The sequence below is a fragment of the Pseudomonas sp. HP_01 genome (genome assembly GCF_055284355.1).
The window spans coordinates 114,309-568,743 of the sequence record NZ_JBTOPV010000001.1 but is presented as its reverse complement, the minus strand read 5'-3'; the positions used below and the strand labels follow the sequence as shown (position 1 = coordinate 568,743).

General features: G+C 61.8%; 366 protein-coding genes, 1 tRNA gene, 8 pseudogenes and 3 riboswitches. Of the genes and pseudogenes, 205 read left to right on the top strand and 170 right to left on the bottom strand.

Annotation, left to right across the window (positions count from 1 at the left end):
- Window positions 1-77 precede the first annotated feature (77 nt).
- A complete protein-coding gene (locus tag ACYAR8_RS02390) occupies window positions 78-1,412 on the bottom strand; it encodes an ABC transporter substrate-binding protein (protein WP_463578970.1) in 1,335 nt (444 codons plus the stop codon).
- A gap of 221 nt (window positions 1,413-1,633) precedes the next feature.
- Between ACYAR8_RS02390 and ACYAR8_RS02385 the strand changes: the two genes are divergently transcribed.
- Complete coding sequence (locus ACYAR8_RS02385; RefSeq protein ID WP_463578989.1) at window positions 1,634-2,779, top strand: ABC transporter ATP-binding protein; 1,146 nt, start codon at window positions 1,634-1,636, stop codon at window positions 2,777-2,779.
- Window positions 2,780-2,801: 22 nt separating this feature from the next.
- Here ACYAR8_RS02385 and ACYAR8_RS02380 read toward each other — a convergent pair whose 3' ends face one another.
- On the bottom strand, window positions 2,802-3,599 hold the full coding sequence (locus tag ACYAR8_RS02380) for a CAP domain-containing protein (RefSeq protein ID WP_425438855.1): 798 nt from the start codon (window positions 3,597-3,599) through the stop codon (window positions 2,802-2,804).
- 226 nt (window positions 3,600-3,825) lie between these two features.
- Between ACYAR8_RS02380 and ACYAR8_RS02375 the strand changes: the two genes are divergently transcribed.
- Window positions 3,826-4,359: a GNAT family N-acetyltransferase gene (locus ACYAR8_RS02375; protein WP_463578969.1), complete on the top strand. Its 534-nt coding sequence runs from the start codon at window positions 3,826-3,828 to the stop codon at window positions 4,357-4,359.
- A gap of 97 nt (window positions 4,360-4,456) precedes the next feature.
- Here the strand turns inward: ACYAR8_RS02375 and ACYAR8_RS02370 are convergent, their stop codons facing one another.
- From ACYAR8_RS02370 to ACYAR8_RS02330, 9 genes are all read right to left on the bottom strand, one after another.
- On the bottom strand, window positions 4,457-5,512 hold the full coding sequence (locus tag ACYAR8_RS02370; protein WP_108120215.1) for a permease: 1,056 nt from the start codon (window positions 5,510-5,512) through the stop codon (window positions 4,457-4,459).
- A gap of 84 nt (window positions 5,513-5,596) precedes the next feature.
- A complete protein-coding gene (locus ACYAR8_RS02365) occupies window positions 5,597-7,189 on the bottom strand; it encodes an ABC transporter ATP-binding protein (RefSeq protein WP_463578968.1) in 1,593 nt (530 codons plus the stop codon).
- An 8-nt stretch (window positions 7,190-7,197) separates the two neighbouring features.
- On the bottom strand, window positions 7,198-8,220 hold the full coding sequence (locus ACYAR8_RS02360) for an ABC transporter permease (protein WP_463578967.1): 1,023 nt from the start codon (window positions 8,218-8,220) through the stop codon (window positions 7,198-7,200).
- Window positions 8,220-9,290, bottom strand: a complete 1,071-nt coding sequence (locus ACYAR8_RS02355) for a microcin C ABC transporter permease YejB (protein WP_463578966.1) — start codon at window positions 9,288-9,290, stop codon at window positions 8,220-8,222. The genes ACYAR8_RS02360 and ACYAR8_RS02355 overlap by 1 nt, the downstream gene beginning before the upstream one ends.
- A gap of 1 nt (window position 9,291) precedes the next feature.
- Entirely contained in the window at window positions 9,292-11,244 is a 1,953-nt protein-coding gene (locus ACYAR8_RS02350) for an extracellular solute-binding protein (protein WP_463578965.1), read from the bottom strand.
- Window positions 11,245-11,306: 62 nt separating this feature from the next.
- Window positions 11,307-14,021 (bottom strand): TonB-dependent receptor, encoded by a 2,715-nt coding sequence (locus ACYAR8_RS02345; protein WP_463578964.1) that lies wholly within the window; start codon window positions 14,019-14,021, stop codon window positions 11,307-11,309.
- Window positions 14,022-14,238: 217 nt separating this feature from the next.
- On the bottom strand, window positions 14,239-14,640 hold the full coding sequence (locus ACYAR8_RS02340) for an ExbD/TolR family protein (protein WP_463578963.1): 402 nt from the start codon (window positions 14,638-14,640) through the stop codon (window positions 14,239-14,241).
- Window positions 14,640-15,347, bottom strand: a complete 708-nt coding sequence (locus ACYAR8_RS02335) for a MotA/TolQ/ExbB proton channel family protein (protein WP_108120225.1) — start codon at window positions 15,345-15,347, stop codon at window positions 14,640-14,642. Before ACYAR8_RS02335 ends, ACYAR8_RS02340 begins: the two co-directional genes overlap by 1 nt.
- A gap of 52 nt (window positions 15,348-15,399) precedes the next feature.
- A complete protein-coding gene (locus ACYAR8_RS02330; RefSeq protein WP_463578962.1) occupies window positions 15,400-16,227 on the bottom strand; it encodes an energy transducer TonB in 828 nt (275 codons plus the stop codon).
- 1,200 nt (window positions 16,228-17,427) lie between these two features.
- Here ACYAR8_RS02330 and ACYAR8_RS02325 point away from each other — a divergent pair.
- Window positions 17,428-18,546, top strand: a complete 1,119-nt coding sequence (locus ACYAR8_RS02325; RefSeq protein ID WP_463578961.1) for a DUF2817 domain-containing protein — start codon at window positions 17,428-17,430, stop codon at window positions 18,544-18,546.
- Window positions 18,547-18,614: 68 nt separating this feature from the next.
- On the opposite strand, the gene ACYAR8_RS02320 is transcribed toward ACYAR8_RS02325, so the two are convergent.
- Both ACYAR8_RS02320 and ACYAR8_RS02315 read right to left on the bottom strand, forming a co-directional pair.
- The gene (locus ACYAR8_RS02320) at window positions 18,615-19,457 is read right to left on the bottom strand and encodes an NAD-dependent protein deacetylase (RefSeq protein WP_463578960.1); all 843 of its coding nucleotides are present in this window, start codon (window positions 19,455-19,457) and stop codon (window positions 18,615-18,617) included.
- 505 nt (window positions 19,458-19,962) lie between these two features.
- Complete coding sequence (locus ACYAR8_RS02315) at window positions 19,963-20,787, bottom strand: HDOD domain-containing protein (protein ID WP_463578959.1); 825 nt, start codon at window positions 20,785-20,787, stop codon at window positions 19,963-19,965.
- 280 nt (window positions 20,788-21,067) lie between these two features.
- Here ACYAR8_RS02315 and ACYAR8_RS02310 point away from each other — a divergent pair, with 280 nt between their 5' ends.
- Together ACYAR8_RS02310 and ACYAR8_RS02305 are read left to right on the top strand one after the other, a co-directional pair.
- A complete protein-coding gene (locus ACYAR8_RS02310; protein ID WP_074887490.1) occupies window positions 21,068-22,087 on the top strand; it encodes a branched-chain amino acid aminotransferase in 1,020 nt (339 codons plus the stop codon).
- Between the two features lie 246 nt (window positions 22,088-22,333).
- A complete protein-coding gene (locus tag ACYAR8_RS02305; RefSeq protein ID WP_463578958.1) occupies window positions 22,334-23,578 on the top strand; it encodes a serine hydrolase domain-containing protein in 1,245 nt (414 codons plus the stop codon).
- Between the two features lie 81 nt (window positions 23,579-23,659).
- Here ACYAR8_RS02305 and ACYAR8_RS02300 read toward each other — a convergent pair whose 3' ends face one another.
- The 4 genes from ACYAR8_RS02300 to ACYAR8_RS02285 form a co-directional block, all read right to left on the bottom strand.
- Complete coding sequence (locus ACYAR8_RS02300) at window positions 23,660-24,589, bottom strand: AEC family transporter (RefSeq protein ID WP_463578957.1); 930 nt, start codon at window positions 24,587-24,589, stop codon at window positions 23,660-23,662.
- Window positions 24,590-24,756: 167 nt separating this feature from the next.
- Window positions 24,757-25,077 carry an RcnB family protein gene (locus ACYAR8_RS02295; protein WP_463578956.1) on the bottom strand — a complete coding sequence of 107 codons (321 nt, stop codon included), beginning with the start codon at window positions 25,075-25,077 and terminating at the stop codon, window positions 24,757-24,759.
- A 95-nt stretch (window positions 25,078-25,172) separates the two neighbouring features.
- Complete coding sequence (locus tag ACYAR8_RS02290) at window positions 25,173-25,481, bottom strand: RcnB family protein (protein ID WP_074887498.1); 309 nt, start codon at window positions 25,479-25,481, stop codon at window positions 25,173-25,175.
- A gap of 117 nt (window positions 25,482-25,598) precedes the next feature.
- A complete protein-coding gene (locus ACYAR8_RS02285; protein ID WP_463578955.1) occupies window positions 25,599-26,456 on the bottom strand; it encodes an SDR family oxidoreductase in 858 nt (285 codons plus the stop codon).
- 83 nt (window positions 26,457-26,539) lie between these two features.
- Between ACYAR8_RS02285 and ACYAR8_RS02280 the strand changes: the two genes are divergently transcribed.
- The 5 genes from ACYAR8_RS02280 (at window position 26,540) to ACYAR8_RS02260 (ending at window position 33,810) form a co-directional block, all read left to right on the top strand.
- Window positions 26,540-26,953, top strand: coding sequence for a winged helix-turn-helix transcriptional regulator (locus ACYAR8_RS02280; RefSeq protein ID WP_463578954.1), 414 nt, complete (start codon window positions 26,540-26,542; stop codon window positions 26,951-26,953).
- Window positions 26,954-27,286: 333 nt separating this feature from the next.
- Window positions 27,287-31,963: an RHS repeat-associated core domain-containing protein gene (locus ACYAR8_RS02275; protein WP_463578953.1), complete on the top strand. Its 4,677-nt coding sequence runs from the start codon at window positions 27,287-27,289 to the stop codon at window positions 31,961-31,963.
- Between the two features lies 1 nt (window position 31,964).
- Window positions 31,965-32,597, top strand: coding sequence for a hypothetical protein (locus tag ACYAR8_RS02270; RefSeq protein WP_463578952.1), 633 nt, complete (start codon window positions 31,965-31,967; stop codon window positions 32,595-32,597).
- 212 nt (window positions 32,598-32,809) lie between these two features.
- A complete protein-coding gene (locus ACYAR8_RS02265) occupies window positions 32,810-33,310 on the top strand; it encodes an SUKH-3 domain-containing protein (protein ID WP_463578951.1) in 501 nt (166 codons plus the stop codon).
- Between the two features lie 152 nt (window positions 33,311-33,462).
- A complete protein-coding gene (locus ACYAR8_RS02260; protein ID WP_463578950.1) occupies window positions 33,463-33,810 on the top strand; it encodes a hypothetical protein in 348 nt (115 codons plus the stop codon).
- 834 nt (window positions 33,811-34,644) lie between these two features.
- Here the strand turns inward: ACYAR8_RS02260 and ACYAR8_RS02255 are convergent.
- The 4 genes from ACYAR8_RS02255 to ACYAR8_RS02240 form a co-directional block, all read right to left on the bottom strand.
- Window positions 34,645-35,775 (bottom strand): SMP-30/gluconolactonase/LRE family protein, encoded by a 1,131-nt coding sequence (locus ACYAR8_RS02255; protein ID WP_463578949.1) that lies wholly within the window; start codon window positions 35,773-35,775, stop codon window positions 34,645-34,647.
- Window positions 35,776-36,465: 690 nt separating this feature from the next.
- Window positions 36,466-37,692: a c-type cytochrome gene (locus tag ACYAR8_RS02250; protein ID WP_108123093.1), complete on the bottom strand. Its 1,227-nt coding sequence runs from the start codon at window positions 37,690-37,692 to the stop codon at window positions 36,466-36,468.
- Window positions 37,689-39,452 (bottom strand): GMC family oxidoreductase, encoded by a 1,764-nt coding sequence (locus ACYAR8_RS02245; protein ID WP_463578948.1) that lies wholly within the window; start codon window positions 39,450-39,452, stop codon window positions 37,689-37,691. Before ACYAR8_RS02245 ends, ACYAR8_RS02250 begins: the two co-directional genes overlap by 4 nt.
- A 6-nt stretch (window positions 39,453-39,458) precedes the next feature.
- Window positions 39,459-40,205: a gluconate 2-dehydrogenase subunit 3 family protein gene (locus tag ACYAR8_RS02240; RefSeq protein WP_074893550.1), complete on the bottom strand. Its 747-nt coding sequence runs from the start codon at window positions 40,203-40,205 to the stop codon at window positions 39,459-39,461.
- Between the two features lie 523 nt (window positions 40,206-40,728).
- Between ACYAR8_RS02240 and mrdA the strand changes: the two genes are divergently transcribed.
- From mrdA to ACYAR8_RS02195, 9 genes are all read left to right on the top strand, one after another.
- Window positions 40,729-42,663, top strand: coding sequence for a penicillin-binding protein 2 (mrdA, locus tag ACYAR8_RS02235; protein ID WP_463578947.1), 1,935 nt, complete (start codon window positions 40,729-40,731; stop codon window positions 42,661-42,663).
- A gap of 135 nt (window positions 42,664-42,798) precedes the next feature.
- Window positions 42,799-44,520, top strand: a complete 1,722-nt coding sequence (gene poxB / locus ACYAR8_RS02230; protein WP_463578946.1) for a ubiquinone-dependent pyruvate dehydrogenase — start codon at window positions 42,799-42,801, stop codon at window positions 44,518-44,520.
- A gap of 866 nt (window positions 44,521-45,386) precedes the next feature.
- The gene (locus ACYAR8_RS02225) at window positions 45,387-46,238 is read left to right on the top strand and encodes a MurR/RpiR family transcriptional regulator (protein WP_178086382.1); all 852 of its coding nucleotides are present in this window, start codon (window positions 45,387-45,389) and stop codon (window positions 46,236-46,238) included.
- A gap of 125 nt (window positions 46,239-46,363) precedes the next feature.
- Window positions 46,364-46,918, top strand: a complete 555-nt coding sequence (ddpX, locus tag ACYAR8_RS02220; protein WP_463578945.1) for a D-alanyl-D-alanine dipeptidase — start codon at window positions 46,364-46,366, stop codon at window positions 46,916-46,918.
- Between the two features lie 195 nt (window positions 46,919-47,113).
- A complete protein-coding gene (locus ACYAR8_RS02215; protein WP_463578944.1) occupies window positions 47,114-48,670 on the top strand; it encodes an ABC transporter substrate-binding protein in 1,557 nt (518 codons plus the stop codon).
- A 123-nt stretch (window positions 48,671-48,793) separates the two neighbouring features.
- Window positions 48,794-49,810, top strand: a complete 1,017-nt coding sequence (locus ACYAR8_RS02210; protein ID WP_074887554.1) for an ABC transporter permease — start codon at window positions 48,794-48,796, stop codon at window positions 49,808-49,810.
- A gap of 1 nt (window position 49,811) precedes the next feature.
- Window positions 49,812-50,711: a D,D-dipeptide ABC transporter permease gene (gene ddpC / locus ACYAR8_RS02205; RefSeq protein WP_463578943.1), complete on the top strand. Its 900-nt coding sequence runs from the start codon at window positions 49,812-49,814 to the stop codon at window positions 50,709-50,711.
- Window positions 50,708-51,748 (top strand): ABC transporter ATP-binding protein, encoded by a 1,041-nt coding sequence (locus tag ACYAR8_RS02200; protein WP_463578942.1) that lies wholly within the window; start codon window positions 50,708-50,710, stop codon window positions 51,746-51,748. Before ddpC ends, ACYAR8_RS02200 begins: the two co-directional genes overlap by 4 nt.
- Window positions 51,745-52,722 carry an oligopeptide/dipeptide ABC transporter ATP-binding protein gene (locus tag ACYAR8_RS02195; RefSeq protein ID WP_463578941.1) on the top strand — a complete coding sequence of 326 codons (978 nt, stop codon included), beginning with the start codon at window positions 51,745-51,747 and terminating at the stop codon, window positions 52,720-52,722. The genes ACYAR8_RS02200 and ACYAR8_RS02195 overlap by 4 nt, the downstream gene beginning before the upstream one ends.
- 197 nt (window positions 52,723-52,919) lie before the next feature.
- On the opposite strand, the gene ACYAR8_RS02190 is transcribed toward ACYAR8_RS02195, so the two are convergent.
- The 7 genes from ACYAR8_RS02190 to urtA form a co-directional block, all read right to left on the bottom strand.
- Window positions 52,920-53,267, bottom strand: coding sequence for an FmdB family zinc ribbon protein (locus ACYAR8_RS02190; RefSeq protein WP_074887563.1), 348 nt, complete (start codon window positions 53,265-53,267; stop codon window positions 52,920-52,922).
- Between the two features lie 77 nt (window positions 53,268-53,344).
- Window positions 53,345-54,574, bottom strand: a complete 1,230-nt coding sequence (gene fmdA / locus ACYAR8_RS02185; protein ID WP_074887566.1) for a formamidase — start codon at window positions 54,572-54,574, stop codon at window positions 53,345-53,347.
- 164 nt (window positions 54,575-54,738) lie between these two features.
- The gene (gene urtE, locus ACYAR8_RS02180) at window positions 54,739-55,428 is read right to left on the bottom strand and encodes an urea ABC transporter ATP-binding subunit UrtE (RefSeq protein WP_074887569.1); all 690 of its coding nucleotides are present in this window, start codon (window positions 55,426-55,428) and stop codon (window positions 54,739-54,741) included.
- Between the two features lie 10 nt (window positions 55,429-55,438).
- A complete protein-coding gene (gene urtD / locus ACYAR8_RS02175; RefSeq protein ID WP_074887572.1) occupies window positions 55,439-56,200 on the bottom strand; it encodes an urea ABC transporter ATP-binding protein UrtD in 762 nt (253 codons plus the stop codon).
- Window positions 56,197-57,378 carry an urea ABC transporter permease subunit UrtC gene (urtC, locus tag ACYAR8_RS02170; protein WP_074887575.1) on the bottom strand — a complete coding sequence of 394 codons (1,182 nt, stop codon included), beginning with the start codon at window positions 57,376-57,378 and terminating at the stop codon, window positions 56,197-56,199. Before urtC ends, urtD begins: the two co-directional genes overlap by 4 nt.
- A 23-nt stretch (window positions 57,379-57,401) precedes the next feature.
- Window positions 57,402-58,319, bottom strand: a complete 918-nt coding sequence (gene urtB, locus ACYAR8_RS02165; protein WP_463578940.1) for an urea ABC transporter permease subunit UrtB — start codon at window positions 58,317-58,319, stop codon at window positions 57,402-57,404.
- Window positions 58,320-58,486: 167 nt separating this feature from the next.
- Entirely contained in the window at window positions 58,487-59,731 is a 1,245-nt protein-coding gene (gene urtA, locus ACYAR8_RS02160; RefSeq protein ID WP_463578939.1) for an urea ABC transporter substrate-binding protein, read from the bottom strand.
- Window positions 59,732-60,009: 278 nt separating this feature from the next.
- Between urtA and ACYAR8_RS02155 the strand changes: the two genes are divergently transcribed.
- From ACYAR8_RS02155 to ACYAR8_RS02060, 20 genes and pseudogenes are all read left to right on the top strand, one after another.
- On the top strand, window positions 60,010-63,411 hold the full coding sequence (locus ACYAR8_RS02155) for an ATP-binding protein (protein ID WP_463578938.1): 3,402 nt from the start codon (window positions 60,010-60,012) through the stop codon (window positions 63,409-63,411).
- Entirely contained in the window at window positions 63,386-64,057 is a 672-nt protein-coding gene (locus tag ACYAR8_RS02150) for a response regulator (RefSeq protein ID WP_074887586.1), read from the top strand. Before ACYAR8_RS02155 ends, ACYAR8_RS02150 begins: the two co-directional genes overlap by 26 nt.
- A 508-nt stretch (window positions 64,058-64,565) precedes the next feature.
- Window positions 64,566-65,600 (top strand): annotated as a pseudogene (locus ACYAR8_RS02145) (HAMP domain-containing protein); the annotation flags it as partial.
- A gap of 93 nt (window positions 65,601-65,693) precedes the next feature.
- Window positions 65,694-66,458, top strand: a complete 765-nt coding sequence (locus tag ACYAR8_RS02140) for a methyl-accepting chemotaxis protein (protein WP_420793071.1) — start codon at window positions 65,694-65,696, stop codon at window positions 66,456-66,458.
- A gap of 1,475 nt (window positions 66,459-67,933) precedes the next feature.
- Window positions 67,934-68,767, top strand: coding sequence for a phosphonate ABC transporter ATP-binding protein (phnC, locus tag ACYAR8_RS02135; RefSeq protein WP_074887597.1), 834 nt, complete (start codon window positions 67,934-67,936; stop codon window positions 68,765-68,767).
- 66 nt (window positions 68,768-68,833) lie between these two features.
- Window positions 68,834-69,838, top strand: coding sequence for a phosphonate ABC transporter substrate-binding protein (gene phnD / locus ACYAR8_RS02130; RefSeq protein WP_463578937.1), 1,005 nt, complete (start codon window positions 68,834-68,836; stop codon window positions 69,836-69,838).
- Between the two features lie 90 nt (window positions 69,839-69,928).
- The gene (gene phnE / locus ACYAR8_RS02125) at window positions 69,929-70,717 is read left to right on the top strand and encodes a phosphonate ABC transporter, permease protein PhnE (RefSeq protein ID WP_074887601.1); all 789 of its coding nucleotides are present in this window, start codon (window positions 69,929-69,931) and stop codon (window positions 70,715-70,717) included.
- A 39-nt stretch (window positions 70,718-70,756) separates the two neighbouring features.
- Window positions 70,757-71,506 (top strand): phosphonate metabolism transcriptional regulator PhnF, encoded by a 750-nt coding sequence (phnF, locus tag ACYAR8_RS02120; RefSeq protein ID WP_463578936.1) that lies wholly within the window; start codon window positions 70,757-70,759, stop codon window positions 71,504-71,506.
- Window positions 71,507-71,520: 14 nt separating this feature from the next.
- Window positions 71,521-72,003 carry a phosphonate C-P lyase system protein PhnG gene (phnG, locus tag ACYAR8_RS02115; protein WP_463578935.1) on the top strand — a complete coding sequence of 161 codons (483 nt, stop codon included), beginning with the start codon at window positions 71,521-71,523 and terminating at the stop codon, window positions 72,001-72,003.
- A 26-nt stretch (window positions 72,004-72,029) separates the two neighbouring features.
- Complete coding sequence (gene phnH / locus ACYAR8_RS02110) at window positions 72,030-72,647, top strand: phosphonate C-P lyase system protein PhnH (protein WP_074887921.1); 618 nt, start codon at window positions 72,030-72,032, stop codon at window positions 72,645-72,647.
- Window positions 72,647-73,720, top strand: a complete 1,074-nt coding sequence (locus ACYAR8_RS02105; protein ID WP_463578934.1) for a carbon-phosphorus lyase complex subunit — start codon at window positions 72,647-72,649, stop codon at window positions 73,718-73,720. The genes phnH and ACYAR8_RS02105 overlap by 1 nt, the downstream gene beginning before the upstream one ends.
- The gene (locus ACYAR8_RS02100; RefSeq protein WP_463578933.1) at window positions 73,717-74,616 is read left to right on the top strand and encodes an alpha-D-ribose 1-methylphosphonate 5-phosphate C-P-lyase PhnJ; all 900 of its coding nucleotides are present in this window, start codon (window positions 73,717-73,719) and stop codon (window positions 74,614-74,616) included. Before ACYAR8_RS02105 ends, ACYAR8_RS02100 begins: the two co-directional genes overlap by 4 nt.
- A complete protein-coding gene (phnK, locus tag ACYAR8_RS02095) occupies window positions 74,613-75,443 on the top strand; it encodes a phosphonate C-P lyase system protein PhnK (RefSeq protein ID WP_108122489.1) in 831 nt (276 codons plus the stop codon). Before ACYAR8_RS02100 ends, phnK begins: the two co-directional genes overlap by 4 nt.
- Window positions 75,444-75,465: 22 nt before the next feature.
- Window positions 75,466-76,206 (top strand): phosphonate C-P lyase system protein PhnL, encoded by a 741-nt coding sequence (gene phnL / locus ACYAR8_RS02090; protein WP_463578932.1) that lies wholly within the window; start codon window positions 75,466-75,468, stop codon window positions 76,204-76,206.
- Window positions 76,200-77,363, top strand: coding sequence for an alpha-D-ribose 1-methylphosphonate 5-triphosphate diphosphatase (locus ACYAR8_RS02085; protein WP_463578931.1), 1,164 nt, complete (start codon window positions 76,200-76,202; stop codon window positions 77,361-77,363). Before phnL ends, ACYAR8_RS02085 begins: the two co-directional genes overlap by 7 nt.
- The gene (gene phnN / locus ACYAR8_RS02080) at window positions 77,363-77,929 is read left to right on the top strand and encodes a phosphonate metabolism protein/1,5-bisphosphokinase (PRPP-forming) PhnN (RefSeq protein ID WP_074887625.1); all 567 of its coding nucleotides are present in this window, start codon (window positions 77,363-77,365) and stop codon (window positions 77,927-77,929) included. Before ACYAR8_RS02085 ends, phnN begins: the two co-directional genes overlap by 1 nt.
- A complete protein-coding gene (gene phnP / locus ACYAR8_RS02075) occupies window positions 77,920-78,669 on the top strand; it encodes a phosphonate metabolism protein PhnP (protein ID WP_463578930.1) in 750 nt (249 codons plus the stop codon). The genes phnN and phnP overlap by 10 nt, the downstream gene beginning before the upstream one ends.
- Window positions 78,670-78,808: 139 nt before the next feature.
- Window positions 78,809-79,690, top strand: a pseudogene (locus ACYAR8_RS02070) (cache domain-containing protein); the annotation flags it as partial.
- The gene (locus ACYAR8_RS02065) at window positions 79,676-80,815 is read left to right on the top strand and encodes a methyl-accepting chemotaxis protein (protein ID WP_463578988.1); all 1,140 of its coding nucleotides are present in this window, start codon (window positions 79,676-79,678) and stop codon (window positions 80,813-80,815) included. The pseudogene ACYAR8_RS02070 and the gene ACYAR8_RS02065, both read left to right, overlap by 15 nt.
- Before the next feature lie 795 nt (window positions 80,816-81,610).
- On the top strand, window positions 81,611-82,432 hold the full coding sequence (locus tag ACYAR8_RS02060) for an alpha/beta fold hydrolase (protein ID WP_463578929.1): 822 nt from the start codon (window positions 81,611-81,613) through the stop codon (window positions 82,430-82,432).
- 90 nt (window positions 82,433-82,522) lie between these two features.
- On the opposite strand, the gene moaA is transcribed toward ACYAR8_RS02060, so the two are convergent.
- From moaA to ACYAR8_RS02010, 10 genes are all read right to left on the bottom strand, one after another.
- The gene (gene moaA / locus ACYAR8_RS02055; protein WP_074887637.1) at window positions 82,523-83,521 is read right to left on the bottom strand and encodes a GTP 3',8-cyclase MoaA; all 999 of its coding nucleotides are present in this window, start codon (window positions 83,519-83,521) and stop codon (window positions 82,523-82,525) included.
- 75 nt (window positions 83,522-83,596) lie between these two features.
- On the bottom strand, window positions 83,597-84,424 hold the full coding sequence (locus ACYAR8_RS02050) for a formate/nitrite transporter family protein (protein WP_463578928.1): 828 nt from the start codon (window positions 84,422-84,424) through the stop codon (window positions 83,597-83,599).
- Window positions 84,425-84,771: 347 nt separating this feature from the next.
- On the bottom strand, window positions 84,772-86,115 hold the full coding sequence (locus tag ACYAR8_RS02045) for a cation:proton antiporter (protein WP_463578927.1): 1,344 nt from the start codon (window positions 86,113-86,115) through the stop codon (window positions 84,772-84,774).
- Between the two features lie 603 nt (window positions 86,116-86,718).
- Window positions 86,719-87,771, bottom strand: coding sequence for an ABC transporter substrate-binding protein (locus ACYAR8_RS02040; RefSeq protein WP_463578926.1), 1,053 nt, complete (start codon window positions 87,769-87,771; stop codon window positions 86,719-86,721).
- Window positions 87,768-88,964 (bottom strand): NAD(P)/FAD-dependent oxidoreductase, encoded by a 1,197-nt coding sequence (locus ACYAR8_RS02035; RefSeq protein ID WP_463578925.1) that lies wholly within the window; start codon window positions 88,962-88,964, stop codon window positions 87,768-87,770. The genes ACYAR8_RS02040 and ACYAR8_RS02035 overlap by 4 nt, the downstream gene beginning before the upstream one ends.
- Entirely contained in the window at window positions 88,961-90,337 is a 1,377-nt protein-coding gene (locus ACYAR8_RS02030) for an FAD/NAD(P)-dependent oxidoreductase (protein WP_463578924.1), read from the bottom strand. Before ACYAR8_RS02030 ends, ACYAR8_RS02035 begins: the two co-directional genes overlap by 4 nt.
- The gene (locus ACYAR8_RS02025) at window positions 90,334-90,624 is read right to left on the bottom strand and encodes a (2Fe-2S)-binding protein (protein ID WP_074887659.1); all 291 of its coding nucleotides are present in this window, start codon (window positions 90,622-90,624) and stop codon (window positions 90,334-90,336) included. The genes ACYAR8_RS02030 and ACYAR8_RS02025 overlap by 4 nt, the downstream gene beginning before the upstream one ends.
- Before the next feature lie 43 nt (window positions 90,625-90,667).
- Window positions 90,668-91,462: an ABC transporter permease gene (locus ACYAR8_RS02020; protein ID WP_108122462.1), complete on the bottom strand. Its 795-nt coding sequence runs from the start codon at window positions 91,460-91,462 to the stop codon at window positions 90,668-90,670.
- A gap of 3 nt (window positions 91,463-91,465) precedes the next feature.
- Window positions 91,466-92,329, bottom strand: a complete 864-nt coding sequence (locus ACYAR8_RS02015; protein ID WP_463578923.1) for an ABC transporter permease — start codon at window positions 92,327-92,329, stop codon at window positions 91,466-91,468.
- Complete coding sequence (locus ACYAR8_RS02010) at window positions 92,326-93,354, bottom strand: ABC transporter ATP-binding protein (protein WP_463578922.1); 1,029 nt, start codon at window positions 93,352-93,354, stop codon at window positions 92,326-92,328. Before ACYAR8_RS02010 ends, ACYAR8_RS02015 begins: the two co-directional genes overlap by 4 nt.
- A gap of 246 nt (window positions 93,355-93,600) precedes the next feature.
- Between ACYAR8_RS02010 and ACYAR8_RS02005 the strand changes: the two genes are divergently transcribed.
- Window positions 93,601-94,437, top strand: a complete 837-nt coding sequence (locus tag ACYAR8_RS02005; protein WP_074887669.1) for an IclR family transcriptional regulator — start codon at window positions 93,601-93,603, stop codon at window positions 94,435-94,437.
- A 265-nt stretch (window positions 94,438-94,702) separates the two neighbouring features.
- Window positions 94,703-96,322: a methyl-accepting chemotaxis protein gene (locus tag ACYAR8_RS02000; protein ID WP_463578921.1), complete on the top strand. Its 1,620-nt coding sequence runs from the start codon at window positions 94,703-94,705 to the stop codon at window positions 96,320-96,322.
- Window positions 96,323-96,494: 172 nt separating this feature from the next.
- Here the strand turns inward: ACYAR8_RS02000 and ACYAR8_RS01995 are convergent, their stop codons facing one another.
- A complete protein-coding gene (locus ACYAR8_RS01995; protein WP_463578920.1) occupies window positions 96,495-97,433 on the bottom strand; it encodes a class I SAM-dependent methyltransferase in 939 nt (312 codons plus the stop codon).
- A 183-nt stretch (window positions 97,434-97,616) separates the two neighbouring features.
- On the opposite strand from ACYAR8_RS01995, the gene ACYAR8_RS01990 reads away from it, so the two are divergent.
- On the top strand, window positions 97,617-98,150 hold the full coding sequence (locus tag ACYAR8_RS01990; RefSeq protein WP_463578919.1) for a GNAT family N-acetyltransferase: 534 nt from the start codon (window positions 97,617-97,619) through the stop codon (window positions 98,148-98,150).
- Between the two features lie 9 nt (window positions 98,151-98,159).
- On the opposite strand, the gene ACYAR8_RS01985 is transcribed toward ACYAR8_RS01990, so the two are convergent.
- Window positions 98,160-99,404: an MFS transporter gene (locus tag ACYAR8_RS01985; protein ID WP_463578918.1), complete on the bottom strand. Its 1,245-nt coding sequence runs from the start codon at window positions 99,402-99,404 to the stop codon at window positions 98,160-98,162.
- A 247-nt stretch (window positions 99,405-99,651) separates the two neighbouring features.
- Between ACYAR8_RS01985 and hemB the strand changes: the two genes are divergently transcribed.
- On the top strand, window positions 99,652-100,626 hold the full coding sequence (hemB, locus tag ACYAR8_RS01980) for a porphobilinogen synthase (RefSeq protein WP_463578917.1): 975 nt from the start codon (window positions 99,652-99,654) through the stop codon (window positions 100,624-100,626).
- 45 nt (window positions 100,627-100,671) lie between these two features.
- Here the strand turns inward: hemB and ACYAR8_RS01975 are convergent, their stop codons facing one another.
- Window positions 100,672-100,995, bottom strand: coding sequence for a rhodanese-like domain-containing protein (locus ACYAR8_RS01975; RefSeq protein WP_463578916.1), 324 nt, complete (start codon window positions 100,993-100,995; stop codon window positions 100,672-100,674).
- 208 nt (window positions 100,996-101,203) lie between these two features.
- Between ACYAR8_RS01975 and ACYAR8_RS01970 the strand changes: the two genes are divergently transcribed.
- Window positions 101,204-101,689, top strand: coding sequence for a Dps family protein (locus ACYAR8_RS01970; RefSeq protein ID WP_074887695.1), 486 nt, complete (start codon window positions 101,204-101,206; stop codon window positions 101,687-101,689).
- A gap of 193 nt (window positions 101,690-101,882) precedes the next feature.
- On the opposite strand, the gene ACYAR8_RS01965 is transcribed toward ACYAR8_RS01970, so the two are convergent.
- Entirely contained in the window at window positions 101,883-103,313 is a 1,431-nt protein-coding gene (locus ACYAR8_RS01965; protein ID WP_463578915.1) for a mechanosensitive ion channel domain-containing protein, read from the bottom strand.
- A 335-nt stretch (window positions 103,314-103,648) separates the two neighbouring features.
- On the opposite strand from ACYAR8_RS01965, the gene ACYAR8_RS01960 reads away from it, so the two are divergent.
- The 11 genes from ACYAR8_RS01960 (at window position 103,649) to ACYAR8_RS01910 (ending at window position 116,499) form a co-directional block, all read left to right on the top strand.
- A complete protein-coding gene (locus ACYAR8_RS01960) occupies window positions 103,649-105,178 on the top strand; it encodes a winged helix-turn-helix domain-containing protein (RefSeq protein ID WP_108122439.1) in 1,530 nt (509 codons plus the stop codon).
- A gap of 63 nt (window positions 105,179-105,241) precedes the next feature.
- The gene (locus ACYAR8_RS01955) at window positions 105,242-105,859 is read left to right on the top strand and encodes a response regulator transcription factor (protein WP_463578914.1); all 618 of its coding nucleotides are present in this window, start codon (window positions 105,242-105,244) and stop codon (window positions 105,857-105,859) included.
- A 193-nt stretch (window positions 105,860-106,052) separates the two neighbouring features.
- On the top strand, window positions 106,053-108,338 hold the full coding sequence (locus tag ACYAR8_RS01950) for an ATP-binding protein (RefSeq protein WP_463578913.1): 2,286 nt from the start codon (window positions 106,053-106,055) through the stop codon (window positions 108,336-108,338).
- Window positions 108,339-108,518: 180 nt separating this feature from the next.
- The gene (locus ACYAR8_RS01945; RefSeq protein WP_463578912.1) at window positions 108,519-108,941 is read left to right on the top strand and encodes a helix-turn-helix domain-containing protein; all 423 of its coding nucleotides are present in this window, start codon (window positions 108,519-108,521) and stop codon (window positions 108,939-108,941) included.
- A 146-nt stretch (window positions 108,942-109,087) separates the two neighbouring features.
- On the top strand, window positions 109,088-110,008 hold the full coding sequence (locus ACYAR8_RS01940; protein WP_463578911.1) for a LysR family transcriptional regulator: 921 nt from the start codon (window positions 109,088-109,090) through the stop codon (window positions 110,006-110,008).
- Window positions 110,009-111,056: 1,048 nt separating this feature from the next.
- The gene (locus ACYAR8_RS01935; protein ID WP_074887721.1) at window positions 111,057-111,473 is read left to right on the top strand and encodes a DoxX family protein; all 417 of its coding nucleotides are present in this window, start codon (window positions 111,057-111,059) and stop codon (window positions 111,471-111,473) included.
- A complete protein-coding gene (locus ACYAR8_RS01930; RefSeq protein WP_463578910.1) occupies window positions 111,466-112,095 on the top strand; it encodes an antibiotic biosynthesis monooxygenase in 630 nt (209 codons plus the stop codon). The genes ACYAR8_RS01935 and ACYAR8_RS01930 overlap by 8 nt, the downstream gene beginning before the upstream one ends.
- A 145-nt stretch (window positions 112,096-112,240) precedes the next feature.
- A complete protein-coding gene (locus ACYAR8_RS01925; RefSeq protein WP_463578987.1) occupies window positions 112,241-114,079 on the top strand; it encodes an amidohydrolase in 1,839 nt (612 codons plus the stop codon).
- A 126-nt stretch (window positions 114,080-114,205) separates the two neighbouring features.
- Complete coding sequence (ycaC, locus tag ACYAR8_RS01920; RefSeq protein WP_463578909.1) at window positions 114,206-114,829, top strand: isochorismate family cysteine hydrolase YcaC; 624 nt, start codon at window positions 114,206-114,208, stop codon at window positions 114,827-114,829.
- 159 nt (window positions 114,830-114,988) lie between these two features.
- A complete protein-coding gene (locus ACYAR8_RS01915; protein ID WP_074887728.1) occupies window positions 114,989-115,396 on the top strand; it encodes an SRPBCC family protein in 408 nt (135 codons plus the stop codon).
- 416 nt (window positions 115,397-115,812) lie between these two features.
- Complete coding sequence (locus tag ACYAR8_RS01910) at window positions 115,813-116,499, top strand: RibD family protein (RefSeq protein ID WP_074887730.1); 687 nt, start codon at window positions 115,813-115,815, stop codon at window positions 116,497-116,499.
- A 114-nt stretch (window positions 116,500-116,613) separates the two neighbouring features.
- On the opposite strand, the gene ACYAR8_RS01905 is transcribed toward ACYAR8_RS01910, so the two are convergent.
- Window positions 116,614-116,689: transfer RNA gene (locus ACYAR8_RS01905), tRNA-Asn, on the bottom strand.
- Window positions 116,690-116,963: 274 nt separating this feature from the next.
- Window positions 116,964-119,018 (bottom strand): TonB-dependent siderophore receptor, encoded by a 2,055-nt coding sequence (locus ACYAR8_RS01900; protein ID WP_463578986.1) that lies wholly within the window; start codon window positions 119,016-119,018, stop codon window positions 116,964-116,966.
- 356 nt (window positions 119,019-119,374) lie between these two features.
- Between ACYAR8_RS01900 and ACYAR8_RS01895 the strand changes: the two genes are divergently transcribed.
- The 33 genes from ACYAR8_RS01895 to ACYAR8_RS01735 all read left to right on the top strand — a co-directional run bounded on the left by ACYAR8_RS01895 (window position 119,375) and on the right by ACYAR8_RS01735 (window position 161,517).
- Window positions 119,375-119,779, top strand: coding sequence for an antitoxin Xre-like helix-turn-helix domain-containing protein (locus ACYAR8_RS01895; RefSeq protein ID WP_074885669.1), 405 nt, complete (start codon window positions 119,375-119,377; stop codon window positions 119,777-119,779).
- Complete coding sequence (locus ACYAR8_RS01890; protein ID WP_463578908.1) at window positions 119,773-120,465, top strand: RES family NAD+ phosphorylase; 693 nt, start codon at window positions 119,773-119,775, stop codon at window positions 120,463-120,465. The genes ACYAR8_RS01895 and ACYAR8_RS01890 overlap by 7 nt, the downstream gene beginning before the upstream one ends.
- A gap of 111 nt (window positions 120,466-120,576) precedes the next feature.
- Window positions 120,577-121,332, top strand: a complete 756-nt coding sequence (locus tag ACYAR8_RS01885; RefSeq protein ID WP_463578907.1) for a DUF72 domain-containing protein — start codon at window positions 120,577-120,579, stop codon at window positions 121,330-121,332.
- A 163-nt stretch (window positions 121,333-121,495) separates the two neighbouring features.
- On the top strand, window positions 121,496-122,620 hold the full coding sequence (locus tag ACYAR8_RS01880) for a GGDEF domain-containing protein (RefSeq protein ID WP_108121838.1): 1,125 nt from the start codon (window positions 121,496-121,498) through the stop codon (window positions 122,618-122,620).
- Between the two features lie 143 nt (window positions 122,621-122,763).
- Window positions 122,764-124,389, top strand: coding sequence for an NADP-dependent glyceraldehyde-3-phosphate dehydrogenase (locus ACYAR8_RS01875; RefSeq protein ID WP_463578906.1), 1,626 nt, complete (start codon window positions 122,764-122,766; stop codon window positions 124,387-124,389).
- 389 nt (window positions 124,390-124,778) lie between these two features.
- Window positions 124,779-125,282 carry a type VI secretion system contractile sheath small subunit gene (tssB, locus tag ACYAR8_RS01870; protein WP_074885653.1) on the top strand — a complete coding sequence of 168 codons (504 nt, stop codon included), beginning with the start codon at window positions 124,779-124,781 and terminating at the stop codon, window positions 125,280-125,282.
- Between the two features lie 31 nt (window positions 125,283-125,313).
- Entirely contained in the window at window positions 125,314-126,852 is a 1,539-nt protein-coding gene (gene tssC / locus ACYAR8_RS01865) for a type VI secretion system contractile sheath large subunit (protein WP_463578905.1), read from the top strand.
- A gap of 23 nt (window positions 126,853-126,875) precedes the next feature.
- Window positions 126,876-128,231 (top strand): type VI secretion system baseplate subunit TssK, encoded by a 1,356-nt coding sequence (gene tssK, locus ACYAR8_RS01860; protein ID WP_463578904.1) that lies wholly within the window; start codon window positions 126,876-126,878, stop codon window positions 128,229-128,231.
- An 8-nt stretch (window positions 128,232-128,239) separates the two neighbouring features.
- Complete coding sequence (gene tssL / locus ACYAR8_RS01855) at window positions 128,240-128,911, top strand: type VI secretion system protein TssL, short form (RefSeq protein ID WP_108121845.1); 672 nt, start codon at window positions 128,240-128,242, stop codon at window positions 128,909-128,911.
- Window positions 128,912-128,918: 7 nt separating this feature from the next.
- Window positions 128,919-130,700: an OmpA family protein gene (locus tag ACYAR8_RS01850; protein WP_463578903.1), complete on the top strand. Its 1,782-nt coding sequence runs from the start codon at window positions 128,919-128,921 to the stop codon at window positions 130,698-130,700.
- 19 nt (window positions 130,701-130,719) lie between these two features.
- A complete protein-coding gene (locus tag ACYAR8_RS01845; protein WP_065991578.1) occupies window positions 130,720-131,211 on the top strand; it encodes an Hcp family type VI secretion system effector in 492 nt (163 codons plus the stop codon).
- Window positions 131,212-131,403: 192 nt separating this feature from the next.
- Window positions 131,404-134,052 (top strand): type VI secretion system ATPase TssH, encoded by a 2,649-nt coding sequence (tssH, locus tag ACYAR8_RS01840; RefSeq protein ID WP_463578902.1) that lies wholly within the window; start codon window positions 131,404-131,406, stop codon window positions 134,050-134,052.
- Window positions 134,052-136,586: a type VI secretion system Vgr family protein gene (locus ACYAR8_RS01835; RefSeq protein WP_463578985.1), complete on the top strand. Its 2,535-nt coding sequence runs from the start codon at window positions 134,052-134,054 to the stop codon at window positions 136,584-136,586. The genes tssH and ACYAR8_RS01835 overlap by 1 nt, the downstream gene beginning before the upstream one ends.
- Window positions 136,587-136,613: 27 nt before the next feature.
- On the top strand, window positions 136,614-138,749 hold the full coding sequence (locus tag ACYAR8_RS01830; protein ID WP_463578901.1) for a lipase family protein: 2,136 nt from the start codon (window positions 136,614-136,616) through the stop codon (window positions 138,747-138,749).
- A gap of 4 nt (window positions 138,750-138,753) precedes the next feature.
- Complete coding sequence (locus ACYAR8_RS01825; RefSeq protein ID WP_463578900.1) at window positions 138,754-139,545, top strand: hypothetical protein; 792 nt, start codon at window positions 138,754-138,756, stop codon at window positions 139,543-139,545.
- Between the two features lie 41 nt (window positions 139,546-139,586).
- A complete protein-coding gene (locus ACYAR8_RS01820) occupies window positions 139,587-140,381 on the top strand; it encodes a hypothetical protein (RefSeq protein WP_463578899.1) in 795 nt (264 codons plus the stop codon).
- Window positions 140,378-141,223 (top strand): hypothetical protein, encoded by an 846-nt coding sequence (locus ACYAR8_RS01815; protein ID WP_463578898.1) that lies wholly within the window; start codon window positions 140,378-140,380, stop codon window positions 141,221-141,223. The genes ACYAR8_RS01820 and ACYAR8_RS01815 overlap by 4 nt, the downstream gene beginning before the upstream one ends.
- The gene (locus ACYAR8_RS01810) at window positions 141,220-142,044 is read left to right on the top strand and encodes a hypothetical protein (RefSeq protein ID WP_463578897.1); all 825 of its coding nucleotides are present in this window, start codon (window positions 141,220-141,222) and stop codon (window positions 142,042-142,044) included. Before ACYAR8_RS01815 ends, ACYAR8_RS01810 begins: the two co-directional genes overlap by 4 nt.
- Before the next feature lie 185 nt (window positions 142,045-142,229).
- A complete protein-coding gene (locus ACYAR8_RS01805; protein WP_463578896.1) occupies window positions 142,230-142,496 on the top strand; it encodes a PAAR domain-containing protein in 267 nt (88 codons plus the stop codon).
- 2 nt (window positions 142,497-142,498) lie between these two features.
- Window positions 142,499-143,656, top strand: coding sequence for a hypothetical protein (locus ACYAR8_RS01800; RefSeq protein WP_463578895.1), 1,158 nt, complete (start codon window positions 142,499-142,501; stop codon window positions 143,654-143,656).
- Entirely contained in the window at window positions 143,653-147,021 is a 3,369-nt protein-coding gene (locus ACYAR8_RS01795) for an ImcF-related family protein (protein WP_463578894.1), read from the top strand. Before ACYAR8_RS01800 ends, ACYAR8_RS01795 begins: the two co-directional genes overlap by 4 nt.
- On the top strand, window positions 147,018-148,628 hold the full coding sequence (tssA, locus tag ACYAR8_RS01790; RefSeq protein ID WP_463578893.1) for a type VI secretion system protein TssA: 1,611 nt from the start codon (window positions 147,018-147,020) through the stop codon (window positions 148,626-148,628). The genes ACYAR8_RS01795 and tssA overlap by 4 nt, the downstream gene beginning before the upstream one ends.
- A 22-nt stretch (window positions 148,629-148,650) precedes the next feature.
- Complete coding sequence (tssF, locus tag ACYAR8_RS01785; protein WP_463578892.1) at window positions 148,651-150,420, top strand: type VI secretion system baseplate subunit TssF; 1,770 nt, start codon at window positions 148,651-148,653, stop codon at window positions 150,418-150,420.
- A complete protein-coding gene (tssG, locus tag ACYAR8_RS01780; protein ID WP_463578891.1) occupies window positions 150,384-151,475 on the top strand; it encodes a type VI secretion system baseplate subunit TssG in 1,092 nt (363 codons plus the stop codon). The genes tssF and tssG overlap by 37 nt, the downstream gene beginning before the upstream one ends.
- Window positions 151,456-151,992, top strand: a complete 537-nt coding sequence (gene tssJ / locus ACYAR8_RS01775) for a type VI secretion system lipoprotein TssJ (protein WP_463578890.1) — start codon at window positions 151,456-151,458, stop codon at window positions 151,990-151,992. Before tssG ends, tssJ begins: the two co-directional genes overlap by 20 nt.
- 2 nt (window positions 151,993-151,994) lie before the next feature.
- Window positions 151,995-152,435 carry a type VI secretion system baseplate subunit TssE gene (gene tssE / locus ACYAR8_RS01770; protein ID WP_074885605.1) on the top strand — a complete coding sequence of 147 codons (441 nt, stop codon included), beginning with the start codon at window positions 151,995-151,997 and terminating at the stop codon, window positions 152,433-152,435.
- 17 nt (window positions 152,436-152,452) lie between these two features.
- On the top strand, window positions 152,453-153,178 hold the full coding sequence (locus tag ACYAR8_RS01765) for a type VI secretion system ImpA family N-terminal domain-containing protein (protein WP_463578889.1): 726 nt from the start codon (window positions 152,453-152,455) through the stop codon (window positions 153,176-153,178).
- Window positions 153,179-153,373: 195 nt separating this feature from the next.
- Entirely contained in the window at window positions 153,374-154,006 is a 633-nt protein-coding gene (locus ACYAR8_RS01760) for a biliverdin-producing heme oxygenase (protein ID WP_463578888.1), read from the top strand.
- Window positions 153,996-156,233 carry an ATP-binding protein gene (locus ACYAR8_RS01755; RefSeq protein WP_463578887.1) on the top strand — a complete coding sequence of 746 codons (2,238 nt, stop codon included), beginning with the start codon at window positions 153,996-153,998 and terminating at the stop codon, window positions 156,231-156,233. Before ACYAR8_RS01760 ends, ACYAR8_RS01755 begins: the two co-directional genes overlap by 11 nt.
- Window positions 156,234-156,358: 125 nt before the next feature.
- A complete protein-coding gene (locus ACYAR8_RS01750; RefSeq protein WP_463578886.1) occupies window positions 156,359-157,615 on the top strand; it encodes an MFS transporter in 1,257 nt (418 codons plus the stop codon).
- A gap of 83 nt (window positions 157,616-157,698) precedes the next feature.
- Window positions 157,699-158,994: a sensor histidine kinase gene (locus tag ACYAR8_RS01745; RefSeq protein ID WP_463578885.1), complete on the top strand. Its 1,296-nt coding sequence runs from the start codon at window positions 157,699-157,701 to the stop codon at window positions 158,992-158,994.
- A gap of 687 nt (window positions 158,995-159,681) precedes the next feature.
- The gene (locus tag ACYAR8_RS01740; protein WP_463578884.1) at window positions 159,682-161,109 is read left to right on the top strand and encodes an ATPase domain-containing protein; all 1,428 of its coding nucleotides are present in this window, start codon (window positions 159,682-159,684) and stop codon (window positions 161,107-161,109) included.
- Window positions 161,110-161,154: 45 nt separating this feature from the next.
- Entirely contained in the window at window positions 161,155-161,517 is a 363-nt protein-coding gene (locus ACYAR8_RS01735; RefSeq protein WP_074885590.1) for a response regulator, read from the top strand.
- Window positions 161,518-161,536: 19 nt separating this feature from the next.
- On the opposite strand, the gene ACYAR8_RS01730 is transcribed toward ACYAR8_RS01735, so the two are convergent.
- From ACYAR8_RS01730 to ACYAR8_RS01685, 10 genes are all read right to left on the bottom strand, one after another.
- Window positions 161,537-162,208 (bottom strand): DUF3313 domain-containing protein, encoded by a 672-nt coding sequence (locus ACYAR8_RS01730; protein ID WP_074885587.1) that lies wholly within the window; start codon window positions 162,206-162,208, stop codon window positions 161,537-161,539.
- Window positions 162,209-162,456: 248 nt separating this feature from the next.
- Window positions 162,457-162,693: a hypothetical protein gene (locus ACYAR8_RS01725; protein ID WP_463578883.1), complete on the bottom strand. Its 237-nt coding sequence runs from the start codon at window positions 162,691-162,693 to the stop codon at window positions 162,457-162,459.
- 96 nt (window positions 162,694-162,789) lie between these two features.
- Complete coding sequence (locus ACYAR8_RS01720; protein WP_463578882.1) at window positions 162,790-163,581, bottom strand: amino acid ABC transporter ATP-binding protein; 792 nt, start codon at window positions 163,579-163,581, stop codon at window positions 162,790-162,792.
- Window positions 163,574-164,224 (bottom strand): ectoine/hydroxyectoine ABC transporter permease subunit EhuD, encoded by a 651-nt coding sequence (gene ehuD, locus ACYAR8_RS01715; protein ID WP_463578881.1) that lies wholly within the window; start codon window positions 164,222-164,224, stop codon window positions 163,574-163,576. The genes ACYAR8_RS01720 and ehuD overlap by 8 nt, the downstream gene beginning before the upstream one ends.
- Window positions 164,221-164,901: an ectoine/hydroxyectoine ABC transporter permease subunit EhuC gene (gene ehuC, locus ACYAR8_RS01710; protein ID WP_463578880.1), complete on the bottom strand. Its 681-nt coding sequence runs from the start codon at window positions 164,899-164,901 to the stop codon at window positions 164,221-164,223. The genes ehuD and ehuC overlap by 4 nt, the downstream gene beginning before the upstream one ends.
- A gap of 581 nt (window positions 164,902-165,482) precedes the next feature.
- Entirely contained in the window at window positions 165,483-166,370 is an 888-nt protein-coding gene (gene ehuB / locus ACYAR8_RS01705) for an ectoine/hydroxyectoine ABC transporter substrate-binding protein EhuB (protein ID WP_178086368.1), read from the bottom strand.
- Window positions 166,371-166,560: 190 nt separating this feature from the next.
- Window positions 166,561-167,082: a peptide-methionine (S)-S-oxide reductase MsrA gene (gene msrA, locus ACYAR8_RS01700; protein WP_074885566.1), complete on the bottom strand. Its 522-nt coding sequence runs from the start codon at window positions 167,080-167,082 to the stop codon at window positions 166,561-166,563.
- A 139-nt stretch (window positions 167,083-167,221) separates the two neighbouring features.
- Complete coding sequence (locus ACYAR8_RS01695; RefSeq protein ID WP_074885562.1) at window positions 167,222-168,196, bottom strand: GlxA family transcriptional regulator; 975 nt, start codon at window positions 168,194-168,196, stop codon at window positions 167,222-167,224.
- Between the two features lie 222 nt (window positions 168,197-168,418).
- Window positions 168,419-169,273: a sensor histidine kinase gene (locus tag ACYAR8_RS01690; RefSeq protein WP_463578879.1), complete on the bottom strand. Its 855-nt coding sequence runs from the start codon at window positions 169,271-169,273 to the stop codon at window positions 168,419-168,421.
- A gap of 423 nt (window positions 169,274-169,696) precedes the next feature.
- The gene (locus ACYAR8_RS01685; RefSeq protein ID WP_108121895.1) at window positions 169,697-170,008 is read right to left on the bottom strand and encodes a cupin domain-containing protein; all 312 of its coding nucleotides are present in this window, start codon (window positions 170,006-170,008) and stop codon (window positions 169,697-169,699) included.
- A gap of 303 nt (window positions 170,009-170,311) precedes the next feature.
- Between ACYAR8_RS01685 and ACYAR8_RS01680 the strand changes: the two genes are divergently transcribed.
- Complete coding sequence (locus ACYAR8_RS01680) at window positions 170,312-171,442, top strand: alkene reductase (RefSeq protein WP_463578878.1); 1,131 nt, start codon at window positions 170,312-170,314, stop codon at window positions 171,440-171,442.
- Window positions 171,443-171,954: 512 nt separating this feature from the next.
- On the opposite strand, the gene ACYAR8_RS01675 is transcribed toward ACYAR8_RS01680, so the two are convergent.
- From ACYAR8_RS01675 to proP, 3 genes are all read right to left on the bottom strand, one after another.
- On the bottom strand, window positions 171,955-172,629 hold the full coding sequence (locus ACYAR8_RS01675; protein ID WP_463578877.1) for an HAD family hydrolase: 675 nt from the start codon (window positions 172,627-172,629) through the stop codon (window positions 171,955-171,957).
- A 94-nt stretch (window positions 172,630-172,723) separates the two neighbouring features.
- Window positions 172,724-172,966 (bottom strand): hypothetical protein, encoded by a 243-nt coding sequence (locus ACYAR8_RS01670; RefSeq protein WP_463578876.1) that lies wholly within the window; start codon window positions 172,964-172,966, stop codon window positions 172,724-172,726.
- Between the two features lie 238 nt (window positions 172,967-173,204).
- Entirely contained in the window at window positions 173,205-174,707 is a 1,503-nt protein-coding gene (gene proP / locus ACYAR8_RS01665; RefSeq protein WP_463578875.1) for a glycine betaine/L-proline transporter ProP, read from the bottom strand.
- 395 nt (window positions 174,708-175,102) lie between these two features.
- On the opposite strand from proP, the gene ACYAR8_RS01660 reads away from it, so the two are divergent.
- Window positions 175,103-175,699: a trypsin-like peptidase domain-containing protein gene (locus ACYAR8_RS01660; protein WP_463578874.1), complete on the top strand. Its 597-nt coding sequence runs from the start codon at window positions 175,103-175,105 to the stop codon at window positions 175,697-175,699.
- On the opposite strand, the gene ACYAR8_RS01655 is transcribed toward ACYAR8_RS01660, so the two are convergent.
- From ACYAR8_RS01655 to ACYAR8_RS01640, 4 genes are all read right to left on the bottom strand, one after another.
- Window positions 175,700-176,908: an HlyD family efflux transporter periplasmic adaptor subunit gene (locus ACYAR8_RS01655; protein ID WP_463578873.1), complete on the bottom strand. Its 1,209-nt coding sequence runs from the start codon at window positions 176,906-176,908 to the stop codon at window positions 175,700-175,702. It lies immediately after the preceding gene.
- Entirely contained in the window at window positions 176,905-179,064 is a 2,160-nt protein-coding gene (locus tag ACYAR8_RS01650) for a type I secretion system permease/ATPase (protein WP_463578872.1), read from the bottom strand. The genes ACYAR8_RS01655 and ACYAR8_RS01650 overlap by 4 nt, the downstream gene beginning before the upstream one ends.
- The gene (locus ACYAR8_RS01645; RefSeq protein WP_463578871.1) at window positions 179,061-180,530 is read right to left on the bottom strand and encodes a TolC family outer membrane protein; all 1,470 of its coding nucleotides are present in this window, start codon (window positions 180,528-180,530) and stop codon (window positions 179,061-179,063) included. Before ACYAR8_RS01645 ends, ACYAR8_RS01650 begins: the two co-directional genes overlap by 4 nt.
- Before the next feature lie 111 nt (window positions 180,531-180,641).
- A complete protein-coding gene (locus tag ACYAR8_RS01640) occupies window positions 180,642-193,499 on the bottom strand; it encodes a BapA/Bap/LapF family large adhesin (RefSeq protein WP_463578870.1) in 12,858 nt (4,285 codons plus the stop codon).
- A gap of 621 nt (window positions 193,500-194,120) precedes the next feature.
- Between ACYAR8_RS01640 and ACYAR8_RS01635 the strand changes: the two genes are divergently transcribed.
- Window positions 194,121-194,612 carry a helix-turn-helix domain-containing protein gene (locus ACYAR8_RS01635; protein ID WP_108121908.1) on the top strand — a complete coding sequence of 164 codons (492 nt, stop codon included), beginning with the start codon at window positions 194,121-194,123 and terminating at the stop codon, window positions 194,610-194,612.
- A gap of 69 nt (window positions 194,613-194,681) precedes the next feature.
- On the opposite strand, the gene ACYAR8_RS01630 is transcribed toward ACYAR8_RS01635, so the two are convergent.
- Window positions 194,682-196,637: a putative bifunctional diguanylate cyclase/phosphodiesterase gene (locus ACYAR8_RS01630; RefSeq protein WP_463578869.1), complete on the bottom strand. Its 1,956-nt coding sequence runs from the start codon at window positions 196,635-196,637 to the stop codon at window positions 194,682-194,684.
- Between the two features lie 324 nt (window positions 196,638-196,961).
- On the opposite strand from ACYAR8_RS01630, the gene ACYAR8_RS01625 reads away from it, so the two are divergent.
- The 4 genes from ACYAR8_RS01625 (at window position 196,962) to ACYAR8_RS01610 (ending at window position 203,406) form a co-directional block, all read left to right on the top strand.
- Window positions 196,962-197,369, top strand: coding sequence for a hypothetical protein (locus ACYAR8_RS01625; RefSeq protein ID WP_463578868.1), 408 nt, complete (start codon window positions 196,962-196,964; stop codon window positions 197,367-197,369).
- A gap of 801 nt (window positions 197,370-198,170) precedes the next feature.
- Window positions 198,171-198,395: a DUF6555 family protein gene (locus tag ACYAR8_RS01620; RefSeq protein ID WP_463578867.1), complete on the top strand. Its 225-nt coding sequence runs from the start codon at window positions 198,171-198,173 to the stop codon at window positions 198,393-198,395.
- A 306-nt stretch (window positions 198,396-198,701) separates the two neighbouring features.
- Window positions 198,702-200,051: an APC family permease gene (locus ACYAR8_RS01615; protein WP_463578866.1), complete on the top strand. Its 1,350-nt coding sequence runs from the start codon at window positions 198,702-198,704 to the stop codon at window positions 200,049-200,051.
- A gap of 523 nt (window positions 200,052-200,574) precedes the next feature.
- Complete coding sequence (locus ACYAR8_RS01610) at window positions 200,575-203,406, top strand: type VI secretion system Vgr family protein (protein WP_463578865.1); 2,832 nt, start codon at window positions 200,575-200,577, stop codon at window positions 203,404-203,406.
- 162 nt (window positions 203,407-203,568) lie between these two features.
- Here the strand turns inward: ACYAR8_RS01610 and alkB are convergent, their stop codons facing one another.
- The 3 genes from alkB to ACYAR8_RS01595 all read right to left on the bottom strand — a co-directional run bounded on the left by alkB (window position 203,569) and on the right by ACYAR8_RS01595 (window position 204,842).
- Window positions 203,569-204,246: a DNA oxidative demethylase AlkB gene (gene alkB, locus ACYAR8_RS01605; RefSeq protein WP_108121969.1), complete on the bottom strand. Its 678-nt coding sequence runs from the start codon at window positions 204,244-204,246 to the stop codon at window positions 203,569-203,571.
- 30 nt (window positions 204,247-204,276) lie between these two features.
- Window positions 204,277-204,456, bottom strand: coding sequence for a hypothetical protein (locus tag ACYAR8_RS01600; RefSeq protein WP_074885516.1), 180 nt, complete (start codon window positions 204,454-204,456; stop codon window positions 204,277-204,279).
- 80 nt (window positions 204,457-204,536) lie between these two features.
- The gene (locus ACYAR8_RS01595) at window positions 204,537-204,842 is read right to left on the bottom strand and encodes a DUF1883 domain-containing protein (protein ID WP_074885513.1); all 306 of its coding nucleotides are present in this window, start codon (window positions 204,840-204,842) and stop codon (window positions 204,537-204,539) included.
- Window positions 204,843-205,044: 202 nt separating this feature from the next.
- On the opposite strand from ACYAR8_RS01595, the gene ACYAR8_RS01590 reads away from it, so the two are divergent.
- On the top strand, window positions 205,045-205,401 hold the full coding sequence (locus ACYAR8_RS01590) for a hypothetical protein (protein WP_074885510.1): 357 nt from the start codon (window positions 205,045-205,047) through the stop codon (window positions 205,399-205,401).
- 57 nt (window positions 205,402-205,458) lie between these two features.
- Here ACYAR8_RS01590 and ACYAR8_RS01585 read toward each other — a convergent pair whose 3' ends face one another.
- Entirely contained in the window at window positions 205,459-205,740 is a 282-nt protein-coding gene (locus tag ACYAR8_RS01585) for a hypothetical protein (protein WP_065987192.1), read from the bottom strand.
- Between the two features lie 202 nt (window positions 205,741-205,942).
- The gene (locus ACYAR8_RS01580; RefSeq protein WP_065987194.1) at window positions 205,943-206,128 is read right to left on the bottom strand and encodes a hypothetical protein; all 186 of its coding nucleotides are present in this window, start codon (window positions 206,126-206,128) and stop codon (window positions 205,943-205,945) included.
- Between the two features lie 349 nt (window positions 206,129-206,477).
- Here ACYAR8_RS01580 and galU point away from each other — a divergent pair, with 349 nt between their 5' ends.
- The 6 genes and pseudogenes from galU to ACYAR8_RS01550 all read left to right on the top strand — a co-directional run bounded on the left by galU (window position 206,478) and on the right by ACYAR8_RS01550 (window position 213,660).
- A complete protein-coding gene (gene galU / locus ACYAR8_RS01575; RefSeq protein ID WP_074885507.1) occupies window positions 206,478-207,308 on the top strand; it encodes a UTP--glucose-1-phosphate uridylyltransferase GalU in 831 nt (276 codons plus the stop codon).
- Window positions 207,309-207,455: 147 nt separating this feature from the next.
- The gene (gene gorA, locus ACYAR8_RS01570) at window positions 207,456-208,811 is read left to right on the top strand and encodes a glutathione-disulfide reductase (protein ID WP_074885505.1); all 1,356 of its coding nucleotides are present in this window, start codon (window positions 207,456-207,458) and stop codon (window positions 208,809-208,811) included.
- A gap of 159 nt (window positions 208,812-208,970) precedes the next feature.
- Window positions 208,971-210,641, top strand: a pseudogene (locus tag ACYAR8_RS01565) (hybrid sensor histidine kinase/response regulator); the annotation flags it as partial.
- Between the two features lie 200 nt (window positions 210,642-210,841).
- Window positions 210,842-211,405, top strand: coding sequence for an alkyl hydroperoxide reductase subunit C (gene ahpC, locus ACYAR8_RS01560; protein ID WP_065987199.1), 564 nt, complete (start codon window positions 210,842-210,844; stop codon window positions 211,403-211,405).
- A 157-nt stretch (window positions 211,406-211,562) separates the two neighbouring features.
- Window positions 211,563-213,125 (top strand): alkyl hydroperoxide reductase subunit F, encoded by a 1,563-nt coding sequence (gene ahpF / locus ACYAR8_RS01555; protein ID WP_463578864.1) that lies wholly within the window; start codon window positions 211,563-211,565, stop codon window positions 213,123-213,125.
- A 229-nt stretch (window positions 213,126-213,354) separates the two neighbouring features.
- Entirely contained in the window at window positions 213,355-213,660 is a 306-nt protein-coding gene (locus tag ACYAR8_RS01550; protein ID WP_074885497.1) for a DUF1883 domain-containing protein, read from the top strand.
- 65 nt (window positions 213,661-213,725) lie between these two features.
- On the opposite strand, the gene ACYAR8_RS01545 is transcribed toward ACYAR8_RS01550, so the two are convergent.
- Entirely contained in the window at window positions 213,726-215,465 is a 1,740-nt protein-coding gene (locus ACYAR8_RS01545) for a dipeptidase (RefSeq protein ID WP_074885495.1), read from the bottom strand.
- A gap of 322 nt (window positions 215,466-215,787) precedes the next feature.
- Between ACYAR8_RS01545 and ACYAR8_RS01540 the strand changes: the two genes are divergently transcribed.
- Window positions 215,788-216,816, top strand: coding sequence for an alpha/beta fold hydrolase (locus tag ACYAR8_RS01540; protein ID WP_463578863.1), 1,029 nt, complete (start codon window positions 215,788-215,790; stop codon window positions 216,814-216,816).
- Between the two features lie 218 nt (window positions 216,817-217,034).
- Entirely contained in the window at window positions 217,035-217,649 is a 615-nt protein-coding gene (locus ACYAR8_RS01535) for a hypothetical protein (RefSeq protein ID WP_463578862.1), read from the top strand.
- Between the two features lie 1,022 nt (window positions 217,650-218,671).
- Here the strand turns inward: ACYAR8_RS01535 and ACYAR8_RS01530 are convergent.
- The 8 genes from ACYAR8_RS01530 to ACYAR8_RS01495 all read right to left on the bottom strand — a co-directional run bounded on the left by ACYAR8_RS01530 (window position 218,672) and on the right by ACYAR8_RS01495 (window position 228,288).
- The gene (locus ACYAR8_RS01530) at window positions 218,672-219,607 is read right to left on the bottom strand and encodes a carbohydrate kinase family protein (RefSeq protein WP_463578861.1); all 936 of its coding nucleotides are present in this window, start codon (window positions 219,605-219,607) and stop codon (window positions 218,672-218,674) included.
- Between the two features lie 32 nt (window positions 219,608-219,639).
- Window positions 219,640-221,121 (bottom strand): xylulokinase, encoded by a 1,482-nt coding sequence (gene xylB / locus ACYAR8_RS01525; protein ID WP_463578860.1) that lies wholly within the window; start codon window positions 221,119-221,121, stop codon window positions 219,640-219,642.
- A gap of 23 nt (window positions 221,122-221,144) precedes the next feature.
- Window positions 221,145-222,662 (bottom strand): mannitol dehydrogenase family protein, encoded by a 1,518-nt coding sequence (locus ACYAR8_RS01520; protein ID WP_463578859.1) that lies wholly within the window; start codon window positions 222,660-222,662, stop codon window positions 221,145-221,147.
- Between the two features lie 34 nt (window positions 222,663-222,696).
- Complete coding sequence (locus ACYAR8_RS01515) at window positions 222,697-223,800, bottom strand: ABC transporter ATP-binding protein (RefSeq protein ID WP_463578858.1); 1,104 nt, start codon at window positions 223,798-223,800, stop codon at window positions 222,697-222,699.
- A 165-nt stretch (window positions 223,801-223,965) separates the two neighbouring features.
- Window positions 223,966-224,799, bottom strand: coding sequence for a carbohydrate ABC transporter permease (locus tag ACYAR8_RS01510; protein ID WP_065991391.1), 834 nt, complete (start codon window positions 224,797-224,799; stop codon window positions 223,966-223,968).
- Between the two features lie 10 nt (window positions 224,800-224,809).
- On the bottom strand, window positions 224,810-225,742 hold the full coding sequence (locus tag ACYAR8_RS01505; RefSeq protein ID WP_108121932.1) for a carbohydrate ABC transporter permease: 933 nt from the start codon (window positions 225,740-225,742) through the stop codon (window positions 224,810-224,812).
- A gap of 75 nt (window positions 225,743-225,817) precedes the next feature.
- The gene (locus ACYAR8_RS01500; RefSeq protein WP_463578857.1) at window positions 225,818-227,140 is read right to left on the bottom strand and encodes an ABC transporter substrate-binding protein; all 1,323 of its coding nucleotides are present in this window, start codon (window positions 227,138-227,140) and stop codon (window positions 225,818-225,820) included.
- A 242-nt stretch (window positions 227,141-227,382) separates the two neighbouring features.
- Complete coding sequence (locus ACYAR8_RS01495; RefSeq protein WP_463578856.1) at window positions 227,383-228,288, bottom strand: AraC family transcriptional regulator; 906 nt, start codon at window positions 228,286-228,288, stop codon at window positions 227,383-227,385.
- A 625-nt stretch (window positions 228,289-228,913) separates the two neighbouring features.
- Between ACYAR8_RS01495 and cobF the strand changes: the two genes are divergently transcribed.
- A complete protein-coding gene (cobF, locus tag ACYAR8_RS01490) occupies window positions 228,914-229,675 on the top strand; it encodes a precorrin-6A synthase (deacetylating) (RefSeq protein ID WP_463578855.1) in 762 nt (253 codons plus the stop codon).
- Between the two features lie 10 nt (window positions 229,676-229,685).
- On the opposite strand, the gene ACYAR8_RS01485 is transcribed toward cobF, so the two are convergent.
- Together ACYAR8_RS01485 and ACYAR8_RS01480 are read right to left on the bottom strand one after the other, a co-directional pair.
- The gene (locus tag ACYAR8_RS01485; RefSeq protein WP_463578984.1) at window positions 229,686-230,900 is read right to left on the bottom strand and encodes a glycosyltransferase family 4 protein; all 1,215 of its coding nucleotides are present in this window, start codon (window positions 230,898-230,900) and stop codon (window positions 229,686-229,688) included.
- Between the two features lie 88 nt (window positions 230,901-230,988).
- Window positions 230,989-231,351 carry a response regulator gene (locus ACYAR8_RS01480; protein WP_108121940.1) on the bottom strand — a complete coding sequence of 121 codons (363 nt, stop codon included), beginning with the start codon at window positions 231,349-231,351 and terminating at the stop codon, window positions 230,989-230,991.
- 269 nt (window positions 231,352-231,620) lie between these two features.
- Between ACYAR8_RS01480 and ACYAR8_RS01475 the strand changes: the two genes are divergently transcribed.
- The 5 genes from ACYAR8_RS01475 to ACYAR8_RS01455 all read left to right on the top strand — a co-directional run bounded on the left by ACYAR8_RS01475 (window position 231,621) and on the right by ACYAR8_RS01455 (window position 239,318).
- Complete coding sequence (locus tag ACYAR8_RS01475) at window positions 231,621-235,130, top strand: response regulator (RefSeq protein ID WP_463578854.1); 3,510 nt, start codon at window positions 231,621-231,623, stop codon at window positions 235,128-235,130.
- Between the two features lie 49 nt (window positions 235,131-235,179).
- Window positions 235,180-236,001 carry a CheR family methyltransferase gene (locus ACYAR8_RS01470; protein WP_463578853.1) on the top strand — a complete coding sequence of 274 codons (822 nt, stop codon included), beginning with the start codon at window positions 235,180-235,182 and terminating at the stop codon, window positions 235,999-236,001.
- On the top strand, window positions 235,998-236,615 hold the full coding sequence (locus ACYAR8_RS01465) for a chemotaxis protein CheB (protein WP_074885448.1): 618 nt from the start codon (window positions 235,998-236,000) through the stop codon (window positions 236,613-236,615). Before ACYAR8_RS01470 ends, ACYAR8_RS01465 begins: the two co-directional genes overlap by 4 nt.
- Entirely contained in the window at window positions 236,609-237,790 is a 1,182-nt protein-coding gene (locus ACYAR8_RS01460; protein ID WP_074885446.1) for a hybrid sensor histidine kinase/response regulator, read from the top strand. Before ACYAR8_RS01465 ends, ACYAR8_RS01460 begins: the two co-directional genes overlap by 7 nt.
- Before the next feature lie 1,150 nt (window positions 237,791-238,940).
- Window positions 238,941-239,318, top strand: a complete 378-nt coding sequence (locus ACYAR8_RS01455; protein ID WP_074885442.1) for a response regulator — start codon at window positions 238,941-238,943, stop codon at window positions 239,316-239,318.
- Between the two features lie 70 nt (window positions 239,319-239,388).
- Here the strand turns inward: ACYAR8_RS01455 and ACYAR8_RS01450 are convergent, their stop codons facing one another.
- A complete protein-coding gene (locus ACYAR8_RS01450; RefSeq protein ID WP_108121948.1) occupies window positions 239,389-241,419 on the bottom strand; it encodes a response regulator in 2,031 nt (676 codons plus the stop codon).
- Window positions 241,416-242,900: an ATPase domain-containing protein gene (locus tag ACYAR8_RS01445; RefSeq protein WP_463578852.1), complete on the bottom strand. Its 1,485-nt coding sequence runs from the start codon at window positions 242,898-242,900 to the stop codon at window positions 241,416-241,418. The genes ACYAR8_RS01450 and ACYAR8_RS01445 overlap by 4 nt, the downstream gene beginning before the upstream one ends.
- 285 nt (window positions 242,901-243,185) lie before the next feature.
- On the opposite strand from ACYAR8_RS01445, the gene ACYAR8_RS01440 reads away from it, so the two are divergent.
- On the top strand, window positions 243,186-243,998 hold the full coding sequence (locus ACYAR8_RS01440; protein WP_463578851.1) for a crotonase/enoyl-CoA hydratase family protein: 813 nt from the start codon (window positions 243,186-243,188) through the stop codon (window positions 243,996-243,998).
- An 89-nt stretch (window positions 243,999-244,087) separates the two neighbouring features.
- A complete protein-coding gene (gene nudC / locus ACYAR8_RS01435) occupies window positions 244,088-244,954 on the top strand; it encodes an NAD(+) diphosphatase (RefSeq protein ID WP_463578850.1) in 867 nt (288 codons plus the stop codon).
- Here the strand turns inward: nudC and ACYAR8_RS01430 are convergent.
- Entirely contained in the window at window positions 244,916-245,689 is a 774-nt protein-coding gene (locus ACYAR8_RS01430) for a TSUP family transporter (RefSeq protein ID WP_074885429.1), read from the bottom strand. The two genes, nudC and ACYAR8_RS01430, sit on opposite strands and share 39 nt — an antisense overlap.
- Window positions 245,690-246,236: 547 nt before the next feature.
- Here ACYAR8_RS01430 and ACYAR8_RS01425 point away from each other — a divergent pair.
- Window positions 246,237-247,181 (top strand): DNA/RNA non-specific endonuclease, encoded by a 945-nt coding sequence (locus ACYAR8_RS01425; RefSeq protein WP_463578849.1) that lies wholly within the window; start codon window positions 246,237-246,239, stop codon window positions 247,179-247,181.
- Window positions 247,182-247,290: 109 nt separating this feature from the next.
- Here the strand turns inward: ACYAR8_RS01425 and ACYAR8_RS01420 are convergent, their stop codons facing one another.
- Window positions 247,291-248,892: a J domain-containing protein gene (locus ACYAR8_RS01420; RefSeq protein WP_463578848.1), complete on the bottom strand. Its 1,602-nt coding sequence runs from the start codon at window positions 248,890-248,892 to the stop codon at window positions 247,291-247,293.
- Window positions 248,893-248,895: 3 nt separating this feature from the next.
- The gene (locus ACYAR8_RS01415; RefSeq protein WP_463578847.1) at window positions 248,896-250,593 is read right to left on the bottom strand and encodes an Hsp70 family protein; all 1,698 of its coding nucleotides are present in this window, start codon (window positions 250,591-250,593) and stop codon (window positions 248,896-248,898) included.
- Between the two features lie 318 nt (window positions 250,594-250,911).
- On the opposite strand from ACYAR8_RS01415, the gene ACYAR8_RS01410 reads away from it, so the two are divergent.
- From ACYAR8_RS01410 to ACYAR8_RS01390, 5 genes are all read left to right on the top strand, one after another.
- Window positions 250,912-251,820 (top strand): hypothetical protein, encoded by a 909-nt coding sequence (locus tag ACYAR8_RS01410; RefSeq protein ID WP_463578846.1) that lies wholly within the window; start codon window positions 250,912-250,914, stop codon window positions 251,818-251,820.
- Between the two features lie 129 nt (window positions 251,821-251,949).
- A complete protein-coding gene (locus tag ACYAR8_RS01405; RefSeq protein WP_463578845.1) occupies window positions 251,950-252,651 on the top strand; it encodes a DUF3053 domain-containing protein in 702 nt (233 codons plus the stop codon).
- 143 nt (window positions 252,652-252,794) lie between these two features.
- Window positions 252,795-254,981, top strand: coding sequence for a M48 family metallopeptidase (locus ACYAR8_RS01400; protein ID WP_463578983.1), 2,187 nt, complete (start codon window positions 252,795-252,797; stop codon window positions 254,979-254,981).
- Between the two features lie 214 nt (window positions 254,982-255,195).
- Window positions 255,196-256,947, top strand: a complete 1,752-nt coding sequence (locus tag ACYAR8_RS01395; RefSeq protein WP_463578844.1) for a right-handed parallel beta-helix repeat-containing protein — start codon at window positions 255,196-255,198, stop codon at window positions 256,945-256,947.
- A 276-nt stretch (window positions 256,948-257,223) separates the two neighbouring features.
- Window positions 257,224-258,465, top strand: coding sequence for a DUF1835 domain-containing protein (locus ACYAR8_RS01390; RefSeq protein WP_463578843.1), 1,242 nt, complete (start codon window positions 257,224-257,226; stop codon window positions 258,463-258,465).
- Here the strand turns inward: ACYAR8_RS01390 and ACYAR8_RS01385 are convergent, their stop codons facing one another.
- From ACYAR8_RS01385 to ACYAR8_RS01375, 3 genes are all read right to left on the bottom strand, one after another.
- A complete protein-coding gene (locus ACYAR8_RS01385) occupies window positions 258,466-258,927 on the bottom strand; it encodes a GNAT family N-acetyltransferase (protein ID WP_463578842.1) in 462 nt (153 codons plus the stop codon).
- A gap of 220 nt (window positions 258,928-259,147) precedes the next feature.
- A complete protein-coding gene (gene mntP / locus ACYAR8_RS01380) occupies window positions 259,148-259,714 on the bottom strand; it encodes a manganese efflux pump MntP (RefSeq protein WP_108122967.1) in 567 nt (188 codons plus the stop codon).
- A 12-nt stretch (window positions 259,715-259,726) separates the two neighbouring features.
- Window positions 259,727-259,888: riboswitch (yybP-ykoY riboswitch) on the bottom strand.
- A gap of 64 nt (window positions 259,889-259,952) precedes the next feature.
- Window positions 259,953-261,272: a sensor histidine kinase gene (locus ACYAR8_RS01375; RefSeq protein ID WP_463578841.1), complete on the bottom strand. Its 1,320-nt coding sequence runs from the start codon at window positions 261,270-261,272 to the stop codon at window positions 259,953-259,955.
- Between the two features lie 433 nt (window positions 261,273-261,705).
- On the opposite strand from ACYAR8_RS01375, the gene ACYAR8_RS01370 reads away from it, so the two are divergent.
- A complete protein-coding gene (locus ACYAR8_RS01370) occupies window positions 261,706-262,704 on the top strand; it encodes a YiiG family protein (RefSeq protein ID WP_463578840.1) in 999 nt (332 codons plus the stop codon).
- A 52-nt stretch (window positions 262,705-262,756) separates the two neighbouring features.
- On the opposite strand, the gene ACYAR8_RS01365 is transcribed toward ACYAR8_RS01370, so the two are convergent.
- Window positions 262,757-264,829: a calcium-binding protein gene (locus ACYAR8_RS01365; protein ID WP_463578839.1), complete on the bottom strand. Its 2,073-nt coding sequence runs from the start codon at window positions 264,827-264,829 to the stop codon at window positions 262,757-262,759.
- Window positions 264,830-265,233: 404 nt separating this feature from the next.
- Between ACYAR8_RS01365 and ACYAR8_RS01360 the strand changes: the two genes are divergently transcribed.
- The 4 genes from ACYAR8_RS01360 to ACYAR8_RS01345 are packed head-to-tail and all read left to right on the top strand — an operon-like array spanning window position 265,234 to window position 268,825.
- On the top strand, window positions 265,234-266,274 hold the full coding sequence (locus ACYAR8_RS01360; RefSeq protein ID WP_463578838.1) for an NAD-dependent epimerase/dehydratase family protein: 1,041 nt from the start codon (window positions 265,234-265,236) through the stop codon (window positions 266,272-266,274).
- The gene (locus tag ACYAR8_RS01355; protein ID WP_463578837.1) at window positions 266,274-267,026 is read left to right on the top strand and encodes a glycosyltransferase family 2 protein; all 753 of its coding nucleotides are present in this window, start codon (window positions 266,274-266,276) and stop codon (window positions 267,024-267,026) included. Before ACYAR8_RS01360 ends, ACYAR8_RS01355 begins: the two co-directional genes overlap by 1 nt.
- The gene (locus tag ACYAR8_RS01350) at window positions 267,023-267,301 is read left to right on the top strand and encodes a lipid-A-disaccharide synthase N-terminal domain-containing protein (protein ID WP_074885389.1); all 279 of its coding nucleotides are present in this window, start codon (window positions 267,023-267,025) and stop codon (window positions 267,299-267,301) included. The genes ACYAR8_RS01355 and ACYAR8_RS01350 overlap by 4 nt, the downstream gene beginning before the upstream one ends.
- A gap of 3 nt (window positions 267,302-267,304) precedes the next feature.
- A complete protein-coding gene (locus tag ACYAR8_RS01345; RefSeq protein ID WP_074885387.1) occupies window positions 267,305-268,825 on the top strand; it encodes an ArnT family glycosyltransferase in 1,521 nt (506 codons plus the stop codon).
- A gap of 61 nt (window positions 268,826-268,886) precedes the next feature.
- Here the strand turns inward: ACYAR8_RS01345 and ACYAR8_RS01340 are convergent, their stop codons facing one another.
- Window positions 268,887-269,777: an SDR family oxidoreductase gene (locus tag ACYAR8_RS01340; protein ID WP_463578836.1), complete on the bottom strand. Its 891-nt coding sequence runs from the start codon at window positions 269,775-269,777 to the stop codon at window positions 268,887-268,889.
- A 99-nt stretch (window positions 269,778-269,876) separates the two neighbouring features.
- Here ACYAR8_RS01340 and ACYAR8_RS01335 point away from each other — a divergent pair, with 99 nt between their 5' ends.
- Window positions 269,877-270,770, top strand: a complete 894-nt coding sequence (locus ACYAR8_RS01335) for a helix-turn-helix transcriptional regulator (RefSeq protein ID WP_463578835.1) — start codon at window positions 269,877-269,879, stop codon at window positions 270,768-270,770.
- A gap of 527 nt (window positions 270,771-271,297) precedes the next feature.
- Here the strand turns inward: ACYAR8_RS01335 and ACYAR8_RS01330 are convergent.
- Complete coding sequence (locus ACYAR8_RS01330; RefSeq protein ID WP_463578834.1) at window positions 271,298-271,483, bottom strand: DUF2986 domain-containing protein; 186 nt, start codon at window positions 271,481-271,483, stop codon at window positions 271,298-271,300.
- 164 nt (window positions 271,484-271,647) lie between these two features.
- On the opposite strand from ACYAR8_RS01330, the gene ACYAR8_RS01325 reads away from it, so the two are divergent.
- Complete coding sequence (locus ACYAR8_RS01325) at window positions 271,648-272,274, top strand: pyridoxamine 5'-phosphate oxidase family protein (RefSeq protein WP_463578833.1); 627 nt, start codon at window positions 271,648-271,650, stop codon at window positions 272,272-272,274.
- Between the two features lie 144 nt (window positions 272,275-272,418).
- Entirely contained in the window at window positions 272,419-273,327 is a 909-nt protein-coding gene (locus tag ACYAR8_RS01320; protein WP_463578832.1) for a LysR family transcriptional regulator, read from the top strand.
- On the opposite strand, the gene ACYAR8_RS01315 is transcribed toward ACYAR8_RS01320, so the two are convergent.
- The 10 genes from ACYAR8_RS01315 to ACYAR8_RS01270 all read right to left on the bottom strand — a co-directional run bounded on the left by ACYAR8_RS01315 (window position 273,313) and on the right by ACYAR8_RS01270 (window position 283,458).
- Window positions 273,313-274,059, bottom strand: a complete 747-nt coding sequence (locus tag ACYAR8_RS01315) for a substrate-binding domain-containing protein (RefSeq protein ID WP_463578982.1) — start codon at window positions 274,057-274,059, stop codon at window positions 273,313-273,315. The genes ACYAR8_RS01320 and ACYAR8_RS01315 overlap by 15 nt on opposite strands.
- 41 nt (window positions 274,060-274,100) lie before the next feature.
- Entirely contained in the window at window positions 274,101-275,399 is a 1,299-nt protein-coding gene (tcuC, locus tag ACYAR8_RS01310; protein ID WP_463578831.1) for a tricarballylate/proton symporter TcuC, read from the bottom strand.
- Window positions 275,400-275,594: 195 nt separating this feature from the next.
- Window positions 275,595-276,470 (bottom strand): EthD domain-containing protein, encoded by an 876-nt coding sequence (locus ACYAR8_RS01305; RefSeq protein ID WP_463578830.1) that lies wholly within the window; start codon window positions 276,468-276,470, stop codon window positions 275,595-275,597.
- A gap of 83 nt (window positions 276,471-276,553) precedes the next feature.
- The gene (locus tag ACYAR8_RS01300) at window positions 276,554-276,790 is read right to left on the bottom strand and encodes a hypothetical protein (RefSeq protein ID WP_463578829.1); all 237 of its coding nucleotides are present in this window, start codon (window positions 276,788-276,790) and stop codon (window positions 276,554-276,556) included.
- Between the two features lie 32 nt (window positions 276,791-276,822).
- Window positions 276,823-277,617 (bottom strand): NYN domain-containing protein, encoded by a 795-nt coding sequence (locus ACYAR8_RS01295; protein ID WP_463578828.1) that lies wholly within the window; start codon window positions 277,615-277,617, stop codon window positions 276,823-276,825.
- Between the two features lie 118 nt (window positions 277,618-277,735).
- A complete protein-coding gene (locus ACYAR8_RS01290; RefSeq protein WP_463578827.1) occupies window positions 277,736-278,665 on the bottom strand; it encodes a 2-hydroxyacid dehydrogenase in 930 nt (309 codons plus the stop codon).
- Window positions 278,646-280,010: an MFS transporter gene (locus ACYAR8_RS01285; RefSeq protein ID WP_463578826.1), complete on the bottom strand. Its 1,365-nt coding sequence runs from the start codon at window positions 280,008-280,010 to the stop codon at window positions 278,646-278,648. The genes ACYAR8_RS01290 and ACYAR8_RS01285 overlap by 20 nt, the downstream gene beginning before the upstream one ends.
- 307 nt (window positions 280,011-280,317) lie before the next feature.
- Window positions 280,318-280,767, bottom strand: coding sequence for a thiol-disulfide oxidoreductase DCC family protein (locus ACYAR8_RS01280; RefSeq protein WP_463578825.1), 450 nt, complete (start codon window positions 280,765-280,767; stop codon window positions 280,318-280,320).
- Complete coding sequence (locus tag ACYAR8_RS01275) at window positions 280,764-281,759, bottom strand: aldo/keto reductase (protein WP_463578824.1); 996 nt, start codon at window positions 281,757-281,759, stop codon at window positions 280,764-280,766. Before ACYAR8_RS01275 ends, ACYAR8_RS01280 begins: the two co-directional genes overlap by 4 nt.
- 67 nt (window positions 281,760-281,826) lie before the next feature.
- Window positions 281,827-283,458 carry a methyl-accepting chemotaxis protein gene (locus ACYAR8_RS01270; protein ID WP_463578823.1) on the bottom strand — a complete coding sequence of 544 codons (1,632 nt, stop codon included), beginning with the start codon at window positions 283,456-283,458 and terminating at the stop codon, window positions 281,827-281,829.
- Window positions 283,459-284,071: 613 nt separating this feature from the next.
- Between ACYAR8_RS01270 and ACYAR8_RS01265 the strand changes: the two genes are divergently transcribed.
- The 6 genes from ACYAR8_RS01265 to ACYAR8_RS01240 all read left to right on the top strand — a co-directional run bounded on the left by ACYAR8_RS01265 (window position 284,072) and on the right by ACYAR8_RS01240 (window position 291,019).
- Window positions 284,072-284,983, top strand: coding sequence for a LysR family transcriptional regulator (locus ACYAR8_RS01265; RefSeq protein ID WP_108122930.1), 912 nt, complete (start codon window positions 284,072-284,074; stop codon window positions 284,981-284,983).
- A gap of 106 nt (window positions 284,984-285,089) precedes the next feature.
- On the top strand, window positions 285,090-286,283 hold the full coding sequence (locus tag ACYAR8_RS01260) for a CaiB/BaiF CoA transferase family protein (protein WP_074891079.1): 1,194 nt from the start codon (window positions 285,090-285,092) through the stop codon (window positions 286,281-286,283).
- Window positions 286,280-287,218, top strand: a complete 939-nt coding sequence (locus tag ACYAR8_RS01255; RefSeq protein ID WP_074891078.1) for a hydroxymethylglutaryl-CoA lyase — start codon at window positions 286,280-286,282, stop codon at window positions 287,216-287,218. Before ACYAR8_RS01260 ends, ACYAR8_RS01255 begins: the two co-directional genes overlap by 4 nt.
- Window positions 287,219-287,327: 109 nt before the next feature.
- Complete coding sequence (locus tag ACYAR8_RS01250) at window positions 287,328-288,665, top strand: MFS transporter (RefSeq protein WP_463578822.1); 1,338 nt, start codon at window positions 287,328-287,330, stop codon at window positions 288,663-288,665.
- Window positions 288,666-288,947: 282 nt separating this feature from the next.
- A complete protein-coding gene (locus ACYAR8_RS01245; RefSeq protein WP_463578821.1) occupies window positions 288,948-289,553 on the top strand; it encodes an FMN-dependent NADH-azoreductase in 606 nt (201 codons plus the stop codon).
- A 398-nt stretch (window positions 289,554-289,951) separates the two neighbouring features.
- Window positions 289,952-291,019 carry an alpha/beta hydrolase family protein gene (locus tag ACYAR8_RS01240; RefSeq protein WP_463578820.1) on the top strand — a complete coding sequence of 356 codons (1,068 nt, stop codon included), beginning with the start codon at window positions 289,952-289,954 and terminating at the stop codon, window positions 291,017-291,019.
- Between the two features lie 26 nt (window positions 291,020-291,045).
- Here ACYAR8_RS01240 and ACYAR8_RS01235 read toward each other — a convergent pair whose 3' ends face one another.
- From ACYAR8_RS01235 to ACYAR8_RS01215, 5 genes are all read right to left on the bottom strand, one after another.
- Complete coding sequence (locus ACYAR8_RS01235; protein WP_463578819.1) at window positions 291,046-291,942, bottom strand: TIGR03915 family putative DNA repair protein; 897 nt, start codon at window positions 291,940-291,942, stop codon at window positions 291,046-291,048.
- On the bottom strand, window positions 291,939-293,159 hold the full coding sequence (locus ACYAR8_RS01230; RefSeq protein WP_065991445.1) for a putative DNA modification/repair radical SAM protein: 1,221 nt from the start codon (window positions 293,157-293,159) through the stop codon (window positions 291,939-291,941). Before ACYAR8_RS01230 ends, ACYAR8_RS01235 begins: the two co-directional genes overlap by 4 nt.
- 82 nt (window positions 293,160-293,241) lie before the next feature.
- A complete protein-coding gene (locus ACYAR8_RS01225) occupies window positions 293,242-293,886 on the bottom strand; it encodes an HAD family hydrolase (protein ID WP_463578818.1) in 645 nt (214 codons plus the stop codon).
- A 232-nt stretch (window positions 293,887-294,118) separates the two neighbouring features.
- Complete coding sequence (locus tag ACYAR8_RS01220) at window positions 294,119-295,072, bottom strand: 2-hydroxyacid dehydrogenase (protein WP_463578817.1); 954 nt, start codon at window positions 295,070-295,072, stop codon at window positions 294,119-294,121.
- Between the two features lie 14 nt (window positions 295,073-295,086).
- On the bottom strand, window positions 295,087-295,629 hold the full coding sequence (locus ACYAR8_RS01215) for a cysteine hydrolase family protein (protein WP_463578816.1): 543 nt from the start codon (window positions 295,627-295,629) through the stop codon (window positions 295,087-295,089).
- A gap of 598 nt (window positions 295,630-296,227) precedes the next feature.
- Between ACYAR8_RS01215 and ACYAR8_RS01210 the strand changes: the two genes are divergently transcribed.
- From ACYAR8_RS01210 to ACYAR8_RS01160, 11 genes are all read left to right on the top strand, one after another.
- Entirely contained in the window at window positions 296,228-297,349 is a 1,122-nt protein-coding gene (locus ACYAR8_RS01210; RefSeq protein ID WP_463578815.1) for a DUF1615 domain-containing protein, read from the top strand.
- Between the two features lie 157 nt (window positions 297,350-297,506).
- Complete coding sequence (locus ACYAR8_RS01205) at window positions 297,507-297,986, top strand: hypothetical protein (RefSeq protein ID WP_463578981.1); 480 nt, start codon at window positions 297,507-297,509, stop codon at window positions 297,984-297,986.
- Window positions 297,987-298,241: 255 nt separating this feature from the next.
- Entirely contained in the window at window positions 298,242-299,093 is an 852-nt protein-coding gene (locus ACYAR8_RS01200) for an STAS domain-containing protein (protein WP_074891066.1), read from the top strand.
- A gap of 4 nt (window positions 299,094-299,097) precedes the next feature.
- Window positions 299,098-299,460, top strand: coding sequence for an STAS domain-containing protein (locus tag ACYAR8_RS01195; RefSeq protein WP_037010489.1), 363 nt, complete (start codon window positions 299,098-299,100; stop codon window positions 299,458-299,460).
- The gene (locus ACYAR8_RS01190; RefSeq protein ID WP_065991451.1) at window positions 299,457-299,861 is read left to right on the top strand and encodes an anti-sigma regulatory factor; all 405 of its coding nucleotides are present in this window, start codon (window positions 299,457-299,459) and stop codon (window positions 299,859-299,861) included. The genes ACYAR8_RS01195 and ACYAR8_RS01190 overlap by 4 nt, the downstream gene beginning before the upstream one ends.
- A complete protein-coding gene (locus tag ACYAR8_RS01185; RefSeq protein WP_463578814.1) occupies window positions 299,852-300,877 on the top strand; it encodes an ATP-binding protein in 1,026 nt (341 codons plus the stop codon). The genes ACYAR8_RS01190 and ACYAR8_RS01185 overlap by 10 nt, the downstream gene beginning before the upstream one ends.
- Before the next feature lie 52 nt (window positions 300,878-300,929).
- A complete protein-coding gene (locus tag ACYAR8_RS01180; RefSeq protein ID WP_074891109.1) occupies window positions 300,930-301,769 on the top strand; it encodes a sensor histidine kinase in 840 nt (279 codons plus the stop codon).
- Window positions 301,759-303,699, top strand: a complete 1,941-nt coding sequence (locus ACYAR8_RS01175) for a response regulator (protein ID WP_108122913.1) — start codon at window positions 301,759-301,761, stop codon at window positions 303,697-303,699. Before ACYAR8_RS01180 ends, ACYAR8_RS01175 begins: the two co-directional genes overlap by 11 nt.
- Before the next feature lie 158 nt (window positions 303,700-303,857).
- Window positions 303,858-306,113, top strand: coding sequence for an ATP-binding protein (locus ACYAR8_RS01170; protein WP_463578813.1), 2,256 nt, complete (start codon window positions 303,858-303,860; stop codon window positions 306,111-306,113).
- A gap of 19 nt (window positions 306,114-306,132) precedes the next feature.
- Window positions 306,133-306,594 carry a response regulator gene (locus tag ACYAR8_RS01165; protein WP_074891059.1) on the top strand — a complete coding sequence of 154 codons (462 nt, stop codon included), beginning with the start codon at window positions 306,133-306,135 and terminating at the stop codon, window positions 306,592-306,594.
- Window positions 306,595-306,661: 67 nt separating this feature from the next.
- Window positions 306,662-309,037, top strand: a complete 2,376-nt coding sequence (locus tag ACYAR8_RS01160) for a hybrid sensor histidine kinase/response regulator (protein WP_074891057.1) — start codon at window positions 306,662-306,664, stop codon at window positions 309,035-309,037.
- Window positions 309,038-309,187: 150 nt separating this feature from the next.
- On the opposite strand, the gene ACYAR8_RS01155 is transcribed toward ACYAR8_RS01160, so the two are convergent.
- From ACYAR8_RS01155 to pdxR, 5 genes are all read right to left on the bottom strand, one after another.
- On the bottom strand, window positions 309,188-309,532 hold the full coding sequence (locus tag ACYAR8_RS01155; RefSeq protein ID WP_463578812.1) for an FKBP-type peptidyl-prolyl cis-trans isomerase: 345 nt from the start codon (window positions 309,530-309,532) through the stop codon (window positions 309,188-309,190).
- 97 nt (window positions 309,533-309,629) lie between these two features.
- Window positions 309,630-310,208: a DUF1349 domain-containing protein gene (locus tag ACYAR8_RS01150; RefSeq protein ID WP_218278042.1), complete on the bottom strand. Its 579-nt coding sequence runs from the start codon at window positions 310,206-310,208 to the stop codon at window positions 309,630-309,632.
- Between the two features lie 394 nt (window positions 310,209-310,602).
- On the bottom strand, window positions 310,603-312,186 hold the full coding sequence (locus tag ACYAR8_RS01145; protein WP_463578811.1) for an aldehyde dehydrogenase (NADP(+)): 1,584 nt from the start codon (window positions 312,184-312,186) through the stop codon (window positions 310,603-310,605).
- Between the two features lie 272 nt (window positions 312,187-312,458).
- Window positions 312,459-313,565, bottom strand: a complete 1,107-nt coding sequence (locus tag ACYAR8_RS01140; protein WP_463578810.1) for a Gfo/Idh/MocA family protein — start codon at window positions 313,563-313,565, stop codon at window positions 312,459-312,461.
- 983 nt (window positions 313,566-314,548) lie between these two features.
- On the bottom strand, window positions 314,549-315,994 hold the full coding sequence (pdxR, locus tag ACYAR8_RS01135) for a MocR-like pyridoxine biosynthesis transcription factor PdxR (RefSeq protein WP_463578809.1): 1,446 nt from the start codon (window positions 315,992-315,994) through the stop codon (window positions 314,549-314,551).
- A gap of 215 nt (window positions 315,995-316,209) precedes the next feature.
- Between pdxR and treS the strand changes: the two genes are divergently transcribed.
- The 4 genes from treS (at window position 316,210) to mnmH (ending at window position 322,151) form a co-directional block, all read left to right on the top strand.
- Window positions 316,210-318,279: a maltose alpha-D-glucosyltransferase gene (treS, locus tag ACYAR8_RS01130; protein WP_074891046.1), complete on the top strand. Its 2,070-nt coding sequence runs from the start codon at window positions 316,210-316,212 to the stop codon at window positions 318,277-318,279.
- Window positions 318,280-318,723: 444 nt separating this feature from the next.
- Entirely contained in the window at window positions 318,724-319,872 is a 1,149-nt protein-coding gene (locus ACYAR8_RS01125) for an MFS transporter (protein WP_463578808.1), read from the top strand.
- A 147-nt stretch (window positions 319,873-320,019) separates the two neighbouring features.
- Window positions 320,020-321,054 (top strand): selenide, water dikinase SelD, encoded by a 1,035-nt coding sequence (selD, locus tag ACYAR8_RS01120; RefSeq protein WP_074891045.1) that lies wholly within the window; start codon window positions 320,020-320,022, stop codon window positions 321,052-321,054.
- The gene (gene mnmH, locus ACYAR8_RS01115; protein ID WP_463578807.1) at window positions 321,054-322,151 is read left to right on the top strand and encodes a tRNA 2-selenouridine(34) synthase MnmH; all 1,098 of its coding nucleotides are present in this window, start codon (window positions 321,054-321,056) and stop codon (window positions 322,149-322,151) included. The genes selD and mnmH overlap by 1 nt, the downstream gene beginning before the upstream one ends.
- Before the next feature lie 101 nt (window positions 322,152-322,252).
- Here mnmH and metH read toward each other — a convergent pair whose 3' ends face one another.
- Window positions 322,253-325,963, bottom strand: coding sequence for a methionine synthase (metH, locus tag ACYAR8_RS01110; protein ID WP_463578806.1), 3,711 nt, complete (start codon window positions 325,961-325,963; stop codon window positions 322,253-322,255).
- Between the two features lie 485 nt (window positions 325,964-326,448).
- On the opposite strand from metH, the gene ACYAR8_RS01105 reads away from it, so the two are divergent.
- Window positions 326,449-327,468, top strand: coding sequence for an acyltransferase family protein (locus ACYAR8_RS01105; protein ID WP_463578805.1), 1,020 nt, complete (start codon window positions 326,449-326,451; stop codon window positions 327,466-327,468).
- 105 nt (window positions 327,469-327,573) lie between these two features.
- Window positions 327,574-328,167: a Fe-S biogenesis protein NfuA gene (gene nfuA / locus ACYAR8_RS01100; RefSeq protein WP_074891038.1), complete on the top strand. Its 594-nt coding sequence runs from the start codon at window positions 327,574-327,576 to the stop codon at window positions 328,165-328,167.
- Window positions 328,168-328,403: 236 nt separating this feature from the next.
- Here the strand turns inward: nfuA and cobM are convergent, their stop codons facing one another.
- The 4 genes from cobM to ACYAR8_RS01080 all read right to left on the bottom strand — a co-directional run bounded on the left by cobM (window position 328,404) and on the right by ACYAR8_RS01080 (window position 330,667).
- The gene (gene cobM / locus ACYAR8_RS01095) at window positions 328,404-329,150 is read right to left on the bottom strand and encodes a precorrin-4 C(11)-methyltransferase (RefSeq protein WP_463578804.1); all 747 of its coding nucleotides are present in this window, start codon (window positions 329,148-329,150) and stop codon (window positions 328,404-328,406) included.
- A 160-nt stretch (window positions 329,151-329,310) separates the two neighbouring features.
- Entirely contained in the window at window positions 329,311-329,736 is a 426-nt protein-coding gene (locus tag ACYAR8_RS01090; RefSeq protein ID WP_463578803.1) for a cobalamin biosynthesis protein, read from the bottom strand.
- Window positions 329,733-330,452 carry a CbtA family protein gene (locus tag ACYAR8_RS01085; protein ID WP_463578802.1) on the bottom strand — a complete coding sequence of 240 codons (720 nt, stop codon included), beginning with the start codon at window positions 330,450-330,452 and terminating at the stop codon, window positions 329,733-329,735. The genes ACYAR8_RS01090 and ACYAR8_RS01085 overlap by 4 nt, the downstream gene beginning before the upstream one ends.
- Window positions 330,453-330,463: 11 nt before the next feature.
- Entirely contained in the window at window positions 330,464-330,667 is a 204-nt protein-coding gene (locus ACYAR8_RS01080; RefSeq protein WP_463578801.1) for a CbtB domain-containing protein, read from the bottom strand.
- Window positions 330,668-330,764: 97 nt separating this feature from the next.
- Window positions 330,765-330,997, bottom strand: a riboswitch (cobalamin riboswitch).
- A 101-nt stretch (window positions 330,998-331,098) separates the two neighbouring features.
- A riboswitch (cobalamin riboswitch) is annotated at window positions 331,099-331,322 on the top strand.
- A 128-nt stretch (window positions 331,323-331,450) separates the two neighbouring features.
- On the opposite strand from ACYAR8_RS01080, the gene cobW reads away from it, so the two are divergent.
- From cobW to ACYAR8_RS01060, 4 genes are all read left to right on the top strand, one after another.
- Window positions 331,451-332,542 (top strand): cobalamin biosynthesis protein CobW, encoded by a 1,092-nt coding sequence (gene cobW / locus ACYAR8_RS01075; protein WP_463578800.1) that lies wholly within the window; start codon window positions 331,451-331,453, stop codon window positions 332,540-332,542.
- Window positions 332,543-332,544: 2 nt separating this feature from the next.
- Window positions 332,545-336,309: a cobaltochelatase subunit CobN gene (cobN, locus tag ACYAR8_RS01070; RefSeq protein ID WP_463578799.1), complete on the top strand. Its 3,765-nt coding sequence runs from the start codon at window positions 332,545-332,547 to the stop codon at window positions 336,307-336,309.
- Window positions 336,310-336,397: 88 nt separating this feature from the next.
- Window positions 336,398-337,438 (top strand): ATP-binding protein, encoded by a 1,041-nt coding sequence (locus tag ACYAR8_RS01065; protein WP_463578798.1) that lies wholly within the window; start codon window positions 336,398-336,400, stop codon window positions 337,436-337,438.
- A 53-nt stretch (window positions 337,439-337,491) separates the two neighbouring features.
- On the top strand, window positions 337,492-338,118 hold the full coding sequence (locus ACYAR8_RS01060) for a vWA domain-containing protein (RefSeq protein ID WP_463578980.1): 627 nt from the start codon (window positions 337,492-337,494) through the stop codon (window positions 338,116-338,118).
- A 36-nt stretch (window positions 338,119-338,154) separates the two neighbouring features.
- Here ACYAR8_RS01060 and ACYAR8_RS01055 read toward each other — a convergent pair whose 3' ends face one another.
- Window positions 338,155-338,421: a hypothetical protein gene (locus ACYAR8_RS01055; RefSeq protein WP_074891022.1), complete on the bottom strand. Its 267-nt coding sequence runs from the start codon at window positions 338,419-338,421 to the stop codon at window positions 338,155-338,157.
- Between the two features lie 386 nt (window positions 338,422-338,807).
- Between ACYAR8_RS01055 and ACYAR8_RS01050 the strand changes: the two are divergent.
- Both ACYAR8_RS01050 and ACYAR8_RS01045 read left to right on the top strand, forming a co-directional pair.
- Window positions 338,808-339,179: pseudogene (locus ACYAR8_RS01050) on the top strand (VpsR-related response regulator); the annotation flags it as partial.
- A gap of 72 nt (window positions 339,180-339,251) precedes the next feature.
- Window positions 339,252-340,160 (top strand): annotated as a pseudogene (locus ACYAR8_RS01045) (sigma-54 interaction domain-containing protein); the annotation flags it as partial.
- A gap of 52 nt (window positions 340,161-340,212) precedes the next feature.
- On the opposite strand, the gene ACYAR8_RS01040 reads toward ACYAR8_RS01045, so the two are convergent.
- Together ACYAR8_RS01040 and pnuC are read right to left on the bottom strand one after the other, a co-directional pair.
- Window positions 340,213-340,737 (bottom strand): AAA family ATPase, encoded by a 525-nt coding sequence (locus tag ACYAR8_RS01040; RefSeq protein WP_108119178.1) that lies wholly within the window; start codon window positions 340,735-340,737, stop codon window positions 340,213-340,215.
- Between the two features lie 5 nt (window positions 340,738-340,742).
- A complete protein-coding gene (gene pnuC, locus ACYAR8_RS01035; protein ID WP_108119179.1) occupies window positions 340,743-341,306 on the bottom strand; it encodes a nicotinamide riboside transporter PnuC in 564 nt (187 codons plus the stop codon).
- A 356-nt stretch (window positions 341,307-341,662) separates the two neighbouring features.
- Here pnuC and ACYAR8_RS01030 point away from each other — a divergent pair, with 356 nt between their 5' ends.
- The gene (locus ACYAR8_RS01030) at window positions 341,663-342,493 is read left to right on the top strand and encodes an undecaprenyl-diphosphate phosphatase (RefSeq protein WP_108119488.1); all 831 of its coding nucleotides are present in this window, start codon (window positions 341,663-341,665) and stop codon (window positions 342,491-342,493) included.
- A gap of 7 nt (window positions 342,494-342,500) precedes the next feature.
- Complete coding sequence (locus tag ACYAR8_RS01025) at window positions 342,501-342,941, top strand: DUF1294 domain-containing protein (RefSeq protein ID WP_463578797.1); 441 nt, start codon at window positions 342,501-342,503, stop codon at window positions 342,939-342,941.
- 30 nt (window positions 342,942-342,971) lie between these two features.
- Here the strand turns inward: ACYAR8_RS01025 and ACYAR8_RS01020 are convergent, their stop codons facing one another.
- The 3 genes from ACYAR8_RS01020 to ACYAR8_RS01010 are packed head-to-tail and all read right to left on the bottom strand — an operon-like array spanning window position 342,972 to window position 346,017.
- Window positions 342,972-343,316, bottom strand: coding sequence for an MmcQ/YjbR family DNA-binding protein (locus ACYAR8_RS01020; protein ID WP_463578796.1), 345 nt, complete (start codon window positions 343,314-343,316; stop codon window positions 342,972-342,974).
- A 44-nt stretch (window positions 343,317-343,360) separates the two neighbouring features.
- Window positions 343,361-343,768, bottom strand: coding sequence for a Cu(I)-responsive transcriptional regulator (cueR, locus tag ACYAR8_RS01015; RefSeq protein ID WP_074891011.1), 408 nt, complete (start codon window positions 343,766-343,768; stop codon window positions 343,361-343,363).
- A complete protein-coding gene (locus ACYAR8_RS01010; RefSeq protein WP_463578795.1) occupies window positions 343,765-346,017 on the bottom strand; it encodes a heavy metal translocating P-type ATPase in 2,253 nt (750 codons plus the stop codon). The genes cueR and ACYAR8_RS01010 overlap by 4 nt, the downstream gene beginning before the upstream one ends.
- 175 nt (window positions 346,018-346,192) lie before the next feature.
- On the opposite strand from ACYAR8_RS01010, the gene ACYAR8_RS01005 reads away from it, so the two are divergent.
- Window positions 346,193-347,128, top strand: a complete 936-nt coding sequence (locus ACYAR8_RS01005) for a LysR substrate-binding domain-containing protein (RefSeq protein WP_074891008.1) — start codon at window positions 346,193-346,195, stop codon at window positions 347,126-347,128.
- Window positions 347,129-347,170: 42 nt separating this feature from the next.
- On the opposite strand, the gene ACYAR8_RS01000 is transcribed toward ACYAR8_RS01005, so the two are convergent.
- Entirely contained in the window at window positions 347,171-348,331 is a 1,161-nt protein-coding gene (locus ACYAR8_RS01000) for an aminotransferase class V-fold PLP-dependent enzyme (RefSeq protein ID WP_463578794.1), read from the bottom strand.
- Between the two features lie 207 nt (window positions 348,332-348,538).
- On the opposite strand from ACYAR8_RS01000, the gene ACYAR8_RS00995 reads away from it, so the two are divergent.
- Entirely contained in the window at window positions 348,539-349,000 is a 462-nt protein-coding gene (locus tag ACYAR8_RS00995) for an Lrp/AsnC family transcriptional regulator (RefSeq protein WP_108119184.1), read from the top strand.
- Between the two features lie 109 nt (window positions 349,001-349,109).
- On the opposite strand, the gene pcsA is transcribed toward ACYAR8_RS00995, so the two are convergent.
- Window positions 349,110-349,829, bottom strand: coding sequence for a phosphatidylcholine synthase (gene pcsA, locus ACYAR8_RS00990; protein ID WP_065988791.1), 720 nt, complete (start codon window positions 349,827-349,829; stop codon window positions 349,110-349,112).
- Between the two features lie 325 nt (window positions 349,830-350,154).
- Between pcsA and ACYAR8_RS00985 the strand changes: the two genes are divergently transcribed.
- Window positions 350,155-350,445 (top strand): hypothetical protein, encoded by a 291-nt coding sequence (locus ACYAR8_RS00985; RefSeq protein WP_463578979.1) that lies wholly within the window; start codon window positions 350,155-350,157, stop codon window positions 350,443-350,445.
- Between the two features lie 68 nt (window positions 350,446-350,513).
- Here the strand turns inward: ACYAR8_RS00985 and ACYAR8_RS00980 are convergent, their stop codons facing one another.
- Together ACYAR8_RS00980 and ACYAR8_RS00975 are read right to left on the bottom strand one after the other, a co-directional pair.
- Entirely contained in the window at window positions 350,514-352,508 is a 1,995-nt protein-coding gene (locus ACYAR8_RS00980) for a peptidase U32 family protein (protein ID WP_463578793.1), read from the bottom strand.
- Between the two features lie 122 nt (window positions 352,509-352,630).
- Window positions 352,631-353,011 carry a RidA family protein gene (locus ACYAR8_RS00975; RefSeq protein WP_074890999.1) on the bottom strand — a complete coding sequence of 127 codons (381 nt, stop codon included), beginning with the start codon at window positions 353,009-353,011 and terminating at the stop codon, window positions 352,631-352,633.
- A gap of 442 nt (window positions 353,012-353,453) precedes the next feature.
- On the opposite strand from ACYAR8_RS00975, the gene ACYAR8_RS00970 reads away from it, so the two are divergent.
- Window positions 353,454-354,311 (top strand): SDR family oxidoreductase, encoded by an 858-nt coding sequence (locus tag ACYAR8_RS00970; protein WP_463578792.1) that lies wholly within the window; start codon window positions 353,454-353,456, stop codon window positions 354,309-354,311.
- A 97-nt stretch (window positions 354,312-354,408) separates the two neighbouring features.
- Here ACYAR8_RS00970 and ACYAR8_RS00965 read toward each other — a convergent pair whose 3' ends face one another.
- From ACYAR8_RS00965 to ACYAR8_RS00905, 13 genes and pseudogenes are all read right to left on the bottom strand, one after another.
- Window positions 354,409-354,591 carry a hypothetical protein gene (locus ACYAR8_RS00965; protein WP_463578791.1) on the bottom strand — a complete coding sequence of 61 codons (183 nt, stop codon included), beginning with the start codon at window positions 354,589-354,591 and terminating at the stop codon, window positions 354,409-354,411.
- 25 nt (window positions 354,592-354,616) lie between these two features.
- Window positions 354,617-355,864, bottom strand: a complete 1,248-nt coding sequence (locus tag ACYAR8_RS00960; protein ID WP_463578790.1) for a zinc-dependent alcohol dehydrogenase — start codon at window positions 355,862-355,864, stop codon at window positions 354,617-354,619.
- 274 nt (window positions 355,865-356,138) lie between these two features.
- A complete protein-coding gene (gene ligD, locus ACYAR8_RS00955) occupies window positions 356,139-358,844 on the bottom strand; it encodes a DNA ligase D (RefSeq protein ID WP_463578789.1) in 2,706 nt (901 codons plus the stop codon).
- Window positions 358,845-359,329: 485 nt separating this feature from the next.
- Window positions 359,330-359,572: a hypothetical protein gene (locus ACYAR8_RS00950; RefSeq protein ID WP_074890990.1), complete on the bottom strand. Its 243-nt coding sequence runs from the start codon at window positions 359,570-359,572 to the stop codon at window positions 359,330-359,332.
- A gap of 134 nt (window positions 359,573-359,706) precedes the next feature.
- On the bottom strand, window positions 359,707-360,222 hold the full coding sequence (locus tag ACYAR8_RS00945; protein WP_463578788.1) for a DUF4142 domain-containing protein: 516 nt from the start codon (window positions 360,220-360,222) through the stop codon (window positions 359,707-359,709).
- A gap of 138 nt (window positions 360,223-360,360) precedes the next feature.
- A complete protein-coding gene (locus ACYAR8_RS00940; protein WP_463578787.1) occupies window positions 360,361-360,675 on the bottom strand; it encodes a hypothetical protein in 315 nt (104 codons plus the stop codon).
- Entirely contained in the window at window positions 360,675-361,616 is a 942-nt protein-coding gene (locus ACYAR8_RS00935) for a methyltransferase (protein ID WP_463578978.1), read from the bottom strand. Before ACYAR8_RS00935 ends, ACYAR8_RS00940 begins: the two co-directional genes overlap by 1 nt.
- Window positions 361,617-361,657: 41 nt before the next feature.
- Window positions 361,658-363,016 (bottom strand): iron-containing redox enzyme family protein, encoded by a 1,359-nt coding sequence (locus ACYAR8_RS00930; RefSeq protein WP_463578786.1) that lies wholly within the window; start codon window positions 363,014-363,016, stop codon window positions 361,658-361,660.
- 958 nt (window positions 363,017-363,974) lie between these two features.
- Complete coding sequence (locus tag ACYAR8_RS00925) at window positions 363,975-369,590, bottom strand: putative Ig domain-containing protein (RefSeq protein ID WP_463578785.1); 5,616 nt, start codon at window positions 369,588-369,590, stop codon at window positions 363,975-363,977.
- Window positions 369,591-370,215: 625 nt separating this feature from the next.
- The gene (locus ACYAR8_RS00920; protein WP_463578784.1) at window positions 370,216-371,427 is read right to left on the bottom strand and encodes a GGDEF domain-containing protein; all 1,212 of its coding nucleotides are present in this window, start codon (window positions 371,425-371,427) and stop codon (window positions 370,216-370,218) included.
- A gap of 138 nt (window positions 371,428-371,565) precedes the next feature.
- On the bottom strand, window positions 371,566-372,330 hold the full coding sequence (locus tag ACYAR8_RS00915) for a methyl-accepting chemotaxis protein (protein WP_425438840.1): 765 nt from the start codon (window positions 372,328-372,330) through the stop codon (window positions 371,566-371,568).
- A gap of 90 nt (window positions 372,331-372,420) precedes the next feature.
- A pseudogene (locus ACYAR8_RS00910) lies at window positions 372,421-373,455 on the bottom strand (HAMP domain-containing protein); the annotation flags it as partial.
- A gap of 327 nt (window positions 373,456-373,782) precedes the next feature.
- Window positions 373,783-374,295 (bottom strand): acyloxyacyl hydrolase, encoded by a 513-nt coding sequence (locus ACYAR8_RS00905; RefSeq protein ID WP_463578783.1) that lies wholly within the window; start codon window positions 374,293-374,295, stop codon window positions 373,783-373,785.
- Between the two features lie 302 nt (window positions 374,296-374,597).
- On the opposite strand from ACYAR8_RS00905, the gene ACYAR8_RS00900 reads away from it, so the two are divergent.
- Window positions 374,598-375,023 carry a VOC family protein gene (locus ACYAR8_RS00900; protein WP_074883781.1) on the top strand — a complete coding sequence of 142 codons (426 nt, stop codon included), beginning with the start codon at window positions 374,598-374,600 and terminating at the stop codon, window positions 375,021-375,023.
- Between the two features lie 18 nt (window positions 375,024-375,041).
- Here the strand turns inward: ACYAR8_RS00900 and ACYAR8_RS00895 are convergent, their stop codons facing one another.
- On the bottom strand, window positions 375,042-375,920 hold the full coding sequence (locus tag ACYAR8_RS00895; protein ID WP_463578782.1) for a LysR family transcriptional regulator: 879 nt from the start codon (window positions 375,918-375,920) through the stop codon (window positions 375,042-375,044).
- Between the two features lie 129 nt (window positions 375,921-376,049).
- Window positions 376,050-377,141, bottom strand: a complete 1,092-nt coding sequence (locus tag ACYAR8_RS00890; RefSeq protein ID WP_074883775.1) for an NADH:flavin oxidoreductase/NADH oxidase — start codon at window positions 377,139-377,141, stop codon at window positions 376,050-376,052.
- Between the two features lie 84 nt (window positions 377,142-377,225).
- Here ACYAR8_RS00890 and ACYAR8_RS00885 point away from each other — a divergent pair, with 84 nt between their 5' ends.
- Window positions 377,226-377,525 carry an ArsR/SmtB family transcription factor gene (locus tag ACYAR8_RS00885; protein ID WP_463578977.1) on the top strand — a complete coding sequence of 100 codons (300 nt, stop codon included), beginning with the start codon at window positions 377,226-377,228 and terminating at the stop codon, window positions 377,523-377,525.
- 108 nt (window positions 377,526-377,633) lie between these two features.
- Here the strand turns inward: ACYAR8_RS00885 and ACYAR8_RS00880 are convergent, their stop codons facing one another.
- On the bottom strand, window positions 377,634-378,659 hold the full coding sequence (locus tag ACYAR8_RS00880; RefSeq protein ID WP_074883773.1) for a YrzE family protein: 1,026 nt from the start codon (window positions 378,657-378,659) through the stop codon (window positions 377,634-377,636).
- Window positions 378,660-378,922: 263 nt separating this feature from the next.
- Here ACYAR8_RS00880 and ACYAR8_RS00875 point away from each other — a divergent pair, with 263 nt between their 5' ends.
- Entirely contained in the window at window positions 378,923-379,975 is a 1,053-nt protein-coding gene (locus ACYAR8_RS00875; protein ID WP_463578781.1) for a GGDEF domain-containing protein, read from the top strand.
- A gap of 211 nt (window positions 379,976-380,186) precedes the next feature.
- Here the strand turns inward: ACYAR8_RS00875 and ACYAR8_RS00870 are convergent, their stop codons facing one another.
- Entirely contained in the window at window positions 380,187-381,179 is a 993-nt protein-coding gene (locus ACYAR8_RS00870; protein ID WP_463578976.1) for a GntR family transcriptional regulator, read from the bottom strand.
- A gap of 341 nt (window positions 381,180-381,520) precedes the next feature.
- On the opposite strand from ACYAR8_RS00870, the gene ACYAR8_RS00865 reads away from it, so the two are divergent.
- From ACYAR8_RS00865 to ACYAR8_RS00825, 9 genes are all read left to right on the top strand, one after another.
- Window positions 381,521-382,906: an amidase gene (locus tag ACYAR8_RS00865; protein ID WP_463578780.1), complete on the top strand. Its 1,386-nt coding sequence runs from the start codon at window positions 381,521-381,523 to the stop codon at window positions 382,904-382,906.
- Between the two features lie 26 nt (window positions 382,907-382,932).
- Window positions 382,933-383,814 (top strand): polysaccharide deacetylase family protein, encoded by an 882-nt coding sequence (locus ACYAR8_RS00860; protein ID WP_463578779.1) that lies wholly within the window; start codon window positions 382,933-382,935, stop codon window positions 383,812-383,814.
- 27 nt (window positions 383,815-383,841) lie between these two features.
- Window positions 383,842-385,182 carry an MFS transporter gene (locus ACYAR8_RS00855; protein WP_463578778.1) on the top strand — a complete coding sequence of 447 codons (1,341 nt, stop codon included), beginning with the start codon at window positions 383,842-383,844 and terminating at the stop codon, window positions 385,180-385,182.
- A 24-nt stretch (window positions 385,183-385,206) separates the two neighbouring features.
- The gene (locus ACYAR8_RS00850; RefSeq protein ID WP_463578777.1) at window positions 385,207-385,968 is read left to right on the top strand and encodes an SDR family NAD(P)-dependent oxidoreductase; all 762 of its coding nucleotides are present in this window, start codon (window positions 385,207-385,209) and stop codon (window positions 385,966-385,968) included.
- 60 nt (window positions 385,969-386,028) lie between these two features.
- The gene (locus ACYAR8_RS00845; RefSeq protein ID WP_463578776.1) at window positions 386,029-386,775 is read left to right on the top strand and encodes an SDR family NAD(P)-dependent oxidoreductase; all 747 of its coding nucleotides are present in this window, start codon (window positions 386,029-386,031) and stop codon (window positions 386,773-386,775) included.
- A 64-nt stretch (window positions 386,776-386,839) separates the two neighbouring features.
- Window positions 386,840-387,139, top strand: a complete 300-nt coding sequence (locus ACYAR8_RS00840; protein WP_065989066.1) for a hypothetical protein — start codon at window positions 386,840-386,842, stop codon at window positions 387,137-387,139.
- Window positions 387,136-388,140, top strand: coding sequence for a CobW family GTP-binding protein (locus tag ACYAR8_RS00835; protein WP_463578775.1), 1,005 nt, complete (start codon window positions 387,136-387,138; stop codon window positions 388,138-388,140). The genes ACYAR8_RS00840 and ACYAR8_RS00835 overlap by 4 nt, the downstream gene beginning before the upstream one ends.
- Window positions 388,137-389,330 carry an ABC transporter substrate-binding protein gene (locus ACYAR8_RS00830; protein WP_074883746.1) on the top strand — a complete coding sequence of 398 codons (1,194 nt, stop codon included), beginning with the start codon at window positions 388,137-388,139 and terminating at the stop codon, window positions 389,328-389,330. The genes ACYAR8_RS00835 and ACYAR8_RS00830 overlap by 4 nt, the downstream gene beginning before the upstream one ends.
- A 172-nt stretch (window positions 389,331-389,502) precedes the next feature.
- Entirely contained in the window at window positions 389,503-394,728 is a 5,226-nt protein-coding gene (locus ACYAR8_RS00825) for a DUF4011 domain-containing protein (protein ID WP_463578774.1), read from the top strand.
- A 31-nt stretch (window positions 394,729-394,759) separates the two neighbouring features.
- Here the strand turns inward: ACYAR8_RS00825 and ACYAR8_RS00820 are convergent, their stop codons facing one another.
- On the bottom strand, window positions 394,760-397,363 hold the full coding sequence (locus tag ACYAR8_RS00820) for a PAS domain-containing protein (protein WP_463578773.1): 2,604 nt from the start codon (window positions 397,361-397,363) through the stop codon (window positions 394,760-394,762).
- On the bottom strand, window positions 397,360-397,731 hold the full coding sequence (locus ACYAR8_RS00815; protein ID WP_463578772.1) for a hypothetical protein: 372 nt from the start codon (window positions 397,729-397,731) through the stop codon (window positions 397,360-397,362). Before ACYAR8_RS00815 ends, ACYAR8_RS00820 begins: the two co-directional genes overlap by 4 nt.
- Between ACYAR8_RS00815 and copM the strand changes: the two genes are divergently transcribed.
- Window positions 397,700-398,041: a CopM family metallochaperone gene (gene copM / locus ACYAR8_RS00810; RefSeq protein ID WP_074883740.1), complete on the top strand. Its 342-nt coding sequence runs from the start codon at window positions 397,700-397,702 to the stop codon at window positions 398,039-398,041. The genes ACYAR8_RS00815 and copM overlap by 32 nt on opposite strands.
- An 87-nt stretch (window positions 398,042-398,128) precedes the next feature.
- On the opposite strand, the gene ACYAR8_RS00805 is transcribed toward copM, so the two are convergent.
- From ACYAR8_RS00805 to ACYAR8_RS00795, 3 genes are all read right to left on the bottom strand, one after another.
- A complete protein-coding gene (locus ACYAR8_RS00805) occupies window positions 398,129-398,563 on the bottom strand; it encodes a GNAT family acetyltransferase (RefSeq protein WP_463578771.1) in 435 nt (144 codons plus the stop codon).
- A 60-nt stretch (window positions 398,564-398,623) separates the two neighbouring features.
- Entirely contained in the window at window positions 398,624-399,253 is a 630-nt protein-coding gene (locus tag ACYAR8_RS00800; RefSeq protein WP_108119207.1) for a LysE family translocator, read from the bottom strand.
- Between the two features lie 320 nt (window positions 399,254-399,573).
- On the bottom strand, window positions 399,574-399,948 hold the full coding sequence (locus tag ACYAR8_RS00795; RefSeq protein WP_463578770.1) for a hypothetical protein: 375 nt from the start codon (window positions 399,946-399,948) through the stop codon (window positions 399,574-399,576).
- A gap of 149 nt (window positions 399,949-400,097) precedes the next feature.
- Between ACYAR8_RS00795 and ACYAR8_RS00790 the strand changes: the two genes are divergently transcribed.
- The gene (locus tag ACYAR8_RS00790) at window positions 400,098-400,472 is read left to right on the top strand and encodes a MerR family transcriptional regulator (RefSeq protein ID WP_463578769.1); all 375 of its coding nucleotides are present in this window, start codon (window positions 400,098-400,100) and stop codon (window positions 400,470-400,472) included.
- Between the two features lie 44 nt (window positions 400,473-400,516).
- Here the strand turns inward: ACYAR8_RS00790 and ACYAR8_RS00785 are convergent, their stop codons facing one another.
- Window positions 400,517-401,695 (bottom strand): MFS transporter, encoded by a 1,179-nt coding sequence (locus ACYAR8_RS00785; RefSeq protein ID WP_463578768.1) that lies wholly within the window; start codon window positions 401,693-401,695, stop codon window positions 400,517-400,519.
- A 301-nt stretch (window positions 401,696-401,996) separates the two neighbouring features.
- On the opposite strand from ACYAR8_RS00785, the gene ACYAR8_RS00780 reads away from it, so the two are divergent.
- From ACYAR8_RS00780 to ACYAR8_RS00735, 10 genes are all read left to right on the top strand, one after another.
- On the top strand, window positions 401,997-402,326 hold the full coding sequence (locus tag ACYAR8_RS00780; RefSeq protein WP_463578767.1) for a DHCW motif cupin fold protein: 330 nt from the start codon (window positions 401,997-401,999) through the stop codon (window positions 402,324-402,326).
- Between the two features lie 183 nt (window positions 402,327-402,509).
- Window positions 402,510-402,824, top strand: coding sequence for an RcnB family protein (locus ACYAR8_RS00775; protein WP_463578766.1), 315 nt, complete (start codon window positions 402,510-402,512; stop codon window positions 402,822-402,824).
- Between the two features lie 390 nt (window positions 402,825-403,214).
- Window positions 403,215-405,797 (top strand): M10 family metallopeptidase C-terminal domain-containing protein, encoded by a 2,583-nt coding sequence (locus ACYAR8_RS00770; protein ID WP_463578765.1) that lies wholly within the window; start codon window positions 403,215-403,217, stop codon window positions 405,795-405,797.
- Window positions 405,798-406,352: 555 nt separating this feature from the next.
- Window positions 406,353-407,384: a LacI family DNA-binding transcriptional regulator gene (locus ACYAR8_RS00765; protein WP_463578764.1), complete on the top strand. Its 1,032-nt coding sequence runs from the start codon at window positions 406,353-406,355 to the stop codon at window positions 407,382-407,384.
- Window positions 407,368-408,372: an ABC transporter substrate-binding protein gene (locus tag ACYAR8_RS00760; RefSeq protein WP_463578763.1), complete on the top strand. Its 1,005-nt coding sequence runs from the start codon at window positions 407,368-407,370 to the stop codon at window positions 408,370-408,372. The genes ACYAR8_RS00765 and ACYAR8_RS00760 overlap by 17 nt, the downstream gene beginning before the upstream one ends.
- Window positions 408,373-409,242 (top strand): ABC transporter permease, encoded by an 870-nt coding sequence (locus ACYAR8_RS00755; protein ID WP_463578762.1) that lies wholly within the window; start codon window positions 408,373-408,375, stop codon window positions 409,240-409,242. It begins immediately after the preceding gene.
- On the top strand, window positions 409,239-410,033 hold the full coding sequence (locus tag ACYAR8_RS00750) for an ABC transporter permease (RefSeq protein ID WP_463578761.1): 795 nt from the start codon (window positions 409,239-409,241) through the stop codon (window positions 410,031-410,033). Before ACYAR8_RS00755 ends, ACYAR8_RS00750 begins: the two co-directional genes overlap by 4 nt.
- Entirely contained in the window at window positions 410,030-411,061 is a 1,032-nt protein-coding gene (locus tag ACYAR8_RS00745; RefSeq protein ID WP_463578760.1) for an ABC transporter ATP-binding protein, read from the top strand. The genes ACYAR8_RS00750 and ACYAR8_RS00745 overlap by 4 nt, the downstream gene beginning before the upstream one ends.
- Window positions 411,062-411,085: 24 nt before the next feature.
- Window positions 411,086-411,919: a phosphodiesterase gene (locus tag ACYAR8_RS00740; protein ID WP_463578759.1), complete on the top strand. Its 834-nt coding sequence runs from the start codon at window positions 411,086-411,088 to the stop codon at window positions 411,917-411,919.
- Between the two features lie 214 nt (window positions 411,920-412,133).
- Window positions 412,134-413,288 (top strand): ATPase, encoded by a 1,155-nt coding sequence (locus ACYAR8_RS00735; RefSeq protein WP_074883697.1) that lies wholly within the window; start codon window positions 412,134-412,136, stop codon window positions 413,286-413,288.
- Window positions 413,289-413,309: 21 nt separating this feature from the next.
- Here ACYAR8_RS00735 and ACYAR8_RS00730 read toward each other — a convergent pair whose 3' ends face one another.
- From ACYAR8_RS00730 to ACYAR8_RS00720, 3 genes are all read right to left on the bottom strand, one after another.
- Complete coding sequence (locus tag ACYAR8_RS00730) at window positions 413,310-413,549, bottom strand: hypothetical protein (protein WP_065988840.1); 240 nt, start codon at window positions 413,547-413,549, stop codon at window positions 413,310-413,312.
- Between the two features lie 318 nt (window positions 413,550-413,867).
- Window positions 413,868-416,780 (bottom strand): putative bifunctional diguanylate cyclase/phosphodiesterase, encoded by a 2,913-nt coding sequence (locus ACYAR8_RS00725; protein WP_463578758.1) that lies wholly within the window; start codon window positions 416,778-416,780, stop codon window positions 413,868-413,870.
- A gap of 29 nt (window positions 416,781-416,809) precedes the next feature.
- A complete protein-coding gene (locus ACYAR8_RS00720) occupies window positions 416,810-417,661 on the bottom strand; it encodes a phosphate/phosphite/phosphonate ABC transporter substrate-binding protein (RefSeq protein WP_108119218.1) in 852 nt (283 codons plus the stop codon).
- Between the two features lie 476 nt (window positions 417,662-418,137).
- Here ACYAR8_RS00720 and ACYAR8_RS00715 point away from each other — a divergent pair, with 476 nt between their 5' ends.
- Window positions 418,138-418,983 (top strand): AraC family transcriptional regulator, encoded by an 846-nt coding sequence (locus ACYAR8_RS00715; RefSeq protein ID WP_463578975.1) that lies wholly within the window; start codon window positions 418,138-418,140, stop codon window positions 418,981-418,983.
- Between the two features lie 43 nt (window positions 418,984-419,026).
- Here the strand turns inward: ACYAR8_RS00715 and ACYAR8_RS00710 are convergent, their stop codons facing one another.
- On the bottom strand, window positions 419,027-419,536 hold the full coding sequence (locus ACYAR8_RS00710) for a YkgB family protein (RefSeq protein ID WP_463578757.1): 510 nt from the start codon (window positions 419,534-419,536) through the stop codon (window positions 419,027-419,029).
- A gap of 139 nt (window positions 419,537-419,675) precedes the next feature.
- On the bottom strand, window positions 419,676-420,554 hold the full coding sequence (locus tag ACYAR8_RS00705) for a LysR family transcriptional regulator (protein WP_463578756.1): 879 nt from the start codon (window positions 420,552-420,554) through the stop codon (window positions 419,676-419,678).
- 127 nt (window positions 420,555-420,681) lie between these two features.
- On the opposite strand from ACYAR8_RS00705, the gene ACYAR8_RS00700 reads away from it, so the two are divergent.
- The 3 genes and pseudogenes from ACYAR8_RS00700 to ACYAR8_RS00690 form a co-directional block, all read left to right on the top strand.
- Window positions 420,682-421,779, top strand: a complete 1,098-nt coding sequence (locus ACYAR8_RS00700; RefSeq protein ID WP_463578755.1) for an oxidoreductase — start codon at window positions 420,682-420,684, stop codon at window positions 421,777-421,779.
- A gap of 114 nt (window positions 421,780-421,893) precedes the next feature.
- On the top strand, window positions 421,894-423,474 hold the full coding sequence (locus ACYAR8_RS00695) for a sensor domain-containing diguanylate cyclase (protein ID WP_083398685.1): 1,581 nt from the start codon (window positions 421,894-421,896) through the stop codon (window positions 423,472-423,474).
- 242 nt (window positions 423,475-423,716) lie between these two features.
- Window positions 423,717-423,902 (top strand): annotated as a pseudogene (locus ACYAR8_RS00690) (methyl-accepting chemotaxis protein); the annotation flags it as partial.
- On the opposite strand, the gene ACYAR8_RS00685 reads toward ACYAR8_RS00690, so the two are convergent.
- From ACYAR8_RS00685 to ACYAR8_RS00670, 4 genes are read right to left on the bottom strand one after another with little or no spacing between them, the layout of a single operon-like run.
- Complete coding sequence (locus tag ACYAR8_RS00685) at window positions 423,865-424,086, bottom strand: DUF1289 domain-containing protein (RefSeq protein ID WP_463578754.1); 222 nt, start codon at window positions 424,084-424,086, stop codon at window positions 423,865-423,867. The pseudogene ACYAR8_RS00690 and the gene ACYAR8_RS00685 sit on opposite strands and share 38 nt — an antisense overlap.
- Before the next feature lie 2 nt (window positions 424,087-424,088).
- Window positions 424,089-424,445: a hypothetical protein gene (locus ACYAR8_RS00680; RefSeq protein WP_463578753.1), complete on the bottom strand. Its 357-nt coding sequence runs from the start codon at window positions 424,443-424,445 to the stop codon at window positions 424,089-424,091.
- A gap of 35 nt (window positions 424,446-424,480) precedes the next feature.
- The gene (gene dmeF, locus ACYAR8_RS00675) at window positions 424,481-425,422 is read right to left on the bottom strand and encodes a CDF family Co(II)/Ni(II) efflux transporter DmeF (protein WP_463578752.1); all 942 of its coding nucleotides are present in this window, start codon (window positions 425,420-425,422) and stop codon (window positions 424,481-424,483) included.
- A gap of 20 nt (window positions 425,423-425,442) precedes the next feature.
- Window positions 425,443-425,718 (bottom strand): metal/formaldehyde-sensitive transcriptional repressor, encoded by a 276-nt coding sequence (locus ACYAR8_RS00670; protein ID WP_074883663.1) that lies wholly within the window; start codon window positions 425,716-425,718, stop codon window positions 425,443-425,445.
- Between the two features lie 286 nt (window positions 425,719-426,004).
- Here ACYAR8_RS00670 and ACYAR8_RS00665 point away from each other — a divergent pair, with 286 nt between their 5' ends.
- Genes ACYAR8_RS00665 through ACYAR8_RS00655 form a run of 3 tightly spaced genes read left to right on the top strand, consistent with a single transcriptional unit; the run spans window position 426,005 to window position 429,851 of the window.
- Window positions 426,005-426,898: an SH3 domain-containing protein gene (locus ACYAR8_RS00665; protein ID WP_083398684.1), complete on the top strand. Its 894-nt coding sequence runs from the start codon at window positions 426,005-426,007 to the stop codon at window positions 426,896-426,898.
- Window positions 426,898-428,817, top strand: a complete 1,920-nt coding sequence (locus ACYAR8_RS00660) for a hypothetical protein (protein WP_463578751.1) — start codon at window positions 426,898-426,900, stop codon at window positions 428,815-428,817. The genes ACYAR8_RS00665 and ACYAR8_RS00660 overlap by 1 nt, the downstream gene beginning before the upstream one ends.
- On the top strand, window positions 428,814-429,851 hold the full coding sequence (locus ACYAR8_RS00655) for a hypothetical protein (protein ID WP_463578750.1): 1,038 nt from the start codon (window positions 428,814-428,816) through the stop codon (window positions 429,849-429,851). Before ACYAR8_RS00660 ends, ACYAR8_RS00655 begins: the two co-directional genes overlap by 4 nt.
- Before the next feature lie 155 nt (window positions 429,852-430,006).
- Here ACYAR8_RS00655 and ACYAR8_RS00650 read toward each other — a convergent pair.
- A pseudogene (locus ACYAR8_RS00650) lies at window positions 430,007-430,522 on the bottom strand (YoaK family protein); the annotation flags it as partial.
- Window positions 430,523-430,533: 11 nt separating this feature from the next.
- On the opposite strand from ACYAR8_RS00650, the gene ACYAR8_RS00645 reads away from it, so the two are divergent.
- Window positions 430,534-430,776 carry a hypothetical protein gene (locus tag ACYAR8_RS00645; RefSeq protein WP_463578749.1) on the top strand — a complete coding sequence of 81 codons (243 nt, stop codon included), beginning with the start codon at window positions 430,534-430,536 and terminating at the stop codon, window positions 430,774-430,776.
- A gap of 124 nt (window positions 430,777-430,900) precedes the next feature.
- On the opposite strand, the gene ACYAR8_RS00640 is transcribed toward ACYAR8_RS00645, so the two are convergent.
- From ACYAR8_RS00640 to ACYAR8_RS00610, 7 genes are read right to left on the bottom strand one after another with little or no spacing between them, the layout of a single operon-like run.
- A complete protein-coding gene (locus tag ACYAR8_RS00640) occupies window positions 430,901-432,277 on the bottom strand; it encodes an ATP-binding protein (RefSeq protein WP_463578748.1) in 1,377 nt (458 codons plus the stop codon).
- Window positions 432,274-432,936: a response regulator gene (locus ACYAR8_RS00635; RefSeq protein WP_074883636.1), complete on the bottom strand. Its 663-nt coding sequence runs from the start codon at window positions 432,934-432,936 to the stop codon at window positions 432,274-432,276. The genes ACYAR8_RS00640 and ACYAR8_RS00635 overlap by 4 nt, the downstream gene beginning before the upstream one ends.
- A gap of 10 nt (window positions 432,937-432,946) precedes the next feature.
- Window positions 432,947-433,588, bottom strand: coding sequence for a tetratricopeptide repeat protein (locus ACYAR8_RS00630; RefSeq protein WP_463578747.1), 642 nt, complete (start codon window positions 433,586-433,588; stop codon window positions 432,947-432,949).
- Window positions 433,585-434,394 carry an SDR family oxidoreductase gene (locus ACYAR8_RS00625; protein WP_463578746.1) on the bottom strand — a complete coding sequence of 270 codons (810 nt, stop codon included), beginning with the start codon at window positions 434,392-434,394 and terminating at the stop codon, window positions 433,585-433,587. The genes ACYAR8_RS00630 and ACYAR8_RS00625 overlap by 4 nt, the downstream gene beginning before the upstream one ends.
- Window positions 434,381-435,070 (bottom strand): TenA family transcriptional regulator, encoded by a 690-nt coding sequence (locus tag ACYAR8_RS00620; protein ID WP_463578745.1) that lies wholly within the window; start codon window positions 435,068-435,070, stop codon window positions 434,381-434,383. The genes ACYAR8_RS00625 and ACYAR8_RS00620 overlap by 14 nt, the downstream gene beginning before the upstream one ends.
- A complete protein-coding gene (locus ACYAR8_RS00615) occupies window positions 435,067-436,548 on the bottom strand; it encodes an AMP-binding protein (protein ID WP_463578744.1) in 1,482 nt (493 codons plus the stop codon). Before ACYAR8_RS00615 ends, ACYAR8_RS00620 begins: the two co-directional genes overlap by 4 nt.
- Entirely contained in the window at window positions 436,538-437,260 is a 723-nt protein-coding gene (locus ACYAR8_RS00610; RefSeq protein WP_463578743.1) for a thermostable hemolysin, read from the bottom strand. The genes ACYAR8_RS00615 and ACYAR8_RS00610 overlap by 11 nt, the downstream gene beginning before the upstream one ends.
- A 190-nt stretch (window positions 437,261-437,450) precedes the next feature.
- Here ACYAR8_RS00610 and ACYAR8_RS00605 point away from each other — a divergent pair, with 190 nt between their 5' ends.
- Window positions 437,451-438,002 carry a cytochrome b gene (locus tag ACYAR8_RS00605; protein WP_463578742.1) on the top strand — a complete coding sequence of 184 codons (552 nt, stop codon included), beginning with the start codon at window positions 437,451-437,453 and terminating at the stop codon, window positions 438,000-438,002.
- A gap of 508 nt (window positions 438,003-438,510) precedes the next feature.
- Here the strand turns inward: ACYAR8_RS00605 and ACYAR8_RS00600 are convergent.
- Window positions 438,511-439,680 (bottom strand): YegJ family protein, encoded by a 1,170-nt coding sequence (locus ACYAR8_RS00600; RefSeq protein WP_463578741.1) that lies wholly within the window; start codon window positions 439,678-439,680, stop codon window positions 438,511-438,513.
- Window positions 439,681-439,778: 98 nt separating this feature from the next.
- Between ACYAR8_RS00600 and gcvA the strand changes: the two genes are divergently transcribed.
- Together gcvA and ACYAR8_RS00590 are read left to right on the top strand one after the other, a co-directional pair.
- Window positions 439,779-440,684, top strand: coding sequence for a transcriptional regulator GcvA (gcvA, locus tag ACYAR8_RS00595; RefSeq protein WP_108119237.1), 906 nt, complete (start codon window positions 439,779-439,781; stop codon window positions 440,682-440,684).
- A 77-nt stretch (window positions 440,685-440,761) separates the two neighbouring features.
- The gene (locus ACYAR8_RS00590; protein ID WP_463578740.1) at window positions 440,762-441,589 is read left to right on the top strand and encodes an EamA family transporter; all 828 of its coding nucleotides are present in this window, start codon (window positions 440,762-440,764) and stop codon (window positions 441,587-441,589) included.
- A gap of 11 nt (window positions 441,590-441,600) precedes the next feature.
- Here ACYAR8_RS00590 and ACYAR8_RS00585 read toward each other — a convergent pair whose 3' ends face one another.
- Entirely contained in the window at window positions 441,601-441,882 is a 282-nt protein-coding gene (locus ACYAR8_RS00585) for a hypothetical protein (protein ID WP_463578739.1), read from the bottom strand.
- A gap of 259 nt (window positions 441,883-442,141) precedes the next feature.
- Here ACYAR8_RS00585 and ACYAR8_RS00580 point away from each other — a divergent pair, with 259 nt between their 5' ends.
- Both ACYAR8_RS00580 and ACYAR8_RS00575 read left to right on the top strand, forming a co-directional pair.
- Window positions 442,142-442,357, top strand: coding sequence for a DUF6434 domain-containing protein (locus ACYAR8_RS00580; RefSeq protein WP_074883566.1), 216 nt, complete (start codon window positions 442,142-442,144; stop codon window positions 442,355-442,357).
- A gap of 18 nt (window positions 442,358-442,375) precedes the next feature.
- Window positions 442,376-443,002, top strand: a complete 627-nt coding sequence (locus ACYAR8_RS00575) for a glutathione S-transferase family protein (protein WP_463578738.1) — start codon at window positions 442,376-442,378, stop codon at window positions 443,000-443,002.
- Between the two features lie 11 nt (window positions 443,003-443,013).
- On the opposite strand, the gene ACYAR8_RS00570 is transcribed toward ACYAR8_RS00575, so the two are convergent.
- Complete coding sequence (locus tag ACYAR8_RS00570) at window positions 443,014-443,832, bottom strand: helix-turn-helix transcriptional regulator (protein ID WP_463578737.1); 819 nt, start codon at window positions 443,830-443,832, stop codon at window positions 443,014-443,016.
- Between the two features lie 97 nt (window positions 443,833-443,929).
- Between ACYAR8_RS00570 and ACYAR8_RS00565 the strand changes: the two genes are divergently transcribed.
- The gene (locus ACYAR8_RS00565; protein WP_463578736.1) at window positions 443,930-444,886 is read left to right on the top strand and encodes a threonine dehydratase; all 957 of its coding nucleotides are present in this window, start codon (window positions 443,930-443,932) and stop codon (window positions 444,884-444,886) included.
- A 28-nt stretch (window positions 444,887-444,914) separates the two neighbouring features.
- Here the strand turns inward: ACYAR8_RS00565 and ACYAR8_RS00560 are convergent, their stop codons facing one another.
- The 3 genes from ACYAR8_RS00560 to ACYAR8_RS00550 form a co-directional block, all read right to left on the bottom strand.
- Window positions 444,915-445,697: a YkgJ family cysteine cluster protein gene (locus ACYAR8_RS00560; RefSeq protein ID WP_463578735.1), complete on the bottom strand. Its 783-nt coding sequence runs from the start codon at window positions 445,695-445,697 to the stop codon at window positions 444,915-444,917.
- Between the two features lie 172 nt (window positions 445,698-445,869).
- Window positions 445,870-446,643: an L-iditol 2-dehydrogenase gene (locus ACYAR8_RS00555; protein ID WP_463578734.1), complete on the bottom strand. Its 774-nt coding sequence runs from the start codon at window positions 446,641-446,643 to the stop codon at window positions 445,870-445,872.
- A gap of 55 nt (window positions 446,644-446,698) precedes the next feature.
- Window positions 446,699-448,012, bottom strand: a complete 1,314-nt coding sequence (locus ACYAR8_RS00550) for an ABC transporter substrate-binding protein (protein WP_463578733.1) — start codon at window positions 448,010-448,012, stop codon at window positions 446,699-446,701.
- Window positions 448,013-448,305: 293 nt separating this feature from the next.
- Here ACYAR8_RS00550 and ACYAR8_RS00545 point away from each other — a divergent pair, with 293 nt between their 5' ends.
- The 6 genes from ACYAR8_RS00545 (at window position 448,306) to ACYAR8_RS00520 (ending at window position 454,428) form a co-directional block, all read left to right on the top strand.
- Window positions 448,306-449,235: a helix-turn-helix domain-containing protein gene (locus ACYAR8_RS00545; RefSeq protein ID WP_463578732.1), complete on the top strand. Its 930-nt coding sequence runs from the start codon at window positions 448,306-448,308 to the stop codon at window positions 449,233-449,235.
- A gap of 287 nt (window positions 449,236-449,522) precedes the next feature.
- On the top strand, window positions 449,523-450,245 hold the full coding sequence (locus tag ACYAR8_RS00540; RefSeq protein WP_074883548.1) for a GntR family transcriptional regulator: 723 nt from the start codon (window positions 449,523-449,525) through the stop codon (window positions 450,243-450,245).
- A complete protein-coding gene (locus ACYAR8_RS00535) occupies window positions 450,242-451,030 on the top strand; it encodes an SDR family oxidoreductase (RefSeq protein WP_074883545.1) in 789 nt (262 codons plus the stop codon). Before ACYAR8_RS00540 ends, ACYAR8_RS00535 begins: the two co-directional genes overlap by 4 nt.
- Before the next feature lie 94 nt (window positions 451,031-451,124).
- A complete protein-coding gene (gene kce, locus ACYAR8_RS00530; RefSeq protein ID WP_108119245.1) occupies window positions 451,125-452,057 on the top strand; it encodes a 3,5-dioxohexanoate:acetyl-CoA acetone transferase in 933 nt (310 codons plus the stop codon).
- Between the two features lie 89 nt (window positions 452,058-452,146).
- Complete coding sequence (locus ACYAR8_RS00525; protein WP_074883871.1) at window positions 452,147-453,025, top strand: SMP-30/gluconolactonase/LRE family protein; 879 nt, start codon at window positions 452,147-452,149, stop codon at window positions 453,023-453,025.
- A gap of 80 nt (window positions 453,026-453,105) precedes the next feature.
- A complete protein-coding gene (locus tag ACYAR8_RS00520) occupies window positions 453,106-454,428 on the top strand; it encodes an MFS transporter (protein ID WP_074883540.1) in 1,323 nt (440 codons plus the stop codon).
- The last annotated feature ends 7 nt before the right edge of the window (window positions 454,429-454,435 follow it).

The window sequence follows — 454,435 nt, the reverse complement described above, 5'->3', positions numbered from 1 at the left end:
CGATTGCGGTATGTCAGACCTGGACATGTCGCAGACACATTGCAATCGCGGGCAAGCGCGCTCCTACAGGTGGGGTATTACTTCAATAGCTTCGCTTTGCCGTCGTAATACCCCGCCTTCTTCAGTATCTCCTCCATCCTGCTGCCAATCGCCTTGGCACCGGCCTCCACGCTGGTTTTGCCGAGCATGATCGCGGTGCCGTTTTCGCCGACCACTTCGGAAATCTCCGGCCATTGCGGGAAGCGAGGGCGGTAGTCAGGCACGCCGCCTTCCCACGAGGTCACCATCGGCTGCACAAACGGGTATTTCTTCTGCACGTCGGCGTCCTTGTACACCGACATCCGCCCGCTCACGCCACCGGCGTCCAGGTATGGCCGGGCCATGGCTTCGGACGTGACCCACTGAATGAACAGCCACGCGGCGGCCTTCTGCTTGTCGTCGGACTTGGCGTTCACGCCCAGAGAGAAACCACCCAGTGCCGGCTTCAGACCGGCCGGGCCTTTGGGCTCGGTGGCCACGGCTAGGCAATCGGTGATTTTCGATTTTGTCGGGTCGGCGAGGGTGCCGTAGAACGCCGACCATTCGGTGATCATCGCCACTTTGCCTTGAGCGAGGGCGTTGACCGCTTCGTTGTGGTCGTAATCAACGATGCCCGGCGGCATGTATTTCATCAGGTCCTGACGAAATTGCAGGCCTTGCTGAGAGGCTTTGGAGTTGAGATTGGATTTGAATTTATCGTCCAGCAGCGAGCCGCCGAACGGCCAGAGGAAGCGCATGAAGCTGTCCGCCGATTGGGTTTCACCGCGTCGCGATTGCAAGGCGTAGGCGTAGCGGTCCTTGGCCTTGTCGGTGAGCTTGGGCGCGTAGTCCTTGAGCAGCTCGTCCCACGTGGCCGGCGGCTTGTCGAAACCGGCGTCCTTGAGCATGCACTTGTTGTAGAACAGCAGGCCGGAGTAGTTATCGAAGGGCAGGCCGTAGGTCTGCTTGTCCCAACTGCCGAACGACTCCAGCAGGATCGGGAAGAAGCCTTCCAGCTTGAGGTCCGGGTCGGCGAGCTTCGCGTCCTGGGTGAAGGTGGTGATCGGTTCGAGCCAGCCGTTGCCGGCAAATTCGCCGATCCACACCACGTCCGTGAGCACGACGTCGAGCTGCTCACCGGAGGTGAAGCTCAACACCTCGCGCTCGCGGCTATTCTCGTAGGGGACGGTTTCGTAGCTGACTTTGATGCCGGTTTTCTTTTCGAACTCCGGCAGCAGTTTGATGGCGGCGGCGTAACCGGGACGGTCGAGGAAAATCGCTTTGATCTCGGTGCCCTTGTACGGCGCGGCGGCCTCTTCCAGCGTCCAGGCCTGTGCGGCGCCGGAACCCAGCGCAATCGACAGGGAGAGGGCATTCCAAACCAGCTTCTTCATTTACGTGACCTCATTATTGTTGTGGGTGAGGGTTACGCGGGACATGTGCTTCGCGGTGCATGCAGGTGGGGCTGCGGGGCAGGGAAACCGCTTCGGGTGAGTTCCTTGACATTTGTAATATACGAATTACAAATGATCGTAGGACAAAATGCATTGCTGTCAAATCAGCACGCCGTTGTCAGTAAAAATGCCCAAACAACAATAATTCAGGGGATACGATGTTGACTGAGCTCAGTTTGAGTGGCGTCGAGAAAGCCTATGGCGAGATCAAGGTCTTGCATGACATCCACCTGAGCATCGAGAGCCGCGAGTTCGTGGTCTTCGTCGGGCCTTCGGGCTGTGGCAAGTCCACCTTGCTGCGCTGCATCGCGGGCCTGGAGAGCATCACCCAGGGGCAGATTCGTATCGGCGCCCGGGACGTCACCTACCTTGAACCGGCTGATCGCGGCGTGGCCATGGTGTTTCAGTCCTACGCGCTGTACCCGCACATGTCGGTCTACGACAACATCGCCTTCGGGCTGAAAATGCAAAAGATCCCCAAAGACCAGATCGAAGCCAAGGTGCGCAATGCCGCGCGCATCCTTCAGCTCGAACCGCTGCTCGACCGCAAGCCCAAAGCCCTGTCCGGCGGGCAGCGTCAGCGCGTCGCCATTGGCCGCGCCATCGTCCATGAGCCGGAAGTGTTTCTGTTCGACGAACCGCTTTCCAACCTCGACGCCTCCCTGCGCGTGCAGATGCGCATCGAGATCGCCAAGCTGCACGCCGACCTGCAGGCGACCATGGTCTATGTCACCCATGACCAGGTCGAAGCCATGACCCTGGCTGACAAGATTGTGGTGCTCAACAAGGGCGGCATCGAGCAGGTGGGATCGCCGCTGGAGCTCTATCACCATCCGTGCAACCGCTTCGTCGCGGGCTTTATCGGCTCGCCGCAGATGAGTTTTCTGCCGGTGACGGCGGTCGCTAGCAGTGCCGAAGGCGTCCAGGTCAGCCTGCCGGGTGGCGAGCTATTGTGGGTTCCGGTGAAGGGCGAGCAGGTGAAAGCGGGCGAGTCATTGACGCTGGGCCTGCGCCCCGAGCATCTGTCGGACCGAGGCGAGGGCGATGCACAGATCCCGGTGAAAACCCTGGTGGTCGAGCATTTGGGCGGCGAGACGTTCACCCACGCGCAGACCGACGAGGGACACGATCTGATGGTCAAGGGCGAGGGGATGTCGGCGGTCAAGGCCGGGCAATTGCTCCGCGTCGGTGTGCGGGGCCATCGTTGCCATCTGTTCGATGCACAGGGCCAGGCGCTGGCCCACCGCAGGCATTACACCGAAGCGGGCGCCGAAGGGCAGCAGACGCTCGGGTCGGCTCGCGTTTAGATCAGGGCGCTGGCGATCAGCATTACTGCACCCCGAACATTGCCGTCCAGTAAATGCCGGCATCGCTTTTCGGGTCGGTGGCGTAGGCAGCGCCAAGGTCATGAAACTGCGGATTCATGAGGTTGGCGCAATGGCCGGGGCTGGCGAGCCAGCCTTCTACTACCTTGCGCGCATTGTCCTGCCCGGCGGCAATGTTCTCGCCGATCTGCTGGCCGATGTACCCGGCCAGCTCCGCGCGGTCTCCCGGCGTTCCGCCGTTGCGACCCTTGTGATCAAAATAATTGTTGTTGGCCATGGAGCGCGAGTGGCTTTCGGCTGCGCTCATCAGGGTGTCGTTCCACACCAGCGGCGCGGCGGCGGAAAACGACTGGGCGCCACATTGCTGCGGTTGTTTGCGCGCTTCATTGATCAGGCCAAGCAGTTTCTGCCCCTCGGCCTGCGCATTCCCCAACCCGCCCGCGAGCAGTGGACGCGCCAGCACGATGCGCCAGTCGCGGTCGTTGCGGCTGACGCCGATGTCGACGAACTGCGGATTGAGCACCACCTGACAAAAACTTTCCTGAATCGCCGCCATGGCCGCTTGCGCATCGCGCGGGCCCGAGAGGGTGATCGCCTGGACGCTGACCATCGGATACGACGCCCGGGCCAGCATGGGCTGCAGATCGACCGTGCCACTGGCGGGCAGGTTCAGGCGCGGGTCGCTGTTGAGCGGCGGCAGCTCGGTCGATGCCACATTGGCGCAAGGCTGAGCCTGGCTGCGGTAGGTATTGATCGACTGGATCAGCTGCGTTTCTTCGCCGGCCACGGCTGTCCCTGCCATCAGCAGCGCCAGGGGCACAACCGCGAGACACTGGATGAATGATCTGAAACGCATGGAAATCTCCCTCGAACTGACGCGCCCACGGTGCGCGATTTTACCTGTCGCGAATAGTCTGAGCCGCACAAACCGTGGAGGTTGCAGCGATGAGCAGGGTTTTTGCAATAGCCGAGGTGAAAACCAGCTGTTTCGCCACATAATCAGTGCTCGACCCTGCAGCGTGACTTCGATGACCACCACCATTAAGCGACTGACCCCGGAATATGCCTCGGCGTATCGAGCCCTGATGCTTGAAGCGTACGCCCTCCATCCTGATGCCTTTACGTCCGACGTCGCCGAGCGCGAAGCTCTGCCGATCAGTTGGTGGGAACAACGGCTCTCGGCCGGGCCTGACGCGACGGAGGTGGTGTTCGGCGCTGTTGAAGGAGAAAGCGTGCTGGGGGTTGCCGGCCTTTCTGTTGAGCGCAGAAAGAAGGCCCGTCATAAGTCCACCTTGTTCGGGATGTACGTTCCCCACGCCTGTCGGGGCAAGGGCATTGGGCAGGACCTCGTGCGCAGGGTGCTGAGCCATGCCCGGACGCAACCGCAGTTGATGCTTGTCCAACTGACGGTGACCGAGGGCAATGGCGCTGCTCAGGGCTTGTATGAGGGGATGGGTTTTGAGGTTTTTGGGGTAGAGCCGTACGCCGTCGCCGTGGGGGACCGGTATGTGTCGAAGGTGCATATGTGGTGTGATTTGATGTGTCTGGCGGGTGAGGCTTGAGCAGGGCGCTCTTTCAAGTCAGTCCCTGAAGGCCAAGCGCTCTGCCGTCGGGCAGAGCTGCTGTAGTTCTTAAGATCTTGAGTTCTTGATCCTGGCCTTACAACAAAGCGGCTCCCACCAGCCCGCTGACCACCCCGACCAGCATGGTCAGCACACCCACGGTCACCAGCACTTTGGCGTCGAAGGATTTGCGCAGCATCAACAGCGACGGCAGGCTCACGCTCGGCAGGGTCATGAGCAATGCCACGGCAGGCGCGGTGCCCAGGCCCAACGTCAGCAGGGTTTGCACAATCGGAATTTCAGCGGCGGTCGGGATCACAAACAGCGTGCCGACGATCGCCAGCGGCACCAGCCACAACAGGCTGTTGCCCATGGCACCGTCGACGTGGGGGAACAGCCAGACCCGCGCTGCGCCCAGGATCAGCACGGCGATGACGTAGATCGGGATGGTGGTCCAGAACAACTGCCAGAGCGTCTTGCCCCAGCGCACCAGCAGGCTGCCCTCGTCCGGTGTCTCGGCGTTGGCCACGGCTTGCAGCGCCTGTTCAGGCACGGCTTCCGGGCGCGAGATGCGTTGCGCCACCAAAGACACGCCAATCACCAGCACCAGGCCCGCCACCAGCCGCAGCGCGGTGAAGCCCCAGCCCAGCACGAAGCCCATGAACACCAGCGTGGCCGGATTGAGCACCGGGTTGGCGATCCAGAAGGCCAGCGCCGCGCCCACCGAGACGTTCTGCTTGCGCATGCCCGCAGCCACCGGCGCCGCGCAGCAGCTGCACATCATGCCGGGCAGGGCGAACAGGCCGCCGCGAATGGTCGAGCCGAGTCCGGCGCGGCCGAACATTTTCAGCAGCCAGTCCCGGGGAATCAGCACCTGCAGCAGCGAGCCGAGAATCACTGCCAGCACGGCGGCTTTCCAGATCGCCAGAAAGTACACCTGGGCGTACGCCAATGCGGCAGCCCACGGTGTGGCCGGGTTGTCGTTGATGATCGAACCACCGATGTTATGGGTATCGGCGGCGATAAAAGATTTCAGGTAATACGGCGACCACTTCACGTAGTACAAGCCGATGGCGGCCACCAGCAGGAACGCCAGAGGTTTCCACCAGAACGACCAGCCGCGGCGTTCGGAGGTGAGCGGAAGGGCAGTCATGACAGGCACCAGAGCAGGAAATCGAGGGGGCGCGATGATACGCCGTGGCCGGGCATTATAGTAGGTGTCGCAAGGTATGTCGGCTCACGCCTGTCCGCCGAAATCCAGCCCGGAAGCGCGCAGCAGTTCCTGGGTGTACGGCTGTCGCGGGTTGCCGAAGATCTCCCGCGCCGCGCCTTGCTCGACCACTTTGCCGTCCTTGATCACCAGCACGTCATGGGCCAATGCGTGAACCACCGCCAGGTCGTGGCTGATGAACAGATAACTCAGGCCGTGGCGGATCTGCAAATCCCGCAGCAGCGCGATGATCTGTTTTTGCACGGTGCGGTCAAGCGCCGAGGTAGGTTCGTCGAGGAGGATCAGCTCCGGCTCCAGCACCAGCGCGCGGGCGATGGCCACGCGCTGGCGTTGACCGCCGGAGAATTCGTGGGGATAGCGATGACGGCTGTCCGGGTCCAGGCCGACTTCGCCGAGTACGCGGATCACCGTCTGTTCACGCTGGGCCGGGGTGCCGATGCCGTGGGTCAGCAGCCCTTCGGCGATGATCTGTTGCACCGTCATGCGCGGACTCAAGCTGCCGAACGGGTCCTGAAACACCACCTGAATGCGCTTTCGCAGCGGCCGCATCAACTGCTGGCTGCGCAGGCTCAGCTCCTTGTTGGCGAAGCGGATGCTGCCTTCGGAATCGATCAGCCGCAGGATCGCCTGGCCCAGGGTCGACTTGCCTGACCCAGACTCGCCGACAATACCCAGTGTCTGGCCTTTCAGCAGTTCAAAACTGACGCCGTCCACCGCCTTGATGCAGTGCCGCTCGCGCCGCAGCAACGGTTTGGGCAAGGGGAACCAGACCTTCAGCGCCTCCACCGACAGTAGCGTCTGGGTGTGCTCGCCGGGCACCGGTTCGCCGTCGGGTTCGGCATTGATCAGCAGGCGGCTGTAGGGGTGCTGCGGATCGGCGAACAGCGTCTGGCAGTCTGCTTGCTCAACAATTTCGCCGGCGCGCATCACGCAGACCCGCTGGGCGACGCGTCTTACCAGATTGAGGTCATGGCTGATCAGCAGCAGCGACATCCCCAGCCGCTGTTGCAGGGATTTGAGCAGCTCCAGAATCTTCAGCTGCACCGTGACGTCCAGCGCGGTGGTCGGTTCGTCGGCGATCAGCAGCTCGGGCTCGTTGGCCAGAGCCATGGCGATCATCACCCGCTGGCGCTGCCCGCCGGACAGTTGATGGGGCAGGGCCCGGAGCCGCTGCGGCGGGTTCTGGATGCCCACCAGCCCGAGCAGTTCCAGCGTGCGCTCGCGGGCGGCCTTGCCCTTGAGGCCCTTGTGCATGGCGAGGATCTCACCGATCTGTTTCTCCACGGTGTGCAGCGGGTTCAGCGAGGTCATCGGCTCCTGAAAAATCATCGCGATGCGGTTGCCGCGCAGGCCCCGCAGCGCCTTGTCACTGGCCTGCAGCAGATCGACGCCCTTGTAGCGAATGCTGCCCTGGGTGCTCACGGACTTGGCCGGCAGCAGCCGCAGGATCGAGTGTGCGGTCACCGACTTGCCCGAGCCGGACTCGCCGACCAGCGCCAGACACTCGCCGGGCTGGATGTCAAGGTCGATGCCGTGCACCACTTCGGCACCGTTGAAGGCCACGCGCAGGTTGCGGATCTGGATCAGAGGGTCAGTCATGGCAGCGCTCATGTGCGGGGGTCGAAGGCGTCACGGCAGGCTTCGCCGATGAACACCAGTAGCGTGAGGATTAGCGCCAGGGCACAGAACGCCGTGACACCCAGCCACGGCGCCTGCAAATTGCGTTTGGCCTGGCCGATCAGCTCGCCCAGGGACGCGCTTTCGGCGGGCATGCCGAAGCCGAGGAAGTCCAGTGCGGTCAGTGTGGCGATGGCGCCGGTGACAATGAACGGCAGGTAGGTGAGGGTGCTGGTCATGGCATTGGGCAGAATGTGCCGCCACATCAGCGCGCCGTCGCTGAGGCCCAGGGCGCGGGCGGCTTTCACGTATTCCAGATTGCGTCCACGGAGGAACTCGGCGCGGACCACGTCGACCAGCGCCAGCCAGGAAAACAGCGACATGATCCCCAGCAGCCACCAGAAATCAGGCTCGACGAAACCGGACAGAATGATCAGCAGGTACAGCACCGGCAGCCCCGACCAGACTTCCTGCAAGCGCTGGCCGATCAAATCCGCCAGCCCGCCGTAATAGCCCTGAACCGCCCCGGCAAACACACCGATCACCGTGCTGATGGCGGTCAACGCCAACGCAAACAGAATCGACACGCGGGTGCCGAACAACACCCGCGCCATGACGTCCCGGGCCTGGTCGTCGGTGCCCAGCCAGTTGCGCGCGCTGGGCGGGCTGGGCGAGGGCTCGCGGAGTTCGTAATTGACCGTGTCGTAACTGAACGGGATCGGCGCGAAGAGCATCCAGCCGCCCTTGTCGGCGATCAGTTTGCGCACGTAGTCACTGGAATAGTCCGGCTCGAAAGGCAGCTCGCCGCCGAAGTCGGTTTCCAGGTATTGATGCACGGCCGGGAAGTACAGGTCGCCCTGGTAGCGGACGATCAGCGGCTTGTCGTTGGCGATCAGTTCGCCGCACAGGCAGATGATCAACAGCGCCACGAACAGCCACAGCGACCACCAGCCGCGCCGATTGGCCTTGAAGTTGGCGATGCGGCGCCGGTTTTGCGGGGAAAACTCGAACATCAGGCGCTCCTTGCGGAAAAGTCGATGCGCGGGTCGACCAGCGTGTAGCACAGGTCGCCCACCAGCTTGATCAACAGGCCGAACAGGGTGAACAGAAACAACGTGCCGAACACCACCGGGTAATCCCGGGACACGGCCGCTTCGTAGCTCATGCGGCCGATACCATCGAGGCCGAAGATGGTTTCGATCAGCAGCGAGCCGGCGAAGAACACCTCGATCAGCGCCTGGGGAATGCCCGCCACCACCAGCAACATGGCGTTGCGGAACACGTGGCCGTAGAGCACACGCTGTTCACTGAGGCCTTTGGCCCGGGCGGTCACCACGTACTGTCGGCCGATCTCGTTGAGGAAGCTGTTTTTGGTGAGGATCGTCAGCGTCGCGAAGCCGCCGATCACCAGCGCACTGACCGGCAGCACCAGATGCCACAGGTAGTCGCGCAGCTTGCCCAGCGGCGAGAGGCTGGCGAAGTCGTCCGAGAACAGGCCCTGGGCCGGAAACCAGCTCCAGTAGCTGCCGCCGGCGAACACCACGATCAGCAGAATGGCGAACAGGAACGCCGGGATGGCGTAGCCGATGATGATCACCGTGCTGCTCCAGACGTCGAAACGGCTGCCATGCAGCACGGCCTTGCGGATGCCCAGCGGGATCGAGATCAGGTAAGTGATCAGGGTCGCCCACAGTCCCAGGGAAATCGTCACCGGCAGCTTTTGCAGAATCAGCCCGGTCACCGTGGCGCCGCGAAAGAAGCTGCTGCCAAAATCCAGCTGCGCGTAGTGAGTCAGCATCAGCCACAGGCGCGCGTGCAGCGGCTTGTCGAAACCGTATTGGTGCTTGATCGCTTCGACCAGCTCCGGGTCAAGGCCCTGGGCGCCACGGCTGATGCCGCCCGTGGCCGCGACTTCGCCACCGCCGCCACCGATTCCACCCGCCGGGCCCATGCCCTGAACCCGGGCGATGGCTTGCTCCACCGGACCGCCCGGCGCGGCCTGCACGATGAGGAAATTGACCACCAGAATGCACAGCAGCGTGGGAATGATCAGCAACAGGCGACGCAGGGTGTAGGCGAGCATGTCACTGGCCCTCCGTTTCTGGCGTTGGCGTTGGCGCAGGACGGTCGTTCGACACACTGCGTTGTGGCGTGAGACGCGCGGCCATTTGAGCGTTGCTCAGCGGCATGCGGCTGACCTCCCACCAGCTTTCCAGCCCGACGTCGTAGATCGGCTCGATAGCCGGCCGGCCAAACCGGTTGGCAAACACCACCGGTGTGCCTTGGGAGTAGTAGTTCGGAATCATGTAGAAACCCCAGAGCAGGACCCGATCCAGCGCCCGCGCGTAGTGCAGCATGTCGTTGCGGTTATTGGACGCGACCAGGCCGTCGATCAGGCGGTCGACCGCGGGGTTGCGCAGCACCATGGCGTTGGAGCTGCCGACCTGTCGGGCGCTTTGCGAACCGAACAGGTTGTACAGCTCACGGCCGGGGGAGAGGATCGGATTGCCGTTGGCGGGCAGCGTGACCACGATCATGTCGTAGTCCCGGGCGTTGAGGCGGTTCATGTACTGGGCCGAGTCCACGCGGCGGAAATTCAGGGTGATGCCGATCTGCGCCAGCACGCGCTTGTACGGCAGCACCAGCCGCTCGAAACCGCCCTGGCCGTCGAGGAAGGAAAACTCCAGCGGCTGTCCGTCGGCGTTCACCAGCCGGTTGTTCTTCGCGTGCCAGCCGGCGTCGGCCAGTAACTTGAGGGCCTTGAGCTGCTTGTCGCGGATGTAGCCGCTGCCGTCGGTCTTCGGCGCGCGCCAGACCTGATCAAAGACTTCGTCCGGAACCTGCCCGCGCAAGGGCTCGAGAAGGCTCAGCTCCTGGGCGTCGGGCAGCTCGGTGGCGGCCATCTCGCTCTTCGGAAAGTAGCTTTGTTCGCGCACATAGAAGTTGCGCATGATCTGCCCGTTGACCCACTCGAAATCCCAGAGCATCGCCAGGGCTTCGCGCACGCGCCGGTCCTGAAATATCGGTTTGTCGAGATTGAAGACGAAGCCCTGACCGGCCACCGGGCGGCGTTTGGCCAGAATGGTCTTTTGCAGACGGCCGTCCTGCAGGCTCGGCGCGGTGTAGCCGACGACATAGCCTGCCGAAGAGAACTCGCGGTTGTAATCGAAGTTGCCGGCCTGGACCAGTTGCCGGGCCACGTCGACATCGCCGTAGAAATTCACCGTCAGCGCGTCGAAGTTGTAGAGCCCGCGGCTGACCGGCAGGTCTTTGCCCCACCAGTCCTTGACCCGCTCGAAGCTGACGCTACGCCCGGCATCGACCCGCGAGACCCGATACGGCCCGCTGCCCAGTGGCGGTTCGAAGCCGCCGCCCTTGGTGAAGTCGCGGGTTTTCCACCAGTGCTCGGGCAGGATGCGCAGGCTGGCGAGGTCCAGCGCCAGGGTGCGGTTGGTGCCGGTCTTGAAATCAAAACGGATCTGCCCGGGCGCTTCGATCACCGCGTCCTTCACGTCGCCGTACAGCGGCCGATAGCTGAAGCTGCCTTGGGTGATCAGGGTTTGCCAGGTGTAACGCACGTCTTCGGCGGTGATGGGTGTGCCGTCATCGAAACGCGCCTTGGGGTTCAGGTAGAAGCGCACCCAGAGGTTGTCGGGGTCGCGTTCCATCTTCTCGGCGACCAGCCCGTACACCGTGTAGGGCTCATCGAGTGAGCGATAGGCCAGCGGCGCATACACCCAGGTGTCGATCTGGCTCACGGATATGCCTTGATCGACATAGGGCGTGAGGTAGTTGAACTGGCCGATCTCCTCGGACGCGCGGCTCATCGAACCGCCCTTGGGCGCGTCAGGGTCGACGTAATCGAAGTGCTGAAAATCAGCGGCGTATTTCGGCGCTTCGCCATAGACGGTCAGTGCATGCACCGGTGTGGCGAATACCTGAGGAGCGCCAAGCAGCAGCGAGGTAAACAACAGCACCGTGTACAGCAATGCCACGCCCTGCAGCAGGCGTGGCAATGAAAGAGGAGGGGTGCACATGGGCGGACAATCCTTGGGTGCAGCCCGACGCGCCGGAGCACCAGCGCGTCGGGCGTCAGCGCTTAGAAGTGGTACGTGGCGCGGGCGAACAGCGTTCGGCCCAGTGGATCGGTGTAGCGCGGGTCGTAGCCGGACTGGAAGTTGTAGGCCTGGTTGGTGAACGGAGGGTTGCGATCGAACATGTTTCTCATGCCGACATCGACATCCAGTACTTTTTCGAAGGTGTAACCCGTCGCCACGTCCCATACCGAGTAGGACGCAACGCGCGCGTTCGTGTCGCGGTCGTAATCGTTGTAGCCAGTGGTGAAGCGGTTGGTCAGCGTGGCACGGGCCGGGCCCAGGTTCCAACTGGCTGTCAGGTTGTGTTTCCAGCGCGCAATCACGCCATCACCCTGGAAGTCGCCGACTTTGTCGGTATAAGGCCCTTTGATCGTGCTCTGGAAATCATAAGCGTCGACGTAAGTGCCTTGCAGGCCGAGGCCGAACTGGCCGTATGGCGTGTTCGGGAAGCGGTAGTCCAGCGAGACGTCCACGCCGTTGGTATCGACGTTACCCAGGTTGGAGTTGGTCGCGATGATGTTGGCCAGCGTGCCGTCGGCATTGCGCACGTAACGGTCGGCATAGGCCGCTGAGTCAGAGAACACTGTGGACTCCGGAAACGCCTGGATCTGGTTTGAGATGTGAACCCACCAGAAGTCCAGACCCACCGACAAATCGCGAACAGGCTGATAAACAAAGCCGAAGGTGACGTTACGGGCTTTTTCAGGCGCCAGGTCCGGATTGCCGCCGATCTGGCTAAGAAATTGCTGGCCGCAGTCGCGACCGGCGTTGCCGCCAGGCTGCACCACGCCACCGGCACACAGGCGAGGGTCGTTGTAGGACGCTTGGGTGAAGGTAATGCTTTGCGGAGCATAAAGCTCATACAACGATGGCGCGCGAAACCCTTCGCTGTACGCACCGCGAACCACCAATTGCTTGAACGGCTGGTAGCGGAACGAATACTTAGGGTTGGTGGTGCTGCCGAAGTCACTGTAGGCATCGTGGCGAATAGCGGCGCTCAGCTCCAGGCTGTCGAGCACGGGCACGTTCAGTTCGGCGTATTCAGCTTTTACAGTACGGTCACCGGTCACGCTGCCGTTTGAGTCCAGGCCCAGGCTGCTGATGTCATCGACGAACGGGTTGAAGTCCTGGTGGAATTTCTCTTTGCGGTACTCACCGCCCAAGGCCAGGCCGGAAGGGCCCGCGCCAAACCAGTCACCGATTTCACGGCTGACTCGACCGTCCAAGGCCATTACACGACCGACTGCCGAGGAATACTGGCCGTGATACGCCGCGTCGTCGATGTACTGCTGGCCCGCTGCGGACTGGGCGCCGAACGGGTTGATAGTGCCATTGGCCAGGCCGGCCACCATGGCGCTGTCGCTGACGTAACCATTGGTGACGGACGAGAGAATTTTGTTCTGGTTATACGAGGCGCCGACGTTGTAGTCCCAGCCGCCAACCAAGCCGTCGAAGGTCAGCAAAATACGCTGGCTGGTGTTCTGGTCTTTGGATTCGCGGCCGCCTGCAGCGGTTTCACGCCAGTTGAGATCTACAGGTTGGGTCGGGTCGAGGGCGAAATTGCTGGGTAGCGGTGTGATGCCGTTCCCAGGGTAATAAGGGGAGGACGGGCCCAGGCTTTGGCCGGTCAGTGGTGCCGGAGCAATGGCGGTGGCGTTGTTGTTGCGCGCCCAGAAGTACTCCAGGCTGACGTTATGATCGTCGGCCAGCTTGCCAGTGGCTTTACCGAAGAACGACGTTTTTTCAGTCTGCGGCACCAGATCAATGTATTGCTTGGTGTCGAAGCGGCAAAGGCCACGGCTCAGTACCTGGCCTGGACCACTGCAATTGCTCCCCAGCAACGGGTTGCTGGCATTGTCGCCCTGGTTGTAGTTGGCCGGGAACGAGGTGCCCGAGGTCTGGTCAAGGCCGCGGCCAGGTTGGTAGCTATTGGCAAACGAGCGGTCACGGGCAGCGAGGTTGCCTTGGGTGTTGTAGTTGAACACGCCCATGACATTGAAACGCTGTTCCTCCAGATCGCCGTAGCCCCAACTGGCGCTCATGTCTTTGGTGTCACCGCCGCCGGCAGCGGTAGGGGACGAGCCACCGAGGCTAAGCGAGCCGTCGGTCAGCGCTTTTTTTGTGATGAAGTTGATCACGCCACCAATGGCGTCGGTGCCGTACAACGCCGATGCTCCGTCACGCAGCACTTCCACGCGTTCGATGGCGGCGAACGGGATCATGTTCAGATCGACCGCTCCACCTGCCGAGTTGGTGCCCGACAGCGCGTTGTTGGCAAGGCGACGACCGTTGAGCAGCACCAGGGTTTTGTTCGCGCCAATACCGCGCATATCGGCGAACGAAGCGCCGCCAGTCGCTGAGCCCACGGAGCCTGCGCTGTTGTTGATGGACTGACTGCCAGTGATGCGCTGAACCAGTTCGGCGGTCGTGGTAACGCCCTGTTTCCTGAGATCATCGGCGCGCAGGATGGTAATAGGCACCGCCGTTTCGGCATCGACCCGGCGAATCGCCGAGCCCGTTACCTCTACCCGTTGCAGTTGCGTGGTCGCAGGCGCTGCAGCGGAGGCTGGTGCGGCAGCTTCGCTGGCGCCATCGGTGTTTTCTGCGCCGTAGGCCGGGCTCATGCCGACCGCCAGTGCGCAAATCAGCGCACGGGGGTGGCGTTGTACGGCAACAACAAGGGGCTTGAGGGTAAAACCGGGAAAGCTCATCAGCATGGTAGTTTCCGACTTATTCCAGATGTTATTGAAATGGCCTTGTGAGCCCTCGTTGCTCCGACGCGGTGATGGCGGTCGGGAATTTCCTTATTTCAAGCAAGCCGCTCCCCTCCGAGGCAAAAACCCGGACGGCGGTGAATCGGGAGTAGGGTGTGCAGCGCCGCAGCGAGGCGCGGCGCCTATTTCAAGTGCAGATCAACTGCCGGTCATGGGCCGATCATTTCGAGGTCATCACTGAAATTTTGGTGATGCCCGAGCGTTCGATCGACGCCATCGCCTTGGCCACCTGGCCGTAGTTGACGTTGGTGTCGGCCTGCAGCTGTACACGGACCTCCGGGTCCCTGGCCTTGACGTCCTTGAGGCTGAGCTCCAGGGATTCCGGCGCGACTTCGGATTTGGCGAGGTAGAACTTGCCGTCCTGGTCGACGCTGACCACCACCGGGTCTTTCTTGTCGGCAGCGGCGATGGCGTCGGTCTTCGGCAGGTTGACCTTGATGGCGTTGGTCATCAGCGGCGCGGTGACGATGAACACCACCAGCAGCACCAGCATCACGTCCACCAGCGGCGTGACGTTCATTTCGCTGAGCACTTCATCGCTGTCTTGGGTGGAGAACGACATCAGCTCGCCTCCCGCACGGCCTGGCTGTGCTTGCTGGCGATGGCCTGACGGTTGATGGCGAATGCGCTGCGCTGGGCGAGGGCGTCGAAGTCGTGGGCGAAATCATCCATGTCGGCGACGGCGAGCTTGAGACGGCGCAGGAAGAAGTTGTAGATCAGCACCGCCGGGACCGCGACGGCGATGCCGACACCGGTGGCAATCAGCGCGTGACCGATGGGGCCGGCCACGGTCTCCAGGCTCGCCGAACCGCTGGCGCCGATGCTTTGCAACGCCTCCATGATTCCCCAGACCGTGCCGAACAGACCAATGAACGGCGCGGTGCTGCCGATACTGGCGAGGATGGCCTGGCCGGCTTCCAGGGCGCGGCGTTCTTTCTGGATCTGCTGGCGCAGGTTGCGCTCCAGGCGATCGGAGCGGTTGATGGTGTGGGCGAGCTGCTGGGTGTTGCGCGGCGAATCGTCCACCGCCATGGCTTCGAAACCGCTGTTGGCGATCCGCGCCAGGGAGCCCGGGTATTGACTGGAGTGCTCGGCGGCGGTGAGCAGATCCGGCGCGGCCCAGAAGGCTTTGGTGAACTGTTTGTTCTGGGTCTTTAAGCGTAAGTACTGTGCGGATTTGATCAGCAACAGTCCCCAGCTCAGCACTGAAAACACTACCAGCGCCCAGAGTACGCCGGGGACAATCATCGAAGAGATCGATTCGTTCATGGTTACACCTCACCCGCTCTATAAAAAGTTGTTGTTGATGGGCTGACCGGGTTCATTCGGGCAGCTTGAAGTCGATGGTTTGCGTCGCGAAGCCTTCGATCGGGGTGTCGCCGCGCTTGGCCGGAACAAACTTCCAGTTGCGCACCGTTTCCACCGCCGCATCGTCCAGCACCTGTTTGCCGCTGGATTTGGTCACCTCGACCGTGCCGGCGCGTCCGTTCGGCAACACCTTGATGCGCAGGATCACGCGGCCCTCCATGCCCTTGCGCAGCGCCGCGCCGGGGTATTCCGGTGGCGGGTTGCCCAGGCTGGCGAGGCCGGAAATTGCCGCCGATTCCTTGGCCGGTGCCGCCGTTGCAGCAGCCGGGGCCGGAGGGGCGGGCGAAGGCGACGGTGCGGCCGGCGCAGGTGTGCTCGGCGCAGCGGGTGCAGCAGGGGCGGGCGGTGTTGGCTTTTTCACCGGTTCAGGCTTCTTGACCGGCTTGGGCTTCTCGACCTTCGGCTTTTCCACCGGCTTTGGCGGCGGCTTGACCGCGTCGGGGTCCTCGACCGGTTGCTCCGGTTCAGGAGGCGGCGGCGGAGGCGGCGGTGGTGGTGGCTCAGGTGGAGTTTCCGGGGTTGGCGGTGTCGGGCTGGTCAATTCCACGGTCATCTCGGGCACTTGCGGCGCAACTTCCGGGACCTCGGCTTTGGCGGTCTGCATATACCACCAGATGCCGCCGTGAATAAGGAGCGAGGCGGCAATCAATATCAACACGTGCGTCCGGCTTAGTTCACCCGGGCGCGAGGTGTTTTCCTTGAAAGGAATACGCGGCCAGGCCATGGACAGAGCGTCCGGCGCCGGGTCAGGTATGACTTTCGTTTTTACCGCGTCATTCATTAAAGCTCCCTCGGATGGTTGAAGGGCAATAAGGGTCCGTTCAAACAAGTTGCCGTGTTTGAAGTTGACGTCCGTGCTGTCGGTAGCACGAGGCCTGGAGGAGCAGGTCTTTAAAGAACCACTCTTATATAAGTGCGTTGCTGCGTGAGCTATGGAGACGACATTGCAGTTCCCTGATTTCTTGTTGAGTACGGAGATGTACGTCTTTGTTTCAGAATGACTACCTAACGATAATCGCTATTGCAACCGCTATGCCAGTGCAGGGCTCTGGCCCGCCATTTCTGGCCTGGATCGGGGCGATGTCGCATTCCTGTAACTTTTTAGCGAATTTCATCAGTTCTGTCTCAGTTGGCTCTATACAAGCAGGGCAAGTTGCCTGATCAGGGGGCGAACCTATCCACTCAGGTTCACCGCGTGTTTGCGCGTTGACCTGTTCCGGTTGGGTCAGAAGTGCAATGCACCAAACGTGATTAAGTAGGTGCAAGTTGGTGCGTGAGTGTTCAAGTGATCATTGTGGTGTGTCCTGAAAGTGTGACTTGTCGGTCAGAGCGTGAAGGGTGGTTACCGTTGGCGCGCACTTCTTAAAAACGATCAGTGATGGTTTTTAGTGTGCGTGAATCAACAGCGAACGATCCCGCGCGCTATTAAAAATGTTATTGGGACAGGCGCACCTGTCCCGAACAGGAACAATAAAAAGTGGCTACTGAATCGCTATAAAAGCGGCAGCCATTGGAACGAAATAAAGATGAGGCACTGCAGCGAAGGGGCGCTGCGTTTCAGCCGGAGCGCTGAAGGGAAATGGGGCGGACGGCAGGCTCGCTGACGGAGGCGTGCAGCGGAAAAGGTAAGGCGCGGTGTGGGAGGATCGGGTGTGAAGGGCGCATGTCTGGCACGAATCGAGTTCCTTATCGACGGACGCCAGACTTCTGGTCGACGTCCTGCACTGTTTCGGACGGGGTAATGTCCGGTTCCTGCCCCCGGGTGCGTGGTGCGCACCGTTTGGCAGCGTAGACTCGCGGCAGCCTGGGCTGGACGCGAAGCGTTTCGTGGTACTGACGTTCCACAAGAGAAACACTAGAAAGAAGTGTGCCAAAACGTGTCCGGTTGTAACATTTTTGACGCAGTGTCCCTTTTCCGTTGCGTTCGGCCTGTCCAGTACTGACCTGTTCGCGCGGTGCCATCGCTTTCTGGAGTGCATTCATGAGCCACTTTTTCCCTGATCGTCCGGGTTATCGCCAGTTGCGCGAGCGTTTCAGGGCGGCAGCCACCGCCGCTGGCGCTCGGTTGAGTGAGTACGTCCACCCGTTGTCGGGGCCTTTTGGTGAGGCGCTGGCCACGGACGTCGCCTGGCTCGGCGACCCGGATGCGCAGCGGGTGTTGGTGGCGTTGAGCGGCACCCATGGGGTGGAGGGTTATTACGGTTCCGATTGTCAAAGCCGCTGGCTCGAGGGGTTTGACCCACGCGCGCTGCCCGAGGGCGTGGCGATCCTGATGATTCACCTGATCAACCCTTGGGGCACGGCGTGGATGCGGCGGGTCAACGAAGACAACCTCGATCAGAACCGCAACTACCTGGACTTCAGCCGGCCGCTGCCGGACAACCGCGCCTATATCGACGTCCACGGGATTTACGCCTGCGAGCAGTTGCGCGGGCCAAAGCGCGATCAGGCTGATGCTCAGTTTCAGGCAGCGATCGACGCGCGGGGCTGGTCAGGCTTGATGTCGGTGGTGGAGGCGGGGCAGTACGCATTCCCCGATGGGCTGTTTTTCGGTGGCAACGGGCCGAGCTGGTCCAATCGCACCCTGCGCAGCATCGTCGGCCAATACCTGCAGGACGTGGAGGTGGTGAGCTGTTTCGACTTGCACACCGGCGCCGGGGATTACGGCCATCCGATGCTGATGAGCATCGTCGAGTCGGCCTATCCCGCGCTCGATGATGCCAAAGCGTTGTTCGGGCCGTGGCTGTTCACGCTGATCACCGGCGCCAATCGCGTCAGCGAAACCGGTGTGGCGGCGACGTCCACCGGCTACACCTCGCAGATGCTCCTCGACGCGCTGCCGGGTGTGCACCTGATGCCGTTTGTCATTGAATGCGGTACGTACCCGGGGGCAGCGGTGCATGGGCATTTGCGGGACGACCATTGGCTGCACTTGCACGGCGATCCGCTGGACGAAACCGGTCGGCGGATCAAGGAAGGGCTGCTGGAGCAGTTCTATCCGGCGGACCCGGACTGGCAGGAAGTGGCGTGGGTGAGGACGCGGCAGGTGTGGGACCGGGCTTTGGCGGCGTTGCCGGGGATTCGCGGCGTCGAGATGTGACTGGCTGAATGCCGGCTGTTCGCCGACACCTGTAGGAGCGCGCTTGCCCGCGAAGAGGCCTTCAATGCCTACGCCTCCAGCAACCGTTCAGCCAAGGCCGGCAATAACACCTCGCACGACGCTTCGATCTTCAGATCCAACAGGTCATCCGCCCGGGTTTTGCCCAGGTTGATGGCGATCAGCGGTTTGCCCTGATCGTTGATGGCGCGGCACAGACGAAACGCCGAGAACGCCATCAGCGATGAGCCCACCACCAACAGGCCTTGCGCGTCTTCCACCCGCTGCATGGCCTTGGCCGCCGTGGGTGGTGCCACGTTCTCGCCGAAAAACACCACGTCAGGTTTCATGCGTTCGCCGCCGCAGTGGGGGCAATGGGGCACCTGGAAGCGTTCCTCAAAGGCCGGGTCCAGCAGGGTATCGCCATCGGGCGCCTGTACCGCATCGACACCCGCCAGATAAGGATTTTGCTCGACCAGGGTCAGCTGAATGATGTCGCGCTCGGTGCGCTGGCGGCAGTCCAGGCAGAGCACCCAATGCAGGCTGCCGTGCAACTCCACCGCATCATGACTGCCGGCCTGATCGTGCAAGGTGTCGACGTTCTGGGTGATGACCCCGCTGATGAGGTCGTGCTGCTGCAAGCGCGCAATCGCCTCGTGGGCCGGGTTGGGTTGCGCTACGCGAACGCGGGGCCAGCCGAGCATCGCGCGGGCCCAGTAACGGCGCCTGGCCTCGGGCGCATTGAGGAATTCCTGAAACATCATCGGCTGCCGACCCCGGCGCACGCCCTCGCTGTCGCGGTAATCCGGAATCCCGGAAGAGGTGCTGATCCCGGCGCCGGTCAGCACGACGAACGAGCGGTCGTGCATCCATTGCAGCAGGGTATCGACATGGGTGTCAGGAACATCAGGCATGCACAGGTCCTCAAGAGCGGCTGTGCGCTGATACTAGTGGGACCGGCTTCAGCCGGGAAGGGGCCTGAGTGAGCCCCATCGGTTTTGCAGCGTGACGCCTGACGCCTTCCCGGCTAAAGCCAGTCCCACAGTCGAGGTCTCCGCCGGTTTTTTTGGATGCATGCGATCCATTAGTGGGACCGGCTTCAGCCGGGAAGAGGCCCGAGTGAGCGCCGTCAGTTTTGCAGCGTGACGCCTGACGCCTTCCCGGCTAAAGCCAGTCCTACAGGTTGACCGCGTTGTGTCAGTCGGACCGCGGTCAATTTGTGGGACCGGCTTCAGCCGGGAAGAGCCCCCAGTGAGCGCCATCAGTTTTGCAGCGTGACGCCTGACGCCTTCCCGGCTGAAGCCAGTCCTACAGGTTGACCGCGTTGTGTCAGTCGGACCGCGGTCAATTTGTGGGACCGGCTTCAGCCGGGAAGAGGCCGGTTCAGGCGCCATCCACTTCAGACCATGATTGCTTTCCCTAACTCAACAACTCCGCAAATGCCTTGTCATCCTCCAGCACCTTCGGCAGCGCGGTGAACACCGCATCCAGGTCAACCCCCTCCAGCAACGGCCCATCCACTTCCTGCTTGGCCTGCGCGGTGGCGCCGCCGTGATTCTCCAGTGCCGCAGAAATGGTCAATGCCTGAGCCACGATGCGGGGCTGGATCGCGTTACCCGGCGCCTGCATGGGCCGCGCCTGATACGCGATGGCGTTCTGGATGACCTCGGGCAATCCCCAGCGTCGGGCCAGTTCCGCGCCGACTTCCGGGTAGCCAAAGCCCAGCTGCAGCGTTTCGATGGCCGCACGGCCTGTCGTGCCGGTCTTGGTCACGCTGTTGATGCGCTCGGCAACGGCTGGCGCGCCGGTCTGGATCAGCAGCTCGCCGATGTCGTGCATCACCCCGCAAGTAAAAGCGATTTCCGCATCAGCGCCGGACTGTTTCGCCAGCAGACGGCAAATCCCCGCCACCTGAAAGCTCTTCAGCCAGAAGCCCTTGAGATCAAAACTCGGTCCTGCCTTGAATGCGCCGGTCACCGCCGACGCCAGCACCAGCGTGCGCAAGGTATTGAAGCCCAGGCGCATGGCCGCATCCTCGATGCTCGACGACTCCCGCGCCCCGCGAAAGCGCGCGGAGTTGGCCAGCCGCAGGATCTTCGCCGCGATCACCGGATCCTTTTCGATATTGCTGGCGATGCTGCCCAAGTCCGACGACGGGCTGTCGAACTGCTTGATCAGGTCCTGCGCCACCTTGGGAATGCTGGGAAGACTGCTCAAATCGGCAAACAATTGATCGATACCCATGGGTGCTGCTCCTGTCTCAGACGATGTACACACCATAGGCAACATTGGCGAATCTGCACACGTCCGGCAGCTGTTTTGCTACAGACGGCACAAACCAGGAGGCTTGAATCAGGCGACAGTGGATCTTTTTCAGCTCATCTGCCGCCGAGGCGGTTTGCAGGGAGAAAAATCAGTAATATGGCGACACACCGGAACGGGTCGCGTCCTGTACCGGGCCTTATCGAGGAAACGCCAGACGCCGGACACTCCCGGCCGCGCTGGCCTGGACATAGAGGGTGTCATGGGTAACGAAAGCATTAACTGGGACAAGCTCGGCTTCGACTACATCAAGACCGACAAACGCTACCTGGCTCACTGGCGCGATGGCGCGTGGGACCAAGGCACCCTGACCGAAGACAACGTGCTGCACATCAGCGAAGGCTCGACCGCGCTGCATTACGGCCAGCAATGCTTCGAAGGCCTCAAGGCCTATCGCGCCAAAGACGGCTCGATCAACCTGTTTCGCCCCGACCAGAACGCCGCGCGCATGCAGCGCAGTTGCAGCCGCCTGCTGATGCCACACGTGCCGACCGAGCAGTTCATCGAAGCCTGCAAGCAAGTGGTCCGCGCCAACGAGCGTTTCATCCCGCCGTATGGCACCGGCGGCGCGTTGTACCTGCGCCCGTTCGTGATCGGTGTCGGCGACAACATCGGCGTGCGCGCTGCCCCCGAGTTCATCTTCTCGGTGTTCTGCATCCCGGTGGGCCCGTACTTCAAGGGCGGCATGAAACCGCACAACTTCGTGATCTCCAGCTACGACCGCGCCGCGCCACAAGGCACCGGTGCTGCGAAAGTAGGCGGTAACTATGCCGCGAGCATGATGCCGGGCGCCGAGGCCAAGAAAGCCAACTTCGCCGACGCCATCTACCTCGATCCGTTGACCCACACCAAGATCGAAGAAGTCGGCTCGGCCAACTTCTTCGGGATCACCCACGACGACCAGTTCATCACACCGAAATCGCCGTCCGTGCTGCCGGGCATCACCCGCCTGTCGTTGATCGAACTGGCGCAGAGCCGTCTGGGCCTGAAGGTCACCGAAGGCGAGGTTTTCATCGACAAGCTCGACCTGTTCAAGGAAGCCGGCGCGTGCGGCACCGCTGCAGTGATCACCCCGATCGGCGGCATCAGCTACAAAGACAAACTGCACGTGTTCCACAGCGAAACCGAGGTCGGTCCCGTGACCCAGCGCTTGTACAAAGAGCTGACCGGTATTCAGTCCGGCGACATCGAAGGCCCGGCGGGCTGGATCGTCAAGGTCTGACCCCGACGCGTCCTGCAGGTCTGTAAAACCACCGCCTTCGTGCGGTGGTTTTTTTTCGCCCTTGCTTCGGTCAGGTAGGTCATCGAAGACGTCAGGGTATGAAACCACTGAACTGATCGCCCGGTGCAATGCCGGTGGGTGGGCTATGGTTCAAGCGCGCGCGTTCTTTTAGTGGGACCGGCTTTAGCCGGGAATTGAGCCGGAAATCGGCCGACGTCTGTCACCGACGAAAAACAAGGAGACCTCATGCACTCAACCGTCTTGTCCCGTCCTGCCGCCTTCAACCGGCCGCTGACCCTGTCCCTCGGCTTGCTCGCCGCCATGCTGGCGTCCAGCGCATCGGCAGACGATTACCCCCACGCCCGGGAAACCATAGGAACGGTCGAGCAGATCTACGACGGCGCCATGCTCCCGGATCTGGCGGTCAGTACCTATCGCAATATCGGCCGGCTGTTTCCCACCCACACCATCAAGGCCGGCGATCACCCCTATGAGTTGCCGAAGTCGGATCGGCAACTGCCCAACGTGCGCTTCACCGTCGACGGCAAAAAGTACGACCTGTATGACTTCGTGGCGCTGGACAGTATTACCGCGATGCTGGTGATCAAGGACGGCAAGATCGTCTTCGAGACCTATCAGCGCGGCAACACCGAGAAAACCCGCTGGATGTCGATGTCGATGGCGAAATCCATCACCTCGACGCTGACGGCGGCGGCGATCAAGGACGGCTTGATCAAAGGCCTCGACGCCCAGGTGGTCGATTACGTGCCGGCCCTCAAAGGCAGTGCCTACGACGGGGTGACCGTGCGCAACGTGCTGATGATGTCGTCGGGGGTGAAGTGGAACGAAACCTACACCGATCCGGCGTCGGACCGGCGGGCGTTGCTCAAGGCGCAGATTTCCCAGCAGCCTCACTCGGCCATGGCGCTGATGGCGAGCCTGCCGCGCGCGGCCGAGCCCGGTACGGTGAACAACTACAGCACCGGTGAAACCCAGGTCCTCGGCGAGATTGTGCGGGGTGCGGTGAAGATGCCGCTGGCCGAGTACCTGTCGAAAAAGATCTGGCAGCCTTTCGGCATGGAAAGCGACGCCACCTGGTGGCTGGACTCGCCTGACGGCGTGGAGATCGGCGGCAGCGGGATCAGCGCGACGCTGCGGGATTATGGGCGCTTCGGACTGTTCTTCATGAACGACGGCAAGATCAACGGCGCCTCGATTCTGCCGGACGGCTGGGTCAGGGAAGCGACACTGCCGACCACCCTCAAGGGCGGCAAGAGCCTGGATTACGGTTACATGTGGTGGACCGCCTGGACCGCGCCCTCGGTGAAAGATGGCGCCTATTCGGCGGTGGGCATCCAGGGTCAGAACATCTACGTCAACCCGGCCAATAACGTGGTGATCGTCACCTTCGGCGCGCAACCCAAGCCGGTGGACAAAGAGCCCATCGACCCGATGGCTTTCTTCGATGCGGTGGTCGCGGCGTTGAAGTGACCTTGTATGCATCGCTGGCCCCACCGCGCACGCCTGACCTGCAGGCGCGCGTTTGCCTGCCAAGAGGCGGGCATGGGCACCTTATCCGTTGATGTAATAAATGCACATCGACAGCGTGACCAGCGAGCCGAGCGTTGAAATCAGGATCGTGCTCGACACCACCGACGCCTCGCGCTTGTAGTACTCGGCCAGCATGAACGGCCCGGTGCCGGTGGGCAGGGCGCTCAACAGCAGGGCCGAGTTGGCCCACAGCGGCGGCAGGTGGAACACGCGAAACGCCAGAAACCACGTCAGCAGCGGATGGGCAATCAGTTTGATCAGCACCAGCAACGTCGTGCCCACGCGCGTGCCTTGCTGTTTTTGAGCGAGAAACAGGCCCAGGGAAATCAGCGCGCAAGGCGTCGTCGCAGCACCCAGCAGATTGAGGAATGTGTCCAGCGCGCCCGGCAATGCCGCGCCGGTCGATGCCCAGCAGGCGCCGAGGATCGGTGACACGACCAAAGGGTTTTTCGCCAGCGCCAGCAGTACTTTGAGCACGATGCGATGCACCCGGGCCTCGCTTTGCAGACCGATTTCGATGCACACCAGGGCGATGCCAAACACCACGCACACCACCAGCAACGACGCGATGAGGGCCGGCTCCAGGCCTTCCTGGCCCAGCACCATGACGCACAGCGGAATGCCGATGTAGCCGGTATTGGCGTAGGAAGCGCTGAGGGCATCGATGCTGGCATCGGCGAAATGCCCGGCCTTTCGGCGCCGCAGCAGCAAGGTAATGACGAACATCGCCAGGGTCGACAGGGTAAAGGTCAGCACGAAGCCCGGGTGCCAGATCTGCGCCCAGGTGGCATGTGCGGTGGCCGTGAACAGCAGCGCGGGCAAGCACAGCCAGACCACCATCCGGTTGATTTCAGACGCGGCAGTCGGCCCTAAACGGTTGGTACGGCGACAGAGGTAGCCCACGAGGATGAGCGCGAAGATCGGCAGCAAGACATTCAAAACGGAAGACATCGAACCCGGGCCCATGACGCAACAAACGAGAGGCGCAGAGTAGAGGGCGCTATCGTCAGGGTGCAACCTTTGTTGTCAGCGAAAAGCGGATGAGGCGGGCGTTGGGAGATGAGGCTGGCAAAGCGATGCCCGACGGGTGTCGGGCACGGTGACGGGCGTAGCGGGGATTACTTTTTCAACGGTTTGAGGTTGCCCGGCGCGATGTCGAGGACCTTGCCGTCTTCCATGTTGATAAGCGCGTATTTATCGCTGATCAGCACCCATTGCGTACCTTCCCTGGGCGCAGTGAGGCCCTTGCCTTGCCAGTCCTTGACGCCGACACGCTCGTCTTTGTACAGGTCATGGGTGGTGTCGCCGACCTTGTACTGCTCATTGGTGTGTTCCGCCTGCACGCTTTTCGTCGCAGGGGTCTGCGCCGCTGCGGAGAAGCTGGCCCCGCCCAGAAAAGCGACCACGGCCGCGCAAGCCATCAGTTTTTTCATGTTCATGGGAAATTCCTTTGGTCGTTATTGGAATTCTTTCTCGACACTTTTTTCGTTTGGCGTGCGCCCCGAAACCCGACGCACTGGGTCAGTGCCCCGGCTTACTTTTCGATCGGGACAATCTTGGTGATCTGGCCATTAGTCGTCTGCACTTCAACGTATTTGTCGTGGATGCGCACCCACTGACTCATCTTGGCCGGTTCTTCCAGGCCCTTGGCTTTCCAGTCCTTGAGCGCGGCATCGGGACGCTGAAATTCCTGCGGCGAGCGGCTGCCGACTTCGAGCTCCCGCATGTTGTCCCTGGAAGGTTGAATGGTTGGCTCCGTTGCGTTGGCGGCCTGCACCGTAAAACTCGTAACGGAAATGCTACCCAAAATCGCCAGACCGGCAATGAGCGATTTGCTATTCATTCGAAACTCCTTGGCCAGCGCGTGGTGCGCTGTCATTAGTTCCGACCGTGGTGGGCGCAAATCATTCAGTGGACGTGCTGGCGCGCCGCCCGCTGTTGCAGGTGGTGGCGGCGAATGTTAATGGGATAGCGCCTCAGTAATGCTGGTGGACAGTGGCGTGGTCGGCCGGCCCATCAGGCGGCTCAACTGCCCACCGTCTTCGAACAGCGCACCTTTGGCCGCGGCGGCATCGGAGTTGGCGAGCAACTCGGCGACGAACTCCGGCAGCCCGGCCTGCAGCAACACTGCTTTGTAGTCGGCCTCTGGAAGATCGGTGTAGACGACAGGCTTGCCGGATTGCTGGGCGATTTGAGCAGCGAATGCCTTGAGCGTGTAGGACTCGTCGCCGGCCAGTTCGTACACCTTGCCCGCCTGATCGTCACTCGCCGTCAGCACGATGGCCGCCGCCTCTGCATAATCCGCCCGCGCCGCTGAGCTGATCCGGCCTTCGCCCGCGCTGCCGTAGTGCGCGCCGTTCGCCACCGCGTGGGCCACGCCGGCCGTGTAGTTTTCGTGATACCAACCGTTGCGCAACACCACCGCCGGGACGCCGGCTTGCGTCAGTGCCTCCTCGGTCTGTTTGTGTTCCTCGGCCAGGGCCAGCGCCGAGGTGTCGGCGTGGAGCACGCTGGTGTAGGCCAGCAGTTTCACGCCGGCGCGGCGGGCCGCGTCGATCACCGCCTGATGCTGAGCCACGCGCTGGCCCACTTCACTGGACGAGATCAGCAGGATTTTTTCGGCGCCTTCAAAGGCGCGGTCCAGCGTGTCGGGTTTTGAGTAGTCTGCGTGGCGGACCTGCACGCCTTTTGCGGCAAGGTCGGCCACTTTTTCCGGGCCACGGGCGGCCGCAACGATCTGCGAGGCAGGCACGGTTTTCAGCAATTGAGCGATGACGAGGCGGCCCAGCTGGCCTGATGCACCGGTGATGACGATCATGATGATTCCCGAACAAGGTGATAGGGCGATCAGCATACTCAGCGTGCTAACCTTTCGTAAGTACGTACGAAAAGGTAAGTGTGATGAACGATATTGCTTCTCCCTTTGTAGGCAGTGTCTCTCTGCTGGAGCGGATCCGTACCGGTGAGGTGCTGGCCCGTGACTGTCCTTCGCGGGAAATCCTCAATCATGTGTGCAGCCGCTGGGGCGTGCTGGTGCTGGTGGTGTTGCTCGACGGCATGCACCGGTTCAGCGAGCTGCGGCGAAAGATCGGCGGTGTCAGTGAAAAGATGCTTTCGCAGACGCTGCAGAGCCTGGAACAGGACGGGTTTGTCGACCGCAAAGCGCTGCCGGTGGTGCCGCCCCATGTTGAATACCGCCTGACGGCGATGGGCAAGGAGGTCGCCTTGCAGATGGACGGGCTGACGACATGGATCGAGGAAAACCTGCCGCGCATTCTGGCGGTGCGGGAGGGTAGAGCGGCCGTGCTTGAGTGATCGGGTTAGCCCGTTTAGAGCGTTGGTATTTTATTGCCATGATGCGCAAGAAGTTGCGCACTTGATTATGTGTTTCTGGGTGCTTTCTGCGCTGTAAGCCACGTCTTCTGTGGCCTGCAGACGAGTGCGCAATAAGTTGCGCAGGGGTGCGCAACTTCTTGCGCACTTTCTCTTTGTTATTAGGGTTGGCGTTCGCTAAAACCCGTCATTTTCCTTCTTAAGCTATTGATTTTGCTCGGCTAATTCATAACTGGCACAAGCCTTGATATCTCCGTGGCCCCCGGATTGGCATTCACGCCTTTTCCGATGGTTTTTTGAGCACGGAGAGCATCCTTGGCAACCCCTTTAAATCTTCCGGTTGGTGGTGAGAAACGCGAACCACAGGTCGCAATTGTTCCGCTTGATCAAATTCAGGTCGAAGACGTCGGCACCGGTGCGGCCAATGTTGATGCCTGGCTGCAGGACATCAGCGGCGGGGTTGTCACGCTTGAGCGGATCAAGACCCTGGCCGGTGGGCTGCCGGTGGTGGGCAACATCATGGCGCTGGTCGATGCGCTGAACGACATCGTTCGGCTGGCGACCAGTGACGAGCGTGACCCGCTGGACTGGGTCAGTCTGGGCATCAACCTGATCGGGATGGTGCCCATTCCGCCGGGCATGGCGGCGGCGCGGATGAGCCTGCGGCCGATGCTGTTTCTGGTGCGTCAGGAGATGCGGCAGGCCGGCAAGATGGTGCTGGGCGATGCACTGATCGAGATTCTGATCGGGCACCTGAATGCAACCATTGTCGGGACGCTTGATGACTTTGTGACTCAGGCGCAGGCCAGGCTCCCCGGGATTATTGAGGATGCAGGGAAGCTTGGGGAAGGCGTGCTGTTTGAGATCGCTGCTGGCTTGGAGAGCTTGGTAGACCCCAAACTGAACGCCAAGGCCGATTTGCTTGAGGCGGGGCAGTTGGCTCATGCCGCAGGCGATCTTTGGGCCTACGACCCTCAGGCCGCGATTGGCAATATCTTCGTCGCGGCTGCAGATATTTGTGTTGCTGCGGGCAAGGGTGCGGTGAATGGCGCTGCTGAATACCTCGTGCCTGAAGCGGTTAAAGATGAGGTCGTCAGACACGCCAGTTTGTTGCGTGTTCTGGCGCCTCAGCTTCGCACGCAGATCACGGGGCTGGCAGATCCCGAAGCTCAGCATTCTATCGCGGCGTTGCTGGTTACTTTGGAGGGTGCGGTCGTCAGCTGGCGGTCGCGCAATGGCCATGCACAGGCTTTCAACATCAAGCCCGGGGTGGTTAATAAGGCCAAGCGCCAGGCGGGTGAAGGCAAGCTCGAAGTTGTTCAGCACGAGAAACCTGCCAAGGGCCGGCCTAACGAAAAGAAGAATTGCGCCTGCGCCTCGACGATCAAGAGCATCAGTTTCGCGATGGGCTCGGAGTCGGTCAGTCATACCGATTTCAGCCTGCCGGGGCCGTTTCCGATTGAGTGGACGCGGACTTATTGCTCGAGTCTGGATGCCTACGATGGTGACGTAATTGGCGCGCGCTGGATTACGCCGTTTACCACACGCTTCGATCTCGTCGGCGACGGTCTGGTGTTTCATGACTCCGATGGGCGTAGTCATGAATTTCCTCTGCCCAAGGTCAAGCTGTTTCACTTCAACGCCATTGAAAACCTGACGGTCGTTCGCCTCAGCAAAGATCGATTATTGCTGATGCGTGGGCTTGATCACCGCGAGACATATGTTCGGCGGGGTGACCGTTTTGTTCTGATCAACAAGATGCTGCCCAACGGCGCCGGGGTGATGCTGCATTACGAGCACCGCCATGATGGGGGTTCGATGCTCTTTGAATTGGTCACTTATCGGGAAAAGGACGCCCGTAAAGTCCACTTGCGCCTGGGTACTTTGATTGATGATCAGGGGCGCTTGACGGGTGTTTGGGAAATCCGGGACGGCGACGTCAAACGCCAATTGTGCGCCTATCAGTACGATGACTTTGGCGATCTTGTTCTGGCCCAAGACGAGAACGGCGCTGCCTGGCGTTACCAGTACGAACACCACCTGATTACCCGCTATACCGACCGCACCAATCGCGGTTTGAACCTGCAATGGCAAGGTTCCGGTCCGGATGCGAAAGCCATTCGCGAATGGGCGGACGACGGCAGCTTCGACACGCGACTGGCGTGGGATGAAAACATCCGCCTGACCTACGTCACTGACGCTTTGGGCCACGAAACCCGGCATTACTACGACAGCTTGGGTTACACCTATCGCATCTGCCACGCCGATGGGCGTTCGGAATGGTTCTTCCGCGATGCGGCGAAGAACATCATCCGCCACGTCCACACCGACGGCAGCACCGACCGATATCGCTACGACAAGCTCAGCAATCTGACCGAACACACCCGCGCTGATCACAGCGTGATGAATTACGCGTATGACGATAAAAGCCACCTGATCAAGATCAGCGATGGCGAAGGCGGGTTGTGGAAACGGGATTACGACTTTCGTGGAAATCTGATCGAGGCGATCGACCCGCTAGAGAGCGTTACCGAATACGCCTACAACGGCTTCGGCCTTCCTACCGCGATCAAGGACGCTAACGGCAATACAAAGGCGTTGGCCTACAACGACGCCGGACAACTCGTTAAGTACGCCGACTGCTCGGGCAAGGTCAGTGTTTGGGAATACGACGACCGCGGCCAGATGGTTCGCTTCACGGATCCCGCTGGCCACGCGACTGAGTACGAGTACAAAGCCGGTCAGCTTGTCCTGATCAAACATCCGGACGAGACCGAAGAACGCTTTAGCCGGGACGCCGAAGGTCGTTTGCTGGCTCATTCCGATGGTCTCGAACGCTGCACCACCTGGCGCTACACCGCTGCAGGCTTCATCGCCGAACGCGTCGACGCCGCCGAGCAAACCCTGCGCTATCGGTGGGACAAACTCGGCCGCCTCGTCGCGCTGGAAAACGAAAACGAACGCCGCGCCCACTTTCACTACGACCCGGTTGGGCGCCTGCTGGAAGAGCGCGGCTTCGACAATCGCTCGACTCGCTATCAGTACGATCCGGAAACCGGGCGTCTTGCCGAAACCCTCAATGGCCAACGCACCATTGCGCTGACATTCGACCCGATGGGCCGCCTGACCGAACGCCGCGCCACCCTCGGCGAACAGTCCCAGAGCGAAACCTTTGCCTACGACGGCAATGGCCATCTGGTCATGGCGACCAACGCCGTCAGCAAGCTGCAATGGTTTCACGACCCGGCCGGCAACCTGCTGCGCGAGCACCAGCATTACTCGAATCTGGACAAGCCACTGGTTGCCGTTTGGCAGCACGAGTACGACGCGCTGAATAACCGCGTCGCCACTGTTCGCCCGGATGGACACCGCGTCAGTTGGCTCACCTACGGCAGCGGTCATCTGCTCGGCCTGAAGCTCGATGAGCACGAACTGCTCAGCTACGAACGCGATGACCTCCACCGCGAGATCAGCCGGCACCAAGGCAATAACCTGCTGCAAACCCAGCAATGGGACCCGGCAGGACGCCTTCAAGAACAGCTACTGGGCCGGGCAGACGATAAAACCACGCTCATTAAACGCGCCTACACCTACGATGCCGCCGGCCAGCTCACCGACATCAATGACAGCCGTCGCGGCCCGCTCTCCTATCGCTACGACCCGGTAAGCCGCCTGCTAAGCGCCACCAGTCGCCTCGGCACCGAAACCTTCGCCTTCGACCCCGCAAGCAACCTGCTCAACGACAGCGCCGCACCCGTCCGCCGGCCTTTAGATCCTGAGCCAGTCCGCCACAAGCTGATCGACAACCTCCTGCGCGACTACGCAGGCGGCCACTACGAATACGACGAACGCGGTAACCAGACCGAGCGCTGGACTAACGGCCTGCGCAGTGAACTGCACTGGGATCTCTTCGATCGTCTGGTGCACTTCTGCGATCCGCGCCTTACCGTCGACTTCGGCTACGACCCACTCGGAAGGCGCCTCTACAAACTCTCCAAAGCCCACTACCGCCCACGCCCCGAAGCCGGCACCGGCTGGAACGAAAACGAACACGCCCGTAAAGAGCGCGAGCTCGGCTGCGGCTTCACCTTGTACGGCTGGGACGGCGACAACCTGGCGTGGGAAAGCAGTCCTCCCCCATACGCTGGCGCCCTCGGCCGAACCGTCCACTACATCCAAGAACCCGGCACCTTCGTCCCGGTGGCCCAGGCCATCCGCCACGAAACAATCCGCCTCGTGAGTCAGCCGACGTATCAGGGCCGCTACAACTTCAAAGAAGACCCGCTCTGGAACTACAAACCCGTCGCGCTACCAATTGATGCGTTGGCTTGGTACCAATGCGACCACCTCGGCACGCCGCAGGAAATCACCGACCACAACGGCAACACCGCCTGGAGCGCGCAATACAAAGCGTGGGGCGAAGCGCAGGAACAGCGTTCTGAATTCGCCCAACAAATCGGCCTGACCAACCCGATCCGGTTCCAGGGCCAATACCACGACCACGAAACCGGCCTGCACTACAACCGCCATCGGTACTATGATCCAAGGGTCGGGCGGTTTATCAGCAAGGATCCGATTGGCTACAGTGGTGGGCTAAACCTCTATCACTACGTTTCAAATCCGACGGGTTGGATCGACCCACTCGGTTTGCAAAAAGTTGTCGCGACAAATAGCCGTAGGGCTGCAATGAAAAAGGCCCAGCAACATGCTCAGGTACCGCGGTTAGGTAGAGGTGGGGAGGCGATCCCAATGAAAGATCTCAACCTAAGTAGCCATGGAGTGAATTGCAACTGTATGAAAAGTCGCGGGATCACCACGCTAGGGCGCAGGGATAAAAACGGGGTAGCAGAGGTGTTCGAGCATCCAGATGGGCACCCTGACTTGGTCGGAGATGATCAACCAGCTCACCATGAAATCCCACATGTTCACGCCACAAATACAAAGGGTGCGGTAATAGTGTTCACCTACCCGGCAGGACGTAAAGGAATCTGATATGAAACACTACAAGATCTTATGCTTTAAAGCCGAATTTGCTGAGTTTAAAAATCATGCTAACGATTTTATAAGAGAAATGTCCGCGGATGATACTGACGAGTTCGCCTTGGTGATGGCTACGAATCTGCAAGGAGGGATTGGCTTCGGAACGACGGCCCAAGGTGAAGCGGCTATAAAAGCGCTTGTATCAAAATGCTATTCAGTCGATATAAATCTTTTGAGTATAAAAATACCACTGGCGGAAGACGTCGAAGGAATGCCTCGGCTCCTGTTTCGAGGTAAAGCCGGCAAGTTTGAAAGGCTGGTTCAAGAACATATCCAGTATGACAAAGATCTCAGGAAGCACAACGTGATCTCGAGGCATAGGCCCACAACAATGCCTAAAATTTCGATGCTAGCCAGTATTCTTCAGGCTCAATATTTATCGATAATCGGAAAAGAGTTGTATGAAGCACTACATGAAAGCTGCCATTACATACTACGAGCATTGGTGTCTGGAGAGCATGGTCGTGATGCATTCTTTGTATTCTCAAAGGACTTGGACTTCTTTTTCAGAGAGTTTGAAGAAATAGTGGGCGGTGATGCCGAGATTCGTTTCGTGAACAGCGTCCGCGAGTTAATCTTTTATTAATGTAGAGCATTAAAGGGGATGAACCCTCTTAATTGTGCAGATAAAAAGCGAAAGTGCGCTGCCCCCTTTAGCTGGCTTAAGGGGCTAAAGGGGACAGGGGCTAAAGGGGACGGACCCCTTACTTAGAAACGACGCAAAGCCGCTCGTTTTTTTGGACTTAAGGGGATAGACCCCTTTAACTCTATAGCACCCACTAACAGCTTGGTAAAATCGTGGCCGACACACTAAACGTACCCCAACTGATCGAACTCCCTGAAAGCCTGAGCCCACTTTTTCTTGCAGCAGGCTGGCCCAGCACTTCCACCGTGCCACTACCGCGTTACGTTCCACACGACCATCCTGCCGCTGCTCTACTTAAACAGCTTGCCGGGGTGCAAGTGGGCATCTGCGGCGCAGGAGAGGAGTGTGCTACCAGCGATGTCGCCTTTGGCACATTTGAACATCTGCATGAAAGCGAAGATTTCCTTGAGTGGGAGCAACGCCTAGGCACCACCTTGGTGAGCATCGCCGAAGTCCATCACGGCCACGGCGCGCTGTTGATCGACGAAAAGGGTTGCTGCTACCTCTTGAGCCTCATCCACGACGGGCTTTGCATACAGGGACTGGGCTTTGTTCAAGCCATGGAGAACTTGATATTTGGGCGTAAGACGGGTGAGCAGGCGCAACTCGCAACGCCAGGCGCAATACCGATCTTTTTTACCGGCACCCTATGACAGACCTATGCTGCGTTCGGGGGCAGAAAATCTCGCTGGGTTAAAGGGTTAAAGGGGACGGACCCCTTTAATTCTACAGATCCAAATAAAAGCCATATTGGCATCCGTAACCCCATAGATTTACCCACAGTTCGAGGGAGGCCGCACGGCTCATGAGTCACGAATATAGGTTGGTTTTCCCTAATATTCTTACCGCCCGCTGCCTCATGAGCGCTCTGAGGGTGAGTGAGTATTGCGTCCGAGCAGATCAAGAGTTTGTTTACTTGAAAGATTGCGTCTCCAAGACCGAGGCGAATTACGATGCACGCTTGAGCTATGATGACCAAAATTCACTGTGGCTTGAGGTTAACTTCAGATCGTTGGCGTTATATGATCTGGTGCGCACTGCACTCGACAACGAGCCATACAAGTGCCTGAGTGATGGAGAAATTAACGAAGAAGTGGCGCTAAGCGAGGCATTCCAGCTTAGAAATCTTCATATTCCAGGTCAGGAGATTTAGATCTCAAAGGCTAAAGGGGACGGACCCCTTTAACTCTCTAGAAAGACTATCGACTGGCTGAACAGTCATGGATGGAGTATTCCGAAAAATGAAGTTGACTGGCTAAAGGGGACGGACCCCTTTAACTCTCGAATCTTACCCAAATGGTGACGAAGAATTTCATGGGCACGTACGTTGCTGGTGCGATTTGCACAACGAACAACAATCGGCATGCAGAAAAGCTGGCATGGTAACAGGCAAAGGGGAAGATCAAAAAATGAGCGCTACCACCCCCCATATAGCCAAGAGGAGCTCGATGTTATGTTGCGGTCGGAAGATGCGGAGGTAGCTACGGATGCACTTATGTATCTGTGTTTTAACATTGATGATCCGCAATGGATTCAGCTTAAGTGCATAGAAGCAATAAAGAATCATCGCGACGAGGACGTCAGAGGACTGGCCCTGACATGCATAGGTCATGTTGCCCGCATGCACAAAGTAATCGACAAATCTTTAGTCATGCCGGTCCTACTTGAAAAGCTAAAGCACAGGACCTTGTCTGGTAGAGCTCAGGATGCTCTTGACGACATTGGAATCTTTATTAACCGATGACTACGTCTAAAGTGAGATGGGCGACCCCCTTTGACCCTTTGACCCTTTGAGGCGCAAACCATTTGAAAGATATGGCAGTAGCTCCATTACTCTCTAATAAGTTTAAACATCAGTTCGCTTTATTTTTCAGCGTTTTGGATACATCCGAAATCTACTTTGCGGTCTAAAGGGGGACGGACCTTTTAACAAGAGCCCAACCCAAGTCGACGGCCGCTCGGCCGCCGATCCAGCAAGTAAATACCCCTACACCGCAAACCCAGTCCCACGCGTATTCACAAACAGCGAGTAAATCGAGTGACTGCTCGCCATGAACAACCGGTTCCCTTCGCGTCCGCCAAAGCAAAGATTAGGACAGCGCTCCGGCAGCGAGATATGTCCGATGGCTTTGCCCTGGGGATTGAACACGCGCACGCCGTCGAGTTTCTCCAGGTCGGCCTTCGGATCGCCGTTGCCGCCCCAGCCGCACCACAGGTTGCCGGCTTCGTCGCATTTGATGCCGTCGATGGCGGCGTAGTCCAGGCCTTCGATGTGTTTGCGGCGTTCGCCCAGGGTGCCGTCGTCCTTGACCGCGATGGCCCAGATCAGGCGGTTCGGTTTGGCGCGGCCTTCGACGACGTACAGGGTCTTTTCGTCAAGGGAGAAGCACAGGCCGTTGGGACCGGCCAGGTCGTCGATCACCCGGGTGACTTTCTTGCTCTCGCCGTCGATGCGGTAGACAGCGTGGGGTTGAGTCGGGGTGATTTTGTGGCCTTCGTAGTTGTTGCTGGTCTGGAAGGGCGGGTCGCTGAACCAGATCGAGCCGTCGCTTTTGCAGACGATGTCGTTGGGGGAGTTGAAGGGTTTGCCATCGAAGCTGTCGGCCAGCACGGTGATGGTGCCGTTGTATTCGGTGCGGGTGATGCGCCGGCCTTCGCTGGTGGTGGTGGAACCCTCGCAGACGATGAGGCGGCCCTGGCGATCGCGGCACATGCCGTTGGAGAAGTTGGAGTGTTCGCGATACACCGTGAAGGTGTCGGTGATTTCATCCCAACGCATGATGCGGTTGTTGGGGATGTCGCTGACCAGCAAGTAACGCCCGTCGCCGACCCATACCGGCCCTTCGGCCCAACGCATGCCGGTGGCGAGTTTCTCGACGCTGGCGTTGAAGACCCGCAGTTCGAGAAAGCTGTCGTCGAGGATGTGAACGAGCGGATCCGGGTAACGCTGGCTCAAGGGCTCGGCGGCAGACGCGAGGCGGGGCAGAGCGGCACTGCCGACGGTGGCCAGGGTGGCGGAAACAGCGAGGGATTTCTTCAGGAAACTGCGGCGGGTGTTGCCGCTTGACGGCTCAGAGGTTTCAGCATGCTTGGGCAAGGCGGACAGGGTTGAGTCCATGTAGCGATCTCCGTTGTTTTATTTTTTTACGGGAACGTTAGTAATACCTTCTGATAAGACATCGTACAAGTGAATGATGGGTTGGGTATCCAGCTCACCCTCCGAGGACATCGGTGCCCAGATTGGCCTCTTCCCGGCTAAAGCCGGTCCCACTAAAAGCAATGCGTGCAGTCGGTGGGACCGGCTTTAACCGGGGATGGACGCCGAGCGTCCTGAGAGGCGTGCCCACGCGGAGCGTGGGAACGATCACCAGTGAATGATGGGTTGGGTATCCAGCTCACCCTCCGAAGGTATCGGTGCCCAGACTGGCCTATTCCCGGCTAAAGCCGGTCCCACTAAAAGCAGTGCGTGCAGCCAGTGGGACCGGCTTTAGCCGGGAAGTTTTGATTCGCTTTTGATCTTCAAACACAAAAAGCCCAGACACCACCAAACGCGACTTGGGTGCAGGCTGAACGCAGGTTTCGCGGAGTGGGCCGAGCCGCATGGATGCGGCGAGAGCTGCCCCCCGCCATGGATGGCGGATGGCAGCGGGCCCACGGAGCGAGACCGGAGTGAAGGAACCCTGAGGAACGAAGGGCCAAACCAAGAGCAAGCACCCTTGGTTACTTGGGGTGCTTTTCCAAGTAACTCGCCGAAGGCGAAACGTCTGCCCTTAGGCAGACGCTCTTGATCTTGCTGTCAAAGGTAAACCTACTTCGCCCTCAACCCCTCACGCACATCCTTCACCTCCGAAGCCGACACCGCCGGCGCCGCGTTGCCCCACGTATTACGCACATACGTCAGCACATCCGCGACATTCTCATCCGACAGATTCCAGCCAAACGCCGGCATCGCCGGAGCCGTCGGCGCAGCATCCGTCGCACCCGCACGACTGCCCGCCAGCACCACACGAATCAGCGACGACGGATCATTGCTGTTCACCAACGGCGCCATCGCCAGTTTCGGGAACAGATTGGCCGCGCCTTCACCCGTCGGCGTATGACACGCCGAACAGCGATCCGCATAAATCGCCTTGCCCGCCACCATCGCCCCATCGTCCGCAGCGACTGGCTTGGCTGCCTCGACCGGCTTGGCGCCATCCTTCAAATACACCGCCACCGCCAGCAAATCCTCATCCTTCCAGTGCTGCGAAGAATGCTCGACTTCCTCGGCCATCGGCCCGGACGCGATGTCGAAACGGTTTGCGCCGGTCTTCAGGTACTTGACGATGTCAGCCTCGCTCCACGCACCAATGCCATCCTGGCCAGTGGAGGTGATGTTCGGCGCGACCCAGTTCTGCAGATTGGCGCCGGTGAGGAATTGATCGTTCTTGTCACCGCCAATCAGGTTCTTCGGCGTATGGCACGTGCCGCAGTGGCCCAGGCCTTCCACCAGATACGCGCCGCGGTTCCACTGCTCGGACTTCTGCGGATCGGCCTTGAACTCGCCTTCCTTGAAGTTGATCAGGTTCCAGCCGATCAGGCTGGTGCGCACGTTGAAGGGGAACGGCAGCTGGTTGGTTTCAACCTTGTTCTCTACCGGATCCACCGTCTTCAGGTACGCGAAGATCGCCAGGTTGTCCTCACGCAGCACCTTGGTGTACGCGGTGAACGGCATGGCGCCATACAAGCGCTTGCCGTCAAGGCCGTGGCCCTTGGACATGGCGCTCTGGAAATCCTCGAAGCTCCAGCGGCCGATGCCGGTCGCCTGGTCCGGGGTGATGTTGGCGCCGGCCAGCTTGCCAAACGGCGTATCAAGGATCACGCCACCGGAAAACAGCGGCTTGCCCGGGATGGTGTGGCACGCGGTGCAGTCACCCAGGGTGCTGAGGTAGCGGCCCTTTTCCACGATGTTGTAGGAATCGGCGCCGGTTGCCCCGTGGGCGAGGGAAACAGACAGACCGATAACGCCTGCGCAGACCGTCAGAAGAGTCTTCATACGCTGATCATCTCCCCTGGACGCTTAAGGTAGCGGGTGCGGATGGCATCCGCCGCTTTGAAAGCCAGCGCCGCGACGGTGCCGGTCGGGTTGTAGCCCGGGTTCTGCGGGAAGGCGGATGAGCCGACCACGAAGAGGTTCGGCACGCCCCACACTTGCAGGTGCTTGTTCACCGAGCTGTTCTTCGGGTCGGCGCCCATGATGAAGCCGCCGACGATGTGCGACGACTGATACGGCGCGCTGTTCCAGTGCCCTTGCTGGGAACTGGGCACCATCTGCCGCGGGTTCATGCTCTTGGCGATCTCGCCGACCTTGGCGGTGACGTAGGCGGCCATCTTGCGATCGTTCTCCGGGAAGTCGAAGGTGATGCGCAGCAGCGGTCGGCCCAGGGGATCTTTGTAGGTCGGGTCCAGCGACAGGTAATTGGTCCGCGTCGCATAGCTGCTCGCTTCGCAGCCGATGGACATGGTGCTGGCGTAGTTCTTGACCGTGGCTTTCTTCCATTCCGAACCCCAGGTCGGGGTGCCGGGCGGGAGAGGGCGGGAGTCGATGGGCGCAGCGCCGATCGGGGTCACGCGGGTGCTGCCGCCGCCGACGAAACCCAGACCCGAGTGGTCGAAGTTGTCGTTGTTGAACTCGTCGATGCCCATGCCGATGGCACCGCCGCCGATAAACGGGTTGAAGTTCTTGTCATCGAAGAACATGCGCACGCTGTTGGCGGTCTGGTAGGCGTAGTTGCGGCCCGTGGTGCCGGTGTTGGTCACCGGGTCGTAAGGCTGGCCCACGCCGGAGAGCAGCATCAGGCGTACGTTTTCGAAGATGAACGCGCTGATCACCACCAGTTCGGCAGGCTGTTCCCACTCTTCGCCGTTGGAATCCATGTAGACGATGCCGGTGGCGCGTTTGCCGCTGCTGTCCATGGTCACGCGCAGGACTTCGCAATTGGTCATGGCCGTGAAGTTCGGCTTGCGCACCAGCACCGGCAACACCGTGGTGATGGCGCTGGCCTTGGAATAGTTGGCGCAGCCGTAGTTGGTGCAGAAACCGCAGAAGGTGCAGGCACCCATGGCCACGCCAAGGGAGTTTACATACGGCCGCGAGAGCAAGGCCGACGGCACCGGGAACGGCTTGTAGCCCAGGTTTTTCGCGGCTTCGGCGAACAGTGTCGGCGCGTAGGTCTGTTGCGTCGGCGGGTTCGGGTATTCCTCGGAGCGCGCGCCTTCGAAGGTGTTGCCACCTTCCTGGATCACGCCCTTGATGTTGCCGGCCTTGCCGGAGATGCCCGCCAGGCGATCGAACTTGGCGTAGAAAGGCTCCATTTCGTCCCAGTCGGTGCCCCAATCCTGCAGGGTCAGTTCAGGCGACAGCTCTTTGCCGTAACGCTCGGTCAGGTGGCTGTGCAGCCGGAACTCATGGGGCTGGAAACGGAAGGTGATGCCGGCCCAGTGGTTGCCGGCGCCGCCGGTACCGTTGCCCGGGTGAAACGAGCCCCAGCTGCGCATGGGTAGCGCTGTCTCGGTGACGCTGTTGCGAATGGTTGTGGTGTTTTGCCGGGTTCTCGCCATCAAGTCCTGACGGCGGCTGTAGCGCAATTCGTCCGCGGCCGAGGCCACGTTGAAGTCCGCGGCGGTATCGCGCCATGGGCCGCGTTCGAAGCCGATGATCTTGAGGTTTTCATCGGCCAGTTCATTGGCGATGATGGATCCGGCCCAGCCGAGCCCGACTACCACGACGTCGGTGGAAGGTAGTTTTTTGGCCATGTCGAATTAACCCTTCTTGGTCCAGGCGGAGCTGCCGATGATGGAGAGCGGCACCAGATTGAGCTTCTGGTTGTGCAGGCCGATGTACTCGCGGTAGTCGTAGCGGGCCCCGGGGAAGCCGATCATTTTCCACGACACCATGTCGCGGTTGCCGCCGTAGACCGGGTCGGCGAAAAAGCCTTCCATGGTGTTGCCCAGCACTTGCTGGAAGAACAATTTGGCGTCGATGCCTTCCAGCGTGATCTCGGCCTTGTCCAGACCGGTCAGGACCTTGTCCTGCTGTTCCGCGGTCAGGGCGCTGAAGTTTTTCTGGAACTGCTTCTGGCAGTAGCCTTCAAGGCCGGCGAGGCCGAGACGGTAGCGCTGGCGCGGCACCAGTTCCGACTGGTCACCCTGCATCGGCGTGCCTTGAGCGAACGGGCCCTGCATGTACAGACGGCTGAATGTGCCGTACTCGCCGGCCAGCTGACGGTCGATGAACACCGCGCAACCGGCGTCCTTGCCGCTGACGCTGAGGTCATCGGCGGGGATCAGTCGGGCGACAATGGCTTCCACCGCGAGGGCTTCGGCGTCGGTGAAGAACTGCCAGCCCGGGGTGTCGTAATGCATCGGACCGTTGTGGTCGAACGGCACCCACTGCGGAACGCCGACAACGGTGGCGGCCTGGGCCGTGGCAGCTGCACCGACGGCCAGCGTCGTGGCTGAACCTTTCAGCAACTGGCGGCGGGTGAGGCCTTTGGATTTCTCTGTCATTCAGGGCTCCTGCAAAACCACGCCCCCACAGGCCATTGCGAGATGGTCCGTGCCGGGGCTGTGCTCTGCGTTCTTTATCACGGGTATTGCCGCGCATACGATGTGCACGGCAAGTGGTTCCTGGCGGGGTGTGACACTGGGTCTCTGGCAGGCCTGCGAGCGAATGGCGCACGCTAAGCGGGGAATTGCCGTAACTGATCTGCATCTTTTCACGCCAACTGCCATGATAGATGTGTTGCGCCGTGTTGCAGCGGTTCAAATCGGTAAATGACTCTTACCGATTACGTAACAGTCGACGTGCAATCGGGTAACAATGGTTCAGATAAGGGTTCGTGTTCTCCCGCCGAAGCAGCCCATGGGGGGTGCAGTTCGGGGCTGACCGTGGCGTGAACCTGACAGAATCTTCATAAAGCCAAGTCCTTGGTCAGGGCCACTTCTTGGTATCGTGCACGCCATTTGCGTCCCGCCTGTCCGTGCGGTTTGCTGACTGTGCCGTTTATATATTCACCGAGTAGCTGCAGAAATGCCCGATCCAATACCCTTAAAAGACCACGAGAAGGAAACCCGGCTGGTCAACAAACGCTTGATCGCCTGCGCCGTTTTCGTGACCGTGCTCAGCGTCGCACTGGTGTGCCGCATGTACTTCCTGCAAGTCACCGAATTCGCCTACCACTCCACCATCTCCGAAAACAACCGCGTCCACGTGCTGCCGATTCCGCCGGAGCGCGGGCTGATCTTCGACCGTAACGGCGTGATCCTCGCCGACAACCGCCCCAGCTTCAACCTGACCATGACCCGCGAGCGCGCGGGTGACTGGCACGCGGTGATCGACGAACTGATGCAGATCCTCAACCTGCCAGACGAGGATCGGATCATCTTCGACAAGGCGATGAAGAACTCGCCCCACCGCTTTGTGCCGGTGACGCTGCTCTATGAGCTGACCGAAGAGCAGATCGCCCTGTTGGCGGTCAATCAGTTCCGCCTGCCGGGGCTGGACGTCGAGGCGCAGTTCGTTCGCCACTACCCGCTGGCGGAACACTTCGCGCACTCCATCGGCTACGTCGGGCGGATCAACGAGAAAGAGGCGACCCAGCTGGATCAGGTGGAATACCGCGGCACGCAGTCCATCGGCAAGACCGGCGTCGAGCGGTTCTACGAGAGCGAGCTGCACGGTCATGTGGGCTACGAAGAAGTGGAAACCAACGCGCAAGGTCGCGTGCTGCGTGTGCTCAAGCACACCGATCCGGTGGCCGGCAAAAACATCACCCTGAGCCTGGACATCAAGCTGCAAGAGGCGGCAGAACACGCGCTGGGCGACCGTCGCGGCTCGGTGGTGGCGATCGATCCGGCCACCGGCGAAGTGCTGGCGATGGTCAGCAAGCCGAGCTTCGACCCGAACCTGTTCGTTACCGGCATCAGCTTCAAGGAGTATTCGGCGCTGCGGGATTCGGTCGACCGTCCGCTGTTCAACCGCGTGCTGCGCGGGTTGTATGCGCCAGGTTCGACGATCAAGCCGGAAGTGGCCATTGCCGGCCTGGACAGCGGCGTTATTACGCCATCAACCCGCGTCTTCGATCCGGGCTATTTCCAGCTGCCGGACTTCGACCACAAGTACCGCAACTGGAACCACAGCGGCGATGGCTGGGTGGATTTGAACGCGGCAATCATGCGCTCCAACGACACCTATTTTTATGACCTGGCCCACAAGCTGGGCATCGACCGCATGCACGATTACCTGACCATGTTCGGCATCGGCCAGAAGGTCTCGCTGGACATGTTCGAGGAATCGGCGGGCCTCATGCCGTCGAAAGAGTGGAAGCGCATCACTCGGCGTCAGGCGTGGTTCCCGGGTGAGACCGTGATCCTCGGCATCGGCCAGGGCTACATGCAGGTGACGCCGCTGCAACTGGCTCAGGCGACGACCCTGATTGCCAGCAAAGGCATCTGGCATCGTCCGCACCTGGCCAAGGAGATCGGTGGCGTAGCGCCGGTGGACGAGCACCCGATGCCGAACATCGTGCTGCGCGATTCCCACGAGTGGGATCAGGTCAACAATGGCATGCAAGCGGTGATGCACGACCCCCGCGGCATCGCCCGTGCCGCCGCGCAAGGTGCGCAATACCGCATTGCCGGCAAGAGCGGTACCGCGCAGGTGGTGGCGATCAAGCAGGGCGAACGTTACAACCGCAACAAGACCCTGGAACGCCATCGCGACAATGCCTTGTTCGTCGGTTTTGCACCGGCGGCCAACCCGAAGATTGTCGTGGCGGTGATGATCGAGAACGGCGAGGCGGGCGGCCGCGTGGCCGGTCCCGTGGTGCGGGAAATTCTGGATGCCTGGCTGCTGGATCCGGACGGCCACCTGAAACAGCAATACGCCACGCCAGGCACAACGCCGGTCAATCCGAAAGTGCAGATCGCCGCGCCGAACAAGGCGGTGGGCCAGCCGCCGGTGTGAGATCCGGCGCTTGCGGACGGGTGCGTTTCCCCAAGATGCACTGAACTGTGCCCGGCGTGACAGGTCGATTTGAGACCACGCGTGATGTCTGTTCCGGCCTCCCGCGCTCATTCGACTCGACAAGGAACTTGCCCCATGTCCAGCAGAACCATCGCCGACTACCTCGCCCAAACCCTCGCCGCAGCCGGCGTCTCGAAGATCTGGGGCGTCAGCGGCGACAGCCTGAACGGTCTGACCGACAGCCTCCAGCGCCTGGGCAAGATCAAGTGGATGCACACCCGTCACGAAGAAGTCGCGGCGTTCGCGGCAGGGGCGGAAGCAGCGTCCACCGGCAAGCTGGCGGTGTGTGCGGGCAGTTGCGGTCCGGGCAACCTGCACTTGATCAACGGCCTCTATGACTGCCACCGCAGCGGTGTACCGGTCCTGGCCATTGCGGCGCAGATTCCATCTTCCGAGATCGGCCTGAACTACTTCCAGGAAACCCATCCCACCGACCTGTTCAAAGAGTGCAGCCACTTCGTCGAAACCGTCAGCACCCCCGAGCAGTTCCCGCGGGTGCTGGAGCGTGCCATGCGCGCGGCCATCAGCCAGCGCGGCGTGGCGGTGATTGTCATCTCCGGCGACGTCGCCCTGAGCGCGGCCCCGGACATCAAACCCGAGTGGGTCGATCACGCGCCAGCGCGGGTCATCCCGGCAGAAGCCGATCTGCAACGGTTGGTGGACCTGCTGGACACATCCAAAGCGGTGACGATTCTTGCCGGCGCTGGCTGTGCCGAGGCCCACGATCAGGTGGTGGCGCTGGCCGAGAAGCTGTCTGCGCCGGTGGTCCACGCCCTGCGCGGCAAGCAGTACATCGAATACGCCAACCCCTTCGACGTGGGCATGACCGGACTGATCGGCTTCAGCTCCGGCTATCACGCGATGATGGCCTGCGACACCCTGGTCATCCTCGGCAGCAGCTTCCCGTACCGCAATTTCTACCCGGAAAAAGCCAAGGTCATTCAGATCGACATCGACCCTACCGCCATTGGTCGTCGCGTCCCTGTTGCCCTCGGTCTGGCGGGGGACATTGCTGAAACCCTCGACGCCGTATTGCCGCGTCTAAAGGCCCACACCGACCGCAAGTTCCTCGACAAGGCGCTGGATCACTACGCCAAGTCCCGCGAAGAACTCGACGAACTGGCCACGCCGTCGGGCCACGGCGAGCCGATTCACCCGCAATACCTGACGCGACTGGTTGACGCCTACGCCGACCCGGACGCGATCTTCACCGTCGATGTCGGCACGCCGACTTTGTGGGCGGCGCGATACCTGACCATGAATGGCAAGCGCTCGCTGCTGGGTTCTTTCAATCACGGCTCCATGGCCAATGCGATGCCCCAGGCATTGGGTGCGAAGGCGGCATTCCCGCAACGGCAAGTGGTGGCGCTGTGTGGCGACGGTGGCTTGTCGATGCTGATGGGCGACCTGCTGTCGATCCGCCAGCTGAACCTGCCGATCAAGCTGGTGGTGTTCAACAACAGCTCGCTGGGTTTTGTGGCGATGGAAATGCAGGCGGGCGGTTACGTGCCCCACGACACCGATTTCGACAGCACCAATTTTGCCAACATCGCCATCGGTGCAGGCATTCTGGGGATTCGCGTGGAGGACTCGGCGGACCTGCCGGCCGCGCTGAAGAAAGCTTTCGAGCACCCGGGGCCTGTGGTGGTGGATGTCGTCACCGCGAAGCAGGAATTGGGCATGCCGCCAAAAATCAAACTGGCCCAGGCGAAAGGCTTCAGCCTGTTCATGCTCAAAGCCGTCATGAACGGCAAGGCAGACATGGTGCTGGAACTGGCGAAGACCAACTTGCGCTGATTTCATGTGGGGCCGGCTTCAGCCGGGAAGGCGTCAGTGGGCACACCGCGAAAGCGAGGGTGTTCACGCAGGCCTCTTCCCGGCTAAAGCCAGTCCCACAATTACACCGCGCACTCATAGTGGGACCGGCTTCAGCCAGGAAGGCGTCAGTGGGCACACCGCGAAAACGAGGGTGTTCACGCAGGCCTCTTCCCGGCTAAAGCCGGTCCCACCATTACACCGCGCACTCATAGTGGGACCGGCTTCAGCCGGGAAGGGGTCAGTCGATACACCGCGAAAGCGAGGGTGTTCACGCAGGCCTCTTCCCGGCTAAAGCCGGTCTCACAATTACACCGCGCACTCATAGTGGGACCGGCTTCAGCCGGGAAGGCGTCAGTGGGCACACCGCAAAAGCGAGGGTGTTCACGCAGGCCTCTTCCCGGCTAAAGCCAGTCCCACAATTACACCGCGCACTCATAGTGGGACCGGCTTCAGCCGGGAAGGCGTCAGTGGGCACACCGCAAAAGCGAGGGTGTTCACGCAGGCCTCTTCCCGGCTAAAGCCAGTCCCACAATTACACCGCGCACTCATAGTGGGACCGGCTTCAGCCGGGAAGGCGTCAGTGGGCACACCGCGAAAAAGAGGGTGTTCACACGGGCCTCTTCCCGGCTAAAGCCGGTCCTAGCCGTTATTTTTGCCCCTCAATCGCGCATTTCTTCTCACCCTCGCACCACCCTGAATCACGAAAATGCTCCGCCTGAAATCTTTTGAAAAAAGCATTGTAAGCGTCTGAAACGCGATGTTATGTTGCTAACATCCTGTTGCAAAATGACCGCCGAATAACATTAGTCGGCGTCACGCGACGCTTCTCCACCAGCGGAATTCCCATGGAAAAAAGCCCGTTTCTCGATGCTCTGGAGCAGCGGTTCAGCGACCTGACGCCGACCGGCAAGCGCATCGCCGGGTACCTGCTGGCCAATCCGCAGAAGCTGCCGTTCGAGACCGCTGACAGCATCGCCCAGCAGACCGGTACCACCGGCATTTCGGTGGGGCGGTTTCTGCGCTCTCTTGGCTATCGCAACATCGACGACGTCAAACAGAGCCTGCGCGGTGACAGTGCCAGCCCCTGGGTGATCACCGATCGGCTCGGCGCTTTCCGCGAAGAAAACACCCAAGGCGATGCACTGGAACGCTCGATGAACCGCGAACTGGAAGCCATCCAGCGTGTTTACGCGCTGGCACGTGGCGAAACCTTCGCCCGCATCGTCGATCGGCTGTACAGCGCAGACGCCGTGTTCATCGTCGGCATCCAGACCACCCGCGGCATCCTCAACGCGTTTTTCAGTCACCTGGAGTACATCCGGCCCAAGGTGTACTACGTCGACGGCTTGTCCGGCACCTACGCCGAATCACTCAACTCGCAATTCGAAAATCCCTACGCCGTGATTGCCGACTTTCGCACCTATTCCGCCGTCACCCGGACCTTCTGCGAAGTGGCCCATCAGCAGAACGTCGGGCTGGCCTTCATCACTGACTTTCACTGCCCATGGGCGCGGGATTACCCGAGCGACTTGCTGCAACTCAATTCCGATGTGGGCCAGTTCTGGGATTCCCTGGCGCCGCTCACCTGCCTGTTCAACTTGATGGTGTCGGCAGTGGCCGATCAATACGGCGACCGCCTCGACCAGAGGCTGGCGAAGAACCGCGAGCTGCAACAACTGTTTGGCCAGTTTGAATAAACCGGATTGTCCGGTTGAAACCGGCTTTACAAAGGCAACAGCTTCCCGGCTAAAGCCGGTCCTACGGTGGGAAGCTTCACCCTCAACGCATGATGAACGAACAAGCTGATCTGGAGTGTCGTAACGTGAATAGCCCCCTCGTCGAAGTCGATGCCGATGCGTTGCAGGTCGAGATCGACCTGATCTACGCCGGCGTCGACAACCTCGCCGGCAAGCAGATTTACCAGGACCCGCGTTGCCTGCTGCACCGCGACGCCGAGCGTTGTCTGCGCAAGGCCAGTCGTCTGGCACGCCAGGCAGGGTACAGCCTGAAAATATTTGACGCCTATCGCCCGGCTTACGCGCAGTACCTGCTGTGGCAAGCGCTGCCCAACCCTGAATACGTGCGCGACCCCAGCCTGGGTTCCCATCACACCCGGGGCGTGGCGGTGGATCTGACCCTGATCGACGCCAGCGGGCAGGCTCTCGACATGGGCACCGGTTTCGATGACATGCGCGAGCAGTCCCATCAGTTTTTCGCCGACCTGCCCGCTGACATACAACGCAATCGCCTGCTGTTGCTGGGGATCATGCTGGCGGCGGGATTCACCTACATCGACAGCGAGTGGTGGCATTACGAACTGCCCGACGCCGAGGACTACCCGCTGATCGACGAGGGCTCGATCAAGCCCGTTGACTGAATACCCAACGCAAAACAAGAACACGCGACACACGACCGGGACGACCACGAATCCCGGCTGAATCTGGCGCTTACCCGACCTCGCAAGGGCAGGGAGCGCCATTTCCCGGGCCCCAGGCCTGGAGCTTTAACTGCCCGGTATAGCTTCAATAACAAACCTGACGAACTTCCCTACATCGACGATCAAGGAACCGGCATGAAATCAATCTTCACCCCTCGCAACCTGGCGATGGCACTCCTCTGCACCGCCATGGGCCTTGGCGCCTGGCAATCGGCCAGCGCAGCCGTGCCCCAGGACACCCTGATGATCGGCAAACCGTCCGACCCGCAGACCCTCGACCCGGCCGTGACCATCGACAACAACGACTGGACCGTGACCTACCCGGCGTACCAGCGGCTGGTCACCTACAAGGTCGAAAACGGCAAGGGCAGCACCGAAGTAGCGGGGGAGCTGGCCAGCAGCTGGACCACCTCGCCAGACAACCTGACCTGGGAATTCAAGCTCAAGCCCGGCAACAAGTTCGATGATGGCGCCGAGGTCAATGCCGAGGCGGTGAAGTTCTCCTTCGACCGGGTGATGAAGCTCAAGCAGGGTCCGTCCGGCGCCTTCCCCGAAGACATGGCTGTCTCGGTGGTCGACCCGCTGACCGTGCGCTTCACCCTGAAAGCGCCGTACGCGCCGTTCCTCTCGACCCTGGCCCACAACGGCGCGGCGATCATCAACCCGGACGTGGCGAAGAAAGCCGAAGGCGCCGATGCGTACCTGTCCAATCACACCGCAGGTTCCGGGGCGTTCAAGCTGGTCAACTGGCAGAAAGGCCAGACCCTGACCATGGAGCAGAACAGCTACTACGCCGGCCCCAAACCCACCTTGAAAAAGGTCGTGGTGAAGATCATCGGCGAGGCCTCCGTGCGCCGTCTCCAGCTTGAACACGGCGACCTGGACATCATCGAAGACATGCCCGAAGACCAGCTCGAAGCGCTGGCGAAGAAATCCGGCATCGTCATTGGCGACTACCCGTCGCTGCGGGTGACGCTGCTGTACCTCAACACCCAGAAAGCGCCGATGAACAACCCTGAGGCACGGCGTGCCATTGTTGAATCCCTGGACTACGACGGCATCATCAACGGCATCCTGAAAGGCAAGGCCAAGCCGCTCAACGGTCCGATTCCCCAGGGCATGTGGGCGTACGACGAGAAGCTGCCGGCGTTCAAGCAGGACATGGACAAGGCCAAGGCCGATCTCGCCAAAGTCTCGCCGAAGGTCAGCAACCTGACGTTCATGTACTCCGACAAGGACCCGAACTGGGAACCCATCGGCCTGACCCTGCAAGCCGGCCTGCAACCCCTGGGCGTGAACCTCAAGCTGGAGAAACTCGCCAACGCCAGCATGCGTGAGCGCCTGGGCAGCGGTGACTTCGACATCGCCATCGGCTCGTGGAGCCCGGACTTCGCCGACCCCTACATGTTCATGAACTTCTTCTTCGACTCGAAGCTGAAAGGCCTGGCCGGCAACCGTTCGTTCTACGACAACCCGGCGGTGGACAAACTGATCCGTGAATCGGCGACCACCAATGACATGGCCAAACGCACCGAGCTGTATCAGCAGGCGCAGAAGATCGTGCTCAACGACAGCGTCTATGCCTACCTCTACCAGAAGGCCTACACCTTGCCGATGAGCGAGAAGGTCAAGGGCTACGTGTTCAATCCGATGCTGGAGCAGGTGTTCAACGTCGGCACGATCACCAAGTAACCGCTGCACCCCGTAATTCGCTGTCATTCACAGGGCCCTGCAAGGGAGGCGGGGTCCTGTGGAGCAGCGCTGTGTCCGCGAGCTGTTTCGCGTTATTGATCGACTGCATGACCGAGGTGCCCCATGGCCTTCCTGAATATGCTGCGCAAACGCCTGGGCGGCCTGCTGCTGGTGGTGTTCGGCGTTTCCCTGATTACCTTTTCCATCTCGCACCTGATTCCGGGCGACCCCGCGCGACTGATCGCCGGGGACCGTGCCACCGACGCCATCGTCGAAAACATCCGCCACCAGTTGGGGCTGGATCTGCCGCTGTATCAACAATACGGCCGCTACATGCTCGACCTGCTGCACGGTGACCTGGGCACCTCGATCCGCACCCATCGTCCGGTGCTCGAAGACTTGCAGGCGTTCTTCCCGGCCACGCTGGAGCTGGCGTTGGCGGCGCTGACCTTGTCGATTCTGGTAGGCGTGCCGCTGGGCGTGCTCTCGGCGGTGTATCACAACCGCTTCATCGACCAGGTCGCGCGTACCCTGGCGGTGACCGGGATTTCGACCCCGGCGTTCTGGCTCGGCCTGGGCCTGATCGTGTTGTTCTACGGCCATTTGAACTGGCTGCCCGGCAGCGGGCGTCTTGACGAAGGGCTCGACCCGCCGCGCACCATCACCGGGTTTTACCTGATCGACACGCTGCTGGCGGGCGACACCGGGCTGTTCTTCAACGCGCTGCAGCATCTGATTCTGCCGGCCATTACTCTGGGCTTCGTCAACCTCGGCGTGGTCGCCCGGCAGATTCGCTCGGCGATGCTCGACCAGCTTGGCGAAGACTACATCCGTACCGCGCGCGCCTACGGCCTGTCGAAGTGGGCGGTGATTCTGCGCCATGCCTTGCCCAACGCGTTGATCCCCTCGGTCACCGTTCTGGGCCTGACCCTGGGCGATCTGCTCTATGGCGCAGTGCTCACGGAAACCGTGTTCGCCTGGCCGGGCATGGGCGCCTACGTGGTCAAGTCGATCCAGTCGCTGGATTTTCCGGCGGTCATGGGCTTCGCGATCATGGTTTCTTTCATTTACGTGCTGCTGAACATGGCGATCGATCTGCTGTACCGCCTGATCGATCCGCGCATTGGCGAGGTCAACTGACATGACTACCCCGATCACCGCGCCCGCCGTGGCGCCACTGCCGGCCGCCTCCCGCTGGCAGGACAAATGGGCCTACCTGGCCCATCAGATTCGCCGCAGCCCGCTGACCATGGCCGGGCTGCTGATCACCGTGATGGTGCTCCTGGTGATGGCGTTTGCGCCCTGGCTCGCGTCCCATGACCCCAATGCCCTGAACCTCACCCAGCGCCTGGCCGCTCCGTCCGCCGCCTATTGGTTCGGCACCGACGAAGTGGGCCGGGATCTGTTCAGCCGCGTGCTGTACGGCAGCCGGCAATCCGTCGGCGTCGGGCTGTTCGTGGCCTTCGCTTCGTGCTTTGCCGGCGGCTTGCTGGGCTGCATGTCCGGGATCATTGGCGGGCGGTTTGACGGCCTGATCATGCGCCTGATGGACATCATGCTCTCGGTGCCGTCGCTGGTGCTGATCATGGCCCTGGCCGCCGCGCTGGGCCCGAGCCTGTTCAACGCCATGCTGGCGATCACGCTGGTGCGGATTCCCTTCTACGTGCGGCTGGCTCGGGGCCAAGCCCTGAGCATCCGGCAGATGGGTTACGTCAAGGCCGCCGAAACCTTCGGCGCCGGACGCTGGCACATGGTCATCTGGCACGTGGCGCGCAACGCCATGCCGCCTTTGCTGGTGCAACTGAGCCTGGACATCGGCAGCGCCATCCTCATGGCCTCGGCCCTGGGCTTCATCGGCCTCGGCGCGCAACAGCCGACGGCGGAGTGGGGCGCCATGGTCGCGACCGGGCGCAACTACATCCTCGATCAATGGTGGTACTCGACCTTTCCCGGCGTGGCGATTCTGATCACCGCCACCGGTTTCAACCTTTTGGGCGACGGCGTGCGTGACTTGCTCGACCCACGGCAGCAGGGGAAATGACCATGCAGGCTTGCGTTCAACAACCTCTGGCCGAACAGGCCCCGGTGCTGGTCATCGACGACCTGCGCATTGAATTCCCGGCGTACAAAAGCACGGTCAAGGCGCTCAATGGCGTGTCGCTGCACGTCAATCCGGGGGAGATCGTCGGGGTCATCGGCGAGTCCGGCTCGGGCAAATCCGTCACCGCGATGCTCAGCCTGCGTTTGCTCCCGGAGCGCTCCTACCAAGTGAAGAGTGGCAGCCTGAGCATTCTGGGCCGCGACATGCTCACCGCCAAAGAGAAGGACCTGCTGAGTGTGCGTGGCCGTGACGCCGCGATGATCTTCCAGGAGCCCATGACCGCGCTCAATCCGACCCGCCGCATCGGTCGGCAGATGCTCGACGTGATCATTCATCACCAGCGTCTGAGCAAGGCTGAAGCGAAGGCCAAGGCCATCGCCTTGCTACGGGACATGCACATCGCCGACCCCGAGCAGGTGATGAACAGCTACCCCTTCGAGCTCTCCGGCGGCATGCGTCAGCGGGTGATGATCGCGTTGGCGTTTTCCTGCGACCCGCAATTGCTCATCGCCGACGAACCGACCACCGCGCTGGACGTGACGGTGCAGCGGCAGGTGCTGTTGCTGCTGCGTGAAAAGGCCCGCGCGCGGGGCACGGCGATTCTGCTGATCACCCACGACATGGCGCTGGTGTCGCAGTTCTGCGACCGGGTGTACGTGATGTACACCGGCGCCGTGGTGGAGCAGGGCGTGACCGCGCAGGTGATGGCCGACCCCCGACATCCGTACACCCAGGGCCTGCTCAGCGGATTGCCGGAGCAGGTCGAACCGGGGCAGGACCTGATGACCATTCCCGGTCAGGTGCCCAATCTTTCAGCGTTGCCGGAGGGCTGCACCTTCCTTGATCGCTGCGCCTTCGCCACGGTCCAATGCCTGCAGCGACCGCCGATGCAGACCATCGACGCCGCCGCAGACCGCAAAAGCGCCTGCTGGTTGAGCGCGCCCTTGCACGCCACCCCACAGGAGTCGCGGCCATGACCCGCTCAGCCCTCCAGACCCTGCCCGGCGAAAGCCCGACCATCCTCGGCCTGCAAGACGTGCGCGTGCACTACCCGATGGGCAAGGACTGGCTCGGCCGACCCAAGGCCCTGGCCCATGCCCTCAATGGCATCGATCTGCAGGTCCGCGCCGGTGAAACCCTCGGCGTGGTCGGTGAGTCCGGCTGCGGCAAAAGCACCCTTGCGCAGTTGTTGATGGGCTTGATCAAGCCAACATCCGGCCGACTCGACTGGGTCTACAACAGCGACAAGGAACGCAGCAGCAACGTGCAGATTGTGTTTCAGGACCCGCAGTCGTCCCTCGACCCGCGGCTGCCGGTGTGGAAGATCATTACCGAGCCGTTGTTCGTCCAGCGATCAGCGCCGCACCACGAGATGCGTGGCATTGCGGCGAAGGTGGCGGCTCAGGTGGGCATTCGCACGGAATACCTTGACCGCTTTCCCCACCAGTTTTCCGGCGGGCAGCGGCAACGGATTGCGATTGCCCGCGCCTTGTCATCGAACCCGGACATCATCGTGCTGGACGAGCCGACCTCGGCGCTGGACATCTCGGTGCAGGCGCAGATCCTCAACCTGCTCGCCGAGCTGCAGCGCAGCCGGGACCTGACCTACATCCTGATCTCCCACAACGTCTCGGTGGTGCGGCACATGGCCGACCGGGTGGCGGTGATGTACCTGGGGCAGATTGTTGAGTTGGGTACGGCGGCGGAAGTGCTGGAGCGGCCGCGTCATCCGTATACGCAGCTGTTGCTGGAGGCCGTGCCCCGTCTGGGGGTGTCGGTGGACGAGGGGCAGGTGTCGGCGCCGACTGAACTGCCGGGCAATCGGACGTTGCCCACCGGCTGTTACTTTCGCGACCGCTGCCCGAAAGCCACCCAAGGCTGCGAAAAGCCGCAAGCGTTATTATCGGCCAAAGACGGAGGGGCATCCGTGCGCTGTCATCTCGAGTCGTAAGTGGGGAGGGGACTGGGAAGGGGACTGATTTATTTATGGGAAGGGGACTGATTTATTTACAGCGCTTCACCGTAAATTAATCTGTCTCCCGGCTCGCTTATGCCATCGGGGACAGATTGATTTATCAAAGAAGCGCGATAAATAAATCAGTCCCCTATAAACAAGTCCCTTATAGACATTCCTATAAACATTAAAGATCAATGGCTGATCATCCACGGTCGGCCCGCAGGCTTACCTTTCAGGGCGTGGGGATTGGCTTTGGTGGGTTCGAGTCTTTTCGTCGGACCGCAGCAACTGCAACCGCTGGGGTGGCCCCGGCTTTCCTTGTACTGGTCCATGGTTTTTGGCGCGTGGGCGCTTTGCTCGTTGCGGGCGATGGCGGTGCGGGTATTGCCGGCCATCGTGCTCAGCCCCGGCGCTGACAGAATCACCCGCAGGCTCGATGCGCCGCATGCCGGGCACTCGCACGGCAGCGCGCTCTCGGCCATGGGCCGCAGCGAAGTGAAATCCCCGCAGTCAGGGCAGTCGTATTCGTACATGGGCATGGCTCAAATCCTTTAGTCGGCGTGCGTTCTGCAGGCGCGAATTCATTCGCGCCCGCAGGTCGGGAGTCAGCCCGGCGTTACTTATCCTGCGCGATCGGCAAGTCCACGGTGCCGTCGATGAATTTCGTCGGGCCGTTGGCGTTGGGGTTGATGTCGAATTTAAATATCTCAGTCGGCAGCCAAAGCGTCGCGCACGCGTTGGGGATGTCGACCACGCCGCTGATGTGACCCTGCACCGGTGCCGAGCCCAACAGCGAATAACCCTGGGCCGGGGAGTAACCGAACTTGGTCATGTAGTTGATCGCGTTCAGGCATGCCTGGCGGTAGGCGACGTTGACGTCCAGGTAGTGCTGCTGGCCGGCTTCGTCGACCGAGATGCCTTCGAAGATCAGGTAGTTGTTGTAGTTCGGCACGATAGGGCTTGGCTTGAACACCGGGTTCTTGATCCCGTACTTGGCCATGCCGTCCTTGATCAGCTCGACGCGCATGTGCACCCAGCCGGCCATTTCGATGGCGCCGCAGAAGGTGATTTCGCCGTCGCCCTGGCTGAAGTGCAAGTCGCCCACCGACAGACCCGCGCCGTCGACGTAGACCGGGAAGAACACTTTCGAGCCCCGGGACAGGTCCTTGATGTCGCAGTTGCCGCCGTGCTCACGGGGTGGCACGGTGCGTGCGCCAGTGGCGGCGGCGAGGTCGCGGGCCGGGCCTTTGAGTTTGCCCAGGTGCGCCGTGCTGGCGCAGGGCGGACAGGCCAGTGCCGGGACGCGGTCCGGGTCGGTGTCGATCAGTTCCTGTTCGCGGCGGTTCCACTCGGCGAGCATCTTGTGGTCCGGCAGACAGCCGATCAGGCCGGGGTGAATCAAGCCTGCAAACTCGACGCCGGGAATGTGCCGGGAGCTGGTCATCATGCCTTTGAAATCCCAGATGGATTTCTGCGCGAGCGGGAAATGCTCGGTGAGGAAGCCGCCGCCGTTCTGCTTGGAAAAGAAGCCGTTGAAGCCCCATTGCGAGTCGGCTCGGGCGCCGATGTCCAGCAGCTCCACCACCAGCAGGTCGCCTGGCTGGGCGCCATGCACACCCACCGGCCCGGACAGGTAATGCACGGTGGTCAGGTCGACGTCGCGCACGTCGCTGGCGTCGTCGTTGTTCTTGATCGCGCCAGCGGTCCAGTCGTAGGTTTCGAGGATGAAATCATCCCCCGGCTTGACCCAGCAGGCCATCGGGATGTCCGGGTGCCAGCGGTTGTGGATCTGCTCATTTTCGGTGACGGGCTGGTTGAGGTCGACTTTGATCAAGGTATCGGTCATGGGGGGGTCTCCTTGGGTTTCGGGTCAATCAAATACGTCGTGAAAGTCCGGGCGGGCGCCATCGCGGGACAAGCCACGCTCCTACAGGTGGCCGCATTCCTCTGTAGGAGCGTGGCGTGTCCCGCGAGAGGCCGTTACAGGCGCTGCACATCTCTGGCTGTTGCTTACACCGACAAATACCGACTGATCGTCGCTTCATCGACATTGGCCCGGGTCTCTTCGATGACGAAGCGGCCTTTCTCGATCACCAGCAAGCGGTCGGCGATTTCCAGGGTGAAGGACAGCACCTGCTCCGAGACGATGATCGTCAGGTTGCGCAGGGTGCGGATTTCTTTGAGGGTGCGGGCGATGTCCTTGATGATCGACGGCTGGATGCCTTCGGTGGGCTCGTCGAGCAACAACACCTTGGGATTGGTCGCCAGGGCACGGGCGATGGCCAGTTGCTGTTGCTGGCCGCCGGACAGGTTGCCGCCGCGTCGGCCGCGCATGTCGAACAGCACCGGGAACAGCGCATACAGGTCTTCCGGCACCTTGCCGCCCGCTGAGGCGGGGAGGCCGGTCTGGATGTTTTCCAGCACGCTCATCGACGGGAAAATCATCCGGCCCTGGGGCACGTAGGCCATGCCGTGGGCGACACGGTTGTGGGTTTCCATGGCGGACACGTCCACGCCGTCCAGCTGAACCTGGCCGCCCCATTGCGGCAGGATGCCCATCAGGCTTTTGAACAGGGTGGTCTTGCCCATGCCGTTGCGGCCCATCACCGCGACGATTTCCTGTTTCTGCACCGAGAGGTTCAGGTCGTGGAGGACCTGACTCTGGCCATAACCACACGCCAGCTGCTGAATGTTGAACATGCTGCGCTCCTTAATGGCCCAGATAGACTTCGATGACTTTCGGGTTGTTCTGCACCGACTCCATGCTGCCTTCGGCCAATACCTTGCCCTGATGCAGCACCGTGACCTTGTGGGCGATGCTCTTGACGAACTCCATGTCGTGCTCGATCACCAGCACCGAGCGGCCCTGGCTGATGCGATTCAACAGGTCGGCAGTTTGCGCACGCTCGCTGACACTCATGCCCGCCACGGGCTCGTCGAGCATCAGCAGTTCCGGGTCCTGCATCAGCAACATGCCGATCTCCAGCCACTGCTTCTGGCCGTGGGATAACAGGCCCGCCTGTTGCTGCAGCAAGTCACCGAGGAAGATGTCGGCGGCCACCTGATTGACCCGCTCCAGCACCGCTTGGGTGCGTTTGAAAAACAGCGCGCCGAACACCGACCGGCCCGCCGGAAACGACATCTCCAGGTTCTCGAACACGCTCAGGTTGTCGTAGATCGACGGCGTCTGGAACTTGCGCCCGACCCCGGCGCGGACGATGTCGTACTCGTTCATTTTGGTCAGCTCGCGGTCCTTGAACTGGATGCTGCCGCCCGTGGCGCGGGTCTTGCCGCAGATCAAATCCAGCACCGTGGTCTTGCCCGCGCCGTTGGGGCCGATGACCACCCGCACTTCGTTGCGGTCGATGTACAGGTTGAGGTCGTCCACCGCCTTGAAGCCGTCGAACGAAACGGTCAGCCCTTCGATGGCCAGGACCGGTTTGTTCATCTGAAAGCCTGTGGGACTGGTCATGGCTGAATCTCCAACGGGCTGGCGGCTTTCTTGTCCGCGAGGGCGGGGGTTGGCGTGATGCCCGGGGCAGGGGAGGCAATCACCGTTGCCGGCTTGCGCGTAACGCCCGACAACCATTTGCGCCCGTGGCTTTCCCACAAACCGGCCAGGCCGTTGGGGAAGTACATGACCACGGCGATGAATAGCCCGCCCATAAGGTACAGCCACAATTCGGGGAACGACTCGGAGAAATAGGTTTTGCCGTAGTTCACCAGCAGCGAGCCGTACACCGCACCCAACAGCGACATGCGCCCACCGACGGCGGCGAAAATCACCATCTCGATGGACGGCACGATGCCCACGAACGAGGGCGACATGAACCCCACCTGCAAGGCGAACATGGCCCCGCCGATGGCCGAGAAACACGCCGCGACGCAGTACACGAAGACCTTGAACGCCGCCACGTCGTAACCGGAAAAGCGCACCCGCTCTTCCTTGTCGCGCATGGCCATCAGCAGCCGGCCGAGCTTGGAGTTGAGGATGAATTTGCCGAACAGGATGCAGCCAAACAGCAGGCCGGCGTTGATGAAGTACAACAGCAGCCTGGCGCTGTCGCTGCGGATGTCCCAGCCCAGCAGCGTCTTCAGATCGGTGATGCCGTTGATCCCGCCGGTCAAGCCTTGCTGGCCGATGATCAGCACCGTGAGGATCAACGCGATGGCCTGGGTTACGATGGAAAAATACACATCGCCCACCCGGCGTCTGAACAGCGCGACGCCAATGATCAACGCCAGCAGCACCGGCAACACGATGACCGCCATCACCGTGAACGTGAAGCTGTGAAACGGCACCCACAGCCACGGCAGTTCGGTGATCTGGTTCCAGTCCATGAAGTCCGGAATGCCCGGGGTCGACTGGATCTTGGTGCTCTCGGGATCAGACGCTTCCAGCTTCAGAAACATCGCCATGCAGTAGCCGCCCAGGCCGAAGAACACGCCTTGCCCCAGGCTGAGAATGCCGCCGTACCCCCAGCACAACACCAGACCTACGGCGACGAACGCGTAGGTCAGGTATTTGCCGACCATGTTCAGGCGAAAGGCGTCCAGGGTCAGGGGGAAGACCACCAGAATCAGGGTCGCAAGGATCAGCAGGCCGACCACGCCCTGGCGTCCGCCGAGCATTTTGTTAAGCGCGTTCATGGGGCTACCTCTCTGGCGCACACTTATTTACGAACCTTGCTGGCAAACAACCCCTGGGGGCGCATCAACAGGATCAGGATCACGATGGACAGGGTCAGCACCTTGGCCATCGAGCCACTCATGAAAAATTCCGACAGCGACTGGGTCTGGGCAATGGCAAACGCCGAGGCAATGGTGCCGAACAGGCTGGCCGCGCCGCCGAACACCACCACCAGGAAGGTGTCGACGATGTACAGCGACCCGGCGGTGGGGCCGGTGGAACCGATGGTGGTGAACGCCGCGCCCGCCACCCCGGCCACACCGCAGCCCAGGGCGAAGGTCATGCGGTCGACCTTGCGGGTATTGATTCCCACCGCCCGGCTCATGATCCGGTTCTGCACCGTGGCGCGGACATGCAAGCCCCAGCGGGTGCGGTACAGCATCAGGAAGATGCCGCCGGTCATCAGCACGGTCAGGCCCATAACGAACAGGCCGTTGCGCGGGATTTCGATGGCGTCGGTGAGGTTGACCGCGCCCATCAGCCACTCCGGCGGGTTCGCGCTGACTTCACGGGCGCCGAAGATGGAACGGAAGGCTTGCTGCATGACCAGGGACAGGCCCCATGTCGCCAGCAGGGTGTCGAGCGGCCGGTGGTAGAGGCGACTGATCATCACCCACTCCACCACCCAGCCAATCGCACCGGCCACCACGAACGAGAACGCGATGGCGAAGAAAAAATAGTACGGCTGCATCCAGGGGCACCAGGTCTGCACCAGGGTCGACAGCATGTAGGTGGTATAGGCGCCGATGGTGAGGAATTCACCGTGGGCCATGTTGATCACGCCCATCTGACCAAAGATGATCGCCAGCCCCAGGGCCATCAACAACAGCACGCAGAACACGGAAAGCCCGTTGAACCCCTGCATGGCCGCGATGGCACCAAATTCCGATAGCCATTCCATGGTGGTCCCTCCTCGGGAAGCTGTGTGGGTTTAGGATTGGGGGTCGGGACCAGCTGCAAGCTGTAAGCTGTAAGCTTCAAGCGGCAAGTAAAAGCGAGAGCAACTGCAACGCACACCGCTTCCACTTGCCGCTTGCAGCTAACCGCTTACAGCTACCGCGCAGCGGCCTACTGATAGCCCTTCGGAAACGGATTCGGCTCGATCAGCTCCGACTCGTAAACCACTTTGAACTGGCCGTCGGCCTGGACTTCACCGATGCGGGTCTTGCTCCACAGGTGATGGTTCTCGTGAATCTTCACGTAGCCTTCAGGCGCGGTCTTCAGCTCGATGCCCGGGGAGGCGGCGACCACTTTGTCGACATCGAAGCTGCCGGCTTTCTCGACCGCCGCTTTCCACAACCACGGACCGAGGTAGGCGGCCTGGGTCACGTCGCCCATCACCGAATCCTTGCCGTACTTGGCCTTGAACGCCTCAACGAACGCTTTATTGTTGGGGTTATCCAGGCTCTGGAAGTACTTCATGGAGGCGTAGAAGCCCTTCATGTTCTCGCCGCCAATGCCCAGCAGTTCGTCTTCGGTGACCGACAGGGTCAACAGCTTCTGCTTGGTGGAATCGACGCCGGCGGCTTTGAGCTGCTTGTAGAACGCCACGTTGGAACCGCCCACGACCGCCGCGAAGACCACGTCAGGTTTCTTCAATTTGACTTTGTTGATCAGCGAGCCGAACTGGGTGTTGCCCAGCGGGTAGTAGTCTTCGCCGACAACAGTGCCGTGGAGCACGTTTTCGATGTGCTTGCGGGCGATCTTCATCGAGGTGCGCGGCCAGATGTAATCAGAACCGATCAGGTAAAAGGTCTTGGCGCCCTTGGTCTTGGCGATCCAGTCCAGGCTGGCAAGGATCTGCTGGGTGGCTTCCTGCCCGGTGTAGATCACGTTTTTCGACTGTTCCAGCCCTTCGTAGAAAGTCGGGTAGTACAGCAGGCCGTTTTCTTTCTCGAACACCGGCAACACCGCTTTACGTGACGCCGAGGTCCAGCAGCCAAACACCGTGGCCACCTTGTCGTTGACCAGCAGCTTGCGGGCTTTCTCGGCGAAGGTCGGCCAGTCGGACGCGCCGTCTTCCTGAATGATTTTGATCTGGCGACCGAGGATGCCGCCCGACGCATTGATCTGGTCGATGGCCAGGCGTTCGGCCTGGATCGAACCGGTTTCGGAGATCGCCATGGTGCCGGTGGCCGAGTGCAGCTGGCCGACGGTCACTTCGGTCGGCGTGACAGCCAGGCCGGTGGTGTTGGCGTCATCGGCCAGGGTCATCTGGCTGAACACGCTGGCGGCGATCAGCGAAAGGGCTGCCGCCCCCAATGCCAGCCGTCGGGGGAAAAAGCGCGTGGGGCCTGTCAGTCGTGAATCCATGTTCCCGCTCCTGTGCTGGTGATTCGCGGCGGCCGGGTGAGGGTCCGTCGCGAGCTGCGAGCAAGCATGAGGCGGGCGCGGGAAACGAGGTATACGCAGCGTGACGTATGCGCGTACGTCATTTGACGTAGGGCCGGGAGCGTCGGACCCGGGCATGATTGCGCCCGCGGCACCGAACCCGCGGCACAGAAGTTGCTGCTTGAATATTCGAGGTCTCAGTTTCGCGCCAGCAAGGAAGGTGAGTGGCGAATTCGCTCTCTCTCATCAGGAACTACTCCGTGCGACCTTCCGGCTCTCAACGCATCATCAAGGTGCGCCGCGATTACAACCGTCTGGTCGCCGACGAGACCATGGAAGACTACGCGTTGCGTTTCACGCCCAAGTCCTTTCGCAAATGGTCGGAATTCCGCATCGCCAACACGGCTGTCGGGGCCGTGTCGTTCCTGGCACTGGAAGCCATTGGCGGCGCACTGGTGATGAGCTACGGCTTCACCAACACCTTATGGGCCATCATCGCCATGACGGTGGTGATCTTTCTCACCGGGCTGCCCATCAGCTACTACGCCGCGCGCTATGGCGTGGACATGGACCTGCTGACCCGTGGCGCCGGCTTCGGCTACATCGGCTCGACGATCACCTCGTTGATCTACGCCAGTTTCACCTTCCTGTTCTTCGCCCTGGAAGCGGCAATCATGGCCCTGGCCCTGCAGCTGTACACCCACATTCCGCTGGCGATGGCGTACGTGATCTGCTCGATCATCGTCATCCCGCTGGTGGCCTACGGCATCACCCTGATCAGTCGCCTGCAAATGTGGTCGCAACCGCTGTGGCTGACGTTGCTGATTGTGCCGTACGTGTTCGTGATCTGGAAAAACCCCGACGCGATGTCCGACCTCACCAGCTTTGCCGGGCGCGAAGGCGAGGGCGGCACCTTCAATCTGCTGCTGTTCGGCGCCGCGTTCAGCGTGGCGTTGTCCCTGGTGACACAGATCGGCGAACAGGTGGACTATCTGCGCTTTCTGCCGGAAAAAACCCGCCGCAATCGCAAGCGCTGGTGGGCCGCGCTGCTGATGGCAGGGCCCGGCTGGGTCATCCCCGGCGGCCTGAAAATCATGGCCGGTGCCTTTCTTGCTTTCCTCGCCCTGCAACATCAAGTGCCGATTGAACGCGCGGCTGAGCCGACGCAGATGTACCTGGTGGCGTTCAACTACGTATTTGCCTCCCCGGAATGGGCGTTGGCGGCCATGGTGCTGTTCGTGATCATTTCCCAGATCAAGATCAACATGACCAACGCCTACGCCGGGTCCCTGGCCTGGTCGAACTTCTTCGCCCGGGTCACCCACAGCCATCCGGGCCGAGTGGTCTGGCTGGTGTTCAACGTCGCCATCGCCTTGATCCTCATGGAACTGGGCGTCTTCGACGCCATTGAGGAAGTGCTCGGCCTTTACGCCAACGTCGCCATCGCCTGGATCGGCGCGCTGGTGGCCGATCTGGTGATCAACAAGCCCCTCGGCCTCTCGCCCAAACACATTGAGTTCAAGCGCGCGCACCTGTACGACATCAACCCGGTGGGCGTCGGCGCGATGTTTATTGCCTCATTGCTGTCGATGTGTGCCCATTTCGGTGCGTTGGGGGAGGTGGCCCGCGCCGCGCCGCCGCTGATTTCCCTGACCACCGCGCTGATCGCGGCGCCGTTGATCGCCTGGCTGACCAAAGGCCGCTATTACATTGCCCGGGAAAGCGACCCCGGTTTGCTGTTCCCCCCCGGCCGCCAGACCAGCCTGCGCTGTGGCGTGTGCAGCAACCGTTTCGAAACCCCGGACATGGCCTGGTGCCCGGCGTACGGTTCGCCGATCTGCTCGTTGTGCTGTTCGCTGGACGCCCGCTGCGGCGATCAATGCAAAACCCGCTCGCGGCTGTCGATGCAGTTCGAGGACCTGATCGGCCGCCTGCTGCCCCGCTTGCCACGCCAGTACCTGCACACCCGGCTGGCGCAATACCTGGGCCTGCTCACCGTGTTGGTGCTGACCCTGACCGGGGCGCTGACGATGATTTACAGCCAGGTCTCACACGGGCTGATCGATCAGTCGCCCCAGGTGCATCACACCCTGATGCTTGCGTTTCTCAAGGCGTTCCTGACCTTTTGCGTGTTCGCGGGCGTACTGGCCTGGTGGGTGGTGCTGACCCGGGAGAGCCGGCGCGTGGCCCTGGAAGAATCCGAGCGGCAGACGGCGCTGCTGATGCAGGAAATCGAGGCGCACCACAAAACCGATCAGGCGTTGCAGGAAGCCAAGGAAGCCTCGGAGGCCGCCAACGCCGCCAAGAGCCGCTATGTCACCGGGCTTTCCCACGAGCTGCGCACGCCGCTCAACAGCATTCTTGGTTTCACCCAGATCCTGCAACGGGACGTCGCCACCCCGAGCAAACATCTGGATTCCCTGGCGACCATCATGCGCAGCAGTTCGCATTTGTTGTCGCTGATCGACGGCCTGCTGGACGTGGCCAAGATCGAAGCCGGCAAACTGCGGCTGGAGCCGACGGAAATCCTGTTCCAGGAGTTTCTCGACGACCTGGAGAAAATGTTCGCCAGCACGGCCCGGGAGAAAGGCCTGCACTTTCGCCTGGAGCTGATCGGGCGCATGCCAGAAGTGGTGCGCGGCGACGAGAAGCGGGTGCGGCAGATCCTGATCAACCTGCTGGGCAACGCGATCAACTTCACTGACAGCGGGGAAGTCTGCCTGCGGGTCAGTTACCGGCGCGAAACCGCGACCTTCGACATCATCGACACCGGTATCGGCATCGCGCCGGAGCAGATCGAACGCATTTTCCAGCCATTCGAGCGGGGCGGGCTGGTACGCCAGGACAACGGCGTGGGCCTGGGATTGACCATCACGCGGATGCTCACGGCGTTGATGGGCGGCGCCCTGTCCGTCAGCAGCCAGCCCGAGGAGGGCACGCGGTTTCAGGTGCGGCTGTTCTTGTCCGAAGTGCGGGTGCCCAAGGCGATCATCGACGTCAACCACGACGTCATCGGTTACGACGGTCAGCGGCGGCTGATTCTGGTGGTGGACGATCACATCGAGCACCGCAAGGTCATCAGCGGCATGCTCATGCCGCTGGGTTTTGACGTAGCGCAGGCGGCCAACGGGCAAGAGGCGGTCAGGCAGGTGTCGCTGCTGCACCCGGACCTGATCCTGATGGACCTGTCCATGCCGGACATGGACGGTTGGGCGACCAGTCGCATGATCCGCCGCAATGCGCTGTCCCTGGCGCCGATCATCGTGCTGTCGGCCAACGCCAATGCCTTCGCCGATGACAAGGAACGCAGCCTGCAAGTGTGCAATGACTACCTGGCCAAACCCCTGCATTTGCCGCAACTGCTGGACCGGATTCAGCACCATCTGCAACTGACCTGGCAGCGGCGTTTGCGCAGTGCCCCGGTGCTGGTGCAAACGCCGGTAGTGTTGCCGTCGCGGGAGGATCTGGAAGAGCTGTATGAACTGTCCGGCCTGGGCTATATCCGTGGCATTCAACAAAAACTCGACGCCATCGAGCGCGAGAGTACGCACAGCGCCGGTTTTGTCAGCGGCCTGCGAACCCTGGCGTCAGGTTTTCGCCTGGATGAACTCAGTCTTCAATTGAAGGAGGCCCTGAATGGACGCCATGACCCAAGCCGCTGAAAAAGGCGTCATCCTGATCGTCGATGACGTACCCGATAACCTGGCGCTGCTGTCCGATGCGCTGGACGAGGCGGGGTACATGGTGCTGGTGGCGCTGGACGGGCACAGCGCGTTGACCCGCATCCAGCGTCGGCGTCCGGACCTGATTCTGCTGGACGCGATGATGCCCGGCCTGAACGGCTTCGACACCTGCCGCCAGATCAAGGCGCAACCGGACACCGCCAACATCCCCGTGCTGTTCATGACCGCGCTGACCGACAGCGAGCACGTGGTGCAGGGTTTCGAGGCCGGCGCTATCGACTACGTCACCAAGCCGATCGAGTGCGCCGAAGTGCTCGCCCGGGTCGCTTCGCATTTGCGCACCGCGCGCATCCTGCAAACCGCCCGCACGGCGTCGCAGCCGGTGACGTTCGAAGACAAATCCGCCTACGGCAAACTGTCCCGCCGCTTCCAGCTCACCGACCGGGAAATCGACGTGTTGCGCTGGGTGTCCTGCGGCAAAACCAACAAAGACATCGCCGACATCCTGCAACTGAGCCCGCGCACGGTGAACAAACACCTGGAACACATCTACATCAAACTCGGCGTCGAAACCCGCACCGCCGCCACCTCCGTGGCCATGGCGGCGATGACCGATCGGGTGTGATCCCTTAAAAGCTTCCCGGCTGAAGCCAGTCCTACAGTCGGAGTCGGTCGCAATGAATGCACGCGCTGCTGTGAGTAGGACCGGCTTCAGCCGGGAAGAGGCCGGTTTGAGCGCTGCCAATTCTGCGGTATGAACCTTGATCGCCTGATCGTTCCCCCGCTCCGCGTGGGAATGCATCCCCTGGCGCTCCGCGTCGCAGGTCTCACTGACGGGATGCGGTGCTTTTGTAGGACCGGCTTCAGCCGGGAAGCGGCCAGTCTGCACGCCCTTAATCTTTGGATCCAGCCACCGCGTAAGTGCCCCTCATTTGGATTGAGCCTCAACATCTTAACCCCTCAAATAACCACCCTGAATCTTCATTGGTACCCGGCCCTAAACTCCCCGCGTTCGCGGCCGAAACATCTGTCAGGCCGTGCCTTCTCTTTCCTGCCGCACCCCGTGCAAAGCGCAGCGCACCTATCGGCATCGCACTCTCGTCGCTGTCATCTCTGGTTATGGACACACGCATATGATCAAACGTCTGGGTTTCAGCAAAAAGATCCTGCTGGCCGCTGCACTCATCGTGGTAGTTGCTTTCTCGTGTTTCATTCTGGTGAACGACTATCGCCAGCGCGAAACCCTGAAGAACAGCGTCGCCTCCGAACTCCAACAGTTGGGCAGTCTGACCACGCAAAACATTCAAACCTGGCTCGACAGCCGCACGCAGTTGCTCAACTCGATGGCTCAGCAGATCGCGGTTGACGGTCCGGCGGTGAGCAGCCTGCAGCGGGTGATCGGTCTGCCGGTGTACCCGGACAATTTCCAGCTCAGTTATTTCGGCAGCAAGGACGGCGTGATGTTCTCCGTGCCGACGGGCAATCGCCCGGCCGACTACGACCCCCGTGCCCGTGGCTGGTACAAGGCGGCCGACGCGGCGCAGGGCATCATCGTGACCGAGCCGTACATCGCCGCGTCGTCGGGCAAGCTGGTGGTGACACTGGCGACACCGGTGCGCCAGCAGGGGCAGATGATTGGCGTCGCGGGCGCAGACATTTCCCTGGACGCCATCAGCAAGACCATCAACTCGCTGAACTTCGGCGGCCACGGTTATGCGTACATCGTCAGCGCCGACGGCAAGATTCTGATCCACCCCGACAGCAAGCTGATCCTGAAGAACGTCAGCGAGGCCTACCCGAACGGCGCGCCGACCATCGCGCCGGGGGTGACGGAAATCGAGTCCGGCGGCAAGGGGCAGATCATCTCGTTCACCAAGGTGGAAGGGCTGTCATCGGCGAACTGGTACGTGGCACTGGTCCTCGACCGCGACGCGGCCTATTCGATGCTCAGCGAATTCCGCTCTTCGGCGATTCTCGCCATGGTCATTGCTGTGGCGATCATCATGCTGCTGCTGGGCTTGCTTATCCGCGTGCTGATGCAACCCCTCCACCAGATGGGCCGGGCGATGCAGGACATGGCCGATGGGGAAGGCGACCTCACCAAGCGTCTGGTGATTGTGTCCCAGGATGAATTCGGCGCGTTGGCGCAGTCGTTCAACCGTTTCGTCGAGCGTATTCACAGCTCGATCCGTGAAGTGGCGTCGACCGCCGGGCAACTGGGTGAAGTCGCGGCCCGCGTGGTTGGTGCCTCGAACTCGTCGATGGGCAATTCCGATCAGCAGACCAGCCGTACCAGCAGCGTGGCCGCAGCGATCAACCAGCTTGGTGCCGCCGCCCAGGAAATCGCTCAGAACGCTGCGCTGGCGTCTCAGCACTCCAGCGAGGCCACGCAACTGGCCAGCGAAGGTCAGGGCGTTGTCAGCCAGACTATCAAGGCGATGAATCAGCTGTCCGAGAAGATCAGCGAGTCGTGCGCCAACATCGAGACCCTGAACAACAAGACCGCGAACATCGGTCAGATTCTGGAAGTGATCACCGGCATCTCTCAGCAGACCAATTTGCTGGCGCTCAACGCCGCTATCGAAGCCGCGCGGGCAGGGGAAGCGGGCCGTGGTTTTGCGGTGGTGGCGGACGAGGTGAGGAACCTGGCCCACCGCACCCAAGATTCGGCGCAGCAGGTGCAGGGCATGATCGAGGAGTTGCAGGTTGGCGCTCGTGATGCGGTGATCAACATGACCGAGAGCCAGCGCCAGAGCGAGAACAGCGTGACCATCGCCAATCAGGCCGGTGAGCGCCTGAACAGTGTGACCCGCCGGATCAGTGAGATCGACGGGATGAACCAGTCGGTGGCGACGGCGACCGAGGAGCAGACGGCGGTGGTGGAGTCGATCAATGTCGATATTACTGAGATCAATACGCTGAATCAGGAGGGTGTCGATAACCTGAAGTCCACGCTCGACGCCTGTGCGCATCTGGAGCACCAGACGGCGCGGCTGCAGCATTTGGTGGGGACCTTCAGGATCTAGATCAAGGGCGTCTGCCTGGGGGCAGACTGTTTCGCCTTAGGCGACTTACTTTTGAAAAGCACCAAAAGTAAGCAAAAGTGCCTGCTCCTGGTTGGGCCCCTCGTTCCTCGGGGTCCCTTCACTCCGGTCCCGCTCCGTGGGCCCGCGCCGAACGGACATCCATGTCCTGACGGCGCTCTCGCCGCATCCCTGCGGCTCGGCCCACTCCGCAAGACCTGCGTTCAGCCTGCACCCAAGTCGCGATTGGCGGTGACTGAGCCTTTTGTGTACGAAGATCAAAAGCAGATCAAAGCACGCGTAGTAGGACCGGCTTTAGCCGGGAAGAGGTTAGTTCAGACGCCAACATTGGATCGTTCCCTACGCTCCGCGTGGGAATGCATCCCCTGACGCTCCGCGTCACAGGTCTCACTGACGGAATGCGGTGATCTTGTAGGACCGGCTTCAGCCGGGAAGGGGCCAGTCTCCACACCCTGGATCTTGAGGCGTGACACCCGACGTCTTCCCGGCTAAAGCCAGTCCTACGGTCGAAATGCATTTCAACAGTGGGACCGGCTTCAGCCGGGAAGAGGTCAGTTTGCACACCCTGGATCTTGCGGCGTGACACCCGACGCCTTCCCGGCTAAAGCCAGTCCTACGGTCGACATGCATTTCCATAGTGGGACCGGCTTCAGCCGGGAAGAGGCCAGCCTGCACACCCTCAATCCCGCAGCGCGCCATCCGACGCCTTCCAGGCTAAAACCAGTCCTACGGTCGACATGCATTTCCATAGTGGGACCGGCTTCAGCCGGGAAGAGGCCAGCCTGCACACCCTCAATCCCGCAGCGCGCCATCCGACGTCTTCCCGGCTAAAGCCCTTCCTACGGTCGAAATGCATTTCCCATAGTGGGACCGGCTTCAGCCGGGAGGGGGCCAGTCTGCACACCCTGGATCTTGAGGCGTGACAGCCGACGTCTTCCCGGCTAAAGCCGGTCCCACTAAGTGCATCGCGTTCCGCCAGCCCCATCGTGCAATGTTCCGGCGGATGTCATTTCCATTGAATGTACGCGCTGCTTTTAGTGGGACTGGCTTCAGCCGGGAAGAGGCCAGGGTGAACACCCTCAATTCAACGGCGTGACATCCGACGCTTTCCCGGCTTAAGCCGGTCCCACTAGCGGCATCGCATTCTGCCAACGGACCAACGGCACGAATTATTTGTTTCAGCCCCATCCATCACTCCGCCATTCCGCCTTCGACATCCGCGCAACTTGTCTAGCCCGCACAGCGGCTAGATCGCCCTTGGGCGCCAACCTGTCCAGAAATCCCCCGAAAAGTCCCGTAGCAAACCGTCTCTGAAGTGCAACCCCACAGTCATCGTCGATTCATGGAACTGCCACAGGCTGCCCCTAATGTCACTCGCACCGAACGCGGCCATGGACGGTCGTGCGGCTGATCATTCACCCCGGCAGGACGCTGGAATCACAAGACCAGAGAAGCCTATGACCGCAGCCATCCACGTCGACCGCCTGAACAAGACATTCGCCCGAAAGACCGCGTTGGTTGACCTTGCATTGTCTATACAACACGGGGAGATGGTCGCGCTGATTGGCGCTTCCGGTTCCGGTAAATCCACGCTGTTGCGTCACTTGGCCGGTCTGGCCTGCTGCGATCGCAGCAACGGCGGCAGCGTCCAGGTGCTGGGTCGCGAAGTCCAGGCCTCGGGCAGGCTCAACGGCAAGGTGCGCCGTCTGCGTGCCGACATCGGCTACATCTTTCAGCAATTCAACCTCGTCAATCGCCTCAGCGTGCTGGACAACGTCCTGCTCGGCTGCCTCGGTCGCATGCCTCGCTGGCGTGGCAGCCTGGGGCTGTTCAACGCCGAGGAGAAAGCCCGGGCCATGGCCAACCTTGATCGCGTTGGCCTTGCCGATCTGGCGCCGCAGCGGGCCTCGACCCTGTCCGGTGGCCAGCAGCAGCGGGTGGCCATCGCCCGCGCGCTGACCCAGCAGGCCGAGGTCATTCTCGCCGATGAACCCATTGCCTCCCTCGACCCCGAGTCAGCGCGCAAGGTCATGGAAATCCTCGCCGACATCAATCGCCGGGACGGCAAGACCGTCGTCGTCACTCTGCATCAGGTGGATTACGCCGTGCGCTATTGCCCGCGTGCCGTGGCACTCAAGGGCGGGCGTATTCATTTCGACGGCAACGGCACCGAGCTCAACAGCCAGTTCCTCAACGACCTGTATGGCGCCGACGCCGACACCAGCCTGATGTTCGACGGCAGCGCGCGGGACACCCAGCGAACGCCCCAACTGCTGATGGTCCGCGCCTGACCCGGTGACGGCACCGGTAACAGACAACACCCAACCCCACACCAAAACCAGCTCCGGGAGTTCCCCATGTTGAACCGTATCGGGCGCGTCTTCGCGTCTGCCGCTGTCGTCGCCGGTTGCCTGATGGGCACCGCGCAGGCCGACGACAACGTCATCAACTTCGGCATCATGTCCACCGAGTCGTCGCAGAACCTGAAGAGCGTCTGGCAGCCATTCATCGACGACATGTCGAAAAAGACCGGGCTGAAAGTCAACGCCACCTTCGCCTCCGACTACGCCGGCCTGATCCAGGGCATGCGCTTCAACAAGGTCGATGTGGCCTGGCTGGGCAACAAGGCGGCCATGGAAGCGGTGGACCGTTCCGGCGGTGAAATCTTCGCGCAGACCGCCGCTGCCAACGGTGCGCCCGGCTACTGGAGCGTGATCATTGCGCGCAAGGACAGCCCGATCAATTCGGTCGAGGACATGCTCAAGCACGCCAAGGAACTGACCTTCGGCAACGGTGACCCGAACTCCACTTCGGGCTATCTGGTGCCGGGCTACTACGTGTTCGCGCAGAACCACGTCGACGCCGCCACCGCTTTCAAACGCACGCTGAACTCCAGCCATGAAGTCAACGCCCTCAGCGTGGCCAAAGGGCAACTGGACGTCGCCACCTTCAACACCGAAAGCTGGGACCGCCTGGAAGTCACCCAGCCGGACAAGGCCGCGATGCTCAAGGTGATCTGGAAATCGCCGCTGATCCCGGCCGACCCGATGGTCTGGCGAAAGGGGATGTCCGACGCAGACAAAAACAAGATCCGCGACTTCTTCGCCAACTACGGCGACACCGAAGAAGAAAAGGCCGTGCTGAAGAACATGCAGATGGGCAAGTTCCTCAAGTCCTCGGACGACCAGTTGCTGACCATCCGCCAGCTCGAGCTGTTCAAGCAGAGGACTGAAACCACGGCCAGCACCACCCTCAGCGCCGACGAAAAAGCCACCCGTCTGAAAGACATCGAAGCCGGGCTGAGCAAGCTGCAGGACCGTATTTCCGAGCTGGAAAAACAAGGCACCGCCAAGGCGGGTTGATGCACGGGGCGCGCCTGCCTGTATGGCTTAACCCCGTGCGGGCACGGCGCGCCAGTCATGACGCTTCACCCGTTCGCAACCGGACTTTTTATGACCACTCATGCTGCTTACATCGAAGCCGCCGGCAAGCGCAGCTGGCCGCAATACCTGGGCTGGGGCCTGTTCCTGGCGATGATGGCCTGGGCCTGGCACGGCGCGGAAATGAACCCGCTGGCGCTGTACCGCGACTCCGGCAACATGGCGACCTTCGCCGCCGACTTCTTCCCGCCCGACTTTCACGAATGGCGCGCCTACCTCAAGGAAATGATTGTCACGGTGCAGATCGCCCTCTGGGGCACGCTGCTGGCGATCGTCTGCTCGGTGCCCCTGGGCATTCTCTGCGCCGACAACATCACGCCTTGGTGGATTCACCAGCCGTTGCGCCGGGTCATGGATGCCTTCCGTTCGATCAACGAAATGGTCTTCGCCATGCTCTTCGTGGTCGCTGTCGGCCTGGGCCCGTTTGCCGGTGTCCTGGCGTTGTGGATCAGCACCACCGGCGTGCTCGCCAAGCTGTTCGCCGAAGCCGTTGAGGCGATCGATCCCGGCCCGGTCGAGGGCGTGCGTGCCACCGGCGCCAGTGCCTTGCAGGAAGTGATCTTCGGGGTCATCCCCCAAGTCATGCCGCTGTGGATTTCCTACGCGCTGTACCGCTTCGAATCCAACGTGCGCTCGGCGACGGTGGTGGGGATGGTCGGTGCCGGCGGGATCGGCGTGATCCTGTGGGAAAACATCCGCGCCTTCCAGTTCACCCAGACCTGCTCGGTGCTGCTGGTGATCATCGTGGTGGTGAGCGTCATCGACATTTTCTCCCAGCGCCTGCGCAAGCAGTTCATCTAACGACCACGACAGGAGAGGGTGCGAACCCTTTTTTTAGCCATGCAGTTGTCTAGACAAACCGAACCGCTTCATCGCGAGCCCATGCATCGCGAGCCCATGCATCGCGAACCCATGTACCGCGAACTGGCGCAGACCCTGCGCAGTGAACTTGACCGCTACATCGCCGGCGAATACCTGCCCGCCGAAGTCCAGCTGGCGGCGCGCTTCGAGGTCAACCGGCACACCGTGCGCCGGGCCATCGACGAACTGGTGCGCGAAGGCAGCCTGCTGCGCCGCCAGGGCAAAGGCACCCAGGTGCTGGGGCGTCCGCTGGTGTACCCGGTTGCCGCCGACAGTGCCTACAGCGAATCCCTCGCGGCGCTGGGCCACGGCGTCGAAGCGGTGCTGCTGCAACGCCGGCACTGCACGGCGACGGCTGAGGAGGCCGGGCATCTGGGCCTTGAACCCCACGCGCCGCTGATCGAACTGCAAACACTGCGCCGCCTCGACGGTCAGCCGGTCTGCCTGATACGCCACCGTTACTGCGCCACCCGCGCTTCGTTGATCGCCGACTACGTCAGCGGCTCGGTGCGCCAGTTCCTCACCGAACGGCAGTTGCCGTTGACCCGGACCTTCAGCCTGATCGGCGCACGCCTGCCCAGTCGCGAAGAGGCCGCAGTGCTGCTGATGCCGCGCCACTTGCCGGCGCTGACAGTGCTGACCCTGTCCCACGATGCGCACGGAAACCCGGTGGAGATTGCCCATTCCACCAGCCGCTCCGACCGCTTCCAGTATCAGATCGTCACCTGACGGAGATGCCCTCGATGACTGCCACACCCGCTTCCTCCACCGCATCCGACGCAAAAGTAACGGACCACTCCGCTCGCCAGCACTGGATCGGCGTGCTCGCCCGCAGCCGCCGCGCCGAACTGCTGGCCCACGAAGCCGCGTTGCGTGACGCCGAATATCAACTGATCCGTGCACCTGAAATCGGCATGACCCTGGTGCGGGGCCGCATGGGCGGCAGCGGTGCGCCGTTCAACATCGGCGAGATGACCGTGACCCGTTGCGTGGTGCGCCTGGCCGACGGCCGCACCGGCTTCAGCTACCTGGCCGGGCGCGACAAGGCCCACGCCGAACTCGCTGCCCTGGCCGACGCGCATTTGCAGGGTGCCCAACAGGCGCACTGGATCAGCGACCTGATCGACCCGCTGGCCCGCGCTCAAGACGTGCGCCGGGCCCAACAACAAGCCGAAACCGCCGCGACCAAAGTGGACTTCTTCACCCTGGTCAGAGGAGAAAACTGATGAGCACCTCTCTCGCAACTGAATCCTTGCCCGCCTCGCTGTTGCAGCCGGCATTCGCCGATCCGGTGCTGGATGCCCAGCGCAGCTTTCGCGCCGCCCTCAAGGCGCTGGCCGGGCCGGGTGTCGCACAAAGCCTGCTCGCCACGCAAACCCCGCCCCATCTGGAAGGCCTCGCCGCGGCCAGTCACGCGCTGTGCCTGGCGCTGTTGGATATCGACACGCCGCTGTGGCTCGCGCCGAAGTTCGACACCCAGGCCATTCGCGCCAACCTGACGTTTCATTGCGGCTGCCCGATCGTCAGCGACCGACAGAACGCCCGCTTCGCGCTGCTTGACGACAGCCAGTTGCACGACCTCAGCGGCTTCGACCTGGGCAACGATCGCTATCCCGATCAGTCCTGCACGCTGCTGGTCCAGTTGCCCAGCCTACAGGGCGGCACACAACTGGCGTGGCGCGGGCCGGGCATCGAAAGCAAAAACCACGTCAGTCTGCCGTTGCAGGAAGCGTTCTGGCAGGAGCGGGAATCGCGCAATGACTTCCCGCGCGGGATCGACGTGTTCTTCGTCGCCGGCAGCGAATTGCTCGGCCTGCCGCGCAGCACCCAAGTGGCGTTCAAACCCCAAACGTCAAAAGGAGCCGCCTGATGTACGTCGCCGTCAAGGGTGGCGAACAGGCCATCGACAATGCCCACAAACTGCTGGCGAAACAGCGGCGGGGCGACACGTCCGTCGCCGAGCTGTGCGTGGAACAGATCCGTCAGCAATTGCCCCTGGCCGTCGCCCGGGTGATGACCGAGGGATCGCTGTACGACGCCGAACTGGCGGCGCTGGCGATCAAGCAATCGGCCGGCGATCTGGTGGAAGCGATCTTCCTGCTGCGCGCCTACCGCACCACGCTGACCCGCTTCAGCGCCAGCCTGCCCATCGACACCTCGGCCATGCAGCTCAACCGGCGACTGTCGGCCACGTTCAAGGACGTGCCGGGCGGTCAGCTGTTGGGCCCGACCTTCGATTACACCCACCGTTTGCTGGATTTCACCTTGCTGGCCGAAGGCGAATTTCCCGGCCCTGAGGCCCAGGCCGACGCCGGCGTCCAGGACTGTCCGCGAGTGCTGGGGTTGCTGGCCAAAGAAGGCCTGATCAAGGAAGAACAGGACACCGGCGCACCGGTCGCCGACATCACCCGCGAGCCGCTGGAGTACCCGGCCAGTCGCGCCGAACGCTTGCAGGCTCTGGCCCGTGGCGATGAAGGCTTTCTCTTGGCGCTGGGCTATTCGACCCAGCGGGGCTACGGCCGCAATCACCCGTTTGCCGGCGAGATTCGCGTCGGTGAAGTGGAGGTGTGGATCGAGCCGGAAGAGCTGGGCTTTCCGATTTCCATTGGCGCCATTGAGGTGACCGAGTGCGAAATGGTCAACCAGTTCGTCGGTTCCGCCACCGAGCTGCCGCAATTCACGCGCGGCTATGGCCTGGCCTTCGGGCATGCCGAGCGCAAAGCCATGGGCATGGCGCTGGTGGACCGCTCGTTGCGCGCAGGGGAATACAGCGAGGAAATCGTCTCGCCGGCCCAGCAGGAAGAGTTCGTGCTCGCCCACTGCGACAACGTCGAGGCCGCCGGTTTCGTCTCGCACCTGAAACTGCCGCACTACGTGGACTTCCAGTCCGAACTGGAGCTGATCCGCAAACTGCGCACGCCCTCCAAGGAGTCGGCTCAATGAACGCCGCCACGCAGCCACGTCCGCAGCCACGTCCGCAGCCACAGACGCCGCGAGACGAGGCATACAACTTTGCCTATCTGGATGAACAGACCAAACGCATGATCCGTCGCGGCCTGCTCAAGGCCGTGGCGATTCCCGGTTACCAAGTGCCCTTCGGTGGTCGCGAAATGCCGCTGCCCTATGGCTGGGGCACCGGCGGCATGCAACTGACCGCCGCGATCCTCGGCGCCGAAGACGTGCTTAAAGTCATCGATCAGGGCGCCGACGACACCACCAACGCCGTGTCGATTCGCCGGTTCTTTGCCCGCACCGCTGGCGTCGCCACCACTGAGCGCACCCCCGAAGCGACGATCATCCAGACCCGCCACCGCATCCCGGAAACGCCGCTGCACGCCGACCAGATCATGGTCTATCAGGTGCCGATTCCGGAGCCGCTGCGTTTCATCGAACCGTCGGAAACCGAGACCCGCACCATGCACGCGCTGAATGATTACGGCGTCATGCACGTCAAGCTCTACGAAGACATCGCCACCTTCGGCCACATCGCCACGGCCTACGCCTACCCGGTGACCGTCGACGAGCGCTACGTGATGGACCCGTCGCCGATCCCCAAATTCGACAACCCGAAACTCGACATGAGCCCGGCGCTGATGCTGTTCGGCGCCGGTCGCGAGAAGCGTCTGTACGCGGTGCCACCGTTCACCCGCGTCACCAGCCTCGATTTTGAAGATCACCCTTTTGACGTGCAGAAGTGGGAACACAACTGTGCGATCTGCGGCAGCCACGAGTCGTTCCTCGACGAGCTGATCCTCGACGATCAGGGCACCCAGAGTTTCGTCTGCTCCGACACCGACTACTGCGCGCAGCGGGTCAGTCAGGGGAGGGCCGCGCAATGAATGCTGCTCAACAGATCGACCGCGATGCCGTCAGCGATCGCACCCAGCCGCTGCTGAAAGTGCGCGGCCTGACCAAGTTGTATGGCCCGGAGAAAGGCTGCCAGGACGTCAGCTTCGAGCTTTATCCGGGTGAGGTGCTGGGCATTGTCGGCGAGTCCGGCTCGGGCAAGTCAACGCTGCTGTCGTTGCTCAGCGGCCGCTGCCCGCCCGACAGCGGGGTCATCGATTACCGCCTCGCCGACACCCATAAAAATGCGGGCCAATGGCTGGACCTGTACAGCGCCAGCGAGGCCGAGCGCCGCACTTTGCTGCGCACCGAGTGGGGCTTTGTTGAGCAGAACCCTCGCGACGGCCTGCGCATGGCGGTGTCGGCCGGGGCCAATATCGGCGAGCGGCTGATGGCCCAGGGCGTGCGCAATTATCAGGCGCTGCGGGCGGCGGGCCTGGACTGGCTCAATCAGGTGGAGATCGATCCGGCGCGCATCGACGACCTGCCGCGAACCTTTTCCGGCGGCATGCAGCAGCGTTTGCAGATCGCCCGAAATCTGGTGTCCGGCCCGCGGCTGGTGTTCATGGATGAGCCCACCGGCGGCCTCGACGTGTCGGTGCAGGCGCGTCTGCTCGACCTGATGCGCGGGCTGGTGCGTGAGCTGGACCTGGCGGTGGTCATCGTCACCCACGACCTCGCCGTCGCCCGCCTGCTCGCCGATCGACTGATGGTCATGCGCCGTTCCCACGTGGTGGAAACCGGCCTGACCGATCAGATCCTCGATGACCCGCAACATCCGTATTCTCAGCTGCTGGTGTCTTCGGTGCTGCAGCCATGATCCGACTTTCGGGATGCCTTTAATGAACACGCTGATCGAGGTCCGTGACCTCTCGAAAACCTTCACCCTGCACCAGCAGAACGGCGTCGTACTCAACGTGCTGCGCGGCCTGAATTTCTCCGTCGGCGGCGGCGAATGCCTGGTGCTCCACGGCCATTCCGGCGCGGGCAAAAGCACCTTGCTGCGCACCCTGTACGGCAACTACTTGCCGGCCGGCGGGAGCATTCGCGTGCAGCATCAGGGCGAATGGCTGGAACTGGTGGGCGCTGCGCCCCGGGAGGTGCTGCAAGTGCGCCAGCAAACCCTTGGTTATGTCAGCCAGTTTCTACGGGTGATTCCCCGCGTCGCCACCGTCGACGTGGTCATGGAACCGGCGCTGGCCCGGGGCTGGAAACGCGAAGACGCCCAGGCACGCGCCGAGCACCTGCTCGCCCGGCTGAACATTCCCCAGCGGCTGTGGCAATTGGCACCGGGAACGTTTTCCGGCGGCGAACAACAACGCGTCAACATCGCCCGCGGCTTCATGGTGCCGTGGCCGGTGATGCTGCTGGACGAGCCGACCGCGTCCCTGGACGACGGCAATCGCCAGGTGGTCCTCGAACTGATCAATGAAGCGAAGGGCGCCGGCGCTGCGGTGATCGGCATCTTCCACGACCGACTGGCCCGGGAAGCGGTGTCCGACCGTCATCTGGACATGACCCCGCCCGACCTTGACCCGCAGGCGCCGATGGCGTCGAGCGTGAAGGAGACCGAACAATGCTGAACGAACAGATCCTGACCAACGCCAAGATCGTCACCGCCGAGCGCGTCTTCACCGGCACCGTGGTGCTGCGTGACGGGTTGATCAGCGAAGTCGATGACAGCATCAGCCAGTTGCCCCAGGCACAGAACCTCAATGGCGATTACCTGCTGCCCGGGCTGGTCGAGCTGCACACCGACAACCTGGAAAAACACCTCAGCCCGCGCCCCGGTGTGGACTGGCCGTCGGCCTCGGCGGTGATGAGCCACGATGCGCAAATCATCGCGGCGGGCATCACCACGGTGTTCGACGCGCTGTCCATCGGCGACGTCAATCCCAAGGGCAAGCGCATGCAGCAACTGCCGGGCATGATCGAGGCGATCGCCGCGGCAAACGCTGCCGACATGACCCGCGCCGAGCACCGCCTGCACCTGCGTTGCGAAGTCTGCCACCCCGACACCCTGAGCGTGTTCCGCGACCTGGTCGAGCAGCCGCTGGTGCAGTTGGTCTCGGTGATGGACCATTCGCCGGGCCAGCGCCAGTTCGCCCTGGAATCCAAGTACCGTGAGTACTACATGGGCAAATACCACCTGAGCAGCGAGCAGATGGACGCGTTCATCGTCGAGCAGGTTGCCAACTCGAAGACCTACAGCGACCGTTATCGCCGGGCCATCGTCGACATCTGCCTGGCACGGGGCCTGTCGGTGGCCAGTCACGACGACGCCACCCTGGCCCATGTCGAGGAGTCGGCGGCCTACGGCATGAGCATCGCCGAGTTCCCGACCACCCTTGAAGCGGCGCAGGGCTGCCGGCGTCTGGGCATGAGCGTGTTGATGGGCGCGCCGAACATCGTTCGCGGCGGTTCGCACTCGGGCAACATCGCGGCGGCGACATTGGCCGAAGAAGGGCTACTGGATATTCTCTCCAGCGATTACTATCCGGCCAGTCTGTTGCAGGCGGCGTTCACCCTGGGCGCCCAGCTGGATGCAGCGGACGAGTCGACAGGTGCGGGACTGGCACGGGCGGTGGCAACGGTCAGCCTGGCGCCGGCCCGCTCAGCAGGCTTGCAGGATCGCGGCGAAATCCGCGTCGGCCTGCGTGCCGACCTGATCCACGCCCGGGCTTTGGGCACACTGCCAATCATTCAACAAGTCTGGCGACAAGCGAAGAGGGTGTTCTGATGGCAGGCAGGTTGATCTATCTCATCGGGCCGTCGGGTTCGGGCAAGGACAGCCTGCTGGACGCGGCCCGCGAGGCATTGGCCGCGCGGGACTGCCGGATCGTGCGGCGGGTCATCACCCGGTCGGCGGAAGCCCGGGGCGAGGCAGCCCAGGCCGTCAGCGTCGAGCGCTTCGTGGCGCTGCAGGCCGAGGGTGCGTTTGCACTCGACTGGTTCGCCAACGGCCTGCATTACGGCATTCCGAAAGAGATCGATCAATGGCTCGCCGAGGGGCACGATGTGCTGGTCAACGGTTCGCGCGGGCACCTGCCCCAGGCGCGGTTGCGTTATCCGTCGCTGTGGGTGGTGCTGCTGACAGTGGATCAATCGGTATTGCGGGAGCGCTTGCTCAGTCGGGCGCGGGAATCGGCTGATGACATCGAAACCCGGCTGGCGCGCAACGCGCAATTCGCTGACGACGTGCAGGCGAGCGACCCATCGTTGATCGTGCTCGACAACTCCGGCGCGCTGGAGCAAACGGTTGCCCGACTGTTGCAGCGACTGGAGCGCACTCCCGCATGCGCCTGACCCTGCTGGGCACGGGGGATGCGCGGCAAGTGCCGGTCTACGGCTGCGAATGCGCGGCCTGTCGCGCCGCCTACGCCGACCAACGCCTGCGCCGACGCCCGTGTTGCGCGCTGGTGGAATTAGGCGAGCAACGCTGGCTGATCGACAGTGGCTTGCCCGACCTCACCGAGCGCTTCCCGCCGCGCAGCCTCAGCGGCATCCTGCAAACCCACTACCACGCCGACCACGCTCAAGGTCTGCTGCACCTGCGCTGGGGGCAGGGCCTGGTGATCCCGGTGCACGGCCCGGTGGACCCGGAAGGGCTGTCGGACCTGTACAAGCACCCCGGCATCCTCGATTTCAGCCAGCCCTTCATGCCCTTCGAAAGCCGCGCCCTGGGCGAACTGCAAGTCACCGCATTGCCACTGCTGCACTCCAAACCGACGCTGGGTTATCTGCTGGAAGGCGGGGGACGGCGCATCGCCTACCTCACCGACACCGTCGGCTTGCCCCATGACACTCAGGCCTTTTTGCAGCGCGAGGCGCTCGACGTGCTGATCCTCGACTGCTCCATGCCGCCCCAGGCGCAAACGCCGCGCAACCACAATGACGTGAATCTGGCACTGCAGATCATTGAAGTGCTCAAGCCTGCGCAAGCGGTGCTGACCCATGTCGGGCATACGCTGGATGCGTGGCTGATGGAGCATGCCGCTGAACTGCCCGACCACGTTCGGGTGGCGCGGGACGCCATGGAGGTCTGAGCAAGGCGGGCGGTGAGACCCTTGTCGGGTCGTCCTATAACCACCTGTCGCCCCGGTCGTTTAAACAGCCGCCCGGCTTCAACTTTTTCCATAGTTGGCCGTTGCAAATGTAGCCCTACATTTTCTTCGGAGCTTGACCATGTCGTTGATTCCTCGCCGCATCGCTGGACGAATGACCTTGGGGATCCTGACATTGCTGATTCTGACGGCCGTGGCGATTTTCGCGGTCATGACCCTGGGCGGCAAACCCCAGCTGGTGGCCGCCGGCACCGAGTCGGCGGAGCAGTCAGCCAGCGCCATCACCCGTCAGTTGGCGCTGCCGTTAAGCCGCATCGAGGGCACCGCGGCTGCCATGGCGTTGCTGGCGGAGACGCTGCCCCATGAAGAAACCCTGTACATGAGCAGTTTTCCCGGCTTGATCGACAGCCAGGGGGATTCGGCCATCGCCGGTGGCGGCGTGTGGCCGGAGCCCAACGCCTTTGCGGCGGGCACCGAGCGTCGCAGTTTTTTCTGGGCACGGGACGCTGGCAATCGACTGGACTTCTCCGACGAATACAACCAGGCCAAGACGCCGCCTTATCAGGCTGAAACCTGGTACACCGGGGCCAAGTCTTCACCGGCAGGGCGTTGCGTCTGGTCCGATGCGTACCAGGACCCGGTCAGCGGCGTGGCCATGACCACCTGCAGCGTGCCTTATCGGGCCCAGGGCGCGTTCGCCGGCGTCGCGACCATCGACCTCAAGCTTGACGGTCTGGCGGCTTTCCTCAAAGAGAAAGGCGGCGTCACCGACGGCTACGCATTTGCGGTCGATCCATCAGGGAACGTGCTGTATTTCCCTGATGCGAAGGGCACCAAGGGCCTGTTGACCATTACCGGATTGAGCCAGGAACAACCCTGGTTCAAGCCGGTGGCTGATCAGCTTGCGAGCAACACCTCGGCGCTCTCGACCCAGAGGCTTGAGCACGACGGTCGGCTCAACGGCCCGGCCTACGTCACCCTGGCGACCATGGCCGGCACCGGCTGGCGCATCGGCCTGGTGACCCCGGAAGCCCGGGTCGTGGGCCTGGCCAACCGACTCACCGGACAGATTCTGTTATTCCTCTTGCCGCTGCTTGGCGTACTGCTGGGTCTGGCCTGGCTGGCAGGCAAGGGTCTGCTGGCGCAACTGGAGGAAACCACTGCACAGATCTCAAGTCTGGGCCAGGGCGGTCAGACCGATACGCAATTGGCGATTTTGCGCGCCGACGAGATCGGCGCGCTGCGTGAGGCGGTCAACCGATACGCGGGTTCGCTGCGTGACATGCTGCGCCGCATCGCCGAGGAATCGGTGTCCCTGGAGCGTCAGGCCAACGAACTGGCGCAGCTGTCCCAAGGTGTGGCCGAGCGGGCCGAGTCCCAGCGTCAGGACAACACCTTGCTGGCGACCGCAATCACCGAGATGTCGGCCAGTGCCAACGAAGTCGCCCAGAACACCACGGACTGCTCCGACACCGCCCGCCGTTCCCTGGGCGATGCGCAGAAAAGCCAGGATCAGGTCAACAACAACAGCCAGTCCATCGAAGTACTGGCGACGGACATTGCCGGGGCGGCGGGCGCCATCACCCAGTTGGGCGATGACATCGAGCGCGTGGGCAGCGTGCTGGAGGTGATCAAATCCATCTCGCAACAGACCAACCTGCTGGCCCTGAACGCGGCCATCGAAGCGGCACGGGCAGGCGAGCAGGGGCGTGGCTTTGCGGTCGTGGCCGATGAGGTGCGCACCCTCGCCGGGCGAACCCAGGCCTCGGCGAACGAGATTCAGGAGATGATCTCGCAACTTCGCCAGGCCTCCAGTGCGGCGGTTTCGACGATGCAGAACGGCGCCGCGCGCACCCGTGAGTCGGTGCAGCAGGCGGTCAGTGTCGCCGCGACACTGGGCACCACCGTGTTCAGCTTCGACGACATCGTCCAGCGCGCCCATCAGATCGCGGTGGCCGCCCAGGAGCAGAGCCATGTCACCCACGAAATCAACGAACTGGCAGTGCGCATCCACGCCTCCAGCGAACAAGGCGCGCGGGACGCCGGCACCTTGCGCGAGCTGGGCAAAGGCATGCAGTCGATCTCCGGTCGCCTGGGTGCACTGAGCCGCGGTGGCAATCAGGCCTGAGGCGCCCTTGCCAGGCCACGACATCTCGGGTGGCCACACCGGCCTCTTCCCGGCTGAAGCCGGTCCCACTAAAAGACCGCGTGCGGTCAGTAGGACCGCCTTCAGCCTGGGATGGACGCGGAGCGTCCGGGGATGCATACCCACGCGGAGCGTGGGCACGATCAGAAATGTATTCGGTCCGTAGGAGCCGGCTTGCTGGCGAACGCATTGGGTCAGTCGACATCTCCATTTCAGCGCCACCGCATTCGCCAGCAAGCCGGCTCCTACAGTGAGTGTGCGTGCATTCAGTGGAAATGGTGGTAACCACACCGGCCTCTTCCCGGCTAAAGCCGGTCCTACATGTGTATGCGGTCAGTAGGACCGGCTTCAGCCGGGAAGCCTTTGATCTGCTTTTGATCTTCGTACACAAAAAGCTCAGTCACCGCAAAAACGCGACTTGGGTGCAGGCCGAACGCAGACGACGCGCAGTGGGTCGAGCCGCATGGATGCGGCGAGAGCGCCGTCAGGACATGGATGTCCGTTCGGCGCGGGCCCACGGAGCTTCGTCGGAGTGAGGGTATTCCGACGAAGGAGGAACCTAGCCAGGAGCAGGCACCCTTGGTTACTTGGGGTGCTTTTCCAAGTAACTCGCCGAAGGCGAAATCGAGGCCGTTAGGCCGAGGCCCTTGATCTTGATCTGGCTTCAGATCTCGATCCTGATCTCGCGAAGCGCAAACAAGCACGTATCTGCAATCCAGCCGCGCTGCGAACGTCTACGCTCAATCTTCCCAGCACACTTCCGGAGGATTGCTTCCCATGACAACCCTGACCCTGAAAGACGGCACCGAACTCTTCTACAAAGACTGGGGCACCGGCCAGCCGATCGTCTTCTCCCATGGCTGGCCTCTCGACGGCGACGCCTGGGACGCACAAATGCTCTTCCTCGGCCAGCACGGCTACCGCGTCATCGCCCACGACCGCCGTGGCCACGGCCGCTCCGGGCAGACCTGGGAAGGCAACGACATGGACACCTACGCCGACGACCTCGCCCAACTGTTCGAAGCCCTCGACCTCAAAGACGCCATCATGATCGGCCACTCCACCGGCGGTGGCGAAGTGGCCCGCTACATCGGCCGCCATGGCACCGCCCGCGTCGCCAAAGCTGTACTGATTGGCGCCGTGTCGCCCATCATGCTCAAAACCGACGCTAATCCAGAAGGCCTGCCCATGGAGGTATTCGACGGCATCCGCGCCGGCTTCACCGCCGACCGCTCGCAATTCTTCAAGGACCTGGCCGTACCGTTCTTCGGCTTCAACCGCGACGGCGTAAAAACCTCCCAGGGCGCGATCGACTCGTTCTGGTCGATCGGCATGCTCGGCAGCGTCAAAGGCGAGTTCGATTGCATCAAGGCGTTCTCGGAAACCGACTTCACCGAAGACCTGAAAAAGATCGACGTGCCAACCCTGATCCTGCACGGCGATGACGACCAGATCGTCCCGATCGTCGCGTCCGGCTACAAGAGTCACGCGTTGGTGAAAGGCTCGACGCTGCACGTCGTAAAAGGCGGCGCACACGGCATGTGCAACGTGCAACCGGAAGAGATCAACGCGATTTTGCTGGGCTTCATCAAGGGCTGATCAGCCTGTTCAGCCAGGACTGGCGGTCTCGGGGCGTGAGGCTGCCAGCCTTTTCATGACCGCCAGGTCAGCTCAAAACCCCGTGGGTATTCAGCCGCCGGTCATGTTCATGAACCGCACCACCTGCACGTCATCGTTGAGCTCGAAGTTGTGCTTCCACGGCTTCAATTGCATGGCGTTGACGATGGCTTTCTCGAGCTTGTCCGGCTGACCCGGATTGGCCCGGAGCACGGCTTTCAGATCGGCCGAATGCTCGTTCCCCAGGCACAACAGCAAACGACCTTCCACCGTCACGCGAACACGGTTGCAGGTTGCGCAGAAGTTGTGGCTGTGGGGCGAGATGAAGCCGATGCGGATGTGCGGTGCCTCAGCCACTCGCCAGTAGCGCGAAGGGCCGGACGTCGTCTCAGTCGAATGCACCAGGGTGTAGCGCTCGGCGATGCGTTCGCGCACCTGCTCGCTGGAATAGAACGACTCGGCGCGGCTGTGCTCGCTGATCGTGCCCAGGGGCATCTCTTCGATGAAGGTGATGTCGACGCCACGATCGATGGCGAAGGCCACCAGATCATTGATCTCGTGGTCGTTGCGACCCTGCATCACCACGCAGTTGAGCTTGGTGCGCTCGAAACCGGCCGCGTTGGCAGCATCGATCCCGGCAATGACCTTGCTCAGATCACCGGTGCGGGTCAATTCCTTGAAGCGTTCGGGGTCGAGGCTGTCGAGGCTGATGTTGAGGCGCTTGAGGCCGGCTTCGAATAGCGGCACGGCGAGTTTGTCCAGCTGCGAGCCGTTGGTGGTCATGCACAGCTCGCGCAGGCCGGGGAGGGCGGCGATGCTGCGAACCAGCCCGACGATGCCGGAGCGCACCAGTGGCTCCCCGCCGGTCAGACGAATCTTCTTGGTGCCAAGCGCCACGAAACGCTCGGCCAGTTGATGGATTTCTTCGAGGGAGAGAATCTGCTGACGGGGGAGGAACGTCATGTCCTCGGCCATGCAATACACGCAGCGGAAATCGCAGCGATCCGTCACCGACATGCGGACGTAATCGACCTTGCGTGAATAGCTGTCCATCAGGACTCGATCTGACATTGATTACTCTCGACAACGTGACGCGTGGCAGAAACAGGGTGCGCGCCTCGGGAAATGAGGCGCGCGGCTGCAGCGTTAAATCTGGCTTCCGGTCTGCTGCTCGATGCTTGCAGCAGTGACGCCGGTGGCCGAAGCCTGAATGGCTTTCGAATAGGACACGTAATACGCGAGCCCGACGAAAATTGCACCCCCCACGGCGTTGCCCAGGAACACCGCGACGAAGTTTTCAACGAAATCGGTCCAGCTCAGGGCATCGGCAAAGATCGCTGCGGGGATCACGAACATGTTGGCGACCACGTGCTGGAAGCCGATGGCGACGAAGGCCATGATCGGGAACCACATGGCAACGACTTTCCCGGTCACGTCTTTGCTGGCGTATGACAACCAGACCGCCAGGCACACCAGCCAGTTGCAACCAATGCCGGAAATAAACGCCTGGCCGAAATCGGCGCTGGCCTTGGCCTTGGCAATGGCCAGGGTTTTCGCCAGATACGCGCCTTCGGTCAGACCCAGCACGTGACCGAAGAAGTAAGCGACGAAAAGCGCGCCCAGCAGATTCGCCAGGGTCACCAGCGCCCAGTTGCGCGCCACCGCCGACAACGGCACCCGACCCGCGAACATCGCCGTCGGCAGGCTCATCATGTTGCCCGTGAGCAGCTCGCCACCGGCGAGGATCACCAGAATCAGGCCCAGCGGAAATACCGCCGCGCCCATCAGGTTACCCAGTGACGCCCAAGGGGCCGGGATCATCGTGCTGACATGGATGTCCAGCAGGAAGCCCAGGGCAATGAATGCCCCGGCCAGAAAGCCCAGCACCAGAATCGCCGGGGTCGGCATGTGGGACTTTTTCACGCCGGCTTCGATGGTGATCTCGGCAATCTGCTGTGGTGTATTAACGGACATAGGCTTTCAAGCTCGCAAGCAATGGACCGCACCGCGACCGGACCAGCCGGCGGGGCGAAAACGAAGGAGGGGTTCAAGCATCCAGGCTTGGTGCGCGGAGGTGTCAGTGACACGGCGCCGATCTCTGATGGAACACTGCTGCGACGTTAGACCGCATTGCAGAGGACGCTCAAAAGACCTGATCAATTCGTGAGCACGCTACCGATCAGTCTCTTGAGCGTCCAATCGCTTGTTCCGATAGGGTCATCGATGCTGTCTATCATGAGGTTTTCGGCCAAGCGACCGCCCCGGAAACCGGAAGGCACTTCCCTTCAAGACACCGATCCCCCGCGTCCATGGCGCAAGCTTTAACCGGCCCGGCTGATGCTGCGTTCATAGCGCTCCAGCAGTGGCTGAATGCTGATGCCGTGCAGAAGAATGCTCAAAGCCACCACCGACAAGGTCAGGCTGATTGTGGTGTCTACCGCCTCGGCGGGCAGCCCGTGGGTCAGGGCGTAGCACAGGTAATACAGCGTGCCGATGCCGCGAATGCCGAACCAGCCCACCAGCGCTTTTTGCGGCCGGGTCAGCAATTTGCTACTGATCAGCAGCCAGACGCTCAGCGGTCGGATCACGCCGAACAACGCCAGGCCGAGGCCCACGGCGCGCCAGTCCCAGTAGCTGGCGAGGGCCGCGCCGAGGAGGGTGATCAGCAGCACCTCCATGGCGCGCTCCACCAGGCTGCCGAAAACCATCATGTCGCCCATCATCACCCCAGCAGCGAGCTGGCTGTCGGACAGCGCATCACGGTCGCCCATGATCGCCGACGCGGGGTCGCTGTGGGTGTGCCCGAGCACCGGAATTGCGACGTGCTCGGCCGGGACGTCGGACTGCGTGGTCTTGACCTCGGCGTGACGCAAGCCGATGCCGGCGGCAAACACCGCGAGAAAGCCATAAGCCCCAAGGGTTTCAGCGCCGACGTAAGCAATGGCGATCAGCGCCAGGGCCAGGAAATCGTTGGGGGATTGCGTGCTGTCGGCATTCTTGATGCGCAGGTAGATCATCAGATGACCGACGCCACGGCCCAGGCCGTAACCGAGCATCAGCCCGACTGGCACGCCCCAGATGATGTTTTTGAGTAGCCAGCCCTGGGTCCAGTCGAAATCCGAAAAACCGTGGGTGATGAACATCAGGGCGAAAATCACGAAGGGGAACGCGGTGCCGTCGTTGAGCCCTGCCTCACCGGACAGGCCGAAGCGCACCCGATCCAGGTCCTGGGCGCTGTTGACCTGCACCAGACCTGCCAGCACCGGGTCGGTGGGTGAGAGCATCGCGCCGAGCAGCAACGCGATGGGCCATGACAGGCCGAACAGGTAATGGGCGGTCAGGCTGACACCGGCAATGGTCGCCAGCATCACCGGCCCGGCCAGCAGGTACGCCGAATACCAGGCGCCGCGGTGCAGCGGCAGGCGCAGCTTGATGCCGGTATTGAACAGTGAGAACAGCACGGCGATTTCAGTCAGCCGTTCAAGCCAGTGGCGCGCGTCGCGAATGTCCAGCTGGGCAATGTCCAGGCCCCAGGGCCCGATCGCGGCGCCAAACGCCAGGCACACCGCCGACGTCGTGACCGGCAGCCAGCGCAGGTAAGAAGAAGTCAGTGCCAGCAGCATCAGCAGGACACCGAAGACGGTCATGCAAAGAATGAAACTCATGCGGGTTGGTCATCAGTCAAAGGGCGGGAATGACTGTGTGACTGTGAGAGGGTGGGATAGTTGAAACAAATGTCGGATGGATCCCACGACCGGCGCGGCACCGCAATGTGTGGGGCATCGCCGGGGCCACTGGCTGCACGCGCTCCCCTTGTGGGACCGGCTTTAGCCGGGAAGGGGCCAGCGCATACGCCATCCATTTTTCTTTTGATCGTTCCCTCGCTCTGCGTTTGATCGTTCCCACGCTCCGCGTGGGAATGCCTCTCCTGACGCTCTGCGTCAGAACGATGGACGCGGAGCGTCCCGGGCGGCATCCCCACGCGGAGCGTGGGGACGATCATACTCACTGCGTGCGGTCCGCCTGACCCTACGCGGACACTTGTAGGAGCGCGCTTGCCCGCGAAGAGGCCGGTACATCCGCTACATCTCTAGCGTCTGGAATACCGCCTTCGCGGGCAAGCGCGCTCCTACACTATCCGGCGTCAGCGATGGGTCGTGTGTACGCCATTCATCTGTGGTGTGGCATCCGACGCCTTCCCGGCTAAAGCCGGTCCCACATTTATACGCGCGGCAGGTCCCACTGAAATCAAACGCACACCGTTTGTTCTACCGCTCGATCGATCGGCTCCAGCGGGCGTTCCATTCCGGGCGGACCTGGTTGACCTGGTCCCAATCGATGGTCACCGCGGTTTCCAGGTACTTGTTCATCGCTTCCACCTGGCCGCGGGTCTTGTCGGTGGTCGGGGTTTTAGGATTGGACGGGATCTGGTCACCCATCTCCAGCGCCGGCGCCTGGGCTTCCGGGGTCAGCAGGAAGGCCGCAAGCTTCTGCGCCAGTTCCGGCTGGTCGTTGTTGGCGATGGTGCATTCGGCCACGTTCAAGACCACACCGCCTTCCTTGGGTGGCGCGTATTCCACCGGCACGCCCTTGAGCTTGAGCGCGGTCACCTGGGTCGGTGTCAGCGGGAACAGCGCAGCTTCCCCGGTCTGCACCATCTCCGAGATCTTCGCCGAACTGGCGATGTACTCAAGCACGTTCGGCCCCACTGTCTTCGGCCATACCTTGAAACCCGGCTCGACGTTGGTTTCGTTGCCGCCCTGCAACCGGTTGAACATCAGAAAACCGTGCAGCCCGAAGGTAGAAGAGGCCAGCGACTGGAACACCAGCTTCTCCTTGTACTTAGGGTCCGCCATGTCGGCCCAGGACGTCGGCGCGCTCCAGCCGTTGTCCTTGAACATCTTGGTGTTGTAGGCAAGCCCGGTGACGCCAAGGCTCACGGCCACCGCTTCTTCCTTGATCTTGCCCTTGGCCGGAATGTCCGCCAGGCTCGCGCTCGGATTCAGCTTGCCGCACAGGCCCATGGAAATGGCGCGGTACATGATGCCGTCGTCGAGAAACATCACGTGCATCTGCGGGTTGTCCTTGCTGGCCTGAACCTTGGCGAGGATGTCCGAGGAGGTGCCCGGCACGATCACCACCTTGACGTTGTTGGCTTTCTCGAACGCTGGCAGCACGTTGTCGGCGTACAAGCGCTCCATGGTGCCGCCGTTCATGCCCAGGTACAGCGTCGGTTCGGCCTGTACGGGCATCGAAGCAACAAACACGGCAAACGGCAGGCAAGACAAGCCAGTCAGGGCAACACGTTTCATATGAGTCATGGGTTCGACCTTCCTCTGAGCAATGGAATGACGTTATCGGTGCCGGACGGCACGACGATGGCGGGCGATGAAGTGTGCGGTTGCGATTGAAAGCGGGTGATCGAGAACGGACCCAGGTCGATGTTCGGCGCCCCGGCACAGACCATCTGCGCCAGCGCCTCGCCCGCCGCCGGGCCAATCTGAAAGCCCGATCCGGCAAAGCCGAAGCCGTGCAGCAAACCGGGTTGCGTCGAACTGGCGCCCAGGACGGGCTCGCGGTCGGGCAAGTAACCTTCGGTGCCGCTCCAGGTGCGAATGGCCTGGGCACCGGCCAGCGGCGGGTACAGTTCAACGGCGTTGCGCAGGATCTCCAGAATCGCCGCCTGACCGGGACGCGCGGTGGCCGGGTCCAGCGGGAAACCCTGGCCGCCGCCCAGCACGCAATTGCCCCGCGCCACCTGACGGGCATAGATTCCGCCGCCCTCGACGCCGGTGCTGACGTCCATGAACATCGGCAGCGGTTCGGTCACCAGCATCGCCGGGTGACCCGCGCGCATCGGTACCGGTTCACCGAACTGCTGGGCGAGTTGAGCCGCCCAGGCACCGGCGCAATTGAGCAGCCAGGGCGCGCGGAAAATCTGCTCATCGGCGGTTCGCACCACAAACGCCTGGCCGTCATGGCTGACCGCACTGACGTGGGCCTGCTCGAACGTCATCGCTCCGGCCCGACGTGCAGCAGAGGCGAACGCCGGGGAAACGACGCGTGGGTTGGCATGGCCGTCCTCGGCGCACAGCGAAGCGCCCACCGCCACGTCGCCAGCCCAGGGGAAACGGGCGCGCAACTGGGCGTGATCGAGCAACTGCAGCTCCATTCCGAACCCGCGCGAGGCCTCCTCATAGGCGACCAGCGCGGCCATGTCCTTGTCGCTGCGGGCCAGTTTGAGATGCCCGGAGCGCACGTATTCGCCGTCAGTGCCGATGAACGCGCGCAGGTCTCCCCAGATTTCATGGGCGCGCCGGGACAGCGGCAGTTGCGACAGCGGCCGGCCCTGACGGCGCACGCCGCCGTAGTTCACCCCGCTCGAATGCGAACCGAAAAAGTCCCGCTCCAGCAACGCCACCCGTTTGCCGCTCAGGGCGAGAAACAGCGCCGCAGAGGCGCCGACGATCCCGCCACCAATCACTACCGCATCTATTTCTAGGGGCTGACTCATTGTTCTGCCTCCACGCCAAACGGCAGCGGCTTGATCGGCGCCTGCCCGCGCAGACGACCGACGCTGGCGATGTCGCGCCCCGAAGCGTGAGCGACGATTTCCGTTGCGGCCAGGCCGCACATGCGCCCCTGACAGCGGCCCATGCCGACCCGGCACATGGCCTTGACCCGGTTGATCTCCCAGTGACCCTCGGCCACGGTCTGACGGATGTCGCCGGCGCTGACTTCTTCGCAGCGGCACACCATCAGGCTGTCCGGCGCCTTGGCCGCCCAGTCTTCAGGGAACGGGAACGCCGTTTCCAGTCCTTGGCGAAAGCGCTGGATGGTCTCCAGTTGGCGCTGCAATTCGACGCTGCGGGCGCGGTCGATGCGGTAGCCGATGTCGCCCAACAAGGTCAGCGCCGCCAGCTCGCCGGCCATCTCTGCGGCGTCTGCGCCCATGATGCCGGCGCCGTCACCGGCCAGGTAAACCCCCTCGACACTGCTGCGGCCGCCAGCGTCGCGGGTTGGCAGCCAGGCGCGGTTCAGCGCGCTCCAGGCGAATTCGCAGCCGAGCAGATCGGCCAATTGGGTCTCGCTGCGCAGGGCGTGGGCGAAGGCGACGGCGTCACAGGCGAGGTTTTTGCGCTGATTGCCCTGATGCCAGCTGACCCCGCTGACCCGTCGCTCGCCCTGAATGTCATGCAGATGAACGCCCTGATGCACCGGGATGCCGTGGGCCGTCAGCCAGGCGCGGTAATAAAGCCCTTTCGCCAGCGTCGACGGTTGCCCGAGCAGCGCGGGCAGGGCGCGGGTCTGGGCGGAAAACGGCGAGCTGTCGAGCACCGCCGCCACCGTCGCGCCGGCTTTGGCGTACTGGTACGCCACCAGATACAACAGCGGCCCGCTGCCGGCGAAGACCACGCGCTGACCGATGGCGCAGCCCTGAAACTTCAGCGCGATCTGTGCCGCGCCGAGGCTGTACACGCCCGGCAACGTCCAGCCCGGCACCGGCAAGATCCGGTCGGTGGCGCCGGTGGCAACGACCAGGTGCTTGAACGGCACCTGCGCGGCTCGGCCGTCGTGCAGGGTGTCGAGGGTGCGTGCTTCGGCGTTCCACACCAGCGTCTCGGGGCGGTAGTCGATCTCGCGCTGCAATTGATCGAGGGTGGCATGAACCGACTCGGCTTTGCCCGCTTCGAAACCGTAAAGTGCCTTGGCCGACCGCTTGAAGTTCTCCGGCTGGCGACGATAGACCTGACCGCCGCCGCGCAGGCTTTCATCCAGCAGACAAGGGCGCAGGCCATGGGCGAGCAGCGTCTGCGCCGCGCGAATTCCCGCCGGGCCGGCGCCGACGATAACGGTGTTGATGGCTTGAAGGGTCGGCGTACTCATAAGCTGCGCCCCGGCTCGCGACTCACGCACACGTCAGCTTCGAGCAGCGTCGAGCAGGCGCGCACCCGGCGGCCGTCGCCCAGTTTCACCCAGCAGTCCTGGCACGCGCCCATCAGGCAGAAACCGGCCCGGGGTTCGCCGCTGAAATCGCTGCCGCGCAACGAGTCCCCTGCCGTCAACACCGCCGTGAGCAAGGTATCGCCCTGCAAACCACTCGCCGGCTGGCCGTCGAGGGTGAAGGGCAGCACGGCGCGGTCGTGTTCGGCCAGTCGTCTCAGCAAGGCCATGGCGTGCGCTCCATCGGGCAAAGTTGGGTAAACCGAACAGTCATCAATGCCTCCCCACCAATACACGATCCAGCCCGTACACCCGGTCGAGAATGATCATGGTCGCCGCCGTCAGCGCAATGACCAGCGCGGAAACCGCCGCCATCATCGGGTCGATGGATTCTGTGGCGTATACGTACATCCTCACCGGCAGGGTCTGGGTCGACGGCGAGGTAACGAAAATCGACAGCGTGACCTCGTCGAAGCTGTTGATGAACGCCAGCAACCAGCCACCGGCCACGCCGGGCAGGATCATCGGCAGGGTGATCAGACGAAACAGCGTGAAGCGGCTGGCACCGAGGGATTCGGCGGCCTGCTCGGCGCTACGATCCATCCCGATGGAGGCGGCGATCACCAGGCGCAGCACGTACGGCGAGATCACCACCACGTGGGCGAACATCAGCCAGACGAAACTGCCGTTCACCCCCATCAGCGCGAACAGGCGCAACATCGCCACCCCCAGCACCAGGTGGGGAATGATGATCGGCGAGAGGAACAGGCCGTTGAGAAAGTCGCGGCCGGGAAAACGGTAGCGGGTGATCGCCAATGCCGCCGGCACCGCAATCAACGTCGCCAGTGTGGCGGCGACCACCGCCAGAATCAGGCTGTTATAGAAGGACTGAATGAAGTCGGCGCGCTCGAACACCGCCCTGAACCAGCGCAGGGAAAACCCGTGCCACGGCAGGCTGAGGGTATTTTCCGGGGTGAACGCCACCAGGCACACCACCACCAGCGGCGCCAGCATGAACACCACCACCAGGGCATGAAACGACAGGGCCAGAGGACCGTTCTTGGACATCGCTCATTCCCCCAGGGATTTTTTATAGCGGCCTTCGACCAGCCGGTTCCACGACAGCATGACCAACAGGTTGATCAGCAGCAGCGCCACGGCAATCGCCGCGCCCATGGGCCAGTTGAGTTCCGAGAGGTATTGGTCGTAGACGACGGTGGCAACCATCTTCAGGCGCCTCCCGCCGAGCAATCCGGGGATGGCAAACGAACTGGCGGACAGGCCGAAGACGATCAAAGTCCCCGACAGCACGCCGGGCATTACCTGGGGAAGCACCACCATGCGCATCACTTGCGCCTGGGTCGCGCCGAGGGACAGCGCGGCCTGTTCGGCGGAGGCGTCGAGTTTCTGCAGCGAGGTCCACACCGGGATGATCATGAACGGCAGCATCACGTGGACCAGCGCCAGAATCACTGCGAATGGCGTGTAAAGCATTTTGATCGGACGCCCGCCGAGGGCCTGGATCGCCTGATTGATCAGACCGTCGGCCCCCAGCAACAGGCTCCAGCCGAACGCCCGCACCACCACCGAAATCAGCAGCGGCGTGAGGATCAGGATCAGGAAAATCGAGCGCCACGGCGTACCCATACGGCTGAGGATGTAGGCCTCGGGCACGCCGATCACCACGCACAGCAGGGTCACCAGCGCGCTGATCCAGAAAGTACGCAGGAAGATCTCGTAGAAGTACGAATCGGTGAGCAGATTGGCGTACTGCGCCAGGGTCCATTCGCCGCCCTTGACCCCGATTTCGTAGTCGAACACGTTGAACGACAGCACCAGCGTCAATGCCAATGGCAGCACCAGCAGGCCGAAGAACAGCGCCAGGGCCGGGGCCGACAGCAGGTAGCCGCGTCCGGTGTCGCGCAGCACACTCATGCCGGCACCTCGTCGACGCTCAACACGCGCAGCAGATCCGACGGCCAGTCCAGCCCCACCGCGAAACCTTCGTTCATCGGTGCGTCGCCATCGTTGCGACGCACCACGGTGATTTCGCCGATGGGCGTTTCGATGCGGTACAGCCACTGGCTGCCGAGGAAGTAGCGCATGACCACGCGTCCCTGCAGACGGCCGGTCCCGGCAGGCACCAGATCGATTTTTTCGGGGCGCAGGCTCAGCACCAGTTCGCCGTCGCCGGGCTCATGACGCACCTGGGCTGCGCCGCTGGCATCGCGATCGCCGCGCAGCAGATTGGCCTTGCCGACGAAGCCGGAGATGAAACGCGTACGGGGGTGTTCGTAGAGGTGGTAGGGCTCGTCGATCTGGGTGATACGCCCGGCCTGCATGACCACGACGCGGTCGCTGATGGACAGCGCTTCGGCCTGGTCGTGGGTGACCATCAGGGTGGTGATGCCGACTTCGCGCTGGATGCGGCGAATCTCGAACTGCATCTCCTCGCGCAGGTTGGCGTCGAGGTTGGACAGCGGCTCGTCCAGCAGCAATACCGGCGGCTCGATTACCAGCGCCCGGGCCAGGGCCACGCGCTGACGCTGGCCGCCGGACAGCTCGCGGGGGTAGCGCTCGGCATGGGGGGTGAGGCGCACCAGTTCCAGCACCCGGGAGACGCGGCGCTCGATGTCGGTAGCCGAGACTTTGCGCATCTTCAGGCCGAAAGCCACGTTGTCGCGCACGGTCATGTGTGGGAACAGCGCGTAGGACTGGAACACCACGCCGAGGCCGCGACTGGCCGGTTTGGCGTGGGTGATGTCGCGGCCGTCGAGCAGGATGCGGCCGGCGCTGACATCAACGAAGCCGGCGATCATTTGCAGGGTTGTGGTTTTGCCGCAGCCGGAGGGGCCGAGCAGGGAGACGAATTCGCCTTTCTCCACGGAAAGGTCAGTGGCCACGACGGCATCGATGGGGCCGTAGCGTTTGCACAGTGCCTGGAGTTGAAGAAAAGCCATGGCTGCGTTCCACCTTTTTTCGTGCACACCGAAGGCGTGCGTTTTTTATGGGCAGATGCGAAGAGAAGTGCTGCGTGTGGCTGTGGACGCTGGCGCTCGATCAATGTCGGCTGCCGCTGTTATTCAAATCGCCCTGTGGACCGATCCTAGGCCCAAGACTAGGATGCGCTCAACGATCAATTTCACTGAGTGAGTAGTTTTTTCAGATTCATTCATTCAGCGAAAAGAAATGAGGATTGAGGCGAAATGGATTCCACTGAGCGGAACGGTGTCGAGAAAGAAACGGGCGTTGGCGCGGTGTCGCGGTTGTTTGCCGTGTTGCGTGCCTTGGGCAACTGTCCGGACGGCGGCGAGCGGGTCACGCAACTGGCGCAGCAGATCGGGCTGTCGCAACCGACCACCCACCGCTTGCTGCGCAGCCTGATGGACGAAGGCATGGTCGAGCAGGACCTGCGCAGCAAGCGTTACCGCCTGAGCCTGGAATTTTTCGCTCTCGCGGCGCGCGCCGGCCAGTCCGGCAACCTGCGTGATGTGGTGCGGCCGAGCTTGCTGCGCCTGTCGGCCTCGTTGGGTGACTCGTTGTTTCTGCTCGCCCGCAGTGGTTTCGATGCGGTGTGCCTGGACCGCAGCGAAGGGCCGTACCCGATCCGCACCTTCACCGGCGATATCGGCGGCCGCGTGGCACTGGGCGTGGGGCAGGGCAGTCTGGCCATCCTGGCGTTTCTGCCGGAGGAAGAACGCGAGACGGTGATCCGCTACAACCTGCCGCGCCTGCGGGATTTCCACCTCTATGACGAAGTCATGCTGCGCTCGGAAATCGACACGGTACGGCGTACCGGCTATGCCGCGCGCAACACCGGCGTGCTGGAGGGCATGGCCGGCCTTGCCGTGCCGATTCTCGACCGTGATGGCCGGGCGGTGGCGGCGTTGAGCGTGGCGACCATCAGCGACCGCCTCAGTGCAGACCGTATGCCCACGGTGGTGGACATGCTCAAGCGCGAGGCGACGGCGATCAGCCAGAAGATCAACCCCTTCGATCCGGTGCTGCGCCGACCCTCACAGGTGTTCGGCCAGCGGGAATGATTGCCGCCGCCTGCACATTCATCTGAATGACGTTCAGCACGGTTTGACAACCGTTTGATTGGGCTGCAGGCCTTGTAGTTGGCGCTTCTCAGCCGTTCGTCGGATCTGCCGGGCCGGCCTTCAAGAACCCCTGCGCGGGGTCGAATCACTCTGTACAGGCGCCTCGTTTTCGGACCACTCCGACGCGATGGCACAGGGATGTGGCAAGCCGCAAAAACTCCGGGTGATCCTCGGAGCAGGTCGTCCTCCCTTTTGGGATCCTCGTATGTCGAAATCCCTGAGATTGCAGATCCTCGCGCTGCTCAGCGGCAGCCTCGTGCTGGTCGTGCTGATTGCCCTTGCGTGTTTCCAGTTCCTGTCCAGCAACGTCCACGCCTATCGCGGTCTGCTTGAAGGTCCCTTGCACGCCTCGCAACTGGTCGATCAGGCCAACCTGCAATTCAAGGTTCAGGTGCAGGAGTGGAAGAACGTGCTGTTGCGCGGCAAGCAGCCGGCGGATCGGGACAAGTTCTGGGCGCAGTTTGAAGATCAGGAGCGTCAGGTGCAGGACACCCTCGGCAGCCTGAGTGCAATGGACGGACTGGACCCGACCACCAAAACCCAGGTCGATGCGCTGCGCAACGAGCACCGCACCCTTGGCGTGGCGTACCGCAAGGGGCGTGACGCCTACATCGCCTCCGGCGGTGATCCGGTGGCCGGGGACATGGCCGTGAAAGGCGTTGACCGTGCCGCCAGCGAGCAGATGACCGGTCTGGTGGTTGGCCTGCGCAAACAGAGTGACGAGCAATCGAAAATCCTCAGCAGCACGGCTGACCGGACCATTCTCATCGGCACGCTGGTCATGCTCGCGTCGGCGTTACTGGTGGGCGTGCTGACGCTGTGGATGGTCAACCGCAACATCGTTGGCCCGATCCGCATGTTGATCGAATACGTCGCGCAACTGAGTCAGGGCAAGTTCAGCGACCGCGTCAGCATCACCCGCCAGGATGAGTTGGGGCGTCTGGCCGTGGCCGCAAACACACTGCGGGATTTCCTCGCCGACACCTTTACGCGCCTCAAGCGCAGCACCACCGATCTGGACAGTGCCGGCAGCGAGCTGAAGGCGATTGCCGCGCTGATGGCCCAGGGCACTCACGAGCAGTTCGAGCGCACCGATCAGGTGGCGACGGCAATGACCGAAATGTCCGCCACCGCCCAGGAGGTCGCCCGCCATGCGGCTCAGGCAGCCCAGGCCGCTGACGAAGCGGATCGCAGCTCTCAGGAAGGCAGCAAGGTGATGGACGCGACCATCACGGCGATCACCCTGATGCGCACCGAAATCAGCAACACCGCCAGCGTCATTCGTCGTCTGGAAACCGACAGCGGGCGGATCGGCAAGGTGCTGGAAGTGATTCGCGGCATCGCCGAGCAGACTAACCTGCTGGCGCTGAACGCGGCCATCGAAGCGGCCCGTGCCGGCGATGCCGGGCGCGGTTTTGCGGTGGTTGCCGACGAAGTGCGCACGCTGGCCCAGCGCACCGCGGCCTCGACGGCGGAAATCAACCAGATCATCAGCTCGGTGCAGACCGGCGCCGTGGATGCGGCCCAGGCCATCGAAAGCGGTCAGGCTCGCAGTCAGGAAAGCGTCGATCAGGTTGCGCTGGCAGGCTCCTCGCTGGAACGCATTACCAGCGCCGTAGAAGCTATCCGCGACATGAACCGCCAGATTGCTACCGCTGCCGAAGAGCAGACATCAGTGGCCGAAGACATCTCCCGCAATCTGACAGAAATCACCGCCATCGCCACCACCAACCAGGACAACGTCAAACGCACCCAGACCGCGAGTCAGGACCTGAGTGTGTTGTCGGCGGGGTTGAATGATGTGATTTCGCGGTTGAGTGCGTAAAACCCGGGTGCGCATACGGGCCCATTCCCGGCTAAAGCCGGTCCCACTGATGCACTGCGATCACCTGGTGGGACCGGCTTTAGCCGGGAAGGCGTCGGATGTCGCACCGCAGAAGATGATCGTTCCCACTCCCCGCTGGAGCCATTCCCCACTCAACGACCACGCCGTGCGGTCAGCCTTGGCGAAACACCAACGCCTTCAACCCACCCCCTTCCTCGGCATCGGCAAATTCGGGCGGGTTTTCCAGGCGCTGTTCAAAGCGCAACCCCGGCGCTTCCCGGGTCACGCCTTCGATGAGGAAGTCCGCGCCCAGCAGCGGGTCGTTCATGCACGCCAGCACCGTGCCGTCGGGGGTCAACAGCTCCGGCAACTTGCGCAGCACCCGCTGATAATCCTTGGTCAGCAAAAAACTGCCTTTCTGAAACGACGGCGGGTCGATGATCACCAGGTCATACGGCCCGGTGCTTTTCACCTTGCCCCAGGACTTGAACAGCTCGTGGCCGAGAAAAGTGACCTTGCTCAGGTCATGGCCATTCAAGCGATGGTTGTCACGACCGCGACTGAGCGCCGCCCGGGACATGTCCAGATTGACCACAAAATCCGCGCCACCTTCGATCGCTGCCACCGAAAACCCGCAGGTGTAGGCAAACAGGTTCAGCACCCGTTTGCCCGCCGTATTGGCCCGCACCCAGTCGCGGCCGTAGCGCATGTCGAGAAACAGCCCGGTGTTCTGTTTTTTGCCGAAATCCACGAGATAGCGCAGGCCGCCCTCGGTCAGCGTCCATTCCTCCAGCACCTCGCCCAGCAGCGCCTCGGTGTGGCTGTCCGGCAGATAGCGGTGCTGCAATAACAGCGTATGGGCGCGGGATTGCTGCCATGCCGGTGACTCGATCAGCCTGAACAATCGCTGCTTCAGTGCTTCCAGCTCATCGGCGGCCGGCTCTTTGAACAACGACACCAGCACCACGCCTTGCATCCAGTCGACGGTCAGTTGTTCGAGCCCCGGCCAGCGTCGACCACGGCCGTGAAACAGCCGGCGGGTCTCGGCGGGCGCATCGGCGAGAGCGGTCTGAAGGTGGGTGTCGAGCAGTTCAAGGGCGTCGGCATTCATCGGTGGGCGGCAGGTCGGCAGTGGGAAGGGGCGGCATTCTAGACCAATCGCGGCGCCAACGTTCGTCCAGCCTGGATGTGCCGCGCAACCCCTGAGCAAAGGCCGCACACCGGATTGGACAGGCCGCTTGTTTCACGGGCAAGCTCTGCGTGCCCCAGACTCTGATCCGGAAAAGGAAGTGCCATGGCCGACGAACTGATCCTGCGTGACGCCCGCGAGTCCGATATGCCCGCCGTGCAGGCGATCTACGCCCATCACGTGATTCACGGCACCGCCAGCTTCGAGCTGGACCCGCCGACCGTTGAGCAAATGCTGCAGCGTCGCGCCGACATCTGCGCCAACGGTTTGCCTTACCTCGTCGCCGAGCGCGGCGGTGAAGTGCTCGGCTACGGTTATGCGACCCTGTACCGGCCGCGCCCGGCCTATCGCTTCACGGTGGAAGATTCGGTGTACGTGCGCGAGGGCATGGCCGGGTTCGGCATCGGCCACGCATTGCTGGAGGCAGTCATCCAGCACTGCACCGAGGGCGGCCGCCGGCAGATGGTAGCGATCATCGGCAACAGTGAGAACATTGCATCAATCCGGCTCCATGCACGGCTGGGCTTTCGCCAGGTCGGCATCTTCCAGTCCGTCGGCTTCAAACACGGCCGCTGGCTGGACACGGTGATCATGCAGCGCGAACTGGGCGAGGGTGCTGGCACGACCCCCGACCGTTAACCCTGCCGATCAGGTGGCCGGCGCGCCCTCGGATTGATGATGGGCTACGGTTTCGCCGGTTTCCGGCACCGCCAGCCACAGCAGCACAAAGGCCACTGCAGCAATCGCCGCCAACGTCAGAAACGCCGCGCTGTAGCCCGCCTCGCGGACGACCAGCCCGGCCAGGCCATTGCTCAGCGCCGCGCCCAGGCCGAACACCGTCGAGATGGCCCCCAGGCTGATATTGAAGCGCCCGGTGCCACGCGTCAGGTCCTTGACCACCAGTGGCAGCAGCGCGCCAAACGCACCGGCGCCAATACCGTCCAGCAATTGCACACCGACCAGCCAGTAAGGGTTGTCGGACATGACATACAGCACGCCCCGCAGCGGCAGAAAAATGAAACCCGCCAGCAACAAGGGCTTGCGCCCCCAGACGTCGGCTTTGGCGCCCACCAGCCAGGCCACCGGCACCATCACCAACTGCGCGGCGACGATGCAGGCGGAGGTCAGCGGCGTGGCCAGGTTGACGTCGATCTGCGACAGCTTCTGACTCACCAGCGGCAGCATCGCCGCGTTGGCCAGGTGGAACAGCCCGCAGCAGATGGCGAACACCAGCAACGGTCGGTTGTGCAGCAACACCGCCCAGCCACTGGGCTGGTCATCACCATGATCATGGTTGGGGTCGAAGCCGCGCGCGACATCGTGGTCAATCGCCGAAGCGTCGACAAATGCGACTGCGACGATGCTCGCCAGCGCCATGAACGCCATCAGGTAAAACACTGCAATAGGTCCGAACATCCAGGAAAAGATGCCGGCCAGCAGGGCTGCGCAGGCGTTGCCGGCGTGATTCCAGGTTTCGTTGCGTCCGGTCCGACGGGTAAACGCCTTGGGCCCGGTGATGCCCAGGGAGATGGCGGCGATGGCCGGGGCGAACACCGAGCCTGCGATGGCGCTGATGCTCTGGGTGATCGCCACCCAGGTGAACGAGTGGATGAACGGCAGCACCAGGCAACCGGCAGTGACCAGCAACGCTGCAACAATCACCACCAATCGCTTGCTGCGGGTGCGGTCAATCAGCGCACCCGCAGGCGTTTGCGTGACCAGCGCGGCGATGCCGGCGAGGGTCATGACCAGTCCGATACTCGCTGGATCCCACTTATGAACGGCCAGTAAATAGATCGCGAGATAGGGCCCAAGGCCGTCACGCACATCCGCCAGGAAGAAGTTAAGACCGTCCAGAGAACGGTTGTTGCGCTGATCGGATGGGTTGCTCAAGGTCGGCCTCACTGTGGCGATGCGCATGCGAAACGGCTGCGGCATTGCTAAATGACCCGGCGCCGTTGTTTTGGTTCTCCACGCGGATTCTGTACACGGTTTGCGCACATTGTTGCGACCGGGGTAAGGGACTTTCTTGTCGCGGCGTTTGAATCAAGGGCGGCGCAGGCATAAGCTTCGCGCCATTGATATTGCCGGACCTGTCGGGCCCGGCGATCTTCCGGATATTCTTGACTCAGGAACCGCCATGTCCAGTCTGTTTCCCGCTGCCCGTCCACGCCGTCTGCGCAGCAACGAACACTTCCGCTCGCTGTTTCAGGAGAGCGAATTCACCCTGAACGATCTGGTGCTGCCGATCTTCGTCGAAGAAGAAATCGACGACTTCGTGCCGATCAACAGCATGCCCGGTGTGCAGCGCATTCCCGAGTCGAAGCTGGCCCAGGAAGTCGAGCGTTACGCCCGTGCCGGCATCAAGTCGGTCATGACCTTTGGCGTGTCCCACCACCTGGACGCCACCGGCAGCGACACCTGGCAGGAAAACGGCCTGGTCTCGCGGATCTCGCGCACCATCAAGTCCGCCGTGCCGGAAATGATCGTGATGTCCGACACCTGCTTTTGCGAATACACCGACCACGGCCATTGCGGCGTGATGCACGGTGGCCATGTCGACAATGACGCGACTATCGAGAACCTCGGCAAGCAGGCCGTCATGGCAGCCCGTGCCGGCGCTGACGTGATTGCCCCGTCGGCGGCGATGGACGGCCAGGTGAAAGCGATTCGCGCTGCCCTCGACGCCGCCGGTTTCACCCAGACGCCGATTATGGCGTACTCAACCAAGTTCGCCTCGGCGCTGTACGGCCCGTTCCGCGAAGCCGGCGGCTCAGCGCTCAAGGGCGACCGCAAAAGCTACCAGATGAACCCGATGAACCGCCGCGAAGCCCTGCGCGAATCGCTGCTGGACGAGGCCGAAGGCGCCGATGCGCTGATGGTCAAGCCGGCCGGCGCGTACCTGGACATCATCCGCGACATCCGCGAAGCCTCGAACCTGCCGCTGGCGGCGTACCAGGTCAGCGGCGAGTACGCGATGATCAAGTTCGGCGCCCAGGCCGGTGCCATCGACGAACACCGCGTCGTCCGCGAAACCCTCGGCGCGATCAAGCGCGCGGGTGCGGATCTGATCTTCACTTACTTTGCGATGGACCTGGCGCTGAGCGGGATCTGATTTCCATGCGCAGAAGATGACGCTGGGGGCCGCGTGCTCCCGGCGTCACGCTGCCGATCTGTCCGGTGCCTCCGGCTGCACATGTGCCGCCTGCCAGGCATCCAGCCCACCGATGAGCGCCTTGCCCCGGGTCAGGCCGTGGGCGTGGAGCTTCTCCGCCAGCAATGCCGCCGACAGCTCATTCGGGCAGGCGCAATAAAAGACCATGTCCACATCACCCAGGCGCTCGATCCAGGGCGCAATGGGTTCCTCAAGACTGATCGACATCGCCTCCGCAATGCCTTCAATGACGGCCGCATGAAAACTCGGCCGCACGTCGATGACCACCGGCGCATCATCGGTGTCGCGCAGGGCCAGCAGTTCGTTCATGGCGGTGCCTGTTCGGGAGGTCAGGGAGCAAAAAAGAGGTGCCCGTACCGTCGCCCAACAGTTCTTGAGTGTCAACGCTGAATGTCTTTGGTCGAGGACGTTTCATAGGCGCCGTCGATGGCTGCGATTGGCAGCCCTGATTTCAATTGGCTGACCGTGTTCTCTAGAATCGACCGCTCAGCAATCAACAGACCTTAGGGAGCAACTCATGGCTATTGAAATCGGAATCAACGAGCAGGACCGTGCGGAGATCGTTGAAGGACTGTCGCGGCTGCTTTCGGACACCTACGTGCTGTACCTGAAAACCCACAACTTCCACTGGAACGTCACCGGCCCGATGTTCCGCACGCTGCACCTGCTGTTCGAAGAGCAGTACACCGAACTGGCGACCGCAGTGGACTCCATCGCCGAACGCATCCGCGCTCTGGGCTTCCCGGCGCCCGGCACCTATTCCACTTACGCGCGTTTGTCGTCGATCAAGGAAGAGCCGGGCGTGCCGGCTGCCACTGACATGATCCAGCAACTGGTCGAAGGGCAGGAAGCGGTGGTACGAACTGCCCGCGAACTGTTCCCGCTGCTGGAGAAAGTCAGCGACGAGCCCACCGCAGACCTGCTGACCCAGCGCATGCAAGTCCACGAAAAAGCGGCGTGGATGCTGCGCTCGCTGCTGGAAGGTGACGGGTTCGTTGGGTGAAAGATGCGTCGCGGTTGAAGGCTGATTCCCGGCTGAAGCCGGTCCCACTGACACAGCGCGATCAATTGTGTGACTGCGATCATTGTGGGACCGGCTTTAGCCGGGAAGGCGTCGGCGGTCACACCGCGAGATTTCGGGTGTTCACACGGGCCATTTCCCGGCTAAAGCCGGTCCCACTGAATTCGTCACTCATTCAGCGCTTCTGCAACCAACCCAGAAAATTGTTCTTCTTGATCGCCACCGGCTTACGCATCAGCACGTGCTGGCTGCCTTGCTGGCGCACCGCTTGCAATTTGTTCAACGCCGTCACGATTTCGACACGCTGTTCCATGGCCTGGCGCGTGGCGGCTTTGTCGATGCGGTAAACGACGCAAGAGGTGAGGGCGGTGAAGCGCGCTTGCGACGGCGTGTCGGCCAGCACGCTCTGCTCACCCATCACCTCGCCGGGGCCCATGCGTCCGGCTTCCACCATCTCGTTCCCGTCCTTGACGCTCGCCGACACCACGCCGGTGGCGATCACCAGCAAACCGTCGGTGATCTCATCGACTTCGATAATTGTCTGTCCGGCCGTGTATTCCTGCGCCACCATGCTCTGGGCCAGCTGATTCTTCTCCTCGGCAGTGCTGGTGCGGAACACCTTGACCTCATCGAGCAGCGCCCGGGGCCGGGACACGGCTTCAGCTGTGGTTTCCGATTGCCAGGCGATGCCCGCGGCTTCGAGGTGTCGATACGCCAGATCGAACAGCAGATTGCGCACGTCGCTTTTATTGTTCAGGTCGCTGATGAAGCCGGTGACCGCATATTCGATGGTGGTCGGGCTGGTTTCCTTGACCACCGCGCGGGGTTTGGGTGTTTGCAACAGGGCGCTGCAACCCTGCAGCGCACGCTCCAGCGCATCGAGCACCCGGCGCGGGCGAATGTGCGGCGACATCATGATGTTGATCGACACGCCGTGAATATGGACCGGTCGGCTCAAATTGACGATCTTCGCCTTCGCCGCCACCGAATTGGGGATGACCACCATGGTGCCGACGCCCGTCAGCAGGTGCGTGGCGCGCCAGTCGATGTCCATGACCTTGCCTTCCATGCCGTCGATGGAGATCGAGTCATCGACCTGATACGGCTTGGTGGTGTTGAGGATGATCCCGGAGAACACGTCGCTCAGCGTGCTCTGCAAGGCCAGACCGACGATGATCGCCATCGCCCCTGATGTCGCCAGCAAACCCTTCACCGGCAGCTGCAGGACATAGCCCGCCGCCGCGACGATGGCGATGAGGAAGATCACCGCGCCAATCACTTCTTGCAACAGCCGACCGCTGTGGCCGACGCGGCTGGTCAGCGCCAGCCCGAGCACCACGGTGAGAGTGCGCGCGGCGTAGATCCACCAGATGATCGCCAGCACGGTGGCGCCGAATTGCAGCGCGCTGTCATCGGGCCAGGCCGGCGCCTCCAGCGGACTCACGCCGGCGTTGATGATCACCAGACTGTAGGCGACGAATGCCGCCAGCCGCGTGGCGATGCGCACCAGCCGGTTGCGGTCGGCCAATAAGTGCCAGGCCAGCAGGTCGGCGAGCAGCAGGAGCAGGCTCCACGCCAGCGAATAATGGGGGACGACGGTCGACATGGGAGATATCCGCAGGAAAAGTGCAGGGGCTAAGTGCTGAGGCTGGCTTGCCCGCGCGAAGGCGCGCGAACAATGTAGGCACGGCCATGATCGATGTCTATAACCGATGGAGCTTGGCTGGGGACGATCCGGGTATCAGCCTTTAGCGCTTGCCGCTCACGGCACACCCTCAGGGTCACTATCCCTACAGCTAATATCGGTGTCTGGTTTTAACTGGTTAGATGAGCGCCTGTTAACAATGGATAGCTGCGCAGAACGTCATCCGGGATGAAACCACGCCCGGACGATGGTCGGCGAACCAGGGGCTGCGACTCCACTTCCAAGGACTGCATGAAATGATAAGTCTCGGTCAGACGATGATCTCCCGCGAGCACAGAGACGTGTTCAAGGACGGCGTTGCCATGCGCATTGGCACCCGCGCCTTCGATATTCTCGACGTGCTGCTCCGTCATCAAGGTCAGTTGGTGAGCAAGGAGCTGATCCTTCAGAGTGTCTGGCCGGACACCGTGGTTGAAGAGAACAACCTGCAAGTGCACATCTCCGCGCTGCGCAAGGCGTTAGGGGCGGACCGCGAGCAGATCCGCACTGTGCCCGGCCGTGGCTATGTGCTGCTGGGCGGGGAGAGCCTCGGACACGAAACCCGCCCGCCAGCCACGCTGCATGGCGTCAGTTGCAATCACCGACTGCCGGCCCGTGTCGCCTTGCTCGGGCGCCAGGCGTTGCTGGACGAGGTGAGCAGCACCCTGGCGGAGGGCTGCGCGCTGGTCACGCTGATCGGCCCGGGCGGTGTCGGTAAAACCGCGCTGGCCGCGGAGCTGGGGCAGACGCTGCTGGACGCCGGCAGCACCCCCGTGTATTTCGTGCCCCTGGCGCAGCTGCAATGCGCCGAGCTGCTGCTGGAGGCGTTTTCCAGCGCGATCGGCCTCGACTGCAGCGGCGGTGATCCGGATCTGCAAGGGCTGATCCGTTACCTGCAGCAGCAACCGGGGCTGATCATCCTGGACAACTGCGAGCACCTAGTCGAAAGCGTCGCCAGCCTGCTGGAGGTGATCCTGCGTGGCGCGCCGGCGGTGCGCGCGGTGGCGACCAGTCGCGAGCCGTTGCGCATTGCCGGCGAGCGCAGCCTGCAAGTACCGCCCCTTGAGATTCCTGAACTAAACGCCTCCCGAGACATTGTTCTGCGCAGTGCGTCGGCGCAATTGTTCCTGCGTCAGTGGCGTGCACTGGACAGCCATCTGGCGGCCGACGGCAATGCCGAGCTGGACGATTACAGCGTCGAGCTGGTGGGTGAAATCTGCCGTCGGCTTGATGGCATGCCGCTGGCGCTGGAAATGGCCGCCGCCCGGGCCTGCGCTTTGGGGCTTTATCAATTGGTGGCGAGCCTCGACGACAGCCTGCACATGCTCTCGGCTTCACTGCGTACCGCGCCACCGCGTCAGCAAACGCTGCAGGCTTCGCTGGCGTGGAGCCTGCGTTTGCTTGGTCGCGAAGAGCGCACAGTGCTGCGGCGGCTGGCCGAGCTGGACGGTCGCTTCACCCTGGAACGTGCGTGTGATGCCTTGCAATGCACCCGTTTGCCGCGCGCCTGCATCATGGACTCCATCGTGCGGCTGGCAACCAAGTCGCTGCTGATGGTCAGCGCACAGGGGCCTTTCCGTTTCTACCGGATGCTCGGCACCACCCGCGCCTGCCTGTTGACGGCCAGCGCCCACGATACTTTGGCGACAACGGAGGTCAGCGCGCCCCGTGCGCAGGATTGCGACGCACCGTCGGCACTGGCGACGCTGCAAGGCATCAGGGCTGTGCCGCCCGGGCCCGACGGGTATCATGCGCGGCATCAGAGAGCACTGGCCATTAGCCGTTGATCAGCCCGTTGCTGCAGCAGTTGATGCGCCCGTTACTGCGAGCCAACCCGTCATGAGCCTGTTATGAGCGTGAATCCCAAGGTCTATGTGGTGGACGACGACGCTGCCATCCGCACGTCTTTGCAGCGCCTGTTGCATTCGGCGGACATCGTCTGCGACGTGTTCGACAGCGCCCAGGCGTTTCTTGACCAACCGCTGAGCCAAGGGCCCATCTGCCTCTTGCTGGACGTCAATCTGGCCCAGGGCACCGGCTTCGATCTGCAGCAGACCCTGACGGATCGCGGCCAGACCTTTCCGATCATTTTCATGACCGGCTACGGCACCATCGCCATGTCCGTGCGCGCCATAAAAGCCGGCGCCCGCGAGTTCCTGACCAAACCCTTCGAGCCGGAGCAACTGCTGGATCTGGTGCGCGAAGCACTGGTCAGCGACGCGACGAGCATGGACGAGCGCCGCCTGACCGCCTGTGTCAAAGCACGTTTCGAAAGCCTCACGCCGAGGGAGCGGCAAGTCATGGCACTGCTGATTACCGGCAAGATGAATAAACAGATTGCCGCGGATCTGGGCACCAGCGAGGTGACTGCCAAGGTGCATAAAAGGCACGTCCTGACGAAGATGGATGCGCGCAATGTCATTGAGCTGCTGAAGCTGAGCGACCGGCTGGGTTGTCTGGCGAAATGACCCCGGGGATATGCAGCGCTTTTAGTGGGACCGGCTTTAGCCGGGAATACGCCGGCATGGGCAACCTCAGATGTGCGGTGTGACGTCCGACGCTTTCCCGGCTGAAGCCGGTCCCACAGGGTCTGCGGTGATGAATGGGACTGGCATTGGCCAGGCAGTCGCACGCCGCACAGAATTCCAGTAAAGGGTTTTCATGAGCAGCATTTTCAACGGGCCTTACACGGCTATCTCCAGCGCCGGGGCATTCGGGCCCCAGTGGCTGGAGCAGCTCGTCTGGCAGTTGCTGTTTGTCGACGGAGAACTTGCTCATTACCGGGTCACGCTGACGTCGGAAGATCGCCACTGGCGCATCGTTCGTCCTGCTCCCGACACCCCGATCGCTGCGGTCCGCCGTCTGGAACATGAATTTTCACTGGCCCCCCGGCTGATGCCGCAATGGGCCGTACCGCCAGTGGCGCTGCTGTCTGGGTCAGAAGGTACGTTGTTGGTCCTGGAGGATGCCAGCGGCGTGCCCTTGCATGATCAACCCGACGCGCCGCTATCCATCAAGGCCTTTTTGCAGCGGGCCATCGCTGCCGCTGCCGCCGTAACAGGCGCGCACCAGGCGGGCCTGCTGCACCGCGATATCAAGCCGTGCAACCTGATCGAAGACGCAAGCGGCGGGGTGCGGCTCAGCGGCTTCGGCTTGAGTGTTGATGAGCAGTTGGCGCCGCAGCTGCCGGTGTCCGACGTCACCTGTGGCTCCCTCGGCTACATGGCGCCCGAGCAGTCGCAGCGGCTGCAGCGTCGGACTGATCAACGCAGCGACCTCTATGCGCTGGGCATGACTTTTTATGAATGGCTGGCCGGCCGACTGCCGTTCGAGGCCGCCGATGCGGTGGAGTGGGTGTACTGCCACGTGGCGCGCATCCCGCCGCCGTTGAGCCAGCATCGTGGGGATATCCCCGCGCCGCTGGCCGGTCTCGTGCATCGGCTGATCGCAAAAAACCCGGAGGAGCGTTATCAGAGCGCTGCCGCGTTGCATCGGGATCTGTCCGAGATGCACCAGCAGTGGCAGCAATTCCGGGACATTCCTGATCTGCAGCCCGACCTGCCTGACGGGCGGCACGACGCATCCGCCGCCTCGCCCAGTCCCGATCCGAAGCCTGCGCCAGGGCTGGAGAGCCTGTCATCTGCGAGCACATCCATCGCCCTGGCCGGGCGCGACGCTCTGGACTTGTCCTCGGTCATGAAATCGGCTCACGCCATGCGCGACGAAAGCGAGCAGGACCGGCTGATCGAAACCCTGCTGCGTAACACCATCATCCATGCCGGTGCGCAACGAGCCTTGCTGTTGCTCGTTAAAGATGAAGCCCCGGTAATCTGCGCAATTGGCCAGGGCGGCGTGGACGGCTTGGGCATCGAACTGACGGACAGGGTTCCCGACAAACAGCACCTGCCGCTGTCGATCCTGTACCGGGTGATGCGCACCCGCCAGCGTCTGGTGCTGGACGATGTCTGCACCGATGCCTACTTTGGCGCCGATGAATACGTGCGCCAGCATCCGGTGCGCTCGGCGCTGTGCGTGCCACTGGTCAAACAGGGCAGGGTGCTCGGCGTACTGTACCTGGAAAACAACCTCGCGCCGGGCGTGTTCACGGTCTGTCGCACCGAGGTGCTGGAACTGCTTGCCAGTCAGGCAGCGATTGCCCTCGAGACTGCGCGCCTGCAACAGGAGTTGGAGCAGGAGAACGCGCGACGCCGGGATGTGGAGATCGCCCTGCGCGGTGCCCGGGCCAGGCTCGCCGAGGTGGCTCAATCCACGGTGATGGGTGAGCTGGCAGCGTCCATTGCCCACGAAATCAACCAACCTCTGGCGTCGATGGTGTCCAACGCGGCCGCCGGGATTCGCTGGCTCAATCGCGACAACCCGGAGGTGGATGAAGCCTTGTCCGCGCTTCGCGACATCGTTGCCGAGGGCCGGCGCGCCGGGGAAATCGTCAATGCGCTGCACAGCTTGGCGCGGCAGGGCCCGCATCACCGGCGCCGGCTGCTGGTCAATGACGTGATTCGCCATGTGGTGGCGCTCACCGGTGTCGAGGTCGAACAGCAGCGGGTCCTTATGACGACGCACCTGACCTGTTCACCGTTGCGGGTCTGCGCCTCCAGCGTGCAATTGCAGCAGGTGGTGCTGAACCTGATCCTCAACGCGCTGGACGCCATGAGCGCAGGGGATCACGTGCTGCGGAGGCTGTCGATCACCAGCGAAGTGGTGGGGCGCGACTATGTGGTGGTCAGCGTTGAAGACAGCGGGCGCGGCATCGAGCCGGAGAACATCAATCAGCTGTTCAATGCCTTCTTCACCACCAAGGACAAAGGCATGGGCATGGGCCTGGCGATCTGTCAGTCGATCATCAGCGCCCACGGCGGCCATCTCTACGCCATGCCGGCGCGCTATGGCGGTGCAACCCTGGTGTTCACTTTGCCCATCCTCGAGTAACGCCAACGGCTCATCGACGTGCGCGCTGTTCAGTACGTCCAATTGAAGACCGGCTCGGCGCACCGCAGAGAGGCACGTCGTCGTACGACTTTTCAGAACGTTTAATACCCTGAAAAGGACTTTAAGCACCGTGCCGAGCAGACTTCACGCACCGCTGACTGTGAAGCTGGAGCGCCTGGCATGACTGCATTCAACCCCTCCCTGAACCCTGAATCCGTTCTCGAGCGCGTCGCCCTGTCGCCGTGGCAGGAGCGCCGGGCCAAGGACCTGATGTCCAGTCAGATGGACAAGGGCCTGTCCATCGCCCGGATTGCCGCCGAATGTTCGCTGTCGCGCAGTCACTTCTCGCGCGCCTTCAAGAAGAACACCGGCCTGTCGCCCCGCGACTGGTTCTTGCAGATGCGCCTGGACAAGGCCCGGGCCTTGCTCGGCGACTCGGTGCTCACCATCTCGCAGATCAGCCTGGATTGCGGCTTTGCCGATCAGTCCCATTTCACCCGGGTGTTCTCCCGCGTGGTGGGGCTGACCCCGTTCAGCTGGCGTCGGACCATGACCCTGTTGTCCGCGAAAGGGTGTGTGGCGCAGAGCGCGCATGCCTGCTGAAGACGGCTATCCTTGCAACTGCGTTTGACGGACGACAGCACCGATGTTCAAGACATCCCCTCGGCGCCGGTGTATAGCTGCGCCGGTCTGGCATCGTCAGGCCTCCCGAAAACGTCAAACTGACATCGCCCAACCGGAATCGCTGAATGAACCGCAACGACCTGCGCCGCGTCGACATGAACCTGCTGGTTATCTTTGAAGCGTTGATGTTCGAGCGCAACCTGACGCGGGTGGCGGAGAAGCTGTTCATGGGCCAGCCGGCGATCAGTGCGGCACTGGCCAGATTGCGCGACCTGTTCGACGACCCTTTGCTGCTGCGCAACGGTCGTGCCATGGAGCCGACCGCCCGGGCGCTGGCCATCCTCAAGGAGCTGCAACCGGCGCTGGACACCATTTCCGGGGCGGTGAGTCGGGCCAAGGAATTTGATCCGGCGACCAGTTGCGACATCTTTCGCATCGGTTTGTCGGACGACGCCGAATTCGGCCTGTTCCCGCCCTTGCTCAACCGTCTGCGTGAAGAAGCGCCGGGCATTATTGTCGTTGTGCGCCGCGCCAACTTCCTGCTGATGCCGGCGCTGCTGGCGTCCGGGGAGATTTCCGTGGGCATCAGCTACACCACCGAGCTGCCCGCCAACGCCAAGCGCAAGAAGCTGCGGGACATCGGCGTGAAGGTATTACGCGGCGACGAACGCCCCGAGCCGTTGACGCTGGACGAGTTCTGTCAGCGGCCGCACACGATGGTGTCGTTCTCCGGTGATTTGACCGGCAATATCGATATCGACCTGGCGAAAGTCGGGCGGGCGAGGAGGGTGGTGGTGGCGGTGCCGCAGTTCAGTGGGTTGCGGGCGTTGCTGGCCGGCACCGAGCTGATCGCGACCGTGCCCGATTACGCTGCCTGCGCGTTGATTGAGGGCTGCGCGTTGCGGGCCGAAGATCCGCCGTTCCCGATCGCGCCTGCGGAGTTGTCGATGGTTTGGGCGGGGGTTCACGATAACGATCCGGCGGAGCGGTGGCTGCGCTCGCGGATCACCGAGTTTATGTCTCAGGAGACGCGGCCTTTGCCGTGAGGCGAGATCTTTAAGATCAAGGGCGTCTGCCTGGGGGCAGACTGTTTCGCCTTCGGCGAGTTACTTGATAAAGCCCCAAGTAACCAAGGGCTTGTGCTCCTGGTTTGGCTCCTCCTTCGTCGGAGTACCCTCACTCCGGTCTCGCTCCGTGGGCCCGCGCCGAACGGACATCCATGTCCTGACGGCGCTCTCGCCGCATCCATGCGGCTCGGCCCACTCCGCGAGACCTGCGTTCAGCCTGCACCCAAGTCGCGATTGGTGGTGACTGAGCCTTTTGCGTACGAAGATCAACAGCAGAGCAACAGCAGAGCAAAGGCTTCCCGGCTGAAGCCGGTCCTCCAGTCGGAGGCGATTCCACAGGGTGTACGCGGTGCTTTGAGTGGGACCGGCTTCAGCCGGGAAGAGGCCAGCTCAGGCGCCGACATTTTCGATCGATCCCACGCTCCGCGTGGTAACGCCGCCTCGGACGCTCCGCGTCCTGCAAAGGATGCGCATCAAGCCGGGGGCGTGACGCGGAGCGTCACAGGATGCATGCCCACGCCGAGCGTGGGCACGATCATCACGCGAGGGCACCCGGTCCACCCGTAGGACCGGCTTTAGCCGGGAAGCCCTTGATCTGCTTTAAACGCGCTTTTGATCTTCAAACACAAAAAGCCCAAACACCGCCAATCGCGACTTGGGTGCAGGCTGAACGCAGACGACGCGGAGTGGGCCGAGCGGCATGGATGCCGCGAGAGCGCCGCTAGGACATGGATGTCCGTTCGGCGCGGGCCCACGGAGCGTCGTCGGAGTGAGGGAACCCGACGAAGTCGGGCCAAACCAGGAGCAGGCACTTTTGCTTACTTTTGGTGCTTTTCAAAAGTAAGTCGCCGAAGGCGAAACAGTCTGCCCCCAGGCAGACGCTTGTGATCTTAAGGATCTTGATCTTGATCTTGATCTGGATCCTCAAAAGCACGTCTGTTCAATACCCATCTCCTTCGCCCCGCCACACTGAATTCATCTGCCACATACCCCGCAAAAACGTGGCCCAAGAAATCAAGGCTGGGCAATGACCTATTCAACCTGCAATGACCGCACACAAGACCTCGGGCTGCTCTTCCTCAGATCCGCCGGCGCACTGTTCCTGCTGTTCGTCCACGGCCTGCCCAAACTGCTGGACTTCAACACCCAACTGACCCTCATCGAAGACCCGTTTCACCTCGGCGCCACCCTGACCCTCAGCATGGCCATCTTCGCCGAAGTCCTCTGCCCGCTGCTGATTCTGACCGGCGTACTGGCGCGACTGGCGTGCCTGCCTATTCTCATTCTTCTGCTTGTCGCGCTGGTCGTGGTGCACAGCGAGTGGAGCGTGGAACAGGGCCAGTTCGGCTGGTTATTACTGATCATCTTCACCAGCGTGCTGATCGCCGGCCCCGGTCGTCTTGCCCTCAACCATGGTTTGCCTGGAGCGCTTCGCTATGCCTGATTACGCCACGACCGCCGACATCGTCCCGACGTCGAAACTGTCCGCCGACGAGATCGTCACCCTGGTGGTCAAGCACCGCATCAAGGCCGGCCTCGAAGCGCACTACGAAGCCTGGCTGCGCCGCATCGTCGCCATGGCCGCCAGCTACCCCGGGCATCTGGGCGTGGACGTCATACGCGGCAAGTCCGACGGTCTGCACATGTTCACCTGCGTGCTGCGCTTCTGTTCGACCGACGCCATGCACAGCTGGCTCGACTCGTCCCATCGTCGCGAGCTGGTGGCGGAGGCGTCGCCCATGCTGGCCGACGGCGATCTCACCGAGGTCAACCCGCACAACGAATTCTGGTTCGTCCCCGCCGCTGAAAACCCGCCGCCGCGCTGGAAACAGGCCTGCGTGACCTTCCTGGTGATCTGCCCGCTGACCCTGCTGATTCCGCTGGTCTGGGGACCGGTGTTTCGCCTGTACCCGCTGCTGGCCCATTACGTCATCAGCACCGCACTGGTCACCGTCACCATCGTTTTGCTGGTGGTGTATGTGCTGATGCCTCGGGCGACGCGGCTGTTTGCGCCGTGGCTGAATGCCCGGCCGGCGCCGGTGACCGGAGCTGATCATGAAGGATGACGACGCCGAACAACCGCCTTCCAGCGACCGCCGCCGTTTCGTCGCCAAAGGCTCGTTGCTCGGCGCGGCCGCTGCACTGTTTTCTTCCATGCCTGCCACCGGCCTTGCCGTCGGGGCGTCCCACTCTTCTGCCAACGGAGGCGCGATGAACGTCGATCTGATTCTCTTCAACGGTAATTTCCACACGGTTGACCAGGAAAAACCCAAGGCCAGTGCAGTGGCCATCAGCGGCGGGAAATTCGTCGCCGTGGGCTCCGACGCCGAGGTCATGTCTCAGCGCGGCTCGGCCACGCAGGTCATCGACATGCACAAGCGCACGGTGATCCCCGGCCTCAACGACTCCCACTTGCACCTGATCCGTGGCGGCCTCAACTACAACCTCGAACTGCGCTGGGAAGGCGTGCCGTCCCTGGCCGACGCGCTGCGCATGCTCAAGGCTCAGGCCGACCGCACGCCAACGCCGCAGTGGGTGCGTGTGGTCGGCGGCTGGAACGAATTTCAGTTTGCTGAAAAACGCATGCCGACCCTTGAAGAACTCAACCAGGCCGCGCCCGACACCCCGGTGTTCGTCCTCCACCTGTACGACCGCGCGCTGCTCAACCGCGCCGCGCTGCGGGTGGCCGGTTACACCCGCGACACGCCGAACCCGCCGGGTGGCGAGATCGTCCGTGACAGCAACGGCGACCCGACCGGCATGCTGGTGGCCAAGCCCAACGCGATGATCCTCTACTCGACCCTGGCCAAAGGGCCGAAGCTGCCGCTGGAGTACCAGATCAACTCGACGCGCCAGTTCATGCGCGAACTTAACCGACTGGGCCTGACCAGCGCCATCGACGCCGGCGGCGGCTACCAGAATTACCCGGACGATTACGCCGTCATCACGCAACTGGCCGAGGCCAAGCAGCTGACCGTGCGCATCGCCTACAACCTGTTCACCCAGAAGCCCAAGGAAGAGCTGGAAGACTTCAAGCACTGGACCAACACCGTGACGCTGCACCAGGGCGATGACTTCCTGCGCCACAACGGCGCCGGCGAGATGCTGACCTTCTCGGCTGCGGATTTCGAAGACTTCCTCGAGCCGCGCCCGGATTTACCAGCGGGCATGGAACAGGATCTCGAACCGGTGGTGCGCCACCTCGTTGAGCACCGCTGGCCGTTCCGTCTGCACGCCACTTATGACGAATCGATCTCACGCATGCTCGACGTGTTCGAGAAGGTCAACCGCGACATTCCGTTCAACGGCATTCCGTGGTTCTTCGACCACTGCGAAACCATCACGCCGAAGAACATCGAGCGGGTCAAGGCGCTCGGCGGCGGCATTGCGATTCAGGACCGCATGGCGTTCCAGGGCGAATATTTCGTCGAGCGCTATGGGGCCAAGGCCGGTGAACACACGCCACCGATCAAGCGCATGCTGGCCGAAGGGGTGCCGGTGGGCGCGGGGACCGACGCCACCCGCGTGTCGAGCTACAACCCGTGGACTTCGCTGTACTGGATGGTCAGCGGTCGCACCGTCGGCGGCCTTGAGCTGTACCCGGAAGGCCTGTCCCGGGAAACCGCGCTGGAGCTGTTCACCCGTGGCAGCGCCTGGTTTTCTTCCGAGCAGGGCAAGAAAGGCCAGATCAAGGTCGGCCAGCTGGCGGACGTGGTGGCGTTGTCCCAAGACTTCTTCAGCGTGCCGGAAGAGTCGATCAAGTGGATCGAGTCGGTGCTGACCATCGTTGACGGCAAAGTGGTGTACGGCGCCGGCGAGTTCGACGATCTGGCACCGCCGAGCGTGCCGGTGCTGCCGGACTGGTCGCCAGTCTCCAAGGTGCCGGGCCACTGGCGTCAAGGCGCACCGATGGCAGCGGCTGTTCACCAGTGCAGCGGTCCCTGCGGCGTCCATGCCCACAGCCACGACAAAGCGCGTCAGTCGAAAGTGCCGGTCAGCGACTTTCAGGGTTTCTGGGGCGCGTTTGGCTGTTCGTGCTTCGCCTTCTGATCAGCGCCTCAAAAGGGCAATTGAAAAGAGCATGAAAGGCCTCGTCGGCGCTGATCGGCGGGGCTCTCCGTCAGCGTGATGCGCTGGCCCTTGTACTCATCTGTCACCCACTCAATGGAGTCAATCATGACCGTTCCCTACAAGCGTCTGAACAAAGATGATGCCGTCGTTCTGCTGGTCGATCACCAGACTGGCCTGATCTCGCTGGTCCAGGACTTCACGCCGAACGAGTTCAAGAACAACGTGCTGGCCCTGGCCGACTGCGCCAAGTTCTTCGAGCTGCCGACCATCCTCACCACCAGCTTCGAAACCGGCCCCAATGGCCCGCTGGTGCCCGAGCTCAAAGCCATGTTCCCGGACGCGCCGTACATCGCCCGCCCTGGCCAGATCAACGCCTGGGACAACGAAGACTTCGTGAAAGCGATCAAAGCCACCGGCCGCAAGCAGATCATCATCGCTGGCGTCGTGACTGACGTTTGCGTGGCGTTCCCGACCCTGTGCGCGCTGGAAGAAGGTTTCGACGTGTTCGTGGTCACCGATGCGTCGGGCACGTTCAACGACGTGGTGCAAAAAGCCGCGTGGGCACGTATGAGTGCCGCAGGCGCTCAACTGATGAACTGGTTCTCGGTAGCGTGCGAGCTGCAGGGCGACTGGCGCAATGACATGGAAGGTTTGGCGAACCTGCTGTCCCAGCGCATTCCGAACTACCGCAACCTGATGAACAGCTACTCGGCGTTCACCGCCAAGTAACACGCTGCGCGCCGCCTTTTTGCGGCGCGCACCCTCCCGAAGCAGCGGTAACCGTGACAAGATTGCGCGCGGTTACCCCTTATTTAGAGAGGGCGCGGCCCCGCCACGCCATCCAGCGCTGGCTGATCGGCCGCTGCCCCCACTTCTGGAGAAAACAACATGGCTCAAGCATCTGCATCCGTGCACATCCCGGTCTCGGCCGACAAGGTCTGGGCACTCACCGGCGGCTTCCATTCGCTGCACGCGTGGCTGCCGTTCATCAAGAGCAGCGAGTCACTGGAAGGCGGGCGCGTTCGTCACCTGACCACCGACGACGGCGCTGAAATCATCGAGCGCCTGCAGACCTACGACAATTCGGCGCGCACTTACAGCTATTCCATCGACAAGGGACCGTTTCCTATCAAGGACTATCTGGCGACGTTCAAAGTCAAAGAGGATGGCGCCGACAGCACCTGGGTGGAATGGTCAGGCGTCTTTACGCCGGACGGTGTTTCCGATGGGGAAGTCGAGGAATTGTTCAAGGGGGTTTACGAGGGGGGGCTTGAGGCGCTGAAGGCGAATTTCTAAATCGGTGAAACGTTAAGCCGCCGATAATCGCGGGACCGCCAGGCCGTTGCGGCCTGGCATTTCGGTGCCTTGCTTGAATCGTTGTTGCGTCAGGCGTTCAGCGCCTCAGTGATGTTCGGACACCGTCGCTGCATTGATCAGGTCGTACAGGGCGAACGCGCGGTTGACCAGGAAAACGGTCACGGCGGTGAGGGCGAGGGCGTTGATGATGTGCAGGGTCATGGGGCTAAGTCCGTGTCGGGTCTGGGATGACGCGATGTTACGCGAGCCCTGCCGAAGCTGAAGACAATAGGCTTCATGGTCTACATCACCGGTAATGATGGGCAGCGGTCGGGAACGGCAAAAGCGGCTAAACGGATGAACTATTGCGGCAGGATTCTGGTCGGCTCTACACACTTATCAGCCTGGAGCCTGCCATGCAGCCTTATGTCATTTGCCACATGATGTCCTCCCTCGACGGTCATGCCCTCACCGACGGCTGGGATCGTGCGTTCAAGAAAGACGCCGGTGACCTGTACGAAAAGCTCGCCCAGACGTTCGAGTTCGATGCCTGGATCTGCGGGCGCGTAACCATGCAGGAAATTGCCCATGACGAGGGCTATCCAAAAGGCCTCGCCTCGGGGCCGATCGAGCGCAGCCATTATTTCGCCGATCGCAACGCCAAGGCCTACGCCGTGTCCATTGACCCCCAGGGCAAGGTCGGCTGGAAGAAGAATCAGGCGCTGGATTCCCATGTCGTCGAAGTGCTGACCGAAGGCGTGTCGGATGACTATCTGGCGTACCTGCAGTCGATTCAGGTGTCTTATATTTTTGCCGGGAAGAGCGAAATCGATTTGCAGCAGGTGGTGCAGATCCTTTCGAGCGAGCTGGGCTGCAAGCGCCTGATCGTCGAGGGTGGCCCCCATGTCAGCGGTTCGTTCGTTAACGCCGGGTTGGTCGATGAGGTCAGTGTGCTGATCCTGCCGCTGATCGATGGGCGAGGCGAGCATCCGGCGTCGTTCGAGGTGTCGACCGAGGCTTGGAAACAACCGGCTCATTTGAAGTTGACGTCGGCAGAGGTTCAGGACGGCGGTGCTGTCTGGCTGCGTTACACCAAGGCCTGACGCTGGGGGTGGAGCGGGGCTGATGCAGTCCCGCTTCAGACAGGGAGCACCCGGGGAAATCGATCGGAAACGAGAAAGGCCAGCTAAGCGCTGGCCTTTTCGTTTACTTCTGTCTGGCTCCACGACCTGGACTCGAACCAGGGACCCAGTGATTAACAGTCACTTGCTCTACCAACTGAGCTATCGCGGAATGCGCGCTATCTTACTGATTGGAAAAGGGAAGTCAAGCAAGAGGGCTAAAAAAATTACCAGGTGGGTGTCGGGCGGCTCCGGCCTGGCTCCATTGTAGACGACACTATCGCGCCCGACTCCAATCAGTGTAAGAACGCGCTTGCCCGCGAATGCGGTGTGTCAGCTGGCAGCGATGTCGAATGTGCCGACACCTTCGCGGGCAAGCGCGCTCCTACAGGGGCCAATGCTGGCCGCACTATTGTTCATTCGGCCAGCACGGAAACTGGCCCGGCTCAATAGCGCCAGGTCAGCGAAGCGGTCAGGTTGCGCGGGGCGCCGTAGTTGCTGGCCGTGCCGCTGTACAGCGAGGTCAGGTATTTGCGGTCGGTGACGTTGTTGAAGTTCAGCGCCGTGCTCCAGTTGCTGTCGATGTCGTAGCTGGTCATCAGGTCGACCAGCGCGTAGGCGTTCTGGCGGATAACGCTGTAGTTGTCGTTCTGAATCCCGCTCTGCCAGCTGACCCGGGTGCCGATTCTGGCTTGGGGCAGACTAGGCAGTCGGTAGCTGGCCATGCCGCGAAAGGCGTGGGTCGGCACATAACGGCGGGACTTGTCGCCATCGTCGTTTTCGATGTGCACATAGGTGTAGCCCGCCAGCAGGTCGAGTCCGGGCAGTGCCTCGCCCGACGCTTCCAGCTCAATGCCGTGGCTCTTGTAATCGTCGGTGAAGTAGCGGAACTGCGAGCCCACCTCGATGAAGTCCGCCGACTGGACGTTGCTCTGTTTGGTCTTGAACACCGCGGCGGTGAGGTTCAGGCGATCATCCATCACGCTGCCTTTGACGCCGGCCTCCAGGCTCTTGCCTTCCAGCGGCGCGAGCACTTTGCCGTCGACGCCGACCGTGCCGTACTGCGGATTGAAGATCTGCGTCCAACTGGTGTACACGCTCCACTGCGGGGTCAGGTCGTAGACCAGGCCGGTGTACGGCGTGACCTTGCCGTGTTCGCGCTGGGAGTGATCGGTGCCGTAACTCTCGCCCGTGCCGTCGGCGCTGAGCATGCGCGCACCGGCGATCCAGTGCAGATCGTCCGCCAGGCTGAAGCGCGCGCCGGCGAACAGGCTTTTCTGCCGGTCCTCAAAGTTCTGAGTGTTGGTATCACGGGTGTAGTCAAACTGCGGCGTCGGCGTGATGCCGCCAAGAATGCCCGCGAACGAGGTGTTGAAGTAGCCGGTTTCAGCCGCATCGTATTCCCGGGCTTTCTGGTGCGTGCGGCCGTAGGCGGCGCCGAAAGTCAGCTCATGGTCGCGGCCGAACAGGCTGAACGGTCCGGAGACTTTCGCTTCGCCCAGCAACTGATGCGCCTTGCTGGTGGTGTGGGCGGCGAACACCGAGGCGTCGTCATCGGTGACACTCGAGACGTACAGCATGTTGGTGTCCTGGTATTCCGTAATACCGGTGCCGGTGAGCGTGGCGTTCCAGCCGTTGCCGAAGTCATGCTTCCATTCTGCAAACGCCCGCTGGGTGTGCATGTTCCAGTAGGTCCACGGCTGGCCGACGTTGGACGAGCGGCTGCTGTAATGGATCGGGTTGTTATTGATGTCGACCAGCGGCAGGTTGCCCCAGGTGCTGCCGTTGGAATCGCTGTTGTGCTGAGTGAAACCCACGGTCAGGGTGTCGGCGTCGGACAGGTCGAACGCCAGCAGACCGGCGGCGACGTTCTTCTCGTGGCTGTAACGGTCCATCCACGAATTGCCCTTGTCGTGGGCATAGATGAAGCGGCCGCGCACGTTGCCGGTATCGGTCAACGGCCCCGATACATCGATGTCGATGCGCCGGTTGTCCCACGAGCCCACGCTGGTGTCGATCTGCGCCTGGAAATCCCGGGTGGGTCGTTTGCGAATGAAGTTGACCGTGGCCGACGGATTGCCGGTGCCGCTCATCAAACCGTTGGCGCCGTGGAGCACGTCGATCTGCTCGAACTCGGCCATGTCCAGATCACCGATCATGATCGTCTGGGCGAAGGGCATGCCCATGCCGTCGTACTCGAAACTGCCGATGTCGAACCCGCGGGAGGTGAACTCCGTGCGATCGCTTTCGCTTTGCTCGACGGTTACCGACGGCGCCGAGCGCAGGGCGTCCTTGACCCCGTTCATTTTGAAATCGTTCATCTGCGCGCGGGTGATGGTGGTGATCGCCTGGGGGGTCTGCTTGTTGGTCAGCCCCAGCTTGGTGGTACTCGAAGAAGGCCTGCCCTGATAGCCCACGCTTTGCCCGTCGTCCGGTGCGGCGGTGTCCTGAATCTGCATCGCCGGCAACGTGACGTCGTCGGCTGCGTTGGCGGCGGACATAGCGGTGACGACACCGGCCAGAAGAAAGGAGGCGGGGAGGCGAGGGATCACAATGGGCGTTCCTGAAAGCACGTGGGGAGCGCGATTCTGAATCAAGATGCGAATCATTACCAGATATGACTAAGATGAATTTTCACATCTTTTTCACTTTTGGGGGCTCTGGAGTGCGCCTTCAGAATTGAGTGCATTCAGTGAGCTTCGAATCGGCCCTTAAAAGAAGGACCGGCTTTAGCCGGGAGAGCGTCGGATACCGTGCTGCAAATCAATGCTGCTGAAACTTGACATTGCGTCTATGGATGCAAATGAATTAATGTTGCGTCTACAGAAAATTTCTGCCGTGATCAAGAGGTAACTCCATGAGCATCGCCACTCCAGTGCGGCAACTTTCGAAGTCCGAGTGCGTGGTGGGTTTGCGCGCGGCATTGCGGGTGCTGGACAAGTGGAAGGCCACCAGTGATCAGGCCTGTCAGATTTTGCGTATTTCCCGGAGCACCTACACTCGCGCCCGCCAGGACGATGCACAGTGGTCGGTAGCGCTGGATCAGGACCAGATGCAACGGGTCAGCTTCGTGCTGAACATCCACGCCGCCCTGCGGACCCTGTTCGATAACCCCGACAATGCCTACGGTTTCCCGTCGATGGAAAACCACAACGATTTCTTCAACGGCAGAAAACCACTGGACGTCATGGCCCAGGGCGACATGATCTCGCTGTACGAAACCTTCCGCCGCATCGACACGCTCCGGGGCGCCCAATGGTGACGCCGGACGCGCTTCCCGCGCTCGCCGGCGAAACGCAGCAGGGTTATCGACTGGTCAATTCCAAGTTCCCCCCGATCGAACTGTTCAGCGACGTCGCTGATGCCGCCGAGTTCGAGACGCTATACCGCATTCAGGCGCTGACCAATCCGCGCCTGCAGAACGAAGTCGGCCGCATCGAGCTGATTCCCCTGGCCGAAATCCCGTTCGGCATCCCCGGTTGTTCCTACGCCGTCGCGCCGTTCACCCATGTCAATCCTGCGGGCTCGCGCTTCAGCAGCGGCGGGTTCGGCGTGCTGTACCTGGCCGACACGGTCGACACGGCCATTGCCGAAGTGCGCCACCATCAGCAGCTGTACTGGTCGCGGGTGGCGACGCTGAAGTACGAGCGCTTCGTGTTCCGCTGCCTGAGTTGCAGCTTCAGCGAAGAGGGCAGCGTTGACGCCACCGCCATTCCGCTCTCCGACCCCGTCTATGCGCCTGACGACTACGCGCAATCCCATGTGCTGGGCAAGGCCGCGAAGCAGGCCGGGATGTCCGGGTTGCGTTATCACTCGGTGCGCTCGCCGGGCAATGTGTGCTGGGCACTGCTGACCCCGCGCCACGTCGCGTCCATCGTGCAAAGCGCCCATTACGAGATGATCTGGAGCGGCGAGGTCATCGGGATCAACCGGATTTCGAACGCCTAGACGGTTGTCGATCCCGATGCCGCGCAAAACATCGAACTCATCCGCCGCCCTGGAAGTCACTCGATCATTGGAGATGGAGGAGCGTATTAGGCGCGAAGAAGGGGAGGTGCTGTGTTAGACGATGCTGCTTTGAACGGGCCCGGAAAAATCTTCGTGGGCTGTGCCGGCTGGAGTCTGGGCCGCGAGTATGCGCCGGCGTTTCCGGGGGACGGCACCCACTTGCAGCGCTACGCACGGCAATTCAACTCGGCGGAGATCAACAGCTCGTTCTACCGGCCCCATCGTCCGCAAACCTACGCGCGCTGGGCCGACTCGGTACCGGCGAATTTCCGCTTTTCGGTGAAACTCCCCAAGCTTATTTCCCACGAAAAACGCTTGCAAGACAGCGACCAGGCGCTGGACGAATTCCTCGGTCAGTGCCTGGAACTGGGCGATCGGCTGGGCTGCCTGTTGCTGCAAATGCCACCGTCGCTGGCGTTCGAGCCACCGGTAGCGGAGGTGTTTTTCACCCGGCTGCGCGAGTGCTTTGCGGGGCAGGTGGTTATTGAGCCGCGCCATGAAAGCTGGGTGCAGGGCGAGCCAATGCTGACGCACTACCGCATCGCCCAGGCACGTGTCGATCCGTCCAGGCTCAGTAACGACGGCCAACCGTCAGGCTGGGCGGGATTGCGTTACTGGCGGCTGCACGGCGCGCCGCGCATTTATCACAGCGCCTACGAAGAGGATTATCTGATCCGTCTGGCCGCCGAGCTGAAGAGTGGAGCGCGAAGCGGCGAGCCGACGTGGTGTATTTTTGACAACACTGCCAGCGGCGCCGCTACCGGGAATGCGCTGAGGCTGATCGAGCTACTGGGTGAGCCACAATGACCTTCTCCCGGAACGCCCGAGCCAGACGGGTTCAGGCGATACCTGGCAGCGATCTGCAACGCTGATTTTCGTTAGGTGTGAGTTAATTGGCGCGCGAGTTGTTAAGCGTCATAGCACGATGCCACAATCTGCCCTTTTCCAGTGCCAGGCTCGGGCGAATTCGATGTACCTCCATGATTCTCAACCGGCGCGCGAGGACCTGATACGGGCCCAGGTGCGCAATGATCGTTTGCAGTTGCTCTTCCGTCAGAGTTTTTTCTCTGTGTTCGGCAGCGCGCTGGCGGCTGTGATGCTCTCGTGGATCTGCTGGGAGCGCCTGGAACAATCAATGATTCTCTGGTGGCTTGGGCTGCTGGGCGCCTCGACCGGCTTGCGCCTGATCATGTTGGTCACCTACTTCCGGGTGCCGGAATCCGTACGGACCCCCGAACGCTGGGAAACCACTTACTGGGTCACGCTGGTATTGTCCGCCGGCATCTGGGGCAGCGGCGCGCTGGCGCTGATGCAGGCCGGGGATATGCTGATCCAGACGTTGGTGCTGTTGTTCACCGTGGGCATGTCGGTGAGTGCGGTCTCCTGCTATTCGGCGTACCGCTCGATGACCCTGGTGTCGATTGCGTTAGTGCTGCTGCCGTGCTCGATCTGGCTGCTGTTTCAGCCCCAGACCGCGCAACAGGGGATGGCAGTTGCGTCGCTGATCTTTGCCGGTTTTGTGGCGAGCGCAACGCGCAAATTGGGCCGGGCCATGGAGCGGGCCTTTCGCCTGAGCCGCGAAATGGAACATGCCCATCGCATCGCCGCCCATGCCGCGCAGACCGACGAGCTGACTGGACTGCAAAACCGGCGTGCTTTCTTCCATCGCGCCGAAGGTGTGTACGAGACCTGCAGGCAGGCCCATCTGCCGCTCTGCGCCCTGATGCTGGACATCGACCATTTCAAACGCATAAACGACGGCCACGGCCATCAGGCGGGTGACGACGTCCTGCGGCAGATCGGCAGGGTCATCCGTCAATCCGTGCGCGACGCAGACGTTAGCGGCCGCCTGGGCGGAGAGGAGTTCGCGCTGCTGCTGGCTAACACTCCGATTGACGTGGCGCGAGTCATTGCCGAGAGACTGCGCTCGGCCATCGCCGACATCACCTGCCTGCACGACGAAGGTGTGACCGCGAGCCTGGGCATTGCAGAGCTGAACCACCTCGATCAGGACTTGCATGGGCTACTGGCTCTCGCAGACAAGGCGCTGTTCCGGGCCAAGGCATCCGGTCGCAACCAGACTGCGGTGGGCTAGACGGAGCCTCTGGCACGGGGTCGGCCGACGGTTTTCGTGTCACACGGACGTGACATTTATCTCGACGCTTCTCATTCGGCGGCGGCTGTGGCGTAGTGTGTCCAGCCTGTTTGGCACGATACCGACTGGAAGAGGTAAATGAGATGACCCTGCAAAACCGCCTGGACAACCTGTACCCGCGCGCCGACGAGATCCCTGAGCCGTTTCGCGCAGGCCCGGCCATCGAGCAGCGCGATTACCTGGTCAACGGCGAACTGCACCAATGGCAAGGGCCGTTGGCGCCCGTGTTAAGCCCGGTCTCGCTGAAGACCGACGCGGGCCTTGAGTCCGTGGTGCTGGGCAGCACGCCGCTGATGGACGCCGACACCGCAATGACCGCGCTGGACGCCGCCGTCAAAGCCTACGACCGGGGCCAGGGCGCCTGGCCGACCATGCGCGTCGCCGACCGCATTCATCACGTCGAGACATTTCTCAAGCTGATGCGCGAGCAGCGCGACGCCGTAGTCACGCTGCTGATGTGGGAAATCGGCAAGAACCTCAAGGACTCGCAGAAAGAGTTCGACCGCACCTGCGATTACATCGTCGACACCATCAACGCCCTCAAGGAACTGGACCGTCGCTCCAGTCGCTTCGAGCTGGAACAGGACACCCTCGGCCAGATTCGCCGCGTGCCCCTGGGCGTGACCCTGTGCATGGGCCCTTACAACTATCCGTTGAACGAGACCTTCACCACGCTGATTCCGGCCCTGATCATGGGCAACACCGTGGTGTTCAAGCCGGCCAAGTTCGGCGTGCTGCTGATTCGTCCGTTGCTCGAAGCGTTCCGCGACAGCTTCCCGGCCGGGGTCATCAACGTGATCTACGGCAGCGGGCGCGAGACGGTCAGCGCGCTGATGGCCAGCGGCAAGATCGACGTGTTTGCCTTCATCGGTACCAACAAGGCGGCCAGCGCCCTGAAAAAGCTCCACCCCAAGCCGCACCGTCTGCGCGCCGCGCTGGGTCTGGACGCGAAGAACCCGGGGATCGTGCTGCCGGATGTGAACCTGGACAACGCGGTGACTGAAGCCATTACCGGCTCGCTGTCGTTCAACGGTCAGCGTTGCACCGCCTTGAAGATCCTGTTCGTGCACGAAAACGTGGTCGGCAGTTTCCTCGAAAAGTTCGAAGAAAAACTCGCCCAGCTCAAGCCGGGCATGCCGTGGGAGCAGGGCGTCTCACTGACACCATTGCCGGAGCCGGGCAAGACCGACTACCTGCAAGGGCTGGTGGACGACGCCGTGAGCAAGGGCGGCAAAGTGGTCAATGAGGGCGGCGGCACGACCCACGGGCAGTTCTTCTACCCGGCTGTGCTGTACCCGGTGACGCCGGACATGCGCGTCTACCACGAAGAACAGTTCGGCCCCGTGGTGCCAGTGGTGGCGTACCGCGATCTGGAAACGGTGATCGAGTACGTGCTGGATTCCGATTTCGGCCAGCAGTTGAGCATCTTCGGCAACGACTCCAAGCAGGTCGGGCGTCTGGTCGATGCGTTCGCCAATCAGGTGGGGCGTATCAACATCAACGCCCAGTGCCAGCGCGGGCCGGACAGCTTCCCGTTCAACGGTCGCAAGAATTCGGCCGAGGGTACGCTGTCGGTACACGATGCACTGCGGGTGTTCTCGATCCGCACCTTGGTGGCGACCAAATTTCAGGAGAGCAACAAGGCGCTGATCAGCGACATCATTCATAACCGTGAATCGACGTTCCTGACCACCGACTACATCTTCTGATTCATTCGCTCGAATTAGCCGCAGGCGCGTTGCACAGCTGATGCTGTTCAACCGCTTGCGGTTTTTTTATATCTGTACTTTAAAACCCGCCGCCACTGTGTTGGGCAGGCATTTTTAATGCTGTAGCCGATCCACTGTCTGGGCTTTTTTTGTAGGAAGGATTCTAGACTTCCGTAGGACAGCTCTCTTCCTCTCTTTGGTGGGTAGAGTTTTGATTCGTAGGGAATTAGCCTTGCCGCTTCCCGAATTCGATGAAAACTTCATCAGCCCATTCTTTGCTCACACTTGTTAAAACTTGACCGCTTGGGGTACGAGCGCTCGGCTGATAAAAAGGCTCCGCGATCCAGATATTCCCCTTTGTGACGTGTGGCATTTTCGACGGAGGAGTTATGGCTTCAAACAGCTTTCAAAATGAAGTGCCCAAGGCCCGGGTCAATATAAAGCTCGATTTGCACACCGGCGGTGCGCAGAAAAAAGTCGAATTGCCGCTTAAATTGATGGTGCTCGGAGATTACAGCAACGGCCGGGAAGACCGGCCCTTGTCCGAGCGCACCAAGATCAATATCAATAAAAACAATGTCGACAGCGTGCTGGCGGAGTTTTCCCCTGCATTGAAACTTACCGTTGAAAACACCTTTGCCGACGACGGTTCCGATGCTTCAGTCGACTTGAATTTCGAAAGAATGAAAGACTTCGAACCGGAACAGGTCGCCAGACAAATACCGTCATTGCGCGCGCTGCTGGCGACCCGCAATCTGTTGCGTGACCTCAAATCAAACCTGCTCGACAACGCAACGTTTCGTCACGAACTTGAACGCATCGTCAAAGACGAAACGCTCAGTGATGAGTTACGCGCCGAACTGGCAGTGCTCGCTGCACCCACTGAGCGTTAATTACCCGGGTCTCTGATAGCAGGTATCAAACATGTCCTCGAAACACTCTTCCGCAGTCTCAGGCGGTGGCACCGTTTTGTCTGAAGAAAGCACCGGCGTCTATAGCGCGTTGTTTTCAAAAATAAACCTCAACCCGGTTTCCGCACTGGGGGATATCGAAGCGTTTCAGAACAACGAAGCCCTGTCGGAGATCTCCGCCGATGAGCGCGTGACCGCCGCGGTCAGCGTGTTCCTCAACCTGCTCAAGGCCTCGTCGCGCAAGGTCCAGCGCCTCGACAAGACCCTGCTCGACGAACACATCGCCTGCCTCGACGCGCAGATCAGCCGCCAGCTCGACGCCGTCATGCATCATCCCGAGTTCCAGAGGGTCGAGTCGACGTGGCGCGGCGTTAAATCGCTGATCGATCAGACCGACTTCCGGCAGAACGTGCGCATCGAGTTGCTGGACATCAGCAAAGACCATCTGGTCCAGGATTTTGAAGACGCCCCGGAGATCGCCCAGAGCGGTCTGTACATGCACACTTATACCCAGGAATACGACACACCCGGCGGCGAACCCATTGCCGCAGCTATTTCCAATTACGAATTTGATCGCAGCCCGCAAGATATTGCATTGCTTCGTAATATATCGAAGGTCGCGGCGGCAGCGCACATGCCGTTCATTGGTTCGGTGGGGCCGGCCTTCTTCGGCAAGGACACCATGGAAGAAGTAGCCGCCATCAAAGACATCGGCAATTACTTTGATCGCGCGGAATACATCAAATGGAAGTCATTCCGCGACACCGACGATTCCCGTTATATCGGTTTGACCATGCCGCGTGTGCTGGGACGGCTGCCCTATGGGCCGGACACCATTCCGGTGCGCAGTTTCAATTATGTGGAAAGTGTCAAAGGCACTGATCACAGCAAATATTTGTGGACCAATGCGTCTTTTGCCTTCGCTGCAAACATGGTGAAGAGTTTCGTCAACAACGGCTGGTGCGTTCAGATTCGCGGGCCACAATCCGGTGGTGCGGTAACGGATCTGCCGATTCATTTATATGACCTTGGCACCGGCAGTCAGGTGAAGATCCCGTCGGAAGTGATGATTCCGGAAACCCGCGAATTCGAATTCGCCAACCTGGGGTTTATTCCGCTTTCCTATTACAAGAATCGCGATTACGCCTGTTTCTTCTCCGCCAACTCCACACAAAAGCCTGCGTTGTATGACACCGCCGATGCCACGGCCAACAGCCGCATCAACTCGCGCCTGCCTTATATCTTTCTGCTGTCGCGCATTGCCCATTATCTGAAATTGATTCAGCGGGAAAACATCGGCACCACCAAAGACCGGCGTCTGCTGGAACTGGAATTGAATAAGTGGATTAGCGGGCTGGTCACCGAAATGACCGATCCGGGGGATGACTTGCAGGCCTCGCATCCGCTGCGCGACGCCCGGGTAACGGTGGAGGACATCGACGATAACCCCGGCTTCTTCCGCGTGAAGTTGTACGCCGTGCCGCATTTCCAGGTGGAAGGCATGGACGTGAATCTCTCGCTGGTTTCCCAGATGCCCAAAGCCAAAACCTGACGTCGGCCATAGGTGAGCACAACATGAAAATCGACCGACCTCTCTGGGCTGCCGGGGCGCTGCTGTCCCAGCAGCAATTCCAGCAGCAAGGGCGCTGGGAAGCCTGGACCAACGAATGCATCGCCCATTTGTCGCGGGTTCATCCGTGGGGCGTGCAGACGGCGACGTTTGATCCAGAAGCGTTGCGGCTGGGCAAACTCAAGGCGTCCGCGCTGCGCGTGCGGCTGCCGGACGGCACCCTGATCGACACCGACAGCGTTGATCGGCTGCCCGCCGCGCTGTCCCTCGAACAGATTCAGATCGATCCGGAGCAGGGCGCGACGGTGCTGTTGTGCCTGCCGCTGGAGCAGGCCAACGGTGGCAATTGCCTGTTTGAAGACGCTCGCGCTGACCGGCCGGTGCGTTACCGCCAGGATTGGCGGCAGGTGCAGGATCTCTACGGCGACGATCAACAGTCGATCGGTGTGCTCGAGCACATGCTCAGCCTGCGTCTGGCCAGCGATGACAACGCCGATTACCTGACCTGTTCCGTGGCCCGGCTGGTGCGTGACGGCCAAGGCCGGGTGTGCCTGGACGAGGCGTTCGTTCCGCCGCTGTTGAGCTTTGCCGGGCATGCGGGTTTGCAGGTCCAAATGGACAATCTCCTCACCCAACTGGCGTCCAAGCGTCAACGCTTGATGGGCATGCGCCGTGAAAGCAATCAGCGCATGGCCGACTTCGCGGTGGCGGATGTTTCGCTGTTCTGGCTGCTTAATGCGCTCAATACCTACCAACCCGTGCTCGCCGATTTCAAGGCCAGCCCGGCGCGTCATCCCGAGCAGGTCTATCTGGAGCTGGTGAAGCTGGCGGGGGCGCTGCTGACGTTCTCCCTTGAACACGACGTTGACGCTATTCCGGTCTACCGTCACGAAGCGCTGGAAACGGTGTTCCCGCCCTTGATGCAGATGATTTCGACGCTGCTGGAAGCCAGTCTGCCGTCGCGGGTGATCGCTCTGGAGCTGGAGCGGGTGCTCCCCGGTCGCTGGCAAGTGACGTTCAACGATCCGCGTCTGCGTGAGGCCGACGCCGCTGACTTTTACCTGTCGGTGCGCTGCCGCGAGGCCCCGGCGCAATTGCAGGCGCAGTTCCCGCGGCTGTGCAAGGTCGGCACTCCGGACGACGTTGATCAGTTGATCAACGCAGCCCTGGACGGCGTTCCGCTGCAGCCGCTCAGTCACGTGCCGGCGGCGATTCCGCTGCGTCTCGAAAACCAGTATTTCGCCCTCGACTTTGCCCATCCGAGCGGTCAGGCCGTGCTGGCTGAAGGGGTGTGCGCGTTCTACGTCCCGGCAACGCTGCCGGACGTCAAGCTTGAGCTGTTTGCGGTGCTGCGCTCATGAGCCGGCCAATGAAAAGCCAAGCGGCTGCGCGGTCCGTCGATGTCGATCAACTGCTGCAGGACAGCTACCTGTTGGTGGTCGAGTTGCGTCATGGCGCATCCGCTCCGGACAGCGATGCGCTCTGGGCGGTGTGCACCCGGCAGGTTGTCGAGGTTCGCGATGCGCTGACCCAGGCCGGCGTCAGCCAGCGCAATGTCGACTTCATCAGCCATGCCCAATGTGCGCTCATGGATGAAACCGTGCTGATCCACGCCGATGCCGCTGCACGCGCCAAATGGACCCACGAACCGCTCCAGGCGCATTACTTCGGACGTCATCAGGCGGGGCAGTTTCTCTACGAGGAAATGCGTGAGGTGCTGCACGAGCCGTCTCCGGACCCGAGCGTGCTGAGGGTGTATCACCGCGTTCTGATGCTGGGATTTCTTGGTCGCTACAAGGAACCGAACCATCCCGAGCGGCAGCAGTTGATGGCCGAGTTGACCGCCCGAGTGGCGCCGTTGACCCTGGATCAGGCGTTGCCCACGTGGATCGACGCACGGGGTCGCAAGCCGTTGCCGGCATGGTTGCGCGCGCCGCTGCTGCACCTGCTTGCGGCCGGTTTGCTGCTGGCCGGCATCTGGTGGTTGCTGGATTCGCATCTGGCGGCGCTGGTCGCCTCCCTTGTGACCGAGCGGGTGTGACGCGCCCATGACACTCAAGTTGATGCGTGCACTTGCCCCGTGGTCCGGATGCCTGGCGCTGATGGTGATTAGCGTGTTGCCGCTGAGTCTGGTCGATCAAGCGTTCGCCGTCGTTTGCGCCCTGATTCTGGTGACCGGGGGCTGGCTGCTGGCGGGTCGACGTACTTCCCGTCTCGGTGATTCGCTGCGCCTGGAAGCGTTTCGGACCTTGCCGGGCAGTGAATACCGGCTGCCTGTGGTGCTGGTGTGCGGTGAGGGGGCGTCGGCGCTTTTTGCTGTTGATGCCGATGCCGATGCTGCCGAGCAAACCCTCGTACGGAACACGGCTAGCGGGTGTTACGTCTGGGTGCCGAGCATTGAGCGATTGCCCGAAGTGACCACTGCGCTGCTGGCGGTCCGTCCGCAATGGCGTGGGCAGCTCAGCGTCATGTTCGTCATCAATCCGGCCCAACACGCTGACAGCGCGGTGCTGGCCGGCCAGCTTCGTGCGCTGACTCATCAGCTGTCGGTGATCCGCAAGCGTGCGCAGACGTTGCCGTTGTGGGTAGTGAGCTATCAACACACCTCACCAGGGCCGCACGATGTTCGTGGGACGGGCTTCAGCCGGGAAGAGGGAAGTTCGGCCACCGAAGCCGTCTGGTTCAGTTGGGAAAATGGCGCCCCCTCCGCGCGGGTACGAAACAACGGCACCTGCGTCAGCGTCGAGGACTGGCAGAGACAAGACGCCGCCGTCCTGACCGACCGCACACAACTTGCCGTGCAGATGAACACCCACGCCGCATGGCTTGTTCAGGACGTCGCGCCGCACTTCGCACGCAAAGACCGGCATCGCACGCCGTCGCCAGTGGCCTACGCAATCTGCCAAGTGGCGCGTCTGCCTGACCCCATGCCCGGCAGCGTCTGGCAGCACTGGATACAGAAAAAAACTGCGCTGGTGCCGACCCCGTTGACCATCGACACGGGCGGTGTTTTGCCCGCGCCGGACCCTTTGCTGGAATTGCTGCCCCGACACACCGGCAACACCGCAGCGAGGCGCGCCACGGTCATCGGCATCTGGCTGACGGTTTTCGCTGGCGTCGTCGCCCTGTCGAGCTCGGCCCGGCAGAACACTTTGTTGATCCGCCAGGTGGGTGACGACCTGCGCCGCTACGCATCGATCAACGAAACCGCCCGCGAGGATCAGCAGGCCGTGGCCCGGCGCCAAGCGGCGTTGACCGTTCTGCACGACGACGCCCGCCGGCTGGATGACTACTACCGCTACGGCGAGCCGCGGTCACTGGGTCTCGGCCTTTACCGAGCCGAACAGCTGCGCGCCAGGGTCTGGCAAGCCATCGGCCGTTACCGGCCGCCCACCGAGACGGCGCAAGCGCCTGGGCCGGTGCGGTTGAACACGCTGTCGCTGTTCAACATCGGCAGCGCCGAACTCAAGGCGGACTCGACCCAGGTGCTGATCAACGCATTGGTCGGCATCAAGGCCCGGCCCGGCTGGTTGATCGTCGTCACCGGCCATACCGACGCCACAGGCAGTGCAGAACAGAACCTGCGCCTGTCCCGCGATCGCGCCGCCTCGGTGCGCGACTGGATGCAACGCATGGGCGGCATTCCCGCCAGCTGCTTCGCCGTGCAGGGCTACGGCGCCAGTCAACCGATCGCCAGCAATGACACCGAACAAGGGCGCAGGGCCAACCGCCGCGTCGACATCCGTCTGGTGCCGGAAGAGGGGGCCTGCGGGTCGTTTTCTGCCGGGGCCGGGCCGGCTACCCCCGTCGCATTTCGCGGCACTCGATAACCCAAGCAAGGAGTTTCACATGGCAATTCCCGTTTACCTCTGGCTCAAAGATGACGGCGGCGCTGACATCAAAGGCTCGGTCAACGTGCAGTCCCGGGAAGGCAGCGTCGAAGTGGTCGCCCAGGACCACAGCGTCTACATCCCCACCGACAACAACACCGGCAAATTGACCGGCGCCCGCGTGCACACGCCGTTCCTGTTCACCAAGGAAATCGATGCCAGCAGCCCCTATCTGTACAAGGCCGTCGGCACGGGGCAGACCCTGAAAAGCGCCGAGTTCAAGTGGTACCGCATCGACGACGCCGGCCAGGAAGTCGAGTACTTCAACACCCTGCTGGAGAACGTCAAGGTCGTCCGCGTCGCGCCGAAAATGCACGACGTCAAAGACCCGGCCAAGGAGAAGCACAACCACCTGGAGATGGTCGAGCTGCGCTACGAGAAGGTCACCTGGACCTACAAGGACGGCAACATCATCCACTCCGACTCGTGGAACGAACGCCAGACCGCCTGACGCTGCAAGGCCGGCAGACAGGCAGCTTTTGCACGCCTGTCTGCCGGCTGCGGTGTGTTGGGTTGAGCGTCCGTAATCGGGCGCTCCGCCAAGCACATCGGCACGGCACGTTTCCCCAGACAACACAGCGAGGCGTCGACCGGCCAACGGTCGTCGCCGCTCCTTACTCCTTCCATTCAAGGACGATGACCCATGGCACAGAGCTCTTCCCGTTTGCTTCGCCGCCTCAACCCTTTCTGCGCCCAGGCCCTCAGCGCGGCGGCAACGCTGTGCCAGAGCCGCAGCCACGGTCACATCACCATCGAGCACTGGCTGCTGAAACTGCTGGGGCAGGGCGACGGTGATCTGGTGCTGATCGGCCGGCGTTACGAGTGGGACATCGAAGCGCTGTGGACCGGCTTGCTCGACCACCTCGACCGCCTGCCGCGCAGCGTCCAGGCCAAACCGCAGCTGTGTGACAAATTGCAGGTGCTGATCAAAAACGCCTGGGTGCGCGCTTCGATGGACGAGGACAACGAGCAACTGCGCTCGGCCCACGTCTTGGCGGCGCTGATCGAGACCCCCGACCTGCTGGCGTGTGTGGAAGCTTGGCCTTTGCTCAGCCTGAGCGAGGTGCAGTTGCGTCACTTGCTGCCTTTTCTTGACGAGCATTCCGATGAGCGCGCGGGTTCGGTACCTGGGCCGGAGCAGGGCCTGGATCTTGCGCCGGATCGTGCTGCGGTAGAGATGTCGTCCGCGGATTCAGCGGCGGAAAACCCGGTGCTGGCGAGGTTTACCCAGGACATCACCGAGAAAGCGCGCAAGGGCGAGATCGATCCCGTGCTCGGCCGTGACGACGAGATCCGTCAGGTCATCGATATCTTGAGCCGCCGGCGCAAGAACAACCCGATTCTGGTGGGCGAACCCGGCGTCGGTAAAACCGCGCTGGTCGAAGGGCTGGCCCTGCGCATCGTCGAAGGCAACGTGGCTGCCAGCCTGAAACCGGTCAGCGTGCGCACGCTGGATCTGGGGCTGTTGCAAGCCGGCGCGGGAGTGAAAGGCGAGTTTGAGCAACGCCTGAAAGACGTGATCGAGGCCGTGCAGCAGGCCGAACATCCGGTGCTGCTGTTCATCGACGAAGCCCACACGCTGATCGGCGCGGGCAATCAAGCCGGAGGCGCCGACGCTGCCAATCTGCTCAAGCCTGCCCTGGCCCGTGGCGAACTGCGCACCATCGCCGCGACCACTTGGGGCGAATACAAGCAGTATTTCGAACGTGACCCGGCGCTGGAGCGGCGCTTCCAGACGGTCAAGGTCGACGAGCCGGATGACGCCACGGCGATGATCATGCTGCGCGGGTTGAAGGCCCGCTACGCCAGCCACCATGGCGTGCACATCGAGGACGCGGCGATACAGGCGGCGGTGGTGCTGTCGCGGCGCTATCTGCCCGGGCGCCAGTTGCCGGACAAAGCCGTCGACCTGCTGGACACCGCCAGCGCCCGGGTACGCATGAGCCTGTATTGCGAACCCCAGGCGCTGATCGCGAGCAAGGCCCGGCAGTCCGCGCTGGAGCAGGAACGCCATGCGCTGCAAGGCGATCAGCGCATCAACGGACGCAGCGCCGATGAGCGTCTGGCGGTCATCGCCGAGCAGCTTTCATCCCTGAGCGATGAGCTTGGGCGACTCCAGGACCAGCACGCCCAAGAACTCGATCTCGCGCAAACATTGCTCGCCGCCCGTGATGCCGAGGTGTTCGATCCCGACACCTGCGCGGATCTACAGGCGCAGCTCAAGGCGGTTCAGGGCGATGCGCCGTTGCTGTCCCTGGACGTCGATGATCGCAGCGTCGCCCAAGTCATTGCCGACTGGACCGGCGTGCCCCTGAGCAGCCTGCTGAAAGATGAACAGGCCAGCCTGCTGGCTCTGGAGCAGTCGTTGGCGTCTCGCGTCATCGGTCAGGACCGCGCGTTGACGGCAATGGCCCAGCGCCTGCGCGCCGCGAAAACCGGCCTGACCGAAGAAGACTCGCCGCTGGGCGTGTTCCTGCTGGTCGGCAGCAGCGGCATTGGCAAGACCGAAACCGCCCTGGCGCTGGCCGACACCTTGTTTGGCGGCGAGAAATCACTGATCACCCTGAACCTCTCCGAGTACCAGGAAGCCCACACCGTCAGCCAGCTGAAGGGTGCGCCGCCCGGTTACGTCGGCTACGGACAAGGGGGCGTGCTCACCGAAGCGGTGCGCCAGCGACCCTACAGCGTCGTGCTGCTGGACGAAGTGGAAAAGGCCCACCGCGACGTGCTCAACCTGTTTTATCAGGTCTTCGATCGAGGCTTCATGCGGGACGGCGAAGGGCGCGAAATCGACTTTCGCAACACCGTCATCGTCATGACTTCCAACCTGGGCAGCGACCTGTTGCAGGACTACCTGCTGGCCAACCCCGAAGCGCTCGACGGGGAGGTGCACGAGCAACTGCGGCCGGTGCTGCGCGAGCACTTCCAGCCCGCGTTGCTGGCGCGTTTTCAGACGTTGATTTACCGGCCGCTGCAGGCGGCGGCGCTCAAGCGCATCGTCGCAATCAAGCTGGGCAAAGTGGCGGAGCGGCTGCGCCGGCATTACGGGCTGGACTGCCGGATCGACGAACGCCTGCACGATGCGCTGGTGGAGGCCTGCCTGCTGCCCGACAGCGGCGCGCGGAACATCGACAGCCTCCTCAACCAGCAGATTTTGCCGGTGCTGAGTCAACAGCTTTTACAGCGCCAGGCGGCGCGACTGGCAACGCGGAGCGTGGTGCTTGGGCACTGCGAGGAGGACGGCATCACCGTTGAGTTTGTCGAGTCCCAGGCTTCGGCGGAGGGCGAATGATGAACGATGCCATCGGGGTGTTTTTCGACCATAGCCGTCACAAGCTTACCGTTCATAACCTGCCTGTCGCGCTGGATGTGCTGGCCTTTGAGGGCGAAGAACGGCTGAGCCAGCCGTTTCTTTATCGCGTGGAATTGACCTCGGTTGAGCGAGACATCGGCGCCGAGCGGATGCTCGGGCAGGATGCGCAGTTCAGTCTGCATGCGGCGGCCCATACCTTGCCGATTGCTATTCCTGGCTTGCCGGTGCCATCGGTTAAACCGCTGCGCACGTTGCATGGGGTCATCACCGGCTTCAAGCGGCTGTCCGGTTCCGCTGACGAGGCGCGCTATGAAGTGACGCTGGAACCGCGCCTGGCGTTGCTGGCCCGTGGGCGGCAGTTCCGGATCTATCAGCATCAGTCGGTGCCGCAGATTGTCGAGAGCATTCTGCGCACGCGCCATGACTTTGAGGGGCAGGATTTTCTGTTCACGCTGGTGCGGGAGTATCCCAAGCGCGAGCAGGTGATGCAGTACGGCGAGAGCGATCTGGCGTTTATTTCGCGCTTATTAGCCGAGGTGGGGATCTGGTACCGCTTTAGCAACGATGAGCGATTGGGGATTGCGGTCGTCGAGTTTCACGATGATCAGCGGCATTACCTTCGCCCGCGAGTGAGTTTGCCGTTTCGGCCGCAGTCCGGGTTGGGCAGCAGTGGCGCGGACGGGGTTTGGGGGCTGCAGGTCAGTCATGAGGTGGTGGAGCAGAGCGTTCACTTTAGGGCTTATCACCATCGGGATGCGAGTGCCTGGCTGGATGGCGATGTCGATCAGACGCGAGGTGATACCACGACTTACGGCGAGGCTTATCACTATGCCGAGCCGTACAAGGTGCTCGGCGACAAGCTGGATCAGGATGAAGATTTGGAGGGTGAAAGCGGGTTTTTCTATGGGCGGTTGCGGCATGAGCGGTATCTGAATAACCAGACCCGGCTGAGCGGGATGAGCAGCAGTGCTTCGCTGGGATTGGTGCAGGTGCTGGCGATTTCCGGTGGAGCGCCCCAGGCGTTTGAGCCGGGCTCGGTCATTATAGGACTGAAACTGCGCGCTGCGCGGGATCGCAGTTTTGAGTTGAGCTTTGAAGCGATTCCGTATTCCGAGGGCGTGTGTTTTCGGCCGCCGTTGCTGGCCAAACCTCAGGTAGCGGGGACTATTCCGGCGCGAGTCACCAGTTCGCTGGCCAATGATCCCTACAGCCACATCGACAGCGAAGGCCGCTACAAGGTCAGCTTTCTGTTTGACCGCGACAGCTGGAAGCTGGGTCAGGAAAGCCTGTGGCTCAGATTGGCTCGACCCTATGCGGGCGATACCCACGGCTTGCACCTGCCGCTGATCTGCGGGACGGAAGTAGCGATTGCCTTCGAGCAAGGCGACCCGGATCGGCCCTACATCGCCCATGCCCTTCACGACAGTCGCCATCCTGACCATGTGACGCTGCTGCGCAGCGATTACAAACGCAACATCCTGCGCACACCGTCGAACAACAAGCTGCGCATGGAAGATGATCGCGGCAAGGAACACATCAAACTCAGCACCGAGCACAGCGGCAAGAGCCAGCTGAACCTTGGGCATCTTGTCGACAACGAGAAGGATAAGCGCGGCGAAGGGTTTGAATTGCGCACCGATGGTTGGGGTGCGATTCGGGCAGGGCGCGGGGTGTTTATCAGTGCGGATGAACAGACCAAGGCCCACGGTCAGCAGCTCGATATGGACGCTGCAATCGAGCAGCTCGAAACCGCGTTGTCGTTGGCCCGCTCCATGGCTCAAGCCGCACGAAGTGCCCAGGCCATTGCCGCCGATACGAGCGGCCACGAACAACTCACCGCGGCGCTTACCAACCTGACCGAGCCCGGGCTTCTGCTGCATGCACCGGCCGGCATTGGCTTGGTCAGTCCCGAGGCTGTTTTGCTGTCCTCCGGCCGTGACAGCGTCGCCATCACGTCGTCGCGCTCCACCAACATCAGCGCAGGCCACGACATCACCGGCACGGCCGAGGGTGCGATCAGCCTGTGTGCGGTGACCAACGGCCTCGATCTAAAAGCCGTGGGTGGGGATATGCAGCTCCACGCTTACGGCGGCGCGATGCATGCGCTGGCAAATGACCAGATAAAAATTGAAAGCCTGGCGGGCCGTGTCGAGATCAGTGCGCCCGAAGAGATCGTCTTCAGCTGCGGCGGCGCGTTCATCCGCATCAAGGGCGGCGAGATCGAGCTGGGCGCGCCAGGGAACATCCATCACCGGGCCGCGTACGTGCTAAAGGGCGGCGCTACCACGCTGACCACCCCGGCGACGCCGATACCGCCGGGCTATGCCGCGGGCTACACCCTCAGCGAACCGGATAAGGGTTACGCGCCCTTCGCCCGTTACCTGATCACCACTCAGGAAGGCGAACGGTTCCCCGGCGTGACCGATAAGGACGGCAGGACCATTCCGGTCCACACGCTGTTGCCCGGGAAGGTGGTGATCGAGTTCCCCAATGACAAGCACGATGAGCAGTGACCACCGCTCAGGGGCCCCGTCGCCCGGATGGATTGCGATCTGCATCGCAACGGCTACCGACACCGCGCCTGCCGCCAAGCAATCGGCCGCAACGATTTATCACCGCAGCAAATCTTCAATCAGGAAGGACCCGGCATGAAAGACAGACAGCACCAGACGGACATTTTTTGCACCTACAAGCCTGTGGCCATCGGCCCGCAGAAAACCCATTGGGTTGAATTTCAACTGGTGGACGAACTCGGCGAGCCGCTGGCTAATCTGCCATGGCGGGCGACCAATCAGGCAGTGCGGGATGGCTGCGTTGCTGAGTACTCGGGGAGCACCGATGCCCAGGGTGTGATTCGACTTGAAGACCTTCACCCGATCGACGTAACACTGCTAATGCCGGCGGCGCCGTTGGCTGAAGTCCTGCAGCAGCGGCGGTTGCGGGCTGTGCGCCCGGAGCCCGAGCGGCCAGGTGCAAGTGACAGCAAGCCTCTGTACGGAAAGCAGCATCCCGGGTTTTCGCCGGTTGAAAAGCAAGCGCTTGAGCAGGGGCATGCCTATCACTATCTGCGAATAGGGCAGTTGTGTGATGAGCTGCCGAAGTTCAATCCGCCCTGGCCAGAGCTGGATCCGCCGCCGGCTTATCATTTTCCGGACGCCGAGTTTTCAGGGTTTACGGTGCAATACGAAGCGCTGAACTGCCGGCATGTATTGGAAGTTTGCCCACTGCGTGCGTGGTCGTTGGTGTTGCATCATCAGCCTGAGTACAGCCTGGCGAATGCCTACAACTTGGGGCTGATGAGTATTTTGTCTTATAGCAGTGACGACGAGACTCGGCACGGTTCTCCGGAGCAGTTTTTTAAACAACAGTGCCTGGATTTATCACGCACGCCGCGTGTCTGGGATGGAGGCAAAAACTGGCCATGTTTGGTCGAAGATGTACCGTTCGGTGATCGGTATGATCCTTGCGTTGTGTTGGACACGGCCAAAGCTGATGTCCCTGAAGGTGATACACAATTTTTCTACGTCACGAACTCGAATCAAATGCTGGTTGCCTGGCGGGGGACTGATTTTAACCGAATGAGTGCGCCCGATCTCGTCACCGACCTGACATTCCGCCCTGTTGAGCCCGAATTCAGCAGCAACTGCGCGCCATCAGTCCCTTGTCCAGACTTATCGCTGGATGGCCGCGTACATCTAGGTTTTCGTGAGGCATACATGGCTGCCCGTAACCTTTTTGCTGCCGACCTAACATCTAAAATTCCGAATAAGCTTCGGGGTAGAAAGCTTTTCATTTGCGGCCATAGCCTAGGAGGTGCTCTGGGATTAATTCATGCCGCAACCTTGAAGGGCAGCGATCCTATGTTGTACACCTACGGCATGCCACGCACTTTCACCCTCGGTGCAATAAAGGGATTGAGCGAAGTAGGTCACTTCCGTCACGTAAATGACACAGACACCATTCCAAGTGTTCCGCCTGAGGCTGATCTCGATAATCAACTCTACAACTTATACGGGCCGTTAGGCACAACATTGGGTTTCGCATGGTCAATGGGCCAGACCCTCATGAACAATCTTATCAAATCCGGCGATCCGTACGGCCATCACGGCGAACTTGCCATGTTCTACCGTGTAGAGCAGCACACTCAGAGCCGTGGATCTTCTTACCCTGCATATCGTAGTAAAGATGGTCTGGGCGCGCCTTACTACAACACTGTAAAAACTCGACTGCCTGAGCGGCCAAATCTCTATCTAGTGCAGAGTCTCGATAAGAAAAAAAGTGAAAAGAGCGAACAATCACAGCTTCACTTCATTGCCGGGCTTGACCCTAAGACGCTCGATCAGAGATTCCCACAACAAAAAAACCTGAAGCCGGGAGGGCTGCTAGGTATAGGCAATCATATGATGGGTGAATATATGATGCATATCACCAATCGCCTACTCGCAGCTATTGAACCTGGTCGGAAGCCTCTGCTTGCTGCACAGTGCAAAATTAATCGTTTCAGAAAACAGATGGAAGAACATGGCAGCACTTCGCCGAAAGATGAGCTTGAGCGTAATCGCTTGTTTCTGTCTATGCATGAGGAACTCGATGCGGCATTGAATGTGACGCAGCAGTTGGACGGAGGGGGCGAAGCACTCAAACGTCTTGATTCCATCGTATGTGGGCGGGGATGAGCAAGTGAGTGAGGTCACTGTTAAATTTAAAGCTTCTTTGCTGTGGGTCGCGCTGTTTATCTCAGTGAGCGGCTGTGCAAAGGATCGTAGCATGTCACCACCACAACAGGGCGAGAAGGTCTCCGTAATCATCAAGGTGCCAAATGAGCTCGAGCCGAGCACCATGCATGTTATGTATCGTTCGGCGGTATGCCCGCGCATTACCCGTGACGGTTATGGGCGGCCTAAACCCATAGATGGCCATAATGGTTTTGACGTAACGCTGAAGCGAACTAAGGATGATCTTTACGAAACGGAGCTGTATGTCGACGGCGGTGGCCCTTGTAGATGGCGTTTAAGTAATGTGAGCTTCGGCGTGCAATATCGCGTACCGACTCCGTTTGGAGAGGATGTGATGCTAGGAGGGGGAGGCGCATTAGTCATCGTCTTCGATAAAAATAATCCTCAACGTCGAGTAGCCAGCCCAATTACTGTGAGTGGTGAAGTGTTGGATGTTGTTGAGGATTATTATCCCTTGATAAGCGAACACTTCATTGGTGGCTACCGGAGGTACGTGAGTCTCGTTGGTGTAGGTGGAGGCGACTTAAGATATAACGCGCCCCAAGCCAGAAACATTTATTTTGAGCCGGTGCTCCATCGGGAGTACATAGTGAAGTCCATTGCCCCAAAAAAACATGTGTTTGGCGACTTTACGAAGTTTTATTATCCGGATGGGACGGTTAAATCCGATTCGCGATCAGAAGCTGACTTTGAAAAAATGCAGAAAATCCGCCTGAAAGCGGAAGCAAAAGAATGAAGTCGCCCGCTGCCCCAGCGCCTGTATTGGGAATACATTCAATGAATAACGCTAACTCATTTTGGAAGACTTCGGTTTTGTGCTTCGTATTGCTCACATTCCTCAGCGGCTGCGCGAAAGACTACAGTATGAATCCGCCGCCAGATGGTGAGAAAGTCGAAATCGTTATAAAGATGCCCGAAGAACTGGAGCCACAACCTCTACGAGTCATGTATCGCTCGTCTGTATGCCGAAAAGTTGTGCATGACGGTGATGGTAGGCCTGAATCCCTGGAAGGATATAGCGGTTACGGTTCGGAACTAACGAGGCGTGGGGCCACAGAGTTTTATGAGGCGAAGTTGTCCATCGATGGAGGTGGTCGCTGCAAGTGGCGTCTTAGTAATGTCGTATTTGGCATCAAATACCGTCTTCCAAGTCGTTTCGGAGAAAGTGTAACGCAGGGCACGGGCGGCACGGTCATCGTAAAATTTGATGGTAATAGAGCGCAGCTCAGCGTCGGAGGAACAAGGAAAGTGGTGGGCCCCTATTTAACAATCGTGAAGGATTACTATCCATGGGTAAGCGAAAAATTTATCGATGGTTATGCGAGGCGTGCGAATTTGTCTAGTGAGAATCGCGGCTATCTTAACTACGAGGCCCGGGAAGCAAGGTCCATATATTTTGAGCCGGTACTGCACTCAGACGTGGTTGTGACATCTGTGTCGCCAAAGAAACACGTCATTGGAGACTTCATAAAATTCTACTACCCCGATGGCTCTGTGGAATCCGATTGGCGAGCGCGGCCTAACTTTGAAAAAATGCAAAAAATTCGTCTGGCGGCGGAGGCAAAAAAATGAAGCCGCTCACTATGCCGCATAGTCCTAAAGAACCTTATATGAAACACGCCATGCTATTCGCAAAGCCAGCGATTTTATCTTTTGCGCTGCTCGCTCTCTTAAGCGGTTGCGTAAAAGACTACGACGTTCTAACGCCACCGCCCGACAGCGAAAAAGTAAAAATTGTTATGAAAGTGCCTGCAGAGCTTGAGCCGAAAACTTTGCTCGCCAAGTACGAGTCGACCAGATGCCGAATGTTCGTCGACTTACCCACTGTGAGCCGTATGCAGTTTCCAGGATCAAACTTTAAAAATTTGAAGTTCACGAGGCGGGGAGAAACAGAGTTGTACGAGGCGGAGGTGTTCGTTGATGGCGGCGGTGAATGTGAATGGCAACTAGATAGCATCGAGTTTGGAGTCGTGTATCGTACTCCTAATCGTTTTGCAAAAAAAGTAACGGCTTATTATGGTGGGACAATAATAGTTAAGTTCGACGGGCAGCACGCGCCCTTCAATACTGTTGATCAGTTTGTCGAAGGGCCGGACCTGAAAATCGTAAAGGACTACTACCCATGGGTAAGGGAAGCCTACGAACTTGGTTACTATGATAAGAGTGTAAATCTGGCCAAAGAGTATGAAAGTTATCGTACCTACAGGGCTCGGGACGCAAGAAACATATTTTTTGAGCCAGTGCTGCATTCAGATCTTGTCGTGACGTCGACTTCCCCTAAGAAACGCTTCGCTGACGAAATCGTAACGACAACATTTCGGTACCCCGACGGGACGGAAGAATCCAACAGGGAACTTGAGCCGGACTTTAAAAAAATGCAGAAAATCCGCTTGAAGACGGAGGCGAAACAATGAAATTCCTCAGCGTCGCGAAATATCTTCAGGGCGATCAACCGAATCAGAAAGCGTCAGGCTTCAGGGCTTTACTCATAAGTATTACGTTGTTTGCATCACTCAGTGGTTGCGCACTTGACTATGAACTCCATCCGGACACGGATGGGGAGAAAGTCACGATGAAAATTAAAGTATCGGAAGGGTTAGTCCCGCCGCCCATGGCCGTGGGTTATCTATCGACGATCTGCGAAAACGTTTATGAGGGGCCGGATGTATTCGGCAATATCCGGGAGCAGCGTGTAGCGTTCAAACGGCGCGGAGAGGGCAATTTCTATGACGCCGATTTCGCTGTTGACGGTGGCGGGATGTGTAGGTGGCGCGTGGCTTACGTTAAGTTTGGTGTACGTCCTCAATGGCCTGAGCGCATTGGCGAAGGTGCGGTAGTGGGAACGGGAGGTGATGTCCTGGTCGTGTTTCAGCATAACAATCCGGATTTTCCGTCTGAAGGGGTTAAAAATGTGGTGGGCACCCATCTTGATATAAAAAATAATTACTACCCATGGTTAAAAGATGTCCTAAAGAAGGATTACGTCAAGAGGCTTAATCTGGTGGGTGAAGCGGTGCCTTACCAGACTTACCTGGCTCCCCAGGTGCGAAACATAAACGCTGAGGCAGTGCTTCACGCCAAATATGTCGTGACATCAAAACAGCCAGAGTTCAAAAGCATCGGAATTCACCCTGCCTTTATTTATCCAGACGGGACTTCGGGCCCAGATGACAGCGATACGCCAGATTTTCCCACGCTTGAGGCCATTCGTTTAACGGCTGAAGCCAACCGATGAGGATATCAAACGACTTAAGTTGCCACGCCTGATCTTTATATCGGCCATCAAGTCGGTGAGCGAAGGCCCGCACCGTTAAAACCCGGCACGTATGACAAACACGCGCAACCCATGAGCTCGCCCAGGCATCCGCTCGCCCGGAATAAATACACGGCTTCATCAATTCATTAACAAAGGATCTTTCAATGTCACAAGGATTCGTATTGTTGGGTGACAAGACCACCCACGGAGGAGCGGTAATTTCCGCGTCGTCCACTCATATCACTCAGGGCAAAGCAGTCGCTCTGGTGGGGGATATGGTCATGTGTCCCATACCCGGATATGGCGTTAATCCCATTATTGAGGGTTGTGCCGACTGTTTAGAGGATGGCCGTGCGCTGGTGGTCGATGGTTGCCACTCGCTATGCGGCTGCCAGGTCATTTCCAGCGCGCCTGACTGGGCGAAGGGTTGAAGATGGCGTGGCAACGTGAATACGTGCAAGCAGGGCTCGCACCCAAACCGCCTTCACCGGTTCGCTGGCTGCTGATCGTGGTTTTAGCGGGGGCAGCGGCTGTGCTGATGTTCCTGCTCTACGTCGTGGCGCCTGAATTGCAGGCGTTAAACGTATGGGCGCTCACTGCCTCGCCGTTGGTGGTGGCGATTCTCGCGCTGGCGGCGCGGGTGCACGCCTACGGTGGCGCTCTGGATGAGTGCAGGCTGCTGCAGGAGCGGTCCCGGCTGGCACAGGTCGCCTGGGCGGAATGGGGTCAGCGTTACATGGCGGTCATGGGTGGGCTTGTTCTTTTGCCCGAGCATTTGTCTGCGGTGGCGATGATGAAACTGCCCCATACGCCTGTTCCACCCTCAGGCAAAGCCCGCCGCATCGTTGGCCTGCCGAAGGGCCAAAAGGGCCGGGCCCTGGCGGGTCTTGCCCAATTGATGGGTTCGCTGTCGACAGTACTGGCGCCGCTGCGACCGAGTGAAAGTCTCAGTGTCACTGTCCTGACCGACGCGCCACAGGATGAGCATCCAGCATTGGCCGACGCCTGCCAGCAGTACCTGTCCGATCTCACCCCGTCATCCACCCTCACCGGCGTCCACGTAACAACCCAGTTTTCCTTCGCCTGGATGGAAGAAACACTTAAAACCCCACGCGACGCCGTCGAGCTCATCCTCGTCGTCCAGGTTCACGGTAAAGAGGCTTACTCCGACGGACTCGCCGCCATCCTGCTGTGCGCCGACGGGGTCGCCAAAGCCCACAAGCTGCCCATCGCCGCGCGCCTGTTGCGCCCGATGCCCCTCGACATCGATTCCCTGGAAACCGACTTCACCACTTTCCTGCAGATTCAGGCCAAAGCTCGCGAGGCAACAGGCGTGCTGGCTGACCGCGCCGACTGGCAACCGGAAACCACCCCATTACTGGCCGCAGCGGCGCGTGAGGGTGCAGCGCTGTCGGTGGACCACCGCTGGATTCTGGAACCGGTGAACGGCGTGCCGGGCCCCTGCGGTCACTGGCTGCTGGCAGCGCTGGGCATCGAGATGACCAAGCTCGCGAAGGGGCCCTTGTTGCTACTGGCCAGCGAACACTCAGGCCGATGGATCAACACCGTCACACCGGGAGAACTCGCATGAAATCCTTGATCGGCAATGGCTGGCGTCGCGCGGGTGGCGCGGTATGGCTGGTCGCCTTCGCAGCGGCGCTGGGCTGGCTGGTTTACACCTATGGCGCAAGGGTCGGACTGACGGAGAGACATCAGCAGATCACGGCGTTTCTGTTGCTGATGGTGATCGCGCTGTTGATGCAAACCATTCCTCGTGCCCTGGCGCTGGTGAAAAGCCGCCGCAGCGTTGAGCGGCGGCCGGGTGACGGCGTGTTCCCGCCGGAGGCGTCGTCATCCACGCCTGAAACCAAGAAACTCCGGGGCGTCGCTGAACTTGACGAGCACCTCCACCACCAATACACCGCCTTCCACCGCACCCGCACCCGCTTCATTCTGGTCGTCGGCGAGCCCGAACAGATCGAGGCCATCGCGCAAGGACTTGCCGATGCCCAGTGGCTTGAATCCCAGAACGCCGTGCTGCTCTGGGGCGGCAGCCCGCAATCCCCGCTCTGCAAAACCGCCACCCGCTGGCACGCGATAATTCATCGGCGCGGTCTGGACGCCGTGGTTTGGGCTCTCGACAAACAGCAAAGTACCAACGCCGCGACAATGGCCGGTGGCGTCGCCGGTTTGCAGCAACTGGCGCGAACCCTGGGGTGGCAGTTGCCGCTGCACCTGTGGGAAGTCTGCGACAGCCAATGGCCGCAGCACTCCCGTCTCCGCGAACCGATCGGATTGCTGCTGCCCGCGCGCGTCACCGGGTCGCAGCTGGAAACGTGCCTTGCCCGGTTGGACGAGCCTCTGCGCAAACAAGGCCTGGCCCAGATGGAACAAAGCGCAGAACACGACTTTGGCCTGCGCTTGTCCCAACAGCTGAAAGCGGAAGGCATCGCCCGCTGGCTTCAGGCGCTGACGCCGTTGCTGGGCAAGTTTGCGCGGGGCGTACCGTTGCGCGGGATGTGGTTCAGCTTGCCGGCGCAGCCCACCCGCGCCGCTGACCATTTGTGGCTGCCCGATCCAGCGTGGGCGGGCGTGCTCCAGCCGCGGTCACGCCAGATCCGCCGGCTGGGTTGGCCCGTCACGCGCATCAGCTACGCCCTTGCCCTCGGCGCCATGCTGATCTGGTTGACGGGCCTGCTGCTGTCGTTTTCCACCCACCGCACCCAGATACTCGACATTCAGTCTACCCTCGCTGCGGTCCAGCCTTCGGGCCCCAGCGATGAGCAATTGCTCGCCCTCAACGCGCTGATCCTCGAAATGGGCCGGCTGAAGGAGCGTGCGCAGCGTGGCGAGCCGTGGTACCAGCGCTTCGGGCTGAGCCAGAACGACGCGCTGCTCGCGGTAATGTGGCCACGCTATGTCGAGGCCAATAACCGGCTGATGCGAGACCCGGCGGCGGAGAACCTCAAGCGCCAGCTGGCATCACTGGTGGCGTCGCCCGCCGACAGTCCGCGGCGGGCCAAGGGCGCGCACAACGCGTATGTGCAGTTGAAGGCCTACCTGATGATGGCCCGCCCGGAGAAGGTTGACGCCGCTTTTCTGGTGACCGCGCTGGGTCATGCCGAACCGGCTCGAATGGGCGTAGCGCCGGGTTTGTGGAAAGGACTGTCGCCGACCCTGTGGCAGTTTTACGCCGAGCAGTTGGCGGCCAATCCGCAGTGGCGTATCGAACTGGATGACGCACTGGTGGCCCAGGCGCGGCAGGTGTTGCTGGTGCAACTGGGCCAGCGCAATGGTGAAGCCAGCCTTTATCGGCAGGTGCTGGAGGCCGCCGCGACCCAAGCTCCCGATCTTGACCTCGAACAGATGGTCGATGACAAAGAGGCCTGGCCGCTGTTTTTCACGGAGGCAAGTGTGCCGGGTGTGTTCACCCGGCAGGCGTGGGAAGGGCAGGTGCGTCAGGCGATCGATGACATCGTCGAGGCCCGCCGCGAGCAGATCGACTGGGTGCTCAGCGATCGCGAAAACAGCGCCGTTGCCGACACCTCGCCCGAGCAGCTCAGAGCGCGCCTGACCGAGCGCTACTTCCATGATTACTCCGGCGCCTGGCTTGAGTTTCTCAACAGCGTGCAATGGCGGCGGGCCGACAGCCTCGCCGACGTCATCGATCAACTGACGCTGATGAGCGACGTCCGTCAGTCACCGTTGATTGCCTTCATGAATACCCTGGCATGGCAAGGTCAGGCCGGCATTCGCAGTCAGGGGCTGAAGGACTCGTTGATGCAGTCGGCGCAGAAACTGATGGGCAGCGGTCGCTCCATGCCGGTGCCTGCCATCAGCCAGCAGCTCGACACACCGGCCGGGCCGCTGGATCCCACGTTCGGCCCGCTGTTGGGGTTGTTAGGCAAGGACCCGGAAGGCAAGGGCGGCGATGACGACCTCAGCCTGCAAGCCTTTCTGACCCGCGTGACCCGGGTGCGCCTGAAGTTGCAGCAGGTCAGTCACGCCGCCGATCCCCAGGGCATGACCCAGGCCATGGCGCAAACCGTGTTTCAGGGCAAGAACATCGACCTGACCGACACCCGCGCCTACGGCGAGCTGCTGGCGGCCAGTCTCGGCGAGGAGTGGGACGGCGTGGCCCACGCGCTGTTCGTGCAGCCGCTGGATCAGGCCTGGCGCAAGGTGCTCGAGCCTTCGGCGGCCGCCCTGAACCGGCAGTGGCAGCAGGCGGTGGTTGATGAATGGGACAAGGCGTTTCTCGGCCGTTACCCCTTTGCCGCCACTGGCAGCGACGCCTCGTTGCCAATGCTCGGCAAGATGATTCGTGGGGATTCGGGACGTATCGAGCAGTTCCTGCAGCGCGAACTGACCGGCGTGTTGCGCAAGGACGGCGGCCGCTGGGAAGTGGACCCGACCCACGGTCAGGGCCTGTTGATCAACCCGAAATTTCTCGCGGCGGTCAATCAGCTCAGCCACCTGGCCGACGTGCTCTACACCGACGGCGGCATGGGCATCAACTTCGAGCTGCAGGGCAAGGCGGTGCGTGACGTGGTGCAGACCACCTTCGTGCTCAACGGCGCGCGGCATCAGTACTTCAACCAGAAAGAGAGTTGGCAACGCTTCGGCTGGCCCGGCAGCAGCGACTACCCCGGCGCCAGCCTGACCTGGACCAGCGTGCGCAGCGGCGAGCGCCTGTATGGCGATTTTCAGGGCGTTTGGGGACTGATCCGTCTGCTGGATGGCGCCACCGTCACCGCGCTGGATGACAGCGACAGCCGCTACCGCATCAGCGTGCCCGCGCCGGATGGTCTGGACCTGGCCTGGCACATGCGCACCGAACTGGGCGCGGGACCGATCAGCCTGCTCGCGCTGCGCAATTTCAGATTACCGCGACAGATCTTCCTCAACGGGATCGCCAGCGCACAAACATCAGCGCGCGCCGAGGTGATCGAATGAGCCTGCCACGGTTGATCGCCACCGCCCTGGGCGAGCGCGATGCCGTGCAGATCGCCAAGGCCCACGCTGCGGAGTGGGGATCATGGCTGACGCCGATCAGCGCTGAGTCACCGGCCGGCCAGGACCCGGGCTATGACGATGATTTCCAGAGCATGCGCGAGGAGGTCAACAAGCTCTCCGGTGCTGACGCCGAACGGGTCATCATGCTGGCGGAAAAGCTGCTCAAAGGGACGTGCAAGGACCTCCGGGTGCTCACCTATTACCTGTGGGCGCGTCTGCAGCGGGATGGCGAGGCCGGGTTGGCCGCAGGCTTGAATTTGCTGGCGGCCATCGTTGAGCGCTACACCACCGACGTCCTCCCGGCGCGGCCCAAAAGCCGCAAGGTGGCGCTGGAGTGGCTGGCCAGCGCCAGGGTGCTGGACAGCCTGACGCTGTACCCGGAAGTGGTGAAGGCCGAGGCCGAGCGCACAGTTGCCGCACTCGCCTGGCTGGATCGCGTGCTGGAAGGCTGGCCTGCGCAACAACGGCCGGAACTGGGCGCGCTTTACTCGGCGCTGTCGGCACGGCTGACACAGGCTGGCGGACTCGACGCCGTGGTGCCGCAGTTCAGCGCCAGCCATGACGCTGCCAACTCTCAGGCCACCAAACAAGGCGCCACCCACAGCGCCGGCCCTGCATCGGGCGTCATCCGCTCAGGCCGTGACCTGCTGGACAACGGACGCGCGCTGGCCAGTTATCTGCGCGAACAACCCCAGGGCTGGCTGGCGGCCCATCGGCTGATGAAAAGTCTGCGCTGGGACACCGTGCATCAGTCGCCGCCCCAGGACGCGACCGGTCGAACACGACTGTCACCGCCCCGGAGCGAATATCGCGCGCAGCTCAAACGGGTGTACCTGCAACAGAGCTGGACCGAGTTGCTCGATCAGGTGGAGCGCATGTTTGCCGAGGGTGTGAACCATTTCTGGCTCGACCTGCAGTGGTTTCTGTATCAGGCGCTGAGCCGGCAACCCGCGCCGTCGGAAGGTTGGGCACGCATCGTAAAGGCGGATCTGGGCCTGCTCCTCGAACGCCTGCCGGGCCTCGAAAACCTGTGCTGGGACGATGGCTCGGCCTTCGCTGATGAAACCACCCGCGAGTGGATCGAGCAGCACGTCAGCACCCAGGGTGCTGCTGTATGGCTGCCCGTGCCGGCCGCTTGCGTCGCAGACGACGCCGACATTCTCGCGCTCGAAAGCGAGGCGCTGGCCCAGGCCGATCGCGACGGCGTCGAGGTGGCGCTGGCCTGGCTCGACACGCGGCCCGACATTCACAGCGGCCGGCAGCGCTGGTTGCTGCGCCTGTTGATGGCGCGGGTCGCCGAGCAGTACGGCAAAAGCGAGCTGGCGGTGCACTTGCTCGGCGAACTGGACGCGACGGCCCAGCGTCATGTGCTCGCCCAGTGGGAGCCCGCGCGGGTCTTTGAAGTCAAGGCGCGGCTGCTCAAGCTGCTGCGCATCAAAGCCCAGCGCAGCGACGCCGACAAGGCCGCCCTGGGCAAACGCATGGAGCCGTTGCTGGCGGCTCTGGTGGCCATGGACCCGGTCCGCGCGGCAGTACTGTGCGGCTGACCCTTTCAACCAGGAGGTTTTTATGAACACGGACAATCTGACCCTGCGTTATTTCGACGCCGAAATGCGCTACCTGCGTGAGGCGGGCAAGGAGTTCGCCCAGGCGTTTCCCGACCGCGCCGCCTCGCTGAATCTGGACAAACCCGGCGCCCACGATCCGTACGTCGAGCGGCTGTTCGAAGGTTTCGCGTTCCTGATGGGACGCCTGCGGGAGAAGCTCGACGACGACTTGCCGGAGCTGACCGAAGGCCTGGTCAGCCTGCTGTGGCCCCATTACCTGCGCACGATCCCGTCGCTGTCGATCGTCGAGTTGCAGCCCGACGTGGACCAGATGAAGCAGAGCGAGCAGGTGGCTGCCGGCTTTGAAATCCAGTCGCAACCGATTGGCCCCCAGCGCACGCGTTGCAGCTACACCACCACCCAGCCGTTGACCCTGCGTCCGCTGGCGCTGGAGTCGGTGCGCCTGGCCCAGGAGCCGGACGGCCGCTCGGTGATCCGCCTGCGCTTTTCCTGCGGTGCGCTGAGCCACTGGGGTCAGCTGGATTTGCGCCGCATCCCGCTGTACCTCAACGCCACGCCGGCGGTGGCCAACGCGCTGCATCACGCGCTGACCCTGGGCACTCAGGCGCTGTATGTGCGTCAGCCCGGGGACGCGCAACGTCAACCGCTGCAAGGACGTTTTACGCCCCGGGGGTTCAGCGATGAGGACCGCCTCTGGCCCAAGGGCGACAGCGCCTTCAGTGGCTACCAGTTGCTGCTGGAGTACTTCAGTTTTCGCGAGAAATTCATGTTCGTCACACTGCACGGGGTCGAGAACATGAACATCGCGCCGGACGCGCCGTGGTTCGAACTCGAGGCCGTGCTGACTGAGGCGTGGCCCCATGGGCTTGCCCTGAGCGCGGAGCACATTCGCCTGCACGTCGTGCCGGTGATCAATCTGTTCCCGCTGGAGGCCGACCCGCTGTCGCTGGACCCTTTGCAGACCGACTATCTGCTGCGACCGATGCGCCTGCAGGACGGCCACACCGAGATCTATTCCGTCGACCGGGTGACGGCGTCCCGGGATTCCGGGCGTGAAGAGTACGTGCCGTTCTCCAGCTTCCGGCACAAGGGCGGCATGCTCCGCGATGAGGCGCCCGAGCGTTATTTTCACACCCGCCTCAAGCGCGGAGCGAACGGGCTGCATGACACCTGGCTGATACTGGGCGGCGAGGGCGCCGACGTTGATCGGCTGACCGAGCGCGCGTGCCTGTCGCTGCGCCTCACTGGCACCAACGGCCAGTTGCCCAGAAAAGCCCTGCAAAGCACGATTCTCGACACCCCGCTGCACGCCACCCAAGCCGGTCTGCGGGTGCGCAATCTGTGTGCGCCGAGCCTGCCGTGCTATCCGCCGAGTCGCGACCGTTTTCACTGGCGGGTGTTGAGCCATCTGGGCTCGAACTTTCTGCCGATGCTCGACAGCGCCGAAGTGCTGCGCGGCACCCTGGCGTTGTACGACTGGACCGGCAGCGAGCTCAATCGCCGGCGTCTTGAGGCCATCGTCGACGTCCGTCATCACCTCATTCAGCGCTTTGAAAAAGGCTTTCTCCTGCGCGGTGTAGACATTGAAGTCACCCTCGACGCCAACGGTTTTGCCGGCGAGGGTGACATCTGTCTGTTCGGCGAAATGCTCAACCGGTTCTTCGCGCTGTACGCCGACATCCATTTGTTCACCCAGATCACCCTGATCCTGCAACCGACCGGGAGGAGCCTGCGATGGAGCGAAAATCACAGCCAGCGGATTCCCGGTTAAGGCTCATCGAATGGCTCGATGCTTTGCAGGGGCGGGTGGCGCAGGCGAGCGTTTACCGCTTCTGCCAGTTGCTGGAAAGCGTTGCGCCAGAGCAGCCGCCGTTGGGCAGCTCTGAAGACCCGGCGGACGATCTGGTGCGTTTTCGGCCCGATCCCGGCATGGGCTTTCCGGCCAGTGAACTGAGAGCCGTGGAGTGGTCATCTGCGGATCAGCCACTGCCGGCGACCGTGCGCACCCGCTTGCTCGGCCTCTATGGCGTGGACTCGCCGCTGCCCACGCGTTACCTCGACGACATCGCGCAACGGCGGGAAGGCCACGAGGCGCTGGAGGGGTTTCTCGACATCTTCAACCATCGGGTCTTCACCCAGTTCTACCGGATCTGGCGCAAGTATTCGTACCCGGCGTCGTTCGCGCCGGCTGGCGCCGACCCGACCTCGCAGTGCCTGTTCGGGCTGATCGGGTTGGGCATCCCCGGTACGGCAAAACGTATTGCCACTCCACTGTCGCGCTTTCTGGCGTTGCTCGGCGTGATGCGTTTGCCGACCCGCAACGCCGAGGGCATTTCGGCGCTGGTGCATTTGCTGGCGTCCTACACCCAGGCGTCGATAACACCGCACTGGCCTCGAAGCATTTCACTCGCCGAAGCCGCCAGCCTGTCCTGCGCGCGGCCGGTGAGCCTGTCCCAAGGCACGCCGCTGGGCAGCGTCGGCCGCGACGTCAACAGCGAACTGCTGCTGACGCTGTTCACTGCCAACCACGCCGAGGCGCGGGAATGGCTGCCCGGCGGCGACTTGCACCGAGACCTGCGGGTGCTGCTGCAGGTGTACCTGGGCTGGCGCTGTACGGCGCGGTTGCGCCTGTCGCTGCCCATCGATTGCCTGCCGGTGTCAGCATTGAGCGCAAGCGGCGTGCTGCTGGGCATGACCGCGGGACTCGGATTGAAAGGCCGCGCCGATGCGAAGACCGACACCATCATTATCCATCTGGGCCGTTATCAGGGGCTCCACGTCAATCCTCAGGAAAGAGAAACCACCCATGTCGCGTATGATTTTTAAGGCGTTGACCCTCTTCGCCCTCGGGCTCCTCGTCAGCGGCTGCGGGGTCACCCAAAGCGTGTCCGAATCCACTGCATCCATGACCAGGGCGATCTTCTACAAACAGGTCAGAACGCTGCGCCTGGACTTCGACGGCCGCCAGGCCCTGAACACCGTAGGCACGGACATGAGCGCGGTGTCGGTGCCGGTCATGGTGCGGGTGTATCAGCTGCACGATGGCCAGTCGGCGCACAAAGCCACCTACGACGACCTGTTGCAGAACGCTGACCAACTGCTTGGTGCTGACCTGCTGGACCAGCGGTCGATGGTGATCAAGCCAGGGGAGGGCGCGCAGCTGGATGTGCCGCTGAACGAAAACGCCGGGGTGATCGCCGTCGTCGGGTTGTTTCGCGAGCCCGATCTGCAGGTCAACGACTGGCGCTTGCTGCTCAACCGCGACGACCTCGACCCGGACCGCCCTCGGGTCATCGAGCTGGGCGAAAGCCGGCTGACGCTGCGCCCCCTGGCCGAGGGGTGAGCATGACCGAGCTCAATCCTTCGCTGTACGAAACCCTGCTGCAGAATTTCAGCGGGGAACTCGACCTGTCCTGCGTGTCGGAGGACGATCAGTACGTGCTCTCGGTGCTGGACAATTTGCAGCGCGTCCTCAACAGCCGCGCGGGGACCCTCGCGCACTTGCCCGATTACGGTCTGCCGGACATGGGGGCGGTGCTCGAAGGATTGCCATCGGCCGCCCATGGACTGATGCGGACCATCGCCGACACGCTGCTCAAATACGAGCCGCGTCTGTTGTCGCTGCACATCGAACTCTTGCCGCAGACCCAGCCGGGCCATCTGGTTTACGCCCTCGACGCGACGCTGGAAGGCGAGCGCACCGCGACCTTCGGTACGACGTTGAGCCCGGAGGGAAGGGCGGTGGTGCGTCATCTCAAACGCCATGATGTGCAGGCCCTCGGTTGAGGCTGTCGGAGAGCCCGGTGACCCAGGGCTTTGCCACGGGGATCAAGGCCGGCGGCGACCCACGCGCGTTGCCTGACTACCGGACGTTGTGTACCGAGATGGCCCAGCTCGGTCATCCGGCCTGCCCTGATGTGGACTGGCACTCCATCGAGCAGTGCTGCCTTGCGTTAATCGCCAGCAACGGCGCGGACCTGCAAACGACGGCGGCTTATGCCCTGGCGCGCAGTCATCTGGCCGGGTTGAGCGGGATGTACGAAGGTCTGGAGGTACTGGTATCCCTTTTGCGGGCAGACGCCCAACCCTGGCCCCGAGGGATATCGGCGCGGGCGGAAATCCTCAGTGGACTCTTCGGCTCGTGGCAAGCGCTGCTGCGGGAGCTAGAGATCAATGTCTGCGATCTGGCGAGCCTCGTTGTGCTCAGCGTGCAACTTGAGCACGTGCGCCTGACGCTGCTCGAGCAGACTCCGGTGCCCATCACTAGCCTGGAAGGCTTGCGCACGCAGGTGGTGCAACGGGCGTCCCGGATCGAGCGCGATGCTCAGGCCGCGGTGCTGGTCGCGGCGAATGCCATTGCACCCTCACCGTTGCACCTCGGGATGCACTCCCCAACCCAAAGCACACCCGCTGTCCCGCAGCCAACGCCCGCCCTTATAAGGCCCGATGCAAAAACACGCCGCGGGATGTGGATAGGATTAGTGATCGGCGGGCTGATCAGCCTGCTCGCCGCATTGGCGTGGGGGTGACAACAGCCGGTGTTTCAAGGCTTCCCGATGGCTGAGGTCGCGCAGAGGACGTACCGCCCAGCCGACCGTCGGGATTTACCTGTCAGCTATATTTACAGCCGGGCAATGTCTGCATTAGTGTGCGCGCATCATCTGCCTTAAGACTGCGGCTGCCGCAGGTTAAGGCACGTCCGCTCAGACCGGACACTTTTGCCCTTGGTTGAAATCACCCCTGCGTTGCGCGACCCTTGCGTCCCGGCCCCCTTCGCCAGCGTCCTTCAGCAATTGCGAACGGCTACCGCCGTCCAGCACACGACACTCGAAGCCCGATTGCCACTGACCCACCCCCGGCTGGATCTCGGCACTTACAAACGGATCATCGCGGCCTATTACGGCTTCCATCTGCCCCTGCAACAGTCGATTGAGCGCTTTCTTGCGCCCCAGGCCATAGACCCTGAGCGGCAGAAAATCCCCGCGCTGATCAAGGACCTGCAAGCCCTCGGGCTGAGCGATGCGCAGATCCACGCTTTGCCCCGGTGCAGCGCGCTGCCCGCCATCAACAGCATCGCTGCGTTGCTTGGCGTGATGTATGTCATGGAAGGCGCTACGCTGGGAGGACAGGTGCTGCGCCGGATCATCGCCGACAGGCTGGGCGTCGATGCCGACAGCGGCGGCGAATTTCTGGACGTGTACGGTCGCGACACCGGGCGGTTGTGGAAGGCCTTCCTCAAGGAACTGGCTGAATTCGACACGCCGCTGCACAACGCCGAGGTGGTGAAGGCGGCCTGCGCCACCTTCGACTGCTTTCAAACCTGGCTGGAGCAAGCGAGAGTGCTGAATGACGCTTAATGACACGCCGCTCACGAAGCACGTGCTGGACGACCTGCTGGACACCTGCGCCAACGAACCGATTCGCATCCCGGGCGCCATTCAGCCCCACGGTGCTCTGCTGACCCTGCTCGAAACCGACTGGACCGTGCAACAGGCCAGCGCTAATGCCTGGGAGATGCTGGGCATCCCCGGCGACGTGCAGACCGGCGACTCGCTGGTACGCTGGCTGGGCGAATCCCAGGCCAACGCCTTGCGCGACGCCGTTCAGGACGCGGATCTGCACAGCCTCGATCCATTGCCGATGCAGTTTGCCGGGCAGGCATTCGATGGCCTGCTGCACCGCCATGACGGCCTGTTGTTTCTGGAGATCGAGCCCGGCGCCGCGCAGGCTTCGATGGAGCACCTGGGGCCGCGCCTCACGCGCACCCTGCGTCGCCTGCAATCGGCCAAATCCCTGGACGATCTGTACGCCATCAGCGTCTCGGAGATCCGCGCCCTGACCGGCTACGACCGTGTGATGATCTATCGGTTTGAAGAGGAGGGCCACGGGCAGGTCATTGCCGAGTCGGCGACGGCCGAACTGGACGCCTACCTGGGGCTGTTTTTCCCCGCCACCGACATCCCGCAGCAGGCCCGCGAGCTGTATCGCCTGAACTGGCTGCGCATCATCCCCGACGCCGCGTATGTGCCGGCGCCTCTGGTTCCGGCCCTGCGCCCGGACACCGGCCAGCCACTGGACATGAGTCATGCGGTGCTGCGCAGCGTGTCACCGATCCACTGTCAGTACATGCATAACATGGGCGTGCGCTCCTCGATGAGCATTTCCCTGCTCAAGGATGAACGGCTCTGGGGCCTGATCAGTTGCGGCAATCGCGAGCCGCTGCGAGTGCCGCATACGCTGCGCTCGGCCTGCCAGACCATCGGGCAGGTGCTGTCGATGCAGATCAGCCTGCTGGAAGACCAGCAGACTCAGCGCCAGCGACTGGCCAAACATCACATGCTGGACCGGCTGTCCAGGGCGATGAACGAGTCCGCGGACGATGTCTATAACGGGCTCCTTGAACATTCCCAGGCGCTGCTGACACTGGTCGACGCCAACGGCGTGGCGGTGATCATCGACGGTCAGGTGCACCTGATCGGCCAGTGCCCGAGCACCGAGCAAGTCAGTGCGTTGCAGCAATGGCTGCAGAATCGGCCCGGGGCGGTGTTCGAGACGTCCAGCCTCGGCGCCGTGTTCCCTGACGCGCAGGCGTATCAACGCGTGGCCAGCGGACTGCTGGCGTTCAGCTTGCCCAAGCCGGTGGCCAACGGGGTGTTGTGGTTTCGCGCCGAGGTCAGGGGCAGTGTGGAGTGGAGCGGCAATCCGCAGCAGGCCAAACGGGTCGTCAACGACCGTCTGCAGCCACGGGAGTCCTTCGCCCAGTGGGAACAGCAGGTTGAGGGCAAGGCCAGGGCGTGGAGCGCCGGCGAGGTCTACGCGGTGTCCGACCTGCGCCGCTCTGCGCTGGAGGCGGATCTGTCACGCCAGGTGCTGCGCGAAAAAGAGGCCGTGCGCGCCCGCGATGAACTGGTGGCCGTCGTGTCCCACGACCTGCGCAGCCCGCTGACGGTTATCGTCATGCAGTGCGGCATGATGCAGCGGGTGATCAACGCCGACGCCACTGCGTCTACCAAACGACTCAGCTCTGCCATCGACATCCTGCAGCGCGCGTCCTCGCGGATGACCAACCTGCTGGAGGATTTGCTCGATACGTCCAAGATCGAAGCCGGCCGCTACTTCATCGACGCCGAGCCGCTGGAAGTCAGCCGATTGTTCGAAGATGCCTGGTCGCTGCTGACGCCACTGGCGCTCAACAAATACATCGACCTGACGTTCGAAGCCGAACCCGACCTGACGATTTTCGCCGACCCGGAGCGCATGTTTCAGGTGCTCTCCAACCTGGTGGGCAACGCGATCAAATTCACACCCAAGAACGGCAGCGTGAAAGTCACGGCGGCGGGTGCAGGCGACAATGTGGTGTTCAGCGTGGCTGATACCGGCGAGGGCATCCGTAGCGATCAGTTGCCCCACGTGTTCGAGCGCTATTGGCGCAGACGCGAAGGCAACCCGAGCGGGACGGGGCTAGGCCTTTACATCTCCCAAGGCATCGTCAGGGTCCACGGCGGTGAACTGACCGCCGCCAGTGAAGAGGGCGTCGGCAGTGAGTTCCGCTTCACGGTGCCTCGCGCCGCCCTGGTCACCTGAGCCCGCTTAGGGCGGTAGCAATGAGGGGGTATTCCTGTCTGGAATCCCCCGCATGAAAAACATGAATTTTATTTATGGCCGCCAGCCCTCTACCGTGAGCGTATTCCGTTCACGGCAGACCCGTCATGACCACGTCCTCTCAACCTCAGCCCTCCCTCGTCGAAGAACACTGGAAGCGCAACCTGGCCGTTTGTGTGTTCGGCGCGTTCACCACCATCGTGGCCATGACGCTGCTGCTGCCGTTTCTGCCGCTGTACGTCGAACACTTGGGCGTTACCAATGAGGCCGCCATCGTGCAGTGGTCGGGGGTGGCGTTTGGCGCGACCTTTCTGTCAGCCGCCCTGACGGCGCCGTTGTGGGGGCGACTGGGCGATCGCTATGGGCGCAAGCTGATGCTGATTCGCGCCAGCCTGGGCATGGCGGTGGCGATGTCGCTGATCGGCCTGGCGGAGAACATTTACCAATTGGTCGGGCTGCGTTTGCTGGCGGGGTTGCTCGGCGGCTATGCCTCTGGCGCGACCATTCTGGTGGCGACGCAGACGCCCAGGGCGCGCACGGGCTGGGCACTGGGCATGCTCTCTTCGGGGATCATGGCCGGTAATCTGACCGGGCCGTTGATTGGTGGGTTGTTGCCGCCATTGATCGGCATCCGCCACACGTTCTTCCTGGCCGGGGGGGTGATCTTTCTGACCTTCCTCGCCACGCTGTTTCTGATGAAGGAAGCGCCTCGGCCCCAACGTCAGGCTGGCGTGCCGAAAGCGCCGGCTGTACGGGCGTGGGATGTCATCACTGACAAGAAGCCTGTACTGACCATGCTGGTCGTGGCCTGTCTGGTGATGTTTTCGATTATGTCCATCGAGCCGATCATCACCGTGTACCTGACCCAGTTGCACAGCGACAACGTCACGTTGATGGCCGGACTGGTAATGTCAGCCACCGCACTGGCCAGCGTGTTGTCGGCCTCTCGCATCGGCAAGCTGGCCGATCGCGTCGGTCACTGGAAAGTGGTCATCGGCTGCCTGAGTGCGGTGGCGATCCTGTTGATTCCCCAAGCGTTCGTCAATCACGCCTGGCAGTTGGTGCTGCTGCGCTTTCTAATGGGCATTGCCTTGGGCGGCCTGTTGCCCTGCATCGCAGCGATCATCCGTCATTCGGTGCCCGACGCCGTGGCCGGGCGCATGCTCGGCTATTCCACCTCGTGCCAGTACATCGGCCAGGTGCTGGGGCCGCTGACCGGGGGCTACCTGGGCGGGCATTTCGGCATGCCGGTGGTCTTCATCGTTACCTGCGTGCTGATGGGCGGATGCGCGGGCGGGATGTTGCTGATGCGGCCTCTGATTTCCGGTGGGACCGACTTCAGCCGGCAAGAGCGCAGCGTTTGACAAAACCATGACATCCCGCACCGGATAATCGGCACTGGCGGGGCATTGCCCCGGATTCCGAGTACCGCCATGCACGGACCTTCATGGACATCAAACACAGCCTTAAGCAACGGATTGTCATCGTATTTGCGTTGATGAGCACCCTGGTCGCCGGCGTATTCGCCGTCGGCATCATCGCCACCGTGCACGTGGTCGAAAAGCGCCTGTCGATCATGAGCCTTAAGGGCAATATGCACCGTCTGCTGGCCGTGGACAGCGTCAGCGACTGGCGCCACCGCCCGGAAAAAGACGAGTTGTTCTATGCCGAAGAGGGCGTTGGCGACCTTGCCATGAGCGACGACCTCAAGGGTCTGCTTCCGGGTTTCCAGGAGTTCTTCCGCGGCAAGAAAGCCTACTACGCGATGGTCTCGGAAGTGAACGGGCGGCATTACGTGCTGCTGCGCGATCAGCGCAAATTCCAGAAGCGTGAACGGATTCTGTTTGGCATCGTGCTGGTCGGCTTCGTCCTCAGCGTGTTGCTGGCGGTGCTGCTGGGTCGGTTGCTCGCGTCCCGGGTGATCACGCCGGTGTCGCGCCTGGCCAGTCAGGTGCGTCATCGCGATCAGTTGCTGGAACTCGCGCCGGTGCTCGCCAGTGACTACGCCAACGATGAAGTCGGTGCGCTGGCCCGGTCCTTCGACGAAACCCTGGGCCGGCTGCGGGCCGCACTGAGTCGCGAAAAGCTGTTCACCAGCGACGTCAGCCATGAGCTGCGTACGCCGCTCATGGTCCTGGCGACGTCCTGTGAATTGCTGATGGAGTACCCGGCGCTGGACGAACGTTCCCGCACCCAGGTGAAGCGCATCGGCAAGGCCACGGCGGGTATGAACCAACTGGTCGAAACCTTCCTGCTGCTGGCCCGTACCGAAGGCAAGAATGTTCCCCAGGGTCAGCGCTCATCGATGGAGCAGATTGCCGATGAGCTGGTCGAGGCCTGGCGTGCCCCCATTGAGGCAAAAGGTCTCCGGTTCATTTACCAACAGGTGCAGACCGACGGCGAAACACACAATGCGCCCCTGCTGCGCTCGGTGATGGGCAATCTGCTGCGCAACGCGTGGCATTACACCGATCAGGGCTTCATCCGGTTGGCCCTGCGCAGCGATGGTTTCAGCGTCGAAGACAGCGGGATTGGCATTCCGCTGGAAAAACAGCAGGCCATGTTCCAGCCCTTCGTGCGTGGCGACGAACAGCGCGGGGAGGGGCTGGGTCTGGGGTTGTCGCTGGTCCAGCGTATCTGCGCGAACCAGCACTGGACGGTGACGCTGACCAGCCGTGATGACGGCGGATGCTGTTTTACGGTGTTGTTGGAACCGGACGCCGCCGGGGAGAGGCTGGTGTGAGCGCTCTCCATTTAGCGTTGTGACGCCCGACGCCTTCCCGGCTGAAGCCGGTCCCACTAAGGGCCGCGTTTAGCCAGTTGCCCCCAGGCAATTTGCCCAGACGTGCCAATCCTCCCGAATGCACTCAGTCGTATAGTGGGACCGGCTTTAGCCGGGAAGAGGCCAGTGCGGACACCTTAAGTCTTGCAGCGATATGAATGACGCTTACCCGGCTAAAGCCAGTCCTGCCGAGCGCGCGCGGCACCGTTCACTCCATTGGTCCGGAGAACCGCACGAGTGCCTGCCGGTGCGCTCCAACACCTGCCTCCCTCAATGGACCTGCAACCATGTGCCCAGACAGCTCATCACTCGTTCGCAGGACTGCTGACGATCAGTCCCCAGACCGCGACGACACGCCCGAATACCCGTTGTTCGCACCCCCCAAGCCCGAAGATCCCGAGCGGCGCACCGAGCATTCCCAGGCCGAGACGGACGGCCGTACACCGGAAGCCGTATCCTATTCGGCCGAGTGACAATCACTCGTACGAATTGATCGCCCACAATGTCTGTCGGCGAATGCGTGTGAATCTGTCATGGGAATTGATGATTGCGCTTGGAAAGCTCTCTTAAAAACGGAAGAATGCGTGATTAGTCGCGCACATAACTCGCAACATTCACGACGCCAATACCGCGGCGGAGGAAGCAAATTTGAATCAGCTAAAACGCCTTCAGAGCGGAATTGAAGGGCTTGATGAGCTGTTAATGGGTGGTTTCGTCGCCGGATCCTCCTACATCATTCAGGGGCGGCCGGGCTCCGGAAAAACCATTCTGGCGAACCAGATCGGTTTCAATCACATCCGCAATGGCGGCCGCGTGCTGTTCGCGACCCTGCTCGCCGAGCCCCATGAACGGCTGTTTCAGTTCCTGTCCACAATGAGCTTCTTCGACAAGGACCGGGTCGGCGATCAGATCCAGTTCGTCAGTGCGTTCGACACCATGGAGAACGACGGCCTCGATGAAGTCGTCAAGCTGTTGCGTCGGGAGATCGTCCGCCAGAAATCCACGGTTATGATCCTCGACGGGCTGCTCAACGCCCGTTCGAAGGCCGAATCCACGATCAACACCAAACGCTTCATTTCCGAACTGCAGGGCCACGCCGCCTTCGCCGGTTGTACGGTGTTCTTCCTGACCAGTTCCCAACTGGACGACGGCAGCCCGGAACACACCATGGTGGATGGCGTGCTGGAGCTGGGTGAAGAACTGGTCGGCAACCGTTCCGTGCGCCGCATCAAGGCGCGCAAGACCCGCGGCAGCGGCGCCATCCCCGGCGCCCACGAGTGCGAAATCACCGAAAACGGCCTGGTCGTTTACCCGCGACTGGAGAGCACTGTTACCCACTCCGCGTTGCGCGACAGTGCCGAATTCAGCGTCGTCCCCAGTGGTATCGACACACTTGATCCGTTGATCGGCGGCGGTCTGGTGGAATCGTCCGTGACCTTGCTCCTCGGCCCGTCGGGCACTGGCAAGACCACGTTCGGCCTCAACTTCCTCGCTCGCTCGACGCCCGACGAACCGGGTTTGTTGTTCGGCTTTTACGAGTCGCCGCAGCGCCTTCGGGTGAAGGCGGCGTCGCTCGGGCTGGACTTCGACGCGCTGGAACGCGCCGGTGCGCTGCACCTTGCCTGGAGATCCGCGACTGCCGAGTTGATCGACAAACTGGCCCTCGACCTGCTCCGGATTGTCGAGCAGCAAGGCATCAAGCGGGTGTTCCTCGACAGCCTGGGTGGCATGGCCCGTGCCTCGGCCGATCAGTCGCGGATTCTCGACCTCTTCAGCGCCCTGATGAGCGAGCTTCGCGCCCGTGGCGTCACGGTGGTCTCGAGCTGGGAACTCCGCGGCCTGATCGGCGGCAAGATTGATGCGCCGGCTCCGGACCTGTCGGGCATCGTCGACAACCTCATGCTTATCCGCTTCGCGCAATCAACAGCGGGGCTGACCCGGCAACTGTCGATCCTCAAAATCCGCGATAACCCCTACGACCCGGCCCTGCTGGACGTCTTGATCGGCGAGCAGGGTCTGACTGTGAAAAAGGCTGCGTTCCATGCCCTCGACGATTCAGGCAATGAAAGGGTGTAGAAGTCGTCATCGAGCCGCTGATCGCTCTTCCGCACGGAGGGTTGCATGCCCACCATTCTGATCGTCGATGATGAATACCTCATCGCCGACATACTGAGTTTCGCGCTGGAAGACGAAGGCTACCTGACCGTCACCGCCGGCAGCGGGCAGAAGGCCCTGGGCATTCTCGAGCGCGAACGCCCGCAGCTGATCATCACCGATTACATGATGCCCGGGATGAACGGCATCGAGCTGGCGGAAGCGGTGCGGGTGAATCAAAGCCTGGGGCAGATCCCCATGGTGCTGATGAGCGGGGCGCAATCTCATCTGGGAGTGGCCCGGCCGGATCTGTTCAACGAGGTGTTCGACAAGCCTTTCGAAATCAGCGCAGTGCTGGAAGCGGTGCGGGCGCTGGTGGGGACCCGCTAGCGCGCGGGCGCCTGGGCCACTACCTGGTCTTGAGCGTCTCGATACTCAGTCGCAGGTCTTTCGCCCATCCGTCGAGCACCGGCTTGACGGCGTCGAGGGTCAGCTGCGTCTTGTCGTTTTCCAGCGGTGTGCCGCCGCCTGTGCGCACCACTTGGGCCAGCACCTTCTGGGTATCGGCATCAAGGAAAGCCGCCTCGGTGGCGATTTCCACGTTCTGATCCCGGCCACCGGCAGCGGTATTCACTACAGCCGCCACCAGCGCGATGGGCACCACTTCATAGGGTTTCAAGCCTTGGGTGCTGGTCGACACGGCGGTGATCGCCGGGCGCACGAGAATGGTATCAGGACCCGGTCCGCTGACGATGCGCAGGCTCTTGCCAAGTTCGCGTTGAAGCGCGGCATCATAATAGCCGGTGATGTCTTGTAAGGTCTGTGCCGAGATGACCGCAGTCGGCTGCGGCTTGGGATAAAGCTGACTGGGTTCGATATACACCTTGTTGTACTTGCTCAGCTTCACGTCCGGATCGATCCAGCGCATGACCTGGAAACCCGTTGCGCTTTGCGCAGGTTTGAGGCGGCTGTAATCTTTCAGAAACCCCGAATACTGACCGGGATCCAACTGTGAGCCGGCGCAACCGCCGACTCCCAGAATGGCCGCGCAGATCAGTGCCTTGAGCACCGGCATTTTCATGGTGTGACTCCCTTGGCTGTTTTCATCTGTATGCCGAATCGCAACGGAGCAGGCAACCCACGCTGACGCAGAGCCTTCTGGGCAACCCCAGCACTGACGCGATGCTGGCAGTGCAATGTGTGGCGCCCAAGCAACGCTAGCAGCAAATTATGTCGCCGCCAGTTAGCTGAATCGATGAAGGGGAAAATAAGGCGGGGAATCAAGGTGCGGGAAGGATGAGGGCGGCTATAAGACCGCCCATGGGGATATCAACGGCCGTCAGCAACCTTGCGTTCGATTTCAGCCGATTTCCTGTTCAGTTCCTCAGCGTCCTGTTCCTTCTCGCGAATCGAGGTCGGGGTGATGACTTCGTCCACCGCGCGGGTGTCGTCGTCCGGGTCGTTGAGGTCGCGCTGTACCACGTTGACGGGTTTGCCAGCGCTGTCCAGGGTTGGCGCGTCAGGCTGGGTGACGTTGCGTGGGTCGACCGGGGTGTCGTTGCTCATGGGTTCATCCTCGCTGTGGGGTATGAACGTTGGATGTGTCGGCGGTCGGCGAGTTCGGGATTTTTTCGACGTCGCGCGGGCCTGATCCGAAACCGGTCAACGTTGCTCTACCAGATTGAGGAAGCGTCGCGTGCGCTCGTTGTCCGGATCGACCAGCACTTGGCTCGGCGAGCCGTCGGCGACGATGCGGCCGGCCTCCATGAACAGCACGCGGTCGGCAATGTCCTGGGCAAACTTCATTTCGTGGGTGACCAGCAGCATGGTCATCTGCTGCTCGTGGGCGATGGCGCGGATCACCGCCAGCACTTCACCGACCAGCTCCGGATCCAGCGCGGAGGTGACCTCGTCGAACAGCATCACCTGGGGCCGCATGGCCAGCGCGCGGGCGATCGCCACGCGCTGTTGCTGGCCGCCGGACAGCTGCGCAGGGTAGGCATCGGCCTTGTGGCTCAAACCGACCAGCCCGAGGTATTGATGGGCGCGCTCCAGGGCCTCTTCGCGGCTGAGCTTGAGCACCTGAAGCGGCGCTTCGGTGACGTTCTGCTGCACGGTCAGGTGCGGAAACAGGTTGAACTGCTGGAACACCATCCCGACGCGGTGCTCCACCGGCGGCTTTTTCACGCCGGGCCAGTGCCAGCCGCCAGCCTTGGCCGGCACCGGCTCGCCGGCCACCTCGATGCTGCCGTGCTGATAGGCCTCAAGGCCCTTGATCAGCCGCAGCACCGTGGATTTGCCCGAACCGCTGGGTCCGATCAGGGCGACTTTCTGGCCGGCGGGAATGCTCAGGTCCAGGTGATCGATGACCCGGGTCGCGCCGAAGTTTTTCACCACTTGCTTGAGGATGATCTGCGGCGAAGCGCCGGGCATAGCGTGTGCGAGATCAGACATGGCTGCGCCTCTCGAAATATTTGAACAGCAGGGAGGTCGGCACGCTGATCGCCAGAAACATCAGCGCCATCACCGTGTAGGGCTCGTTGTAGCGGTAGGTCATGCCGGCAATCTGTTTGGCGGCCTGGAACAGCTCGGGAATGGTGATCACCGCCAACAGCGGGGTCTCCTTGAACATCCCGATCAGGTAATTGCCGAGCACCGGCAGCATCGGCTTCAGGGCCTGGGGGAGGACGATCCGCCGCCACGTGGTGGCGCTGTCGAAATCCAGGGCCCTGGCCGCTTCCCATTGACCGGCCGGCACGCCCTCGATGGCGCCGCGAAACGCTTCGGCAATGTAGGACGCGTAATACAGGCCGAGCCCGATGACGCCGGTGGAAATCGCCGGCAGGGTGAGGCCGGCCAGGGGCAGGGCGAAGAAGAGCACGTACAGCTGAACCATCAGCGGCGTGTGCCGAAAGAAGCTCAGGTAGCCGGCGCTCAGTTTTTGCACCAGCGGGTTTTTCGAGCGCTGGGCGATGGCCAGCAGCAGACCGAGCAGCACGGCCAGCAGGAAGCCGAGGATCACCACTTGCAGCGTCACCAGCAATCCCTGAAACAGATCGGGGACGATAGACCAGGCGAAGGCGTAATCGAAGTTCATGGCGCCACCCCGCGACGCCAGTGGGTGACCCGTCGCTCATAGCGCTTGACCAGCCAGCTGAGGGGCCAGGCCATGACGAAATAGCACACCAGCACGATGCTCCAGATCAGCGTCTGCTGGCCCAGGGTGGTGATCAGCTGACCACCGGAAAAGGTCAGGTCGCTGAGGGTGATCAATGACACCAGCGAGGTGGTCTTCAGCAGTTCCACCAGTTGATTGCCCATCGGCGGCAGCATGAAGGGCAGGGCCTGGGGCAGGATGATTCGGCGAAATGCCGTGATCGAATCGAAGTCCAGGGCCTTGATCGCGTCCCGCTGGCCACGGGCGACGTTGCTCAGGGCCGAGCGGACGATTTCCGAACCGTAGGCGGAGAAAGTCAGGCCCAATCCGAGAATGCCGGTGGTCATCGGCGCCAGGGTGATGCCAAACAGCGGCAGGATGAAGAACAGGTAGAACAGCAGCACCAGTGCAGAAATGCCGCGCAGGATTTCAACGTAGACCGTCGCTATCCAGCGCAGCAAGCGCCACGGCGACAAGCGCATCAGCGCGATCACAAACGACATCACCACCACGACCACTTGGGCGAAGAAGGTGATTTCCAGGGTGACCAGTGCGCCGTTCGCCAGTTGGCGGGCGATGAAACCCGCGGTGTCCAGGGTGGAAGCATCAAAAAGCATGAGCCGTACTCGTATGGGCTGGGGCCGTCATGTTGCGGGGCAAAAAATCAACTTTGCGGTGTCGACGCCTTCCCGGCTGAAGCCGGTCCCACTGAATGCACGCGATCCCACGGTGGGACCGGCTTCAGCCGGGAAGAGGCCCGTGTTGGCGCCCTCCATTTTGCAGTGTGCCCACCGACGCCTTCCCGGCTAAAGCCGGTCCCACTGAATGCACGCGATCCCACAGTGGGACCGGCTTCAGCCGGGAAGAGGCCCGTGCTGGCACCCTCCATTTTGCAGTGTGCCCACCGACGCCTTCCCGGCTAAAGCGGGTCCCACTGAATGCACGCGATCCCACAGTGGGACCGGCTTCAGCCGGGAAGAGGTCCGTGTTGGCACCCTCGGTTTTGCGGTGTGCCCACCGACGCCTTCGCGGCTAAAGCCGGTCCCACTGAATGCACGCGATCCCACAGTGGGACCGGCTTCAGCCGGGAAGAGGCCTGTGCTGGCGCCCTCAATTTTGCAGTGTGCCCACCGACGCCTTTCCGGCTGAAGCCGGTCCTACAATGGCGCAGGCATCAGCGACGGCGTCGGCAACGGCATTAGCGGTTGCAACGTTGCTCGGCGGTGACGTCTGCGGGTGGCAGTTCGTTTTCGGTGTAGCCGTATTTCTGCAGGATCTTCAGCAAGTCGCCGGAAGCGCGCAGTTTCGCCAGTTGCTCGTTGAACGCCTGGGTGAACGCCGGATCGTTTTTCGGCAGGCCGTAGGCGTGGTAATTCCAGGTCGGTTTGCCGTCGGCGTCCGGGATTTGCTCGAACGGCAGTGCCCGTTCAACCGGCGTGCCTTCGGCTTTCTTCAGCAGGCCGATGATCTCGGCATCCGGGAAGTACACCACGTCGACGCGATCGGCCTGTAGCGCGGCGAGGGCTTCGGTGTCCTTGTCGAACAGCACGACGTTGCCGTTGCTGATGCCGCTGTCCTTGGCTTCCTGCACCTGATTGCTGCCGGGCTGGGTCGCCAGGCGTGCCTTGCCGTTGGCCGCGACGTCCTTGAGGCTGTGCAGCTTCAGCGGGTTGCCGGCCTTGACCAGAAACGCACCGCCCGAGCGGGTGACCGGGTTGGAATAGCCAATCACTTTGCAGCGGGCAGGGTTGATGAACAGGCCGGCACCGATCAGATCGAAACGACCCGCCGCGAGGCCCGGCACCAGCGAACCGAACTCGGTGATCGGCAGTTCAACCTTGCTGATGCCCAGAGGCTCCAGAATGGCCCGGAGGATTTCGACGTTGGCGCCGACGACTTTCCCGTCGGTGCCCACGTAGGCATAGGGTTGCTCGTTGGCGATGCCCGCGGTCAGGCCCTGGCTGCGGCCCTTTTCCAGCAAGCCGGCAACGGCAGAGAAGGAGAACACGGCGTTCAGCAACAGGGCGGAGCCGAGCACGGCTGACAACGACAGGGATTTTCCAGCGATTGTGCGAGGGAAGGGCATGGCTGACTCGTGACATGGGTGAGGCGCAGGAGGCGCAAGCCACGAATCATAGGGTTACAAAAAGGATCGGATAAATATCGTTTGGTTATTAGGTTATGCGCAGTTGAAAGGACTTGGGCGGTCTTCGACAAAAACCGGTGATGTGTAAGGGACCGCTCTGGCACGCGGTCCCCCACTCAAGTGACCTCAATCAGGCGGTAGTAGCTTTGTCCCGCGCTGGCAATGTCCAGTTCGGGCGAATGAAGTGGCAGGTGTAGCCGTTGGGGATGCGCTCCAGGTAATCCTGATGCTCGGGCTCGGCTTCCCAGAACGGGCCGGCCGGGGCGATTTCGGTGACGACTTTACCCGGCCACAGTCCCGACGCATCGACATCGGCCACGGTGTCCAGCGCTACGGCTTTCTGCTGTTCGTCGAGGTAGAAAATCGCCGAGCGATAGCTCACGCCGCGGTCATTGCCCTGGCGGTTCGGAGTCGAAGGGTCGTGAATCTGGAAGAAGAATTCCAGTATTTTGCGGTAAGAAATCTGCTCGGGATCGAAGACGATTTCGATGGCTTCGGCGTGGGTGCCGTGGTTGCGATAGGTGGCGTTGTCAACGTCGCCACCGGAGTAGCCGACTCGGGTCGACAGCACGCCGGGGTAGCGGCGCAGCAAGTCCTGCATGCCCCAGAAGCAGCCTCCGGCAAGCAGCGCAGTTTCGGTGTGGGTAGTCATGGGCAAGTCCTTCCAGCAAGTGAACGGTGTGTGTCAGCCAAGCAGTTCAATGCTTGTCTGCGAGCGTGTTTGCGAGTTTGTTGCGAGTGTGCGGCGCAACGCTCGCCTTGAAGATCAGATGATCAACGTGCGCACTCGTTCACTCGCCGCCGAACTGTTGCCGGTATTGGCCGGGCGTCACGCCGATGCGCTCATTGAACGCCTTGCGCATGTGCCGCGCGCTGCCGAAGCCGCAGCGACTGGCGATGACCTTGAGGGGCAGGTCGCTGCCCTCGAGCAGTTTGCGCGAATGATCGATGCGCGCGTTGAGCAGAAACTGCATCGGCGTCAGGCTGACTTCGCGCTGGAACGCCCGGGCGAAATTGCGCGGACTCATCGCTGCCAGGTCGGCCATGCGCTGCACGGTGTACGCCTCATCGATGTGATCGACGACGTAGGCCTGCACCCGGGCAATGGCGCTGTCATCCCGGGGCACCGCCGCCAGCAGCGGGCCATAGGGCGTCTGGCCGCCCTGACGTTTCATGACCACCAGCAGCACTTTGGCCACTTCCAGGGCGATCTCTTTGCCGTGGTCTTCGGCGACGATGGCCAGCGCCATGTCGATCCCGGCGGTAATCCCCCCGGAGGTGATCAAGTTGCGATCGACGACGTAGATGTGTTCGTTTTCGACCCGGCAGGCAGGAAAGCGCCGGGACAGACGTTCGAGGTAGTTCCAGTGGGTGGTGCAGCGGCGCCCGTCGAGTAGGCCGGCGTCACCCAGCAGAAACGCGCCGGTGCAGATCGCGCCGAAACGCCGGGCGGCCTGAGCGGCGGCGGGCAACCAGGCAGTGATTTGAGGGTGGCTGACGCCGTAGGCGCCTGGTCCGCCGGGGACCAGCAGCAGATCGATGTCGGCCGGCAGATCGGCCAGCGCCAGGTCCGCCTGGACCTTGAGCCCGCAGGAGCTGCGGATCAGCAGCGGGGGCTCGGCCACGGTGATCAGTCGGTACTGTTTTTCCGGTGCCAGCAGTCGATTGGAGATCGAAAAGACGTCCATGGGACCGGTTACGTCGAGCATGAGCACGTCGTTGAACAGCACCACCGCCACTGTTTTCTGCCCTGGAGTATCGCGCATGCCTTGATCGCCTTTCTGTTGCCGCCACTGTCAGCGCAGGGGGCACGTGCCTGAAACCAGGCGGCATTCTAGGGGATTGTGCGAACGAATGTGAACGAGGCGCGCGCTCGCCCGCGAATGAGCGTTCGATACCGTGCGCCCTGTTTATCGACGGTGGCGCGGACAGGGGTGGCCAACGCGTTGTCGGGATTGCGGGTTGAGGGACAGCTTGACGGCAGCGGGTCAGTAACAGCAGGTCGGCAGCTGAAAGCGAATGCGTGCGCCACCGCTGGCCGAGGCTTGTGCCCAGATGCGGCCGTGGTGCGCGTCGACCACCGAGCGACAGATCGCCAGCCCTACGCCGAGTCCGCTGCGCTTGGTGGTGTAAAACGCGCCGAAGATTTGCTCGCGACGCTCTGCCGGAATTCCGGGGCCGTTGTCCTCAATGCACACTTCGACGCCGTCATCGAGGGTGAACGAGGTGATGCGCACGACAGCCGCTTCGCGGCCAGCACCGGCCATGGCTTCCACGGCATTGGTGATGAGGTTGACCAGCAGCTGCTGCAACTGCACGGCGTCGGCGACGATGGATTGATCGACGAACAGCGCGGTGTCGAGTCGCACGCCTTGGGCTGTGAGCGCAGGCTGGGTGAGCCGAATGGCGTCGCGAATGACGTCGTCAATCTTGAGGATCTGCAGCTTCAAAGGTGCCTGACGGGCCAGCGCGCCCAAGGCCTTGACGATGTTGGCGGCACGTTCGCAGCCGGCGCGTATGTCCGTCAGACCGGCGATGGCTTCTTCGATATCCGGTACGTCGCGCTGCAGCCAGCGCAGGCTTGCGGCGGCGTTGGCGGCGATGCCCAGCAGGGGTTGGCAGATTTCATGGGCGATGGAGGCGCTGAACTCGGCCATCTTTCGGGCGTGAAGGCTGTGGGCGTAATCGCTTTGCGCGGCGGCGTCCTGATGGCAGGCGCTGGCGAGACAGGCCGTCGGGTGCCCGAGGGCGGGCAGAGAAGGGTGCCGAATCGCATCCGGCCAGTGTTGTTCCGCTGGCTGCGGGAAGCGGGTGTAGAGAGGAGATTGATGTTCGTCCAGCATCGTGGCCCCCGGTGGTTCGACGTCCTGTGCTGCGTCGCGCTTGAGTATACGCAGCGTGCCAGACCGGGAATGGCGGGGAGGACGCTTTGGCAGAAACAGACACCCTGATGTCTGTCAGGGCCCCCACACGGGGTGAACTGAAGGCCGACGATGCCGACGGGCAAGCGCGAAACCTGTAGTGACCGGCTTGCTGGCGAAGGCGGTGTGTCAGGCGATGGATCTGTCACAGACACACCGCCTTCGCGGGCAAGCGCGCTCCTACAGTGGATCTCGGCAAGCCACAAATTTTGTGGAGGACACAGAATCCGTAGGAGCCGGCTTGCTGACGAACGCGGTGTGTCAGTCACCCTTGCAGCGCCTGGACGGCCGCATTCGCCAGCAAGCCGGCTCCCACAGAGTTAAAGCGTCAGGCTGCTTTCTCTCTCAAACGCTGCCCTCGCTTTCGATCACCAGAATGCGAGCCTCACCCAGCGGATGGGCGACGTGGGCCGTGCCGATGGAGGCGTAGAAAATATCGCCGGTGTGCAGCACGGTTTTCTCCTCGACGCCGTCCTGTTTGAAGCGCATCTCCACTTGCCCGTCCAGCACCACAAAGACTTCTTGACCGTCGTTGACGTGCCATTTGTAAGGCTGATCCGTCCAGTGCAGTCGCGTGGTGATGCCGTTCATATTGGCAATGTCCAGCGCGGCCCACGGGCGGTCACCGGTAAAGTCTTTGCTGCGGATGATGTTCATTGGGGTGCCTGTTCAAGTACGGGTGGGCAACGATGAACCGCGTTGTTGCGGTACCAGCGCCTAACGTTCGATGCGCGGAATCATAAGCGCGCGATGGCCGAGTGCAACGGGTTGCCAGGGCAGGACGGATCAAAACCGCAAGATTCTGCAAGTGGCTGTGTCTGCGGCGATGTCCGGAATCATTGCGGATCTGACATTGCCGGGTCCGCAGGTGCGCTTTAGACTCGCGTCCATTCACTAGACGACTGGTCTACGCCAGTTGATCTGGTCACCACTCTTAATGCCTTGATCGGAGTATTACCCATGTCCACACAACCCTTGCTCACCCACGTCACGCTGGGTCGGCACGTGCTGAAAAACCGCATCGCTTTCCCGCCATTGACCCGTCAGAGAAGCCTGCAACCGGGCGATATCGCTTCGGACCTGATGGCGACCTACTACCAGCAGCGTGTGTCCGCCGGTTTCATGATCACCGAAGGCACCCAGATCGAGCCGCGGGGTCAGGGTTATGCGTGGACGCCGGGCATTTACAGCGCCGAGCAGGTTGAGGGCTGGCGCAAAGTGACTGAGGCGGTGCACGCGGAAGAGGGCGTCATCTTCGCCCAACTCTGGCACGTGGGCCGTGTGTCCGACCACGCGCTGCAGCCCAACGGCGAAGCACCGGTTGCACCTTCGGCGATCCCGGTGGCCAACGCCAAAGCGTTCATCGAGACCGCGCCGGGCGCAGGGCAACTGGTGGTGCCGCCGACGCCTCGCGCACTGACTGTCGAGGAAATCCGCGAGCTGGTGAAGCTGTACGCCCAGGCGGCGAAAAACGCCATCGAAGCGGGTTTTGACGGCGTGGAAATTCACGCGGCGAACGGTTACCTAGTCAACCAGTTCATCTCCGAACACGCCAACCACCGGGACGACGAGTACGGCGGCTCGCTGGAAAATCGCCTGCGTTTCCTGAGCGAGATCGTCACTGCCGTCGCCGAAGCGGTAGGCGGGGACCGTCTGGGTGTGCGCTTCTCGCCACTGTTCGCCAGCACCGATGAAGAACGCGTCTACATCGGCCTGGTGGAAAGCGACCCGCACCACACCTACGTCGAAGCCATCAAGGTCCTGGAAAACGCAGGCGTCGCCTACGTCTCCATCGCCGAAGCCGACTGGGACAACGCCCCTGAACTGCCGGAAACCTTCCGTAAAGCCATCCGCGAAGCCTTCAGTGGCCGCATCATGTACGCCGGACGCTACACCGCCGAACGCGGCAACCGCCTGATTGACGCCGGCCTCGCCGACCTCATCGCCTTCGGCCGCCCCTTCATCGCCAACCCCGACCTGCCGGCACGCATCGCCAACGGCTGGCCCCTCAACCCCGTTGACCCGGCCACGTTGTATGGCGGGACTGAAGTGGGCTATGTCGACTACCCGGTTTATAAGGCTGGCGAGTAAGACAGAACGGCGTAGCCGATTGGGGCGACGCGGAGCGTCAGATCCTGCATTCCCACGCGGAGCGTGGGGAACGATCAGCGCGTGCGGTTAGCGGGATAGGGTTTGAAGATCAAAATGCAGTGGCGCCTGAACTGGCCCCTTCCCGGCTAAAGCCGGTCCTACAAGGGAAGCGTCTGCTGTGCCTTTGATCTTCGTACACAGGAGGTCAAGTCACCGCCGAACGCGACTTGGGTGCAGGCTGAACGCAGGTCTCGTGCAGTGGGCCGAGCCGCATGGATGCGGCGAGAGCGCCGTCAGGACATGGATGTCCGTTCGGCGCGGGCCCACGGAGCGAGACCGGAGTGAAGGAACCCTGACGAAGGAAGGGCCAAACCAGGAGCAGGCACTTTTGCTTACTTTTGGTGCTTTTCAAAAGTAAGTCGCCGAAGGCGAAACAGTCTGCCCCCAGGCAGACGCCCTTGATCTTGATCTTGATCTTGATCTTGATCTTGATCTTAAAAAAAGCTGCAAAGCTACTCGCGCGTAGCGATCTCATCGAGGTGGTTCAGCAACGCCAGTGGATCCTCATATACCCGCAACGCCCCGGCCCGCTCCAACTCGCTCACGTCATACCCACCCGACAACAGCCCGATCCCCGTCGCCTTACACCGCCGCGCGGCCAACATGTCCCAGATCGCATCACCGACCACCAGACAATCCTCAATCCTCGCGTCAATCTTCTTCGCCGCCGTGACAAACAAATCCGGATCCGGCTTGCCGTTCTTCACATCATCCCGCGTGATCAGATTGATCTTCTTCGGGTCCAGACCCAACGCCTTCAAATTGATCTTCGCCGTCGACATCTCCCCGCTGGTCGCGATACACCAGGGAAAGCCCTCATCGTCCAGCGTCCTCAACAACTCCACGGCGCCCGGCAAGGCGATGATCTGATCCTGGGTTCGCTCATACGCCTCGGCGTGCCTTTTACTCAACCGCTCGGCCTGCGCCTCAGTGATCTCCATCCCGGTCTCCCGGGACAACATCTTCAGCATCAGACCGCCGCTCATGCCGATCTTGCGGTGGATTCGCCACATCGCCAGGGGAATGTTCTCCGAATCGAGGGCCTCTTTCCACGCCGTGACGTTCTGATAAACGCTGTCGGTCAAGGTGCCGTCGAGGTCGAAAAGGAAGGAAGTATTGGATCGCATGGTGTGGCTCCGTTGGTCAACAGGTCATCCGCTGACAATGGCTAAAAATAAAAAGGGGTGTGCCCGGCGTTCAGGCAAGCGGCATAAAGACGGCTCAGGACAACCCGAGGGTCAGCCGCTTCAACCGCGACGCCACGACCTCGTCGTAGAACTCGGAAAGCTGCTCGGCCTGCTGCGCGTCAATCCCGCCGCTGCAGCGCAGACCGAGCACGAAACCATTGGCCTGCGCGCCGTTCTTGACCACATCAATGGTCGAGCCGGAGGCGCGGATGTCGGCCAGGATCATTTCGCTTTGCGGTCGTAGCACGGGGGGCAAGTGATCGATGATGTCGGTCATGGGAAAGGCTGCCTTTCAGTTCGCTGTCCGGGTGTCTGTGTCTGCACAGAAGCCGTTGAATGCTCATGCAAGACCTGACCGGGAGAGGGATGCAGCGGTTCCGACAAATTTGCCGAAATGGCCGCGAACGGCAGGGGACAGTGGGACTGGCTTTAGCCGGGAAGGCGTCGGGTGCTCCACCACAACACTGATGGTGTACAAACCGGCCCTTTCCCGGCTGAAGCCGGTCCCACGAAATTCAATCGATACGCGGGTGCTGCTGAACCAGGCTCTCGCGTTTGGCCTGCAATTCGGCAATCTGCGTGTCGATGTCTTCGATCTTGTGCTCGATGTTGTCGTGATGCTCCTGCAGCAGCTCACGAGCTTCGTTGAGGTCAGATGCCGCCGGTGCGGCGCCACGCAACGGCTTGTTCGCGGTTTCCTTCATGGTCAGGCCGGTGATCAGGCCCACCACCGCGACCACCATGAGGTAGTACGCCGGCATGTACAGGTCCTGAGTGGTTTCAACCAGCCACGCGACCACGGTCGGAGTCAGGCCTGCGATCAACACCGACACGTTAAAGGCACTGGCCAGCGCGCTGTAACGGATGTGGGTGGGAAACATCGCCGGCAGCGTCGAGGCCATCACACCGATGAAGAAGTTAAGGACCACCGCGATCATCAGCAAGCCGGCGAAGATCAGGCCCAACTGGCCGCTGTTGATCAGCTTGAATGCCGGAATCGACAGCACCAGTAAAGCGATGCTGCCCGCGACGATGAACGGGCGACGGCCGATCTTGTCGCTGAGGAAACCAATCAGCGGCTGCACGAACAGCATGCCGACCATGATCGCCACGATGATCAGGACGCCTCGGTCCTCGCTGTAATGCAGGTTGTGCGACAGGTAGCTGGGCATGTACGTCAGCAGCATGTAGTACGTGACGTTGGTGGCCGCGACAACACCGATGCAGGTCAGCAGGCTGCGCCAGTGCTTGGTGGCGACTTCCTTGAACGAGACTTTCGGGCCGTGGGCCAGACCCTCGCGGTCGCCTTGTTCGAGTTTTTCAACGTGCTGCTGGAACGCCGGGGTTTCTTCCAGCGCGTTACGCAGATAGAGGCCGACCATGCCCAGAGGCAGGGCGAGGAAGAACGGCAGACGCCAGCCCCATTCGAGGAACTTCTCTTCGCCGACCACCGACGAGATGAGCACCACGACGCCGGCACCGAGCACGAACCCGGCGATCGAGCCGAAATCCAGCCAGCTGCCGAGGAACCCGCGCTTGCGATCCGGTGCGTATTCAGCCACGAAGATCGACGCGCCGGTGTATTCGCCACCGACCGAAAAGCCCTGGGCCATCTTCGCCAGCAGCAGCAGGATCGGCGCCCAGATGCCAATCGATTCATAGGAGGGAATCAGCCCGATGGCAAAGGTACTCAGGGACATGATGACGATGGTCGCGGCGAGGACTTTCTGTCGCCCGTACTTGTCGCCGATGGCGCCGAAGAACACGCCGCCGATGGGGCGAATCAGGAAGGGTACGGAAAAGGTTGCGAGGGCTGCGATCATCTGCACGCTGGGGTCGGCGCCGGGGAAAAAGATCTTGCCCAGTGCGTAGGCCACGAAGCCGTAGACGCCGAAGTCGAACCATTCCATTGCGTTGCCCAGAGCAGCGGCCGTAATGGCTTTCTTCATCTTGGCATCGTCGACGATGATGATGTCTTGCAACCCGATCGGGTTGACGGTTTTCTTGCGTGATCTCATAAAAGTCCCGGCAGCTTGAGTGACGTTGTGGCGGCGATCTCAGCCCTGGCTATCGGCGGCGCGTGCATCCCGTGGAATGCCGTGCTGTCGTAATAGTGGCAGGCTGATCTGCATCAGATAGGACCAGGCTGTAAATAATTCAGGACGGGCGCCATTTTTTTTGAACTTGGTACAAATGAATGGTTAATCGACCGGCTCTATCGGTTGATAAATTCAAACAAGTTGGATCCAATGAATTTAATAAATCAGCACTAGATGAGCGGTAGGCTCAGGCTATTGATTTAGTGATGGCGCAATGACATATTTGGGCCGTATTCATCTAACACCCATGGAAAAACATGCGCCCCCTCAAGTCACTTGTTGCAGCCTCAGTGCTGATCAGCGGGTGCAACGGAATGCCCACCGCTTTTAACCAGGATCCTGTCTTTGACCAAGCCTTCGTCGTCCACTCCGGTGCGCCGCTGCCCTATCTGTTGATGGGCACCGCGATCCAGTGGAATGAAGATTACGCTGTGACGGTCAAGCACATTCCCTACATCTCGGGCGCGGTATTCCAGGGCCAGGGCGACGTACAGTTCTTCAAGCACAAGGCCGATTCCGTGCCCGTGTGGCGCTCGTACCAGCCGGGTGAAGAACTCACCTCAGTGGGCTACAACTCCGCCTACATGTCGGTAAAAGGCACTGGCCATGCGTTGCCGGCGATGATTCGCCTGGACGCGAAGGAAGGCAACGTGATGTACGGCACCCATGATGGCCCGGTAGCCAAGGGCATGTCAGGGGGACCGGTGTTCGCGGCAGACGGCAAGGTGGTGGGCATCACCGTGGCGTTGCTGACCTCCAGCGACCTGGCCAAAATCAAGCGCCCGGACCTGGCCAACCAGCCACGGGTCAGCATCTTCATGCCGTACAACGAGATCAACCGCGAGTGGACCCGTTGCATGGCCCAACTCAAGCCAGTCACGCCAGCGCCGACCCACCTCGCAGTCAACTGATCAACGCTCGCGCAGCGCTTCCCGGGCGCGGTTGAGGGGCTTGATGAGGTAATCCAGCACGGTCTTCTCACCGGTGCGGATGTCCACGGTGGCGATCATCCCGGGAACGATGGCAAAGGTCTTGCCCGCTTTGTTGCGCAGCACATCCGCGTCCGTGCGGATGAAGACGCGGTAATAGAAAATTTCCGGCTTCACCTCATCCTGAATCGTGTCCGGCGAGATGGTCACCACTTTGCCGTCGAGGCTGCCGTAGATCGAATAGTCATAGGCCGTGATTTTCACCTTGGCCTGCTGCTCGGGGTGAATGAAGGCGATGTCCCGGGGCGAGATGCGGGTTTCGATCAGCAGTTGTTCATCCAGCGGCACGATCTGCATCAACTGCCCGTTGGGCGGCACGACCCCGCCGATGGTGCTGACTTTGATGTCCTTGACGATGCCGCGCACCGGCGAGCGCAAGGTCAGGCGTGACAACGAATCGCTGCGCCCGCGGATCACCGCCGACAGCATCTGCGCCTCGGCATTGGCCTTGGCCAGGTCTTCGCGGGCATGCACCATGTATTCGGAACGTGCCTCGGTGGCCTTGAGCTCAAGCTCGGAGCGCTGACGGTTCAGGCGCAATACTTCGACCCGGCTCGACGCGCCGATCTTCGCCAGGTTCTCGGTGATGGTCAGTTCGCTGCGCACCAGCTTCAGCGAGCTTTCGATGCCGGTCAGCGTTTCGCTCAGGCCCCTGCGCCGGGCGTTGAACAAATCGGTTTCAGCGCGGCGCAGCTCCGGGTACTTGTCCAGCGACCCATCAAAGGTCAGCGGCTTCTCGCTGACTTCGGCCTGCAACCGATTGACGCTGGCCAGCGCCGCCCGGTATTTCGCCTCGCTCTCGCCAACGTTCGATTCACTCTTCACCGCATCCAGTTGGGCCAGCACCTGGCCGCGCTCCACCAGCGTGCCTTCGCTGACGTTCAGCTCCTTGATGATCCCGCCCTCCATGGACTGGATCAGTTGCTCCCTGGAGCTGGGCACCACCTTGCCCGTGCCGGTAGACACTTCCACCACCTGAAACCAGGCGGCCCAGGCAAGAAAGCACGCCAGCATCAGCGCGCAGGTCCAGATCACCCGCACGCTTCCGGTAATGCTGCGCTCGTCCTGGCCGTCGAGGTAGGTGATCTGATCGGCAAGCCGTGGGGTTTGCTCCGTGGTCAGTGCGTTCATGCCTGCGCTCCTTGCGGCTGTCTGAGTCGGGTGAGGGCGGCGTCACGTTGGTCATCAATGACGATGCGGCCGTTGTCCAGCACGATGATGCGTTCCACCAGTTGCAGCAGACTGACCCGGTGCGTGGCGACGATCAGGGTGCGGCCCTGGCACCAGGTCGAGAGTTTTTCCAGCAACTGGCGTTCGGTGATGTCGTCCAGCGACGCCGTGGGTTCGTCCAGCAGCAGCACCTGGGGCTGGCGAATCAGCAGGCGGGAAAGCAGCAGGCTTTGGCGCTGACCGCCGGACAGGCCCAGACCTCCTTCGAGAATCAGGTGGTCCATGCCCTTGGGCATCTGCCGGACAAATTCCAGCGCGCCGGTCACCGACAGGGCGGCGATGATTTCCTGATCGCTGGCCTGGCCCGCGCCGAGGGTCAGGTTGTCCCGCAGGGTGCCGTGAAACAGCCGCGCCTGCTGCGACATCAGGCCGACGTCCCGGCGCAGGTCGGCCGGGTCCAGGTGAGCGAGGGAGATGCCGTCCACGGTGGTCTCGCCGCTGGACAAATCCATTGAGCCCGCCAGTGCCTGCAGGAGCGTCGACTTGCCTGCACCGTTGCGCCCGAGAATGGCGACGCGTTCCCCCGGCCGAATGTTCAAGTTGATGCCGCTCAGGGCAGGCGAGGCTTCTTCGCTGTATTTGAAGCCGGCCTGACGCAACACGTAATCCCCGCGAATGGACGGCAGATGCACGCGTTGGCTGCCTTCGGGGTGATCGACCGGCATCTGCATCAGCCGATTGAGTCCCTGCAGCGCGACTTTCGCCTGTTGCCAGCGAGTCAGTACGTGGGTCAGCTGCGCCATCGGCGCCATCATCCGCGAGGCCAGCATCGAGGCGGCCACCAGGCTGCCGGTGGTGAGGTCTCCGGCAATCACCATCGGCGCACCGAACACGATGACCACGGCAAACACCGCGCCCTGCACGTTCTGCGTCCACGCCACCAGGCTGTTGGTCAGCGAGCGCAGTTTCAGGCTGCTGTCGGCGGACGCGGCGTTGTAGTGATTCCACTGCTGCTGGAAACGCTGCTCGGCCTGCAGCGCCTTGATGTCGTCCATGCCCTGCACAGCTTCCACCAGCATGGCGTTGCGCAGTGCGGCCTCGCGCATCGACGCATTGGCCAGCCGCGCCAGCTTGCGCTGGGCGAGGATGCCCGGCAGCACCATCGCCACCAGCGCAACCAGAGGGATCAGCACCAGCGGCCCGCCAATCAGATAGAACACCAGCAGGAACAGGAAGAAGAACGGCATGTCCGCCAGCGCCGTTGCGGTGCTGGAGGTGATCAGGTCGCGGATCTGCTCCAGCTCGCGCAGCTGCGAAATGAACGAGCCAGTGGATTTCGGCCGGGCCGAATTACGCAGGCGCAGGGCGTGGCCGAAGATCAGGTCCGACACCCGCAGATCAGCGCGCTTGCCCAGCACGTCGGTGATGCGCAGCCGCATGATGCGCATGACGAAGTCGAACACCAGCGCCAGCATCACGCCGCCGAACAGCACGTACAACGTCGGCAGGGACTCGGCCGGAATCACCCGGTCGTAGACTTGCATGGAGAACAGAACGCCGGCCATGCCCAGCAAATTGGCGACCAGCGACGCCAGCATCACTTGGCGGTAGGGGCGCAGGTCACTGAGAACGATGCGTCGGAACCAGTGCTCGTCGTAGGGCTTGATGTAATCGTCGGTGCGCACGTCGCTGAGGGGCTGAATCGGCCGCAGGATCACCGTGCGCAGGGCGTGTTCGGCGAGGACGGCCGGGTCGATGCGGCTCTGCAGGCCCTGATCGCCGCTGTAGGCGATGCCCAGTTCGCCTTGTTCGCTGACGCTCTCGATCACGCCGACCTGGCCGTCGCGCAGTTGCACCAGCAGCGGCGTGCGCCAGCGCGACAGGCTTTTGCGATCGTAGTGGGCGAACTTGACGCTCAGGCCCGCCTGACGCGCCATGTACCGCACGACTTCTTCAACGCGGCCCTCGCTGTTGGTCGAGGCCAGGCGAATGCTTTCCGGTGACACATCGAGTCGGTAATGCCGGGCGACGGTGAGGATGGCTTCCAGCCACGGCGAATAGTCCGGACGCTCAGGGCCTGCCGCAGGCGCTTCGGGGATGACGATGGTGTCGGTCATGGCAGGATCTCCACGTGCTGAATGGTGCTGTGATCGATGCCGAACGCGCGACGCAGCGCGCCGCTGTTGTACAGGCAGTCGATTTGCAGGCGGCGCAGGTCGGCCTGGGTGTTGGCCAGGTCGAAGCGCGACTGGTGGATTTCCTGCTCGGCGTTGAGCAGATCAAGCAGCGGCCGGGTACCCAGTTCCAGGTATTGCCGGCCGTACAACTCACGGGCTTCGGTGATGCTGGTCTGTCGCGATTCCAGCGAGCCGAGCCGGCGCGTCAGGCCGGACGTTTGCGCCTGTGCTTCGCCCAACCCTTGCCGCGCCTGCAGGCGCGCGGCGTCCTCGGCGGAATCGGCGGCGGTCAGCGCATAGTTGGCGGCGCGGCTGCGGGCACTGGTGGCGCCACCCTGATAAATCGGCACCTCCAGATTGAGAAAGATCCCGGCCTGGGTGCGATTGATCGTCGAGTTCTGGTCGTCGTAATGGTCGTCCAGAAACTGGTTGATCGAGGGCTGCAACGACAGTGTCGGATAGGCTTCGGCCTTGGCCTGGGCCAGTTCGGCCTGGGCCTGGGTGCGCTGGGCGGCGGCCTGCAGCACGGCGGGAAGGGCGTCGGTGCTCACTGGCGCGCTGCAGGCGTCGGTCATCGAGGTGCTGAACGTGCTGCTGACCTGGGGCGGGGTCTGCCGACCGAGCAGGTTGGTCAGCGTCGACTGCCAGCGCGCGTACAGCGCTTTGTACTCTTGCAACGTGGCCATGCCGCCCTCGGCGCGGGACTGCGCCTGAACCACATCGGAGCGGGTGCTCGCGCCCATATCGCTGCGCTGTTTGGCCAGTTCGACAATGTCGCCGATGCCGCGGATCTGCTCGCGGGCGATGTCCACCAGACGCTGATAGCGCTGGACTTCAATGTAGGCGAACGCGGTGTCACGGCTGACCTGATCGATTGCTAGCAAAATGCTCGCCTGACTGCGTGCCGCCTTGGCGCGGGCGGCCTCGACCGCGTTCGAGACCTTGCCGAAATCGTAGAGCATCTGTTTGAGGGAAATGCTCACCGACTGGCTGCCAGCGTCGCTGCCGTAGCCGCTGGTGTAACCGCCTTTCACCCCGCCGGAGATTTGCGGGTAGTAACCGGCTTCGGCCACGTTGATGCCCTCGGCCTGTTGATACAGGGTGCCGATCGCTTCGCTGATGCTGGGGTGCCAGTCAACGGCGAGCCGGACCGCCTGTTCGAGGCCCAGGGTCTGGCTGTCTTCCTTGACCATGACTGCAGCGGGACTCGCGCCGAAGCTGCTCTTGGAAGGGCCACTGCCTGCCTTGCGCCGCTGATCTTCCGGAGTTGCCTGAAGGCGTGAAGGGCTGATGCTGCGCAGGCCTGGATCGATCTGATCCTCCGCCAGCGCAACGGAAAATATCGGGTGACACAGGCCAAAGGTCAGGACGACCGCCGGCCATTTCTGCTTGCGAACGCGCTTCACATGGCTTCCTTACTGTACGAATACAGAGCTTCCCTTTTGTTGAATCAACCGGCCGAGCGCATTGATCGGCCGGTTGAACCCCGCCGCTGGCAGCGCCAGGCGGCGGGCTGATCAAACGACGTGAATACCGTTCTGCACCCACAGATGATGGGTTGGATCTTCTTGCGGCGTGTACTGGGTGTAATCGACGCCATCGGCTTGTAGCGCACCGCCGGCAACCCAAGTGTTGGTCATGTGTACGCTGTCTTCGCTGCCTCCCTTGATGATCAGTGTGTTGTTGTCTGCCGAGATAATGGACACCAGGTCCGCCAGGCTGATGGTCAGCGCGACGGCGCTGGTGTGGTTCAAATCCAGCACCTCGATGTTGTGGATCCTGCTCTGCAGATCGCCCAGGTTGATGGTGGCGTCGCCCCCGGCCCACAGCAGGGTATCGGTGCCCGTACCGCCATCGACCGAAGCGAAATGCTGATCGGCGATGATCAATGTGTCGTTGCCGGCACCGCCTTGCAGCGTGACTGCACCGCCATGGGACCCGTCCAGCGTGTCATTGCCCGCCGTGCCTTGAATCAGCTCGGCACCGGTGGTGGCAACCGCAGTCGCGCTGTGGTCATCGACGCTCGCTACGGTGGACAGCGCGGCGAATGAGGTAGTGGCGACGGCACCGGCCTGTTCCAGATCAATGGTCAACGTCGCCGTGTCGGTGGTGCCGTTGGGGTGCTTGAGCTGGTAAGTGAAGACGTCCTCACGGCCGATAACCGCATCGGTCTGCCCCGGCGTCAGCGTGTAGGTATACCGACCGTCAGCCTGGACCAGCAGCGAACCGTAGGTGCCGACAATCGTGGTGCCGTTGTAGCCCGGCGTCACGTAGCTGCCAGCCGCCAGCACGTTGAGCACGGTGTACGCCGACCCCAGCACATCAGCGCCGCCGCCGGCTGTGTCGGTGAGCAGGTTGCCCGCCACCGGGGTGTAGCTGCCGACCACAAACTGATTGGTGTAGGTGGCGTCGTTGATCAGGCTGATGTTGACCGTACTGGCGACACCGATGCCCCCGGCGGCAAGTCTGACCTGATAGCTGCCGGGCCCCTGATCATCGAAGCGCGCGGCGTAATTGCCGCCGCCCAGGTTTGCCAACGAGCCACCGGCATAGCTCTTGACCAGCACGTATTGGCCGGTGGTGGTGTTGAGCTTGTACAGGCCCAGGTTCAGCGAACCGAGCAGGCTGAGCAGGTTAGAGGAGCTGACCACTACGGTGAGGTCACTGATCGCACCTGCCGCCACGCTGGTGCTCCAGGAGCCATTGCCGCCCAGCAGCGGCACGAGGAACGGGCCCAGCGTGGAGGTGGTGATGACCTCCTTGTTGACCAGGGTGATATCGCTGACCGCGATGTCGTTGGTGGCGTCGACCAGAAAGGCCGGGCTGGCCAGGTTGGTATTGCTCCACACCTCGGTGGCCTGGGGACTGTCGATGCGCACGTACAGATTGGCCGTGTCGCTCAGGCCATTCGGGTGCACCAGCTGATAGCTGAAGACATCCACTTTACCGACGCTGGCGACAGCTCCGTCGGGCCGATAGCTGTAGTTGCCGCTGGCGTCGATGGTCAGCGTGCCGTACAGCCCTTGCACCGTAGTGCCCGCGCTGGCGGTGACGTAGCTGCCGTTTTTCAGGACCTGCAACACGGCGCCGTTGTCCGGACCGGTCACGTCCGCCTGGCCGTCAATTCCCGGATTGGTGATGACATTGCCGGTCACGGCGGCACCGGCCACCCCGTTGAACTGGGTCAGGCTGGTGACGTCCAGCTGCAACTGCGTGGTGACGTTGGTCACCACGCCGATGCCGGTGCTCGACACGATCAGCCGGTAGTCGCCACCCAGCAGATCACCGATGTTCACCCGTACGCCCTGGCCGGTCAGGGCCACAAGGTCGAGCAGGCCACCGCTGCCGTTGACGTCCAGGGTCACCCAGTTGCCGCTGGCGTTCTTGACCTGCAGCGTATAGACCACGCCATCGAGCAGTGACACCGCGCTGCCCGTGGTCAGCGTCAGGGTCGGGTCAAGGCTGGTGCCGCTGTTGACCGTGAACACAAACGCCTTGGAGAACCCGGCCAGCAGCGTGGTGAAGGAGTCCGCGAAGTTCTGCGTGCTCTTTACCGGCACCAGGCTGACCGTGGCGGTGGCCAGGTTGTCGCTGGCGATGACCGGGGTGTTAACGTCGATGTCGGGCGCGGTGACGTTGGCCACCACCGACAGATTGCCCTTGATGTCGGTGAGGCTGACCAGCAGTGTTTCGCCGTTGATCTGCGCAGGGGCGAGGGTGACGTTGAAGATTCCCGTGGCCCCAACGGTGCCCGTCCCCAGCACCGCGCCGCCGGTGGATTTGATTTGTACCGTCGAACCGACTTCGCCCGTGCCGCTGACGCTCAGGCCATCGACACTGACCAGCAGAGCAGTGGGTGCAGCGGGTGGTGTCAGGTCAGGCGCAATAGTGCTCGCCGAAAGCGACACGTTACCCGCAGCATCCGCCTGGGTGATGCTCAGCACCTGGTTGTTGATCTGCGCGGCGTTCAATGCCACCGAGAAGCTGCCGTTGGCGGCCACCGTCGTGGTGCCGAGGACAGTGCCGACCGCATTGCGCACAGTGACTGTCGAGCCGGCCACACCGGTGCCGGTCACCACCGAACCGCTGGCATTCACGGTCACCGCTGTAGGTGCGCCCGGCGCCGTGGTATCCGGCGCCACAAGGCTACCGGCGGCAGACACGTTGCCGGCGACATCCACCTGACGCACCGTCAACGCCTGGCCGTCCAGCTGCGCGGCATTGAGGGTGACGCTGAACGTTCCGCCCGCGCCTACCGTGGTTGTGCCCAGCAGCGTGCCGCTGGCGTTGACCACGTTGACCGTCGCGCCCGCTTCACCGCTGCCGCTGAGGGTCAGGCCGTTGGCGGCCAGTACCAGCGCGGAAGGGGCGTTGGGCGCCTGAAGGTCCAGGGCAGTGACGGTCGCCACGGCCGAGGCGTTGCCCGCCACGTCCGCTTGCAGGACGCTCAGCACCTGGCCATTCAACTGAGCACTGGAGAGCGAAACGACGAATCCGCCTGCCGCGTTGACAACCGCAGTGCCCAGCACTACGCCTGCCGCAGTTGTCACGCGTACGGTCGCGCCAGCCTCGCCGTTGCCGCTGACTTGCAAGCCCGCGCCATTGAGGGTGACGTTGGTCAGAGCGGCGGGTGGCGTGGTGTCGACAGCGCTGAGGTTCGCCAGCAATGAGACGTTGCCTGCGGCGTCCCGCTGGCTCACCGACAGCAACTGACCGTTGAGCTGAGCCGCCGAGAGGTTGGCGTTGAACGTGCCGTCCAGTGCAACGGTTGCCGTACCGAGTACGACGCCCAGGCTGCTGCGCACCGTGACCGTCGCGCCGGCTTCGCCAATCCCGCTGAGCACAGTGCCGGCGCCATTGAGGGTCAGCTGCAACGGTGCATTCGGCGCGGTGATGTCGGGCGCGGTGACCGACGACGTGGCCGATTGCAACGGCACGGCGTCGGTCTGATACGCGTTGAGCACCTGACCGTTGGCTTGCGCCGAGCTGAGCGTGACGCTAAACGTGCCGCCGGCATTGACCACTGCAGTGCCGAGGGGCGCGCCGGCGGCGGTGGTGATGGTCACCGTCGCCCCGGCTTCGCCACGACCGGTCACCAAGGTGCCGGTGGCGCTGACCGCGAGATCGGTCAGCACCGCCGGCGGCGTGGTGTCCGCCGCCAGTACCGCAGCCGGCAAGGATGCGCCGCCTGCTCCGGTACTGGCCGTCACGCCAAGGCTTTCGCCGTTGGTTTGTGCGGTGTTGAGGGTCACCGTGAACGTACCGCCAGCATTGGTGGCGGCCGTCCCGAGCACGGCCCCTGTTGCGCTGTACACCGTGATGGTGGTGCCCGTTGCGGCGTTGCCGATGACCGTCAGACCGTCGGCGCTCACCGACAGGTTGGTCGGCGCGTTCGGTGGCGGGGTCACCGGGACGGTGAGGTCGGCATTACCGGAAACATTCCCGCTGGCGTCCGCTTGACTGACCGTGAGGACGTTGCTGGCTGTGATGCCAGCAGCCAGGGTGACCACGAATGTGCCGTTGGCGGCCACCTGGCCGGTACCAACCGTTGCGCCCACGGAGTTTTTCACCGTCACCGTCGATCCCGCTTCACCGCGCCCTGCCAGCAGCAAATAGTCGGCGCTGATGGTCAGGTTGCTGACCGCGTCAGGCGCCTGGGTGTCTGGCACTTGATACACCAGCGGCGGGGAAGGGTTGTTGGCCCCGTCCGTTGCGACGACGGAGATGACCTGCCCGTTGGTTTGCGCAGGATTCAGCGCAATTTCGTACCGTCCCCCCGTATCCGTCTGCGTGAAGCCCAGCACCGTGCCGCTGGCGGACCGCACAGTGACGGTGCTGTTGGCCTCGGCCGTGCCTTGCAGGATCGTGCCGTTGCCAGTGAGCGAGGTGATGACCGGAACCGCTGGCGGCGTGATGTCCGGTGCGTTGACCGCCACCGGCGTGGAATCGTTTTGAGCGGGGTCGACCTGCACCACCGACAGCGACTGGCCATTGAGCTGGGCAGTCGTCAGCGGAACGCTGAACGAACCGTCCGCGCGCACGGTGGCCGTACCAAGTGCGGGCGTACCTTGGGGCGCCCCCGTCACTGCGACCGTGACCGTCGCACCGGGTTCGCCGCGTCCAGTGAGGGTCAGACCGTCCTGGCTGACCGCAAGGTTGGTCACGGCGAGGGGATCGGTAACGTCGGCGGCCTGGAAAGGCAGCGTACCGGACACGTTGTTGGCCGCGTCGGTCTGGGTAAGGCTGAGGGTCTCGCCATTGAGCTGGGCAGACGACAGCGTGACGCTGAACGTCCCGTCGGCCAGCACCGTGGTGGTGCCGAGGCTGGCGCCGGTAGCGCTGGTGACCTTGATCGTGGCGCCCACTTCACCGGTGCCGTTCAGTGTCAGGCCGTTGGCACTCAGCGACGTCACCACCGGCAGGGCTGGCGGGGTGTTGTCCGGCGCTGTGACGGGCGTGCCCGCGGAAGGGTTGCCCGCCGCATCACGTTGCACGATCGACAGCAGCTCGCCATTGATTTGCGGCACCGACAGCGTGACCGCGAAATTGCCATCCACGCCGACCACGCCCGTGCCGACAATGTTGCCGGCGGCATCCGTGACCAACAGGCTGGCACCTGCTTCACCGCGACCGCTGAACACTGCGCCGGCGTCATTGATTTGCACATTGGTAACCGCTGCGGGGGGCGTCAGATCGGGTGATGCCAGGGAGCCTGCAGCCGAGGCATTGTTGGCCGTGTCGGTGAGCACGATAAACACCGGCTGACCGGCATTTTGCGTCTGGGTCAGGGTGATCAGGAACTTGCCGTCGACGCCCACGGTGCCGGTGCCGACTTGCGTGCCATCGGCCAGGGTAATGCGCACCCCCGCGCCGACCTCGCCGCTGCCGCTGAGCACATTGCCGGAGGCATTGAACTGCAGGTCGGTGGCGACCGCTGGCGGCGTCAAATCCGGAGCGATGACCGTCGCTGGCACGCTGACGTTGCCGGGTGGGTCGGCCTGCTGAACGCTCAGCACCTGGCTGTTGATCTGCGGCGTGGAGAGGGTGACGCTGAAGGTGCCGTCCGTCAGCACCAGCGTGGTGCCGAGCAGGCTGCCGCTGGCATCGCGGACCGTGACCGTGGCGCCAGCTTCACCGGTACCGGTCACCACCGCACCGGCGGCGTTGATGCGCACGTTGTCCAGCGGGTCGGGCGGGGTGAAGTCCGGCGTGGTCAGGCTGGCCTGGGGTGACACGTTGCCGACCGCATCGCGTTGTACCAGCGTCAGCACTTCAGCATTGGAAAGCGCCGGGGCCAGCACCAGGGTAAACGCCCCGGTGCTGCCTACGGTTGCCGTGCCCAGCACAGTGCCAAGGTTGTTGGTCACCGTGACAATCGCTCCGGCTTCACCGCGGCCTGTCAGTGTTGCGCCATCGCTGGAAATGTTCAGCTGGGTCAGGGCCAGCGGCGCCGTGGTATCGACCGAGGTCAGGCTGGCGGGCAGGGAAATATTCCCGGCCGCGTCGGTCAGGGTCACCGCCAGCAGTTCACCGTTGGCTTGCGCAGTGGTGAGGGTGAGCTGGAAGGTGCCGTCGATGCGCACGCTGCCGGCACCGACCAGTGCCCCGGACGCATTGAACACGTTGACCGTGGCGCCGGGTTCACCGGTGCCGGACAGCACCGCGCCGTCTGGGGTAACCGCGAGGGCGAGCGGCGCATTCGGCGCGATCACGTCACGGGCGGTCAGCGCCAGGCTGGCCGATTCATTACCGGCGAGGTCGGTCTGGCTGATGCTCAGGGACTGGCCGGCAATCTGTGGCGGACTCAGGGTCAGCGAGAAATTGCCGTCGGCGCCCACCTGGCCGGCGCCGAGGATCAGCCCGCCTGCGCCAAGCACCGTGACGGTTGCGCCCGCTTCGCCGTGGCCGGTGAGGGTCACGCCGTTGGCGTTGAGGACCAGGTCGGTGAGCGTCCCAGGGGCGGTGACGTCCGCCGCCAGGTAACCGGTGGCCAGCGAGTTGATGCCGTCGCTGGAGGTGGCGATGGCCGAAAGCGACTCGCCGTTGAGTTGCGCGGCATCGAGCGGCGCACTGAACGTGCCGTCGCCATTGACCAGCGCCGTGCCCAGCAGCACACCGGAGGCGGTGCGGATGCTGACGGTGCTGCCCGCGTTGGCGGTACCGGTCAGGGTCAGGCCGTCCGCACTGAGGGCCAGATTCTGCGGCGCCGGCTCGGCCAGATTACCGGGGGCAACCACTGTGCTGGCATCGGAGGCATTGCCCGCTGCGTCGGTCTGGACCACGGTCAGGGTGATGCCGGCAACTGCCGCCGGGGCGAGGCCGACGGTGAAGCTGCCGTTGGCCGCCACGGTCGCGGTGCCCAGCGCGTTGCCATTGGCATCGCGCACGACCACCGTCGCACCGGCCTCGCCGGTACCGCCCAGGCCCAGGCCATCGGCGCTGATGGCCAGGTTGCTGACAGCGGCGGGCGCGACGGTGTCGGCGGCTTGATAAGGCGCCGACACCGAGACATTGCCGGCCGCATCAGTGGCCGTGACGCCAAGGCTCTGGCCGTTGAGCTGAGGGCTGGACAGGGTGAGCTGGAACACGCCGTTGGCCCCGGCGACGCCTGAACCCAGTACATTGCCGTCTGCATCGCGCACGGTCACGGTGCTGCCCGCTTCGGCGTTCCCCGTCAGTTGCACGCCGCTGCCGCTGAGCAGCAGAGCGGTCGGACTGTCTGGTGCCGTGAGGTCGACGGACGTCACGTTGACCGCCGTCGAGACGTTGCCGGGCGGGTCTTCCTGGGTCACGGTCAGCACTTCGGCGTTGAGCTGCGCGGCATTCAGGGTGACGCTGAACGCGCCATTCGCCGCCACCAGCGCCGTGCCCAACAGGGCTCCGCCGGCGGTCCGCACCGACACCGTTGCGCCGGGTTCGCCCCGACCGGTCACGGTCAGGCCGTCGGCGTTCACCGACACTTGGGTGAGGGCGGCGGGCGGACTGATGTCCGGCGCCGTGAGGTTTACCGACGGCGAGACATTACCGCTCGGGTCGGTCTGGCTGATGTCCAGTGCCTGGCCGTTATTCGGCGCCGGAGCGAGGGTAAGGGTGAAGGTGCCGTCACTGCCTACCAGGGCAGTGCCGAGCAACGTGCCGGTGATGTCCAGAACGTTGACGGTCGCACCGGCCTCACCGGTGCCGGTCAATGTGCTGCCGTTGGCGCTGATCAGCAGGTTTTGTGGCAGGGCCGGCGGCGTGGTGTCCACCGTCGCCAGGCTCGCGACGCCCGAGACGTTGCCAGCCGCGTCGGTCAGGGTGACGGTCAGCGGCGCCCCGGTGGTGACGGCGTTTGGCAGCGTGACCTGGAACTGGCCACTCTGGTTGACAATGCCGCTGGCGAGGACGTTGCCGGCGGCATCACGAATGGTCACGGTCGCGCCGGCTTCACCGAGGCCGTTGACCACGGTGCCGACGTTGTTGATGGTCAGACCGGTGGCGGCATCGGGCGCCTTCAGGTCCGGCGCACTGATGCTGCCGGTTTGCGAAACGTTGCCCGCCAGGTCGGTCTGCGTGGCCGTAAGTGGCTGGGCGTCCAGTTGGGGCGGCGTCAGTGCGATGGCGAACGTGCCATTGGGCGCAACCGTGCCGGAACCCAGCACGGTGCCGCCGCTGTTGGTAATGGTGATCGTCGCACCGGCTTCACCGCGCCCGGTGACGGAGCTGCCATCGGCATTGATGGTCAGGCCAGCCGGGGCTTCGGGGGCGGTCAGGTCATTGGCGACCACCAGCGCGGTGACCGAGGTGTTGCCCGCGTCATCGGTCGAGACGACGTGCAGACTCTGCGCGTTCAACTGGGCGAAACGCATCAGGATACTGAAGCGGCCGAAGCTGTTGACCCTGCCACTGCCCAGACTGCTGCCGTTGCTGTCGAGAATGGTGACGGTGCTGCCCGGGGTTGCGGCACCGGTGAGAATGAAACCGTCGCTGCTGATCGCCATGTCGCTGGGGGTCGCCAGCTGGGTGCCGTCCGGGCCTGGAAGGGTGACCGCGTTGGAGGCGTTGCCTGTGGCGTCGGTGCTGATGACGTCCACATTGGTGTTGCTTGCAGCAGCCGGATTGAGGCCGATGACGAACGTACCGTCCTGGCCAACGGTGCCGCTGCCGAGCAGTACATTGCCCGGTCCGCGAACGGTGACGGTGGTGCCGGGCTCGCCGACGCCGGAAACGCTCGTGCCGTCCGGACTGATCGCCAGATTCGTCACATCGACCGGTCGTGTGGCGTCGGGTGCGAGCACCGGAGTGGCCAGCGAATCGTTGGCGCCATCGGTGGCGACCACTTGCACCGTCTCTCCGTTGCTCAGAACCGGCAAAACGTTGAAGGTGAACGTTCCGTCGGACCCTGCAGTGGCGCCGCCGATCTGAACGCCGTTGGCGTCGAGGATTTTCACCGAGCCGCCGGGCACGGTGGTGCCAGTCAACAGCCCGGCGCCATCCAGCGTCAGGCCGCTTGGCACAGGCGGCGCGGTGATGTCGGGTGCCGTGACGGATCCGGCCGGCGAGGGCAGGGTGCTGGCGTCGGTCTGGGTCACGCTCAATACCTGACCGTCCAGCTGCGCCGGACTCAGGGTCACCGCGAAACTGCCGTTGGGGGCGACGACAGCCGAGCCCAGCAGCGTCCCGCTGACATCACGCACCTGAACCGTATCGCCCGCAACGCCTGTCCCGGATACGGTCAGGCCGTCGTTGCTGATGGTAATCCCGGTGGGCGCGCCCGGCGCAGTGGTGTCTGGCGCATTTAACGAGGCGGCGGGGGATATGTTGCCGGCGGCGTCGGCTTGCCTGACCACCAGTACCTGGCCGTCTGCCTGGATCGCGTTGAGGAGGACGTCGAAGCGACCGCTTACCGGGTCAGCCGTGGCGGTGCCCAGCACATTGCCGTTGGCGTCGCGCACGTTGACGGTGGCGCCGGGCTCGCCCTGGCCGCTCAGCGTCAGGCCATTGGCGCCCAAGGTCAGGCCGGTCGGCGCATCGGGCGCCTGGATGTCTGCTGCCTGCAATGGCGTAGCGGGAGAGGTCAGTGTCGAGCCATCGACTTGGGTGACGCTCAGCAGCTGGCTGTTGATCTGCGCGCTGGAAAGCGTCACTTCAAATCGCCCGTCACTGCTGACCACCGCGCTGCCCAGCGTTGCGCCGAGGTCATCCTTGACAGTGACGGTGGCGCCGCTCTGGCCGTTACCGGTGACGATCAGGCCGTTGGCCGACAGAGTGAGGTTGGTCACAGGTCCCGGTGCGCTGACGTCGGGCGCAGTGACCGGCACCGCCACCGACTGATTGCCTGCAGCATCCACCTGGGTGATTTGCAACAACTGACCGTCGGTTTGCGCCGCGCTCAGGGTCAGGGAGAAGCTGCCGTCGGGACCGGCCTGGCCGCTGCCGATGACGTTGCCGGCAGCATCACGCACGGTAAGGCTTGCACCGGCTTCACCGGTACCGGTGAGGATCAGGCCAGTGCTGTCGAGGATGACGCTGGTCAGCGACCCGGGCGCCTGGGTGTCCGGGGTGACAAATGTCACGGGCGACACCGGGTTGCCGGTGGCGTCACTGGCGCCGACCAGCAGGGTCTGGCCGTTATTCTGCGGGCTGCTCAGCGTCACGCTGAAGCGACCGTCAGCGGCGGCGATCGCCGTGCCGAGCACCGTGCCGTTGACGCTGGTGACGGTGATCGTCGCCCCGGCCTCGCCGGTGCCGGTCAGCGTTGTGCCGCTGGCGTCGATGCTGATCGCCAAAGGTTGCAGCGGGCCGTCAAGGTCCGGTGCGCTGACGGGCGTCACAGGGGACGGATTTCCGGCGGCGTCGCTGAGCACCACCTGCAGGGCCTGGCCATTGGTTTGAGCGGAAGCGAGGGTGACGCTGAAGTTGCCGGTCGCGGAGGTCACGCCGGTACCGATGACATTGCCCAGGGCGTCACGTACTGAAACGGTCGAGCCCGGTTCGCCACGGCCGGTCAGGGTCAGGCCGTTATTGGCCACGCTGAGCTCGGTGGCAGCCGAAGGGCCGGTGATGTCGGGCGCGTTGACGGGAAGGGTCACCGAGCTTTCGCCCTGACCGTCCACCGCGACCACGTCGAGCACTTCGCCGTTGGCCTGGGGCGGGTTGAGTACCACGGTGAAGCTGCCGTTACTGCCCACTGTCGCGCTGCCGAGCAGCACACCATTGGCGTCGCGCACCTGGACAATCGAACCGGCGTTCGCGGTGCCGGTCAGCTGGGTGCCGTCGGCACTGACGCCCAGACCGGAAGGCGTCGCCGGACCCGTGGCGTCGGGCGCCGCGATCGCCAGCCCGGGGGAAGGCAGGCCTGCAGCGTCGGTCTGGGTGACTTGCACCAGATCACCGGGGTTGACCGGTGGTGTCAGGGTCGTAGAGAAGGTGCCATTGGCGCCGACAACCACGGAGCCAATGGCCGTGCCGTTGGCGCCGATGAGGGTCACCGTCGCGCCGGCTTCTCCTTTGCCCGAGACCTGTGTGCCGTCCGCGCTGATCACCACGTCGGTGACTTGCGCGGGTGGCGTGGTGTCGGCGGCGGTCAGCTCGGCCGAGGCTGAGTTGCCGGACGAATCGGTGGCGCTGACGTTCAGTTTCTCACCGTTGAGCTGCGCGGTGTCGAGGGTCACGCTGAACGTGCCGTCCAGACCGGCGCGGGCGGCGCCGATGACCGCCCCCGACGCATTGCGCACGAGGATGCGCGCACCCGCTTCGGCCCGGCCGCTAAGCGTGAGGCCGTCAGCCGACAGGACGAAATTCGAAGGCACCGCCGGCGGCGTGGTGTCCGGTGCTTGCAGTGCCACGTTGACGGAGATGTTGCCGGCTGCATCGGTAAGAGTGAGCTGCAGCGGTTGACCGGCGATTTGCGACACGTTCAGGGTGATGTTGAACAGCCCGTCAGTGCCCACGACAGCCGTCCCGAGCAGGTTGCCATTGGCATCGATGACGCTCGCAATGCTGCCGACTTCGCCACGGCCACTGACGATCAATCCATTGCCGCTGATCGCGATGCCGGTTGGCGCATCCGGCGGCGTGACATCCCCGCCGGGCGGAATGACGTCGATGTCCGGTGCTTGCGCCTGGGCGGGCAGGGAGACGTTTCCGGCGGCGTCGACCGCATTGACGGTCAGCGACTGGCCGTCGGTTTGCGGCGGGTTCAACCCGAGGCTGAAGGTGCCGTCTGCTGCGACAATGGCACTGCCCAGCAACGTGCCGTCAGCGGCGCGTACTTGAATGGTCGCGCCGATTTCGCCAGAGCCTGTGAGGCGGGTGCCGTCGGCGCTGACCAAAAGATTCCCCGGGGCGTTGGGCGCGGTGGTGTCGATCGGTGGGGTGATGTCGATGTCCGGCGCTTGCGCCTGGGCGGGCAGGGAGACGTTGCCGGCGGCGTCGACCGCATTGACGGTCAGCGACTGGCCTTCGGTCTGCGCCGGGCTCAGGGCAAGGCTGAAGGTACCGTCTGCCGCGACGATGCCGCTGCCCAGCAGCGTGCCATCGGCGGCGCGTACTTGAATGGTCGCACCTGCTTCGCCGGAGCCGGTCAGCCGGGTGCCGTTGGCACTGACGGCGAGGTTGGCGGGTGAATCGGGTGGCGTGGTATCGCCGGGCGGAGTGATATCGATGTCCGGCGCGAGCGCCTGGGCAGGCGGGGAGACGTTGCCGGCGGCGTCGACCGCATCGACGGTCAGCGACTGGCCGTCGGTTTGCGGCGGGCTCAGCGACAGGCTGAATGTTCCATCCGGCGCCGCAATACCGCTGCCGAGCAGGGCGCCCGCGTTATTGCGCACCCGAATGGTCGCGCCGGCTTCACCGGTACCGGTCAGCAGCGTGCCGTCTGCACTGACGAGCAGGTTGGCGGGTGCAAGAGGCGCCGACGTGTCAGCGGGAGTTCCGCCGCCGCCACCACCACCACCACCGCCTGCGACGCCGCCCGCTGCCGCCGCCGCACCGCCGGCACCCAACAAACCGAGCCCGGCAATCGCAAAGGTAGGGGTCGTACCCCCTACCACGCCAGCTCCTGCAATGAGCTCATCCAGAGAGCTCACTTCGTCGAAGGTAAAACCGGTGAAGGACTGAGCATCGTACTGAGCCTGCCAGAGCGTGCCGTCTTCGCCCTGAAACACCATGTCGCTGTTGGCGACATCCGGCGCAGCATTAAAGAAGTTGGCAACTTTGATTTGTTCGCCATTCTTCAAATTCACCACCAGGTCTTGCCCGTTTCGGGTGACCGAAGCAACTTGACTGGGGGGGACGGGCATTTGAACGACGGACGGTGAATTGAGTGAAAGATCTCCCCAGGTGTTGGCAGTAAGTTCGGAGGTTGCTTTATCGGCTACAACGATATTGTCCATGCTGACAGTCCCTTTCTTCGCTTTTAGCACTACAACAACGCGGTTAATGGCGTGTCATACCAGCCGCCTGATTCACTGAGCCAGGAGCAACTTTGTTTCTTGTTTGAGTGATATCTGCTTGCCACTAATTTAGGTCGAATCCATCCGAGATCAACGGATAATACTTTGACGTTTGTCTATATGACAAAAAAGATATTTTCCAAGTCATTGGTCTATATGGAAAAAACAAGCGTTAGATGCCGATCTACCGATCGTCGGCCCGTTTGCGCAAACGTGTTCGTATGGGGGGAAACGTTTGCACATTGCGGTGTCAATGAGTGGAAGGCGAACAATGACTGCGTGTATTTCATCGATCGTGTTGCGCACACTCAGCCGAATATCGGGCGGGGATTGGAAGCGCCGCTTCTATTCTGTCTGACGAAGGCACATCGGGGGAGGGCAGGAATTAAAACCGGGTGACCGTGATGCCGGCCAAATATTCGTTCGCTCATGTTGCAAACGCTGTAAGGTGCTGAGTTCCCACCGTACGAGGCAGTTTCGCTAACCCAGGAAGCTCGCACTCCAGCCCCCCATTGCACCCACCGCTCCATCGTGTGGCGTGAATTCAGCAGGAGTTTGCTCATGGAAAAGCTTGGATCGCGTTTGAGAAAAGAACGCAAACGGTTAGGCCTGACGCAGATAGCGTTCGCCAGAATCGGCGGCGTCGAACCTAACGCCCAGGGTCACTACGAAAGTGGCCATCGATCACCCAAGGCCGATTACCTTCAGCGCGTCTGTGACGCTGGCGTCGACATGCATTATCTTTTCTCCGGCAACGCCCTGCTGGGTACTGCTGACAGACTGGATGCCGATGATCCGACGTCTTCAGACAGGACGCTCCCGAGCAATAATCGCGAGGTGATCATCTCAAATCGCAACGCGGTCGGGATTCTGGGCACGCTGCACCAGAGCCTCAACGACACAACCCAGGTCATTGCCGACGTCGCCACCTTTTTCAGCCCGCGCCACGTGGACATCAGAGAAGAGCAGTTTGCCGCCCAGGTGCGAGACTTTCAGGAAGACTCACGCCGATTCATCGGCCTGGCCATGATGAAAGTCCAGCAAAGCGCTTGATCGCAACGCCCGTTGCGATCCTGGCCTGGTAGCAGCCGTTTGCGGCGCTGATTCCTTAACGTAACCGTCTCACAGAACGATCGCCGCGGCAGGCACGCCTGGCGGTGAGCCGACCCACTCAAGGGTCTGCTCAAGGGGCATCGGCCGTGAGAACAGGTAGCCCTGAACCAGGGTGCAGCCCAGGGTCCGCAAGGCCTCCAGCTCCGCCTCGGTTTCAACCCCTTCGCTGACGCATTGCAATTCCATGTCCTGACTCAACGCCAGCAGCGATTTGACGATCTTGAAACTCGCGGCGTTCTGGTGAATGTCGGTGATGAACGAGCGGTCGATCTTCAGCTTGGTCAACGGCAGGGCGTGGAGCTGGGTCAGGCTTGAGTAGCCGGTACCGAAGTCGTCCAGGGAAATGCCGCAGCCCAGTTCACGGAACGCGTTGATCGCCCGTTGCGCCTGTACGAGGTCCTTGATGACGGCGGTTTCGGTGATTTCCAGGTCAAGCCGCGTGGCGTCGAAGCCGCTCTGGCGGATCACCCCGATCAGCTGTTCCACAGCGTCCATCGACGAGCAATCGTGAGCCGACAGGTTGAACGCCAGCCTCACATCGGCAGGCCACAGCTGCGCGGCGTTCAGGGCTTTTTCAAGCAGCGGCGGCGTCAGTCGGTTGATCAAGCCAATCCGCTCGGCCACGCCGATGAAGTGCCCCGGCGCGACGTTGCCCAGCTTTGGACTCATCCACCGGGCCAATGCTTCGAACGCCACCGTGCGTGAGGTGCGGATGTCGACGATGGGCTGAAACACCAGGGTGAATTCTTCGGCGACATTGGCCTGGCGCAGGCCCTGCTCGGTGAGCATGTCGCGTTTGAGGCGCTGATGCTGGCTGGCGGAGAACATGCACAACTCGCCGGGCGTCTCGCGCTTGCTGGTGTAGAGGGCGTAATCGGCGAATTCGTAAGCCTCGGTCGGTGTGCTCGCCAGGTCCGGAAACACCACGAGGCCCATTGAAGCGCTGATGCTGACCTGTATGTCGCCGATCACGAAGGGCAGACGTATGGTGCGGCACAGCGACTGGCCCTGTTTGATCAGCTCGCTTTCGTCACCGGCCCTGATGACGATCAGCCCGAATTCATCGCCGCCCAGCCGCGCCACGTGCAGTTGCTCACTGGCAAACGCCCGCAGACGCTGGCCGACCTGACGCAACAACTTGTCGCCTACGCCGTGGCCATAGGAGTCGTTGATCGGCTTGAAACCGTCCAGATCAATCATCCCCACCGCCAGTCGTGTGTCGTCTTGTCGGGCCTGTCTGAGCGTACGATCGAGCAGGTTGAAAAACTGTCGTCGGTTGGGCAGACCGGTCAGGCTGTCTTCGTTGGCCAGCCGTTGGTTTTCATCGCTGAGCTTTTCCGTCTGGATCTGCATGTTCACCAGCCGCGTGAACTGGCCGTAATGGTTCTGCAGGACCACGATCATGGCCAGGGAGACAAGAAAGACGTTGGCCGCCATGGCGGTGTACGTCGCGTTCCCGGCATTGGCAAAAAACGCGACGAAGGCGATGTTGACCACGGCCGTGGTCATCATCGCCGAGGAGGGCAGGTGCATCAGACAGAAGATGCAGACGATCACCGTGATTGCCATGTAGAAGGCCACATGGGACTTGGTGTACGTGTCGCCGTAGGGGAACAGCAGCAGCGCCCAGATCGTAAAGCCGAACGCGATGACCACCGTCAGCTGATTGGTGCGGGTCAGTTTTCTGAAGATCTGCTCGGTGGTGATGGGCTGACTGCGGCTCTGCCACCAGAGGACCGCTCGCACACCACCCACCAGGGTCAGCAACAGCGGGATATAGACCGTCAGCCACAGCGGCGCGACGCCGTAATGGGTTGCGGCGAGGGCCAGGGTGTTGATCAGCAGAATGACGTACATCATGGGCAGCTGTCTGGACAGCGCGATGTATTGCGCTTCCATCAGCCGCGTGTTGCCGCGCTGGACGCACACCAGCGCTTTCAATTGATCTAGAGACGGGAATTTCATAAATAGGTACCCAACGCGCGCAATTTCAAAAAAATGACAACCTCACAACTTGCAGCGCTGCAAAACGTTATGACTATTCCGGGCTATCGGCGGCCCAGCGAGATTCTGTAACGGCAGGGGTTTCTGTCACAGGAGCGATTTTGTCACCGAGGGGATTTCTGAAGGGGCAGGGTGCGAAGAGTGAAGCCACTTGCCACGTGGCGAGTCGCTATGACACTGACTAACGCCTGGAATGAGTATTCGCGGGAGCGGGTTTGGCTTCACTCGATTTCAGGTGTCCAACCGCGTAACTAATCAAGCGGCGTATCGGGCCGGACCCACGCAGTGCTTCTGCTCGGGTTTGATCGCTGGAATCATTCGCTGTCGCCCCAGTCAATGCTATTGACCAGTATCCATAACGATCAGACCAAGGAACATTTCATGTTTGCGCGCGGCGATGTTTATAACGAGTGGACGCAGTTACCGGCGAGCGATGAGAACTACACCGAGGCTGCAGAAAATGGCTGTCAACTGGAAGTCAGGGCGCGTATCAATGGCGACGTCGTCGACGTACTGGTGTGCGTTTACGCAGCGGACGGAGAAAGAGTGGTGGAGCATAGGGAGAGTCTGCCGGTGTCGCAATGGACCGTCGAGCAGGGGCTCGAGCGCGGACGTGATTATGCCGAGCGCATTGCGGCGGGTGAGTCCGTGGGCCTGCCTTACGCTGACTCAGTGCAGCTGGAGGCCGACTAGAACCCCCGCACACCCGTCCGCATCTGTTTCCGGCAGATGATGATTTTGGTCGTCCTGTGGACTGGCTGGATGGTTGTTGAGGGTTGTAATGATGGCTCTTCAATATCAAATGAGGGGCTGGGCACTTTTTACAGTTGGCAACTAAGGCGGTGAGCGGCGCTGTTTAAGGCGAAGAGGGCTTCATGCATTGTGGATGAGCACGCGCAGTATAAGTCGTTGGCCCTCTGTACCTATTCGAACGAATGAGTTGCGCGCGTCGATCTACTTAATACATCTCTTTGGTTGAAGCGCGAGTTCAACTAAGGAGGGAGTAGCACAGCTATCAAACCGCTCGTCCCGAAATGTTAAATCCAGGATGAACATCCGGAGATCTGATCCGGTCAACGTTTTACCGGGCTGTTGCAGGGCCTGTTTGTTGGCATCTCTTGACTCAACGTATTCGCAGCCCGGTCATAAAGCGGCACGAAGCCGCCATTGGAAGCTTGAGGCCTCAATGATGGAGACTTTCAATGCGGTTATCCCCTGAGAAGAACCTGACCTGTTTCAGTCCGACCTTGTCTTTATTGGACTCATCGGCTGCGGCGCATTGGATGACGGGCTTCACCGGGGAGCGTTGGACGCACCTCTTCGGCCGCGCCCACGTCACGCATGCCCCTAAGCCCTCGCGCCCGAGCGCCGTTAACCGGTCCACAGCACCACAGGCGGATCCCTAGTCCGCAGCGCTACCCGTGCGGTGAGTCAGTTGTCCACCCGAGATGGAAACCAAACAACGACATCAAGCCTGTGAACGAGATCAAGACCATGCAACATACCCAACACTACCGCATCGAATACCTTTTCCATGGCAAGGCACGATGGTTCTACGTGTGCGCCAAGCAAATGGACAACGCTGAGGCGTGGCACTGGGCTGGAGTGGACGCTGGCGTCGCTGACATTTCCAAGTACCGGAGCGACAGAGCCATCAAGCTGTCCAAGCCCAAAGCCGAGCGATTGGGCATAGATGCGGTGATCTGGAAACCGGCGTAGGTCCGACGCCCTATGCAAACCGGGGACAGCGCAGGTTTACGGTCAAGGGCTGTAAATAAAAGCAGTCCCTGGAAGTTGCCATTTCATCCCTTCGCGCACACTTGTCCCGTCCCGGCTACAGCTCGTCCTGCGTGAATAGCCTTGCGCCAGTGGGATCTGCTTTAGCCGGGAAGGGCCGGTGCCAGCCTTCTCCAACGCTATAAACCACCGCTAATCTTCCCGACACTCCTGGGCCCAAAACTTCCGTCGTCCAATCGGGTCAGCGTTAACGTTAATTCCCACCCCGCCACACCGCCGGAGCTACCCATGACATCGCAGCCGCCACAACCAAGCCGAGCACTGAAACGTGCGGTCACAGGGCCGATGCTCTTGCTGTTCATTCTGGGCGATGTTCTGGGCGCCGGAGTTTACGCCCTGGCCGGGACCATTGCCGGTGAAGTGGGCGGGGCGATCTGGGTGCCACTGCTCATTGCGCTGTGCTTCGCCCTGCTCACCGCAGGTTCCTACGCCGAACTGGTAACCAAATACCCTCATGCCGGCGCCTCCGCCGTGTTTGCCGGTAAAGCGTTCAAGTCGCCATTGATCTCGTTTCTGGTGGGCTTCTGCATGCTGGCCGCGGGCGTGACCAGCGCAGCGGGGCTGTCTCTGGCGTTTGCGGGCGATTACATGGCCCCCTTCATCGAGCTGCCACCTCATATCGTGGCGTTGATCTTCCTGGTGGTCATTGCCTTGCTTAATGCGCGCGGGATCAAAGAATCGCTGTCCGCCAATCTGGTGATGACGGTGATTGAAGTCTCGGGCCTGTTATTGGTGATCGTCGCCGCTGTGTGGTTCTTCCGCTCCGGCGACGCGGATTTGTCCCGCGCCGTGCAATTCAAGGAGGGCGTCAACCCGGCATTCGCCGTGCTCGGCGCGGCGTTACTGGCGTTCTATTCCTTCGTGGGCTTCGAGACCTCGGCCAATCTGGCGGAGGAAGTGCGCAACGTGCGTAAGGTCTACCCCCGCGCGTTGTTCGGGGCGCTGCTGATCGCCGGGGCGATCTACATGGGCGTCGGCATTGCGGCCGCCACTGTCATGCCCATCGAGGAACTCGTGCACTCCTCGGCGCCGCTGCTGGAAGTGGTCAAGGCGTCGCACCTCGGTATCCCGCCGCGGCTGTTCGCCTTCATCGCGCTGGTGGCCGTGGCCAATGGCGCGCTGTTGACCATGATCATGTCCAGTCGACTGGCGTACGGCATGTCGCGCCAGGGCCTGCTGCCAAACGCGCTGTCGAAAGTGCTGCCGGAGCGGCGGACACCGTGGGTGGCCATCGTCGCAACGACAATGGTCGCAATCATTCTCACGCTGACCGGCTCGCTGGCAACGCTGGCGGAAACCGTGGTCCTGCTGCTGTTGTTCGTGTTCATCAGCACCAACCTGGCCGTGCTGGTGTTGCGTCGTGATGTTGTCGACGCTGACCATTTCCGCGTGCCGACGTGGGTGCCGGTGCTGGCGATCGTGTCCTGCGTGGTTCTGCTGACCCAGCAAAGCGCCGAAACCTGGCTGCGTGCCGGGGCGCTCATGCTGGTGGGGGTGGCGCTGTATTTCCTTGCGCGACTGGGCGGGACACGACCTCAGTTCAATACCCAACTGGCCGATGCCGACGCCGAGTATTGATCTGGTGTTAAAGGGATCGGCGCCGCAATGGCCCCGATCCTGTCCGCGCCACTGAATCCGCTTTAGCCACTTAGCCCGCTTTAACAATCCTTGCTTCCGCGTCATTTCCCATCGCCATCATGCGCAAGAAGTTGCGCAGTCAATCCTCGGTCATTACCTGCTCACCACCCTACAGGCCGCGCCGTTCTTGGCCTGTAGGGGAGTGCGCAAGAAGTTGCGCAGGGGTGCGCAACTTCTTGCGCACATTCCCTCGGGATCTCTGACCGAACATCGCGTTTCCCTGCAAGCATCCCCGCAAACCCTTGTTCCATAAGCGCTGGGCCATGTCTGGCACGGCGTTTGATATCTCCGTCGTCCTCTGGGCACGCGATCAACACGATCAGTGCCGATGTTCAGACCGCGGACAGCACCACTGACGCCTGCAAAGGCGAGGCGGTTCGCTGTCCTTCCATGCATTCGTACTTGCAGCCGCTGATCGCCCTTTGCATCAACGTCTGCCGCATCAGCGCATAAGGAACAAAGGATGTTCGCACCGGCCAACCAAGCCCAATTCAGCCTGACCCTCAACGGGCAGGACACGCTGTTTCAAGTGCTGTCGTTCACCGGCCTGGAGCGCCTCAACCAACCGTTTGAATTCGAGCTGGAACTGGTCAGCGAAAACGCCGCGCTCGACCTTGAAAGCCTGCTACACGGGCAGACATTCCTGCAGCTCGCCGAGGACGGCACCGGGGTTCATGGGCTGGCTTACAGCATCGCCCAGGGTGATGCCGGCAAGCGGCTGACCCGCTACCGGATTTCCCTGCGACCGCAGTTGGCTTACCTGGCGCACCGGATCAACCAGCGCATTTTCCAGCAGATGACGGTGCAGCAGATCATCAGTCAGGTGCTGGAAGAGCACGGTATTCTCTCCATCGATTACCGGTTCCAGCTCGGTGCGACCTACCCCGAGCGGGTCTACTGCGTGCAGTACGACGAGTCTGACCTGCATTTCATCCAGCGCCTGTGCGAAGAGGAAGGCATTCACTTTCATTTTCAGCACAGCGCCAAGGGCCATTTGCTGGTGTTCGGCGACGACCAGACGGTGTTCCCGAAACTGGCGCCGGTGCTCTATCAGCAGGACACCGGACTGGTCGCCGACGCGCGGGTGATAAAGCGCTTCGGCCTGCGCATGAACACCCGCACCAGCCGCACCACGCGGCGTGATTACGACTTCACCAAGCCCAGGTTCCAGCTGGAATGCAGCGCCAAAAGTGCCGCCGCCCCGGACCTCGAAGATTACGACTATCCCGGCCGTTTCGCCGATCGCGAACGTGGCCGACACCTGGCCAATCGCGCCCTCGAACGACATCGCAGCGACTATCGCCTGGCCGAAGGCAGCAGCGATCAGCCACGACTGGTCAGCGGCCACTTTCTCGCCCTGACCGGACACGCCAACCCTGTGTGGAATGACCTGTGGCTGCTGACCGAGGTCTTCCATGAGGGCAAACAGCCTCAAGTGCTTGAAGAAGTCATTACCAGCGACGTCACTGACTTGAAAAGCGATTTCCATCAGGGCTATCGCAACCGTTTCACCGCGACGCCGTGGGACGTGCACTACCGGCCACCGCTGGAGCATCCGAAGCCCAAGGTGCCGGGCACACAAAGCGCGGTGGTCACCGGCCCTGAAGGCGAAGAGATTTACTGCGATCAGCACGGCCGGGTGAAGGTGCAGTTTTTCTGGGATCGCGAAGGCGAGCACAACGACAAGACCAGTTGCTGGATGCGCGTGGCTTCGAACTGGGCCAGCCAGAACTTCGGTGCGATCAACCTGCCGCGGGTCGGCATGGAAGTCCTGATCACCTTCCTCGAAGGCGATCCCGATCAGCCCCTCATCACCGGTTGCCTTTACCACGGCGCCCACTTGCCGCCCTACAAACTGCCGGATTTCAAGACCGTGGCGACGGTCAAGAGCAAGGAATACAAGGGCAGCCGCGCCAACGAATTGCGCATCGACGACACCACCAGCGAGATCAGCATTGCCCTGCGCAGCGATCACGGTGCCAGTGCCATCAACCTCGGCTACCTGACCCATCCGCGACCTGCCGGTGGTCAGCCCAGAGGCGAAGGTTTCGAGCTGCGCACCGACCGCCACGGCGCTGTCCGGGCCGCGGCGGGTTTGTTGATCACCACCGAGCCGCGTCCCAACGAATCGAAACACCACAAGGACCTGCCGGAAACCGCCGAACGCCTGGCCACTGCCGCCGATCAGCAGGACGGCTTCGCGCTGCAGGCCAAGGAATTGCAGGCCCAGGAGCCCGGTGATCAGGATGACGTTGCCAAGGCCCTGCACGCCCAGCATCAAGGCGTGCTCGGCAGCGGCCCGGTGAACACGAGTGCCAACGAATTTCCCGAATTCACCGAACCCCATCTGGTCCTCGCCAGCCCGGCCGGTATCGCCCTGACCACGCCGCGTTCGAGCCACATCGCCACCGGCGAACACCTGGCGTTGAGCAGCACGGGACACACCAGCTTTTCCGTGGGTAAACGCCTGCTGGCCAGCGCCAGCCAGGGCATGCGCCTGTTTGTGCAAAGCCTAGGCTGGCGCCTGGTCGCGGCGTCCGGCGACATTGACGTGCGTGCCCTGAAAGACAGCATCAACCTCCTGGCCAAACTCAATATCACCGCGAACGCCGAGCGCATCACCCTCACTGCGAAGACCGAGCTGGTGATCCAGGGCGGCGGCAGCGCCACCACCTACAACGCGGCCGGCATCACCCACGTCACCACCGGCCCGTACACTGCCCACGCTGCCAACTTTGCTTACACCTCGGCGAAAAGCCTCGCGGGTGTGTTCCCCGAGCCACTGAAACCGGGCGAGGGCGACCTTCAGTTGTTCAACCAGTACGCGGGTCAGCAAGGCATCCAGGGCGGCGGCTTCGAGGTGATCGACGCCCTGGGTCAGCGGCTCAAAGGCTCGCTGGATGCCCAGGGATTCGCCACCGTTTCCGGTGCTGCACCCGGGCCTGGCAAAGTGGCCTTCGGCAAGGACCCGGCGGACACCTGGACCCAGGGCTGCTTTATCGGCGAGCCAGAATGGCCGGTCATGCCGCCCAGTGCAGGCGATGTTCCGGCGCAATTAGAGGCCACAGTCACTGAGGGGCTGCCGAGCAAGAACTGGGATGTTGCGCAAGTGGTCACGGACGCGGTTGACGCCCGTGCAGCGGGTTTGGGTTTGCCGGTGCTTGCTACTGCGGCCCTGCCAATGGCCTCGAGCCTCCTCGCCGGGATAATCAAAAGCGGGAAGCTTGCGAGCCTGCCAGTGCCGACGGCGGACGAGAGCTTGCTGGAGTTGCCGGATCTGCTGGCGAGGGACTAATTGTCATGAGGGCGGGCATCGACGGGTGCGAGTCTCAAGTGGCGGTTGTGCACTTCGATCAGGTTTTAGCTTGAGGTGCGCTTGATGGCTTCGTCACTCAGGCGCAGGCCAGCCATCACCGGGATGCTTGATGGTGGATCGGGGTTTAAACCTCGATCCTGATCACCGCGCCTTGCGGAACGTAAAATTAATCCGCTGCTCCCCCAACTGCGGATGCTCCGCCTGCCGAACCGGCATCACCCCATGAAAGCGCAACCGATCAACCCCGCCCCACACCACCACGTCCCCATGAAACAACGGCACCCGCTGGGTCGGATCACTGCGCTCATGCCCGCCAAACAAAAACATCGCCGGCAACCCCAGTGACACCGACACCACCGGCCACTCATAACCGCGTTCATCCTTATCCTGATGAAGCGACATCTTGGCCCCGGGGATGTAACGGTTGATCAGGCACGCATCAGGCGCAAACGCCGCAAACCCGGCCGCCGCAGCCGCCGCCACTGCCAGCTCCATGAACACCCCGGGCATCGCCGGCCATGCCTGACCCGTGTGGGGATCGATCGGGGAATACTTGTAGCCACTGCGGTCGGTGGTCCAGCCGAAATCCCCACAACTGCTCAGCGCCACCGACATCGTGTAACCACCGGGCGTGACCATGTTGCGGAACGGCGCCTGCGTCAGAACTGACGCCAGGGCAGGCAGCAATTGCTCGATAAACGGCAGGGCAAAGCCACGGAACACGAACGACTGCGGCCCGATCTGCTCCCGCGAAGGCGGTTGCGGCGTATCCTCCGCGAACAGATCAAGGGTCGTCGGCGTCGTGCTTTTGTGCCGCATTACCATGGGCTTCCCCTGTCCGGATTTCGCCTACAGCGCTTTGCTGACCTTCACATCGCTGATGACATCGTCACCGTCGGCGTGCATCTTCTGCAGGGCTGCCAGCGCTTCATCGGGGGAAGGCGACTGCAACAGGGCAAACTCGAAACGACGTTCACCGTTGAGTTTGTAGCTGATTGCATATTTGACGACGGGGGCAGGGGTGCTCACATTTGACTCCTTGGAAATGCTGACCGGATGTTCGCAAAAAAAACACAAAGATTTCACGCCAACCGGTATTCAATGGCGCATCAGCTCAGACGCGAGGACGAGCGGCGGACGATCTTGATCGAATGGGTGAACGCGGTTTTGCGCCCGCCATTGCTGTCCAGTTTGCGGCCAGCGGTGTCGATGGTGATGTTCCAGAAGCCGGTGCTGGGCACCGCGATTTTGGCAGGGAAACGGTCGAACGCGCCGCCGTGGTAGGTGTGACGACCGCCGTTTTTGAAGCTGCGGAAGTTGGCATCACTCATCAGGCGTATGTTGCAAAGCTGGGAGCACTCGATGACGACCATGTCGTCTTCGTTGAGGTGCTCGCGCTGGTGGACGAATTTCATGGGTGTCTCCGGAGACAGCGTTCTCGAAAACCCGAAACCATAGCACGGCGAGCCTGGGCATTGATCATCCCGGCGGGTTTTATTGCGCGCTCCTCAGCCCCTGTCGACGCAGCGCTGACAGCGAAGCGGGGGGTAAAAAAGCAGACGCGCGGGATTTAATCCGGGTCAGGCTTGTCGTAAGCACCTTTACTGGAGGGATTGTATGAAATTGGCGGTTGTTATTCTGGCCCTGGCGATGACCGGCTGCGCCACAGTCACTGACATTGAACACACCCCGGCGACCATGAGTGTCATGTCCGGCAAGTCGCCAAAGGACTATGCGGCATGCTTCGTCGGACGCATCTCGGACAGCCGCAAGCCGCCGCAGATCGAGCCGCACCATGAAGGGCTGCGTATCATCGTTCCACAGAAGCTGTTGAGCAGTGACCCTGCTGCCATCGTCGACATCGAGAACCGTTCCAGCGGCAGCTCGATCAAGCTGTTCGAGCGCATGTCGAACAACCCGCTGCGGCCCAAAGATGTGCAGCACGCCGTGACGGCGTGTATCTCGGGCGAGTGACGCGGTTTGCAGGCGATTGAAACGTGACCCGGTGCAAGCGGTAAACGGCGAGGGATGTTATTTGCAGACCACCAGTACCGTGCGGTTTTTGTAATTGCCGACATCCACACCCAGGGTCTTGTCATCTTCCTTGGGTTGCGGCGTGCCGTTGGTGCTGACGATGTTGTAGCCGGTGCCCGCGCAGGAAGCGTCAGCCTTTTCGTAACAGGCGGCCCAGGACATGGCTTCGCCGGAGCAGTCGATGCTCAGCGCCTGCTTGCCGTCTTTGAGGTAGGTGTTCTGCGCGGTCGCGCAGCCGGTCAGGGCCAGTACAGCAATGACGGATAAGATCTTGATCATGGTGGAATGCTTCGCGATGAGGGCCGGTGTGGGGTGTGCTGCTTTGGGATTGCTAGTCTCAGACTTGGGGTAAGTGCCATCGTTCCGGCATCACCCGACATTTTTTGCAGGGTGCGCGCGCTTATTTAACCGCGCATGAGCACCGCTGGGTCTGACGTGCGCCTGGGCCATGCCCCATTGCGGGGCTGGCCGGGCGAGGTTATCAGTCTTTCTTGTCAGCGCGGCGGCGCGGGGCCGGCGTGTCTTCGAACACGGCGGCGACTTCAATGGCGCTGCTCTCGCTGGAGAACGGGCCTGCCACGGCTTCACCGTCGTGGCCGACCAGCCACCACTGGCCGTCCTGGAGTTTCTTGATCTGGTACCCGTTCACGCTTTTGACTTCAGACATCGACTTGTCTCGATTAGTGATTCAGGCGCCCATGATAATCGGCAAATGCCAAAGGGCAATCGCACAATTTCCCACGGTCGATGGCGAACAGGGCTACGCTTGCGAAGGTCACCGAACGGCGGTTACGCGGCGCTGGATGCCCTCGTACGAAGGACAGCATGGAATTCCAATAATCAGTGGGTGAAGCGTGGCGAGGGAGCTGGTTGCTGAGTTGTCTGCGGAACTATTTGCGGAACTATCTGCGTCAGCGTTCCTCTACCTAGGCAGCAAACGGCCAGTAGCGGCATTGTAAGGTTATCGCCGCCTCATTACACTGCGCCGCAACACCCCCAGCTCATCAAGGATTTATATGATCAAGAAATGCTTGTTCCCTGCAGCCGGATACGGCACTCGCTTTTTGCCAGCGACCAAGGCCATGCCCAAAGAGATGCTGGCAGTTGTTAACAAGCCACTGATCCAATACGGCGTGGAAGAGGCGCTGGAGGCCGGTCTGACCGAAATCTCCATCGTCACCGGCCGCGGCAAGCGCGCGCTGGAAGACCACTTCGATATCAGCTACGAGCTCGAACACCAGATCAAAGGCACCGACAAAGAAAAATACCTGGTCGGCATCCGTAAACTGATCGACGAATGCAGCTTCTCCTACACCCGTCAAACCGAAATGAAAGGTCTGGGCCACGCAATTCTCAGCGGCCGGCCCCTGATTGGCAACGAAGCATTTGCAGTGGTTCTGGCGGATGACTTGTGTGTCAATCCCGGCGGTGACGGTGTCCTGGAGCAGATGGTCAAGCTGCACAAGCAATACAAATGCTCGATCGTCGCCATTCAGGAAGTGCCTGCCGATCAGACTCACAAATACGGCGTGATCGCGGGTGAAGAGATCAAGCCTGGCCTGTTCCGCGTGACCGACATGGTCGAGAAGCCAAAGCCTGAAGATGCTCCTTCGAATCTGGCGATCATTGGTCGTTACATCCTGACGCCGGACATTTTCGAGAAAATCGAAAACACCGAGCCGGGCAAAGGCGGTGAAATTCAGATCACTGACGCCTTGATGAAGCAAGCTGCTGAAGGCAACGTACTGGCCTACAAATTCAAAGGCACGCGTTTCGATTGTGGCGGTGCGGCCGGCTACGTCGAAGCCACCAACTTCTGCTTCGAGCATTTCTACAAAGAACTGTAATCAGCACATGACAGCAGGTGTACTGGCTTTTGCCACGCCGCTGTATGTAAGACAAAGCCACCTCCGGGTGGCTTTGTCGTTTCTGTCCTGCGGAACTTGCCGAGCGCGCTCAAGCGGTTATGCTAACGCCTCCCTTAGGAGATCCACATGAGTTACGACTTTGACCTTTTTGTAATTGGCGCAGGCTCGGCCGGCGTCCGGGCGGCGCGTTTTTCCGCCGGTTTCGGTGCGCGCGTGGCCGTGGCCGAGAGCCGTTATCTGGGGGGCACGTGTGTCAATGTCGGTTGCGTACCGAAGAAGCTGATGGTCTATGGCGCGCACTATTCCGAAGACTTCGAACAAGCGAAAGGCTATGGCTGGAGCAGTGGCGAGGCGCATTTTGACTGGCCCACCCTGATCGCCAACAAGAACCATGAAATCAGCCGCCTTAATGGCGTCTACCGCAAGTTGCTGGACAGCAGCGGCGTCACTTTGATGGAAGGCCACGCACGGCTGCGCGGCCCGCACGAAGTCGAAATCAACGGCCAGGTCCACACCGCCGAGCACATCATGATCGCCACCGGTGGCTGGCCCCAGGTGCCGGAGATCCCGGGGCGCGAGCACGCCATCACCTCCAACGAAGTGTTTTTCCTCGAGCAGATGCCCAAGCGCGTCGTCGTGGTCGGCGGAGGCTACATCGCCGTGGAGTTCGCCTCGATCTTCAACGGCCTGGGCGCTGACGTCTCGCTGATGTACCGCGGCGAGTTGTTCCTGCGCGGCTTCGACGAGAGCGTGCGCACCCATCTGCATGAAGAACTCGCCAAGCGCGAGATGGACATTCGCTTCAAGACCGAAATCAACAGCATCGAGAAGCTGTCCGATGGCACCTTGCAACTGAGCCTGAACGACGGCAGCACGTTCAACACCGATTGCGTGTTCTACGCCACCGGGCGCCGTCCCATGCTCGACAACCTGGGCATGGACACCGTCAACGTCGAACTGGATGACAAGGGCTTCATCAAGGTCAACGGCGACTATCAGACCACCGAGCCGTCCATCATCGCCGTCGGCGACATCATCGGCCGCGTGCAGTTGACGCCAGTGGCACTCGCCGAGGGCATGGCGGTCGCGCGGCGCCTGTTCAAGCCCGAGCAGTACCGTGCGGTGGATTACCGCCACATTCCCACCGCCGTGTTCAGCCTGCCGAACATCGGCACGGTCGGTCTCACCGAGGCCGAAGCCATGAAGGACGGGTATGAGGTGCAGGTGTTCGAGAGCAAGTTCCGGCCGATGAAGCTGTCGCTGACCGACAACCAGGAGCGCACCCTGATGAAGCTGGTGGTCGACGCCAAGACCGATCGCGTGCTGGGTTGCCACATGGTCGGCCCTGACGCAGGCGAGATCATTCAGAGCCTGGCGATCGCACTCAAGGCCGGCGCCACCAAGCAGATTTTCGACGACACCATCGGCGTGCACCCTACGGCGGCGGAAGAGTTCGTCACCATGCGCACACCGACGCGCTAAGCATCACCCGCCACGTGCTGCCGAGCATCGCGCCGCACACGTGAACGGTCCGGCCTCCATGGAGGGAGCCGGGCCAGCCATTGTTTTTAGGGACGGACCCACTCTTTGACCAGCACGAGTTTTTCGGCAGCCATGCCCTTGAATCCAGCAGGACCTGATGACCAGGCGCTTTCCCGAACCGAAGCGCTTGAGGAAAGTGAGCGGCAGTTTCGCAGCCTCGCCGACAACATGAGTCAGTTGGCCTGGATCGCGGACCCCGCCGGGCGCATCCACTGGTACAACGAACGCTGGTACAGCTACACCGGCACCTCGTACGAAGCGATGATGGCGCTGGGCTGGCGATCGTTGCATCACCCTGACCATGGCCAGCGGGTCGAGTCGCGCCTGCAGCGCTGCTTCGCCACCGGCTCGTTGTGGGAGGACACGTTCCCGCTGCGCGGCAAGGACGGCCAGTACCGCTGGTTCCTGTCCCGTGCGTTGCCGATCCGCGACGAGCGCGGCAGCATCATTCATTGGTTGAGCACCAGCACGGACATCACGGCGCAGGTCAGTGCCGAAGACGCGTTGCGCGAGCTGAACGAGAGCCTCGAGCAGCGCGTCGCCGCGCGCACCCGCGAACTGGCGGAAAGCAATGAGCGCCTGCAGGTCGAAATCAACGAGCGTGCCCAGGCGGAAGAGGCCTTGCGCCACGCGCAGAAAATGGACGCCATCGGCCAGCTGACTGGCGGCATCGCCCATGACTTCAACAACATGCTCACCGGCGTGCTCGGCGCGCTGGACCTGATTCAGCGTCGGGTGGCCGCAGGGCGCGTGTCGGAGATCGATCGTTACATTGAGGCGGCCATGGGCTCGGCCAACCGCGCTGCGTCGCTCACCCACCGGCTGCTGGCGTTCGCCCGTCGCCAGTCCCTCAATCAGAGGCCCGTCGACGTTAACCACATGGTGACGTCGATGGAAGAACTGCTGCGCCGGACCATTGGCGAAAGCATCGAGCTGGAGGTCGATCTGCATACGATCTCGTGCCTGACCAACACCGATGAGCATCAGCTGGAAAACGCTTTGCTCAACCTGGTCATCAACGCTCGCGACGCGATGCCCGATGGCGGTCGGCTGCTGATTCAGACCGAGCTGACCCACATTGCCCTCTTGCAGGATGCCTTGGCGCCGGGTGACTACGTGCGCCTGCGCGTACAGGACACCGGGCTGGGGATGTCCAGCGAGGTCATTGCGCGGGCGTTCGATCCGTTCTTCACCACCAAGCCAATCGGGCAGGGCACCGGGCTAGGGCTCTCGATGGTCTATGGCTTCATCAATCAGACCGGGGGCCGGGTTAGCATTGCCAGCGAAGAAGGGCGCGGCACGCGGATCGATTTGCTGTTGCCCTGTCATCACGATGTTGTCGAACTTCCACCTGCCATCGCTCGCAGCATCGAACCGCCCCGCGCCAGCCTGGGCGAGCGCGTGCTGGTGGTCGAGGACGAGCCTGACGTGCGCATGCTGGTGGTGGATGTGTTGAAGGACCTGGGCTATCGCGTCAACGTTGCCTGCGACAGCCATGAGGCGCTGCTCGTTCTGCAGGGCGCAGAGCCCATCGATTTGCTGGTGACGGACGTCGGGCTGCCGGGTTTGAACGGACGCCAGCTCGCAGAAGTCGCCCGCCAGCATCGCCCCGGCCTAAACGTGCTGTTCATGACCGGCTATGCGAAAGAGGCGGAAGTGCGTGGCGATTTCCTCGACGATGGCATGGATCTGCTCACCAAACCCTTCAGCATCGACGAACTTGCCGTGCGCGTGCGAAGCCTTATCGAGTCGTCACCGGACCGGCTTTAGCCAGGATGCCTCCCGAATGAATTGACGGGCGGCACCACCGGATCCTGCTCAACAACGCCTTCTATTAATAAAGCGTCTTCATAGTCAAAACCAATCATCAGCATGAGCTTTGCCAATGAGTCCCTGCCGACGATTTTGCGTAGTATCCTCCCCATCGAATTTGTAACACCCCATTTTCACAACCCTCAGGAGATTCACTGATGCCTATCATCAACAGCCAAGTCAAACCGTTCACGGCAACTGCTTTCAAGAACGGCAACTTCGTAGAAGTGTCGGACGCCGACCTGAAAGGCAAATGGTCTGTGGTGTTCTTCTACCCGGCTGACTTCACCTTCGTTTGCCCAACCGAGCTGGAAGACCTGGCGGACAACTACGCCGAGTTCCAGAAACTGGGCGTCGAAATCTACAGCGTTTCCACCGATACCCATTTTGCCCACGCTGCCTGGCACAACACTTCGCCAGCCATCGGCAAAATCCAGTACACCATGATCGGTGACCCGACCCTGAAAATCTCCCGCAACTTCGACGTCCTGATCGAAGAAGCAGGTCTGGCTGACCGCGGTACTTTCGTGATCAACCCGGAAGGCGAAATCAAAATCGTCGAACTGAACGACGGCGGTGTTGGCCGTGACGCTTCCGAGCTGCTGCGCAAAATCAAGGCCGCTCAGTACGTTGCTGCACACCCGGGCGAAGTCTGCCCAGCCAAGTGGAAAGAAGGCGAGGCCACTCTGGCACCGTCCCTGGACCTGGTCGGCAAGATCTAAGTCGTCATGACTGGATCGGGGGCGATGAGCCCGTGAGCACGTAAACCGCATCGCCCCCAAAAAACGCCCGGGCGGTTATCGCTCGGGCGTTTTTTTTGTAGAACCCGCTAGATCCTGAAACGTATCCAGACCTGAAAGTGAAGAAGGAAGCCGAACCATGTTGGACGCCAATCTTAAAGCTCAGTTGAAATCTTACCTGGAGCGGATCACTCGCCCGATCGAGATCATTGCGTCCCTTGACGACGGCGCAAAATCCCAGGAAATGCTGGCCCTGCTCAACGACATCGTCAGCAGCTCCGACAAGATCACCCTGGACACCAATGGCAGCGATGCACGCACGCCGTCCTTCGCCCTGAACAGCCCGGGCCAGGACATCAAGCTGCGCTTCGCCGGTTTGCCAATGGGTCACGAATTCACCTCGCTGGTGCTGGCGCTGCTGCAAGTCGGCGGCTACCCGTCCAAATCCTCCGAGGACACCATCGAACAGGCTCGCGGCCTGACCGGTGAGTTCAAGTTTGAAACCTACTTCTCGCTGACCTGCCAGAACTGCCCGGACGTGGTCCAGGCGCTGAACCTGCTGGCCGTGCTCAACCCGAACGTGCAGCACGTCGCCATCGAAGGCAGTCTGTTCCAGCAGGAAGTCACCGACCGCCAGATCATGTCGGTGCCAAGCATCTACCTGAATGGCGAGCTGTTCGGCCAGGGCCGCATGAACCTGGAAGAAATTCTGGCGAAGATCGACACCAGTGCCGGCGACCGTCAGGCCGAGAAGCTGAATGCCAAAGAGGCCTTCGACGTGCTGGTTGTCGGTGGTGGCCCGGCCGGTTCGTCGGCGGCGATTTACGCGGCCCGTAAAGGCATCCGCACCGCTGTGGCAGCCGAGCGTTTCGGCGGCCAGGTGCTGGACACCATGGCGATCGAGAACTTCATTTCGATGCAGCACACCGAAGGGCCGAAGCTGGTGGTTGCCCTCGAAGAGCACGTCAAGCAGTACGAAGTGGACGTCATCAACCTGCAGCGCGGCGAGCAACTGATTCCGGGCAAGAACGGCGGGCTGCACCAGGTCAAGTTCGCCAGCGGCGGCGTGCTCAAAAGCAAGACTGTGATTCTGGCGACCGGCGCACGCTGGCGCGAAATGAACGTCCCGGGCGAGCAGCAATACCGCAACAAGGGCGTTGCGTACTGCCCGCACTGTGACGGTCCGCTGTTCAAAGGCAAGCGCGTCGCGGTGATCGGCGGCGGCAACTCCGGTGTGGAAGCGGCCATCGACCTGGCGGGTATCGTGTCCCACGTGACCCTGCTGGAATTCGACGCCAACCTGCGCGCCGACGCGGTCCTGCAACGCAAGTTGCACAGCCTGCCCAACGTGACGGTGCTGACCAGCGCGTTGACCAGTGAAGTAACCGGCGACGGCCAGAAGGTCAACGGCCTGCGCTACAAGAACCGCCTCACCGGTGAAGAAATCACCATCGAGCTGGAAGGTATCTTCGTGCAGATCGGTCTGCTGCCGAACACCGAGTGGCTGAAGGGCACCATCGAGCTGTCGCCACGGGGCGAGATCATCATTGATCAACGCGGTGAGACGTCCATCCCCGGCATCTTCGCTGCCGGCGACGTGACCACCGTGCCGTACAAGCAGATCGTGATCGCGGTCGGCGAGGGCGCCAAAGCCTCCCTCAGCGCCTTCGACCACCTGATCCGCACCAGCGCCCCGGCGTGATATCTCGCTAAAACTGGTCCTGCTGCCTCATGCGGTGTCGTAGGACCGGCTTCAGCCGGGAAGGCGTCGGTTGCCATACCGTTGAACCAGGCGCCAGAAACAGAAAAACCTCATGAGCGATCATGAGGTTTTTTTTGGTCTCTGGTTTAGGCGTTCAGGGAGCACTGCCTTCCGGGCCAGTTCTCCGTGATATTCTCGCGGCCGTTTTCAACTCTGCCGTGGTATCCCCGTGAAATTCATCCACCAACGCGAACACCTGAATGAAGGCGACATCGTGGTGATCGAGTCCTCGAACGCCTGCAATATCCGCCTCATGAGTGATGCCAACTTCCGCAGTTTCAAGAACGGCGGTCGGCACACTTATCACGGCGGCGCCTTCGACCGCTTTCCGGCGAAGATCGTCGTGCCCAGCACCGGCTTCTGGAACATCACCCTGGACACGGTCACTCAACGGGCGATCAGCGTGACCCGCAAGCCCAACCTTAAACACTCGATCAAGATCGTGCGCCGGTCAGGCTCGAAGCTTCAGAACTGAGTCCTGACGTCCTTGCATTCGCCGCGAATCAGGCCCGCCATTGCAGCGGGCCCGAGGCAGAACGGTCAGAGCTTCGGCAGTTGCCCGATGCGGCCCATCATCTCGGTGACGATCTGCAAGTCCAGCAGGAACTGCTCGGTGGTCTTGAACTCGGCGTCGGTGTGACCGGTGTATTTAACGTCAGGTTTGGCAAGGCCGAACTGCACGCCGTTGGGCAGTTCATGCACTGAGGTGGCGCCGGCGGACGTGCCGAACTTGTGCTCCATGCCCAGGTTTTCGGTGGCCACGGCCAGCAGCGCCTTGACCCACTCGCCTTCGGGATTGCGGTACATCGGCTCGGCGATCGAGTAATCGAAGCCCGGCGTGATGTGGCTCTGCTGGGTCCACGCCGTCAGCTTCTGTGCGATTTCCGCCTTCAGCGCTTCCGGTGATTTGCCCCTTGGCACGCGCAGATTGACCGCCAGCTTGAAGGCCTTGTCGTCCATCGCCACGTAGGTCAGCGAGGCCGTCAGCGGGCCCATGAACTCATCGCTGAAGCCGACGCCCAGTTTGCTGCCCAGGTAGTCGAGGCCCCAGTTGTCAGCGGCATAACGCGCGGCGTCGGTGATCGCGTTGTGCTTGAGCGCGACTTTACCGTCCAGACCGTTGATGAAATCGAGCATCCGCGCCACCGGGTTGACCCCCGACTCTGGCTCGGAGGAATGCGCCGACACGCCGGTGACCGTCAGCTTGACGTCCTTGTCGGCCACTTGCGCGTCGACCTTGAAGTTGCCACCGTTTTGCTGGGCGTACTCGGCGCCGGCTTTTTGCAGCTCGGCCGCGAGCTCGGCGGGGCGATCAGTGACCAGCGTAACGACTGATTTCGACGGGATCTGGTTGGTTGCCATGCCGCCGGTCATCGAGGTGATTTCCGCACCCGTGCCTTCTGCGGTTCGGCCGGAGAAGCTGGCCATGACCGTGCCGTAGCCCTTTTCCGCGATGACCACCGGGTAGCTGCCGTCGAGCGCCAGGTTGTAGGCCGGCGTCGGGTTACGTTCGAAGTAATAGGGAATGGCGTCGCCGGAGGTTTCTTCAGTGGTGTCGATCAGCAGCTTGAAATTGCGCGCCAGTGGCAGCTTCTCTTCCTTGATCACCTTCATGGCGTACAGCGCGACGACGATGCCGTTCTTGTCATCCTCGGTGCCGCGGCCGTACATGCGGTCGCCGATCAGGGTGACTTTGAACGGGTCGAGACGAGTGCCGTCCGCCAGCACCCAGTTTTCCCGGGTGACCGGAACCACGTCGGCGTGGGCATGGATCCCCACTACCTCAGGGCTTGAGCCTTCAAGGGACACTTCATAGACGCGGTTGTCGATGTTGCGGAAGGTCAGGTTGAACGACTGGGCGAGGGTTTTGATTTTCTCGGCAATCTTCACGAACGCCGGGTTGTCGTGCTGGGCGACGCCTTCGGTCTGGAACGTGGGAATCGCGACCAGCTCTCGCAGGGTTTCGGTGGCGGCGCTGCCGTATTTTACCCGCGCATAAACCCCCAGCAGGCGATGGATGTCGTTCTGCTCATCGGCAGACAGCTTCTTGTTGGCGAGGAAGGCATTGATCGCCGGCTCGATGCCCGCCGCCTTGACCACGTCGGTAGTGCTGACGGTTTTGAGGAACTGGCGGAAATCAGTGACGGTGTTTTCCTTGAAGCTGCCGACAATCGTGCTGCTCTGTTGCGCGGTGAGGTTGGCGAAGGCAGCCGGTGTGAAGGCGCAGACGCCGGCGAACATCATTGTGGCGGCGGCGAGGTGCTTGAGCGAAAAGTCCATTGGGTGGGGCATTCCTTGGCAGGCATGTTGAGAGAAATGTCTGATCGTTCGATCAGAAACCACCGCACGCTACCATCGCCGGTGGAGCAGGGGGAGTCCTTATGCTGATATCTGTCGCCTTGGAGGGTGAAAGCGGCGCAGAACCATAAATGACTCAGGCTATTGAATGGCCTGAAAAAATAGGCGTGATCGGGCCTGGCTCAAACGGCATAACCGTCTACGCTGATGGCGCAGCGCGACGGCATGATGTTGATGTACATGGTTTTCCGTAGCCTCAAACTTTCAGGCGCTATCGCGCCAGGCTTTATCACTAAGGAATTCCATGAAACTGCGTCATTACGTTGACCGGACGCTGTGTGCGTTGCTGGTCATGATGAGTGTGGGTGTTTGTCAGGCGGCTGAGCAGCAGCGGGTAAACATTGGCTCGTTGAACATGACCGGCGGCAAGATCTCGCGCTGTGACCTGGGTTATCGCACCTACGGCACCCTGGCAGAAGACCGCAATAACGTCGTACTGGTGACCACCTGGCTGGCCGGACGGACGTCCGACCAGGCCGATATGATCGGCCCGGGCAAGTTGGTCGACACCAATCGCTGGTACGTGGTGGCGATGGACGCCATCGGCAATGGCGTGTCCTGCTCGCCGTCAAACAGCCCGATCGCGCCGCGCCTGAAGTTTCCGCAGTTCGGCATCCGTGACATGGTCAAGGCGCAACATCGATTGCTCGCCATGTACCTGGGCATTGATCACGCCCACGCCATCGTCGGCATTTCCATGGGCGGCATGCAGGCCTTGCAGTGGGCGGTAATGTATCCGGACTTCGCCAGCAAGGTGGTGACCATCGTCGGCACGCCTCACCCGACCGAACGTGACCTGCAGGCCTGGAATGCAGAACTGGCCGCCATCGAACGCGCGCCGGGCTGGAACGACGGCAACTATGCGCCGGGCACTGCGTTCAAACAGCTCACGGCGGTCCACAACGGTTATCTGTGGACGCCGGAGCATAGCGCCGCTAAAAACCTCGGCAACCGGCCCGCGCCTGCTGGCAAACAGCCCGCCACCCCGGGCAATCAGTCCTTCAGCACGGTTGACTGGTACCGGCAATTGCAGGCCATGACCTCCTTCGATTTGTTGCGCCAGGGCGACATGGCCACGCTGGCCAAGAAGATCAAGGCGCAGCTATTGATCATCACTTCGGAACAGGACCGCATGGTCGACCCGGCGCCTTCCAAAGCGCTGGCCGCTCAAAAGCGCGCGCAGTTGCTGGTGCTCAATAGCGATTGTGGGCACATGGCGCCGGCGTGCGAGGCGGACAAGGTGAATGAGGCGGTGAAGACGTTCCTCAAATAGGACGGCGGGCCAGGGTTGTCAGCGGCGCGCTGGCCAGTACGGCAACGCTGCGGCGAGAATCTGCCGCAGACGGCAAGCATTGTCGATTATGGCGGCCAGTCGCGGCTTGTCGCGTGGTCTGCAAGTCTCTGCTGGCGGGCCTTTCAGGGAAATAGGCGGTATGGCATCGGTTTTGCTGCTGTCGGGGTACATCGGACAACCTGAACAGGAGGTGAAAGATGTTGATCGGCAACAGTGCTATCCAGCAGTTCGTGTCGAAGGCCGTAAGCCATACCCATTACGCCACGCCGGACACGGATGCCTACACCAGCGCCATGGCCGGCGCCGCCACACCCGTGGCGGCGATTGCGAGCAATGGCGAAGGCGCGGCGCAAGGCAGCAATGACGGTAAGCAGGGCTACGACGAGTCGTTTGCCAAAATGATGGTGAACCTGAAGGCAGCGGCGGCCAACACGGCGTCGTCGGTGACGGACGATGACAAGGCGGCTGCGGCTGCGGCGTTTGTGTCCAGCGCTGACAAGCAGGTTGCGTCGTCTGACAGTGTCAGCAAGGGCGTGTCCGATGAACTGGCGGGCAGTGATGGCGCGGCGGGTTCTTACGGGGTGGGTTCGGTGAAGGATCAGTTTCTGTCCTACATGAACCAGACCGACGCGGAGAAGGTGCGGCAGCGGTTGACGGGCGTCAGCAAGGCGGAATACGACGCCATGACGCCGCAGGAGCAGGCGGCGGTGGACAAGCAGGTGACTGAGCTGCAGAAGCAGAAGACGGATCAGCAGGTCGCTGAGCAGGAGGTGAAGACCAGGATCGCCATGGCAAAGGCGGAAATGGCCTGATTGTTTTTGTTTAGATCAAGGGCGTCTGCCTAAGGGCAGACGTTTCGCCTTCGGCGGTTTTTCCAGATCAAGAGCGTCTGCCTGGCGGCAGACATTTCGCCTTCGGCGAGTTACTTGGAAAAGCACCCCAAGTAACCAAGGGTGCCTGCTCCTGGTTTGGCTCCTCCTTCGTCGGAGTACCCTCACTTCGGTCTCGCTCCGTGGGCCCGCGCCGAACGGGCATCCATGCCCTGACGGCGCTCTCGCCGCATCCATGCGGCTCGACCCACCCCGCGAAACCTGCGTTCAGCCTGCACCCAAGTCGCGATAGGCGTCGTCTGGGCGGTATGTGTCTGAAGATCAAGATCAAAAGCAGATCAAAAGCAGATCAACGGCTTCCCGGCTAAAGCCGGTCCCACTAAAGGCAGCGTGTGCAGCAAGTTCACTGATCGTTCCCACGCTCCGCGTGGTAACGCCTCCCCAGACGCTCCGCGTCCCGCAGACGACGCGCATTCAGGCCTGGGGAAGTGACGCGGAGCGTCACGGGATGCATGCCCACGCGGAGCGCGGGAACCATCACAGATCAAAAGCAGATGAAGAGCAGATCAAAAGCAGATCAACGGCTTCCCGGCTAAAGCCGGTCCCACTAACAGCAGCGCGTGCAATCAGTGGGACCGGCTTTAGCCGGGAAGCTTGTGATCTGCTCTTGATCTGCTTTTGATCTTCATACGCAGAAAGCTCAAACACCACCAATCGCGACTTGGGTGCAGGCTGAACGCAGGTCTCGCTTCGTGGGCTGAGCGGCATGGATGCCGCGAGAGCCGCCCCCCGCCATGGATGGCGGATGGCGGCGGGCCCACGGAGCGAGACCGAAGTGAAGGAACCCCGAGGAACGAGGGGCCCAACCAGGAGCAAGCACCCTTGGTTACTTGGGGTGCTTTTCCAAGTAACTCGCCGAAGGCGAAACAGTCTGCCCCCAGGCAGACGCCTGTGATCTTGATCTTGATCTTGATCTTGATCTTGATCTGAAAAGGGCCAGACGCCTAGACCACCTCCGCCCGATAGGGCAAATCAGGCCCCTCTCGCGTACAGGTCACTGCCGCTGCCGCCACCGCAAACTCCAGCATCTTCGTCAGGGTCTCGCGATCAACCCCGGCCAGGGTGCCCGGCGCATCCAGACCCCGCTCCGTCAGAAACGCTATCAGCGCCGCCTGAAACGTATCCCCGGCACCTACCGTATCCACCGTCTCCACCTTGTGCGCCGCCACCGACCAGGTCCCCAAGTCCCGCGTAAACACAGTGGCGCCCTGACGACCGCGGGTCATGATCACCCACTGGCAATTGTCCTTGAGCCAGCCCGCGGCCACCGCCGCCGCATCTTTCTGCGGATACAACAGCTCCAGATCCTCATCACTGACCTTGATGATGTGCGCATGCTCGGCAAACTTCGCCACTTGGCTGCGCCACAGCTCAATGCTCGGCGCCGGATTCAGCCGCACGTTGGGATCGAAGGTAATCAGCCGCTTGCCGCTTTCCCGCCGCACCAGCGTCAGCAGTGCCTCGGCGACCGGCTCCACCACCAGCGAAAACGAACCCACGTGCAAGCCTCGCACACTGTTGTCCAAAGTCGGCAAATGCTCAACGCTCAGCATCCGGTCGGCGCAGCCTTCGCCGCGAAAACTGTACTGCGGCGAGCCGTCGGCGCCCACGGCGACCATCGACAGCGTGGTGGGCGCGTCGATATGCACGAGAAAGTCATCGCGCACGCCTTCTTCCGCCAGCACCGTCAGCAGGCGCTTGCCCAGGTAATCGCTGGAGATGCCGGCGAAAAACCCGGCATCGATGCCCAGCCTGCGCAGCCCGACGGCGACGTTGAACGGCGAACCGCCGGCGATGGCCTGATAACCCACTTTGTTGCTTTGTCCGCTGTCCGGCTGACAGAAAAAATCGAACAGTGCTTCGCCACAGACCAGATACATAGTTGCTCCATAAAGGCCGACGGGGCTGTCCGTCAGAGGCCCTGCAATTGAGTGCGATAGTGCTGATAAACGGTTTGGTACGCCGCAACGTGTTCGGGTACCGGCCGGGTTTCACTGGCCGGGTCGAGGCTGACGCAACGCTCGGTCAGCGCCTGCAGCGACTCACCGTCACCCTCGGCGTGGGCATGACACCACGCTGCCTGAATCGCCGCGCCCAAGGCGGCCGCTTCGGTGCCGGTGGTGCAGATGACCGGCGTGTCCATGATGTCGGCGACGATCTGCCGCCAGACCGCGCTTTTCGCGCCGCCGCCGATCAGGCGGATGTTATCGCTCTTAATGCCGCTGTCGCGCAACAGGTCCAGGCCGTAACGCAGGCCGAAGGTGGTGCCCTCGACCACCGCGCGGCACAGGTTGGACTGGGTCAGATTGGTGCTGTCCAGCCCGAGAATGCTGCCGGTGGCATGGGGCAGGGCGGGCACGCGCTCGCCGTTGAGGAAGGGCAGCATGAGCACGCCCTGGGCGCCAATCGGTGAGGACGCCACCGCCGCGTTGAAAGCGCCGATGTCCAGCGTGAACAGCTCGCGGATGGCGCTGGTGGCGTTAGTCAGGTTCATGGTGCAGATCAGCGGCAGCCAGCCGCCCGACGAGGAACAGAAGGTCGCCACCGACGGCTGCGCGCTGACATTGCCGGCGTCGGCGAATGCGTAGACCGTGCCCGACGAACCCAGGCTCATGGTGATCGACCCCGGCGCGATGTTGCCGGTACCGATGGCGCCCATCATGTTGTCGCCGCCGCCGCTGGAGACGATGGCGTTCGGGTTGAGGCCCAGACGCTCGGCGATCGCGGGAAGAATCGTGCCCACCGCCTGATGCGCTTCGATCAATTTCGGCAATGCCTTGACCAGCCGTCCACTGGGGTCGATGTGCTGAAGGATGTCGAGGTCCCATTCGCGGGTGCGCACGTTGAAATAACCGGTGCCCGACGCGTCGCCGAACTCGCTGCAGCTGCGGCCGGTCAGCCAGTAATTGAGGTAGTCGTGGGGCAGCAGAATCTTGTCGATGCGGGCGAACAAGTCCGGGAACTGTTCTTTGCTCCACAGCAGTTTCGAGACCGTATAGCCCGGCGCGATGGCAATCCCCAGGCGCTCCAGCGAGCCCGCTTCACCGCCCAGATACGCCAGCAGGCGATCATTTTCAGGTGAGGATTCGGTGTCGCACCATAGCTTGGCCGGGCGCAACACCTGTCCCGAGGCATCGAGCATCACCAGGCCATGTTGCTGCCCGGACACGCCGATGGCCTGGATGTCCGCGCCGGACACCCCGGCCTGCTTCAATGCCTGTTTCGTGGCCTGCTCGAACGCATCGAGCCATTCCTGAACATCCTGCTCGCGGCGCCCGTTGGCACCGCTGATCATGTGATGGGCGCCCGAGCCTTCGCCCAGAACCTTGCCGCTGACGGCATCCAGAACAATCGCCTTGGTGCCTTGGGTACCGCAATCGATGCCGAGAAACATGTTCACCTCGTTAGCTCTGAAGCTCAGGCGGTTTTCGCCAACAGGTTTTCCAGGGTTTTGCTGACGCCCAACTGCTTCAGGCTGTTCAGGTTGTGCTCGAACGATGCCACGAACTCAGGGGACTGGGGAATCGCCGCACCGAAGATTTCTTCGACTTCAAGCAGCCGCTGAGTGACCAGCACGTCATCGGCCACCAGCGCCTTGCAAAAGTCCGCCCGCGGGTCGACGACGGTGTACGGCACGCCGTTCTCGCCGGTGAAGTCGCCGTTGCGATTGCCCTGTAGGTACAGCGCCCAGGCCGCGACCACCAGCGAGGCGCGGTCCATGTTGCCGCTGTCCAGGATCAGACGATTAATCGTCGGCACGGTGAATTTCGGGAATTTCGACGAACCGTCGGAGCACACCCGCTCCAGCTGGTCGGCAATCGCCTGATTGGAGAACCGATCGATCAGGGTCTGTTTGTATTCGGTCAGGTCGATGCCCGGCACCGGCGCCAGTTGCGGGGTGACGTCGAGGTCCATGTAGGTGCGGATGTACTCGACGAACAGTGGGTCGTTCATGGTTTCGTGGACGAAGCGATAGCCCTTCAAGGCCCCGAGATAGGTCAGCGCCAGGTGGCTGCCGTTGAGCAGCTTGATCTTCATTTCTTCATACGGAGTGACGTCGTCGGTGAACTGCACGCCGACCTTTTCCCAGGCCGGACGGCCGTTGACGAATTTGTCTTCAAGCACCCATTGCACGAACGGCTCGCACACCACCGGCCAAGCGTCGTCGATGCCTTTCTGGTCATGCAGTTGCAGGCGGTGGGCGGTGCTGGTCATGGGCGTAATGCGGTCGACCATGGCGTTGGGGAAGCTGACGTTTTCAGCAATCCAGTCGTGCAGTTCCGGGTCGCGCAGTTGGGCGAATGCCAGCAGGGCCTTGCGTGTGACCGCGCCGTTGTGCGGCAGGTTATCGCAGGACATCAGGGTGAACGCCGGCGTGCCTTCGGCGCGTCGTCGGGTCAGGGCGGCGCACAGGTAACCGAACACGGTTTTTGGCGTGGCGGGGTGTTCGAGGTCGTACTGGATCTGCGGCAGGTGGCTCATGAATTCGCCGGTGCTGTCGTCGATGCAGTAACCGCCTTCGGTGATGGTCAGCGAGACAATGCGGATGTCCGGACTGGCGAGTTTGTCGATCAGCGCCAGGTCGCTGTCGGTGGACATGAGCATCTGACTCATGGCGCCGATCACGCGGGTTTCGGTGTCCGGGGTGTCGCCCAGTTCGAACAGCGTGTAGAGGAAGTCTTGGCCCTTCAGCGCTTCGAAATTGCCGCGGTCTTCCTCGCGCAGGCTGACCCCGCAAATGCCCCAGTCCAGGCCTTCGCCGCTGCCTTCATTGGCGCCGAGGGACATCAGCGCGTCGGTGTAAAACGCCTGGTGGGCGCGGTGAAAACCACCGACGCCGATGTGGGCGATGCCCTGGCGACGCTCATCAAGGGAATAGGCGGGGATGGCGATGCCGGCGCCCAGGTTGGAGAGGTTCTGCTTGTTCAGTTTCATGACGGTGTTCCCGAATGCTGTGGAGTGCGAGGGATCAGGCAGCGGCCTGCAGCGCGCGACGGATGACCTGGCCCTGGGCGTCGAACAGGTGGCAGTGCGCGCTGTTCAGGTGCAGTTTCAGGGTTTCGCCGTACTGGCTCGCGAGGTCCCCACGAATCCGCATGGTCAGCGGCTCGCCGGAAGTGGTGCGCACGTGGCAGTAGGTGTCGCTGCCGAGGCGCTCGCTGACGTCGGCGATGACGGTCAGCTGGCAATCGCCTTCATTGGCCAGCTCCAGGTGCTCGGGACGAATCCCCAGGGTCACCGAGTCGCCGAGGCTCTGTTGGGCATTGGTGAAAGGCAGCAGGACTTTCGTCCCGGCGTCCAGGGTGACTTCACAGGCCGACGCTTCGACGCCGCTGATGATGCCCTTGAGGAAGCCCATTTTCGGCGTGCCCAGAAAGCCCGCGACGAACAGGTTGGCCGGATGGTGGTAGAGCTCCAGCGGTGAACCGACCTGCTCGACGCGTCCGCCATTGAGCACGACCACCTTGTCGGCCAGGGTCATGGCTTCGACCTGATCGTGGGTGACGTAGATCATCGTCGCCTGCAGCTCTTTGTGCAGGCGCGACAGCTCCAGTCGGGTTTGCACTCGCAAGGCCGCATCGAGGTTGGAAAGCGGTTCGTCGAACAGAAAGATTTTCGGGTTGCGCACGATGGCCCGACCGATTGCAACGCGCTGGCGTTGACCACCCGACAGCTGCTTGGGCTTGCGTTCCAGCAGTGGGCCCAGCTCGAGGATACGCGCGGCTTCATCGACCTTTTTCTTGACCTCGGCCTTCGGCGTGCCGGCCAGATCCAGGGCGAACGACAGATTTTTGCCGACGGTCATGTGCGGGTACAGGGCGTAGGTCTGAAACACCATTGCCAGGTCGCGCTTGGCCGGGGTGACCTGGGTGATTTCGCGGCCATCGAGTTCGATGCTGCCGCTGGTCACGTCTTCCAGGCCGGCGATCAGGCGCAGCAGGGTGGATTTGCCACAGCCCGACGGACCGACGAAGACCACGAACTCACGGTCCTTCACGTCCAGGTCGATGCCCTTGATGATCTGGTGGCCGTCGAAGCCTTTTTGCAGATTTCTGATTGTCAGGTTAGCCATGATGGGCTCCAGTTTTTGTTCTTCAAGAAGGGCCAGATGTTCGGGTGGCCTCAACACCGACCTGTAGGAGCGCGCTTGCCCGCGTACGCGGTACATCAAGCGATAAATTCGGCGCTGACACACCGCAATCGCGGGCAAGCGCGCTCCTACAGAGGGCTGCGTTAGTTATTTCACGGCACCAAACGACAGCCCGCGAACCAGTTGTTTCTGGCTGATCCAGCCGAAGATCAGGATCGGCGCGCAGGCCAGGGTCGACACCGCCGACAACTTGGCCCAGAACAAGCCTTCAGGGCTGGAATACGAGGCGATCAGCGCAGTCAGCGGTGCGGCATTCGAGGAGGTCAGGTTCAGCGACCAGAACGCCTCGTTCCAGCACAGGATCAGCGACAGCAGCGCCGTCGAGGCCAACCCGCCCTTGCAGATCGGGATCAGCACCCGAAAGATTTCCTGGCGTGTGGTGGCGCCGTCCAGACGCGACGCTTCAAGAATCTCCCCGGGGATGTCCTTGAAGTAGGTGTAAATCATCCACACCACGATCGGCAGGTTGATCAGCGTGTAGATCACGATCAGCGCAATGCGCGAATCCAGCAGGCCGAAGGTCTTGGCCAGCAGGTAGATCGGCATCAGCACGCCCACCGGCGGCAGCATCTTGGTCGAGAGCATCCACAGCAGCGTGCCCTTGGTCCGTTTGGTTTCGAAAAACGCCATGGAATAGGCCGCCGGCACCGCGATCAGCAGGCACAGGATCGTCGCGCTGAAGGAGATCAGGATCGAGTTCCAGGCGAAGTGAAAATAGTCACTGCGCTCCTGGATGTGCAGGTAGTTTTCCAGGGTCGGCGTGAAAATGAACTGCGGCGGCGTGGCGAACGCGTCGATCTCGGTCTTGAAGCTGGTCAGGACCATCCAGAAGATCGGGAAGAAAATCAGCGCTGCGATCAGCCACGACAAGGTGCCGAGCAGGGCACTTTGCAGGCGACGGGATTGTTTGAGCGTCATCATGGCCTTGCCCTCAAGACTTGTCGGTGAGGTTTTTGCCGATCATCCGTACCAGGATGATCGCGGCAATGTTGGCGATCACGACGGCAATCAAACCGCCTGCCGATGCCATGCCCACGTCGAATTGCAGCAGTGCCTGGTTGTAGATCAGGTACGCCAGATTGGTGGACGCGAAGCCCGGACCGCCGTTGGTGGTGGTGAAGATTTCAGCGAACACCGAGAGCAGAAAGATCGTTTCGATCATCACCACCACGGCGATCGGACGCGCCAGGTGCGGCAGGGTCAGGTGCCAGAAGATCGCGATCGGGCCGGCGCCATCCAGACGCGCCGCTTCCTTTTGCTCCTGATCCAGGGACTGCATGGCGGTCATCAGAATCAGGATCGCGAAGGGCAACCACTGCCACGACACAATGATGATGATCGACAGCAGGGGGTAATTTGCCAGCCAGTCCACCGGCTGGGCACCGAACAGCTTCCACACCCAGGCGAGAATCCCGGAGACGGGGTGGAAAATCAGGTTCTTCCAGATCAGTGCGCTGACCGTCGGCATGATGAAAAACGGCGAGATCAACAGCACGCGCACGATGCCGCGACCGAAAAACTCGCTGGCTTCCAGCAACGCCGAGATCAGCACGCCAAGAATCACGCTGATGGCCAGCACGCTGCCGACCAGCAACAGGGTGTTCATGGCGCCGGGCAGAAAGCCGGCGTCGGTGACGAAGAATTCGAAGTTCTCAAGGCCGACGAATTCGTTTTCGCCGGGGTTGAGCAGGTTGTAGCGGATCAGCGAAAAGTAGATGGTCATGCCCAGCGGCACGATCATCCAGACCAGCAGCAACAGCACCGAAGGGCTGACCAGAAACCAGCCGGGCTTGGTGACGCTGCCTTTGGCGGACGACTTATCGTCGGCCGCGGCGGTGCGCGGGGTGAGGGTTGAGGTGTTCATGTCGACTCCGAACCGGGCAAAAGCGTGAGCGTGGGCGGCAGGCAATCAGCGCCTGCCGCCTTCAAGCAGCGGGTGTCAGCCCTTTTTCGGGTAACCCGCGCGCTTCATTTCACGCTCGGCCACGCTTTGGGCGCTGGTCAATGCCTGATCCACGGTGGAGGTGCCCACCAGTGCCGCCGAGAACTGTTGGCCGACGGAGGTGCCGATCGACTGGAACTCGGGGATGGTCACCAACTGGATGCCGACGTAAGGCACAGGCTTCAGGGTCGGTGATTTAGGCGTGACGGCCTTGAGGGATTCCAGGGTGATGTTGGCGAACGGCGCGGCTTGTTTGTAGGCATCGGTGTAGGTCGAAGCGCGGGTGCCTGGCGGCACGTTGGACACGCCGTCTTTCTCGGCGACCAGCGCGGCGTACTCTTTGGACGTCGCCCATTCGGTGAAGGCGCGCGCGTCCTTGTCGTTCTTCGCGCTGGTCGGGATCGCCAGTGCCCACGAGTACAGCCACGCCGAGCCCTTGTCGGTCACTTCGTGTGGCGCGTAGGTAAAGCCTACGCTGTCGGCGACTTTGCTCTGGGCTTTGTCGGTCACGAACGAACCGGCCACGCTGGCATCCACCCAGATCGCGCACTTGCCGCTGTTGAACAGCGCGAGATTTTCGTTGAAGCCGTTGCTGGAGGCGCCGGGCGGGCCGTCTTTTTTCATGACATTGGTGTAGAAGGTCAGCGCGTTCTTCCACTCAGGCTGGTCGAATTGCGGCTTCCACTGTTCGTCAAACCAGCGCGCGCCAAAGGAGTTGGCGATGGTGGTAATCAACGCCATGTTCTCGCCCCAGCCCGCCTTGCCGCGTAGGCAGATGCCGTATTGTTCCTTGGACTTGTCGGTGAGCTTGTCGGCGAATTCGGAGATCTGCGTCCAGGTCGGCCGCTCCGGCATGGTCAGGCCGGCGGCCTTGAACAGGTCTTTGCGGTAGTAGGTGATCGAGCTTTCTGCATAGAACGGCAGGGCGAAGAGTTTGCCGTCAACCGACAAGCCATCGCGTACCGAAGGAAACACGTCGTCCAGCGCGTAGGACGCTGGCAGATCGTTCATTTCCTTGAGCCAGCCCTTGGCACCCCAGAGTGACGCTTCATACATGCCGATGGTCAACACGTCGAACTGGCCGCCCTTGGTGGCGATGTCAGTGGTCAGGCGCTGACGCAGCACGTTCTCTTCCAGCACCACCCACTTGAGCTTGATGTCTTTGTGCTGTTCTTCGAAGGTCTTGGACAGCCGCTGCATGCGGATCATGTCGCTGTTGTTGACGGTGGCGATGGTGACTTCACCGGCAGTGGCGGTGGTGCACAGGGACAGGAGGGTCAGACAGGTACCGGCAAGGAGAACATTTGCAGAGGTCTTCATTTATCACTCCTCTTCTGCGTCCAGGCGGACGTCAGAAGCTTGGTTATTGTTTTTGTTTCTTCCGGAGACCAGGAAGAATGTCAGTTGATTACAGCCTTGTGCGCGCTGGTTGACAAATCCTGCGGCGCACTTGAACTGATACTATTTTGCACTGAGGTTTCCAGCGGGCACGCCGCAAAACTGCCTCAGCGCATGGGGCGGGGCAGTTCCAGCGTAGTTGATGAGAGCGAAGGGGCAACGAATCAGTACAGGTTTTGTTCGGTCAGGCGCTGCACGGCGAGGCGTCGGTAGTGCGAGGGGGTCATGCCTTTAAGCTTCTGAAAGCGTCGATTGAAGTTGGAAATGTTATTGAAACCCGACTCGAAGCAGACATCGGTCACCGGCCTGTCGCCATCGGCGAGCAGTTCGCAGGACTTGCTGATGCGCAGCCGGTTGACGAATTCGACAAAGCAGCGCCCGGTGGCCTGCTTGAACACACGGGAGAAATACGTAGGCTTCATGCTCAGGTAGTCCGCCACTTCTTCCAGCGGCAGCTCGCGGGCGTAGTGGGTAAAGATATATTCCACCGCTTTGTTGGTGCGCTCCACGGCATGATCGTCGGACAACTGGGACGCGGTGGTGCCCGACAGCAGCTGGAAATCATCACTGGCCGCCAGTACTTCCAGCAGAATGAAGAAATGTCCCAGCCGGGTCATGCCCGTGGTGTCGGCAATCTTCTGCATCAGTCTGGTGGCCTGGCGGATGGTGCGCTTGCAGCGGAATTCGATGCCGTACTGCGCGCGTTCGAGCAACGGCGCCAGGGTCTTGAGTTCAGCGAACACCTGATTGCCGCTTTCCAGCAGCTCCTCGGTGAAGTTGACCAGCATGTCGCGCTTGGGCACGACCTCGTCTTCCTCGATCTGGCTGATCCAGTTGTGCGGAAGATTGGGGCCGGTGAGGAACAGCGTCTCAGGGTAGAAATTGCCGATGTAATCGCCGACGAAGACCTTGCCGGAACTGGCAACGATCAGGTGCAGCTCGTATTCCTTATGGAAATGCCAGCGCACCAGCGGACAGGGAAACCCGTGTTCGCGGTAAATGATCGACAGCCCGTTGTGGTCGTCCATCAACTCGTAGGAAGGGTCGGTGACTCTTGTTGTTTTGGTCATGCGGGTGCCGATCTGGAGAGTGGCGTGGGAATAATGTGCACTATTTGTTGGGCGGAATACAGACGCGCGTTTTAAACAGCTGCAGATGAATGCACGAATTCAGTGGGACCGGCTTCAGCCGGGAAGAGGCCAGTACCAACACCTTCAATTCTGCATTGTGAGGTCCGACGCTTTCCCGGCTAAAGCCGGTCCCACTAGGTGATCGCGGTGTTCAGTGGGACCGCGGTGCTTCAGTAGGACCGGCTTCAGCCTGGAAGAGGCCGGTTTGCACGCCATCATTTCTGCGGTGTGACACCCGATGCTTTCCCGGCTAAAGCCGGTCCCACTAGGTGACCGCGGTGTGCAGTGGGACCGCGGTGTTCAGTAGGACCGGCTTCAGCCGGGAAGAGGCCAGTCTGAACACCCTCAATTCTGCGGTGTGACGTCCGACGCTTTCCCGGCTAACGCCAGTCCTACAGGCTCCACGCGTTGTTTCAGTGGGACCGGCTTCAGCCGGGAAGAGGCCGGTTTGAGCACCGTCAATCCTGCGGCGGGACGCTGATCTGCGGAGGGGACTAACCACACCCATCAACAACCCGATACGCTGATGCACCTTCCGCAAATGCCTCCAGAGAGCGGCCACCCCATGAAAAAAATCCTCGTGATCGGCATTGGCGCGGGCAATCCCGAGCACATCACCGTTCAGGCGATCAAGGCGCTGAACAGCACCCAAGTGTTTTTCATCCTCGACAAGGGCTATGCCAATGACGACCTGCTGGCGTTGCGTCGGGAGATTTGCGAGCGTTACATCGAGGGCCATGACTATCGGCTGGTGCAGGTGAGCGACCCCAGGCGCAAGGACGATTCACCGTCCTATCGCAGCGGGGTCGAACACTGGCACGAGCAGCGCGCCGTGCTGTTCGAGCAATTGATCGCCGATGAAATAAAGGCAGGCGAGACCGGCGCGTTTCTGGTGTGGGGTGATCCGGCGCTGTACGACAGCACGATGCAGATTCTCGATCAGGTGCTCGCCCGGGGCCGCGAGTCATTTGCCTACGACGTCATTCCCGGGATCACCAGCGTGCAGGCGCTGGCCGCCGGGCACCGCATCGGCTTGAACCGCATTGGCGAGCCCATCAACATCACCACCGGTCGTGAGCTTGCAGCGGAGCAGGGCGAGCAGATCAGCAACAGCGTGGTGATGCTCGACGCCCATTGCACCTTCGAGCGGTTCGTCGATCAGGATTTGCACATCTATTGGGGGGCTTATCTGGGCACCCCTGACGAGATGCTCATTTCAGGCCCGCTGCACAACGTCAGCGCGCAAATACGTCAGGCGCGTGAAACAGCACGGGCGCAGAAGGGCTGGATCATGGACACCTACCTGCTGCGCCGCGCCGTCCGCTAGATAAAACGCCTCAGGTGTTTTTGTTCTTGGCTTCGATCCACTGCGACATGTACTGCGTGCTCTTGTGCTGATGATGGCGAAGCATGGCACCGGTGAAGCTGGCCGCGCGATGGGCCTGCAGCGTGTCCCGCAGCGAAAGGATGCGTTCGACCAGCACGGCACAATGGCGGTCATGGCCAAAGCGCGCCGGCAGTAGTTCCCAGCCTTCCCGTTGCGCCTGTTGCCAGCGCGACCGATCGGTGTAAAGACTGACTGCCGCGTCCGCCAGTCCTTGCGCATCGCAGGCCACAGCGCCGGGAAACGCCAGTTCGCCGTGCATGGCCTCGGCGCCGATGGGCGTGGTCACGGTTGGCGTGCCGCAGACCATGGCATCAATGATCTTGCCCTTGATCCCCGCGCCGAATCGCAACGGCGCGAGGGACACCCGCGCAGCACCCATCACCGCCAGCGCATCTTCGGCCCAGTTCATGATGTGAAACCCTTGGGCAGCGTTATGCAGCGCGGCTGCCTTGGGCGGCGTATACGCGCCGTAGACATGCACCTGAGATGCGGGCAGTTGCGCGCGGATCAGCGGCCAGACCGTGTTCTTCAGCCACAGCACTGCATCCCAGTTCGGGGCGTGGCGGAAGTTGCCGATGGTGATGAAGTGCGCCCGGTCGTCGAAGTCACGCGGGCTATGGGGCGCCTCGCGTGGCTCCCGGACCAGCAGCGGTACCCAATGGAGCTGAGCACGGGGCACTGAAAACGCCTCGGTCAGCAGGTCGATTTCGACGTCGGAGACCATCAGGCTCAGGTCACTGCGGTGGATCGCGGCGATCTCGCGCTGGGCGAGGTCAGTGGTCGCCATCCGGGTGAACAGTTGATCCCGAGGCGTCTGGAAATACGCAGTCAGGTCAGCATCAGGTTTGCCGTCGAGCCGGTCCTTGACCGCCTGATGACGGGCATGGCGCAGGCTCTGCAGGTCGGACGTCTCAAGCAGGCGAAGGGCGTTCGGGCAGTGTTTTTCCACCCGCCAGCCGAACTGCTCTTCCATCAGAAACTGGTCGAACAACACTACGTCGGGCTGCAGTTCTCCGATGAAGGCATCAAAGCTGCTGTGGTTGAGGGCAATGGCGACTTCCGTGATACCCAGTGCGGTCAGGTCGGCCTTGTGTTCGCCTTCTGTGGCGGCGCTGGCGAAGGTGATTTGCCAGCCCTGTTCGAGAAAACAGTCGATCAATTGCATGACATGGCCGCTGGCCGCAGACGACTGCGGTTCGGGCCAGACGTAGCCAATGATCAGCACATGGATCGGGGATCGCTGCGCCAGGTGCTCAGTTGCCAAGAATGCTGTTTACCTTGTCGCGAAGCTGGTCGATGGAAAACGGCTTGCCGATATTGTGCATGCCCTCTGGGACATCAACGGAGTCCGCGTAGCCACTGGCAAACAGCACCGGAATGTCCTGGCGGATCTCACGCGCCTTTATGGCGAGATCTTTGCCGTTCATGTCGGGCAGGCCCAGGTCGGTCATCATCAGGTCGATGGTCTGGTCGGCGTTGTGCAGAACCGCGAGGGCCTCGCCGGCGTCGGCGGCTTCCAGCACGGTGTACTCAAGCTCCTCGAGGACGTCGACGATCAACATCCTGACGATGTTGTCATCTTCGACCACCAGAATCGTGCGGGGTGAATCGGACATGGCAAGTTCCTTAATTGGGCAGGGAGCGCATCGCACGGCGTAGGGTTTTCAGCGTTTCGCCGGGGGGCGCAATTGTGCCAAGTTCTGAGCCGCAACAACATGATTCAATTGAGTGTAGTGGCTTTTTGGTTGCACTCAAATGTACAGTTCGGGCCTGATCGTTCTCTATCTAATGTCAGAAAATTCAATCTTCTACGTCATATGCTGGAGTTGTTGCCGAGGTTTGCGGCAAACTCCGTCGTTTAGACGAGTCCGCCTGAGCCCTTGCGATGATCACCAACTCTGCAGTCGACGAGCAACGTTTCCGCAAACTGTTAAGCCGCAACGTTAGTTTACCTTTGGCCGTCGGCGTGCTGAGTGCGGCCTTCTTCGTCATTCTGATCTCCTACCTGTTGTCGGCCATTCAGTGGGTCGAACACACCGATCGGGTCATCAACAATCTGAATCGCTCGCTCAAGCTCTCGGTGGACATGGAAACCGGGATGCGCGGCTTCCTGCTGACCGGCGATGAGCGTTTCCTCGATCCCTACGAAGTGGCCAAGCCGGCCATCATGAGCGAACTCCAAGGCCTTGAAGAACTGGTCGTCGATAACCCCGAGCAGGTCGACCGCTTCAAGCGACTGGCGGCGCTGCAGTCATCATGGAACGACTTTGCCCAGGAGATGATTAACCTGCGGCGCACCGGTGGCGACTATCAGACACCGATCAAGGACCGTCGCGGCAAGCGCCTGGCCGACGAGATGCGTGACCAATACGAACAGGCGGCAAACGTCGAGCATCAGTTGCGGCTGACACGCAACACCGACGTAACCCACACCACGGTGATGTCGGTCTCGCTGTACGTCGCTTTCATTCTGATCGTCAGCGGGATTCTCGCCTGGGTCGGGCGTCGGGACATGACCACGCTGTCCGACACTTACGCCGCCAACCTCAGGGCGCAACAGCTGGACGCCGAGCGCTTGTCCCACGTCGCCTGGCTGCGCAACGGTCAGAGTGAACTGGCCGAGCAGGTCATCGGCCAGCTCACCCTCAACCTGCTGGGCCGCAACGTGCTGGATTTCTTCGCCCAATACCTGGGCGCGGTGGTGGCGGCGGTGTACGTGCGCCAGGAGCACGGCGGTCTGGTGCGCGTGGCTTCCTATGGTTTCTCCCGCGAGCAGGAGCAGCACGAGCAGTCGATCTACAGCGGTGAAGGCGTGGTCGGCAAGGCGGCCGAGCAGGATCAGATCATCACGCTGGATAACGTCCCGCAAGACTACTTCAAGGTCACTTCCGGATTGGGCGAGGGCTCACCGCGCAGCGTTGTGGTGGTGCCCACCAGCAATGATGACCACGTCAACGGCGTGATCGAACTGGGCTTCCTCCGCGAGCTGACGCCCCGCGACCTGGAGTTTCTTGAACTGGTAGCCGAGAACGTCGGCACGTCCATCGAGGCGGCGCGCTACCGTCAACGCTTGCAGGAAGTGCTCGCCGAAACCCAGCAGCTCAACGAAGAGCTTCAGGTGCAGCAGGAAGAACTGCGCACCGCCAACGAAGAACTGGAGGAGCAGTCCAGGATTCTCAAGGAGTCCCAGGCGTACCTGGAAACCCAGCAGGCGGAGCTTGAGCAGACCAACGAGCAGTTGGCCGAGCAGGGCAAGGCGCTGGCTGATCAGCGTGATGCACTGGACCGTAATAACGAAGAACTGCACATCGCGCAGATTGAGCTGGAAGCCCGCGCCGACGAACTGCAACGCTCCAGCAAGTACAAATCCGAGTTCCTTGCCAACATGTCCCACGAGCTGCGCACGCCGCTGAACAGCTCGTTGATTCTGGCCAAGCTGCTGGCGGAAAACCCGCAGGACAACCTCTCCGAAGAACAGGTCAAGTTCGCTGAATCGATCTATTCGGCCGGCAATGACTTGCTCAACCTGATCAATGACATCCTGGACATCTCCAAAGTCGAAGCCGGCAAGCTCGACATGCGACCGGAAAACAGCAGCGTCAGCCGTTTGGTTGAAGGCCTGCGCATGACTTTCCAGCCGCTGGCGTCCGAAAAGAAGCTGGAATTCTCGGTGGAGATTCAATCCGGCACGCCTGTGTCGCTGTACACCGATCGCCAGCGCCTGGAGCAGATCCTCAAGAACCTGCTGTCCAACGCCGTCAAGTTTACCGAAAGCGGCACCGTCAGCCTGACGGTTTCCCGTCAGCCCGGCGAAGGCGTGGCCTTCACCGTGCGCGACTCCGGAATCGGCATCGCGCAAGAGCAGCAAGAGAGCATTTTCGAAGCGTTCCGTCAGGCCGACGGCACCACCAATCGCCGTTACGGCGGCACGGGTCTAGGGCTGTCGATCTCCCGCGATCTGGCGCGCCTGCTCGGCGGTTCGATCAGCGTGACCAGCGCGCCGGGGCAGGGCAGTATCTTCACCCTGGTTCTGCCGGAAGAGTACGTCGAAGTCGAGCCTTCCCAGTACGCCGACGACCCGGTGGTTGCCGTGCAGCCTGCGCCCGTAGCGGCCCGCATCACGCCGCCGGCGCCAGTCGCCGCCAAGGCTGCGCCGCCCGCAGTGCCGATTCCGCGCTTCGCTGACGACCGCGACAAGGCGCCGTTCAGCAACCGCTGCATTCTGGTGATCGAAGACGAAGTGCGCTTTGCCCACATCCTCTACGACCTGGCCCACGAACTGGGCTACAACTGCCTGGTGGCCCACGCCGCTGACGAAGGCTTCGACCTGGCCTCTTCGTTTATCCCGGATGCCGTCCTGCTGGATATGCGCCTGCCGGACCATTCCGGTCTGACCGTGCTGCAACGTCTGAAAGAGCTGCCGAGCACCCGGCACATCCCGGTGCACGTGATTTCCGTCGAAGACCGTCAGGAAGCCGCGCTGCAAATGGGCGCCATCGGCTACGCCGTCAAGCCGACCACCCGCGAAGAGCTCAAGGACGTGTTCGCCCGGCTGGAGGCCAAACTCACGCAGAAGGTCAAGCGCATCCTGCTGGTCGAAGACGACGCCTTGCAGCGTGACAGCATCGCGCGGCTGATCGGTGACGACGACATCGAGATCACCGCCGTCGGCTTCGCTCAGGATGCCCTTGATCTGCTGCGCGACAATGCCTACGACTGCATGATCATCGACCTGAAACTGCCAGACATGCTCGGCAACGAGCTGCTCAAACGCATGTCCATCGACGAGATCTGCGCGTTCCCGCCGGTCATCGTCTACACCGGGCGCAACCTGACCCGGGACGAAGAAGCCGAGCTGCTCAAGTACTCGCGCACCATCATCATCAAGGGCGCGCGCTCTCCGGAACGCCTGCTCGATGAGGTCACGCTGTTCCTGCACAAGGTCGAGTCGCAGCTGTCGAACGAGCGCCAGAAGATGCTCAAGACCGCGCGCAGTCGCGACCGGGTGTTCGAAGGGCGCAAGATCCTGGTGGTCGACGACGACGTGCGCAACATCTTCGCCCTGACCAGCGCGCTGGAGCACAAAGGCGCCATCGTTGAGGTGGGGCGTAATGGCCTGGAAGCGATCGAGAAGCTCAACACCGTCGAGGACATCGATCTGGTGCTGATGGACGTGATGATGCCGGAAATGGACGGCTACGAAGCCACCATCGAGATCCGCAAGAACCCGCGCTGGCGCAAGCTGCCGATCATTGCCGTGACGGCTAAAGCGATGAAGGACGATCAGGATCGCTGTCTGCAGGCCGGTTCCAACGACTACCTGGCCAAGCCGATTGACCTGGACCGGCTGTTCTCGCTGATTCGCGTGTGGCTGCCGAAGATGGAACGTATCTGAATGAACCGGATCAATTGACCGCCTTTTAGCCCGATCCCGAGTGTTGCCGATGCCCCAAGAACGAGACGCTGATATCGAGTTGCGCTTGCTGATCGAAGCCATCTACTTGAAGTACAGCTACGATTTTCGCGATTACTCGGGGGCGTCGGTGAAACGACGGGTCGCCCACGCGTTGCGTCAGTTTGAACTGAAGACCATTTCGGCGTTGCAGGAGCGGGTGCTGCATGACCCTTCGGCGTTCATGCAGCTGCTGCAATTCCTGACGATCCCGGTCAGCGAAATGTTCCGCGACCCGACGCACTTCTTGGCGATCCGCGAAGAAGTCGTGCCGCTGCTCAAGACCTACCCGTCGGTGAAAATCTGGATTGCCGGGTGCAGCACGGGCGAAGAGGTTTACTCGATGGCGATCCTGCTGCGCGAGGAAGGGCTGCTTGAGCGCACCATCATCTACGCCACCGACATCAATCCCCGTTCCCTGGAAAAGGCCAAGCAAGGCATCTTTTCGATGGAGAACATGCGTGGCTATAACGAGAACTACCTGAAGGCCGGCGGCAAGCGGCTGTTTTCGGAGTACTACACGGCCGCCTACGATTACGCGATTTTCGACAAGACCCTGCGCGAGAACGTCACCTTCGCCGATCATAGTCTGGCAACGGATAGCGTGTTCTCCGAGACTCAGTTGATCTCCTGCCGCAACGTGCTTATCTATTTCAACAAGAAGTTGCAGGACCGCGCATTCGGCTTGTTTCACGAATCCCTGTGCCATCGCGGCTTTCTCGTGCTCGGCAGCAAGGAAACCCTGGACTTCTCGGGGTACAAGAACAAGTTCGACCCCTTGGTCAAACTCGAGCGGATCTACCGCAAATCATGAGAACGTCTTTTCCCGGCAGCACCCCGGAGCAGCCCGCGTTGCCGGCGGTGGACGCGATTGTGGTCGGCGCCTCCGCCGGTGGTGTCGAAGCGCTGCTGAAAATTTTCCGCACGCTGCCCAAGCGCTATCGGCTGCCCATCCTGGCCGTACTGCACGTGCCGGAACAGCGCCGCAGTCAGCTGGCCGAGGTCTTTGCCGTCAACCTGGCGATACCGGTCAAGGAAGCGGACGATAAAGAGACCATCGAGCCTGGCACGCTGTATTTCGCCGCGCCGGGGTATCACCTGTCGATCGAGAACGATTTCAGCCTGTCGCTGAGTCAGGAGGAGCGGGTGCATCATTCGCGTCCGAGCATCGACATCCTGTTCGAATCGGCGGCCGACGCCTATGGCAAACGCTTGGCTGGGGTGTTGCTGACCGGTGCAAACAGCGATGGCGCGCGCGGCATTGCTCGAATCAAGGAGTACGGTGGTCTCACCGTGGTCCAGGACCCGGCCCAGGCGCTCGCGCGGGCCATGCCCGAAGCGGCGCTTGCCCTTCACACGCCGGATTTTCTATTGCCTTTGCCCGACATCGGGTCCTTGCTTGTCGAGCTGGAACGAATTGCATGCTGAGTGAAATCAAAGCCAAACTGCTGATCGTGGATGATCTGCCGGAGAACCTGCTCGCGCTTGAAGCGTTGATCAAGCGTGAGGACCGTCAGGTGTTCAAGGCGTTGTCTGCGGATGAGGCGTTGTCGTTGCTGCTCGAACACGAGTTTGCGATGGCGATTCTCGACGTGCAGATGCCAGGGATGAACGGCTTCGAACTCGCCGAGCTGATGCGCGGTACCGAGAAGACCAAGAACATCCCGATTGTGTTCGTCAGTGCGGCCGGGCGAGAGCTCAATTACGCGTTCAAGGGTTATGAAAGCGGTGCCGTGGATTTCCTGCACAAGCCCCTCGATATTCATGCGGTGAAGAGCAAGGTCAACGTGTTCGTCGACCTGTATCGCCAGCGCAAGGTCCTGAAGCAGCAACTCGATGAGCTCGAACGCAGCCGCGCGGAACAGGAAGCCCTGATGCAGGAGCTGAAGTCGACCCAGAGCGAGCTAGAGCGTGCGATCCGCATGCGCGATGACTTCATGTCGATCGTCTCCCACGAGGTGCGCACGCCGCTCAATGGCCTGATTCTCGAAACACAGCTGCGCAAGCTGCATTTGGCCAAGGACAACGCTTCGGCGTTCACCATGGAAAAACTCAGGGCCATGGTCGACCGCGATGAGCGGCAGATTCAGAGCCTGATCCGGCTGATCGAGGACATGCTCGATGTGTCGCGGATCCGGACCGGCAAGCTGTCGATCCGTACCAGCCCTTTTGATTTGTCGGAGTTGGTGGTCAATCTGGTGGAAAGCTATTCCGCGCAGATCGCCGCCGCCGGCAGCGCGGTGACGTTGCAGGCTAAGACGCCAGTGATTGGTGTGTGGGATGAGTTTCGTATCGAGCAGGTGGTGGCGAATCTGTTGACCAATGCTTTGCGCTACGGCGCGCACAAGCCGATCGAGTTGCGGGTGTACAGCGAGGCTGGCGAGGCGCGGGTGGAGGTGCGCGATCACGGGATCGGGATCAGCGCGGAAAACCAGAAGCGCATTTTCCAGCAGTTCGAGCGGGTTGCGGCGAGTCATGCGGTGGCGGGGCTTGGCCTCGGGCTGTTTATTTCTGACCAGATCGTGGCCGCTCATGGCGGGCGGATCAGTGTCGAGAGCGAGGAAGGGGCGGGGTCGATGTTTCGGGTATCGCTGCCGCTCTGATTGGCGGCGATGCTTGTTACGCCAACATCAAAAGCGTCTGCCTGGGGGCAGACTGTTTCGCCTTCGGCGACTTACTTTTGAAAAGCACCAAAAGTAAGCAAAAGTGCCTGCTCCTGGTTAGGCCCTTCCTTCGTCAGGGTTCCTTCACTCCGGTCCCGCTCCGTGGGCCCGCGCCGAACGGACATCCCTGTCCTGACGGCGCTCTCGCCGCATCCATGCGGCTCGGCCCACTGCGCGAGACCTGCGTTCAGCCTGCACCCAAGTCGCGATTTGTGTCGTCTGGACTTTTTGCGTACGAAGATCAAAAGCAAAGCAGAGCAGATCAAAGGCTTCCCGGCTAAAGCCGGTCCTACTGGGTGTATGCGGTGCCGTGCTGTTCTGATCGTTCCCACGCTCCGCTTGGGAATGCCGCCCCGGACGCTCCGCGTCCCGAAGGCGATACGCATTCAGGCCTGGGGAGGTGACGCGGAGCGTCACGGGATGAATTCCCACGCGGAGCGTGGGAACGATCATCACGCGGGAGCACGCGGTCCAATCGTAGGACCGGCTTTAGCCGGGAAGCCTTTGATCTGCGGTTGATCTTGATCTTCATACACAAATATCTCAGACGACGACAATCGCGACTTGGGTGCAGGCTGAACGGAGCGAGACCGGAGTGAGGGAACCCCGAGGAACGAGGGGCCCAACCACGATCATCATCCACTGACACACCGCGCATCCCGTAGGACCGGCTTCAGCCGGGAAGCTACTGGTTTTGCTTTTGCTTTTGCTTTTGCTGTTGATCTTCTACGCGGTAGTCCATACACCACAAAACGCGACTTGGGTGCAGGCCGAACGCAGACGACGCGCAGTGGGCCGAGCGGCATGGATGCCGCGAGAGCGCCGTCAGGACATGGATGTCCGTTCGGCGCGGGCCCACGGAGCGTCGTCGGAGTGAGGGAACCCGACGAAGTCGGGCCCAACCAGGAGCAGGCACCCTTGGTTACTTGGGGTGCTTTTCCAAGTAACTCGCCGAAGGCGAAACAGGAGGCCGTTAGGCCGACCCATCCCAGCCGCACACGTCATCAATCAAATAACTCATCAACCTGCGCAACCTCCAGCGCGGGCCATGGTCGTAATGGCAGCTATCTATAAGATCAAAGGCGTTCAAATGAGCTCTGATGCAGAAAATGTCGTACTCATCGTCGAAGACGAGCCGCTCATTCTGATGCTGCTGTCCGATTACCTGTCGGGCGAAGGCTATCGGGTGTTGCAGGCGGAGAACGGTGAGCAGGCATTCGAAATTCTTGCCACCAAACCCCACCTCGATTTGATGATCACCGATTACCGCCTCCCCGGCGGGGTGTCTGGCGTGATGATCGCCGAGCCCGCCGTCAAGCTGCGACCGGAGCTCAAGGTCATCTTCATCAGTGGCTACCCGGCAGAGATCGTTGACTGCGGCAGCCCGATCACCAAAAAGGCGCCGATTCTCGCCAAGCCGTTCACCATGGAAACGCTGCATTCGCAGATTCAAACCCTGCTCAACTGATTTCCTCCACCCTGAGCAACAAAAACAACAAAGCCGGCAATCGCCGGCTTTTGTGTCTGCAGCGCCTGCCTCAGCCCTCGATCATCTCCCGCACCTTGGCCGTCAATTGGTCAAAGGCAAACGGTTTGGTGATCATCTGCATACCTTCTTCAAGGAACCCCGAGCGGGCGCTGGCGTTTTCCGCGTAGCCGGTGATGAACAGCACTTTCAGATCCGAGCGCAACTGCCGACCAATGTCGGCCAGCTGACGCCCATTCATGCCCGGCAGGCCGACGTCGCTGATCATCAGGTCAATGCGCTGGCCCGATTCCAGGATCGGAATCGCCCCGGCGGCATCACCCGCTTCCACGTACGCGTAACCCAGTTCGCTCAGCACCTGGCTGACCAGTGCGCGCACGGCCGGATCGTCCTCAACCAATAGAATGGTTTCGCCTTCACGGGCCTGGGCCGTGTCGTTGGGCAGGGCCGGGTCATCTTGCTGCGCCGCCCCGTGGTAACGCGGGAGAAACAGCTGGACGGTTGTGCCGTCGCCAACCTGGCTCTCGATGGCGACGTGCCCGTGGGATTGCTTGACGAAGCCGTAGATCATGGACAAACCGAGACCGGTACCCTGGCCGATCGGCTTGGTGGTGAAAAACGGATCGAATGCCCGGCCAATGACGGTTTCCGGCATTCCGCAGCCCGTGTCGCGCACGCTGAGCACCACGTAGTCACCCGGCAGGAGATTCTCGTAAGCGTTGGTGAAATCGCGGTCGAGGCGGCGGTTGAAGGTCTCGATCATCAGCATGCCGCCATCGGGCATGGCGTCGCGAGCGTTGAGCACCAGGTTGAGCAGGGCGCTTTCGAGCTGGTTCGGGTCGGCCTCGGCGGTCCACAATTCCGGGTCCAGGCACATGTCGAGACGGATGCTCTCGTTGACGCTGCGGTTCAGCAGTTCGCCCATGGAGTTGACAAGGTCATTCATCAAGACCGGCTTGGCGTCCAGCGACTGGCGCCGCGAGAACGCCAGCAAACGGTGGGTCAGGGCGGCGGCGCGATTGGCCGAGGTAACGCCCAGGTCGATCAGGCCATCCAGGTCGTCGGTGCGGCCCCGAGCGATGCGTCGTCTCAGCAGTTCGAGGCTGCCGATGATACCGGTCAGCATGTTGTTGAAATCATGGGCGATACCCCCGGTGAGCTGGCCCACTGCTTCCATCTTCTGCGACTGACGCAGGACTTCTTCATTGTGGCGCAGCTGGGAGGTGCGTTCCTCGACTTGCTGCTCCAGGGTTTCGTTGAGCTGGCGCAGCTGCTGTTCGGCCAGCTTGCGCTCGGTGATGTCCGAGGTCACGCCGGACAGCAGGGTGACCCGGCCATCGCGCGCGCGGATCGCCCGGGCTCGAATATCGACCCAATGCACCGAGCCGTCCGGCCAGACGTTGCGAAACTCGATGATGAAATCGGCGCCGCTGTCCACGGTGTGCTGCAACACCGACTGCATGCGGGGCTGGTCTTCAGCATGCACCGCACCCAGCCATTCGTGGTAGGAGAGCGTGTCGCGCTCGTCCCGGCCAAAGTGCGCTTTGGTGATGTCCGAGCAATCGAGGCCGAGGAACTCGGTGTCCAGCTGCCAGGAACCCAGTCGTCCGGCTTTGAGCGCATGCTGCAGGCGCTGCTCGCTTTCCTGCAATTGCTCGAGGCGGCTGCGGGCTTCGTACTGTCGTCGGCGGCCGCGCACGGCGGTGCTCACCAGGCTGATGAGCGTGGCCGGGTGGAACGGCCGCTCCAGAAACGTGACGTTACCGAGCATCTTGCCCAGGTGGGCTGAAGGGTTCTGTTTGGGGCCGCCGTGATGGGTCAGCAACACGATGGGGAAGTCCGACCAGGCCGGCTGATTGGCCAGCAAGCTGAGCAGCGGGTTGATGTCAGCGCCGCGCAAGGCCTCATCGGCGATGATCGCCAGACCGGCACCGGACATCAGCTCATTGCACAGCTGCCCGAGGTCGGGGGTGATGATCGCCGGGTAGCCGGCTTCCTGCAGCATGGTCGACGCGATCAGGCTGTCGCGTCCGAGAGGGGCCAGGATAATGGCCCGTTCCGATAACTGTCCCGGAGTGCTCACGCGTCGGTGTCCCGCAGCAGCGGATTGTTATCACCGAGATATTGAGGGATGCCTCGCAGCACGCCCTGGAAGGCTTCCAGCGGTTCGCCGATGGTCATGCCGGACGAACTGATGCGGTATTCACGAATAGTTGACTCATGGGTGCCTGTGCGTTTTTTGATGACAGAAATGGCCCGACGGACCTGACCCAGCGCCTCGAAATAACGCAGCAGGATCACTGAGTCGGCGAGGTAGGTGATGTCCACCGGGGTCTGCATGTCGCCGACCAGGCCGTGCTGGGCGACGGTCATGAACGTGGAGGCGCCATGACGATTGAGGTAGAGCAGCAATTCGTGCACATGCAAGACCAGCGCGTTCTCTTCAGGCATCGCGGCCTGGTAGCCGTTGAGGCTGTCGATCACGACGGTCTGGATGCCCAGTTCGTCCACACAGCGGCGAACGCGGTGGGCAAACTCGCCGGGGGACAATTCAGCGGCGTCGACTTGCTGGATGAGCAGATTGCCAGTCTCCTCAAGTGCGCGAAGATCAATGCCCAGTTTGCTCATCCGGCTGTACAGCAGCCCGAGTTCTTCATCAAAGATAAACAGCGCCGCTTTCTCGCCACGCTCGACCGCCGCTGCGGCGAACTTCAAAGCGATCAACGATTTGCCGGTGCCCGCAGGCCCCAGAATCACGGTGCTGGAACCGCTGTCCAGTCCACCACCGAGCAGCGCGTCGACTTCCTTGATGCCGCTGCTGAGCTGGCGACTGACATGCCCGGCACGGTGCTCGGCCGCCACCAGGCGCGGAAACACCTGAATACCGTCGTCCATGATGTTGAAGTCATGATAGCCGCCGCGGTACTTCTGACCGCGGTACTTCACCACCCGCAGGCGACGGCGCTCGGCGCCATAAGTTGGCGTGAGCCCTTCAAGGCGAATCACGCCGTGGGCAACGCTGTGGACGGTTTTGTCCAGGGATTCGGTGGTGAGGTCGTCGAGCAGTACGACGGTTGTGTCGTAGCGCGCGAAGTAATGCTTGATCGCCAGGATCTGCCGGCGATAACGCAACGAGCTTTGCGCCAGCAGGCGGATTTCCGAGAGGCTGTCGATGATCACCCGCGAAGGTTTGACCTGCTCGACAATTTCGAAAATCTGCTTGGTCGCCTCGCCCAGTTCAAGGTCCGAGGAATACAGCAAACTCTGCTGATGAGCAGCGTTCAACAAATCTTCAGGGGGTGTCAGTTCGAACACCGAGATGTTTTCGTCCAGCTCCCAGCCGTGGGAGCGGGCGCCGTCGCGCAATTCGCGCTCGGTTTCAGACAGCGTGATGTACAGACCACGTTCGCCCGCCGCTGCGCCTGCCAGCAGAAACTGCAGCGCGACGGTGGTTTTGCCGGTGCCGGGCTCTCCTTCCAGGAGAAACACGTGACTGCGCGAAAGGCCACCCGCAAGGATGTCATCCAGGCCCACGATACCGGTTGCCGCTTTTGATGTAGTCAAGAATCGCCCTCTTGCGACCTGAGAAAAGGTCGGGCGCCGGAACAGGCCGGCTACCCAGGCAGACATGGCCGGGAACCCCGATTACATGCAGCCATCACTCTGGACCGTTACCGGCTGGGAGCGTTCAGTTTATTGCGGGCCGACCGACGGCTTTGCGAGACGGGGGGCAGCAGATTCGAGGTCCGGCAAATGGCGCAACCGTGGCCTGCGGGCGCACAGATTGACTTGCTATGATTCGGCGTCAAGGAATAAACCCCCATATGGCCCATAAAAGGATCTGAAGCCGTGTCTGACTACAGTGCGTTCAAGGTCGAACTGGCCGACCACATTGCCCACGTGCAAATCAATCGTCCGGAGAAAATCAACGCGATGAACGCCGCGTTCTGGCAGGAGATCATCGAGATTTTCCGTTGGGTCGACGACACTGACGACGTTCGGGTGGTGGTGCTCAGTGGCGCGGGCAAACACTTCTCTTCCGGCATCGACCTGACGCTGCTCGCGTCGGTGGCCAGCGAGCTGGGCAAGGACGTGGGCCGCAACGCTCGCCTGCTGCGGCGCAAGATTCTGCAGATGCAGGAATCCTTCAGCGTAGTCGACCGTTGCAGTAAACCGGTGCTTGCCGCCATTCAGGGCTATTGCATCGGCGGCGCCATCGATCTGATCAGCGCCTGTGACATGCGCTACTCGGCCGACGATGCGATGTTTTCCATTCGTGAAATCGACATGGGCATGGCGGCGGATGTCGGCACTTTGCAGCGCCTGCCGCGATTGATCGGGGACGGCATGATGCGCGAAATGGCCTACACCGGCCGCAACGTCGGCGCCGAAGAAGCGCTGCGCATTGGCTTGGTCAATCGCACGTTCAGCGACCTGCCGCAGTTGCTCGAAGGCGTGTTCGCCATCGCCCGGGACATCGCCGGCAAATCCCCCATCGCCATCAGTGGCAGCAAGCGGATGATCGGCTACATGCGCGATCACAGCGTGGACGATGGCCTCGAATACATTGCCACCTGGAACGCTGCCATGTTGCAATCGGCCGACCTGAAGCTGGCGATGGTGGCTCACCTGAGCAAACAGAAGCCGGTCTTCGACAATTGATTGACCTATTTGAATGCATGACCGCCTGCCGCTTCTGAGCTCTCTATCGAGCTGGGGACGGGCAGCTCGGTGATCAGAGGAGTTGAGGCATGACGCGCCCGAAGCGTTGGACCACCGCCGTACTTGATGTCCAGGCACCCGGCGGTTGGGCTGTGGTTCAGAGTGACCAAGGCTTTTTGAAGGACAGTAACCGCGTGCTGTTCCCGCGCGAATGGCTGAAGCGGCAGGACCTGCCCTTGATGCATGAGCACGGCATTGGCCATTTCGATGGCGAGCCGGTGTACGTACAGACCCTTCGGGATTCGCAGGAGGTGGGTCCGGCCCTGGATTTAGAGGGCTCGCAGTGGCAGACCCTGCGTCAGTTCATGCTCGCCGACGACGCTGATGTTTTCCAGATGCTTGGCTACGCGGCGCAGATCAGCACTTGGGCCCGTGAACACCGTTTTTGTGGCAGTTGCGGGCAACCGGCGCAGCAAGTGCCGGGCGAGCGGGCGATGTATTGCCCGCACTGCAATCTGCGCGCTTACCCGCGGATCTCGCCGAGCATGATCGTGCTGATCACCCGTGGCGATGAAGTGCTGCTGGCGCGCTCGCCGCGTTTTGTGTCGGGTGTCTACAGCACGCTGGCCGGGTTCGCCGAGCCGGGTGAGTCGGCCGAGGACTGTGTACGGCGCGAGGTGATGGAAGAGGTTCAGGTGACGGTCAAGAACATTCAGTACATGGGCAGCCAGTGCTGGCCGTTCCCACACTCGATGATGCTCGGCTTCCACGCGGAATACGACAGGGGCGACATCGTCCCCCAGGCAGACGAAATCGAAGACGCCCAGTGGTTCAGCATCCATGACCTGCCGCCGTTGCCGGCCAGTCGCTCGATTGCGCGCTACCTGATCGACCTGTATCTGGCCCGGCGCTCAGGCTCAGTTGAACCAGTGCTGCCAGGCCAGGCGGACGGTTAAGCCCAGCACCACGGTGATGAAGACAGGGCGGATGAACTTGGCGCCGCCCTTGATCGCGGTTCTGGCGCCCAGAAAGGCCCCGACCATCAGCGCCAGGCCCATCGACAAACCAATGACCCAGTCCACAGACCCGTTGATGGCGAAGATCATCAGCGCGGCGGCGTTGCTGACGAAGTTCATGCTGCGGGCGACGCCGCTGGCTTTCACCAGGTCGACGGGGTACATCAAAAGCGTGCTGACTGTCCAGAACGCTCCGGTGCCGGGACCGGCCACGCCGTCGTAAAAGCCGAGCCCGAGGCCTTGGGGCAACTGCCATTTGGTCTTGATCGGCGCGTTGCTGTCCAGCGGCGCCTTGGGCGTGCCGCCGAACAGCAGGTACAGCCCGCAGCCGAACACGATCACCGGGAGCATCTGGTTCAGCAGTTCGGCCGGCAGATAATGCGCGACCACCGCACCGATCAGCGCCCCCACCGCCGTGCCGATCAGCGCGCGTTTCCATTGCGCCGGGTTAAACAGCTTGCGTCGGTAAAAGGTGTAGCTGGCAGTGGCCGAGCCGAAGGTCGAGCTGAGCTTGTTGGTGCCCAACACCAGATGCGGCGGCAGGCCGGCAGTGAGCAGGGCAGGCGTGGTCAACAGCCCGCCGCCGCCTGCGATGGCGTCGATGAAACCGGCGGCAAAGGCAACGACAGCCAGCACCAGTAGGGTGGTGGGTTCAACGGTGAGTTCGAAAGGCATGGGAAGGCGCTTATCGGGCAGATGGGCAGAATGGCTGCCCGCAAGCGCAGCATTCTACCTGCAAGGCGTGCGGTGTAGTAGGACCGGCTTCAGCCAGGAAGAGGCCAGCCTTGCCAACATTGAATTCGCGGCGTAACCACTGACGCCTTCCCGGCTAAAGCCGGTCCCACAATGAGGCGCCATCGCCAATCCGACTGGATGCGTGGGCTGCAGTTATTGGGACCGGCTTCAGCCGGGAAGAGGCCGGCGTGAACACCCTCAATTTCGCGGTGTGGCGCCGGTCGCCTTCCCGGCTAAAGCCGGTCCTACCATAAAAGCATCACAACACTCTGCAGGAGCCGGCTCCGGATTAGCGCCGGCCATCAATTACGCGGTGTGGCTGCTGATGCCTTCCCGGCTAACGCCGGGCCTGGATTGAGACCCGCATTTGATCCAGCGGCTGTCCGGCCAGCGAGGGTCATGTGATATTCACACTTTGCGGCACATGATCGTGTGCGTTGTATCAGAAGGGCCCGCCAACGGGCCTCATCAATCAAGAGGTAGCAGGATGCCGACACATAACGCTCAGGTGGACCTGGCCCATCGCCCCCGTCTTGCTGATCTTCAGCCCATTACGGCCGCCCCGTCATCCCATGCCACCGCGCTGCGCTCAACCCCGCAAGCGCGGGTCACGCCGGCGCCGGAACTGGAAGGCCGGTCCGGCTACAGCGGCGATTTTCTCGGAGACTTCGTCGTGCCGTGGCCAACGGCGTCATCAGCGGAGGACGTGTTTCCCGTGGGCACTCCGGGCAATCGTCTGGATTACACCCACTTCTCCGTCAGCATGTCCCGGAGTCGGCGCATCGCGCTGTACGTCGGCGTGAACATTGAGGGGGGCAGCAGCGTCGAGATTGTGCGGAGTCAGGACGCCTGGGCCTACGACGGTCGCCTGCCGGTCGAGGCGCAGATTGGCGACGAGCTGTACCGCGACAACCTGCTGGATCGCGGTCATCTGGTTCGCCGCCAAGACCCCAACTGGGGCGCCGAGGCGCAAACCGCCAATCAGGACACTTTCCATTTCACCAACTGCTCGCCGCAGATGTCGGCCTTCAACCAGAAGACCTGGCTGGAGCTCGAAGACTTCATCCTGGGAAACACTCGCCGCTGGAAAGAGCGAGCCACGGTCTTCACCGGACCAGTCCTGCGCAGTGACGACCCGCTGTACCGGGGCGTGCAAATTCCCCGAGCCTTCTGGAAAGTCGTCGCGTTCCTCGGCGATGACGGCAAACCTTCGGCCAGCGCGTACGTCATCGACCAGACCCGCGAGCTGGGCAAGCTGGAACTGATGTTTGGCGCACTGAGGACGTATCGACGCAGCGTTACGCAGATTGAAGCGCTCACCGACATCGGTTTTGGCGAGCTGGCGCGCTATGACGGATTTTCCAATGAAGAGCAGGTCACCGGCACCCGGATCGAGGCACTGATTCAACGGCCGGAGGATATTCGGCTCTAGGTCAATGCGGCGCCTGTGGGGCGACTATGCTGGGAACGGGGCCTCGGGCTTTGCCGCCGAGGCCTCCAAGCGCATCGTTCAGCCGGACTAATCGGCGCATCGCCGGGTCTCAGGAACCTTGGGTCAGCAGCGTGCCGGGCATGTTCTGTTGCACGTAAACGATCACAACGACCATGACAACTCCGAACAGCCACTGCAGCGGACTGAGCCCGGCAATCCGGTAGATCGCTTGCAACGGCCGTCGCCAGCGGTATTGCCGATCCAGCGGCGCCGCGCGTCTGGTTGGCAGTTTGCCGAGCAGGAGAGTAAGCACGTACGTGACCACGCCGAGCAGTCCGAGCCATTTCCATAGAGTGAAAGCCACGACGAACATCGGCACGCTGTTGCGGATCACCAGATAACGCCGATCCCGCGTCAGTTGGTGGCGTGCGCACCACGCGCTCACGCGTTGATCGATGTCGTAGAAGGATTCCGTGAACGTGACCCAGTGCTCCAACAGCCATTTGCCCATGTAAGCGGCCAGCACCCCCAGCAGGATCAGGAGCGGCGACATAATCACCATGACGGGTAGCTCGTCGGGTTGCAGGCGATCCATCATTCCGAGGGCGAGGGTGATTGTCATGCCGGCGCAGGCCCGCTTCATCACGTGCTGCGGACTTTCGTGTCCTACCAGTGCTTTCCAGAACCATGGGTTGTGGTCCGGAAATCTCTTGGGCCAGTCGGGAAACCGCTTCGTGAAGTCCTCGGATAATTGTTCGCAAGCCTGCCAGTCAGCCTCGGTGAATGTGGCGGTGCGTGCCTGCAGGCGTTCCCCGGATGAACCGGTCAGGAACAGCGCAGCAGCAGTGGCGCGTGGGTCGGGATGCTGATCGCCCTGGCGTGCAAGCGCGCGCAATTCGTCCAGCCATTTCTTCTCTTCGCAGCGCCAGAGCAGGGCGTGCCATTGCTCATCGATGATAGGCACAGCCGCTTCGGCTGCCTCCCAGTCGAACAGCCGCCGAACCTGCTGAAACAACGCGGGTGACCAGTTCTTATGTTCGAGAAAAAGATCGAGCACCTGCTTTTGCAGCGTTTGACGACGGGCCAGATCGCCCAGCCAGCCTTGGCGACTGTGGCGCTCAAGGCACTCGATGAAGCGTGTTTCATCGCCGGCCGCCATGTGCTGATCCAGCCTGCGGTACAACCCCATCGAGAGCAAATGGCCGAGCCGCTCTTGATCGGATTGCCGAGGACGAACCTGTTGCCAGGGTGTCAGCCACTGCCGGGTTTCAAGGCCCCATCGCAACAGGTTCGGGTGCGCATCCGGCGCGTTCACACAACTTAAAAACAGCAAGGCTTCGAAGTTCGCTTCGATGCCTTTTGCGATGGCTTCATTCCAGCAGTCATCAACGGCGTTGTCGTCAAAGCGTTCAAGCAGATCGGCGGCCAGTTCGTGCGCCGAACGCACTACCGGCCCGGCAAAAGGCGCGGGCCTTGCCACCAGAGGCGCTGAAACGGTCTCTTTCATCGCTGCCCCGTCTGCGCTGTCCTCGGGGCCCTCACGGGCTAGCTGCAACGCGCGTTCGTAGGCTTCACGCAGTTGCTGGAACGCGACGGGGTCTTCGTCCGGGCGGGTGACCTTCAGCAGTCTGGCGTACTGCCGTTTAACGCTGCGCTCGTCGGAGCGGGCAGGGAGGTCGAGAATCTTCCAGCAATCGAACGTCGTGTCCATGGGTCATTGCCACCCGCCATGTTCCAGCTGTTTGAGCCGCTCGTTCAACTCCGTGCGCGTCTGCCGGATGAGGCGCTCGTCCTGACTGTCGAGGGCGCGCTGAAACTGGCTTGCCCAGTCACCGATCAGTTCGCGGCGTGCTCCCAGGCTCTCTTGATAGAGATGCTCCAGACGCGCCATCAACAGCGTATTGATCTGCTGATCGCGCGGATGCACCTTGAGCGCAGCGAGCGCTTGCAGGCGCTCGGCGATTTCTTCAGGGCTGAGCACGCCGGGGTTGTTTTCGATCACCAGTGCGAACGCATCGCCAGTGCTGGGAATAGTGACCTGACATTCAAGAATGCCGTTGTTGTCGTACGTGAAGCGCACGTCGAGACTGACGTTGCCTTCATTGCGCGCCGGAAGGGGAATCTCCAGTTCGCCCAGAGGAATGTTGTCGCGCACGAGACGACTTTCGCCCTGGAAGATGCTCACCGTCACGCCGGTTTGTCCCGCTTCGGAAGAGTAAACGGTCTTCACCCGGCTGACCGGTACGGTGGTGTTGCGCTCGATGATCGGCAGATAGTGCCCATACTCACGGTGCCGGCCGACCCGTTCTGCGACCTCAATGCCCAAGGTGTAGGAACAGACGTCGGTCAGCACCACTTCTTCCAGGGCCGCGTTCCGGGATTTAAGCGCCGCCTGTATCGCTGCGCCGTGGGCCACGGCTTCATCCGGGTTGAGCTGGATCGAAGGAAAGCGCCCGAACATGCCCGCCGCCAGTTTGCGCACCAGCGGCATACGCGTGGTGCCGCCGACCAACAGGATTTCGTCCAGATCGCCGACCTGCAGCCTGGCATCGCGCATGGCGCGCTCGACCGGATTGCGCAACCGCTCGAGCAACGGCGCATACAGCGCGGCGATGTCCTCCTGGCTGAAGGTGTGCTGCCACTCCCTGCCGTCCACGCGCAGGACGAACTCACCGCTGCGCGCCTGGCCGAGGGCGATGCGCAGGCGTTGGGCCTCGCGGTGCAGCGCGTGGGTGATTGATTCGGGAGTGGGAAAGCCTGGCTGTTCAGCTTGGGAGCGAACGAAAGCCTCGGCCAGCAGCCGGTCAAAATCTTCGCCACCGAGGAAGTTGTCGCCCGCACTGGCACGCACTTCCATGACCCCCTCGAAGAGCTCAAGGATCGACACGTCAAACGTCCCGCCCCCCAGGTCGAACACCAGAAACGAACTTTCCTTGCCGTGCTGCGGCAAGCCGAACGCCAGGGCGGCGGCGGTGGGTTCGTTGATCAGCTTCTCGACCTTGAGGCCGGCCAGTTCCCCTGCGATACGCGTGGCTTTGCGTTGGGCATCGCTGAAGTAGGCGGGGACACTGATAACCGCCTCAATGACCGTCTCGCCATAGGCGCGCTCGACGTCTTCCTTGAGGCTTCTAAGCACCAGCGCTGAAAGCTCTTCAGGACGAAACAGGTGGTCGCCGAGGGCCGTCTGGTGGGCGCTGCCCATGTGGCGTTTGAACAACGCAGTGGTCAGGGAAGGGTGAGTGTGCAGGCGTTCGCGGGCGGCTTGCCCGACCAGAATCCGACCCTCGTCGTCCAGGCCGACCACGGAGGGGGTGAGTAGCTCGCCCAGCGCGTTCGGCACCAGCACGCTGGCATCGTCTTTCCAGAGCGCGATCAGGCTGTTGGTGGTGCCAAGGTCAATCCCGACAATCATGGCTGAAGTCCTGTGCGGTTCTTGTCTTTCATGGGCGTTGTCGTCCTTGAGCCTGAAGGTTGGGTGCGCTGATTTGAGAGTGATCGGCGCGAGGGGTTCAAATGCTCAGATGCACCCGCCCCACTGACTGCGAAACATTTCGCAAAATTACAAAATAATGGGATCCAAAGGGAATTTATTTCTGCGTAAGCTATCTAGCATCACGGTTACAGACGGATTTATCTGCGCCAACGTTTTTTATCAGGGCGCCAGGCAGCCCATCGCCAGGCCAATTTGGACGGCGCTGATTCACACTTTTTACAGGGATGCAAAGTCGCCATGCAAACAACCTCAACGGCGGCACCTGCCACTGGCCAGCGCGTCGCCAGTTTCAGCTACGGCAAAGGCTTTCTGGTGTTTCTGCTGGTCTTCGGCGCGGTCCTGCTGAGCCTGGCCGGATTCGTCTTGTATCTGGGCACGATGTTGCCCCACAGCGCTGCGGGCCCTGTCGAACTGACCACGTCTCGTGGCACCACGCTGAATTTTTCCAGCCCCGACCTAATGATTTATGCCACCAGCGCTTTCCTGGCAGTCCTCGGGTTGGGCGTGCTGGGGCTTTATGTGTGGCAGAACAGGCAGCGCCAGACGAGCTATGAGCTGTTTGAAGACGGCATTGCGCACACGACCCGTGGCGCCCGAACCTATGTGCCGTTCAGCGAGATTCAGGACGTTTATCTGTTCAGTTCGGGGCAGGTGGCTTACACCGGGTTGATCACCAACCTGGCTTTCCGCCGTACTGCCAGCGAACCCTTTCACCGGGTGCTGCCGTCGTTGAAAGGCTTTCCCACCTTCATGGAAACCTTTCGCGAGCTGTACCTCAACGCGCGGCAGCCCGTGGTCCTCGATACCCTTCACGGCGGTGGCAGCATCACGTTCAATTGCATCAACTCCGCCCACGTCTGGCGCAAGCGGATGGGCGGCGATTTCCTCCACGTAGACACCCAGCCAATCGTGGTCTCCCGCGACGCCGTGCTGGTTCAGAACAGCGTGGTGCCGATGTCTACGCTGCGCAGCATGGATCACAGCACCTGGAACGAGAAAATCGAGATTCGGGATGCGGCGGGCAAGGTGGTGCTGTCGACTGTGGCAACCGGCATCCTCAGCCTCGATGTGTTTCTCAGTACCCTTGGGCTGCTCATGGAGAGCAGCGTGAGGGGGCGGCCAGCCACTGTGCCGGCGTTCGCCTGAACCCTGTTCAACCCACCGCGTCTTCGCTCATGGATGCCTGGGGCTGCCCGGGCATCCAGGCGTCGACATTCACAGCCTTGGGCAGACCCAACTGCCCGCGTTTATTCACTCCCTGGAGATTCTCCGACGATGACCGTCTCATTCAGCCGCCACTGGTTACTCGCCCTCGCACTGCCTCTGCTACTGACCGCTTGCGGCAGTAGCGAGCCTGACCAGCGCGCCGCGTTCAAGCAGTTTCTGCAAACACGCATCATCGACAAGCCGGGCGTTCACGTGCCCAAGCTGACCCCGGACGAATCGAAGTCTTTCGGCGATTACACCCGGGACTACGCTGTGATCACTGATTTCAACAGTGGTATGGACGCCAGCACCAAACCCCTGAACGGCTTCGTGCAGAAAGGCGCGTTCCGTTCATTGGGCGACGTGATCGAGCGCCGCGATGATCTCAAGACGGTGCAAACCGGGGTGAACGACCTGATCGCGCGGCTCAAGCAGGAGTTGGCGAAAGCCGACGCAGCCCATGCCCAGCTCAAGCAGCCGGACGATCTGAAGACCGTATACGACAGCGCCTACGATCGCACCGTCACCGTACCGGCCAATGCACTCCTGACCGTCATGCCGCAAGTCAACGGCACCTTCGAATCGGGCCTCAAAGTGGCGGACTACGTCGACGCACACAAGGCGCAGATCCAGATCAATGGCTCGGCGGTGCAAGTGACGGACGCCAAGGTACAGGCTGAATTGAACACGCTGCTGCAGGACCTGAATGCCAAGGCCAAAGTGGTTCAGGAAGCGCAGACACGTATGCAGGCCGTATTGCTGGGTCGCTGATATTTGCCGATGCTTGCGTAGCTCACCGCCGCGCAGGTCTCGGTTGTGGAAAGCACGCAGAGGCATCAAACCTCTGCTCAAGGAAGTAGGCGCGCGCCAGGGAAGGCACTCGGCGGCGCTGTGAAAAGGGCCGCCACATGAACATGAAAATACTCAAGCTCATCGCTGTACTGGTTTTATTCCCCCTTGCGTTAAATCTGCTGGGGGTCTGGGAGCTGCAACGCAGTACCGACAATCGCCTGACCTACGCGGGTTATCAGGCTGACCTTGATCGGGCCCGTCCGGAACTCCAGGCCATTGCCGACAAAAGCGGTTCGCGTCCTGTGATGGTGGACGTCGGCGACGGCGAGAAAATGGAAGTGAAAGAGGCGTTGTCCCGCGTCGCTGATTTGCAGGGCGAGCTGGACACGCTGCTGCCGCTGACCGACGTCATGGTCTGGCTGGCAATCGGTGTGATCACGCTGGGCTTGCTGGCTGCCTTGATGGGCGGCGTCGGCTTGCTCGCTCTGAACTGGGCGGGCCGACGGGCCATGCAGTCTCGTGAGCAACTGCTGCACAGCTTCACCCGTGTCACCAGACTCTTGCCCTTCGTTCTGGTCGGGCATGTGGTGGTCATGGGGGCAGCCATTGCCGCCCTCGTCGCGTTCGAGGCGCTGAATGTGTGGCACGCCGGGCAACTCTCCGCCGGCGAAATGAAGTTCATGTTCTTCGCCATGGTCCTCGTCGCAGGCTGCCTGTACTCCATCTGGCAGATGGGCACCCAGCTACGCGTCATGCTCAACATGTTCCAGCCCACGCCAATGGACGTGATGGGAGAGGCCGTCACCGTCGATCAGGCGCCGGTGCTCTGGGCTTACGTGAAGGATCTGGCCCTGAAACTGGGTGCACTGCCGCCCGATCACATCGTGCTGGGCATGGCCGCCGGCTTTTACGTCACTTCCGGCGACATCGCCCTCGCGCCGGCCAACGCCACGTTGACCGGCCGTACCCTGCATGTGCCTTTGGCCTATCTGGGCATCCTCGATGAAGCCGAGACCACCGCCGTCATCGGTCACGAGCTTGGGCATTTTGCGGGCGCGGACACCGAGTTCAGCATGCGCTTCGTGCCGATCTACCACGGCATCGAGCGCAGCCTGGTGGTGATCGGGCAGACTCTGGTCGACAGCGAATGGCTGCAGCGGGCGACCTTGCACCCGGCGTTCATGCTGGGTGCCTACTTCATGGAAAGTTTCGACCACGCGGTGATGCACTGGAGCCGTGTGCGTGAGCTGGAAGCCGATGCCGCCGGTGCGCAGCTGGCGGGCAATCTGGCGGCCGCTTCGGCGCTTGTGCGTATTTCCGCCATCGACCCGATGCTTCAGGACCGCCTGGCCACCCATATCGCCCAGGCGACCAATATCACCCCCGAGCAGAGCGCCGTGCAGGATCTGCCCACGGCACTTCTGCATGAGATAGCTGCGCTGCCGCTGACCCTCCCTGAAGAGGAAATGGCCACGCAGCTGCCGCATCCGTCAGATACCCATCCTTCGAACGGCGAGCGCGTGGCGTCTCTCAACGTGTCGATCGACGACGCCGTGCGCAGTGGCACGCGGCCGCTGGATGCTGCAGTGGCCTGTGCTGCCATGAACCGCTATTTCGCTCAGCCCGAGGTGTTGCGCAGTCGCCTGACCCAGGATTATCTGACCCATCACGTTCAGCAGGACGCTGCGATCGTTGAGGCGTTGCGCACCCACGCCGGCAACGTAACCGGCGACGTGGCCCTGTACGAAGGGGCGCGTTTGCGGGGGCAGATCCTGATCGGCTTCAGTGGCCTGCTGGCAGTGGCGGGGCTGATCCTGCTCTTGGCACCCTTGCTGTTTCCCGGTGCTGCGGGACGTGGTACGGAGCCGTTCTTCGTCGGTGCCGGCATCGCTCTGTTCATCATGCTGTGCATGTTGCCCTTTGGGTTGCGTTTGTTCAGGCGCGCGCATAAAACCGCGCTGCTGCTGACGCCGGATCATTTTGTGTTCGCCAACCTCAAGGCACCGCTGCCGATTCGCGACATCGCCGACTTCAACCTGCAGGTGGGAAATGTCGTCATGCTGACGATCCTGCTCGAAGACGATGCACCTCTGCCGGAACTGACCTCCCGCTCGTTCTTCGCACCGGATGTGGCGCTGAACAAGAAAAAGCGGTTGCTGATGCTGCCGATGAGCAGGTTCTGCCGCGATGACAAAAAGCTCAAGCTGCCCGAGCTGGCCGAACTGATCGGAAGCTACGTCAATGCGGGTGCGGCGCGGCACTTGCTGCAGCAGCGGTTCGAGCAGGGTGGGGAATTGAAGGCTGGGTAGATGACCCCAGGTTGCAGCGAAATTCGGATACACCGGGATTTTGGATAGTGGGACCGGCTTTAGCCGCGGAGATTTCGATCCTGTATCTGCGCTGAACGGGGAAAGACTGAGGACGGGATTCCCCACCGCTGGTCACATGGGCCGTCTGATGGCCCACCTTTCACACAGCATGCCCATACTGCCCCCCGTCTCTTCATTCAAAACGGAGCACGTTATGACACTGCAATTCAATGTCCGGGATTTTGGCGCAGTCGGTGATGGGCATACGTCCGACACCGCGGCCATTCAAGCCGCCATCGATGCTGCGGCAAAAGCCGGCGGCGGTGATGTTTATATTCCTGCCGGCACCTGGAGCCTGACCCCAGGCGCAAAGCCTGCCGACGGCGCCCTGATGCTCAAAAGCAACGTGTTCATCAAAGGTGAGGGCATGGGCAACACGGTGCTCAAGCTGGCTGATGGCACCGACCAGGCGGTCACCGGCATCATCCGCTCGGCGAGCGGCGAAGCGACCCACGATTTCGGCGTCAGTAACCTCACCCTCGACGGCAACCGCGATGCCACCAGCGGCAAGGTGGACGGCTGGTACAACGGCTTTCTGCCAGGCCAGCCGGGTCAGGACTCAAACGTCACGCTGTCCGGCGTCGAGATCCGCGACTGTTCGGGCTACGGCTTCGACCCCCACGAACGCACGGCGAACATGCTCATTGAAAACAGCGTGTCCCACGGCAACGGGCTGGACGGGTTCGTTGCCGACTACCTGATCGACAGCACGTTTCGCAATAACCTGGCCTACGACAATGACCGTCACGGCTTCAACATCGTCACGACCACCCACGATCTGGCGCTGCTGAACAACGTCTCCCACGACAATGGCGGCGGTGGCATCGTCGTCCAGCGCGGTAGCGAAAACATCCCCTCGCCGTACCACATCTCCATCGAAGGTGGCGAGGTATACGGCAACGCGGCTGAAGGCGTGTTGGTGAAACTGTCCAATGGCGTTGATATCAGCGGCGTGGACATTCACCACAACGGCACGTCCGGCGTGCGTGTGTATGGCAGCACGGACGTTGAGGTTCGCGGCAATCTGATCCACGAAAACGCGCAGAAAGCCGGCATCCCTGAAGTGCTGATCGAGCCGTTCGACGACCGCGGCGGCGTCTCCGGGAAACTTCATCCGGCTGACCACAACACCTTCGCCGACAACCTCATCACTGGCGGTGACAAAAGCACCTTCGGCGTGGCAGAGGAGGGCGGGCAGTCCGGCAGCAACTCGGTGTACGGCAACACCTTCGCGCATCTGCAGCAGGACGCCGTATCACTGCAAGGCGCGGGCGACCACGTCGGGACCAACCCCCTGCTGAATGCCATCGACGGCGGCAATGGCAGCGATGCCATCGTTGGAACGGCCAAGGCCGACTCGATCAATGGCAAGGACGGGGCAGACACCCTCAACGGCGGATCCGGAGCGGACTTGATCTGGGGAGGCGCCGGCCATGACCGATTGCTGGGCGGCAGCGGCAACGACACCCTGATCGGCGGCGCCGATGCCGACGTGCTGTTTGGCGGCGCGGGCTCGGATCTGTTTCTGTTTACCTCGGTGTCCGACAGCTACCGGACGGCGACCGCCAGCCATGCAGACCGCATCGGCGACTTCGATGCCGCTCACGACACCATCGACGTCTCGGGCCTCGGCTTTACCGGATTTGGCGACGGCCATGACGGCACCTTGAAGTTCACCACCAACGCCGAGCACACCCGGGTCTACCTGAAAGACCTGGACGCCGACGTGCAAGGGCATCGCTTCGAGCTGGTTCTGGACGGGGATTTCAACGCCGCGCTCCCTTCAAAATCCATGGTATTCGCCGACGCCCCGACGTCGCTGGCCAGCCCATCCGCCGCAGCGGATGCCGTTTCGGTGGAGCTGGTAGGCGTGGCTCAGGATCATCCGGAGACTGCGCTCGTTTGACGTAACGGCAGGCCCGTCCTTGCCCCTGCGCGCCAGCACGGGAGTGGACGGAGGGACGCACGCGCCGTGAGGTAATGCTCACGGCGTGATCCCGTTCAATTCCCGCCCCCGTTTCCGCCCCCACCTTTGCATCCTGCCGACCTTCCCGCTAAAGTCGCCATCCGGGCGTCTGCTGCGCCTGCGGTCCGCGCGAAGGGGTTTCCCAAGGCAAGCGTTGCACATTCACTCATTCCAGCTCCCGGCTTGTCGGCGGACCGAGCCCCGTAAGGAGTTGGCATGCCTGCCACGAATGCGTCCCGTCAACACGGTCTGCTCGATCTACCTGCGCTGCGCAAGCACGCAAAACGTCTTCTCAAAGCCCTGAAAAACAGCGAAGCGGATGACGCCCGGGCGCAACTGCGCGCGATGGGCCTGCCGGGCCCCGATTACCGGCTCGCCGACACCCAATGGCTGGTGGCCCGCGAAGCCGGATTCGCCAGTTGGCCCAAATTGATCGCCCATGCCGATGCCGTTGCATTTGCCGCCCGTCATCCGGATTTCACGGCGACGGGTGAAGCACTGGTTCAGCACTGGCGCTGCGGCAATGACATCGAGCGCAGCCTGCGCGTTGCTGGTTTCGCGGGTGCGTTCCAGATGTTCGACGACCCCATGGTCATGGGCCCTGTGCCGGCGTTGCCTGACGACGACTACTGGGCGGTGAGGGCAGTCTTTGCCCAGCAGGCGTTTGGGCTTTCAGCTCGAGATATTCAGCAGCGTCAGGCGATTCAGCGTGAGGCGTTGGCCCGTCTGAACGCTAACAGTGAACTGGTGCTGTGGTGCGAGGCCGATGCGTACGATCAGCTATTTCTGGTTCGGCTGCTGGCGAGTTTGCCCTGCGTCCCGCGCAGGCTGGAGCTGATCGAGATCAACCGCGTGCCCGGCGTCGAGCGATTCATCGGCATCGGCCAACTGGACCCGGACCTGCTCGCCTGGCTCTGGCCCCAGCGGCGCGCCATCGGTGAAGACGCCCTGACACTGGCCCGGCACGTATGGGCCGCCTACACCGCAGCGGACCCGACTCGCTGGGCCGAACTTGCGGCACAGCACCATTGCGCGCTGCCGCTGCTCGGTCCCGCGCTGGCAAGACAGCTGCAGGAACTGCCCGGCGCAGAGGATGGCTTGAGCCTGACCCAGCGGCTGACCCTGCGCATTCTCGCGGAGAAAGGCGAGATGCCCGCCGGCAAGGTGTTCGGTCATTTGATGATGACCTATGAGCCGCTGCCGTATCTGGGCGACATGATGTTCAACGCACTGCTCAGGGCTCTCATCGATGCACCGCAACCGCTGTTGCACGAACAAGCGGGCAGCGAATGGCCCAAACGGCTGGTCGGACTGACCGCGCTGGGTGAGGGCGTACTGCGCGGGGAAGTGAACTGGCTTGATCTTGAGCCAGTAGAGCGGTGGGTCGGCGGTGTGCAGATTGTTGCGGAGCGCTCGCCCTGGGTGGTCAGCGCAGAGGGGCGGGTGTGGCGACGGTGACTAGGCCGGAGACGTCAGCGACTTCTCCATGATGATCGTCCGTTCCTCACCGTGGTATTCATCCCGAACGGTCGAGTAGCCCAGTGACCGGTAAAAGCCCTCGGCCGTGATGGAAGAGGGCACGCGCAACCGACTGACGCCGTGGGAGATGGCGGCTGATTCAATGGCCGCCATCAAGGCGCGCCCGGCGCCTTGGCGCTGGTATGTCGGCGCGACGAATACGCTGCGGATGGTGGCTTGGTCGAGGCTTGCCGTGGCCATGATCTCTTCACCGAGGGTCGCCACGTACACCTGCCGCCGCGCCAGCAAACACAGGATCGCCGACGGGGAAAAACTCTGCTCCACCTGCGCAATCACGGCGGCTGAATAGTCCTGGCGATTGGACTCGCGCAGGGCGGCCACGATGACGCCGCTGATTGCGGCGGCGTCCTGATCTGTTGCCTTGCGGATCTGGGGGTTCATGGCGGTGCTCCTGCAAACACTGATAATCGCGACGACCCCTGCCGTCTGAAGTGTGCACTAGACGTCATCGCGAAATTCCTTGATTGCGGCCATGGCCGCGCAATTTTCTTTCAGTCCATCCAAAAAATCTTGAGTTTGGGCAGTTTTGCCGAATTTTTCTTCACTAGGGACAAACCTTTGCGCGGCCTCCAGTGACGGGATGGCACAACTGCCCCCCGCATTACGTCGCCGACAAATGCTCGTACAGGATCGTCGCGCCGACCAGCATCAGCACAATGCCGCCGATGATTTCAGCGCGTTTGCCCACCACAGTCCCCAGTACGCGGCCCAGCATCACGCCGATGGTGACCATGACCGTCGTAGCGATACCGATGGCGGCGGCAGCGATCAGGATATTGACGTTGACGAAGGCCAGGCCAACGCCAACAGCCAGTGCATCAATGCTGGTGGCGAAGGCCGTCACGGCCAGTATCAGGAAGGAGTGCTGGTTGGGCTTTTCTTCTTCGGCCTCTTCGTGCTTGAGGCCGTTGTAGATCATGTGCACGCCGAGTATCAGCAGAAGCGTGAAGGCAATCCAGTGATCCCAGTTCTCGACGTAGGACGTCGCGGCCTGGCCGATGAGCCAGCCGATCAGGGGCGTAATGCCTTCAATCACGCCGAAGATGATGCCGGTGCGCAGGGCTTCTACAAAACGAGGCTTGTGAAGGCTCGCGCCTTTACCGATAGCCGCTGCGAAAGCGTCCGTGGACATGGCCAAAGCGAGAAGAATCAGGGAAATCGGGTTCACGATTATGTTCCAGTCGGGCAATGAGTCAACGACGCAACCACACGCCCGACTTTAGGCATGGATGCATCGTTGGTCTCGCCAACCCGAAGGTGTTCGTGCCACGGCAGGCCGCCGAGAATGTTGACACGAACGCTCTGTGACAGTGAGTCCAGAGCAGGCTACTCCCCAACAAGGGCCGCCACTATACCGCGTGAATGTGAAAGAAATGTCGACGCGTGACGTTCAGTTCAGCGAGTCATCACACGGCTTGAACCGCTTCCGACGTTGCGATACAGCCCAGAATCCTCAAGTACAGGCTCACCGTCGTTCCGGCACCGGGGGCTGTGTCAATGCGCGCATCTCCGCCAGACTTGACCGCGAAATCCTTTGCCTGAGCCAATCCCAGCCCCGTGCCCTGGCCGGTGGCCTTGGTCGTGAACAGAGGCTCAAACACGCGGCCTGCTATTTCAGGTGCCATGCCGGGACCGTTATCTCGTACGCTGACAACCAGGTAGTCGCCCTGATGCAGCGATAAATCATCCTCTACATGCACCCAGCGCGTGGATACATGCACCTGACCGGTGCCGTTCAGGGCATCGCGCGCGTTGGCGAGGAGGTTCATCACCACCGCGTGAAGTTGGGCTTCCATGCAGAGCACGCCCCAGCCCCATTCGGCGAAATCGAACGTGAGGTCGATGGTTTCGCTCATCGAGTGACGCATCAGCGACTGGGCACCGTGAAGGCGAGCGGTCACATCGATGCAGATCAGTTCAGGCCCGTCACCGCGCACGCTCGACATCAAATAGCCAATCAGTTGCCGACCTTGCTCAACGGCCTGCAGCCCGGTTTCGGTGAAACGCTCGACGTCCACTGGCCGTCGGGAGCGCAGGCGGATCAGCTGAAACGCAGCGCTGACGCTTTGCAGCAAATTATTGAAGTCGTGGGCGATGCTCGCCGTCAGCATTCCCAGTGATGAAATGCCCCTCGAGTTATCCAGCAGCGGGGTGACTTCGTTCTGGCTTTGCTCGGCTTGCCTGAATTGGTCCTGAAGTTGGGTCAGTTGCTTTGCGCGTTGCGTGCCAAGCCACCGGGCTTCGAGCAAGGCAGCCGCCTGCCGGGCCAGCGCCTGCAAGGCAAGGGCGTGGCGTTCGCTCAGTTGCCGGGACTGGGTATCGATCACGCAGACGGTGCCCAATGCGACGCCGCTGTCCGTGACAATGGGCGCACCGGCATAGAAACGAATGAAGGGTGGACCGAGCACCAGCGGGCTGGAAGCAAATCGAGGGTCGAGGGTGGCGTCTTCGACCACCAGTACCTCGGCGGGGTCAAGAATCGCATGGCCGCAGAAGGCCAGGTCCCTGTGGGTTTCCTGCACCCCGAGGCCGATGCAGGCTTTGAACCACTGGCGCTCCCGATCGACCAGCGACACCAGCGCAATGGGCGCGTCGCACAGGGTGGTGGCCAGCAGGACGATGTCGTCGAATGCCTGCTCGTCGGCACTGTCCAGCACGTCCAGGTGTTCGAGCGAGAGGACACGCTCTTCCTCGTTGAAAGGAAAGGGGGCGGGATGGTGGGCCATCGATACTCTGCGTTAATAAATAAATAATTGCGCATCATGCGCTGTGCCCTGTTGACCCGCAAGGGCCACTTATAAGGACAGCAAGTCCGAAGGTACCGACGAAGCGGCCGGTTGATCAAGGCGTTGGCGGTCATGCAGGGAACCTGCCCCTGGCGCCAACGTTGATGGGTGACTCCTCCACGCAGTTGGCGGCGACCTGTGAAGAAATGCATGCCGTCACCGGGGGGCGATCAACTTGATGGTCGCCAATGTCCAGTCCAGCTCCGCCGAAGTGAGATCCCTGGCTGTCACGGATTCGATCATCCCCCCTGAACCATTCCCGAACCGGTTTCCCCATCGTTAATTCTTTTTGTGACGGCTTCACGCCGTGAAATACTTCGGCCGGGGCGTGGATTTGGTTGCACGCGCTATCACGAATCAAGGAGCTACTGGAGTGAACAAAGGGATCAAGGCTGTAACGCTGGGGATGTTGGTGACCGCACTCGTCCTGCCGCTGGTGGCGTGTGACAAAAAAAACACTACAGATACAAAGCCTGTTCCACAGGCCGATTCCAGGGTCGTTGAAGAGGACCCCGACACGCAATTGAGCACCAAGTTGAGCGCTTACGTGGACTGCTTCAATACCACCGATGGCTCGGTGCGCGACAGTGCCGACCGTTATGTCAGCTGGATCGACGATCTGGATGCAGGGCCGACAGGCAAGGAGCGCAAGGTCAAGGCGCTGCGCGAGGTGAGTGCCGTCCAGCTGGACACCTGCACCAAGTCCATCACCCAGGCATCGCAGGCCAAGCCTGCGCTGCCGGCACTGGACGCTGCGGCCACGCAGTACCTTGCCGACTTGAGCACGCTGGCGCCGCTGACATCCCAGGCCTACGTCTACTACAGCCATGAGGACTACAAGGACGATGGCTTCGCCAAAGCCAAGCGTATGCACCAGCCACTGATGATGGCTTTCGGTCGTTTTATCCTGGCCAGCGACACATACGGTGCCGAACTGGGTAAAGAGAACGATGCGCTGTCCGCGGCGCAAATCGTCGAGATCGAAAAAAATGACGGACGCCACAGTGCGTTCTTCCATTTGGAATTGATCAGGCAGGCCAAGTTGTTGACCGGTCAGCTCAGTCCCGAGTCCTTCAACGTCGCCGAGGTATCGAAAGCGATCGATGCCTACGCCGCGCTGCTGGATGAGTCATCCAGGGCAACAGCCGACGAGCCCGGCAAGCCACTGAGTTGGTCGAGCTTCCAGAGCGAGGCCGAAAACTTTTTGAAGGACTGCAAGGATCGCATGCGCCGGGTCCGTGACCACGTGCCTTACAGCGAGATTGACCAGATGAGGATGCAGGGTATCGGTGCCAAAAATATCGAAGGCTCACCGATGCGGCTCTTCGACGCCTATAACACGCTGGTTGACGCAGGTAACCGCCTTCATTGACCCCTCAAAGAGGGGAACGCGCATCAGCCGTTCCCCTCGATGCACCAGCCTGTCAGCCGAGGGCAACCTCGCTGCTCATGCCCACCAGGGTCACTTCCTCGGCCTGCGCAAAGATCATTTCAGTATTGCCCAGGTCTTGGGTCCAGTCGCCGGTGAGAGCGATTTCGAACCGATGGCCCTGAGCGTCCGCTTCCACATCCTTCAGGTAGGTGCGGTCCAGGTCCTGGTTATAGACCATCTTCAGGGTAGTCCCGGTGCCGTCACCGAAACCCGTGTAGCCCAACGCCGACACATCGATCTTGTCGTTGTTGTTGGCGAACCGGTCAATCAGGTCCACGAAGCTCTGGGTGTCGGTGCGGTAGCTGTCAGTGGCTGAGGTGTAGCGGAACACATCAGCGTCATTGATGCCGTTACGGCCGTACACCGAAAGATTCGGGTCGTCGCCGCCGCTCAGATGGTCGGCACCCGCGCCCCCGATGATCACATCGGAGCCTCTGCCGCCATCGATACGGTCGTTACCGGCCAGGCCATAGATGACTTCCGACAGTGCGCTCCCCGTAATCACGTCCTTGCCAGCCGTGCCTTCGACGGTGGGTGCGGTGAACACCAGGTTGGTGCTGTCCAATTGCCCCGTCAGATTGCCTTCAAACGCCAGTTCAAAGCGCTGCCCGTCGGCGTTGGCATCGAAACTTTTCAGGTAGGTGCGGGTGCCGTCAGCATTGGCCTGGATGGCCAGCGTGCCATCGTGGCCGTCGCCAATGCCGGTGAAGCCCAACGCAATCAGGTCTACACGGTCTTGGGAAGCGTCGAAGTCCAGAATGCGGTCGCTGCCTGTTTCGGTAGCGGTACGGTAGCTGTCGCTGATCTGGGTGAAGCGGAAGATGTCTGCGCCTGTTCCACCTGCCAGCACGTCGCGGCCACCGGCGCCTTGCAGCACGTCGTCTCCGCCCATGCCGCGGGTGATCTCGGCCGTGTCGTTGCCAATCAGCTGATTGGCCTCCATGGAGCCGTCCACGTGGTATTGCCCGTCCTGGCTGCCGAAGGTGGTATCCAGGCTGCCATCGGCGTTCAATCGTGTGATCACGTCGCCGGCGATCAGGATTTTGCCATCGGGCTGAACAACCACAGAATGGGCATAGTTCTTCTCGCCTTGAGGCACCTGGAGGGTGAGCTTGCCATCGTCGCTAAAGGAAGTATCGAAGGAACCATCGACATTCAGACGCAGTACGTTGAAGGCGGTACTGTCATTGCTCTCGCCGGCAATGATGATCTTGCCATCGGCTTGCACGGTCATCGCAGAACGGTAATCGAGCCCCAGCGCGGCATCAAAGTACACCACGCCGTCCACGCCAAATGCGGTATCCAGGTCGCCGTCTGCTGCAAGTCGCTGCACGGCATAAACCGGATCGCCCGGGTCGTGGGGCCCGTCGGAGCCCACGTACAGCCAACTGCCGAGCAATACGCTGCCGTCGGGCTGCACAACAGTGGCGATATTACCGCTGCCGTAATGCCCGGTCGGATTGAGGACAAGGGCGCCGTCGGCATCGAAATCCCTGTCCGGAGTTCCGCTGCTGTCCAGCTTGAACACGCTCGCCTGCGACGTGCCGCGGAGGCTGACATACACCGAGCCATCCGCCGTCGCGTACATCGACAGACCGTCGTAGCTGAAAGGCGGGACCACTGCCGCGGCGCCGTCGCTGCCGAAGGTGGTGTCCAGTGTACCGTCCACATTAAAGCGTTCGACTTTTAAACCGCCAAGCCCCGGCTGCGCGGCGAGCACTTTGCCGTCGGCCTGCACCGCCATGACGTAGTCCGCATAGGCTTCCGGGTCCAGGTTGCCGGGCACGAGGGCAATCCCGTCCTGGCTGAAACTGCTGTCCAGGCTGCCGTCACTGTTGAGGCGCACCGACGTGAAGCTGCCGCGTGTGCCATAGCTTTCATCGCCCGGCGAGCCGGGGTAACCAATGGCGGTCTGGAAGCTTTCGCCACCGACGATGATCTTGCCGTCAGGCTGGAGAATGACGCTCCAGGTTTGATCGCCCCCCGTGGAGGGGTCGACCTGCACGGTGCCCGGGCCGGTTCGCACGGTGTAATCGATGGTGGGCTTGCTGTCTGTTGAAGCCATGACAGTGTCCTTTTGACATGGAGGTTGAAGGGATTTGCAGGCGTCGGTGAATGACCCTCTGGGGTTGACCGTGGCGAGACCAATAAATGCGAACGGTTTTCCCTGTCGGTAAAAAGCCATCAGGGCTGCGCTGGAGCGGATTGCTTAACGACTCCGGGCTTCGCTTGGTCGCATCTCGGGTGCTTCACGCGATGTGCCGCTAACCCTGTTCACATTGCTTAAATATTGCTGTGACACAGTTTCATGTCGCTTGATCAAGCATCCGACAGCGTCAGATAGCCGTCCCGGTTATTCCGGGCGGTTGGCTGGTTCTGTAAAAGGACTCATGAAATGAATGTCACTGTCTTAGGCGCAGGATACGCAGGACTCACCCGGGCCGATCGCCGCCGCCGTGCGGTACCGCAATGACGGTTCTGATCACAGGGGTTGCGGGGTTTATCGGCTTTCACATGGCCAGAAAGTTGTGCCGCCAGGGCGTTCACGTGGTGGGTATCGACAACCTCAACGATTACTACAGCGTTGACCTCAAGCGTGCCCGGCTCGCGCAGCTTGAACAGCTCCCCGGCTTTCAGTTTCAGCAAATCGACATCATCGACCAAGGCGCATTGCGTGGCCTTTTCAGCGCGTACGGCTTCAGCGAGGTGATTCATCTTGCGGCGCAGGCGGGGGTTCGCTATTCCATCGACAACCCGGGCGTGTACGCCGATGCCAACCTGGTCGGGTTTCTCAATGTCCTTGAAGCCTGCCGGGCCTACCCGGTAAAGCACCTCGTTTATGCGTCGAGCAGCTCGGTGTACGGCGCCAACACCAAGCTGCCGTTCGCGGTGGAAGACGCGGTTGAGCATCCCGTTTCTCTGTACGCCGCAACCAAGCGCGCCAATGAGCTCATGGCCTACAGCTATTCCCATCTGTACCGGATTCCGGCGACGGGGCTGCGATTCTTTACCGTCTACGGCCCTTGGGGACGGCCAGATATGGCGCTGTTCAAATTCACCCAAGCCATCCTCAAGGGCGACCCCATCGATATCTACAACGACGGCGAGATGGCGCGGGATTTCACCTACATCGACGACATCATCGAGTCGATGAACCGGCTCTTGCCCCGACCACCGCCGCCCGTTGACGGAGTGGCGCCGTGTCAGCTTTTCAACATCGGGCGAGGGCAGCCGGTCAAGCTTCTCGACTTCGTCCACTGCCTGGAAGCGGCGCTGGGGATCCAGGCAAAGCGCAACTACCTGCCGCTTCAGCCGGGCGACGTGTTGAAGACCTGGGCCGATGTTTCCGGCCTGGCGAAATGGATCGACTTCAGCCCGCAGGTAGGGCTGGAGCAGGGCGTGGCTGAATTCGTGCGCTGGTATCGCGATTTCTACCCCTGCGAACAGGGCCAGCAGGCCAGACAATCAAAACAGGCCAGACAATCAAAACAAGAGGCGCGGTGGGCGTGATGAGTGAATCGCTGTTTGTGTCGGTATTGATCCCGGCAAAGAATGAAGCGCAAAACCTGCCTTCATTGCTCAATGAAGTACGCACTGCGTTGGCCGGAGAGCGCTACGAGGTGTTGGTGGTCGACGACGGCAGCACCGACGACACGCTGCGCGTCCTGCAGCAGATCAAGGCCGAAGGGTACGAGCCTTTACGAATCCTGCACAACGGCGTTTCCCTCGGCCAGAGCACGTCGATCTGGCATGCCGCCCACGCCGCGCGCGGTGAATGGCTGGCGACCCTGGACGGTGACGGCCAGAACGACCCGGCCGACTTGCCCGGCATGCTGGCGCTGGTACGCAACGCAGGGCAGCAACAGGGGCAGGGCGAGCAAGTGACCTTGGTGGCGGGGCACCGCGTCAACCGCCGAGACACCGCGAGCAAGCGCTGGGCGTCGCGTTTTGCCAATGGCTTGCGCAGCCGCCTGCTCAAGGACGCGACGCCCGACACGGGCTGCGGGCTGAAGCTGATCCATCGAGCGGCGTTTCTGCGACTGCCTTATTTCGATCACATGCACCGCTTCATTCCCGCGTTGATCCAGCGTCACCATGGCCGAATGATCGTCCATCCGGTTCACCACCGTCATCGCCAGGCCGGGGTTTCCAACTACGGCAATCTGGACCGGGCGCTGGTCGGCATCCTCGATCTGTTCGGGGTCTGGTGGCTGGTGCGCCGTACGCGACTCAATAGCCGGCCCGAGGAGATGAACGGATGAATTTCACCCGCGAAGCGCTTTGGCTCACGGTCGGGTTTCTCGGCCAGGCGGTCTTCACCGGCCGCTTCGTCTTACAGTGGCTGTACAGCGAAATCAAGAAACGCAGCGTGATTCCGGTGGGTTTCTGGTACCTGAGCATTGCTGGCAGCGCGTTGTTGCTGGCCTATGCGATCTACCGCGAAGACCCGGTATTCATCATCGGTCAGTCATTTGGCTTCGTGGTTTACCTGCGCAACCTGCAGCTGATTGCCAAACACAAAGATCTGAAGGAATAGCCGGTGCGACGTGTTCATTCCCCCGCGTTGCAGTGTCTGGCGCTGGTTGTGCTCGCGCTGCTTCTGGTCGGCGCCGGTTTTGGGATCAGGCAGCCGTTTAATGTCGACGAAGAAAGGTTCTTGGGTGTAGCGCTTGAGATGCTGCACAGCGGCAGCTGGCTGATCCCCCATCGGGCCGGCGAAATCTACGGCGACAAGCCGCCCTTGTTCATGTGGACGGTCGCGTTTTTCACGTGGCTGACCGGTTCGCCGTCGCTGGCACTTTTCATCCCGGGCCTGCTCTCGGCGGCGACCGCTACGGCGGTGTTGTACGACTTGGGCCGGCGCCTCTGGTGCCGCAGGGTGGGTCGTATCGCCGCGCTGCTGTTTCTGGCGACCTACCAGACCTACAGCATCCTGCGCACCGGCCAGATCGACAGCTTCCTGTGCCTGTGGGTGGCGCTCGGTTTCTACGGCATGGTCCGGCATCTTCTGCTGGGCCCGGCATGGGGCTGGTTCTACGTCGCGTGTCTGGCCATGGGCCTGGGCATCATCAGCAAAGGGGTCGGTTTTCTGCCGGCGTTGATGCTGGTGCCCTACGGTTATGCCGTGCGAAAGGGCTGGTCGGGTGTGGCCGTCATGCCGGGGCAGGGGCTTCGCTGGGCGACCGGGTTTCTGGTGGTGCTGGCGGGCTGTGCGGTCTGGGTCGTGCCGTTGCTGGCCACCGTCTGGCTCAAAGGTGGCACTGACGAAGTGGCATACCTGAAGGAAATCCTGTTTCACCAAACCGGTGGTCGCTACGCGTCGGCCTGGGATCACCGCGAACCGTTCTGGTATTTCCTGACCGTCATTCCGCAGTATTGGCTGCCATTGGTGCTGGCCCTGCCGTGGCTGGTTCCCGCCTGGCGGCGCCAACTGCAGAAACACGACGCCCGGATACTGCTTTTGGTGGGCTGGGTGGTCCTGGTGGTGCTGTTTTTCTGCCTGAGCACCGGCAAGCGCAAGATCTACATCTTCCCTGCGTTACCGGGCCTGGTGCTGGCTGCCGCGCCGCTGATTCCGTGGTTGCTCCGACGCTGGTTTGGCCAGCGTCCGAAGGCCCGCGCCGTGTTTGGCGTTGCGGTGGTGGCGTGGTTTTGCCTGTGGTTCGGCCGTGGCTTCGTGGAGCCGTTTACCGACGGACCCAATCCCCATAAGGCCCTCATGGTGGAAGCGGCCCGGCTGACTGAGGGCGCCGAGCTGGTGCTGGTCGGCTGGCGGGAAGGGCATTGGCTGTTCGCGCGCCAGCCGTTGGTGCATTTCGGGTTCGCCGATCAATCGGCCGTCGAGCACGCCGCGCTCTGGTTGCGCACCCATCCATCCGCCTTTGCCCTGGTGCCCGCCGCCGAGCTTGAACGCTGCTTTGTAGCGGGCAAGGCTCGCCAGTTGGGATCAACGTCTAGGGCCGAATGGTTGATCGTCGGGGCTGATGCGGACAATGGTCGCTGCCAGCCAACGGCGCCTGCACGGGCTTATCGCTTTTCATGGGGTTCTGACGCGCTGTAGGCCCGTTGCGTACGCGGGCCTGCCCTTCGAGAAACGGCAGATCAGAGGCTCCGTAATTCATTCACCGCTGCTGAAAACACCCGTTGAGATCCTCGATCAGCCCCGGCCCGGTCGGCACCCAGCCCAACCGTTCGCGGGTTTTGTTGCTATGGCTCGCCATGTCTCGCCCGACAAAGCTCGACAGCCAGCCGAACCTTGCCATCGCGTCGTCCGCCGGCACCGACACAACGGGCAGGCCAAGGCCTTCGCCCAGGGTTTGGGCAATGAGGCGGAATGGGATGTGGCTTTCGGCGGTTGCATGATAGCGAGCGCCGGGCTGGTATTTTTCCAGCGCGAGGCGATACAGCTGTGCTGTGTCTGAAATGTGCGCGGCGGACCAGTGATTCAGACCTTCATCGACGTAAGCCGAGACGCCTGTCTGCCGCGCGTGTCTGATGAGTTCGGTGGCCAGGCCCTGTTTGACCGTGTCGTGGATTTGCGACAGGCGCATCACCACGACGTTTAGGCCGCGTTGCAACAGCGCCTCTGCGGCCAGCTCCGAGGCGGCCCGGGGATTGGGATGCTCGGGATTGAAGTGATCCTCATCGGCAGGCTCACCCGGTGCAGACGAGCCCATCGGCGTCGCGGACGTAATCAGCAGCGGGCGTTGCGAGCCGTTCAGCGCCTGGCCCAGCGCGGCAATGGCACGGGCGTCTTTCTGGCAGTTGTCAATGAAGTGGGCGAAGTCGTGATCGAACGCGGTGTGAATGACCGCGTCGCACAGGTCGGCGCCCTGTCTGAGGCTGGCGAGGTCTTCAAGGGTGCCGCGACAGGGTTCGGCACCGATGGCTCGCAACGCGTCAGCACTGGCCTGGGAACGCGTCATCCCCATCACCTGATGACCTGCGGCGAGTAATTCCCGAGCAACCCGGGAACCGATAAAGCCTGTGGAGCCGGTAAGAAATACGCGCATTGCTGAAAACTCCTTTTGCTGAAGTCGGCAGGATGCGCGTAACGTTTATCCGCTTAAAAGACGTGACGTTATCAGGGTATAAGAACTAACAGGATCATCATGGCCAACCCGTCTGTTCATTTGCTGGGCACGTATCTGAAGGATTGCCGGGCGCGCCTGGACCCGGCCAGTTTCGGCTTTTCCGGCCGACGACGTACACCGGGTTTGCGCCGGGAAGAAGTCGCGCAGCGCGCCAATATCAGCGCGACCTGGTACACGTGGCTGGAGCAGGGGCGGGGCGGTGCACCCTCGGCCCAGGTGCTGGACCGGATTGCCGAAAGTCTGTTGATGACCGCACCCGAGCGCGAGCACGTGTTCATGCTCGCCTTCGGCCATCCTCCGGAAGTGGTCTACAGCGCGCCCGACGGGGTGACGCCGCGCCTGCAACGGGTCCTCGATACCCTGGCGTTCAGCCCGGCGTTTATCAAAACGGCGACGTGGGATGTGCTGGCCTGGAACACCGCAGCGGCGGCGGTCTTCACCGATTACAGTCTGCTGCCAGTGGGGCAAAGGAACATCTTGCGCCTGATGTTCTGCAACCCGCACGCCCAGGCGCGACAGGCTGACTGGAACGCGGTGGCGCGTTTTATCGTTGCGGCGTTTCGGGCCGATGCGACCCGCGCGGGTGCTGCTTCCGAGGTCACCCGGTTGGCGGAAGAACTGTGCTCCCTGAGCCCCGAATTCGCGGCGCTGTGGCGGGACAACGATGTGCGGCTTCAAGGCGAAGGCACCAAGCGCCTGCGCCACGATCCCCACGGAGTCATTGAGCTGGAATACTCCAACTTTGCAGTGGACGGGCGACTGGACCTGTCGATGATCGTGTATAGCCCGGTCACCGCCGCCGATGCCGATCGTGTACGGGCGGTGATCGAAGACGCTACTCGGCTGAAGTCGGCGCTTTCCGTGGGACCGGCTTTAGCCGGGAAGGCGTCGGCAGTCACACTGAAAAATTGATGGCGTACTCACTGGCCTCTTCCCGGCTGAATCCGGTCCCACTGACACCGCGCGCTTTCCGTGGGACCGGCTTTAACCGGGAAAGCGTCGGCAGTCAGACTGAAAAATTGATGGCGTACTCACTGGCCTTTTCCCGGCTGAAGCCGGTCCCACTGACACCGCGCGCTTTCCGTGGGACCGGCTTTAGCCGGGAAGGCGCCGGCAATCCCACCGCGAAATTGATGGCGTACTCACTGGCCTCTTCCCGGCTGAATCCGGTCCCACTGACACCGCGCGCTTTCTGTGGGACCGGCTTTAGCCGGGAAAGCGTCGGCAGTCACACTGAAAAATTGATGGCGTACTCACTGGCCTCTTCCCGGCTGAATCCGGTCCCACTGACACCGCGCGCTTTCCGTGGGACCGGCTTTAGCCGGGAAAGCGTCGGCAGTCACACTGAAAAATTGATGGCGTACGCACTGGCCTCTTCCCGGCTGAAGCCGGTCCTACTACGGGAAGGCGTCGGCAGTGGCGCTACAATCTGAGGGGGTTCAAACCGCCTCGGAACGGCTGGCCGCTTCAGGCGTGGATTCGGTTCTGGCGTCAGCACTGGCCTCAGCCAGCTTCAAGCGGTCGGCCTTGCTGACGTAGGTGTCTTTGTTCTTCGGCGCCAGTTTGGCACTCGCCTTTTTTGCGTTGGCTCTGAGTATCTGGTTAAGTTTCTTGCGACGGTTCATGCCTGTTTACCCGGTGTGCAGAGGGTGGACGGTGAAAAGGCAGGCAGTGAATCAGATCGCCGGTCAATCTGCCACACGTGTCTGGCACTATTGGCCCGAACGGACACGAAGCATTACGGCATGCTTCACCTGTCCAGCCACGAAGACATAGCAGAGAGCCCACGATGGACTTTGAACACAGCTCATACCTGACAACCGTGCAGGCCCTGGAAGCGATCTATGGCCCGATCGCGCCGCCGTCGCTGGTCAAGGAAGTCGACCATATCCACCCCGTTTACCGGCCCTTCATCGAAGCGGCGTCTTTCGTCATTCTCGCGTCGTCGGGCACTGGTGGCCTGGACGCTTCGCCGCGGGGCGATCTGCCAGGTTTCGTGCACATCGAAGACAGTAAGACGCTGTATCTGCCGGACCGGCGTGGCAATAACCGCATCGACACCCTGCGCAACATCATCGAAGACCCGCGCGTCGCGTTGTTGTTTCTCGTCCCGGGCGTCGGCGAAACCCTGCGCGTCAACGGCACCGCGCAAATCTCCATCGCGCCTGACCTGCTGGCGCGTTTTGCCGTAGACGGGAAACCGCCGAAATCCGTGCTGCGCATCACCGTCACCAACGTGTATTTCCAGTGCAGCCGGGCGGTGATCAGGGCAGGGCTGTGGGATGCCTCAAAGCAGGTGCCGCGCAGCGCGTTGCCGACGGCGGGGCAGATTCTCAAAGAGGTGTCCCAGGCGGCCATCGACGGCGAGGCGTACGACAAGGCGTTGCCGGGCCGGATCGCCGACACGCTGTATTAAACAATCCAATCCAATCCAATCCAATCCAATCCAATCCAATCCAATCCACGCCAGCGGCGCGCCATGAGACTTGCCTGGGGATGGCTCGCGGGCGCGTTGCGCCTTAACATTGATGCCCGTCTACGATCAAAGCGACGACATGCCGTGAACATCAACTTCGACCTCAATGACCTCCAGGCTTTTCGCGCGGTGGTTGAAAAGCAGGGTTTTCGACGGGCGGCCGAATCAATCCGCATCACCCAGTCGGCGCTGAGCCGACGCATCGAAAAGCTCGAATCCGCCCTGGGAGTCAAACTGTTCGAGCGGACCACGCGAAAGGTCTCGTTGACCAACGTCGGTCGGGCTTTTCTTCCCCAGGTCGAACGGCTCCTGGATGACCTGGACCTCGCCCTGCTCAGCGTCGGCGACGGTGGCGCCAACCGCAGAGGAAGTTTGACCGTGGCCTGCGTACCGTCTGCGGCGTACTACTTCCTGCCCCATGCGATTCGCAGCTTTCACGCGCAATACCCGCTGATCAACATCCGGCTGATCGACGTGTCGGCCAATGAAGTCAGTGCGGCGGTGGCGTCCGGCGAAGCCGATTTCGGGGTGAGTTTCACCGGCAACCTGGCGCCGGAAATCGATTTCAGTCCGCTGCTCGAAGAGCACTACGTGATTGCCTGCCGCCGCGACCATCCATTGGCCACCCTCGACACCGTGACCTGGGCTCAGGCGTGCGAGCACGACTGCATTACGCTGGATAAATCTTCGGGCAATCGTCTGGTGCTGGATCGTGCGCTTTCCGGGCTGCAGCCGGGCAAGAACAGCGTCTGCGAAGCACGGCACGTGACTACGGTGCTGGGGCTGGTCGAGGCGGGGTTGGGCATTGCGGTGGTGCCGTCCATTGCCATGCCGATCTCCGCCCACCCGATTCTGGCGAAAGTGAGGCTGGTGGAGCCGGAGGTGGTCAGGCAGATGGGAGTGCTCAAACGCCGCGGACGCACATTGACGCCCGCGGCACTGGAGCTGGAACAGCGGATACGCGCGCTGCCCGGGTCGTTACCGCGGGACTGAGTCCAGGCCGGTTTCGCGAATGCTGGCCTGGGCATCGGGGGACGACAGGAACTTGAGCAGTTCCTTCGCTTCCACGGGGTGATCGGCATTTTTCGGAATGCCGGCCGCATAGCGGGTCACCGACTGCACGTCCTCCGGAATCTTGCCGACGAAAGTCACGCCTGGGATCGGCAGCAATTCGGCGACCTGCTGGAAGCCGAGCTGGTAATCGCCCTTGGCCACAACGGACGCCACCGGAATGCGCTCGATCATTTTGCCTTTGGGCGTCAGCTGCGGCTCAACGCCGAGCTTCTTGAACAGCTCTTTCTCGATGTAGACGCCGCTTGCGCTGTCTGAATAAGCCACTGACTTGGCCGCCAGCAAGGTTTGTTTCAGCTCGGCATCCGTGCCGATGGCCGGTTTGTCGGCGCCGGCCTTCACCACCATGCCGATACGCGAGTCCGCCAGTTCGACCCGCGAACCGGCGTCGACCTTGCCCTGTTTGATCAAGTCATCCAGGGCGTAACCCACCATGATCACCACATCGGCGTGCTCGCCGCGACTCAACCGGTTGGGGATGGCTTCCGCCGCTTTACCCATCGACGGGCCAAGCACCGTTTTCAGCGTGTTGCCGCTGTGCTCGGCGTACTCTGGCCCAAGGTGTTGATAGGCGGCCGTGAAGCCGCCGGAGGTCATGACGGTCAGCTCTTCGGCGTACGCAAGGTTGCCGTAGGCGCAGCTGGTCAGCGCCATGACACAGAGAGGTTTTAGTAAAGCGTTCATGAGAGGGTCCTTCAAGCAGTGGCAAGTGACTGAGTGGCGAGACGGCGGTACAGCACCAGCGTCGCGGTAAAGGCGCAAAGGGCCGCAAAAATCATCCAGTAGGCCGGCGCTGCCTTGTCCCCGGTCAGATGAATGAGCCAGGTCGAGACCGCCGGCGTGAAGCCGCCGAAGATCGCTGTTGCCAGGCTGTAGGCGAGGGAGAAACCCGCCACGCGCACCTCGACGGGCATCATTTCGGTGAGCGCGGGAATCATCGCGCCGTTGTAAATGCCATAGAGAAACGAGAACCACAGCAGCACTTCGAGCATGTGGACAAAGGTCGGCGCCTGGGCCAGAAACGACAGCGCGGGGTACGCCGTCAGCAGCGTCAGCAATGACATCGCCAGCAGCAACGGCTTGCGTCCCAGTCGGTCGCTCAGTGCGCCGCCGATGGGCAGCCAGAAGAAGTTCGATACGCCGACCAGCAGCGTCACAATCAGCGCATCACTGGTGCTGAGCTGCAGAACCGAGCGGCCGAAGGTTGGTGCGTAAACCGTGATCATGTAGAACGCGGTGGTGGTCATCGCCACCATCAACATGCCGAGGATGACCACGCTGGCGTTGCCGAGCAGGGTGGCGAAGACTTCCTTCATCGTCGGGCGGTGTTTGCGTGTGGTGAACTCTGCGGTTTCTTCAAGGCTGCGGCGCAGCAGGAAAATGAACGGGATGATCAGGCAGCCGACGGCAAACGGAATGCGCCAGCCCCACGCCGACAGCTCGCTCGGGGCAAGCCATTGATTGAGCCCGTAACCCAGGGCGGCTGCGACGACGATAGCCACTTGCTGGCTGGCCGATTGCCAACTGGCGTAGAAACCTTTGCGGCCCGGCGTTGCCATTTCGGCGAGGTAGACGGACACGCCGCCCATCTCTGCGCCGGCGGAGAATCCCTGCAACAGCCGTCCAAGCAAGACCAGCGCCGGTGCCCACAGACCGATCGTGGCATAACCCGGCACCAGGACAATCAGCAACGTGCCACTGGCCATGATCGCCAGCGTCACGATCAGACCGCGACGGCGACCGACATCATCGATGTACGCGCCGAGCAGCACGGCGCCCAGCGGCCGCATCAGGAAGCCTGCACCGAAGACAGCGAAGGTCATCATCAACGAGGCGAACTCGTTGCTGGCGGGGAAGAAGGCGGAGGCGATCTGGGTGGCGTAGAAGCCGAAGAGGAAGAAGTCGAACTGTTCAAGAAAGTTTCCGGAGGTCACCCGGAAGACCATTCCTGCCCTGGACTTCCCGGAGGAGGTCTGGCGTGGCGGCTGATGCATGTTGTTCTCCAGCGTTTTTTTTGAGTTTGTAAGCGCTTGTAACTGGAGATTCTGTGGCAATTTTCAGACGACGATAATCGTTATTTTTTCATCCTTTGATGCATGGATCAGATCAATCACCAGGCCGTGGCGGTTGCTCGCAGGCCAGATAAACGTCGGCAGCCGTGAACCACGACCACCGACGGGAACCGCTAGCTATCTGGCTTGGGTGCCTTTCAGCATCAGTTCTTTAACATCGGGCTGAACCTGATTCACCGCGCCCAGATACTCGATCAACTCGGCTGCCCGACTGCCGCGCAATCCGGCGGCGGTCAGCGACTTGTCGCGCACGTAGGTGTAAAGCCCGGAGACGGCGAACGTCTTGAGCTGGGCGATGTGCTTCGACTGCTCAGGCAAGCTGTTCTGGAACGCGTCACTCTGGAAAAAACGCCGACGCGCCAAGGGTGACGTGAACGCGATTTCGAGCACGACCAATTCTGCGCGCGCCTTGTTGGCGAAGTGCGCGACATTCGGCGCAGGTGGGTGCTGGCCGTCGTTTTCGAAGGGCTCGCACAGGTGCAGACAGACCTTGGCCACGTCGTCGGCCGCTGCCAGCAGCGGTCCCAGATCGGACTTCAGGTAGGCCTGCAGTTGCGGCAGGGTCTCCCGCGGGCTGAAGTGGATATGAATGCGGTCGAAGGTGTCGGTGCCGTTGAAGCGCTCATCGGCCAACGCGTTGGTCAGGGTCAGCGAGCCCTGGGGCAGGGCGTAGGCCAGGGTCTCGTCAAACATGTTCTGCTCGTCCGAGAACAGGATCGGGCTGGCCTCCTGAAACTGCTTCTGGTCAGCGGCGGACTCGAAACCGATCTCCACCCCACCGTCCAGTTCGTAATCCTGAATCTCGCTGATGCCATCGGCGAGGGGCCAGAGGTGCGCATCCTGCTGCCGGGAGAAATGGTGCTGGATGTACAAGCCCAGGCCGGGGAGCCGCGAGCATAGCGGGCCGTGGACGTCGCGCCAGTAGTGGGCGAATACGTCATGGGGCACGCGCTCCCGGCGTTTGACGGTCGTGTAGCTGTTGATCTCGATCATGGGGCACCTGTCAGTCGGGAAATATTCAGTCGTAGTGATCGGATGCAGGTGCCGCTGCAGGGTTCAACGCGTTTTACCGGAGGTCATCCCTCGGCGTGTGTGACACGAATGTCGGTCATCCCGAGCTGGCCGGCCTGTTCGATGATTTCATCCGGCCCGGCATCGGCGTTGGGCATGATCAGGCTGTTTTCGCTGTCGCCGAAATGCAGCTCAAGCAGGTGCATCGCGGCGTCGGAAGCCAACAGCGCTGGCTGATTCAGCTCGAAGCGATGGTTGCGGGATTCGTCTTTGAAGCGATAGTCGACCGAGAAGACGGGCATGGAAGGCTCCATAAAGGGGACAGGCTGATGGGTTATTTACCGTTTTGTTTGTGCCGGACGTACATCACCGCCGTACCACTGGACGCCGGTCTGGCCTGCAACTCAAAAGCTTGCGGATAGCCCTTGATCAGGTCGCTGAGCTTTTTGTAACCATGGGTGCGCGGATCGAATTCCGGTCGCAGCTTGGTGATGTTGGTGCCCAGGGCGCCGAGCTGGACCCAGCCGTCTTCGTCAGCGATGTCGTCGAGGATTTTCGCGATGAAGCTGATAGGTGCTTTGGGCCGTTTCGGCGTCTCGGTCGCTACGGGTTTTGCCACGCCTGACTGCGCAGGCGCGTCGAGGGTCTGCTCTGTGCTGGCGGCGGCGATCACCTCTTCACGGAGCAGTTCGATGTAGATGAATTTGTCGCACGCCGCCACGAACGGTCGCGGCGTCTTCTCTTCTCCGAAGCCGATCACGGTCAGGCCTTCTTCGCGCAATCGCGATGCTAGGCGGGTGAAGTCGCTGTCGCTGGAGACCAGGCAGAAGCCATCGAAGCGGCGCGTGTACAGCAGGTCCATGGCGTCGATGATCAGCGAGCTGTCGGTGGCGTTTTTGCCTTTGGTGTACGCGAATTGCTGGATGGGCTGGATCGAATGATCCAGCAGGACCTTCTTCCAGCCGCCGAGCTGCGGCCCGGTCCAGTCGCCGTAGATGCGCTTGACGCTGGCGACCCCATATTTGGCGATTTCTTCAAACAAGCCTTCGACGATGGCGGCAGGGGCGTTGTCCGCATCAATCAGAACGGCGAGGTGCTTTTGTGCGTGACTGGAGGGGTGCGTGGCCATGAATCTTCCTTGAGAAGGGAAAGCCACACCATACCTCCAAACCCTCGCTGCAAACAGGCAACGCATTTCGTCTTCTGCGGCTCGGTCGCTGGTTCAGCGCGTTGCTGGCGACGTCGGTTTATCCCGGCACGGGCGTGGGCAAGTCTGCCCCGTAGCGCCAGGCGTGAAGGTTGGCCATGACCAGATCGGACATCGCCTGCCGGGTGTCCCAGGTGGCGCTGGCCATGTGCGGAGTGAGCAAGACGTTGTCCATATCGAGAAGCGCAGCGGCGGGGTGCGGCTCGTTTTCGTAGACGTCCAGCGCGGCGCCGGCCAGACGACCATCCGCCAGGGCTTGGGCGAGGGCGTTTTCATCGACCACGCTGCCCCGGCCGACGTTGATCAGATAGCCCTTTGGCCCCAGGGCCTCCAGCACCTTCGCATCCACCAGATGAAGGGTGCTGGCGCTGCCGCCGACTGCGACGACGAGAAAATCCACCGCACCGGCCAGTTCCAGCGCTGACGGGTAATAGGTGTATGCCACGTCCTGAGGACGGCGACCGGTGTAGGCGATCGACATATCGAAGCCTTGGGCGCGGCGGGCGATGGCGGCGCCAATGCGGCCCAGACCAATGATGCCCAGCGTTGCCCGGCTGACCTTGCGGCTGAACGCGATGGGTCCGTTTGCCCAGGCGCCCGAGCGGGTGAAACGGTCGGCAACGCGCAGGTTGCGGGCGATGCCCAGCATCAAGGCCATGGCAAAATCGGCCACGTCCTCGGTGAGCACATCGGGTGTGTGGGTGACGCGGATGCCACGCTCCCGCGCCGCCGCCACATCAACGCCGTCGTAGCCCACGCCGAACACGACGATGACTTCCAGCGCAGGCAGGCTGTCGATCAACTGACGGCTGACCGTGGATTCGCCGTTGGCGACCATGGCGCGGATGTCAGCGGTGGATTCGTCGACGCCGGTGCCGTTTTGATCGGCTTCCACCACCTCGTAGGTCGCGTTAAGCGCGTCATCGAGCATGGCCGGCAAGCGGGCGATTTTAAGGAGCCTTGGCTTCATCTAAACCTCTTGGGACAGGAGCAGCAGCGGGAGCCGTTGCGCGGGCGGTGACAGGTGCGGCACGGGGCGCGCGGGCCAGAAACAGTCCCAATACACCGCCGGCGAGCAAGGCTGCGGAGACCAGCAGCAGGGCGTAGTCGTAGCTTTGCGTGGCGTCCTTGATCCAGCCCATGACGGGCGGCAGGCCGAGCCCGGCGATGTTGGCGATGGAGTTGATCAGCGCGATGGACGCCGCAGCGGCAGCGCCCGACAGGTATTCAGTGGTGGTCGCCCAGAACACCGGCGTGGCGGCCCAATTCAGACCGACTGCCAGCACCAGCAAGGCGTAGGCCAGCCAAGGGTTGCTGGTCCACACCGCCAGCGCCAGCAACACACCGGCGGCCATCAAGGGCAGCGCAAGGTGCCAGCCGCGTTCGCCTTTGCGGTCGGAATGGGTGCCATTGAAGTACATGAACACGCAGGCGAACAGGAAGGGCAGCGCCGACATCACGCTAACGGTGAAAGACTCCTGGCCGGACACCGATTTGACGATCAGCGGCAGGAACAGCGTGATGCCGATGGTGCCGAACGCCTGCAACAGCCAGAACAGGCTCAACAGCCAGACCTGACGGCTGCGAAAGGCGGTTTGCCAAGCGGCATGGTGGGAAATCGGTGAGTTAGCTTGCTCGGCCGCGATGGTGCGGCTCAGCCAGTCTTTCTGATCGTCTTGCAGCCAGTGGGTGGTCTGCGGCGAGTCCGGCAGATAGCGCAACACGACGACGCCGAGGATCACCGCCGGCAGGCCTTCCAGCAGAAACAGCCAGCGCCAGCCGCTGACGCCGAAATACCCGTCCAGGTGCAGAAACGCGCCCGACAGCGGCAGGCCGATCACCGACGCGAGCGCGGCGCCGATGTAGAAGAACGACATGGCCCTGGCCCGATCGGTCTTCGGGTACCACTGCGACAGGTAGTAAATGATCCCCGGAGTGAAACCGGCCTCGGCGGCGCCCAGCAACAGGCGCATGCCGTACAGCTGATTGGCGCTCTGCACGAACGCCATGCCTGCCGCGACGATGCCCCAAGTGATCATGATCCGCGCAATCCAGCGCCGCGCGCCGACCCGCGTGAGGATGACGCTGCTGGGCACTTCGAGAAGGATGTAGGTCAAAAAGAACAGCCCCACGCCGATGCCATACATGCGAGCGGTCAGGCCCAGCTCGGCATTCATCTGCAACGCGGCGACGGAAATGTTCGACTTGTCGATGTACGCGACCATGTACAGCAGCATCAGGAAGGGGATCAACTTGAGGTTGAGGCGCTTCATGGTGCTGGCGTGCAGGCCCGAATCCAGAGATGGCGTGGGCATGGGACTTCCTGTTGTTTTTATAAAGGGAGCTGATAGGGAGCACTGACGTCCACCATAGACGACATGTCCTGATACCTCAATATGTGATTGGCCGTCCCATATATTGGGATTTAACGGGGCGTGGAGCAAAGCGTGTTTATGAAGACGCCGTGGCACTCGGCGACTTGCTATGGGGAATGAAAATAAGCCTTAGCGAGCAAGCAAGCTCGCTCCCACGGGATCGTGGAACGGCCTGAGATTTCGAGCCATGGGCAAGACGTGTGGGAGTGAGCTTGCTCACGAAGACGGCATTTCGGCCGCTGAGGATTCAGCGATTGTTGAGGGCGTTCTTGTTCAAGAAGCGGCCGGGATGATCCGCGGCGGGCAAGCGACAGGCGTCATAACGGCCAAACAGCTTGTAGCGGTTCAGCGCGATCTTGTCGTACAGCCAGTCCCGCAACACCCTCGGGAAAACCCGCGCGACGAGCAGCCAGTGCCATCGGGCGGGCAGGTGAGCGAGGATCTTGAACATGGCGTCCGAACGCACATAGAAGCGGTCGTTTTCCACCAGCACGATGGTGTTGAATTGATCCTGGGGCAGTCCCGCCCATTTCAGCAAAGCCTGACCCTCGGGCGACTGCACGGCCGCCAGCGTCAGACGGTGCTCGCGGTCCTGGCTGATGATGAAAGTCGCCCAGCTATTGCACAGCTTGCAGGTGCCGTCGAACAACACGACGGCCCGGCCCGTGGCAAGCCCGGAATTACCGTTGGGCTTCACGCGAAGCCCGTGACAGCGTGGGGGACGTAGGGCGCTTCGAGGCGTTTGACTTCGTCGTTGCTGAGCACCAGATCCAGCGCCGCGATCGCATCGTCCAGATGATGGGGCTTGGAGGCGCCGACAATCGGCGCCGACACGCCCCGCTGGGCCAACACCCACGCCAGCGCGACTTGCGCCATGGGCACGCCGCGCTCGCCGGCAATCTGTTCCACCACGTCGATGACGCGGCCATCCTCGGTTTCGGTGGCCTCGTAAAACGACTGGCCGGAGACGTCGGTCTTGGTGCGTTCGGTTTGCTGGCCGTGGGGCCGTGTGAGCCTGCCACGGGCCATCGGGCTCCACGGCATCAGACCGATGCCCTGATCCAGACACAGCGGAATCATTTCGCGCTGTTCTTCGCGGTACACCAGATTGAGGTAATTCTGCATCGACACGAAGCGGCTCCAGCCATGGGCCGTCGCGACCTGCTGGGCCTTTGCGAACTGCCAGGCGAACATCGACGATGCGCCGATGTAGCGCGCCTTGCCGGCCCGCACGACGTCGTTCAGCGCTTCCATGGTTTCTTCGATGGGGGTGTGATAATCCCAACGATGAATCTGGTACAGGTCGACGTAGTCGGTGCTCAGCCGCTTCAGGCTGGCGTCGATGTTGGCCATGATGGCCTTCCTCGACAGGCCCTGCTCGTTGGGGCGCTCGGAGCCTTGCCACATGTTGGCCGGAAAAAACACCTTGGTCGCGATGACGGTTTCTTCGCGACGGGTGAATTCCTTCAACAGCTTGCCGACGATGACTTCCGAGGTGCCAGCTGAATAGCTGTTGGCCGTGTCGAAGAAGTTGATGCCTTGCTCGACCGCGTGCCTGATGATCGGCCGGCTGGCGTTTTCATCCAGCGTCCACGGGTGCGTACCGGCGTCCGGGTCGCCAAACGTCATGCACCCCAGACACAGCCTCGACACGTCCAGCCCCGTGGACCCCAGCTTCACAAACTTCATACGTTTACCTCCGAAATCGTTTGATGCCGCAAACAGGCGGCTCAATGGTGCGATTCCGTGGGTGCCATTAAGTTCTGAATTGCATCACCAGACCGTTCAGGCCCACCGCCAGTTGCGACAGCTCGTTGCTCGCCGCCGAGGTCTGATGGGCGCCGGCAGAGGTCTGCAGCGACAGGTCGCGGATGCTGGTCAGGTTGCGATCGACTTCCCGCGCGACCTGAGCCTGTTCTTCCGTGGCCGTGGCGATGCTGACGTTGCGCTCGTTGATCAACACGATGGCGGTTTTGATGTCGGCAAGGGCACGCCCGGCGGCACCGGCAATGTCCAGACTGACCCGCGCGCGCTCGCTGCTCTGGCCCATGGCCGTGACCGCCTTGTGGGTGCCGCCCTGGATCGAGGCGATCATTTTTTCAATCTCGGCGGTGGACTGCTGGGTGCGGTGCGCCAGGGCGCGGACTTCGTCAGCCACTACCGCGAAACCACGTCCCGCTTCGCCCGCACGGGCGGCTTCGATGGCCGCATTGAGGGCGAGGAGGTTGGTCTGATCGGCAATACCGCGAATCACGTCCAGCACGCCGCTGATGTTCTGCACCTGACCGGCCAGCCCATTGATCTCATCGGCGGTGGTGCCGACCGAATCGTGCAGCTCGTTGATCGCCGAAATGGTTTCGTCGACCCGCAGGCGGCCCTGTTCCGCCGAATCGCTGGAATCCCGCGCGGCGGTCGAGGCCAGCGAGGCGTTGTGGGCGACTTCTTCCACCGCTGCGCTCATCTGATTGATGGCCGTGGCGGCCTGATTGATTTCGTCGTTCTGGCGCTGGACCCCGCGCAGGGATTCTTCGGTCACGGCAGTCATTTCTTCCGAGGTCGAGGCCAGTTGATTGGACGAGTGGCCCAGCTCCGAAAGGGTGTGGCGCAGGTTCTGCTGCATCACCGACAGCGCTTGCAGCAGGCGTCCCGGCTCATCGGAACCGTCCACTTGAATCGGCTTGCTCAAATCGTTGGCTGCGATGTTTTCTGCGATGGCCAGGGCTTTGGCGATCGGCGCGACCAGGCTGCGGGTGAACAGCGCGGCCAGGGCGAGGGTAGCGGCCAGCGCAATCACGATCGCGCCGATGATGACATCGCGGGACTGGGCGTAACTTTCATCTGCGGCCACATCCGAATCCCGCATTTTCTGGTTGCCCAGGTCGGCGATGGTGGCGATGTCCCTGGCGAGCGCGTCTGCCGCGTGGGTCTGTTCGCCGGATGGCTCGGTCAGTGAGGCGACCACGTCATCGCGCTTCTGCGCCACGGCGTCGAGAAAGCGCGCGTGCACGGCGAGGTAGCCCTGCATGTCGCGCTCCATCTCCGCGTAGGCGTTAATGCCACGCTCGCTGACCAGCAAGGACCTCAGACGCTGCACGTCTTTTTCCAAGTCGGCGCGACCCTGACTGACGCGCTTCATTGCGGCATCGTTGCCGGCGGCGCTTTGTGCGGCGCGCAGGCTGGTATTGCCCAGCCGGATGGTCAGCAGGTCATTTTTGATGTCGGCAATGGTGAGGAGGGTGGGGAGTACGTTGTCCTGCAACGCGTCCCGGGCGTCTTTCAGCTTCGACGCTTGCAGCAGCGAGAACAGTCCCACGGCGGCGATCAGTACGGCAAAGAAGCCGAAGCAGATCAGGGAGCGGGGAGCGATGTTGAGGCGTCTGAGGTTCATGTCGGGGCTGTCCATAGAGAGAAAGATCACCGGGATATCGACCTGAACCGGTTCAGCTTGATGGCGGATTACCCTCTTTTTTGGCAGAAATGCAATGTGCTGCCCTGCATGAATCGATTTGTGACGGATGGCACCCCGGAATCGGGATGCCAGTTCCACTGACAACGCGCGGAATCCCACTGACACTGCGCCGGTATTTTGTGGGACCGGCTTCAGCCGGGAAGTCGTCGGACGTCACGCCGCAAAATTGAGGGTGAACACGGGTGCCTCTTCCTGGCCAAACCAAATCCCACTGACACTGCGCGGGCATTTAGTGGGACCGGCTTCAGCCGGGAAGGCGTCGGATGTCACATGGCAAAATCTAGGGTGCACACGCGGGCCTCTTCCTGGCCAAAGCAAATCCCACTGACACTGCGCGGGCATTTAGTGGGACCGGCTTCAGCCGGGAAGGCGTCGGATGTCACACCGCAAAATTGAGGGTGCACACGCTGGCCTTTTCCCGGTTAAAGCCAGTCCCACTGAAATACCGCGGATGGAAGGCAGAACCGGCTTCAGCCGTGCCCGCTCGCCAAGCCGTGTATTCTTTCGGCCGCACCCTGAGCGAGTACGTCCCATGCTGCACAAAAACCTCATCCGTCGCCTCGACCTGATTACCCTCAAGCTGTTCGTCGCCGTGTACGAAGAAGGCACGCTGACACGGGCGGCGGCGCGCGAGGCGATTGCCGTGTCGGCCGCGAGCAAGCGGTTGATGGAGCTGGAAGAAGTGCTCGGCATCGGCCTGTTCCTGCGCAATGCCAAGGGCATGCTGTTGACGGCCGCCGGCGAGACGATGCTGCACCATGCCCGGCGCATGCTCTCCGATCTGGAAAAAATGGGCCTTGAACTCGACGAGCACCTCCAGGGCATGCGCGGCTATGTGCGCATGCTGGCCAACCTCTCGGCCATCATTCAGTTCTTGCCGGAGGACCTGCACGCCTTCGTCGCCAGCCATGACCTGGTCAAAGTCGATCTCGAAGAGCGGCCCAGCAACGGCGTCGTGCAGGGCCTGGTCGACGGTGTCGCGGACATCGGCATCTGCTCCGAGGACACTGATCTTCAGGGGCTTCACAGCACACCGTATCGCCACGACGAACTGGTCGTCGTGATGCGTGACGATCATCCGCTGGCCGGGCTGCAGCAGGTGGCCTTCGAGGACACCCTTGGCAGCGACTACATCGGCCTGCACGCCGCCAGCTCCATCAACATGCGCACCCAGAACGCCGCACGCGCGCACGGCCGACCGCTGCGGGTGCGCATCCATGTGCCGGGTTTCGACGCCATGTGCCGGATGGTCCAGGCCGACATGGGCATCGGCGTGCTGCCGCGCAAGGCGTTCGATCTGCTCGGGCCGTCGCTGGGCCTCAGGGCCGTGGGCCTTGGGGATACCTGGGCCCGGCGCACGCTGATTCTGGTGGTGCGCGACACGGCTGCGTTGTCGCCGGTGAGCCGCTTGCTGTTCGATCATCTGCAGAGCCCCGAGGCCTGAGCCTTCGCGTTTCGTGAACGCTGGTTGCCAACTGACGGTTGGATTTGCTGAGCCGCGTTCTTCTAGTCTTGGCGACAAATTCCAAGAAAGACTCGAGGTAACCGCTATGACAGGCCCCCTTCAAGGCGTGCGCGTCATTGAAATCGGCACACTGATCGCTGCTCCCTTCGCCGCTCGCCTGATGGGCGAGTTCGGTGCGGAGGTGATCAAAATCGAATCCATGGGGCAGGGCGATCCGCTTCGTAAATGGCGAAAACTTCACGAAGGCACCTCGCTGTGGTGGTACCTGCAGTCGCGCAACAAGAAATCCCTTTCGCTGAACCTCAAATCTCCCGAAGGCATCGACATCGTCAAGCGTCTGGCCGAAGGCGCAGACGTGCTGATCGAAAACCTGCGGCCCGGTGCGCTGGAAAAACTGGGTCTGGGCTGGGACGTGCTCCACGCGCTGAACCCCAAACTCACCCTCGTGCGCATTTCCGGCTACGGTCAGTCCGGCCCGTACCGCGACCGCCCCGGTTTCGGCGCCATTGGCGAAGCGATGGGCGGCATCCGCTACACCACCGGCACGCCCGGCTCGCCACCGGCGCGGGTTGGGGTCAGCCTGGGTGATTCGCTGGCGTCGATGCACGCAGTGATGGGCGCGCTGATGTCGCTGTTGCGGGTCAAGACCGGCCAGGGCGAGGGCCAGGTGGTCGACGTGTCACTGGCCGAAAGCGTGTTCAACGTCATGGAAAGCCTGGTGCCGGAGTACGACATGCTCGGCCACGTCCGTGAGCGCAGCGGCGGCGCGCTGCCGGGCATTGCGCCGTCGAACACCTACCCGACCGCTGACGGTGCCTACGTGGTCATCGCCGGCAACAGCGACCCGATCTTCAAACGCCTGATGCTGACCATCGGCCGCGCCGATCTGGCCGAGGCCGCCGAGTTCGCCCACAACGATGGCCGCGCCGCCCGGAGCGACATGCTCGACGGGGCGATCAGCGCGTGGTCGTCGGCCTTGCCCATTGACGACGTGCTCAAGGCGCTTGAACAGGCCGAAGTGCCGGCGGGACGGATCTACAACGTCGCGGACATCGTCGCCGACCCTCATTACCAGGCGCGCGGGATGATTCTCGACGCCGATCTGCCGGGCGGGGCCAAGGTGAAGATGCCGGGCATCGTTCCGAAACTCTCGGAAACCCCAGGCTCCGTGAACTGGCAAGGCCCTGCGCTGGGACAGCACACCGACAGCGTGCTCGGCGAGCTGGGCATGAGCGCCGCCGACATTGCGCAGCTCAAGCACAGTGGGGTGGTGCAATGATCACTGACTTCTCCCAGCGCCTGATCGTGCAGGAAGTGTCACCGCGCGACGGCTTGCAGATCGAACCGACCTGGGTGGACACCGCTGACAAGATCGCCTTGATCGACCAACTTTCTCTCGCCGGTTTCAGCCGCATCGAAGCCGGTTCTTTTGTTTCCCCCAAAGCCATTCCAGCCTTGCGTGATGGGGACGAGGTCTTCCGTGGCATCCGGCGCGAGCCCGGCGTGACCTACGTCGCTTTGATTCCCAACCTGCGCGGCGCCCAGCGTGCCATCGAGGCGGGTGCCGATGAGCTGAATCTGGTGATGTCCGCCAGCCAGACCCACAACCGGGCGAACATGCGCATGGGCTGCGAGCAGTCCCTGGCGGCCTTTGCCGAGGTGGTCTCACTGGCCTCGGGCACTGGCTTGAGCCTGAACGGCTCCATTGCCACCACGTTCGGCTGCCCGTTCGAGGGCCGCATCGATGAAGACCGAGTGCTGGAAATTGTCGATGACTATCTGGCACTGGGCATGCACGGCATCTCCCTGGCCGACACCACCGGCATGGCCAATCCCCGTCAGGTGTTTGCACTGGTGCAGCGCGTACTGGCCCGTGTCCCGGCAACGGCGCTGACGTTGCATTTTCACAACACCCGCGGCCTGGGGCTGAGCAACGTGCTGGCGGCTTACGAAGCAGGCGCGCGCCGTTTTGATGCGTCACTGGGCGGGCTCGGTGGCTGCCCTTTTGCACCGGGCGCCTCAGGCAATATCTGCACCGAGGACCTGGTGAATATGTGCGATGAAATGGGCATCGAGACGGGCATCGACCTGGCGCATCTGCTCACCCTGTCGCGCCGTTTACCGGCCCTGTTGGGCCATGAAATGCCGGGGCAGGTGGCCAAGGCCGGACGCAACCGCGATCTGCACCCGGCGCCCGACAATCTGCCCGGCTAACGCGCCGCCCACCCCCGGTTTCCTCGACAAACGCGCCCACTCCGCTGTGCGCGCGTCCAGACAACAAAAACAATAGGGCTCTTTCAGAGAGTCCATCTGGAGTATCGCAATGACCGTCTCTGTTCTGACCCCGAACAGCAGCCTCGCCGAGGTTGTGAGCGCCGAAAAGGCACTGATCCGCAAGGTTGCGTGGCGCTTGATGCCGTTGATCATGGTCTGCTACCTGTTCGCGTTTTTTGATCGCATCAACATCAGTTTCGCCAAGTTCCAGTTGCAAACCGATTTGAGCCTGAGCGACACCGCGTACGGGCTGGGTGCGAGCCTGTTCGTGATCGGCTACGTGCTGTTCGAAGTGCCCAGCAACATCATGCTCTACAAGGTAGGCGCGCGACGCTGGATTGCCCGCATCATGATGTCCTGGGGCGTCGCCACGGCGCTGATGGTCTTCGTCACCGCCGAATGGCAGTTCTATGTGCTGCGTTTCATCATCGGCGCCATGGAGGCGGGTTTCGCACCGGGGGTGCTGTTTTACCTGACGCTCTGGTTCCCGCAAACCTACCGGGGGCGCATCACCTCGATTCTGTTCCTGGCGTCGGCCTTCGCCGGGCTGCTGGGCGCACCGATCTCGGGGTTAGTGCTCGGCCATATGGACGGCGTGATGCAGCTGCGCGGCTGGCACTGGCTGTTCCTGCTCGGCGGGCTGCCGTGCATTGCCCTGGGTTTTGCTGTGCTGAAGCTGCTCAAGGACCGTGTCGCGGACGCGCACTGGCTGACCGACGCCGAGAAGACCTACCTCTCCAGCCGCATCGCCCAGCATGAACCGAACAAGCAGGGCGGTTCGCTGCTGACTGCGCTGAAAATGCCGGGTTTCCTGGTGCTCGGGCTGATTTATTTCCTGATTCAGGTCGCGTCCTACGGCCTTAACTTCTGGGCGCCGCAACTGATTCGGAGCGCGGGCGTCGAAAGCCCGGTGATCATCGGGCTGCTCACGGCCATCCCGTACATCTTCGGCGCCATCAGCATGATCGTGGTCGGACGCTTGTCGGACGCCAGCGGTGAACGCCGCAAGTTCGTCTGCGGGCTGATGGTGCTTGGGGCCATTGGCTTCTTCAGTGCCGGGTTTTTTGCCCAGCACACCAGCCTTCTGATTGTCTCCCTGGCCATGCTCGGTGGCGGGATTGTCGCCGCCATCCCGGCATTCTGGACCCTCCCGCCCAAGCTGTTGGCCGGCGCAGGTGCCGGGGCGGCGGGGGGCATCGCGCTGATCAACACACTGGGGCAGTTCGGCGGCATCGTCAGCCCGGTGATGGTCGGCGGCATCAAAGACCTCACCGGCACCACGACGCCCGCGCTGTATGTGATCGGCGTGAGCAGCCTGATCGCAGCAGGCCTTTTGATGTGGGCATTGCCGCAGAAGCTGAGAACCCTGGACAAGAACGAACACTGAGGTTCGCGTGGCAGGACTGGCTGACGGTCGCCCCATTGGTGAGCCCCGGCCAGTCCCACCGGATGCTCGGCGTTCTGGTTGGCGGGACCGGCTTCAGCCGGACGGAGGCTTGGCTGAACGCCACGACGTATTGTGCATAGGGAAGCGCCGAAGCAGATGCCTAGATTGTCCCATCAGCGAGACGATCTATCGCATTTCAACCCTCTAATCACGCATTACCTCACAAGGTAGGATGACGCCACTTGATCGCCAAGCGGCGATTCTCACCTTGGGAAGCACTTCATGAAACTCTTGCACATCGATTCCAGCATCCTCGGCGATCACTCCGCTTCGCGCCAGTTGAGCCGCGACGTCGTTCAGGCTTTCACCGCGACCACCCCGGACACCCAAGTGGTGTACCGCGATCTGGCGAACGAGCCACTCAATCATTTCTCCGGCGCCACACTGGCCGCTGCCGGTACGCCGGTAGAAGGCCGCGACGCGGCGCAGAAGCTGGAAGTGGAAACCAACGAAACCACGCTGGAAGAGTTCCTGTCGGCTGACGTCGTGGTGATCGGTGCGCCCATGTACAACTTCAGCATCCCGAGCCAGTTGAAGGCGTGGATCGACCGCATCTGTGTGGCCGGGCGCACCTTCCGCTACACCGAAGCGGGCCCGGAAGGTCTGTGCAAGGGCAAGAAAGTGATCGTCGTTTCGACCACTGGCGGTCTGCATCAGGGCCTGCCGAGCGGCGCCGGCCATGACGACCTGCTCAAGGTGGTGTTCGGCTTTATCGGCATCACTAACCTGCAATTCGTCGTTGCCGAAGGCCTGGCTTATGGCGACGAGCCGCGTGCCGCTGCCATGGCCGCCGCGCAGAAGACCATCAGTGAAACGCTGTTCGCTTAAGCGGGATCGGTTTGCAAGCATCCCGGCGAAGCGGCTCAACGCGGTAAAGGCTCCATCCGAAAGCCCTGTCACCACAGGCCTGCACGCCGATGGATGACGGGGCTTTCGTCGTTTTGCGGCCGCGTGTTCAGCCGGGCGACAGCCTTTATGAGATCTTTGCGCGTAACCTGCCTGGAGCACCGTAGAATGCCGGCCAATTCGGTCTGTTCTGCGTCAAACGGCGGCCGATGTCTTCAATTTATCGAGCTTGGCCCGCCTTGTGCACAATTGATCCTCAAACGTTTCGGAATGTTATCGAACCTCGCGGGTCAGATAGCGACAGACGCCGTTTTCGCGGGGCTCCGGCCCTTGAGCGTCTGAATCGGCAAGGATGGATTGATAAGGTGAGGGGCATTGCAATGATGCGTCTTTGTGCAGTGATGATGATCAGCCTGCTGGGCAGCCTGATTTCGGTGCAGGCCAGCGAGCTGCAAAGCTGGAGCGTGGGCTTTCACGAGCTGACGTTTCTCGATCCGCTGGATTCCCGGCCCATGCACGCCTACGCCTTCTACCCCTCCACCGACGATGAGCACATCACCCGCGTCCAGGGTTATCCGATTGAAGCGTCGCAAGACGCAACCATTGCGATGGGCCGTTTCCCTCTGCTGATGCTGTCCCACGGCAACACCGGCACCCCTCTGGCGCAACACGACCTGGCGACGTCATTGGCGCGCAAGGGTTTTGTCGTCGTGGCGGTGTTTCATCCGGGCGACAACTACATGGACCACAGCCGTCTGGGCAGCCTGAGCAATCTCTACGGTCGCCCCCTGCAAATCTCCGAAGCCATCAGTGCCGCGCTGATTGACCCGATGCTGTCGCCGTACATCAGCGCCCGCCGGGTCGGGGTGATCGGTTATTCGGCGGGGGGCGAAACGGCGTTGATTCTCGCCGGTGCCCAGCCTGATCTGCAGCGTCTGCGCCATTACTGCACCGAGCGTCCTCAGGACCGCGATGCCTGCAAAACCCAGGGCGAACTGGTGGCAGACCGTGACGACCTGCACGCCCAGGCCGATCCCCGGGTGGGCGCGTTGATGCTGATGGCGCCGCTGGGGTTGATGTTCGGTCGGCAGACGCTGGCTGACGTCCATGTGCCAGTGTTGCTCTACAGCGGCGACGGCGACGAACTGCTCGCCATCGACAAGAACGCCGAAGCGCTGGCGCGCAAGCTGCCCGATGTCTCGGATTTCAAGCTGTTCGCCGGGGCAGGGCACTTCGTGTTCATGGCGCCCTGTGATGACGAGCAACGTGCCACCCAGCCTGGCCTGTGCACCGACGCCATCGGCGTCAATCGCGAAAGTATTCATCGCGACCTGAGCACTGAAGCCGTGCGCTTTTTCGGCACTGCCTTGGGCACACCCACCAGCACCGCCGGAATGCAGACCGCTGCCCATCGTGAGTTAGAAACCGCCATCAGCCTGGATCAGTAAGGCTGCACCGAAAAGCTGAGCGCTGCCTACTTCACGTCGCTGACAGGTGAGGTCGCCGGTTTGCCACGAATCACTTTGCCGCGCCGCTCGGCGATCTCCCGCGCCTGACCATCACGCTGCCCGCCGGTTCGCGCTTCGCTGATCAAGGCAGGAATCAACGGCCCCTCCGGCAGATTCTTCCAGAACCGCGCCGGCAGATGTCCCTGCATGACTTTCGGATTGAGCCGCGCCGGATTGAAAATGTGGCTGTAGTAGGTCAGCCACAGATTGCCGTGGGGATCATCGGCATTACGCGCCAGTGATTGCCACGCCTCAGGGCACACAGGCTGATGAATCAGCTGCTTGCCGTCATAAAACACGCCGTCTTTGGGCGTTGCGATCATCCAGCGATGCCGACCCATGCGCCCGATGAAGTGCTCGCTGGCGGTGCGCAGAATGTCGTGGGCGGGCTCGTGCCACGCGACGTATTCCGGCAAGCAGGTCATCTCCAGCATCGCCGCTTTAGCCGCGACGTCTTCGGCATTGTCGATCACCGGCAGCGCCACGAAACGCAGGAACGCATGCAGGTGATGGGCTTCGCGGCTGACCTGTTTCAGGCGTCGATGCAATTCACTGCCCAACTTGTCGCCGGCCAGCATGGCCGTGCGATCGCCGTGACTGACCCGCCACAGCACTTCGTAGAGCAGCGTCCAGCGCTGGTCGCCGCAGAACTGTGCGGCGCTCTGCAGCAGTTCCAGCAACTCAAGGGGAATGCGCGCGCGAAACGGGCCGGGTTCGTCCGGATAGTCGGTGTCGCTGGCGAACAGGTCGGCGTCCTGCTGCACGCTCCAGCTCACTTGATCCGGGTTGATCTGGTGGCTCAGCAGCCAGCGCGCCTGCTGTCGCCAGGTGTCGAATGCGTCGGCGCAATCAAGAATGATCATCCCCACAGCGCCATTTGTTGCGGCTGCGGTTTGTCGCGCAGTTGCTCGCGCAAGTCGATGCTCGAGCTTTCGGCCTGACGCGGATGGTAGTCGCTGGTGATGATGAACGGCTTGGCCTTGGCCAGCACGCAGCGCAGCCGGGTCAGGTCTTCGTAACGAATGCGCCGCTGGCGGCGCAGTTCGACCAGGCGCTTGGTGGTGCGAATGCCGATGCCGGGGATCCGCGCAATCATCGCCGGCTCCGCGCGGTTGAGGTCCAGCGGAAAGATGTCGCGGTGCTCCAGTGCCCAGGCCAGTTTCGGGTCAATGTCCAGGGCCAGATGCCCGGGGCCTTGCAGCAACTCGTTGGCGCTGTAGCCATAGCTGCGCAGCAGGAAGTCGGCCTGGTACAGCCGGTGCTCGCGCATCAACGGCGGCGCGGCGTGGGGCACGCTCTTCGGGCTGTTTGGAATCGGGCTGAACGCCGAGTAGTACACGCGCTTGAGGCGGAAGTCGCCGTACAGCGATTCGGCAGTGTGCAGGATGGTGCTGTCATCGGTTTCGTCGGCGCCCACAATCATCTGCGTGCTTTGTCCGGCGGGCGTGAATTTCGGCGCACGGGGCTCGTTGAGGACGGTTTGTTGACCGGTGTAGATGGTCTGCATGGCCTGCTTGATCGAGCCCATTTCCTTTTCCGGGGCCAGGGTTTGCAGGCCCAGCTGGGTCGGCAGCTCGATGTTCACGCTGAGGCGATCGGCATAGCGCCCGGCTTCTTCGATCAGCGCGGGGTCGGCTTCGGGGATCGTCTTGAGGTGGATGTAGCCGCGGAATTCATGCTCTTCACGCAGCAGTTTGGCGACGCGGATCAGCTGTTCCATGGTGTAGTCCGCCGAGCGGATGATCCCGGAGCTGAGAAACAGGCCGCTGACGCAATTGCGACGGTAGAAGTCCATGGTCAGGGTGACCACTTCTTCCGGGCTGAAACGTGCGCGCGGCACGTCGCTGGAACGGCGATTGACGCAGTACTGGCAGTCGTACAGACAGAAATTGGTGAGGAGGATTTTCAGCAGCGAAACACAGCGCCCGTCGGGGGTGTAGCTGTGGCAGATGCCCATGCCGGTGCTCGACCCGAGGCCGGATTTTCCTTCGGAACTGCGCTTGGGTGCGGCGCTGCTGGCGCAGGAGGCGTCGTACTTGGCGGCGTCGGCGAGGATGCTCAGCTTGTCGATCAGCTGCATGGATTTTCTCGATACTGTTTTTATGTACAGTATCGAGTTGGCCGGGGATGAACAAGGGCCGATCGGATGGATGGCCGGTCGATCAACTGATGCGCTGTACCAATTCCTTCAATTCGCCGAAATCTTTGACGCGATGGAAGTTGGCGTTATCCATGAACGCCGAGAAATCGGTGTCGCCGTAGCCCGCCACTTGCGCGCCGGCACCCAGGCCTGCTTCAACGCCCGGAATGCTGTCCTCTACCAGCAGGCACTGAGTGGGTGCCAGGCCCAGCAATTCAGCGGCGTGTTCGATCAGTATCGGAGAGGGTTTCCACGATTGCACTTCATAGGCGCTGACGATCAGGCCGTGGAACACGTCCAGCAGGCCGACCGTGCTCAGGCAGGTTTCGATCTTGCTGCGCGGGCCGTTGGACGCCACGCATTTGGGCAGCGAGAGGTTGCGCACGAATTCGACCGCACCGGGCATTTCTTCGAGCCGCTCCTGCAGCAGCGGCAGGGTGCGCGCGCGGAATTCGGGTTCGATGTCGTCGCTTGGCAGCCATGGATAATCGCGGCACAGGCCTTCCAGGCACAGCGCAAACTGCACGCCACGAAAGCGTTGCAGGACTTCGTCGACGCTCAGCAATACTTGGTGCTGGTTGAGGATGTCGCGCAGCAGGCCGGCGGCCAGCCGTTCGCTGTCAACCAGGGTTCCGTCGCAGTCAAAAATGACGCCGGCAATATTCAAACAGGGCTCTCCTTCTCTCTCGATCGGGCTTTCTCGACCGGAATGCGTGTTCAGGTGTCTGGAATGCGGGTAGGCGCAGTTCGACCGGCATTATCCAGAAAAGTTGGCGCCGATGTTCAGTCACTGACTTACGGTACGGGGTGTCCAGTCCATGGGCTGGGTATGCTGTGGTTTGAACGGTCATACGAGCAGGCCGTCCGCGTCATCGTCAGGCCTGCGCGTGAAGCACCGGTTACAGTTCGACCGGCGTGACCAGCGTGCCCTTGTCGAAATGACCGCTGACATTGGCGAACACCAGATCGGCCATGGCCTGGCGCGTTTCGTAGGTCCCCGAGCCGATGTGCGGCGTGAGCACCACGTTGTCCAGCTTCAACAGTTCGGCCGGCACGTTGGGCTCGTCTTCGAACACGTCGAGGCCGGCGCCGGCGATTTCCGAGGCCAGCAACGAGGCGACCAGCGCCTTCTCGTCAACCACGCTGCCGCGGGCGACGTTGATCAGAAACGACTTGGGACCGAGTGCCCGCAGCACGTCGGCGTTGATCAAGTGTTGGGTGTCCGGGCCGCCGGGGACGATGACAATCAGGTAGTCCGAGTCCTGGGCCAGTTCCCGAAGGTCATCGTAGTGCCGGTAGGACACATCGTCGTACGCGCGGCCACGGCGGAAATAGGCGATGTTCATCTCGAACGCAGCGGCGCGTTTGGCGATGGTCTTGCCGATCTTGCCCAGACCGACGATGCCGCAGGTCTTGCCGCACAGGTCATTGCCGAGGGGGAATTTGCCGGTGGGCCACTGGCCGGCCCGCACGAAGCGTTCGGCTTGGCTGATGCAGCGGGACACACAGAGCATCAGCGCCATGGCGGTTTCGGCGACGGCGTTGTTGAGCACGTCGGGGGTGTTGCTCAGTTTGATGCCACGGCGCGCCAGGTAGCGCGTGTCCATCGCGTCATAGCCAACACCGAAGCTGCTGACCACTTCCAGGTTCGGCAGGCGATCGAGAATGGCGTTGTCGGTGCCGAACACGCCGCTGGTGACGACGCCGCGCACCTTGGCCCCGTGTTGATTGGCCCAGGCGTCGATGTCGTTGATGTCGGCGAGTTTGTGGACGCTGTAATCGCGCTCAAGATTGTGCATCAGTGACGCATGCATCGGACCCCAGACCAGAATGTCGGCTTTTGTTTCGCTCATTGTTTTCTCCTTCATCAGGCCAGATAGGTTTTGGTACTCAGCACCTCGGCATAGGCAAAGCCCAGCGCTGACATGAATGCGGCGTGAACATGGGCCGCAGGCACCACGCTGCCTTCGAACTCCAGGTCGCGGCTGGCGCAGGCGTCATGGATCACTCTGACCTTGTAGCCAAGGTCCGCCGCGGCGCGGGTGGTAGCGTCAATGCACATGTGGCTCATGGAGCCAATGATCACGAGGTCCTCGATACCTTTGTCTTCAAGGAGCGCCTGCAGCCCGGTTTCACGGAACGAGTTGGGGAAGTGCTTCAGCACCACCGGTTCGTTTTCACGGTTCAGGACCTTGGGGTGCAGCTTGGCGCCATCGGAGCCAGGCGTGAAGAAGGGTGCGTCGGCGCCGGACTCATGGCGGATGAAGACGATCATATCGCCGGCGTCGCGGGCCGCCTCAATCACCTTGACGGCGTTGTCCGCGGCGTCGTCGGCGCCAACCAGCGGCCATTTTCCGCCGGGGAAGTAGTCGTTCTGGATATCAACTACGATGAGCGCTGTGCTGGACATTCGGGCTTCCTTATTGAAGGGGTGGGTGGGTCAGAGTAATACCTACCCGAGAACTGAACCACTGTCGCTGCACAGGTTCAACGCGATGCTTCTTAGTGGGGCCGGCGCCAGCCTCGCTGGATGCACGCGATGCTTTTCAGTGGGACCGGCTTCAGCCGGGAAGAGGCCAGTGTGAACACCATCGATTTCGCAGCGTGCCCACTGACGCCTTCCCGGCTAAAGCCGGTCCCACAATTAGGTCTGGCGCCGACCCCGCTAGATGCACGCGATGCTTTTCAGTGGGACCGGCTTCAGCCGGGAAGAGGCCAGTGTGATCACCATCGATTTCGCAGCGTGCCCACTGACGCCTTCCCGGCTAAAGCCGGTCCCACAATGGAGTCCGGCGCCGGCCTCGCAGAATGCACGCGCTGCTTTTTAGTGGGACCGGCTTCAGCCGGGAAGAGGCCAGTGTGTACGGCATCCATCCTGAGGTTTGACGGCGGAGGCTTCCCGGTTCAAGCAGGTCCCGCTATAAAGGCCATATTCAGCCACACTTGAATCAGCAGCGCTCCCCGCTGTCCATACCCCGCCATCCTGTTTGAGTCACCAGCGAGAAGTCATGCCCGTGAAAGGAATCAGCCGTCACCTCCATGCCCTGGCCAGCCTGTTATTGCTGACGCTGCTTGTCGGTTGCAGCTCGCAAGGCCGTCAGGAACCCGCGCCAGACCCCTCGCTGGTACGCAGTGAAATCGTGCGGTTATTGCCCGCCAGCGTCGCCGACCGGCAGGGCTGGGCCCAGGACATTCAACGTGCATTCGACGCGCAGAAAATCAACCCCAGCGTTGAAAACCTCTGTTCCGTGCTGGCCGTGACCGAGCAGGAATCCAACTTCCAGGTCGATCCGGCCGTCCCCGGCATGGGCAAGATCGCCCAGGACGAGATCGACCGTCGCGCCGGCAAGGCGCACATTCCCAATCTGCTGGTGCGCAGCGCACTGGACATCCGTTCCTCAACCGGCAAGACCTACAAGGAACGCCTCAGCGCCGCCCGCACGGAAAAAGACCTGAGCGCGATTTTCGATGATTTCATCGGCATGGTTCCCTTGGGCCGGACGCTCTTCGGCAACTTCAACCCGGTCCATACCGCCGGGCCCATGCAGGTCAGCATCGACTTTGCCGAGCGCGAGGCCCGGGATTACCCGTACCCGGTCGAGGGCTCCATTCGCCATGAAGTGTTCAGCCGTCGCGGCGGTATGTACTTCGGCATCGCCCATCTGCTGGGTTATCCGGTCAACTACGACAAGCCGCTGTACCGCTTCGCCGACTTCAACGCCGGCTGGTACGCCAGCCGCAATGCAGCGTTCCAGAGCGCACTGGCGCGTGTATCCGGCAAGCGTCTGGCGCTGGACGGCGACTTGATCAGCTATGGTTTCGGCCCGTCGCTGGGGCAGACCGAACTGGCGGTGCGCAGCCTTTACCCGCGGCTGGACATGCGCAACACGACCATCCGCAGCCAACTGGAGAAGGGCGAAACACTGGCCTTCGAAGACACCGAGCTGTACGCCAAGATTTTCGCCATGGCCGAAGAGGCCGCCGGTAAACCGCTGCCACGGGCCATCCTGCCGGGCATCGTGCTGGAAAGCCCGAAGATCACGCGCAAACTGACCACGGCCTGGTTTGCGCAGCGGGTGGAAGAGCGGCGGGTTCGCTGCATGGCGCGGGCGTCCGGGTCTTTGAAGTGAGGCTACGATTGCTGAAAGGCTTCCCGGCTAAAGCCGGTCCCATATTGAATTTGCAGGAGGCATCCTCGTGAGCCGTGACATCGAAGCACCGATCATCATCACCAGCAGCAATCCGGCTGCCGAGGAGCAGGCGGCCAGCGATCAAGTCGCCGACGCCATGCTGTTCGGGTCACCGAAAGACCGGCTGAATTTCTACCGAAAGGAAATCCAGTACGAAACGTCGATCCTGTCCAACCGCACCAACGCCTATCTCTCCGCGCAGTCCTTCCTGGTGATCGCGTTCGCGTCATCGATGGCCAACCTCAACCCCGAGTGGGGCAAGATGTTCACGCTGGTGGTGCCGCCATTCCTGACATTGCTCGGACTGATCAGCTCGATGCACGCCTGGCCCGGCATTCGCGCGGCGTACGAAATCATCGATCACTGGCATTTCAAGCAGGCCCAGTTGCTCAGCAGCCAGCCGGCCATGGGCCTGGCGTACGACGACTCGCCACTGTTCAGCGAGCACGAGTCCAGCGAGAAGGGCTATCGCAAGTCACTGATGTTCTCCATGCGCACGCCGTGGCTGTTCACGGTGTTCTGGTTTCTGCTGGGGGCGTTTTCGATCTATGTTCAACTGGTCGACAGCGTGTTTTAAAGCCGTCGCGATCGCGCCGATAAAGAAACATTGGAAGCGAAGCGATGCTACCTTGACATCAACTGACGGCAAGGGTATTTCGTGTGCCCGGTTCACGCCCGTTCGAACGCCTTGCACACAGGGGGTAGGGACAACACCCTTGCCCACGGATGGCGACGACGCGCCGCACGGCATTTTCAAGATTCCGCTTATTTCACAGGCCTGCTCAAGTCGACCCACTCCAATTCTCGACGCGCACTCACTGGAGCCACTCCCATGGCAGCATTGCAACAAATCACCGTTGACGCGCTCAAGCGTTCCGAATCGCAGCTGGCCGTTCAATGGCACGCCGACCTTGAATCCAGTGGTGCCACGCGCAATCTCAAACCCGAGGACATCCGCCAGCAAGTCGCTGACTTTCTGCGCTTGCTGACCTCGGCCCTCGAGAAGGGTGGCTCGGTCAATATCACCACGGCGGAGTGGGATGAAGTCCGCCACTTCCTGGAAAAACTGTCCAGCCAGCGGGCGCTGGCCGGTCAGGATTCCCAGCAGACCGCCAGCTTCATCTTCGCCCTCAAAGGCCCGCTTTTTGCACAACTGCAGCGCGACCTCGCCGACCAGCCCGCGCTGGTGGCCGAGCAGGTCATGCAGATTTCCGAGCTGCTCGACGGTCTTGGCCTGCACACCATCCGCACTTATCAGAAGTCCCGCGAAGCGGTGATCAAGCGTCAGCAGGAAGAACTGCTCGAGCTGTCCACGCCGGTCGTGAAACTGTGGGACGGCGTTCTGGCGCTGCCGATGATCGGCACGCTGGATTCGCAACGCACCCAGGTGGTCATGGAATCCCTGTTGCAGCGCATCGTCGACACCGGCGCGGAAATTGCGATCATCGACATCACGGGTGTGCCGACCGTCGACACCCTGGTGGCCCAGCACTTGCTCAAGACCGTCACCGCGATCCGTCTGATGGGCGCCGATTGCATCATCAGCGGCGTGCGTCCGCAGATTGCCCAGACCATCGTGCACCTGGGTCTGGACCTGCAGGGCGTCGTCACCAAAGCCAATCTGGCCGATGCCCTCGCACTGGCCCTGCGCCGTCTGGGCGTCACCATTACCAAGGCGGTATGAGCCCATGGAGCGCATCCCGATTCTGCAGATGGGCGACTTTCTGCTCGTCACCATCCAGGTGGACATGCATGACCAACTGGCGCTGACGCTGCAGGATGACCTGTCCGAACGCATCAGCCGCACCTCGGCGCGCGGTGTGCTGATCGACATCTCCGCGCTGGACATGGTCGATTCATTCATCGGCCGGATGATCGGCATGATTTCCGGGCTGTCGCGGATCATGGACGCCGAAACCGTCCTGGTCGGCATGCAGCCTGCCGTGGCGATCACCCTGGTCGAGCTGGGCATGACCCTGCCGGGCGTCAGCACTGCGCTGAACGTCGAGCGGGGCATGAAGCTGCTGCGTGAGCGAGCCTATTCCCAATGACCGTGCGCAGCAGCGGCACTCAACCCATTCGCATCGAGCAGGATGTCGTGTTGGCCCGGCAGACCGCTCGCAAGCTGGCCCAGGAATGCGGCATGCGTCTGATCGACCTGACCAAACTGGTGACAGCGGTCAGCGAGCTGGCGCGCAATACCATGGTCTATGGCGGCGGCGGTGACATGGACTGGGAGATCGTCGAGGACGGCCTGCGCGTCGGCCTGCGCCTGACCTTTCGCGACGAAGGCCCCGGGATTCCCGACCTCAAGCTGGCGATGACCGACGGCTGGACCTCCGGCGGCGGTCTGGGCCTGGGCCTGACCGGTGCCAAGCGGCTGGTCGATGATTTCGAGCTGGACACCGCTCCCGGCGCAGGCACGCGCGTGACGATCTGCAAATGGACCTGAACCTGCACAGCCACCTCACCCAGGTGTTGTCGGTGGAGGATATCAGTCAGGTGGGCCACGCCCGGCGCATGACGCAGAAGCTTGCCGAACAGGCAGGCTTCGACGAGGCCGATTGTGGCCGGGTAGCCTTGGTGGTGACCGAGCTGGCGAGCAATATCCTCAAGCACGCCAGCAGCGGCGAATTGCACGTGCGCGCGCTGCCGGGCGACGTTTCGGGTGCAGCGCCGGGCGTTGAGGTGATCGCAATCGACCGGGGCAAGGGCTTCGACGTGCAGAGCTGCATGGCCGATGGCTTCTCTACACGCGGTACCCAGGGCATTGGCCTGGGTTCGGTGCTGCGTCAGGCGCAAGTCTTCGACGTGCACAGCGATCCCCGTGGCAGCGTACTGCTGGCGCGCTTCTTCCCGCGCAAAAGTGTGGTGAAGGATCTGCGCATGGGCATTGCTCAACATTCGCTGCACGATGACCCGGCCTGCGGCGATGTCTGGGAAGTCGCGATCAGGGGCCAGCAGGTCTCGATCATGATGATCGACGGTCTGGGTCACGGCCCGGAAGCCGAAGAGGCCGGTATGGCGGGGGCCCGGGCGTTCATTCGCAACCCCTTTGCCGATCCCGGCGTGTTGCTGGACGACTTGCACTTCGACATGCGCGGCAGCCGTGGCGGTGCCGCTGCGCTGGCGCAATTCGACGGCGCTTCGGGCAAGCTGCGCTTCATCGGTATCGGCAATATCGGCGCGACGCTGATCGGCCAGGATAAAACCCGTGGCATCCCTTCGCACCCCGGCATTGTCGGCCTGCAGTACCGCAAGACTGCGCCTATCGACTACGCCGACTGCACCGGGCAATTGTTGATCATGTTCAGCGATGGCCTGCAATCGCGTTGGAATCTTCGCGACTATCCAGGTCTGATGTACCGACATCCGGCGGTGATTGCTGCGGTATTGCAACGCGATTACAACCGGGGCAGGGATGATGTAACCGTTTTGGTGATGGATCTGGAGATGCTCGATGACTGACAACAATACCCGCGAGACCGATGAGGGCTCATCCGGGGTCGAAATCGAGACCATGCGCGAGCTGGAACGCTTGCGCGCTGAAACCGACTCGCTGCGTGCCGAACTCGATGAAACCAATCAGGGCGTGCTTGCGCTGTACGCCGAGCTTGAGGATCAGGCCGATCAGTTGCGTGAGGCGTCGGACCTGAAGAGCCGCTTCCTGTCCTATATGAGTCATGAGTTCCGCACGCCCCTGGGCTCGATTCTCAGCATCGCCAGCCTGTTGTCTGACGAACTGGACGGGCCGCTGGGTGCGGAACAGCACAAACAGGTCGCGTTCATCAGCACCGCGGCCCGCGAATTGAGCGACATGGTCGACGACCTGCTGGATCTGGCGAAGATCGAAGCAGGGCGTATCAGCATCTCGCCGGCGTGGTTCGACATGTTCGATCTGTTCTCGGCGCTGCGCGGCATGTTCCGCCCCATCGTCGACACCTCGGCGGTGGACCTGATCTTCGAAGAGCCGGTGGGCCTGCCGAGGCTCTATACCGATGACCAGAAGCTCGCACAGATCCTGCGCAACTTTATTTCAAACTCCCTGAAATTCACCCAGCGCGGTGAAGTGCGCGTGTCGGCTCGGCTGGAGTCCGAGGACTCGATTCGCTTTGCCGTGACCGACACCGGCATCGGTATTCCCCAGGAACTCCATGGCGCGCTGTTCGAGGACTTCATACAAGTCGACTCGCCGTTGCAGAAACGCCTGCGCGGAACGGGGTTGGGGCTGTCCCTGTGCAAACGCTTCGCCGAACTGCTAGGCGGACGCGTCGGCGTGGAAAGCGAGCCAGGCGTGGGCTCTACCTTCTTTGTGGTCATCCCGTTGGCACTGGCCCAGGAGCCTGCCGATGAAGCCTGAAACCCGGCTGCTGATCGTTGATGACAACACCGCGACCCGCTACGCCCTGCGTCGCCGCCTGGAACGTCAGGGTTTCGTGGTGTCGGAGGCCGGTACCGGCACCGAGGGCCTCGCGCTGATTGCCGAGCGCTTGCCGGATGCGCTGATTCTCGACGTCAACCTGCCCGACATGAGCGGCTTCGACATCGTCCGCCTGTTGCGCGCTGCGCCACGCACGGCCCTGTTGCCTGTGGTGCATGTGTCGGCCGCCTCGATCCAGACCGGCGATATCGTCACCGGCCTTGAAGCGGGCGCGGACGCTTATCTGGTGCACCCGGTCGACCCGGACGTGCTGCTTGCCACCCTGCGCACGTTGCTGCGGGTGCGTGACACCGAATATGCACTGCGTGAAAGCGAGGAGCGGTTTCGCGAGATTTTCGCCAACGTCTCGGCGCCTATCGCGGTCATGGACGGCAACCTGAAAGTCCATGAAGCCAACCACGCATTCGCTCAATTGCTCGGGCAGGACGCCGGGGACAATTCGGTGCTGCGCAGCTTCAGCGAAGACCAGGGCTCGGCGCTGGACGGGCTGCGCGAGGCCCTGGCAGCGGGCGAGCGGTGGATGGGCACCCTGAGCATGCGGGTCAAGGGCGAGCTGCGCGAGACCGAATGGCAGGTTTCGCCGTACCGGGTCAGCGGCATGAGCCTGGTGTTCATCGAAGACGTCACCGAGCACCGCCGCCGCGAACAGTCGCATCTGCAGCAGCTGGATTCGGTCAACACCCGGCTTGCCCACGAGGTTGCCGAGCGCGCCCGGACCGAAGAGCAGCTGCTGCAGGCGCAGAAGATGGACGCCATCGGCAAGCTCACCGGCGGCATCGCCCACGACTTCAATAACCTGCTGACGGGCATCGTTACCGGGCTTGAGCTGGTCAAGAAGCGCACCGAAGACGGCCGTCCGGAAAAGGTCATCGTCTATGCCGATGCCGCGCTGGCCTCGGCAAAAAGCGCCTCGGCCCTGACCCACCGTCTGCTGGCCTTCGCCCGCCAGCAGCCCTTGGACACCCGTGCTTCGGACGTCAATCAGTACGTGCGTTCCCTTGAGGATCTGTTGGCACGCACCATCGGCAAAGGCATCTGCCTGACCCTTGAGCTGACTTCGCGCAGCGCCGTGGCGATGGTCGACGCCGGGCAACTCGAAAGCGCCGTGCTGAATCTGGTGATCAACGCCCGTGACGCCTTGCCGGCGGGCGGCAATATCTGGATCAGCACCTTCGAGACCTATTCCCAGGGCCATTCGCGCATGGCGGATGGCGCCTACATCGCGCTGACCGTGCGCGACGACGGCGTTGGTATCGAGCACCACTTGATGGACAAAGTGTTCGACCCTTTCTTTACCACCAAGCCCATCGGCCAGGGCACCGGCCTGGGCCTGTCGACGATTTACGGTTTCGCCCGTCAGTCGGGTGGCGACGTGCAGATTCGCAGCGTCGTCGGCCACGGCACCGAAGTCACGTTGATGTTGCCGGCGGCAGACGTGCAGAGCGTCGAACCTCAGCAGCCTGCTGCACTGGTGGCGCCGGGGGCAGGGGAGCATGTGCTGATCGTCGAAGACACGGCCTCGGTGCGCATGTTCGTCAATGAGGTGCTCACCGATGCCGGTTATCGCTGCACCCCCGTCGCGGATGTCGGCACCGCACTGTCGTGTCTGGAAAACGATGCCACCATTGACCTGCTGCTCACCGATGTAGGCATGCCCGAGATGAATGGCCGCGAGGTGGCTCAGCGCGCTCGCGGCTGGCGTCCCGACCTGCCGGTGCTGTTCATGACCGGCTATGCGGAGAACGCCCTCAATCGACAGGATTTTCTGGGCGAGCGGATGGACATGATCCTGAAACCCTTCCAGTTGGCTGATTTTTTAGCGAAAGTGCGGGCGATGCTCGACGCCTGACGCGAACGGGTGGTTTTTTTTATCGTAAACACCCACTTCGGAGTATTTGACCGGGCCGGTTTTTGTTACCGTGAGCGGCATTCCAACCCGTGCCGCCCCCCGGGCCACATATTGCCGACGCCGTTTGCCCAAACGCTGAAGGTTGAAGGAGCCAAACCTTGACCCTCACCGACGACCTCCTCCAGAGCGCGATAGACCAGTGCGCGCAGGAACCGATCCAGATCCCCGGAAGCATTCAGCCCCAGGGTTTCCTGCTTGTCATCAATGAAGCGGCGTCGACGGTCATCCAGGTCAGCGCCAACGTCAGCGACTGGCTCGGCCTTGATCCGCAGTCATTGATCGGCGTGCCGCTGTCCAGCGTGTTCGCCGAGCACGAGCAGTTGCTTGAGCGCTTTCAGGCGCTGCCCGAGGAAGAACAAAATCCCTTCCATCTCGGTGAAGTGCGCTTTCTGCAAGGGTCGAGAGCCGGTCAGCCGATGACGATGATGGTCCATCGTCACGATCAGGTGCTGATGGCCGAGTTCGAACCGGCCGGGGACATGACCACGGCCTATGGCAACGTCTATCCGCTGATGCGCGGCTTCATCAGCCAGATGAACGAGCTGGAATCCATTGATGCGCTGTGTCAGCGCGCGGCGACTGAAGTCAAGCGCATCACCGGTTTTGGCCGCATCCTTGCCTACCACTTCGACGCCGACGGCAACGGCCTGGTCAACGCTGAAGTCAGCGACGACGGATATGAAAGCATGCTCGGCCTGAGCTTCCCGGCATCCGACGTGCCCGACCAGGCACGCAGGATGTATCTGGCCAACCGTATCCGCGTCATTGAAGACGCCAACTACCAGGCATCGCCTCTCATACCAGGCAACAATCCGCTGACCGGGGCGCCGCTGGACCTTACCTTTGCCACCTTGCGCAGCGTATCTCCCGTGCATTTGCAGTACATGCGCAACATGCAGACCCTGGCGTCGATGTCGATCTCGATCGTGGTGCGCGGCCAGTTGTGGGGCCTTGTATCCTGCCACAATGCCACCCCCCGTCGGGTCAGTTTCCAGACTCGTACTGCCTGTGAACTGTTGGGTAGCGTGTTGTCGCTGCAGATCGAGAGCAAGGAAGCCCACACCGACAATCAGCGCATGCTCAGCCTTCGCCGGCAGATTGTGCAGATGCTGGCGGCCATGGCCGATCTCGACAGCGTGACTGGCGGCCTGCGTTCCATGCCCCAGGTGTTGCTGGACTTCGTGGGCGCGAGCGGTGCCGCAGTGATCTCCGGCGCCAGCGTCGATGTCTACGGCGAAACCCCCGACCGCGTGCAGCTTGTGAAGCTTTCCGACTGGCTGAGCGGCCGCCACCCCCACGAGGTTTTTCGTTCGGACAACGTCAGCCGCGACATCCCCGAACTGCCTGCGCTGGCGGCGTCGGTCAGCGGCGTGCTGGCGACAACGATCTCCGAGCTGCATTCCAACTTCATCATCTGGTTCCGGCCCGAGCAGACTCGGGTGGTGAACTGGGCAGGCAAACTCGAGAAAAGCATCGGTCCGACTGGCTCCCTGAGTCCGCGTCACAGCTTCGCCTTGTGGCAGCAGACCGTGAGCGGCTTCTCCAGACCGTGGGACGACATGGATTGCGAAGCCGTGATCGAGTTGCGGACGGCGGTGTTGGGCATCGTCCTGCGCAAGGCTGAAGAAATGGCGGCGCTCGCCGATGAGTTGAAGAAGTCGAACAAGGAGCTTGAAGCATTTTCCTACAGCGTATCCCACGACTTGCGCGCGCCATTGCGGCACATCGCCGGCTACGCCGAGCTGTTGAGCGACATTGAGGGCAGTACGTTATCCGACCGGGGCGTACGCTTCCTGGACAACATCAGCGATTCGGCGCGCTTCGCCGGTACGCTGGTCGACAACCTGCTGAGCTTCTCGCAGATGGGCCGTTCAGCGATGCGCTTATCCGATGTTGACCTCAGCGCCATGGTCGAGTCGATCCAGCGGGAGATGCTGCCCGATTACGAGGGCCGCCCACTGCAGTGGAAGGTCACCAAACCCTTGCCGGTGGTCATCGCTGACGCTGCGTTTCTGCACTTGGCGTTGGGTAATCTGCTGTCCAATGCGGTCAAGTACACGCGCAACCAGGACCCGGCAGTTATCGAGGTCGGCAGTTACGAAGAGGATGACAAGGTCGTGGTCTACATCCGCGATAACGGCGTCGGTTTCGATATGGCATACGCGGAGAAGCTGTTTGGCGTGTTTCAGCGGCTCCATCGCATGGAAGAATTCGAGGGCACCGGCATCGGCCTGGCCAGTGTCAGGCGGATCATCGAGCGCCATGACGGCACCGTATGGGCGCACAGCCAGTTGGGCCATGGCGCTACCTTTTATTTTGCGCTGCCAAAGCGCGGCTCGACCGTAACCCTTTGAGTGTCGAAGGAGACGCACAATGCTTAAACCCATTCTTCTGGTGGAAGACAACCCCAACGACCTCGAGCTTACCCTTGTCGCGCTTGAGCGTAGCCAACTGGCCAATGAAGTGATCGTACTGCGTGACGGTGCCGAGGCCCTTGATTACCTTCTGCGCCGCAACCAGCACCATGATCGCGTGGCAGGGAATCCGGCGGTGATGCTGCTGGACCTGAAACTGCCGAAAGTCGATGGTCTTGAAGTGCTCAAGCTCATTCGCGAAACCGATGAACTGCGCAGCATTCCCGTGGTAATGCTGACGTCTTCGCGGGAAGAGCCCGATCTGGATCGTGCCTACTCGCTGGGTGTGAACGCTTACGTGGTCAAGCCGGTCGAATTCAAGGAATTTGTCTCGGCGATCTCGGACCTTGGCGTGTTCTGGGCAGTATTGAACGAGCCACCACCGGGTTCCCTGCGGCTCGCACGCCGTCCAGGCTCCTGAATCGGCATCTGTTGGCCTGCGCACAGTCGCTTCGCGCAAGCCCTTATTGGAACAATGACTTTTATCCATGTCGTTATCGTCGCTTAAATTGCTTTTGGTCGAAGACAGTTCGCTCGATGCCGAGCTGATCCTGCTCACCCTCGAAAACAGCGGGCTGAAGATCGACGCTACGTTGGTCTACAACCATCAGGATGTTGAACGCGAGCTGACGGCCGCGCGTTTCGACCTCATTCTCAGCGATTACCTGTTGCCGGGCTCGTCAGGCGCGGATGTGCTCAACAGCGCGTTGCGACTGGCGCCGAAGACGCCTTTCATTTTTCTTTCCGGGATTTTCGGCGAGCAGCATGCAGTCGAGATGATGCGCATGGGCGCCATCGATTACGTCCTCAAGCAGAACATGAAAATGCTGCCCAAGGCGGTGATGCGCGCGGTATCGGAAGTGCAGGAGCGGGAAAAGCGCCTGCTCGCCGAGAAGACCCTGCAAGTCGCTGAAGTGCGGGCGCACCTGGCGATCGAAGCGGCGGAAATGGGCGTCTGGACCTACGATCCGCGCACCGACATGCTGTTGTGGGACGAGCGCTGCAAAACGCTTTACGACGTTGGCGCCGAGACCTCCGTCAGTCTGGCCCTCATGTTTCTGCTCTGTCACCCGGACGACCGCGATCACTTGCACAGCAAGGTCATGGCGGCCCTGACGGTGGACACCTCCTTCCAGATCGAGCACCGACTGATCACCGACGAGGGTGCCGAGCGCTGGGTGTTCTTGAATGGCCGCTCGCTGTTCGAAGACGGCCAATGCGTGCGCTTTACTGGCGTGATGCAGGACATCACCGAGCGCAAGCATGCCACTGAGGCGCTGCACCAGCTCAACGACATTCTCGGCGAACGTGTCGTGCAGCGAACCCGCGAGCGCGATCGCACCTGGGAGCTGTCCCGGGAACTGCTCGGCGTGCTGCATTTCGACATGACGCCGATTGCCCTCAATCCGGCGTGGGAGTCGACTCTCGGCTGGAGCCGGGACGAAGTCGGTAGCCAGCCATTGAGCGAGCTGTTTCACCCGGAAGATCTGGAAGCCACGTTGCGCGAAACTGCCAGCGTAGCCGAAGGCCATGTTTCAACGCGTTTCGTCAATCGCATGCGCCACGCCGACGGCGGATTTCGCTGGTTATCCTGGACCATCGTGCCGGATGACGGCCTGATGTACGCAGCCGTGCGCGACATCACCGGCGAGCGTGCGGTAGTGGACGAACTGGCAGCGACCAATAAGCGTCTGCGCGATCAGATCAAGGAGCGTGAGCGCGTCGAAGCGGCGTTGCAGCAGATGCAGCGGCTGGAAGTGGTCGGCCAATTGACTGCTGGCGTCGCCCACGACTTCAACAACTTGCTGACAGTGATCCTGACCAGCGCGAATTTCCTCAGCCGGGATCTGGAAAAAGGCGTATTTACCAAGTCGCCGCAGCGCTTGCAGAACATCCGCGAAGCGGGCGAGCGCGGTGCCAAACTCACCAGCCAGCTGCTGTCTTTCTCCCGTCGCCAGCGTCTGGAGCCCGTTGCGCTGAACCTCAATGACACGATTGACGGCATGCGCGAGCTGCTGGGTCGTGCGCTGGGCGGCAGTGTCTGGGTGGAAACCGAACTGGCCGAGGACCTTTGGAGTGCGTTGGTGGACCCGACGCAGACCGAGATGATCATCCTCAACCTGGCGATCAACGCCCGGGACGCCATGCCCCAGGGCGGGCAACTGCGCCTGAGCACCTGGAACGAGATGGTCTATCGCATGCCGTTACGGCCTGAAGACCCTGAGCCCGGCGCGTACGTGGTGCTGTCGGTCAGCGACTCGGGCTGCGGGATGAGCGCGGAAGTGCTGGCCAAGGCCTTCGAACCCTTCTTCACCACCAAGGCGGTGGGCAAGGGGTCGGGGCTGGGATTGGCCCAGGTGTTCGGTTTTGCCAAGCAGTCGGGCGGCGGCGTCAGCATCGACACGGCTGAAAACGCAGGGACCACGCTGCGGGTGTACCTGCCCAGTGTGGCCCTCACGGCAGTTCCGGTGATCAGCGCCTCCGACATGCCAGGCCGCGCCGATGCCGACGACAAGCACCGCACGATTCTGCTGGTCGACGACGACCCGGACGTCCGCTCGGTGACCTCGATGATGCTGGTGTCGCTGGGGTATTCGGTGGTCGAAGCAGACAGCGGCGACGAAGCGCTGAAGAAGCTCGACACCAGCATCGAACTGCTGCTGACGGACTTTGCCATGCCCAACATGACCGGTGGTGAACTGGCGGAAATCGTCCGCCGCGACCATCCGCAGCTGCCGATCATGTTCATCACCGGCTTCGCCGACATCGACATCCTCGACGTCGACCCGAAACTGATCGTGCAGAAGCCGTACAAGGAAGAAGAACTGGCGAATAAACTGGCCCGGGTGTTGATGAAGGCGTAGGTCCTGGGCTCGGACGACTGAAGGCGGTCCCGCTCTTGTGGGACCGGCTTTAGCCAGGCAGGCGTCGGTTGTTACACCCTGAGATCGATGGCGTACACACCGGCCTCTTCCCGGCTAAAGGCGGTCCCACCGTGTTAGCGTCAGCCGGGACTATTCATCATCCCGCGTCAGCACTTCCAGTAGCTCGATCTCGAACATGAGGTTTGAACCGGGTTTGATGTGCGCGCCCATCGAGCGCTCGCCGTACGCCAGCTGAGCAGGCACCCACAGCTTGCGTTTGCCGCCGACTTTCATGCCCATAAGCCCAATGTCCCAGCCCTTGATCACCCGCCCGGTGCCGATGACGCATTGAAACGGCTTGCCGCGCTCCCGGGAGGAGTCGAACACCGTGCCGTCTTCCAGGGTTCCCGTGTATTGCGTAGTGATCAGCGCGCCTTTGACGACGGCCTTGCCGGTGCCTTCCAGCAGATCGATGATGCTCAGTCGTTCATTCATGTTCAGGTTTCCACAGCGAGATGGCGTGTGATGCAAGTCGGCCAGGCGTAAGCATCGGGCAGAGGCATCTGACTGACTGTCCTTCCAGGCCTGTTTTCTAGCTCAAATCATGCAGGTCTCGCCCGAGAGGCTGGCTCAACGACCATTCCGAAAACTTTACCCTCAACCCTTGCCGCTCCGGTGTGCAGCACATAGGGCCCACCGTATAGCTTTCCGCGGCCGGAAATGGCGCAAGTCTGAGCAATGGCCAAGTCACGCCGTCTGTGGAATATTGCAAGCGCAGCACGCCATCGGACACCGTCACACGAAGCCAGAAATCGCCCGGGTCACCGGAAAACGAGCAGGGCGCCCAATCCGACGTGCCTTGCGTCAGCACGCTGCTGATCATGGGCATTCCGTCGTTATATTCGATGCCTGCCTTTAGCCAGGTCTCCTCGTTGAGCCTGACCATAATTCCCGCCTGGTCATAAAGCTCGCGAAAATCGGCGTTAACTCTGACTTGAGCGGTAAAGTCTCCAGTGGTCTCGAATCCCAGGAAATGCCCGCTGTCTCGAATGAACCCGTAATGGGTTGTACGCCAGAAATCGGTTTTGGCGTCAGTAATAATCTCTAAGGATTGATCAGCAAAGCTTTGGCTAACGCTCGGTTTATTCAGCCATTTGGCAGCCTGCCAAATGGATGCTTCCCCGTTCTGACCGGCCCTTTCAATCTGCTCTTTATCAACCAAGCTAACCCCTCCATTAATGGCTGAATCCAGCCGTGAAGACTGAATGGCACTCATGATCGCCGTCACTCGGTTGTCGGCGCAAGCGAGTCTGTTTGTGGAAGAGGTTTGCGTTGGGGGTGGGCTAAGGCGGCGCTGGCAATTGAAGCGCCGGGCCGGGTCCACGCCGGAATGATTCGGGCCTTGAATGAGATCAGCGCCAGCAACAGGCGCGCCCTCACTGGCAACGCTCCAGGTGGGTCACACGGCAAAAAAAACGGCGCGGCCCCTCACAGGGTCGCGCCGTTTTGCGCGGGTCTACCGAATCAGACCCACCGAGTCGGACCTGACGAATCAGGCCCCATCATCACGCGATGACGTCAGTGCTCCTCTCGCCATTCACGAGGCGCTTGAGGCCCAGCGGGTTAGCGTTTTGCAGAGCGGCCGGCAGCAGGCTGTCCGGGTAGTTCTGGTAGCAGACCGGGCGCAGGAAACGATCGATTGCCAGGGTACCCACCGAGGTACCGCGTGCATCGGAGGTCGCCGGGTAAGGGCCGCCGTGAACCATGGCGTCAGACACCTCGACGCCAGTCGGGTAACCGTTGACCAGGATGCGGCCGACTTTTTCTTCCAGCACCGGCACCAGCCACTGGTACTTCTGCAGGTCAGCGGTTTCGCCAATCAGCGTGGCCGTCAGTTGGCCGCGCAGGGCCTGCAGTGCGGCTTTCAGTTCAGCGTCGTCCGCCACTTCGATCAGCAGCGTGGTTGGGCCGAACACTTCTTCCTGCAGCAATTCATCGCCATTGAGCAACATGCTGACGTCAGCCTTGAACAGCTGAGCCTGCGCCTGTTTGCCTTCCTGCGGCTTGCCGGCCAGGTGCGTGACACTCTTGTGCGCCAGCAGCTTCTCGACGCCTTTGCTGTAGCTGCGCAGGCCGCCTTCGTTGAGCATGGTCTGAGGTGCCTGACCGCCCATATGCTCGATCAGTTGTTCGGTGAACGCAGTCAGGGCAGGGGAACGAATGCCGATCACTACGCCCGGATTGGTGCAAAACTGGCCAGCGCCCATGACCACGGACGCCGCGAGTTCGCCGGCGATGGCGGTGCCGCGTGCCGTCAGTGCCCCTGGCAGCAGGACCACCGGGTTGATGCTCGACATTTCGGCGAATACCGGAATCGGCTGTGGACGCTCGGACGCCAGTTTGCACAGGGCATTGCCGCCGTGGAGCGAACCGGTGAAGCCGACCGCCTGAATGGCCGGGTGCTTGACCAGGCCTTCGCCGACGCCGCTGCCGAAGATCATGTTGAACACGCCTTTTGGCATGCCGGTCTTCTCGGCGGCGCGAACGATGGCGTTACCCACCAGATCGGCCGTCGCCATGTGGCCGCTGTGGGCTTTCACGACCACCGGGCAACCGGCCGCCAGTGCCGACGCGGTGTCGCCGCCAGCGGTGGAAAACGCCAGCGGGAAATTGCTGGCGCCGAACACGGCCACCGGGCCGACGCCGATGCGCTGCTGGCGCAGGTCGACACGGGGCAGCGGCTTGCGATCCGGCATTGCCTGATCGATACGCGCGCCCAGGAAGTCACCGCGACGCAGGACTTTGGCGAACAGGCGCATCTGGCCGGAAGTACGGCCACGCTCGCCCTGGATACGACCGGCCGGCAGCGCGGTTTCCTGGCAAACGAGGGCCACGAAGTCATCGCCCAGGGCGTCGAGTTCGTCAGCGATGGCATCGAGGAATTCAGCGCGACGGGCCGGGCTCAGTTGGCGGAATTCAAGAAAGGCGTCTTTGGCGGCCGAGGCTGCGGCGTCGATTTCCGCGTCGGTGGCCTGATGAAAGGTGTAAGGCAGTGCTTCGCCAGTGGTGGCGTCGAGGCTTTTATGGCGTGCTTCGCCGAGGCCGCTGCGGGCGCCGCCGATGAAGTTCTGACCGAGAACGGTAGGCATCTGCTTCTCCTGTTATTTTTGGGCGAATCGATCAGGCGTGGCGCCTGATGGGGGAATTCGAAATTGTTTGAAGCGTAGCGACGACAGACTCAGTGGTCTGTCGCAAAGTCGACAGTCATCATACAACTGCATTTTTTCAGCCGCAAGGCGCGCGGGCATCAGGTGTCGAGCAACGCCCGGCCATCAAAATAGCCGGGCTTTGCCTTGTGATCAACGTGTGCCGTGTGGCAGCGCTTGGGTGACCCGCAGCCCCGGATGATTAATCGGCAGGGTCACGCGTTCGGCTCGTCGGTATTGATGTACTCCGGCACCTTGGCCAGTGGCAGGCGTCGGGCCTGCTCGATGCCAATGCCCGGGCGCTCCGGCAGGGGATCGAGCTTCTGTGACTGGCCGGTGGTCAGCGCGCGTTCAATGGCTTCGACCACGCGCACATCACGCCAGCCTTCGTCGCCGTCCGGCTCGGGCTCGCGGTCCTGCAGGATGCAGTCGGAGAAGTACTGGGTCTCGCCGCCAAACTGATCGACCACCGGATGGGTGTGCTCGGTGGTCTGGCCGTCGATGATCGCCCGGTAGCCAATCGCAACGCCTTCGCCGAAGCCGAAGCACGGTGAGGCTTCGAACTCGCCCTTGGTGCCGATCAGCTGGAACCGCTCGGTGGACGGCAGGCTGTAGCTGACGGTGAAGGTCGCCAGGCGCTCTTCGGCAAAGCGCAGCGTCACATTGACCGTGTCGAAGGTGTTGATCTCGCGGCCGGGTGTTTTGATGCCGACGGCGTGCACTTCAATCGGCTCGGCGGCAAACAGGTTGCGCACGGCGTTGATCGGGTACGGGCCCATGTCGGCCACGGGACCTGCGTCGAAGCCACTTTGCATGCGATGGTTGGCGGGGTCGGTGGTCTGGGCGAAGGTCGCGGTGAACAGGCGCAGGTCGCCGAGGTCGCCGGCGCGTACGCGGTGGACCATTTCGACGGTGCCGGGCTCGAAGTGCAGGCGGTAGGCGACCATCAGTTTGGCGCCCGAGCTTTTGGCGGCTTCGGCGATGGCCAGGCAGTCTTCTTCGTTGGCGGCCATGGGCTTTTCGAGCAGGACGTGGATGCCGGCTTTCAGTGCGGGTACGGCGAATTCGCGGTGGCGGAAGTTGGGGGTTGCCAGGTAGATGGCGTCGATTTCGCCGGAGCTGAGCAGGGTGTCGAATTCGTTGTAGTGGTAGCTTTTGAGGTCGTACAGTTCCGCCAGTTTGTCGGCCTTGATGGGGTCGCCGGTGACGAGGGCGGTCATGACGGAGTTGTCGGTCTGTTCGAGTCCGGGCATGAAAGCGCCTTGGGAGATCCAGCCTCCAGCGACCACTGCGTAGCGGATTTTGCCGTTTGCGTCTGGCATGTATAAGCCTCCATTTCTCAGCGGACGGGGTGTCCGGCAGCTGTGTAGTCGGCAGGTTCTGGGGTTAGAAGTTCCATTGGATTGTGTCAGCTAGTCCTGCGGGGTGGCCTGGAAGATCAAGAGCGTCTGCCTGGGGGCAGACTGTTTCGCCTTCGGCGACTTACTTTTGAAAAGCACCAAAAGTAAGCAAAAGTGCCTGCTCCTGGTTGGGCCCTTCCTTCGTCAGGGTTCCTTCACTCCGGTCTCGCTCCGTGGTCCCGCCGCCATCCGCCATCCATGGCGGGGGGCGGCTCTCGCGGCATCCATGCCGCTCGGCCCACTGCGCGAGACCTGCGTTCAGCCTGCACCAAAGTCGCGATTATCGTCGTCTGGACGTCTTGCGTATGAAGATCAAGATCAAAAGCTTCCCGGCTGAAGCCGGTCCCACAGGGTATACGCGGTCTGGTTTTAGTGGGACCGGCTTTAGCCGGGAAGGAGCCGGTGCAGGCGCCATCGATTTTTGATCGATGAGACCGGATCTATTCTGATCGTGCCCACGCTCCGCGTGGGTATGCATCCCATGAAGCTCCGCGTCACCGGTCCCACAGGGTGTACGCGGTCTGGTTTTAGTGGGATCGGCTTTAGCCGGGAAGGAGCCGGTGTGGCGCCATCGATTTTTGATTGTTAAGACCGGATCTATTCCGATCCTGCCCACGCTCCGCGTGGGTATGCATCCCATGACGCTCCGCGTCACCGGTCCCACAGCGTGTACGCGGTCTGCTTTTAGTGGGACCGGCTTCAGCCGGGAAGAGGCCGGTGTGAGCGGCCTATATTTTCCCGTTTAACCAAAGGCCACCAGCAGATCTGATCGTGCCCACGCTCCGCGTGGGTATGCATCCCGTGACGCTCCGCGTCACCGGTCCCACAGGGTGCACGCGGTCTGCTTTTAGTGGGGCCGGCTTTAGCCGGGAAGGGGCCGGTGTGTGCGGCCTCTATTTTCCCGGCTAACCAAATGCCACCAGCAGATCCCGCAACCGATCCAGCGCCGGGTCGATGTCGAGCAGGTCGATCGCACCAAAGCCCAGCATCAATCCGTCGCGCGGGGGCGCATCGCTGTAGAAGCCGTGGAGGGGGTAGAGGCCCAGCGCCTTGTCCCGCGCGCGGTCGACCAGCAGGTGCAGATCGATCGCCGGATCGAGGGAGGCTTTGAGCATGAGTGCCATGTGGAAGCCTGCGGTACAGGGGATGGTTTCCAGCCACGGCGACAGGTCGCCTGCGATGCGCGACAGGATGCGTTCGCGGCGCCCGGCGTAGGTGCTGTGGCAGCGGCGGATGTGTTTGTTGAGCAGGCCTTCGCTGATGAATTTGCTCAGCGCCCATTGCGGCAGTGTCGAGGTGTGCCAGTCGGTCAGTTGCTTGGCTTTGATCACCGCTTCGAGGATCGCCGCCGGCAGCACGGCGTAGCCCAGGCGCAGTTCCGGCAGCAGGGTTTTCGAAAAAGTGCCGACGTAGGCGACCACGCCGTGTTCGTCCATGCTCTGCAACGAGTCAGTCGGGCGTCCTTCGTAGCGGAATTCGCTGTCGTAGTCGTCCTCGATGATGATCGCGCCAATTCGCCGTGCCTTCTCCAGCAGGGCATGCCGACGCGTCAGGCTCATGGGCATGCCGAGGGGCATCTGGTGGGACGGGGTGACGTAAATGGCGCAGACGTTGTCCGGGATTTCATCAACGATGATGCCTTCGCTGTCGACCGGCACGCTGGTGACCTCGGCGCCCTGTGCGGTGAACAGCAACCGCGCCGGCGTGTAGCCCGGGTCTTCCACGGCCACGCGGCTGCCGGGTTCAATAAGCACGCGGGCGATCAAGTCCAGGGCCTGTTGGGCGCCATTGCACACCACCACGTCATCGGCTCCGCACCGCACGCCGCGGGCGAAGGCGATGTGTCCGGCAATCGCGGCGCGCAGGGCGGGCAGGCCTTCGGGCTGGCTGTAAAAGCCGCGCTCGGTGGACATCTGACGGACCGCGTGGTGGACGCAGCGCCGCCACTCGTCATGGGGGAACTGGGTTTTCGCCGTCGCGCCGCCGAGAAAATCGTAGCGCAAGGTCCCCGCGCGTGTCGGGTGGCGCAGGGGCAGGGTGATACGCTCCCATTTCGCCACGATGTGGGCGCTGGCCAGCTGCGAAGGTGCCGGCCGAGGCGCGTTATAGGCGCTCAAGGCGTTGACGAACGTCCCGCTGCCGACTTTGCCCACCAGGTAGTTCTCATAGGTCAGCCGGCTGTAGGTGTCGGAAATGGTTTTGCGCGACAGCCCCAGTTGCGCCGCCAGCAGCCGACTGGGCGGCAATTGCACACCCGCCGCCAGCCGGCCGGACACGATACTGTCGCGCAGCTGTTCGTAAACTTGATGGGCGAGGTCTTTGCGGCCCTTAATGACGATGTGTAATTCCACGCAAACCCCTGAACAGCCCCGACGGTGCGGATGCACGCCGGTGGATTTTAGCCAGTGCGGCAGCGCGCGTCACAGCAACCGATGCAACGTTTGCGCGCCGGGGTGCTCTTAGAGTTAGGCATTAATCTGGATACACACAGGCAGGACGGTCCGGACAGCGCTCGCAGAGCCTTGGGCCGCCGCTCCCATCCACTTGAAGATGGAACCCCGAACACATGACCACCCCGGACAAGCAGTACGTCGAATGGCTGGTTGAGCAATCGATGCTCAACGCCGCAAAGCAACGCGCAAAATTGTATGGCGGCCAGGGCCGTCTCTGGCAGCGGCCTTACGCCCAGGCCCGTCCAAGGGATGCTTCGGCCATCGGCTCGGTCTGGTTCACCGCCTACCCGGCGTCGATCATCACCCGTGATGGCAGCTCGGTGCTCGAAGCACTGGGCGATGAGCAGCTGTGGCACGCGCTGTCCGAAATAGGCATCCAGGGCATTCATAACGGCCCGTTGAAAGCCTCCGGCGGTTTGAAAGGCCGCGAGCGCACCCCGAGCATTGACGGCAACTTCGACCGCATCAGCTTCGAGGTGGATTCGGACCTGGGCACCGACGCCCAGTTTCTCAACCTCAGCCGTATCGCCGCCGCGCACAACGCGATCGTCGTCGATGACGTGATCCCGTCACACACCGGCAAGGGTGCGGATTTCCGCCTGGCCGAGATGGCCTACGAAGAGTACCCGGGCCTCTACCACATGGTGGAGATCAAGGAAGAAGACTGGTCGCTGCTGCCGGAAGTCCCGGCCGGGCGCGACGCCGTCAACCTGTTGCCCGCCACCGTCGATGCCCTGCGCGACAAGCACTACATCGTCGGCCAGTTGCAGCGGGTGATCTTCTTCGAGCCCGGCGTCAAAGAGACCGACTGGAGTGCCACGCCCGTGGTCACCGGCGTTGACGGCAAGGACCGCCGCTGGGTCTATCTGCATTACTTCAAGGAAGGCCAGCCTTCGCTGAACTGGCTGGACCCGAGTTTTGCCGCGCAGCAGATGATCATTGGCGACGCCCTGCACGCCATCGACGTGATGGGCGCGCGGGTACTGCGCCTGGACGCCAACGGTTTCCTTGGCGTCGAGCGCAAGGCCGACGGCACGGCGTGGTCCGAGAGCCACCCGCTGTCGATCACCGGCAACCAGTTGCTGGCCGGCGCGATCCGCAAAGCCGGCGGTTTCAGCTTCCAGGAGCTGAACCTGACCATCGACGACATCGCGGCGATGTCCCACGGCGGTGCCGATCTGTCCTACGACTTTGTTACCCGTCCGGCCTACCAGCATGCGTTGCTGACCGGCCGTACCGAGTTTCTGCGGCTGATGCTGCGTCAGGTGCACGAGTTCGGCATCGATCCGGCGTCGCTGATTCACGCGCTGCAGAACCACGACGAGCTGACCCTGGAGCTGGTGCATTTCTGGACCCTGCACGCCCACGATCAGTACCTGTATCAGGGCCAGACGTTCCCGGGCAACATCCTGCGCGAGCACATCCGCGAGGAGATGTACGAGCGTCTGGCGGGCGAGCACGCGCCGTACAACCTGAAGTTCGTCACCAACGGCGTGTCGTGCACCACGGCGAGCATCATCACCGCGGCGCTGGGCATTCGCGAGCTGGACAGCATGACAGCGGCGGATATCGACAAGATCCAGCACATCCATCTGCTGCTGGTGATGTTCAATGCCATGCAGCCGGGCGTGTTCGCCCTGTCGGGCTGGGACTTGGTGGGCGCCTTGCCGCTGCCGGCCGAGCAGGTGGAGCACCTGATGGGCGATGGCGATACTCGCTGGATCCATCGCGGTGGCTATGACCTGGTCGACATGGACCCCGATTGCGAAGTCTCGGCAGGTGGCATGCCCCGGGCTCGCGCGCTGTACGGCAGCCTGGTCGAGCAATTGAAGCGGCCGGATTCGTTCGCCTCGCAACTGAAAAAGCTGCTGGCCGTGCGCCGCGCCTATGACATCGCTGCCAGTCGGCAGATTCTGATTCCGGACGTCGAGCACCCGGGCCTGCTGATCATGGTCCACGAGCTGCCGGCCGGGAAGGGCACCCAGATCACTGCGCTGAACTTCAGTGGAGAACCTATCGTCGAGACCTTGCACCTGCCGGGCATCGCACCGGGCCCGGTGGTGGACATCATCAACGAGCGGGTCGAAGGCGACCTGACCGAGGAGGGTGAATTCACCATCACGCTGGACGCCTATGAAGGTCTGGCGCTACGTGTGGTCAGCATGGCGGCACCGATGATGTAATTTGCTGCGGAGCTGGCTTCTTCTCTAGGTAGGACCGGCTTCAGCCGGGAAAGCGTCAGTCGTCACACCGCTGCACTGAGGGTGTACGCACAGGCCTCTTCCCGGCTAAAGCCGGTCCTACTGAATGCACGCGCTGGTGTTAGTGGGACCGGCTTTAGCCGGGAAGGCGTCAGTGGTTACACCTCAAGATGAAGGTATTCACATTGGCCTCTTCCCGGCTGAAGCCGGTCCTACTGGGATATTGCACACCCGCAGTGCTGGGGTGGACTCCAATTGTGGGACCGGCTTTAGCCGGGAAGGCGTCAGTGGTTACACCTCAAGATGAAGGTGTTCACACTGGCGTCTTCCCGGCTGAAGCCGGTCCTGCGAAGGAATGCGTTCAGCAAGGGATCGCTTTTTTATTCACCGTCTGCCGCGCGCGCAGACCTGTTCAGGTCGTTGCTTGTGTCCATCGCTCAATCCGTTCGTGCCCCCGTCTTCGTTCACCTGTGGAGTTACCGCCTGACGTTCTTGCTGTCCGGCATGTCGCTGGGCGCGTGGGCGCCGTTGGTACCTTTCGCCCGCGACCGCGCCGGTCTTGAAGAGGCCCAGCTCGGCCTGCTGCTGTTGTGCTTCGGCTTCGGTTCGATGCTGGCGATGCCACTGGCCGGCGTGCTGACCACGCGCAAGGGCTGCCGCTTTGTCTCATTGATCGGCGGGGCGCTGATCTGCTGCATGCTGCCGTTGCTCGCCACGCTGTCTTCACTGCCGGCGCTGGCAGTGGCCCTGGCGGTGTTCGGCGCTGGACTGGGCAGCATCGATGTGGCGATGAACGTGCAGGGCCTGATGGTCGAGCGCGATCACGGGCGGCCGATGATGTCGGGGTTTCATGGGTTGTTCAGCCTCGGCGGCATCAGCAGTGCGCTGTTGATGACCTTGCTGCTGTGGCTGGGGGCGTCGCCGTTGCTGGCGGTGGCCATGGTGGTGGCGTTGATTGCCGGGATGCTGCTCTGGCACGCGCGCTACCTGGTGCCCCATGGCGCGGATGATCCCTCGGCGCCGTTCGCCTGGCCGACCACCAAGGTGGTCATTGTCGGCATTCTCTGCTTCATCGCTCTGCTGGTGGAGGGTGCGGTGCTCGACTGGAGCGCAGTGTTCCTGAACCGCGTGCACCAGATCGATTTGTCGGTGGCCGGCGGCGCTTACGCGGTGTTCTCGCTGACCATGGCCGCCGGGCGGTTCTCCGGGGACTGGCTGAGGAAGCGCCTGGGTGCGGTGAACCTGTTGATCGGCGGCGGGCTGCTGGTGATGGTCGGGTTTGCCATGGCAATCCTGCTGGAGCCGTGGCCACTGTTCCTCTTGGGCTTCGCGCTGATCGGGCTGGGGTTGTCCAACACATTTCCGGTGTATTGCTCGGTGGTCGGTGCACAGACCGGGATGCCGGCAGGCCTCGCGATCGCAGTGATTACCGGGATCGGCTACTGCGGGATTTTGCTGGGACCGGCCTTGATCGGCTTCGCTGCCCATGTGGTTGGCCTGCGGGAAGCGCTCTTGTGCGTCGGCGCGCTGATGCTGGCGCAGGTGCTGACGGCACGGCGCATGGCGAAGGGCTGAGGAGAGCCATCAGTTTTGCAGTGTGGCACTTGACGCTTTCCCGGCTAAAGCCGGTCCTACGAAAATCGCGTGTGCAGCCATCCAGCAACCCTTCAACCCACTGGCGCGTCTGTTAGACTTCGGCGCCTTGAAACTCAGGGGCTTCCCATGACCGACCCGATTCGTCTTACCCAATACAGCCACGGCGCCGGCTGCGGCTGCAAGATTTCGCCCAAGGTGCTGGAAACCATCCTCGCCGGCAGCGGCGCGCAGAACCTCGACCCGCGCCTGTGGGTCGGCAATGCCTCGCGCGATGACGCGGCGGTCTATGCCATCGACGACGAAAAGGGCGTCGTGTCCACCACCGATTTCTTCATGCCCATCGTCGACGACCCTTTCGACTTCGGCCGCATCGCCGCGACCAACGCCATCAGCGACGTCTACGCCATGGGCGGCGATCCGTTGATGGCCATCGCCATTCTCGGCTGGCCGGTCAACGTGCTGGCCCCGGAAATCGCCCGGGAAGTCATCCGTGGCGGGCGCGCGGTATGCGATGCAGCGGGCATCCCTCTGGCGGGAGGTCACTCCATCGACGCGCCCGAGCCGATTTTCGGCCTGGCCGTCACGGGGCTGGTGGAAAAGCGCTTCATGAAGCGCAACGACACCGCCACCGTGGGCTGCAAGCTCTTCCTGACCAAGCCCCTGGGCATCGGCATCCTCACCACCGCCGAGAAAAAAGGTCTGCTGCGCGACGAAGACATCGGTCTGGCGCGCGATGTGATGTGCACGCTGAACAAGCCCGGCAGCCGTTTCTCCCGGCTGGCCGGCGTCACGGCCATGACCGACGTCACAGGCTTCGGCCTGCTCGGGCATCTGGTTGAGATGGCCGACGGCAGTCAGGTCACCGCACGGTTGAACGCTGCCGCCGTGCCGCGTCTGGGCAGCGTCGATTTCTACATCGAGCAGGGGTGCATCCCCGGCGGCACCCATCGCAATTACGACAGCTATGGCGAGCGCATTGGCGCCCTGACCGAGGCGCAGAAGTTGCTGCTGTGCGACCCGCAAACCAGCGGCGGCCTGTTGATTGCCGTCGCGCCCGCTGAAGAAGCGGCGTTCCTCGCCCTGGCCGGTGAACTGGGTCTGAGTCTTGCGCCGATCGGCGAATTGATCGAGCGACAGCCACTCGCGGTCGAGGTGTTCTGATGCGCGACAACAGCGCCGACCTGCGCGAGATTTTCCTTGGCGACGTGCCGATGATGGACGTGCGCGCGCCGGTGGAATTCACCAAGGGCGCGTTCCCCGGCGTGATCAATCTGCCGCTGATGAATGACGTCGAACGGCAGAAGGTCGGCACCAGCTACAAGCAGGACGGGCAACAGGCCGCCATCGAACTCGGTCACACGCTGGTGTCCGGCGACTTGAAACAGGCGCGGATCGAAGCCTGGGCTGATTTTGCGCGCAACCATCCAGAAGGCTTTCTGTATTGCTTTCGCGGCGGGCTGCGTTCGCAGATCACCCAGCAGTGGCTCAAGAGCGAGGCCGGCATCGAGTACCCCCGGGTTATCGGTGGCTACAAGGCGATGCGCAGCTTTTTGATCGAGGTGACCGAGCAGGCCGTGGCCGAGTGCGATTTCGTGCTGATCGGCGGCCTGACCGGCAGCGGCAAGACCGAGGTGCTGCAGCAGCTCGACAATGGCCTGGATCTGGAAGGGCATGCCAATCATCGCGGTTCCAGCTTTGGCAAACACGCGACGCCGCAGCCGGGGCAGATCGATTTCGAAAATCTGCTGGCCGTGGACATTCTGAAAAAACGCTCCCGTCAGCTCAATCAGTTTGTGCTGGAGGACGAAGGGCGGATCGTCGGCAGTCGTGCGGTGCCCGTCGAGTTGTACCGGACCATGCAGGAGGCGCCGCTGGTCTGGCTGGAGGACAGTTTCGAGAGCCGCGTCGAGCGGATTCTGAAGGATTACGTGACCGACCTGTGTGCCGAGTTCATTGCCGTGCAGGGCGTTGAAACAGGTTTCGCGGCCTACGCCGAGCGTTTGCAGCAGAGCCTGTCGAGTATCGTTCGGCGCCTGGGCGGGGAGCGTTATCAGCGCCTGGCGGCAATCATGGACAGTGCCTTGGCCGAACAGGCGCGCAGCGGTTCGGTGGATCTGCACCGGGGCTGGATCAGCGGGATGTTGAGCGAATACTACGACCCGATGTACGCCTACCAGCGCGACAGCAAAGACGTGCGGATCGAGTTTGCCGGCGATCAGCAGGCCGTCGTTGAGTACCTGCAGCAGCGTAACCGGTAGCGATCAATCGGGGACTGATTGACTGACAGCGTTTCACCGTCAATCAATCTCTCCCCGGTCCTGGCTCGGATCCGCCCGGTCCCGAGCCCTTTGCCTGGGTCCTACTCGTCATACCCCAGATTCGGCGCCAGCCAGCGTTCGGTCACGCTCAAATCCTGCTGCTTACGCGCCGTGTAACTTTCGACCTGATCCTTGTCGACCTTGCCCACGGCGAAGTACTGCGCTTGCGGGTGGGCAAAGTACCAGCCGCTGACCGCCGCCGCCGGGAACATTGCGTAGTGCTCGGTGAGGAACACGCCGCTGACGCCCGGTTTGCCGTCGCCCTGGGCCGGGTCTAGGAGGTCGAACAACACGCCTTTCTCGGTGTGGTCCGGGCAGGCCGGGTAGCCGGGAGCAGGGCGGATGCCGGTGTACTGCTCCTTGATCAACTCGTCGTTGCCCAACTGCTCGTCGCGGGCATAGCCCCAATATTCTTTCCGCACCTGCTGGTGCAGCCATTCTGCGCAGGCCTCGGCCAGCCGGTCCGCCAGCGCCTTGACCATGATCGCGTTGTAGTCGTCGCCCTTGTCCTGATACGCCTTCGATACCTCTTCAGCGCCAATGCCGGCGGTGGTGATGAAGCCGCCCACGTAATCGGTCACGCCGCTGCCCTGGGGCGCGACAAAGTCGGCCAGGGAGAAGTTCGGCTTGCCGTCGGTCTTGATGATCTGCTGGCGCAGGTGATGCAGCCTGGCCAGTGGCGCGCCGTTTTCGTCGAGCAATTGAATGTCGTCGTGATCGACCTGATTGGCCGGCCAGAAGCCGAAGACGGCGCGGCTGCGGATCAACTTTTCGTCGATCAGTTTGCGCAGCAGTTCCTGGGCGTCCTTGAACAGCGAGGTGGCCGCTTCACCCACCACTTCGTCGGTGAGGATGCGCGGGTATTTACCGGCAAGGTCCCAGGAGATAAAGAACGGCGTCCAGTCGATGTAATCCACCAGCACGTTCAGGTCGATGTCTTCCAGCACCTTGACCCCGGTGAACGTGGGCTTCACCGGCTGGTAGCCGGCCCAGTCGAACTGCGGCTTCTTGGCGATGGCCGCGCCATAGCTCAGGCGCTCGGTGCGGGCGCTGCGGGCGGAGGTGCGCTCACGCACTTCGACGTATTCGGCGCGGGTCTTCTCGATGAAGCCGGCTTTCAGCTCTTTGGACAGCAGCTGGGTCGCCACGCCCACGGCGCGAGAAGCGTCGGTGACGTAGATCACCGCGTCGTTGCTGTACTTGGGCTCGATCTTCACCGCCGTGTGGGCTTTAGAGGTGGTTGCCCCGCCGATCATCAACGGCAGGTGGAAATCCTGACGCTGCATCTCGCGGGCGACGTGGACCATTTCGTCCAGGGACGGCGTTATCAGACCCGACAGCCCGATGATGTCGCACTTCTGCTCGCGGGCGACCTGCAGGATTTTCTCCGCCGGCACCATCACGCCGAGGTCGACGATGTCGTAGCCGTTGCAGCCCAGCACCACACCGACGATGTTCTTGCCGATGTCGTGGACGTCGCCCTTGACCGTCGCCATGAGAATCTTGCCTTTGGCCTCGGGCTTGTCGCCTTTCTCTTCTTCAATGAAGGGAATCAGGTGCGCCACGGCCTGTTTCATCACGCGAGCGGACTTAACCACTTGCGGCAGGAACATCTTGCCCGAGCCGAACAGGTCGCCGACCACATTCATGCCGGCCATCAGCGGGCCTTCGATGACCTCGATCGGGCGCTTGAACGACTGGCGCGACAGCTCGGTGTCTTCAACGATGTGCGTGGTGATGCCCTTGACCAGCGCGTGCTTGAGGCGCTCGTTGACCTCCCAGCCGCGCCACTCTTCGGTTTCCGCTTCCTTGACCGAGCCGTCGCCCTTGTACTTGTCGGCGATGGCCAGCAGGGCATCAGTGCCTTCCGGGGTGCGGTTGAGCACTACGTCTTCCACCGCGTCACGCAGTTCGGCCGGGATCTGGTCGTAGATCTCCAGCTGGCCGGCGTTGACGATGCCCATGGTCAGGCCGTTGCGGATCGCGTACAGCAGGAACACCGAGTGGATCGCCTCGCGCACCGGGTTGTTGCCACGGAACGAGAACGACACGTTGGACACGCCGCCCGACGTCAGTGCATGGGGCAGCTCGTCGCGGATGTAGGCGCAGGCATTGATGAAGTCGACGGCGTAGTTGTTGTGCTCTTCGATGCCGGTGGCAATGGCAAAGATGTTCGGGTCGAAAATGATGTCTTCGGGCGGGAAGCCCACTTCATTGACCAGAATGTCGTAAGAGCGCTTGCAGATTTCTTTCTTGCGCGCTTCGGTGTCGGCCTGACCGGCTTCGTCGAAGGCCATGACCACCACCGCCGCGCCGTAGCGCTTGCACAGCCTGGCGTGATGGATGAACTGCTCGACGCCTTCTTTCATGCTGATCGAGTTGACGATGCCCTTGCCCTGGATGCACTTGAGCCCGGCTTCGATGACTTCCCATTTCGAGGAGTCGATCATGATCGGCACGCGAGAGATGTCAGGCTCGCCAGCGATCAGGTTGAGGAAGGTCACCATGGCCTTCTTCGAGTCCAGCATGCCCTCGTCCATGTTGATATCGATCACCTGGGCGCCGGCTTCGACCTGCTGCAGGGCGACTTCAAGGGCTTCGGTGTAGTTGTCTTCGCGGATCAGGCGGGCGAAACGGGCAGAACCGGTGATGTTGGTGCGCTCGCCGACGTTGACGAACAGCGAGCTGCGATCAATGGTGAACGGCTCCAGACCGGACAGGCGGCAGGCCTTGGGAATCTCCGGAATCGGACGCGGCGCATAGGGCGCGACAGCGTTGGCAATGGCCTTGATGTGCGCCGGGGTGGTGCCGCAGCAACCGCCGACGATGTTGAGGAATCCGCTCTGGGCGAACTCTTCGACGACTTTGGCCATTTCTGCCGGGGCTTCGTCGTACTCACCGAATTCGTTGGGCAGGCCGGCGTTGGGGTGCGCCGACACGCGGGTTTCGGCCTTGTTCGACAGCTCTTCCAGGTACGGCCGCAGCTCGCTGGCGCCGAGCGCGCAGTTGAGGCCCACGGAAATCGGCTTGGCGTGGCGCACGGAGTTCCAGAACGCTTCGGTGGTCTGGCCGGAGAGGGTGCGGCCGGAGGCGTCGGTGATGGTGCCGGAGATCATGATCGGCAGCTCGAAGCCCAGCTCGTCGAATACACCCTGAACGGCGAAGATCGCCGCTTTGGCGTTGAGGGTGTCGAAGATGGTTTCGATGAGGATCATGTCCGCACCGCCTTCGATCAGGCCTTTGGTGGCCTCGGTGTAGTTCTCCACCAGTTCGTCGAAGGTCACGTTGCGGTAGCCAGGGTTGTTGACGTCCGGCGACAGCGAACAGGTGCGGCTGGTCGGGCCGAGCACCCCGGCGACAAAACGCGGCTTGTCGGGGGTCTCCAGGGTCTTGGCGTCGGCAACCTGGCGGGCCAGGCGCGCGCCTTCCACGTTCAGTTCGTAGACCAGCGCTTCCATGCCGTAATCGGCCTGGGACACCTGGGTGGCGTTGAAGGTGTTGGTTTCAAGGATGTCGGCACCGGCGTCGAGGTATTCCTTTTCGATTGCGCCGATCACGTCAGGCCGGGTCAGGATCAGCAGGTCGTTGTTGCCCTTGACGTCGCTAGGCCAGTCGGCAAAACGCTTGCCGCGGTAGTCTTCTTCCTCCAGCCGATAGCTCTGGATCATCGTGCCCATGCCGCCATCGAGGATCAGGATTCGCTGTTGAAGAGCCTGCTGGAGTGCTTGAAGACGCGCGCTGCGATCTGACATGAGGTTACCCGGATGAAGAAGTACGAAATAAGGTGGCGCTGAAAAGTGCGAAATAATAGCAAACCTGCGCGGATTTAAATCATTCCGGGATTTACATGAATTCTGTTCATGTTGCGCCAGTGATTCTTTCTGATCGGGGCGCATGCTGATGGCCTGGCTTGAGCGAACGCCGTTATCGACCTGTAGCAGCCGGCTTGCTGGCGAAAGCGGCATTTCATCCAACACCGCAGCGAGCGGCCGGACGGGTTCGCCAGCAAGCCGGCTCTACAGGTTTTGCTAAACGCCGCTTCAGGTGTCAGCCCCGCATGCGCTGTCTGAAACGCTGAAACCCTTGTAAGACATGGCGCGCAGCCATTATGCAGCCCGTCAGTGGCGCCGAACCTTTTCGCAACTAATGAAGTCCGACCCTGGGAGTCGTTCTCCGAAACTGGCCCTATTAAGTTCGCCAGGGCGGAGGTCAATCCAGACGAAGCAAGAGGTTGCAGATGTTGATTTCGGTTCAGGCCCTGCGGGCACTCGCCGCGTGGGCTGTGGTGTGTCACCACTTCATGCAGATTTTTTTCGACTTCCATCCGAGTGGGCCGGTTGGCCGTTTTTTCACTGAGAAAGGCGCTGTCGGCGTCGACGTCTTTTTCGTCATCAGTGGTCTGGTCATCTACCTGTCGACGGTGGACAAAGACATCCCCGCCGGCCGCTTCATGCTCAACCGGGTTATCCGCATCGTCCCGGCGTATTGGCTGTACACCCTGGTGATGGGCCTGCTGGTGGTCGTTGCTCAGCCGCTGCTCCCTCATCAAGTTGTCGACTGGCAAAGTTTCGTGCTGTCGCTATTGTTCATCCCTTCGGAAAATCCGGGGGGCTACGGCCTTTATCCCACCCTCAATGTGGGCTGGACGCTGAACTACGAGATGCTGTTCTACGTGCTGTTCTCGATTGTCTTTCTGTTTCAGCAACGTCTGCGCCCGCTGATCCTGGCGGCGGCACTGTTTGCCGTCACTGACGTGCTCGGTCGTTCCGGGCTGGTCAGCCGGTTTTATGCCAACGACATCGTGTATGAATTCCTGCTCGGCATTTTCGTGGGCGTGATGTATCGCCGGGGTTGGATCAGCGAACGGCTGTGGCTGCCTTTAATTGCCATCGGCGCTGCGCTGTTCGCCATCGACCACTTGCAACCGGCGCCGCGCATCATCAATTGGGGCCTGCCAAGTGCGGTGATCGTGGTCGCCTGCATCTCCCTCGAACCCTATCTGCGCAACTACAGGCTGCTCAAGACCATGGGCGACTGCTCGTATTCGGTGTACTTGCTCCACGTGCTGGTGCTGTATGCAGGCTGGCTGGTCAGCGAGCGTTACGGCGTCAACCCGTATCTGGTGTTCGCCGTCTGTGTGCCGGTCATCGCGCTGGGCGCCTGGCTCAGTTATGAGTGGATCGAGAAGGGGCTATACCGGCGCATGAAAGGCTGGCTGGACCAGAGAAGGGCGGGCAAGGAGGCGGCGCTGTCCTGACAGGCGCCAGGTGGCGGTCGGGTCACTTACCCGACTAAAACACTAGGGCTTTGTCAGGCGCAGTTGATTGGCGTAAACTGCGCCCCACGTCTGCGAGGAATTTTCATGACCGCTATTACGATTACTGATGCCGCCCACGATTACCTGGCCGATCTGCTCGAGAAGCAGAACACGCCCGGGATCGGCATCCGCGTGTTTATTACCCAGCCTGGCACCCAATACGCTGAAACCTGCATTGCCTATTGCAAGCCGGGCGAAGAAAAAGCTGAAGACACGGCCATCGGCCTGAAAAGCTTCACCGCCTGGATCGACGCATTCAGCGAAGCGTTTCTGGATGACGCCGTCGTCGATTACGCCACCGATCGCATGGGCGGCCAACTGACCATCAAGGCGCCGAACGCCAAAGTGCCGATGGTCAAAGCCGACAGTCCGATCAACGAACGCATCAACTACTACCTGCAGACCGAGATCAACCCGGGCCTTGCCAGTCACGGCGGCCAGGTCACGTTGATCGATGTCGTTGAAGAAGACGCGGCGAATATCGCCATTCTGCAGTTCGGCGGTGGTTGCCAGGGTTGCGGTCAGGCCGATGTGACGCTGAAGGAAGGCATCGAGCGCACCCTGCTGGAGCGCATTCCCGAGCTGACCGGTGTGCGTGACGTGACCGACCACACCCAGAAAGAAAACGCGTATTACTGAGAAGTGACCGCGTTGCACGCAAGCCCCGACGAGTTCGGGGCTTTTTTGTGGGCCGTGGTGAGTGACGGTGGTAATTGTCACTGTAGGAGCGCGCTTGCCCGCGAAGCAATTTTCCAGACCATTCTCTAGTGATTGACCCACCGCATTCGTCCGGATGCGGCCCAGACCAAGCGCGCTCCTACGGCCTTCGGCCAGAATCAAAGGCAGATCGGGTTGGTTTCGAGTGCATCGTTCGGCTAGGGCCTGTAGAGATGGGCATGGCCCGCGCGATACAGCGACGACTCGCTGAAAACGTCGTTGCCCAGCACGCGACCCACCAGAATCAGCGCGGTGCGGCGGAATCCCTTGCTCCGCACCTTCTCCTCAATGTCCTCCAGTGTGCCGGCGACCCAGTCCTGATCCGGCCAGCTGGCGCGATGCACCACGGCAATCGGGCAATCAGCGCCGTAATGCGGAGTCAGCTCGGCGACGATCTTGCCGAGGTTGTTGACCCCCAGATGGATCGCCATGGTCGCTTGATGCCGGGCCAGATCGCCGAGAGCTTCACCTTCGGGCATGTCGGTTTTGTCGGCGTAGCGGGTCAAAATGACACTCTGGGAAATGCCCGGCAGCGTCAGCTCCGTGCCCAGCAGCGCGGCGCACGCAGCAGTGGCGGTGACGCCGGGGATGATTTCGAAAGGTATCTGCAACGCGCGCAGGCAGCGGATCTGCTCGCCAATGGCGCCATACAGGCTCGGATCGCCGGAATGCACCCGCGCCACATCCTGGCCCTGTGCATGAGCGGATTTCATCAGCTCGATGATCTGCTCCAGGTGCAAAGAAGCGCTGTTGGTCACCTGAACCGCCTGATGGCCCTCCAGCACCGCTTCAGGCACCAGAGAGCCGGCGTAGATGATCACCGGGCACATGCGGATCAGTCGCTGGCCTTTGACAGTGATCAGGTCCGGATCGCCGGGGCCGGCGCCAATGAAAAAAACAGTCATGGGGTGTCCTGATTGGAATTCATTTGAGCACGTGGTTTGCTTTCGTAGGACCGGTTTCAGCCGGGAAGGGGCCTGCATGTACACCCTCACATCTGCAGTGTGACGCCTGACGCCTTCCCGGCTGAAGCCGGTCCCACTAAAAGCCCGCGTCCAGCGCTTATCACTTGTTGGCACGCTGTGCACTCGCCAGCGCAAATGTCGCGTGGGGGCTTTTTCGGCGGGGGATGATCAGTGTCGCCGGCGAGCCGGTCAACCGGGTCGCCATTGCCAATGCCGCACTTTCAGCCACGCCGTAGCAACCGGTGCGCTCGAAAGCGATCTCCGATCGATGGCTGAGCTGGGTCTCGTAACCTGCCAGTTCAGCCGCACTGAAAAACCCGATCGACAGGCCCAGCGCATGACCCAGTTCCCTTAACCCCGCTTCATCCGACTTGCCGTCGATCGAGGCAAGGGCGGCAATGTCCTGCGGTTCAAGCCGACACTCCGGCAAACTGTCTTCGATCAATTGCCGAAGCTCCAGCGCCGAACAGCCGCGCTGGCAGCCCAGGCCGACCACCCACAGCGGTCGATCGCGCAAATCATTCACAGGGCGGGGGTCAGACCGGGTCGCGTCGAGGGTGCATCACTGCGACGAAACAGCCAGGCGCTGATCCAGCCCAGGGCAACCCAGAACACAGCATTGGTCAGCAGCGACGCGATCTTGAATTGCGCTTCGAGGGCTTCCGGCGCCAGCGCCGATTGCACCGCCGGTTGTGGCGCGCCGACCATGTGCGGCACCACCAGGATCACTGCGCCCACGACCTTCAGCAACCAGTGTTGGGCAAACACTATCAGCGCCAGGCCCACAGCCGTGGAAGCGGCGGTGCCGACCCACCAGATCTGCCGCTGCGTGAGGTCCGCCGCGACGGTACCGGGCAGTTCGGGCGGCAGGCCGAGGGTCGGCGCCAGCACGAACACTGCGTAGCCTGCCAATCCCCACAGCACGCCTTCGCGGGCACTCGTCGGAGTACGCAGGGTGTAGAGCGCCGCGAGCATCAAGGCGAAACCGACTGCTACCACCAGATTGCCGCCCGCCGTCGACAGCACGCGCTGCCAGCCGTTTTCGGGCTCCCACGCCTCTTCGTCATGGACGTGACCGGCCATGGCGCCCTCGGCATGCTCATGCATTTCGGCGGCGGGTGCTTTCTCGTAGGTCTCTCCCTTCAGAATCAAAGGTGCGACCCAGAAGCTTTGCAACAGCGTTAACAACAGGGCGGCGAGCAGTCCGGTGAACCCGGCCGTTTGCGCGATTCGCTTGAACATGGCGGCAGGTCTCAATGGCAAGGGAAGGCGGAGCTGTGACGGGTGTCGTGTGCCGCGTTGTGCACCGCATCGATATGGGAGAAACCGGCGAAGTACACCAGAAATGCGCCGAGAAACATCGTGCTGACCGCGGCGACAAGGCGCTGGCTCAGGGTGGCGGTAACAACCGTCGTGATGGTGGTGCCGGACGTCTGGTGGGGTGTGCTGATGGGCATGGCGCTTCCCTCTGAAGTGGATTCAGCGGACGGAAAGGCGCGAAGACGCCGCGGGCGAATGCCGGCAGCGATCAACAGCGCCCGCCCACCGCGGGTTGTCAGGTAGCGTTATCGGGCCGGTCTCCGGGCTCGCGAGGGGCACATGCAACAGCCGTTACAGCCGTCGTGCCTTCAAGAATCGCCTTCCCATGTCGTTGCCGACACAGTGGATCTGATTCTTCACTCGCTTACCGTTGCGGGGGCAGCACCGGACTGATGCACACCCGAAGGTCTGCACGCACCGGTTTCCCGTTTCACCCTGTGAAGGGCACCCGTAACAAGGTGTGTAGAAGACCATGCGCTGTAAGGATCGTCAATCGAAGGGGCTTTCGGTGCGTCAATCGGCGCGGCAATCACTGCAACAGCACGATTGACCGGCCTGCGGTCACTGCGTAGCCTTGCGCACTTGAGGTTCGCCGGCCGCTTTTATGAAAGCCACCGGCGCTAAGAAGGGAATGCGGTGCCAAGCCGCAGCTGCCCCCGCAACTGTAAACGGACAGCTTCATTGCACAGCCACTGCGCGAGCGGGAAGGCGCGATGAATGCCAGTCGCCTGATGATGCTGTCAGCGACCGGCCGCCGTGAGCCAGGAGACCTGCCTCGACTCGGAACGCCTGCGGGCGGCCGAAGAATTCCACTACAACCGGGCGGGGTGATCCGGTGGCGAATCGAACCGCGCGCCTGCTTCCGCCGGCCCTGCGCTGTTTTCGTCCTCGTTGCCCTGCCGCACGCCTGAGGGCAACCGATGAAAACACTGGCCAAACTCCCCGTCACCATCGTCACCGGCTTTCTCGGCTCGGGCAAGACCACCTTGCTGCGGCACATGCTCGACAACGCCGAAGGCCGCCGCATCGCCGTCATCGTCAACGAATTCGGCGAACTGGGCATCGACGGGGACATCCTCAAGCAATGCACCATCGGCTGCTCGGAAGAAGAAGCCGTCGGTCGTGTGTACGAACTGGCCAACGGCTGCCTGTGCTGCACCGTGCAGGAAGAGTTCTTCCCGGTGATGCAGGAATTGGTCGCCCGTCGCGGCGACCTCGATCACATCCTCATCGAAACCTCGGGCCTGGCGCTGCCCAAGCCGCTGGTGCAAGCCTTCCAGTGGCCGGAAATCCGCAACGCCTGCACCGTTGACGCCGTGATCACCGTGGTTGACAGCCCGGCCGTACTCGCCGGCACCTTCGCCGCGTTCCCGGATCAGGTCGACGCCCAGCGCAAGCTTGATCCGAACCTGGACCACGAATCGCCGTTGCACGAGCTGTTCGCCGACCAACTGGCGAGTGCCGATCTGGTCGTGCTGAACAAGGCCGACATGCTCGACGCCGACGCTCTGGCCGCCGTGCGCGCGGAAGTCTCGGAAGAACTGCCGCCGGCAGTAAAAATCGTCGAAGCGAACAGGGGCCAGCTGCCGATCAGCGTATTGCTGGGCCTGGGCGCCGAATCCGAGCTACACATCGATGGCCGCAAGACCCACCACGATCACCATGAAGGCGACGACGCTGACGATCACGACCACGACGCCTTCGACTCGATTTCCATCACGCTGCCCCAGGCCGATGAATCGCTGTTGCTTGATGCCCTGACCCAAGCCGTCGTCCAACACGGCATCCTGCGCGTCAAAGGCTTCGCCGCCATTCCCGGCAAACCCATGCGCCTGCTGGTGCAAGGCGTGGGCACGCGTTTCGACAAACATTTCGACCGCGCCTGGAAAGCCGACGAAGCCCGCGAAACCCATCTGGTGCTGATCGGCCAGGAACTGGATGCGGGCGTTCTTGAAGCGCAATTGCGCGCTGCCGTCTCATTGCGTGACGCGGTCCCCGGGATCAAAGGCTAACCATGCACCTGCTGCGTACTCAGCCCGGCGGTTTCGTTCCCGACGACAGCATCGCTGACCTGGGCCAGACGCCCGCCGAGCTGGTGATCCTGTGCAGCGCCGACTCGAATCTGGCGCTACTGGCTGAAATCGCGCAGCAGTTGCCGGATGAATACCCGAGCCTGCGTCTGGCCAATCCGATGCAGGTGCAAAACCATGCATCGGTGGATCTGTACGTCGACGAGGTGCTGCGCCACGCCAAAGTCATTCTGATTTCCCTGCACGGCGGTATCGGCTACTGGCGTTACGGCGTCGAGCGGCTGGTGGAACTGGCGGCGAAAGGGGTGAAGCTGATTTTGGTCCCCGGCTGCGATCGGCCGGACCCCGAGCTGAGCGCGCACAGCACGGAATCCGTCGAAGACCGCGAGCGGCTCTGGCATTACCTGCGTCAGGGCGGCAAGCACAACGCGCAGTCGCTGTTCAACTTCATCGCCACGCGCTGGCTGGGCGGCGACTACCCGTGGGTCGAGCCGCAGACCCTGCCGCGCACCGTGATTTACCACCCGCAGAACGCCAACGCCGACCTGGCCCGGTGGCAGGCCGACTGGCGCGCGGATCAGCCGGTCGCTGCCGTGCTGTTCTATCGCTCCCACCTGCAAGCGGCGAACACCGGGTTCATCGATGTGTTCTGCGAGCGCTTGTCGGCCCAGGGCCTGAACCCGTTGCCGATTGCCGTCGCCAGCCTCAAGGAAGCCGGCTGCATGAGCGCGATCCAGGACTGGCTCGACGAGGTGGACTGCGAGGTCATTCTCAACACCACCGGCTTCGCCCAATCCAACCCGGAGGCGCCGGATGTACGGCCGTTCCGCCGGGACATTCCGGTCATCCAGGCCATTTGCGCCCAGGACAACGAACCCGCCTGGCAGGCCAGCGCCCAAGGGCTGGGGCCTCGCGATCTGGCAATGCACATCGCGTTGCCGGAACTGGACGGGCGCATCATCAGCCGGCCGATCAGCTTCAAGGACCTGGCCTGGCACAGCGAGCGCAGCCAGTCCGACGTGGTCTGCTACCGCGCCCAGCCGGGGCGCATGGATTTCGTCGCCGAACTGGCCCGGCGCTGGGTGCTGCTGGCCCGTACTGCCAAAACCGACAAGCGGGTGGCGCTGATTCTCGCCAACTACCCGACCCGTGACGGGCGCATCGGCAACGGCGTCGGGCTCGACACGCCGGCGGCCGCGCTGAACATCCTCAAGGCCATGCAGGCCGAAGGTTATCCGGTCGAGGACTTGCCCGAGACCGGCACCGCACTGATTCACGCCTTGCTCGGCGGCGTTACCAACGACCCGGACAGCCTCGATCAACGGCCGTGCCATCAGAGCATGGCCATGGACGAGTACATCGCGGCGTTTCAGGTTTTGCCGCAAGCCAATCGCGATGCCGTCATCGCGCGATGGGGCGCCCCGGACACCGACCCCATGTGCCGGGACGGGCGGATGATGATCGCCGGCCTGCGTTTCGGCATGACCTTCGTCGGCATTCAACCCGCACGGGGCTACAACGTGGACCACAGCGCGGTGTATCACGACCCCGATCTGGTCCCGCCCCACGGTTATCTGGCGTTCTACTTCTGGCTGCGCAAACGCTATGGCGCCCACGCTGTCATCCACGTTGGCAAACACGGCAATCTGGAGTGGCTGCCGGGCAAAGGCGTCGGCCTGTCCGAGCACTGCTGGCCGGACGCGATCCTGGGGCCGATGCCGAATATCTACCCGTTCATCGTCAATGACCCGGGCGAGGGCGCCCAGGCCAAGCGCCGCACCCAGGCGGTGATTATCGACCACTTGATGCCGCCGCTGACCCGCGCCGAAACCTACGGTCCGTTGCGCGATCTCGAACTGCTGGCGGACGAGTATTACGAAGCCCAGCTGCTCGACCCACGCCGTGCCCGGGAGCTGCAGAAAGACATTCTCAGGCTGGTGCGCGAAACCCATATCGACCGCGAACTGGCCATGGACGGGGCTGCGAACAGCGAGGCCGACGCCGCCGTGTGGCTGCCACGTCTGGACACTTATCTGTGTGACCTGAAGGAATCGCAGATCCGCGATGGCCTGCACGTGTTCGGCGAGTCGCCCACGGGCCGGCTGCGCATCGACACGCTGTTGGCGATGGTGCGTGTGCCTCGCGGCGATGGTCGCGGTGGTCAGGCCAGTCTCCTGCGGGCGTTGAGTCAGGCGCTGGCGCTGGATTTCGACCCGCTGGATTGTGATTTGGGTGCGCCGTGGGCCGGCGCTAAACCTCAGGTATTACATGAAGTCAGCGCTGAACCGTGGCGCACGACGGGCGATACCCGCGAGCGGCTGGAGCTGATGGCGGCGCAAATGATCGAACAGATCGCAGCCGGTCTTACGAATGAAAAATCATTAGAAAACAATAGCTTGGATGATGTTGTTCAGTCGCTACGTGAGGTCGTGATTCCGCGTCTTGACGCATGCGGCCCTGCCGAGATGACAAACCTCCTTGGCGCTTTGAGTGGCCGATTCGTCCCTGCCGGGCCAAGCGGCGCCCCCAGTCGCGGACGGCTGGACGTGCTGCCCACCGGGCGCAATTTCTTCTCCGTGGACGTCCGCAATCTTCCGACCATGACCGCTTGGCGCATTGGCTTCCAGTCCGCAAACCTGTTGCTGGAGAGGCACTTACAGGATCATGGTGATTATTTACGTCAACTCGGGCTTTCGGTCTGGGGCACGGCGACCATGCGCACCGGCGGCGACGACATCGCCCAGGCCATGGCGCTGATGGGCGTGCGTCCGGTGTGGGCGACGGGCAGCCAGCGCGTCGATGACTTTGAAATCCTGCCCCTGAGCCTGCTCGACCGGCCTCGTGTCGATGTCACCCTTCGTGTCTCCGGTTTCTTCCGCGATGCGTTCGCCAACCTGATCCGCCTGTTCGATGCCGCGGTGCAGGCCGTCGCCGCGCTGGACGAGCCAGACGACATGAACCCGCTGGCCGCCCGCGTGCGCCAGGAGCGCGAGCAATTGCTGCGCGACGGGCTGGATGCCGAGCAAGCGGCGAAGCAGGCTGGCTGGCGTATCTTCGGCGCCAAACCGGGCGCCTATGGCGCGGGGGTGCAGAACGCCATTGACGGGCGCTTGTGGCAGAGCCGCGAAGACCTCGCCGAGGTCTACCTGAACTGGGGCGGCTACGCCTACGGCGGCAGCGACGAAGGCACGCCGGCCCGTGACGGCTTTGCCAAGCGGCTGGGTCAGGTGCAGGCGGTGCTGCAGAACCAGGACAATCGTGAACACGACCTGCTGGATTCCAACGATTACTACCAGTTCCAGGGCGGGATGCTGGCGGCGGTGGAAAGCCTGTCCGGCGGGAAGGTCGCCAGCTATCACGGCGATCACAGCCAGCCCGATCTGCCGAAGATCCGTACGCTGAAGGAAGAACTCAACCGCGTGGTGCGCTCACGGGCGGCCAATCCGAAGTGGATTGAAGGAGTCAAGCGCCACGGCTACAAGGGCGCGTTCGAGATGGCGGCGACGGTTGATTTCCTGTTCGCCTTCGACGCCACCACCGAGCTGATCGACGATCACCAATACGCGCTGCTGGCCGATGCCTATCTGCTGGACCCCTCGACCCGCGATTTCATCCAGCAGCACAACCCCGACGCGTTGCGGGACATGACCGAGCGCATGCTTGAAGCGCAACAGCGCGGCTTGTGGCAGGAACCGGGCGAGTACCGCGAGGCGCTGGAGAATCTGTTGCTGGACATCGAGGAGTCATGAGCCTGGGAGAGCGCCTGCCGGGCAGTCTGCAAAGGCGCCTGACCGGCTTGAACGACATGACTGACCTGCGGCTTGAAGAGAATAGAACATGACCGACACCCCCCATTTCCCACTGGCCGCCGTCGTCGGTGCCGATGACTTGAAACTCGCCCTGTGCCTGACCGCCATCGACCCGAAAATCGGCGGTGTGTTGATCGAGGGCCCGCGTGGCATGGCCAAATCGACCCTGGCCCGAGGGCTGGCGGACCTGTTGGCCAGCGGTCAGTTCGTCACGCTGCCGCTGGGTGCCACGGAAGAACGGCTGGTCGGCACGCTGGACCTTGACGCGGCACTGGGCGAGGGCCGCGCGGCGTTCTCCCCTGGGGTTCTGGCCAAGGCGGACGGCGGCGTGCTCTACGTTGACGAGGTCAATCTGCTGCCGGACCATCTGGTCGATCTGCTGCTGGATGTGGCCGCTAGCGGCGTCAATCTGGTGGAGCGCGACGGCATCTCCCACCGCCATGCGGCGCGCTTTGTGCTGATTGGCACCATGAATCCGGAAGAAGGCGAACTGCGCCCGCAGCTGCTCGACCGTTTTGGCCTGAATGTGGCGTTGAGCGGGCAGACAGTGCCGCACCAGCGCGGGCAGATCATTCGCCGCCGGCTGGATTTCGACGCCGCGCCTGAAGCGTTTTGTCAGCAATGGGCCCCGCAACAGCAGGCGTTGAAGGCCCGTTGCGAAACCGCACGAGGGCTGTTGCCCGACATTGAACTGGATGACGTCAGTCTGGGCCTGATCACCGAGCGCTGTTTTGCCGCCGGGGTCGACGGTTTGCGGGCCGATCTGGTCTGGCTGCGGGCGGCGCGTGCCCATGCCGCGTGGCGTGGTGCTGCGCATATCGCCGAGGCGGACATCGACGCCGTGGCAGATTTCGCCTTGCGCCATCGTCGTCGCGAGCCGCAACCTCCGCATCAGTCCCAGCCTCAGCCGCCTGCGCCGTCAGAGCAAAACCCGCCGAAACTCGATGACGGTGCTCGGCCGCAACATGACGCGCCAGAAACCGGCGAGGGCAGTTGGGGTGAGTTGCCTGCCCGCAGCGTGCAGACGGGCAACCGCAAAGAAGTACCCCACTGGCCAAAAAAGCCCTAGGCATTCGCCCCCGGCTGTCGAAGGGGGCGAATGCCAGCCCGCGACCGGGCACACTGGGCGGCGGCCGAAACGGCGCTGCCCGCCCCGGCGCGGAGGGCGCGATTGCCTGGCTGCCGACCTTGTTGCGCGGGCGCCCTCGGGTGCGCAGCGATCTGCTCCATCAGCCCCGCAGTCGCCGGCCGGAGCAACTCTGGCTGGTGATCGTCGACGCGTCGGCATCGACCCGGCGCAATCAGTCGTTGAGTCAGGCAAAGGGGTTGCTGGCGGGGGTGTTCGACGATGCGTATCGGCAGCGCGCCAGACTGGCGTTGCTCACCGCCAGCGGCAGCGGTGCGCGCTGGCAGCATCAGGGCCTGAAGGCCAGCGCCGGGTTGCAGCCATGGCTTGATGGACTGGGTGCCGGAGGCGGCACGCCGCTGTTTGAGGCGATCGATCAGGCGGCCGACTGGTCTGCGAAACGGCAGAAGCGCTGCCCGGCGGAACAGCAACGGGTACTGATCCTTACGGACGGGCGCGTCAAGGACATGCCGGCGCTATCAGCACAACCTTCGCAGCCGCTTCCCTTGTTCAGTGGTCCCGTGCTGCTGATTGATATCGAGCGTGGGCCCATCCGACTGGGCCGCGCCCGGGATATCGCCGTGCTGCTAAACGCTGACTACCGCCACATCGATGAATGCTGACAGCGCTTTGTCGGCCGGCGTATCAATGCCAGCCATTCAGGCGGGCATGGTCCATGGTTCCAGGCTGTAGCCGTCGCCGCTGATCTCGGCACGGGCCTGTTCGAGAAACTGCGCCAGTTGTTTCGGATCGGAGTAGGCGCTGCTGGGAATCTGTTTGCGGCCAATGCGGGTGCTGGTGCGGTCGACGACGGTCAGGCTCAGTTCGCCGTTGCCATCCTGTGGGGCCCAGGCCACGCACTGGAAGGGTTCAAAGGCGTGACCGGCAATCAGCAAAGCATCGTTGAAGCGCAAGGGGGCGTTCATGGACTGTCCTCAAAGTGCCCGTATCCATTTCGCACCGGCGGCGGGCGTTTCGCTCGGTGTCCAGGTGTTGCTACTTGTACTGATGACCGTCCCCCCGGGCTGAGTCACACCCATTCCTGAAATTTCTTGATTTATTTTAAGGGCCGTTTCAACCGCGCATCCTTGGCGCGCCTGGGCCAAACTCGTGCGATGCCCGCGTTTTCACGCCCGAGGTCGCTTGCTCGCTGACCAACGCGCTAAGCACGTTTCGATCTTAGTCTTATAGAGAATCGGTCCAAGGGTGTGTCAATAATCTTGCTATGGTGTCAATCGGCCTTCACAACGCCCTGTTTATAAGAACCTTTCTCCATGGACCATTACGCGACCCCGGCGCTTAGGAAACTTACATGCATGATCTGGCTTCCATACGCCGCCTGCTGATCGTCGAACCGTGCGAGGAATGTCTGCAGTTGATTCCCGGCTTGCGCATCGCCGGTTGGGATGTCGACAGCTGCACCCTTGAAGAGGCGGCGTTGCGTCCCTGTGACGTCGGCCTTATCCGCCTGCTGCCCGAGCACTTCGAACACCCTGAAGTGGTCAAGTCCCTTATCTCCCGAAGCAACACTGAATGGATCGCCGTGCTGACCAGCGAGGACCTGCGCCGCGAGCAGATCGGTGACTTCGTCTGTGAGTGGTTCTTCGATTTCCATACTTTGCCCTTCGACGTGGCCCGGGTGCAGGTCACGCTGGGACGCGCCTACGGCATGGCGCGCCTGCGTGCCAAAGGCGTCAGCTACGCCAGCAGTTCCCTTAACGGCAAAGGCGCCCCTTACGCAGACGACGCGGGCCAGCAACTGCTTGGGGAAAGTCGGCCAATGCGCGAGTTGCGGCGATTACTGAGCAAGCTGGCGCCCACCGAATCGCCGGTGCTGATCCGTGGCGAAGGCGGGACGGGCAAGGAATTGATCGCGCGCACGCTGCATGCGCAGTCCCAGCGACGCGACCAACCCTTCATTTCGATCAATTGCGGGGCGATGCCGGAGCCGCTGCTGCAGGAAGAATTGTTCGGCGCAGCGGGCCCGGCAGATGCCACACGCCAGCGCAAGACGGGACGCATCGAGCAGGCCAATGGCGGCACCCTGTTCCTCGACGAGATCGGCGATCTGCCGCTGGAGGTCCAGGCGAATCTGCTGCGGTTCCTGCAGGAACGGCACATTGAAGTGGCCGGCGAGCGGGTCCCGGTCGATGTGCGCGTGCTGTCCGCCACCCATGTCGACCTGGAAGCGGCGATTCGCCTGAAGCGTTTTCGCGAAGACCTGTATTACCGCCTCAACGTGTTACAGGTGGGCACCGTGCCTTTGCGCGAGCGGCACGGTGATCTGGCCTTGCTGGCCAATCATTTCGCACAGTTCTACAGCCGGGAAACCGGCCGCCGGGCGCGCAATTTCAGCCAGGACGCACTGGTCGCGATGGGCAAGCACGACTGGCCCGGCAACGTGCGGGAGTTGGAAAACCGGGTGCGTCGCGGGCTGGTGCTGGCAGAAGGGCGGCAGGTCGAAGCGTTCGATCTCGGGCTGCTGGGCGAAGAAGAAATCAGCTCCAGCATGGCCACCCTGGATGAATACAAGTCCCGGGCGGAACGGCAAGCGCTGTGCGATGTGTTGACCCGTCACAGTGACAACCTAAGCGTGGCAGCCAAAGTGCTCGGTATTTCTCGACCGACGTTCTATCGCTTGCTGCACAAACACCAGATTCGTTGACCAGGCGCCGGGCCGATTTAGCCGCCGGCGCGTACGTCCGGGGTGCAGGCATTCAGTCGTTCAACAACCGGGCGACCCGCTGCAATGCGCGCTCGCTGCGATCGCTCCAGCTCCCGCCAATCACCTCGAAAGGCTGCCCATGGGCCACCAGCCATTGCCGGCTGGCGTCGAAGAATGCCTGGCGTTCGCCCAGGTCCGGCTGGCAGCGCTGACCGTCGCCCACCCACTCGACACCTTCCGGCGACAGCAACAGGTGCAGATCGTACTGGCGCTCGGCAAGGGCGGTTTCGAGCCATGCCGGGCAGTCGTTGAACAGCGTACGGCTCCAGAGGATGTTGCTGAGCAAATGGGTGTCGAGGATCAGCAGCGCCGGCTTGATCGCACGGGCGGCGTCTTCCCGGGCCAGTTGCTGATGGGCGATGAGATTGATGTCTGCGTAAACGGTGTCCCGCTGCACCTCATCGATGTACTGGCGTACGTATTCGCCCACCAGCACGCCCCCGAACTGCCGCTGAATCTCTTCCGCCAGCCAGCTCTTGCCGCTGGACTCAGGCCCTGTCAGTACCAGCACTTTCATGTCGATCAACGCGCCAGCGCAGGGTCGGCGCGCCAGTCGCGCCAGCCTTGCACGGCGAGCAGGGTGAACAGCGCGTACAGGCCGGCGGTGAGGTACAGCGCCTTGTAGAGAAACAGGCCGACGAAGATCACATCGAGCAGGATCCACAGCGGCCAGCACTGCACGCGTTTCTGCGCCATCCAGACCTGCGCCACCAGGCTGTAACCGGTCAGTGCGGCATCCAGCCAGGGTTGAGCGGCATCGGTGAAATGGGCCATGGCCGCGCCTAGCACAAGGCTGACCACCGCGCCGGCCACCAGGCTGAGCAGCAGGCTGCCGTTGCCCAGCGAGGTGACGATGCGGCCGCTTTCCGCCGCGCCCCGTCGGGTCCACTGCCACCAGCCATACACTTGCAGCCCGGCGTAGACGACCTGGAGCAGCATGTCGGAATAGAGCTTCACGTCAAAGAAGATCCAGGTGTAGAGCAGCACCATGACCAGGCCGATCGGCCAGCACCACGGGTTCTGTTTGACTGTCAGCCAGACGGCAATGACACCGAGTGCAGCGGCGAACAGCTCAAGCCCTGACATGGCAACTCCTGAAGAAACGGTGGAAAAACGGGTCGGCGATTGTAGGCGCTTTAGCGCTCGAGTTGGGACGCGATGATGCATCGGAAGCGTCTGAAAAGGCAGTAGAAAAACAGTCCGGGCAGCAAGCTGCGTTCATAGAGGAAATGTAACGACGACAGGGTAAGCGTCAAACCCTTCGCGCCAGTATTCATGCTAGCGCGTTCGTCAGAAAGGTCTGCTAGCATCGCCGCGCTCAAGCCCGATCCAGACAGCCTGCGTTCATGCTTTTTTTACGCGCGACCGTTTATCGTGCGCGCAACAGTTTGTAATACATATCAAGAGAGCCTTGCCATGAGCAGGCTCCATCCGGGGGAATGATGGATCTTTGGACCGCTGCACAGGCGCTGATACTTGGGGTTGTAGAAGGGCTGACGGAGTTTTTGCCGATTTCCAGCACGGGCCATCAGATCATCGTTGCGGATCTGATCGGTTTTGGCGGCGAACGCGCGATGGCGTTCAATATCATTATTCAACTGGGCGCGATCCTGGCGGTGATGTGGGAGTTTCGCCGCAAAATCCTCGACGTCGTCACCGGTTTGCCCACGCGGCCGGAAGCACGGCGTTTCACCGCCAACCTGATCGTTGGCGTGCTGCCGGCGATGGTGCTCGGGGTACTGTTTGCCGATCTGATCCACCAATACCTGTTTAACCCGATCACTGTCGCCGTGGCGCTGGTGGTGGGCGGCTTCATCATGCTCTGGGCCGAGCGTCGCGAGCATGTGGTTCACGCCGAAACCGTGGATGAGATGACCTGGGTGGATGCGTTGAAGGTCGGCTTCGCGCAATGCCTGGCGATGATTCCCGGCACGTCGCGGTCGGGCTCGACCATCATTGGCGGGCTGCTGTTCGGCCTGTCACGCAAGACTGCCACCGAATTTTCGTTCTTTCTGGCGATGCCGACCATGATCGCGGCTTCGGTGTACTCGGGGTACAAATACCGCCACCTGTTCCAGCCGGACGACCTGCCGGTGTTCGCCATCGGCTTCATCGCCGCGTTCATCTTCGCCATGATCGCCGTGCGCGGCCTGCTGAAGTTCATCGCCACCCACAGCTACGACGTGTTCGCCTGGTACCGCATCGCCTTCGGTTTGCTGATTCTGGCGACCTGGCAATTCGGCTGGGTCGACTGGTCCAGCGTGCAGGGCTGATCTTCCGATGACTCAACGCTCTGAACCGCAAAACCCGGGTCGGCGGGCCGCTGGCACACCGGTCGTGCGCTTTCTGAAACTCAAGCTGCTGGCGCTGCTGTTGCTGTGCGGCTTGCCGGCTTACGGGGTCGTCACGTATTGGACGGGCGGCGGCAGTTGGCTGCCGGCGGCAATCTACGGGCTGATGAGCGTCATCGCCTTTGCCTTGTACGGCTACGACAAGAAGCAGGCGCGGCACGACGGCCAGCGCACCCCCGAAAAGCTGCTGCACGCCACTGAGCTGCTCGGCGGCTGGCCGGGTGCGCTGCTGGCCCAGCAAGTGTTTCGCCACAAGACCCGCAAGTTTTCGTACCAGTTGGTGTTCTGGCTGATTGTGCTTCTGCACGAATTGTTCTGGATGGACCGGCTGCTGTTCGGCGGCAGTCTGATCTCCCGCCACCTGTTTTAAACACTCACTTACGCGGCTGATTGGACGCGTTCACAGCTTGAGCGCCACTTGCCGACGCTTCGACAGCTTGCTGACCACTAATTGGTGGGAGCGGGTCAGCAACTCTTTCAGCTCGTCTTCGCCCATGGCGAACGGGTAGGTGAGGGTGACCCAGTGGGCGCGGGCCAGGTACGGCGCAGGGCGTACGCCCGGACGGTCGACGTAGCCGAGGAACAGCTCGGCGCCGACCTTGAACGACAGGTCGTTACCGGCCAGGCCCATGACCGCGAACATCTTGGTCTCCGCGATGGAGAAAACCCTGACGCCGCCCCATTTGTAATCCTCCCGTGCACCCGGAAGACTCAGGCAGAACGCGGCGACGTCTTCATTCTGCATGGGATTTTTCCTGAGCGGCGGTGAGGCAGGCAGGGGCGCGCGCGTTACCCATTCAGGCGAACTCCGTTCGACGCCAGGTCCGCCAGAATCGGGCAATCCGGCCGGCGGTCGCCGTGGCAGTGGCTGACCAGGTCCTGCAGGGTGTCGCGCAGCCCGGCCAGTTCCTCGATCTTCTGATTGAGTTCGACGATGTGCTTGTGGGCCAGCGCCTTGACGTCGGCGCTGGCGCGGCCACGGTCTTGCCAGAGGGTCAGCAGTTTGCCGACTTCTTCCAGGGAAAACCCCAGGTCTCGCGAGCGTTTGATGAACGCCAGGGTGTGCAGCGCGTCCGGACCGTACAGGCGATAGCCGCTGTCGGTGCGGGTAGCGGCCGGCAGCAGGCCGATGGATTCGTAGTAGCGAATCATCTTGGCGCTGAGGCCGCTGCGTTTGGCGGCTTGTCCGATGTTCATGAGGCGTCTCTCTTGTCGTTGGCCTTGGCTTTGGGGTCGTGTTTGGTTTCGTCTTCAGGTGTCCAGATTTTCAACAGCAGGGCGTTGCTCACGACGCTGACGCTGGACAAGGCCATGGCCGCGCCTGCCAGCACCGGGTTGAGCACGCCGAACGCAGCCAGCGGTATGCCGATCAGGTTGTAAACGAAGGCCCAGAACAGGTTTTGCCGGATCTTCGCGTAGGTCTTGCGGCTGATGTCGAGGGCGGCGGGGATCAACCGCGGGTCGCCGCGCATCAGGGTGATGCCGGCGGCGTGCATGGCAACGTCCGTGCCGCCGCCCATGGCAATGCCAATGTCGGCAGCGGCCAGGGCCGGGGCGTCGTTGATGCCGTCACCGACCATCGCCACCACGCCGGTTTTTTTCAGTGCCACGACGGTTGCGGCTTTATCGGCGGGCAACACCTCGGCGTGCACATCGCTGATGCCCAGCGCCTGCGCGACGACCCTGGCGCTGCCGCGATTGTCACCCGTCAGCAGGTGACTGCTGATGTGCCGGGCGCTCAGTTGCGCGATGGCCTCAAAGGCGCCGGGCTTGAGCGTGTCGCCGAAGGCAAACAGGCCGAGCACCTTATGCTGCGGGCTCAATTCGATCAGCCAGGACAGCGTGCGGCCTTCAGCTTCCCAGGCCTGAGCACGCTCCTGCAGGACGTCCCCGCTCAAGCCGCTTTCTTCCTGCAAGCCGCTTTCTTGCAGCAGCCGACGATTACCCAGCGCCAGCTCGCGGCCCTGCAGGGTCCCGGCGATTCCGCGTCCGGCCAGCGCGCGGCTGTTGCCGACGGCCTCCAGGCTCAGACCGCGCTCTGTGGTCATGTCCAGCACTGCTTTGGCCAACGGGTGTTCGCTGCCACGCTGCAGCGCGCCGGCCCGTTGCAGCAAGGTGTTTTCATCACCGTCGAGCGCGACCATGTGAGCAATGCGCGGCGCGCCGGAGGTCAGCGTGCCGGTCTTGTCGAAGACCACCGTGGTGACTTCATGGGCGCGCTCCAGGGCTTCAGCGTCCTTGATCAAAATGCCGTGAAGTGCAGCCACGCCGGTGCCGGCCATGATAGCGGTCGGCGTCGCCAGCCCCAGCGCACAGGGGCAGGCGATGACCAGCACGGTGACGGCGTTGATCAGCGCGACCTCCAGTGACGCGCCCGCCATCAGCCAGCCGGCGAGTGTGGCAACCGCCACCAGCAAAACCACCGGCACGAACACCTGACTGACCTTGTCGACCAGCTTCTGGATCGGCGCCTTGGCTGACTGCGCGTCCTCCACCAGCCGAATGATGCGCGCCAGCACGGTTTCCGCGCCCAGCGCTTGAGTGCTGATCAGCAGACGGCCCTCGCCATTGATCGCGCCGCCGGTGACCTTGTCGCCTGGCTGCTTGGGCACCGGCAGGCTCTCGCCGCTGATCAGTGCTTCGTCGGCGTGGCTCTGGCCTTCGATCACCTGGCCATCCACCGGGAAGCGCTGGCCGGGTTTCACGACCACCTGATCGCCGATGCTCAGCGTGCTAATGGCGACGTCCACTTCCTGCCCGTCCACCCGCTTCATCGCCCGCTCAGGGCGCAATGCCTCCAGCGCCCGGATCGCGCTGGCGGTCTGGCGCTTGGCGCTGCTCTCCAGGTATTTGCCGAGCAGGACCAGCGCGATCACCACCGCCGACGCCTCGAAATACAGGTGCGGCGCGGTACCGGGCGCGGCGTTCAGCCATTGATAGACGCTCAGACCGTAACCGGCGCTGGTGCCCAAGGCGACGAGCAGGTCCATATTGCCGGCACCGGCACGCACGGCTTTCCAGGCCGCCACGTAAAAGCGCGCGCCGAGCAGGAATTGCACGGGGGTCGCCAGGGCGAATTGCAGCCACGGCGAGAGCATCCCGTGGATGCCGAACGGTTGCAGCAGCATCGGCACCACCAGCGGCAGCGCCAGCACGATGGCGAGTATCAACTGCCAGCGCGCGGTGTCGTGGCGTTTGCGCTGATCGGCTTGCTGCGCGGCTGAATCCTGCTCAAGGCTGGCGCTGTAGCCGGCCTTGTCGACGGCGGCCAGCAGTAGGGCGGGGTCGATCTGCCCGCTGACTTCGACGTGGGCACGTTCGTTGGCGAGGTTGACTGTGGCGACCTGGACACCGGGCACTTTGCGCAACGCGCGCTCGACCCGACCTGCGCAGCTTGCGCAGGTCATGCCGCCGATAGGCAGATCGAATGTTGCGGGACTGGGCATCGTGGTCACTCCGGTAAATCGATTGCCAGTAAGGATCAACCTTGCCCTTCTGGCAAGGTCAAGGGTCGATGGGACGATGAACGTGGTGCGGCTTGGCCCGACAAGCGCTGCGCAGGACAGTCCATTGGCAACCTGCCACAATCGCAGCCCCTTTCGGCCAGGCGAGCGGCATACCGTGTACGACTTCAACGATTTGTACTACTTCGTGCAGGTGGTAGAGAACAAGGGGTTCGCCGCCGCCGCGCGCAAGATCGAAGTGCCGAAGACCAAGCTCAGCCGTCGCATCGCTCAACTGGAAGATCGGCTCGGGGTACGTCTGATCCAGCGCACCACGCGCAAGTTCACGGTGACCGAGGTCGGGCTGGATTATTACCGTCACTGCGTGGCAATGCTGGTCGAGGCCGATGCTGCGGAGAAAGTCGTCGAGCAGTCGAGGTCCGAACCCCAGGGGATCGTGCGCATCAGTTGCCCGCCGGCGCTGGGGGCCATGGGGGTGAGCGACACCATCGCCAGGTTTTTGGTGCTGCACCCGAAAGTGCAGATTCAGGTGGAGAGCAGCAACCGTCGGGTGGATGTATTGGGGGAGGGGTATGACATCGCTCTGAGGGTGCGTTTTCCGCCGCTGGACGACGAGAATCTGGTGATGAAGGTGTTGGGCGAGAGTCATCAGCGGCTGGTGGCTCGCCCCTCATTGCTGGAGGGCAGGACAGTTCGTACGCCGCAGGAGCTGGTGGGTCTGCCGAGCATGGATCTGGCGCCGGCGAACCGTGAGCACCGATGGGCGCTGATCGGCCCGGGCGATGAGCGGATCGAGGTTCCCCATCAGCCGCGCTTTGTGACCTCTGATCTGGACGCGTTGCACCGCGCGGCCGTTGAGGGTGTGGGTGTGGTGCAGCTGCCGGAGATCATGGTTCGGCATTCGTTGCATGAGGGGCGGCTGGTCGAGTTACTGCCGGGGTTTCGGCCGCCAAGCGGGTTGATCCATGCGGTGTTCCCGTCTCGCCGAGGGTTGCTGCCCTCGGTGCGGGGGCTGGTGGATTTGCTGGCGGAGGATTTCGGGGCGAATGCGAAGGCGGATCGAGAGGCGTGTGCGTTGGCGGGGAAGCTGTGAGCCGCGGGAAGCTCCCAATGTGGGAACCTCCCAACCACGCTCTCACCAGAACGTCGTCGACGGCGCACTGACCTTTCCGGCAATCACCGCAATCGCCTTTTCCACATCACCCACCTCGGTGTACCGGCCCAAGCTCAGCCGCAAGCTGCTGCCGGCCTGGGCCTGACTCAATCCCAAACCCAGTAACACGTGAGAAACGCTGCTGCTCGCCGAGTTACACGCCGAGGTCGATGAAACCGCCAGTTCGCTGGCAAGGCTGGCGACGTTGAAGCCCGGGCTGTCGATGCAGACGTTGAGGGTGTGGGGGACGCGCTGGGCTGGATCGCCATTCAGGCTCACGCCGTTCAGGTTGAGCAGACCTTCGCGCAGTTGCGCCGACAAGGCACTGATGCGTGCAACTTCCTCGTCCATCTCAGCGCTGGCGAGGGCGTAAGCCGCCCCCATGCCGACGATCTGGTGGGTGGCGAGGGTGCCGGAGCGATAACCCTGTTCGTGGCCGCCGCCGTGCATTTGTGCTTCGAGCAGCGGCCGTGCGCGTTCGCCGACGTACAAGGCGCCGATGCCTTTCGGGCCATAGGTTTTGTGCGCGGAGAAGGACATCAGGTCTACTGCCAATGCGCTCAGGTCTATCGCCAGTTTGCCAGCACCCTGGGCGGCGTCGACGTGGAACAGAGCGCCGTGTTCACCAACGAGTTTGCCGATCGCGGCGATGTCGGTGACGGTGCCCAGCTCGTTGTTGACCAGCATCAGCGACACCAGCAGCGTGTCGTCACGCAGTGCCTGGCGTACGGCATCCGGGTGAATCAGGCCGCGGTTGTCGGGCTTGAGCCAGGTCACCGGGAAACCGGCCTGCTCAAGCTGGCGCACGGTGTCAATCACGGCTTTGTGTTCGATGGTGCTGGTGATGAGGTGGCGGCGTGCGCCGTTGCTCGGGTTGAGCGCGATGCCCTTGATTGCCAGATTGTTGGATTCGGTAGCGCCCGAGGTCCAGACCAGATCGTCGGCACTGCAGCCCACCAGCTCTGCGACCTGACGGCGCGCCAACTCAACGGACTGGCGGGCTTGATTGCCGTATGCGTGGGAGCTGGAGGCCGGGTTGCCGAAGGTGCCTTCGCGGCCCAGGCAGGTGATCATGGCCTGGATGACGCGGTCATCGACCGGTGTGGTGGCGGCGTAATCGAAATAACAAGGGAGTGTTTTCATTGGGAGGTTCTGCGCTGTCCGTCGTGCAGAAAATACTACTAGCGTCAGGCTGAAAAAAAATTGATTCCTCGACGGATATTGGCGCTCCAGATAGAAAGTTATTCCGATTAACGCACAGATATCGGAATACTATTTTCGGCCCGGCGCTTTTTGGCCTATCTTTATCGCTTACCGGCATATGACGTCACTGAGGCTACTGCGCATTCCATGGACAAATTCGACCAGGCCATCCTGAGCATTCTGCAAAACGACTGCACCCGCCCGATCGCCGAAATCGCCGACAGCGTTGGTCTCGGCAGCACCGCCTGCTGGCGTCGCGTACAGAAGCTCGAAGAGCAGGGCATGATTCGTGGGCGGGTGGCATTGCTCGATCCCGGGCAGTTGAACGTCGCCGTGACGGTCTTCGCCGCCATTCGCACCAACCAGCACAACGCCCAATGGCTGGGGCGCTTCCATGATCTGATTGCGACGCTGCCCGAAGTTGTGGAGTGCTATCGCATGGCTGGCGACACCGACTACATGCTGCGGATCGTGGTGCCGGACATCGCCGGCTACGACGCCGTTTACAAAAAGCTGATCCAGTTGTCCGGCATCACCGACATGAGTTCCAGCTTCGCCATGGAGCAGATCAAGTCCACCACCCAGCTGCCGTTGAACTACAGCCTGTAAACCCTGGTCCGGGAAGCATTAAAAACGCCCGGTCCAAATGCCGTGCAAAAAAAGCAGCCCTCCAAAGGGGGGCTGCTTTTTTGTGCGTCGGAGAAAGTCGCCGGACGAATCAGACGCGGGCTTTGTCGATCCATTCCATCGACGTGCGCCAGATGCAGATCCCCAGGAAGTACGCCGACATGGCCAGCCACACGAACAAGGCGACCGATCCGTTGTACGGATGGTTCATCACCAGCAGGAAGCTGCAGAAGAACCACACGGCAGTGACCGCGATGTTAAGGGGCATGAAGCGGCGGACGCGGAACGGGTGCAGGAACTTCATGCGGGTGACGGTCAGCAGCGCCAGGCAGATCACCGTGATGAAGGTCAGCCACGGTGCCGGGGAAAGGATGTACACGCACAGGGCGACGACGTTCCAGGCGGCGGGGAAGCCCTGAAAGTAGTTGTCCTTGCTTTTCATCTCGACGTTGCAGAAACAGAACAGCGACGACACCAGAATGATCGAGGTGGTCAGCAGCAGGGTGTATTCCGGCAGGGGGATGTAGCGGTAGATGAACAGGGCGGGGATGAAGACGTAGGTCAGGTAATCGATCACCAGGTCGAGTACTGAGCCGTCAAAGTGTGGCAGCACAGACTGCACGTTCAGCTTGCGCGCCAGGGAGCCGTCCACGCCATCGACAATCAGGGCAAAGCCCAGCCAGAGCAGGCACGCCTTGGGTTGATTGTCGAACAGAGCAATGGTCGCGAGAAAAGCGAGCACCACGCCGGTGGCGGTAAAGCCATGGGCGCCCCAGGCCTTGAGCCAGGCGATGCGTTGAATTGGAATCATGGACGGTCCTTCTGGAAATAAGCGGGTTCGGTCGGGTACGGCAGAGGTCGACGGAACCAGAGGTGCATCTATCGACCGGGGATCGGTCGATAAGGTTCATACGTAACCGCTACACGGTAGCAGGCGGCGCAGGCTTTCGTTACTCAAATGTGACGCCGCGTCATGGAACAGAGCGGCGCAGGTGTCATTGGTCGGCTGACCGACAAAGAAGGCAATATGCTGGCCCCGTTGAGTCGACGATCTCGTCAGAATCCACGCCTGATCAGTCACTTAGGCAAGGAATCGCATGTCATTTCTCAAGACTCTACTGACCTTCTGCGTGCTCATGACGGTGACTTCCCAGGCCTTGGCCCGCAGTCCCAGCAAGAACGAACGCGACCTTTGCACTTGGGGCGCGGGGATGGCCGGCACCGCTCAGCAATACAAACTGTCCGGTCTGACGCTGTACGGCGCGCGCAAGAAAATGCAGGCCCAGCACTTCGCCCAGCAATGGATGCGCATGAGCGCGCTGGGTATCACCGAACAGACCTACGACAGCCCGTCGAGGCTGCGGCCGGAAGGCGTCAAACAGGTGTATTACGAAGGCTGCATCAAGCACGAAGTCGCCCGGCGCTGACTCACCGCGCTGCACCCCGGAAGGTGCAGCGCGATCAGTGCAACCTTATAGCCCAGATACAGACAGGATCAGTGCGGCGCGCGCGGGATGGTCTTCAGCAGATCCGCAGGGCTGATATGCCCCACCACCTGAACGCCGCTGCCCGGATGCGGCAGACCCAGAATATGGCCCTTGATCTTGCCGATCACGTGCATCTCGCACGGCTTGCAATCGAATTTCAACGTCAGCACTTCATCGCCATGCACCAGTTGCATCGGCGCCACCTTGGTGCGCACGCCCGTCACGCCCTTGGCCTGCTTGGGGCACAGGTTGAAGGAGAAGCGCAGACAGTGTTTGGTGATCATCACCGGCACTTCGCCCTTTTCTTCATGGGCTTCATACGCGGCGTCGATCAACTGCACGCCGTGACGGTGATAGAAGTGCCGCGCCTTCTCGTTGTAGACGTTGGCCAGGAACGACAGGTGCGCCTCAGGGTAAACCGGCGGCGGCGACGTTTCTGGCTTGCGGGCACCGCGTGGGTGCGCCTGGATGCGAGCGGCAGTCAAGGTCTCGATGACCTCGCGGCGCAAGGCCTTGAGTTGCGAGTTCGGAATGAAAAACGCTTGCGGCGCGTCCAGCTCGATGGCGGTCGCGTGGTATTCGGTGGTGCCCAGTTGGCCGAGCAGATCGTGCAGTTGCTCCAGCGCCTGCTCCGGTTTATTGGCGACGCCAAATGGCCCGTTCAGCTCGACGCGGGCGCTGATGCCTTCTTCGCTGGTAGCGACCAGCTCCAGACGCTCTTCACGCAGACGCGCCACCCATGACAGGCCGATGCGGCGTTCGGCCGAGGTCTTCTGCAAAGCCTGCTGCCAGTTGTGATCGAGGTTGCGGCTGAGCGGATGGTTGGGCCGCAGTTGCAGGCCTTTCGGCATCTCGTTCGGCTCGACACGGTAGCGGTAGCGCTTCTCGCCGTCTTCTTCGAACTCGCCTTTGGGCTCGGCGATATTGGCGCGGAAACCCACCACTTCGCGCTTGACCAGCACGTTGAGGCCGTCGCCGTTGGACAGCGGCTCATGGGTCACCACCTGCAAGTCGCGCTTGCCGACTTTCTCGACCACGCCGACCAACAGGCCGGTGAAGGTCGGCGAATCGAACGCGCCGATGTCGATTTTGCGATCGGTGACGAAGTAGTCGGTGCTGCCCCGGTGGAAGGTCTTGTCCGGGTCCGGCAGGAAGAAGTGCGCGGTGCGGCCGCTGGAGGCGCGGGCCAGGTCCGGTCGATCTTCCAGAATGTCGTCCAGACGCTGGCGATAATAGGCCGTGATGTTCTTCACATAGCCCATGTCCTTGTAGCGACCTTCGATCTTGAACGAACGCACGCCGGCGTCCACCAGCGCGCGCAGGTTGGCGCTCTGGTTGTTGTCTTTCATCGACAGCAGGTGTTTTTCGTAGGCGACAACGCGACCCTGGTCGTCTTTCAGCGTATAGGGCAGGCGGCAGGCCTGGGAGCAGTCGCCACGGTTGGCACTGCGCCCGGTGTGCGCGTGGGAAATATTGCACTGACCGGAGAAGGCCACACACAGCGCGCCATGAATGAAGAACTCGATGGCCGCATCGGTTTCGTCGGCAATGGCGCGGATTTCCTGCAGGTTGAGCTCGCGGGCCAGCACCAGCTGCGAGAAGCCGGCCTGATCGAGGAAGCGTGCGCGTTCCAGCGTGCGGATGTCGGTCTGGGTGCTGGCGTGCAGCTCGATGGGCGGAATGTCCAGCTCCATCACGCCGAGGTCCTGCACGATCAGCGCGTCGACGCCTGCGTCGTAGAGCTGATGGATCAGCTTGCGCGCCGGCTCCAGCTCGTTGTCGTGAAGGATGGTGTTGATGGTGGTGAAGACGCGGGCGTGGTAACGGCGGGCGAACTCGACCAGTTGGGCGATTTCGCCGACCTCGTTGGCCGCGTTGTGGCGCGCACCGAAGCTGGGGCCGCCGATGTAGATCGCGTCAGCGCCATGCAGAATGGCCTCGCGGGCAATGGCCACGTCGCGGGCAGGGCTGAGCAATTCCAGGTGATGTTTGGGCAGAGACATATTTTTTATTCGGCACGGTCACGGTCAAGGCGCGCATTGTAGCGGCGAAACGCCTGACCGGCACCCGTCTGCTGCCCGATGGCGCGTGCCTGGATGAGAGGGGCTTCAGGAAACCCGCGTGATCAGGCCCTGGCGGCCATCGCCGTGACTTCCACGCGCATGCCTTCGACGGCCAGTGCGGCGACGCCAACCGCGGCGCGCACGGGCCAGGGTTTGGCGAAGAAGCGTGTGTAGACTTCGTTGAACGCGGCACGGTCGGCCATGTCGGTGAGGTAGATGGTCAGGTGCAGCACGCGGTCCATGGAACTGCCGGCCCGTTCCAGCGCCACCTTAAGCGCCTGCAGCGTGCATTCGCTCTGCTCGACGATACCGCCCAGTTCCAGGCTGCCGTCGGCGCGTGTTGGAATCTGCGTGGAAACCAGCAGGCCGCCGAAGCCGGCGACGTCCGAGGAGATGGAATCGGCGTCAGGATCCGGCGTGAAGGTGATGTCGTGGTTTGCCATAGGATGGTCTTCTCCGAGTGTAGGGATGACAGGCCGGGAAACGGCCGGCGGTCATGATGTCCGACTCGGAAGGGAAATGGGAGGCTTGACAGTGTTGCGGCGGGCCGGGTGAGCAGCTTGGCCGATCAAGACATCATGCGTACGCACCAGGGGGGCGGCATAAAAAAGCAAGCCGCCTTCACGTTATCTCTGACGCGAAGGCGGCTCCGGGGGGGTTGTCAAATCGGCGGATTCAACGCGATTGAAAGTAGCAGTGGTGAATTCCGTTAGCTAGCTAACATTTGGCAATACAGTATTGCGGATGTGGAAAGAATCGAGATCGCATCGATGCCCGATGAAGCCGCCTGGCACGGCTGTCAAAAAAACTCCGAACTCATCCCTCGCGCCCTCAGTCCACCCTTGACGCTGACCGTTTGCGTTGGACTATTTCAAGGAGAGCCCCATGACTGATTATCCGAAACCGCCGTTCAAGCCTCAGCAGCAAACAGTGCCCGGCGATCAGAGCAGAATGGATCCCTACCCGGATTGCGGCGAGACGAGCTACAAGGGCTCCGGCCGCATGAGCAACAAGATTGCGTTGATCACCGGCGGCGACAGCGGCATTGGCCGTGCAGTGGCGATTGCCTACGCCCGTGAAGGCGCTGACGTGGCGATTTCGTACCTTGATGAACACGAAGACGCCAAGGAAACCGCTCGCTGGGTGGAGGAGGCGGGCCGTCAGTGCCTGCTGCTGCCGGGCGATCTGGCCGAGAAGGCGCAGTGCCTGGCCATCGTCGATGAGACGGTGAAAAAGTTCGGCCGCATCGACGTGCTGGTCAATAACGCTGCGTTCCAGATGTCCCACAAGGCCCTTGAGGAAATCTCCGACGAGGAGTGGGTGAAAACCTTCGATATCAACGTCACTGCGATGTTTCGCATCAGCAAGGCGGCGGTTCCTCACATGGCAGCGGGCACCTCGATTATCAATACCAGTTCGGTGAATTCCGATTCGCCGAAGCCGACGCTGCTGCCGTATGCGGCCACCAAAGGCGCCATAGCCAACTTCACCGCCGGGCTGGCGCAATTGCTCGGTGAGCGTGGCATCCGCGTGAACAGCGTCGCGCCCGGCCCGATCTGGACGCCGCTGATTGTGTCGACCATGACCGATGAAGACGTGAAAAGCTTCGGCGAAGAAACGCCCTTGGGCCGTCCTGGCCAACCGGTTGAAGTGGCACCGATCTATGTACTGCTGGGCTCCGACGAAGGCAGTTACATCTCGGGGACACGTTATGGCGTGACCGGCGGCAAGCCGATTCTGTAGCGGGGCTTGTCAGGGCTGCTGCGTCGCGATCAGAAGACGCAGACAGAAAAGGGGCTGCCCATGCAGCCCCTTTTTTAGTTCAGCGTTTCGTGCGCTGTTAAACCCGCCTTGGCCCGGCGATGACCCGGATGGCGGCGCCGATTACCGGGAAGATAACGATCAGCACCGTCCAGCCCACCTTGGTGCCGGACGATTTACTGGTGCACCACACACTGGCGATGGCCCACACGTCCACCAGCAGAATGATGATCGCCACGGCGATCGAGAACAGTGTTTCCATTTCATTGTCCTCGGTGCGCGCGGGATCACATGGCGGGGATGCCGGTGACCGTTCCAGTTTCATTTTCAGTTTCAGTCACGGACACCGTCAGAGGGATTTCAGGGCTGCCCGGAGTCAGGATGACCTTGCGGCAGTCTTCCTGTTTCTTGTCGAAAATCTTGTAACCCTCGGCGGCTTTCTCCAGGGACATGCGGTGGCTGATGATCGCTTCGGGCGCAAGGCGGCCGGTTTCGATGTGTTCGAGCAGTTCCGGCAGGTAGCGCTGCACGTGGGTCTGGCCCATTTTGAAGGTCAGGCCCTTGTCGAACGCATCGCCGAACAGGAAGCCGTGGATGAAACCGGCGTACACACCCGGCACGCTGACCACGCCGCCACGGCGCACCGCAGCAATGCACTGGCGCAAGGCCTTGCCGCTGCTGCCTTCGATTTTCAGGTTGGTCAGAATGGTTTCGGTGGTGCTGCCCTTGGCTTCGAACCCTACCGCATCGACCACGCCGTCGACGCCGCGCATGCCCTTGGTCTGCCGAATGATGGTGTCAGCGGGGTCGTCGTCTTCATCGAAGTTGATCGGGATCACGCCGTAGGTGGCCTGGGCGTAGGCCAGCCGGTAGGCATGATGGTCGACCATGAAGATCTGATCGGCGCCGAGCATCCGCGCAACGGCCGCCGCCATCAACCCCACAGGACCCGCGCCGTAGATGGCGATGCTCGAACCCTGGCCAATGCCGGTGTTGAGCACCGCCTGGTAACCGGTGGGCAGGATGTCGGAGAGGAACAGCACCTTTTCATCCGACAGCGTGCCGGGGACCTTGAAAGGGCCGGTGTTGGCCTTGGGTACGCGCACGTATTCGGCCTGTCCGCCGGGGATGCCGCCGTACAAGTGGCTGAAACCGAACAGCGCGGCCCCTGGTGGAATGGCCTTCTTGTTCATGATCGCGCCGCGACCGGTGTTGGTGGTTTCGCAGGCGGCGAACAGGTCCATGTTGCAGAAGAAACATTCGCCGCAGGCAATGACGAAGGGGATCACCACCCGGTCGCCTCGCTGCACGGCAGTCACGGCGGAGCCGGTGTCTTCAACGATGCCCATGAATTCGTGGCCGAAGATATCGCCATGTTCGACGGTGGGGATCTTGCCGCGGTACAGGTGCAGGTCGGAGCCGCAGATCGCCGTGGCAGTCACGCGCAGAATGATGTCGTCCGCTTGTTCGATGACCGGATCGGGGACGGTGTCCACTTTCACATCATGGGCGCCGTGGTAGGTGAGTGCTCTCATTGTGATTTTTCTCCGCGGTTAATTAGGGGCAACTAAGTAGCGGAGCAGGCAGCGAGGGGTTTAGTTCAGGACTTTGCAAGGGTGGGGGATTAGCGGTGCCTGCGGTGCTTCGGTGGGACCGGCTGAAGCCAGTCCCACTGCGTCATCGCGGTGCTTCTGTGGGACCGGCTTTAGCCGGGAAGAGGCCCGTGTACACACCACTATTTTTGCGGTGTGGCCACTGACGCCTTCCCGGCTGAAGCCGGTCCCACAAGGAAGTCCGCGCCAGGATGGGTTATTTCAGCCCGACCCGTCTGCGCATGTCTGCGGTAATGGTCTGCCGGGTTTTGCCCAGATCTGCCCACGGGTCGCTGTCCAGTTCCGCTAGGCGCTCGTGGACGGTGTTGATGTCCCAGGCGTTGGCGCCTTTGATCTCCAGCAGCTCTTCGCGATGGATCGGCACCGACACCGGCAGGCCTTCCCGGGTGCGCACCGAATACGCGCAGATGGTGGTGGCGCCGAGGCCGTTGCGCAGGTAGTCGATGAAAGTCTTGCCAATGCGGTTCTTCGGCCCTGACACCGCCGAAAACCGCTCCGGCAGCAGCCTGGCGATGTGCTTGACGATGGCGTGGCTGAAGTCTTTCACGGCGTCCCAGTCCGCTTTCGGCGTGAGCGGCACAACCACGTGAATCCCTTTGCCACCGCTGGTTTTCAGGAACGATGTGAGCCCCAGTTCATCCAGCACGGCGAGGGTGAGCTGCGTGGCTTCCACCATGGTTTTCCAGGGCAGCGCCGGATCAGGGTCCAGGTCGAGAATGAAACGGTCCGGCCGCTCAAGGTCCTTGGCGACGGCGTTCCAGGTGTGCAGCTCCATGGCGCTCATCTGCACGGCACCGATCAACGCTTCGATATTGTTGATCAGCATCACGGGGTGGCCGGTGTATTCCTTGCCCATGGTCTCGATGCCGGGGATCGCGAGGCGATCGGCATTTTTCTGGAAGAACAGCTCGCCGCCAATGCCTTCCGGCGCCCGCACCAGCGCCACGGGGCGTTGGGCGAGTTGTGGCAGAAGCCAGTCGGAAATGCGGATGTAGTAATCGGCGAGGTCGCGCTTGGTGGCGGCGCTGGTGGGATCAATCACTCGCTCGGGGTGAGTCAGACGGATCTTGCCGGTTGTGGCATCGGTTGGGCCTGACGATCCAGGCCGGCTTTGTTCAGACTTGACTGCCTTTGATGCTGTTGCGCCTTTGCGCTTGGCCGAGGGTTTGGGCGCCTCTTCTGGCTCTTCTGGTTTCTGTGCTGGCTTTGACTTTTGATTGGCAGAAGGTGCCGGAGCCGGAAGCTCCTCGGTGATCGATTCAGCTGGCTTGTCGGTGCGCAGGCCATGGAACACCGCATGCCGCACCGATCCCTCTTTGGTGAGTTCTGCAAAGGCGACTTCCGCCAGCAGCACCGGTTTGAGCCAGTGCACGCCCTTGGCTTCAAAACCGGTGGGCGGATTGACCACGGCAGCCTTCCTGGCGTGAAGCGGCGTCAGTTGCTCGTAAATCGTGCCCAATGTCGTTTCATTAAACCCGGTGCCGACCTTGCCGGCGTACCTAAGCTCGCCACTGTCGGTGTCATGTAATCCCAGCAGCAATGCGCCGAATTTGCTGCGCGCGCCCTTGGGATCGGTGTAGCCGACGACGACGAATTCCTGGCGGCGTTTGCACTTGAGCTTGATCCAGTCACCGCTGCGGCGCGACGCATAAGGGCTGCCGGCGCGCTTGCCGATCAGGCCCTCCATCTTCATCTGGCAGGCGCTGTTGAGCAGGACTTCCGGCACTTCCGCGAAGTCCTCGGAGTACCTGAGGGTCTCGTCGTCGGTGCGTTCGAGCACCCTGGACAGCGCGGCGCGCCGCTGTTCCACCGGCACTTCGCGCAGGTCCATGCCGTTCAGGAAGGGCATGTCGAACAGGTAATAAATGATGTTGCCACTGCGGCCGGCCTCGAAGGCATTTTGCAGGGCCTGGAAGTCGGGCACGCCTTCGTCGTTGGCGACGACCATTTCGCCGTCGAGCCAGGCCGACTCAAGGCCCAGCCCGGCGATGGCTTCAGCCTGGTGCGGCAGTTTGTGGGTCCAGTCATGGCCATTGCGGGTGAACAGCTGCACCTTGCCGTCGGCGACCCGCGCCATGACCCGATAGCCATCGAATTTGATCTCGTAGCGCCAGTCGCCCTCCGGCGCCGACTCCACCAGCGTGGCCAGTTCCGGCTTGATGAGGTCCGGCAGCTCTGCGGGCTCGGCCCCCACCAGTTGCGCCTTGGCGGAATGCTTCCGAGGGGCAGGGACTTTTTCTACGGGCTTGGGCTTGTCAGGCTTGGGCTCTGCCGTCCTGGACGTTGCAGACTTGGACGTTGACGCCGTTTTGCTCCCGCGTTTTTTGGGAATCAGGGTGCGCTCGCTGAGCACGCTGTCGGGCGACTCCTTGACCACGTCGTAGTCGCTTTCAGGACGGGCGAATTCGTCCTGATGCTTGATCAGAAACCACTGCTCCTGCTTGCCGGGAATGTGCGTTTTGACCAGGTTCCATACGCCGCCGAGCTTCTCACCCTGCAGGGCAAATTTAAGCTTGCCCTTGGCGTAGGCTTCGGCAGGGTCGGAGAGGGGTGTCCACACGCCGCGGTCCCAGACGATGACGTCGCCCGCACCGTAATGCCCTTCGGGAATGCTGCCCTCGAAGGTCGCGTACTCGACCGGGTGATCTTCGACGTGAACCGCCAGACGCTTGGCCTTGGGGTCCAGCGAAGGGCCTTTGGGCACGGCCCAGCTTTTCAGGGTGCCATCGATTTCAAGCCTGAAGTCGTAATGCAAGCGGGAGGCGTCATGCTTCTGGATGCAGAACTGCAGGGCATGGGCTGCTTTTTTGGTCGAAGCGCGTTTTTTCTTCGTGTTGCCTGAAGGCTCCGGCGTGGCGTCGAAATCGCGCTTGCGGTTGTATTCGTCCAGTCCGGCGCTCATGGAAATCCCTCACCCTTGGTGCATGTGTCTGTTAAACGCAGAGTTCGCGGCGAGGGCGGAGTTCCGAGACCCGGTCGAACCTCTTCTTACACCCTCAACAATGATGGCGTCTGAATGGGCCTCTTCCCGGCTAAAGCAGGTCCCACTAAATGATTGCGCTCCCCTGGTAGGACCGGCTTTAGCCGGGAAAGCGTCGCAGAAGACACTGCAATAAGATGGCGCCTGCTCGGGCCTCTTCCCGGTTAAAGCCGGTCCCACTAAATGATTGCGCTCCCCTGGTAGGACCGGCTTTAGCCGGGAAAGCGTCGCAGCAGACACTGCAATAAGATGGCGCCTGCTCGGGCCTCTTCCCGGCTAAAGCCGGTCCTACAAGTTGAAGCCGGTCTACGGGATAACGCGCGGTCTGATAGTGGGACCGGCTTTAGCCGGGAAGGCGTCAGTGGAGACACTGCAAAATCACTGTTCAGGCCTTGGTGGTGGCGTGGCTAAACAGCCCCACGCTGCTCGGTCGCTTCCGCCAGCATCGCCAGGGTCTGCTCCATGTCGACGATGGAAGCCTCCAGGGTGGCGAAGCATTGGGCGATGCTCTGTTTGTCGTCCACCGTCTGGTGGCCGGTCAGCTCGGTGACTTCGGAAAGCTCAAGGCGGAACAGTTCATTCACGGTGCTGCGAAGTTCGTTAAGTTGATTCAGCACAACGGCCATTTGATTACGGGTTGCATTGCTCATGTCGGGCCTCGCGTTATTAGGGACAGGGGCGGGTCGCGTAATGAAACACTGACAAACATGAAAAAGGCAGGGTGTTTAAACCCTGCCTTCATCAACTAAAGATTCGCATCAGCCCATTACAGGCATCATCCGAATTACTTGGCCGCGTCACCGCCGTGTGCTTTGGCCAGGGCCTTGGCATGGGTCAGGTGCTCTTCCAGCTTCGGCAGCGTCGCGGCCGCCAACGCTTTCAGATCAGCGTCTTTGCCTTCAGCGGCTTCTTTCTTGAACAGCTCGATGGTTTTTTCATGGGCGACAACCTGGTTGTTTGCATACGCCTGATCAAACGACTTCGAGCTGCGCAGCTCGAGGATCATCGCCTTGGCTTTGTCCATCAGCATGGCGTCGTCAGACACTTCCAGCTTCTTGGTGTCAGCAATGCCTTTCAGCTTGGCATTGGCGGCGGTGTGATCTTTAACCATCATTTCCGCGAACGCTTTGACATCGGCCGAAGTGCCTTTTTCCAGGGCAAGTTTGCCGGCTTCAACTTCAGCCACGCCTTTGGCGGATGCATCTTCGACAAAGTCGTCATTGTCCTGGGCGGCGAACGCGCCTTGGCTGCCGATGGCCATCAACAATGCGAGTGCGGAAGTCTGGATTAGATTTGCCATAGTGAAGTTCCTCTTCTGTCCTTGACGGGGCTGAAGTGCCCGTACTTGTTCCGACGTACTTGTCGCGTAAATCGTTCAGGGAAATTAAGTTTGCGCCGCTATCCGGTCATCTTTCGCAGGTCTTTAATGAGTTGCAACTCACTGTGGCAGGGACTCAAACCACTCCCGATAGGGCGTATTCAAAGCCTTGTAGCGATTGAAATCCGCTGCACCGTCCGACCACCACACCGGACCGCGCTCACCCAGTGCAATCTTCGCCGCATTAACCGAAGCGCGAGCCGCCTTGAGCGCGGCGGAATCCTCGGCGCGATTCGCGGCCTTGACGGCCTGCCGCGCCTTCATCAGTGCGTTGACCCGCTGCTGCCGCTCTTCTTCGCCAAGGGCCGGGTTGCTGCAGCGCCACAATTGGCCCTTGACGACGAAATAGCGACCGTCTGGCGTCGTCGGATACATCACTGGATCCGCTTCACCGTCAGCACCACCGCAGCGATGCGGTCAGCTTCCTGATAAGTCTCGGTTTCCAGCTCTTCGCCGAATACGTCAGGGTCCATCTCGCGATAAGACCAGGCGAGATCAGGGCGATCGACCAGTTTGCGTGCCTGCTCAAGGAACAGGTCGACGCCATCAACCGAGGGCGCGCCGGTATACAGCAACACGCTGCCGCCCGGGGCCAGTCGCTCGATGGCTTGCGCCAGAATGCGCACCGAGAGCTCCGAACCGAGCTGATCGCCACCGTGGCGGTAGGCGCGCTCCTGACTGTCTTTCATGTACGGCGGGTTGGCGACGATCAAATCGAACTCGCCCGTGGTGCCCGCCAGAATGTCGCTGTGGTAGGCGACCACATTGTCGGCCTTGGCCAGCGACGCGTTGACTGCGGTGAATCGCAGGGCAGTGGGGTTGATGTCCACGGCCAGCACACTGGCGTCCCGTCGTGCACGGCCGATCAAGATCGCCCCGACGCCACTGCCGCAGCCAATGTCGACGGCGGTGCGGATGGGGTGCGTCGAACTGCGCAGATGATCTTCAATGGCTTGGGCAAAGCGATAGGTATCGGGGCCGAAGAACACAGAATCGTGGGCCACGGTGGGGAAGGCGGAGTGGACAAACAGCACGTCATCCAGGCTCGACCAACGCACGTCACTGACCCACATGCCGGCGTGGGCACGCAGCACACCGGCCGCAAGCAGCGCCTCAAGATCGGCCTCATCCAGCAGGCCGGTTTCGAACGGGCGGCTCCAGCCGAAGACGTCGCGCAGGCTGCGCGCCGTGCGATTCTGCTCACGCGCATTGACCCGCTGATGGGTCAACGGTGTGACCGTCATGAAGCGATAGCCTCCGGCCTGTAGGCGCTGGCCCAGTTGCAGCAGGGCCAGGTCGTAGTCTTTGTCGGACATTTCGGGCGTGTCGAGTGCGGGATCGAGCAACGTCTGCGGGTTCATCGTGTCAGGCTTCCTTGCGCCAGTTGGCGAGCATAGATTCGGGTGGCCGCCAGGCCTTCGGGGGTTGGATGGGAATCGGGAGCGATCAGCTCAACCAGTTTTTCGAATGGCAGGGAGGGGGCGCTGCGCGGCGACTGTTCGGTGTCGGTGGTCGCCACGGGGCGGCGACGGAAGCGCGTGCGGAAAGGGTTGCTCTGCTCGGAGGCTTGCCAGTCACCGGCGATCCAGTCTTTCAGCAGTTGCATTTCATAGCCACTGAACACACCGAACATCACGGCGCCGGGACCGTCGATCAGTTGCCAGAAGCGGCTGTCCTGCGGGTCTTGATTGCGCTTGATCCAGCCACGGTCCTCCAGCGCACTCAACAGCTGGCGACTCTGGCCGGGCGTGGCGAGCCAGTCATTGATCGTGCGACCCTCAAGGCGGCAGTAATCAGAATGCATGTGCTGACCGAAGGTGCTTTTGGTCTCCAGCATCGAGACCACTTCATCTTCCAGATCGAAGGCGCGGACGATATCGGTCGAGCCTATGCCCAGATCGTTGAGCAGATAGCCCGCGCGCAGACGCTCGAGAAATTCACCCTTGCTGTCGTCGTTCGGCAACAGATCGAGTACGGCTTGGACCGCCTTGTAGGCGTGGCCCGAACTGGCGTTGTCGATGGTCACGTGCAGGGTGAAGTAATAGGGGTCGATGCCCAGTTCACTCAGCTCGAACGAAGTGATCAGCAGATGCAGCGGCAGTTGCTCATAACCCAGGTTGTAGCCGAGGATTTCCGGCAAGAACTCATCGCTCAAGTGGCCGAGACCCAGCTGAATGGCACCCTGCAAATACAGCGAATCGTCCAGCTGCGCGATGGGCGCGCAATCGTGTTCGGTGAGCAGATTGCGGTACAGCACGACGTGGTTGAGTGCAGGCTCGCCGTCTCCCAGTTCTTCGAGGTAGGTGCGGATCAGGCCGTGGTAGCGCCAGTCGTTGGCATGCATCACCGTGCCGTACAGCCAGGCACCATCCACCAGCTTGCTCGGCGCGACGCTTTGCAGGAAATACAGCGCGTGGGCCTTGCTGTTAAAGAACTTCCGGGGCCCGCCGGCGCGGCGTTCCTCCAGATAGACACGATATTGCTCGGCCACGGAATGACTGTTACTGGCCACCCAGGTCGACAGTTCGTTGAGATCAGCAGGCAGGTTTGACGGCAGCGTTTTCGCGATCTCCAGTTGCTCCTGGAGAAAATCGCGAGCGTTGTCCCGCTCGGCTTCCACCTGTCCGCGCAGGAGACGGGAGTACAGCGAGTAGTGGGCGCCGTTGGATAGATGCGCCGTGGCAGAACGCTCGGAAAGTACCTGTAAAGAGGTCATGACTAGCCTGCTGACTTTTCTTGATATGTAGGTCAGAGGGAGGCAGTTCGCTAAAATTCCATCGAGTTGCAGGTCAGTCGATGATCGACACCTGTGACGGATGAGCGGCCGGGGTTTCGATTCATTCGACGCCGCGTGGCCTGAAAATCGTACAGGTCGACTCGATCGCCGCAAATGTAGCCGTCACAACAACCCGGCTCCTGCGGGTTTGCGTCTGCCTCTGATTTTGGGTGTTGCCGGGGCTTACTGTGGGAGCCGGCTTGCTGGCGAAGAGGTGGTACATCGGACGCGTTTTTATCGTCTGTACCGACGTCTTCGCGGGCAAGCGCGCTCCTACAGTGGATCGCTATCCAGCCGAAGATTCGCGCGGGACAGATAACCTGTGGGAGCCGGCTCGCTGGCGAATCGGCGGTACATCCGACGCGTTTTTATCGCCTGTACCGACGTCTTCGCGGGCAAGCGCGCTCCTACAGTGGATGGCTATCCAGCCGGAGATTCGCGCGGGACAGATAACCTGTGGGAGCCGGCTTGATGGCGAAGAGGTGGTACATCGGACTTACTGGCGAGTGGGCGGTACATCCGACGCATACTTGTCGGCTATACCGACGTCTTCGCGGGCAAGCGCGCTCCTACAGTGGATCGCTATCCAGCCGAAGATTCGCGGTGAATGAATAACCCGTAGGAGCGTGGCTTGCCCCGCGATCTGGCGCGAAGCGGCAGTAATCCGGTAGTCGCGTTATCGCGGTAAAACCGAGGCGTCAGGCTTTACGACTGCTGCGCAGCCGATCGCGGGACAAGCCACGCTCCTACCATTGATCTCCGCCCAACCGGATAGTCGCGGTGTCCGCAAAACCTGTAGGTGCGCAACCTGGGTGTGTTTCGCGGTCTACGCGGGCGTACCGGTCGCGCAAAAAAACGGCCTCCATTGCGGAGGCCGTTTTTGTGTTTACGCGATTACTCAGGCAACGAGGTCAGTGACGTGCAGCTCCTTGACGCCGACCAACTGGATTTCGAAATCCGGGGTCGCATCGGCGTTGATGCTGCCGTAGAGGATCCCGTCAGCGAAGCGTATCTGCCCGGTCGCGTCATTGCTGTCAAAGGCATTGCTGCCGATGAAAGTAAACGCGTCGATCCCCGTGGTCTGCGGATTGGCGTCCAGGGCGCTGAAGTCGAGCAGGTCGCCCTCGGCACTCTTGAAGCCGTTGATCACGTCACGCAATGCACCGACGCCCATGTCGGCGATGGAGTCGAACACGTAGGTGTCCGCCCCGGTGCCGCCGGTGAGCGAGTCAGTGCCAGCGCCGCCGATCAAACGGTCATTGCCCGAGCCGCCGATCAGCGTGTCATTGCCGGCACCGCCGTTGAGCACGTTGGCGCCGCTGTTGCCGGTCAGGCTGTCGTCGAAGGCGCTGCCGATCAGGTTCTCGATGCTCTTCAGCGTGTCCAGGCCTGAGCCCCCGGTGTTCTGCTGCGCCGAGGTCGACAGGGTGGCGGTGATGCCGGCCTGCGCGCCGTAGTAGGACACCGTGTCGTTGCCGCCGCGCCCGTCCATCACGTTATCGCCGCTGCCTGCGAACAGCACGTTGTCCAGGGCGTTACCGATGCCGTTGGCCGCGTCAATGCTGTCGATGTACAGGTTTTCGACGTTATTGCCCAAGGTGAACGTCGCCAGGGTGCTGTGCACGCTGTCGATGCCGCCGGTGACGCGATCGGCGTTGGTTTCGATCACGCTGTCGCCGCTGTCGTCGACGTAGTACGTGTCGTTGCCGTTGCCGCCGCTCATGCTGTCGGCACCGCCTGCGCCGTCGATCACGTTGGCCGCCGCGTTGCCGGTGATGAAGTTGCGCAGCTCGTTGCCGTTGCCGTCGATGGCTGAAACACCGGTGAGCACCAGGTTTTCCAGATTCGCGCCGAGGGTCCAGCTGACCGACGCCTGCACGGTGTCGATCTGCGAAGGCGAGTCGCTGCTTTCGGTGATGCTGTCGAAGGCGTTGTCGACGATGTAAATATCATTGCCATCGCCACCGCTCATGCTGTCGGCGCCGAGGTCACCGTCCAGCGTGTCATTGCCGGACGAGCCCACCAGGGTGTCGGCCTGGTCGGTACCGAAGATCAGGCCGCCTTCGTTCTGCACCCCGTCGAAAATCGCCTGCACGCTATTGTTGTCGCTGGGGTCGCCTTTGAAGCCCAGGTCATCGGCAATGTAGTCCGCCAGACGCTGGCCGACGATCTCGGCAGACTCTTCGTGCAAGTGCCAGACGTCATCGGGATAGACCAGCGGGTCGACCTCGTGGCGCAACGGCAGGTCGGTGTAGTCGACTGCAATCTTCACGTCGTCACGCTGGGCGGCAATTGCTTCCTGGGTAGCGCGCACATAGCCCACGCCCTCGACGATGCCGGCGATCTTCTCTTCCGAGAAGCCACGGGCGCGGGCGGCGTCCTGGTCGTAGTGACCGGTTTCCATCATGTACACGTTGAAGTTGCCGAACTGCGCGTGCAGGTAATCGAAGACCGACAAGGTCGCCGCCTTGTACGCCGCTGCGGCGGCTTCCTTGTCCGAGGCGCGGGCGATTTCCTGCGCCGCTTCCTCGCCCTGACCCCAGATGATGCCCATGGTCACGTTGTCGACCGCTTTCAGCTCGGAGAGCTGGTCGTTCAACAGCGCGACCGCGCGCAACAGGGCCGGGCCCGGTTGGTCGGTGTCGGTCAGCCACCAGCACAACTTCAGCTCTTCGGCGCCGAGGGTCGACATACCGTTGACCGTGCTGCCGCCCACTGCGATGTCGATGCCATTGCCGTCGGCGTCGTTGAACTGGCTGCGCACGTCGTAGGTGGTGTACTTGCTCAGGCCGTCCACCAGCATGGTGGTGCCGGACTGGCTGTCGTCTTCGGTCATGCGCAACAGACGGGCGTTGGACTGGCCGAGGGTCGGCAGGAACAGGATGTCCTGGTCGGCCCGCGAGCCGAACACGAAGTCGTCTGCGGTGAGGGTGTTCAGGTAGTTACCGCTCAGGGCGATCTCGAAGCGATGACCGTCGGCGTCAGGCACGCTGGATTTGATGTACGTCTTGTCGCCGGCCGCGTTCAGGCTCAGGTACAGCGTGCCGTTGCTGCCGTCGCCCAGGCCGAGGAAGCCCAGGGTCGACACGTCGATCTTGTCCACGCCGTGGGTGAAGTCGTAGATCGTGTCGGTGGCCGTCACTCCGCCAGTGGTGTAGTCGCGGTAGCTGTCCTGGACGCTGGTGTAGCGGAAGGTGTCGGCACCGTCGCCGCCGTACAGCGAGTCGCGACCTGCGCCGCCGTCGATGATGTCCGGGCCTGCGCCGGCGCGAATGGTGTCGTTGCCGCCCAGCCCGAGGATCAGGTCGGCGCCTGCGGTGCCCGCGATCGCTTCGCCATTGTCGGTGCCGGTGATGGTGCTGGCCGGCGCATCGGCCACGGCCAGGGCAAAGCTGTCACTGACTGACGCGCCCGACGGATCAGTCGCTTTGATCAGCAGTGTGTAATTGCCGGAGGCGGTGCTGGTGGGCGTGCCGCTGAAGGTCAGGCGGGTGCTGTCGAAGGTGAGCCAGTCGGGAAGGGCGCTGCCATCGGCCAGGGTCGCGGTGTAAGTCAGCGTGTCGTTGTTACCGTCGGAGAAGCTGTTGCTGGTGACCGCGTAGGTAAATGGCGAGTTTTCCGTTGCGTTCTGGTCCAGCAGCGGAATCACCACCACCGGCGCGACGTTGATAGGCACGTTTTGATGGGTGAAGACGAAATGGCTCGCGTTGAGGCTGCCGGCCAGATTACCCGCCAGGGACAGCTCGAAACGGTTGCCGCTGGCGTCCGCGACGTTGTCTTTGACGTAGGTGCGGTTGGTGTTGGCGTTATAGGTCACTTGCAGCGTGCCGTTGAGGCCGTTGCCCAGCCCGCTGTAGCCCAGGGCCGAGACGTCGATCTTGTCGGCAGCCACATCGAAATCGAGGATCTGGTCGCTGGCGCTGGTGGTCGCCGTGCGGTAGCTGTCCTGGGTGGACGTGAAGCGGAACACGTCCGATCCCGCGCCACCGGTGAGTTTGTCGGCACCGGCGCCACCGATGAGGACATCGTTGCCGTCGCCGCCATTCAGGGTGTCGTTGCCCGCGCCGCCGAAGAGCTGATCGTTGCCGGTGGTGCCGGTGAGGGTGTCATTGCCCGGCGTGCCGTTGATCTCGCCCGGCGTCACTGGCACGTCCTGGACGGCGAGGGTGAAGCTGTCGCTGACAGTGGCGTTGCTGGCGTCGCTCGCGGTGATCTTGATTGCGTAGGTGCCCGACGCGGTGGTGCCCGGGGTGCCGCTGAACGTGCGGGTCACGGCATCGAAGCTTAGCCACGCCGGCAGGGCAGTGCCGTCGGCCAGGGTGGCGGTGTAGCTGAGGTTGTCGTTGTCCGGATCGGTGAAGCTGGTGCCGGGGACGACGTAGCTGAAGGGTGTGTTCTCGGTAGCGTTTTGGTCCAGCAGCGGGTTGGCAACGACCGGCGCCTGATTCACCGTCGGTGCGGTGGCGAACACGAAGTTGGCGCTGGTCAGCTTGTCGAGGTAGTTGCCCACCAGCGCGACTTCGAAGCGGTTGCCCTCGGCATCGGCGTTCAGCGACTTGATGTAGGTCTTGTCGCCCACGTCGTTGAGCACCGCGTAGACGGTGTTATTCATGCCGTTGGCGAGGCCGGTGAAGCCCAGCTTGGAAAGGTCGATCTTGTCAGAGGTGACGTCGAAATCAGTGATCACGTCGCCCAGATTCGCGCCATCGGCGTTGTAGTTGCGATAGCTGTCCATGCGGCTGGAGAACACAAACGTGTCCGCGCCGGCGCCACCACTCAGGGTGTCCTGCCCGGCGCCGCCGTCGAGGCGATCGTCACCGCCGCCGCCTGCCAGGCTGTCATTGCCGGCAAGGCCCAACAGCGTGTCGGCTCCGTCAGTGCCCTGCAGCGAGTCGTTGCCGACGGTGCCGGTGAGGGTGCGGTTGAAGATGAAGTTGTCGGCGGTCAGTGCGCTGACCAGATTGCCGGCCAGGATCAGCTCGAAGCGATTGCCATTGGCGTCGGCATCGTAATCCTTGATGTAGGTGCGGTCGTTGCTGGCGCTGTAGCTCACCTGCAAGGTGCCGCCACGGCCGTTGCCCAGCCCGGTAAAGCCCAGGCCGGCGAGGTCGATTTTGTCCTGGGTCGGGTCGAAGTCGGTGATGGTGTCGTCGAAGCTGGTGGTCGCGGTGCGATAGCTGTCGGTTTCGCTGGTGAAGCGGAAGATGTCCGCGCCTGCACCGCCGGTCAGCTTGTCGACGCCGGCACCGCCGATGAGGATGTCGCTGCCGCCACCGCCGTTGACGGTGTCATTGCCCGCGCCGGCGTAGAAGATCTCGTTGGCGTCGCTGCCCAGCAGGGTATCGTTGCCATCGGTGCCTTGCACCGCCACGACGGGTACGGTGGCGCTGACGTAGCTGCCATCGCCGTACAGCAGCGTGTCGCCCTTGGTGGTGTGGCTGATGGTGTTGCCGATGATTGCGTTGCGGTCGGTGCCGTCTTCGTTGCGCTCGGCCACGCCATAGGTGGACAGCGCGCTGCCGTTGATGGTGTTGCCCTGAACGGTGTTGTCGCTGCCGTTGAAATACTTGCCGGAAACGCCGTTGGTGTCGTCGTAGGACTGAATGATGATTTCCGGCACGCCGCCGCCCAGGGAGTTGTTGCTCAAGGTGTTGTTGATCACGTCGACGTTGTTGCTGCCGTAGATGCGCACGCCGGCGCTGGCGTTGTCGTGGATGTCGACACCGGTCATGGTGACCTCGCTCGAAAGCTTGATCAGCACGCCCTCGGCGCCGTTGCCATAGACCTCACCGCCGGTGATGGTGATGTTGTTCGGCGAAGGGATGTTCTCGCTGCCGCGCTGCACGACGATGCCGCCACCGCCGTTGCCGTAGGCGACGTTGTTGCTCAGGGTGAAGTCGTGGCTGCTGGTGACCACGTTGAAACCGTGGCGATCGTTGTCGTAGGCGACGTTGTTTTCGAAGGTGCTGTCGCTCAGAAAGTCAGCGACGAAGCCGTCCAGGCCGTTGCCATGGGACACGCTGTTCTTGATGACCATGTTCACGGTCTGTTCGTGGGGGTCGAAGCCGTAACCGGAGCAGTCCTTGATTTCCACGCCGTCGAGGGTGACGTTGGAATCGTACCCTGCCTGGCCGGGGATGAAACCGTTGAACCAGCCGTCGATCTTGCCGGTGGTGTTGTCGCGGTTACCATCGATGGTCAGGTTGCTCAGCCCGAAATCGTGGGTCTCTTCGCCGTAGGCAGAGCGGATCACGCCGGTGATTTTTGTGTCGGAACCGTCTGCCACCTTGATGTTCGAGACGCCCATGCCGTCGCCGTACATGTAGACGTTGCTTTTGAGCATGAGGCAGCCGTCGGACGGTTCTTCACCGCCCGACACGATGTAGGTCCCGGGGGGTACATAGACTTGTCCTCCGCCGGCCGCCGCTGCCGCATCAATCGCTTGTTGAATGGCCGCGGTGTCGTCAGAGACGCCATCTCCCTTGGCGCCAAAATTTTGGACGTTAAAAATCATGTACTTATCTCCGTTCACAGGCTGAGGTCACGCTGCGTGCCAATTTCCAATCGGCACTGCAGCAGGTATGACCTAACTCAACGGAAAAGTTGTAGCCGTATGTCGGGAAACCGTCGTTTTGTGACGATCGGCACATTTGGATGGTTTTATGCGTCACCTAATTGACGCTTTAGGGCTGTGCTTTTCTGGCACTTTCGCGGGCGAGAGGGTAGATCGCCGGGGTATACGGAGGGTTAGTGGGACCGGCTAAAGCCAGTCCTGCATGATCATCACGGACTGGCATATACATGCGGTCAGATAGTGGGACCGGCTTCAGCCGGGAAGGCTAGTGTGGGCACCCTCAATTCTGGAGTGTGAATGCCGACGTCTTCCCGGCTAAAGCCGGTCCCACAAGGTTCGCGTCCAGCCAGTTCCCCAGGGTGCACGCGATGCTTTTTAGTGGGACCGGCTTCAGCCGGGAAGGGGCCGGTGTGGGCACCCTCAATTCTGCAGTGTGAATGCCGACGTCTTTCCGGCTAAAGCCGGTCCCACAGGGTTCGCGTCCAGCCAGTTCTCCAGATGCACGCGATGCTTTTTAGTGGGACCGCAGTCATTCAGTCGGACCGCAGCTTGGGGGTAGGGCCCGTTAGGCCACTTCAGCGGGGGCGCAGCGCAGGCAGTCGCGGCCTTCGCCCTTGGCGGCATAGAGGGCTTTGTCGGCCATGGCGATCAGCACTTCGGCGCTGGTGTGCGGTGCGCTGGCGACGGCGACGCCCAGGCTGATGGTGACTCTGGCGCCATCGCCCAGCACCGGATGAGGGACATTGAGCGCGGCGACCGCCAAGCGCAGGTTTTCCGCCAGCGCCCTGGCCTGGGCCGGGTGGGCGTCGGTCATGAGCACGAGGATTTCTTCGCCGCCGAAGCGGAAGGTCAGGGCGTTGGCTTTCTGCGCGGTGCGCTGAATCACGCCACTGAGCAGACGCAGGCAGGTGTCGCCCTGCATGTGCCCGTAATTATCGTTGTAGGATTTGAAGTGATCGATGTCCAGCAGGATGACCGCGACGTTCGTGGGCGCTTGCACCGAGCGGCTCCACAGCGATGCCAGCACCTCGCCCTGAAAGCGCCGGTTGAACAATTGCGTCAGCGAATCGATCCGCGCCAGTTCCACCAATTGCGATTGCAGCAAGCGCCCGCGCAACGCAAACAGATAACTCAAGCGACTGCCGTGTTCCAGAAACCACGAAGCCATCATCAGCAGCGCCGCGGTGGAAAAGAACAGCAGCGCATTGGCCTGCCAGATCTGAAAGTCGGCGAAGTCAGCGAGGTAAGTGGTCACTAGCTGGATGACCAGCATGCAGGCCATTGATACCGCCGCACACCGCACTGGCACCTGCTGGATCACCGTGCAATACACCATGATCAGCAGCATTCCCAGTTGGTAGTGCAGCCGAAACGGACTTTCGCTGAAGATCATCACCACCAGCGGCATCACCGAACACGTGACGGTGCCGATGGCTGCCGTTGTCTCGACAGTGCGTCGGGTGCAGGCGCGGTCGGCGATGATCAGCAGAAGGATAAAGATGGGCGTCATCAGGCAGACACGGCCCACCGCCACGTAGGTAAACATGTCGTTAAGGCTGAGCCAGTCGCTGACCATGAACAGGTTGTAGATGAGGATGCCGCCGATGCCTACGGCAGTGAGAAACTGGCGGCGTTGCTCGAGCGTCTCTGCTTCGTAACGACGTTCCAGGTCAGTGCTGAAACGCAGACTGCGAAAGCGCGACGCGATGGTGCGATCGACTTCGGCAAGAAGTTGCGCGTCATTGGGGTCAGGGCGATCGAGGACAAAGGAAAGCATGTTGCACCAAAAGGGGTGGGTTACCGGACTGTGACATCACGAGTAGTGTCTTAGTGCCATCATTTCGTCGGAGCGCTGGTTTGGCAAGCACTGACCGATCAAGCGTCAGGTTTGCGATGAACAGCGCTCCGACTTGCTTCAGATACGGAAACTGCCCACCAGCTGCGTCAAGCGCACCGACTGGCGTTCCAGGTCGGAACAGGCGCGCAGCGTGGCTTGCAGGTTTTCCACGCCTTCCTGGTTCAGTGTGTTGATCTCGGTGATGTCGACGTTGATCGCCTCGACCACCGAGGTCTGCTCTTCGGTGGCCGTGGCGACCGACTGGTTCATCGCGTCGATCTCGCCGATGCGCACCGTCACGCTTTCCAGGCTGGTGCCGGCCTGGTTGGCGATGCTCACGCTCTCATGGCTCTCGCGCTGGCTCTCGTTCATGATCGACACCGCTTCACGGGCGCCGTGCTGCAACTCCTCGATCATTTTCTGAACCTGACTGGCCGATTCCTGAGTGCGATGGGCCAGGCTGCGAACTTCGTCAGCCACCACGGCAAATCCGCGCCCGGCTTCCCCGGCGCGCGCTGCTTCGATGGCGGCGTTGAGGGCCAGCAGGTTGGTCTGCTGGGAGATGCCGGTGATGACTTCGAGAATCTGCCCGATGTTGGCCGTCTTGGTGTTGAGCTGTTCGATCTGCTCGCTGGCGCCGCTGATGCGCGTCGACAAGCGGTTCATTGCCTGAATGTTCTGACCGACCACGGCCTGACCGTTGGACGCCATGCTGCGGGCGTCGCTGGAATGCCCGGAAGCCATGGCGGCGTTCTGCGCGATTTCCTGCGCCGCTGCGCCGAGCTCGTTGATGGCCGCCGCGACACTGCTGGTGCGGTTGGCTTGCTGGTCGGAGTTGAGCATCGAAGAGTTCGAAGCGCTCACCACACGCAATGCGACTTCATTGAGCTGCACGGTGGAGGAGGCCACTTCGCGCATCGAGTCATGGATCCGTTCAACGAACAGGTTGAAGCCGTTGCCCAGGTAACCGAATTCGTCCTGGCTGAGGACCGCCAGACGTTTGGTCAGATCCCCTTCACCCGCCGCGATGTCGTGCATGGCACGGCCCATGGTGTTCAGCGGACGCATCAGCACGTTGAGCAGCACGCCCAGCAGAAGAATGATCAGCACCACGGCGATAATCGTGGCGACGATCGCCGAGTTACGGAAATCACCCAGGGCGGCGTAGGCCTGGCTCTTGTCGACGGCGATGCCGACGTACCAGTTGACCGAAGGCAGACCGTCAACGTGAGCAAAGGTGATGACCTCCATATTGCCGGCGTGCTCGCTTTCGCTGACATCCTCGGACAACCGCGGCGTAGCGTTCGGGTAGACCTCGGCCAGGGTTTTCATCACCAGCGAGGTGTCCGGATGCACGAGGATGCGGCCGTTGGCGTCGACCAGAAAGGCATGGCCGTCGTTCTGCAGGCGCAGCGCGCTGATCATTTTCACCAGCACTTCGAGGCTCAGATCACCGCCCGCAACGCCAGCGACTCCGGAAGGGCCTTTGACCGGCGTGGCGATCGTTACGATCAGGCCCTTGGTCACGGCGTCCAGGTAGGGCTCGGTGAGGGTGGTTTTGCCGGCCTTCAGCGCATCGGTGTACCAGGGGCGGGTGCGCGGGTCGTAATCGCCGGGCATGTCGTCAGGCGGTTGGGTCACGAACGAGCCATCGGCCTTGCCCAGGTAGATACTCATGAACGTCGAGATCAGCGTCGGCTGGCCCAGCAGACGGTTGAACACTTCAGGCGACGGCGACACGGCGGCGCCCTCGGAAACGTTTTCCACCAGCAGGATGCGTCCCGACATCCAGTTCTGGATATTACCGGCCGTACTTTCGCCCATCTGGGTCAGACTTTCCCTTAACTGATCGCGGATGGCAGTGCGTTGCAGATAATCGTTGTACAGGGTGAACAAGGTGAATGCAGCGATCACCACCAGCGAGGCCGCCAGCAGAATTTTGTGGCTGAATTTCAGGGATTTGGTCATGCCGTAGAGCCTTCAAGCGATTGCGGGGAAAGGATTGCAGTCTGTCTGCCGGTCTATCGGCGGGCGGCGCGATAGATGAATGCTTTCCTGGGTAAATCAGGCCTCTGTAGGGCTGGAATCTGACAATCGGTCTTTGGTTTATGTACGGCGTGTCATGAAGGGGTGGTAGGCAAAAGGCGTACAAAGCGAGGAGGTCAGCACGGGGAGCAGGGCAGAGAACCAAAAAAGGGCTGCAAAAGCAGCCCTCTGGTGGCTGGGCGGCGCTGGCTCAAGCCTCAGGCGCGCCACTTGCAGCTTTCAGCTTGAAGCTTGCCGCTAGAACCTCCCTCAAAGCGTATGACTGTAAACCACCGCATAGGACTCGATTCCGTCATTGGGCTCTTTGATCCCCGCGTTCGAATAGTGGGTCACGCGGACCGCCACGCGCTGGGTGTCGCCGAGTTTCAGGCCGGCGCCAAGGCGGTCTTCGAAGTTGAACGCCGAGCCAAACGTCTGATCGCCGGCGGACGCACCGGTAAACAGCGAAACGCCAACGCCCGCCTCGATAAACGGCTTGATCGTGCCGCTGCCGAACTCATAAACGAACACCGGAGCAAATGACGCCGAGTGGCGAGCGCCGGCCTGTTTGCCTGCTTCCCAGTAGGTGTAGCCCAGATCCCAGTAGCCGGTCAGCTTGCCGGTCGAGCTTTCCAGCCACGCCTTGGTCCAGTCGAAACCCAGGGCCACGCGGCCAGTGATGCCACCCTGGCTGGTGGCACCCAGCGCCCCGGAAATTTGCGTGGCGTCAGCATTCGTGGCGAAAGAAGACAGGCACAGGACCGCGAGCAGTAGTTTTTTCATGGTGGAGGTAGCCAAAAAGGTCAATAAAACCGGGAGGACAAATCACCCGAGCGGATATAAGGCATAGTGCCACTACTAAAGTTCCGTCGGCCTTGTAAAAAAGTGCCTGGGCTTGGATTTGGACTTGGCCACGACTCAAGCGGTGTGCTCACCGCCGAGCCTCGTGAAATTGATGCGCTTGCGCAGCATCGTAGGCGTGATTGATCGAAATAATTGAGGCTCAGCAGAAGCGATATGCGCTTTTGCTGGCCTGCGTTAAGGTCAACAATCGTCCCCTATCATTCCCGTCCCAAGGATCGACCATGAGCCTCTCGCCGTTCCACCTCGCCATTCCCGTCTACGACCTTGCCGCCGCACGCCACTTCTACGGCGATGTTTTCGGTCTTTCCGAAGGCCGCTCCAGCGAGCAATGGGTCGACTTTGATTTCTACGGCCATCAACTGGTCATCCACGAGCACCCGAAAACCACCTCACAGGAATCCGTTCATTCCAATGCGGTAGACGGCCACGACGTGCCGGTTCCGCATTTCGGCATCATCCTGCACTGGGAAGAGTGGGAGGCGTTGGCGGAGCGTCTGCGCGCCCGGGAAACCAAGTTTGTGATCGAACCCTACATCCGCTTTCAGGGCCAGGTCGGCGAGCAGGCCACCATGTTTCTGTTCGACCCGTGCGGCAACGCCCTGGAATTCAAGGCATTCAAGGACATGAGCCAGCTCTTCGCCAAATAGCCGCCTGCCGGATGGCACTCAGCGCGACGGGTGATTCAGCGTGTCGATGACGCAGCTCCTGAACAATTCCAGCAGCGGTGTGTGCCGCTGCAGGTATTTGCTCACCAGCACGATCTCGCGGAAAAAGGTCATCTCGCCCAGATCGATGATCCGCACGTTCTCCGCGTGCTCCAGCCACAACCCGGCCATGGGCACCAGCGCCACGCCGAGCCCGGCGCGGACCATCTTGACGATGGCGTCCAGTTCGTCGAGCTCCAGGGTTTGCCGCACCTCGAGCTTGCGCTCGCGCAAAAACTGAGTGACCCGACGGCCGCCGAACGAGCGTTGATCGTAGCGAATGAAGGGGTTCTCGCTGAGGATCTGGCGTGGGTCGTCACCCGACATGCCCGCTGGAGTGATGAGCACGAACGGCTCTCTGGCGATGACCTCGGCGTGCAGCTCCTTCGGCAGGGCGAACGGCGGCTTGATCATGATCGCCAGGTCCAGCTCGCCGGCGTCCACCTGACTGAGCAGGTTCAGTGACACGCCCGGCACCAGGCTGGCTTCAATGAACGGCGCCTTGCTGCGCAACGCCACCAGGGCCTGGGGCAAGATGCCGGTCTGCGCGGTGCTGATGGCGCCAATGCGCAGCGCGCCACGGAAGTCATTGGCGCTGTCGGGGCTGCCCATGCGCCCGAATAACTGCAGCATTTCTTCAGCCAGTGCCACGGCGCGCTGACCGGCAGCGTTGAGGGTGGCGGCGCGGCCGGTGCGGTCGAACAGGGTGACGCCGAGGGTGTCTTCGAGGTTCTTGATCTGCGCACTGACCGCCGACTGCGTCAGCCCGACCTCACGTCCGGCCGCCGCAAAGGTGCCTCGCCGCGCGACGCAGACAAAGGTTTTCAACTCTCTGATCATCGTCAGGTCCTGGATGGGGATTCAAGTCGGGCAGGGCGCATCAACAGGCGGCCGGCAGCGGATAGTACCCAGTGCCGCCGACAAATAAAAATGCCGCCTCATTGGGCGGCATTCTGTATCGCGAGACGCTTAGCGGTAGCGTTCAAGCCAGTGCGCGTAGGGAGCAGGCAGGGTCCACGAAGCTTTATCGACGCCCAGTTCTTTGGCGGCGAAATACGCCCAATGCGGATCCGCCAGGTGCGCACGGCCGATCGAGACCAGGTCCAGCTGACCATTCTGCACGGCGGCCTGAGCCAGTTTTGGATCGCCGAAACCCCATGCCGAGGTCACCGGGATATCGGCTTCGCGGCGTACGCGCTCGGCGATCGGGCCCATGAAGGCCGGGCCCCACGGGATGTTGGTTTCAGGGATGGTGAAACCGACGCTGACGCTCAGCAGGTCCAGACCGCCGGCCTTGAAGCGGCGCGCCAGTTCGATGGATTCGCTGAGGGTCTGCTCGTCACGGCCGTCGTACTCGATCACACCGAAGCGCGCGGTCAGCGGCAGGTTCTCCGGCCATACTTCACGCACGGCGGCCAGGGTTTCCAGAAGGAAGCGGCTGCGGTTGTCGAAGCTGCCACCGTAGGCGTCGGTGCGCTGGTTGGAGTGTTCGGAGAAGAAGCTCTGGCCCAGGTAGCCGTGGGCGAAGTGCAGTTCGATCCACTCAAAACCCGCTTCACGGGCGCGGCGTGCTGCGTCGACGAAGTCCTGCTTGACCCGGGCGATGTCATCGAGGGTCATTTCCTGCGGGACTTTCGGCAGGTTGGCGCCGAATGCGATGGCCGACGGCGCGATGGTCTGCCAGCCACGGGCGTCATCGGCCGCCATATGGTCGTCGCCTTCCCATGGACGGTTGGCGCTGGCCTTGCGGCCGGCGTGGGCAATCTGGATGCCTGGGACCGAGCCGGCGGCCTTGATCGCTTGCACTGCAGGAATGAACGCCTTGGCGTGCTCGTCGCTCCAGATACCGGCGCAACCCGGAGTGATACGGCCTTCAGGGGAGACGGCGGTGGCTTCGACGACCACCAGACCGGCCCCGCCGCGGGCCATGCTCGCCAGGTGAACGTGGTGCCACTCGTTGATCACGCCGTCGTCTGCCGTGTACTGGCACATTGGAGGGATGGCGATGCGGTTACGCAGGGTCACGTCCTTCAGCGTGAAGGGTTCGAACAATGCAGACATGAAATACTCCTGATGATTGAATTCGCTTGTTCGATAGTATTCGAAATATGGCGAAGAATGAAACCCCCCGCTATGATGCGCGGCATGCGCGCCTTCAAACATCCGTTACCTACCGAACTCACACTTGAGCGTTTGCTTTACGCATTAAGTGACCCCGTGCGTCTCGAAATCGTTCGCTGTCTTTCCTCGGTGGCCGAGGCCACCTGCGGTGAACTCGACGGCGGGCGGCCCAAGTCCAGCATGTCCCATCACTTTCGCGTCCTGCGCGACGCGGGCCTGGTGCACACGCGCAACATCGGGACCACCCACATGAATTCACTGCGCACTGACGAACTGGATATTCGCTTCCCTGGCTTGCTGCGGTGCATTCTGACGCAGGCGTGAATCGGCATTTTCAGATGTACGGAGCCGTTCGTTTCACAGCCGCAGCGCAAACAAAAATGGCCCGATCTTGCGATCGGGCCATTTTATTTGGGGGCTTGAACCTGACGCTTAGACAGCGCCGACGATCTTCGCAGCCGGTTGGGTACGACGACCCATTGCACCAGCGCCTGCCGCGACAAGGGCAGATACCACCAGGGTGAGGAGCAGGATCCAGGCGGCGCGGGAAATGTTTTTCGCCGCAACGTCAGCCGCTTCTCGGGCTTTCTGTTCTGCCTGAGCTTTCAGCTCCTGATACTTGGCGTACGCCTGACGGTAGCTGGCCTGGGCCTGATCAACGATCTGGTTGGCTTCAGCGTCGGTCTTGTTGCCGCGGGCCTTGATCAGGTTGACGAACGCCTGGCGGTCAGCCGCATCCCAGGCCTGGTCGCCCTTGGCCTTCAGCCGGTCCAGCAAGCCGCTCAGTTGCTCGTCGGCTTGTTGCGGCGCTTGAGCGCTGCGCTGGGCGGTGTTTTTAGCGTCTTCCTGGGTGGTGGCGACGTCCTGCTTGACCTTGTTCGGATCCAGCTCCGGCTTGCCGGTCTGGCGCATGGCTTGTTCGATCTCGCCCTGGATATCGTCCAGATTGAAGTCGATGCCTTGTGCACGCAGTTGCTCCTGAATCTTGCCGCCAACGGCCGGGGCCACTTGCGCGATACCGCTGCCAACTGCCGACAGGCCACTGCCTGCCAGGTTCAGACCGCCACGCACGACGCCGGTCACGGCGCTGGACACCAGGTAAACGCTGATCAGCGAAACGCTGGCCCAGACCAGAATGCCGTGGAAGGCGCCTTCGCGATGGGCCAACCGGCCGGCGGCCCAGCCCCCGACGAACAGAGAAATGACCATACTGACACCCAGCCAGATGCCGGTGCCTTTGCCCATGCCCGCTAGCGGGTCGGCTTCCTGCAACGGATCAATGCTGGCGCTGCCGATGGCGGTGCCCAGCAGGCTGAGCATGAGTGACACGACCAGTGCGAGGACCACACCGGCCAGAATGGCGCCCCAGGAAATACGTTTGAGCAAGGGTGCGACAGCGGTTCCCCGGTAGACAGGATCATCGTAGCCAGCAGGCGTTAGTTGGTCATCGCGAATCATGGTGGCAGTTCCTTTGGTCATTGGCAGTACGCAAGAATCCTTGCGCTTAATTCAATGACACTCAGGCTTTTTGGTTAGTTTTATGCCGGCGAAAAATAAAATGATGGCAAAATGCTCAAACTATCAGAATGCTGGAAATTCAAAGATCTGCCAGCAGATTAAATTGGAATTAATGTTATTCAGAATCGCGATATTGCGGCTCCCCGCATCCTGTACTTCGCTACCCCCTATGCCACCGTACTTATTTTCTCCGAGACATCCTGATGAATACCCTCACCGCCGATGACCGCACTCAGGTCACTCGGGAAGCCACCGTTGAATACTGGAAACACATCATCCCGATCGTGCAGATCGCGTTCGCGATCCACGTGCTTCTGCTTGGACTGTTTTTGATCGTGAACCTGCCCGTGATGTGGATCACCAACGCGGCGAGCGTCACGGCCTACATCGCCTGTCTTCTGGCGATCAAACGCCGAATGTATCGATGCGCGGGCATGCTCATCTGTCTCGAAATCATTGCCCATGCGGCCATCGCCACCTGGGTTCTGGGGTGGGACAGCAACTTCCACCTGTACGTCTTCTGCATCGTGCCCATCATCGCTTTCGGCTTTCATTCCTCGCCGGTGCGCCGCGGCTGTCTGAGCGCTGCCGTGCTGATCGTCACGGTGGGCGGGTACCTCATGCGTAACAAGGTGCCGGTGATCAGCGTCAGCGAGCAGGCCCAGGACCTGTTCGGCGCGGCCAACGCCTTGACCGCCACGGCATTGCTGCTGCATGCCACAGCACTGTCGGTGCGTTTCAACCTGTCGATGCACATGAACCTTTACCACTCGGCCCACCGTGACAGCCTGACCAACCTCTATACCCGCCGCCGCGTGCTGCAGCGCTTGCGTCAGTTGGGCGGGGGGCGCCGCGAGATCCCGACGGCGCTGGTGCTGATCGACATCGATCATTTCAAGCTGATCAACGACCAGCACGGCCACGACATGGGCGACGTGGTGCTGCAACAGGTCGCCGACGTCATTGGCCGATGCGTGCGCACCACCGACATCGCCGCGCGCTGGGGCGGCGAGGAGTTTCTGGTATTGATGCCCAACACCCCCTTCGAGGATGCCCGGCTGATCGCCGAGCGGATACTGACGCACATTCGCGAGCAGGCCGGGGAGACCAGACAGGTGAGCCTGGCCCTCACCGCGACCCTGGCGGTGGCCATCTTGAAAGACGGGGAGATGTTCCGCGATGCGCTGAACCGGGCGGATCAGCGTTTATATGAAGGCAAGCAGGAGGGACGTAATCGGGTGATGCGGGCGGAGTGAGTGCGGTGTTGCCACTGACGCCTTCCCGGCTAAAGCCGGTCCCACAATTAAGTCCGGCGCCGGCCTTGCTGGGTGCACGCGATGCTCTTTAGTGGGACTGGCTTCAGCCGGGAAGAGGCCGGTGTGATCACCATCGATTTCGCAGCGTGCCCACTGACGCCTTCCCGGCTAAAGCATGCATCTCCGAGGCTATAACCGGGCCCACTGAGCGTCAGCTGAGTCGGGTCAGGTATTCCGGGACGGGCTGTTCGGGCAGTACGGACAGGACTTTCAGCCGCTGCAGCATCCGCTGGCTGGCGCGGTTGAGGTGTTCCTTGAGGTTCAGCGCTGCGGCGTCGAAGGCGCCGTGCAGCAGGAGTTCCAGGATCAAACGATGTTCGGCCAGCATCGCGTCGTCGGGCCCGATGCCCAGCTGGCTGTAGAAAATCCGGCTGATGATCATGGGGCTCTGGCCCTGGCGGATCAACGTCGCGATCTTGCGGTTGGTGATGCCGGCCAGGCAGTGGTGATGCAGGTCCTCCTCCAGTCGCTCGATGTCCGCCAGGCTGCACTGAGCGCTGTTCTGCGCGGCTTCCACTCGCGCGAGCATGGCCACAAGGTCGTCCCGGCTCAGGCCCGGCGCGGTCTGGCGCAGCGCTTCAGGCTCGAGGCAGGCCCGCAGCTCGTAATCTTCGGTCACTTCCCGCGCGGTGAGGGGCCCGGCCAGCCACTGCGAGTAGGGCTCTTTCTCCACCAGCCCCCGATCACGCAGCCGCATCAGCGCCTCGCGCACAACGGCCCGGCTCACGCCATAGTGTTCGGCGGCGATTTGCTCGTCGAGACGATAATGACCGAATGCGATACAGGTCGATAACGCCGCGCCGATTTCATCGTAAATCCGTTCCCCCAGCGGGCGCGTGTCCACCAGCTCTTCACTGCTATCGAGGCCCAGCTGATGATGGGTCAAGGCCAGGCGCACCGGCTGCACCTCGGCGCCCTCGGGGTTGACCAGATAACCGCGTCCGTTGAATCGGCTGATCAGGCCTTCTTCATGGAGCAGATCCAGCGCCCGGCGCACTGGCACCCGACTGGTGCCGAACAGCTCTGCCAGCGGCGCTTCGAGCAGCACCAATCCTTCAACCACGTCACCGTTGACGATGGCATCGCGCAGGACCTGCCGGATCGTGGCGTAGCGGGACGCAGTGCGGGGATCCTCGGTGGACATCGATTTCATACACTTCTCGGAAGGCGGGCGGCGATTCTCGCACAAGACAGGTTGTCACTGCGGGTCACGTCAGAACGCACGGTATTGGAGCCGTTGTTACTTTTCTGCACTAAAACGTACCTTTGCGTAAATATCCATCCTTAACAGCCTCCACTTCAGCACGGTCGAGCAGCCGCACATTCGGTGAGTCGGTAAAACCCGGCAACGTATCTAGCGCGGCCATCCTGGCCCGGCGTCTCGCGCATCCACCGCTCCATGAATAAGCCCGTGCCGACTCTGGCACGCTTTCTGCCTTTGTTAAACGTACATTCTCTGAATATGTACATTAAAGGGTAGATGAAATGTCCGACGCTCGCTTCCCGGATCCGTTACTCGCCGACGCACTGGCCATGGCACAAGATTTCGCCAGTGGACGCAGCGACCCGGTGCAGGCTCTGGACGCTGTACTGGCGAAGGCGGCCGCAGTCGATGACGTGTTCATCTCTTTCTCTACTCAACGAGCACGCCGCGAAGCTCAAGCCTCGGCGGCGCGGTGGACGGCGGGGCAACCGGCGAGCGCGCTGGACGGCGTGCCCATCGCCTGGAAAGACCTGTTTGATCTGGCCGGCAGCCCGACCACCGCAGGCGCAGCGGTGCGCCGTGAGTGCGCGCCAGCCCTGCTGGATGCGCAGATCGTCGGCCTGCTGTCACGGGCCGGGATGGTCAGCGTCGGCAAAACCAACCTCAGTGAGTTCGCCTACTCCGGCCTGGGGCTGAATCCCCATTTCGGCACGCCGCACAATCCGCTCGGGCATGACCAGCCGCGCATTCCCGGCGGCTCTTCGTCAGGCTCGGCGGTCGCGGTGTCAGCGGGCATCGTCCCCATCGCCATGGGCACCGACACCGCCGGCTCGATCCGCATCCCGGCGGCCTTCAACGGCCTGGTGGGTTTTCGCAGCAGCTGCCGACGCTACAGCCGCGACGGCGTCTTTCCCCTCGCGCACACCCTCGACAGCCTTGGCCCGCTGACACGCAGCGTGCGCGATGCCGTGGCCATTGACGACATCCTGCGAGGCCGCTCCAAGCCGACCTCTCTGCTGCCGCGCTCGTTGGCCGGCCAGCGTTTCCGGGTCGATCAGGCGGTCCTTGAGGACGACCGCGTCGAGCCGGCCGTGCGCGACAACCTGCTGCGTTGTGTGAGTGCGATTCAGGCCCACGGCGCCCTGATCGACGTGCGTCCGTCGCCTGCCTTTCAGACCACGCTCGACCTGATCCAGCAACAGGGATGGCTGGGCTCGGCAGAAGCGTTCGCCCTGCATCAAGCCTTGCTCGACAGTGACGCGGCCGCGCAACTCGACCCTCGGGTACGACGTCGTCTTGAAGCGGCGCGGGCGTTCCCGGCCAGCCAGTTGATCAACCTGTACAGCGCCCGCGAACGCCTTCAGCAACAGATGAGCGACGAACTCGATGGCGCCTTTCTGATTACCCCGAGCGTGGCCCACGTGGCGCCGCCGCTGGCGCCGTTGTTGAGTGACGATGACCTCTTCATACGCACCAACCTGGCCACATTGCGCCTGACCATGCCGGGCAGTTTGCTGGACATGCCGGGCGTGTCGCTGCCAAGCGGCTGTGACGCCCTGGGCCTGCCAACCGGTGTGTTGATCAGCGCGCCGTGTGGCGAAGACTCACGTTTATTGCGCGCTGCGCTGGCCGTTGAAGCCGCGGTGCGCACCTTCCCGAACGAATGATCCGATAACTCCGCTGGAGAACGATGATGGCTAAAGAAATTCTGTGCGCCTTCGGTGTCGACGTAGACGCCGTGGCAGGCTGGTTGGGTTCATACGGTGGCGAGGATTCGCCTGACGATATTTCCCGTGGCCTGTTCGCGGGCGAAATCGGGGCGCCGCGCCTGCTCAAGCTGTTCGAGCGCTACGGCCTGCGCACCACCTGGTTCGTGCCCGGTCACTCGATGGAGACGTTTCCCGAGCAGATAAAGGCCGTGTTCGACGCCGGTCACGAGATCGGGGTGCACGGCTACAGCCACGAAAACCCCATCGCCATGACCCCCGAGCAGGAAGAAATCGTCCTCGACAAGTCCATCGAGCTGATCACCCGGATGACCGGCAAACGCCCGACCGGCTACGTCGCACCCTGGTGGGAGTTCAGCAAGGTCACCAACGAGTTGCTGCTCAAGAAGGGCATCAAGTACGACCACAGCCTGATGCACAACGACTTCCACCCTTACTACGTGCGCGTGGGCGACAGCTGGACCAAGATCGATTACACCCAGCACCCCGACACCTGGATGAAACCGCTGGTGCGGGGTCAGGAAACCGATCTGGTGGAAATTCCGGCCAACTGGTACCTCGATGACTTGCCGCCGATGATGTTCATCAAAAAGGCGCCCAACAGCCACGGCTTCGTCAACCCGCGTCATCTGGAAGAGATGTGGCGCGATCAGTTCGACTGGGTCTACCGCGAGCACGAGCACGCCGTGTTCACCATGACCATCCACCCGGACGTCTCCGGTCGCCCGCAAGTACTGCTGATGCTGGAGCGATTGATCGAGCACATCCAGAACCACGCCGGCGTCAAGTTCGTCACGTTCGACGAAATCGCCGATGACTTCGTCCGCCGTAATCCTCGCCACAGCTGATTGCCCCTTCATTCCGAGGCGTGACCCATGTCCATTTATAACAAGCTTGATCTGACCGGCTGGAAACCCCAGCAACTGACTTCCGAACAAGTGCGCTACGCCACCTGGATCGCGTTCTTCGCGTGGGTCTTCGCGGTGTACGACTTCATCCTGTTCGGCACCTTGCTGCCGGAAATCGGCCGGCACTTTCAGTGGGGCGAAGCGGAACAGGCGGAAATCGCCACCTGGGCTGCGGTGGGCACGGCGGTCATCGCGCTGGCCATCGGGCCACTGGTGGATCGCCTCGGTCGACGCATGGGCATCATTTTTACGGTCACCGGTTCCGCGATCTGCTCGGCGCTGACGGCGCTGGGCGGATCATGGGGCAAGTCGCCGCTGATCCTGATCCGCTCCCTGAGCGGGCTGGGTTACGCCGAAGAAACCGTTAACGCCACTTACCTCAGCGAAATCTATGCGGCCTCCGAAGATCCGCGCCTGGCCAGGCGTCGTGGCTTCATCTACAGCCTGGTGCAGGGCGGCTGGCCGGTCGGCGCGCTGATCGCCGCCGGACTGACCGCGGTGCTGCTGCCGATCATCGGCTGGCAGGGCTGCTTCGTGTTTGCCGCGATCCCGGCGCTGGTGATTGCGTTCATGGCGCGCAAGCTCAAGGAGAGCCCGCAGTTTCAGATTCACCAGCGCATCACCCAGTTGCGCAAGGCGGGCGACGCTGAACAGGCCAAACAGGTGGCGATGACCTACGGCGTGGATTACGAAGAACATCGCACGGCCGGCTTCGGTGCAGCGTTCCGGGGCACCTCACGACGCGCCACCCTGGTGATAGGCGCAGCGATCCTGCTCAACTGGGCCGCGATTCAGGTGTTCAGCGTGCTGGGCACGTCCGTGATCGTCAGCGTGCACCACCTCTCGTTCGAGAACTCGCTGATTATTCTGGTGCTGTCTAACCTGGTGGGCTACTGCGGTTACCTGAGCCACGGCTGGATGGGCGACAAGATCGGTCGACGCAACGTCATCGGCCTTGGCTGGATGCTCGGCGGCCTGTCCTTCGCCGGCATGCTGTTCGCCCCCAGCAACATGCCTACGGTGGTCGGCCTGTACAGCCTCGGGCTGTTCTTCCTGATCGGTCCGTATTCCGCCGCCCTGTTTTTCATCAGCGAGAGCTTCCCGACCAGCATCCGCGCCACCGGCGGCGCGATCATCCACGCGATGGGCCCGCTCGGCGCGGTGGTCGCAGGGTTTGGTGCGACCTCGGTGCTTAGCGCCGGGGGCGACTGGCAGACCTCGGCGCTGTATTTCGGTGCCGTGCCGTGCTTTTTGTCCGGCGTACTGATGTTCGCCGCCCGCCACGTGCGCCCAGAAACAGTCCAATAGAAACCGTCCAATAAGGAACTGAACATGACTCGCAGAGTAGCGTTGATTACCGGGGCCGCCAGCGGGATCGGCCAGGCCCTGGCGGTGGCGTTCGCGAACAAGGGCGTCGCCGTAGTGGGCGGCTATTACCCGGCCGACCCCCATGATCCCGAGATCACGGCGCGGTTGGTGGCAGAGGCGGGCGGCGAATGCCTGATGGCCGAACTGGACGTCACCCAGACGGCTTCGGTGGACGCACTGGCCGAGCAGGCGATCAGCCGCTTCGGCCGGATCGATTACGCGGTCGCCAATGCCGGCCTGCTGCGCCGGGCGCCGTTGCTGGAGATGACCGACGAACGCTGGAACGAGATGCTCGATGTCGATCTCACCGGTGTGATGCGCACTTTCCGCGCGGCGGCCCGGCACATGGGCGAGGGCGGCTCCATGGTGGCGATTTCGTCGATTGCCGGCGGCGTCTATGGCTGGCAGGACCACTCGCACTACGCCGCTGCCAAAGCCGGTGTGCCAGGGTTGTGCCGCTCACTGGCGGTGGAACTGGCGTCCCGGGGGATTCGCTGCAACGCGGTGATTCCGGGTTTGATCGAGACACCGCAATCGCTGGACAGCAAGAACTCGCTCGGGCCGGAGGGCCTCGCCAAAGCGGCCCATGCCATCCCGTTGGGCCGTGTCGGTCGGGCCGATGAGGTCGCGTCTTTGGTGCGATTCCTGTGCAGCGACGAATCCAGTTATCTCACCGGACAAAGCATCGTCATCGATGGCGGCCTGACCGTGCGTTGGCCGGAGTAAGGCGCAACGCTGATCCGCTATTGATTGCGCCACAAGCCGCAGACTGAAAGAGGAAACACCATGCAACTGGTCAATAAGCGCGCGGTGATTACCGGCGCAGGCAGCGGCATCGGCGCCGCCATTGCGCGGGCCTATGCCGAGCAGGGCGCGCGGCTGGTCCTGGCCGATCGCGACGCCGTTACCCTGGCCAACACCGCCCAGCACTGCCGCGAACTGGGCGTCGAAGTGGTCGAAAGCGTGGCCGATGTCGGCACGGTCGACGGCGCGCAGGCCGGGGTCGATGCCTGCGTTCAGCACTTTGGCGGCATCGATATTCTGGTCAACAACGCTGGCATGCTGACCCAGGCCCGCTGTGTCGATCTGACCCTGGAGATGTGGAACGACATGCTGCGCGTCGACCTGACCAGCGTGTTCATCGCCAGTCAGCGCGCCTTGCCGCACATGCTTGCGCAGCGCTGGGGACGCATCATCAACGTCGCGTCGCAGTTGGGCATCAAGGGCGGCGCCGAGCTGACCCATTACGCGGCGGCCAAGGCCGGAGTGATCGGCTTTACGAAATCCCTCGCCCTGGAAGTGGCCAAGGACAACGTGCTGGTCAACGCCATTGCGCCGGGGCCGATCGAAACGCCGCTGGTGGCCGGGATCAGCAGCGCGTGGAAGACCGCCAAAGCGGCGGAGCTGCCCCTGGGCCGCTTTGGTCTGGCGCAAGAAGTGGCGCCCGTCGCCGTGCTGCTGGCCAGCGAGCCCGGCGGCAATCTGTTCGTCGGCCAGACCCTGGGGCCCAATTCCGGCGATGTGATGCCTTGATGCCCAAGCACAAAGAACATAGCCGCGAATAGCTCATCACCCAATAAAGCAGGAGCGAATGACCATGTGTGGACTCTGCGGCTTGCTGGGCGAAGACGTGCACTGGAGCGATCCGCTGGGTGACGAACTGCCCCGGCGCCGCGAACGCCTGCGCCGGATTGCTGCCATCAACAAGGTGGTGGCGCCGTTTCGTTTGAAGGTCGAAGACTTCCAGGGCGTCTCCTACCTGCTGCTCGGCGCCACTGGCAAGCAGGAACTGGCGAGCGGTCTCGACCAACTGTGGCAACGGGCCGAGCAGTTGATCGGGCGTCCGCTGGACCCCCTCGATGAACGACTGCTGGACCACCTGGAGCAGCACCCATGAGCATCGCGCTGAATGTCATCACCGGCTTTCTCGGCAGCGGCAAGACCACCTTGCTCAAGCGCCTGCTGCAGGGGGAAACCCTCGGCGACACGGCGCTGCTGATCAATGAATTCGGCGACGTCGGCATCGATCACCTGCTGGTGGAAGAGGTCGCGCCGGACACCGTCCTGCTGCCCAGCGGCTGCGTCTGTTGCTCGATTCGCGGCGAATTGCGCGACGCGTTGAGCGATTTGCTCCAGCGCCGCGCCCGAGGCGAAGTGCCGGCCTTCCGACGGATCCTGCTGGAGACCACTGGCCTGGCCGATCCTGCGCCCATTCTGGCGACCATCAACAATGATCCTCATCTGCGGGGCCGGGTGCATATCGGGTTGGTCGTCACCGTGGTCGATGCCAGCCATGCCGCGCTGCAGGAGCGCCTGCACCCGGAATGGATGGCCCAGGTCGCCGCCGCCGACCGGCTGCTGATCAGCAAGACCGACCTCGCCGATGAAGACGCACTGCGCACGCTGCAACTGCGTCTGCACTCGATCAATCCTGCGCCGGTGCTGACCACGGATTCCATTCAGAGCGGCGATCAACTGTTGCTCGGTGACGGGCTGCACAGCCCTGATCCCGCCCAGGAGGTCGCGCGCTGGCAATTGATGGGCGTGCGCTCGACGCCCGCGCGCCACGGTGAAGCGCAGGTTTGCTGCCTGACCTTTGAACGCCCGCTGGACTGGGTCGCTTTCGGGGTCTGGCTGTCCATGCTGCTAAGATGCCACGGCGAACGAATCCTGCGCGTCAAAGGACTGCTTAACGTGAACAACAGCCACGCCCCCGTCGTCATTCATGGCGTGCAGCATTGCCTGCACGCGCCGGTGCACCTGCCGCAATGGCCCGGCGACGACCATCGTTCGCGGCTGGTGTTTATCGTGCGCGGGCTGGACACCGCGCTGTTGCGCCGCTCGTTCGAGGTGTTCAGCGAGCGCTTGGCGCCGGCACCCCGGGAAGCGCTGGCATGACGGTGACGCTAAGGGTGCTGGGCACTTCGGTGACGCTGCTTGAATCCCTGCGGGTTCGCGCCGAAGAAGACCTGGGCATCAAGCTGGTCTATCAGGTGCACGACGTGCAGACCGCCCAGCGCATCGCGGTCATGCAGCCCGACAGTTACGATCTCTATGACCAGTGGTTCCACAACGTGGATTTCGTCTGGCCCGCCCGTGCGATCCAGCCCATCGACACGCGCCGCGTCGCCTTGTGGCACGAAATCAACGACCTGCCCAAACGCGGCAGGCTGTCGGCCAGTGACCGGCTCGGCAGCGGCAGCGTGCCCAGCGAGCGTCTGTTTGTGCAGCACGACGGCAGCCTTGGCAGCGCGGTGAGCGAACGAATCAGCATGCTGCCACTGACCCACAACGCCGACAGCTTCGCCTATCGCCCCGAGCGCCTACCCGCCGGCTTCAGTTCGGCGGACGAGAGCTGGGGCTGGCTGGTCGATCCGGCCTGGTGCGGGCGGGTGGCATTGCAAAGTGACGCGGCCATTGGTGCCCTGGACGCCGCGCTCGCTGTGCAAGGCGCGGGGCTGGCGCAGTTCCGCGACATTGGCAACCTGAGCATCGAAGAGATCGACGTGCTGGCCAACATCCTCGTACGCAAGCAGGGGCAGGGCATGTTCGGCGCGTTCTGGTCTGACGATGAAGAAGCGGCGGAGCTGATGCTGCACCCGACGATCGACATCCAGAGCTTGTGGTCGCCGACTCTGGTGCGCCTGCATCGCGCCGGCGTGAAATACCGCGTCGCCGTTCCGCGTGAGGGCTACCGCGGCTGGTTCGGCGGCTTGTCCCTGTCACGCCACGCCAAGGGCGCGGTACTCGATGCGGCCTACGCGTATTTGAACTGGTGGCTGTCCGGCTGGCCAGGGGCAGTCATGGCCCGCCAGGGTTATTACATCGGCAATCCGGCCCGCAGCCGCGAACACCTGAGCGCGGCCGAGTGGGATTACTGGTACGCCGGGCTGCCCGCCCGCGAACAACTGATGGGCAGCGACGGCCTGCCGCTGATTGACATTGGCGAGGTGCGCGATGGCGGCTCCTACGAGCAGCGCATGGGCCACATCGCGGTGTGGAATGCCGTCATGGATGAACACAACTACCTGGTGCGCCGCTGGGGGGACATCTCCCGTGCAGGGGGAAAAGGCACTCGCAGGCAGTGAGGCGCTTGCGCAGGCTGTCAGTGGGGGGACCGCTGCGCTGGCGTCCCTGCAAAGTGCCCGGCTGGCTGATTGACCGATAAACACATTCACATCCATCGATTACTCATGGACTATAGGCGCCATTTGGCGGCCTCTACAGGAGGCCCGCGCTCGTAGCTTCAGGATCCCGTGAATGAACATCAAGATTGAAGCGCTGATCGCCCGCAAGATCGGCTTCGCCTCCCACCAGAATGCCGTTCCCCTCGTGCGTGAATTGAGCCTCTGGAACCAGGAAGACACCACCCTTGAAAACCTGGTACTGACCTTAAGCACTGACCCGGACTTCGTTGAAAGCCGAAGCTGGAACATTGACCGCATCCATCCCGGTGATCGCCTCAGCGTCTCTGATCGCGACATCAAGCTGAACGCCGCTTACCTGTCCGGCCTGACGGAAAGCCTCAACGCCGACGTGGTGATGCGCGTGTCCCAAGGCGAGACGCTGCTTGTCGAACAGCGTTTCCCCACAGAACTCCTCGCCCGCACCGAATGGGGCGGGTTGAGCGCGATGCCGGAGTTGCTCGCCGCGTTTTGCATGCCCAATGACCCTGCGGTGGACCGGGTGCTCAAAGCCGCCTCGCAGGTGTTGCGCCGTGCCGGCAAGAAAGACGGCATCGACGGCTACGAAAGCAAATCCCGCACCCGCACCTGGGAGCTGGCCTCTGCCATCTGGTCAGGGGTGTGCAGCTTCCAGCTCAGCTATGCGCTGCCGCCTGCCAGCTTCGAGCAGCAGGGCCAGAAACTCCGACCGCCGAGTGTGGTGCTGGAAAACGGTGTGGCGACGTGCCTCGACACCGCGTTGCTGTTCGCGGCCGCGCTGGAGCAGGCCGGGTTGAATGCGCTGTTGGTCATGACCAAGGGGCACGCGTTCGCCGGCGTCTGGTTGCAGCCGCAGGAATTTTCCCAGTTGCTCACCGATGAAGCGTCGGCCGTGCGCAAGCGTCTCGATTTGAAAGAAATGCTGGTGTTCGAGACGACCCTCGCGACCCAGGCGCCTGCGCCGAGTTTTTCCCGCGCGGTGGCCGCCGCCGAACGTGAGCTCGACGATGAGCAGTTCATCATGGCCATCGACGTGCATCGCGCCCGGATGCAGAAGATTCGCCCGATGGCGCTGGTGTCAGCCGTCCCGGTCGATGGCGCCGACGATACACCGCCCGTGATTGAGGGGCTGGAAGAAGCGCCGTCGCTGCCGGGGTTCGATGTCGAGATCAATGAGGACGCCTCGGGCCCGGCCGGAAAACTCACCCTGTGGCAACGCAAACTGCTCGATTTGACCACCCGCAATCGTCTGCTGCATTTGCCGGACAGCGCCAAAGGCGTGCGCCTGCTGTGTCCCGATCCTGCGGCCCTTGAAGATCTTCTCTCCAGCGGTCAGCGCATCCGCGTGGTGGCGGTCCCCGATTTGAAAAGCAGCGGCCGTGATGAGGCCTTGTATGAACAGCAGAACAACGAAAGCCTGGTCGACGAAGTGGCCCGTCAGGCCCTGGCGCGTGGCGAAGTCCTGGCCAGTCTGGAGAAGGTCAAGCTGGAAGCCACGCTGATCGACCTGTTCCGCAAGGCCCGCAGCGATCTGGAGGAGGGCGGTGCCAACACACTGTTCCTGGCGATCGGCTTCCTGAAGTGGAAGAAAAGCGCCGACGACCCGAAAACCTATTCCGCTCCGCTGGTTTTGTTGCCGGTGAAACTCGAGCGTAAAAGCGCCTTGTCCGGTGTCACCTTGAGCCTGCTCGATGAAGAGCCGCGTTTCAACCTGACCTTGCTTGAGCTGCTGCGCCATGATTTCGAGCTGGTGATTCCCGGCCTTGACGGCGAGCTGCCCGGCGATGAAAGCGGCATCGATGTGGCCGGCATCTGGGACAGGGTGCGCCGGGCGGTGCGCGATGTACCCGGATTCGAGGTGAGCACCGAGCTGGTGCTGGGCACGTTTTCGTTTGCCAAATACCTGATGTGGAAAGACCTGAATGCCAACGCGGCCCAGCTGCTGCAAAGCCCCTTGGTTCAGCATCTGCTGGACCCTGACGCAGCGGGTGAGGGCTTTTCCGGTTCCGCGGACTTCCCCCGACCCGAGCGTCTGGATGCGACCGTCACGCCGGCTCAGCTGTTCGCACCCTTGCCCGCCGACTCTTCGCAATTGGCAGCGGTCGTGGCCTCGGCCAACACCCACAGCTTCGTCATGGACGGCCCGCCCGGCACAGGCAAATCGCAGACCATCGCCAACATGATTGCCCACAACCTGGCCCTCGGTCGCCGCGTGCTGTTCGTGGCAGAGAAACGCGCGGCCCTGGACGTGGTGTTTCGTCGCCTGGCCGAACAGGGCCTCGGCGAGTTCTGCCTGGAGCTGCATTCCAGCAAGACCTCGAAGGTCGAAGTGCTCAAGCAACTGGACCGCGCCTGGGACGTGAGTGAGGCACTGAGCGCCGAGGAATGGGAGCGTGAAGCCGCGCGATTGCAGACCCTGCGTTCACGGCTCAATCAACTGGTCGAGGTGCTGCACCGACGCTGGGATAACGGCCTGACCCTGCACCAGTCGATCGGTCGGGTGGTTCGCGACCACAGCCCGCAGGTGCCAAGGCTGGGCTGGGAAGCGGGCACCGAACACGATGGGGCCGAGTACGCCGGGTTGCTGGATCTCGCCCGTCGTCTGGGCCTCAATGGCAGCGCCGCTCGCGACCTGTCGGGCAAGTTTGGCGCCCTGGCGCAGACCCAATGGTCGAACGCCTGGCAGGCACAGATCGCCGGTGCCGCACGAGAAGTGCCCCAGGCGCTCGATGATTTGAATGCCGCCAGCGAACGGCTGCTGGCAATGACCCACGTGCCGCTGCCTGTGGCGGAAGTGAAAGAGGCCCGGCAGCTGCATGATCTCGCGGCACTGATTCTTGAATCCCATGGCCTGAACCTGTCGTTTGGCTTTGCACCCGATGCTGCCGCGCGCATCGAAGCGGCCCGGCGCAGTTGCCAGCTGCTCGAAAGCTATCGGGAGCTTGAAGAAACCCTGTCACTGGATTACGCCGATGAAGCGTGCCGTCGTGTGCCGGTCGCGCAAATGCGTAATGAGTGGCACGAAGCCGAGGGCAAGTTCTGGTTCCTGGGCACGCTGGCCCAGAAAAAGGTGGCGAAGAAACTCGCCTCGCTCGGTGGCGCGGCGGGCCTGCCGGACACCGTCGGCGACCTCGCTATTTTTGAACGCCTGCACGCCCAGCTGCTGGAAATGGACGCGTTGGCCAGCGACATGCAATCAATCCCCGGCTGGCAAGGCCTGAAGAGCGACCCGGTGCGCACGCTGCAGGCGGTGACCCTGGCCGAGCATTTGCGCAAAACGCTGATCGGGTTGGCCGAATCGCCCGAGCACCTGGTCGCGTTGCGCGGCGCCGTTGCGCGTCTGGTGATCGAGGCGAACGATATGCTGGCGCCGAATAGCCAACTCGCTACCGTCGTATCGACCTTGCAGCAGGCGTTGTCCCGCGTTGAGGCTGCCACGCAGTTGTTCGCGAGGCTGGCGTGCACTAGCACTGAGACGTCCCTGAGCGTGGCGATACTTCGGGCGACGTCACTGTCCATCCAGCAGCAGGAAGAGCAGCTCAAGGCATGGTGCGACTGGTGCCGGGTGCGCGAACAGGCGTCCGAGGCCGGCCTGGCCACTCTGGCCCGGGCACTGGAAACCGGCAGCCTGGTGCCGTCTGCCACCGAGGAGACCTTCGTCACGGCCTATGCCCACTGGTTCGCGACCCAGGGCATCGATGGCGAACCGTTGCTGCGCAATTTCGTGGCCGCCGAGCACATGAGTGACATCGGCACCTTCGTGCGTCTGGACGACGAACTGGCGAAACTGACCGTGCGCTATATCCGGGCCAAACTCTGCGGCTTGATCCCGTCCAAGAACGACATCCCCAAGAGCAGCGGCTTTGCCATTCTCAAGCACGAGCTGCAGAAATCGCGCCGGCACAAACCGGTCCGCCAGCTGGCGATCGAGATGGGCGATGCGCTGAATTGCCTGGCGCCGTGCATGCTCATGAGCCCGTTGTCGATTGCGCAGTTCCTGCCCGCCGATCAGCCGCCGTTCGACCTGGTGATCTTCGACGAGGCGTCGCAAATCGCGCCGTGGGACGCCATCGGTTCGATTGCCCGGGGCAGGCAGGTGATCATCGCCGGTGACCCTCGGCAGATGCCGCCGACCAACTTCTTCAGCCGTGGCCCGAATGCCGGCGACGACGACACCGCCGAAGACATGGAAAGCATCCTCGACGAATGCCTGGGGGCAGGGGTGCCGAGCCACAGTCTGAGCTGGCACTACCGCAGTCGCCATGAAAGCCTGATTGCCTTCTCCAACCACCGTTACTACGACAGCAACCTGATCACTTTCCCGGCGGCGGAAACCCGCGCCAGTGCGGTCGAGTGGCGCAAGGTCGAGGGCGTTTACGCGAAAGGCAAGGGGCGTTTCAACCAGGCCGAAGCCCAAGCCATCGTCAATGAAACCGTCAAGCGCCTTACCGACCCTGCGTTCGTGGCGGCGGGGTATTCCATCGGCATCATCACCCTCAACTCCGATCAGCAGAAGCTGATCAACGACCTGCTGGACGCGGCCCGCAAGCAATACCCGCAGATCGAGCCGTTCTTCCAGGACACCCAGACCGAGCCGGTGGTGGTCAAGAATCTGGAAACGGTCCAGGGCGACGAGCGAGACCTGATCATGCTCGGCATTGGTTATGGCCCCACCGAACCCGGTGCGCCGGTGATGTCGATGAACTTCGGGCCGCTCAACAAAGACGGCGGCTGGCGTCGGCTCAACGTCGCCATCACCCGGTCTCGCCGGGAAATGCTGGTGTTCACCTCGTTCGATCCGTCGATGATCGACCTCAACCGCACCAACGCGCGGGCCGTGCGGGATTTGAAGCACTTCATCGAGTTCGCTCAGCGTGGGCCGAAAGCGCTGGCCGAGGCGGTACAAGGGTCTGTAGGCGGTTACGACTCGCCGTTCGAGGAGGCCGTCGCCCAGGGGCTGAGGCGTCTGGGCTGGCAGGTGGTTCCGCAGATCGGCGTGTCACGGTTCCGCATCGATCTTGGCATCGTTCACCCTGACCGTCCGAGCGATTACCTGGCGGGTGTCGAGTGCGACGGTGCCACGTATCACAGCGCTGCCACTGCACGGGACAGGGACAAGGTGCGCGGGGCGATTCTCAGTGGTCTGGGCTGGAATCTGCTGCGGCTGTGGTCCACTGACTGGTGGGTGGATAAACAGGGGGCGTTGCAAAAACTGCACGTCGCGCTGAACGACCTGCTGGATCAATCACGAATGGACGGCGCTGCCGAACGGAGCCATGAAGCCGTCGCCGCGCCGGCAGTGGCTGACAAGGACCCCGTTTAAGGGGCCTGATCAGCCAATGCCGGCGTGGGGATCAGATCGGCGTGTTCATCAGTTCACGCACGCGAGCAGCCAGTGTTTCAATGGCAAAGGGCTTGGTCAGCACATGCATGCCAGGCTCAAGCTGGTTGGCGCCGATGGCCGCGCTCTCCGCGTAGCCGGTGATGAACAGCGTTTTGAGTCCCGGACGCAGCTCGCGCGCGGCGTCCGCCATCTGGCGGCCGTTCATGCCGCCGGGCAAGCCCACATCGGTGACAAGCATGTCGACACGCATGTCCGAGCGCAGCAGCGTCAGTCCGCTGGCACTGTCCGCCGCCTCCATGACGAAATAGCCCAACTCGCCCAGCACCTCCGTCACCAGCATGCGCACTGTGGGTTCATCATCCACAACAAGGATCGTTTCACCAATGCCTGCAGTTTGAGCGGCAGCATCAGGTAAGTGCGCTTCATTGGAGCCGGGATGCCCGTGGTGGCGGGGCAGGTAGATGGACAGCGTGGTCCCTTGTCCGACCACAGAGGCAATGCGAACCTGCCCCCCGGATTGCTGGGCGAAACCGTAAATCATCGAGAGGCCCAGGCCGGTGCCCTGGCCGATGGGTTTGGTGGTGAAGAAAGGATCGAATGCCTTCGCCACGACGTTGGCCGGCATGCCGGTCCCGGTGTCGGTGACGCTGAGGGTCAGGTATTCGCCCTCGGGGACCTCCAGCACCGCCGCTTCCGCGGTTCCCACGACTTGCCAACGGGTCTCGATGGTAATGCTGCCGCCGTCCTGCATGGCGTCTCGCGAGTTGATGCACAGATTCAGCAGCGCATTCTCCAGCTGGCTCGCATCGACCAGTGCAACGCAGCTGTCCGGCGAACCAATGGTCTGAACGGTGATGCTTGGCCCCACAGTGCGCTGGATCAGCTCGGTCATACCCTCGACCAGGCTGTTGATTTCGGTGGGCCGAGGATCGAGTGTCTGTCGGCGGGAGAACGCCAGCAACCGGTGGGTCAAGGAGGCCGCCCGTTTGGTGGCGCCTTGTGCCGTGGTCAGGTAACGGTCGACGTCCGTCAGGCGACCCTGGGCAAACCTGGCACTCAACAACTCCAGCGAACCGGAAATGCCCGCCAACAAATTATTGAAGTCATGGGCAAGCCCGCCCGTGAGTTGGCCCACGGCTTCCATCTTTTGCGACTGGCGCAGCTTCTCTTCGGCCTGCATCAATGCTGCGGTGCGTTCAGCCACGCGCTGTTCGAGCGTCTCATTGAGCGCCCTCAGTGCGGCGGTCGCGAGGTCGCGCTGGGCCTCGACCGAACGTCGCTCCTCCACATCAATCAGGACGCCCGGAAAACTCAAGGGCATGCCTTCGTCGCTGAATTCAACCCTGCCGTTGGCCTCGATCCAGTAGTACTTGCCGTCAGCCCGACGGACGCGATACTGGTGGGCATAGGCACCGCCGCGACCCAGCGCTTCGTTGATCGCTGTCATGAGCCCCGCCCGGTCTTCGGGATGGACGGTTGCCACCACCTGCTCCAGGCTAAGCCCTTCGTGGCCCAGCATCGGATCGAGTCCAAACGCTCGGGCGAAGGCTTCGTCAACGGTGAAACTGTCGCTGGGCAAATCCCAGTGCCAGGTCCCGAAAATGGCCCCGGCGGCGAGGGCCAGCTGCACACGCTCAACGTTCGCCCGCGCGACGGCTTCGCTCTGACGCAGGCGCTCCTCGGCATCGCGGCGCCCCGTCACGTCGTTGAAGATGATCGCAATCTGACATTCGGCAGGATCGCCGACGGGCACGGCCCGCACGTCAAACCAGCGCTGAAAGGCTTTGGCGTAGCTTTCGAATGTGGCCGGCACGCGGGTCTTGGCCACCCGGCCGTAGGTGTCGAACCAGAATTGCTCCAGATCCGGGGCAAACTCCCTGACCCATTTGCCCCGCAGGTTGACGCCAGCCTCACGTTCAAATGCCGGGTTGGCTTCAACAAATCGATAGTCGACCGGGTAGTCATTGGCATCGAACTTGACCTGAACGATGGCGAAGGCCGCGTCGACTGTTTCCAGAATCGTCCTGAAACGCTCCTCGCTTTGACGCAGTGCGGCCTCGGTGTCGCGAATCGGCGTGAGATCCAGCATCGCGCCAATCATGCGCACGGCGTCGCCTTGGGCGTCGCGGATAACGTGCCCACGGTCGAGTACCTGAGCGTATGTGCCGTCGGCCCGGCGAAATCGGTACTCGTCGCTCCAGCCGGTCTGCCGGCCGTCTATCACGTCATGGATCGAGTTGACGATGCGCTGCCTGTCATCGGGGTGAATCTGTGCCATCCACCATTCGCCGGTCATTTCGACCGTGGCGAGCGGATGCCCGTAGACCCGCTCCAGCGCGTCGTTCCACAGGACGTGGTTTTCTTTGAGGTCCCAGTCCCAGATCGCATCGTTGGTGGCTTTGACCGCGAGGCGGTAGCGAGTCTGAGCGTCTTCCATCGCCTGCTCGGCCACCTCTTCGGCGGCGCGCTCAGCCGTATTGTCGAGCGAGCCCGCGATAGCGTTCTGCCGTATGCCGGTGCAAAGGCTTTCCAGCCTCAGGGCTTCACTTGTCTTCAATGCCGAGCGCAACTGCACGACTTCAGCCTCAAGGGCTTCCCGAGTCAAATGCTTCAAGTGTCCACCTGCAAATGTAACGTTATGACCTGAGGTCGGAGGTGCGCCATGCGCCTTCCGGAACTGCGCCAGCCGACGGGTCCAGCAATATCGGCGGCCAGCGTTTTACGCTGCATGCTGGCAGAATGCAATTCGGCTTCCAGAAAGGACTCGGGCAGCGAGATAAAGGTTCCGGCACCGGGAATGATTTGCCAGGCCCGCAGTTGGCGTTTGTTCACCGGGGGGTGGCTTTTTGACCTGTCCTGCTGCAATGGGCTGCTCAATGCGCTTGACCTTGCCGCAGTGGAAAGGTCTAGCGTAAAGGCTTCGTCTTTACCCTCATCCAGGATTCCCGTCATGAAAAAGATTGCCGCCGTTGTCAGCGTCATTGCTCTGCTTGCCGTCACAGCCGTCAAGGCCGACCAGACGGAGGACGTCAAACAGATGCATGAGGCCTACCAGCAATCAATGGGCGCCATGAAAGACGACATGCATCACGGCATGATGAGCGACGATCCAGACGTTGCCTTCGCCGCGGGCATGCTGCCTCACCACGAAGGGGCGGTGGAGATGGCGAAGATCGAGCTCAAGTACGGCAAGGATCCGGAGATGCTGGAACTGGCGCGCAAGATCGTTGCGGCCCAGGCGGCGGAAATCGCGCAGATGAAGGCCTGGCTGAAAGCGCATCCGGCCAAGTAAAGCGGCAAAACCCTGCGGCCCTTATCAGGGGCGCTGATGTCCGCCCATGCGGCGTGGCAGGGCAACGCAGCCGCTGCTGCGTGCGCATCAATTCGTGATGTTCGAGTCGATTTTCTTGCCCATGCTGATGCGCGGTTCGGTTGCGTACCCCACAGACTCATAGAACGCCTGGACGCTGGCATTGGTGCTGAGGATTTGCAGGTTGATTTTCATGCACCCCCGCAAAGTCAGGGCGTGCTCGGCATGACGAACCAACTGTACGCCCAGGCCATTCCTACGATGAGCGGGGTCCACCGCCACCGCATACAGCCAGCCACGATGGCCGTCGTAGCCGGCCAGCACGGTCCCCACCACCTCATTGTCCGTCAGGGCAACAAAGAAGAGACCGTCCGCCACGGCCAGCTTTTTGTCGATGGCGAGGCCGGGCGTGTTATGGGCGGTTTCGTATCCGAATACGGCGTCCCAGAGTTCGATCACGGCCTGGCGATGCAGCGCGTCGGAGTAGTTGGTAATGGCAACCATGGTCAGGCTCCTTATTCAGCGGCAGTGGGCGAAGGGATTTTCTGCGCTGGCACTCGCGACTTATCGTCCCGAGACCAGTGCCAGCCGACAGGCCAGCCCCAAAAAAACCGCACCCAGCACCTGATTCAGGCGCTTGGCGATACGGACATTGGTCGCCAGCTTGTGCCCGATTCGACTGGCCAGGAGGATGACTGCGCCGTTCACCAGTAAACCGATGACATTCAAAACCGTGGCGAATATCAGCATCTGCACGACCAGCGAAGCTTTCGTCGGATCAACGAACTGCGGAAATAACGCCAAGACGAACAGTGCCATTTTCGGGTTGAGCAGATTGGTCACCACTCCCTGCCGAAAGATACTCAGAAGCGGCGTGGGTGCAAGGTCGGCATCTGCATGCAGCGGCGACGGGGCGCTGAACGCTTTCCAGGCGAGAAAAACCAGATAGGCAGCCCCCGCGAACCGCACCGCGTCGTAGGCAGCGGGGACATTGATCAACAATTGAGAGAGTCCGAGTGCGGCAGCCAGCGCGTGACAATAGGTGCCCACCTGAATGCCCGCCAGTGAAACGAAACCTGACGCTCTGCCCTGGCTCATGCTCCGCGATGCAATCAACAACATGTCCGGGCCCGGTGTCAGCGTGAGCGCAACGCAGGCGCCAGCGAAAAGCAGCAGTATCGAGATATCAATCATCACGTTCCTTTCCGAAGTTATGTAAGCGGCGAGTGCAGGCACCCATGTTACCGGACGGTGGCGCTTCTCTGGAGGGCTTTGCAGGATGACGTCATTCAGTGGCGCCAGGACCCGTGGGGCAATTCAATGTGCCGTTCAGCCTTGGCCTGCGCCCCGTGATGAGGAGTGTCGAGGTCATGACTGCACGCTGCTAAGCCCGATCAATCCGCCCGGCGTAGCAACCCAGCTGCGCCGATTCATTGATGCGGCACTGCTGCGGTTCGGTTGAGCGCTTCGTGCAGGTGGGCGCCGCGCTTGGTTCGAGGGCGCAGCTATTCCGTTTACTGCCCCCCGGACGACGCTGGCGCCTGTTTCTCCCTCTGGCTGCCTTGTCCTGAATGCCAGACCGGCCAGACCTGTGCAACAACAAACCCCACCTCGAAAACCGTAAACGCGAGAATCAGAAAACTCGCGCCATGGGCCACCGCATAAAGCTGCCAGGCCGCAAACAGCGCCCTTGCCATTGCGTCGTATAACCCGATGCGGCGGCTCGGTTGCGCGAGGCGCCACAACGACCAGACCACCACCACGCTGCCAAGCAGGTTGGCGAACAGCATCCCGCTGACGTCCAGGGTGGGCACCGGTCGCTGCATTGCCAGAGCGGTCGACAGCGCGGCAAAGGTGTTGAACACCCATGCGGCTGTCCAGGGCGTCATGAAGCCCGCTGTCATTATCAAATCGTAAAAGGCGCTGCCTCTGACGAGGTGTCTGTTGGTCTTTGCGCTGATCATGATCTTCCCTCACAGTTGAGCCCGCAGGCTAAAGCCTGGTCTTAGGTCCAGAGTCAACGTGAGCATTAAACGTTATGAAAATAGGTGAAGTGGCACTGCACGCTGGCGTGTCCGTTGACGCACTGCGTTTTTATGAGGAGAAAGGCCTGATCAAACCCCGGCGCAGTGCCAATGGCTATCGGCACTATCCGCAGGAGACCCTGCAGCTGGTGGGGTACATCAAATTGGCTCAACAGCTGGGGTTTTCGCTGAAGGAGATCGGCGAAAACCTGCCGTTGCTATGGAACAGCGAGCAGGTCTCCAGCGACCTGCTGGCTCGATTATTCAGCGAGAAAATCGCATTGCTGGACGAGCGCATCGGGCAGATGCACGCGCTGCGCAATCTGTTGGCCGAGCGGGCCGGGCAGGTCTGTCCGCTGTTGGGCAATGGCGCCGGTGACGCACCCTGAAGGACGCCTCACCTGACAATGCCCGGACGTCAGTTACGCCGCTTTCAGTCGCACAGCGCCTGGCTGCGACGCATCGCGATCGGCCGCACCAGGCTCAGCAATCCTGCCAGGGCCATGGCCGCACCGACCCAGAGCGGCGAGCGCAAACCCAGGCCTGCGTCGATCGTCACACCGCCCGCCCAGCTGCCGAACGCCAGTCCGGCGGTGATGACCGAGGTGTGCATGATGTTCACCAACGCACCGGGCTCGGCCGCTTTCATGACGCGCGCGACCATCGCAGGGTTCAGCGCGACGCCGGTCAGCCCGAGGGCGAGGAAGCACATCAGGTTGAGCCACAGATGATCCCCGGCCAGGGCGAAGCCGGATAACGCCAGCACCATGATTGCCAAGCCCCAGCCGACGATCGCCATCATGTAGCGGTCCGCCAGTCGGCCCACTACCCAGTTGCCCAGCACGTTCGCGACGCCATACAGCGCCAGCAGCGGCGCGACGAATTTCGGCGCGATCCCGACTTCCTGAATCAGGATGGGCGTGCAATAGCTGAATGCGGCAAAGGTCGCGCCGATGATCAAACCGCTGGTGAGGTACGCCGCCCAGAGGGGCGGGTTCTTCATGTCGGTCAATTGTTGGCGCAGTGGCGGTTCACTGCCTTTGGCGCTCGCCGGCAGGCGCTTGCTCGCCAGTACCGTGCACAGCATCGCCAGCACCACCACCAGCCAGGCGCTCGCACGCCAGCCGAAGTGTTGCTCGACCCATGTAGTCAGCGGCACGCCTACGACGGGGGACAGCATCAGCCCGGCAAGGACCACCGACACCGCTCGACCGCGACGTTCCGGAGTGACGAGGCCTGCGCACACCGTCATGCACAGACCGATGCAGACGGCACTGGCAATGCCCATGACTACGCGAGCAGCAGCGAGCACCAGATAACTTTGCGCGGCCGCTGCGACTGCGCCGGCGACCACATAACAGACGAGCAGCGCGATCAAAGAGCGTTTGTTGCTGACGCCTTTTGACAGCAGCAGGACGGTCACAACCGGGCCGCCGATCGCCATGCCCAAGGCGTAAAAGGCGATCAGGTTGCCGACCTGGGCGAGACTGACCGAGAACGCGTCGGCCAGTGCCGGCATCATGCCGGCGACCATGAATTCGGCTGTCACCAGCGAGAAAATCGTCAGGCCCAGAAGGTAGACGGTAGAGGGGAGTTTGCTGCGGCTGGACATGGGGTTCCCGAGGGGTAAAGAAGGCCGGCTACCCTAGGGATTGAGACGGGGCAGGTCAACAGGCAATCGAGGCACTGTCTTTGGGAAACAGTGGCTTTTGCATCATCCCGAGGTCCGAGCCTGCATCGCCCGCCATTCATGACGCGCCAATGATCGTCGGCTTCTGGTATTCGCTGTTGCTCCAACGGCAATCACCACAAAAGTCGAAGCGAGCGTATGGGCCCAATCAATCTGATCTCCATCTGTCTGACCCGGCGTCGCATCGGTAGCATCGAGAGTCCCTTCATTTGCTGAGGCCGCTATGAAACTCACCGACATTCCATTTGGTACGACCGACTTGTCTAAACTCGAAGCCGTCTCACACCCGGGCGAAACCGGCACAGCGCTTTGGCGCACTTGCCAGTTTGGTGGTGTCAGGGTGCGCATGGTTGATTACAGTCCCGGCTACCTGGCCGATCATTGGTGCAGCAAAGGGCACATTCTTCTGTGCCTTGAGGGTCAGCTAGACACCGAGCTCGAAGATGGGCGGACATTCACCCTGAGTCCGGGTATGAGCTATCAGGTGGCTGACAACGCGGAGGCGCATAAGTCTTCGAGCGCTGCGGGCGCCAGGCTATTCATCGTGGATTAGTGCTGCGGGTGCTTGGGGCTTTATACAAGCAAGGCCTGCTTGTGGGTTTGAGTAACCGGGTGATACGCGTCTGAACGCACACGACTCGATCGAACTCCTGCGAATCAGTCCCGGTCTGAGCATGACGGATGCACCGTCAATCTCTACTCAGTTAGCGGCACTCGTTTGCCAGAGGACCTGATCATGCCTGGAAAGAAATACCTCCCTCATTTGCTGTTCACCGCGCTGTGCGCAGTCAGCAGCTTTTCCTACGCTGCCGAACAGCCAAGCGTGACGATGGATCGACCGGGCGCGGGGGTCAAGGAAATCAAGGAAGGCGACAACGCCCCGGACCAATATCAACGTCCGAGCCTCGCCGTCAAAGACTGGCGTGCACGTCACTTGGCCGCACCGGACGAGAATCAACAGTGGGTGCAGATCAAGGACAAATATGCCCTGATCGACATCCCTACCGGGACGATCAAGCAGATGGTGCCGAAGGCCAAGGGTCACAAGTAACGCCGTTGGCTGACACCCCATTCCTCAGTCAACGAATGAAGGCGTGACGTCTGACGCCTTCCCGGCTAAAGCCGGTCCCACAGTGGGTTCACCGCTAGCCTGACTAGATGTGTGTGGCCTGGTAGGACCGGCTTCAGCCGGGAAGAGGCCGTCGGCGCACCATCAATCTCGGGGCCCGGCACACGATGCCGTCCCGCCTAAAGCGGATCCCACGAATTACTGCCTCCAGTCGTTCGGCTGCGGCAGCAGTGATACCAGCAAGGCGCTGCTCATCCGACGAAAGCCCCTTTCAGGGAACTAACAATCAGGAACTCAGCCGGTCCAACCTGTTCGCCGAACCGGTTGCGATAACGGGTTCACAGGTCGTCAGTTTCCAGGCAGGAGCAGTGCATGAGCATCACCCCCACTTTTGATATCCGCAATTATGGCGCCAAGGGCGATGCCATCACAGACGATACCGTCGCCATCCAAAAGGCAATTGATGCCGCAAGCGCTGCGGGTGGGGGCAAGGTTTACATTCCTGGCGGCACCTGGCGGGTGTCGGACAGCGACGGTTCGGGCAACGCGCTCGCGCTGAAAAGCAACGTCACGCTCACCGGCGATGGCGCCGGTGACAGCGTGCTCAAGCTGGCCGATGGCGCCGGATTGAACACCACCTCGCTGTTGGGCCTGGTAGCAGGCAGCACCGTGCGAGACGCGACAGTCAGCAATCTGTCCCTGGATGGCAGTCAGGCCAACGGCGGTGGGCAGGTCAGTGGCTGGTCTCAGTCTGGGGCGAGCAGTACCAATCTGTTGATCGACGGCGTCACTGCGACGAATTTCAGCGGCAGCGGTTTCGACCTGAGCGGCGCGTCGGTGCATCTGACGGTGCGCAACAGCACGGCCACAGACAACGCCGCCGACGGCTTCGTAGTGGGCGGGTCGCTGCCCGCACTGACCTTTCAGGACAACCGAGCGCTGGACAACGGCGGCAACGGGATCAATGTCGGCCTTGGCAGCGTGGCGGTCTCACTGACCGACAACCAGGCTTCCGGTAACGCCGGTGACGGGATTCACGTCCATGAAGAAAGTGGCGTCGACACCGGCTTCTTCAGTGTCATCGGCGGCGACGTCTACGGCAACGGCGGCGATGGCGTGCACATGCGCGGTATCGAATACGGCGGCGTGTATCGCCTCGACATCCACGACAACGGCGGCTCGGGTGTCAACCTGCAAGGGACGACCCATATCGAGGTGTCCAATAACGTCATTCACGGCAATGCGCAGAGCAACGATGTGCCGGAAGTCGCAATCCGCAATCTGGGCAGCGATAACGGCACGCAGAATTTCGTCTATGACAACCTGATCACCGGCAGCGACGGATCGACCTGGGGCGTGGCCGAGGTGCCGTCGGACGTGGCGAGCGTCGAAGGCAGCGTGATCTTCGGCAACGTCATTAACGGCACCCAAGCCGGCGACATCAGCGCCGCGGGCAATAACACCCAGGTCTACAACAACAGCGATGTGCTGATCGTGCGCGGCAGTGCGGGCGCCGACACGCTGATCGGCAGTCGCTCGGACGAACTCATCAGTGGCGGGGCAGGGCGCGATCGCATCGATGGCGGCGCCGGTGACGACGTCATTCATGGCGGTGCAGGCGCGGACCGCCTCAGCGGCGGCAGCGGCAGCGACGTGTTTCGATTCACCTCGGCCAGCGACAGTTATCGCACGGCGACGACGTCCTTCACCGATCGCATTACCGACTTCAACGACACAAGCGACCGTCTCGACCTGACCTTGCTGGGATTGTCCGGCCTTGGCAATGGCCACGACGGCACGCTCAAGGCGACCTATAACGCTGGCACCGACATCACTTACCTGTCCAGCCTGGACGCCGATGCCGCCGGTAACCGCTTCCAACTGGCACTCGACGGCAATCATCTGAGCACCCTGAGCGCAGCGAACTTCTTTTCGTCGATTACCGGCACGGCCAGTGAAGACAAGCTGCTGGGGACCGCTGCCGATGACGTGCTGCTCGGCGGTGCCGGACGCGATACGTTGTCAGGCGACGGCGGCGCAGATCGGCTGGTCGGGGGTAGCGGTGGCGACACGCTGACGGGTGGGGCGGGCGCGGACACCTTTGTCTACACCAGCATCAGCGACAGCCTGCGCAACGATGCCAGCGGCAGCTACGCGCAGCGCGACCTGATCACGGACTTCAACAGCAACGGCCATGATCGCCTCGACCTCACGGCGCTGGGGTTCAAAGGCCTGGGCAATGGCTACGACGGCACGCTGAAAGTGGTGCTGAATCTGGCGGGTGATCACACGGCGCTGAAGTCGCTGGAACCGGACGCCGACGGCAATCGCTTTGAAATCCTGCTCAACGGCAATCACCTCTACGACCTGACCGCGAGCAACGTGCTGTTCGCCAACCCCGACGACACGCGCACGGATTCGTCCCAGCCGCTGACCTCGGTGAACGCTACCGGTACCGCAGCCGCCGACACGCTGTATGGCGACTGGGGCAACGACACCTTGTTTGGCCTGGCAGGCAACGATGTGCTGGCGGGCAGCGTTGGTGATGATTTACTGGTTGGCGGTGCCGGCAGCGACAAGCTCACCGGCGGATCGGGCGAGGACACGTTCCGCTTTGATCTGATCAGCGACAGCTACGTCGGCGCGGCAGACCTGATCACTGATTTCACCACCGGCCACGACACGCTGGATGTCTCTGCTCTGGGCTTCACAGGCTTGGGCGATGGCCGCGACGGCAGCTTGCAGGTCAGCTACAACGCCAACAGCGACCGCACCTACGTGCGCAGCAACGAAGCGGACAGCGCTGGCCAGAAATTCCAGGTTACCCTGGCGGGGGATTACAGCCACACTCTGAAAGCCGATGACTTCGCTTTCAGCGCGGCAGGCAATGGGGCCGAGATCAAGGTAGTGGGCGTGGCCGCGCCGATGGACCATGTGGTGATGTCCGACGCCTGATCACCTTCAACGCATGCGGTCTCTCAGGCTGCACGCGATCTCATTGTGGGACCGGCTTCAGCCGGGAATAGGCCGGTCCAAACACCCTCAGATTTACGGTGTAGCAGCTGACGTCTTCCCGGCTAAAGCCGGTCCTACAATTGGTTCACCGCCAATCCACCTGGATGCACGCGGTTCGCTAGTCGGACCGGCTTCAGCCGGGAATAGGCCGGTCCAAACACCCTCAGATTTACGGTGTAGCAGCTGACTTCTTCCCGGCTAAAGCCGGTCCTACAATTGGTTCACCGCCAATCCCCCGGGATGCACGCGGTTCTCTAGTGGGACCGGCTTCAGCCGGGAATAGGCCAGTCCTGACACCCGTGGATTTGCGGTGTGACACCTGCCGTCTTCCCGGCTAAAGCCGGTCCCACAATTAGTTCGCTGCCAATTCCATGCAAGGATGCGCAGTCAACGCCACGGCACCCCATGGCTCCAATCTGTCACATCCTTGCCCCTGAAATGCCACATTGACGCCGTAATGTCCTCGCCAATGAGATCGATCTCAAGCGAGTGATCATGAGTGACCTGAAAGACGTTGCACGGGTGGCCGGGGTTTCCAGAGCGACCGCCGCCCGCTGTTTCGCCTCCCCCGAAGTGGTACGCCCGGCAACCCGTGACCAGGTGTTCGCCGCCGCGCGAGAACTAGGCTTTCGTCCCAATCTGCTCGGCCGCCAGCTGCGCCTGCAAACCACCCAGCTTATTGGCGTGGTCGTGCCGAGTCTGCTCAACCCGGTGTTCGCTGAACAGTTTCAAGCCATGGAGCGCGCCGCTCGGTTGCGGGGTTACAACCTGCTGCTGGCGACAACCGATTACAGCGCCGAACGGGAAAGCGCGGTGGTTGAAGAGCTGCTGCGGCAACGGGTCGACGGCCTGGTGCTCACGGTGACCGACGCCCACAGCAATCGCGTGCTGCAAAGTCTTACCACCGAAGACACCCCCTTTGTTCTCGCCTATCACCAGCCCGGCAGCACCGAGTACAGCGCCGTATCGGTGGACAATCGCGCCGGCATGGCCCTCGCCACACGCTATCTGCTGGACGCCGGCCATCGACGCATCGGCATGGTGGCGGGACCGACCCTGCAGTCCGACCGGGCGCGGCAGCGTTACGCCGGTTACTGCGACGCCATGGTTGAGCGCGGCTTGGCCGCCATGCCCATCATCGAAATGCCCAGCCACACCCAGGCCGATTTCAGCGCGCTCGCGCCGCTGTTAAACGGTCCTCATGCCCCCACGGCTCTGGTCTGCTCCAACGATTTGTTGGCCATCAGCCTGATCGCGGAACTGCGCCGCCACGGCTGGGCGGTGCCGCAGCAGCTGTCGATCATCGGTTTCGACGGCATCGACATCGGCACCCAGATGCACCCGACCCTGTGCAGCGTCGTCCAGCCCATCGCCGCCCTGGCGACCACGGTGATCGATCAATTGCTGGCGCAGATCGCCGGCGCCGCGCCGACTTCCCACTGCCTGCCGTGCCACATCCGGCCGGGCGAAAGTACTCAACCCTACAATCAGCCCTTCGAGGAGACGCTCCATGATCCGCTTCAGTAAAACCCTGGCGGCACTGCTGCTGTGTGGCGTGGCCAGCCTGACCCAGGCCGCCGAAACCGCGATCTGCTACAACTGCCCGCCGGAATGGGCGGACTGGGGCACCCAGCTCAAGGCGATCGCCGACAGCACCGGCGTGCAAGTGCCGCTGGACAACAAGAACTCCGGGCAGTCCCTGGCGCAGCTTGTGGCGGAGAAAGCCGCCCCTGTCGCGGACGTGGTGTATTACGGCGTGACCTTCGGCTTGCAGGCACAGAAAGCCGGCGTGGTCGGCACCTACAAACCCAAGGGCTGGGATGCCATTCCCGCAGGCCTTAAGGACCCGGAAGGCCACTGGTTCGCGATCCACTCCGGCACCCTCGGCATCATGGTCAACGTCGATGCACTGGGTGGCTTGCCGGTCCCGCAAAGCTGGGCTGATCTGCTCAAGCCGGAATACAAAGGCATGGTCGGTTACCTCGATCCGTCCAGCGCGTTCGTCGGCTACGTCTCCGCTGTAGCGATCAACCAGGCCATGGGCGGCACCCTGGATAACTTCGCGCCGGCCATCGACTACTTCCAGAAGCTGGCGAAGAACTCACCGATCGTGCCCAAGCAAACCGCTTATGCGCGAGTGCTGTCTGGTGAGCTGCCGATCCTGGTGGATTACGATTTCAACGCTTACCGCGCCCGCTACAAGGACAAGGCCAACGTCGCCTTCGTTATCCCGAAAGAGGGCAGCATCAGCGTGCCGTACGTGATGAGTCTGGTCGCCAATGCCCCGCATCAGGCCAACGCTGAAAAAGTGCTGGATTTCGTCCTCTCCGAGCAGGGCCAGGCGCTGTGGGCCAAGGCTTATCTGCGCCCGGTTCGCACCATGAAGATGCCGGCCGAGGTGGCCGCGCAATTCCTGCCTGACAGCGATTACGCCCGCGCCGGCGTAGTGGATTACCAGCACATGGCCGACGTGCAGGAAGCCTTCGCCGCGCGTTACCTGAGCGAGGTCAAGTAAGTGAGCAGCACGGTTTTGAAGGCGCAGGATGCCGGCGCGCGCGGGTCTCTGATAGGGCGTCTGCGTCCGACGGCTGCCTGGGCGTTGGCGCCAGCAGCCGCGGTGCTGGCGGCGTTCTGGCTGTTGCCGCTGGCGCACCTCATGTTGCTCGGCGGACAGCAACGGGATGGCGCCGGCAGCGGTTATTGGCAAGTGCTCAGCAGCCCGCAGTACCTGGGCAGCCTGGCGCAAACCTGTGTGCTCGCTGCCGTGGTGACCCTCGCCGCACTGCTGGTGGGAGGCATCACCGGCGTATTTCTCGCCCGTCAGCACTTTTTCGGCCGCTCGACATTGGTCGCATTGCTGACCTTCCCGTTGGCGTTTCCCGGCGTGGTGGTGGGCTTTCTGGTGATTCTGCTGGCGGGGCGGCAAGGGCTGTTCGCCATGCTCGGACTAAAACTGGCGGGTGAGCGCTGGGTGTTCGCCTATTCCCTGGCGGGCCTGTTCCTCGGCTATCTGTATTTCTCGATTCCGCGAGTGATCCTCACGATTATGGCCGCCTGCGAAAGCCTCGACCGCAGCCTGGAAGAGGCCGCCCACTCCCTCGGCGCCGGGCACTGGCGGGTGGTGTGTGATGTGATCATTCCAGGGCTGGCCCCAGCGCTGGTGTCCTGCGGCGCAATCTGTTTCGCCACGTCCATGGGCGCGTTCGGCACGGCGTTCACCCTCGGCACCCAGCTGAACGTCACCCCCGTGGCGATCTACAACGTGTTCACCAACTACGCCAACTTTACCGTCGCGGCGGCGCTGTCGGTGGTGTTGGGTGCGCTGACCTGGGCGGTGTTGCTGCTCGCGCGGCGCATGGTCAAGCAGTCGAGGACGGTCCTGTGAAGCGCCCATCGCTGTTCATCGCGCAACTGCTGTTCACGCTGGTGGTCTGCGCCTTCATGCTGGTGCCGGTGCTGATGTCGCTGCTGGCCGGGCTGACGCGCAATTACTTTCAGGGCGTGTCCAGCGGCTTGACCGTCGACTGGATCGCGCAAGTCTGGCAGGCCTATTCGCCGACCGTCTGGCTGTCCCTGCAACTGGCCCTGGCCTGCGCGGTGTGCGTCTGCGTGATCGGCGTCCCGGCCGCGTATGCATTGGTGCGGATGAACAACCGCTTCAGCCGCGCGTTCGAGGAGTTGATGGTCTTGCCGGTGGCCATGCCCGGCCTCGCCAGCGCCCTGGCCTTGCTTCTGACCTACGGCCAGTTCGGCAGTTTTCGCAGCAGTTGGCTGTTCATCCTCGTCGGCCACGTGCTGTTCACGCTGCCGTTTCTGGTGCGGCCGGTGATGGCGGTGATGCAGCGTCAACATCTGCCGACGCTGGAAGAGGCCGCTGCCAGTCTCGGCGCCGGTCCGTTGCGACGCTTCTTCAGCGTGGTGGTGCCCAACTGCCGGGCAGGCATTCTCGCTGGGGTGCTGATGGTCGTGACGCTGTCCCTGGGCGAATTCAACCTGACGTGGATGCTCCACACGCCCATGACCAAAACCCTGCCGGTGGGTCTGGCGGACAGTTACGCCTCGGCGCGGCTGGAAGTCGCCAGCGCCTACACCCTCATATTTCTGTTGATGATTGTGCCGCTGCTGGTGGCGTTGCAGGCCATCAGCACACGCCTTTCCCGTGGAGAGCAAAGATGACTGGAACCACGCTGCGCCTGATCGGCTGCCGCAAGGCTTTCGCCGACGGCACCGTCGCTGTTCACGACCTCAACCTGACCATCGAGGCGGGGGAGACCCTGGCGATCCTCGGCCCGTCCGGTTGCGGTAAAACCACCACCCTGCGGATGATTGCCGGACTGGAACGGCCGGACGTTGGCCAAGTATTTTTCGGCGATCAGGACGTTACCCGCCTGCCCATCGAGCGCCGCGACGTCGGCATGGTCTTTCAGAATTACGCGCTGTTTCCCAACCTCTCGGTGGAAGGCAACATCGTGTATGGCCTGAAGGTGCGCGGTATGGCCGTCGCCGAGCGCAACAAGCGCTGCGCCGAGCTGCTGGAACTGGTCGGCCTGCAGGAACACGCCAAACGCGGCATTCATGAGCTGTCGGGCGGACAACGGCAGCGGGTGGCACTGGCCCGTGCCCTGGCGCCGCGGCCGAAAGTTCTGCTGCTCGATGAACCGCTGGCAGCGCTGGACGCGCAACTGCGTGAACGCCTGCGCAGCGAGCTCGATCAACTGCTGCGCAGCCTCGGCATCACCTCGGTGTTCGTCACGCACGATCAGGGCGAAGCCATGGCCCTGGGCGACCGGATTCTGGTCATGCAGCAAGGGCGCATCGCCCAGCTCGGCACCCCGCGTGAAATCTATCAGCAACCGGCCAACCCCTTCGTGGCCGGTTTCGTCGGCAATCTCAACGCCTTCCCGGTGGCAGGCCGCACCGTCAACGGCCTGAAAGTCAGTGGCGGCGAACTGCCGTGGATTGAGGCGGGTGAGCCGTCCACCGTCTACTGCCGGCCTGAGCACCTGCGGGTGGTGAAGGGCGAAGGGCACCTGCACGGGCGTTTGCTGGGACAGTTTTTTCAGGGCGCGCAAAGCCGCTTGCTGATCGAAGTCGGCGCCGCGCAACCGCTGCTGGTCGACAGCGCCGACAACGTCATTCATGCCCCGGGTGATCTGATCGCCCTGTCCATCGAGCCGCAGGCGCTGTTTGCCCTGCACCCGTAATCACTGTTTTTGGGTAGGTCAATTTTGAGTCTTCCGTTTCTCATCGCGCAGATCAGCGATCTGCACCTCAAGGCCGGCAATAAGCTCACCTATGGCGTGGTCGACACCCTTGGCGCCTTGCGTCGCGCGGTCGATCATCTGAACGCCAGCACGCCACGCCCGGACATCGTGGTGATCAGCGGCGACCTGGTGGACTTCGGTCAGCCAGATGAATACGCCGTCCTGCACCCCGAGCTGGCGCGCCTGAGCATGCGGTATTACCTGGTGCCGGGTAATCACGATGTCCGCGAGCACTTGCTGGCCGAATTTGCCGACCACGCTTACCTGCCGCTCTGTCCCAGGTCACCCCTGGATTGGGTCGTCGAGAAGCACCCGGTGCGCCTCATCGGTCTGGACTCAACCATTCCCGGCGCCCACGGCGGGCAGGTACTGGACAGTCAGGTGGCTTGGCTGGACGAAGTCCTCGGCCGACGCCCGGACGTGCCGACCCTGTTGATCATGCACCATCCGCCGTTTGTCACCGGGATCGGCCACATGGAGCGCGAAGCGTTCATCAACGGTGCGGCGCTTGAGCAGGTCATCGCACGCCACCCGCAAGTCGAACGGGTTTTGTGCGGCCACCTGCATAGGCCGATGCAACGACGCTTTGCAGGCAGCATCAGCTGCACCTGCCCGGGCACCTCGCACCAGATCGTGCTGGACCTGCGCGACGACGCCCCGGCGCACTTCAACCTTGAGCCGGCGGGCTATCTGCTGCATCGCTGGGAAGCGGAGCAGGGGCTTGTCACCCATAACGGCGTGTTTGGCGATTACCCGGGTCCGTACCCGTTTTACGACGCTCAGGGCTTGATCGATTAGGTACGCCTCATACCCTGGCTTGTCCCAACGCTTTCGCCCGGCGGCGCCCGACTGTTCAGCGGACGCCGGTGGTTGGCGCGCGACTGAGACGGGGCTACCGATAATCAGTCTATAGTCGGTCTATAATCACCTATAAAAGCATGTTTCATACCTGTCTATAATTGGTCTATAGTCGCTCTATAATTGCCTATATAGCTGTGCCTGAGGTCTACCGATGCCTGAAATCTTCTACCACCGTCCCGAACTGGCCACCCGACTCTCAAAGCTGATCATGCAGATATCCGTGGGCAGTTCCGCGAGCTCCGGCGTCTTCCTGGCTGCGCCCCGGCGTACAGGCAAATCCACTTTCGCCCGTGAAGACCTGCGCCCCGCGCTGGAAAAAGCGGGGGCGATCGTGCTGTATGCCGACCTCTGGCAAGACCTGACCAAAGACCCCGGCCTCGTCATCGTGGACGCCATCCGCGAAGCGGTTGGCCGTAGCGACGGTTTCATCACACGGCTGGCCAAGTCTTCCGGAATAGAGAAGGTGGTTGTCGGCGGTTTGAATTTCAGCCTGGATAAAATCGGCCTCGGCAAAGACATCGACCTCACCACGGCGCTGGTGGCGCTCTCCGACGAATCGCAGAAGCTCATCGTTCTGATGATCGATGAAGCGCAACACGCGATTACAACCGAGGCGGGGGTGGCGGCGCTGTTCGCGCTCAAGGCGGCGAGGGACGAACTCAACAGCTCCCGGCACCATGGCCTGCGCATCGTCTGCACCGGCTCGAACAGGGACAAACTGGCCATGCTGCGCAACAGCAAGGATCAGGCGTTCTTCGGGGCATCGATGGTGCCGTTCCCGACGCTTGATCAAAACTACATTGACTGGCTGTGCGCCAACATTGATCTGCCATCACCGCTTGATCCGGCGGAGGTGTTCCAGCTCTTCAAAGAAAGTGGCTATCGCCCCGAATTGCTCGGTGCGGCAGCTGATGCCATCCGCTTTGACTTTTTCATCGACCCTGAAAACGTACGTGAGCGTTTTGCCGAACTGGTTCGGGCGCAAGCCGATGAACTGAACGCGAATCTCAAGAAGGTGCTCCACAGCCTCACCCCGATTCAGTCCGCCGTGATTCGCGTCATGGGGAGCATGGGCGAAAGTTACGCCCCCTTCGAGGCGCCCACCATGGCGTTGTACGCCGCAGCGATGAAGCAGGCGGGGATTGCCGAAAGCGACATCAAGGTCGAGGTGCCGGGCGTGCAGCAAGCCCTCATTGCCCTGCAGGAAAAGAACCTGGTCTGGAAGGCTTCGCGGGGTGTTTATGCGGTGGATGAGCACGTGATCGTTGATCTGCTTCGTGCCGACGGGCTGCTTGAAGGCCTGTAGCCTCGGGGCAGCCCGGAACGGTTATCTCTTGAGGGCTATGGCCTCTTGGACAAGGCACTCAAGGGCGAACTGCTCGGTGTAGGTCATCTGAATGGGCGTGGTTTCTCCCTTGACGGTTCTTTCGCCATCCAGGATGTAGCGGATGCGTTTGTCAGTCACACCGATACGCTTTGCGATCCACGAAGGTGTTTGTCCAATCCGCGAAATCAGCTTGTCGGCATATTCGGTGGAAGGGTTATAGAGTTCAGCGTTGGGTGTCATGTGACGTCCAGGTAAAGGTCAGGCGGTCTGTGTTTGAAGCGTATGCGGCACAGTGTGCCAATAACTGCGCTGTGCCGCGACCTCAATGGGTTGCCCGCCCGCAATGACAGGCGCGTCGCTCCTGATTACCGCGCCGATTCAAGCGGCGCAAAGGTCTCGGCAAAAATGTCAGGCTGGTAGCCTGCAGCCGCCGCTGACTGGATAGCGGACCTTGTCAGCGACGGAGATTCAGCCATTTGCTGATCAGAAGAGCAGGCTTTTTTCCGACTCCTGAACACGGCGAAATACCCATCTGAACACGACCTGAAAATCGCATTTCTACGCAACACCATTTTCAGGAAATTTTACGGCCAAACTGCGTGACGACTTAATCAGTGCAGCACAGTCATCACTGGGTATGGGCTTACTGAAAAGATAACCCTGTATTTGATCGCAGCCATGTTCGACAAGCATCTGGAGCTGGTCGAATGTTTCGACGCCCTCCGCGATGACATTCAGGTCCAGTTCGTGCGCCAATACGATGACCGCTCGGGTAATAGCCGCGTCTTCATGGTTGCTCATGATGTCTTTTATGAACATTCTATCGATTTTGAGGGTGTCGATAGGGAATCGCTTCAAGTAGGCTAGGCTGGAATAACCCGTTCCGAAGTCATCGACGGAAAGACTTATGCCGTATGACTTTATATCGCGCAGTATTTCAACGGCCGACTCGGGGTCAATCATTAGCACGGATTCGGTAAGCTCAAACTCTAAGAGCGCGGGATTGATACCGTACTCTTCCAGGATGCGCTTGACGATTTTAGCCAAGCCTTTTACCTGAAGCTGCCTGGCTGACAGGTTGATGGCGATCGGTACCATTCTGATGTGATTCTCTTCCCAGCTTTTCAGGGTTTCACAAACTTTCCGGATAACCCATTCGCCCACCGGAATGATCAGGCCGGTGTCCTCAAGCATGGGGATGAAATCAGCGGGAGAAACCAGGCCGAGCGTTGGATGATTCCACCTTAACAAAGCCTCAAGCCCACTTATCCTGCCATCGGTCAGGCTGACCTTTGGCTGGAAGTGCAGAATGAATTCATCGCGATCAAGTGCGCCCCGCAACAGGGTTTCAGTCTGCAGGCGTTTAACTGCACTTTGGTTCATCTCGGCGTTGTAAAACTTGAAGTTATTGCGGCCACTTTTTTTGGCATTGTACATGGCGGTATCCGCATTCTTGAGGATAACGCCAGCGTCACTCCCATCAAGCGGGTAGTTAGCGATGCCTACGCTCGCTGAAACAAATATATCCTGGCCACGAAGGTTGAACGGTTTGCCCAGTGCATCGACAACATTGGTCGCGAGCGACTTGATGAGATGTTCCGAATAGACAGGATGGGTGACCACGATCGAAAATTCATCGCCTCCCAGGCGTGCAACCATGCTGTTCTCATCAATGTAGTCTTCCAGGCGGCGGCTCGCCTGGATAAGCAATTCATCACCTACTGAATGGCCCATGGTGTCGTTGACGGTTTTGAATCTGTCCAGATCGATGAAAATGACGCTGATTGCATCTGACGTTTGGCGACTAATGGCCCCGCGCAGATAATTGTTCAGAAACCAGCGATTGGGCAGATTTGTGAGTGAATCATTTTCGGCGAGGTAGGTTAGCTTGTTCTTGGCGTCATCCCTTTCAAGGGCGGCCGCCAACAGGTTTGCCAGTGTTTGAATGTAGCTGACGTCTTCACGTGTAAAGGGCTGGTCCGTAGTGGCATAAACCCCCAGGATGCCCTTGAAGACTTCCCTGCACGATATGTCGACTTCGATGCTGCTTCTGAGGCTGTCAGCTTTTACCGCATCGCCAGAAAGCAATTTGAACGTGGCGTCAGTCGTATCAGGATGCCTGGCAAGCGGCGTGGAGGAAGGAGTGCCTTCGAGAAATTCACTGTTGTAACCACTCCGGATGTCAAAGTGGGTCAAGCCAACCTCGGCGTTGAGGATTACCCCGTTACTTACCTGATCAACGACTAACAACGCGGCCTTGCTCAGTTTCAAGCCTTGCGCGGCAGTCAGTGCTGCCAGTTCACCCAGCGTGCTGACGTTTTCTTCCGTCAATGCCTGCTGGCCAAACAAGGCGATGAGGTTTTGCCTTCTGGCGTTATCCAGAATCGCCACCTCAAACTCTTTGCGGTCAGTGATATCGATATCGATGCAGATGTATTTTTCAATGCCGCCCCTGTCGTCGAGGATAGGGATGATAGTGCGTCGATGCCACTTATCGGTACCGGTCCGGCCAGACAGCCTGACCTCACCGTTCCATACCTCATTTCCAGGTGCCCAGTGCCACGGCTGATCGGCTGAAGACATGCCGGACCAGACCTCATCAATCGTCAACTCTAGAAGCTCAGTTCGCGAATGCTGTGAGCTGGTGACGAATCGTTCGTTAACGTAGGTGATCTGGCCGGAGGCTGAAACTTCGCAGACGATTGAAACCTCGTCCAAGGCATTTTTATGCTGAACCAGTGTGTTCATCAACGATTCGATGCGCTGGCCAAAGTGATTGCGCATACTCGCTGCCGTACGATTTACCGCTTTTATCGCCTCCTGGATCTCCATGGGAGCATCGGCGACCAACACGGCTTCTGCGGCCACTGCGCCTGAAGCGATTTCCGCCTCATAAGAGTGAAGCTTGCCCAGATGCGCAAGCGACCGCTTGATCATGAACCCCATCAGTACCAGGCTTGTCAGTAAAAATACCAGTGCGAGGATCGTTGCCTGGACCACCAACGTATAGAGTTCTGCCGCTATCCTCTCGGCATTGAAAGACAGACGCATCACGCCATAATCTTTCCCGCCGATAGTGATCGGGCGATTGACGTCGAATAATCGTGCAGCGACTTCCGACTCTATCCATTCCGGGGCTCTGCCAAATGGTGCACTGGGTGCCTGCAGGCGAATAACCCCACCCGACAGGTCGATAAACATGGCCGACCTGAATGGCGAACGAGACAAGGTTTTTTCGAGGGTCCTTTTGATGGTGTCGTAATCACCAATGATGACGCTTTCCTCCACGGCCTGCGCGGCAACCTCTATCAGCATGTTAGCGCTGTCTTGTATCTCTTCAATGTGCTGAAGCATCTGATTTTTATAAAAAAGCCCCAGCCCCGTCGTGAGGAAAACCAGGATCAGAATGGACAGCATCGTCAATATGCGCGACGTCAGTGATTTGGGCACAAGGCTTTTAAAGAAATTCATTAACAGCCTCCAGCTGGATGTGAGAATGATTACTTGCGGTTTGCCGGGGCGCTGTTATAAAAATCACGATAGGACGCATAATCCGCTTCCGTCGCAGGAATGAATTTAACCGGTTCGGGCGCATGCACTAACTCAGTCGCGTCATGAAGAATCTTGCTGCCGACGCTGTCATATTCCATGTTGAAAAATGCGCTGGCGACCGCCGCCAGTTCTTTTTGAGAAACTCTGGGTGAGGCCATGAGCGCCAAATCATTGAACGAGGACGAATTCCACAATACGCGGAACGACTTGCCCTCTCTCTCGGTGTAGCCGCTGACCAGCTGTGAGTTCACCCCCATCGCCTGGGCCTTGCCACTCAGCAGCTGGCTGAACGCGCCGTCCATGTTTCCTGCAAACACGGTAGACGTATTTATGCCTTTCTTTATCAGTTCCGAGCTCGTGACTTTATAAGCAATGAACGCTTCAGGTCCCGGGTACACGACTTCCTGGCCGTCCAGTTCCGCGAGGCTCTGGATAGGCGAATCGGCAGGTACCACGATTTGTCCTTCGAGGGGAGGCGCGTCACGGCGACCAAATACCTTCCAGCCCATTTTGTCGCGCTCAGGGCTAAAAAGATGATTGGTAAAAGCGAAATCAACTTCTTGTGCGAGCACATAACTGGTCGTGTCGGACGATGTTCGCCCCAATTTCAGAGTGAGATTCACACCACTTTTTTCGGACACATACCGGATGATCGGGTTCCAGAAACTGGCTGAGAGATTAAGGTTGTATTGATTGACAGGCGAAAAATTATAGACTTTAAGATCTTCACAGACAGCCACATTTGACAACCCTAAAGACAGCGCAATAATAATAGCTTTGCAGGTTAGACGTAACGTCACGTGTTCACTCCAGATGTAGACTGACTTCTCACCCAACGGCGGTTAAAGCCAGATTAAGCTCGGCAATCTAATTTAATCGGCCGAAAAACGTGGATCTGAAGCACGTGTTGCATAAATAAATAGTTAACTTAATTGGATCCCCTAACGTGCACTTCATCATGGATCCCATTAGCGAAGGCGGTTAGCTTGTCCTCATCTCAAGATGCCCGCGCGGAAGGTGATGACGAAGGCTTCAGCGCTGGCCTGGAGCGGCTGTGCACAGGCGGGTTATCGGTTCGCTGGGGGAGGGCGGCCACAGGCGCCGACCCACAGCTGTCACTCAGTCTCCTGAACCCAGTGATCCACATTCCTGCTCGGCCTGTGCTGGTGACTGAAGTCCACCTGCTTCGCAAGGACGCTGAGTGCCTGGAGCCACAATAGGGCGTATGGCTCGGGTGTTATGATTCGAACCTGTATTACCTGCCAAGGGATTGCCCATGGACCGCTTGTCTACCTTGCTATCGCAGTTCGGCGTGCGTGCGAACTTGTTTTACAGCGGCAAGCTGTGCGGTCTGGCGTCTTATGACGGCGCAGAAGGATCTGGCTATATCCACCTGCTGGAGGCTGGCAGCGTTACCTTGCTGGGGCCCGATCGTAAGAACTTGCTGTTGATCCGGCCCAGCCTGATTTTTATGCCGCGTCCAAGTCGGCATCAACTGTTTGCCGGTGAGTCCGAGGGCGCCCGGTTGTTGTGTGCATCAATGGCGTTTGAGGGTGGGGTCGATAATCCGCTGTCGGCTTCATTACCCGATTGCCTGGTGCTGCCCCTGGATGAATTACCCATGCTGGCCGATACGCTGAAATGGATGTTCAGCGAGGCAGCGGGCTCGCATTGCGGCAGGGAGGCAGCGCTGGATCGGTTGTTCGAGTTGCTGGTCATCCTGCTGTTTCGACATCTGCTTGATCACCACCAGTTGCATACCGGGATGATCGCGGGTCTGGCCGATCCGAGGTTGTCGCGCTCTCTTTTGCAGATTCACAACGCCCCTCATCTGGCGTGGTCCATTGCGGGACTGGCGAGTGAGTCGAACATGTCCCGCGCGGCCTACGCAGTGCACTTCCGGGCAACCATCGGGCAGACGCCCGCCGATTATATATTGAGCTGGCGTATCAGCCTGGCGCAGAAGCGTCTTCGAGAAGGCCGGTCCATCACTCTGATTGCTGCCGAGGTCGGTTATGAAAGTCCGTCTGCACTTGCTCGCGCGTTTCGACGCAAGACTGGCTACAGTCCTCGGGACTGGATCAACGGGGTGGCGGGCGTAAAAGATGGGGCGATGACCTGACAGCAATGAACCGCTTCAGGCCATCCCGGGGGCAATCATCGGCTCATCGGCGTTCCAGCGCCATCAGCGAATGGCCGGCCACGAAAACCGAGGCGGCAAGCAGGCCGATATCTTTGAGTAGAAACTGGCCTGGCGCGACAGAAATAGCGGGGAAGCCAAGGCCGGGCTCGATCACGCCGGGGGTCGAGAACATGAAGCTCAAGGTGGTAAAAAACAGCCCGGCAGACAGCGCACCCCCTATCAATGACAGCTTGGGTGACAGCAGGCGGCCCGCAATGAGTGCACCGATGGACACCTCCAGAACGCCAAGCAGACTCGAGAAGGTGTCGACGCTGAAAATGCCATAAATCCAGCCCAGAAACGGGCTGTTGCTGACCAGCGGAACCAGCCCGACCGCTTCGTAGTGCGTGAACTTCATTCCGCCGAACCAGAAGTAAATGACGGCGAGCGCAAAATAGGCCCCATGGATACCAAGCGCCATGATCTTGAACCCAGGCGTTGAAGGGATTTGTGCGTTGTTGGTTTCGTGGTTCTCGATACTGTAGGTTTTCATGATCAATGCTTCCAGGAGTGTGAAGAGGAACGCTGACTAGCAGACCTGCGCGGTGTGCGCCGGGACTAGAAACAGTGTTGCCTTTGCTGGCACGCTCGTGGGGTTTGAACGTATTGCATTCGGTGCAGATCGTCTTGAGTCATCCAGACTTAAGAGCCCGTTCAAGATGTTCAAGAAGTACGCCCACGCGGTTGGGTACGTACTGACGAGTAGGAAGCACGGCCGTTATGGAAAGTTGTTCAGGCACCACATCTTCCAGCTCGACGAGAACCAGACTGCCCTCCGCGAGCGCGGTGCGCACGTCCCAGTAAGTCAGCATGGCCAGGCCCAGTCCCAGTTTGCTGGCCGCTCTGACGGACTCGACACTATTGGCCGAGAACGATGCCTCGGCACGGATGGAGACCTCTTCTCCCTGATGGACGAACGGCCAATACGGCATGCCATGCAGGCCAATGCATTGATGACGCTTAAGGTCTTCAAGGTGGCTAGGCGTACCCTGCCTGGCGAGATATCCAGGGCTTGCGCAGATGACCCGTGGGTTTGGAGCAAGCGCGCGGGCAACCAACCCGGAATCGCTGAGTGTCGCGATGCGGATAGCGACGTCGATACCCAGGCCCACGATGTCTACGATGCGATCGGAGAGTGTCAGGTCAACCTGCAGTGCCGGGTTTTCTGCGAGCAGCCGGGGGATCACCGGCATGATCATTTCCTGGCCGAACACGGTGGGAGCGGTGACTCTCAGTAGGCCGCTTGCCGCCCCGGCATTGGCTTTCAATGTGGCCCGCGCTGCCTCGTCAGCCTCCAGCATGCTTCTGGCGAACGGTAACAGTACCTCTCCCTCGGGCGTGAGGGACGCAGAGCGGGTCGTTCTGTGAACAAGCCGCACCCCTAATTCCTTTTCCAGAGAGGCTAGTCGTCGGGACACTGTCATCGCTGACAGTCCAAGTCGTCTCGCGGCCCCTGACAGGCTGCTGGCGGTTGCCACGGCAGCGAACACTTCAACATCCTGAATCTGCATCGATTATATCTCTTAGCGTTACGCCGCCTTATCTCCCTGGCCGTCTTATACCTTCACCGGATCAGGGATATCGTCACCCACCATAAGGCCGTGGAAATGAATCTCTGGCCAACGAAGGTTTAATCAAATGAACACGCCCAGCAAGCAGATCCTGGACACTTTCGACATCGGCGAGCTGAAGTTAAAGAACCGGCTCGCGGTTGCACCGATGACTCGCGTCAGCGCAACTGAACATGGCAGTGCCTCGGAGGCGATGGGACGATACTACGAACGCTTCGCCAAAGGCGGTTTTGGGCTGGTGATCACTGAAGGGATTTACACCGACCAAAAATTCGCTCAAGGCTATCGGTTTCAACCTGGAATCACTGATGCTGAACAAGCCTTGGCCTGGCGAGCCGTTACCAATCGGATACATCGTCATCAAGGTCTGATCATCGCGCAACTGATGCACGCAGGAGCCTTGAGTCAGGGAAACCGTTTCCTGAGCGAGACCGTCGGCCCTTCTGCCATACGTCCTGTTGGTGAGCAGATGAAGTTCTACTATGGCGAGGGCCAATACGCCGTGCCAAGGGTGATGACCGATGAATACATCGCCGATGCGATTCAAGGGTTCGCCAATGCCGCGAGACTGGCAGTCGCAAGCGCAGGGTTCGACGGTGTGGAAATTCATGGCGCCAACGGCTATCTGCTCGATCAATTCCTCACTGACTATACGAACCAGCGAACAGACCGCTGGGGCGCAAGCGTGCGCAATCGCGTTGCCCTTACGCTGGAGGTGATCAAGGCCGTAAGAGCAGTTGTTGGGGAGGCTCCCGTGGGTGTTCGAATCTCACAGGGCAAGGTCAACGATTACGCCCACAAATGGGCTGAAGGCGAAGCCGCCGCCGAGACCATTTTTGGATCTCTGGAAGACGCAGGTATCCAGTACATTCATGTCACAGAACACAAAGCGTGGGAGCCTGCCTTCAGCGAGAGCGGCCCCAGCCTCGTCAGCCTGGCTCGTCGTTATGCTCCAGGGGTCGCCATCGTCGCCAATGGCGGGCTGGAGAACCCTCAGCATGCCGAGCAAGTTCTCATTGATGGCGCTGACATCGTTGCGCTGGGTAAAGGAGCGCTGGCTAATCCTGATTACCCGAACCGTCTGATGATGAATCAGCCTTTGAAGGAGTTTGACTTCTCACTGCTAGGGCCTATCGCAAACATCAAAGACAGTGAGCTGGCTTAGCAAAACCAACAATCCAGTGCGCTGGCGAGCACGTTTCTGGATATCCACTCGGAGTCGCTCGTAACGGTACGATAGCTGCATAGAGCGTGCACAAGCCAATTTGATGACGCGCCCATGAAGCCGCTGTACCTAACCTCGACCAGGCTTGCCCCTTCAATGCTGACCAAAGCACTGATTGGTTTCATTGCTTTAGTGTGTCTGTCGTTGATTCTGGCTACCGCCTGGCAAATCAATCAGTCGCGCAATGAACGCATCGCTACTGCCAAAATTTCAGTTTCCAATATCGTCCTTGCTGCCGAACAGCTCGCTCAAGACACAATACGACAAGCAGACAACACGCTGCGCGATCTGGTCGAGCGCGTGGAGCACGATGGCGTTGATGGTGATCAGCAAGTTCGACTCGAGAAGCTGATGGCTCGGGCTGTGGTGAACGTGGATGGCATCCAGGGGCTATTCATTTACGACGCGCAAGGCAACTGGGTCGCCAATTCCTTGTCCCAGGGCACACCGCTGAACAACGGCGACCGCGCGTACTTCACCTATCACCGCGACAATCCCGATGCGTCCATCCACATTGGCTCCATTGTCGAGAGTCGCAGCACGGGAGACATGGTCATCCCTATCAGCCGTCGTATCAATGCCGCCGACGGTACCTTTGCAGGTGTGGCGTTGGCGACGGTGCCGGTTGCTTATTTCCAGGCATTTTTCAAGCGTATGGACGTGGACGAAAAGGGCGTTATTTTCCTTGCCCTGAGCAATGGCGACCTGCTGGCTCGACGACCGACGCTGACCGCTCTGATGACGACCAATGTGGCCAAAGGTGATCTTTTCACCCTTTATCTACCTTACAGCGACAGCGGTAACGCTTTGATCAAGTCCGTCGTGGATGGAGTGGAAAGGATCTATGCCTACCGGCGTGTGGCCGGATTACCCATCGTCGCCGCCGCTGGCGTGTCATGCGAGCATGTGTTCGCGCCTTGGTGGGACTATGCGTACCGGTCAATGGCCGCGATCGCTCTGATTATCTTCGCGCTGGTTTTGCTGGGCTTCCTGTTGTACCGGCAAATCCAGCACCTCATCACGGCGGAAAACGACCTGAACACCGCCAGGACCGAGCTGGAGGTCATTGCCCAGACCGACAGCCTGACGCATCTGGCCAATCGCCGCTGTTTCGACGCGACCCTGCAACGGGAATGGGGCCGTGCCAATCGCAATAACTCATTCATCGCCATTATTTTGTTGGATATCGACTGGTTCAAACAATACAACGACCGCTACGGCCATATTCAGGGGGACGACTGCCTGAGCGAGGTGGCAGGCATTATCGGGGCCTGTATCAACAGGGCCGGCGATTTGGCGGCAAGGTATGGCGGTGAAGAGTTTGTGATCCTGCTGCCTGAAACACATTTAGCGGGTGCGCTAATCATTGCCGAAAAGGTCAGGTCGGCCATTGAAAACGCGCGCATAGCCCACGCCACCAGCCCGCTGGGCAACGTCACCATCAGCTCCGGTGTCGTGGCGATCAACACGCTTGGAAAAGAGGGTTATAAAGCCGCACTGGAAGAGGCAGACCGACTTCTGTATCGCGCTAAAACCAAAGGCCGAAATCGTGTTGAGGGGCAACTGCCAGTCAATGACAGCTTCCCTGTCAACTTGATCGCTTCCCGGCGGGATGCTTCAAGTTTCCAACCCTGAGTCGATAGCGTGTTGAATCTATAAGCCACTGACGAAAAGCAGGAATCTCGTATTCACCTTAAAACTCGCGGGCTATCGCTAGGGATTCACCGATCCGCTGGCGAACCGTGAGTCTTTTCCAGAGAGTGATGAAAAGCGCTCGCTTTATACGCCGGTAAAAAACAGTGCCGTTGTCTATTCCAATCACCTTGTTCTTCTCGAACCGTTGATGAGGCACGGTGACATAGCGGTTGCGGTCAGTCCTCTTGATCGCCACCGCCTCTGAGGAGCAGTCGCATGTTGCGCGCGAGGTTGATCGCAATCTGGTCAGTATTCGCGAGCTGGCAACGCAGAGCGCGGCGGGCGCCAGCCAGACGGCGAGTGCGTGCGGTGAAATGTCAAAACTGGCGGTCAACCTGAACCAGTTGGTAAGCCGGTTTGTTGTGTGACTAAGGGCGTTGCCTGTTTCAGCGCCTTCAAACGCACACTCGCCCTTTGCACCGCCGCCATTTTTTCAGGCCGCTTCATGCGTTTCCACTTTCTGATGTCGTCCTTGGCCCGGCCACAACTCACACACAGATCACCCCTGAGGTGGCACACAGAGATGCAGGGGTTTTCGATTTCTTTGGCCACCGTCAGCCCCCCTTAACCAGTCGCTGTTGCCAGTTGCCACTGTGAGTGCGCTGGCATTCCTCCTCAGAGTCGAGGCGGACATTGCGATCGGAGAGTTTCAGGTCGATGCCGGCGTCATTCAACGCGCTGGCCGTCAGCTCGAAAATGCGCGCCTTCGCTTCAACTTGAGCGAGCGTTCTGTCCGCGAGGGTTTCGAACACCCAGACCACCTTCAGGGTTTCAGCCAACGCGTCGAGGTCAGCCATGTGGGTCAGCCAGGTGAAGCCTTTGATTTCACCTTTCGCTGTTTCGCACGCTTCGGTCAGCGCGGCTATTAACCGGCGTTCGATTCGCGCCAGTTCACGTTTGCCGGGTGGCATCGCAATTTCCTTTGGAGTAGGGCTGGGGCATTACATCAGGCTGGCCGAAATTCGACCGTCAGATGCCTGACTTCATGGACCGGCTGCAGACGTTCACGAATGCTGTCGGCGTTCGCAGTGGCTGCGCCAAGCACGCTGACGATGGCCGCATGGGCCTGGGGTCCAACCCGCCAGACGTGCAGGTCGGTGATGGTGGCGTCTCCCGGTTCTTCAACCAACTGGCGGATCTCCTCGGCAACGTGCGCGTCAGTCTGATCGAGCAATACACCTGCGGTGACGCCCATCAAGGTCCATGCCCACCGCGCGATAACGATGGCGCCGACGATGCCCATGGCCGGATCCAGCCACACCCAGCCCAGATAGCGACCGGCGAGCAGTGCAGCGATGGCCAGCACCGAAGTCAGCGCATCTGCGAGGACGTGGACATAGGCCGATCTTAAATTGTTGTCGTTGCCATGGTGGGCATGGTGATGGCCATGACCCTCCTGGTCGTGGTCGTGGTCATGATCGTGTCCATGACTGTGCCCATGGCCCAGCAAAAGGGCGCTGACGATGTTGACAATCAACCCGGCAATCGCGATGAGGGTAGCGGTGCCGAACTGAACGTCGGTTGGCTGCAAGAGACGCATCACCGACTCAACGCCGATCCCCAGGGAAACCATACCGAGAATCAGCGCCGACGCGAATCCGCCCAGATCTCCTACCTTTCCTGTTCCAAAACTGTAGCGCTGACTGGATGCGTTGCGTTTGGCGTATCCATAGGCCGCCGCCGCGATGCCCAATGCGCCGGCATGGGTGGCCATGTGAAAACCATCGGCCAGTAACGCCATCGAGCCCGTGACATACCCGGCGGTGATTTCGGCCACCATCATGACCACCGTCAGAGCCACTACCCAAAGCGTACGCCTGGCATTCTCATCGTGCGCCGAGCCAAGGAACACGTGATCGTGCAGGTAGTTAACGTGGGTGCTTTTCATCAGCGAGTGCCTGGATGTGTTCACTTGGAATAACGACGAATGGCTTCAAGAAGCTCTTCGACACCTTTGCTGCGCTCATCTTCGCTGAGACCAGGATCCGCAACATGCGCGCGCGCATGGTCTTCAATGATTTCCTCCATCAAGCCGTTGAGGGCCCCGCGCGTGGCGGCAACAAGGTGCAGCGTTTTGGCGCAGTCGAGATCCGACTCCAATGCACGTTCGACGGCCTGGAGTTGTCCGGCGATGCGTTTGACCCGCTTGAGAAGATCGTTTTTGTTTGCTGCGATATGGCCCATCGGATACACCCTTGGCTAGACGGAGCGCAGCATAGGGGTACCCCCTATACCTATGCAAGGGTTGCCTGGCAACGGGCAACGGTTGGTTGATGCAGTTGTAAAGGCTCCTGCTCCAGCTGCAGGCCACCGTTATTCCCCAGAACCGCCTGTCAGCCATAAAAACGGTTGTGACTCTTTTCAAATTTGTGTGTAATCCGCGCACTTCTTCAGGGATGAAGGCCGACCAACGATTACATCGTGCTGACTCATTCCTGCATATCTCTCCTTAACTCCAGAGGACTGTGCGATGGGTTTGGCAAAAAAGACCACTGCCGCGTTGCTCGTTTTGAGCATTGGTTTTTCATCCGGTTGCGCCACGTCGGGTACCGACTGGGCTAACAAGGAAAACATTGGCACCGTACTCGGCGGCGCCGCTGGCGTACTGATTGGTAGCCGCATCGGCGCGGGAGGGGGGCGAACCGCAGCGATGTTGATCGGTGGCCTGGCCGGCGCCTTATTAGGCAAAACCATCGGCGCGAAGATGGATGAAACCGACCGTCTTGCCCTCGCTGCACAAACCCAGCAAGTACTCAATAGAAACCAGGACGGCCAGGCCGCTACCTGGCAGTCCAACCACAGCGGCAGCAGCGCGCAGATCACCCCGGTCAGTACCGAAACGCAGTCGCGGCAGGTCGCGGTAAAACGCCTGCCGAAGATCCAGCCGGTCACCGACATGACCGTGATCAATAAACCCTACCGCACCATCAAGTCGGCCAACTTGCGTAGCGCCCCGGACAGCAGCGCCGAAAAAGTGGGTGGGTTACCGCCGAGTTCGACGTTCACCGCCATGGGCCGCACCCACAATGACTGGATCATGGTTGGCCGCCGTGGCGTGACCGTTGGCTACGTGTATGCCCCACTGGTGGAAGCCGTTGCGCCCAAGCCCATGTCGGTTGCCAGCAGTGCTGCCACCCAAGGCTCCGGCGACAGCGCCACTGACCTGGACAACCTCGACACTGCCAGCGCGGCGAAACAAGGCGTCGACCTTGACGCCATCGATGCCAAACCGGTGGAAGACAAACTGACCGCGCAAACCACCTGTCGCACCATCACCTACGACGTGAAAGCCAAGGACAGTCAGGCCGAGAAGCAAACCGTCAAGGCCTGCCAGGCGGGTGACGGCGCTTGGGAACTGATTTGATGAAAAGCGTAAGCAAACTGTTGCCACTGACCCTATTGGCCCTTGCCGTGTGTCCGAATGCCCATGCTGCTGCCTACCGGCTGGCCTTTTCCAAGGGCGAGAACGTCGAGGTATTCGTGGACCATGCCGACAATCAGCCGTGGTGCACAAATCCCCTGGCGCTGCGTTTTGCCTTCGCAGGCAAACCGGACAACGAGGCGGTGGCGCGCCTGCTGCCCAAACTCGGCGGTCTGCTTGTCAGCCAGTGCCCGAGTGCTGCCACCGTGACCTGGAAAAGCTACAACGCCCAAGGCCAGCCGGCTGCCACTGGGGTGGCTGCCAAGGCGGAGGAATGGTCCAGCCATGTCGTCGTGGCCGACGTGCCGGCCGGGCCGGTAGCCGAGGTTGCCGCTGCGCCTGTCTCCGAGCCAAGGCCGGCACCTGTGCCGCCTGTTCCTGCACCGGCGGCGGATCCAGCCCCGCCGCCTGCTGCTGTTCCTGTCCCCGCTATGGCTGCAGATCCCGTACCACCGCCTGCTCCTGCACCCATTGTGGCTGCAGACCCAGTCCCGCCACCTGTTCCTGCACCCGTTGCTGCAGTTCCACAACCGCCTGAGTCGGCGCCCGTTGCGCAGTCACCTGCGCCCAAAACGATCACTCCCGTGTCGCCGGCTTTTGCGGTATCTGGCTGGACACCGCCGAGCGAGGCCGATGCGATCAAGGCCGCGTCCTTTTTCTTCGAGCTCAAGGATCAGAACGGTTGCCTGTTTCGTACCACCTACAAGCCGGACGGTGACACTCGCTTCGTGAGTGCAAAATCCACCGGTGTAACCTGCGGTTCCGACGGCTACGCTGCCGGTGAGGGGGGAGTGGTGTTGCTGCGCGCAGACGGCGTGAAACTGAAAGAATATGAGGGCAGTTTTCATCAAGGCATCCCTTTCAACAAACAAGCGCCGCAACTCCCGATCGTAGGATTTGATAACCAGAAAAACGCCCTGATGCTGCTCACCAGCGACCCGGCCAGCGGCATACATTACTTGCTGCGAGCGTCTTACAGCTGGAGTGGCTATTGGGATACTCGCAGCCCGGCGTTGGTGGCTCTGACCGAAAACCAAGAGCTTTTTCGCCAGCTTGAAACCATTAAAACCACTGTATTCACCGCCTTGGGCGCCTTGGACCAGATCCAGCCAAAAACCCAGAACGTCAGCTTCATCGGCGTTCGGGATGTACCCCAAGGCCTGTTCAAGAATGACCGCGACAGCTGGTTCTATGAGATCAGCATAAGCCGCAACTGGAACACCAAAAGCTGGCAATTCAACCCACAAAACGCCAACAACTACCTGTTCAGGCATGAAGCGCAGGTCGCCGAAGAAAAACGCGTGGCCGACCGTCAGCGCCAGTACGAAGAGCAGAGGAAACTTGAGCAAGCCGGCTATCAGGCCCAGACCCAGCTTCAACAATTTGCCCAGTTGAAGAGCGAGAGCAGCGACGCTAACCACATCCGCTCTCGACTGCTGTCCGACGTCAGCTACGCGCCCACTTCCGGGGGAAGCTATGCGCGGCTGGTGGCCGGCGGCAAAGCCGCTTACAGCCAGATCGTGCACATAGTCGGCAAGACGGATGAGCGCTGGGAAACCGATTATCCCTACGAATCCCAACTGAATATTGTTGGCCCCAACCTGAAGCCTGAGAAAGGCTGGTTCCTGGCCAAAGGCGAGGTCACTGTGGACCCGGTCAAGCGAGACAGCGAAGACCTGCCGTTGACACTCGTGGCAGTCACGTACCTCCAGGCCTGCACCGAAGACGGCTGCACAGATTTGCGTGATCCACTGAAAATAATGCGCATGCAATTGGGTGACGACAGCTGGACGCCCGACGCGGCGCGCCAGGTATTCAAGCAGGCCTGGCCTGACCGGAACATTCAGGGGGATGTGCAATGATCCAGAAGAAACTGCTTATCCCCGCTGCGGCTGTGGCGATACTCGCCGCGGGCTACTTTGGCTTGTGCGCCTATGCCAGCAAACAGGCACAGAAGCGTCTGGATGACTTCGTGTATGACAACCATCTCAATGGCACCGTCAGCTGGGCGTCCGTAAGTTCCTCACCCTTTGGTGGCAAGGTCGTGATCAAAGGTGTCGAGTTTGGAGAGGGCAAGGCGGGCGGTCTGCGCGCCGATAAAGTCATCGTGACCGACCTGATCAACAATGATAGCCGCAGTCGTGTGCGCATCGAAGCCAGCGGCATACAGGCTTCCAACAGCTCTTTGCAAAGCTTGCAGGACCTGGGCGGAATGGCCGGCCTGATAGGGATGGGCGGTGGTTCAAGGGGCATGAATAATTTTGGCCCGTTATTAAGCAGCGGCCGCAGCGAGCTCAAACCGTTCGACCTCATGCTGTTCCTGGACCTGGATGACGATGCCACTCTTGCCACGGGTGAAACCTTTGTGGACATGCCAGACCTGTTCACCTTCAGCGCCAGCTATCGCATGGATAACGTCAAGGACCTTCACCGTACGATCACCGACTTGCAGCGCGGTGGTGAAATGGCCGTCTATGGATTGCTCGGCGGTGCAGCACAAGGCATGCAGGCCGCATTCGCCCGAGCTGAATTGAGCGAATTGAACGTCAGTTTCAAGGACAAGGGCATGGTCAAACGTAGCGCATTGCTCGAACAACGCTACGCCACGCCTTTGGACCCGACTGCCGGCAGCGCGGACAAACAGCGCCAGGCCTGGTTCGAGAAAAGCCTGGATAGCTGGCAGAAAAACTGTGAAAGCGGGATGCGGGTAAAAGCCCCGATGCTCAGTGATGGCTGCGAACTGATGGTTAAACTGTTCAAAGGCAAAAACGACGGCATCCAGCTGAGCGTCGACCCCAAAGACCCGGTCCGGGTCATGGACCTGATGAGTCTGTTCGGCGGCGGCAATAGCAGGCAGGTGCTTGAGCGGTTGAATCCGGAGGTGAGCTCGCTGTAGGTTCGGCGAGACTGGCACTGTTTTATTTGATCAGGACGACGTGCGTACTCACTTGTAGAAGTTGTTGGCAACCGTTCGGGTGCTTCGCGTGGCATGTCGATGCTCTCCGAACCTCTGTCGACAAGTCACCCGCGCCCTGCACGGCGGACATAGCGGCGCACATCGTCCAGCGCAGGCACGACCGCCAGCACGCCAAGCACCAGGGAGAGGGCCACGGTAGCGGTGTACCCCACGTGCTTAAAGCCGTACGCACCCACTACACCGCCGGCGAAAAAGCTCAAGGCCAGCGCGGTCAATAGTTTCAGGCGCCCCCGGTTCGCCAGCACGCGTGGTTGCCCGGGCGGTGTGGAGCCGTTCCAATAGAAGAGCTTGCCGAGTTCAATACCGATATCAGTGATGATGCCCGTGACGTGGGTCGTTCTGATTTCGGCCTTGGACACCTTGGTGATCAAGGCATTTTGCAGGCCCATGATGAAGCACAGCAGCATGACGGTGAGGGAGACGATCAGTCCGTCCACTGCCGCCAGCCTGGGACCCAGAAAACCGAAGCACAGGAGCAAAAACGCCTCGAACAACAGAGGCAGGGCGAAGGCGCTGTGCAGGCGTCTGCGGCGGGAGTAGTTGACCATGATGGCCGAACAGGCGGCGCCTGCCATGAAAGACAGCAGGGCGCGCTGCAGCTTTGTTTGAGCAACGCTTCGTTGTCGTCCAGCCTGCCCAGCAGGAAATCCCGCGTGTTCACTGCACCGAGCTGATGCCGGGTGGCCAGGTCAATTCCGTGGCTGGCCATCTGGTCGGCGTTGAAGAGTTCGGCGCGCAGCAGCCGTTCGTAGGCGAACGCAAGCTTTGGATGGGGCCCGGCCCGACCCGCAAGCCTGACCCGGGAGATCGCCTGTTTGGTGCGTGTCCATGTGCTCGTCATTAGTTTCCCTGAAATGACTTGCACCCCGGCGAACGCACCGTATTGGGCAGTGTGCGCAGCGGAGCGCCGGCACTGATGTGCCCTGGTGAACGAAGCGTTCAGACCACGACAGTGTGAGTACGCTTTCTCAGGGCTGTCTGTTCGCTGGCGCACATAGTGTCGCGCGCAAGCCTTTCCCGGGACGGTTCTCCATGATGATTTCCCCGCCCAGGCGCCGTGCAATGGTTTGCACGATGGTCAGGCCCAGCCCGACGCCCTGATCGTTGCCGCGGCTGTAAAAGCGCTCGAACAGGCGCTCCCGCTCGGCCTCGTCGATGCCCGGCCCCTCGTCGGCAACGCTTAGTTCGAAATAGGGGTGTCTCAAGCTCAGAGTGACCATCACCTGACCGCCTGAAGGCGAAAAGTTGACCGCATTGGTCACCAGGTTTTGCAGGGCGATGTCGATGGCGGCGAAGTCCGTTCGTACCGTCAGGGAAGGCTCATCGCAGTCGAACACCAATTCCAGCCCCCGGCTCAGTACCCACGGCGTCATTTGCACCAGGCTGTCGCGCACGGCCGCAACGAGATCGGCATTGCGGGTCACAACGGGGCCTGCACCGGGTTCCATCCGCGCCACGGTCAGCAGCTGATTGACCAGCCGCGTCGTGCGGTCAACGCCGACGATGAGGTAACTCAGGGACTCGTTGCGCTGCGCCTCGTCGTGTGCCTCCAGCACGTTTTGCGCATGCACCCGCAGCACCGCCAGGGGCGTGCGCATTTCATGGGCGGCGTCGGCGATGAAGCGCCGCTCACGGCTCAGCACCTCCTGAATCTGTCCGAGCAGTCTGTTCAGGGCCGCTTGCATGGGCTCCAGCTCGCTGGGCAGCGGGGCCAGTTGCAAGGGTTCGAGGGAGCCCGGATGACGACCGCGCAGCGTGGCGGCCAGATCGGCCAGCGGCTTGAGTCCCCAGCCAATGGCCAGCCAGATCGCGCCCATCAGCAGCAGGCTGCCGATCAGGTTGGGGATCACGGTGTGACGGACGATGCGGTTGACCAGGTCCGAGCGCACGTCGTCGCGCTCGCCGACCCAGATCAGCAAGTCGTGCTGCTCATCCCTGAGCACAAAGGTGCGCCACTCATGTTTGCCGAGGTCATTGATGTCGCTGAAGCCGGTGTACTGAGGTGCACGGGTCAGGCTCGGCGCGCTGGGGGTATGCACCAGCAGCCGGCCTTGAAGGTCCCAGACCTGAAAGGCGATTTTGCTCTCGTAGGGGTGGCCGTCGACTCGCGGTTCGGCCTGAGCCAATGCCTGATTGAACGCCTGGTACAGCTGCGCGTGCTCTTGCCGCGCCAGGGGCATGCGCATGACGCCCTGCAGCAACCTGGCATTGGTGGCGAGTTGCGCGTCATAGACTTCGGCGATTTCGTGGTTGCTGTCATGGAGGTTGACCAGCGTCAGGATCAGCAGCCCGATCAACACCAGTCCGAGGATCAGGGTCAGGGTGCGGCGGCGGATCGACGTCACGGGCGATCCTCCACCAGGTAGCCGACGCCGCGCACCGTGCGAATCAGCTCGCTGGAAAACTTCTTGCGCAGGTGATGGATGTGCACTTCGAGGGTGTTGCTCTCTGCTTCTTCGTTCCAGCCGTACAACAACTGCATCAAGCGTTCGCGGGTCATCACCCGGCCCGGTGGCGAGAGCAGTTCGTACAACAGCTGGTATTCCTTGGGGGTAAGGGCGACGGGTTCAGCTTTGTAAGTGACTTGCTGGGTGGTCGGGTCCAGGCGGATGCCCGCGTGCTCGATCATGACCCGCGCGCGCCCGGCACTGCGGCGCAACAACGCCCGCAGGCGGGCCTTGAGTTCGGACAGGTCGAAGGGCTTTATCAGGTAATCGTCGGCCCCCGCATCGAGGCCGGCGATGCGGTCCTCGGTGGCGTCCCGTGCCGTCAGGATCAGCACCGGCAGGGCCGAGCCACTTTCACGCAGGCGCCGCAACACCGCCAGGCCGTCCAGCCTGGGCAAGCCGAGATCGAGAATGGCCAGATCGAACACTTCGCTCAACAGCGCATGGAGGGCGCTGGCGCCATCTTTCACCCAGTCCACCGTGTAGCCTTCGCGAGTCAACGCCTGATGAATGCCCTCACCGAGGGCAACATCGTCTTCCACCAACAGCAAACGCATGAATGCTCCGTCATTTCAGTTTTTTGTTTACGTCCACCAGCAATAGCTGGATATCTTTGCGGCGTCCACTGTCTGCCACTTCGCGACCAGGCCGCGGCGCAGCGAGCAAGGCTTTTTCCAGCGCTGCCTTCGCCTGAGCATAGTGGCCCTGGCGGTAGAGATGATCGCCCCAGAAGTACAGCGGATCGATCCCGTCGGGATTGAGTTTCAACGCCTGCTCCAGCAGACCTTGGGCCTTATCCGGATCGCCGAAACCGATCGGCCACCCGGGCACGCGGTCGTACAGCGCAGCCAGGCTGGCGTAGGCGGAGCCCTGCAAGGCATTGGGGGCCAGCGTCATGGCTTTTTCAAGATCGGCCTTCGCTGTTTTCACCTTGCTCAATGCACCGAGCCCGCCCTGGGCACCGGCCCAACTGCTGGTGACGATGCCCGACCATATCCAGGCCTCGGCGACGGCGGGACGCTGCTGCGTGAAGGCAGAGGACTTGGCGGCCAACTGTTCGAATGCCGCGACGCGCTGATCTTCCGGCAACTGATATTGAATTCGCGCCCACTCCTGCTGAATCCCGGTCAGGCGTTGCTGGTCAGGTGCATCCAGAGCCCACACGGGCAAGGCGAGGGTGGCGAGCAGTACGACGAGTAGACGTTTCATGGCTTGGTGCTCTTTTCGTGAGTGGCGCTGCTGAATCGGCGAATGAGGGGCAGGTGTTTGCGCAGTCCACGGTCCACGACGGCGGGCAGCAGACTGTTGAGGCGGACGAAGAACTGCTCAGGCCAGCCCATATAAAGCTCGCGCTGATTGCCGACAATGGCGCGGATAACCGCGGCGGCGACTGTTTGCGGATCGTCCTCGGCGGTTTTCAGGGCAGAGTTGAGGGCGCGCGCGGCGGGGCTGTTCATTGTGGTGCGGGTCGCACGAGGGGCGACATACAGCACGCCGATCCGCGTATCCGCCAGCTCGCGGCGCAACGCTTCGGAAAACCCCCGCAGCGCAAACTTGCTCGCGCAGTACGTGGCATAGCCGGCATAACCGATCGAACCATAGGTCGAACCGACGTTCACCACCATGGCACGGCCGGGCTGGCGCAGCAGCGGCAACAGCAGGCCGGTGAGCTGGATGGGCGCATTCAGGTTGATATCGAGCATCGAATCGATCTCGTGCCCCGGCAGTTGCTCCAGCATGGCGAAATGATTGACGCCGGCGGCGTTGATCAGCAGGTTAACCCCTTCCATCGCCTGTGCCGTCATCAGCACATGCTGACGACCTTCGGCGGTGGTCAGATCGGCCTTTACCCAGTGCAAGAGATGCGGGTACTGCTGTTGCAACGGCAACAGCGGCTCCTGATGGCGGCAGACGGCGAGCACTTCGGCGCCATGGCTGCACAGCGCCTCGGCAATGGCCATGCCGATACCGCCACTGGCGCCGGTCAGCACCACTCGCGCTTCAGACAGACGCATGGTCGTGCTCCTTCACCGGTGCAGCCTGGGCGAGGGGCAACTGACGAAACATGTCGGTGTACAACCCGTAGACCACTTTCGAGGCCTTGATCACGGCCGCCTGATCCTCCGGATCTTCAAGACGGTCCATCAGCTTGCGATAGGTCTCCATGTGGCCGACATCGAGGCTGCCATGGGAGCTCAGGTAACTGAACGCAGTGGCCGGGAGTGCCAAGCGCTGCTGAATGCTGCCGGCGGCATGGGTCGCCAAGGCGATGCTGGTGCCTTCCAGCACGTTGACCATGCCGAACAGTCCCACCGGATTGCCCCGGGCGATGAGATCGTAGAGGTAGGCGACCATGAGCTCGATGGGCAGGCCGGGCGTACCGTCGCGCACGGCATCGGCATCGCCGCCACAGGCGCGCACGTCGTTGAGGATCCACTGCTCGTGGCCGTATTCGTCTTCGATGTACTCGCACACCGCGCCACGCAGCCATTCCAGCCGCGAAGGCAGCCGCGCGCCACAGGCCATCATCAACGGCACGGTATGGCGCACGTGGTAATACGCCTGAGTCAGGAAGGCGCGATAGCTCTCCAGCGAGACCTCACCGTGCAGCGCCTGATGGATAACAGGCAGATTGAACAAGGTCTCGCGCTCGGTGCGGGTGGCGTCTTGCAGGGTTTCGAAAAAACTCATGATTGAAGGTCCTTTGCTCGCGTGGGCTCAGTGAACAGATGTCGATAATTCGCCAGGATGGCGTCGCGCCGGGGTCGGCCGTTGGCGGTGGCCATGCCGTTGGCGGCGGTGAAAGGCTGGTCCAGTCGCGTCCAGGTGTGGACGCGTGCGTAGTCCGGCAGCGCCTGATTGGCCTGCTCGACAGCGCTGTGCAGGTGCGAGTCGGTGGCGTCCGGGCGCAGTGGCCACAGCAACGCATGGTTGCGCGGCAGGGCTTCGCCGTAGACGAATGCCTGAGCGATCAGACCGCGCTGGGTCAGTTCGGCCTCGACCCACTCAGGGTTGACGTTGCGACCGTAACTGGTCACGAACTGATGCTTCTTGCGCCCGTGAAGATAGAGGTAGCCGTTGGCGTCAAACTCGCCGAGATCACCGCTCGGCCACCACTGCGGGGTGGGTTCCGCGTCGCCGAGATAGCCCAGCATCCGCGACCCGCCAATCAGGACTTCACCGTCCTCGGCCAGGCGTATCTGCACATGGGGCAGCGGTTTGCCAACGCTGCCGGGATGATTGGCGTCGGGGCGGTTGAGGGCGACGACCGACGCGCACTCGGACAGGCCGTAGCCTTCGTACACCGGAATGCCAAGGGTTTCGGCGCGCAGCAACAGTTCATGGCTGACTTTGGCGCCGCCCACCGCGATGAAGCGCAGCGATGACGGGTTGAAAGCGCCCATTTCGCAGGCGCTGACCAGCAACAGCAACAGCTGCGGGACGAGGATCATGCTGTGGGGCTGGCGCACCGCCAAGGTTGACAGCAGACGCGGCAACTCCACGCCGCTGGCCCCTTGAATGCCCAGGGTTCGCTGGCTTGGCAGGCTCAGCATCGCGCCGGCGTAAAGCGCGGCATAGCAGCCGACGTTTTCCAGCAGAATCGCCAGAGGCAGCAGTGAAAGGTGGTGGGCGGGCTGGCGGGACTGGCTGGCGCGCTGCACCTCCATGGCCACCGTCAACACGCTGGCAGCGTCCAGACAGACGCCTTTGGGCGTGCCGGTCGTGCCCGAGGTAAAGGTGAGCTTCGCCGTGCCCACCGGCAGGGGCGACGGCTGAGGGTTCACGCGCAACCAGAACCCCCCGTCATGACGGAACGCCGAGGTGGCGAGTTCACTGGCGTAGTCGTCATCGGCAATGACCACGTCCGCCTGGCTCTGCTCCAGGCAATGAAGGCGCTGCGCGGCGCTGAAAAACGGTGGCAGCGTCACACAGGCCAGGCCGGCGAACAGAATCGCCAGGTCCCAGATCAGCAGGTCCGGACCGTTGTCGAGGGCGAGGGCCACGACCCTGGCGTCGAGGTCCTTGAGTCTTTCCTGACGCAGATTGATTTCTGCGTCCAGTTCGGCATAACTCAATTTCAGGTCATCGCCCCACAGTGCGCACGTATCGGGCTGCGCGGCGGCGAGATCAGCGATGCGCTGGCGGAATCCGCTCAGTTCAGGCGACATGGCAGCTGTCCTCCAGGATCAGGGGCAGCCCGAAGCGTTCAAATACGCCGCTGCTGCTCAGGTGCAGGAACCCGGAGCGAATGTCGCCGACGTGCACGCTGGGTTGAGAATCGTAGTAATTGCCCCAGGCGTGCCGGTCTTCGCCCAGGCGCAGAGGGTCGGCAACGCAAAGGGTAAGGGGGCGCAGGCCGAGGCGATTGAAACTGTTCACCAGCCCGGCGTTGCCGGTGAACGCCACCCATTCCAGACCGCTCATGGCGAGCAGCCAGGTCACGGTGATGATGCTCAGCCGCGCGCTGCCCAGGTTGCTGGCGGCGAGGTTGCCCACTTCGACGATGCCCTGACGGTCCACGGGCCTGCCGGCGCTGGCTTCGATCATCTGCTCGACAGGCTGATCCAGATAGTTCTCCAGGAACAGTGCGCCGGAGGTGGCGACACGCACGCCGGCCACGGCGCACAGCGTGCCGGTGTTGTCGTGGAGTCCGAACAACTCCGGCATGAAGCTACGGATCTCGGCGTTGTGCGCCTGGCGAAAGCGCTGCTGGATGAACGTCTCGTAGGCGTCGCGCAGTGGCTCCTGGGACAGCGCACGATTGAGCGAGAGGGCCGGTGATTGCGCAGTGCCGAATCCCATAGGCAGGAAGTCCAGAGGCAGCGCACCGGACGGCATTGAGTTCGGTGGTAATCGGTTATTCCAGTCCAGACCCTGCATGGGTGTGGCTCCTCCCCAGTGGTGATGGGGTGGAGTATCTGGGTCGATTCTTAACGAAGTCTGAAGGTGAGAAATTTGCCGCGCCCGGTTTTCCTGGCGATCTGCGCGACGTCTTCAGACTGCCTTAAGACAGGGGCCTCAAGGTGCGGGGCAATTGAGCAACATCCCCCCACTCAGCGAGCGCCCCACCATGATTTCAACCCCACACCGGTACGCCAGATTGTCGATGTCCCTGCACTGGCTGATGCTGGCGCTGTTCATCGGCGTTTACGCCTGTATCGAGCTTAAGGGCTTCGCGCCCCGGGGCGGCACACTGCGCTCGCTGTTGCTAGGGCTGCACGGCATGTTTGGTCTGTCGATATTTGCACTGGTCTGGCTGCGTCTGCTGGGCAGACTGATGTACAAGGCGCCGTCGATCACGCCGGCCCCTCGAACCTGGCAGCTCGGGATGGCCCACCTCGTTCATGGGCTGCTCTACGCACTGATGATCGCGACCCCGGTGCTGGCCTGGCTGATGCTGTCGGCGGGTGGCAAGCCGATGCCGTACTTCGGCTTCTTCCTCCCGTCACCCCTGGCCGTCGACCCCGATCTGGCCAAACAAATCAAAGGCTGGCACGAGTGGGCCGGCAACCTGGGCTACTGGCTGATCGGCGTGCACGCGGCAGCAGGGCTCTTTCATCATTATTTTGTCCGCGACAACACACTGCGCCGCATGCTGCCGTGGACGGCGGAAAAGCGTTAAGCGGTCACTGCTTCGTTCACTCCACCGCGACCCAGTACCTGATTACGGGCGCCGATTTCAACGATGCGTAAGCCTTTTCACTGACTGCACGGGATGCTTTGCTGGGACCGGCTTCAGCCGGGAAAGGGGTAGTTTGAACGCCGTCAAGCTTGCGGTGTGACAGCTGACGTCTTCCCGGCTAAAGCCGGTCCCACAGTGGAACACGCACTCGATTTCACTGACTGCACGGGATGCTTTGGTGGGACTGGCTTCAGCCGGGAAGAGGCCAGTTTGAACGCCATCAATCTTGCGGTATGACAGCTGACGTCTTCCCGGCTAAAGCCGGTCCCACAGTGGAGTCCACACTCGATTTCACTGACTGCGTCGTATGCTTTGGTGGACCGGCTTCAGCCGGGAAGAGGCCAGTTTGAACGCCATCAAGCTTGCGGTGTGACAGCTGACGTCTTCCCGGCTAAAGCCGGTCCCACAGTGGAGTCCATACTCGATTTCACTGGCTGCACGCACTGCGTTAATAACGATGACTGATGAGGTAGCGGCCCAAACAGTCATACAGCGCATAGCCGAGCACCCATAAGCCGAGCATCGCCACCAGATCCAACACGCGGCTATTTCCCGCTCGCGGGGTGCGCAGACGCAGCCTTGAGTACCAGGGGCCCATGGCCGCGAGCCCGCAGCCGAGCAAGAGCAACGCAGCCGCAAACTGGAGCGGACCCTGAATCTGGCTGCCAAGACCGGCCGCCGCCGTGCGTATGGGGTAGATCACCAAGTAATAGAGCCATGCAAGCGCTGCGGCGATGAGCGCCAGACCCAAGGGCATGCCAGGGATTTCCTTGCGTTTGACCGGATCAAGGTGGTCCGACTCCTTCCCCTCAAGCAGATCCACGATACGCGGCCAACCGGCAACACTGGCCAACGCTTTCGCGGTGTGGCCGTTGAAGTTGGCCGTCAACGGGTCCGCGCCGTGGCGCAGCAGCGCACGAACCACTGTGTAATTGCCCGCCAGCACTTCGCGGTGCAGGAGCAGCCACCCCTCGGCGTCCAGGTCGTGGATCGCTTCGGGATGCTGGGCCAACTCTTCTTCGACTTTGCCCCGCATGTTCAGCGCCATCGGGTGCTCGGTACGTTCCAGGGCGGCCAGCGTCTTCTGGTCCTGCGGGAGATCCAGACTTCGAGAGAGCAGCCGTGGCGTCTGGCCTTCTTCAGCAGGCACCACTTCAACGCTGCCGGCTTTTCCGAAATCCAGGCCCCAGGCGCGGTCATGGGCTTCGCGGGCGTCCGTGGACATTTCGCTGCGCAGCGCATCGACGGTGAAGCCCCCGTAGACATGCCCGTCGCGGACAAACATCCAGTCATTGAGGGCTTCCAGCGGCAGCGTCACCGGGTCCGACGCATTCAGTGAGGAGAGCCATCGAGGTGAGTTCATGAGCACACCGCTGATGGACTCCCCGTCAAACTCGATGTCAGTGACCCACATGTTTTCGACGGCGGGGATGTCGGGGTCGTCGGCATCCAGCACAAAAGACATTTTGACCGCCGCCATGTCCAGACTTTTGACGATTCTGCGTGCCTCCCAGGACAGCTCACGCCAGAAGAACTTGAAAGTGGCCTGGGCGCTGGCGACCGCCGCCTTGAGTTCGTCGCTTTCGCCTTTCACGCTGTAGATGATCTGCCCGGTCATAAGAAAGTCGTTCCCTCTTTCAATCTGAATAATGTTCTACCATGAGCCGTCATTCATGGCGTGAGCCGCTGCGTTCATGCCCCTAGAGGCCCGATGTTATGAGAGACCTGCCACCCACCGCCACCTTGCGCGCCTTCGAAGTTGCCACCCGTCACGGGACGTTCACCTCCGCGTCCGAGGAGCTGCACGTTACCCAAAGTGCGGTGAGTCACCAATTAAAAAATCTTGAAGACATCTGGGGCGTGCAGCTGTTCCAGCGCGGCAAGACGTTGAGCCTGACACCGGCGGGTGCCGCCCTGGCGCCGATTGTGCGGACGTTTTTCATGAACCTGGAGGCGACGCTTGCGGACCTTCGGGAAGAGAACGGCCGGGTCAGGCTCAAGGTCAGTACGACCTATTCCTACGCACTCAAATGGCTGTTGCCGCGCTTGCCCAATCTGGCCGAGCTTCACCCGGAAATCCTCGTCACGCTGGACAGCACAGACACCGCCATCAACTTCGCCAGCGGCGAGGCGGACGTCGCGATCCGTCTGGGTGGCGGCAACTACCCGGCGCTGCACTCGGAATTCATGTTCAGGGAACACATTTTCCCCGTGGCGAGCCCTGACTTGCTCAAACGCTTCGGCATGCCCCGGGAGCCCGCCGAATTGTTGCGCTATCCGCTGTTGGCCCGGGACGGTTCCGACTTGGTGCCGAAGTGGGAGGTGTGGTTTCAGAACATCGGCCTGGGCGTGACCTCGCTCAAGGAAAGCGTACGTTTTCCCGACACCAACATGACCGTGGAGGCGGCCTTGTTAGGGCAGGGCATCGCCCTCGTTCGCAGTGGACACGTGGAAAAAGAAATGCGCGACGGCAGTTTGATCAGGTTGTTCGATGTGCCGTTTCCCTCGCCTGTGGCCTATTACTTCGTCTGCCCGAAGGGTATCGAAACCCGGCCCCACGTGGTGAGCTTTCGCAACTGGCTGCTCAAGGAGTCGACCGCTGCGAACCTGAGTTACGACTGAAGCATGAGGAATTGCTCATGATTGAATGAGCAGACTTCGCTTCCGTTTTCTGGGTCGGCCTGACTAAGATCCGCCCCATGCCTACTCATATCATCCTGTTAATCCTCTTCGCCGCCTTGCTGCATGCTGGCTGGAATGCCTTGCTGCGCGGCGGTGGCGACAAGCTCTGGTCGATGACCATCATGTGCGTGGCAGTGGCCATCGTCAGCAGTGCAGGGGCACTGTTCTTCGACGCGCCGGCGCCGGAAAGCTGGCCCTACGCGGTGCTCTCGGCGGTGCTGCATGTCGGCTACAACCTGTTTCTGGTGCGTACTTACCGCAGCGGCGACCTCGGGCAAACCTATCCGATCTCTCGGGGTTCATCGCCGGTGCTGATCACGTTATGCGCGTCGATATTTGCGGGGGAGGTGGTGGAAACCGGCGCGATGGTCGGCATTGCACTGGTGTCAGCGGGGATCATTTCTCTGGCGTTCAAGGGCCGGAAACTGGACATGACCAGTCTTCCTTATGCGCTGGGCACCGGTTGCTTCATTGCGGCCTATAGCGTGACGGACGGGATCGGCGGGCGTCTGTCCGGCGCGCCGATGGCTTACACCGTCTGGATGTGCGCGATGTGGGGCGTACTGATGCCGATCACTTATATCTGTCTGCGGGACGCGCGCAGTCTGTTTACGGTCCGGCCCGGTTTGGTCGCCTCGTTGGGCGGAGGTGTGGTGTCCTTGCTGGCTTACGGCATCGTCATCTACGCCATGACCCTCGCACCCATGGGCGCAGTGTCCGCCCTGCGTGAAACCAGCGTGCTGTTTGCCGCGTTGCTCGGGTATCTGTTTTTGGGCGAGTCGCTGACCGTGCGCAAGATCCTTGCGTGCGTGGTCATTGCGGCCGGCACGATCATCATTGGCTGAGCGGCGGGTGCTCACCTGCGCAGCTTCGGCTTCACCGCCTTCAACCGCGCAATGGCCAGGTTGTGCAGGTATTGGCGTACGGCATCGTGGTGCTCGACGCTCACGTGATAGCTGTCCAGCAGTCCCAACAAATAGCCCTCGGCCATGGCGTGGTATCGCGACACGCTTTCCCGCGTATCACTGGTATTGAGCCTGGCAATCATCTCGTCGATCCGGGCGTGGTGCTCGGGTGAGAACCAGTCCTGCTGAGGCGCAGAGCCGGCGTCATCGGTCAGGGGCGTGTGCAGAATCATCGGGTCTCCAGGCAATCACATGGGTCGTAGTCTGAACAGGCGCGGGACGCTTTTGAGGGGTTGATCCTGCGACCTTGGCGTTGGACAGCGGATCAACCGCAAAATCCTGTACTACGCTGAGCGCGGGATCCACCCACTGAGATGTCTCAAGCTGGAAAAAGAGGCAGGCATGGGCGACGCGGGTGTGCGCTTTCGCGCGTTCGCCGCCCCGGCTAAAACCGGTCCTGCCTTCACCTTCACCCCCTGACGGAGTTGCCCCATGGCGTTTGACTGGCACAGCGAGCCCCTTTCCAGAGACACCGCTGTCACGCAGGATTACCGCAACACCCAAAACGTCCGCCGCTTCCTGACCGAGCAGTGCGGCCCGGCGTTCAAATTTGACCGGGACTTCATGGCCTGGATACGCAACGACACCCGCAAGACATTGGGTGATGTTGCGGATGAATGGCAACGGCGACAGGGCAACAACGGATAACCCATGGAGGGCGGCGAGATGTTCACGTTATTCGGTGCAAACCGATCCGGCTCGGCAGCCATCGAGATCGCGCTCACATTGTGCGGGGCCGATTATCAACTTGTCGCTGCCAGCGCCTGGGAAGAGGGCGCGGGGCAGAACGAGCTGAAACGCCTGAACCCGTTGATGCAAGTGCCGACCCTGGTCGTTCCTGACGGCGCCGTGCTCACCGAAAGCGCGGCCATCCTCATCCACCTGGGTCTCGAGTTTCCGTCGTCGGGCCTGATATCTCACGAAGCCCTTGAACGCGCTCAACAACTCCGCGCACTGGCGTACATCACCACCAACTGCTACGCGTCCATCGGGCTGATCGACTACCCGGAACGCTGGCTGCCAGACGCCGATCCTGATCAATTAGACCGATTGGTCGCAGGCGCCCGGAGCAAACTCCGCAGCCAGTGGGACGTTTTTAGCGATGTGTTTTACAACCCGGTTGCCTGGCATCCCCATGCGCCCGGCGCTGTCGAAATCCTTGCCAGCGTGGTCAGCCAGTGGAGTGGGGCGCGGGAACATCTGGGGCGATCGCGCCCCGAGTTTTACGCCTCTCTCGGGGTTGTTGATCGTCATCCCGTCATCAAGGCGGTACTGCAACGACACGGTTGGTGACGCGTGAGGCGTTACGGCGACAACTGACTGCGCAGCTTCGCCGGGCTGATGCCCATGCGCAGCCGAAAGGCCGTCGCCATATGGGCCTGGGAACTGAAGCCGCAGCAGAGGGCGATCTCGGCCAGTCTCGCCGCAGGCTCAAGCATCAGGGTTCGGGCCTTGGCCAGGCGTCGGTCGATCAGATAACTGTGGGGGCTTTTACCCGTGGTGTTTTTGAAGGCCCGCATGAAGTAACCCTCTGACAACCCCAGCATCTGCGCCATCGCCTGAACCCCCAACGGCCCGTCGATGCCGGCGTCGATGAACTCATCCAGCCTGCGCATCCGGCTGCCGTTTATCGTGCCTGGCAGCGGCGCTTCGAAGGTGTTTCTGCCCTCGATCCGGTCGGCCAAAGCCAGCGCCCAGCCCTCCCAGTCATCCGCCGCCGAGGCCTGCAACAACCCCGCGCGCATCCTCATGGCGAGGGCGATCGCCTGGGCATCAATGCGGTTGTTGAAAGCGTGGTTGCCTGTCAGCGCCAGCCCGTCCGTGCGCAGCAGCCGCAGGTATTCGCCGCCCGTGGGCGACTCCGACAACACGTCGCAACCGGCAGGCACGAACGCCAGGCCGTTAGGCACTGCGTCGAAGGGCTGCACCCGGTCGCTGCCGATGGCGTGAACGCCGCGCTGGCTTTCGAAAGCAAAGCCGATCGCCGCCTGCGTCGCCACGTAGCGGGTTTCGTAGCGGGCGGCGGGGAGCAATTCGATCATCCACGGGCCCGCCTCGACACGGCGAACCGGTTCAGACGGGAGCGGGTGAGGTGGGCGTTTTGTCGGGCTCATGGCAGTCATAGTAATGAAGCGAGCGGGCAAAAGTCAGGTCAGTTTTTTGAAAGCCGGCGCGGCGAGCCTCTGCCTAGACTGGGCCACATTTCCGAGGAGATCCCCCATGCACGGACTGACCCGCGACGATATCGAACAGGCTGCGCGCCAGGTGTACGCGGTCATGCCGCCGACCGCTCAATACGCCTGGCCGTTGCTGGCCGAGCGGCTGAACAGCGCGGTGTGGGTCAAACATGAAAACCACACGCCCACCGGTGCGTTCAAGGTGCGCGGGGGGATTACCTTCATGCACTGGCTAAAACGCACGTACCCGAGCGTCAACGGCATCGTCACCGCCACCCGGGGCAATCATGGCCAAAGCCTGGCCCTGGCCGCCACTGCCTTGGGCTTGAGTGCGTTGATCGTGGTGCCTGAAGGCAATTCGCCGGAAAAGAACAACGCCATGCGCGCCCTCGGCGGTACCGTGATCGAATGTGGCCGGGATTTCGACGAGGCCCAGGAAGATGCGGCGCGGCTGGCGGATCTGCATGGGCACTACCTGGTTCCGCCCTTTCACATCGAGTTGCTCAAGGGCGTGGCCACGTATGCGCTGGAGTTGTTCATGGCCGCGCCGGATCTGGACACCGTTTATGTGCCCATCGGCTGTGGCTCCGGGATTTGCGGCGTGATTGCCGCCCGCGACGCGCTGGGCCTGAAGACGAAGGTGGTTGGCGTGGTCTCCACCGAGGCGGCGGCCGCCAAGTGGTCGTTCGAGGAAGGCACCATTTTGCAAACCCCATCGGCGAACACCTTTGCCGACGGCCTCGCCGTGCGCAGACCCATTCCTGCGGCCTTTGCCATCTATCGATCAGGGGCGCAGCGCATCGTCGCCGTCAGCGAAGAAGAAATCGCCGAGGCCATGCGCGTTTATTACACCGACACCCACAACCTCGCGGAGGGTGCGGGCGCCGCGGCACTGGCGGCGCTCATTCAGGAGCGCCGGGCCATGGCAGGGAAAACGGTCGGGGTCATTCTGTCCGGCGGCAATGTGGACCGGTCGGTGTATGCGCGGGTTATAGGCTGAAGCGGCAAGCGTTTCAGCAGGGAGGCGGTCAGCGCGCCATTGGGTGGAAGATGTAAGCGTCGCTCGGTGAGTCGGCCAGTGGCAGGGATTGGGCGTGCAGATACGCCCTCAGCTCCGGGTCTTCTGCCTTGATCTGCCAGGGTTGAGCCGCCGGGCTGGGGCTGACTTCGGACCTCTCGCAGGCGGCAAGCAACGTTTCCACCGAGGGCTGGTAAATGACCAGGCCGTTGCCTTTCCAGCCGGCAACGGTCAGGCCCAGGCTTTCGCACAACGCGACTTTGTCATGGGCATCCTCGCGGTCGGTCTGGCGTGATTGCTGGACCAGCATGGCCAGCCCCTGATCCGACGCCAGCAGACTGCCTTGCTGCCAGCTTTCGGGCGGACAGTCCTTGGCCTGGGGTTTTAGCTCAATGAAAGGGCTGATCTCCATCGGGTAGATCCGGCACACCATCGGCCGCTCCAGGTACACCGAGCAGAGCCCGTCCTTTTGAAGGTTCGGGCATTCAGGGATCGCGTTGGCCGCCAGAATCACCGTCACTCGCAGCGTGCCAGACCCGCCAGCCACCGGCGCGGATCGCCCGGCGTTGTAGGCATACTCGGGCGAGTCGACAGGCCAGAGTGATTCGTCGAACGCCTCCAGCAATATCCCCACGGAATGCCCGCGTTTGAGCCAGGTTACGGCTTCGGCGAGGGTCAAAGGGACGAAGCGGCCACGACAGCATGCGCCGCACCCCACGCATTCGAATTGCACGTCGGGGTCCACAGCGAGGCCATGGGCGGTGGAGGGCGCTTCTGATTCGTTGATGTCCATGTGACCTGCATCCCTGTTCGTTGATCGGTGAATCATAACTGGATGTACGCGATCAGTCAGTGGGATCGGCTTCAGCCAGGAAGACGCCCGTTTCAGCACCTCCAATTCCACTGTGTCGCGTAAGGCCGTTACAAAAACAACGCACCGATGTCCTGCAGGTCACGCCTCGGTCTCAACTCATCCAGTTGCCGCCGTCAACGTTGTAGGTCTGGGCGACGACGTAATCGCTCTCGGTGGACGCGAGAAAGATGGCCATGCCGGTCAGGTCTTCGGCGGTGCCCATGCGGCCGAAGGGCACTTCCTCGCCGACGAGGCGTTTCTTCTCGCCCAGCGGCCGGCCCTCGTGTCTGGCGAACAGCGCGTCCACGCCATCCCAGTGCTCGCCGTCAACGACGCCCGGAGCGATCGCATTGACGTTGATCCGGTGCTTGATCAGGTTCAGTCCGGCGGATTGAGTCAGGCTGATGACGGCGGCCTTGGTCGCGCAGTAGACGCCCACCAATGCCTCGCCGCGCCGGCCGGCCTGGCTCGCCATGTTGATGATCTTGCCGCCATGACCCTGGGCGATCATCTGCTTTGCTGCCGCCTGAAGGGTGAACAACGTGCCGGCCACATTGATGGAGAACAGCCGCTCGTAACTCTCGCGAGTGATCTCGGTGATGGGCGCCAGATCAAACAACGCGGCGTTGTTGATCAGGATGTCCAGCTTGCCCGTGGTGGCGACGACCGCCGCAATGGCGGCGTCGATGGACGATTGATCAGTAACATCCATCCTTACCGCGTAGGCCCTGGCGCCCAGTTCGCTGGCCGTTTGGGTCGCGCGCTCCAGGTTGATGTCGGCGATGGCCACCGTCGCGCCTTCGCGAATGTAGGCTTCGGCGTAGGCCCGTCCGATGCCTCGGGCCGAGCCTGTGATCAGTGCGCTTTTACCTTCGAGTCGTTTCATTGAAAGAGTCATCCGTCATGCAGAGAGAGGCGGCAGAGGCCTGCCGGCAGGGCGTTTATTGCTTTGGGTAACCGGCGCGCTTCATTTCCCGCTCGGTCGTCGACTGCGCTGCCGCCAGGGCTTGATCGACGGAGGTCTGGCCGGTGAGCGCGGCCGAGAGGAGCTTGCCCACGGACGTGCCGATGGCCTGGAACTCCGGGATGGTCACGTACTGGATGCCGACATAGGGCACCGGCTTGGCCGAGGGATGCGCCGGATCGGCGTGCTTCATCATCTCCAAAGTCACTTTGGCGAACGGCGCAGCCTTGAGATAGGCGTCGCTGTAGGTGGAAGTGCGGGTGCCAGGCGGCACGTTGGTGATGCCATCCTTCTGCGCGACCAGCTGGATGTATTCTTTGGAGGTGGCCCACGTGGTGAAGGCCTTGGCGGCGTCTTTGTGTTTGGAGGTCGCCGGGATTGCCAGGGACCAGGCGTACAGCCAGGACGACCCCTTGTCGGTCACTTCAACCGGTGCGGGGGCGAAACCCACGCTGTCCACGACCCTGCTCTGTTCCTTGTCGGTGGTGAACGATCCTGCCACGCTGGCATCGACCCAGATCGCGCATTTGCCGCTGTTGAACAACGCCAGGGTTTCATTGAAACCGTTACTGGAGACGCCGGGTGGCCCGTAGTTTTTGAGGGTGTTGACGTAGAAGTTGGCGGCGGCTTTCCACTCGGGGCTGGTCAACTCGGGTTGCCACTGTTCGTCAAACCAGCGGGCGCCAAAGGCGTTGGCCATGGTGGTCAGCAAGGCCATGTTCTCGCCCCAGCCGGCCTTGCCCCGCAGGCACATGCCGTACTGGCCCTGGTCCGGGTGATGCAGCTTGGCGGCAAACTCGCCGAGCTGGGTCCAGGTCGGGTGCTCGGGCATGCTTAGCCCGGCTTGCTTGAACAGGTCGGTGCGGTAGTAGGTCACCGTGCTCTCGCCATAGAAAGGCAAGGCATACAGGGTGTCGTTGACCGACAGGCCCTGGCGCACGGAAGGAATGATGTCGTCGAGGTCGTAGCTGGCGGCCAGGTCCTTCATCGGTTCGAGCCAGCCTTTTGCCCCCCATAACGGCGTCTCGTAGGTGCCAATGGTCAACACATCGAACTGGCCGCCCTGGGTGGCGATGTCGGTGGTCAGCCGCTGGCGCAGGACGTTTTCTTCGAGCACCACCCAGTTGAGCTTGATGTCCGGATGCTGCTCTTCGAATACCTTGGAGAGCCGCTGCATGCGGATCATGTCGTTGTTATTGACGGTGGCGATGGTGATCGTCTCGGCGGCGTGACTGATGCCAACCAGGGACAGACCGGCAGACAGCAGCAGCGCGTGATGCGTGATCTTCATGGTGATCTCCACTCCACGCCGGTGGCGCGGAATCGTTATTGTTGTTTTTGAGCACTGCCGGGCGATCTGAAGTGACACTTCGGGGCAGTGGCGTGTCGATTACAGCAGCTTGCACTGCCTGCAAACAAACACACCGAGGACGTGCCACTGATGCTTTTTTAACCGTGCAGAGCTGTCGTGGAGCAGGCTAAAAAAGTATCAGCCCGCAGTGACAGGCGAGGTGGAGCAGGGGAATGCACTGCGCGTATGGTGCGGTGATGCATGCGCCAACAATGACAAAAAAGGGCCAGACCATGCCTGCAAGCCGAACCGCCTTATTCGAGCAGTTGCCTGCCGAGCTGGAAATCATCCTGCCGGCGCCCCAGCAGAGTTTTCGCTGGTACGAGCACGACTATCCCTATGCGCTCGCGCGCTGGAATCATCATCCCGAATACGAGATTCATCTGATCCGCAAAGGCAGCGGCAAACTGGTCGCGGGCGATTACATCGGCGCCTTCGGCCCTGGCCATGTGGCGTTGATCGGCCCTGATTTACCCCATGACTGGATGGGCGATCTGACGCCGGGGGAGCACCTGCAAGGCCGTGACGTTGTGCTTCAATTCGACGGCGCTACGTTGCTGGCGCTGCGCGAGACGCTGCCTGAACTGGGTGAATTGCAGGGGTTGTTTGACCGTGCCCGCCGCGGGCTGGAATTTACCGGAGGGACCGCCGTGCAGGCGGCGGAGCTGCTTGAACGCATCGGCATGGCGCAGGGATTGCCACGCCTGCTGCTGTTTCTTGAACTGCTCAACACCCTAAGCACGGCGCCCGCCCGTGAAGCTCGCACCCTGGCGAGTTCGTGTTACGCGCCGGCACTGGATGCCAGAAGCGCCGAGCGCGTTCACCGCGCGTTCGATTATCTGCAACGTGAGCTCACGGGTGATATCAGGCTGTCGGTGATCGCCGAGCGGCTGCACATGAGCGAACCCGGGTTTTCACGGTTCTTCAAGCGCGCCACAGGCCACGGTTTCATCGACCTGATGCGCAAGCTGCGCATTCAGAAAGCCTGCCGGCTGTTGCTGCAGACGCAGATGTCCATCGCCGATGTCTGTTTTGAAGTGGGCTACATCAACCTGTCGAACTTCAATCGACACTTCCGTTACGAGATGAACCAGACGCCGTCGGACTACCGAAGAGGGACGGCGGCGACGCGGTTCCACTTGAACACGTCGAAGGCGTCCTAGCCGTTCTTCCCCGGCATCGTTACCGCGCTGACCTCATCGCAGGTCCAGGCCCGAACCGGCGGATCCCGGTATGTCGGTTGTCTCAGTCAGCCATGAACCACTTGGGATGCAGGGCCGGGAAGTGTTCACGCAATGGCGCGCGGCCGCTTGGCAAGGCGGTCATCAAGGTCGGTTGATGCCGGAAGTGCGTGCAACGAGCGGCTCATCGTGTGATCGCAGAAACAATTTGACATCTGATATTTGTGATCACATATTTGCGCTACAAAAACAACTTCAGGCTTCACCCCATGACTGACCGTCCTATCCCGTTGCCAACTCTCCGTCACGTATCTCGTGACACCTTGCAGGATCAGGTCTACCGCCAGATTCGCGAAGCGTTGATGAGTGGTCGCTTCCAGCCAGGCCAGAAGCTGACCATCCGTGGCCTCGCCGAGGCGCTGGGTTCCAGCCCCATGCCAGTGCGCGAGGCGCTGCATCGGCTCAGCGCTGAAAACGCATTTGAAGTCACCGAAACCGCTCGACTGCGCGTTCCGGTCATGACGCCCACGCGGCTTCGCGAGATTCGTGATGCACGCGTCGCCCTTGAGGGTTTGCTGGCGGAGAAGGCAGTGGCGCTGATTCAGGACGCTGATCTGGTTGACATCAATGACCTCTGCCAACAAATGCAGCAGGCCGCCGATACCGTCGATGTGTCCCGCTATCTCTGGACCAACTTCGCCTTCCATCGCCGCATTTATGCCGTCGCTCAGGCCGGGCTTACCGTCGCAGCCGTTGAGAACTTCTGGCTGCACATGGGCCCCTGTTTTGCTTTGGTCGCGCCTGATAAAGGGCACCTTCAGCGCTCGATGGAAGCCCACGACCGCATCGTTGCCGCGTTGACCGCCCGGGATGGCGCCGCCGCGCGGGCTGCGGTCACCGACGACATCATGCAGGCCGCCGATTCGTTGATCCGCTTGCTCGTCAACAGCGGCCGTTCCCGGTCGACGTCATCAGGAGTGAAGAAAGCATGAGCGTTCTCGATCGTTTGATCCCCTACAGCGGTTTACGCGTGCTCATCTCGGGAGGGGCCGCCGGTATAGGTGAGGTCCTCGCTGCGGCCTACCTCGAGGCGGGCGCCCAGGTGCATGTCTGCGATGTGAGCGAGCCTGCGCTGGCGGCATTTCGTGACCGCTACCCGGGCAGCGTGGCCACCCGTGCCGATGTCAGTGATCCCGCGCAGATCGAAGCTGTGTTCAAGGTGCAGCGCGAGCAGTTCGGGGGCCTTGATGTGCTGGTCAATAACGCGGGAATCGCCGGGCCAACGGCGGGTATCGACGCCGTCACCGACGAGGACTGGCAGCGGACGATCGACATCAACCTGACTGCCCAGTATCGCTTCGCGCACCATGCGGTACCGCTGCTGAAGGACTCGCCCAACGGACACCTGATCCACATCGCCTCGGTGGCTGGCCGTCTGGGTTACGCCTGGCGCACACCCTACGCCGCGACCAAATGGGCAATTGTCGGGCTGATGAAGTCGCTGGCCTCGGAGCTTGGCGAAAGCGACATCCGTGTCAACGCCCTGTTGCCCGGAATCGTCGAAGGCCCGCGCATGGATGGAGTGATCCGCGCCCGCGCCGAGCAGATGAACGTGCCGGAATCCGAGATGCGTGAGGAATACCTGAAGAAGATCTCCCTCAAGCGCATGGTCACTGCCGAAGATGTCGCTGCCATGGCGCTCTTTCTGTGTTCGCCAGCCGCACGCAACATCACCGGGCAGGCCATCAGCGTGGATGGCAACGTCGAGTACCTGTAGGCGTCGTACGTCGCGCGCACCCAGCGGCCGGAGCCAATCGCCGAGCCGGATTTGACCCGAAGATTCTCGCCAAGAACAAGAACGGAGAACACTCATGTCCAAAAAACGTCCCGTCATCATCACCTGTGCGGTCACCGGCGCCATTCACACGCCATCGATGTCGCCGTACTTGCCGGTCACACCCCAGGAAATTGCTGAAGCCGCCATCGGCGCGGCCCAGGCAGGCGCCGCTATCGTCCACTTGCATGCCCGTGACCCTGTCGATGGTCGGCCCAGCCAGGATGTCGACCTGTTCCGCCAGTTCCTGCCGCAGGTCAAGGCCAGCAGTGATGTGGTCATCAACATCACCACGGGCGGCGCACCAACGATGGGCGTTGAGGAACGGCTGCAACCGGTGGCGCAGCTGCAGCCTGAGCTGGCGTCTCTGAACATGGGCTCGATGAACTTCGGGCTGTACGAAATGCTCGACCGGTTCACCGAATTCAAACACGACTGGGAGCGCCCGTATCTCGCCGAAAGCGATGACCGGATCTTCCGCAACACCTTCCGGGACATTGCCCACATCCTCAACGTATGCGCTGAAAACCGGACGCGGTTCGAGATCGAGTGCTACGACATTGGCCATCTATACACCGCCGCCCACTTCCTGCAGCGGGGTCTGCTTAAAGCGCCGATTTTCATTCAATCCGTCTTTGGTTTGCGCGGCGGTATCGGTGGTCACCCGGAAGACCTGGCCCACATGCGCCGCACCGCCGACAGGTTGTTCGGCGATGCCTACGAGTGGTCGATTCTGGGTGCAGGACGCAATCAGATTCCGCTGGGCACGATGGGACTGGCGATGGGCAGCAATGTTCGCGTGGGTCTGGAGGACTCACTCTGGGACGGGCCGGGCAAGCTGGCGGCCTCCAATGCCGATCAGGTCAAAAGGATCCGCACCGTGATCGAGGCCCTCGGAGGCCGTGTGGCCACGCCGGATGAAGCCCGGGAAATGCTCAGCCTGAAGGGTAAGAACGAAGTCAATTTCTGAATGCGGCCAGCCACTGCCAGTGAACACAGGCCGTCTGCGCCGGTGCACAACGCAGTCATCTCCCATAAAAACAAGACAGGGGTGAATCCATGCGTATCGAAATCGTCGCTGATGTGAAAACCACGCTGGGCGAAGGCCCGGTGTGGGACGTTGAGCACCAGCGCCTGTACTGGATCGACAGCTTCGACGGGCGAGTCCTGCGGTGCACAGAGGATGGACGCGAGCTCCGCGCCTGGGACGTGGGCGAGAAAATCGGCTCCATGGCACTGCGCCGAAACGGAGACGCGGCGATTGTGGCCTTGCAGAGCGGACTGCACACGCTGGATCTCGCAACCGGTGAACTCGGGTTAATCATTGATCCCGAACCAGGGCTGCCAGATAACCGGCTCAACGACGGCAAGGTCGACCGTCAGGGGCGGTTTGTTTTCGGCTCAATGGACACTCGGGAAGAGCAGGCCAGCGCAAAGCTGTATCGCCTCGATCCAGACCTGAGCCTGCACACACTGGACGAGGGCATCATCTGCTCCAACGGGCCGTGCTGGAGTCCTGACGGGGAGACGTTGTATTTCGCCGATACCTGGTCCGGGGACATCTGGGCCTACGACTACGACACCAAAACAGGCGCGGCAAGCCACCGACGGACCTTTGCCAGGGTCGACACGTCAGGGGGTGGCGCGGCCGATGGCTGTACCGTGGATGCCGAAGGCTGCCTGTGGCAGGCACTCGTGTACGCCGGAAAAATCGTGCGTTATACACCAGACGGGCAGGTCGATCGGGTGATCGATATGCCTGTAAAGAAGGTCACCAGCGTGGCGTTCGGCGGGCCGAATCTTGACACCCTGTTTGTGTCGTCGATGGCAAAACCGCCACTCCCGCGTTTCCCCTCTGACGGCCAGCAGCGCGGTGCGCTTTTTGCCGTTACCGGTCTGGGCGTGAAAGGTATTGCCGAGCGGCGCTTCGCTTCCTGATCCATTGATTAGCCGGAACTGACGGTCACGGACGATTGAATCCTCTCGTGAAGGCGTGTGCGTCACGCCTGGAGAAACCCATGAACAATAATAAAAAAGCATCGCTAGGCCAGATTCATCGTTATTCCTGGGTGTCGTTGCTGGTCTGTTGGTTGATCTGGATCCTCAACGCTTACGATCGCGAAATCGTCTTGCGACTGGGACCGACCATTTCCAAGCATTTCGATCTGTCAGCCGATCAGTGGGGCACGACCGCGACGGTGGTCATGCTGGCCCTTGCGGTGCTGGATATTCCCGGTTCGGTGTGGAGCGACCGATACGGTGGCGGCTGGAAACGGGCGCGGTTTCAGGTGCCGCTGGTACTGGGCTACACCTTCATTTCGTTTGTGTCCGGCTTCAAGTTTCTCAGCGGCCATCTCGCGTCGTTCATCGCGTTGCGGGTGGGCGTAAACCTGGGCGCTGGCTGGGGCGAACCCGTGGGCGTCAGTAACACCGCCGAGTGGTGGCCCGTCGAACGACGTGGCTTTGCCCTTGGCGCCCACCACACCGGATACCCGATCGGCGCATTGCTGAGCGGCCTGGTTGCCAGTTTCGTGATTACCACGTTCGGTGAGGACAATTGGCGCTACGTGTTTTTCTTCGCTTTTGTGGTGGCATTGCCGCTGATGATTTTCTGGTCGCGCTACTCGACAGCGGAACGCATCACGGCGCTCTACGTCGACATTGCCGCCAAAGGCATGACGGCGCCCGACAGCACGCCGTCGCCCAATATCAAAGGCCAAGCCTGGAAAATGTTCAAGGCCACGATCAGCGACCGAAACATTGCGCTGACTGCCGGCAACACGATGCTGACGCAAGTGGTGTACATGGGGGTGAACATCGTGCTGCCGGCGTATCTGTACAACATTCTTCATCTGTCGCTGGCCGAGTCGGCCGCCATGAGCGTCGTGTTTGCCCTGACCGGTATTCTCGGGCAACTGATCTGGCCGTCGCTGTCGGACATCATCGGTCGGCGCATCACGCTCATCATCTGCGGGCTATGGATGGCGGCCAGTGTGGGGGCTTTCTACTTTGCCAACACCACCACGATCATCGTCGTCGTGCAGTTGCTGTTCGGCCTGGTCGCGAACGCCGTGTGGCCAATCTACTACGCGGTGGCTTCTGACGCGGCGCAACCGTCCGCCACCTCCACTGCCAACGGCATCATCACCACGGCGATGTTTATCGGCGGTGGCGTTGCGCCTGTGCTGATGGGGATGTTGATCAGCGCGGGCGGAGGCTGGACGAGCCTGGGCGGGTACACCGTGTGCTTCTTCGTCATGGCAGGTTGTGCAGTGGGCGGTGCGGTGCTGCAAATGTTCTCCCATCGTCCGCAGGCGCTCGTCGTTCAGCCCGGGCTTTGACTGTCTC

Excerpts from the sequence above, each read along its gene's own strand:
- phnF (WP_463578936.1), top strand. The coding sequence starts at position 70,757 with ATGCAGTTGTCTAGACAAACCGAACCGCTTCATCGCGAGCCCATGCAT.
- ACYAR8_RS00800 (WP_108119207.1), bottom strand. The coding sequence starts at position 399,253 with ATGATTGATATCTCGATACTGCTGCTTTTCGCTGGCGCCTGCGTTGCG.
- ACYAR8_RS01960 (WP_108122439.1), top strand. The coding sequence starts at position 103,649 with ATGATAAGTCTCGGTCAGACGATGATCTCCCGCGAGCACAGAGACGTG.
- ACYAR8_RS02345 (WP_463578964.1), bottom strand. The coding sequence starts at position 14,021 with ATGCTGATGAGCTTTCCCGGTTTTACCCTCAAGCCCCTTGTTGTTGCC.
- cobW (WP_463578800.1), top strand. The coding sequence starts at position 331,451 with ATGAAAACACTGGCCAAACTCCCCGTCACCATCGTCACCGGCTTTCTC.
- ACYAR8_RS02040 (WP_463578926.1), bottom strand. The coding sequence starts at position 87,771 with ATGACTCATATGAAACGTGTTGCCCTGACTGGCTTGTCTTGCCTGCCG.
- ACYAR8_RS00700 (WP_463578755.1), top strand. The coding sequence starts at position 420,682 with ATGAACACGCCCAGCAAGCAGATCCTGGACACTTTCGACATCGGCGAG.
- ACYAR8_RS01655 (WP_463578873.1), bottom strand. The coding sequence starts at position 176,908 with ATGAACGCACTGACCACGGAGCAAACCCCACGGCTTGCCGATCAGATC.
- ACYAR8_RS00895 (WP_463578782.1), bottom strand. The coding sequence starts at position 375,920 with ATGATCAGAGAGTTGAAAACCTTTGTCTGCGTCGCGCGGCGAGGCACC.
- ACYAR8_RS01915 (WP_074887728.1), top strand. The coding sequence starts at position 114,989 with ATGGCTCAAGCATCTGCATCCGTGCACATCCCGGTCTCGGCCGACAAG.
- ACYAR8_RS00880 (WP_074883773.1), bottom strand. The coding sequence starts at position 378,659 with ATGATTCGCGATGACCAACTAACGCCTGCTGGCTACGATGATCCTGTC.
- ACYAR8_RS02295 (WP_463578956.1), bottom strand. The coding sequence starts at position 25,077 with ATGAACATGAAAAAACTGATGGCTTGCGCGGCCGTGGTCGCTTTTCTG.
- ACYAR8_RS02245 (WP_463578948.1), bottom strand. The coding sequence starts at position 39,452 with ATGGCCAAAAAACTACCTTCCACCGACGTCGTGGTAGTCGGGCTCGGC.
- ACYAR8_RS01730 (WP_074885587.1), bottom strand. The coding sequence starts at position 162,208 with ATGAAAATGCCGGTGCTCAAGGCACTGATCTGCGCGGCCATTCTGGGA.
- ACYAR8_RS01680 (WP_463578878.1), top strand. The coding sequence starts at position 170,312 with ATGTCCACACAACCCTTGCTCACCCACGTCACGCTGGGTCGGCACGTG.
- ACYAR8_RS01395 (WP_463578844.1), top strand. The coding sequence starts at position 255,196 with ATGACACTGCAATTCAATGTCCGGGATTTTGGCGCAGTCGGTGATGGG.
- ACYAR8_RS00590 (WP_463578740.1), top strand. The coding sequence starts at position 440,762 with ATGCCTACTCATATCATCCTGTTAATCCTCTTCGCCGCCTTGCTGCAT.
- urtE (WP_074887569.1), bottom strand. The coding sequence starts at position 55,428 with ATGTTCAACATTCAGCAGCTGGCGTGTGGTTATGGCCAGAGTCAGGTC.
- ACYAR8_RS01720 (WP_463578882.1), bottom strand. The coding sequence starts at position 163,581 with ATGTCTGATCTCGCACACGCTATGCCCGGCGCTTCGCCGCAGATCATC.
- ACYAR8_RS02360 (WP_463578967.1), bottom strand. The coding sequence starts at position 8,220 with ATGTTCGAGTTTTCCCCGCAAAACCGGCGCCGCATCGCCAACTTCAAG.
- ACYAR8_RS01415 (WP_463578847.1), bottom strand. The coding sequence starts at position 250,593 with ATGATTGTCGGGATTGACCTTGGCACCACCAACAGCCTGATCGCGCTC.
- ACYAR8_RS01165 (WP_074891059.1), top strand. The coding sequence starts at position 306,133 with ATGCTTAAACCCATTCTTCTGGTGGAAGACAACCCCAACGACCTCGAG.
- ACYAR8_RS01245 (WP_463578821.1), top strand. The coding sequence starts at position 288,948 with ATGAAACTCTTGCACATCGATTCCAGCATCCTCGGCGATCACTCCGCT.
- ACYAR8_RS01425 (WP_463578849.1), top strand. The coding sequence starts at position 246,237 with ATGCCGACACATAACGCTCAGGTGGACCTGGCCCATCGCCCCCGTCTT.
- phnC (WP_074887597.1), top strand. The coding sequence starts at position 67,934 with ATGACCGCAGCCATCCACGTCGACCGCCTGAACAAGACATTCGCCCGA.
- ACYAR8_RS01590 (WP_074885510.1), top strand. The coding sequence starts at position 205,045 with ATGAAATTGGCGGTTGTTATTCTGGCCCTGGCGATGACCGGCTGCGCC.
- ACYAR8_RS01385 (WP_463578842.1), bottom strand. The coding sequence starts at position 258,927 with ATGAACCCCCAGATCCGCAAGGCAACAGATCAGGACGCCGCCGCAATC.
- ACYAR8_RS02030 (WP_463578924.1), bottom strand. The coding sequence starts at position 90,337 with ATGAGTACGCCGACCCTTCAAGCCATCAACACCGTTATCGTCGGCGCC.
- phnN (WP_074887625.1), top strand. The coding sequence starts at position 77,363 with ATGGCAGGCAGGTTGATCTATCTCATCGGGCCGTCGGGTTCGGGCAAG.
- ACYAR8_RS02335 (WP_108120225.1), bottom strand. The coding sequence starts at position 15,347 with ATGAACGAATCGATCTCTTCGATGATTGTCCCCGGCGTACTCTGGGCG.
- ACYAR8_RS01530 (WP_463578861.1), bottom strand. The coding sequence starts at position 219,607 with ATGTATCTGGTCTGTGGCGAAGCACTGTTCGATTTTTTCTGTCAGCCG.
- ACYAR8_RS01325 (WP_463578833.1), top strand. The coding sequence starts at position 271,648 with ATGGACTTTGAACACAGCTCATACCTGACAACCGTGCAGGCCCTGGAA.
- ACYAR8_RS00935 (WP_463578978.1), bottom strand. The coding sequence starts at position 361,616 with ATGTCCGACAAAGACTACGACCTGGCCCTGCTGCAACTGGGCCAGCGC.
- ACYAR8_RS00915 (WP_425438840.1), bottom strand. The coding sequence starts at position 372,330 with ATGCTCAACTCCGACCAGCAAGCCAACCGCACCAGCAGTGTCGCGGCG.
- ACYAR8_RS01235 (WP_463578819.1), bottom strand. The coding sequence starts at position 291,942 with ATGATCATTCTTGATTGCGCCGACGCATTCGACACCTGGCGACAGCAG.
- gorA (WP_074885505.1), top strand. The coding sequence starts at position 207,456 with ATGAGTTACGACTTTGACCTTTTTGTAATTGGCGCAGGCTCGGCCGGC.
- ACYAR8_RS01545 (WP_074885495.1), bottom strand. The coding sequence starts at position 215,465 with ATGGACTTTTCGCTCAAGCACCTCGCCGCCGCCACAATGATGTTCGCC.
- tssL (WP_108121845.1), top strand. The coding sequence starts at position 128,240 with ATGAAAAGCCAAGCGGCTGCGCGGTCCGTCGATGTCGATCAACTGCTG.
- galU (WP_074885507.1), top strand. The coding sequence starts at position 206,478 with ATGATCAAGAAATGCTTGTTCCCTGCAGCCGGATACGGCACTCGCTTT.
- ACYAR8_RS01755 (WP_463578887.1), top strand. The coding sequence starts at position 153,996 with ATGACGCTTAATGACACGCCGCTCACGAAGCACGTGCTGGACGACCTG.
- ACYAR8_RS01630 (WP_463578869.1), bottom strand. The coding sequence starts at position 196,637 with ATGAAATTCCCGTCTCTAGATCAATTGAAAGCGCTGGTGTGCGTCCAG.
- ACYAR8_RS01400 (WP_463578983.1), top strand. The coding sequence starts at position 252,795 with ATGAAAATACTCAAGCTCATCGCTGTACTGGTTTTATTCCCCCTTGCG.
- ACYAR8_RS01650 (WP_463578872.1), bottom strand. The coding sequence starts at position 179,064 with ATGACCGACACCATCGTCATCCCCGAAGCGCCTGCGGCAGGCCCTGAG.
- ACYAR8_RS02190 (WP_074887563.1), bottom strand. The coding sequence starts at position 53,267 with ATGCCCATGTACGAATACGACTGCCCTGACTGCGGGGATTTCACTTCG.
- ACYAR8_RS00615 (WP_463578744.1), bottom strand. The coding sequence starts at position 436,548 with ATGTCGCCTGAACTGAGCGGATTCCGCCAGCGCATCGCTGATCTCGCC.
- ACYAR8_RS00775 (WP_463578766.1), top strand. The coding sequence starts at position 402,510 with ATGCCTGGAAAGAAATACCTCCCTCATTTGCTGTTCACCGCGCTGTGC.
- ACYAR8_RS00830 (WP_074883746.1), top strand. The coding sequence starts at position 388,137 with ATGACGGTGACGCTAAGGGTGCTGGGCACTTCGGTGACGCTGCTTGAA.
- ACYAR8_RS00845 (WP_463578776.1), top strand. The coding sequence starts at position 386,029 with ATGCAACTGGTCAATAAGCGCGCGGTGATTACCGGCGCAGGCAGCGGC.
- ACYAR8_RS01805 (WP_463578896.1), top strand. The coding sequence starts at position 142,230 with ATGTCACAAGGATTCGTATTGTTGGGTGACAAGACCACCCACGGAGGA.
- ACYAR8_RS01215 (WP_463578816.1), bottom strand. The coding sequence starts at position 295,629 with ATGTCCAGCACAGCGCTCATCGTAGTTGATATCCAGAACGACTACTTC.
- ACYAR8_RS01615 (WP_463578866.1), top strand. The coding sequence starts at position 198,702 with ATGACATCGCAGCCGCCACAACCAAGCCGAGCACTGAAACGTGCGGTC.
- tssG (WP_463578891.1), top strand. The coding sequence starts at position 150,384 with ATGGAGCGAAAATCACAGCCAGCGGATTCCCGGTTAAGGCTCATCGAA.
- cobF (WP_463578855.1), top strand. The coding sequence starts at position 228,914 with ATGAAAAAAATCCTCGTGATCGGCATTGGCGCGGGCAATCCCGAGCAC.
- ACYAR8_RS00540 (WP_074883548.1), top strand. The coding sequence starts at position 449,523 with ATGACTGACCGTCCTATCCCGTTGCCAACTCTCCGTCACGTATCTCGT.
- ACYAR8_RS01010 (WP_463578795.1), bottom strand. The coding sequence starts at position 346,017 with ATGCCCAGTCCCGCAACATTCGATCTGCCTATCGGCGGCATGACCTGC.
- phnK (WP_108122489.1), top strand. The coding sequence starts at position 74,613 with ATGAATGCTGCTCAACAGATCGACCGCGATGCCGTCAGCGATCGCACC.
- ACYAR8_RS02240 (WP_074893550.1), bottom strand. The coding sequence starts at position 40,205 with ATGACAGAGAAATCCAAAGGCCTCACCCGCCGCCAGTTGCTGAAAGGT.
- ACYAR8_RS01140 (WP_463578810.1), bottom strand. The coding sequence starts at position 313,565 with ATGCCAGACGCAAACGGCAAAATCCGCTACGCAGTGGTCGCTGGAGGC.
- ACYAR8_RS02330 (WP_463578962.1), bottom strand. The coding sequence starts at position 16,227 with ATGAATGACGCGGTAAAAACGAAAGTCATACCTGACCCGGCGCCGGAC.
- urtC (WP_074887575.1), bottom strand. The coding sequence starts at position 57,378 with ATGAACGCGCTTAACAAAATGCTCGGCGGACGCCAGGGCGTGGTCGGC.
- pnuC (WP_108119179.1), bottom strand. The coding sequence starts at position 341,306 with ATGTCAGGGCTTGAGCTGTTCGCCGCTGCACTCGGTGTCATTGCCGTC.
- ACYAR8_RS02290 (WP_074887498.1), bottom strand. The coding sequence starts at position 25,481 with ATGAATAGCAAATCGCTCATTGCCGGTCTGGCGATTTTGGGTAGCATT.
- urtB (WP_463578940.1), bottom strand. The coding sequence starts at position 58,319 with ATGGAATGGCTATCGGAATTTGGTGCCATCGCGGCCATGCAGGGGTTC.
- mnmH (WP_463578807.1), top strand. The coding sequence starts at position 321,054 with ATGCGCGACAACAGCGCCGACCTGCGCGAGATTTTCCTTGGCGACGTG.
- ACYAR8_RS01620 (WP_463578867.1), top strand. The coding sequence starts at position 198,171 with ATGCAACATACCCAACACTACCGCATCGAATACCTTTTCCATGGCAAG.
- ACYAR8_RS02045 (WP_463578927.1), bottom strand. The coding sequence starts at position 86,115 with ATGAGTTTCATTCTTTGCATGACCGTCTTCGGTGTCCTGCTGATGCTG.
- ACYAR8_RS00985 (WP_463578979.1), top strand. The coding sequence starts at position 350,155 with ATGACGGTGACTTCCCAGGCCTTGGCCCGCAGTCCCAGCAAGAACGAA.
- ACYAR8_RS01815 (WP_463578898.1), top strand. The coding sequence starts at position 140,378 with ATGAAGCCGCTCACTATGCCGCATAGTCCTAAAGAACCTTATATGAAA.
- ACYAR8_RS01255 (WP_074891078.1), top strand. The coding sequence starts at position 286,280 with ATGATCACTGACTTCTCCCAGCGCCTGATCGTGCAGGAAGTGTCACCG.
- ACYAR8_RS01205 (WP_463578981.1), top strand. The coding sequence starts at position 297,507 with ATGCTGTTCGGGTCACCGAAAGACCGGCTGAATTTCTACCGAAAGGAA.
- ACYAR8_RS01660 (WP_463578874.1), top strand. The coding sequence starts at position 175,103 with ATGCCCACCGCTTTTAACCAGGATCCTGTCTTTGACCAAGCCTTCGTC.
- ACYAR8_RS01145 (WP_463578811.1), bottom strand. The coding sequence starts at position 312,186 with ATGCCTACCGTTCTCGGTCAGAACTTCATCGGCGGCGCCCGCAGCGGC.
- ACYAR8_RS00610 (WP_463578743.1), bottom strand. The coding sequence starts at position 437,260 with ATGCAGGGTCTGGACTGGAATAACCGATTACCACCGAACTCAATGCCG.
- ACYAR8_RS02280 (WP_463578954.1), top strand. The coding sequence starts at position 26,540 with ATGAACGATATTGCTTCTCCCTTTGTAGGCAGTGTCTCTCTGCTGGAG.
- ACYAR8_RS00995 (WP_108119184.1), top strand. The coding sequence starts at position 348,539 with ATGGACAAATTCGACCAGGCCATCCTGAGCATTCTGCAAAACGACTGC.
- ACYAR8_RS02150 (WP_074887586.1), top strand. The coding sequence starts at position 63,386 with ATGGACGCCATGACCCAAGCCGCTGAAAAAGGCGTCATCCTGATCGTC.
- ACYAR8_RS01055 (WP_074891022.1), bottom strand. The coding sequence starts at position 338,421 with ATGAACGCCCCCTTGCGCTTCAACGATGCTTTGCTGATTGCCGGTCAC.
- ACYAR8_RS00580 (WP_074883566.1), top strand. The coding sequence starts at position 442,142 with ATGGCGTTTGACTGGCACAGCGAGCCCCTTTCCAGAGACACCGCTGTC.
- ACYAR8_RS01430 (WP_074885429.1), bottom strand. The coding sequence starts at position 245,689 with ATGCCTTTCGAACTCACCGTTGAACCCACCACCCTACTGGTGCTGGCT.
- ACYAR8_RS01880 (WP_108121838.1), top strand. The coding sequence starts at position 121,496 with ATGTACCTCCATGATTCTCAACCGGCGCGCGAGGACCTGATACGGGCC.
- ACYAR8_RS01475 (WP_463578854.1), top strand. The coding sequence starts at position 231,621 with ATGATCACCAACTCTGCAGTCGACGAGCAACGTTTCCGCAAACTGTTA.
- ACYAR8_RS00725 (WP_463578758.1), bottom strand. The coding sequence starts at position 416,780 with ATGAATTTCTTTAAAAGCCTTGTGCCCAAATCACTGACGTCGCGCATA.
- ACYAR8_RS01375 (WP_463578841.1), bottom strand. The coding sequence starts at position 261,272 with ATGGCCCACCATCCCGCCCCCTTTCCTTTCAACGAGGAAGAGCGTGTC.
- ACYAR8_RS01335 (WP_463578835.1), top strand. The coding sequence starts at position 269,877 with ATGGCCAACCCGTCTGTTCATTTGCTGGGCACGTATCTGAAGGATTGC.
- ACYAR8_RS01970 (WP_074887695.1), top strand. The coding sequence starts at position 101,204 with ATGGCTATTGAAATCGGAATCAACGAGCAGGACCGTGCGGAGATCGTT.
- ACYAR8_RS01195 (WP_037010489.1), top strand. The coding sequence starts at position 299,098 with ATGGAGCGCATCCCGATTCTGCAGATGGGCGACTTTCTGCTCGTCACC.
- ACYAR8_RS01365 (WP_463578839.1), bottom strand. The coding sequence starts at position 264,829 with ATGGCTTCAACAGACAGCAAGCCCACCATCGATTACACCGTGCGAACC.
- ACYAR8_RS02065 (WP_463578988.1), top strand. The coding sequence starts at position 79,676 with ATGGCCGGCACCGGCTGGCGCATCGGCCTGGTGACCCCGGAAGCCCGG.
- ACYAR8_RS00765 (WP_463578764.1), top strand. The coding sequence starts at position 406,353 with ATGAGTGACCTGAAAGACGTTGCACGGGTGGCCGGGGTTTCCAGAGCG.
- ACYAR8_RS01330 (WP_463578834.1), bottom strand. The coding sequence starts at position 271,483 with ATGAACCGTCGCAAGAAACTTAACCAGATACTCAGAGCCAACGCAAAA.
- ACYAR8_RS01200 (WP_074891066.1), top strand. The coding sequence starts at position 298,242 with ATGGCAGCATTGCAACAAATCACCGTTGACGCGCTCAAGCGTTCCGAA.
- ACYAR8_RS02355 (WP_463578966.1), bottom strand. The coding sequence starts at position 9,290 with ATGCTCGCCTACACCCTGCGTCGCCTGTTGCTGATCATTCCCACGCTG.
- ACYAR8_RS00930 (WP_463578786.1), bottom strand. The coding sequence starts at position 363,016 with ATGACCTCTTTACAGGTACTTTCCGAGCGTTCTGCCACGGCGCATCTA.
- ACYAR8_RS01535 (WP_463578862.1), top strand. The coding sequence starts at position 217,035 with ATGTTGATCGGCAACAGTGCTATCCAGCAGTTCGTGTCGAAGGCCGTA.
- ACYAR8_RS01160 (WP_074891057.1), top strand. The coding sequence starts at position 306,662 with ATGTCGTTATCGTCGCTTAAATTGCTTTTGGTCGAAGACAGTTCGCTC.
- ACYAR8_RS01480 (WP_108121940.1), bottom strand. The coding sequence starts at position 231,351 with ATGTCCGATTCACCCCGCACGATTCTGGTGGTCGAAGATGACAACATC.
- ACYAR8_RS01285 (WP_463578826.1), bottom strand. The coding sequence starts at position 280,010 with ATGCCCACGCCATCTCTGGATTCGGGCCTGCACGCCAGCACCATGAAG.
- ACYAR8_RS01810 (WP_463578897.1), top strand. The coding sequence starts at position 141,220 with ATGAAATTCCTCAGCGTCGCGAAATATCTTCAGGGCGATCAACCGAAT.
- ACYAR8_RS01250 (WP_463578822.1), top strand. The coding sequence starts at position 287,328 with ATGACCGTCTCTGTTCTGACCCCGAACAGCAGCCTCGCCGAGGTTGTG.
- ACYAR8_RS01505 (WP_108121932.1), bottom strand. The coding sequence starts at position 225,742 with ATGAACACCTCAACCCTCACCCCGCGCACCGCCGCGGCCGACGATAAG.
- ACYAR8_RS02050 (WP_463578928.1), bottom strand. The coding sequence starts at position 84,424 with ATGTCCGTTAATACACCACAGCAGATTGCCGAGATCACCATCGAAGCC.
- ACYAR8_RS01945 (WP_463578912.1), top strand. The coding sequence starts at position 108,519 with ATGACTGCATTCAACCCCTCCCTGAACCCTGAATCCGTTCTCGAGCGC.
- ACYAR8_RS02215 (WP_463578944.1), top strand. The coding sequence starts at position 47,114 with ATGAAATCAATCTTCACCCCTCGCAACCTGGCGATGGCACTCCTCTGC.
- ACYAR8_RS01470 (WP_463578853.1), top strand. The coding sequence starts at position 235,180 with ATGCCCCAAGAACGAGACGCTGATATCGAGTTGCGCTTGCTGATCGAA.
- ACYAR8_RS01185 (WP_463578814.1), top strand. The coding sequence starts at position 299,852 with ATGGACCTGAACCTGCACAGCCACCTCACCCAGGTGTTGTCGGTGGAG.
- ACYAR8_RS02270 (WP_463578952.1), top strand. The coding sequence starts at position 31,965 with ATGAAACACTACAAGATCTTATGCTTTAAAGCCGAATTTGCTGAGTTT.
- ACYAR8_RS00535 (WP_074883545.1), top strand. The coding sequence starts at position 450,242 with ATGAGCGTTCTCGATCGTTTGATCCCCTACAGCGGTTTACGCGTGCTC.
- ACYAR8_RS01990 (WP_463578919.1), top strand. The coding sequence starts at position 97,617 with ATGGCCGACGAACTGATCCTGCGTGACGCCCGCGAGTCCGATATGCCC.
- ACYAR8_RS00670 (WP_074883663.1), bottom strand. The coding sequence starts at position 425,718 with ATGGGCCATATCGCAGCAAACAAAAACGATCTTCTCAAGCGGGTCAAA.
- ACYAR8_RS01835 (WP_463578985.1), top strand. The coding sequence starts at position 134,052 with ATGAACGATGCCATCGGGGTGTTTTTCGACCATAGCCGTCACAAGCTT.
- ACYAR8_RS01295 (WP_463578828.1), bottom strand. The coding sequence starts at position 277,617 with ATGGCCACGCACCCCTCCAGTCACGCACAAAAGCACCTCGCCGTTCTG.
- ACYAR8_RS00735 (WP_074883697.1), top strand. The coding sequence starts at position 412,134 with ATGCCTGAAATCTTCTACCACCGTCCCGAACTGGCCACCCGACTCTCA.
- gcvA (WP_108119237.1), top strand. The coding sequence starts at position 439,779 with ATGAGAGACCTGCCACCCACCGCCACCTTGCGCGCCTTCGAAGTTGCC.
- ACYAR8_RS02200 (WP_463578942.1), top strand. The coding sequence starts at position 50,708 with ATGACCATGCAGGCTTGCGTTCAACAACCTCTGGCCGAACAGGCCCCG.
- ACYAR8_RS01025 (WP_463578797.1), top strand. The coding sequence starts at position 342,501 with ATGACTCAACGCTCTGAACCGCAAAACCCGGGTCGGCGGGCCGCTGGC.
- ACYAR8_RS01930 (WP_463578910.1), top strand. The coding sequence starts at position 111,466 with ATGCCTGATTACGCCACGACCGCCGACATCGTCCCGACGTCGAAACTG.
- ACYAR8_RS01085 (WP_463578802.1), bottom strand. The coding sequence starts at position 330,452 with ATGTTCAAGCGAATCGCGCAAACGGCCGGGTTCACCGGACTGCTCGCC.
- nfuA (WP_074891038.1), top strand. The coding sequence starts at position 327,574 with ATGACCGCTATTACGATTACTGATGCCGCCCACGATTACCTGGCCGAT.
- ACYAR8_RS01260 (WP_074891079.1), top strand. The coding sequence starts at position 285,090 with ATGACAGGCCCCCTTCAAGGCGTGCGCGTCATTGAAATCGGCACACTG.
- ACYAR8_RS00960 (WP_463578790.1), bottom strand. The coding sequence starts at position 355,864 with ATGAGAGCACTCACCTACCACGGCGCCCATGATGTGAAAGTGGACACC.
- ACYAR8_RS01745 (WP_463578885.1), top strand. The coding sequence starts at position 157,699 with ATGGACATCAAACACAGCCTTAAGCAACGGATTGTCATCGTATTTGCG.
- ACYAR8_RS00565 (WP_463578736.1), top strand. The coding sequence starts at position 443,930 with ATGCACGGACTGACCCGCGACGATATCGAACAGGCTGCGCGCCAGGTG.
- ACYAR8_RS01890 (WP_463578908.1), top strand. The coding sequence starts at position 119,773 with ATGGTGACGCCGGACGCGCTTCCCGCGCTCGCCGGCGAAACGCAGCAG.
- ACYAR8_RS00660 (WP_463578751.1), top strand. The coding sequence starts at position 426,898 with ATGAAAAGCGTAAGCAAACTGTTGCCACTGACCCTATTGGCCCTTGCC.
- ACYAR8_RS01935 (WP_074887721.1), top strand. The coding sequence starts at position 111,057 with ATGACCTATTCAACCTGCAATGACCGCACACAAGACCTCGGGCTGCTC.
- ACYAR8_RS00760 (WP_463578763.1), top strand. The coding sequence starts at position 407,368 with ATGATCCGCTTCAGTAAAACCCTGGCGGCACTGCTGCTGTGTGGCGTG.
- ACYAR8_RS01460 (WP_074885446.1), top strand. The coding sequence starts at position 236,609 with ATGCTGAGTGAAATCAAAGCCAAACTGCTGATCGTGGATGATCTGCCG.
- tssH (WP_463578902.1), top strand. The coding sequence starts at position 131,404 with ATGGCACAGAGCTCTTCCCGTTTGCTTCGCCGCCTCAACCCTTTCTGC.
- ACYAR8_RS01230 (WP_065991445.1), bottom strand. The coding sequence starts at position 293,159 with ATGCAGCTGATCGACAAGCTGAGCATCCTCGCCGACGCCGCCAAGTAC.
- ACYAR8_RS00860 (WP_463578779.1), top strand. The coding sequence starts at position 382,933 with ATGGCTAAAGAAATTCTGTGCGCCTTCGGTGTCGACGTAGACGCCGTG.
- ACYAR8_RS01355 (WP_463578837.1), top strand. The coding sequence starts at position 266,274 with ATGAGTGAATCGCTGTTTGTGTCGGTATTGATCCCGGCAAAGAATGAA.
- ACYAR8_RS00555 (WP_463578734.1), bottom strand. The coding sequence starts at position 446,643 with ATGAAACGACTCGAAGGTAAAAGCGCACTGATCACAGGCTCGGCCCGA.
- ACYAR8_RS01240 (WP_463578820.1), top strand. The coding sequence starts at position 289,952 with ATGATGCGTCTTTGTGCAGTGATGATGATCAGCCTGCTGGGCAGCCTG.
- ACYAR8_RS01975 (WP_463578916.1), bottom strand. The coding sequence starts at position 100,995 with ATGAACGAACTGCTGGCCCTGCGCGACACCGATGATGCGCCGGTGGTC.
- ACYAR8_RS02015 (WP_463578923.1), bottom strand. The coding sequence starts at position 92,329 with ATGAGTGTGCTGCGCGACACCGGACGCGGCTACCTGCTGTCGGCCCCG.
- ACYAR8_RS00975 (WP_074890999.1), bottom strand. The coding sequence starts at position 353,011 with ATGGCAAACCACGACATCACCTTCACGCCGGATCCTGACGCCGATTCC.
- ACYAR8_RS00875 (WP_463578781.1), top strand. The coding sequence starts at position 378,923 with ATGAATACCCTCACCGCCGATGACCGCACTCAGGTCACTCGGGAAGCC.
- tssE (WP_074885605.1), top strand. The coding sequence starts at position 151,995 with ATGACCGAGCTCAATCCTTCGCTGTACGAAACCCTGCTGCAGAATTTC.
- ACYAR8_RS01020 (WP_463578796.1), bottom strand. The coding sequence starts at position 343,316 with ATGCAGAATGAAGACGTCGCCGCGTTCTGCCTGAGTCTTCCGGGTGCA.
- ACYAR8_RS02105 (WP_463578934.1), top strand. The coding sequence starts at position 72,647 with ATGTACGTCGCCGTCAAGGGTGGCGAACAGGCCATCGACAATGCCCAC.
- ACYAR8_RS01695 (WP_074885562.1), bottom strand. The coding sequence starts at position 168,196 with ATGCGCGATACTCCAGGGCAGAAAACAGTGGCGGTGGTGCTGTTCAAC.
- ACYAR8_RS01455 (WP_074885442.1), top strand. The coding sequence starts at position 238,941 with ATGAGCTCTGATGCAGAAAATGTCGTACTCATCGTCGAAGACGAGCCG.
- ACYAR8_RS01895 (WP_074885669.1), top strand. The coding sequence starts at position 119,375 with ATGAGCATCGCCACTCCAGTGCGGCAACTTTCGAAGTCCGAGTGCGTG.
- ACYAR8_RS01830 (WP_463578901.1), top strand. The coding sequence starts at position 136,614 with ATGGATTGCGATCTGCATCGCAACGGCTACCGACACCGCGCCTGCCGC.
- ACYAR8_RS00730 (WP_065988840.1), bottom strand. The coding sequence starts at position 413,549 with ATGACACCCAACGCTGAACTCTATAACCCTTCCACCGAATATGCCGAC.
- msrA (WP_074885566.1), bottom strand. The coding sequence starts at position 167,082 with ATGACTACCCACACCGAAACTGCGCTGCTTGCCGGAGGCTGCTTCTGG.
- ACYAR8_RS01900 (WP_463578986.1), bottom strand. The coding sequence starts at position 119,018 with ATGTCCGCCGCCAACGCAGCCGACGACGTCACGTTGCCGGCGATGCAG.
- ACYAR8_RS00815 (WP_463578772.1), bottom strand. The coding sequence starts at position 397,731 with ATGACGCTGACAACGGCGGCAATCTTTTTCATGACGGGAATCCTGGAT.
- treS (WP_074891046.1), top strand. The coding sequence starts at position 316,210 with ATGACCACCCCGGACAAGCAGTACGTCGAATGGCTGGTTGAGCAATCG.
- ACYAR8_RS00840 (WP_065989066.1), top strand. The coding sequence starts at position 386,840 with ATGTGTGGACTCTGCGGCTTGCTGGGCGAAGACGTGCACTGGAGCGAT.
- ACYAR8_RS02020 (WP_108122462.1), bottom strand. The coding sequence starts at position 91,462 with ATGTCCAAGAACGGTCCTCTGGCCCTGTCGTTTCATGCCCTGGTGGTG.
- ACYAR8_RS01595 (WP_074885513.1), bottom strand. The coding sequence starts at position 204,842 with ATGAAATTCGTCCACCAGCGCGAGCACCTCAACGAAGACGACATGGTC.
- ACYAR8_RS00805 (WP_463578771.1), bottom strand. The coding sequence starts at position 398,563 with ATGGTTGCCATTACCAACTACTCCGACGCGCTGCATCGCCAGGCCGTG.
- ACYAR8_RS00625 (WP_463578746.1), bottom strand. The coding sequence starts at position 434,394 with ATGCGTCTGTCTGAAGCGCGAGTGGTGCTGACCGGCGCCAGTGGCGGT.
- dmeF (WP_463578752.1), bottom strand. The coding sequence starts at position 425,422 with ATGAAAAGCACCCACGTTAACTACCTGCACGATCACGTGTTCCTTGGC.
- hemB (WP_463578917.1), top strand. The coding sequence starts at position 99,652 with ATGTCCAGTCTGTTTCCCGCTGCCCGTCCACGCCGTCTGCGCAGCAAC.
- ACYAR8_RS02060 (WP_463578929.1), top strand. The coding sequence starts at position 81,611 with ATGACAACCCTGACCCTGAAAGACGGCACCGAACTCTTCTACAAAGAC.
- ACYAR8_RS00925 (WP_463578785.1), bottom strand. The coding sequence starts at position 369,590 with ATGATTTTTAACGTCCAAAATTTTGGCGCCAAGGGAGATGGCGTCTCT.
- ACYAR8_RS00570 (WP_463578737.1), bottom strand. The coding sequence starts at position 443,832 with ATGACTGCCATGAGCCCGACAAAACGCCCACCTCACCCGCTCCCGTCT.
- ACYAR8_RS01820 (WP_463578899.1), top strand. The coding sequence starts at position 139,587 with ATGAATAACGCTAACTCATTTTGGAAGACTTCGGTTTTGTGCTTCGTA.
- tssC (WP_463578905.1), top strand. The coding sequence starts at position 125,314 with ATGTCCTCGAAACACTCTTCCGCAGTCTCAGGCGGTGGCACCGTTTTG.
- ACYAR8_RS01750 (WP_463578886.1), top strand. The coding sequence starts at position 156,359 with ATGACCACGTCCTCTCAACCTCAGCCCTCCCTCGTCGAAGAACACTGG.
- cobN (WP_463578799.1), top strand. The coding sequence starts at position 332,545 with ATGCACCTGCTGCGTACTCAGCCCGGCGGTTTCGTTCCCGACGACAGC.
- ACYAR8_RS00605 (WP_463578742.1), top strand. The coding sequence starts at position 437,451 with ATGATTTCAACCCCACACCGGTACGCCAGATTGTCGATGTCCCTGCAC.
- ACYAR8_RS01995 (WP_463578920.1), bottom strand. The coding sequence starts at position 97,433 with ATGAATGCCGACGCCCTTGAACTGCTCGACACCCACCTTCAGACCGCT.
- ACYAR8_RS00790 (WP_463578769.1), top strand. The coding sequence starts at position 400,098 with ATGAAAATAGGTGAAGTGGCACTGCACGCTGGCGTGTCCGTTGACGCA.
- ACYAR8_RS00705 (WP_463578756.1), bottom strand. The coding sequence starts at position 420,554 with ATGCAGATTCAGGATGTTGAAGTGTTCGCTGCCGTGGCAACCGCCAGC.
- ACYAR8_RS02210 (WP_074887554.1), top strand. The coding sequence starts at position 48,794 with ATGGCCTTCCTGAATATGCTGCGCAAACGCCTGGGCGGCCTGCTGCTG.
- ACYAR8_RS00545 (WP_463578732.1), top strand. The coding sequence starts at position 448,306 with ATGCCTGCAAGCCGAACCGCCTTATTCGAGCAGTTGCCTGCCGAGCTG.
- metH (WP_463578806.1), bottom strand. The coding sequence starts at position 325,963 with ATGTCAGATCGCAGCGCGCGTCTTCAAGCACTCCAGCAGGCTCTTCAA.
- xylB (WP_463578860.1), bottom strand. The coding sequence starts at position 221,121 with ATGTTTCTCGGCATCGATTGCGGTACCCAAGGCACCAAGGCGATTGTT.
- ACYAR8_RS01290 (WP_463578827.1), bottom strand. The coding sequence starts at position 278,665 with ATGAAGCCAAGGCTCCTTAAAATCGCCCGCTTGCCGGCCATGCTCGAT.
- ACYAR8_RS02285 (WP_463578955.1), bottom strand. The coding sequence starts at position 26,456 with ATGATCGTCATCACCGGTGCATCAGGCCAGCTGGGCCGCCTCGTCATC.
- alkB (WP_108121969.1), bottom strand. The coding sequence starts at position 204,246 with ATGCGGCACAAAAGCACGACGCCGACGACCCTTGATCTGTTCGCGGAG.
- copM (WP_074883740.1), top strand. The coding sequence starts at position 397,700 with ATGAAAAAGATTGCCGCCGTTGTCAGCGTCATTGCTCTGCTTGCCGTC.
- ACYAR8_RS01220 (WP_463578817.1), bottom strand. The coding sequence starts at position 295,072 with ATGAGCGAAACAAAAGCCGACATTCTGGTCTGGGGTCCGATGCATGCG.
- ACYAR8_RS00710 (WP_463578757.1), bottom strand. The coding sequence starts at position 419,536 with ATGAAAACCTACAGTATCGAGAACCACGAAACCAACAACGCACAAATC.
- ACYAR8_RS01465 (WP_074885448.1), top strand. The coding sequence starts at position 235,998 with ATGAGAACGTCTTTTCCCGGCAGCACCCCGGAGCAGCCCGCGTTGCCG.
- ACYAR8_RS02250 (WP_108123093.1), bottom strand. The coding sequence starts at position 37,692 with ATGAAGACTCTTCTGACGGTCTGCGCAGGCGTTATCGGTCTGTCTGTT.
- phnD (WP_463578937.1), top strand. The coding sequence starts at position 68,834 with ATGTTGAACCGTATCGGGCGCGTCTTCGCGTCTGCCGCTGTCGTCGCC.
- tssB (WP_074885653.1), top strand. The coding sequence starts at position 124,779 with ATGGCTTCAAACAGCTTTCAAAATGAAGTGCCCAAGGCCCGGGTCAAT.
- ACYAR8_RS01315 (WP_463578982.1), bottom strand. The coding sequence starts at position 274,059 with ATGGCGCTGACCAGCTGCGCCTACGGCAACCTTGCGTACGCCGAAGAG.
- ACYAR8_RS01495 (WP_463578856.1), bottom strand. The coding sequence starts at position 228,288 with ATGACCAAAACAACAAGAGTCACCGACCCTTCCTACGAGTTGATGGAC.
- ACYAR8_RS01925 (WP_463578987.1), top strand. The coding sequence starts at position 112,241 with ATGAACGTCGATCTGATTCTCTTCAACGGTAATTTCCACACGGTTGAC.
- ACYAR8_RS02305 (WP_463578958.1), top strand. The coding sequence starts at position 22,334 with ATGCACTCAACCGTCTTGTCCCGTCCTGCCGCCTTCAACCGGCCGCTG.
- ACYAR8_RS01030 (WP_108119488.1), top strand. The coding sequence starts at position 341,663 with ATGGATCTTTGGACCGCTGCACAGGCGCTGATACTTGGGGTTGTAGAA.
- ACYAR8_RS00655 (WP_463578750.1), top strand. The coding sequence starts at position 428,814 with ATGATCCAGAAGAAACTGCTTATCCCCGCTGCGGCTGTGGCGATACTC.
- ACYAR8_RS01180 (WP_074891109.1), top strand. The coding sequence starts at position 300,930 with ATGCGCGAGCTGGAACGCTTGCGCGCTGAAACCGACTCGCTGCGTGCC.
- ACYAR8_RS02100 (WP_463578933.1), top strand. The coding sequence starts at position 73,717 with ATGAACGCCGCCACGCAGCCACGTCCGCAGCCACGTCCGCAGCCACAG.
- ACYAR8_RS01305 (WP_463578830.1), bottom strand. The coding sequence starts at position 276,470 with ATGATCGAGATCAACAGCTACACGACCGTCAAACGCCGGGAGCGCGTG.
- ACYAR8_RS01485 (WP_463578984.1), bottom strand. The coding sequence starts at position 230,900 with ATGCAATTGATCGACTGTTTTCTCGAACAGGGCTGGCAAATCACCTTC.
- ACYAR8_RS02195 (WP_463578941.1), top strand. The coding sequence starts at position 51,745 with ATGACCCGCTCAGCCCTCCAGACCCTGCCCGGCGAAAGCCCGACCATC.
- ddpC (WP_463578943.1), top strand. The coding sequence starts at position 49,812 with ATGACTACCCCGATCACCGCGCCCGCCGTGGCGCCACTGCCGGCCGCC.
- ACYAR8_RS00870 (WP_463578976.1), bottom strand. The coding sequence starts at position 381,179 with ATGTCCACCGAGGATCCCCGCACTGCGTCCCGCTACGCCACGATCCGG.
- poxB (WP_463578946.1), top strand. The coding sequence starts at position 42,799 with ATGTCCAGCAGAACCATCGCCGACTACCTCGCCCAAACCCTCGCCGCA.
- urtA (WP_463578939.1), bottom strand. The coding sequence starts at position 59,731 with ATGGATTCACGACTGACAGGCCCCACGCGCTTTTTCCCCCGACGGCTG.
- kce (WP_108119245.1), top strand. The coding sequence starts at position 451,125 with ATGTCCAAAAAACGTCCCGTCATCATCACCTGTGCGGTCACCGGCGCC.
- ahpF (WP_463578864.1), top strand. The coding sequence starts at position 211,563 with ATGTTGGACGCCAATCTTAAAGCTCAGTTGAAATCTTACCTGGAGCGG.
- cueR (WP_074891011.1), bottom strand. The coding sequence starts at position 343,768 with ATGAACATCGGACAAGCCGCCAAACGCAGCGGCCTCAGCGCCAAGATG.
- tcuC (WP_463578831.1), bottom strand. The coding sequence starts at position 275,399 with ATGCATCAGCCGCCACGCCAGACCTCCTCCGGGAAGTCCAGGGCAGGA.
- ACYAR8_RS00560 (WP_463578735.1), bottom strand. The coding sequence starts at position 445,697 with ATGGACATCAACGAATCAGAAGCGCCCTCCACCGCCCATGGCCTCGCT.
- ACYAR8_RS00575 (WP_463578738.1), top strand. The coding sequence starts at position 442,376 with ATGTTCACGTTATTCGGTGCAAACCGATCCGGCTCGGCAGCCATCGAG.
- ACYAR8_RS00620 (WP_463578745.1), bottom strand. The coding sequence starts at position 435,070 with ATGAGTTTTTTCGAAACCCTGCAAGACGCCACCCGCACCGAGCGCGAG.
- ACYAR8_RS01725 (WP_463578883.1), bottom strand. The coding sequence starts at position 162,693 with ATGAGCAACGACACCCCGGTCGACCCACGCAACGTCACCCAGCCTGAC.
- ACYAR8_RS01690 (WP_463578879.1), bottom strand. The coding sequence starts at position 169,273 with ATGCTGGACGAACATCAATCTCCTCTCTACACCCGCTTCCCGCAGCCA.
- ACYAR8_RS01275 (WP_463578824.1), bottom strand. The coding sequence starts at position 281,759 with ATGAAGTTTGTGAAGCTGGGGTCCACGGGGCTGGACGTGTCGAGGCTG.
- tssJ (WP_463578890.1), top strand. The coding sequence starts at position 151,456 with ATGTCGCGTATGATTTTTAAGGCGTTGACCCTCTTCGCCCTCGGGCTC.
- ACYAR8_RS02375 (WP_463578969.1), top strand. The coding sequence starts at position 3,826 with ATGACCACCACCATTAAGCGACTGACCCCGGAATATGCCTCGGCGTAT.
- ACYAR8_RS01080 (WP_463578801.1), bottom strand. The coding sequence starts at position 330,667 with ATGCCCATCAGCACACCCCACCAGACGTCCGGCACCACCATCACGACG.
- ACYAR8_RS01520 (WP_463578859.1), bottom strand. The coding sequence starts at position 222,662 with ATGAAACTGAACAAGCAGAACCTCTCCAACCTGGGCGCCGGCATCGCC.
- ACYAR8_RS02370 (WP_108120215.1), bottom strand. The coding sequence starts at position 5,512 with ATGACTGCCCTTCCGCTCACCTCCGAACGCCGCGGCTGGTCGTTCTGG.
- ACYAR8_RS01685 (WP_108121895.1), bottom strand. The coding sequence starts at position 170,008 with ATGAACATCATCCGCAGCAAAGACTTTACCGGTGACCGCCCGTGGGCC.
- phnE (WP_074887601.1), top strand. The coding sequence starts at position 69,929 with ATGACCACTCATGCTGCTTACATCGAAGCCGCCGGCAAGCGCAGCTGG.
- ACYAR8_RS00795 (WP_463578770.1), bottom strand. The coding sequence starts at position 399,948 with ATGACGCCCTGGACAGCCGCATGGGTGTTCAACACCTTTGCCGCGCTG.
- ACYAR8_RS02005 (WP_074887669.1), top strand. The coding sequence starts at position 93,601 with ATGGATTCCACTGAGCGGAACGGTGTCGAGAAAGAAACGGGCGTTGGC.
- ACYAR8_RS01635 (WP_108121908.1), top strand. The coding sequence starts at position 194,121 with ATGGAAAAGCTTGGATCGCGTTTGAGAAAAGAACGCAAACGGTTAGGC.
- ACYAR8_RS01610 (WP_463578865.1), top strand. The coding sequence starts at position 200,575 with ATGTTCGCACCGGCCAACCAAGCCCAATTCAGCCTGACCCTCAACGGG.
- ACYAR8_RS02260 (WP_463578950.1), top strand. The coding sequence starts at position 33,463 with ATGAGTCACGAATATAGGTTGGTTTTCCCTAATATTCTTACCGCCCGC.
- ACYAR8_RS00785 (WP_463578768.1), bottom strand. The coding sequence starts at position 401,695 with ATGTCCAGCCGCAGCAAACTCCCCTCTACCGTCTACCTTCTGGGCCTG.
- ACYAR8_RS00770 (WP_463578765.1), top strand. The coding sequence starts at position 403,215 with ATGAGCATCACCCCCACTTTTGATATCCGCAATTATGGCGCCAAGGGC.
- ACYAR8_RS01910 (WP_074887730.1), top strand. The coding sequence starts at position 115,813 with ATGCAGCCTTATGTCATTTGCCACATGATGTCCTCCCTCGACGGTCAT.
- ACYAR8_RS02035 (WP_463578925.1), bottom strand. The coding sequence starts at position 88,964 with ATGAGTCAGCCCCTAGAAATAGATGCGGTAGTGATTGGTGGCGGGATC.
- pcsA (WP_065988791.1), bottom strand. The coding sequence starts at position 349,829 with ATGATTCCAATTCAACGCATCGCCTGGCTCAAGGCCTGGGGCGCCCAT.
- ACYAR8_RS00585 (WP_463578739.1), bottom strand. The coding sequence starts at position 441,882 with ATGATTCTGCACACGCCCCTGACCGATGACGCCGGCTCTGCGCCTCAG.
- ACYAR8_RS00715 (WP_463578975.1), top strand. The coding sequence starts at position 418,138 with ATGGACCGCTTGTCTACCTTGCTATCGCAGTTCGGCGTGCGTGCGAAC.
- ACYAR8_RS00970 (WP_463578792.1), top strand. The coding sequence starts at position 353,454 with ATGACTGATTATCCGAAACCGCCGTTCAAGCCTCAGCAGCAAACAGTG.
- ehuB (WP_178086368.1), bottom strand. The coding sequence starts at position 166,370 with ATGCCCTTCCCTCGCACAATCGCTGGAAAATCCCTGTCGTTGTCAGCC.
- proP (WP_463578875.1), bottom strand. The coding sequence starts at position 174,707 with ATGAGATCACGCAAGAAAACCGTCAACCCGATCGGGTTGCAAGACATC.
- ACYAR8_RS01265 (WP_108122930.1), top strand. The coding sequence starts at position 284,072 with ATGCTGCACAAAAACCTCATCCGTCGCCTCGACCTGATTACCCTCAAG.
- ACYAR8_RS00950 (WP_074890990.1), bottom strand. The coding sequence starts at position 359,572 with ATGAGCAATGCAACCCGTAATCAAATGGCCGTTGTGCTGAATCAACTT.
- ACYAR8_RS01640 (WP_463578870.1), bottom strand. The coding sequence starts at position 193,499 with ATGGACAATATCGTTGTAGCCGATAAAGCAACCTCCGAACTTACTGCC.
- ehuC (WP_463578880.1), bottom strand. The coding sequence starts at position 164,901 with ATGCTTTTTGATGCTTCCACCCTGGACACCGCGGGTTTCATCGCCCGC.
- ACYAR8_RS01735 (WP_074885590.1), top strand. The coding sequence starts at position 161,155 with ATGCCCACCATTCTGATCGTCGATGATGAATACCTCATCGCCGACATA.
- ACYAR8_RS01515 (WP_463578858.1), bottom strand. The coding sequence starts at position 223,800 with ATGGCTAACCTGACAATCAGAAATCTGCAAAAAGGCTTCGACGGCCAC.
- ACYAR8_RS01410 (WP_463578846.1), top strand. The coding sequence starts at position 250,912 with ATGCAAACAACCTCAACGGCGGCACCTGCCACTGGCCAGCGCGTCGCC.
- ACYAR8_RS02225 (WP_178086382.1), top strand. The coding sequence starts at position 45,387 with ATGGAAAAAAGCCCGTTTCTCGATGCTCTGGAGCAGCGGTTCAGCGAC.
- ACYAR8_RS02315 (WP_463578959.1), bottom strand. The coding sequence starts at position 20,787 with ATGGGTATCGATCAATTGTTTGCCGATTTGAGCAGTCTTCCCAGCATT.
- ACYAR8_RS01580 (WP_065987194.1), bottom strand. The coding sequence starts at position 206,128 with ATGTCTGAAGTCAAAAGCGTGAACGGGTACCAGATCAAGAAACTCCAG.
- ACYAR8_RS00550 (WP_463578733.1), bottom strand. The coding sequence starts at position 448,012 with ATGAAGATCACGCATCACGCGCTGCTGCTGTCTGCCGGTCTGTCCCTG.
- ACYAR8_RS02310 (WP_074887490.1), top strand. The coding sequence starts at position 21,068 with ATGGGTAACGAAAGCATTAACTGGGACAAGCTCGGCTTCGACTACATC.
- ACYAR8_RS02300 (WP_463578957.1), bottom strand. The coding sequence starts at position 24,589 with ATGTCTTCCGTTTTGAATGTCTTGCTGCCGATCTTCGCGCTCATCCTC.
- ACYAR8_RS01500 (WP_463578857.1), bottom strand. The coding sequence starts at position 227,140 with ATGAAGACCTCTGCAAATGTTCTCCTTGCCGGTACCTGTCTGACCCTC.
- ACYAR8_RS01670 (WP_463578876.1), bottom strand. The coding sequence starts at position 172,966 with ATGACCGACATCATCGATCACTTGCCCCCCGTGCTACGACCGCAAAGC.
- tssK (WP_463578904.1), top strand. The coding sequence starts at position 126,876 with ATGAAAATCGACCGACCTCTCTGGGCTGCCGGGGCGCTGCTGTCCCAG.
- selD (WP_074891045.1), top strand. The coding sequence starts at position 320,020 with ATGACCGACCCGATTCGTCTTACCCAATACAGCCACGGCGCCGGCTGC.
- ACYAR8_RS00905 (WP_463578783.1), bottom strand. The coding sequence starts at position 374,295 with ATGAAAAAACTACTGCTCGCGGTCCTGTGCCTGTCTTCTTTCGCCACG.
- phnP (WP_463578930.1), top strand. The coding sequence starts at position 77,920 with ATGCGCCTGACCCTGCTGGGCACGGGGGATGCGCGGCAAGTGCCGGTC.
- ACYAR8_RS00900 (WP_074883781.1), top strand. The coding sequence starts at position 374,598 with ATGAGCCTCTCGCCGTTCCACCTCGCCATTCCCGTCTACGACCTTGCC.
- ACYAR8_RS02140 (WP_420793071.1), top strand. The coding sequence starts at position 65,694 with ATGGGCAATTCCGATCAGCAGACCAGCCGTACCAGCAGCGTGGCCGCA.
- ACYAR8_RS02325 (WP_463578961.1), top strand. The coding sequence starts at position 17,428 with ATGAGCCACTTTTTCCCTGATCGTCCGGGTTATCGCCAGTTGCGCGAG.
- ACYAR8_RS00635 (WP_074883636.1), bottom strand. The coding sequence starts at position 432,936 with ATGCGTTTGCTGTTGGTGGAAGACGATGTTGCCCTCGGTGAGGGCATT.
- ACYAR8_RS01210 (WP_463578815.1), top strand. The coding sequence starts at position 296,228 with ATGCCCGTGAAAGGAATCAGCCGTCACCTCCATGCCCTGGCCAGCCTG.
- ACYAR8_RS02010 (WP_463578922.1), bottom strand. The coding sequence starts at position 93,354 with ATGGCTTTTCTTCAACTCCAGGCACTGTGCAAACGCTACGGCCCCATC.
- nudC (WP_463578850.1), top strand. The coding sequence starts at position 244,088 with ATGACGCGCCCGAAGCGTTGGACCACCGCCGTACTTGATGTCCAGGCA.
- ACYAR8_RS02255 (WP_463578949.1), bottom strand. The coding sequence starts at position 35,775 with ATGGACTCAACCCTGTCCGCCTTGCCCAAGCATGCTGAAACCTCTGAG.
- ACYAR8_RS00780 (WP_463578767.1), top strand. The coding sequence starts at position 401,997 with ATGAAACTCACCGACATTCCATTTGGTACGACCGACTTGTCTAAACTC.
- ACYAR8_RS01675 (WP_463578877.1), bottom strand. The coding sequence starts at position 172,629 with ATGCGATCCAATACTTCCTTCCTTTTCGACCTCGACGGCACCTTGACC.
- ACYAR8_RS01350 (WP_074885389.1), top strand. The coding sequence starts at position 267,023 with ATGAATTTCACCCGCGAAGCGCTTTGGCTCACGGTCGGGTTTCTCGGC.
- ACYAR8_RS01950 (WP_463578913.1), top strand. The coding sequence starts at position 106,053 with ATGAGCAGCATTTTCAACGGGCCTTACACGGCTATCTCCAGCGCCGGG.
- ycaC (WP_463578909.1), top strand. The coding sequence starts at position 114,206 with ATGACCGTTCCCTACAAGCGTCTGAACAAAGATGATGCCGTCGTTCTG.
- ACYAR8_RS00825 (WP_463578774.1), top strand. The coding sequence starts at position 389,503 with ATGAACATCAAGATTGAAGCGCTGATCGCCCGCAAGATCGGCTTCGCC.
- ACYAR8_RS02085 (WP_463578931.1), top strand. The coding sequence starts at position 76,200 with ATGCTGAACGAACAGATCCTGACCAACGCCAAGATCGTCACCGCCGAG.
- ACYAR8_RS00890 (WP_074883775.1), bottom strand. The coding sequence starts at position 377,141 with ATGTCTGCATTGTTCGAACCCTTCACGCTGAAGGACGTGACCCTGCGT.
- ACYAR8_RS01190 (WP_065991451.1), top strand. The coding sequence starts at position 299,457 with ATGACCGTGCGCAGCAGCGGCACTCAACCCATTCGCATCGAGCAGGAT.
- ACYAR8_RS00520 (WP_074883540.1), top strand. The coding sequence starts at position 453,106 with ATGAACAATAATAAAAAAGCATCGCTAGGCCAGATTCATCGTTATTCC.
- ACYAR8_RS01065 (WP_463578798.1), top strand. The coding sequence starts at position 336,398 with ATGACCGACACCCCCCATTTCCCACTGGCCGCCGTCGTCGGTGCCGAT.
- ACYAR8_RS01795 (WP_463578894.1), top strand. The coding sequence starts at position 143,653 with ATGAAATCCTTGATCGGCAATGGCTGGCGTCGCGCGGGTGGCGCGGTA.
- ACYAR8_RS00665 (WP_083398684.1), top strand. The coding sequence starts at position 426,005 with ATGGGTTTGGCAAAAAAGACCACTGCCGCGTTGCTCGTTTTGAGCATT.
- ACYAR8_RS00680 (WP_463578753.1), bottom strand. The coding sequence starts at position 424,445 with ATGCCACCCGGCAAACGTGAACTGGCGCGAATCGAACGCCGGTTAATA.
- ACYAR8_RS01040 (WP_108119178.1), bottom strand. The coding sequence starts at position 340,737 with ATGAAAGTGCTGGTACTGACAGGGCCTGAGTCCAGCGGCAAGAGCTGG.
- ACYAR8_RS02380 (WP_425438855.1), bottom strand. The coding sequence starts at position 3,599 with ATGGCAGGGACAGCCGTGGCCGGCGAAGAAACGCAGCTGATCCAGTCG.
- ACYAR8_RS01540 (WP_463578863.1), top strand. The coding sequence starts at position 215,788 with ATGAAACTGCGTCATTACGTTGACCGGACGCTGTGTGCGTTGCTGGTC.
- ACYAR8_RS00865 (WP_463578780.1), top strand. The coding sequence starts at position 381,521 with ATGTCCGACGCTCGCTTCCCGGATCCGTTACTCGCCGACGCACTGGCC.
- tssA (WP_463578893.1), top strand. The coding sequence starts at position 147,018 with ATGAGCCTGCCACGGTTGATCGCCACCGCCCTGGGCGAGCGCGATGCC.
- ACYAR8_RS00855 (WP_463578778.1), top strand. The coding sequence starts at position 383,842 with ATGTCCATTTATAACAAGCTTGATCTGACCGGCTGGAAACCCCAGCAA.
- ACYAR8_RS00945 (WP_463578788.1), bottom strand. The coding sequence starts at position 360,222 with ATGGCAAATCTAATCCAGACTTCCGCACTCGCATTGTTGATGGCCATC.
- ACYAR8_RS02390 (WP_463578970.1), bottom strand. The coding sequence starts at position 1,412 with ATGAAGAAGCTGGTTTGGAATGCCCTCTCCCTGTCGATTGCGCTGGGT.
- ACYAR8_RS02025 (WP_074887659.1), bottom strand. The coding sequence starts at position 90,624 with ATGGCCTTGCTGAGACGACTGGCCGAACACGACCGCGCCGTGCTGCCC.
- ACYAR8_RS00835 (WP_463578775.1), top strand. The coding sequence starts at position 387,136 with ATGAGCATCGCGCTGAATGTCATCACCGGCTTTCTCGGCAGCGGCAAG.
- ACYAR8_RS01850 (WP_463578903.1), top strand. The coding sequence starts at position 128,919 with ATGACACTCAAGTTGATGCGTGCACTTGCCCCGTGGTCCGGATGCCTG.
- ligD (WP_463578789.1), bottom strand. The coding sequence starts at position 358,844 with ATGAGCGCCGGACTGGACGAATACAACCGCAAGCGCGATTTCGACGCC.
- ACYAR8_RS02365 (WP_463578968.1), bottom strand. The coding sequence starts at position 7,189 with ATGACTGACCCTCTGATCCAGATCCGCAACCTGCGCGTGGCCTTCAAC.
- ACYAR8_RS00965 (WP_463578791.1), bottom strand. The coding sequence starts at position 354,591 with ATGGAAACACTGTTCTCGATCGCCGTGGCGATCATCATTCTGCTGGTG.
- ehuD (WP_463578881.1), bottom strand. The coding sequence starts at position 164,224 with ATGAACTTCGATTACGCCTTCGCCTGGTCTATCGTCCCCGATCTGTTT.
- ACYAR8_RS01955 (WP_463578914.1), top strand. The coding sequence starts at position 105,242 with ATGAGCGTGAATCCCAAGGTCTATGTGGTGGACGACGACGCTGCCATC.
- ACYAR8_RS01800 (WP_463578895.1), top strand. The coding sequence starts at position 142,499 with ATGGCGTGGCAACGTGAATACGTGCAAGCAGGGCTCGCACCCAAACCG.
- ACYAR8_RS01105 (WP_463578805.1), top strand. The coding sequence starts at position 326,449 with ATGTTGATTTCGGTTCAGGCCCTGCGGGCACTCGCCGCGTGGGCTGTG.
- ACYAR8_RS01510 (WP_065991391.1), bottom strand. The coding sequence starts at position 224,799 with ATGATGACGCTCAAACAATCCCGTCGCCTGCAAAGTGCCCTGCTCGGC.
- ACYAR8_RS01420 (WP_463578848.1), bottom strand. The coding sequence starts at position 248,892 with ATGGACACGACGTTCGATTGCTGGAAGATTCTCGACCTCCCTGCCCGC.
- phnL (WP_463578932.1), top strand. The coding sequence starts at position 75,466 with ATGAACACGCTGATCGAGGTCCGTGACCTCTCGAAAACCTTCACCCTG.
- ACYAR8_RS01405 (WP_463578845.1), top strand. The coding sequence starts at position 251,950 with ATGACCGTCTCATTCAGCCGCCACTGGTTACTCGCCCTCGCACTGCCT.
- ACYAR8_RS01270 (WP_463578823.1), bottom strand. The coding sequence starts at position 283,458 with ATGAACCTCAGACGCCTCAACATCGCTCCCCGCTCCCTGATCTGCTTC.
- ACYAR8_RS02350 (WP_463578965.1), bottom strand. The coding sequence starts at position 11,244 with ATGTGCACCCCTCCTCTTTCATTGCCACGCCTGCTGCAGGGCGTGGCA.
- ACYAR8_RS00600 (WP_463578741.1), bottom strand. The coding sequence starts at position 439,680 with ATGACCGGGCAGATCATCTACAGCGTGAAAGGCGAAAGCGACGAACTC.
- ahpC (WP_065987199.1), top strand. The coding sequence starts at position 210,842 with ATGCCTATCATCAACAGCCAAGTCAAACCGTTCACGGCAACTGCTTTC.
- ACYAR8_RS00695 (WP_083398685.1), top strand. The coding sequence starts at position 421,894 with ATGAAGCCGCTGTACCTAACCTCGACCAGGCTTGCCCCTTCAATGCTG.
- ACYAR8_RS01360 (WP_463578838.1), top strand. The coding sequence starts at position 265,234 with ATGACGGTTCTGATCACAGGGGTTGCGGGGTTTATCGGCTTTCACATG.
- ACYAR8_RS01390 (WP_463578843.1), top strand. The coding sequence starts at position 257,224 with ATGCCTGCCACGAATGCGTCCCGTCAACACGGTCTGCTCGATCTACCT.
- ACYAR8_RS01940 (WP_463578911.1), top strand. The coding sequence starts at position 109,088 with ATGAACCGCAACGACCTGCGCCGCGTCGACATGAACCTGCTGGTTATC.
- urtD (WP_074887572.1), bottom strand. The coding sequence starts at position 56,200 with ATGACCAGTCCCACAGGCTTTCAGATGAACAAACCGGTCCTGGCCATC.
- ACYAR8_RS00940 (WP_463578787.1), bottom strand. The coding sequence starts at position 360,675 with ATGTATCCGACGACGCCAGACGGTCGCTATTTCGTCGTCAAGGGCCAA.
- ACYAR8_RS00525 (WP_074883871.1), top strand. The coding sequence starts at position 452,147 with ATGCGTATCGAAATCGTCGCTGATGTGAAAACCACGCTGGGCGAAGGC.
- ACYAR8_RS01965 (WP_463578915.1), bottom strand. The coding sequence starts at position 103,313 with ATGTCGACCGTCGTCCCCCATTATTCGCTGGCGTGGAGCCTGCTCCTG.
- mrdA (WP_463578947.1), top strand. The coding sequence starts at position 40,729 with ATGCCCGATCCAATACCCTTAAAAGACCACGAGAAGGAAACCCGGCTG.
- cobM (WP_463578804.1), bottom strand. The coding sequence starts at position 329,150 with ATGACTGTTTTTTTCATTGGCGCCGGCCCCGGCGATCCGGACCTGATC.
- ACYAR8_RS01845 (WP_065991578.1), top strand. The coding sequence starts at position 130,720 with ATGGCAATTCCCGTTTACCTCTGGCTCAAAGATGACGGCGGCGCTGAC.
- phnG (WP_463578935.1), top strand. The coding sequence starts at position 71,521 with ATGACTGCCACACCCGCTTCCTCCACCGCATCCGACGCAAAAGTAACG.
- ACYAR8_RS01155 (WP_463578812.1), bottom strand. The coding sequence starts at position 309,532 with ATGAATGAACGACTGAGCATCATCGATCTGCTGGAAGGCACCGGCAAG.
- ACYAR8_RS00885 (WP_463578977.1), top strand. The coding sequence starts at position 377,226 with ATGCGCGCCTTCAAACATCCGTTACCTACCGAACTCACACTTGAGCGT.
- ACYAR8_RS02340 (WP_463578963.1), bottom strand. The coding sequence starts at position 14,640 with ATGTCGTTCTCCACCCAAGACAGCGATGAAGTGCTCAGCGAAATGAAC.
- moaA (WP_074887637.1), bottom strand. The coding sequence starts at position 83,521 with ATGTCAGATCGAGTCCTGATGGACAGCTATTCACGCAAGGTCGATTAC.
- ACYAR8_RS02320 (WP_463578960.1), bottom strand. The coding sequence starts at position 19,457 with ATGCCTGATGTTCCTGACACCCATGTCGATACCCTGCTGCAATGGATG.
- ACYAR8_RS00980 (WP_463578793.1), bottom strand. The coding sequence starts at position 352,508 with ATGTCTCTGCCCAAACATCACCTGGAATTGCTCAGCCCTGCCCGCGAC.
- ACYAR8_RS01175 (WP_108122913.1), top strand. The coding sequence starts at position 301,759 with ATGAAGCCTGAAACCCGGCTGCTGATCGTTGATGACAACACCGCGACC.
- ACYAR8_RS00745 (WP_463578760.1), top strand. The coding sequence starts at position 410,030 with ATGACTGGAACCACGCTGCGCCTGATCGGCTGCCGCAAGGCTTTCGCC.
- ACYAR8_RS01875 (WP_463578906.1), top strand. The coding sequence starts at position 122,764 with ATGACCCTGCAAAACCGCCTGGACAACCTGTACCCGCGCGCCGACGAG.
- ACYAR8_RS01300 (WP_463578829.1), bottom strand. The coding sequence starts at position 276,790 with ATGCCCGTCTTCTCGGTCGACTATCGCTTCAAAGACGAATCCCGCAAC.
- tssF (WP_463578892.1), top strand. The coding sequence starts at position 148,651 with ATGAACACGGACAATCTGACCCTGCGTTATTTCGACGCCGAAATGCGC.
- ACYAR8_RS00920 (WP_463578784.1), bottom strand. The coding sequence starts at position 371,427 with ATGCTTTCCTTTGTCCTCGATCGCCCTGACCCCAATGACGCGCAACTT.
- ACYAR8_RS02000 (WP_463578921.1), top strand. The coding sequence starts at position 94,703 with ATGTCGAAATCCCTGAGATTGCAGATCCTCGCGCTGCTCAGCGGCAGC.
- ACYAR8_RS00850 (WP_463578777.1), top strand. The coding sequence starts at position 385,207 with ATGACTCGCAGAGTAGCGTTGATTACCGGGGCCGCCAGCGGGATCGGC.
- fmdA (WP_074887566.1), bottom strand. The coding sequence starts at position 54,574 with ATGACCGATACCTTGATCAAAGTCGACCTCAACCAGCCCGTCACCGAA.
- ACYAR8_RS01585 (WP_065987192.1), bottom strand. The coding sequence starts at position 205,740 with ATGATCAAGATCTTATCCGTCATTGCTGTACTGGCCCTGACCGGCTGC.
- ACYAR8_RS01340 (WP_463578836.1), bottom strand. The coding sequence starts at position 269,777 with ATGCGCGTATTTCTTACCGGCTCCACAGGCTTTATCGGTTCCCGGGTT.
- ACYAR8_RS01000 (WP_463578794.1), bottom strand. The coding sequence starts at position 348,331 with ATGAAAACACTCCCTTGTTATTTCGATTACGCCGCCACCACACCGGTC.
- ACYAR8_RS00630 (WP_463578747.1), bottom strand. The coding sequence starts at position 433,588 with ATGAAACGTCTACTCGTCGTACTGCTCGCCACCCTCGCCTTGCCCGTG.